This is a genomic window from Kitasatospora cystarginea (assembly GCF_039533515.1).
Taxonomy (GTDB): Bacteria; Actinomycetota; Actinomycetes; order Streptomycetales; family Streptomycetaceae; genus Kitasatospora; species Kitasatospora cystarginea.
On sequence record NZ_BAAATR010000001.1, the window covers coordinates 115,344 to 457,123 of the forward strand.

Annotated in this window: 295 protein-coding genes, 4 tRNA genes, 1 other RNA gene, 5 pseudogenes and 2 riboswitches (1 of these 307 only partly in view); of the genes and pseudogenes, 145 read left to right on the top strand and 160 right to left on the bottom strand. The window is 71.7% G+C overall.

All coding sequences use genetic code 11. The features are described from left to right. A protein-coding gene (locus ABD369_RS00515; protein WP_344634118.1) for a glycosyltransferase 87 family protein crosses the window boundary here: on the top strand, nucleotides 1–202 show its end. 1,157 nt of this gene lie to the left of the window's left edge; the window shows 202 of its 1,359 coding nt (coding positions 1,158–1,359); its start codon lies beyond the left edge, outside the window; its stop codon occupies nucleotides 200–202. A gap of 75 nt (nucleotides 203–277) precedes the next feature. Here ABD369_RS00515 and ABD369_RS00520 read toward each other — a convergent pair whose 3' ends face one another. The 6 genes from ABD369_RS00520 to ABD369_RS00545 form a co-directional block, all read right to left on the bottom strand. Beyond that, nucleotides 278–1,504 carry a hypothetical protein gene (locus tag ABD369_RS00520; protein WP_344634119.1) on the bottom strand — a complete coding sequence of 409 codons (1,227 nt, stop codon included), beginning with the start codon at nucleotides 1,502–1,504 and terminating at the stop codon, nucleotides 278–280. A 59-nt stretch (nucleotides 1,505–1,563) separates the two neighbouring features. Then, nucleotides 1,564–2,628: a C40 family peptidase gene (locus ABD369_RS00525; protein ID WP_344634120.1), complete on the bottom strand. Its 1,065-nt coding sequence runs from the start codon at nucleotides 2,626–2,628 to the stop codon at nucleotides 1,564–1,566. 192 nt (nucleotides 2,629–2,820) lie between these two features. Continuing rightward, complete coding sequence (locus ABD369_RS00530; RefSeq protein ID WP_344634121.1) at nucleotides 2,821–3,876, bottom strand: C40 family peptidase; 1,056 nt, start codon at nucleotides 3,874–3,876, stop codon at nucleotides 2,821–2,823. Between the two features lie 61 nt (nucleotides 3,877–3,937). Continuing rightward, nucleotides 3,938–4,100, bottom strand: a riboswitch (cyclic di-AMP (ydaO/yuaA leader). 304 nt (nucleotides 4,101–4,404) lie between these two features. Beyond that, nucleotides 4,405–5,430: a C40 family peptidase gene (locus tag ABD369_RS00535; RefSeq protein ID WP_344634122.1), complete on the bottom strand. Its 1,026-nt coding sequence runs from the start codon at nucleotides 5,428–5,430 to the stop codon at nucleotides 4,405–4,407. Nucleotides 5,431–5,655: 225 nt separating this feature from the next. Further along, the gene (locus ABD369_RS00540) at nucleotides 5,656–6,957 is read right to left on the bottom strand and encodes an NYN domain-containing protein (protein WP_344634402.1); all 1,302 of its coding nucleotides are present in this window, start codon (nucleotides 6,955–6,957) and stop codon (nucleotides 5,656–5,658) included. A gap of 433 nt (nucleotides 6,958–7,390) precedes the next feature. Beyond that, complete coding sequence (locus ABD369_RS00545; protein WP_344634123.1) at nucleotides 7,391–7,642, bottom strand: hypothetical protein; 252 nt, start codon at nucleotides 7,640–7,642, stop codon at nucleotides 7,391–7,393. A 203-nt stretch (nucleotides 7,643–7,845) separates the two neighbouring features. On the opposite strand from ABD369_RS00545, the gene ABD369_RS00550 reads away from it, so the two are divergent. Further along, nucleotides 7,846–8,655: a rhomboid family intramembrane serine protease gene (locus tag ABD369_RS00550; protein ID WP_344634124.1), complete on the top strand. Its 810-nt coding sequence runs from the start codon at nucleotides 7,846–7,848 to the stop codon at nucleotides 8,653–8,655. Further along, nucleotides 8,652–8,933, top strand: coding sequence for an Lrp/AsnC family transcriptional regulator (locus ABD369_RS00555; RefSeq protein ID WP_344634125.1), 282 nt, complete (start codon nucleotides 8,652–8,654; stop codon nucleotides 8,931–8,933). The genes ABD369_RS00550 and ABD369_RS00555 overlap by 4 nt, the downstream gene beginning before the upstream one ends. A gap of 14 nt (nucleotides 8,934–8,947) precedes the next feature. Here ABD369_RS00555 and ABD369_RS00560 read toward each other — a convergent pair whose 3' ends face one another. The 3 genes from ABD369_RS00560 to ABD369_RS00570 form a co-directional block, all read right to left on the bottom strand. Then, nucleotides 8,948–10,354: an aminotransferase class V-fold PLP-dependent enzyme gene (locus tag ABD369_RS00560; protein WP_344634126.1), complete on the bottom strand. Its 1,407-nt coding sequence runs from the start codon at nucleotides 10,352–10,354 to the stop codon at nucleotides 8,948–8,950. Nucleotides 10,355–10,405: 51 nt separating this feature from the next. After that, nucleotides 10,406–10,523: riboswitch (SAM riboswitch) on the bottom strand. A 232-nt stretch (nucleotides 10,524–10,755) separates the two neighbouring features. Then, nucleotides 10,756–11,832 (bottom strand): anthranilate phosphoribosyltransferase, encoded by a 1,077-nt coding sequence (trpD, locus tag ABD369_RS00565; RefSeq protein ID WP_344634127.1) that lies wholly within the window; start codon nucleotides 11,830–11,832, stop codon nucleotides 10,756–10,758. A gap of 121 nt (nucleotides 11,833–11,953) precedes the next feature. Then, the gene (locus tag ABD369_RS00570; RefSeq protein WP_344634128.1) at nucleotides 11,954–12,379 is read right to left on the bottom strand and encodes a response regulator; all 426 of its coding nucleotides are present in this window, start codon (nucleotides 12,377–12,379) and stop codon (nucleotides 11,954–11,956) included. A gap of 444 nt (nucleotides 12,380–12,823) precedes the next feature. On the opposite strand from ABD369_RS00570, the gene ctaE reads away from it, so the two are divergent. The 5 genes from ctaE to ABD369_RS00595 all read left to right on the top strand — a co-directional run bounded on the left by ctaE (nucleotide 12,824) and on the right by ABD369_RS00595 (nucleotide 17,841). Continuing rightward, a complete protein-coding gene (gene ctaE, locus ABD369_RS00575; RefSeq protein WP_344634129.1) occupies nucleotides 12,824–13,444 on the top strand; it encodes an aa3-type cytochrome oxidase subunit III in 621 nt (206 codons plus the stop codon). Nucleotides 13,445–13,606: 162 nt separating this feature from the next. Beyond that, nucleotides 13,607–14,416, top strand: coding sequence for a cytochrome bc1 complex diheme cytochrome c subunit (qcrC, locus tag ABD369_RS00580; protein WP_344634130.1), 810 nt, complete (start codon nucleotides 13,607–13,609; stop codon nucleotides 14,414–14,416). Then, nucleotides 14,413–15,480, top strand: coding sequence for a cytochrome bc1 complex Rieske iron-sulfur subunit (gene qcrA / locus ABD369_RS00585; RefSeq protein ID WP_344634131.1), 1,068 nt, complete (start codon nucleotides 14,413–14,415; stop codon nucleotides 15,478–15,480). The genes qcrC and qcrA overlap by 4 nt, the downstream gene beginning before the upstream one ends. Further along, complete coding sequence (gene qcrB / locus ABD369_RS00590) at nucleotides 15,477–17,141, top strand: cytochrome bc1 complex cytochrome b subunit (protein ID WP_344634132.1); 1,665 nt, start codon at nucleotides 15,477–15,479, stop codon at nucleotides 17,139–17,141. Before qcrA ends, qcrB begins: the two co-directional genes overlap by 4 nt. Nucleotides 17,142–17,472: 331 nt before the next feature. After that, nucleotides 17,473–17,841 carry a GntR family transcriptional regulator gene (locus tag ABD369_RS00595; protein ID WP_344634133.1) on the top strand — a complete coding sequence of 123 codons (369 nt, stop codon included), beginning with the start codon at nucleotides 17,473–17,475 and terminating at the stop codon, nucleotides 17,839–17,841. 16 nt (nucleotides 17,842–17,857) lie between these two features. Here the strand turns inward: ABD369_RS00595 and ABD369_RS00600 are convergent, their stop codons facing one another. The 4 genes from ABD369_RS00600 to ctaC form a co-directional block, all read right to left on the bottom strand. Beyond that, nucleotides 17,858–19,081 carry a L,D-transpeptidase gene (locus ABD369_RS00600; protein ID WP_425557509.1) on the bottom strand — a complete coding sequence of 408 codons (1,224 nt, stop codon included), beginning with the start codon at nucleotides 19,079–19,081 and terminating at the stop codon, nucleotides 17,858–17,860. Between the two features lie 502 nt (nucleotides 19,082–19,583). Continuing rightward, complete coding sequence (locus ABD369_RS00605; RefSeq protein ID WP_344634135.1) at nucleotides 19,584–19,982, bottom strand: cytochrome c oxidase subunit 4; 399 nt, start codon at nucleotides 19,980–19,982, stop codon at nucleotides 19,584–19,586. Beyond that, the gene (gene ctaD, locus ABD369_RS00610; protein WP_344634136.1) at nucleotides 19,982–21,757 is read right to left on the bottom strand and encodes an aa3-type cytochrome oxidase subunit I; all 1,776 of its coding nucleotides are present in this window, start codon (nucleotides 21,755–21,757) and stop codon (nucleotides 19,982–19,984) included. Before ctaD ends, ABD369_RS00605 begins: the two co-directional genes overlap by 1 nt. Then, on the bottom strand, nucleotides 21,754–22,605 hold the full coding sequence (gene ctaC, locus ABD369_RS00615; RefSeq protein ID WP_344634137.1) for an aa3-type cytochrome oxidase subunit II: 852 nt from the start codon (nucleotides 22,603–22,605) through the stop codon (nucleotides 21,754–21,756). Before ctaC ends, ctaD begins: the two co-directional genes overlap by 4 nt. A gap of 504 nt (nucleotides 22,606–23,109) precedes the next feature. Between ctaC and ABD369_RS00620 the strand changes: the two genes are divergently transcribed. Beyond that, nucleotides 23,110–24,495 carry a cysteine desulfurase/sulfurtransferase TusA family protein gene (locus ABD369_RS00620; protein ID WP_344634138.1) on the top strand — a complete coding sequence of 462 codons (1,386 nt, stop codon included), beginning with the start codon at nucleotides 23,110–23,112 and terminating at the stop codon, nucleotides 24,493–24,495. 78 nt (nucleotides 24,496–24,573) lie between these two features. On the opposite strand, the gene ABD369_RS00625 is transcribed toward ABD369_RS00620, so the two are convergent. Continuing rightward, entirely contained in the window at nucleotides 24,574–25,551 is a 978-nt protein-coding gene (locus ABD369_RS00625) for a carbohydrate kinase family protein (RefSeq protein ID WP_344634139.1), read from the bottom strand. A gap of 230 nt (nucleotides 25,552–25,781) precedes the next feature. Here ABD369_RS00625 and ABD369_RS00630 point away from each other — a divergent pair, with 230 nt between their 5' ends. Further along, the gene (locus tag ABD369_RS00630; RefSeq protein ID WP_344634140.1) at nucleotides 25,782–26,024 is read left to right on the top strand and encodes a hypothetical protein; all 243 of its coding nucleotides are present in this window, start codon (nucleotides 25,782–25,784) and stop codon (nucleotides 26,022–26,024) included. A gap of 104 nt (nucleotides 26,025–26,128) precedes the next feature. Further along, entirely contained in the window at nucleotides 26,129–26,737 is a 609-nt protein-coding gene (locus ABD369_RS00635) for a hypothetical protein (protein WP_344634141.1), read from the top strand. 92 nt (nucleotides 26,738–26,829) lie between these two features. Here the strand turns inward: ABD369_RS00635 and erpA are convergent, their stop codons facing one another. After that, on the bottom strand, nucleotides 26,830–27,183 hold the full coding sequence (erpA, locus tag ABD369_RS00640) for an iron-sulfur cluster insertion protein ErpA (RefSeq protein ID WP_344634142.1): 354 nt from the start codon (nucleotides 27,181–27,183) through the stop codon (nucleotides 26,830–26,832). Nucleotides 27,184–27,389: 206 nt separating this feature from the next. Between erpA and ABD369_RS00645 the strand changes: the two genes are divergently transcribed. Beyond that, nucleotides 27,390–28,262 (top strand): GNAT family N-acetyltransferase, encoded by an 873-nt coding sequence (locus ABD369_RS00645; protein ID WP_344634143.1) that lies wholly within the window; start codon nucleotides 27,390–27,392, stop codon nucleotides 28,260–28,262. 64 nt (nucleotides 28,263–28,326) lie between these two features. On the opposite strand, the gene ABD369_RS00650 is transcribed toward ABD369_RS00645, so the two are convergent. From ABD369_RS00650 to ABD369_RS00660, 3 genes are all read right to left on the bottom strand, one after another. Then, a complete protein-coding gene (locus tag ABD369_RS00650; RefSeq protein WP_344634144.1) occupies nucleotides 28,327–29,694 on the bottom strand; it encodes a pyridoxal phosphate-dependent decarboxylase family protein in 1,368 nt (455 codons plus the stop codon). A 178-nt stretch (nucleotides 29,695–29,872) separates the two neighbouring features. Then, nucleotides 29,873–30,340 carry an Lrp/AsnC family transcriptional regulator gene (locus tag ABD369_RS00655; protein WP_425557499.1) on the bottom strand — a complete coding sequence of 156 codons (468 nt, stop codon included), beginning with the start codon at nucleotides 30,338–30,340 and terminating at the stop codon, nucleotides 29,873–29,875. Nucleotides 30,341–30,499: 159 nt separating this feature from the next. Beyond that, a complete protein-coding gene (locus ABD369_RS00660) occupies nucleotides 30,500–31,426 on the bottom strand; it encodes an NADP-dependent oxidoreductase (RefSeq protein ID WP_344634145.1) in 927 nt (308 codons plus the stop codon). Between the two features lie 229 nt (nucleotides 31,427–31,655). Here ABD369_RS00660 and nadA point away from each other — a divergent pair, with 229 nt between their 5' ends. Further along, a complete protein-coding gene (nadA, locus tag ABD369_RS00665; protein WP_344634146.1) occupies nucleotides 31,656–32,837 on the top strand; it encodes a quinolinate synthase NadA in 1,182 nt (393 codons plus the stop codon). A gap of 63 nt (nucleotides 32,838–32,900) precedes the next feature. Here nadA and pspAA read toward each other — a convergent pair whose 3' ends face one another. Continuing rightward, on the bottom strand, nucleotides 32,901–33,194 hold the full coding sequence (gene pspAA, locus ABD369_RS00670; RefSeq protein WP_344634147.1) for a PspA-associated protein PspAA: 294 nt from the start codon (nucleotides 33,192–33,194) through the stop codon (nucleotides 32,901–32,903). Between the two features lie 48 nt (nucleotides 33,195–33,242). Beyond that, on the bottom strand, nucleotides 33,243–34,016 hold the full coding sequence (locus ABD369_RS00675; protein WP_344634148.1) for a PspA/IM30 family protein: 774 nt from the start codon (nucleotides 34,014–34,016) through the stop codon (nucleotides 33,243–33,245). Between the two features lie 325 nt (nucleotides 34,017–34,341). On the opposite strand from ABD369_RS00675, the gene ABD369_RS00680 reads away from it, so the two are divergent. Together ABD369_RS00680 and ABD369_RS00685 are read left to right on the top strand one after the other, a co-directional pair. Continuing rightward, nucleotides 34,342–34,938, top strand: a complete 597-nt coding sequence (locus tag ABD369_RS00680) for a DUF3043 domain-containing protein (RefSeq protein WP_425557500.1) — start codon at nucleotides 34,342–34,344, stop codon at nucleotides 34,936–34,938. 188 nt (nucleotides 34,939–35,126) lie between these two features. Further along, a complete protein-coding gene (locus ABD369_RS00685; RefSeq protein WP_344634405.1) occupies nucleotides 35,127–35,873 on the top strand; it encodes a methyltransferase domain-containing protein in 747 nt (248 codons plus the stop codon). Between the two features lie 160 nt (nucleotides 35,874–36,033). Here the strand turns inward: ABD369_RS00685 and ABD369_RS00690 are convergent, their stop codons facing one another. Beyond that, complete coding sequence (locus ABD369_RS00690; RefSeq protein WP_344634149.1) at nucleotides 36,034–36,234, bottom strand: hypothetical protein; 201 nt, start codon at nucleotides 36,232–36,234, stop codon at nucleotides 36,034–36,036. Nucleotides 36,235–36,357: 123 nt separating this feature from the next. Here ABD369_RS00690 and cobU point away from each other — a divergent pair. The 9 genes and pseudogenes from cobU to ABD369_RS00735 all read left to right on the top strand — a co-directional run. After that, nucleotides 36,358–36,906 (top strand): annotated as a pseudogene (gene cobU / locus ABD369_RS00695) (bifunctional adenosylcobinamide kinase/adenosylcobinamide-phosphate guanylyltransferase); the annotation flags it as partial. A 66-nt stretch (nucleotides 36,907–36,972) separates the two neighbouring features. Next, nucleotides 36,973–38,094 carry a nicotinate-nucleotide--dimethylbenzimidazole phosphoribosyltransferase gene (locus tag ABD369_RS00700; protein ID WP_344634150.1) on the top strand — a complete coding sequence of 374 codons (1,122 nt, stop codon included), beginning with the start codon at nucleotides 36,973–36,975 and terminating at the stop codon, nucleotides 38,092–38,094. 153 nt (nucleotides 38,095–38,247) lie between these two features. Further along, entirely contained in the window at nucleotides 38,248–39,045 is a 798-nt protein-coding gene (locus ABD369_RS00705) for an adenosylcobinamide-GDP ribazoletransferase (protein WP_344634151.1), read from the top strand. A gap of 244 nt (nucleotides 39,046–39,289) precedes the next feature. Next, complete coding sequence (locus ABD369_RS00710; RefSeq protein ID WP_344634152.1) at nucleotides 39,290–40,786, top strand: leucyl aminopeptidase; 1,497 nt, start codon at nucleotides 39,290–39,292, stop codon at nucleotides 40,784–40,786. Nucleotides 40,787–41,201: 415 nt separating this feature from the next. Then, a complete protein-coding gene (lpdA, locus tag ABD369_RS00715) occupies nucleotides 41,202–42,590 on the top strand; it encodes a dihydrolipoyl dehydrogenase (protein ID WP_344634153.1) in 1,389 nt (462 codons plus the stop codon). A 58-nt stretch (nucleotides 42,591–42,648) separates the two neighbouring features. Beyond that, entirely contained in the window at nucleotides 42,649–44,394 is a 1,746-nt protein-coding gene (gene sucB / locus ABD369_RS00720; RefSeq protein ID WP_344634154.1) for a 2-oxoglutarate dehydrogenase, E2 component, dihydrolipoamide succinyltransferase, read from the top strand. Nucleotides 44,395–44,550: 156 nt separating this feature from the next. After that, nucleotides 44,551–44,826 (top strand): hypothetical protein, encoded by a 276-nt coding sequence (locus tag ABD369_RS00725; RefSeq protein ID WP_344634155.1) that lies wholly within the window; start codon nucleotides 44,551–44,553, stop codon nucleotides 44,824–44,826. A 54-nt stretch (nucleotides 44,827–44,880) separates the two neighbouring features. Continuing rightward, nucleotides 44,881–45,390 (top strand): esterase/lipase family protein, encoded by a 510-nt coding sequence (locus ABD369_RS00730; RefSeq protein WP_344634406.1) that lies wholly within the window; start codon nucleotides 44,881–44,883, stop codon nucleotides 45,388–45,390. 102 nt (nucleotides 45,391–45,492) lie between these two features. Beyond that, nucleotides 45,493–46,008, top strand: a complete 516-nt coding sequence (locus ABD369_RS00735) for a DUF4240 domain-containing protein (protein ID WP_344634156.1) — start codon at nucleotides 45,493–45,495, stop codon at nucleotides 46,006–46,008. 15 nt (nucleotides 46,009–46,023) lie between these two features. On the opposite strand, the gene ABD369_RS00740 is transcribed toward ABD369_RS00735, so the two are convergent. Together ABD369_RS00740 and ABD369_RS00745 are read right to left on the bottom strand one after the other, a co-directional pair. Continuing rightward, a complete protein-coding gene (locus ABD369_RS00740) occupies nucleotides 46,024–46,833 on the bottom strand; it encodes a hypothetical protein (RefSeq protein ID WP_344634157.1) in 810 nt (269 codons plus the stop codon). 136 nt (nucleotides 46,834–46,969) lie between these two features. Next, complete coding sequence (locus ABD369_RS00745; RefSeq protein WP_344634158.1) at nucleotides 46,970–47,473, bottom strand: GNAT family N-acetyltransferase; 504 nt, start codon at nucleotides 47,471–47,473, stop codon at nucleotides 46,970–46,972. A gap of 64 nt (nucleotides 47,474–47,537) precedes the next feature. On the opposite strand from ABD369_RS00745, the gene ABD369_RS00750 reads away from it, so the two are divergent. Continuing rightward, nucleotides 47,538–48,461 (top strand): TIGR01777 family oxidoreductase, encoded by a 924-nt coding sequence (locus ABD369_RS00750; protein WP_344634159.1) that lies wholly within the window; start codon nucleotides 47,538–47,540, stop codon nucleotides 48,459–48,461. A gap of 614 nt (nucleotides 48,462–49,075) precedes the next feature. Continuing rightward, a complete protein-coding gene (locus ABD369_RS00755) occupies nucleotides 49,076–50,401 on the top strand; it encodes an NAD(P)/FAD-dependent oxidoreductase (protein WP_344634160.1) in 1,326 nt (441 codons plus the stop codon). 119 nt (nucleotides 50,402–50,520) lie between these two features. Here the strand turns inward: ABD369_RS00755 and ABD369_RS00760 are convergent, their stop codons facing one another. Then, nucleotides 50,521–52,287, bottom strand: coding sequence for an NsdA family TPR-like regulatory protein (locus ABD369_RS00760; protein WP_344634161.1), 1,767 nt, complete (start codon nucleotides 52,285–52,287; stop codon nucleotides 50,521–50,523). Nucleotides 52,288–52,588: 301 nt separating this feature from the next. On the opposite strand from ABD369_RS00760, the gene ABD369_RS00765 reads away from it, so the two are divergent. The 6 genes from ABD369_RS00765 (at nucleotide 52,589) to ABD369_RS00790 (ending at nucleotide 58,778) form a co-directional block, all read left to right on the top strand. Continuing rightward, a complete protein-coding gene (locus ABD369_RS00765) occupies nucleotides 52,589–53,350 on the top strand; it encodes a 3-hydroxybutyrate dehydrogenase (protein ID WP_344634162.1) in 762 nt (253 codons plus the stop codon). Nucleotides 53,351–53,575: 225 nt separating this feature from the next. Beyond that, nucleotides 53,576–55,471 carry a helix-turn-helix domain-containing protein gene (locus ABD369_RS00770; protein ID WP_344634163.1) on the top strand — a complete coding sequence of 632 codons (1,896 nt, stop codon included), beginning with the start codon at nucleotides 53,576–53,578 and terminating at the stop codon, nucleotides 55,469–55,471. 138 nt (nucleotides 55,472–55,609) lie between these two features. After that, nucleotides 55,610–56,380, top strand: coding sequence for a lipoyl(octanoyl) transferase LipB (gene lipB / locus ABD369_RS00775; RefSeq protein ID WP_425557510.1), 771 nt, complete (start codon nucleotides 55,610–55,612; stop codon nucleotides 56,378–56,380). 166 nt (nucleotides 56,381–56,546) lie between these two features. Beyond that, nucleotides 56,547–57,500: a lipoyl synthase gene (gene lipA, locus ABD369_RS00780; RefSeq protein ID WP_344634165.1), complete on the top strand. Its 954-nt coding sequence runs from the start codon at nucleotides 56,547–56,549 to the stop codon at nucleotides 57,498–57,500. Nucleotides 57,501–57,701: 201 nt separating this feature from the next. Beyond that, nucleotides 57,702–57,920, top strand: coding sequence for a hypothetical protein (locus ABD369_RS00785; RefSeq protein ID WP_344634166.1), 219 nt, complete (start codon nucleotides 57,702–57,704; stop codon nucleotides 57,918–57,920). Nucleotides 57,921–58,079: 159 nt separating this feature from the next. Next, the gene (locus tag ABD369_RS00790; RefSeq protein WP_344634167.1) at nucleotides 58,080–58,778 is read left to right on the top strand and encodes a DUF4191 domain-containing protein; all 699 of its coding nucleotides are present in this window, start codon (nucleotides 58,080–58,082) and stop codon (nucleotides 58,776–58,778) included. A 132-nt stretch (nucleotides 58,779–58,910) separates the two neighbouring features. Here the strand turns inward: ABD369_RS00790 and ABD369_RS00795 are convergent, their stop codons facing one another. Continuing rightward, the gene (locus ABD369_RS00795) at nucleotides 58,911–59,378 is read right to left on the bottom strand and encodes an RDD family protein (protein ID WP_344634168.1); all 468 of its coding nucleotides are present in this window, start codon (nucleotides 59,376–59,378) and stop codon (nucleotides 58,911–58,913) included. Nucleotides 59,379–59,646: 268 nt separating this feature from the next. Here ABD369_RS00795 and glnA (ABD369_RS00800) point away from each other — a divergent pair, with 268 nt between their 5' ends. Then, nucleotides 59,647–61,059, top strand: a complete 1,413-nt coding sequence (gene glnA, locus ABD369_RS00800) for a type I glutamate--ammonia ligase (RefSeq protein ID WP_344634169.1) — start codon at nucleotides 59,647–59,649, stop codon at nucleotides 61,057–61,059. A 442-nt stretch (nucleotides 61,060–61,501) separates the two neighbouring features. Here glnA (ABD369_RS00800) and ABD369_RS00805 read toward each other — a convergent pair whose 3' ends face one another. After that, entirely contained in the window at nucleotides 61,502–62,206 is a 705-nt protein-coding gene (locus ABD369_RS00805) for a TetR/AcrR family transcriptional regulator C-terminal domain-containing protein (RefSeq protein WP_344634170.1), read from the bottom strand. Between the two features lie 55 nt (nucleotides 62,207–62,261). Between ABD369_RS00805 and ABD369_RS00810 the strand changes: the two genes are divergently transcribed. Next, a complete protein-coding gene (locus ABD369_RS00810) occupies nucleotides 62,262–64,124 on the top strand; it encodes an FAD-dependent monooxygenase (protein WP_344634171.1) in 1,863 nt (620 codons plus the stop codon). A gap of 160 nt (nucleotides 64,125–64,284) precedes the next feature. Continuing rightward, nucleotides 64,285–64,839 (top strand): Uma2 family endonuclease, encoded by a 555-nt coding sequence (locus ABD369_RS00815; RefSeq protein ID WP_344634172.1) that lies wholly within the window; start codon nucleotides 64,285–64,287, stop codon nucleotides 64,837–64,839. Nucleotides 64,840–65,282: 443 nt separating this feature from the next. On the opposite strand, the gene ABD369_RS00820 is transcribed toward ABD369_RS00815, so the two are convergent. Together ABD369_RS00820 and ABD369_RS00825 are read right to left on the bottom strand one after the other, a co-directional pair. Continuing rightward, on the bottom strand, nucleotides 65,283–65,468 hold the full coding sequence (locus tag ABD369_RS00820; RefSeq protein WP_344634173.1) for a DUF6011 domain-containing protein: 186 nt from the start codon (nucleotides 65,466–65,468) through the stop codon (nucleotides 65,283–65,285). Nucleotides 65,469–65,868: 400 nt separating this feature from the next. Beyond that, entirely contained in the window at nucleotides 65,869–67,086 is a 1,218-nt protein-coding gene (locus tag ABD369_RS00825; RefSeq protein ID WP_344634174.1) for a cytochrome P450, read from the bottom strand. Between the two features lie 135 nt (nucleotides 67,087–67,221). On the opposite strand from ABD369_RS00825, the gene ABD369_RS00830 reads away from it, so the two are divergent. Further along, complete coding sequence (locus ABD369_RS00830; protein ID WP_344634175.1) at nucleotides 67,222–67,581, top strand: ArsC/Spx/MgsR family protein; 360 nt, start codon at nucleotides 67,222–67,224, stop codon at nucleotides 67,579–67,581. 58 nt (nucleotides 67,582–67,639) lie between these two features. Here ABD369_RS00830 and ABD369_RS00835 read toward each other — a convergent pair whose 3' ends face one another. Beyond that, on the bottom strand, nucleotides 67,640–68,113 hold the full coding sequence (locus ABD369_RS00835) for a pyridoxamine 5'-phosphate oxidase family protein (protein ID WP_344634176.1): 474 nt from the start codon (nucleotides 68,111–68,113) through the stop codon (nucleotides 67,640–67,642). A gap of 72 nt (nucleotides 68,114–68,185) precedes the next feature. On the opposite strand from ABD369_RS00835, the gene ABD369_RS00840 reads away from it, so the two are divergent. Continuing rightward, entirely contained in the window at nucleotides 68,186–68,731 is a 546-nt protein-coding gene (locus tag ABD369_RS00840) for a DUF1697 domain-containing protein (RefSeq protein WP_344634177.1), read from the top strand. Here ABD369_RS00840 and ABD369_RS00845 read toward each other — a convergent pair. From ABD369_RS00845 to ABD369_RS00860, 4 genes are all read right to left on the bottom strand, one after another. Then, complete coding sequence (locus tag ABD369_RS00845) at nucleotides 68,712–70,982, bottom strand: terpene synthase family protein (protein WP_344634178.1); 2,271 nt, start codon at nucleotides 70,980–70,982, stop codon at nucleotides 68,712–68,714. The genes ABD369_RS00840 and ABD369_RS00845 overlap by 20 nt on opposite strands. A gap of 179 nt (nucleotides 70,983–71,161) precedes the next feature. Beyond that, nucleotides 71,162–72,124: a DUF1152 domain-containing protein gene (locus ABD369_RS00850; RefSeq protein WP_344634179.1), complete on the bottom strand. Its 963-nt coding sequence runs from the start codon at nucleotides 72,122–72,124 to the stop codon at nucleotides 71,162–71,164. Nucleotides 72,125–72,255: 131 nt separating this feature from the next. Next, on the bottom strand, nucleotides 72,256–72,999 hold the full coding sequence (locus ABD369_RS00855; RefSeq protein WP_344634180.1) for a hemerythrin domain-containing protein: 744 nt from the start codon (nucleotides 72,997–72,999) through the stop codon (nucleotides 72,256–72,258). 247 nt (nucleotides 73,000–73,246) lie between these two features. Continuing rightward, nucleotides 73,247–74,290, bottom strand: coding sequence for an alpha/beta hydrolase (locus tag ABD369_RS00860; RefSeq protein WP_344634181.1), 1,044 nt, complete (start codon nucleotides 74,288–74,290; stop codon nucleotides 73,247–73,249). Nucleotides 74,291–74,948: 658 nt separating this feature from the next. Here ABD369_RS00860 and ABD369_RS00865 point away from each other — a divergent pair. Continuing rightward, on the top strand, nucleotides 74,949–75,701 hold the full coding sequence (locus tag ABD369_RS00865) for an SDR family oxidoreductase (protein ID WP_344634182.1): 753 nt from the start codon (nucleotides 74,949–74,951) through the stop codon (nucleotides 75,699–75,701). 54 nt (nucleotides 75,702–75,755) lie between these two features. Here the strand turns inward: ABD369_RS00865 and ABD369_RS00870 are convergent, their stop codons facing one another. Together ABD369_RS00870 and ABD369_RS00875 are read right to left on the bottom strand one after the other, a co-directional pair. Continuing rightward, nucleotides 75,756–75,977 carry a hypothetical protein gene (locus ABD369_RS00870; protein WP_344634183.1) on the bottom strand — a complete coding sequence of 74 codons (222 nt, stop codon included), beginning with the start codon at nucleotides 75,975–75,977 and terminating at the stop codon, nucleotides 75,756–75,758. A 126-nt stretch (nucleotides 75,978–76,103) separates the two neighbouring features. Beyond that, a complete protein-coding gene (locus ABD369_RS00875) occupies nucleotides 76,104–77,786 on the bottom strand; it encodes a carbohydrate-binding module family 20 domain-containing protein (protein WP_344634407.1) in 1,683 nt (560 codons plus the stop codon). Between the two features lie 312 nt (nucleotides 77,787–78,098). Here ABD369_RS00875 and ABD369_RS00880 point away from each other — a divergent pair, with 312 nt between their 5' ends. Together ABD369_RS00880 and ABD369_RS00885 are read left to right on the top strand one after the other, a co-directional pair. Further along, a complete protein-coding gene (locus ABD369_RS00880; RefSeq protein WP_344634184.1) occupies nucleotides 78,099–78,608 on the top strand; it encodes a SigE family RNA polymerase sigma factor in 510 nt (169 codons plus the stop codon). A 57-nt stretch (nucleotides 78,609–78,665) separates the two neighbouring features. Beyond that, entirely contained in the window at nucleotides 78,666–79,496 is an 831-nt protein-coding gene (locus ABD369_RS00885; RefSeq protein ID WP_344634185.1) for a hypothetical protein, read from the top strand. A 67-nt stretch (nucleotides 79,497–79,563) separates the two neighbouring features. On the opposite strand, the gene ABD369_RS00890 is transcribed toward ABD369_RS00885, so the two are convergent. Then, nucleotides 79,564–81,894 carry a M4 family metallopeptidase gene (locus tag ABD369_RS00890; RefSeq protein WP_344634186.1) on the bottom strand — a complete coding sequence of 777 codons (2,331 nt, stop codon included), beginning with the start codon at nucleotides 81,892–81,894 and terminating at the stop codon, nucleotides 79,564–79,566. 543 nt (nucleotides 81,895–82,437) lie between these two features. Continuing rightward, entirely contained in the window at nucleotides 82,438–87,954 is a 5,517-nt protein-coding gene (gene pulA / locus ABD369_RS00895) for a pullulanase-type alpha-1,6-glucosidase (RefSeq protein ID WP_425557502.1), read from the bottom strand. Nucleotides 87,955–88,440: 486 nt separating this feature from the next. On the opposite strand from pulA, the gene ABD369_RS00900 reads away from it, so the two are divergent. Then, entirely contained in the window at nucleotides 88,441–89,403 is a 963-nt protein-coding gene (locus ABD369_RS00900; protein ID WP_344634187.1) for a phosphatase PAP2 family protein, read from the top strand. A gap of 70 nt (nucleotides 89,404–89,473) precedes the next feature. Here ABD369_RS00900 and ABD369_RS00905 read toward each other — a convergent pair whose 3' ends face one another. Continuing rightward, on the bottom strand, nucleotides 89,474–92,506 hold the full coding sequence (locus ABD369_RS00905; protein ID WP_344634188.1) for a bifunctional [glutamine synthetase] adenylyltransferase/[glutamine synthetase]-adenylyl-L-tyrosine phosphorylase: 3,033 nt from the start codon (nucleotides 92,504–92,506) through the stop codon (nucleotides 89,474–89,476). Between the two features lie 246 nt (nucleotides 92,507–92,752). Then, entirely contained in the window at nucleotides 92,753–93,223 is a 471-nt protein-coding gene (locus ABD369_RS00910; RefSeq protein ID WP_344634189.1) for a hypothetical protein, read from the bottom strand. Between the two features lie 79 nt (nucleotides 93,224–93,302). On the opposite strand from ABD369_RS00910, the gene ABD369_RS00915 reads away from it, so the two are divergent. Beyond that, nucleotides 93,303–94,205, top strand: a complete 903-nt coding sequence (locus ABD369_RS00915; protein ID WP_344634190.1) for a glycosyltransferase family 2 protein — start codon at nucleotides 93,303–93,305, stop codon at nucleotides 94,203–94,205. Nucleotides 94,206–94,228: 23 nt separating this feature from the next. Here the strand turns inward: ABD369_RS00915 and ABD369_RS00920 are convergent, their stop codons facing one another. The 6 genes from ABD369_RS00920 to ABD369_RS00945 form a co-directional block, all read right to left on the bottom strand. Continuing rightward, on the bottom strand, nucleotides 94,229–94,408 hold the full coding sequence (locus tag ABD369_RS00920; RefSeq protein WP_344634191.1) for a DegT/DnrJ/EryC1/StrS family aminotransferase: 180 nt from the start codon (nucleotides 94,406–94,408) through the stop codon (nucleotides 94,229–94,231). Between the two features lie 370 nt (nucleotides 94,409–94,778). After that, nucleotides 94,779–95,912: an FAD-dependent monooxygenase gene (locus ABD369_RS00925; protein ID WP_344634192.1), complete on the bottom strand. Its 1,134-nt coding sequence runs from the start codon at nucleotides 95,910–95,912 to the stop codon at nucleotides 94,779–94,781. A 44-nt stretch (nucleotides 95,913–95,956) separates the two neighbouring features. Next, on the bottom strand, nucleotides 95,957–96,541 hold the full coding sequence (locus ABD369_RS00930; RefSeq protein ID WP_344634193.1) for a GTP-binding protein: 585 nt from the start codon (nucleotides 96,539–96,541) through the stop codon (nucleotides 95,957–95,959). 20 nt (nucleotides 96,542–96,561) lie between these two features. Then, nucleotides 96,562–96,924 carry a DUF742 domain-containing protein gene (locus ABD369_RS00935; protein WP_344634409.1) on the bottom strand — a complete coding sequence of 121 codons (363 nt, stop codon included), beginning with the start codon at nucleotides 96,922–96,924 and terminating at the stop codon, nucleotides 96,562–96,564. 47 nt (nucleotides 96,925–96,971) lie between these two features. Next, a complete protein-coding gene (locus tag ABD369_RS00940) occupies nucleotides 96,972–97,409 on the bottom strand; it encodes a roadblock/LC7 domain-containing protein (RefSeq protein ID WP_344634194.1) in 438 nt (145 codons plus the stop codon). After that, on the bottom strand, nucleotides 97,406–100,372 hold the full coding sequence (locus ABD369_RS00945; protein WP_344634195.1) for a sensor histidine kinase: 2,967 nt from the start codon (nucleotides 100,370–100,372) through the stop codon (nucleotides 97,406–97,408). The genes ABD369_RS00940 and ABD369_RS00945 overlap by 4 nt, the downstream gene beginning before the upstream one ends. 884 nt (nucleotides 100,373–101,256) lie before the next feature. Here ABD369_RS00945 and ABD369_RS00950 point away from each other — a divergent pair. Next, nucleotides 101,257–101,529, top strand: a complete 273-nt coding sequence (locus ABD369_RS00950; RefSeq protein ID WP_344634196.1) for a hypothetical protein — start codon at nucleotides 101,257–101,259, stop codon at nucleotides 101,527–101,529. Between the two features lie 104 nt (nucleotides 101,530–101,633). Here the strand turns inward: ABD369_RS00950 and glnA (ABD369_RS00955) are convergent, their stop codons facing one another. Beyond that, the gene (glnA, locus tag ABD369_RS00955) at nucleotides 101,634–102,995 is read right to left on the bottom strand and encodes a type I glutamate--ammonia ligase (protein WP_344634197.1); all 1,362 of its coding nucleotides are present in this window, start codon (nucleotides 102,993–102,995) and stop codon (nucleotides 101,634–101,636) included. Between the two features lie 230 nt (nucleotides 102,996–103,225). Between glnA (ABD369_RS00955) and ABD369_RS00960 the strand changes: the two genes are divergently transcribed. Further along, entirely contained in the window at nucleotides 103,226–104,977 is a 1,752-nt protein-coding gene (locus ABD369_RS00960) for an NAD+ synthase (RefSeq protein ID WP_344634198.1), read from the top strand. 163 nt (nucleotides 104,978–105,140) lie between these two features. Here ABD369_RS00960 and ABD369_RS00965 read toward each other — a convergent pair whose 3' ends face one another. The 3 genes from ABD369_RS00965 to ABD369_RS00975 all read right to left on the bottom strand — a co-directional run bounded on the left by ABD369_RS00965 (nucleotide 105,141) and on the right by ABD369_RS00975 (nucleotide 108,747). Then, nucleotides 105,141–106,196 (bottom strand): endonuclease/exonuclease/phosphatase family protein, encoded by a 1,056-nt coding sequence (locus ABD369_RS00965; RefSeq protein WP_344634199.1) that lies wholly within the window; start codon nucleotides 106,194–106,196, stop codon nucleotides 105,141–105,143. 120 nt (nucleotides 106,197–106,316) lie between these two features. Further along, nucleotides 106,317–107,018: a TetR/AcrR family transcriptional regulator gene (locus ABD369_RS00970; RefSeq protein WP_344634200.1), complete on the bottom strand. Its 702-nt coding sequence runs from the start codon at nucleotides 107,016–107,018 to the stop codon at nucleotides 106,317–106,319. Nucleotides 107,019–107,160: 142 nt separating this feature from the next. Next, nucleotides 107,161–108,747: an MFS transporter gene (locus tag ABD369_RS00975; RefSeq protein ID WP_344634201.1), complete on the bottom strand. Its 1,587-nt coding sequence runs from the start codon at nucleotides 108,745–108,747 to the stop codon at nucleotides 107,161–107,163. A gap of 263 nt (nucleotides 108,748–109,010) precedes the next feature. On the opposite strand from ABD369_RS00975, the gene panB reads away from it, so the two are divergent. From panB to ABD369_RS00990, 3 genes are all read left to right on the top strand, one after another. Continuing rightward, entirely contained in the window at nucleotides 109,011–109,883 is an 873-nt protein-coding gene (gene panB, locus ABD369_RS00980; RefSeq protein ID WP_344634202.1) for a 3-methyl-2-oxobutanoate hydroxymethyltransferase, read from the top strand. Between the two features lie 176 nt (nucleotides 109,884–110,059). Continuing rightward, nucleotides 110,060–111,076 (top strand): ATP-binding cassette domain-containing protein, encoded by a 1,017-nt coding sequence (locus ABD369_RS00985; protein ID WP_344634203.1) that lies wholly within the window; start codon nucleotides 110,060–110,062, stop codon nucleotides 111,074–111,076. Next, the gene (locus tag ABD369_RS00990; protein ID WP_344634204.1) at nucleotides 111,073–111,879 is read left to right on the top strand and encodes an ABC transporter permease; all 807 of its coding nucleotides are present in this window, start codon (nucleotides 111,073–111,075) and stop codon (nucleotides 111,877–111,879) included. The genes ABD369_RS00985 and ABD369_RS00990 overlap by 4 nt, the downstream gene beginning before the upstream one ends. Nucleotides 111,880–111,939: 60 nt before the next feature. On the opposite strand, the gene ABD369_RS00995 is transcribed toward ABD369_RS00990, so the two are convergent. Further along, complete coding sequence (locus ABD369_RS00995) at nucleotides 111,940–115,449, bottom strand: AfsR/SARP family transcriptional regulator (protein WP_344634205.1); 3,510 nt, start codon at nucleotides 115,447–115,449, stop codon at nucleotides 111,940–111,942. Nucleotides 115,450–115,655: 206 nt separating this feature from the next. Between ABD369_RS00995 and ABD369_RS01000 the strand changes: the two genes are divergently transcribed. Beyond that, the gene (locus ABD369_RS01000) at nucleotides 115,656–116,471 is read left to right on the top strand and encodes a site-2 protease family protein (protein WP_344634206.1); all 816 of its coding nucleotides are present in this window, start codon (nucleotides 115,656–115,658) and stop codon (nucleotides 116,469–116,471) included. 32 nt (nucleotides 116,472–116,503) lie between these two features. Here the strand turns inward: ABD369_RS01000 and ABD369_RS01005 are convergent, their stop codons facing one another. Then, the gene (locus ABD369_RS01005; protein WP_344634207.1) at nucleotides 116,504–116,692 is read right to left on the bottom strand and encodes a hypothetical protein; all 189 of its coding nucleotides are present in this window, start codon (nucleotides 116,690–116,692) and stop codon (nucleotides 116,504–116,506) included. 87 nt (nucleotides 116,693–116,779) lie between these two features. Further along, on the bottom strand, nucleotides 116,780–117,472 hold the full coding sequence (npdG, locus tag ABD369_RS01010; protein WP_344634208.1) for an NADPH-dependent F420 reductase: 693 nt from the start codon (nucleotides 117,470–117,472) through the stop codon (nucleotides 116,780–116,782). A gap of 48 nt (nucleotides 117,473–117,520) precedes the next feature. Here npdG and ABD369_RS01015 point away from each other — a divergent pair, with 48 nt between their 5' ends. Together ABD369_RS01015 and ABD369_RS01020 are read left to right on the top strand one after the other, a co-directional pair. Further along, nucleotides 117,521–118,087 carry a hypothetical protein gene (locus ABD369_RS01015; protein WP_344634209.1) on the top strand — a complete coding sequence of 189 codons (567 nt, stop codon included), beginning with the start codon at nucleotides 117,521–117,523 and terminating at the stop codon, nucleotides 118,085–118,087. A 336-nt stretch (nucleotides 118,088–118,423) separates the two neighbouring features. Further along, nucleotides 118,424–119,746, top strand: a complete 1,323-nt coding sequence (locus ABD369_RS01020) for an MFS transporter (RefSeq protein WP_344634210.1) — start codon at nucleotides 118,424–118,426, stop codon at nucleotides 119,744–119,746. Nucleotides 119,747–119,908: 162 nt separating this feature from the next. Here ABD369_RS01020 and ABD369_RS01025 read toward each other — a convergent pair whose 3' ends face one another. Then, complete coding sequence (locus ABD369_RS01025) at nucleotides 119,909–120,133, bottom strand: hypothetical protein (RefSeq protein ID WP_344634211.1); 225 nt, start codon at nucleotides 120,131–120,133, stop codon at nucleotides 119,909–119,911. A gap of 104 nt (nucleotides 120,134–120,237) precedes the next feature. Between ABD369_RS01025 and map the strand changes: the two genes are divergently transcribed. Next, nucleotides 120,238–121,083, top strand: coding sequence for a type I methionyl aminopeptidase (gene map, locus ABD369_RS01030; protein ID WP_344634212.1), 846 nt, complete (start codon nucleotides 120,238–120,240; stop codon nucleotides 121,081–121,083). 137 nt (nucleotides 121,084–121,220) lie between these two features. Here the strand turns inward: map and ABD369_RS01035 are convergent, their stop codons facing one another. Beyond that, nucleotides 121,221–121,928, bottom strand: coding sequence for a bifunctional DNA primase/polymerase (locus ABD369_RS01035; protein WP_344634213.1), 708 nt, complete (start codon nucleotides 121,926–121,928; stop codon nucleotides 121,221–121,223). A gap of 466 nt (nucleotides 121,929–122,394) precedes the next feature. Between ABD369_RS01035 and ABD369_RS01040 the strand changes: the two genes are divergently transcribed. After that, nucleotides 122,395–122,616: a hypothetical protein gene (locus ABD369_RS01040; protein WP_344634214.1), complete on the top strand. Its 222-nt coding sequence runs from the start codon at nucleotides 122,395–122,397 to the stop codon at nucleotides 122,614–122,616. An 88-nt stretch (nucleotides 122,617–122,704) separates the two neighbouring features. On the opposite strand, the gene ABD369_RS01045 is transcribed toward ABD369_RS01040, so the two are convergent. Further along, a complete protein-coding gene (locus ABD369_RS01045; RefSeq protein WP_344634215.1) occupies nucleotides 122,705–123,349 on the bottom strand; it encodes a PadR family transcriptional regulator in 645 nt (214 codons plus the stop codon). Nucleotides 123,350–123,631: 282 nt separating this feature from the next. Here ABD369_RS01045 and ABD369_RS01050 point away from each other — a divergent pair, with 282 nt between their 5' ends. Then, complete coding sequence (locus ABD369_RS01050) at nucleotides 123,632–124,390, top strand: TnsA-like heteromeric transposase endonuclease subunit (RefSeq protein ID WP_344634216.1); 759 nt, start codon at nucleotides 123,632–123,634, stop codon at nucleotides 124,388–124,390. 1 nt (nucleotide 124,391) lies between these two features. On the opposite strand, the gene ABD369_RS01055 is transcribed toward ABD369_RS01050, so the two are convergent. Beyond that, entirely contained in the window at nucleotides 124,392–124,517 is a 126-nt protein-coding gene (locus ABD369_RS01055; RefSeq protein ID WP_344634217.1) for a hypothetical protein, read from the bottom strand. Nucleotides 124,518–124,913: 396 nt separating this feature from the next. Here ABD369_RS01055 and ABD369_RS01060 point away from each other — a divergent pair, with 396 nt between their 5' ends. Genes ABD369_RS01060 through ABD369_RS01070 form a run of 4 tightly spaced genes read left to right on the top strand, consistent with a single transcriptional unit; the run spans nucleotide 124,914 to nucleotide 128,911 of the window. Then, nucleotides 124,914–126,443: a Mu transposase C-terminal domain-containing protein gene (locus ABD369_RS01060; RefSeq protein WP_344634218.1), complete on the top strand. Its 1,530-nt coding sequence runs from the start codon at nucleotides 124,914–124,916 to the stop codon at nucleotides 126,441–126,443. Next, nucleotides 126,440–127,444: a TniB family NTP-binding protein gene (locus ABD369_RS01065; protein WP_425557511.1), complete on the top strand. Its 1,005-nt coding sequence runs from the start codon at nucleotides 126,440–126,442 to the stop codon at nucleotides 127,442–127,444. Before ABD369_RS01060 ends, ABD369_RS01065 begins: the two co-directional genes overlap by 4 nt. Before the next feature lie 4 nt (nucleotides 127,445–127,448). Beyond that, a complete protein-coding gene (locus tag ABD369_RS41025; protein ID WP_425557503.1) occupies nucleotides 127,449–127,916 on the top strand; it encodes a TniQ family protein in 468 nt (155 codons plus the stop codon). Further along, entirely contained in the window at nucleotides 127,838–128,911 is a 1,074-nt protein-coding gene (locus ABD369_RS01070) for a TniQ family protein (protein ID WP_344634220.1), read from the top strand. Before ABD369_RS41025 ends, ABD369_RS01070 begins: the two co-directional genes overlap by 79 nt. 108 nt (nucleotides 128,912–129,019) lie before the next feature. On the opposite strand, the gene ABD369_RS01075 is transcribed toward ABD369_RS01070, so the two are convergent. Both ABD369_RS01075 and ABD369_RS01080 read right to left on the bottom strand, forming a co-directional pair. Then, entirely contained in the window at nucleotides 129,020–129,577 is a 558-nt protein-coding gene (locus ABD369_RS01075; RefSeq protein ID WP_344634221.1) for a hypothetical protein, read from the bottom strand. A 108-nt stretch (nucleotides 129,578–129,685) separates the two neighbouring features. Continuing rightward, a complete protein-coding gene (locus ABD369_RS01080; protein ID WP_344634222.1) occupies nucleotides 129,686–130,012 on the bottom strand; it encodes a hypothetical protein in 327 nt (108 codons plus the stop codon). A gap of 423 nt (nucleotides 130,013–130,435) precedes the next feature. On the opposite strand from ABD369_RS01080, the pseudogene ABD369_RS01085 reads away from it, so the two are divergent. Then, a pseudogene (locus ABD369_RS01085) lies at nucleotides 130,436–130,978 on the top strand (LysR substrate-binding domain-containing protein); the annotation flags it as partial. Nucleotides 130,979–131,112: 134 nt separating this feature from the next. On the opposite strand, the gene ABD369_RS01090 reads toward ABD369_RS01085, so the two are convergent. Both ABD369_RS01090 and ABD369_RS01095 read right to left on the bottom strand, forming a co-directional pair. After that, nucleotides 131,113–132,075 carry a permease prefix domain 1-containing protein gene (locus ABD369_RS01090; RefSeq protein ID WP_344634223.1) on the bottom strand — a complete coding sequence of 321 codons (963 nt, stop codon included), beginning with the start codon at nucleotides 132,073–132,075 and terminating at the stop codon, nucleotides 131,113–131,115. After that, complete coding sequence (locus ABD369_RS01095; protein WP_344634224.1) at nucleotides 132,072–132,446, bottom strand: PadR family transcriptional regulator; 375 nt, start codon at nucleotides 132,444–132,446, stop codon at nucleotides 132,072–132,074. The genes ABD369_RS01090 and ABD369_RS01095 overlap by 4 nt, the downstream gene beginning before the upstream one ends. 137 nt (nucleotides 132,447–132,583) lie before the next feature. Between ABD369_RS01095 and ABD369_RS01100 the strand changes: the two genes are divergently transcribed. The 7 genes from ABD369_RS01100 to ABD369_RS01130 all read left to right on the top strand — a co-directional run bounded on the left by ABD369_RS01100 (nucleotide 132,584) and on the right by ABD369_RS01130 (nucleotide 137,442). Next, nucleotides 132,584–132,979: an ACT domain-containing protein gene (locus ABD369_RS01100; protein ID WP_344634225.1), complete on the top strand. Its 396-nt coding sequence runs from the start codon at nucleotides 132,584–132,586 to the stop codon at nucleotides 132,977–132,979. A 142-nt stretch (nucleotides 132,980–133,121) separates the two neighbouring features. After that, nucleotides 133,122–134,153, top strand: coding sequence for a serine hydrolase domain-containing protein (locus ABD369_RS01105; protein WP_344634226.1), 1,032 nt, complete (start codon nucleotides 133,122–133,124; stop codon nucleotides 134,151–134,153). Nucleotides 134,154–134,192: 39 nt separating this feature from the next. Then, nucleotides 134,193–134,315 carry a hypothetical protein gene (locus tag ABD369_RS01110; RefSeq protein WP_344634227.1) on the top strand — a complete coding sequence of 41 codons (123 nt, stop codon included), beginning with the start codon at nucleotides 134,193–134,195 and terminating at the stop codon, nucleotides 134,313–134,315. Between the two features lie 275 nt (nucleotides 134,316–134,590). After that, the gene (locus tag ABD369_RS01115) at nucleotides 134,591–134,764 is read left to right on the top strand and encodes a hypothetical protein (protein WP_344634228.1); all 174 of its coding nucleotides are present in this window, start codon (nucleotides 134,591–134,593) and stop codon (nucleotides 134,762–134,764) included. A gap of 242 nt (nucleotides 134,765–135,006) precedes the next feature. Then, entirely contained in the window at nucleotides 135,007–135,417 is a 411-nt protein-coding gene (locus ABD369_RS01120; protein ID WP_344634229.1) for a cytidine deaminase, read from the top strand. A gap of 546 nt (nucleotides 135,418–135,963) precedes the next feature. After that, nucleotides 135,964–136,431: a cysteine/serine endopeptidase inhibitor gene (locus ABD369_RS01125; protein WP_344634230.1), complete on the top strand. Its 468-nt coding sequence runs from the start codon at nucleotides 135,964–135,966 to the stop codon at nucleotides 136,429–136,431. A 165-nt stretch (nucleotides 136,432–136,596) separates the two neighbouring features. Next, the gene (locus ABD369_RS01130) at nucleotides 136,597–137,442 is read left to right on the top strand and encodes a pentapeptide repeat-containing protein (protein ID WP_344634231.1); all 846 of its coding nucleotides are present in this window, start codon (nucleotides 136,597–136,599) and stop codon (nucleotides 137,440–137,442) included. A 24-nt stretch (nucleotides 137,443–137,466) separates the two neighbouring features. On the opposite strand, the gene ABD369_RS01135 is transcribed toward ABD369_RS01130, so the two are convergent. The 6 genes from ABD369_RS01135 to ABD369_RS01160 all read right to left on the bottom strand — a co-directional run bounded on the left by ABD369_RS01135 (nucleotide 137,467) and on the right by ABD369_RS01160 (nucleotide 143,731). Beyond that, nucleotides 137,467–137,895: a hypothetical protein gene (locus ABD369_RS01135; RefSeq protein ID WP_344634232.1), complete on the bottom strand. Its 429-nt coding sequence runs from the start codon at nucleotides 137,893–137,895 to the stop codon at nucleotides 137,467–137,469. A gap of 167 nt (nucleotides 137,896–138,062) precedes the next feature. Then, on the bottom strand, nucleotides 138,063–139,385 hold the full coding sequence (locus ABD369_RS01140; protein ID WP_344634233.1) for an acyl-CoA reductase: 1,323 nt from the start codon (nucleotides 139,383–139,385) through the stop codon (nucleotides 138,063–138,065). After that, nucleotides 139,382–140,563: a LuxE/PaaK family acyltransferase gene (locus ABD369_RS01145; protein ID WP_344634234.1), complete on the bottom strand. Its 1,182-nt coding sequence runs from the start codon at nucleotides 140,561–140,563 to the stop codon at nucleotides 139,382–139,384. The genes ABD369_RS01140 and ABD369_RS01145 overlap by 4 nt, the downstream gene beginning before the upstream one ends. Nucleotides 140,564–141,361: 798 nt before the next feature. Next, nucleotides 141,362–141,763: RNase P RNA component class A (rnpB, locus tag ABD369_RS01150), an RNA gene on the bottom strand. A gap of 74 nt (nucleotides 141,764–141,837) precedes the next feature. Beyond that, on the bottom strand, nucleotides 141,838–143,307 hold the full coding sequence (locus tag ABD369_RS01155) for an MFS transporter (protein ID WP_344634235.1): 1,470 nt from the start codon (nucleotides 143,305–143,307) through the stop codon (nucleotides 141,838–141,840). Nucleotides 143,308–143,452: 145 nt separating this feature from the next. Beyond that, nucleotides 143,453–143,731: a hypothetical protein gene (locus ABD369_RS01160; RefSeq protein WP_344634236.1), complete on the bottom strand. Its 279-nt coding sequence runs from the start codon at nucleotides 143,729–143,731 to the stop codon at nucleotides 143,453–143,455. A gap of 363 nt (nucleotides 143,732–144,094) precedes the next feature. Here ABD369_RS01160 and ABD369_RS01165 point away from each other — a divergent pair, with 363 nt between their 5' ends. Together ABD369_RS01165 and yaaA are read left to right on the top strand one after the other, a co-directional pair. Continuing rightward, nucleotides 144,095–144,610 carry a DUF3995 domain-containing protein gene (locus ABD369_RS01165; RefSeq protein ID WP_344634237.1) on the top strand — a complete coding sequence of 172 codons (516 nt, stop codon included), beginning with the start codon at nucleotides 144,095–144,097 and terminating at the stop codon, nucleotides 144,608–144,610. A gap of 44 nt (nucleotides 144,611–144,654) precedes the next feature. Continuing rightward, nucleotides 144,655–145,455 (top strand): peroxide stress protein YaaA, encoded by an 801-nt coding sequence (gene yaaA / locus ABD369_RS01170; protein WP_344634238.1) that lies wholly within the window; start codon nucleotides 144,655–144,657, stop codon nucleotides 145,453–145,455. A 263-nt stretch (nucleotides 145,456–145,718) separates the two neighbouring features. Here yaaA and ABD369_RS01175 read toward each other — a convergent pair whose 3' ends face one another. The 3 genes from ABD369_RS01175 to ABD369_RS01185 all read right to left on the bottom strand — a co-directional run bounded on the left by ABD369_RS01175 (nucleotide 145,719) and on the right by ABD369_RS01185 (nucleotide 148,845). After that, complete coding sequence (locus tag ABD369_RS01175; RefSeq protein WP_344634239.1) at nucleotides 145,719–146,873, bottom strand: bifunctional RNase H/acid phosphatase; 1,155 nt, start codon at nucleotides 146,871–146,873, stop codon at nucleotides 145,719–145,721. Between the two features lie 247 nt (nucleotides 146,874–147,120). Then, entirely contained in the window at nucleotides 147,121–147,864 is a 744-nt protein-coding gene (locus ABD369_RS01180; RefSeq protein WP_344634240.1) for a zinc ribbon domain-containing protein, read from the bottom strand. Between the two features lie 99 nt (nucleotides 147,865–147,963). Continuing rightward, a complete protein-coding gene (locus ABD369_RS01185; RefSeq protein WP_344634241.1) occupies nucleotides 147,964–148,845 on the bottom strand; it encodes a Nif3-like dinuclear metal center hexameric protein in 882 nt (293 codons plus the stop codon). 573 nt (nucleotides 148,846–149,418) lie between these two features. On the opposite strand from ABD369_RS01185, the gene lanL reads away from it, so the two are divergent. The 10 genes from lanL to ABD369_RS01235 all read left to right on the top strand — a co-directional run bounded on the left by lanL (nucleotide 149,419) and on the right by ABD369_RS01235 (nucleotide 165,174). Then, nucleotides 149,419–152,493 carry a class IV lanthionine synthetase LanL gene (gene lanL / locus ABD369_RS01190; protein ID WP_344634410.1) on the top strand — a complete coding sequence of 1,025 codons (3,075 nt, stop codon included), beginning with the start codon at nucleotides 149,419–149,421 and terminating at the stop codon, nucleotides 152,491–152,493. Between the two features lie 54 nt (nucleotides 152,494–152,547). Continuing rightward, complete coding sequence (locus tag ABD369_RS01195; RefSeq protein WP_344634242.1) at nucleotides 152,548–154,665, top strand: alpha/beta hydrolase family protein; 2,118 nt, start codon at nucleotides 152,548–152,550, stop codon at nucleotides 154,663–154,665. 227 nt (nucleotides 154,666–154,892) lie between these two features. Continuing rightward, nucleotides 154,893–155,036 (top strand): VenA family class IV lanthipeptide, encoded by a 144-nt coding sequence (locus tag ABD369_RS01200; RefSeq protein ID WP_344634243.1) that lies wholly within the window; start codon nucleotides 154,893–154,895, stop codon nucleotides 155,034–155,036. A gap of 773 nt (nucleotides 155,037–155,809) precedes the next feature. Next, a complete protein-coding gene (locus tag ABD369_RS01205) occupies nucleotides 155,810–155,965 on the top strand; it encodes a hypothetical protein (protein ID WP_344634244.1) in 156 nt (51 codons plus the stop codon). Nucleotides 155,966–156,163: 198 nt separating this feature from the next. Beyond that, the gene (locus ABD369_RS01210) at nucleotides 156,164–157,489 is read left to right on the top strand and encodes a M48 family metallopeptidase (protein ID WP_344634245.1); all 1,326 of its coding nucleotides are present in this window, start codon (nucleotides 156,164–156,166) and stop codon (nucleotides 157,487–157,489) included. 112 nt (nucleotides 157,490–157,601) lie between these two features. Further along, complete coding sequence (locus ABD369_RS01215; protein ID WP_344634246.1) at nucleotides 157,602–158,300, top strand: class I SAM-dependent methyltransferase; 699 nt, start codon at nucleotides 157,602–157,604, stop codon at nucleotides 158,298–158,300. 220 nt (nucleotides 158,301–158,520) lie between these two features. Further along, nucleotides 158,521–160,026, top strand: coding sequence for a hypothetical protein (locus ABD369_RS01220; RefSeq protein ID WP_344634247.1), 1,506 nt, complete (start codon nucleotides 158,521–158,523; stop codon nucleotides 160,024–160,026). A gap of 7 nt (nucleotides 160,027–160,033) precedes the next feature. Beyond that, nucleotides 160,034–160,984 (top strand): N-acetylmuramoyl-L-alanine amidase, encoded by a 951-nt coding sequence (locus ABD369_RS01225; protein ID WP_344634248.1) that lies wholly within the window; start codon nucleotides 160,034–160,036, stop codon nucleotides 160,982–160,984. A gap of 173 nt (nucleotides 160,985–161,157) precedes the next feature. Continuing rightward, nucleotides 161,158–162,177 carry a hypothetical protein gene (locus ABD369_RS01230; protein WP_344634249.1) on the top strand — a complete coding sequence of 340 codons (1,020 nt, stop codon included), beginning with the start codon at nucleotides 161,158–161,160 and terminating at the stop codon, nucleotides 162,175–162,177. Nucleotides 162,178–162,651: 474 nt separating this feature from the next. Next, a complete protein-coding gene (locus ABD369_RS01235; RefSeq protein WP_344634250.1) occupies nucleotides 162,652–165,174 on the top strand; it encodes a DUF6185 family protein in 2,523 nt (840 codons plus the stop codon). 103 nt (nucleotides 165,175–165,277) lie between these two features. Here the strand turns inward: ABD369_RS01235 and ABD369_RS01240 are convergent, their stop codons facing one another. The 3 genes from ABD369_RS01240 to ABD369_RS01250 form a co-directional block, all read right to left on the bottom strand. Next, nucleotides 165,278–166,336 carry a prenyltransferase gene (locus ABD369_RS01240; RefSeq protein WP_344634251.1) on the bottom strand — a complete coding sequence of 353 codons (1,059 nt, stop codon included), beginning with the start codon at nucleotides 166,334–166,336 and terminating at the stop codon, nucleotides 165,278–165,280. Continuing rightward, entirely contained in the window at nucleotides 166,333–167,067 is a 735-nt protein-coding gene (locus ABD369_RS01245) for a class I SAM-dependent methyltransferase (RefSeq protein WP_344634252.1), read from the bottom strand. The genes ABD369_RS01240 and ABD369_RS01245 overlap by 4 nt, the downstream gene beginning before the upstream one ends. Nucleotides 167,068–167,163: 96 nt before the next feature. Then, entirely contained in the window at nucleotides 167,164–168,477 is a 1,314-nt protein-coding gene (locus tag ABD369_RS01250) for a glycosyltransferase family 4 protein (RefSeq protein ID WP_344634253.1), read from the bottom strand. Between the two features lie 239 nt (nucleotides 168,478–168,716). On the opposite strand from ABD369_RS01250, the gene ABD369_RS01255 reads away from it, so the two are divergent. The 6 genes from ABD369_RS01255 (at nucleotide 168,717) to ABD369_RS01280 (ending at nucleotide 175,322) form a co-directional block, all read left to right on the top strand. After that, nucleotides 168,717–169,337, top strand: a complete 621-nt coding sequence (locus ABD369_RS01255; RefSeq protein ID WP_344634254.1) for a TetR family transcriptional regulator — start codon at nucleotides 168,717–168,719, stop codon at nucleotides 169,335–169,337. Nucleotides 169,338–169,603: 266 nt separating this feature from the next. Next, nucleotides 169,604–171,076 carry an SCO2321 family membrane protein gene (locus ABD369_RS01260; protein ID WP_344634255.1) on the top strand — a complete coding sequence of 491 codons (1,473 nt, stop codon included), beginning with the start codon at nucleotides 169,604–169,606 and terminating at the stop codon, nucleotides 171,074–171,076. Next, complete coding sequence (locus tag ABD369_RS01265; protein WP_344634256.1) at nucleotides 171,073–171,741, top strand: SCO2322 family protein; 669 nt, start codon at nucleotides 171,073–171,075, stop codon at nucleotides 171,739–171,741. The genes ABD369_RS01260 and ABD369_RS01265 overlap by 4 nt, the downstream gene beginning before the upstream one ends. 22 nt (nucleotides 171,742–171,763) lie before the next feature. Continuing rightward, the gene (locus tag ABD369_RS01270; RefSeq protein WP_344634257.1) at nucleotides 171,764–172,867 is read left to right on the top strand and encodes a CbiQ family ECF transporter T component; all 1,104 of its coding nucleotides are present in this window, start codon (nucleotides 171,764–171,766) and stop codon (nucleotides 172,865–172,867) included. Further along, nucleotides 172,864–174,483, top strand: a complete 1,620-nt coding sequence (locus tag ABD369_RS01275) for an ABC transporter ATP-binding protein (protein WP_344634258.1) — start codon at nucleotides 172,864–172,866, stop codon at nucleotides 174,481–174,483. Before ABD369_RS01270 ends, ABD369_RS01275 begins: the two co-directional genes overlap by 4 nt. After that, entirely contained in the window at nucleotides 174,480–175,322 is an 843-nt protein-coding gene (locus ABD369_RS01280; RefSeq protein ID WP_344634259.1) for an ECF transporter S component, read from the top strand. The genes ABD369_RS01275 and ABD369_RS01280 overlap by 4 nt, the downstream gene beginning before the upstream one ends. Nucleotides 175,323–175,433: 111 nt before the next feature. On the opposite strand, the gene ABD369_RS01285 is transcribed toward ABD369_RS01280, so the two are convergent. From ABD369_RS01285 to ABD369_RS01365, 17 genes are all read right to left on the bottom strand, one after another. Then, entirely contained in the window at nucleotides 175,434–175,769 is a 336-nt protein-coding gene (locus ABD369_RS01285; RefSeq protein WP_344634260.1) for an antibiotic biosynthesis monooxygenase family protein, read from the bottom strand. A 403-nt stretch (nucleotides 175,770–176,172) separates the two neighbouring features. After that, on the bottom strand, nucleotides 176,173–177,318 hold the full coding sequence (locus ABD369_RS01290) for a glycosyltransferase family 2 protein (RefSeq protein WP_344634261.1): 1,146 nt from the start codon (nucleotides 177,316–177,318) through the stop codon (nucleotides 176,173–176,175). Beyond that, the gene (gene lanKC, locus ABD369_RS01295; protein WP_344634262.1) at nucleotides 177,315–179,882 is read right to left on the bottom strand and encodes a class III lanthionine synthetase LanKC; all 2,568 of its coding nucleotides are present in this window, start codon (nucleotides 179,880–179,882) and stop codon (nucleotides 177,315–177,317) included. Before lanKC ends, ABD369_RS01290 begins: the two co-directional genes overlap by 4 nt. A gap of 37 nt (nucleotides 179,883–179,919) precedes the next feature. Beyond that, entirely contained in the window at nucleotides 179,920–181,584 is a 1,665-nt protein-coding gene (gene mpaP / locus ABD369_RS01300) for a daptide biosynthesis intramembrane metalloprotease (RefSeq protein WP_344634263.1), read from the bottom strand. 10 nt (nucleotides 181,585–181,594) lie between these two features. Beyond that, nucleotides 181,595–182,341 carry an ABC transporter permease gene (locus ABD369_RS01305; protein ID WP_344634264.1) on the bottom strand — a complete coding sequence of 249 codons (747 nt, stop codon included), beginning with the start codon at nucleotides 182,339–182,341 and terminating at the stop codon, nucleotides 181,595–181,597. Then, nucleotides 182,334–183,071 carry an ABC transporter ATP-binding protein gene (locus ABD369_RS01310; RefSeq protein ID WP_344634265.1) on the bottom strand — a complete coding sequence of 246 codons (738 nt, stop codon included), beginning with the start codon at nucleotides 183,069–183,071 and terminating at the stop codon, nucleotides 182,334–182,336. The genes ABD369_RS01305 and ABD369_RS01310 overlap by 8 nt, the downstream gene beginning before the upstream one ends. Continuing rightward, entirely contained in the window at nucleotides 183,068–183,262 is a 195-nt protein-coding gene (locus tag ABD369_RS01315; protein ID WP_344634266.1) for a hypothetical protein, read from the bottom strand. The genes ABD369_RS01310 and ABD369_RS01315 overlap by 4 nt, the downstream gene beginning before the upstream one ends. A gap of 135 nt (nucleotides 183,263–183,397) precedes the next feature. Next, nucleotides 183,398–183,589 (bottom strand): daptide-type RiPP, encoded by a 192-nt coding sequence (locus ABD369_RS01320; RefSeq protein ID WP_344634267.1) that lies wholly within the window; start codon nucleotides 183,587–183,589, stop codon nucleotides 183,398–183,400. A gap of 142 nt (nucleotides 183,590–183,731) precedes the next feature. Further along, on the bottom strand, nucleotides 183,732–183,923 hold the full coding sequence (locus tag ABD369_RS01325; protein ID WP_344634268.1) for a daptide-type RiPP: 192 nt from the start codon (nucleotides 183,921–183,923) through the stop codon (nucleotides 183,732–183,734). A gap of 62 nt (nucleotides 183,924–183,985) precedes the next feature. Further along, entirely contained in the window at nucleotides 183,986–184,171 is a 186-nt protein-coding gene (locus tag ABD369_RS01330; protein ID WP_344634269.1) for a daptide-type RiPP, read from the bottom strand. 62 nt (nucleotides 184,172–184,233) lie between these two features. Continuing rightward, on the bottom strand, nucleotides 184,234–184,419 hold the full coding sequence (locus ABD369_RS01335; RefSeq protein ID WP_344634269.1) for a daptide-type RiPP: 186 nt from the start codon (nucleotides 184,417–184,419) through the stop codon (nucleotides 184,234–184,236). A 104-nt stretch (nucleotides 184,420–184,523) separates the two neighbouring features. Next, complete coding sequence (mpaC, locus tag ABD369_RS01340; RefSeq protein ID WP_344634270.1) at nucleotides 184,524–185,705, bottom strand: daptide-type RiPP biosynthesis dehydogenase; 1,182 nt, start codon at nucleotides 185,703–185,705, stop codon at nucleotides 184,524–184,526. Next, nucleotides 185,702–186,976: a daptide-type RiPP biosynthesis aminotransferase gene (mpaD, locus tag ABD369_RS01345; RefSeq protein WP_344634271.1), complete on the bottom strand. Its 1,275-nt coding sequence runs from the start codon at nucleotides 186,974–186,976 to the stop codon at nucleotides 185,702–185,704. Before mpaD ends, mpaC begins: the two co-directional genes overlap by 4 nt. Continuing rightward, nucleotides 186,973–187,788 carry a daptide-type RiPP biosynthesis methyltransferase gene (gene mpaM, locus ABD369_RS01350; RefSeq protein ID WP_344634272.1) on the bottom strand — a complete coding sequence of 272 codons (816 nt, stop codon included), beginning with the start codon at nucleotides 187,786–187,788 and terminating at the stop codon, nucleotides 186,973–186,975. Before mpaM ends, mpaD begins: the two co-directional genes overlap by 4 nt. Further along, nucleotides 187,785–188,783, bottom strand: a complete 999-nt coding sequence (gene mpaB / locus ABD369_RS01355) for a daptide biosynthesis RiPP recognition protein (RefSeq protein WP_344634273.1) — start codon at nucleotides 188,781–188,783, stop codon at nucleotides 187,785–187,787. The genes mpaM and mpaB overlap by 4 nt, the downstream gene beginning before the upstream one ends. Beyond that, nucleotides 188,780–189,643 (bottom strand): LLM class flavin-dependent oxidoreductase, encoded by an 864-nt coding sequence (locus tag ABD369_RS01360; protein WP_344634274.1) that lies wholly within the window; start codon nucleotides 189,641–189,643, stop codon nucleotides 188,780–188,782. Before ABD369_RS01360 ends, mpaB begins: the two co-directional genes overlap by 4 nt. Before the next feature lie 644 nt (nucleotides 189,644–190,287). Further along, a complete protein-coding gene (locus tag ABD369_RS01365) occupies nucleotides 190,288–192,357 on the bottom strand; it encodes an MFS transporter (RefSeq protein WP_344634275.1) in 2,070 nt (689 codons plus the stop codon). Nucleotides 192,358–192,608: 251 nt separating this feature from the next. On the opposite strand from ABD369_RS01365, the gene ABD369_RS01370 reads away from it, so the two are divergent. Beyond that, the gene (locus ABD369_RS01370; RefSeq protein WP_344634276.1) at nucleotides 192,609–193,637 is read left to right on the top strand and encodes a peptidoglycan-binding domain-containing protein; all 1,029 of its coding nucleotides are present in this window, start codon (nucleotides 192,609–192,611) and stop codon (nucleotides 193,635–193,637) included. Between the two features lie 109 nt (nucleotides 193,638–193,746). Here the strand turns inward: ABD369_RS01370 and ABD369_RS01375 are convergent, their stop codons facing one another. From ABD369_RS01375 to ABD369_RS01385, 3 genes are all read right to left on the bottom strand, one after another. Next, on the bottom strand, nucleotides 193,747–194,331 hold the full coding sequence (locus ABD369_RS01375) for a TMEM165/GDT1 family protein (protein ID WP_344634277.1): 585 nt from the start codon (nucleotides 194,329–194,331) through the stop codon (nucleotides 193,747–193,749). A gap of 217 nt (nucleotides 194,332–194,548) precedes the next feature. Continuing rightward, nucleotides 194,549–195,358: an ABC transporter permease gene (locus ABD369_RS01380; RefSeq protein WP_344634278.1), complete on the bottom strand. Its 810-nt coding sequence runs from the start codon at nucleotides 195,356–195,358 to the stop codon at nucleotides 194,549–194,551. Further along, nucleotides 195,322–196,947, bottom strand: a complete 1,626-nt coding sequence (locus tag ABD369_RS01385; protein WP_344634279.1) for a dolichyl-phosphate-mannose--protein mannosyltransferase — start codon at nucleotides 196,945–196,947, stop codon at nucleotides 195,322–195,324. Before ABD369_RS01385 ends, ABD369_RS01380 begins: the two co-directional genes overlap by 37 nt. A gap of 173 nt (nucleotides 196,948–197,120) precedes the next feature. Here ABD369_RS01385 and ABD369_RS01390 point away from each other — a divergent pair, with 173 nt between their 5' ends. Further along, nucleotides 197,121–198,212, top strand: a complete 1,092-nt coding sequence (locus ABD369_RS01390; protein ID WP_344634280.1) for a DNA polymerase III subunit beta family protein — start codon at nucleotides 197,121–197,123, stop codon at nucleotides 198,210–198,212. A 131-nt stretch (nucleotides 198,213–198,343) separates the two neighbouring features. Here the strand turns inward: ABD369_RS01390 and ABD369_RS01395 are convergent, their stop codons facing one another. After that, nucleotides 198,344–199,684: an MFS transporter gene (locus ABD369_RS01395; RefSeq protein WP_344634281.1), complete on the bottom strand. Its 1,341-nt coding sequence runs from the start codon at nucleotides 199,682–199,684 to the stop codon at nucleotides 198,344–198,346. 135 nt (nucleotides 199,685–199,819) lie between these two features. Between ABD369_RS01395 and ABD369_RS01400 the strand changes: the two genes are divergently transcribed. Further along, the gene (locus tag ABD369_RS01400; RefSeq protein WP_344634282.1) at nucleotides 199,820–200,380 is read left to right on the top strand and encodes a MarR family winged helix-turn-helix transcriptional regulator; all 561 of its coding nucleotides are present in this window, start codon (nucleotides 199,820–199,822) and stop codon (nucleotides 200,378–200,380) included. Nucleotides 200,381–200,404: 24 nt separating this feature from the next. Here ABD369_RS01400 and ABD369_RS01405 read toward each other — a convergent pair whose 3' ends face one another. From ABD369_RS01405 to ABD369_RS01415, 3 genes are read right to left on the bottom strand one after another with little or no spacing between them, the layout of a single operon-like run. After that, nucleotides 200,405–201,376 (bottom strand): ABC transporter ATP-binding protein, encoded by a 972-nt coding sequence (locus ABD369_RS01405; RefSeq protein WP_344634283.1) that lies wholly within the window; start codon nucleotides 201,374–201,376, stop codon nucleotides 200,405–200,407. Continuing rightward, complete coding sequence (locus ABD369_RS01410; RefSeq protein WP_344634284.1) at nucleotides 201,373–204,225, bottom strand: hypothetical protein; 2,853 nt, start codon at nucleotides 204,223–204,225, stop codon at nucleotides 201,373–201,375. Before ABD369_RS01410 ends, ABD369_RS01405 begins: the two co-directional genes overlap by 4 nt. Continuing rightward, nucleotides 204,222–207,467, bottom strand: coding sequence for an FtsX-like permease family protein (locus tag ABD369_RS01415; protein ID WP_344634285.1), 3,246 nt, complete (start codon nucleotides 207,465–207,467; stop codon nucleotides 204,222–204,224). Before ABD369_RS01415 ends, ABD369_RS01410 begins: the two co-directional genes overlap by 4 nt. A 149-nt stretch (nucleotides 207,468–207,616) precedes the next feature. On the opposite strand from ABD369_RS01415, the gene ABD369_RS01420 reads away from it, so the two are divergent. After that, nucleotides 207,617–208,315: an ABC transporter ATP-binding protein gene (locus ABD369_RS01420; RefSeq protein ID WP_425557512.1), complete on the top strand. Its 699-nt coding sequence runs from the start codon at nucleotides 207,617–207,619 to the stop codon at nucleotides 208,313–208,315. A 16-nt stretch (nucleotides 208,316–208,331) separates the two neighbouring features. On the opposite strand, the gene ABD369_RS01425 is transcribed toward ABD369_RS01420, so the two are convergent. The 4 genes from ABD369_RS01425 to ABD369_RS01440 form a co-directional block, all read right to left on the bottom strand. Next, entirely contained in the window at nucleotides 208,332–210,095 is a 1,764-nt protein-coding gene (locus ABD369_RS01425; RefSeq protein ID WP_344634287.1) for a glycosyl hydrolase family 18 protein, read from the bottom strand. Between the two features lie 320 nt (nucleotides 210,096–210,415). Further along, complete coding sequence (locus tag ABD369_RS01430) at nucleotides 210,416–210,994, bottom strand: Uma2 family endonuclease (RefSeq protein ID WP_344634288.1); 579 nt, start codon at nucleotides 210,992–210,994, stop codon at nucleotides 210,416–210,418. An 84-nt stretch (nucleotides 210,995–211,078) separates the two neighbouring features. Beyond that, on the bottom strand, nucleotides 211,079–211,591 hold the full coding sequence (locus ABD369_RS01435; RefSeq protein ID WP_344634289.1) for a hypothetical protein: 513 nt from the start codon (nucleotides 211,589–211,591) through the stop codon (nucleotides 211,079–211,081). Between the two features lie 35 nt (nucleotides 211,592–211,626). Then, nucleotides 211,627–212,193: a DoxX family protein gene (locus tag ABD369_RS01440; protein WP_344634290.1), complete on the bottom strand. Its 567-nt coding sequence runs from the start codon at nucleotides 212,191–212,193 to the stop codon at nucleotides 211,627–211,629. A gap of 135 nt (nucleotides 212,194–212,328) precedes the next feature. Between ABD369_RS01440 and ABD369_RS01445 the strand changes: the two genes are divergently transcribed. Beyond that, nucleotides 212,329–212,640 (top strand): barstar family protein, encoded by a 312-nt coding sequence (locus ABD369_RS01445; RefSeq protein ID WP_344634291.1) that lies wholly within the window; start codon nucleotides 212,329–212,331, stop codon nucleotides 212,638–212,640. Here ABD369_RS01445 and ABD369_RS01450 read toward each other — a convergent pair. Beyond that, nucleotides 212,621–213,103: an NUDIX domain-containing protein gene (locus ABD369_RS01450; protein ID WP_344634292.1), complete on the bottom strand. Its 483-nt coding sequence runs from the start codon at nucleotides 213,101–213,103 to the stop codon at nucleotides 212,621–212,623. The two genes, ABD369_RS01445 and ABD369_RS01450, sit on opposite strands and share 20 nt — an antisense overlap. A 374-nt stretch (nucleotides 213,104–213,477) precedes the next feature. Here ABD369_RS01450 and ABD369_RS01455 point away from each other — a divergent pair, with 374 nt between their 5' ends. The 4 genes from ABD369_RS01455 to ABD369_RS01470 all read left to right on the top strand — a co-directional run bounded on the left by ABD369_RS01455 (nucleotide 213,478) and on the right by ABD369_RS01470 (nucleotide 219,094). After that, nucleotides 213,478–214,140, top strand: coding sequence for a DUF397 domain-containing protein (locus ABD369_RS01455; protein WP_344634293.1), 663 nt, complete (start codon nucleotides 213,478–213,480; stop codon nucleotides 214,138–214,140). Between the two features lie 358 nt (nucleotides 214,141–214,498). After that, nucleotides 214,499–214,846 carry a PadR family transcriptional regulator gene (locus tag ABD369_RS01460; protein WP_344634294.1) on the top strand — a complete coding sequence of 116 codons (348 nt, stop codon included), beginning with the start codon at nucleotides 214,499–214,501 and terminating at the stop codon, nucleotides 214,844–214,846. Continuing rightward, a complete protein-coding gene (locus tag ABD369_RS01465; RefSeq protein WP_344634295.1) occupies nucleotides 214,843–215,904 on the top strand; it encodes a hypothetical protein in 1,062 nt (353 codons plus the stop codon). The genes ABD369_RS01460 and ABD369_RS01465 overlap by 4 nt, the downstream gene beginning before the upstream one ends. Before the next feature lie 433 nt (nucleotides 215,905–216,337). After that, nucleotides 216,338–219,094 carry a M4 family metallopeptidase gene (locus ABD369_RS01470; protein ID WP_344634296.1) on the top strand — a complete coding sequence of 919 codons (2,757 nt, stop codon included), beginning with the start codon at nucleotides 216,338–216,340 and terminating at the stop codon, nucleotides 219,092–219,094. Nucleotides 219,095–219,357: 263 nt separating this feature from the next. Here the strand turns inward: ABD369_RS01470 and ABD369_RS01475 are convergent, their stop codons facing one another. After that, nucleotides 219,358–220,635, bottom strand: coding sequence for an alanine racemase (locus tag ABD369_RS01475; protein WP_344634297.1), 1,278 nt, complete (start codon nucleotides 220,633–220,635; stop codon nucleotides 219,358–219,360). 118 nt (nucleotides 220,636–220,753) lie between these two features. Between ABD369_RS01475 and ABD369_RS01480 the strand changes: the two genes are divergently transcribed. Beyond that, nucleotides 220,754–221,776, top strand: a complete 1,023-nt coding sequence (locus ABD369_RS01480) for a sugar kinase (protein ID WP_344634298.1) — start codon at nucleotides 220,754–220,756, stop codon at nucleotides 221,774–221,776. 75 nt (nucleotides 221,777–221,851) lie between these two features. Next, nucleotides 221,852–222,481 (top strand): MarC family protein, encoded by a 630-nt coding sequence (locus ABD369_RS01485; protein WP_344634299.1) that lies wholly within the window; start codon nucleotides 221,852–221,854, stop codon nucleotides 222,479–222,481. Between the two features lie 18 nt (nucleotides 222,482–222,499). Here the strand turns inward: ABD369_RS01485 and ABD369_RS01490 are convergent, their stop codons facing one another. Beyond that, nucleotides 222,500–222,934: an Lrp/AsnC family transcriptional regulator gene (locus ABD369_RS01490; RefSeq protein ID WP_344634300.1), complete on the bottom strand. Its 435-nt coding sequence runs from the start codon at nucleotides 222,932–222,934 to the stop codon at nucleotides 222,500–222,502. A 198-nt stretch (nucleotides 222,935–223,132) separates the two neighbouring features. Here ABD369_RS01490 and ABD369_RS01495 point away from each other — a divergent pair, with 198 nt between their 5' ends. Then, nucleotides 223,133–223,963 carry a tryptophan 2,3-dioxygenase gene (locus ABD369_RS01495; protein ID WP_344634301.1) on the top strand — a complete coding sequence of 277 codons (831 nt, stop codon included), beginning with the start codon at nucleotides 223,133–223,135 and terminating at the stop codon, nucleotides 223,961–223,963. A gap of 78 nt (nucleotides 223,964–224,041) precedes the next feature. Here ABD369_RS01495 and ABD369_RS01500 read toward each other — a convergent pair whose 3' ends face one another. Genes ABD369_RS01500 through ABD369_RS01515 form a run of 4 tightly spaced genes read right to left on the bottom strand, consistent with a single transcriptional unit; the run spans nucleotide 224,042 to nucleotide 230,529 of the window. Beyond that, nucleotides 224,042–227,047, bottom strand: coding sequence for a TIR-like protein FxsC (locus ABD369_RS01500; RefSeq protein WP_344634302.1), 3,006 nt, complete (start codon nucleotides 227,045–227,047; stop codon nucleotides 224,042–224,044). Beyond that, nucleotides 227,037–228,056: an AAA family ATPase gene (locus ABD369_RS01505; protein WP_344634303.1), complete on the bottom strand. Its 1,020-nt coding sequence runs from the start codon at nucleotides 228,054–228,056 to the stop codon at nucleotides 227,037–227,039. The genes ABD369_RS01500 and ABD369_RS01505 overlap by 11 nt, the downstream gene beginning before the upstream one ends. A 17-nt stretch (nucleotides 228,057–228,073) precedes the next feature. Beyond that, nucleotides 228,074–230,152, bottom strand: a complete 2,079-nt coding sequence (locus ABD369_RS01510) for a VMAP-C domain-containing protein (RefSeq protein ID WP_344634304.1) — start codon at nucleotides 230,150–230,152, stop codon at nucleotides 228,074–228,076. Further along, nucleotides 230,152–230,529 (bottom strand): CU044_2847 family protein, encoded by a 378-nt coding sequence (locus ABD369_RS01515; protein ID WP_344634305.1) that lies wholly within the window; start codon nucleotides 230,527–230,529, stop codon nucleotides 230,152–230,154. Before ABD369_RS01515 ends, ABD369_RS01510 begins: the two co-directional genes overlap by 1 nt. A 483-nt stretch (nucleotides 230,530–231,012) precedes the next feature. Between ABD369_RS01515 and ABD369_RS01520 the strand changes: the two genes are divergently transcribed. Next, nucleotides 231,013–231,495: a DUF2269 family protein gene (locus tag ABD369_RS01520; protein WP_344634306.1), complete on the top strand. Its 483-nt coding sequence runs from the start codon at nucleotides 231,013–231,015 to the stop codon at nucleotides 231,493–231,495. A gap of 174 nt (nucleotides 231,496–231,669) precedes the next feature. On the opposite strand, the gene ABD369_RS01525 is transcribed toward ABD369_RS01520, so the two are convergent. Next, entirely contained in the window at nucleotides 231,670–232,665 is a 996-nt protein-coding gene (locus ABD369_RS01525; protein WP_344634307.1) for an Lrp/AsnC family transcriptional regulator, read from the bottom strand. A gap of 158 nt (nucleotides 232,666–232,823) precedes the next feature. On the opposite strand from ABD369_RS01525, the gene ABD369_RS01530 reads away from it, so the two are divergent. Beyond that, the gene (locus tag ABD369_RS01530; RefSeq protein ID WP_344634308.1) at nucleotides 232,824–233,621 is read left to right on the top strand and encodes an inositol monophosphatase family protein; all 798 of its coding nucleotides are present in this window, start codon (nucleotides 232,824–232,826) and stop codon (nucleotides 233,619–233,621) included. Nucleotides 233,622–233,775: 154 nt separating this feature from the next. On the opposite strand, the gene ABD369_RS01535 is transcribed toward ABD369_RS01530, so the two are convergent. The 4 genes from ABD369_RS01535 to ABD369_RS01550 all read right to left on the bottom strand — a co-directional run bounded on the left by ABD369_RS01535 (nucleotide 233,776) and on the right by ABD369_RS01550 (nucleotide 237,754). Then, on the bottom strand, nucleotides 233,776–235,404 hold the full coding sequence (locus tag ABD369_RS01535) for an acyl-CoA dehydrogenase family protein (protein WP_344634309.1): 1,629 nt from the start codon (nucleotides 235,402–235,404) through the stop codon (nucleotides 233,776–233,778). A gap of 10 nt (nucleotides 235,405–235,414) precedes the next feature. Continuing rightward, on the bottom strand, nucleotides 235,415–236,050 hold the full coding sequence (locus ABD369_RS01540; protein WP_344634310.1) for a TetR/AcrR family transcriptional regulator: 636 nt from the start codon (nucleotides 236,048–236,050) through the stop codon (nucleotides 235,415–235,417). 108 nt (nucleotides 236,051–236,158) lie between these two features. Beyond that, nucleotides 236,159–236,989 (bottom strand): S1 family peptidase, encoded by an 831-nt coding sequence (locus ABD369_RS01545; RefSeq protein ID WP_344634311.1) that lies wholly within the window; start codon nucleotides 236,987–236,989, stop codon nucleotides 236,159–236,161. 141 nt (nucleotides 236,990–237,130) lie between these two features. Next, nucleotides 237,131–237,754, bottom strand: coding sequence for a TetR family transcriptional regulator (locus ABD369_RS01550; RefSeq protein ID WP_344634312.1), 624 nt, complete (start codon nucleotides 237,752–237,754; stop codon nucleotides 237,131–237,133). Between the two features lie 109 nt (nucleotides 237,755–237,863). On the opposite strand from ABD369_RS01550, the gene ABD369_RS01555 reads away from it, so the two are divergent. The 3 genes from ABD369_RS01555 to ABD369_RS01565 all read left to right on the top strand — a co-directional run bounded on the left by ABD369_RS01555 (nucleotide 237,864) and on the right by ABD369_RS01565 (nucleotide 239,816). Further along, nucleotides 237,864–238,031: a hypothetical protein gene (locus tag ABD369_RS01555; RefSeq protein WP_344634313.1), complete on the top strand. Its 168-nt coding sequence runs from the start codon at nucleotides 237,864–237,866 to the stop codon at nucleotides 238,029–238,031. Nucleotides 238,032–238,191: 160 nt separating this feature from the next. Continuing rightward, on the top strand, nucleotides 238,192–238,479 hold the full coding sequence (locus ABD369_RS01560; RefSeq protein WP_425557504.1) for a DUF4190 domain-containing protein: 288 nt from the start codon (nucleotides 238,192–238,194) through the stop codon (nucleotides 238,477–238,479). 230 nt (nucleotides 238,480–238,709) lie between these two features. Beyond that, entirely contained in the window at nucleotides 238,710–239,816 is a 1,107-nt protein-coding gene (locus ABD369_RS01565; protein ID WP_344634314.1) for a chitinase, read from the top strand. A gap of 84 nt (nucleotides 239,817–239,900) precedes the next feature. Here the strand turns inward: ABD369_RS01565 and gcl are convergent, their stop codons facing one another. Next, nucleotides 239,901–241,679 carry a glyoxylate carboligase gene (gene gcl / locus ABD369_RS01570; protein ID WP_344634315.1) on the bottom strand — a complete coding sequence of 593 codons (1,779 nt, stop codon included), beginning with the start codon at nucleotides 241,677–241,679 and terminating at the stop codon, nucleotides 239,901–239,903. A 335-nt stretch (nucleotides 241,680–242,014) separates the two neighbouring features. Between gcl and ABD369_RS01575 the strand changes: the two genes are divergently transcribed. The 3 genes from ABD369_RS01575 (at nucleotide 242,015) to ABD369_RS01585 (ending at nucleotide 247,719) form a co-directional block, all read left to right on the top strand. Beyond that, the gene (locus ABD369_RS01575) at nucleotides 242,015–243,211 is read left to right on the top strand and encodes a lactate 2-monooxygenase (RefSeq protein ID WP_344634316.1); all 1,197 of its coding nucleotides are present in this window, start codon (nucleotides 242,015–242,017) and stop codon (nucleotides 243,209–243,211) included. Between the two features lie 363 nt (nucleotides 243,212–243,574). Further along, a complete protein-coding gene (locus ABD369_RS01580) occupies nucleotides 243,575–246,094 on the top strand; it encodes an ATP-dependent Clp protease ATP-binding subunit (RefSeq protein WP_425557513.1) in 2,520 nt (839 codons plus the stop codon). A 104-nt stretch (nucleotides 246,095–246,198) separates the two neighbouring features. Then, the gene (locus ABD369_RS01585) at nucleotides 246,199–247,719 is read left to right on the top strand and encodes a carboxylesterase/lipase family protein (protein ID WP_344634318.1); all 1,521 of its coding nucleotides are present in this window, start codon (nucleotides 246,199–246,201) and stop codon (nucleotides 247,717–247,719) included. An 87-nt stretch (nucleotides 247,720–247,806) separates the two neighbouring features. Here the strand turns inward: ABD369_RS01585 and cutA are convergent, their stop codons facing one another. From cutA to ABD369_RS01605, 4 genes are all read right to left on the bottom strand, one after another. Next, a complete protein-coding gene (cutA, locus tag ABD369_RS01590; protein WP_344634319.1) occupies nucleotides 247,807–248,130 on the bottom strand; it encodes a divalent-cation tolerance protein CutA in 324 nt (107 codons plus the stop codon). A 117-nt stretch (nucleotides 248,131–248,247) separates the two neighbouring features. Beyond that, nucleotides 248,248–248,511 carry a hypothetical protein gene (locus ABD369_RS01595; RefSeq protein ID WP_344634320.1) on the bottom strand — a complete coding sequence of 88 codons (264 nt, stop codon included), beginning with the start codon at nucleotides 248,509–248,511 and terminating at the stop codon, nucleotides 248,248–248,250. A gap of 535 nt (nucleotides 248,512–249,046) precedes the next feature. Continuing rightward, nucleotides 249,047–249,271, bottom strand: a complete 225-nt coding sequence (locus tag ABD369_RS01600; RefSeq protein ID WP_344634321.1) for a DUF397 domain-containing protein — start codon at nucleotides 249,269–249,271, stop codon at nucleotides 249,047–249,049. Nucleotides 249,272–249,463: 192 nt separating this feature from the next. Further along, nucleotides 249,464–249,799 (bottom strand): type 2 periplasmic-binding domain-containing protein, encoded by a 336-nt coding sequence (locus ABD369_RS01605; RefSeq protein WP_344634322.1) that lies wholly within the window; start codon nucleotides 249,797–249,799, stop codon nucleotides 249,464–249,466. A gap of 527 nt (nucleotides 249,800–250,326) precedes the next feature. Here ABD369_RS01605 and ABD369_RS01610 point away from each other — a divergent pair. Then, the gene (locus tag ABD369_RS01610) at nucleotides 250,327–250,653 is read left to right on the top strand and encodes a holin (protein WP_344634323.1); all 327 of its coding nucleotides are present in this window, start codon (nucleotides 250,327–250,329) and stop codon (nucleotides 250,651–250,653) included. A 148-nt stretch (nucleotides 250,654–250,801) separates the two neighbouring features. Here ABD369_RS01610 and ABD369_RS41030 read toward each other — a convergent pair. Both ABD369_RS41030 and ABD369_RS01615 read right to left on the bottom strand, forming a co-directional pair. Continuing rightward, nucleotides 250,802–251,101: pseudogene (locus tag ABD369_RS41030) on the bottom strand (DUF4328 domain-containing protein); the annotation flags it as partial. Beyond that, nucleotides 251,094–251,285, bottom strand: a complete 192-nt coding sequence (locus tag ABD369_RS01615) for a hypothetical protein (RefSeq protein ID WP_344634324.1) — start codon at nucleotides 251,283–251,285, stop codon at nucleotides 251,094–251,096. The pseudogene ABD369_RS41030 and the gene ABD369_RS01615, both read right to left, overlap by 8 nt. A gap of 1,158 nt (nucleotides 251,286–252,443) precedes the next feature. Between ABD369_RS01615 and ABD369_RS01620 the strand changes: the two genes are divergently transcribed. Beyond that, complete coding sequence (locus tag ABD369_RS01620; RefSeq protein WP_344634325.1) at nucleotides 252,444–253,073, top strand: RICIN domain-containing protein; 630 nt, start codon at nucleotides 252,444–252,446, stop codon at nucleotides 253,071–253,073. Nucleotides 253,074–253,619: 546 nt separating this feature from the next. Further along, a complete protein-coding gene (locus tag ABD369_RS01625) occupies nucleotides 253,620–254,060 on the top strand; it encodes a phage tail protein (protein WP_344634326.1) in 441 nt (146 codons plus the stop codon). Nucleotides 254,061–254,178: 118 nt separating this feature from the next. Here ABD369_RS01625 and ABD369_RS01630 read toward each other — a convergent pair whose 3' ends face one another. From ABD369_RS01630 to ABD369_RS01645, 4 genes are all read right to left on the bottom strand, one after another. Then, a complete protein-coding gene (locus tag ABD369_RS01630) occupies nucleotides 254,179–254,385 on the bottom strand; it encodes a helix-turn-helix domain-containing protein (RefSeq protein ID WP_344634327.1) in 207 nt (68 codons plus the stop codon). Between the two features lie 251 nt (nucleotides 254,386–254,636). Then, nucleotides 254,637–256,052, bottom strand: a complete 1,416-nt coding sequence (locus ABD369_RS01635; protein WP_344634328.1) for a YVTN family beta-propeller repeat protein — start codon at nucleotides 256,050–256,052, stop codon at nucleotides 254,637–254,639. Nucleotides 256,053–256,606: 554 nt separating this feature from the next. Beyond that, nucleotides 256,607–257,272, bottom strand: a complete 666-nt coding sequence (locus ABD369_RS01640) for a hypothetical protein (protein WP_344634329.1) — start codon at nucleotides 257,270–257,272, stop codon at nucleotides 256,607–256,609. Nucleotides 257,273–257,288: 16 nt separating this feature from the next. Further along, nucleotides 257,289–257,861 (bottom strand): hypothetical protein, encoded by a 573-nt coding sequence (locus ABD369_RS01645; protein ID WP_344634330.1) that lies wholly within the window; start codon nucleotides 257,859–257,861, stop codon nucleotides 257,289–257,291. 23 nt (nucleotides 257,862–257,884) lie between these two features. Between ABD369_RS01645 and ABD369_RS01650 the strand changes: the two genes are divergently transcribed. Both ABD369_RS01650 and ABD369_RS01655 read left to right on the top strand, forming a co-directional pair. Then, nucleotides 257,885–258,436 carry a hypothetical protein gene (locus ABD369_RS01650; protein ID WP_344634331.1) on the top strand — a complete coding sequence of 184 codons (552 nt, stop codon included), beginning with the start codon at nucleotides 257,885–257,887 and terminating at the stop codon, nucleotides 258,434–258,436. Next, entirely contained in the window at nucleotides 258,403–259,005 is a 603-nt protein-coding gene (locus ABD369_RS01655; protein ID WP_344634332.1) for a hypothetical protein, read from the top strand. Before ABD369_RS01650 ends, ABD369_RS01655 begins: the two co-directional genes overlap by 34 nt. A gap of 85 nt (nucleotides 259,006–259,090) precedes the next feature. Here ABD369_RS01655 and ABD369_RS01660 read toward each other — a convergent pair. Continuing rightward, nucleotides 259,091–259,162 (bottom strand) — tRNA-Val (locus tag ABD369_RS01660). 248 nt (nucleotides 259,163–259,410) lie between these two features. Between ABD369_RS01660 and ABD369_RS01665 the strand changes: the two genes are divergently transcribed. Both ABD369_RS01665 and ABD369_RS01670 read left to right on the top strand, forming a co-directional pair. Next, nucleotides 259,411–260,607 (top strand): coiled-coil domain-containing protein, encoded by a 1,197-nt coding sequence (locus tag ABD369_RS01665; RefSeq protein WP_344634333.1) that lies wholly within the window; start codon nucleotides 259,411–259,413, stop codon nucleotides 260,605–260,607. A gap of 266 nt (nucleotides 260,608–260,873) precedes the next feature. Next, nucleotides 260,874–261,089 carry an FmdB family zinc ribbon protein gene (locus ABD369_RS01670; protein ID WP_344634334.1) on the top strand — a complete coding sequence of 72 codons (216 nt, stop codon included), beginning with the start codon at nucleotides 260,874–260,876 and terminating at the stop codon, nucleotides 261,087–261,089. 141 nt (nucleotides 261,090–261,230) lie between these two features. Here ABD369_RS01670 and ABD369_RS01675 read toward each other — a convergent pair whose 3' ends face one another. The 3 genes and pseudogenes from ABD369_RS01675 to ABD369_RS01685 form a co-directional block, all read right to left on the bottom strand. Further along, a complete protein-coding gene (locus ABD369_RS01675; RefSeq protein WP_425557514.1) occupies nucleotides 261,231–262,100 on the bottom strand; it encodes an HAD family hydrolase in 870 nt (289 codons plus the stop codon). Between the two features lie 48 nt (nucleotides 262,101–262,148). Then, nucleotides 262,149–264,842 (bottom strand): annotated as a pseudogene (locus tag ABD369_RS01680) (phosphoribosyltransferase). 99 nt (nucleotides 264,843–264,941) lie between these two features. Then, on the bottom strand, nucleotides 264,942–266,144 hold the full coding sequence (locus ABD369_RS01685) for an HpcH/HpaI aldolase/citrate lyase family protein (RefSeq protein WP_344634413.1): 1,203 nt from the start codon (nucleotides 266,142–266,144) through the stop codon (nucleotides 264,942–264,944). Between the two features lie 295 nt (nucleotides 266,145–266,439). On the opposite strand from ABD369_RS01685, the gene ABD369_RS01690 reads away from it, so the two are divergent. Next, the gene (locus tag ABD369_RS01690; protein WP_344634335.1) at nucleotides 266,440–267,567 is read left to right on the top strand and encodes a TerD family protein; all 1,128 of its coding nucleotides are present in this window, start codon (nucleotides 266,440–266,442) and stop codon (nucleotides 267,565–267,567) included. Between the two features lie 40 nt (nucleotides 267,568–267,607). On the opposite strand, the gene ABD369_RS01695 is transcribed toward ABD369_RS01690, so the two are convergent. After that, a complete protein-coding gene (locus ABD369_RS01695; RefSeq protein ID WP_344634336.1) occupies nucleotides 267,608–268,351 on the bottom strand; it encodes a Tellurium resistance in 744 nt (247 codons plus the stop codon). 326 nt (nucleotides 268,352–268,677) lie between these two features. Between ABD369_RS01695 and ABD369_RS01700 the strand changes: the two genes are divergently transcribed. Then, entirely contained in the window at nucleotides 268,678–269,733 is a 1,056-nt protein-coding gene (locus ABD369_RS01700) for a DUF2637 domain-containing protein (RefSeq protein WP_344634337.1), read from the top strand. Between the two features lie 64 nt (nucleotides 269,734–269,797). On the opposite strand, the gene ABD369_RS01705 is transcribed toward ABD369_RS01700, so the two are convergent. The 5 genes from ABD369_RS01705 to ABD369_RS01725 form a co-directional block, all read right to left on the bottom strand. Further along, complete coding sequence (locus ABD369_RS01705; RefSeq protein ID WP_344634338.1) at nucleotides 269,798–270,877, bottom strand: DUF475 domain-containing protein; 1,080 nt, start codon at nucleotides 270,875–270,877, stop codon at nucleotides 269,798–269,800. A 37-nt stretch (nucleotides 270,878–270,914) separates the two neighbouring features. After that, the gene (locus ABD369_RS01710) at nucleotides 270,915–271,490 is read right to left on the bottom strand and encodes a TerD family protein (RefSeq protein ID WP_344634339.1); all 576 of its coding nucleotides are present in this window, start codon (nucleotides 271,488–271,490) and stop codon (nucleotides 270,915–270,917) included. A 288-nt stretch (nucleotides 271,491–271,778) separates the two neighbouring features. Then, nucleotides 271,779–272,354, bottom strand: coding sequence for a TerD family protein (locus ABD369_RS01715; protein ID WP_344634340.1), 576 nt, complete (start codon nucleotides 272,352–272,354; stop codon nucleotides 271,779–271,781). 138 nt (nucleotides 272,355–272,492) lie between these two features. After that, on the bottom strand, nucleotides 272,493–272,951 hold the full coding sequence (locus tag ABD369_RS01720) for a peroxiredoxin (protein ID WP_344634341.1): 459 nt from the start codon (nucleotides 272,949–272,951) through the stop codon (nucleotides 272,493–272,495). 461 nt (nucleotides 272,952–273,412) lie between these two features. Then, nucleotides 273,413–273,850, bottom strand: a complete 438-nt coding sequence (locus ABD369_RS01725; protein ID WP_344634342.1) for a DUF3052 domain-containing protein — start codon at nucleotides 273,848–273,850, stop codon at nucleotides 273,413–273,415. Nucleotides 273,851–274,380: 530 nt separating this feature from the next. On the opposite strand from ABD369_RS01725, the gene aceE reads away from it, so the two are divergent. Beyond that, nucleotides 274,381–277,131 (top strand): pyruvate dehydrogenase (acetyl-transferring), homodimeric type, encoded by a 2,751-nt coding sequence (aceE, locus tag ABD369_RS01730; protein WP_344634343.1) that lies wholly within the window; start codon nucleotides 274,381–274,383, stop codon nucleotides 277,129–277,131. A 169-nt stretch (nucleotides 277,132–277,300) separates the two neighbouring features. Next, nucleotides 277,301–277,513, top strand: a complete 213-nt coding sequence (locus ABD369_RS01735; protein WP_344634344.1) for a hypothetical protein — start codon at nucleotides 277,301–277,303, stop codon at nucleotides 277,511–277,513. A gap of 251 nt (nucleotides 277,514–277,764) precedes the next feature. On the opposite strand, the gene ABD369_RS01740 is transcribed toward ABD369_RS01735, so the two are convergent. Next, on the bottom strand, nucleotides 277,765–279,375 hold the full coding sequence (locus ABD369_RS01740) for an MFS transporter (protein ID WP_344634345.1): 1,611 nt from the start codon (nucleotides 279,373–279,375) through the stop codon (nucleotides 277,765–277,767). 206 nt (nucleotides 279,376–279,581) lie between these two features. Here ABD369_RS01740 and ABD369_RS01745 point away from each other — a divergent pair, with 206 nt between their 5' ends. The 7 genes from ABD369_RS01745 (at nucleotide 279,582) to ABD369_RS01775 (ending at nucleotide 286,857) form a co-directional block, all read left to right on the top strand. After that, a complete protein-coding gene (locus tag ABD369_RS01745) occupies nucleotides 279,582–280,262 on the top strand; it encodes a TetR/AcrR family transcriptional regulator (protein ID WP_344634346.1) in 681 nt (226 codons plus the stop codon). A 112-nt stretch (nucleotides 280,263–280,374) separates the two neighbouring features. Beyond that, on the top strand, nucleotides 280,375–281,706 hold the full coding sequence (locus tag ABD369_RS01750) for a sensor histidine kinase (protein ID WP_344634347.1): 1,332 nt from the start codon (nucleotides 280,375–280,377) through the stop codon (nucleotides 281,704–281,706). Next, entirely contained in the window at nucleotides 281,703–282,377 is a 675-nt protein-coding gene (locus tag ABD369_RS01755) for a response regulator (protein WP_344634348.1), read from the top strand. Before ABD369_RS01750 ends, ABD369_RS01755 begins: the two co-directional genes overlap by 4 nt. Nucleotides 282,378–282,679: 302 nt before the next feature. Then, complete coding sequence (locus ABD369_RS01760; protein WP_344634349.1) at nucleotides 282,680–283,834, top strand: alpha/beta hydrolase; 1,155 nt, start codon at nucleotides 282,680–282,682, stop codon at nucleotides 283,832–283,834. Continuing rightward, on the top strand, nucleotides 283,824–285,071 hold the full coding sequence (locus ABD369_RS01765; protein WP_344634350.1) for an acyltransferase family protein: 1,248 nt from the start codon (nucleotides 283,824–283,826) through the stop codon (nucleotides 285,069–285,071). Before ABD369_RS01760 ends, ABD369_RS01765 begins: the two co-directional genes overlap by 11 nt. A 56-nt stretch (nucleotides 285,072–285,127) precedes the next feature. Beyond that, nucleotides 285,128–285,421 (top strand): MmcQ/YjbR family DNA-binding protein, encoded by a 294-nt coding sequence (locus tag ABD369_RS01770; RefSeq protein ID WP_344634351.1) that lies wholly within the window; start codon nucleotides 285,128–285,130, stop codon nucleotides 285,419–285,421. Nucleotides 285,422–285,624: 203 nt separating this feature from the next. Further along, on the top strand, nucleotides 285,625–286,857 hold the full coding sequence (locus ABD369_RS01775) for an alpha/beta hydrolase (protein WP_344634352.1): 1,233 nt from the start codon (nucleotides 285,625–285,627) through the stop codon (nucleotides 286,855–286,857). Between the two features lie 85 nt (nucleotides 286,858–286,942). On the opposite strand, the gene ABD369_RS01780 is transcribed toward ABD369_RS01775, so the two are convergent. After that, nucleotides 286,943–287,947 carry an aldo/keto reductase gene (locus ABD369_RS01780; RefSeq protein ID WP_344634353.1) on the bottom strand — a complete coding sequence of 335 codons (1,005 nt, stop codon included), beginning with the start codon at nucleotides 287,945–287,947 and terminating at the stop codon, nucleotides 286,943–286,945. Then, a complete protein-coding gene (locus tag ABD369_RS01785; RefSeq protein WP_344634354.1) occupies nucleotides 287,944–288,489 on the bottom strand; it encodes a MerR family transcriptional regulator in 546 nt (181 codons plus the stop codon). Before ABD369_RS01785 ends, ABD369_RS01780 begins: the two co-directional genes overlap by 4 nt. Before the next feature lie 109 nt (nucleotides 288,490–288,598). Between ABD369_RS01785 and ABD369_RS01790 the strand changes: the two genes are divergently transcribed. Beyond that, entirely contained in the window at nucleotides 288,599–289,432 is an 834-nt protein-coding gene (locus ABD369_RS01790; protein ID WP_344634355.1) for a serine hydrolase domain-containing protein, read from the top strand. A 79-nt stretch (nucleotides 289,433–289,511) separates the two neighbouring features. Here the strand turns inward: ABD369_RS01790 and ABD369_RS01795 are convergent, their stop codons facing one another. Both ABD369_RS01795 and ABD369_RS01800 read right to left on the bottom strand, forming a co-directional pair. Beyond that, nucleotides 289,512–290,999, bottom strand: a complete 1,488-nt coding sequence (locus ABD369_RS01795; protein WP_344634356.1) for a serine hydrolase domain-containing protein — start codon at nucleotides 290,997–290,999, stop codon at nucleotides 289,512–289,514. Nucleotides 291,000–291,437: 438 nt separating this feature from the next. Continuing rightward, nucleotides 291,438–292,214, bottom strand: coding sequence for a pirin family protein (locus ABD369_RS01800; RefSeq protein WP_344634357.1), 777 nt, complete (start codon nucleotides 292,212–292,214; stop codon nucleotides 291,438–291,440). A 306-nt stretch (nucleotides 292,215–292,520) separates the two neighbouring features. On the opposite strand from ABD369_RS01800, the gene ABD369_RS01805 reads away from it, so the two are divergent. The 5 genes from ABD369_RS01805 (at nucleotide 292,521) to fabF (ending at nucleotide 297,532) form a co-directional block, all read left to right on the top strand. Continuing rightward, a complete protein-coding gene (locus tag ABD369_RS01805) occupies nucleotides 292,521–293,696 on the top strand; it encodes a PucR family transcriptional regulator (RefSeq protein WP_425557515.1) in 1,176 nt (391 codons plus the stop codon). A 93-nt stretch (nucleotides 293,697–293,789) separates the two neighbouring features. Then, entirely contained in the window at nucleotides 293,790–294,734 is a 945-nt protein-coding gene (locus ABD369_RS01810; RefSeq protein WP_344634358.1) for an ACP S-malonyltransferase, read from the top strand. Next, on the top strand, nucleotides 294,731–295,762 hold the full coding sequence (locus ABD369_RS01815) for a beta-ketoacyl-ACP synthase III (RefSeq protein WP_344634359.1): 1,032 nt from the start codon (nucleotides 294,731–294,733) through the stop codon (nucleotides 295,760–295,762). The genes ABD369_RS01810 and ABD369_RS01815 overlap by 4 nt, the downstream gene beginning before the upstream one ends. Nucleotides 295,763–295,877: 115 nt before the next feature. Beyond that, complete coding sequence (locus ABD369_RS01820; RefSeq protein ID WP_425557505.1) at nucleotides 295,878–296,120, top strand: acyl carrier protein; 243 nt, start codon at nucleotides 295,878–295,880, stop codon at nucleotides 296,118–296,120. Between the two features lie 146 nt (nucleotides 296,121–296,266). Next, entirely contained in the window at nucleotides 296,267–297,532 is a 1,266-nt protein-coding gene (gene fabF, locus ABD369_RS01825; RefSeq protein WP_344634360.1) for a beta-ketoacyl-ACP synthase II, read from the top strand. 177 nt (nucleotides 297,533–297,709) lie between these two features. Here the strand turns inward: fabF and ABD369_RS01830 are convergent, their stop codons facing one another. Continuing rightward, complete coding sequence (locus ABD369_RS01830; protein ID WP_344634361.1) at nucleotides 297,710–298,204, bottom strand: DUF3145 domain-containing protein; 495 nt, start codon at nucleotides 298,202–298,204, stop codon at nucleotides 297,710–297,712. Between the two features lie 362 nt (nucleotides 298,205–298,566). Further along, entirely contained in the window at nucleotides 298,567–299,607 is a 1,041-nt protein-coding gene (locus ABD369_RS01835) for an NADP-dependent oxidoreductase (protein ID WP_344634362.1), read from the bottom strand. A gap of 114 nt (nucleotides 299,608–299,721) precedes the next feature. Between ABD369_RS01835 and ABD369_RS01840 the strand changes: the two genes are divergently transcribed. Further along, nucleotides 299,722–300,219: a MarR family winged helix-turn-helix transcriptional regulator gene (locus ABD369_RS01840; RefSeq protein WP_344634363.1), complete on the top strand. Its 498-nt coding sequence runs from the start codon at nucleotides 299,722–299,724 to the stop codon at nucleotides 300,217–300,219. 156 nt (nucleotides 300,220–300,375) lie between these two features. Further along, nucleotides 300,376–301,875 carry an LCP family protein gene (locus tag ABD369_RS01845; RefSeq protein WP_344634364.1) on the top strand — a complete coding sequence of 500 codons (1,500 nt, stop codon included), beginning with the start codon at nucleotides 300,376–300,378 and terminating at the stop codon, nucleotides 301,873–301,875. 41 nt (nucleotides 301,876–301,916) lie between these two features. Here ABD369_RS01845 and ABD369_RS01850 read toward each other — a convergent pair whose 3' ends face one another. The 3 genes from ABD369_RS01850 to ABD369_RS01860 form a co-directional block, all read right to left on the bottom strand. Continuing rightward, nucleotides 301,917–302,825, bottom strand: coding sequence for a 1-aminocyclopropane-1-carboxylate deaminase/D-cysteine desulfhydrase (locus ABD369_RS01850; protein ID WP_344634365.1), 909 nt, complete (start codon nucleotides 302,823–302,825; stop codon nucleotides 301,917–301,919). A 39-nt stretch (nucleotides 302,826–302,864) separates the two neighbouring features. Further along, the gene (locus ABD369_RS01855) at nucleotides 302,865–303,593 is read right to left on the bottom strand and encodes a class F sortase (RefSeq protein ID WP_344634366.1); all 729 of its coding nucleotides are present in this window, start codon (nucleotides 303,591–303,593) and stop codon (nucleotides 302,865–302,867) included. 147 nt (nucleotides 303,594–303,740) lie between these two features. Then, on the bottom strand, nucleotides 303,741–304,115 hold the full coding sequence (locus tag ABD369_RS01860; protein WP_344634367.1) for a hypothetical protein: 375 nt from the start codon (nucleotides 304,113–304,115) through the stop codon (nucleotides 303,741–303,743). A gap of 288 nt (nucleotides 304,116–304,403) precedes the next feature. Between ABD369_RS01860 and ABD369_RS01865 the strand changes: the two genes are divergently transcribed. Next, nucleotides 304,404–305,168 (top strand): polysaccharide deacetylase family protein, encoded by a 765-nt coding sequence (locus tag ABD369_RS01865; protein WP_344634368.1) that lies wholly within the window; start codon nucleotides 304,404–304,406, stop codon nucleotides 305,166–305,168. Between the two features lie 350 nt (nucleotides 305,169–305,518). On the opposite strand, the gene ABD369_RS01870 is transcribed toward ABD369_RS01865, so the two are convergent. After that, nucleotides 305,519–305,592, bottom strand: a tRNA-Ile gene (locus tag ABD369_RS01870). A 245-nt stretch (nucleotides 305,593–305,837) separates the two neighbouring features. Here ABD369_RS01870 and ABD369_RS01875 point away from each other — a divergent pair. Further along, nucleotides 305,838–306,713 carry a trypsin-like serine peptidase gene (locus ABD369_RS01875; protein ID WP_344634369.1) on the top strand — a complete coding sequence of 292 codons (876 nt, stop codon included), beginning with the start codon at nucleotides 305,838–305,840 and terminating at the stop codon, nucleotides 306,711–306,713. A gap of 76 nt (nucleotides 306,714–306,789) precedes the next feature. Continuing rightward, the gene (locus tag ABD369_RS01880) at nucleotides 306,790–307,572 is read left to right on the top strand and encodes a trypsin-like serine peptidase (protein ID WP_344634370.1); all 783 of its coding nucleotides are present in this window, start codon (nucleotides 306,790–306,792) and stop codon (nucleotides 307,570–307,572) included. Nucleotides 307,573–307,742: 170 nt separating this feature from the next. On the opposite strand, the gene ABD369_RS01885 is transcribed toward ABD369_RS01880, so the two are convergent. Further along, nucleotides 307,743–307,815 (bottom strand) — tRNA-Asn (locus ABD369_RS01885). A gap of 37 nt (nucleotides 307,816–307,852) precedes the next feature. Next, nucleotides 307,853–307,925: transfer RNA gene (locus ABD369_RS01890), tRNA-Asn, on the bottom strand. 300 nt (nucleotides 307,926–308,225) lie between these two features. Between ABD369_RS01890 and ABD369_RS01895 the strand changes: the two genes are divergently transcribed. The 3 genes from ABD369_RS01895 (at nucleotide 308,226) to gad (ending at nucleotide 311,745) form a co-directional block, all read left to right on the top strand. Further along, the gene (locus ABD369_RS01895) at nucleotides 308,226–308,510 is read left to right on the top strand and encodes a hypothetical protein (protein ID WP_344634371.1); all 285 of its coding nucleotides are present in this window, start codon (nucleotides 308,226–308,228) and stop codon (nucleotides 308,508–308,510) included. A 223-nt stretch (nucleotides 308,511–308,733) separates the two neighbouring features. Next, complete coding sequence (locus tag ABD369_RS01900; RefSeq protein WP_344634372.1) at nucleotides 308,734–310,170, top strand: FGGY family carbohydrate kinase; 1,437 nt, start codon at nucleotides 308,734–308,736, stop codon at nucleotides 310,168–310,170. A gap of 171 nt (nucleotides 310,171–310,341) precedes the next feature. Beyond that, complete coding sequence (gene gad / locus ABD369_RS01905; protein ID WP_344634373.1) at nucleotides 310,342–311,745, top strand: glutamate decarboxylase; 1,404 nt, start codon at nucleotides 310,342–310,344, stop codon at nucleotides 311,743–311,745. A 28-nt stretch (nucleotides 311,746–311,773) separates the two neighbouring features. Here the strand turns inward: gad and ABD369_RS01910 are convergent, their stop codons facing one another. The 3 genes from ABD369_RS01910 to ABD369_RS01920 form a co-directional block, all read right to left on the bottom strand. Next, complete coding sequence (locus ABD369_RS01910) at nucleotides 311,774–313,084, bottom strand: sigma-70 family RNA polymerase sigma factor (protein WP_344634374.1); 1,311 nt, start codon at nucleotides 313,082–313,084, stop codon at nucleotides 311,774–311,776. A 247-nt stretch (nucleotides 313,085–313,331) separates the two neighbouring features. After that, nucleotides 313,332–315,236, bottom strand: a complete 1,905-nt coding sequence (dnaG, locus tag ABD369_RS01915; RefSeq protein WP_344634375.1) for a DNA primase — start codon at nucleotides 315,234–315,236, stop codon at nucleotides 313,332–313,334. A gap of 41 nt (nucleotides 315,237–315,277) precedes the next feature. Then, nucleotides 315,278–316,660, bottom strand: coding sequence for a deoxyguanosinetriphosphate triphosphohydrolase (locus ABD369_RS01920; RefSeq protein ID WP_344634376.1), 1,383 nt, complete (start codon nucleotides 316,658–316,660; stop codon nucleotides 315,278–315,280). Between the two features lie 123 nt (nucleotides 316,661–316,783). On the opposite strand from ABD369_RS01920, the gene ABD369_RS01925 reads away from it, so the two are divergent. Further along, nucleotides 316,784–317,371: a helix-turn-helix domain-containing protein gene (locus ABD369_RS01925; RefSeq protein ID WP_344634377.1), complete on the top strand. Its 588-nt coding sequence runs from the start codon at nucleotides 316,784–316,786 to the stop codon at nucleotides 317,369–317,371. Continuing rightward, nucleotides 317,368–318,681 (top strand): MFS transporter, encoded by a 1,314-nt coding sequence (locus tag ABD369_RS01930; RefSeq protein ID WP_344634378.1) that lies wholly within the window; start codon nucleotides 317,368–317,370, stop codon nucleotides 318,679–318,681. The genes ABD369_RS01925 and ABD369_RS01930 overlap by 4 nt, the downstream gene beginning before the upstream one ends. 134 nt (nucleotides 318,682–318,815) lie before the next feature. On the opposite strand, the gene ABD369_RS01935 is transcribed toward ABD369_RS01930, so the two are convergent. Beyond that, on the bottom strand, nucleotides 318,816–319,778 hold the full coding sequence (locus ABD369_RS01935; protein ID WP_344634379.1) for an SGNH/GDSL hydrolase family protein: 963 nt from the start codon (nucleotides 319,776–319,778) through the stop codon (nucleotides 318,816–318,818). 225 nt (nucleotides 319,779–320,003) lie between these two features. Then, nucleotides 320,004–320,948: a PAC2 family protein gene (locus ABD369_RS01940; protein WP_344634380.1), complete on the bottom strand. Its 945-nt coding sequence runs from the start codon at nucleotides 320,946–320,948 to the stop codon at nucleotides 320,004–320,006. 702 nt (nucleotides 320,949–321,650) lie between these two features. Here ABD369_RS01940 and ABD369_RS01945 point away from each other — a divergent pair. Further along, nucleotides 321,651–322,370 carry a GNAT family N-acetyltransferase gene (locus ABD369_RS01945; protein ID WP_344634381.1) on the top strand — a complete coding sequence of 240 codons (720 nt, stop codon included), beginning with the start codon at nucleotides 321,651–321,653 and terminating at the stop codon, nucleotides 322,368–322,370. A gap of 287 nt (nucleotides 322,371–322,657) precedes the next feature. On the opposite strand, the gene ABD369_RS01950 is transcribed toward ABD369_RS01945, so the two are convergent. The 5 genes and pseudogenes from ABD369_RS01950 to ABD369_RS41040 form a co-directional block, all read right to left on the bottom strand. Next, on the bottom strand, nucleotides 322,658–323,158 hold the full coding sequence (locus ABD369_RS01950; RefSeq protein ID WP_344634382.1) for a ribonuclease: 501 nt from the start codon (nucleotides 323,156–323,158) through the stop codon (nucleotides 322,658–322,660). A 234-nt stretch (nucleotides 323,159–323,392) separates the two neighbouring features. Beyond that, nucleotides 323,393–326,101: a pyruvate, phosphate dikinase gene (gene ppdK / locus ABD369_RS01955; protein WP_344634383.1), complete on the bottom strand. Its 2,709-nt coding sequence runs from the start codon at nucleotides 326,099–326,101 to the stop codon at nucleotides 323,393–323,395. 566 nt (nucleotides 326,102–326,667) lie between these two features. Then, nucleotides 326,668–327,774, bottom strand: coding sequence for a tRNA dihydrouridine synthase DusB (gene dusB, locus ABD369_RS01960; RefSeq protein ID WP_344634416.1), 1,107 nt, complete (start codon nucleotides 327,772–327,774; stop codon nucleotides 326,668–326,670). Nucleotides 327,775–328,277: 503 nt separating this feature from the next. Continuing rightward, nucleotides 328,278–328,811 (bottom strand): DUF4097 family beta strand repeat-containing protein, encoded by a 534-nt coding sequence (locus tag ABD369_RS41035; protein WP_425557516.1) that lies wholly within the window; start codon nucleotides 328,809–328,811, stop codon nucleotides 328,278–328,280. 307 nt (nucleotides 328,812–329,118) lie between these two features. After that, a pseudogene (locus ABD369_RS41040) lies at nucleotides 329,119–329,955 on the bottom strand (sensor histidine kinase); the annotation flags it as partial. 135 nt (nucleotides 329,956–330,090) lie between these two features. Between ABD369_RS41040 and ABD369_RS01970 the strand changes: the two are divergent. Next, nucleotides 330,091–330,600, top strand: coding sequence for a hypothetical protein (locus tag ABD369_RS01970; RefSeq protein WP_344634385.1), 510 nt, complete (start codon nucleotides 330,091–330,093; stop codon nucleotides 330,598–330,600). A 484-nt stretch (nucleotides 330,601–331,084) separates the two neighbouring features. Here the strand turns inward: ABD369_RS01970 and ABD369_RS01975 are convergent, their stop codons facing one another. Beyond that, on the bottom strand, nucleotides 331,085–331,927 hold the full coding sequence (locus ABD369_RS01975; RefSeq protein ID WP_344634386.1) for a helix-turn-helix transcriptional regulator: 843 nt from the start codon (nucleotides 331,925–331,927) through the stop codon (nucleotides 331,085–331,087). Between the two features lie 102 nt (nucleotides 331,928–332,029). On the opposite strand from ABD369_RS01975, the gene ABD369_RS01980 reads away from it, so the two are divergent. Then, on the top strand, nucleotides 332,030–333,487 hold the full coding sequence (locus ABD369_RS01980; protein WP_425557506.1) for an MFS transporter: 1,458 nt from the start codon (nucleotides 332,030–332,032) through the stop codon (nucleotides 333,485–333,487). Nucleotides 333,488–333,807: 320 nt separating this feature from the next. Further along, nucleotides 333,808–334,395 (top strand): riboflavin biosynthesis intermediates N-glycosidase, encoded by a 588-nt coding sequence (gene ybiA / locus ABD369_RS01985; RefSeq protein WP_344634387.1) that lies wholly within the window; start codon nucleotides 333,808–333,810, stop codon nucleotides 334,393–334,395. A gap of 217 nt (nucleotides 334,396–334,612) precedes the next feature. On the opposite strand, the gene ABD369_RS01990 is transcribed toward ybiA, so the two are convergent. Then, entirely contained in the window at nucleotides 334,613–335,995 is a 1,383-nt protein-coding gene (locus ABD369_RS01990; protein WP_344634388.1) for a glycine--tRNA ligase, read from the bottom strand. A gap of 347 nt (nucleotides 335,996–336,342) precedes the next feature. Here ABD369_RS01990 and ABD369_RS01995 point away from each other — a divergent pair, with 347 nt between their 5' ends. The 4 genes from ABD369_RS01995 to ABD369_RS02010 all read left to right on the top strand — a co-directional run bounded on the left by ABD369_RS01995 (nucleotide 336,343) and on the right by ABD369_RS02010 (nucleotide 339,707). Next, nucleotides 336,343–337,299, top strand: coding sequence for a metal ABC transporter substrate-binding protein (locus tag ABD369_RS01995; protein ID WP_344634389.1), 957 nt, complete (start codon nucleotides 336,343–336,345; stop codon nucleotides 337,297–337,299). 154 nt (nucleotides 337,300–337,453) lie between these two features. Beyond that, entirely contained in the window at nucleotides 337,454–338,290 is an 837-nt protein-coding gene (locus ABD369_RS02000; RefSeq protein ID WP_344634390.1) for a metal ABC transporter ATP-binding protein, read from the top strand. Then, on the top strand, nucleotides 338,290–339,258 hold the full coding sequence (locus tag ABD369_RS02005) for a metal ABC transporter permease (RefSeq protein ID WP_344634418.1): 969 nt from the start codon (nucleotides 338,290–338,292) through the stop codon (nucleotides 339,256–339,258). The genes ABD369_RS02000 and ABD369_RS02005 overlap by 1 nt, the downstream gene beginning before the upstream one ends. A gap of 35 nt (nucleotides 339,259–339,293) precedes the next feature. Further along, nucleotides 339,294–339,707, top strand: a complete 414-nt coding sequence (locus ABD369_RS02010) for a Fur family transcriptional regulator (protein WP_344634391.1) — start codon at nucleotides 339,294–339,296, stop codon at nucleotides 339,705–339,707. A 193-nt stretch (nucleotides 339,708–339,900) separates the two neighbouring features. On the opposite strand, the gene ABD369_RS02015 is transcribed toward ABD369_RS02010, so the two are convergent. Together ABD369_RS02015 and recO are read right to left on the bottom strand one after the other, a co-directional pair. Beyond that, nucleotides 339,901–340,737, bottom strand: coding sequence for an isoprenyl transferase (locus ABD369_RS02015; protein ID WP_344634392.1), 837 nt, complete (start codon nucleotides 340,735–340,737; stop codon nucleotides 339,901–339,903). A gap of 5 nt (nucleotides 340,738–340,742) precedes the next feature. Beyond that, the gene (gene recO, locus ABD369_RS02020; protein WP_344634393.1) at nucleotides 340,743–341,489 is read right to left on the bottom strand and encodes a DNA repair protein RecO; all 747 of its coding nucleotides are present in this window, start codon (nucleotides 341,487–341,489) and stop codon (nucleotides 340,743–340,745) included. Between the last annotated feature and the right edge of the window lie 291 nt (nucleotides 341,490–341,780).

A 341,780-nucleotide genomic window follows, 5' to 3' on the forward strand; every position in this document is an offset into this window, starting at 1 on the left:
GGTGCTGACCGTACGGAACGGGCTGCTGCTGGCGGCCGCCCTGGTCTCCTGCCGCCGCCTGTGGCGCGCCACCCGGGACCCGGACGCCGAGCGCACCGTCGTCCTCCCGCCCCTGGAGCGGACGGGCTACCCGGTCCGTCCCGGTATCGCCTACGAGCAGGACCTGCTGGACGGCCTCGGCCCCGAGACCGCCAAGAAGTAGGGCCGCTCTCGCTACGGGTTCCGGCGGGTGGTGGACGCGCCGCCGCGTGCCTGAGCGCTCCCGGCCGCGGCCCGGCTACGGCCGGGTCGGCAGCCGGCGCACGTCGCCGATCCACTGGCGGGTGAACTCGTCGAGACTGACGCCCAGTTGGGCGCGGAACAGCCCGTCGAGCCCCTGCGACCTCGCCGGGTCGGCCGCGCCTACCGCCCGGTAGAGCGAGACCAGGTGCTTCTCGCTCCACTGCGTGGCGATGAGGTTGCAGGCCAGCCAGGCCAGTTCGTAGGCCTGGGCTATACCGGCCGAGCCGGCGACGAAGTCCTTGTCCAGGGGCAGCGCGGTCGGCAGCCGGCCGGCCGACACGTCGCCCGCGAGCTCCGGGGCGATCTGCCGGGCGGTGCGGCCCCTGCCGCGGTAGCCCGTGTAGTCGGCCACGCCCTCGGAGAGCCAGAGCGGAGTCCAGGGCCTGGTGTCGGCCCGGGTCGCGACATGGGTGGCCTCGTGGGTGGTGACGACCCTGCGCCCCAGGTCGCTGAGCCCGGCGTAGGCGTCCGGGTTGAGCAGTATCCGGTCGGCGGCGGTGCCGTGCGGGGCACCGGCGGCCGCGGTGGTGACGGCGGCTATGCCCTGGTAGTCGGAGGCGGAGACGCCCAGCAGCTGGGCGAACTGCTCCTCGCTCTGCGGGGTCTCCACCAGCAGCCGCCCCGCCCAGCCGTCGCCCCAGACCTCCTCGACCGCCGGTACCGCCTGGTCCACGACCTCGGCGGTCCTGGCCAGGTCGGCGCTCCCCAGCAGGCCCAGCACCAGGCAGTGGCTGCCGTGCGCCACCCGGACGGTGCCCAGGTCCCAGAGCGCGGCGGCCCCGGTCGGCTCGTCCTTGGCCAGCAGCCAGCCGCCGTCACCGCGGACGAGCTCCAGGGTGCGGCCCAGCAGCGCCGGGTGGTCGTCCACACCGCGCAGCCGGTAGCCGAGATCGGCCGCCACGGTGATCCGGTCGGCGTCCCGGGGCTCGGTGAAGTCGGTCATCCGGTAGAAGAGGTCGGCGAACGGGAGGTCGCGGCAGCGGGTCAGCACCTCCTGCTGCACATCCCTGGCCTCCGGGGCCACGTCCGCGAGCAGCCCGGCCGGGTCCGAACCGAGCAGCGCCTTGGCCCGCCGGGACAGCAGGGCCTCGATCCGCGGCCGGACGGGCGGGCCCGCGGCAGCGACCCCCTCGGCGGTACCGGCCGACGAGCGCGCCCCGGCCCCGGACAGCTGTACGAGGCCACCGGCCGCCAGCAGCAGCGCGCCGCGCCGGGACAGCAAGGGCCGACCTGCCCCGGTCGGCCGGGGCAGGTCGGTGACCAGCGGTTCGTGGTCCGTGTTCAGACCCGCACCACCCCGGCCACCGGCATCGCGTTCACGCTCTCGTAGCGGACCCTGGCCCCCGGGTGGGGCGCGTGCACGACCACCCCGCCGCCGGCGTACATGCCGACGTGGTGCATGTCCCTGAAAAAGATCACCAGGTCTCCCGGTCGTGCCTCGCTCAGGCTCACTCGCCGCCCCGCGTACATCTGCGCCTGCGAGGTGCGCGGCAGGGTCACTCCGGCCTGCCGCCAGCTCCAGTACATCAGACCCGAGCAGTCGAAGGCATACGGGCCCGCCGATCCGTACACGTAGGGCGAGCCGATCCGGGAGGTGGCGGCGGCCAGCGCGGCGGCGGCACGGTCGGAGGGGGCGGGCAGGTCGCCGAGGTCGAGCCGGTCGGTGCCGCGGGTGGCGCGCTGCTCCGCCTCCTTGGCGTCCTCCAGGGCCATCCCGGCCCGCTCCGCCGCTCCGAGGGTGTTGAGCAGCCGCTGGGCCTGGTCGAGCCGCTGCTGGATCTGCTGCTTGCTCTCCGCCAGGGTACGGCGGGCCTCCTCCAGCTCGGCGAGCTTGGCGCTGGTCTCGGCACGGCGCTGGTCGAGCCTGAGCTGCCGGTCGATCACCTGCCGGACGGTGGCGCTCTGCCGCTCGGCGGCCTGGTTGAGGCTGCGGGCCCGGGCGAGGTACCCGGCGGGATCGGTGTCCAGCATCAGTGCGACGGCCGGGTCGATGCCGCCGGCCCGGTACTGGGCGGCGGCCACCGCATTGAGATCGCCGCGAAGCCGGTTCAGCTCGTCCTGCGCGGCGGCGACCTGGCCCTGCAGGCCGTCGGCCTCGCTCTGCAGACGCTTCTGGTACTCCTGGGCGGCGTTGAACCGCTCCGCCGCCCGGTCGGCCTCCTCGTACAGCTGGTCGACCTGAGCCCTGACCTCCTGCTTGGACGGCGGCTCCCCCGGTGCGCCCGGGGCCGCCTGGGCCGGCCCGCCGAGCGTCATGCCGAGTGCAGTGGTGGCCGCTGCCGTGAGCGCCAGGGCGCGGGCCAGCCGCTGCGTGCCCTGCAGGGGGGAACGGCGGTGCATCGACATCGGGGCGGCTGCTCCATTCGTCCTCGGCTAACGTCCGGGGGCAGACGTTAGCGAGTCCGGAGGATCTAGTCCAAACCCTTGCAACACCGAATATTTGACCACTAATCGGACATTAGCTCGACGAGTCCGGGAACGCCGCAGGCCCGGCCCCTCGGAGACGGGGCCGGGCCTGCGGACGGAACCGCGAAGAGGTCAGACGCGGATGATGGCCGCGATCGGCAGAACGGTGGCCGGCATGTACTTGACGTTCTCGCCGGTACGCGGGGCGTGGACGACCTGGCCGTCGCCCGCGTACATGCCGACGTGGTGCATGTCGTTGTAGAAGATGACCAGGTCACCGGGCTGGGCCCTGGAGATGTCGGTGCCGATGTTGGTGCCGGCCGACGCCTGCTCCTGCGAGGTGCGCGGGATCGAGACGCCAGCCTGCGCGTAGGACCACTCCATCAGACCCGAGCAGTCGAAGGAGCTCGGACCCTCGGCACCCCACTGGTAGGGCTTGCCGATCTGGCTCTCGGCATAGGCGAGCGCGCGGGCGGCGTACGAGCCCGACGCCGGCACGTGGACCGTGCCGCCACCGCCACCGCCACCGCCGGTGCTGGTGCCACCGCCACCGCTGCCGCCGAGGTCGGTGCGGTTCTGGTCACGGGAGGCGCGGGCGGCGGCGTCCGCGGCGGCCTGGGCCTGAGCCAGCTGCTCGCGCTGCTGCTGGGTCAGCGAGTCGAGCAGCTCCCGGGCCTTCGCCAGCTTCGCCTGGACGTCGTCCTTCTGGGCCTTGAGGTCCTGGGTGGTGGCGTCCAGCTCGCCCAGTTTCTGCTGGGCCTCGGCCTTCTGCTGGTCCAGCTTCTCCTGGTCGGCCTTGAGCAGCTTCAGCGCGTCGGCCTGGGAGGCGCCGAGCTGGTTGAGCGAGTCGGCCTGGCTGAGGAAGGAGTCCGGGCTGCTGGAGAGCATCAGCTGCACGGTCGGGGATATACCGCCGTTGCGGTACTGCTCGGCGGCGACGGCGCCGAGCTCGCCCTGAACGGTGCTCACCTGCTGCTGCTGGCGCGCCACCTGGTCCTGCAGGTCGTTGACCTGCTTCTGCAGTTCCTGCTGCTTCTCGTTGGCCGCGTCGTACTTCTCGCTGGCGACCTCGGCCTGGTCGTTGAGCTGATCGACCTGGGTCTTGACTTCATCCAGGGTCGGCTTCGGGTCGGCGTGCGCACCGACCTGGGAGGAGATGGCCACCGCGGTCGCGGCTGTCGCCGTCATGATCGACACGCGGACACGGCTTGCGGGCTTGGGGCGACGATGGGACGCCACGAAGGCGGACTCCTTCTTCCTACGTCCGCCTACCGGGTGAGCTGACGGGTTCGGGCTGGAAGACATGCCCTACGACGCCTCACCGGCCCGCGTCCCCGACGGCCGGCCGGCCTGGCGCCGATTCACCCCGAGGAACGTGGTTCCCCGGCTCCGATCCGCAGCAACCCCAACAGGGGCTTCCCCGTGGGCAGTTGAACTGCCCCTACTGCCTCTCGGACTCGGCGGTAACCACCGCCGCCACCCTGGCTGGGTGATCGACTGTGCGGTGGTTCAGGTCCTGACCCTAGTAACGAAACCGTGATCCGTTCAAATCCTTGTCAGAAAAAATTCTGAGTCAATGCCAAGTTCATTTGTGAACCGACCGTGCGTGACAGCTCGGATACCGACGGCTGACAGCCTTTCACGAAAACGGCCCGCCGAAGCGCCCTGCGTCGCAGGACGAATTCGGCGGGCCGGGAAGCCGGACTCGCGGTGGCGTCAGACCCGGCGGATGGTGACGATCGCCATCGCGTCCGCCTTCATCGTCCGCACCACGTCACCGGTGTGCGGGGCGTGCACCACCATGCCGTTGCCGATGTACATCCCGACATGGCCCCCGCCTTCGTAGATGACCAGGTCACCCGGCTGCGCCTGGGCCAGCGAGGGCACCCGGGCACCGACCCCCATCTGCTCCTCCGAGGTACGCGGCAGCGAGACACCCGCCCGTGCGTACGACCACTGCATCAGACCCGAGCAGTCGAAGGTGCTCGGCCCCGCCGAGCCCCACTGGTAGTCATGCCCGCGCATGCTCAGCGCCGCGGACACCGCGACACCGGCGTAGCCGCCCGCGCTCGGCAGGTCGCCGAGGTCGGCCCGGGCGTCGCCGCGCGAGGCGCGGTCGGCCGCCTCGACGGCGGCCCGCTCCTGCGCGGTGAGCGAGTTCAGCAGGCTCTTGGCCTCCTGCAGCTTCTGCTGCACCTGGGCCTTGGCGTCGTTCAGCTCCTGGGTGTTGCGGTCCAGCTCGGCGAGGACGGCGGCCGCCTCCTGCTTCTGCTGGTCCAGCCGGGCCTGCTGCGCCTTCAGCGCCTTCAGGATGTCGGCCTCGGTCTGGTTGATCTGCTGGGCGCTGGACGCCTGCTCCAGGTAGCCGTCCGGGTTGGACGAGAGCATCAGGGTCACGGACGGGTCGATGCCGCCCGAGCGGTACTGGTCGCCGGCCACCGCCGACAGGCTGGTCTGCAGCTGCGTCAGCTGCTCCTGGCCGCGGGCGACCTGGTCCTGGAGCTGGTCGGCCTGCTTGCGCAGCTGGTCGGCCCGCTCCTGGGCGCCGTCGTACTTCTCGGCCGCCTGCTCCTGCTCGGTGTTCAGCTGGTCGATCTGAACCTTGACCTCGTCCTTGCTCGGCTGGGCGGGCGCCGCGTGGGCACTCGCGTTGGCCGACAGGGCGACCGCGGTCGCCGCCGCAGCGGTCAGCACGGACACCCGTGCGCGGCTCGGCTGCTTGGGACGGCGGTGGCTGGCCAAGGGACTAGCTCCTTCTTCCTGCTGGCTCCGTCCGTTCGGGCGGAATTCCGGAAAATAGGTTTGACGCCAGACCCTAGTGAAGATGACGGATTCGCGCCACTCCCTCGCCGGTGCCAACCCCCAGCCCCCGCACGGAATTCACCGGACCGTCACATATTGCCGGGAATGTCCGGACTGTCGTGAACGCCGGACCCTACAGGGCCACCGGAAGGGCAGACTTCCTGGTCAGGACCGGGACAGCCGGTTCAGCAGCAACACGGACGACACCGGGCGCGCCCCCGCGTTCCGCACCCCGTCGGCGATCTCCTTGTCGGCGGAGACCACCACCACCGGACGCCCCTTCGGCTCGGCCCGGACCAGACGCCGGATCAGCTCGTCCGCCGTCTCCCCGGTCCGGCTGAACCGCACCCGGACGCCGCGCGGAGGCGCCATCATCACCGGCACGTCGAGGTCCTGCCCGTCGAACACACAGGTGACCTCCGCCTGGGTCCGCTGCGCCAACATCGCCAGCCCGCCGAGCAGCCGGATCCGCTGCTGCTCCAGCGGCAGCGTCGGGTAGCCGGTCTTGGTGACGTTGTAGCCGTCCACCACCAGGTGCACCTGAGGGATCGCCAGCAACTGGTCCAGCAGCGCCGGGTCGTCCTCCGCCAGCCCGCGCCGGGCCACGTCGTTGGGCGAGGCCGAGCCGGGCACCACCGCGTCCACCAGATCGGCCGGACGGATCTGCGAGACCGGCAGCGCCAGCTCGCGCTGCAGACCCTGCGCCGAGTGCAGCACGGTGTCCAGCAGCAGCCGCAACCGCATGTCCTCGACGCTGCGCCCCTCCCTGGCCGAGCGGCGACCGGCCTCAACCGCCGTCTCCAGCTCGGCGATCCGGTGCCGCAGCCGCCGTGCCTCACCCTCCGCCGCACTGCGCTCGGCGGCGGCGGCGGCCCGGGCCGCATCCAGCTCCAGCTGCATCTTGCGTGTCTCGGCCTGCGCCCGCCGGGTGTCGCTCTCCAGGCTGCGCACCCGCTTGCGCAGCGACTCCGCCTCCCTGCGGACGCCCTCCGCGTCGGCCCGCTGGCGGTCCAGATCGGCCCGCCCCTGGGCCCGTACCTCGGCCAGCTCCTCCTGGAGCTTCTCCACGAACCGGGCGGCCTCCGCCGCGGCCCCCTCGGCGCCCGCCCGCTCCACCTGCTCCCCGGCTTCGGCCACCAGCCTCACCCAGCCCGCCGGCCGCAGCAGATACGCGGCGGCGGCGACATCCATCGGGTCGGCGGCGCCGGGCACGCTCCCGGCCTCCAGCGCCTTGACCAGATCGGGCTGGCCCAGCCGAAGCCGGTCCGCTATCCGGAGCCGGAACAGCGGCTCGGACTCCAGGGCGGCGGCCAGTGCCGTGCCCGCGTACTTGGCCCGCCGGGCCGCGGTGAACTTCGCGTACTGGCGCAGCGAGCCGGGCACATCGGCCTGCGACAGTCCGCCCAGTGCGTCGGCGGCGATCCCGACCACCCGGCGACGCACCCCCTCGGGCAACGGCCGGTCCAGCTGCTCGGTCTCGGCGGGCTCGGTCTGCTCGGTCTCGGCGGTCTCGGCGGTCTCGGCGGGCTCGGTCTGCTCGGCCTCGGCGGGCTCGGTCTCGACCGCCGGTACCTCGACCGCCGCCGTCTCGGTCTCGGGACCGGGAGCGGCACCGGCCACCGGGACGGCGCCGGCCTGGTCCACAGCGGGCCCACGCCCCTGCGGCTCGGCCGGCCCCCTCGCTGTGTCCACCACGTCCTCGGCTCCGATCCTGCTCTGCGGGTCCCCTACGGCCCCTTGCCGCTGCCCTCAAACCCACTGCTCTCTGCAATTGTCCCGTGTACCGTGCCCCTCCCGGGACCCCGTCACACACCGGGGGCGGCAGGACCCGGCCCATGGGACAGCGGCCCCGCCCGGGCCGCGCGCAGGGCGATCGATGCCGGGACGGGGCCGTCGGACGTCAGATGTCCTGCTGCTCCTCGGCACCGGGACGGGCCACCAGCTCGACCTGGTCCACGGCGTTGCACCAGCGGCAGCGCACCGACTCAATGGTCTCGGCCAGCACCTCGGTCTCCTCCACCTTGGACTCGCCCGCCAGGTCGAAGTGCAGGTACTCGACGACCTTCGCCGAGCGGGTCACGTCGAAGCGGGTCAGGTTGCCGCAGAGGGTGCAGCGCCAGCGGGTCTCGGCAGTGGGGGCGGCGATGCTCATCGGCGCGGTCCTCATCTCTCGTGAGCTCCCTCGGCTGTCGCCCGGGTCGGCTGCGGTGGCTGGTGCGGTACGGCGGCCCAAGCCTATTGCCTGCCCCCACCCGGCCCGCCACCGGTACGGACCTCCCCGACTTCGCCCGGTGGCTAGTCCACACGCAGTACACCTCGGTGCCGTCCGAGACCACCCGAGGAATGCTCGTCTCCATGGCGACTCCCGTCCTCGACCACCTCGCCACCCAGGACGGCATCCCGCCCCCCAGAGCCCCGGTGGTCACCCTCGCCCTGATCGCGGCCAGCGCGGTGCTGCTGCTGGTCGGCCCCAGCCTCGGCCTCAGTCCGGGCTACGGCACCGGCCCGAACCGGATCTGCGCCGAACAGCGCTACGAGCAGCGCTGGGGCGCGGTGCCCGCCGAACTGGTCGCCAACCGCCCGCTGACCGCCGCCCAGCTGGCCACCCTGCCGCCGGCCGTTCCCGGCTGCCGGCTCTCCCCGACCCCGGGCAAGATCCCCGCCCTCTCGGTGCTCACCTCCTTCTTCATCCACGCCGGATGGCTGCACCTGCTCGGCAACATGCTCTTCCTCTTCGTCTTCGGCCCCGGCGTCGAGGAGCGCTTCGGCCGGTTCCGCTTCCTGCTCGGCTACCTCGCCGTCGGCGCGCTGGCCACCTACGGCTACGCAGCTGCCCAGGCGCACTCGCCGGAGGCGGTGCGCGCGCTGGTCGGCGCCTCGGGCGCGATCTCCGGAGTGCTCGGCGCCTATCTGCGGCTCTACCCGAGAGCCCGGGTCACCGCGCTGGTACCGCTGCTGTTCTTCCTGCCGCTGCGGTTCCCCGCCTGGCTGGTGCTCGGACTGTGGTTCGCGCTGCAGTGGTGGTCGGTGCACACGGGCGGCACCGAGGTCGCCTACCTGGTGCACGTGATCGGCTTCGCCACCGGCTACCTGGCTACCTGGGCAGTGACCCTGGCCCGCCCCGATACGCTGGCCCCCTCCCCACGGACAGGAGCCGACGAGTGATCACCGCGATCGTTCTCATCAAGACCAGCGTCGACCGGATCCCCGAGATCGCCGAGGCCATCGCCGCCCTTGAGGGCGTCAGCGAGGTGTACTCGGTGACCGGCGGCTACAACCTGGTGGCGATGGTGCGGGTGCGGCGGCACGACGATCTGGCCGCGGTGATCCCCGGCAAGCTCAACAAGGTCCCCGGAGTGCTGGACACCCAGACCCAGATCGCCTTCCGCACCTACTCCCAGCACGACCTGGAGGCCGCCTTCGCCCTGGGCCTCGACGAGTAGCCCGGCGCCGCCCGCTACGCCCGCTCGCGCCGGGTGTCCGCCACGCAGCGCCCGCCCTCGCTCCGGTAGGTCCACCGCGCGCCGTCCGTGACCAGCTCGCGGACGGCCGCCAGGAAGCGGTCCAGGTGCTCGTCGGGCGTCCCGGCGCCGAAGCTGACCCGGATCGCGTTCAGGCTGCGCTCGCCGGGCAGCGACGGCTCGGGGGCGCCGCACTCCGAGGGAGCCGCGTCCTCACCGCCGAGCAGCGTACGGACCAGCGGGTGCGCGCAGAACAGACCGTCCCGCACCCCGATCCCGTACTCGGCGGAGAGCGCCGCCGCGAAGTGCGAGCTGTTCCAGCCCCGCACCACGAACGAGAGCACCCCCACCCGCGCGGAGTCCGCACCGAACAGGCTGAGCACCCTGACCTCGGGGATCTCGGCCAGCCCGGCCTTGAGCCGCTCGACCAGCCGCTGCTCCCGGGCCTCCAGTGCGTCGAAGCCGGCCTCGGTCAGCGCCCGGCAGGCCGAGGCGATGGCGTAGGCGCCGATCACGTTGGGCGACCCCGCCTCGTGCCGGGCGGGCCCCCGGTGCCACTCGACGACCACCGACCCGTCCGCCTCCCGGGCCACCGTACGGCTGGCGCCGCCGCCGGCCAGGTACGGCTCGGCCGCGTCCAGCCAGTCGCCGCGCCCGGCGAGCACGCCCGCGCCGAACGGGGCGTACAGCTTGTGGCCGGAGAAGGCGATCCAGTCGACGTCCAGCTCGCGGACGGAGACCCGGTGGTGCGGAGCCAGCTGCGCGGCGTCCAGCACGACCCGGGCACCGTGCCGGTGGGCGACCTCGGTCAACTCGGCGACCGGCCACAGCTCCCCGGTGACGTTCGAGGCACCGGTCACACAGAGCAGCCGCGGGCCTTCGGGGTGCGCGGCGAGCGCTGCGTCCAGCGCGGCGACCGCCTCGGCGCACGAGCGCGGGGCACGCAGGTAGCCGACCGTCAGGCCGTGGCGGCGCCACGGCAGCAGCGAGGCGTGGTGCTCGGTCTCGAAGGCGAAGACCCGGGTGCCCGCCGGAACCACCCCCGCCAGCAGGTTGAGCGAGTCGGTGGTGGACCGGGTGAACACCGCCTGGTCGCCCTCGCGCAGGTCCAGGAAGTCCGCGACGGTACGGCGGCTCTGCTCGAACAGGTCGGTGGACAGCTGCGAGAGGTACCCGGCGCCGCGGTGCACACTGCCGTAGTACGGGGCGTAGGCGGCGACGTCGTCCCAGACCCGCTGGAGCGCCGGGGCACTGGCCGCGTAGTCCAGCGCGGCGTACCCGACCTTCTCACCGCTGACCAGCGGGACCTGGACGTCGTGGCCGAGGACGGCGAGCGGGGCACCGTCATCCGAAAGGGTGCCCGCCGTCGAAGGGGCGGCAGCGGGCGACTGGTGAGCGGACATGGGAATGCACTCCTCTGGGGCCGGGGACCCCGGGAATGCAGATACACCGGGCGTCCGCGCTTGCCGCGCGGACGGATCGCCACGCAGCCCGGTCCTCACCCAGGGCACCCCGCCACGGACGGAGGGTTGCCGGACAGCCAGCTGGGGCTTGACGCTGTCACTCATGACCTGCGCTGGACTCTAGGCCAGCCCCGAAGGACGGTCAAACGACATCCCACACTCCGGACGGCCCTCTCCAGACCCGCAGAAGCCCGGGCGCCGGGCGCGCGAAACCGCGCCGAGCAGCGGCCGGGCCTGCCTGCCGGACCACCGGACCTGACGGGTCGGCGGGCCGCACCCGCCGGATGCGGGTGCGGCCCGCCACCTCCCGTGACGCGCGCCTCCCCTCGGAACCGGCGAGGCTACGCGCGTGCCGTCGCCTCGGCCCACCGCTTGAGGACGTCCTGCGCGGCACCCGAGTCGATGGCGGCCGCCGCCCGCTGCATCCCGGCCCGCAGCTGGTCGGCCAGCGGCGCGTCCGTCAGGTCCAGCGCCACCAGCGCGGCAGCGGTGTTGAGCAGGACGGCGTCCCGTACCGGACCGCGCTCACCGCCCAGCACCCGGCGCGCGACACCGGCGTTGTACTCGGCGTCGGCACCGCGCAGCGCCTCGATGCCGACCGGCTCGATGCCGACCTCGCGCGGGTCGAAGGAGGTCTCGACGATCTGACCGTCCTTCACGATCCACACGTACGAGGTGGTCGAGATGGTCAGCTCGTCCAGGCCGTCGTCACCCCGGAAGACCAGCGCGCGGGCGCCCCGCCGGGCCAGCACTCCCGCGATCAGCCCGGCCAGGCGGGTGTCGAAGCAGCCGATCGCGTGCGCGGTGACCCGGGCCGGGTTGGTGAGCGGCCCGAGGATGTTGAAGGCGGTCGGCACCCCGAGGTCGCGCCGGGCCGGGGCCGCGTGCCGCATCGCCGGGTGGAACTTGGCGGCGAAGCAGAACGTCAGGCCGACCTCCTCGGCCACCTCGGCCACCCGGCGGGTGCTGAGGTCGAGACTGACGCCGAGCCGCTCCAGGACGTCGGAGGAACCGCTGGCGGAGGAGGCCGCCCGGTTGCCGTGCTTGATCACCTTCGCACCGGCGGCCGCCGCCACGATCGCGGACATGGTGGAGATGTTGACGGTCTTGGCCCGGTCGCCGCCGGTACCGACGATGTCCACCGCGGGCCCGGGGATGTGCAGCGGCTCGGCGTGCGCGTACATCGACTCGACCAGACCGGTGATCTCGTCCACCGTCTCGCCCTTGGCCCGCAGCGCGACCATGAACCCGGCCACCTGCACCGGGGTCGCCTCACCGCTCATGATCCGGTCCATCGCCCAGGCCGCGTCCGCCTGGGCGAGGTCGATGCCCGACAGCAGGGTGCTCAGGAGATCCGGCCAGGTGCGGATCACCTGCGCGGGGTCGATACCGCCGTTCGCAGGGTTCACGTTCACCATGGCTGACTCCAGCTCTCGTGTTCACCGAAAGGAATGGAGCCAGCCTATCGACCGGGCGGGCACCCGTGCCGTTGTCTTCTCTTCTACTGAGACGCCCCGCTGAGACGCCCCGCCCCGGAGATCAGTGGCGGGTGGGCGTCCGCGCCTCGAGCCGGGCCCGGAGCAGTGCGGCGACCGCCTTGGCGAGTGCCACCGGGTCGACGGGCTGCGAGATCGCGGCGTCCGCCCGGCTCCAGGCCGCCAGCCAGGAGTCCTGCGGCCGGCCGATCAGCGCCAGCACGGGCGGGCAGCCGTAGATCTCGTCCTTGATCTGCCGGGCCACTCCGAGCCCGCCGGCCGGGACGGCCTCGCCGTCCAGGATGCAGAGGTCGATCCCGCCGCGCTCCAGCGCCCGCAGCACCGCGGGCACCGTCGCGCACTCCAGATAGCGCAGTTCCGGCAGATCAGCGGCGGGCCGCCGGCCGAGCGCGAGAGTCACCTGCTCCCGGGTGTTGCGGTCGTCGCTGTAGACCAGAACGGTGAGCGTCTCGTCGGTCGTGTGCGCCATGGGGCCTGCTCCCGGGGGCTCGTCCTCTATAACGTCTGCTCCGACGAGTCCAGTGTGATCCGGACCACGTCTACTTCCGGATGCTACTCCCGCCCACCCCCCGAGGTGAGCCCCTGGCGCGATCTCGCTCAAGGCACCACGCGCGGGCCTCACCCACCCGGAGGACGGGCCGTCACCCGTTGTCGTCACACCACCCGGACGGCGGAGGCCCTAGCCCATGCGGACCGGCTCGCGCGGTAGCGACACGCGGAGCACAGGAGTGCCGTCATCGGCCGGGCGGCCCCCGAACCGGCTCCGACCAGCCCGAAGAACCATCAGAAAACGGACATCGCTACACCCGGCCCACTGCCGGACACCCCGCTGGAGCCCAACTGCGCATACCGCACGCACCGGACACTCCGAAGGGAGACCCCCGGCGTGAAGACGGAATAAGGGACCGACATAATGTCCGTCGTGGCGACAGCAACAGCAACAGAAACCGGACACGCGCACGGAGCGGTCAACAGGCCGAACCTCGTCAGCGTCGGAACCATCGTCTGGCTGAGCTCGGAGCTGATGTTCTTCGCGGCCCTGTTCGCGATGTACTTCACCCTCCGTTCGGTCAAGGGCGCAGAGTTCTGGACCGAGAAGGCGCACGCCCTCAACGTGCCCTTCTCCTCGGTGAACACCACGATCCTGGTGCTCTCCTCCCTCACCTGCCAGCTCGGCGTCTTCGCGGCCGAGCGCGGTGACGTGAAGAAGCTCCGCACGTGGTTCACCATCACCTTCGTGATGGGCGCGATCTTCATCGGCGGCCAGATCTTCGAGTACACCGAACTGGTCAAGAAGGACGGCCTCTCGCTGTCCTCCGACCCGTACGGCACGGTGTTCTACCTGACCACCGGCTTCCACGGCCTGCATGTGACGGGTGGTCTGATCGCCTTCCTGCTGGTCCTGGGACGGACCTACGCAGCCAAGCGGTTCACGCACGAGCAGGCCACCGCCGCGATCGTGGTGTCGTACTACTGGCACTTCGTCGACGTCGTGTGGATCGGCCTGTTCGCGACCATCTACCTGATCAAGTAACCAGCTGATCAGGTCGCTGGCCGCCGGTCGGAGACAGCGCTCGCCCGTCAGCGGGCCGTGCCGCTCCGACCTGAACGCGCGTCCCGAAGCCGGCCCAGAGCAGACCGCGCCGCCGGGCACGCCCACCAGCCGACGACCAGATCCTGACACCGGGGTTATTCCGTGAAAAAGCTCTCCGCACGACGGCGCCACCCATTGGCGGCGCTGGTCGTCCTACTTCTCGCCCTGGCGGCCACCGGGGGGCTGTACGCCGCGTTCGCCCCCGCCGAGAAGGCGCAGGCCGACACCTCGGCGCAGTCGCTCGCGATCGATGAGGGCAAGAAGCTCTTCGCCGTGGGCTGCTCCTCCTGCCACGGCCTGAACGGCCAGGGCTCCTCCGACGGCCCGAGCCTGGTCGGCGTCGGATCCGCCGCGGTCGACTTCCAGGTCGGCACCGGCCGCATGCCCGCGCAGCAGCCGGGTGCCCAGGTCCCGCGCAAGAAGGTCGTCTACAGCCAGGCCGAGATCGACCAGCTGGCCGCCTTCGTGGCCTCGCTCGGCCCCGGCCCGGTCGCCCCGACCAAGGACCAGTACTCGTCCACGGACCCGAAGGACGTGGCCAAGGGTGGCGAGCTGTTCCGCACCAACTGCGCCCAGTGCCACAACTTCGCCGGCCAGGGTGGCGCCCTGACCAACGGTAAGTTCGCCCCCTCGCTGGAGGGCGTCGACGCGAAGCACATCTACGAGGCCATGCAGACCGGCCCGCAGAACATGCCGTCGTTCCCCGACACCACCATGCCGGAGGAGCAGAAGAAGCAGATCGTGGCCTTCGTCCGCCACACCACCAATGAGGAGCCCAACCCCGGTGGTCTCGCCCTGGGCAGCCTCGGTCCGGTGACCGAGGGTCTGTTCGGCTGGATCTTCGGTCTCGGTGCCCTCATCGCGGTCGCGATCTGGGTCGCCGCCCACACCACCAAGGCCAAGAAGTCATGAGCCACGACATTCCTGAAGAGAAGCTGCCGGAGGCGCAGGACGCCTCCCACGGCCACGAGGTCGCCGAGCACGGCGACCCGTTCGCCGACCCGGGCCTGCCGGCCCACGAGCCCCGTCGTACCGACATCGACGAGCGGGCCGCCAAGCGCGCCGAGCGCCAGGTCTCGCTGATGTTCATCGTGTCGATGCTGGCCACGATCGGCTTCATCGCCTCGTACGTGATCTTCCCGATCGACAAGATCATCTACGTCTTCCCGCTGGGCCACATCAGCGCGCTGAACTTCGCGCTGGGTCTGACCCTGGGTGTGGCGCTGTTCTGCATCGGCGCGGGCGCGGTCCACTGGGCCCGCACCCTGATGTCGGACGTCGAGATGCCCGCCGAGCGCCACGCGATCGAGGCCGACGACGAGGTCCGCAACGACGTCATCGAGCAGTTCAAGACCGGCGCCGCGGAGTCCGGCTTCGGCCGCCGCAAGCTGCTGCGGAACACGCTCATCGGCTCGATGGCCCTGGTGCCGCTCTCCGGCGTCGTCCTGCTGCGCGACCTCGGCCCGCTGCCCGAGAAGAAGCTGGACCACACCAACTGGAACGAGGCCACCCCGGCCAAGCCGATCCAGCTGATCAACATGAACACCAACCAGCCGATGAAGGCCGAGGACATCGTCGTCGGCTCGCTGACCTTCGCCAAGCCGGAGGGCCTGGAGGACTCCGACGAGGACTTCCAGCAGCGCATCGCCAAGGACGCCCTGATGATCGTCCGGATCGCTCCGGAGGACATCAAGGACGCCAAGTCCCGCGAGCTCGGCTTCGAGGGCGTACTCGCCTACTCCAAGATCTGCACCCACGTCGGCTGCCCGATCAGCCTGTACGAGCAGCAGACCCACCACGCGCTCTGCCCCTGCCACCAGTCGACCTTCGACCTGTCGGACGGCGCGCGCGTGATCTTCGGCCCGGCCGGCCACCCGCTGCCGCAGCTGAAGATCACCACTGACGAGAAGGGCTTCCTCGTCGCCACCGGCGACTTCGCCAAGCCCGTCGGCCCGAGCTTCTGGGAGCGCTCATGAGTTCCGCGAGCAGCGTCAGCACCGACGCAAAGCCCAGCAGCGGCAGCACGCGTGCCAACCCCGCCAACAAGGTGGAGGCGGCAGTTGACTGGGTTGACGGCCGCGTAGGGATCTACTCGCTGGCCAAGGCCAACCTGCGCAAGATCTTCCCGGACCACTGGTCCTTCATGCTCGGTGAGATCTGCCTCTACAGCTTCGTGATCATCATCCTCACGGGTGTGTACCTGACGCTGTTCTTCAAGCCGAGCATGGCCGAGGTCGTCTACCACGGCCCGTACGCCCCGCTCGACGGCATCAAGATGTCCGAGGCCTACGCCTCGACCATGAACATCAGCTTCGAGATCCGCGGTGGTCTGCTGATCCGCCAGATCCACCACTGGGCCGCGCTGGTGTTCGTCGCCGCGATGTTCGTGCACATGATGCGCGTCTTCTTCACCGGCGCGTTCCGCAAGCCGCGCGAGATCAACTGGGTCTTCGGCTTCCTGCTGCTGGTCCTCGGCATGTTCGACGGCTTCTTCGGCTACTCGCTCCCCGACGACCTGCTGTCCGGTACCGGCATCCGCTTCATGGAGGGGGCGGTCCTCGCCACCCCGCTGGTGGGCACCTACATCCAGATGTTCCTCTTCGGCGGTGAGTTCCCCGGCACCGACATCGTGCCGCGGTTCTTCACCATCCACGTGCTGCTCATCCCGGGCATCATGCTGGGCCTGCTGGTGGCGCACCTGATCCTGGTCTTCTACCACAAGCACACCCAGTGGGCGGGCCCGGGCAAGACCGAGAAGAACGTCGTCGGCATGCCGCTGATGCCGGTCTACATGGCCAAGGCCGGTGGCTTCTTCTTCCTGGTCTTCGGCATCATCGCGGCCGTCTCGGCCATCGCCTCGATCAACCCGATCTGGGCCTACGGCCCGTACCGTCCGGACCAGGTGTCGACCGACGCCCAGCCGGACTGGTACATGGGCTTCTCCGAGGGTCTGATCCGCGTCATGCCGGGCTGGGAGGTCCGGGCCTGGGGCCACACCCTGAACCTGGGCGTGTTCATCCCGCTGATGGTGATCTTCCCGCTGGTCCTGCTGTCCATCGCGATGTACCCCTTCATCGAGGGCTGGATCACCGGCGACAAGCGCGAGCACCACATCCTGGACCGCCCGCGCAACGCCCCGGTCCGTACCGCTCTCGGTGCGGCCTGGATCGGCGAGTACCTGGTCCTGCTGATCGGTGGTGGCAACGACCTGTTCGCCACGCACTTCCACCTGTCGCTCAACTCGATCACGTACTTCGTCCGGGTCGGCTTCTTCGTCGTGCCGGTCGTGGTCTTCTTCATCACCAAGCGCTGGTGCCTCGGCCTGCAGCGCCGCGACAAGGAGAAGGTGCTGCACGGTCGCGAGACCGGCATCATCAAGCGCCTGCCGCACGGTGAGTTCGTCGAGGTCCACGCCCAGCTCCCGCAGGCCGAGCTGTACAAGCACATCGCCCACGAGCAGCACGAGCCGCTGCCGATCCCGGCCCAGGTCGACGAGAACGGCGTCAAGCGCAAGGTCGGCCGCCTGGAGAAGACCCGCGCCAAGCTCTCCCAGGGCTACTTCGGCGAGGGTGGCCAGATCCCCAAGCCGACGGCGGAGGAGCACCGCGAGATCACCAGCGGCCACGGCCACCACTGATCCCGCGCGGCAACGCCGCTGATCGCCACCTGAGGGCCCCTGCCCGGCACCCGCCGGGCAGGGGCCCTCGGCCGTTCTCGCCGGCCGGCGGCTGACCCGGGCCGCCGGAACGCTCCGGTGTCCGGCGTGGAGCGGAAGGCCCCCTTGCCGGGCCGATCCCCACGCTCCGCATCGCACCGTCCGGGGCGCGGGGAACCGCACGAACAGCCATCGGTCGCCGTCCGGATGTCCACCCGGTGCCTCGTGGCCGGGACTGCATCCCGACCACGGCGGCAGGGCCTACCGGTCATTCGGGCACAATGGGGTCCAACGACCCGTCAGGAGCCCATCAGTGCAGCTGAGCATCGACCACTCATCCGCCACTCCCCCGTACGAGCAGGTCCGCGCGCAGATCTCGGAGCAGGCCCGCAGCGGCGCGCTGCCGGCCGGTCTCAGGCTGCCGACCGTCCGGGCGCTGGCCGAACAGCTCGGCCTGGCCGCCAACACCGTCGCCCGCGCGTACCGGGAGCTGGAGGCGGACGGCGTGGTCGAGACGCACGGCCGGCGCGGCACCCTGATCGCCGCCGTTGGCGACACCTCGCACCGGCTGGCCGCCACCGCCGCCGCCGAGTACGCCGACCGCGCCCACCGCCTCGGTCTCTCCAGGGACGAGGCGATGAGCGCGGTACGGGACGCTCTCCGGCTGGCGTACGGCTCCTGAGCCCGCCGGGCAGGCCCTAGACCTGCGGCACCAGGGCGCCGACGGGCACCGCTTCCTCCTCCGCCCGGCCCGCGGTGTTGACGGTCCGACCGAGGGCGCTGTGCTTGGTCCACTCCGCCCAGGAGACGTTCCAGTCCCCGAAGCCGTTGCCGAACGGCTCCATCGCCTTGCCCAGGCTGTTCACCACCTGGACCACGTCGCCGACCCTCGTCTCGTCGAAGAACCACTTGGCGTTGGCCGTGCTCATCCCGGTACAGCCGTGGCTGACGTTCTCCACGCCCTGGGAGGAGAGCGACCAGGGCGCCGCGTGCACGTACTCGCCGCTCCAGGTGACCCTGGTGGCCCACCTGACGTTGGTGTCGAAGGAGTCGGGGCTGTCCGCCGCGATGCCGATGGACGAGCTCCTCATCCGGACGCTGGCCTCCTGGCCGAGCACCACCTTGATGCCGTTGCGGGTGGAGAACCCCGGCCTGCCCGTGGTCACCGGGATGGTGTTCACCACCTCGCCGTTGCGGCGGTAGGTCAGGTAGTGCGAGCCCGCGTCTATCAGCACCTCGACCCGGTCGCCGGTCCGGATGGTCCGGCTGACCGCGTCACCCTCGTACAGCCCGTCGGCTATCCGGGTGCCGGGGCGGTCGAAGGTGAACTTCACGGTGGCGTGGGCGGGCCAGTACTCCGTGGGGCGGAAGTGCAGGTTGCTGTCGTCCACCCAGTACCAGGAGCCGGTCACGGCGGGTTCGGAGACCACCTTGAGGCTGCGCTCCACCTCCTGCCGGGCCGCCGGGTCCTTGATCGGCTGGGAGAGCTTGACGGTGAGCGGCTGGCCGACGCCGTACAGGCCCGAGCCGCTGGTGTTGGGACCGAGCTCCGCGCTCAGCCTGGCCCGGCCCTGGGCCGTGGTGAGCGTGCCGGTGGTCTCGCCGCGGCCGCCGTCACCGTCGTCCGCGGCCACCCGGATCAGGTACTTGGTCCCCGCCGCGAGCCGTCCCACGCTCTGCCAGCTCCGCTGGTCATCGGCCAGTTTCCCGACGACCTGCCGGCCGTCCGGTCCGGTGACGGTGACATCGGTCAGTTTGCTGCCCTTCTCGGCCGTGACCGATATAGGGAGGTTCGGGTCGAGTCCGTCGGCCGCCGGGAGATGAACCAGGGGTTTCACATCCACGGTGCTGACCGCCTCCACCGAACCGTCACCTCCGACCGTGCAGCCCGCTAGGGGGGTCAGGACCAGAAGTGCGAATATGCAGGCCCGACGGGGGCCCGCTCCGTGAATGCCGCTCAACGTTGCCTCCAGGGGTCTCACACCCAGAAGAGGATTCCGACGATGCTCACGAGCGTAGGAAGGCGGCCACGGCAGGGACTACCGCTCAGGGGCCCGAATGGACCGAACGGGTAAGCGATACATCCCGATGGACTTAGACCGACCGGCAATAGGGAGCGTGGGAGGAGAAGGGGGCACCTCCCGGCCGAAGGCTGGGGGAGGGTCGAGAGCCGAGTCTGGGCGTGCATCGTGCGGGGGTCCCCCCGGCCGTCAGGCTGGGGGAAGAGAGCGCAGCGGCGCTGCGCGCGACGAGGGATGTGCGTCCGAGGGCCCCTCCTGCCCGATGGCGGGCAAGGAGGGAGAGAGCTATCGGCACGCGACGCCGCGGGCCCTATTGCCGGTCGGTCTTACCCGGTCAACAGAACGGCGCCGGGCCGGGCACCCCCGAAGGGATGCCCGGCCCGGCGCCCGGAGCGAGGAGAACCTACTGGTTCTGGTTCTCGCCCCGGTAGAACTCGAAGACCCAGCCGTACAGGCCGACCAGGATGATCGGGGCCGCCCAGAACATCAGCCACCAGCCGAAGATGACGCCCAGGAAGGCCAGCGCACCACCGACCGCCATCGAGAGCGGCTGCCAGCTGTGCGGGGCGAAGAAGCCCAGCTCGCCGGCGTCGTCCGCGACCTCCGCCTCGGGGTTGTCACCCGCGCCGCTGTCCACCCGGCGGGCGGTGAAGGCGAGGTAGTACCCGATGAAGGCGCACAGGCCGAAGGCCAGGAACAGCGCGGTGGTACCGGCTGCCTCCTTGGACCACAGACCGTAGGTGATGGCCATCGCCAGTACGAAGACCGCCAGGCCCAGGAAGATCTTGCCCTGTTCCTTCATCAGGCGTTCCCACCCTTCTTGCCCTTGCCCAGCGCCGGGTTGTCGTACTTCGCCGGGGTCACGCCCTCGAAGTGCTTGGCCGGCTCACCGTGGTTCTCCAGGTAGTCCAGCGCGGCGATCTCCGGGTGGTGCAGGTCGAAGGCCGGGGATTCGGAACGGATCCGGGGCAGCGTGAGGAAGTTGTGCCGCGGCGGCGGGCAGGAGGTCGCCCACTCCAGCGAACGGCCGTAGCCCCACGGGTCGTCGACCTCGATCTTCTCGCCGTACTTGGCGGTCTTCCAGACGTTGTAGAGGAACGGCAGGATCGACAGACCGAGCAGGAACGAGCCGATGGTGGAGACGGTGTTCAGCGTGGTGAAGCCGTCCGAGGCCAGGTAGTCGGCGTAGCGGCGCGGCATGCCCTCGGCACCCAGCCAGTGCTGGACCAGGAAGGTGGTGTGGAAGCCGAAGAACAGCGTCCAGAAGGTGATCTTGCCAAGGCGCTCGTCGAGCATCTTGCCGGTCATCTTCGGCCACCAGAAGTGGAAGCCGGCGAACATCGCGAACACGACGGTGCCGAAAACCACGTAGTGGAAGTGGGCGACGACGAAGTACGAGTCCGAGACGTGGAAGTCGATCGGCGGGGAGGCCAGCAGAACACCGGTCAGACCGCCGAAGAGGAAGGTGACCAGGAAGCCGACCGTCCAGAGCATCGGGGTCTCGAAGCTCAGCGAGCCCTTCCACATGGTGCCGACCCAGTTGAAGAACTTCACACCGGTCGGGACCGCGATCAGGAAGGTCATGAAGGAGAAGAACGGCAGCAGCACCTGTCCGGTGACGTACATGTGGTGGGCCCACACCGTCACGGACAGACCGGCGATCGCGATGGTGGCCGCGATCAGACCGGAGTAACCGAACATCGGCTTGCGGCTGAAGACCGGGACGATCTCCGAGATGATGCCGAAGAACGGCAGCGCGATGATGTACACCTCGGGGTGACCGAAGAACCAGAAGAGGTGCTGCCAGAGCAGTGCACCGCCGTTGGCCGGGTCGAAGACGTGCGCCCCGAACTTGCGGTCCGCCTCCAGGGCGAACAGCGCGGCCGCGAGGACCGGGAAGGCCAGCAGGACCAGCACGGCGGTCAGCAGGGTGTTCCAGACGAAGATCGACATCCGGAACATCGTCATGCCGGGCGCGCGCATGCAGATGATCGTGGTGATGAAGTTGACCGCACCGAGGATCGTGCCGAAGCCGGAGAAGGCCAGACCCATGATCCACATGTCGGCGCCGACGCCCGGCGAGCGGACCGCGTCCGACAGCGGCGAGTAGGCGAACCAGCCGAAGTCGGCGGCACCCTGCGGGGTGAGGAAGCCAGCCACCGCGATCAGCGAGCCGAACAGGTACAGCCAGTAGGCGAACATGTTCAGACGCGGGAACGCGACGTCGGGAGCGCCGATCTGGAGCGGCATGATCCAGTTCGCGAAACCGGCGAACAGCGGCGTCGCGAACATCAGCAGCATGATCGTGCCGTGCATCGTGAACGCCTGGTTGAACTGCTCGTTCGACAGGATCTGGGTCCCGGGACGAGCCAGCTCAGCACGCATGACCAGGGCGAGGATGCCACCGATCAGGAAGAACGCGAACGAGGTACCGAGGTACATCGTGCCGATCGTCTTGTGGTCGGTGGTGGTCAGCCACTTGATGATCGTGGAACCCGGCTTGCGGGTCCGGGTGGCCCCGCCTGCCGAGAGCCCGGATGCCCCGCCGGCGGCGGCGGGCTCGTTGAGGATAGTCACTTCTCACCTTCAATGCCCGTGATGCCCGAAGGCACCGCGCCGCTCTGGCCCTTGGCCCGGAGCTCCTTCAGGTGCTGCTCGTACTCGTCGTGCGAGACCACCTTGACGTTGAACAGCATCCGGGAGTGGTCGACGCCGCAGAGCTCGGCGCACTTACCCCGGAAGGTGCCGTACGAGGTCGGGGTGACCTCGAAGCTGTTGACCAGACCCGGCACGACGTCCATCTTCATCATGAAGTTGACGGGCCAGAAGTCGTGGATCACGTCCCGCGAGGTCAGGCGGAACTGCACCGTCTCGTTGATCGGCAGGTACAGCGTAGGCGCCTCGGCGGGGGTACCGACCTCGTACGCGGCGTTGGTGTTCGCCGGGTCGGGGTTCTCGGTGTTCTCGTAGTTGAAGGCCCAGCTCCACTGGAAGCCGACCACGTTCACGTAGTGCTGCGGCTTGGCCGAGGTCTGGGTGAGCCGGGACTCGTCGCGGGCGACGAAGTAGAACAGCACCGAGACGATGACGATGGGGACCGCGGTGTACAGCGCCTCGATCGGCACGTTGTACCGGGTCTGAGCCGGGATCTCCACCTTGGTGCGGCTGCGCCGGTGGAAGATCACGCTCCAGATGATCAGACCCCACATCAGTACGCCGACTACCAGCGCCGCGATCCACGAGCCCTGCCACATGTGGAGGACCAGCGGGCCTTCCTTGGTGACGGGCGACGGGAGGCCAAGCCTGGGCAGGTCATTGGCCGAGCAGCCGGTAGCGGTCGCGATGACGAGGCCCAGTGCCAGCGCCTGAGGCAGCTTCCGCCGCATCGTGCGCCGCGGCGAGCGGTCGGAGCCGTTGGGACTCACGTAGCGCCTTCCCGAAGTCTCGCCCGCGATCGCGTCGCCCCCGGGATGCTGTGCGCCTCCCCTGCGACCCGGCCACGGGCACGGTTTGAATGCTTATGCGGGCCAAACCCTACTCCAGGCTTATGTGCTCCTGACGGGCAGGTCCCGCTAACGCGCCGCCCGCCTACCCGATCAGCCCCGGCATGCACGGAATCCCAGGTCATCGCGGTCCTTCGAGCCTCGCACACCCAATCGTGGGATGGCACTGCGACACCCGGGTGACAGACCGTCGGGTCAGTGCGAATCGGACAAACGAGGTCACCGCGAGCCCCAGGCCGTCCAGCCGGACGTGCCCGGCACCACGGCCGGGCAAGCGGGCGCACCCGGTCCCTGGCCGGCGGGCTCCCCCACCGGAGGCGGCCTTGCAGGGTGGTCGTGCGCGGCGGACCGCGGCGGTGGTGAGCGGGGCCGGGGGCGGTACGGTCCGGACGGCTGACGGGGGATGAGCGCGGGATACTGTCGTCTGTGTCCTACTTCGACGTGGCCTCGACCGCTCCGCTGCATCCCGTCGCCAGGCAGGCGTTGAACGCCGCGCTGGACGAGGGGTGGGCGGACCCGGCCCGGCTTTACCGCTCCGGACGGCAGGCCCGGATGCTGCTGGACGCGGCCCGGGAGACGGTCGCCGAGGTGCTGGGCGCCAGGCCGGACGAGATCTCGTTCACCGCGAGCGGCACCCAGGCCGTCCAGCTGGGCATGCTCGGCGCCGTGGCCGGACGCCGCCGGACGGGCCGTCATCTGGTGCACTCCGCCGTGGAGCACTCCAGCGTGCTGCACACGGCCGAGCGGTACGCCGCCGAGGGCGGAGAGGTGAGTGCGGTCGCGGTCGACCGGCACGGGCTGGTGGCCGCCGAGGAGTTCGCCGCCGCCGTCCGTCCGGACACCGCCCTGGCGGTGCTGCAGTCCGCCAACCACGAGGTGGGAACGGTGCAGCCGGTCACCGAGGTCGCCGCCGCGATCGGCGGGGTGCCGCTGCTGGTGGACGCCGCGCAGAGCGTGGGGCGGCTGCCGGTGCCGTCCGGGTGGTCGCTGCTGACGGCCAGTGCGCACAAGTGGGGCGGCCCGGCCGGGGTCGGGGTGCTCGCCGTCCGCAAGGGTGTCAGGTACGTCTCACCGCTGCCCGCCGACGAGCGCGAGAGCGGCCGGGCACCCGGATACGTCAACGTGCCCGCGATCGTGGCCGCGGCCGCCTCGCTGCGGGCGGTCCGGGCCGAGGCCGAACGGGAGAACTCCCGGCTGCACGCGCTGGTGGAGCGGATCCGGACGCAGGTGCCCCGGCTGGTGCCGGAGGTCGAGGTGGTCGGCGACCCGGTCCGGCGGCTGCCGCACCTGGTCACCTTCTCCTGCCTGTACGTGGACGGCGAGGTGCTGCTGGGCGAGCTGGACAAGGCCGGGTTCGCGGTCTCCTCCGGCTCCTCCTGCACCTCGAGCACGCTGACGCCGAGCCATGTGCTGGCGGCGATGGGCGTGCTGACCGAGGGCAACGTCCGCGTCTCGCTCCCCTACGGGGTGGCCGAGTCGGATGTCGACCGCTTCCTTGCCGTGCTGCCCGAGGTGGTGGCGGGTGTACGGGCTCCGCTGGGGCTCGACCTGGCGGCCCCGGCGGCCGCCCGGGAGACCCTGGTGATCGACGCGCTGGGGAAGCGCTGTCCGCTGCCGGTGATCGAACTGGCCAAGCGGATCGGGGAGGTCGAGCCGGGCGGGACGGTCGCGGTGCTGTCCGACGACGAGGCGGCCCGGCTGGACGTCCCGGCCTGGTGCGAGATGCGCGGGCAGGAGTACCTGGGCGAGCGGGCGGCTGCCGAGTACGGGCGGGACCGGGGCTCGGCGTACCTGGTCCGCAGGGTGGGCTGAGAGCGCGCCCGGGGCGCGGGATGCCGCTCTGCGGCTTCCCGCGCCCCGGGCCGTTCGTCCTGTCGGGACCGGTGGGGACTAGTTGACCAGGCGGGCGCGGACCTCGGCGGCGGCCTCCTCGCCGTAGGTCGCGGCGAAGCGGTCCAGGAAGTGGTTGTGGCGCAGCTCGTACTCCTGGGTGCCGACGGTCTCGATCACCAGGGTGGCGAGCATGCAGCCGAGCTGGGCGGAGCGCTCCAGGCCGAGGTTCCAGGAGAGACCGGCCAGGAAGCCGGCGCGGAAGCCGTCGCCGACGCCGGTGGGGTCGGCCTTGCGCTCCTCGGCCGGGCAGGCGACGGAGACGTCCGGCTCGCCCTGGCGCTGGATCCGGACGCCCTTGGCGCCGAGGGTGGTGATCCGGGTGCCGACCCGGCGGAGGATCTCGTCCGCGTCCCAGCCGGTCTTGGACTCGATCAGCGCGGCCTCGTACTCGTTGGTGAACAGGTACGCGGCGCCGTCCACGATCAGCCGGATGTCGTCGCCCTCCAGGCGGGCCAGCTGCTGCGAGGGGTCGGCGGCGAAGGCGTAGCCGCGGGTGCGGCACTCCTGGGTGTGGCGGACCATCGCGGCCGGGTCGTCGGCGCCGATCAGGACCAGGTCGAGGCCGCCCACGCGGTCGGCGATCGGCTTCAGCTCGATGTTGCGGGCCTCGGCCATCGCGCCGGTGTAGAAGGAGGCGATCTGGTTGTGGTCCTGGTCGGTCGTGCACATGAAGCGGGCGGTGTGCCGGGTCTCGGAGATGTGCACCGAGTCGGTGTCGACGTTGTTGCGCTCCAGCCAGCTGCGGTACTCATGGAAGTCCGCGCCGGCGGCGCCGACCAGGATCGGGCGCAGGCCGAGCACGCCCATGCCGAAGGAGATGTTCGGGGCCACCCCGCCACGGCGGATGTCGAGGGTGTCCACCAGGAACGACAGCGAGACCGTGTGCAGCTGCTCGGCGACCAGCTGGTCGGCGAAGCGGCCGGGGAAGGTCGTCAGATGGTCGGTGGCGATCGAGCCGGCGACGGCGATGCGCACGAAGGTCTCCTCTGGTGGCTCTGGGCCGGGAAAACAGTTGAAAGAACCCTCCAACGGTACCCGCCCCGGGCCGCGTACCTGTACCTGCTATTCAGCCACTCGAACGGGCACTACCCGCCGGTACCCCTGGTCCACGGCCCGGCCGCGGCCTAGGGTCGCACTCAGAAGGCCCATCGGCCCCAGGTCCGTGGCGGTGCCGCCACGGCTCGGTGATCGGAGCGGTGACACCGATGAAGCCCAACCCGTCCGCGCTGCGGCCCAGCCCTCCTGTCCGGTCGTCCGCCCGTTCCTGGCCGGGCGAGATCGAGGCCGACTCGCTCGCTTCCCTGGTCAGTTCCTCCCGCCGGCTCGGCCGGTTCTGGCCCCCGGCGGGCAGTGCTCCGCAGGCCGCTGTCGCGCTGCGGCCTGCGGGGGTGTCGGTACCGTCCCGGGCCCGGCGGCTGGTCGCCGACATGCCCGAGTACGGGAGCTGACCCGCCGGCTTCCGAACGAGGGAACCGGATTCACCCGGGGCACGTCAGATCCGCGCAGCGCCGCCGAGGTGGCGGAGCGCGAGCCCTCGGGAGGAAGTCACAGCATGGACGAGAACACCTCAGCCGCAGCGGTCCGGTCCGTGCGCGGGCGGGTTCGGCGCCGGGCGACGGCCCTGGCCGGACTGGTGCTCGCCGTCGGTACGGTCGCCGCCTGCGGGCCCTCCGGGTCCGGCGGGGGTTCGGACGCGGCCACCGGATCGTCGGCTAGCCCCACGGTCTCCTCGGCGGCACCCTCGCCCTCCGGCACGACGTCCACCCCGAGCACCGGCCCGACGACGTCCGCGACCGCGGATCCAAGCACCCCGGCCCCCGGCGGATCGCCGGGCAACCCCGGTATAGCGCCCGGCGAGCCGGCACCCGTCAAGCTGCCCGCGCTGGCCTACCAGGTGCAGGACGACCAGCTGACGGTCTGGTTCTACGGCGGGGTCTGCGACAAGTACGGGCTGAAGACCGACGAGTCCAAGCAGGGTGAGGTGGACGTCCGGGTGGTGGTCACCCAGACCGCGCCCCGCGGCCAGGCCTGCCCGGCCCTCGCCAAGCGGAACTCGGTGACGGCGAAGCTGAGCCGCCCGCTGGCCGGCCGATCGGTGGTGGACCTGGGCACCGGTCAGACGCTGTCGATGGACCCGCCGCCGATCGGCGGTCCGCAGTAGGGCCTAGGGACGGCGGAAACGGGCGGGGGCCCCCGGGATCCCCCGGGGGCCGCCGTCGTTCATACCGAAGGGCCTAGCAGGAGCCGTGAGGCTTAGCTGAAGGAGTCGCCGCAGGCGCAGGAGCCGGTGGCGTTCGGGTTGTCGATGGTGAAGCCCTGCTTCTCGATGGTGTCGACGAAGTCGACGGTCGCACCGCCCAGGTACGGGGCGCTCATCCGGTCGGTGACGACCTTGACACCGTTGAAGTCCTTGACGACGTCACCGTCGAGCGAGCGCTCGTCGAAGAACAGCTGGTAGCGCAGGCCGGAGCAGCCGCCCGGCTGAACGGCGACGCGCAGCGCCAGGTCGTCGCGGCCTTCCTGCTCAAGCAGGCCCTTGACCTTGGCCGCGGCGGCATCGGTGAGGATGATGCCACTCTCGACAGTGGTCTCGTCCTGGACGGTCATACTTACTCCCGGTCTTGACGACAATGTGCCGCCAGTGCCAACCAGCGGCCTCCCGGATTCATTTCCGGTCGGTGGTTCTTTCCCGAGGGGTGGTTCGCGGAACCCGTTCCCCTACGCACCCATGCTCGCACACCGCGCGTGCTTCCCGAGCGTCCGATCCCGGCGAAACGGCACGCCGGGGGCGGCTCCGGCGGCAGGATGGCGGTGTGATCGTTCGTCGGCTCCAGGACACCCCGGCCGACGCGCTGGCGGTGCAGCGCGTCGCCCGTGCCGCTTTCCGCGACCTCTTCGACGTTCCGGCCGCCGAGCCGGACGACGAGCGCCGGACCGTGCAACGGCTGGCGCGCACCCGGCATCTGGTGCGGTCCGATCCGGCGGGCTGCTGGGTCGCCGAGCAGGACGGCGAGGCGGTCGGCGTGGCGCAGGCGATACGGCGGGAGGGCGTGTGGCTGCTCGCGCTGTACGCCGTACTGCCGAGCGCCCAGGGCAAGGGGGTCGGCCGGCTGCTGCTGGACCGGGCCGGTGAGTACGGTCGGGGGTGCCTGCGCGGGATGGTGTGCGCCTCGCCGTCCCCGGCGGCGGCGCGGCGCTACCGGCGCGCCGGGCTCACACTGCATCCCACGATGGAGCTGAAGGGGCGGGTGGACCGCTCCGGACTGCTCGACCGCGGGGACATCCCGGTGCACCCGGGCAACGCGACCCACTTCCACCTGCTGGACTCGGTCGACCGGCGGCTGCGCGGGGCCGCCCACGGGGTCGACCACGAGTACATGCTGGCCCACTTCGACGAACTGCTGATCGCGGACAGCCTGGCCGGGAGCGGCTACTGCTACCGGGACGGCGGCGCGGTCAAGCTGCTCGCGGCGACCTCCAAGCGGATCGCGGTCCGGCTGCTGCTGGAGGCCCTGGCCCGGGTGCCCGACGGAGCCGAGGCCCGGGTGGAGTTCCTCACCACCGAGCAGGAGTGGGCCGTGGACGTCGGGCTGGAGCTGGGGCTCACCCTGTCCAACCGGGGCTACCTGGCGCTGCGCGGGATGCGGCCGCCCGCGCCGTACATCCCGAGCGGGGCGCTCCTCTAGGCGCAGGGCAGGCGCACGGGCCGCGTCCCTTCGGGCAGGGGGTCCTGCCCGAAGGGACCTCCGGTCACGCCATGGTGTCGAGGATCTCCCGGACCATGTCCATGGTGGTGCCCGGGTGGAGGAAGGCGAAGCGGGCGACGGTCTCACCGTCCCAGCCGGTCGGGGTGACGAAGCCGATCTGGTCGGCCAGCAGTTGCTGGGACCAGCGGTAGTAGTCCTCGTTGGTCCAGCCCTTGCGGCGGAAGCAGACGGCGGACAGCTGCGGGTCGTGCAGCAGTTCCAGGTGCTCCGTCCCGCGGATCAACTGGGCGGTCTCCCGGGCCAGCTTCAGGCCCTCCTCGATCGCGTCGGTGTACGCCTGGGTGCCGTGCACCGCGAGGGAGAACCACAGCGGGAGGCCGCGGGCGCGCCGGGTCAGGTGGTAGGCGTAGTCGGTGGGGTTCCACTCGTCGCCCTCGGTGTGCAGGACGTCGAGGTAGGAGGCGTCCTGGGTGTGCACGGCGCGGGCCAGCTGCGGGTTGCGGTAGATCAGGGCGGCGCAGTCGAACGGTGCGAACAGCCACTTGTGCGGGTCGACCACGAAGGAGTCGGCGTGCTCGATGCCGTTGTAGCGCTCGCGGACCGAGGGGGCGAACAGACCGGCGCCGCCGTACGCGCCGTCCACGTGGAACCACATGCCGCGCTCGCGGGCGACCTCGGACAGGCCCTGGAGGTCGTCGACGATGCCCTCGTTGGTGGTGCCGGCGGTGCCGACCACGGCGATCACGGTCTCGGGGTGGGGGTCGGCGGCCAGCGCGGCCCGCAGTGCCTCGCCGGTGAAGCGGCGGTCCACGGTCGGGACCTTGAACGCCTCCACGCCGATGATGTTGAAGGTGTTCTTGACCGAGGAGTGCACCTGGTCGGCGATGGCGATCCGCAGCCGGGCCTCCGGGCCGACGCCGAGCTTGCGGCGCGCGGTGTCACGGGCGACCACCAGGGCGGAGAGGTTGCCCGCCGACCCGCCGGAGACGAAGGTGCCGCCAGCCGTCTCGGGCAGGCCGGCCCGGTCGGCGATCAGGCGCAGCACCTGGTTCTCGGCGGCGATGGCGCCGGCCGCCTCCAGCCAGGAGATGCCCTGCAGGGAGGCGCAGGAGACCACCATGTCGAAAAGCAGCGCGGCCTTGGTCGGGGCGCACGGTATGAAGGAGAGGTAGCGCGGGCTGTCGGCAGAAATGACGGCCCGGGAGAGCTCGTGGTCGTAGAGCTTGAGCACGTCGGCGGGGTTGTTGCCGTGCTCGTTCAGCAGGCCGGCCAGGTGGGCCCGCAGGTGCTCGCCGTCGCCGGGGTGGTCCAGCGGTACGGGGTCGTACTGCAGCCGCTCGCGCATGTAGTCGAATACCAGGTCGACCAGCTCTGCGTCGGGCCGGTGCATGCGGTTCGGAGCTGCGGACACGAGGGTCCCCTTCGCTGTGGGGTAGCAGGGAGAGCCGGGGCGCGTGGGGCCGCCCGGACACGATCAGCGTAGGCAGCGGCCCGGTTGCCGCGCGCGTCGGAAAGGGGCTGCTCGGGCAGGATTCGGGCGTGTTGAGAACGTGCTACGCAGGATTCCTGCGTACGGGTGATCCGGGCGGTCAGCCGATGAGCTGGGAGAGCACCACGGAGCTACGGCTGCGCTGGACACCGGGTTCCCTGCGGATGCGTTCGATGACGGCTTCCAGGTGGCGGGTGTCGGCGGCTCTCAGGTGCACCAGGGCGTCCGGATCGCCGGTGACCGTCCAGGCGGCGACCACCTCCGGGAACTGGCGCAGGCTGGCGAGCAGTTCCTCGGGCGAGGTGCGGGCGCGGCAGTAGACCTCGACGAAGGCTTCGGTGCGCCAGCCGAGCAGGGCGGGGTCGAGCACCACGGTGAAGCCGCGTACCACGCCGCGGGCCCGCAGCCGGTCGATCCGGCGGCGGACGGCGGTGGCGGAGAGGTTGGCGAGCAGCCCGATCTCGGCGTAGGAGGCGCGGCCGTCCCTGCTGAGGTGCTCCAGGAGCAGCCGGTCGGTCTCGTCCAGCAGTGACGCCCCGCCGAGGTCTGACGGTCGGTGCGTGCTCATCGGTGCTGGCTCCACGGGTGTCGTGCGGGTCTGGCGTCGCCGGTGGGCGAGGATACGCCGCCGACAGGGTTCCCGGAGGGGCGGCGGAGGACGGCGGGACGGCTCCGCGGTGGTGTCCGCAGAAACGTCACACCGCCCTATTCTGACGAAAAGTCTTGATCAGTCCACCAGGAGGACGATCTTGCCCCTGGTCCGGCCCTCCGCGTTGAGGGCCTGGGCGCTGGCCGCCTGGGCGAGCGGAAAGGTCGAGGCCACCGGCACGGTCAGCTTTCCCTCGTCGGCGAGGGCGGCGAGTTCGGTGAGGTCGGCGGCATCCGGGCGGACGAAGACGTAGCGGCCGCCGTGGGCGACCACGCCGTAGTCGGCGATCGAGGCGATCCGGCCCGGGTCGGCGACCAGTTCCAGCGAGACCGCCACCGCCGCCCCGCCGACCAGGTCGATCGCCGCATCCACCCCGTCCGGCGCGAGCGCCCGCACCCGGTCGGCCAGCCCCTCCCCGTACACCACCGGTTCGACACCCAGGCTCCGCAGGTAGGCGTGGTTGCGCTCGCTCGATGTGCCGATCACCCGAGCACCGAGCGCCTTGGCGATCTGGACCGCGAGGCTGCCGACCCCGCCCGCCGCCGCGTGGATCAGCACCGTCTCGCCCGGGCGCACCCGCACCGCCTTGACCAGGCACTGGTAGGCGGTGAGCCCGGCCAGCGGGAGGCCGCCCGCCTGGGCCCAGTCGAGGGCGGCGGGCTTGCGTGCCAGCGTACGGACCGGTGCGGAGACCAGCTCGGCGTAGGTGCCGTACTCGACCCAGTCCTTGCGGACGTAGCCGATCACCTCGTCGCCGGGTTTGAACTCGGTGACCGCGCCGCCCACCGCCTGGACCACCCCGGCCAGGTCCCAGCCCATGATCAGCGGGAAGTGGACGTCCAGCATCCCGTCCAGGTACCCCTCGCGGATCTTCCAGTCCACGGGGTTGACCCCGGCCGCCTTCACCCGCACCAGTACCGAGTCCGGCGCCACCTTGGGGTCGGGGAGTTCGGTGTACTCGACGACCTCGGGGCCGCCGTACCGCCTGATCGCGATTGCCTTCATGGCACCAGCCAACGCGATCCGGGCCCGGGTATCGGTCGGGCCACGCCGGAAGCTGCCGGGAAGCCGCCATAACGGCGAGCGGTTCTCATCACATCGACACGATGGCCATCGTCAGAGTGACGCTAACCGGTTATCATCGATAGCGTCACATAGACGAGAAGGCCCCCGCGGCGAAGCCGCAAGTCGGCAGGGGCCGAACCCGACCGGCCGCACAGGAGGGCACCCGCCCGTGACCACCACCACCGAGACCCACGGCGTCGACCCCGCTCCGACGCCCCTAGCTCTGCTGCTGCTCGGCCGCCAGGCCGACCCGAACAGCGAGCGCGGCGTCGAGTGCCCCGGGGACCTGCCCCCCGCCTCCGACCCCGACCTGGTCGAGCGCGCCCGCGCGGCCAAGGCGGCGCTGGGCGACCGCGTCTTCATCCTGGGCCACCACTACCAGCGCGACGAGGTGATCGAGTTCGCCGACGTCACCGGCGACTCCTTCAAGCTGGCCCGCGACGCCGCCGCCCGCCCCGAGGCCGAGTACATCGTCTTCTGCGGCGTGCACTTCATGGCCGAGTCCGCGGACATCCTGACCTCCGACGCCCAGCAGGTCGTCCTCCCCGACCTGGCGGCCGGCTGCTCGATGGCCGACATGGCCACCGCCGAGCAGGTCGCCGAGTGCTGGGACGTGCTGACGGAGGCCGGTATAGCCGACGTCACCGTCCCGGTCTCGTACATGAACTCCTCGGCCGACATCAAGGCGTTCACCGGTAAGCACGGCGGCACCATCTGCACCTCCTCCAACGCCAAGCGGGCGCTGGAGTGGGCGTTCGAGCAGGGACAGAAGGTGCTCTTCCTGCCCGACCAGCACCTGGGCCGCAACACCGCGGTGCTGGAGATGGGCTTCTCGCTGGACGACTGCGTCCTCTACAACCCGCACAAGCCGAACGGCGGGCTGACCGCCGAGCAGCTGCGGAACGCCAGGATGATCCTCTGGCGCGGGCACTGCTCGGTGCACGGCCGCTTCAGCCTGGACTCGGTGAACGAGGTCCGCGCGCGGATCCCCGGCGTGACGGTCCTGGTGCACCCGGAGTGCAAGCACGAGGTGGTCACCGCCGCCGACATGGTGGGCTCGACCGAGTACATCATCAAGGCGCTGGACGCCGCCGAGCCCGGCTCCAAGTGGGCCATCGGCACCGAGCTGAACCTGGTCCGCCGGCTGGCCAAGGCGCACCCCGACAAGGAGATCGTCTTCCTCGACCGCACGGTCTGCTTCTGCTCGACCATGAACCGGATCGACCTGCCGCACCTGGTCTGGGCGCTGGAGTCGCTGGTCGACGGCCGGGTGCCGAACGTGATCACCGTCGACCCGGAGACGGAGAAGTACGCCAAGGCCGCGCTGGACCGGATGCTGGCCCTGCCGTAGCCCTCAGCACGGCAGAAGGGCGGGCCCCCTCGGGGGCCCGCCCTTCTGTTCTCGCCACGGAACCTACTCCGCGAAGCCGGGGATTATCCCCTCGCCCTCGCTCAGCAGCAGCCGCCTGACCTCGTCGAGGCTCGCCTCCGCGTCGGGGAGGATCAGGTCCGACGGCTCCAGCGAGTCGTCCGGCACCCGCGTGCCGAGCTGCCTGACCGCGTCCAGCAGCTTGCCGTATGCCTCCCGGAACCTCGTCTCGTCACCCGAGTCGAGCGCCGTGAGCAGCTCGTCGTCGAGCTGGTTCAGCCGGTTGAGGTGGTCCTCGCCCACCTCGTACTGACCCTCACCCATGACCCTCATGATCATGCCGGTGCGTCTCCCTGTTCGTTGCAGCTCTGTGCGGTGCGGCTCAGGTCACTTCTTGTAGTTGATGGTGGGCGGCGCGTCCTGCGGCGTGGCGGCGGGCTTGCCCTGCTCGATCGCCTGCGGGGCGGCGGCCGGGCCACCGGTGAGCTCGGCCTTCATCCGGGCCAGCTCCAACTCGACGTCGTTGCCGCCGGCCACCCGCTCCAGCTCGGCCTCGATGTCGTCCTTGCGGCCCAGACCGCTGGCGTCGTCCAGCGCGCCCGAGGCGAGCAGCTCGTCGATCGCACCGGCCCGCGCCTGCATCTGCGCGGTCTTGTCCTCGGCACGCTGGATGGCGAGGCCCACATCGCCCATCTCCTCCGAGATCCCGGAGAAGGACTCCGCGATCCGGGTCTGCGCCTGGGCGGCGGTGTAGGTGGCCTTGATGGTCTCCTTCTTGGTGCGGAAGGCGTCCACCTTGGCCTGCAGGCGCTGGGAGGCGAGCGTGAGCTTCTCCTCCTCGGCCTGGAGCTGCTGGTACTGGGTCTCCAGGTCGGTGATCTGCGACTGGAGGTTGGCCTTGCGGCTCAGGGCCTCGCGGGCGAGGTCCTCGCGGCCCAGCGAGAGCGCCTTGCGGCCCTGGTCCTCGTACTTCGCCGACTGCTGCTGCAGCTGCGTCAGCTGGAGCTCCAGGCGCTTGCGGGAGGTGGCCACGTCGGCGACACCCCGGCGGACCTTCTGCAGCAGTTCGAGCTGCTTCTGGTAGGAGTAGTCGAGCGTCTCGCGCGGGTCCTCTGCCCGGTCCAGGGCCTTGTTCGCCTTGGAGCGGAAAATCAGCCCCATACGCTTCATGATTCCGTCGCTCATGGGCCTCGGGTGCCCCCTTCTCGGGCCTGCGGTTCCGTCTCGTTGCTGACAACCTTGAGTGTAGGTGCAGCGGGCAACTGCCCGCAGTGCACCTGCCTGCTACAAGACTGCTACAGGCGCAACCGCTCGAACCTCATCCCGAGGGTGGATCCGACCCCGGTCCATGATCCATCACGGGCAGGGGGTCCCGTAGGGGAAGAGGGCCGGGAAGCGCTGCCCGGGAGCGGGGCGTGCCGGATCGATACCGGTTTGGGTCCGAAGGGGCGGCAAGAAGCCCGCGGCCAGCACGTACGCTGGTGGTGTGTTCCGACGCCGCTCAGATGATGCCTCCTCCTCCGCCACCGTGGTGGCCGAGCAGGACGAGACGACCCCCCGCCACCCCCAGGCGAAGAAGGGCCGCCCCACCCCCAAGCGCAGCGAGGCCGAGGCCAACCGCCGCAACCGGGTGACCGTTCCCAAGGACCGCAAGGAGGCCGCCCGCCAGTCCCGCGAGCGGCTGCGCGTCGAGCGGGAGCAGCAGCGCCAGGCGCTGCTGAACGGCGACGAACGCCGCCTGCCGCTCCGCGACAAGGGCCCGGTGCGCCGCTTCACCCGCGACTACATGGACTCGCGCTGGACGATGGCCGAGTTCTTCCTGCCCTACGCGGTGGTGGTGCTGGTCCTCAGCATCGTGCGCAACCCGATGCTCCAGCTGGTCGCCCAGTTGCTGTTCCTGCTGTTCTTCGTGCTGGTCATCCTCGACTCGGTCCGGCTGGGCCTGGGTCTGCGCAAGACGCTGGCCGAGCGCTTCCCGAACGACAACACCCGTGGCGCGGTCGCGTACGGCCTGATGCGCACCCTGCAGATGCGGCGGCTGCGACTGCCGAAGCCGCAGGTCAAGCGGGGCGAGCGGCCCTGACCGCCGAGCCGGTTCCGCCGCAGTCGTACTGGGTCTCTCCCGCCTGGCCGGAGGGACCCGGGCTCTCTCCGGTACCTGGTGCGGTCGTTCCCGCCGCGGTGCCGTCTACTGCGGCCGGTGCGCTGCCCGGCCAGGGTGCCGGGGCGCACGACCGGCTGCCGGCGGCCCGGCCCTTCGGACAGCCCGGGATGTCGTGGCTGGAGCGGCAGGGCGGGCTGCGCAACCTGGTCCGGCAGGAGCTGGTGGCCCGGCAGCTCGCCGAGCAGCTGACCGGGCGGACCGGCCTGCGGGTGCTGGACGTCGGCTGCGGCCAGGGCACCCAGGCACTGCGGCTCGCCAGGGCCGGCCACCTGGTCACCGGGCTCGACCCGGACCCGGTCACCCTCGGTGCCGCCCGGGCCGCACTCGCGGCCGAGCCGCCCGAGGTGCGCGACCGGGTCCAACTGCTGGGCGGGGACGGCCACCAGTGCGGACGCTGGTTCGGCCCGCGCAGCTTCGATGTGGTGCTCTGCCACGGTGTCCTGATGTACCTGCCCGACCCGGACCCGATGCTCGCCTCGCTGGCCCGGATCCTCGCCCCCGGCGGCGTGCTCTCACTGCTGGTGCGCAACGCGGACGCGCTGGCCATGCGGCCCGGGCTGACCGGTGACTGGCGGGCCGCGCTGCACGCCTTCGACAGCGCCCGCTACACCAACCACCTCGGCCTGCCCGCCCGTGCCGACCGTCTCGCGGACCTGACCACCACGCTGGCCGGGCTGTCGGTCCCGCTGCGGGCCTGGTACGGCGTCCGGGTGTTCACCGACACCACACCCGAGGACGCCGCGCCGGTGGACGGGCGGCAGCTGGCGCAGCTGCTGGACGCCGAGGAACGGGCCGGGCGCGAGGAACCGTATCGGCGGGTGGCGGCCCTGCTGCACGTGATCGGCGCCAAGTAGCCGCCGACGGGGTCAGGGCCGGGCAGTCGTAACGGGGCGCTCTTCAGAGGGGCTCCTCAGGGGCGCGGGAACCGTGCGGGGAGCGCTCCGCAGTTCAACGAGGGCCGTCGCACAGCGCCTCGCGCCCCAGGACGTCCCGGCCACCGGCCGGGACGGAGGGTCACTCGGCGTGCAGGCTCATGGTGTAGATCTCGCGGCCGTCGTCCAGGAGCGCGGCCCGGTCGGCACCGTCCTCCAGCAGCTGCTTCCAGCTCTCGCCGATCCAGGACTCCGCGTCCCCCTGGCTGGCGAACTCCTCCTGACCGCCGGGCGGCTCGGTGAGGGTGCCGTCCGCCTTCTCGTACCGCCACGTGAACACCATGCCGGGCTCCTCCCGCCTCGGGACCGCTTCGTCCTCGTCGTGCGCTGCAGTTGCGCACACTAGCGTGCCCGGACGAACCGCCCTCATACCTCGTCAGGCAGGATGTGGGACATGGCACTCCCCCGCACCCTGATCCTCGGCGGCGCCCGCTCCGGCAAGTCCACCCGGGCCGAGCAGCTGCTCGCCCCGTACCGGGACGCGCTCTACGTGGCCACCGGCGGCACCCGTGACGGCGACCGGGAGTGGGCCCAGCGGGTCGCCCTGCACCGGGAGCGGCGGCCGGGCTCCTGGCGTACCGCCGAGACCTGCGACCTGGTGCCCGTACTCGCCGACCGGGCCGACCGCGCGCCGGTGCTGATCGACTGCCTGGCGCTCTGGCTGACCGCCGTGATGGACGAGTGCGGCGCCTGGGACGACGCGGCGTGGACCGGCGGTGCGGAGCGCGCGGTGCAGCGGCGCTGCGACGAACTGGCCGAGGCCTGGCGGCTGACGGAGCGCCAGGTGGTCGCGGTGAGCAACGAGGTCGGCATGGGGGTGGTCCCGGCCACCGCCGCCGGCCGGCGGTTCCGGGACACTCTCGGCCGGCTGAACATGGCGGTGGCGGACGCCTCGGAGCGAGTGCTGCTGGTGGTGGCCGGGCAGGTGCTCACGGTCAAGCCCTCCGCCGGGTAGCGGGCGGGTGGGCGGCTTCGAGGGCCACCACCGCAAGTCCGCCTCTGCCGTGTAGATTTCCGCTCGATGGACACCACCGTGGATCTCGATACGTTCTCCTCGCTCGTCGAGCGCCCCGACGACAGCGCCCGCCACGCCGCCGAGGAGCGCTGGCAGCAGCTCGACAAGCCGCGCGGCGGCCTCGGGCAACTGGAGGAACTCGGCAGCTGGCTGGCCTCCGTGCAGGGCGACTCACCGGTGCGGCCGCTGACCGCCGCCAAGGTGCTGGTCTTCGCCGGCGACCACGGCGTGGCCGGTCTCGGCGTCTCCCGCCCCGGCGCGCCCGGCACCGCGCAGCGGGTGCAGGCGGTGCTGGACGGCACCGCCCCCGTCGCAGTCCTGGCGCACCGCTACGGCGCCGAGGTGCGGGTGGTGGACCTGGCCGTCGACGCCATCCCCGGGACCTTCCCCGCCGAGGTGGAGCACCAGCGGGTGCGGCGCGGCTCCGGGCGGATCGACGTGGAGAACGCGATCAGCCTCGACGAGGCCGCGCAGGCCTTCCGGATCGGTACGGCCATCGCCGACGAGGAGGCCGACTCCGGAACCGACCTGGTGCTGCTCGGCGACCTCGGCGCCGGCTCGACCACTGTCGCCGCGGTCCTGATCGGCGCGCTCTGCGGCACCGACGCGGCCGCGGTCACCGGGCGCGGCTCGGGCATCGACGACCGGGTGTGGATGGTCAAGTGCGCGACCGTGCGCGATGCGCAGCGGCGGGCCCGCCCGGTGCTGGGCGACCAGCTGGCGCTGCTCGCGGCGGTCGGCGGAGCGGACTTCGCGGCCATCACCGGGTTCCTCCTGCAGTCCGCGGTGCGCAAACTGCCGGTGGTGCTGGACGGGGTGGTCTCAGCCGCCTGTGCGCTGGTCGCGCAGCGGATCGCGTTCCGGGCGCCCGAGTGGTGGCGGGCCGGACAGGCGAGCGGCGAACCCGCGCAGGCCAAGGCCTTCGACCGGCTGACCCTGACCCCGCTCCAGGATCTTGGCGTTTCGATGGGCGAAGGGGTCGGTGCGCTGCTGGCGCTGCCACTGCTCCAGGCCGCCACCGACACGCTCGCGGATCCGGCCGAGGTGCTGCGGATCCAGCGGGTGACGGCCGGGCCCAAGGAGCCGCCGCGCCTGCCCACGGCGGCGGAGTTGCTGGGACGCGGCTGAGCGCCGCCCGGGCGCCTGGCACGGCGCACCCCGTCCGCAATGGCTCCTGCCGACGCGGTCGGCGGTACCGGGCGGCCCCGCACGGCGCCCTCGGGAGGTGCGCGGCCGATCATGCGGTTCGCCGCCGGTTCGAGCGAGTGAGGATCTGGAGCATTGACCCGGAGTGCCGGTGAGGCGCCCTCGTGGGGGGAGGGGGTGCGGTTCGCGTTCGGGACGCTGTCCGTGCTGCGGGTACGGGTCGAGCGGTGGGACCGGGCGGCCGGGGGACGGGCGATGGTCTGCGCCCCGCTGGTCGGGGTCGTGCTCGGGGCGCTCGCGGCGGGCGCCGGCGCGCTGGTCGACTGGCGCGCGGGCGGGCTGCTCGCGGCGGTGGCCGCGGTGGCCGTACCGGCCTGGCTTACCCGCGGGCTGCACCTGGACGGACTGGCCGACGTGGCGGACGGCCTGGGCAGCGGGAAGCCGGCCGAGGACGCTCTGCGGATCATGAAGCAGTCGGACATCGGGCCGTTCGGCGTACTCACCCTCGTCCTCGCGCTGCTGGCCCAGATCGCCGCCCTGACCGGGCAGTTCGCCGACTCCGCCCGGCACGGCGCGCTGGCCGTACTGACCGCCGCAGTGGCCGCGCGCTGCGCGCTGTCCTTGGGCTGCCTGCGGTCGGTGCCCGCCGCGCGACCGGGCGGGCTGGGTGCGATGGTGGCCGCCACGGTGCCGCCCGCCGGTGCACTCGCCGTCTCCGCGCTCGCGGGGCTCGGCCTCGCCGCGGCGGGGTGGGCGGACGGCTGGGCGGCGCTGCGCTACCCTGGCGCGCTGCTGGCCGGCCTGGGTGCGGCGGGCCTGCTGCTGCGGCGCTGCGTGCGGCGGTTCGGCGGCATCACCGGGGACGTGCTCGGTGCGCTGGCGGAGACCGCCGCCACCGCCGCGCTGCTCACCCTGGCACTGATCGGTTGGTGACGCTGCGTCATGACGGCCGACCTGGACCGGTGTTGGGTGAATTGTGACCAATTGTGAGATCCGAGGCACCCGTTCGCCTGGAAACCGGGCCCATCCCGAGGGCGGCGTGATCCCATCATGCGGACTAACATGCGGGGAGCACCGTTACCCTGCGCCCTGTTCCAGCGGAGCACGCCGGGGTGATGCCGGTGCGGCACCGGCGCCGCACCCGGCTGTGGACCGTGAAAGAACAGGACTCATCTACGTGACTGCATTGTCTGTGAGCACCTCCTCCGCCGCCACGCTGCGCGCGGACGCCCTGGTGATCGGTGTCGGCAAGGGCCCCAAGGGCCTCGTGGTGGCCGATGGCGCCGAGGTCGTGGCCGAGGCGTTCGAGGGCAAGCTGGCCGAGGTCCTCAGCACCCTGGGCGCGACCGGTGCCGAGGGCGAGTCGGTCAAGCTCCCCTCCCCCGTCGGCGTGAAGGCCGCCCTGGTGATGGCCGTCGGCCTCGGCGAGGTCTCCGACGAGGGCTACAGCGCGGAGGCGCTGCGCCGTGCGGGCGGTGTCGCCGCCCGTGCGCTGGCGGGCGTCAAGAAGGCCGCGCTGGCCCTCCCGGCCGCCTCGACCGAGGAGTTCGAGGCCGTCGCGCTCGGCGGCCTGCTCGGCTCGTACAGCTTCACCGCCTACAAGGGCGGCGAGAACGGCAAGGCTCCGGTCGGCGAGCTGGTGCTGCTGACCGACCGCAAGGGCAGCAAGGACGCCAAGGCCGCCGCCGAGCGCGCCACGGCGATCGGCGAGGAGATCAACCGCGCCCGCGACCTGGTCAACACCGCGCCGAACGAGCTCAACCCGAAGTCCTTCGCCGCGATCGCCCAGGCGGCCGGCAAGGAGCACGGCCTGAAGGTCGAGGTGCTGGACGAGAAGGCGCTGGCCAAGGGCGGCTTCGGCGGCATCCTGGGCGTCGGCACCGGCTCGGCCAACCCGCCCCGCCTGGTGAAGGTCGCCTACACCCACCCGAAGGCCAAGGCCACCCTGGCGTTCGTCGGCAAGGGCATCACCTACGACTCGGGCGGCATCTCGCTGAAGCCGGCCGGCCACAACGAGACCATGAAGTGCGACATGGCCGGCGCCGCCGCCGTGTTCGCCTCGGTGGTCGCCGCCAAGCGCCTGGGCCTGGCCGTCAACGTCACCGGCTGGCTCGCCCTGGCGGAGAACATGCCGTCCGGCTCGGCCACCCGCCCGGGTGACGTGCTGAAGATGTACGGCGGCAAGACCGTCGAGGTGCTCAACACCGACGCCGAGGGCCGCCTGGTGCTCGCCGACGCGATCGTCCGGGCCGGCGAGGAGAACCCGGACGTGATCGTGGACGTGGCCACCCTGACCGGCGCCATGGTGCTGGCCCTGGGCAACCGCACCTTCGGTGTGATGGCGAACCGGGACGAGCTGCGCGGCCGGCTGCACGCCGCCGCCGAGGCGGTCGGCGAGCAGTCCTGGCCGATGCCGCTCCCGGCCGACATGCGCAAGGGCATGGTCGAGTCCACCATCGCCGACCTCGCCAACATGGGTGAGCGGATGGGCGGCGGCCTGGTGGCCGGCCTGTTCCTGAAGGAGTTCGTCGCCGAGGGCACCGACTGGGCGCACCTGGACATCGCCGGTCCGGCGTTCCACGAGGGTGCCCCGTACGGCTACACCCCGAAGGGCGGCACCGGCAGCGCGGTGCGCACCCTGGTCCGCTTCGCGGAGGAGACCGCGAACGCCTGACCCGCCCGCCGGTGCCCGGCACCGGCGGTCCGACCGAGGGCCCGACACCGTCCGGTGTCGGGCCCTCGACGCATTCCGGGTTACCTGCCGGTAATACAGATCGTCCCACCGCGAAACCGTGTTCGCTGGGGGCGAAACTTTCTTCCGCAGAGCGGAACCGCCCTGGTCCACGATCGGCTGGATCCAGCCTCACGTAGCCGGAAGCACCGTCGCGAGCTGCGACAATACCCACGAGATCGGTACATTTCACCAATCTGTTCGAGATCGCCGGACTTGGCCGAGGCGGCCCCGGACATCAGTCGCCGCCAACAAGTGCGAAGATGTATTTCCGGCACGACTGGGCGCCTTACGAGGGCTTCCCCACCGGACCGTGACCGGCCCGGCGAACCGCACCCCTTTGCATGGAGGACGTGACGTGGCGAACGACGCCAGCACCGTTTTCGACGTAGTCATTCTCGGAGGCGGAAGCGGCGGTTACGCCGCGGCGCTCCGCGCCGCTCAGCTCGGGCTGAGCGTTGCGCTGATCGAGAAGGGTGAGCTGGGCGGCACCTGCCTGCACCGCGGCTGCATCCCCACCAAGGCTCTGCTGCACGCCGCAGAGATCGCCGACGAGACCAAGGAAGCCGCCGAGTTCGGCGTCCTGGCCACCTTCCAGGGCATCGACATCAACGGTGTCCACAAGTACAAGGACGACGTCATCGCCGGCCTGTACAAGGGCCTGCAGGGCCTGGTGGCCTCCCGCAAGGTCCACTTCATCCAGGGCGCGGGCAAGCTCTCCTCGCAGACCTCGGTGGACGTCAACGGCCAGCGCATCGAGGGCCGCCACATCATCCTCGCCACCGGCTCCGTGCCGCGCTCGATCCCGGGCCTGGAGATCGACGGCAACCGGATCATCTCCTCGGACCACGCCCTCAAGCTGGACCGCATCCCGAAGTCGGCCGTCATCCTCGGCGGTGGCGTGATCGGCGTCGAGTTCGCCTCGGTCTGGAAGTCCTTCGGCGTCGACGTCACCATCGTCGAGGCGCTGCCGCACCTGGTCCCGCTGGAGGACGAGAACTCCTCCAAGCTGCTGGAGCGCGCCTTCCGCAAGCGCGGCATCAAGTTCGAGCTGAAGGCCCGCTTCTCCGGCGTCGAGTACACCGAGACCGGTGTGCGCGTCTCCACCGAGAACGGCAAGCAGATCGACGCCGACCTGCTGCTCGTCGCCATCGGCCGCGGCCCGGTCTCGGCCGGCCTCGGCTACGAGGAGAACGGCGTCGCGATGGACCGCGGCTACGTCCTGGTCGACGAGTACATGCGCACCAACGTCCCGACCATCTCTGCCGTCGGTGACCTCGTCCCGACCCTGCAGCTGGCCCACGTCGGCTTCGCCGAGGGCATCCTGGTCGCCGAGCGCCTGGCCGGCCTCAAGCCGGTCCCGCTGGACTACGACGGCGTGCCGCGCGTGACCTACTCCAACCCCGAGGTCGCCTCGGTCGGCATCTCCGAGTCGAAGGCCGTCGAGCTGTACGGCAAGGACAAGGTCGTCACCCTCAAGTACAACCTGGCCGGCAACGGCAAGAGCAAGATCCTGAAGACCGCCGGTGAGATCAAGCTGGTCCAGGTCAAGGACGGCGCCGTGGTCGGCGTCCACATGGTCGGCGCTCGTATGGGCGAGCAGGTCGGCGAGGCCCAGCTGATCTACAACTGGGAGGCCCTGCCGGCCGAGGTCGCGCAGCTCATCCACGCCCACCCGACCCAGTCCGAGGCCCTCGGCGAGGCGCACCTGGCGCTGGCCGGCAAGCCGCTGCACGCGCACGACTGATCGCGGCTCTTACTTCCCCATTTCCCGTACGCAAGACTTGATAGGAGTCGCTGAAACCATGGCGGTCTCAGTAACACTGCCCGCGCTGGGCGAGAGCGTTTCCGAGGGTACTGTCACCCGCTGGCTGAAGGCCGAGGGTGAGCGCGTGGAGGCCGACGAGCCGCTGCTGGAGGTGTCGACCGACAAGGTCGACACCGAGATCCCCGCTCCGGCCTCCGGCATCCTGACCTCGATCAAGGTCGCCGAGGACGAGACGGTCGAGGTCGGCGCCGAGCTGGCCGTCATCGACGACGGCACCGGCGCCCCGGCCGCCGCTGCCGCCCCGGCCGCGGAGGCTGCTCCGGCTGCTCCGGCCCCGGCCGCCGAGGCTCCCGCCGCTGCTCCGGCCCCGGTCGCCGAGGCCCCGGCTGCCGCCCCGGCCGCCGCTGCGGGCACCCCGGTAGTGCTCCCCGCCCTGGGCGAGTCGGTCACCGAGGGCACCATCACCCGCTGGCTGAAGGCCGAGGGTGACACCGTCGAGGTGGACGAGCCGCTGCTGGAGGTCTCGACCGACAAGGTCGACACCGAGATCCCGTCGCCGGTCGCCGGTGTCCTGGTGAAGATCCTGGTCGGCGAGGACGAGACCGCCGAGGTCGGCGCCCAGCTCGCGCTGATCGGTGCCGCGGGTGCCGCTCCGGCTGCTCCGGCCCCGGCTCCGGTTGCCGCCCCGGCCCCGGTTGCCGCCCCGGCCCCGGCCCCCGTCGCTGCCCCGGCCCCGGCCCCGGTTGCCGCTCCGGCTGCTCCGGCTGCTCCGGCCCCGGCCCCGGTTGCCGCCCCGGCCCCCGTCGCTGCCCCGGCCCCGGTTGCCGCCCCGGCCGCTCCCGCCCCGGCACCTGCCGCCGAAGCCGGCGACGCCTACGTCACCCCGCTGGTCCGCAAGCTCGCGGCCGAGCACGGTGTGGCCCTCTCCGCCGTCACCGGGACCGGTGTCGGCGGCCGCATCCGCAAGCAGGACGTCCTGGCCGCCGCCGAGGCCGCCAAGGCCGCCGCCGCTCCGGCTCCGGCCGCCGCCGCGCCGAAGGCCGCTGCCGCCGCGCCGTCCCCGCTGCGCGGTCAGACCGTGAAGATGACCCGCATGCGCAAGGTCATCGGCGACAACATGATGAAGGCCCTGCACGAGCAGGCCCAGCTGACCAGCGTGGTCGAGGTGGACATCACCAAGATCATGACGCTGCGCGGCAAGGCCAAGGACTCCTTCCTCGCCCGCGAGGGCGTGAAGCTGTCCCCGATGCCGTTCTTCGTCAAGGCCGCCGCCCAGGCGCTGAAGAGCCACCCGGTGATCAACGCCCGGATCAACGAGGCCGAGGGCACCATCACCTACTTCGACACCGAGAACATCGGTATCGCTGTGGACTCGGAGAAGGGTCTGATGACCCCGGTCATCAAGGGTGCGGGCGACCTCAACATCGCCGGCATCTCCAAGAAGACCGCCGAGCTGGCCAGCAAGGTGCGCGACAGCAAGATCACCCCGGACGAGCTGTCCGGCGCCACCTTCACCATCAGCAACACCGGCTCGCGCGGTGCGCTGTTCGACACCGTCATCGTTCCGCCGAACCAGGTCGCCATCCTGGGCATCGGCGCCACCGTCAAGCGCCCGGTCGTCATCGAGGCCGAGGGCGGCACCGCCATCGGCATCCGCGACATGACCTACCTGTCGCTCTCCTACGACCACCGTCTGGTGGACGGCGCCGACGCCGCCCGCTACCTGGTCGCCGTCAAGGAGATCCTCGAGGCCGGCGAGTTCGAGGTCGAGCTCGGCCTCTGATCAGGCTCTGATCGGCCGGTAGCCGCAAGGGCGGTGCCCCGTCCCGTCGCGTTCGGCGCGTACGGGACGGGGCACCGCCCTTTGCGCGTACGGGAGTTGCCCGCGGTGGGCGCGACTCCGGCAGCGTGGGCCGGTCTGGAGCTTCAGGGGTGAGGCGTGGTGCGGGAGCGGGTCGAGGACCTGGTCGTGGTGGTGCCCGGGATCATGGGCAGTCGGCTCGTCGACGCGGACGGCCGACCGATCTGGGACCTCTCCGGCGGCGCCCTGCTGCGCGGCATCCGGGCCTTCGCGGGCACCGCCCCCAGGCTCGCCGTACGGTCGGCCGATCCCGACTTCGACGACGGTGTACGGGCCGTCGGCCTGATGCGCGACCTGCACGACCTGCCCGGCACCGGGCTCGCCGTCGACGGCCACTCACGCCTGCTGGACTGACTGGCGTACCAGTTCACCCTCGATCGTCGCCCGTCCGACGCGTCCCCGGCCAACCTGCTCGCGTTCGGGTACGACTGGCGGCTCTCCTGCCGCCGCAACTCGGCCCGGCCCGGCGCCGCCGTCGAGCGGGCGCTCGACCGTTGGCGGGCCTCGGCCGCCAGCCGGCGGGAGGCCCGGGTCGTCTTCACCTTCCACTCGATGGGCGGTCTGGTCGCCCGGTACTACGTCGAGTGCCGCGGCGGCCATGGGATCGCCCGTCGGCTGATCACCCTCGGCACTCCGCACCGGGGTTCACCGGACGCCCTGCTCCACCTGGTCAACGGTGTGCACCGGGGCCGGGGCCGGCTGGCCGTCGACCTCACCGCCTTCGCCCGCAGCCTGCCCTCGCTGCACGAGCTGCTACCCGGCTACCGGACGGTGGTCCAGGGCCTTGCGCCCGGCGCGTACCGGGCCGAAGGACAGCGGGCGCACGGAGGCAATCACCGCGCTGCTGCTGGTGAAGTGACGAGTGACCCTGGGGCGGGGAGTCCGCCGGGGCGGCCATCGACCGCACCGGGGTCCTGAGCCCTTCCGGGCCGGGTCCCCGTGCCCTCCGCGAAGGCACGCCACTCCGCACGGGCGTCAACGCATGCATTCGCCCTGACGAGCGGCGATGCTGGAGCGGTGATGTACGAGACGGACTTCTGGCAGCTCATCGACGAGACCCGGGACGCGGCCGGCGGCGACCCCGACGACCAGGCCGACGTGCTGGTCGAGCGGCTCGCGCAGCTGACGCCGGACGATGTGCTCGACTTCGCGCGGCTCTTCGAGGCCCGGTTCCAGCGCGCCTACCGGATCGATCTCTGGGCGGCCGCGCACCTGCTGCTCGGCGGCGCTTCGGAGGAGGCCTTCGACTACTTCCGCTGCTGGCTGATCGGCCAGGGCCGGGAGGTCTTCGAAGGGGCACTGCACCAGCCGGACGATCTGGCCGAGCTGGTACCGGACTTCGACGAGAAGGAGGACGGCGAGGCCGAGGACCTCGGCTATGCCGCCGACGAGGCGCACGAGCAGCTCACCGGGCTGCCGCTGCCCGATCTCGGGATCGAGCAGCCGAGCCGGCCCGAGGGTACGCCGTTCGACTTCGAGGACGCCGCGCTGATGGCGAAGCGGTTCCCCAAGCTGTGGGAACAGTACGGAAGTTGAGGGTGACGGCGAACCTCAGGCGCCCACGCCGCCCGAGCTCGCCCTGATGCCCTGGACGATCCGGTCGAGCACCGCCGGGTCCGGCGCCAGGGGGTCGTCGTCCACCGATCCGGTCAGCACGGTGAAGCCGCCGCCGTGCGCCGGGACGGCCACCACCAGGACGTACCCCTGGACGCCGTCCTTCGGCACCACGTGCCAGCGCTCGGCGAAGCCCCGCCTGCCCGCCACCGCGACCGGCCCGGAGGGCAGTTGCCGGTGCGAGGCGAGTTCACCGAAGAGCACCGGTGCGGTGTCCGCCATCGCCGAGCGGGCGACCGCGACCGCGTCAGGGCCGGTCACCGGCGCCGTGCCGATGGCGAAGCTGCCGCGCACGCAGCCCGCCGGGGCGGCGCAGGAGTACGGGGCGGTGAAGAGCTGGACGGCGGCGTCACGGCCGCGCCGGCCCGGGGTCCAACCGGCGGGCAGCGGGAGGGTCCAGCCGTGCACCGGGTCACTTGCGGGGCCGTCCGGCGCCATGATGGTGGGCGGAGCGTCCCGGGCCGGCCGGCCCGGGCCGGCCTTGGCGGCGCCGAGGAAGGGCAGCGCGGCAACGTCGTCCGGACCGTCCGAATCGGCGACGATCCAGACCAGTCCGGTGAGGGCCGCCGTCGCGAAGACGGCGACCACCAGGCTGACGATCAGCCCGCCGAGGGACCTCGGCGACTTCCGCGCGGACGACGGAGCCGGTTCGGCCCGGTCGCCGCCGTCCCACCGGCCTTCCGGTGCGCCGCCGAACGCCCCGGGGTCCGGCTCTCGGTTCCGGCCCGCAGGAGTCGAATCGCTCACGTGCGGTACCGTACCGGTCGCCATCCGGCCCCGACAGACGGCTTATGACTCCTCGCCCGACCTTTCGTCACGTCGCCTGGACCGCAGAGGATCTACAACGGGGATCAGGAAGCGGACCGGCCGGCGCGTGCCGGGTTCAGGTGCGGTCCACCAGGTCGAGTCCCATCAGCACGTCGTCCACGTAGTGGCCGTCGAGGTGGAACTCCCCCGGCAGGATTCCGTCCACCGTGAACCCGGCCCGCTCGTAGAGCCGTCGGGCGTTCACGTTCCAGCCGAGCACCCGCAGGGTGAGGCGGCGGATCCGGTCGGCGCGGGCGGCCTCGATCGCGGCGTCGAGCAGCAGGGCGCCGATGCCCCGGCCCCGAGCCTCGGGAAGTACCGCGAAGCCCTGGATCTGGCGGATGTGCCGGTTGCTCTCCAGCGGCGTCACCGGCACCTGCCGGACGTAGCCGACCACCAGACCCTGCGACTCGGCGACCAGGAACTGCTCGGGTGCGCGCCGCTCGTTGAAGTACTCGACGTCCCTGGCGGGTTGCGGCAGGACGTCGCTCGTCCGGGACCAGGCCTCGTGGTCGATCACGGCGAGCTGCGGGCCGTCCTCGGTCAGTGCTCCTCGTATGGTCACACCGTCAGATCGCATGGCCGACATGCTATTCAGCGGGCGGCTCCCCGACCACGGTTTTACGACCTGGCACGATGGCCCCATGCGTATCGCGGTGACAGGGTCAACGGGTCTGATCGGTTCGGCGCTCGTCCGCTCTCTGCTGGCGGACGGCCACGAGGTGGTGCGGCTGGTCCGCCACCGGACGAGGGCCGGCAGGCAGCCGGACGGCACGGTCGGGGTCGGCTGGAACCCGCATCGGATGCAGATCGACCGGGCCGGCCTCGACGGGGTCGAGGCCGTGGTGAACCTGGCCGGCGCCGGGGTCGGCGACCACCGGTGGACGGACTCCTACCGGCAGGAGGTCCGGGACAGCCGGGTGCTCGGCACCGAGACCATCGCCGCCGCCATCGCCGAGGCCAAGGAGCCGCCCCGGGTCCTGGTGAACGCCTCCGCCGTCGGCTACTACGGCCAGACCGGCGACCGGATCATCGACGAGGACGCGCCCGCCGGGGACGACTTCCTGGCGCGGGTCTGCGTCGAGTGGGAGGCCGCCGCCCGGCCCGCCGAGGACGCCGGGATCCGGGTCGCGTACGCCCGCACCGGACTGGTGCTCTCGGCGAAGGGCGGCGCGGGCGGACGGCTGTTCCCGCTGTTCCGGCTGGGACTGGGCGGGCGGCTGGGCTCGGGCGAGCAGTACTGGGCGGTGATCTCGCTGGCGGACGAGGTCGCGGCACTGCGGTTCCTGATCGACCGGCCGGAGCTGAGCGGGCCGTTCAACCTCACCGGCCCCGAGCCGGTCACCAACCGGGAGCTGACCGAGGCGATGGGTCGCGTGCTCCGGCGGCCGACGCCGTTCCCGGTGCCGGAGCCGGTGCTGCGACTGGCGCTCGGCGAGATGGCGGTGGAGGTCTGCGGAAGCCACCGGGTCCTGCCCAGGCGGCTCCTGGACGCCGGGTTCCGGTTCCGGCACCCGGACGCGGATTCGGCGGTACGGGCGGCGCTGGAGCGGCAGCCGGGCGCCTGATCCCCGGCCGGGCAGGTCCCTCGGGCCGCGGGACCGGCACCGTCGCGGCGGGAGCAGCGGGACCGGCACGGGCGACCCACTGGGCGGGAGGGCCTTCCAGGCACCTGATCCGCCCAATGTCTCCCGGGGGCACGGGGACCGGCGCGACCAGCCCGCAACGGCGGTGCACCATTGCGCGCAAGACTCCTCGCGCCCCGGTATTGCACCTTGCCGTAGGCGGGTGCCAACGGTGCGGCGGACCTGACGTGCGGCACCCCAGGGTGCCTGGGGTGCCGCACACCGGCCGTACCGCACCGGGATGTCCGGGGAACGTCCAGGGTGCGTACGGACCAGGGCGGGTGGGGCGGATGGAGGGGGCGCACGGTGGCATCCGGGCGGCGCGCCGTACGCCCCTGGTGACCGTACGCGCCCGCCGAGCCGGGGAATGCGCCGTTCCGGCGCACAGTCCGTGACCGCACCCCGCACCATGCCGCCGATGCCCGCGGAGGCCCCCGATTCGAACGAACTTCTCTGCCTGATCGCTGCACTGACGGGGCATCACATCGTCGGACCGTGCCCCGGCAGCCTGTTGTCCGCGTCGGCCGGTTCCCCAGGGATCAGGGAGGAGCACACTCGTGCCCGCACATGACTTCACCCGCCGCACCCGCCGGCAGTCCGACCCGGACGTCGTTGTGGTGGGCGCCGGGCTCGCGGGCCTGGCCGCCGCTCAGGCGCTCACCAGCCGAGGCGTGACCGTCCAGGTACTGGAGGCGACCGAGCGGATCGGCGGCCGGACGGCCGGCCGCGAACTCGACGGCTTCCGCTTGGACAACGGCGGTCACCTGCTGAACACCGACTTCCCCGAGCCACGCCGCAGGCTCGACCTGGACCGGCTGGAGCTGCGTCCGCTCGCCCCCGGTGTCCTGGTGCACAGCGGGATCCGCCGCTACCGCGTGGGTGATCCGCAGCAGACCGCCGCCCGGCAGGCCGCCACCCGCGGCCCACTGGGCAGCCCGCTGGACAAGGCCAGGCTCGGCGCCTCCCTCACCCGGCTCGCCGCCACCCCCGTCCAGCGGCTGCTGACCCGGCCGGAGACCACCATCGCCCGTGCGCTGGCCGAGCGGGGCCTGGCCCCCCGCACCGTGGACGGCTTCCTGCGCCCGCTGCTCGGCGCCCTGCTCAGCGACCCCACGCTCGGCACCAGCAGCCGGGTCGCCGACGTGGTGCTGCGCTCCTACGCGCGCGGACGGCTCTGCCTGCCCGCCGCCGGCATCGGCGCGGTCCCGGCACAGCTGGCCGAACGGCTTCCCGCCGGGACGATCCGGCTCGGCGTCCGGGTCACCGCGATCGCCGCCGACGGCGTCGACACCGCCGGGCACGGACGTATCGCCGCCCGCGCGGTGCTGCTGGCCACCGACGCCCAGTCGGCGGCCACGCTGCTCCCCGGCCTGCGGGTGCCGGACCACCACCCGGTGACCACCTACTACCACGCCGCGGACCGCTCACCGCTGGGCGAGGCCGTCCTGCTCCTCGACGCCGACCGGCCCGGCGGCCAGGCCGTGCTCTCCCACTCGCTGGTGCTGAGCGAGGTGGACCCCTCGTACGCACCGGCCGGACAGGCGCTGATCGCCACCACCGTGCTCGGACGCCGCAGCTTCGAGCCGGGCGGTCCCGCCGGGTACGAGCCGCTGGTCCGGCGCCGGCTGGCCGAGCTGTACGGCACGTCCACCTCGGGCTGGGAGTTCCTGAGCGTGCGCCACATCCCGGACGCCGTGCCGGCGATGCCGCCGCCGCACAACTTCCGGCGCCCGGTGCGCCTGCTGGCCGGGCTGTACGCCTGCGGCGACCACCGGGACACCAGCACCGTGCAGGGCGCGCTGGTCTCCGGACGGCGGGCGGCGCAGGCCGTGCTGCGTGATCTCCGGGTACCGGTGACCGCGCGGGCGGCGGAGGCGGCGTAGCCGGCTCGCTCCGGGCGGCCCGGGCACGGCAGGCCGGCGTCGCGGGACCAGCCGCGGCACCGGCCTGCCATGCCCACCGCGGGTCCCGCGCCGATCTGGCCCGACACCGGGGCCCGCGCTCAGATGACCCCGGTCTGGCGGGCGGCCTCCTCGAAGGAGCGGGCGGCCTGACTGCCCCGGTAGGGGGCCAGGCGGCGGTGGAAGTCGCGGAGGTACTCGACGGTGCGGGCCGAGCGCATCTCCCCCGCCGCGCGCAGGGAGTCGGCGGCGATGCCGCAGGCATCGTCCACGTCGCCCATGCCGAGGCGGGCGGTGGCGAGCACCATCCGGCAGAAGATCCGGCTGCGGGCGAAGGCGGGGGCCCGCAGCCGCAGGGACTTCTCGGCGTGCTGGGCGGCCGGGCGCCACTGCTGGAGGTCCCGGTAGCAGTGGGCGAACTCGTCGGCCAGCTGGGCCTCGTCGAAGTGGCGGGCCCAGGTGGGCAGGTCGTCGCCGGTCCGGGCGGTGCCCAGGGCCCGTTCGCAGCGGACCATGGCGGTGGTGCACGAGCGTACGTCGCCGACCAGGGCGTGGCCGCGCGCCTCGGCGGCGTGCATCAGGGCCTGCACGGTCGGCGGTGCGGCGCTGCCGACGCCCTGCTGGGCCACTCTGGCGAGCTGGATGGCCTCCCGGCCGTGGCCCAGGTGGACGGCCTGCTGGCTCATGGTGGTGAGGACGTGGCCGCCGAGCGGCCGGTCCCCCGCCGCCTGGGATAGGCGCAGCGCCTGGACGAAGTACCGCTGGGCGAGGCCGTGCGCGGCGATGTCGAAGGACGTCCAGCCGGCCAGTCTGGTGAGGTCGGCGACCGCGCCGAACAGGGCCCGACCGATCTGCTCGCCGTACCGGCCGCGCAGCATCGGTTCGGCCTCGCTCTCCAGGTACCGGACCAGCGCCTGCCGGGCGTGACCGCCGCCGTACGCCTGGTCCAGGGCGCGGAAGAGGTCGCCGACGGCGCGGATGGCAGCGATGTCGCCCCGGCCGACCCGCAGCGGCGGGCGCTGCTCGCGTACGGCGGGCTCGCCCGGCTCGGTGCCGGCGGCCCGGGCCGGACCGCCGGGGCCGCGGCTCTGGGACGGCACCCGGACCATCGGCGCCTGGACCAGCAGCTGGGCCGGGATGGCCGCCTGGGCCGGGGCGGCCGGGGTGCCGGGCCGGGCGCCGGGGACCGCCGGGCGGTTGTCCGTGCCTGGTGCGGAGCCGTCGCGGGCGACCCGCTCGTCGGTGCGGCCGATCAGCCAGTCCCGGCTGGGGACGACCAGGCCGGCCGGGGTGAAGGCGATCCGGCGCAGCTCGGACTGCGGGCCGTTGTCCTTGCGCCACATGCTGGCGACGATGTCCACGGCCTCCTGCGGGGTCTCGGCGAACTCGAGTCCGGCGTAGACGGGGGCGCAGGCGTCCAGGCCGATGTCCTGGGCGGAGAAGCGGCGGCCGAGACGCCGGGTGAAGACCTCGGCGATCAGCGCGGGGGTGGCGCCGCGGGGCTGCTGGCCGCGCAGCCAGCGGGTCACGGAGGTCTTGTCGTAGCGCAGGTCCAGGCCGTGCTCCAGGCCCAGCTGGTCGACCCGGCGGGCGAGACCGGCGTGCGAGAACCCGGCCTCCTCGATCAGGGCGGCGAGCCGCGGGTTCTGGGTCCGGTCGGCACCGTGGGCGGCGCCGTGCACGGGCTGGACGTGTACGGCCTGGGTGTCCGTCGGCTGCGGGTCCGCCGCCTGGGCGGCCCCGGCGGACCGCAGGGCATCGGTCTGACCGTGGTCGTCGGCGTGCGGGGGTGTCCCGGCCGGCGCGTGGTGCGGGTCGAGCTGTCCGTACGTGTTCGTCGGGCGGTCGGTTGCGGGCGTTTGGGGCATGTCGGTCTCAACACCTCTCTAGCGCCGCACCAGTACCCCGGTACCCGGGGCGGCGCCCCCTGTCGGGAGTCGGCGTGAATGTAGCGGGCATTTTGCCGCTATGGGCGGATCTGGGCGGCCAATCCTCCGAACGGGTGACTCAGTGGCGCCCATTGTGAGGAAGGTGGGGCTGAACGTGTTTGGGTGCATGTGTGACTCTGCCCGTTTCCGTTCCATAGCGGTCGGCACCACTCGCATGCGGAGTGCTGTGGGGGTCCGTCACATAGGAGTGGGCGGCCGTGCGTTCCTACCGTTCTCGGCCATGGACACCACTTCCCCCCGCCCGCTCGACGGCCGTACGGCACTGGTCACCGGCGCCGCCTCGGGCATCGGCCGGGCCTGCGCGGAGGCCTTCGCCGCAGCCGGCGCCCGGGTCTACGTCGTCGACGTGGCGGCCGCCGCGACCCAGGAACTCGCCTACCGGACGGGCGGATCGGCCTTCGTCACCGACCTCGCCGACCCCTCGGCCGTGGACGCGCTGCCGGACGACGCGGACATCGTGGTCAACAACGCCGGCCTGCAGCACGTCGCGCCCGTACACGAGTTCCCACCGGAGCGGTTCGCCCTGATCCAGCGGATCATGGTGGAGGCACCGTTCCGGATCCTGCGCCGCACCCTGCCGCGGATGTACGCGCGCGGGTGGGGCCGGGTCGTCAACATCTCCTCCGTGCACGGTCTGCGGGCCAGCGCCTTCAAGTCCGCGTACGTGACCGCCAAGCACGGCCTGGAGGGGCTGAGCAAGACGGTCGCCCTGGAGGGAGCTCCGTACGGCGTGACCAGCAACTGCATCAGTCCCGCGTACGTGCGAACTCCCCTGGTGCAGCGGCAGATCGCCGACCAGGCCCGGGTGCACGGCATCCGGGAGGAGGAGGTGGTGGAGCGGATCATGCTCGCCCGCACCGCCGTCAAGCGCCTGATCGAGCCGGCGGAGGTGGCCCGGATCGCCCTGTGGCTGTGCTCCCCCGACAGCGCGTACATCACCGGCGCGAGCCTGCCCGTGGACGGCGGCTGGACCGCTCACTGACGACTGCGCACCGATGACCGCACGCCGACCAGCGAACCGGCCACGCGCCGATTCGGCCGGCAGCAGGCCGATTCGGACCGGCCTGGCAGAGCGGCCCGGGCGGGCGCCGAACGGCCGGACGGCGGCGCGCGGTCGGCCGGGCGCGCTCTCGTGCTCCCCGGCACGAGGCCGGGAAAGCCCTGGGCGTTCCCCGTCCGGGCCGGACCTGGCACGATGGCGCGCACCATGGACGACCCTCACACCAGTTCCGCCCCGGCGCTGCGCAGGCTGCTCGCCCTGCTCGCGTCCGGCGCCGCCGCGGAGGAGCTCGCCGAGGTCCCGGCCGAGGCCCGGCGGCAGGGCGCCGCAGCCGCCGTGCTGGCCGAGATCGACGAGGCCGCCTGGCAGGCCGTGAGCGTGCACCGGACCCTTCGTCAGCACCGGCGCCGGGAGGCGGAGCTGACCGCGCTCTTCGACACCGCCGGCGACCTCTCCGCCTCGCGGGACCTGGACACCGTCCTGCAGGCGATCGTCCGCCGGGCCAGGATGCTGCTCGGCACCGACACCGCGTACCTCACCCTCCCCGACCCCGTGGCCGGGGACACGTACATGCGGGTCACGGACGGTTCGGTCTCGGAGCTCTTCCAGACCCTGCGCCTGAGCCTCGGGGACGGTCTGGGCGGACTGGTCGCGCAGACCGCCCGCCCCTACGCGACCGACGACTACCGCACCGACGAGCGCTTCCGCCACACCGACCGGATCGACGCCGGGGTCCTTGACGAGGGACTGGTGGCGATCATCGGGGTGCCGCTGCTGCTCGGCGGCCGGGTGATCGGGGTGCTGTTCGCCGCCGACCGCACCCCGCGCTCCTTCTCCCCCGACGAGGTCGCACTGCTGTGCTCGCTCGCCGCGCACGCCGCCATCGCCCTGGACAGCGCGAAGTCGCTGTCCGACACCCGGGCCGCGCTGGCCGAGCTGAACGCCGCCAACGCCGTCATCCGGGCGCACTCCGCCGCCGTCCAGCGCGCCGAACAGGCCCACGACCGGCTCACCGACCTGGTGCTGCGCGGCGCCGAGGTACCCGACGTGGCCGCCGAGGTCGCCGCCCTGCTCGGCGGCGAGGTCACCGTACGGGACGCCGAGGGCGGCCGGCTGGCCGGCCGCGGCCGGGACGGCAGGGGACTGGCCCGGGCGCTCGCCGCCTCCCGCACCGACGGGCGCGCCGTCCGGCACGGGGAGAGCTGGGTCTGCGCGGTGCTGGCCGGACAGGAGCCGCTCGGCAGCCTGCTGCTGCAGGGCCGGCCGGACCTGGACCACGCGGACCGCCGCCTGTTCGAGCGCGCCGCCGTGGTCACCGCGCTGCTCCTGCTGCTGCGCCGCTCGGTCGCCGAGACCGAGAACCGGGTCCGCGGCGAACTCCTCACCGATCTGCTCACCGCTCCGGACCGCGACCCCGCCCGGCTCACCGCTCGCGGCCGCCGTCTTGGCGTCGACCTCGGCCGGCCGCACCTGGTACTGGTCGCCGAAGCCGCACCCGAGGACCGGAGCCGGCTGGCCCGGGCCGCCGTCCGCCACCTGTTCGGGACCAGGGGCATCAGCGCCGAGCACGGCGAGGCGGTGGCCCTGCTGCTCCCCGACGACGGATCGCACTCTCCCGGGCAGCGGGCGGCCCAGGCCGCCGAACGGCTGGCCGGGCTGCTGGGCTCCCCGGTCACGGTCGGCGCCGGACGGGTCGCGACCGGTCCAGTCGCGCTGGCCGCCTCCTACTCGGAAGGGGTGCGGTGCGTACGCGCGCTGCGGGTGCTCGGACGGGTCGGCCACGGCGCCGCCGCCGCCGAACTGGGGTTCCTCGGAGTCCTGCTCGGTGACGGCCACCGGGTGGAGGGTTTCGTGGCGAGCACGCTCGGGCCGCTGCTGGAGTACGACGCCCGGCGCGGCACCGAGCTGGTCCGCACCCTGCGCGCCTACTTCGCCTGCGGCGGCAGCCTGACCAGGGCCAAGGACGACCTGCACGTCCATGTGAACACCGTGGTGCAGCGGCTGGACCGGATCGGGGCGCTGCTCGGGCGCGACTGGGACCAGCCCGAACGCGCGCTGGAGCTCCAGCTCGCACTGCGCCTGCGGCTCCTCGCGGAGAGCTGAGCAAAGGCCCGCCGCCCCTGGAGAGTGGTCCGTCCGCCCCGAGCAGCCGGGCTTCACCCGGTCAGGCGTACGCTTGCCGAGTTGGTCTCGAACGCCTGGCAAGGAGCAGCGGTGAGCGAGAACGTGCGGTTCGTGCGGATGGGCACCGGCGAGGGCTTGGTGCCGTACGAGGAAGCGTGGGCCGAGCAGCAGCGCCTGCATGCGCTGCGGGTGGCGGACGAGATCCCGGACACCGTGCTGCTGCTCGAGCATCAACCGGTGTACACCGCAGGCAAGCGCACCGACCCGGCGGACCGCCCGCTGGACGGTACCCCGGTGGTCGAGGTCAACCGCGGGGGCGAGATCACCTGGCACGGTCCGGGCCAGCTGATCGGCTACCCCATCGTCAAGCTGCCGGATCCGATCGACGTGGTCGCGTACGTGCGCCGGCTGGAGGAGGCGCTGATCCGCTCGTGCGCCGACTTCGGTGTCGAGAGCACCCGGGTCGAGGGCCGCAGCGGGGTGTGGGTGCTGGGCGAGGCGATCGCGGACGCGGTGGTGGACCCCGCGAAGGTGGTGGAGATCGGCAAGCTGACGCTGCGGATGGGTCTGCCGCTGGGTATCGACCCCCGGCTGGCCGGGCCCGAGTACGCGCCCTCCAACGCCGGTCAGCGCGGCGACGACCGCAAGCTGGCGGCGATCGGGGTGCGGGTCGCGCGCGGTGTGACGATGCACGGCTTCGCGCTCAACTGCAACCCTGACATGACCTGGTTCGACCGGATCGTGCCGTGCGGGATCCGGGACGCCGGAGTGGCCTCGATCGCCTCGGAGCTGGGTCGGGACTTCGGGGTCGGCGACGCGCTGCCGGTGGTCGAGGAGCATCTGCGGGCGGTCTTCGCGGAACTGCCGGAGCCCGCCCTCGTCCGCTGATTCCGGCCCTTCCCCGCCGTTCCTCCTGGCCCGTTCCCGGCCTCCACACTGGGAATGGGCCAGGCCCGTGTGCTGTTGCCCTGCGAATGCGGGGCACCGGCCCGACACAAGCCCCACAAGCACAGGCGTACCCTGGTGGTACCCCGTCTAGTTCTAGGAGTCGCACGTGTCCGCTGTCGCACCCGACGGCAGGAAGCTCCTTCGCCTGGAGGTCCGCAACAGCGAGACCCCGATCGAGCGGAAGCCTGAGTGGATCAAGACCCGGGCGAAGATGGGCCCGGAGTACAACGCCCTCCATTCGCTGGTGAAGAAGGAGGGTCTGCACACGGTCTGCCAGGAGGCCGGCTGCCCGAACATCTTCGAGTGCTGGGAGGACCGCGAGGCCACCTTCCTCATCGGCGGTGACCAGTGCACCCGCCGCTGCGACTTCTGCCAGATCGACACCGGCAAGCCCGCCGAGTTCGACCGGGACGAACCGCGCCGGGTAGCCGAGTCCATCCTGACCATGGACCTCAACTACGCCACCATCACCGGCGTCGCCCGTGACGACCTGGAGGACGGCGGCGCCTGGCTGTACGCCGAGACGGTGCGCCAGGTGCACGCGATGACGGCCGACCGAGCGGGCGGCCGGACCGGCGTCGAGCTGCTGGTCCCGGACTTCAACGCGGTGCCCGAGCAGCTGGCCGAGGTCTTCTCGTCCCGTCCCGAGGTGCTGGCGCACAACGTCGAGACGGTGCCGCGGATCTTCAAGCGGATCCGCCCCGCCTTCCGCTACGAGCGCTCGCTGGACGTCATCACCCAGGCCCGTGCGGCCGGTCTGGTGACCAAGTCCAACCTGATCCTGGGCATGGGCGAGACCCGCGAGGAGGTCAGCCAGGCACTGGAGGACCTGGTGAACGCCGGCTGCGAGCTGATCACCATCACCCAGTACCTGCGCCCGTCGCTGCGCCACCACCCCGTGGAGCGCTGGGTGAAGCCGCAGGAGTTCGTGGAGCTGCAGGAGGAGGCCGAGGAGCTCGGCTTCGCCGGTGTCATGTCGGGCCCGCTGGTGCGCTCCTCGTACCGGGCCGGCCGGCTGTACCGCCAGGCGCTGGAGCGCCGCGAGCAGGCGGCCGTCTGACCCGCGCCGATCACGCCGGACACTGCGGCGGGGTGGGCGACACGCTCACCCCGCCGCGGCGTCCGCGACGCCACCGCGGCCGCACTCTGCTTTCATCTGACAGTGACAGTCAGCTCACCGGACGGTAACACCGGCGGGTCAGGATGGGAGCGCCCAGCTCCGTACCGCCCAATCCGTATCTCGACGAGGGAAGTGCTCGGCATGCAGGTACGCATCGGAAAGCTCGCCCGGGTCCGCGAGGTCCGTTCGGTCGGCGGCGCGCTGCGCCTCGCCGAGAGCGTGCTGCTCGCGGGCGGACGGCAGCAGGCCCGGTTGAACGCCTGGACGGCCGTCTGTGAGAACCGCCGGAACGCGGCGGACCGGGAGAGCGGTGCGGCGCTGCTGAGCGACTCCACCGAGGAGCGCCGCCGAGGGGCCTGAGCGGGTGGGGCCGGTCGGCCCGGACGCCGCTGAATGCCTGCGGATGCCGTCGTGTGCCGCCGATTGCCCGCATGCGCTGCGGAATACCCGGGTCGTGCCGGAATGCGCTGATGCGGGTGGGGGGCGCCCCTTGGATATCCCCGGGCCCCGCCACGTACCATGAGCGTTATGGCGACGGAAACATCCGGGAACCCTGGGCGACTCAAGCAGATCCGCCTGGCGTACCAAATGACCAAGAAGGTCGACACCAAGATCGGCCTGATCATCGCAGGCGTCGGCCTGATCACCTTCGGCGTGTTCCTCGCCATCGGCTTTGCGATCGACCACCCCATCTACCTGGGCATCCTCGGCTTCATCGTGGCCTTCCTGGCGATGGCGATCGTCTTCGGTCGGCGCGCCGAGCGGGCGGCGTTCGGGCAGATGGAGGGCCAGCCGGGCGCGGTGGCGGCCGTGCTGAACAACATCCGGCGGGGCTGGAGCACCAACCCGACCCCGGTCGCCGTCACCCGCAACCAGGACGCGGTCTACCGCGCGGTGGGCCGGCCCGGTATCGCGCTGATCGGTGAGGGCAACCCGAACCGGGTCCGCCCGCTGCTGGCCGCCGAGAAGCGGAAGATGGCCAAGGTCGTCGGCGACATCCCGGTGCACGACATCATGGTCGGCGACGGCGACGGCGAGATCCCGCTCAAGAAGCTGCAGATCCATCTGATGCGGATGCCGAACGCGATCACCCCGGCGCAGGTCACCGAGACCAACGACCGCCTGCGCGCGCTGGGCGACCTGCTCTCCAAGGCGCCGATCCCCAAGGGCCCGATGCCGAAGGGCGCCCGGATGCCCAAGGGCGGCCAGGTCCGCTGACCACCGCTCCCCCGGACACACCACGGCCCCGCCGCGAACTCCTCGCGGCGGGGCCGTTCGACTTCCCGAGGGGGTTTCGCCGAAGGGCGGCCTCCTCGAAGGGCGGCTTCGAAAGACGGCGTCCCCGGAAGGTCAGATCCGGACCTCGACCGTGCCGACCGCCTTGTCGTGCAGTCCCCGGGTGTCGCGGTCCCAGACCACCGCCGGCACCACCAGGCAGAGCAGCAGGGTGCGCAGCAGGACCTGGGGGACGGTCGCGCGGCTGCCGTCGAGCCGGACAACCCGCAGGCCGAACAGCCGCTTGCCGACCGTCGTCCCCGCGGTGGCCAGCAGCAGCACGCTGACGAGGTAGAACAGCGGGGTGGTCCACAGATTGGCGACCGTCTGGTCACCGCGGGCGATCAGCCCGTAGGCGACCAGGCTGCAGAGCCAGCCGTCGACGAACAGCGCGCCGATCCGGCGGCCCGGGCCCGCGATCGATCCGGGGCCCTCCTTGGGCCGGCCGAGCCGCTCACCGCGGTACCCGAAGTCGGCGCCCATCTTCTCAGCGGCGGCCTTCGGGCCGTCGATCCACGATCCCAACGCTTCTCTGGTGTCCACGAATCCACACTATCCGGGCAGTACGGCCGATCTTCGGCCCCCTCCCCCGCTGGCAACCCGTGTGGGTGAATCGCATACCGCCGATCCGACTGAGTGGTCCAGACCACTAGCCGCACACGGCCTGGAGCGGAGAAGCGTTTTGCCCGGAACCGTACGACTTTGCCGCCCGCGACGCGCGGGTGGTTAACATTCAGGAAACGGTGGGGTCACCAGTCGGAAACGACCCCTCCCTATGGTGAGCCACCAAATCGCACGCTGAGGAGGATGGATGTTCAACAACGCCGCCGAAGTGAAGCAGTACATCACGGACAACGACATCAAGTTCATCGACGTCCGGTTCTGCGACCTGCCGGGTGTCATGCAGCACTTCTCGGTCCCCGCCTCCACCTTCGACCCGGACGAGACGCTGATGTTCGACGGCTCGTCGATCCGCGGCTTCCAGGCCATCCACGAGTCGGACATGGCGCTGGCGCCGGACCTCAGCACGGCCCGTCTGGACCCGTTCCGCACCGACAAGCACCTCAACATCAACTTCTTCATCCAGGACCCGATCACGGGTGAGGCCTACAGCCGCGACCCGCGCAACGTCGCCAAGAAGGCAGAGGCGTACCTCGCCTCCTCCGGCATCGCGGACACCGCCTTCTTCGGGCCGGAGGCGGAGTTCTACGTCTTCGACTCGGTGCGGTTCGAGACCAGCGCGAACGAGTCGTTCTACCACATCGACTCCGAGGCGGGCGCCTGGAACACCGGCTCGGTCGAGGGCGACGTCCGCGGTTACAAGGTCCGCTACAAGGGCGGTTACTTCCCCATCCCGCCGGTCGACCACTTCGCCGACCTGCGCGCGGAGATCTCGCTGGAGCTGGCCGCGTCCGGCATCCAGGTGGAGCGCCAGCACCACGAGGTGGGCACCGCCGGCCAAGCCGAGATCAACTACAAGTTCAACACCCTGCTGCACGCCGCCGACGACCTGATGCTGTTCAAGTACATCGTCAAGAACGTCGCGTGGCGGAACGGCAAGACCGCCACCTTCATGCCCAAGCCGATCTTCGGGGACAACGGCTCCGGCATGCACGTCCACCAATCGCTCTGGCTGGACAACTCCCCGCTCTTCTACGACGAGCAGGGCTACGCCGGCCTCTCCGACACCGCCCGCTACTACATCGGCGGTCTACTGAAGCACGCGCCCTCGCTGCTGGCCTTCACCAACCCCACGGTGAACTCCTACCACCGCCTGGTGCCCGGCTTCGAGGCACCGGTCAACCTGGTGTACTCGCAGCGCAACCGCTCGGCCGCGATCCGCATCCCGATCACCGGCTCCAACGCCAAGGCCAAGCGCATCGAGTTCCGCGCTCCCGACCCCTCCTCCAACCCCTACCTCGCCTTCTCCGCCATGCTGATGGCCGGCCTGGACGGCATCAAGAACAAGATCGAGCCGCTGGAGCCGGTCGACAAGGACCTCTACGAGCTCGCCCCCGAGGAGCACGCCTCGGTCCCCCAGGTCCCCGCCTCGCTCGCCGCCGTCCTCGAAGCCCTGGAGAACGACCACGAGTACCTGCTCGCGGGCAACGTCTTCACCCCCGACCTGATCGAGACCTGGATCGACTTCAAGCGCACCAACGAGATCGCCCCGATCGCGCTGCGTCCGCACCCGCACGAGTTCGAGCTGTACTACGACCTGTAAAGCGGACTCTGACCTGCGGAAACGCAAATCAACACCTCCGCGTTCTCGCAGGTCAGCAAGTCGCTGACCTGCGAAAACGGATTCGGGTTGCACGCGTCAGACTCGCGACGCCGCCGCGATGTGCACCGGGTGTGCACGCGGATCGAACTCGCGGCCGGTCTGCCGCACCCCGCTTCCCGGCGGGCCGCCCCCCTGCGGCGCGCACCAGCCATCGGTCACACTGGGTAGTCATGCTGGCGCGCATTGGCCTCGCCGAAGGCAGATTCCCGACAGCAACGCGTTGATTCGGCAAAATGCGTCGAAATCGAAGGCCGCCATCCCCCCTGGGGTAGCGGCCTTCGATTTCTGGGGGCGCCGTCGAGCCGTGGGAAGAACCAGGAGCCCAGACACGTTCGGATCGCCTCAGATCCCCATAATCGGGTCCGGGTGCTCTCGAAACTGGTCAGCGGCCCACTCGGGCCGCGAGGCCGTCGAGTACGCACTCCAGGCCGAACGCGAACTCCGCGTCGGGGTCGGGTTCTTCGGCCTCGTGGACGCGGCGGGCGAGCATCGGGTGCTCGCCCGCCGCGAGGACGGCGCTGATGTAGGGCCCGAGGCTGCGCTGCCACTGCTCCTCACTCAGGCCGGTGCGTTGCTCGGCGCGCCGAGCGGCCTGCTGGGTGGCCACCGAGCCCAGCACGTACGCGTGCACGGCGCTGAGCGCCTGCGACGCCAGCGTGATGTCGGGCGTGAGCGCGACGGCGGCGCGCAGGGCGGATTCGGCCCGCCGCAACGTGTTGGGGCCGAGCGAGGGCCTGCCCGCCAGTTCGGCCGCCAGCCACGGGTGGCGCAGCAGGGTCGCGCGCTGGGTGTGCGCGACCGCGGCCAGGTCGGTGCGCCAGTCCGGGGTGGGCTCGGGGAGCGGGTCCTCGCCCTGGGCCGCGTCGACCATCAGGTCCACCAACTCGTCGCGGTTGGTGATGTAGCGGTAGAGGGTGGCCGTCCCGGAGCCGAGGTCGCTCGCGACCCGGCGCATCGAGACCGCGGCCAGGCCCTCCGCGTCGGCAACGGCCAGCGCGGCGGCCACGTACTGGTCCACTCCCGGGGCGCGTCGGGCCGGTTCGGGGCGAGGCCTGGTCCACACCGACCAGGGAGCGGGTTCGGTCATCGGGTGCTTCCCTTCCTCGTTGACCGGCATTCTAGCTTCTGGCTACGGTGTAGCCATGACGGAAACGGCGTATCTGGAAGTACCGGTCCTCGTGGTCGGGGGCGGCAGCGTCGGGCTGCTCACTGCGGCGTTGCTCGCCCACCACGGCGTCCCCGCGGTGCTCGTCGAACGCCGCTCGGGGCCGTCCGTCCACCCGCGCGCCACCGGCATCGGGCCCCGGACGGTCGAGATCCTGCGTGAACTCGGGCTGGACACCGCCGTCGACGCTGTCGCTGTCGACCTACGGGGTGCCACGGCCAAGGCGGTGGCGCGGACCGTCGTCGAGATGGGCGCGGGCGACGTCGTGACCGTGCCCATGCCGATCCCGTCCGCCACCGAGCTGGACACGACGCCGTTCAGGCTGCGTGGCGTCTGCGCACAGGACCGCCTTGACGCCGTGGTGGCGGCCGACCTGGCGCGCCGCGGAGCGGATGTGCGCTGGTCGACCCGCCTGATCGGCATCGCGCAGGACGCCGACGGGGTCGACGTCGAACTGGAGGGGCCCGATGGTCGCTACTCGCTGCGCTCCGCGCGCGTGGTGGCCGCGGACGGCACGCACAGCCCCGTGCGGACCGCGCTCGGCGTGGGCACCTCCGGGGCGGGCGACCTGGGCAAGTCGAAGATCAACATCCTGTTCCGCGCCGACCTCCGACCCCACCTGCGGGGGATGTCCTTCGGCACCTGCACGATCACCGCGCCGGAGGCACCCGGCCTGCTGGTGACCGTGGACGGAGCGACCACCTGGGTCTTCCACGTCACCTGCGACGTGGACGGGGGCGAGCACCCCGAGGACTTCACGGACGAACGCTGCGTCGCGGTCGTCCGCGCGGCGGTCGGCGATCCCGACCTCGACGTCGAGGTGCGCAGCGTGCTGCCGTGGCGGCCCCGGAGCGCCCTGGCCGACCGCTTCGCCGTCGGCCGCGTGTTCCTGGTCGGCGACGCCGCCCACACCGTGGCACCCCTGGGTGCGTTCGGCCTCAACACCGGCGTCGCCGACGCCCACAACCTCGCGTGGAAACTGGCCGCCGTCCACCACGGCGAGGCGGGCGCCGGACTGCTCGACACCTACGCGCAGGAGCGCGAGCCGGTCGCCGCGGCGACGCTGGACCAGGCGATGCGCAGACTCGCCGACCCGGCGCTGCACTGGGGGCGTGGACCCGAGGCCGACGCCGCCAGGGCTGCGGCGGGGGTGTGGGCGGCGCCGGTCGTGCACCTCGGCCAGCGGTACGACTCGGCCGCCGTCGTCGACCCACAGCCGGAACTCCTGTCCACGGTCGACCTGGCGGTGGCGCTGGACGGGTCGCCGGGTTCACGGGTGCCCCACGCGTGGGTCGACGGGGTCTCCACGCTCGACCTGGTCGCATCCCGGTGGACCCTGCTGGTGGGCGCCGCGGGCGACCCGTGGCACGCTGCCGCGGCGCACGTCGGCCTACCGGCACACCGGGTCTGTGCACCGTGGCTGTCCGACGACGGAGCCCTGCTCGTGCGACCGGACGCGATCGTCGCGATGCGGGTCACGGCGCCGGTCCCGGATCCGGCGCGGCTCCTCGCCGACGTCCTGGACCAGGTGCTCGCCCGCCCGGTCACGGCAACGAGCACCTGGCCCGGGGTCACTCCGACGGCGGCACCCCCGTCACTGCGGCCCAAGTCACGGTCTGCATCTGGGCGCGGATCAGGTCCGGTCGGCCCCGCGGGCCACTGCCGGGCGCAGCGTGGCGGTGGCGTGGACGGCCCGACGGTCGAGCTTGCCGGAGCCGGTGAGCAGCAGCTCGGGGCGGACTCGCCCCCTCAGCTTGGCGCCCTAACCCCGTGCGACGTCCGCACTGGCACAGCGGGCCCTATGGCGGGTGACGAAGCCGCGGATTCGTTTCAAGGCTGACCGTTCCCCTGAGAATGGGCCTGGCGGTGCCCGCTGATCGCAGGCCGGGATCACGGAAGCCGCAAGCACACGACCCGCCACACGCCGGGGCCGCCCGAGCTGGCTGTTCGGTGAGTGCGCGCAGCTCTGGCGGAGCCACGCAGTGGCGTAGCTTGGGACCATGAGCATCGATGCCGCCACCTTCGCCCGCCTGCGCGAGATCGCGGACGAGCTGTCCCAGCTGCCCATGAAGCCCCGAGTGGAGATCGGCCGGCAGGGCTTGGTCATGATGGTGTCGCCGACTACTCCGCATGGCCTGACGGCCATCTACCTGCGCCGACAGCTGGAGCAACAGGCCCCGGACGCGCTCGTGTTCACGGACACCGACATGCAGGACGCCGAACTGGGCCGGATGCGAGTGCCCGACCTCATGGTCCTTCCCATGGACTTGATCGACTCTCAACCTCAAGACGCCGTCAACCCCCGCGATGTCGAGCTGGTCGTCGAGGTCGTCTCCAGGTCCAATCCGGAGAACGACTACCGCGACAAGATCGCGGACTACTCGGCGATGGGCATCCCGCTCTACCTCATCGTTGATCCCGGCCGCGGCACGGCACAGGTGATGTCCGAGCCGGACGGCACGGGCTACGGCAAGACCCGCACCTACGACTACGGCCAGCCCGTCTCAGTCGGCCGCTGGCTCCTCGCCACCGGCGATCTCCCGCGCTACCGCTGAGCCAAGAGGCGAGCGGGGCCTGATCGGCGTTCGGCATCGGCGACACCTGAACCTGACCCGATCACCGAGGGCTCCGGAATGTGCACCAGTCGTGCACCGGCCCTCCCCTGGGGCTCTTCCGTCACAGGTCAGAGCCATGCCCGGTCAGTACTACGACCTCCGGGTCAGGCTCCCTGGCCTACTCGGGTCGAACCCGCCCTGTCGTAGGTGCTGACGGACCTTGATCCCGCAACGGACTCGGGACCGCTGTCAAGCGGACGCGAGATGTGCCTGGGCCTCTGCTGTCCAGGGGATCACCTGAGAGAGCATGGGCCTCGGGCGCTAGCGAGGGCGGGAGGTTCCATACCAGGGAGGGGTTCCTGTTCGCCGGATAGGTCGTGGGCACTGGGGTCGATCGCCGACCTGGGTCGCCGTTCCCCAACCGCGCGCAGCGGCCGGCGGGTTCACAGGCCGGGCAGCGGGTCCTGCTCGCCGGGGACGACCTGGACCGACTCCTCCGGGCCGCGGCACTCGCGGCCGAGGCGGAGCATCCGGGACTCCGAGTCGTGGAGCGGGCGGTTGCAGCGGCGGCAGCGCACGGTGCGCTGGAGAAGCGGCTGGATCGGCGGGATGAGGGCGGGATCGGACATGGGCACAGTCTCGCGGAAAACCCGTTCGCCGTGGGCGGTGCGGGCGGGCAGGATCGCGGGATGAGCAAGCAGGCGCGCGTGACTACGGGCGGTCGGTGAGGTCGCCCCGAGGGCCGGAGTCGGGGGCAGCCCTGACGCACGGCGCGGGCCTGGGCCGCAAGAGCCCGCAGGTCATCAGCGGGCAGGGAAGTCTCCGGCCTTCACCCCGGCCACAGGAGCGGCCCGTCGTCCGCCGTGAAGCGGGCTTGCCGACCCATGCGGGCCGCCACTCGCTCGTCCGCCGAGTTCTCATCTGCCTTCTCAGCGGCCCACCTCACGGTACTACCGTCCGTCGATGCTTGGTGGCGGACCGCCACTAGGGAGCGGGGGTGCGCGAACTCGGCTGCGCCGACCGGCTCTTCTACCGGAGCGTCACCGGAAGGGTCTGGAAGCCCCGCAGGACGAGGCGGTCGCGGCGGGTGGCGCCGGGGGCCGGGGCGAGTGCGGGGAAGCGGTCGAGCAGGGCGGGGAGGGCGATGGCGGACTCCAGCCGGGCCAGGCCGGCGCCGAGGCAGAAGTGCGGGCCGCCGCCGAAGCTCAGCGGCTGGCTGTCCTGGCGGGTGGGGTCGAAGCGGGCGGGGTCCGGGTAGCGGAGCGGGTCGCGGTTGGCGGCGCCGATCAGCAGGAACACGCCGCCGTCCCTTGGGATCTCCTCGTCGCCCACCCGCACGCCGTCGGTGGTCGCGACCCGGACGGTGAGCTGGACGGGCGAGTCGTGGCGCAGCACCTCGTCGGTGAGTCCGGACGGTGTGACGGTGCCCGCGCGGACGGCGGCCAGGGTCCCGGGGTGCTCGAAGAGCCGGGCGAGACCGTTGCCGAGCAGGTTGGTGGTGGTCTCGAAGCCCGCGCCGAGCAGCAGGACCAGGTTGGCCAGCAGCTCGTGGCCACAGAGCCGGGACGGGTCCGCGGCGGCGACCTCGACCAGGGCGCTGACCAGGTCCTGCTGCGGGTCGGCCCGGCGCCGGGCGGCGAGGCGGGCGAAGTACTGGGTGAGTTCCTCGGCCGCCTCGTCGGCGGCGGCCAGTTCCGACTCGTCGGCGACCGGTTCCAGCGCGGCCGCGAGGTCGGCGGCGAGCGGGCGGAACCGGGCTCGGTCGGCCTCCGGCACCCCGAGCAGTTCGCAGATCACGCCGACCGGGAGCCGGTAGGCGAAGGCGTCCATGAAGTCGACCGGCGAGCCGTCGGCGCCCTGCTCGGCCATCTCGTCGAGCAGTCGGTGCACTGCGGTCGTGACGGGCTCCGCCAGTGCGGCGGTCCGGCGGGCCGTGAAGACCGAGGCGATCAGCGAGCGCATCCGGTGGTGGTGCGGGGCGTTGGTCTCCAGGATCGAGCGGCTGAGCAGGAGCTGGGACGGGTGCTCGGCGTAGCTCTCCTCCCAGCGCTCCCGCTGTTCGGCGTCCACCACCCCGAGGTCCGGGTTGCGGAGCGCCTGGTGCACCTCGCGGTACCCGACGGCCATCGCCAGTCCCCTGCCACTGGGGACGACCGGCCCGAGCCCGCGGGCGAGCTCGTACAGCGGGTACGGGTCGGCCCGGCCCGCCGGTGACATCAGCTGCTCCATGATCGCCGCGCCGTCCATGAAACGTCCCTCTCGACTGGGCTGCTGGTGGGTCAACTGGACGGTGGGAGTGATGAGTTCCCGAGTGGTGGGCCTTTCGGGGCGGGCGCGGGCGGGTGGCGAGCCGCACGGGGGCCGATCGCCTAGTCTTGCGGCGTGGAAATCTGGATCAACCCGCGCTGCGGGAAGTGCCGTACGGCGATCAGCGAGCTGGACGCCGCCGGGGCCGAGTACACCGTCCGCCGCTACCTGGAGGACCCGCCGGACGCCGCCGAGATCGAGCGGGTCCTGGAGCGGCTGGCGCTGGAGCCGTGGGACATCGCCCGGGTGGACGAGGCGGTCGGCAAGGAGCTGGGGCTCAAGGAGTGGGGCCGGACGGAAGCCGACCGGGCCCGGTGGATCGAGGCGCTGGCCGCGAACCCGATCCTGATCCAACGGCCGATCATCACGGCGGACGACGGGCACGCGGTGGTGGCGCGGACGCCGGAGGCGCTGCGGTCGGTCATCCCGGGCTAGCGGGCGCGTCTCGGAGCCGTCGGGCCCTGACGGAGTGCACCCGCGCCCAGGGGCGTGGTCAGGGCCGGCGGTCGATCGTGCGCTCCCCCTCGCCCTGGTGCCAGGAGCGGATCACCAGGTGGTCGTCCTCGACCGTGGTCAGGACGGCCTCGGTGAGCTCCAGGCGGAAGGCGTGGAACGGGCCGGGCACAGGCGCCGGAAGGTCGGAGACGTAGGCGGAGAGCTCGATCTCGTCGAGGATCTCCACCGCGATGCCGGAGATCTTGGCGTCGCCGTCCGCCATGGTCTCGTCGCCGGGGTGGCTGTGCAGCGAGAAGCGGCCGTCACGCCGCAGGTCCAGGGCCTTGACCGCGCCCAGCATCGAGCCGATGGTCAGGTCGGCGCCGATGAACTGGACCTCCGTACCGCTCACCCGGGGCGCGCCGTCCTTGCGCAGGGTGGCCAGCACATGGTGCCGGTGCGCCTCGAATCGGGCCCGGACGGCCGGGGCCAGATCGGGTGCCTCTCGTTCGAAATCCTGCCAGGTGGTCATGGCGCCCAGTCTTGCACCGGGCGCTGACAACGGCCCGCCGCACCTGTCGGTGCCCGGTGCCAGACTGACCGGATGACACGGAGCTACATCGCCTTCCTCCGGGCGGTCAACGTCGGCGGTCGGACGATCACCATGGAGCGGCTGCGCGGGCACTTCACCGAACTGGGTCTCGGTGACGTCCGCTCCTACATCCAGAGCGGGAACGTCTTCTTCACCGCCGAGGAGACCGACCGCGCCGCACTGACCGCCCGGATCGAGGAGCACCTGGCGGCCGCGCTCGGCTACCGGGTGCCGGTCATGCTGCGCACGGTGGACGAGGTCGCGGAGCTGGTCGCCGCCGACCCGTTCGCCGGGATCGAGGTGACGCCTCAGCTGCGGCTGTGCGTCGTGTTCCTGTCCGAGCCGCTGCCCACGGAGTCGGTTTTCCCGATCCGCGGCCCCAGGGGCGACTGGGAGATCATCGGGGCCGTACCGGGCGCCGCCTTCACGGTGGTGCGCCTGCGGAACGGGCGGCTGGGCGGGAACCCGGCCGCCGCGCTCCCCGGGTCGTACCGCGGTCACGGCACTTCGCGGTTCTTCCACACCGTGGTGAAGATCCTCAACGCCGCGCGGCGGTAGCCGCAGGCACCCGCACTGCGGCGGCCGCCGGCACCCGCGCGGCCGAGGTTCCGAGGCCGGTCGGTCCGGCGAACCGCCGGGCCGCTGCGAGGTGCCGGCCGGACCGGGCGCTGTGCCGCAGGATGTCCTGCTCCCGGTAGCGGATGCAGTCCTCGTGCCAAATCTTGATCCCGGCCAGCCAGTACCGGAAGTCCTGCACGTAGTCGTCGACGGCCCGGCGGGTCTGCTGGTCGAGGTCGAAGTCGTCGTACAGGACGGGCAGTTCGTGTTCGGCCACGTGCTGGAACTGGGTGATCCGGGAGGTCATCAGGTCGTTGACGATGCGCAGCGCGGTCGGGTAGTCGCAGTCGAAGAAGTTCTGCACCACCAGCACTCCGTTGTGGACCTCGCCCTCGAACTCGATCTCCTTCTGGTACGAGAAGACGTCGTTCATCAGCGCGGCGTAGTCCATGGCGGCGCTCTCCAGGGACCGCACCGGGCCGCTGCGGTAGATCTCCGCCGGGATTCGGCGACCGTGCGAGATCCGGCTGAGCAGGCTGGTGAGTTCGGAGCCGAAGGTGGTCCGGCGCATCTCCAGGTAGTCGACCGGGTCGGGGATGCGGTGCTGCAGCTGGTTGGCGAGTTCCCACAGCCAGCTCTCCGTCATGGCCTCGACGGCGGCCCGGAAGTCGCGGCGCGCCTCGGTGTCCAGCGGCGCGGCGGTGCGCTGCCAGAGGTCGGCCAGGCCGCGTTCCAGGCCGGTGACGGGCTCGGGCACGCTCTCGCCGTCGATCGGCATGAAGAGTGAGAACCGTTCGTTGGCGAGCTTGGCACCGGCGGGGTTCCGGGTGCGTCCGTAGACCGCCGGGTAGTAGTCGTCCGCGTAGGTGCCCCAGGTCAGCCAGGCCGAGGAGAGCGCGAGTTCCTCCGGTGTGGCGTCCGGGTCGATGCCGGCCGCGCAGAGCGGCAGGTCGATGTCGGTCAGCCGCTGCTCGTCCCAGATGTCCGAGCCGGGGATGCCCGGGTCGGCGTCCAGCAGGCGGACCCGGCGCACCCATTCGAGGTTCTCCAGGCGGGCACCCGCCAGGTGCGGGCTGAGCGAGGTGGTGAACGGCATGGTGAACTCGGGGATCCGCGAGGGCCCGACCCGCTGGTGCGGGAGATGGGTGAAGCTGCGCGTCCGGCCCGTGCCGATCAGCCCGGCGAGCGCCCTGGGGTCCACCGCCGAGGTGCCGAGGCCCTGCGGCCGGAAGGAGAACGAACTCGGCGCGCTGCCGGCGCCGGCACCGTTCATGTACCGGCTGGAGCGCATGTGCCACTCGTGGCCGCCCGACTGCCAGTCCTGCAGTCCCTTGACGTACGCGAGGACGGCCGCGCACTCGTCGGGAGTGAGCCCCTTCTCGGTGAAGAGCGGCGGGAGTTCGGTGAGGGCGGTGTTCTCGAACTGGTGGATCCGCGAGGTCAGCAGGTCGTTGACCGCGGCGGCGGCCTGCTGGGTGGAGCAGCCGAAGAAGGTCTCCAGCACGAGCACGCCGTTGCTCAGCTCACCCTCCTCCTGGGTCTCCCGCTCGTACGAGAACAGGTCGTTGCGCAGGTGGACGCCGTCCGAGAAGGCGTCCCTGAGCACCCGCAGCGGCCGGGCCCCGGCGACCGAGGCCGGGATCTCGGCGCCCACCGCGTGCTCCACCAGCCCGGCCGACCAGGGGGCGCCGCCGACCTTGCGGCGCATCTCGATGTACTCCACCGGGTTGGGGATCCGATTGATGTTGATGTTGGAGAGCTCCCAGAGCGACTCGTTGAGCAGGTGCTCGGTACTCAGGGCGAAGCGGCGCCGCCAGTCCATCGACATCGAGGGGACCGTCCTGGCCCACAGGTCGGCGAGCCCCGCCTCGACCGGGTTGGTCGGCTCGGGCGTCCCGGCGGAGAGGTCCATCGGCATGAAGGCCGGCAGCCGGTCCAGGTACGCCTTGCCGCCGGGGCGGTCCTGGTTGAGCTTGAAGAGCTTCAGGAAGTGGTCGTCGAAGAAGAAGACCCACACGTACCAGTCGGTCACCAGCGAGAGTTCAGGCCCGTCGCAGTCCGGGTGGGTGTAGGCGCAGAGCAGCGCGTAGTCATGGGAGTCGAGGTCGTGCTCGTCCCAGACGCCCGAACCCTCCAGCATTCCCATCCCGCGGGCCCACTGCTTGGTGTGGGCCCTGGCCTCCTCCAGGTGAGGGTTCAGCCTCGCCGGATATGCCAGGTAGAACTCGGGCAGTTCGAAGGGTTGGCTCACGGCCGTCTTGCCTCTCGTCGTACTCGGTCATGATCGGCGCGTAGCGTGCCCAACTCGCCTGTCCCACACACCTGCTGAACAGGGGATGTGGTTGCATCCGTTTGCCTTCACGCCCGGCGCACGAGGCGCACGCTCGGGGCGCTTGGCCATCTGTTCGCGCCCCACGGCGCGACCGCCGATCAGTGCGGGAACATCCGAGGCGGGCGCTGGGCGGGCAGTTCGTCCCGGAACTCCTCGATGGCCGAGGAGATCTGGCGCATCAGATACGTCTGTTCGAGCCGGTCCAGGTAGAGGTGGTTGGCGGCGAGCGCCTCGACCGTGGCCCCGAAGTAGAGGGTCATCAGCGGGTTGATGAACAGTGAGCTGTACCGGGTTCGCTCGGTGAAGCGAACGTCGCCGAACTGTCCGCGCAACGCGGCCGCCACCGAACCGTGGACGATGCTCGGGTACTCGGGGAAGGCCGCCTGGGCATGGGCCACCGCGTCCAGGTACAGCGCGCCCTCCCGGGAGTCGCGCGGGATCGAGAAGGCGCCCAGGTAGCCGCCGGCCCGGTCCAGGGCCGCCAGGTTCTCCAGCACCAGCGAGTGGTTGACGCCGTGGTAGGAGTCGATGCCGAACCCCAGGCAGGCGACCATCCGCAGCGGTATCCCGGACATCCCGGCCACCGCGGCCAGGCTGGCCATGTCCTCCTCCGGCGTCCCCAGCCCCGCCTCGTCCCCGCGCATCAGGATGTCGGTGCCGCCGTCCACCAGCAGGATCGCATCGATGCCGAGGTGCTCGGCCAGGGCTCGGTAGGCGGCCCGCAGCGGCTGAACGCCGACCGAGCCGAAGGCCCAGACGGTGTCGGGCATACCGTGCAGGCTGAGCCAGCGGGCCAGGGTCCGCTCCGGGAAGTACGGTTCGGCGGCGGCGGTGTCCGGGCGGATCTCGGCGAGCTCGGGGGCCAACCAGACGTCGGCGGGCAGACCGTAGAGGTGGCTGAAGGAGAGGTTGGCGAGATGGACCTCCTTGCCCGCAGCGCGCAGCGCGAGGGCGACCGGGAGGCCGGCGTACACGTCGAAACCGCCGCCGGCTCCGGCGATCAGGATCCGTTCGGCGGTCTTGAGGCGGGCGAGGAGCGGTGGCTCGAGGAGCGAGAACATCCGGGGACGGTACCAAGGCGGTCCGCTCCCCGGGGGCTCCTCGGCGGAGGGAGCACATCAGGGCGGCAGTTCCCGGGGGTCGGCGGAGCGGCCCGCCGCACTCGGCTCTCCTCGCCCCGGGCTCCCGTCCCTCAGGGAGTGGCGACGGGCCCCCAGAGCTGGTTGCTGACCCGGGCGTAGGTGTCGCGCCAGTGCGGCCACTGGCGGGCCGTCATGTCGTCGCAGTCGGCGAGCAGGCGGTCGACCTGGCGGGGGTCCACTCCCTCCAGCAGCCAGACCAGGGCGTCGGCGCTGCCGGGACCGTCCGCGAGCCGCAGCAGGTCGAGCAGTTCGGGGAGGGTGCCGATCCGCGAACCGCTCGGGAAGACGCCGGACATCCGGGGCAGCAGCTGGCGCTCCTCGATCCGCAGGTGGGTCTCCAGCCTGGCGGCCAGCTCCTCCACCGCGTAGGCGACGGGCCAGCTGCTGGCGGGGTCGCGGGTGGCGATCCGGACCAGGGTGGTGACCCGGGTGAAGGAGTGGTCCAGGTTGTGGTGGTCGGACTCCAGCCAGTTGAGCAGCAGGCGCAGCTCGGGTGCGAAGCGGCGCAGCAGCGGCCAGAGCCGGCTGTCCTGCTGCTCGTGGTGGCAGGTGAGCATGGCGGTGAGGAAGTCCCAGTGCCGCTGCAGCGCCTCGGCGGCGGCGGTGTCGCCGGGCTGGAGCAGCCGCAGCGCGTTGGGCAGCCGGGCCAGGTCTCGGCGGAGTGCGGCGTGCACCAGACGCAGACCGGCGAAGGGCATCAGCTCCACGGCGGCCTGGGCGGGCTGTACGTCGTGCTCACCGCCCGGCTGGGCAGGGATCGTCGGGTACTCGACGGGCAGCAGGTGGCTGGGCATCGGGCTCTCTTCATGACTCGCTGAGACTGGGCCGGTCCGGTGGCGCTGCTTCGGCGGCTGCGCCCCGGCCTTGGTTCTCCAGGGTGGTGACAGCTCATCAGAGTCGAATCAATGACCGATTGACGCGCAGGTCAGAGGCCGGATACGCCTGCGCGCCGGCACAGTGGCCGGCGCGCGGTTCGGGTCCCTCGGATGAAGTCGAGCACCGACGTCCCGGGAATCACCGGGAGGCCGTGCCGGCCGTTTGTCACTCGTCGGTGGCGGGGCCTTCGAGGTTCTTGGTGAGCCACTCCAGGGTCATCGGGATCATCTTCGCGAAGTCCTTGGTGAGGTGCTGGCCGTTGGGCTGCTGGTAGTACTCGACGGTGGTCGGGGCGGCCGCCTTGGCGACCCAGGACTTGACCAGGTTGACCTCGTAGGCGCTGCCGCCGCCGGAGGTGGCGAGCATCCGGACGTCGGCCTTGCTGGTGGCGATCAGCTTGCCCGGGCTGTTGGCGAGGCGCTCGGCCTCGTGGCCCTTCCAGAGCAGCGAGTCCGGGTCCCAGTAGCCGTCGATCGGCACGGCGGCCTTGTAGATGTCGGGGTGCTGCATCGCCAGCTTGGCGCTGCAGAACGCGCCGGTGGAGGCGCCCATCAGGCCCCAGCTGTCGCGGCCCTTCAGGGTACGGAAGTTGGCGCGGACGAAGTCCGGGATGTCCTCGGACATCCAGGTGCCCATCTTCGGCTGGCCCGGGATGTCGCTGCAGTCGAAGGCCCGCTTCTCGTCACCGGTCAGGTTCTGCACCGGCATGATCATGATGAACGGGTGCGCCTTCTGCTGCTTGACGAGGTCGGCGTCGATCTCCTGGATCGGCAGCTGGTTGTCCGTCCAGGTGTTGTAGCCGTTGCTCTGGCCGCCCGCGTAGAGGGTGAGCACCGGGAAGCCGTACTTGGCGTACTTCGGGTCGTTGTACTGCGGCGGCAGCCAGACCCAGACCTCCGCGGTGACCCCGGACTTCTTGCCCGCCAGCTTGGTCATGAAGATCGGGCCGGCCTTGGTGTCCCGGGACTTCTTGAGGTCGGTGGCCGGGCCGGTCGGCATGATGACCTTGCTGTCCTTCGGCGGCGCGCTGGTCGCGGCGGCGGGACTGGCGGTCGTGGTGTTGCCCGGCTTCGTGTCGGCAGCCGGCTTGCTGTCACTGCCACAGGCCGCCAGGGCGGCGGACAGTGCGAGCACGGTGACACCGGCGAGGACGGCACGGGTGCGGGTGGGCTGCGAGTGCGAGTGCGACTGCGGCTGCTGCGGCTGCACGGTGAAAACTCTCCGACCGATATGACGCCCGGCCGGGCGGATCCGGGCGGGTGGCCCCGGGGTGGGGCCGCTGAGGAGGTCGCGAGCGGTGTTCCGGCATCACCGGAGAGACTGGTGCTGCCGGGGAAACACTCCTCCCGACCTCAGCACGGCGCCCCTGCTCCCTGTGGAGCGGCGCGCCGTGCTGTGATCCTATGACGCGACTACGACGGCCTGCGGTTGCCTGGCCCGGCCATACCATTCGTTTACCGGACGTTCGCCGGGGCATGGGCCCCGCCGTTCGGCGGGGGCTCCTCAACGTGCCGTGACGGGCCGTTCGACCAGCTGTAACGGCTGCTTACGACCGACCGTTACGGGACGCGGAAGTGGTCGTCGCGGCGCCGCCGGGCGGGTGGCCGACGCCCCGTGACCACCATCACGCGGCGGAGGTGGACCTCGCGGGCACAGCCGACCGGTACGGGGCGGGAACGGGACGGCGGCCGTGGCCGAAGGCCAGCCGGACGGCGCAGCACCTGGTGTGTCGGAGTCCGGGCGGCTGGCCCCGGTCGTCCCACCGGGGCTCCGCTTCCGGACGCGGGACTTGGACGCTCGCACCAGTGACTCCACAGCGACGATCAGCGATCATCGAGGGGTCGTCGCACCCCCGAGGAGTCGCGCAGTGTCCGAGCAGATCGCCGTGATCACCGGAGCGGGCAGCGGCGTGGGCCGCGCCGTGGCGCTCGACCTCGCCGCGGGCGGCTGGCGGCTGGTCCTCGCCGGGCGCCGGGCCGAGCCGCTGCGCGGGACGGCCGAACTGACCGGGCTCCCCGCCGATCAGGTCCTGGTGGCACCGACCGACGTCACCCACGCCGAGGCCGTGGACGCGCTGTTCGCCGCAGCCGAGCGGCGGTTCGGCCGCGTCGACCTGCTCTTCAACAACGCCGGGGCCTTCGGTGCCGCCGTCCCGCTCGAGGACCTCACCCTCGCCGACTGGCGGGCGGTGGTGGACCTCAACCTGACCGGCGCCTTCCTCTGTGCACAGGCCGCGTTCCGCCTGATGAAGCGGCAGACTCCGCAGGGCGGACGGATCATCAACAACGGTTCGGTCTCCGCGCACGCCCCCCGGCCGCGGAGCATTGCCTACACCGCGACCAAGCACGCCGTCACCGGCCTCACCAAGTCGCTCTCCCTGGACGGCCGTCCGCACCGGATCGCCTGCGGGCAGATCGACATCGGGAACGCGGCCACCGACATGACCGCCGCGATGAGTACCGGGGTGCGCCAGGCGGACGGGCGGATCGCCCCCGAGCCGACCATGGACGTGGCCGACGTCGCCCGCACCGTACGCCACATGGCCGAACTCCCGCTGGAGGCCAACGTCCAGTTCGTCACGGTGCTGGCCACCACCATGCCGTACATCGGGCGGGGCTGAGTCCTTGTCTCCGGGGGCGCCCCCCACGCCATGCGCCCGGACCGGCCGCCCGGGCTACTCGTCGTGCGAGTGGCGGTAGCAGCGGGTGCCGGCGCTGTCCTCCAGGCGGTAGACGCTGGTGGTGGGCCAGTACTCGCCGGCTTCGGTGGCGGGTAGTTCGGCGCGCAGGAGCATCCGGAGCAAGGGCGGCGGCGCCGCCGAGCGGACCCGCTTCCGGTGTCCGTCCCAGCGGCCGCCGTACAGCTGGAGCTCGAGAACGGTGGGCGTCGTGGTCACCCGGCCGATGCTGCCAGCGCCCCCGCACCACCCCCGCGCTCCGACGCGCGAGGAGCACTCCTTCGAGCGGTTTCGCCGCTACGGCCGTGACCACCCCGGCGGTGGCCACGCCGCGCGGCCGGGCGGTCAGTTGCGCCAGGTGTCGTTCAGCGTGGTCCGGCCGGTGGACGGCACCACGGCGGTGCGGTTGGCTCCGCTCTCCCAGGTGACCGTGCCGCTCCCGTCCTTGCGGATGTACTTGTACTGGAAGGAGGTACCGGCGGCCATCGGGACGTCGAGCGTCCAGACCGGGTAGCCCGCCGAGGAGAGCGGCAGGGCCTTGTCGGTGTCCCAGCTGCCGAGGGCGGCGCCGTCCCCGGTCACGTAGATGTTCTGGCCGGGCACCGTGGTGGCGTTCACCGCGAAGGAGGCGCCGCCGGCCGGGGCGGGCGCGCCGGGGGCACCGACGTGGAGCGCGACCGAGTCGCCCGCGCCGACCGTGGCCGAGAAGGTCCCGTCCGAGCCGACCGTGTACGTCCGGCCGGTGCAGCCGCCGCTCGGGTCGCCGTGCTCGACGTCGCAGTACGTCCCGGCGGGCAACGAGGTGTGGAAGGTCTGGGTGATCGGCCCGCTCTCGTGGTTGATCACCACATAGCCCTTGTCGCCTCGGCCGAAGGCGATCGCGTTGCTGCCGTTGGACCACCAGTCGGTCAGCGCGGTGCCGGAGACGGCGTTGCGGAAGCCGACCATGTTGGCGATCTGCGGCCAGGCGTGGGTGCAGTTCCAGCCGTCCTGGTAGCAGGCGTTGACGGTGCCGCCGTTGGGCGGGCCGTCGTCGTTGCCGGAGAAGGAGTAGCCGGAGTAGACGTTGGGCGAGCCGTAGGGGTAGGCCAGCATGAAGACGTTGGCCAGCGTGTAGCTGTTGCCGTAGCGGTAGTTGAGGGTGGAGCCGTTGCGCTCGGTGTCCCAGTTGTCGACGAAGGTGCGGGCCTGACCACTCGGCAGCAGTCCGGAGCCCCAGTTGGCCAGGTCGGCTATCCGGCCGCCGTCGAAGGCGCTCTTCAGCCAGGTGCCGGAGCGGAACTCGTCCACGTCCCCGGTGCCGAGGTACTCGGAGGGCTGGATCGGCTCGCCCGCACCGTAGATGACCTCCTGCACCCAGTAGGCATTGGGGTTGGCCATCTTGGCCTTGATGGCGGCGAGGTCGGTGGCGGCGATGTGCTTGGCGGCGTCGATCCGGTACCCGTCCACGCCGAGCGAGGCCAGATCGTCCAGGTAGCGGGCGATGGTCTGCTGGACGTAGGCGCTGCCGGTGTCCAGGTCGGCGAGGTTGACCAGCTCGCAGTTCTGCACGTTGGAGCGGTCGTTGTAGTTGGTGATCGGCTGCCGGCAGGTGTGGAAGTCCTGGTCCTGGTAGTAGCCGGGGTAGTTGTACTTGGTGTACACCGTGCCGCCGGTGCCGGTGCCGGAGCCCGCCGTCATGTGGTTGATCACCGAGTCGGCGATCACCTTGACGCCCGCCGCGTGGCAGGTGTTCACCATGGCCTGGAACGAGGCGCGGTCGCCGAGCCGCCCTGCGATCTGGTAGCTGACCGGCTGGTACGAGGTCCACCACTGCGGACCCTGAATGTGCTCCTGCGGCGGGGAGACCTCGACGAAGCCGTATCCCTTCGGGCCGAGGGTGTCCGTGCACGCCTTGGCGACCGAGTCGAAGCGCCACTCGAACAGGGTGGCCGTGACGTCCTTGCCGCTCGGCGGGGCCGCCTGGGCGGTGGGGGCGGAAGTGAAGGCGGTGCAGAGCGAGAGCGCCAGCCCACAGGCGGCGCCCATCGCGCCGAGCGCGCGGACGCGCGCTCGGGTGGGGGGTGTGGTGACCACGTTGTCTCCAAGGGGCAGGGTGGGGGACCTGCGGTGCCCGGCGGGGTGGGCCGGGTGGTGGCTGCAAACATTCTGAAACTTGCAGGAAACTTTCAGTGGCGCCGAACTTATGGTCATGTCAACGGTGCGTCAAGGCGCACGCGCGCAACAGTTCGATATCCCCGGCGGACGGCGTGAGACCTAACGCCGCGTCGGCGCATCTAGTACCGATGGCGCCGGCAAGGGCGCAGGACAACGGCACCGGATGTGCGGGGGACGGACCGGATGGACAAGGCGCTCGGCTTCGAGGAGTTCGCGGGCACCAGGACTCGCCGACTCTTTCAGGTCGCGTACCTGATGTGCGGTGACTGGCATCAGGCGCAGGACCTGGTGCAGACCACCCTGGCGAAGATGTACTCGGCCTGGGGCCGGCTCCGGCGCGGCCGGGACGAGCCCGGACTGGACGCCTACGCCCGGAAGGTGCTGCTGCGCACCTACCTCTCCCAGCAGCGGCTGCGGCGCTCCACCGAGGTGGTCACCGCCGAGCTGCCGGAGTCCTGGGCCGCCCAGGACGGCGGCAGCGACCTGCGGGTCACGCTGACCGCCGCGCTCGCCCAGTTGCCCCCGCGCAACCGGGCCGTGGTCGTCCTGCGCTACCTGGAGGACCACAGCATCGAGGCCGTGGCGGAGATGCTCGGCATGTCCAACAGCGCGGTGAAGAGTCTCAACACCCGTTCGCTCGCCAAGCTGCGGGAGATCCTCGGAAACGACCGCGAGCTGTTCCTGTGCGGCTGACTCCGCCTCTCCCTGTGCCCGACCTTCCCCCGACTACCGACACCAAGGAACCCGGCCATGGACCTTGAGCACGACCTGAGCCGCATGCTCGAAGAGAGCGTGGTCGGCCTGTCCCCCCCTGTCTCCGCCATCCTCGACGAGGCGAACCGCCGGGGCCGCAGGCTGCGCCGGCGCCGCCGACTGCAGACCGCCGCCGCTGCCGTCGCGGTCGTCGCGGTGGCCGGTACCGGTGCCGCCTTCGGCCTCCGGCCGGCCGCCGCTCCGCCCGCCTCCGTCGCCGGCCCCACGGCGACCGGTTCTGCCCCGGCCCGGCCGGCGCCGAGCGGCGCCGTCCTACCCGTCACCAGCGGCGGGCTGCTCAAGGTCCTCACCGAACTGCTACCCAAGGGGAAGGTCACGGACTTCCTCCCGGGCAGGGAAGAGGATCCGGGCCGTTCCGCGAGCCTCACGGCCCGGTACGACGACGGACTCAGCCCGGTTGAGGTCGAGGTGTACCTGAACTCCAGCCCGGCCGAACCGGTAGCGCCGCCGTGCCAGCCGCTGCTCGACGGCGGAGCACATCGACCGTTCGGGGCCGAGCCGGTGAGGTGCAACACCGTCAGCTTCCCCGACGGCACCAACGGGTGGTCCATGGTCTCCCCCGCCTACGGCAACGGCATGTACTACGAGAACGTCGACCTGGTCCGGCCGGACGGCAGCGAACTTCGGATCCGCTTCTACAACGGCTCCGGCGGGACCGCCGACGAGGCGGCGAGCACCGTCCGCGCCAAGCCGCCGATCAGCCCGGACCAGCTCACCGCCCTGGCCCGCGACCCCCGCTGGAACCTCCGGGCTTCGGCGCAGCCGACCGCCGACGCCCCTCCCGTCCCGCGCCCGAGCGGCTCCTGACCCCGACAACGCGGCAGGGCCCGACGGCCGAAGCCGCCGGGCCCGTCACGCACTCACCGGATCGGCGTCAGCCGGTCTGGACCGAGGTGTCGTCGATCACGAAGCTCGTCTGCAGCGAGGAGTCCTCGGTGCCGGTGAACTTCAGGGTGACCGTCTGGCCCGCGTAGGCCGAGAGGTCGAAGGTGCGCTGCTGGTAGCCGGCGGCGGCGTCCGCGTTGCTGTAGGTCTTCAGCGTGGTGCCGTTCACCTGCACGGCGAGCTTGTCGTACGCGGTCGAGCCGGACTCCGCCGTGTCGATGTGCAGCCAGAAGCTGAGGGTGGCCTTGCAGCCCGCCGGGATGGTCACGGTCTGCGAGAGGCTGTCGGTGTGGCTGGAGCCGTAGCCGTCCAGCCAGGCCTTGTACGAGCCGCTGTGGGCGGCCTCGCTCGAGCTGTTGTCGACCACGCCGCTGGAGGCGGTCCAGGACGAACTGCCGCTCTCGAAGCCGGGGTTGCCGAGCAGCTGGGCCGGGGTGCAGCCGCCGCCACCACCACCGCTGACCGTCCAGGTGAAGCTGGCCGAACCGCTCTTGCCCGAGGAGTCCTTGGCGGTCACGGTCACGTTGTAGGTGCCCGCGGCCGTCGCGGTGCCGGTGATCAGACCGCTGGAGCTGATCGACAGGCCGGTCGGCAGGCCGGTGGCCGAGTAGGTCAGCGCGCCGGTGCCGCCGGTGGCCTTGACCTGCAGGTTGACCGAGGCGTTCAGCGCGGTGCTCTGGTTGCCCGGGCTGGTGACGGTGACACCGCCGCTCGGCAGCGAGCCGACGTTGACTCCGGCCCAGGCGGTGGCGACCTGGTTGTACTCGGTGCTGCCCGCGCCGTACAGGTCGGTGGCCGCGCTGAGAGTGGCGGTGCGGGCGGCCGCGTAGTCGGTGGTGGAGGTCATGTAGGTGGTCAGCGCCCGGTACCAGATCGCCGCCGCCTTGTCCCGGCCGATGCCGGTGACGGTGATGTTGTTCACCGTCGGGGAGTTGTAGCTGACGCCGTTGATCACCTTGGCGCCGCTGCCCTCGGCCAGCAGGTAGAAGAAGTGGTTGGCGATGCCGGACGAGTAGTGCACGTCCAGGTTGCCGACGCCCGAGTACCAGGAGTCGGCCGACTGCCCGTCCTTGGAGGGCTTGTCCATGTAGCGGAGCGGCGTGCCGTCGCCGTTGATGTTGATCAGCTCGCCGATCAGGTAGTCCGGGGTGTCCGAGGGCAGGTTGGCGTAGAACTCCACCATCGTGCCCATGATGTCCGAGGTGGCCTCGTTCAGACCGCCGGACTCGCCCGAGTAGTTGAGGTTCGCGGTGGCCGCGGTGACGCCGTGGCTCATCTCGTGGCCGGCCACGTCGATCTCCGTCAGCGGGTGGGTGTCGCCCTGGCCGTCGCCGTAGGTCATGCAGAAGCAGGAGTCGTCCCAGAACGCGTTGACGTAGCCGGTGTCGTAGTGCACCCGGCTGTAGGCGCCGACGCCGTCGTTGCGGATGCCGTTGCGGCCGAAGGTGTTCTTGTAGAAGTCCCAGGTCGCGGCCACGCCGTAGTGGGCGTCGACGGCGGCCGACTCCTTGTTGCTGACCTGGCCGTTGCCCCAGGTGTCGGTGGACTTGGTGAACAGCGTGCCGTTGCCGGAGGTGCCGTTGTTCATGTTGGTGGTGTACATCCCACCGCGGGTGTTGTCCTTCATCTGGTACGTCGAACCCGACAGCGTGGTGCCGATGTTGACGTTGCCGACGAAGACACCCTGGCCGGTGCCGGTCTCGATGCCCTCGACCTTGGAGAGCACCTCGCCGGTGGTGGCGTCCGTGACCACATGCAGCCGGCTCGGGGTGCCGTCCTTCTGCTTGCCGGAGACCACCGTCTCCCAGGCCAGCTTCGGGGTGCCCTTGGCGGCGAAGACCACCAGGCGGGGCGCGGTCTCGACCTTCGAGCCGGCCTCCGTCGCGAGGGCGGCGGCCTGTGCCTTGGGCGCGGCCAGCTTGGGGCTGGTGCTCAGGCCGTTCAGCGAGGCGGTGGAGGCGCGGTCCACGCCCTTGGTCGCCCCGGCCGCCGTCTGGTGCACGACCAGGTCGCCACCGAGCACCGGAAGTCCGCCGTAGGTGCGCTCGTAGCGGGTGTGCCGGGTGCCGTCGGCGTCCCGCATCGCGTCCTTGACCACCAGCTTCTCCTGGCTGCCGAGACCCAGCGACTGCGCCGTCGCTGCGAGGGTCCGGTTCGCGTCGGCGAACAGCTGGGCCCGGTTGGTGGCCGCCTGCGGGGCCGCACCACCGGCCGAGGGACTCGGCGAGGCCTGGGCGATCACCGGAATTCCGGTGACCAGCAGGGCGGTTGTGGCCGCGAGTGCGGCCAGACTCACCCGGGCGTGCCTGTAACGGGACATGCGGACTCCTTATCCGACCGGTCGCGGGGTCACGAACGGTGGAGAGAAACCTGGCCGCAGGTTTGCGGCGCAGTGGGGGCCCCACCGCGGTTCGCGGCAGGGTGCGTTGCAGTGAGGGGCGCGGTTCAGGAGATGGAGCCGATAGCTCTGTGCCTGCGCTGGAACAGCCGCACCCGGGGGTGGGGGACCCTCCTCATCTGCAGCCGGGGGAATCGTGGCAGCAAAGGCGCCACCGGTGACAGATGCATGCCAGCAATTGGCCAATAACCACCCCCGACACCGCAAAGCCGAGGCAGTGTCAACTCAGGCTTGACCAAAGCTATTTCTGCATATGAATGTCATCACGCCAGCGCATTGCCCGACCACAGCACGAGCAGCGCGCGTAGACCCGCGGTCCCCGGCCAGCGGGCCGCGGCAGCGCCGACGAACCTGTCGCTGTCACCCCTTGAGGCGGCACAGGGTTCGTTTTCGGCCAGATACGGCAGAGGCCCCGCCGGGTCGGCGGGGCCTCTGGGTCCGGCGGTGCGCCGGCTCCGGACGGGGTCAGCTCTGCACGAAGACCGCGACCGTCCGGGCGGGCACCGTGAAGGTACCGGTCGCCGGATCGAAGGCGGACCGCTTGACCACCTGGTCAACTCCGGTCGCCTGTACGGGATGCAGCCGCTGCCCGGTTCCGGCCAGCGCGGACACGGCCTGCTTCTGGTCGGTCGGCGTGGCGTTGAAGACCACCGTGATGCCCTTCTCCGCGCCGCTCAGCCCGGTCCCGTCCAGGTGCATGGTGATCACACCGGGCGCCTCGCCCGGGGTACCGGAGAGCGGGAAGGACAGCCTGCGCTGCACCTGGGCCCCGCTCGCCAGCGCGAACAGCGGCGAGGACTGCCTGATCCGCAGGAACTGCTGGTACAGCGCGCTGCTCGCCGTCATCTCGGCGCAGCCGACCGTCAGCCTCGGATCGGCCAGCAGCGCCTTGGCGGCGGGCCACATCGACTTGTTGTCCGCAGCCATCGGCAGGCCGCGTCCCCAGCCGTTGCCCTGCTTGCAGTCCCACGAGATCGAGTTGAACCAGTCACCGGAGTCGTACGAGTTGGAATCCAGCGATTTGGACCGCAGCAGGTCGCTGCCGGCCTGCGCGAAGCCCGGGCCCTGGGCCAGCGCGGTGAGCGAGAGGCCGAGCGCCTGCATCCTGGCCCGGTCGGCGGGCGAGGCGGTGACGGGCAGCTTGTAGGCGAGCGCGTCGAACAGGTCGGTGTTGTCGTGCGCGTCCAGGTACTCGACCGCCTCGCCCGGGTTGGCGGCGTAGCCGGTCGGCGAACCGTTGTAGTCGACTCCCGCGCCGGTGACGGGCTTTCCCGAACTGTCGGTGAAGGAGTAGCCGGCCAGGTTCCCGGTCAGGCCGACCTTGATCTGGTCCATCTGGTGCAACAGCCGGGCCTTCTGCTGCTCCGGGGTGCCGTTGTCCGCCGAACCGTTCGGGTCGGTGAACAGCCCGGAGGCGAAGCCCTGCTGGGGAGCGGAGGAAAGCATGAAGTTGCCCCCGCGCCCGGCGTCGCGGATCCGGTCGTTGAAGGTGGCGATGCCGGTCCCCGCCATGTTCTGCTGAGTGGCCTGCACGAAGCGGGAGTTGTCGGCGACGGTCCCGAAGTTCCAGCCCTCGCCGTAGAGGAAGACGTCCTTCCCCTCCACTCCGTCCTTGGCCCTGGTCAGCGATCGCAGTGCCGACTGCACGTCCAGCATGGTGGACTTGGGGTCCAGACCCATCAAGTCGAACCGGAAGCCGTCCACCCGGTACTGCTTGGCCCACAGCATCACCGAGTCGACCACCAGCCTGTTCATCATGGCGTGTTCGGGCGCGGTGTCGGCGCAGCAACTGTCCGCCGTCACCTTCCCGTTGGCGTCGAGCCGCTGGTAGTAGCCGGGCACCACCTTGTCCAGCACCGAGTGGTCGGCCTGTCCTGCGGCGGCGGTGTGGTTGTAGACCACGTCCAGCACCACCCGCAGGCCCGCCTCGTGCATCGCCTGCACCATCTGCCGGAACTGCACGGTCCGCGCAGGTCCGTCCGGATCGGTGGCGTACGAGCCCTCGGGGACGTTGTAGTGCAGCGGGTCGTAGCCCCAGTTGTAGGCGTCGCCGGCCTGCACGGCCGCCACGCACTCCTGCTGCTTCTCGCTGTCCGGCGGCAGCGACTTGAGGTCGCAGGCGGGCAGCTTCTGGTCGGCGCGGTTCTCCGGGATGGTGGCGATGTCGAAGGTCGGCAGCAGGTGGACGGTGGTGATGCCGGCCTTGGCCAGCTCGCGCAGGTGCTTCATGCCGGCCGACTGCGACTCGGTGAAGGCCAGGTAGGTGCCGCGCTCGGCCGCCGGCACGGTGGTGTCGGCCACCGAGAAGTCGCGGACGTGCAGCTCCTGGATCTGCTGCTTGACCGCCGGGATACCGGCCGGGTTGCGGTGCTGGTCCCAGCCCTTCGGCTTGTTGCGCCCGGCCGCCAGATCGGTGACCAGGCTGCGCCTGGAGTCGGTGGAGAGCGCCACCGAGTACGGGTCGGTTACGGTGTTGGTCACCCGCTGCTGGACGCTCGGCGCCCACACCGCGACCTGGTACAGGTAGTACTTCCCGTCCAGTTCACGGGTACTGCGGCTGAGCGACCAGACCCCGCTCGCCTCGTCCCGCCGCAGCGGTACGGTCTTCGGCGTGCCGCCACTCGCCCGGTCGAAGAGCTGGACCGAGACCTGGGTGGCGGTCGGCGCCCAGAGCGAGAGGGTGACCTTGCCGTCCCGGTAGACCGGTCCGAGCTCGGCCTTGGCGGCCTTCGCCGCGTACAGGTCGTCCAGCACGCCCGGGAGTTGCACCCCGGTGGCGGCCGACAGCGCTCCGTTCGGCAGGTGTTCGGTGAACGCCGTCTGGGCTCGCAGCGCGGCGGTGATCCGACCCGCGTCCCGGGCGTCCACCGTGAAGGCCCGGTAGCCGGCCAGATGCGGGTACTTGGCCTTCTGGGCTCCGGTGAGCGTGCCGGGGTCGAGCCGGATCCAGTGGCCCGGCTTGTCGAGCACGCCCTTGTCGATCCGCAGGCCGCCCTCGGGGTCGTAGATCAGCTGGGCACTGGTCCCGCCGGCCAACTGGCCGTCGCCGGCGCCGAAGCCGGCCGGGACCACCACGGTCCTGGCGTCGATCCACTGGGCCTTGGCGGTGCCGAGGTCCAGCTGCGCCGAGTCGCCCGTGGACTGCGGCAGCAGATAGCCCTGCTGCCCGCCGAGGATCCACACCTCGCGACCGCTGGTGGCGAAGTCCAGCGACTGGTCGGCCGGCAGGTCCTTGTCGTTGCCGTTGTGCAGGATGTAGCTGAGGCTGGTGGCCCCGGCCGCCAGCGGCACCTCGAAGACGTCGCCGAAGGCGTCCCGGCGGGCGGGCTGCAGCGGGCTGCCCCAGTCGGTGGGCTTGGCGGCGCCCGTCCAGTCGTGCAGGCCCCAGCCGTCGTAGTTGCCGTCCGCCCGGTGGTAGTGGATCACTGCGGTGTCGGCGGGCACGGTGTCCACCGGCCCGGGGTTGCTGGTCCGGACGGTGGGGTCGCCCTCCTTCAGCCAGACCTCACCGGTGCTGGAGAGGTCGATGTGCCGGTCGGCCTCGACGTCCTTGGTGCCGTTGTTCTCGACGATGAAGCCGAGGTCCGAGGCACCGCTCTTCAACTTGACGTAGGCGAAGGCCCCGTAGGCGTTTCGGCCGGTGAAGCCGTGCCCGGCGGGCCAGTCGGTGGCCTCGCCGTCGGCGAGGTCGCCCCACGCGTAGAGGTTCCAGCCGTCGTAGTTCCCGTCCTTGCGCTGGTAGTGCACCACCGCGTACGGGCGCGAGGTCGCGGTCGGCACCGGCTTGGGGTCGGGGGTGCCGGTGGTGAAGCTCCCGGTGGCGGAGCGCAGTTGTCCGCTGGATGTCTGCACCACTGCCTTGTACCGCACCTGCGTCCCCGGCGCGACGGTACCGAGGTCCTGGGTGACCTGGTACGTGCCGTTGTCGGCGGTGCCGAGGACCTGCCAGGGGCCGTTGCCGATCTGCGCGGCGAAGGAGACCCGGTTGAAGCCGCCGCCCGGCACCTCGGCGCCGACCGTGACCGTGCCGGTCGAGCCCTGGGCCGGCGTCCGCAGGGTGAGCTGGGGCGCCGCGGCCGTCTTCGCCAGCCTGCCCGCCGCCTTGTAGACGGTCGAGGACAACGGCGGCACCGTGACGGTGATCCGGCGGTCCGCACCGCTGGTGGTCCTGGCGCCGGCCGTCGGGTAGATCCGGTCGAAGTCCATCCCCGCGGAGAAGGTGTCCAGGGTGACGGTCTTCGCCTCGGTCGAGTTGTTGACCGCGACGACGTACTCGACCTGCTGCCCGGCGTCGATCCGCGAGAAGGCGTACACCCCCGGGCCGTCGGCGGCGTACCGCTCGACCTGCGCGCCGTCGGCCAGCGCCGAGTTGGCCTTCCGCAGCTGTGCCAGCGCGGATATCTCCTGGTAGAGCGGCACGTCGCGGCCGTACCGGTCGGCCGGTCCGCTGCTGCCGCCGATCACGTTGTCGCCGTTGTACGAGGCGACCTTGGAGGCGAACATGTCCTGCCGGGCGTCCTTGTCGCCGCCCGCGCCCGTCATGCCCTGCTCGTCGCCGTAGTAGACGACCGGCTGGCCGCGGGTCAGGAACATCAGCTGGTTGGCGAGCCGGTCCTTGGCGAGCAGCTCGTCCTGGCTCGCGCCCGGGTTGTCGCTCTGCAGGAAGGACCCGAAGCGGCCCATGTCGTGGTTGCCGAGGAAGGTCGGCAGCTCGTACGCGTCGGTGTCGGCTGTGGTGTAGCGGTAGTCCTGCCCGTACACCGAGGAGAGCGCCTTGGCCGAGCCGCTGCGCGAGACGTAGCTCCGCGCGGCCTGCTGGAACGGGAAGTCCAGGGCGGCCTGCAGCTTGCCCTTGGTGACGTACGGCGCGGTGACCGAGGGGTCGCCGGAGTAGACCTCGCCGAACATGAAGAAGTTCTTCTTCCCCTGCTGGGCGGCGTACTGCTTGAGTGCGGGCGCCCAGTTCTGCCAGAAGGCCATGTCGACGTGCTTCACGGTGTCGATCCGGAAGCCGTCCACGCCGGTCTGTCTGACCCAGTTCTCGTAGATCTTCTTGAACCCCTCGACCACCTTGGGGTTCTGGGTGTCCAGGTCGTCCAGGCCGCTGAAGTCGCCCTCGGTGGCGGACTCCCCGGCGAAGGTCGAGTCGCCCCGGTTGTGGTAGAGCGACGGATCGTTCAGCCAGGCCGGGGACTTGGCCTTGGCATCGGCCGCGTTGCGGAAGACCGGGGTGTAGGGGAAGGAGGAGGCGGTGAGCTTCGGCCAGGGCGCGCCCGAGTCGGCCAGGGCGGTCTCGTCGACCGGGTTGCCGTCGGCGTCCAGGGTCGGATAGGCGCCGGTGGAGCGGTAGTCGTGCCTCCCCTCGGCGTAGTCGATGACGTCCGCGGTGTGGTTGGTGATGACGTCGAAGAAGACCTTGATACCCCTGGCGTGCGCCTTGCGGATCAGCTCCGCCAGCTGGGCGTTGGTGCCGAAGTGCGGGTCGACCTGGGTGAAGTCGGTGATCCAGTAGCCGTGGTAGCCCGCTGAGGCGGCGTCTCCCGTGCCCTGGACCGGCTTGTTCTTGAAGATCGGGGCCAGCCAGATGGCGGTGGTGCCCAGGTCCTGGATGTAGTCGAGCTTGTCGATCACCCCCTTGAGGTCACCGCCGTGGAAGAAGCCCTTGTCCGTGGGATCGAGGCCGTTCTCCATCCGCGAACCCGTGATGCCGCCGGTGTCGTTGCCGGGGTCGCCGTTGGCGAAGCGGTCCGGGAGTACGAAGTAGAACTGCTCGCGGGTCAGGTCGTGCCGCTTGGCCGTGGCGGCGAGGGCGGCGTCGGAGGGCGGGGCGGGCCGGGCGGCGGCGGCCACCGGGGCGGCCGAGCCAAGCGTCGCGGCCACCAGCGAGGTGGTCAGTAGCGGGGCTGCCAGCAGTGCGGCGGCTCTACCGGGTCTGCGGGCGAGGATGGTGCTCCGTGGGCGGCGAAGCGGTGTTTCGGCCACTGCGGCTCTCCCTTGAGGCAGCTGGTCGTCATTGAGTGGCGTGGACGCTAGCGACTGCAAGGTCTTTCAGCAAGATCTTGTAAAACCTGCAAGAGATCTCTTGACCGAACCGTTGCGCGCGGGTCAAAGTCACGAGTGCCCCGCTGTGCGCCGGCACCACGCGGGCCTGTGGGTGAGGGACAGCCAGGCCCGCGTGCGGGGACGGTGGCCCGTCGCGCCTGACAGCCGACGGGCCTCCCCCGCCCCACTCCCCGGCCCTCCCCCGAGGCCTCCTCGCCCTGCTTCCGGGTGCCTCCTCGCCTGCTCCCCCAGGGCCTCTTCCGCTACCCGGGGGGCGGGTCGCAGGGTCGTTCGGGTGCGAGTCACAATGGACCCCATGCCCACCTCCGGTACCCACCCCCTACCCCCTCGGGGGGACAGCTGGTGAAGAATCCACTACCGCAGGATGAGCAGACGACCACAGGACGTCTGGCAGACTTCTCGTCCATGGGGGAACCGACCGAGATCCGTACAGCCGGCATCGAACACGCCGAGGCGGCCAGTGGTGCAGGTTCCGTCGATGGCGCGGTCCCTTCGGTTCCGACGCCGGACGGAGCCTCCCGCGCCGCCCGGACGCGAAGCGCCGCGCTCCGCCTTCGCATCCACGAGCAGCGCCGGAATCCGTCGCGTCCCCGGGTCTTCTTCGAGCTGGCGCTGATCGGCCTCAGCTACTGGATCTACTCCCTGGTCCGCAACGCCGTCCCCGAGCAGGAGGCGGTCGCGCAGAAGCACGCGAGCTGGATCTGGCACTTCGAGCAGCACCTCGGCATCGCGGTCGAGCACTCGATCAACCACGCCGTGAACTCGGTCACCTGGCTCATCGTCGGGATGAACTACTACTACGCGACGCTGCACTTCATCATCACCATCGGCGTGCTGGTGTGGCTGTACCGCTCGCATCCGGGCCGCTACGCGGCGGCGCGGAGCGTACTGTTCGTCACCACCGGTATCGCGCTGATCGGGTTCTACTTCTTCCCGCTCGCCCCGCCCCGGCTGATGGACGGCGGCGGCTTCATCGACACCGTCAAGGTGCACCAAACCTGGGGCTCGATGGCCTCCGGGGCCGGAGCCCACGTCTCCAACCAGTACGCGGCGATGCCCTCGATGCACATCGGCTGGTCGATGTGGTGCGGGCTGGCGATCTTCTTCCTGGCCAGGCCGCTCTGGGTCCGGCTGCTCGGCCTGCTCTATCCGCTGACCACGCTGATGGTGATCGTCTCGACCGCCAACCACTTCTGGATGGACGCGGTCTGCGGCGAGATCTGCCTGGCCGTCGGCTTCCTCGCCGCCCGGCTGATCTACCACCAGTGGGCCTACCGGCTCCCCCGCACTCCGCACGAGCCCGCGCCCGACGAGCCGGTCACCGTCCCCGCCCAGTGGACGGCACCGGTCGGCGCCTCGCGCCGCTGACGCACGGACCTCGGACAGCACACCGTCCGGGGGTGAGGGGACTCCCCCTCAGCCCCGGACGGTTTCGTTCTCACGGGCCGTAGAACAGCTTCTCCACGACCGAGCGGGCCCGCCGCGTCGTACGGCGGTAGTCGTCGACCATCTCCCCCGTGTGCCCCGAGCCGTAGCCGAGGTAACGGGCCACCCCGGCCAGTTCTCGGCCGTCGACGGGGAAGCTGTCCCCCGCCCGGCCGCGGACCAGCATGACGGCGCCGCGCACCCGCGAGGCCAGCACCCAGGCCGCGTCGAGCACCGCCGCGTCCCGCCCGGCGACCAGCCCGGCCGCGGCCGCGGCCGCCAGCGCCTGCCGGGTCCGCGTGGTCCGCAGTTCCGGCAGCTCGTGCCCGTGCTGCAGCTGGAGCAGTTGCACCGTCCACTCCACGTCCGCCAGCCCGCCCCGCCCGATCTTGGTGTGGGTGGTCGGGTCGGCACCGCGCGGCAGACGTTCGGACTCGATCCTGGCCTTGATCCGCCGGATCTCCAGCAGGTCCTTCTCGGGTACGCCCGTCCCGGGGTAGCGCAGCGAGTCGATCAGCCGCTGGAAACTCGCCCCCAGCTCCAGGTCGCCCGCGACCGGCTCGGCCCGCAGCAGCGCCTGGCTCTCCCAGGCGTGCGACCAGCGCCGGTAGTAGGCCTCGTACGAGGCGAGGGTGCGCACCAGCGGACCGGTGCGGCCCTCGGGCCGCAGGTCGGCGTCGACCAGCAGCGGGGGCTCGGTGGAAGGGGCGGCGAGCAGGGTGCGCAGCCGGTGGCAGACGGCCTGGGCGGCCCGGGCGGCGTCGTGCTCCAGGACGTCGAGCAGCGGGTCGTGGACGAACAGCACGTCCGCGTCGGAGCCGTAGCCGAGTTCGTGCCCGCCGAAGCGGCCCATGGCGATCACCGCCAGCCGGGTGGGCAGCTCCCCGTGCTCGGACTCCCACTCGGCGACGCATGCGCGGAGCGCACCCTGCAGGGTGGCGGCGTTCAGCGCAGTCAGCGCCTCCCCGGCGGCGTCCACTGCCTCGCCCGGGTCGTCCGAGAACCGCCCGAGCACATCGGCGGCGGCGGTCCGGAACAGTTCCCGCCGCCGGACCGACCGGGCGGAGGCGACCCCGGCCTCGGCGTCGGCGGCCCGGCCGACTCCGGCCAGCACCTCCGACTCCAGCGCGGCCCGTCCACGCGGAACGAGCCCCTGGGGATCGCCGAGCATGGCGACCGCCTCGGGGGCGCGCAGCAGCAGGTCCGGGGCGAGCCGCCCGGCGGAGAGCACCCGGGCGAGCTGCTCGGCCGCGCCGCTCTCGTCCCGCAGCAGCCGCAGGTACCAGGGGGTGCGGCCGAGTGCGTCGGAGACCTGGCGGAAGTTGAGCAGGCCGGCGTCCGGGTCGGCGGAGTCGGCGAACCAGCCCAGCAGCACGGGCAGCAGGGTGCGCTGGATGGCGGCCTTGCGGCTGACCCCGGCGGCCAGCGCGGTGAGGTGGCGCAGCGCGGTGGTGGGGTCGGCGTAGCCGAGGGCGGCCAGCCGGGCCTTGGCGGCCTCGGGGCTGAGCCGGGCGGCTTCGGCGGGTAGTTCGGCGACGGCGTCCAGCAGCGGCCGGTAGAACAGCTTCTCGTGCAGCCGGCGCACCTCGACCGTGTGGCGCTTCCACTCGCGTTGCAGCGCGGCGACCGGGTCGGCGCGGGTGTCGTCGTTGATCAGGTGGGCGAGCGAGCGGGCCAGCCGGCGCAGGTCGCGCTCGTCGGTGGGCATCAGATGGGTGCGGCGCAGCCGGTACAGCTGGATGCGGTGCTCCAGTGCGCGCAGGAACCGGTAGGCGGTGTCCAGCGAGACGGCGTCGGCCCGGCCGACGTAGCCGCCGGCGCTGAGGGCGGACAGGGCCTCCAGGGTGTTGCCGCTGCGCAGGCCGTCGTCGGTGCGGCCGTGCACCAGCTGCAGCAGTTGGACGGCGAACTCCACGTCGCGCAGGCCGCCGGGGCCGAGCTTGAGCTGCCGGTCCAGCTCTGTGGCGGGAATGGAGTCGAGCACCCTGCGGCGCATCTGCTGGACGTCGGCGACGAAGTTCTCCCGCCCGGCGGCCTGCCAGACCAGCGGTGCGGTGGCCGCGGCGTAGGCGGCGCCGAGTTCGGTGTCCCCGGCGACCGGGCGGGCCTTGAGCAGGGCCTGGAACTCCCAGGTCTTGGCCCAGCGCTGGTAGTAGGCGAGGTGGCTGGCCAGGGTGCGGACCAGTGGCCCGTTGCGGCCCTCGGGGCGGAGGTTGGCGTCCACCGGCCAGATGCTGCCCTCGCCGGTGGTGTCGGAGCACAGCCGCATCATCCGGGCGGCGAGCCTGGTGGCGGCCTGCAGCGCCCGGTGCTCGTCCACTCCCTCACGGGGGTCGGCAACGAAGATCACGTCCACGTCGGAGACGTAGTTGAGCTCGCGGCCGCCGCACTTGCCCATCCCGATCACGGCGAGCCGGCAGGCCCGGGCGGCCTGCGGGTCCTCCTCGGCTGCGATGTCCAGCGCGGTCTGCAGGGTCGCCCCGGCCAGGTCGGCGAGTTCGGCGCTGGCCTGCGGCAGGTCGGTGGTGCGGCTGAGGTCGCGGGCGGCGATGGCGAGCAGGCAGCGGCGGTAGGCGGTGCGCAGGGCGTCGGCCCGGCCGGCGCCGTTCGCGGCGCCGCTCCGCCAGACGCGGTCGGAGAGTTGGCGCAGGAAGTCCTGCGGGCCCGGATGGATGTCACGCAGCTCGAAGGTGACCAGCGCGTGCCAGTCGCGGGGGTGGCGGGCCAGGTGGTCGCCGAGCGCGGCGGAGGCACCGAGTACGCCGAGCAGGCGGTCGCGCAGCGGCTTTGAGCCGGTGAGGGTGTCCCGCAGGGTGTGCCGCTCGGGCTCGTCCAGGGCCTCCAGCAGGCGGGCGAGGCCCAGCAGCGCGAGGTCGGGGTCGGGCGCGGCACCGAGCGCGTCCAGCAGTACCGGGTCGGCCGCCAGGCCGTTCAGGGCCGGCTCCGCGAGCAGCCTCACGGCCACCTCGGGATCGGTGAACCCCCGCCGCACCAGCCTGGTCTCCAGGCGACTGGTCCGGCTCCCGGCCCGTCCTTCCACTGCCATCCCCTCCAGCTGCCGACCCTGCTGGAAGCGTACGTGTCCGGTGCCGACCACGACAGGACCGCCATGCAACGGCTCCGTCCCGGTGGCACGGGAAGCCACCGGGACGGAGCCGGTCGTGCGGAGGACCTTGCCCGGCCTCGGTCAGTGCCAGGTCGCCTCGCTCGTGGTGTGGTGGGCCCCCGGGGAATCTCCGGGCCCATTCCGCCCGGTGCACCCCAGCGCGTGCCGGCTCGCGAACCGCATCGATCATCTCGGGCAACTCGGCTTGCTGGGCCTGCTGTTGGGCTTCGCACTCCGCGCACGACCGTTTCCGCCGAACGCCGAGACGGTGTTGAGGGTCAAGTTGCGGGAGTGAGGGTCGTATCGGGAATCGGGCGCGCCGGCCACGGTGTCGAGGTTGCTGGTGAGCCAGTGTGCGGCGCGTTTGCCGTGACCCGGATCGTCACGGTCGTGAAGGCGTCGGCTGTCATGCCGGGCTGCGGCAGCGGCGAGAGCCAAGGCGTGATCGTGGCCGAGACCGTGATGCCGGGCGAGCAACTGGATCAGGAGGCTGGCACGGGCGTTGTGTCGGGCGCCGTCGATGGAGTCGATCACGGCCGGGCTGGCAAACCAGGAGTCGTCGGGCGCCAGCCGGGCAGGGCAGTGTGGCATCGTGGCCGGAACACGCGGGCCGACGGGCCGGTTGCCGGCGATCCAGGTCAGGGTGCGCTGGTCCATGTACTGGTGGTCCGGGAGCTGTCCGGTCTCGGCGAGTACGTGCAGCGGCACGTCCTCGGTTTCCGGTGTCGGCGAGATCATGAAGGGTTCCTCGATGGGGTCGGGTGCGATGGGCGTCACGCTGGGCGTGGTGGTGCTGACGATGGGCGACCGGCGGAAGGAGCTGCGTGTGCTCCTGGAGTCGGTGGCGGCCCAGGAAGGCGAGAGCGTCAAGGCCGTGGTGCTCGGGCAGGGGGTGAAGCTCCCGGAGCTGCCGGCGTGGGTGGACACCGTGGAACTGCCGGAGAACCTCGGTATTCCCGGTGGCCGGAACGCCGGTGTGCAGCGACTGCGCGAACTCGGCGGTGCCGACGTCCTGGTGGTCCTGGATGACGACGGCCTGCTTCCCCGGGCCGACACCTTCCAGCTGATCCGGGAGGCGTTCGAGCAGGACCCGCGCCTTGGGGTGGTGAGCTTCCGGATCGCGGACGAGACAGGGTTCACTCAGCGTCGGCACGTTCCTCGCTTCGGCGCCTCGGACCCACTGCTGTCGGGTGAGGTGACCACCTTCCTGGGGGGCGGCCACGCCATCCGCATGAGCGTGATCGACCAGGTCGGCGACTTCCCGGCACCGTTCTTCTACGCGCATGAGGAGACGGACTTCGCCTGGCGCGCGCTCGACGCCGGGTGGGACATCCACTACCGGGCCGACATGGTGCTCCAGCACCCGCGCACCGACCCGGCCCGTCACGCCACCTACTACCGGATGACGGCGCGGAACCGGGTGTGGCTGGCGAAGCGTCACCTGCCCGCCGTCCTGGTGCCGATCTACCTCACCTCCTGGGCGCTGTACACGTTGGTTCGCCGTCCCCCGCTGTCGGGGCGCAAGGCGTGGTGGTCCGGGTTCTTCGAGGGTGTGCGGACGCCCTGTCCCCCGCGCCGTCCGATGCGGTGGAGCACCGTGTGGCGGATGACGCGACTGGGCCGGCCGCCGGTGATCTGACAATCGGCCCAGCATGCCGGGGATCAGGACCAGATGGCGTGGATCGCGTCGATGACGCGCTGCACGTCGGCGCTGGTCATCGCCGGGTAGCAGGGCAGGGACAGCTGCCGGGCCGCGATCTGCTCGGTGACGGGCAGGTGGCAGCCCAGGTCTCGGCGATGTCGCCGATGGTGTGGTTCTCCTGGTCGCTGCCGACGTTCCACGCCCGGGTCAGGTTGCTCTGCAGGACGCCGGCGAGAACTGCGCCGACGTCGCCGACGTGTACGAGGGGCCGTCGCTGCGAGCCGCCGTTGAGCGGGATGCGCCCGGTGACGACGGCACGCGACGCCATGAAGTTGGCTACGGAGTCCAGACGCTGGCGGGGCGACGAGCCATTTACGGCAGGCGAGGAATCCCCGGCGCCCCCGAACTCGCTCGACGAGCTGCCGAACTCGCCTCCTTGTAGCACCAGTTGGCATCAGGCGTGCGCGTTCAACGTAGCCGACACCTTCAATCCCGACACGCGACTTACCTGATGGAGGCACGTGCAGTCGCAGCCTAGGTTGACCTTCCAGGACGCTCGCGAGTACCCCGTCAGTACGGCTGAACCAGCACGTGGGCCGCGCCCGGCACGCCGACCTTGAGGAGCTCGTCCTCCTCCGGGGTGGTGGGGGTGCCGGTCTCCTGCTTGAGCACCGCACGCGACATGTTCTGCACCCACATGGCCCGCGGCCGCCGCCGCTCCTCCCAGGCGGCCAGCGCGGCCGGCGCCCCGTCCACCGCGTCCAGCGACTGCGCGAGCACCAGGGCGTCCTCGACCGCCATCGCCGCCCCCTGCGCGAGGTGCGGGGTGGAGGCGTGCGCGGCGTCACCGGCCAGCACCACCCGGCCGACGTGCCAAGGCGCGTCCACGGTCACCTGGGAGATCCGCGAGTACACCACGGCGCGCGGGTCGGTCACCTGGGCGAGTGCCTCGGCGACCGGTCCGCCGAAGCCGGCAAGCCGCTCGGCGAGCTGCTCGTGGGCGCGTTCCGGGTCCGGCCTGAAGCCCTCGGCCTCGGCGGACACCGCGCCCAGGTACATGAGTTCACCGGTGATCGGGGTGAGCAGCGCCTTCGCCGCCGGGTTGCCGGTGCTCATCACCACGCCCCGCACCTCGGGCTGCCGGGGCACGGTGACCCGCCAGTTGGCGAAGCCGGTGTACTCGGGGCGGAACCGCTCCCCGTACAGGCGGCGGCGCAGCGGCGAGCCGATGCCGTCGAAGCCGGCCACCAAGTCCCAGCGGCCCTTCGAGCCGTCGGAGAGGACGGCGTCCACGCCCGAGCCGTCGTCGGCCAGTTCGGCGATGGTGGTGCCGAAGCGGATCCGGGCACCCGCCTCGGCGGCGGCCCGGCCGAGCACCCCGGCGAGCGCGGGCCGCGGTATCCCGTTGTTCGCGGGGACACCGCCCATCCGGGGCTGCGGGATCCCGGCCAGGGTGTTCCCGGCCGGGTCGCAGACGGTCAGCACCTCCCACTCGAAGCCGGCCTCCAGGCACTGCTCCAGCACACCGAGCTCCCGCATCACGTGCAGCGCGTTGGACGGCTGGACGATGCCGACGCCGAGCGCGTCCAACTCCGCCCGCAGCTCGGCGACTTCGACGGTGTGCCCGCGGCGGGCCAGCGCGATGGCGAGGCTGAGCCCGCCGATGCCGCCGCCGTGGACCAGAACACGCAGGGATGATGCCATCTCGGGCGCCTCCAGGGGGTGTTGCCGAGGGCCGGGTCGAGGGGTCAGCCCGCCGGTACGGGCTCGACCTCGGCCGGCAGGCTCATCAAGTGGTCGACCAGGGCCAGCAGCGCGTCCCGCCCGAACGGCCGCTCCCGGACGTCGCCGACCAGCAGCGGGACCTGCGGGTCGAGGTCCAGCGCATCCCTGATCTCGGCCGCGCTACGGGTGTTCTGGCCGTGGAAGCAGTTGATCGCGACCACGAACGGGATGCCCCGGCTCTCGAAGAAGTCGATCGAGGCGAAACTGCTCTCCAGCCGGCGGGTGTCGGCGATGACCACCCCACCGAGTGCGCCGTTGACCAGGTCGTTCCACATGAACCAGAAGCGCTCCTGGCCGGGGGTGCCGAAGAGGTAGACCACCAGCTCCGAACTGACCGTGATCCGGCCGAAGTCCAGCGCGACGGTGGTGGTGTCCTTCTGGTCGACCCCGGCCAGGTCGTCCACGCCGATGCTGGCCCGGGTCAGGTACTCCTCGGTGCGCAGCGGCGCGACCTCGCTGACCGCGCCCACCATGGTGGTCTTGCCGACGCCGAAACCCCCGGCGATCAGGATCTTGACGGCGGCGGGAGCCGCCTGACTGCTCGTCATTTCGCTGTCATCCCACTGTCTCAGAGTCTCCGGAGTCCTTCACGGACGGCGGCCAGCAGGCCGAGGTCGGGGCCGCCCGCGGCCCGCGCCACCGACAGCGGGGCGCGGGCCAGCAGCAGGCCCTGGGCGACCAGATCCGCCAGCAGGATCTTGGTCACCGACACCGGCAGGTCGAGCTCCGCGGCGACCTCGGCGACCGCGCTCGGGTGGCCGCAGAAGGCGAGGATCGCCCGGTGCTCGGGCTGGAGCGCGCGCCGCCCGGGCCGTAATGGCACACCGTGCTCGTCCCTGGGGTCCTGCACGGTCGTCAGCACGGTGATCAGGCTGAAGTCGTCACGCTCGGGCGCGGTGCGGCCCCGGGTGATGGTGTACGGGCGGACCATGCTGCCCGCACTGTCCTCCTCGGCGTCCTCCTCCTCCCAGTACGGGGTCACCCGCGCTGCCCGCCTCGGGCGCCGAAGGCGTCGAACTCGCTCCGGACCGGGGTACCGAGCTTCTGGCCGACCTGCTGCACCAGGTTGTGCATGGCCAGCGACATCACCTCGGCGTCCACCTCCTGCGAGGCGACCACGGCCAGGTGGGTGCCCTGCCCCGCGGCGATGATGAACAGCCAGAGGTCGGCGAGCTCCACGATCACCTGGTGCACCGAGCCGCCGTCGAAGAGCTGGCCGACACCCCGCGCCAGGCTCTGCTGCCCGGTCGCGACCGCGGCCAGCCGCTCGGCGTCGGAGCGGTCGATGGTGCGGGAGTGGCTCACCACCAGGCCGTCGTCGGAGAGCAGCACGGCATTTCTGGTCCCGGCCACCGAGTCCACCAGGCCGTCGAGCAGCCAGTCGAGATCCTGGTGGGTGGCGGTAGTGCGAGTCATGACCGGTCTTCCGTCGTAGGGATGGGAGTGGTGTTCCACGGGTCGGTGGATTGCGGCTCACCGGCCCCGGTCCGGTACTCCCACTCGGGGAGGACCGGCTGCTGCTGTCCGGGCGGTACGGACTGCCCCGGCTGTACCGCGCCCTCGCGGGCGGCCCGGGACCGCCGCTGGAACGCACCGATGGCTGCTCCGGCCCGTCGAGGGGCCGGCCGGAGCAACGGGTTCTCGTCCCAGCGCGGCGGCTTCGGCGCGGCGGCCTGCGGCGCCGGGTTGACCCTGAGCTCGTCCACCAGGCTGGCCTGCCGGATCCGGCGCGGCAGCGGCGGCTCCGCGGAGGGGGTGCTCGGACCCGACGGGACCACGGTGTCCCTCGGCCCGGGCTGCTCGTCCGCGGTGTCCACGGCGATGTCCGACTCGCGCCCGGCCGGCCGCTCCCGCACTTCGGCCGGCGGCTGCCACGCCTGCGGCATGTCCTGCAGAGCGGCCTGCGGTGCCGCGTGCCAGGAGGGCTCGGGGTCGGGGTACACCTCGGTCGGGTGCCCGTCCGGCCCGCGCAGTTCGTACGAGCCGTACTCCTGGTGCGGCTCGTACGCCGACTGGGCCCCGTACACCTCGTGCTGCCCGTGCTCCTCGCGCCCGCCGAACGCCCCGTGCCCGCCGAACACCTCGTGCTCCTCGCGCCCGCCGAACGCCCCGTGCCCGCCGAACACCTCGTGCTCCTCGTGCCCGCCGAACGCCTCGTGCATGCCATGACCGCCGTGCGACTCGTACGTCTCGTCCACCGGACCCGGCTCCTGCGCCGGGCCGAAAGCGTCCGCCACGACCCGAAGCGGCTCCACCATCGGAGCGAGCGGTTCGGCCAGCGGACCGGAGGGCTCCGTCGCCACAGCGACCGGCTCGATCAGCGGACCGGAGGGCTCCACCGCCGGACCGACCGGCTCGATCAGCGGCGTGACCCCGGCCAGGGCCCGGCCGCGCTTGCGGGTCGGCAACCCCTCGGTGGCCGGCTGCGGCACCGCGACCGGACGAGCCGGGCCGTCGGGGGCGATCAGCTCATCGGGGATCAGCACGACCGCCCTGGTTCCGCCGAAGGCCGAGGGCCGGAACTCCACCCGCAGCCCGTGCTGGGCCGCGAGCCGGGCGATCACGAAGAAGCCGAGCCGGATGTCGTCGGCGCGGGCGAGCACGTCGGTCCGGGGCGGACGGCCCATCAGCTGGTTGGCCTCGGCGAGCTGCGCCTCGTCCATGCCCAGGCCGCGGTCCTCAACCTCGATCACCGTGCCCCGGCTGACCCGGGCGGCCCGGACCTCGACCGGGCTCGGCGGCCGGGAGAAGCTGAGCGCGTTCTCGATCAGCTCGGCCAGGATGTGCGCCACCGGGCCGACGGCACGCTCGGAGAGCCAGGGACTGCCGTCGACGTCCAGGATCACCCGGCGGTAGTCCTGCACCTCGCCCTGGGCCGAGCGCATCACGTCCAGCAGCGGGACGGGCTTGCGCCAGCGCCGGTGCGGGGTACCGCCAGCCAGGATGACCAGGTTCTCCTCGTAGCGGCGCAGACGGGCGGTGAGGTGGTCGAGGTCGAAGAGGCCGTCCAGCACCTCCGGGTCCTCGTGCTTGCGCTCCAACTCGTCCAGCCTCTTGAGCTGTTGGCCGATCAGCAGCTGGGTTCGGCGGGCGATGCGCTGGAGCAGCCGCTCGAACCCGCGGTGCTGCTCGGCCTGCCGCACGGCCGCGGTGAGGGCGCTGGACCGGGCCAGGTTCAACGCCGCGCCGAGCTGGGCGAGTTCGTCATTGACGCCGCTGCGGTCGTCCCGCGCGATACCGCGGGCCTCGGTCTCGACGTCGATCTGCTCGCCCTGGCCGAGGCGTTCGACCACCTCCGGCAGCTTGCTTCCCAGTTCCTCGGCCTGCTCCTGGAGTTCACCGATCCGGTGGCGAAGCGTACGGGTGAGGCGCCAGGTGGTCAGGATCACCGCGATGACCGCGACCAGGCCGACCACGGCGGTGAGCACGACCCTGATCAGCAGGGACATGATCTCGCTCTTGCCGGTGGACACCACCGTGTCGGTACTGCGCTCCACCAGGTCGACCAGCTTGGGGTTCAGGTCGTCCATCGCCTGGCGCCACTTCTTCTGGTCCGCGGCGATCTGCTGCTGGCTGGCGCCGATCGGGACGGACCCGTTGCTGTCCGCCGCGGCGGGACGCAGCAGGTCCTTCTCCACCTCGGTCTTGGCCTGCCAGGCCGGGCTCTCGATGATCTGCTTCGCCATCGCCTGCTCGTTGGTCGGCAGGTAGGGCGCGACCTTGATGACGAACTGGAAGGACTGGTCGGAGATGGACTGCACCAGGCCCTGGTAGTCCTGCGCCCCCAGCTTCCCGGTGGGCCAGGCCTGGGCCAGCAGCGCATCCGAGCGGGAGATCATCTCCTTGGACCAGAACAGGTCGACCAGCGGCTGGGAGACCGTGGCGACCTTGCCGTTGTCCACATGGCTGAGCGTGGTGAAGAGCTTGAGGTCGACTGCGATCAGCTGGGTGTAGTAGCGGTACACCGCTGCCTGCTGCGCCTCGCCGCCCTGGTCCACCAGCAGGCGCTCGGCGGACAGTTGGGTCATCGCCCGCCGGGCCTCGGCGAGCGCGGCGCGCACCTCGGTGGGCGCGCCGTCGGTGGCGACCGAGGACAGCTCCTGGAAGGTGCGGATCGCGTCGTCGGTCTGCTTGCGCTGCTTGACCAGCGCGTCGGTGGCGCCCGCGTGGGCACCGAGGGCCTCGGCGCTGAGCCGCCGTTCCTCCTGCAGGTTGTAGTAGACGATGTTGGACGGCTGGCCCGCCTTCTGGGCCAGCAGCCCCTGGGCAGCCTGCCGTTGGAAGTCCAGCAGGGTCTGACCGCTGGTCACCGCCCAGAGGGCGGCCAGGGCCAAGCCGGGTACGACTGCCAGCACGAGCAGGGCCGTCCTGAGGGACATCCTGGTCGAGCGGATCCGCCGGTTCGCGCGCGTGCGCAGGGCATGCTCCTTGGAGACGGCACCAGCCGTTCACGACTGGTCAGATCTGGTAAGAACATTGACGGGTGGATACTAGTCATGTCCATAACTCCTGGGAAAACCCAGTCACTTATTGATCATCCATCACCTTCTGGTCATCTGTCAGTTGGATCCCGAGACACCAGCCGGCCACCTCCCCTTCACCTAGGCCGACCTGCGGCGATCCAACCCAACCTCAGCCCACTGGTTGGGCGCTGACGCATCGGGCCACCTTCCTCCTCGCCCCCTCCAGCTCCGCCCCCACCTGGACCCGTGCCGACACCCCGACCCCGGCGCCCCTCACCGCCTCAAGTGCACACCCGATCTGACGCAACATCATTCACTTCCGCGCGCACCGGCCCCGTTCAGGACGACTGCTCCCCATCGGCTCTCACGCATGTTCCGCTCACTCGGCCTGCTCGGCCCTTCGGCCCGACGCTGCGGCCCGCGGGCACCGCGGACATCGATCCGGCGGCGCAGCCGGCCGCTGGACTACCTGCCGCCGACCCGCACCCCGCAGTTCCTGGCAGCCCTGGGGAGCGCCGGGACGGCGGAGCGGGCCCGAACGCGCTCCCGGCACGGCGGCCGCGCCCGGGAGGTCCCTGCGCGGCCCGTCCGTCCGGTTCACCCGTTCGGCGCACTGCGCAGGCGGACGGCCGTGAGGGGTCCTAGATTTTCACAGAAGGCGTGTTCGGCGCCGAGCCGATCGGAACGACCGGCGGCAACTCGTCCGACCACCGGTGTGCTTGCTCGCCGTCGTCCTCTCGGCCCGCGGTCCGACACGACCCTGGACCGGGTGACCCGATCGAGAGAGCAGGTGAGTCCCCGTGCATCCATCGCCGCGAATCGTCAGTACTCTCGCCGCCCTGACCCTCACCCTGGGCGGCACCGTCATCGCCGCACCGGCCGCCCACGCGGATCTGGGGGACTGTACGGCGTACCTCCAGGACCAGGGCGTCGAACTCACCGACTCCATCCGGACGGCGTGCTACTACGGCCTGGTGGGCAGCCACGACATGTGTGTCAACGCGATGACGCAGGCCGCTGTCTCGGACCCGGTCGCGACCGAGGCGTGTCGCCGGGCCCCCGTGTCCTCGTAACAGTCCGCGCACGCCCGGACACACGACGACGGCCCCAGGCCGGCGGATCACCACCACCGACCCAGGGCCGCAACCTGCCTGCGGGGCGCCCTGCCGACCTGCGGCTACAGCACCTGCAGGTTCTTGCGCAGCTCGAACGGGGTGACCTCGGAGCGGTACTCCTCCCACTCCTGGCGCTTGTTGCGCAGGAAGAAGTCGAAGACGTGCTCACCGAGGGTCTCGGCGACCAGTTCGCTGCGCTGCATGAGGTCGATGGCCTCGCCGAGGTTCTGCGGCATGGGCTGGATGCCCATGGCGCGGCGCTCGGCATCGGAGAGGGCCCAGACGTCGTCGTCGGCGCCGGGCGGGAGCTCGTAGCCCTCCTCGATGCCCTTGAGGCCGGCGGCGAGGGTGACGGCGTAGGCGAGGTAGGGGTTGCAGCCGGTGTCGAGCGAGCGGACCTCGACCCGGGTGGAGCCCTGCTTGCCCGGCTTGTACATCGGCACGCGGATCAGGGCCGAACGGTTGTTGTGGCCCCAGCAGATGTACGAGGGGGCCTCGCCGCCGGCGCCCGCGGTGCGCTGCGAGCCGCCCCAGATCCGCTTGTAGGAGTTGACCCACTGGTTGGTGACGGCGGCGGTCTCGGCGGCGTGCTTCAGCAGGCCGGCGATGAAGGAGCGGCCCACCTTGGAGAGCTGGTACTCGGCGCCGGACTCGTGGAAGGCGTTGCGGTCGCCCTCGAAGAGGGAGACGTGGGTGTGCATGCCGGAGCCGGGGTGGTCGGAGAACGGCTTGGGCATGAAGCTGGCGTGCACGCCCTGCTCCAGCGCGACCTCCTTCATGACCAGGCGGAAGGTCATGATGTTGTCGGCGGTGGAGAGCGCGTCGGCGTAGCGCAGGTCGATCTCCTGCTGGCCGGGGGCGCCCTCGTGATGGGAGAACTCCACCGAGATGCCCATCGACTCCAGCATGGTGATCGCCTGGCGGCGGAAGTCGTGGCCGACGCCGCGCGGGGTGTGGTCGAAGTAGCCGGACTGGTCGGCGGGGATCGGCGGGGTGCCGTCGCCGGGCAGGTTCTTCAGCAGGAAGAACTCGATCTCCGGGTGGGTGTAGAAGGTGAAGCCCTGGTCGGAGGCCTTCTCCAGGGTGCGCTTGAGTACGAAGCGCGGGTCGGCGAAGGAGGGCGAGCCGTCCGGCATCAGGATGTCGCAGAACATCCGCGCGGTGCCCGGGGTCTCCGAGCGCCACGGCAGTATCTGGAAGGTGGTCGGATCCGGCTTCGCGATCATGTCGGACTCGTACACCCGGGCGAATCCCTCGATGGCCGAGCCGTCGAAGCCGATGCCCTCCTCGAAGGCCTGCTCCAGTTCGGCGGGCGCCACTGCGACCGACTTCAGGAACCCGAGCACGTCGGTGAACCACAGCCGGACAAAACGGATGTCACGCTCTTCGAGCGTGCGAAGCACGAACTCCTGCTGCTTGCCCATGGGGACAGTCTCACCTCTGCTCTTTACGTTCGTGTTACGCACGGAAGCACGCGAAAGCGACCGGCGGGAGCGGCTCACGGAGCGGCTGCCCCCATCATGGCGGATCCGCACCGACTTGCCGACCCCTGGCCCCACCCCGGCAGCCGCGCAGGCCAGGGGTGGGGCGGGCGCGCGATGGGTGGACGCACCCGCCCGCGACATAACGTCAGTTAGACGATTACACTCTTTTCATGCCCAATCTCCGTCTCGCCCTGAGCCAGATCGACCCCTGGGTCGGTGACATCTCACGCAACGCCGATGAGGTGGTGCGCTGGACCAAGCAGGCCGCCGAGGCGGGCGCCCAACTGGTCGCCTTCCCCGAACTGATGCTGACCGGATACCCCGTCGAGGACCTCGCGCTGCGCCGCTCCTTCGTCGAGGCGTCCAGGACCGCGCTCGTCGAGCTGGCCGAGCGGCTGGCCACCGAGGGCCTGGGCGAGTTGCCGGTGGTGCTCGGCTACCTCGGCCGTTCCGAGCGGGACGTGCCGCGGTCGGGCCGCCCGGCCGGGTCGCCGCAGAACTGCGCGGCCGTGCTGCACCGCGGCAAGGTGGTGAACCGTTTCGCCAAGCACTACCTGCCCAACTACGGCGTCTTCGACGAGTACCGCTACTTCGTCCCCGGCAACCAGCTCTCCGTGCTGCGCCTGCACGGCGTGGATGTCGCGCTGGCCATCTGCGAGGACATCTGGCAGGACGGCGGCCGGGTCACCGCCGCCCGCGAGGCCGGCGCCGGGCTGCTGCTGTCGATCAACGGCTCGCCGTACGAGCACAACAAGGACGACATCCGCCTGGAGCTGGTCACCCGCCGGGCCGCCGAGGCGGGCTGCCCGCTGGTCTACCTCAACATGGTCGGCGCCCAGGATGAGCTGATCTTCGACGGTGACTCGCTGGTGGTCGACGCCGATGGCGAAGTGCTGGTCCGGGGCCCGAAGTTCGAGGAGAGCCTGCTGATCCTCGACCTGGACCTACCCGCCGCCGCCGACCCGACCGACGGGCTGCTGCTCAGCGACGGCCTCCAGCTGGTCCGCACCGACCTCGGCGGCGAGGCGCTGCCCGCCCCCGCCGAGCCCGTCAGCCCGGGCATCGCCCCTCAGGTGAGCGACGAGGCGGAGATCTACCAGGCGCTGGTCACCGGCACCCGGGCGTACGTCCGCAAGAACGGATTCAAGTCCGTGCTGATCGGACTCTCCGGCGGTATCGACTCCGCACTGGTCGCCGCCATCGCGGTGGACGCCATCGGCGCCGAGAACGTGCACTGCGTCTCCATGCCCAGCCGCTACTCCTCGCAGCACTCCCGCGACGACGCCGCCGAGCTGGCCAGGCGCACCGGCCTCAACTTCCGCACCGTCTCCATCGCCCCGATGTTCGACGCCTACATGGAGTCGCTCGGCTTGACCGGCTTGGCCGAGGAGAACCTGCAGTCCCGGCTGCGCGGCACCCTGCTGATGGCGCTCTCCAACCAGGAGGGCCACATCGTGCTGGCCCCCGGTAACAAGAGCGAGCTCGCCGTCGGCTACTCCACCCTCTACGGCGACTCGGTCGGCGCGTACGGGCCGATCAAGGACGTCTACAAGTCGCTGATCTTCCGGCTCGCCGTCTGGCGCAACGAGGAGGCCGTCCGGCGCGGTGAGACCCCGCCGATCCCGGAGAACACCATCTCCAAGCCGCCGTCCGCCGAGCTGCGCCCCGACCAGGTCGACACCGACTCGCTGCCGGACTACGACCTGCTGGACACCGTCCTCGACCTGTACGTCGAGGGCGACCAGGGTCGCGACACCATCGTCGCCGCAGGTTTCGACCCCGAGGTGGTGGACCGGGTGGTGCGGCTGGTCGACACCGCCGAGTACAAGCGCCGCCAGTACCCGCCGGGCCCCAAGATCTCCGCAAAGGGCTTCGGCCGGGACCGCCGGCTGCCCATCACCAACCGCTGGCGCCGCGGCTGACGGATCGCCAATCAGCCGTCCCCGCAGTGCAGTTGTCGACAGCACTGCGGGACTCTGGCCTCGATACCGGCAGGGTGCGGCCGTACCGGCAGGAAGCGGATCGGTACCCGCAGGACGCGGATCGGTACCCGCAGGACGCGGATCGGTACCCGCAGGACGCGGCTCAGTACCGGTAGGACGCGGCGATGGCGCGGTGATCGCTGCCGTCGGCGGGCAGGGTCCACGAGGCGGTGGGCCTGAGGCCGCCCTTGCTCATGATCTGATCGATCCGGGCCATCGGGAAGGTCGACGGCCAGCTGAAGCCGAAGCCGTCCCCGGCGGCCCCCTGGGCGGAGCGCATCTGCGAGGTGATCGGGGCCAGGCTGCGGTCGTTCATGGTGCCGTTCAGATCGCCGAGCAGCAGCACCTTCTTCAGGCCGTCGCGCTCGATGGCGTCGCCCAGCGCCTGCGCGCTGACGTCGCGCTGCTCCGCGGTGAAACCCCGGTCGAACTTGACCCGCACCGAGGGCAGATGCGCGACGTACACCCCGAGCGGGCCCCGCGGTGTGGCCACGGTGGCGCGGAAGGCCCTGACCCAGCCGATCCTGATGTCCACCTGGGAGACGCCGCTCAGCGGGTACTTCGACCAGAGGCCGACGGTGCCCTCCACCGCGTGGTAGGGGTAGGTGGCCGCCAGCCCCGCCTGGTACGTCGGAACGGCCTGCGCGGCCAGTTCCTCCAGGGCGACGATCTGCGCACCGGAGCCGTTGAGCAGCCGGACGGTGCCGGCCGGATCCCGGTTGCCCGCCGCCACGTTGTGGGTGAGGACGGTGAAGTCGCCCTTGCCGCTGCTCTTGTCGAAGAGCAGTCCACCGAACAGGTTGAACCAGACGATCACGGGCAGCAGCACCGCCACCAGCGCGGCCACCGAGCGCCGCCACACGGCCACGGTCAACAGCAGCGGCAGGGTCAGCCCCGCCCAGGGCAGGAAGGTCTCCAGCAGGCTGCCGAGGTTGCCGACGGAGTTGGGCACCGAGGAGTGCAGCGCGAGCAGCCCGGCGAGGAGTACGGCGAGCACGGCGGTGATCCAGCCGCGCCGCCCGGCCGGACGCCAGCCGCGGCACCAGCCGCGGAACCGCGAGCGGAACCCGGCGCCGGCGCTTCCCTGGGCGGTGGCACCCGCAGGGGTGGGGGCGTCCCCGCCGTCCTCGGCTGCCAATACCCCGTCCAGCTGCGCCATGCCCTGATCCTCCGTACCGTCCCCGCCTGACCGAGCTGATGCCGCTTTAGTGGGATTCTCGGATCAGCCTATGCCTGGACAGACGCCGCTATCGTCGCGGGGGGTTGCGGCGCGCAGCTCTCAGTGAGATTCGCCACCGGAGGGGGCCGCCGCGGCCGGGGCGGCGGTCGGTGCGGGAGCGGCGATGCCGTTGAGGACGGCGTCGACCAGTTGCTCGGCCAGGGCGGGGTCGTCCAGCGGCGCGTCCTCCCAGAAGACGGTGCGCAGCAGGATCGGCCCCATCACCACCTCGGAGAGCAGGTCGGTGTCCAGGTCGGAGCGGATCACCCCTTCGGCGACGCCGCGCCGGACCACCTGGCGGACCAGTTCGCGGCGGGGCTCGATCACCTGCTCCTGGTACATCGAGCGCAGTTCGGGCCAGTTGTTCAGCTGGCCGAGGGCGGTCTTCAGCACCCAGCGCGAGCGCTTGGCCAGACCCCGGCGGCGCATGAACTCCATCATCGCCAGGAGCTCCTCGCGCACCGTGCCGCCGATGAGCTGCGGCTCGGGGGCCTCCAGTCGGGCGACCACATCGACCAGCAGCGCCTCCTTGTTGGGCCAGCGCCGGTAGATGGTGGCCTTGCCGACACCCGCAGCCGCGGCGATCCCCTCGATCGAGAGGTCGGCCAGGCCCGCCCCCTCCTCCATCAGCCGCTCGATCGCGGCGACGATCGCCTGCTCCGCCGCCTCGCTGCGCGGGCGGCCCCGCCGCCGGGCGCACGGCTCGGCAGCGGGGCAGTGGGACTCGGCCGGGGACGCCGGGGCCGTGGTGTCGATCTGCATGGCCTTATTCTCCACAGCCGCTCGAAGCCTTCCGTCTCTCCACCGCGGTCAGCGGCCGCGGTGCCCATCGGTCCCCTGCCAGGACCGGTACCGCGGCCCCCGTTCCGGCCGGCCGGCCGTCCCTCCCCGTCGCCCGGCCCGGTCAGACCTTGGCGGTCTGCTGCGGCTGGCTCTGGGGCTGCGGCACATCACCGGGTCCGGCCTGGGCCTTGCCGGGGAGCATGAACCAGGCGAGCAGGACGCCGATCACCGTGATCCCGGCGGAGAGCCCGGAGACGATGTGCATCGCGTGGATGAACGCGTCCTTGGCCGGGCCGATCAGCTCAGTGTGGTGGGTGCCGTCGGCGATGGCGAGAGTCGCCTCCAGGGACTCCCCCGCCTTGTCCCGCAGCGGGGCGGGGAGGTGGGCGAGCTGGGCGGCCACGCCGTCCCGGTAGGAGGTGGAGAGCACCGCGCCGAGGACGGCGACGCCGAGGGAACCGCCGACCTGGCGGAAGGTGTTGTTGACCGCCGACCCGGCACCGGCCTTCTCACGCGGCAGCGAGCCCATGATGGCCGTGGTGACCGGCGGCATCACGTGCGCCATGCCGGCGCCCATCACGAAGCCGAGTACGACCAGCACCCAGATCGAGGTGGTCAGGCCGAGCAGCAGGTAGCCGAGGAAGCCGACCGCGATCAGCAGCATGCCGCCGGCGCAGGTGGCGCGGACGCCGAAGCGGTCCACCACCAGGCGGGCCCGGGGGGCGAAGAGCATCTGGGCGGCGGCCATCGGCAGCATCAGCACACCGGCCTGCAGGGCGCTGTAGCCGCGCACGCTCTGGGTGTAGAAGACGCCGAAGAAGGAGACGCCCATCAGCGCGAAGAAGACCAGGCCGATCACCACGACCGAGCCGGTGAAGTGCATCCGGCGGAACCAGCTGACGTCCAGCGCCGGGTGGTCGGTGCGCTTCTCGTGCAGGACGAACAGGACCAGCGCCAGCAGGCCGCCGAGCAGCGGGCCCCAGGCCTCGAACCTGGTGAGGTCGGCCAGTTCGCCGCCCTTGATGATGCCGTAGATCAGCGCGACCAGGCCGATGACGGAGAGCAGCACGCCGGTCGGGTCCAGTCTGCCGGGGCTCGGGTCGCGGGAGTCCGGGACCAGCAGTGACATCGCCACCAGCGCGAGGGCCACGATCGGGACGTTGACCAGGAAGACCGATCCCCACCAGAAGTGCTCGATCAGCAGGCCGCCGGTGATCGGCCCGATCGCGATCGCCAGGCCCACCGCACCGGCCCAGATGCCGATCGCCTTGGGCTGCTCGTGCCGCTCGAAGACGTTCATGATGATGGCCAGCGTCGCGGGCATCACGAAGGCGCCGCCGAGGCCCATCACCGCACGGAAGGTGATCAGCTGGCCGGGCGAGGAGGCCAGTGCGGACAGCAGCGAGCCGAGGCCGAACACCACCATGCCGCCGAGCAGGGTCTTCTTGCGGCCGATCCGGTCGCCGAGCAGGCCCGCGGTGAACAGCAGCCCGGCGAAGACCAGCGTGTAGGAGTTGATCGCCCACTCCAGGTCGCTCTGGCTGGCGCCGAGGCCGGTGGGGGCGGGCGAGGCGATGGTCTTCATCGCCACGTTGAGGATCGAGTTGTCGAGGACGACGACGAGCAGGGAGAGCACCAGGGTGCCCAGGATCGCCCAGCGGCGACGGTGTATCGCCTCGGGGATCCGCTGAGGTGCGACTGTGGACATCGGAGAGCGTTCCCGTCCGTACGAGGATGTGCGGACTTACGAGCCGGCAGCGTCTCGTAACCCCTTTCGAGCCCAGGATAGCCCGCTTTTCGATACGAGACGGTGTCGTATCGTAAAGTCTCCGCAAAGGAGGGGGCGCCCGGGAGCGCACCGGTTGTCCGATCCCCGCCCTTTTGCGCCTGCCGCACGGCGTGCAAGCATGGGGGCAGATCCGGGGACGCCGCACGGCGCCACGAGACGACAACCTTTCAGGAGCCTGTTCGATGAACGCTTCTCCGCTTTCGCCTGCCCAGCCGCAGGACGGCACGCCGACCGTCCTCTACGGCGGCGTCACCAACCGCCGGGTGACCGTCCGTGACCTGGCCAAGGCCAAGCAGCACGGTGAGCGCTGGGCGATGCTCACCGCGTACGACGCCCTCACCGCCGGGGTCTTCGACGAGGCCGGGATCCCGGTCCTGCTGGTCGGCGACTCGGCGGGCAACTGCCACCTCGGCTACGAGACCACCGTGCCGGTGACCATGGACCAGATGGTGATGCTCTCCGCAGCCGTCGTCCGCGGTACCAAGCGCGCCCTGGTCGTCGCCGACCTGCCGTTCGGCTCCTACCAGGAGTCGCCCGCCCAGGCCCTGCACAACGCCGCCCGACTGCTCAAGGAGGCCGGGGTCGGCGCGGTCAAGCTGGAGGGCGGCGAGCGCAGCGCGCGGGCCATCGAGCTGCTGGTGGAGGCCGGCATCCCGGTGATGGCCCACGTCGGACTGACCCCGCAGTCGGTGCACGCCTTCGGCGGGTACCCGGTGCAGGGACGCGGCGACGAGGCCGCGCACCAGCTGCTGCGGGACGCCAAGGCCGTGCAGCAGGCCGGGGCGTTCGCGGTGGTGCTGGAGGCCGTACCGGCCGAGCTGGCCGGCCAGGTCACCGAGCAGCTGGCGATCCCGACCGTCGGCATCGGCGCGGGTGCGGCCTGCGACGCCCAGGTGCTGGTGTGGACCGACTTCGCCGGGATGACGGCGGGCCGGGTGCCGAAGTTCGTCAAGCAGTACGCCAACCTGCGGGCCGTCCTCGGGGATGCCGCCCGCGAGTTCGCCGCCGAGGTCGGCGCGGGCACCTTCCCGGCGCCGGAGCACACCTTCAAGTGACGCCCGGACACGGCGGATCGGCCCTCCGGGCGGGGGTGAGCGGCTGAGCGGGGCGGGGAACCGGTGCAGCGACCGGGCACGCGGTTCCCCGCCCCGCTCCGCCACCCGACAGCACGATGACGGTGGCGACAGCAGGATGACAGCGGGCTGGCAGACGGCCCGGGCAGCCTGAGGGCATGACACGCATCGACAACACCCCGAACGAGCGGGGGCCCCGCAGCGGCAACGCCGTCGAGGTACGCGGGATCGTCAAGCACTACGGCGAGACCAGGGCCCTCGACGGCGTCGACCTCAGCGTCAGGCAGGGCACCGTCCTCGGTGTGCTCGGCCCGAACGGCGCCGGCAAGACCACCCTGGTGCGCATCCTCTCCACCCTGATCAAGCCCGACGCCGGCACCGCCCACGTCGGCGGCTACGACGTGCTGCGCCAGCCCAGGCAGCTGCGCCGCACCATCGGCCTGACCGGCCAGTACGCCTCGGTGGACGAACTGCTCTCCGGCTACGAGAACCTCTACCTGATCGGGCGGCTGCTCGACCTCTCCGGTCGGGAGGCCAAGGCCCGCGCTACCGAGCTACTGGAGCGCTTCTCGCTCACCGAGGCCGCGGGGCGCCCCGCCAAGACCTACTCGGGCGGCATGCGGCGCCGGCTCGACCTGGCCGCCAGCATGATCGGCCGCCCCAGGGTGCTCTACCTCGACGAGCCGACCACCGGCCTCGACCCGCGTACCCGCAACGAGGTCTGGGACGAGGTGCAGCGGATGGTCGCCGACGGCTCAACCGTGTTGCTCACCACCCAGTACATGGAGGAGGCGGAGCAGCTCGCGCACGAGCTGACCGTGATCGACAAGGGCCGGGTGATCGCCAACGGCGGGATCGACGAGCTCAAGTCCCAGGTCGGCGGCCAAACCCTGCATGTGACGCCGGTGCAGGCCGCCGAACTGCCCGAGATGGCCCACTGCCTGCACCAGGCCGGCATTACCGGCGCCACCGTCTCCACGGACGCCGGTGTGCTCACCGTGCAGCTCGCCGACGACGGCCAACTCACCACCGTGGTGGGCGTGCTGGGAACCCGGGGATTCGGCATCGCCGCCATCGACACCAAACTGCCCAGCCTGGACGAGGTGTTCCTCACCATCACCGCCAAGCCCGCTGCGGCCACCGCCCCGACTCTCGTGAAGGAGCCCGTGGCATGACCGCGGCCATCTCGTACGAAACCACCGACCCCCGGATCGGGCTCGGCGCTCATCTACGGCACATCGGCGCGCTGACCCGTCGCAACCTGATGCGGATCAAGGCCGACCCGGAGTCGATCCTGGACGCCGTACTGGTCCCGATCATCTTCACGGTGCTGTTCGTCTACGTCTTCGGCGGCGCGGTCTCCGGGGGCCAGCACCAGTACGTCCAGTACATGATCCCGGGACTGCTCGGCACCACCGGGCTCAACCTGGCGATGGCGGTGGGCACCGGTCTGAACAGCGACTTCCAGACCGGGGTGATGGACCGCTTCCGCACGCTGCCGATCGGCCGGGCCTCGGTGCTGCTCTCCAAGATCGCGGCCGAAACCTGCCGGGGACTGCTCTCCTTCACCATCCTGATCGGCTTCTCGATGGTCCTCGGGCTGGAGATCACCGGCGGCTTCCTCAACCTGCTGGCGGCGGTGGGCCTTTCACTGCTCTTCGGGATGTCGATCGTCTGGGTCTCCATGCTGCTCGGTATGTCCCTGCGCAGCGCCCAGGCCGTCCAGGGCGTGTCGATGTTGGTCATCGCGCCGCTGCAGTTCGGCAGTTCGATCTTCGCGCCGCCCACCAGCATGCCGGGCTGGCTGCAGGCCTTCACCCACGTCAACCCGCTGTCCGCGCTGGCGGACGCATGCCGGGCGCTGATCAACGGTCAGGGCGCGGTGGCCCACCCGGTGACGATCGTCCTGATCTGGTCGGTGGCGATCACCGCCGTCACCGCCCCGCTGGCGGTGGCCAGGTTCCGCAAGCGGACCTGACCGGAGCGCGGGTGCCGGAGTCCGACCAGGCGTCGGGCTCCGGCACCCGCGCACGGTCGCTCAGGCCCCGGACCCGTCGGGATCGTTCATCATGGCGGCCGCCTCGGCAAGCGTGAGCCCGCCCCCCTCGGCCAGCCCCTCCTGGTAGGCCCGGTCGCCGATCAGGGCGCGCAGCCTGCGCTCGCCCCGGTCCCTCTCCTGCCGCTCCAGGTAGGAGCCGAGCGCGCCGTGCAGGGTCTGGTACGCGCCCATCAGCACAGCCGCCCGCCTGGCCACGGCCGGATCCCCGCGCAGCTCGGCGACCGCGGTCAGCACCCCGACGGCCGGCAGGACCAGCATCACGGTCATGTGCTCGGCGAAGACCCTGCCGCCGTTCTCCACCGAGTTCACCAGCCTCCGTGCCTCCCTGAGCAGGTCGAGACCGGCCTCGGGATCACCGCTCAGCGCGGTGATCCAGGCCCGGATCGAGGTCACGATGCCCCGGAACACGTTCGGCACCAGCGGGCCGAGCACCGACCGGTCGCCTTCCAGCCGGTCCAGCTGGTCCAGCTGGTCGAGCGCCTCGGCGTAATCCCCGCGCGCGGCGCTCAGGTTGCAGAGCAGCAGGCACCCGTACAGCGTCGCTCCCTGGTCGGCGCGCCCGGTCGCGGTCTCCCCCAGTACCTCCCGGATCAGCCGCTCGCCCTCCGCCACATCGGTGTCCAACAGGGCTTCGCCCAGGCGTATCCGAAGCAGCGGGATCTCCTGCGGCGCCTCCAGTTCCCGGGCCAGTTCGATGGCCTTCCGGTACGCCTCGGTGGCACGCGCGCTGTCGCCCTGCTTCAACGCCGTCTCGCCCTTCGCGGACAGCGCCTCGGACATGCCCCAGCGGTCGCCGAGCCGGGTGAACAGCTCCAGCGCCTCGTCACCGTCGCGGATCGCCTGGTCGAGACCGCCGGACCAGTCGTTCAGCAGGTGGGAGCGGATCTGCAGGATGAACGCGAGGTCGCCCACGCCGCCGTGGCGGCGGCAGCCCTCGACGGCCTCGTCCAGCATCGGCCGCAGCTGGCCGAACGCACCGGCCGGGAAGGCCGCGAAGACCCGGTGCAGCACGGGGAGGCGGAAGGACTGCGGCAGGTCCGGGGTGTAGGCCGCGAGCACCCGCTGGGCGAGATCGGTGGCCTCCGGATCCCCGAGCATCTCCATGTTGCCGATGAACATGGTGACCAGGCGGTGCAGATGGACCTGCCGCCGGGCCTCCTGGAGCAGTTCCGGCGGCATCGGCGGCGGCGCGTCCAGCGGATCGGCCGACAGCGGGACGGGCCTCGGCGCGTCGTCGGCGTACGGGTTCGGGGCGAGCGCGCCGACCGCCTCGTACCAGCCGCGCGCCTCGGTGCGGTAGTCCCGCAGCGCCCAGAACCAGCTCATCCCGAGGACCAGGACGAGCGCCTCCTGCTCCTCGCCGCCGTCCACCGCGCGGCGCAGCGCGGCGCGGATGTTGTCCTGCTCGCGCTCCAGCACGGCCAGCCAGCGCAGCTGGTCCGGACCGCGCAGGTGCCGCTCGGCGGAGCGGACCAGCTCGCGGAAGCAGCGGATGTGCCTCAGCGCCGTTCCCTCGTCGGCCCCGCCCGCCGACATCGCCTCGGTGAGTCGTTCGGCGGCGTACTCGTGGATGGTCTCCAGCATCCAGTACCTGGTCTCGGTACCGAGGCGGGCCACGATCAGCGACTTGTCCACCAGCGAGAGCAGCAGGTCGGCGACCTCCTCCCGGGGTACCGCTGTGACTCCTCGCTCGCCTCCGGGCGCTCCCGGTCCGGTGTCGAAGGTGCCGTCGGCGCAGACCTGTTCGGCGTCCTCCAGGGTCCAGCTGCCGGCGAACACCGAGAGCCGGCGCAGTACGGCGCACTCGCGCTCGCTCAGCAGGTCCCAGCTCCAGTCGACCACCGCGCGCAGGGTCTGCTGGCGCGGCAGCAGCGTGCGGGAACCGGCGGTGAGCAGCGCGAACCTGCCGTCCAGGCGGTCGGCGAGCCGGCGCGGCGTCAGTCCCCGAAGCCGGGCGGCGGCGAGCTCGATGGCCAACGGCAGGCCGTCCAGCCGGCGGCAGATCTCGGCGCAGGCCTCGGGGTCCTCGGCGGGGTCGAAGCCGGGCCGGGCGGCGGCACCACGCTCGGCCAGCAGTCTGAGCGCCACCGGGTCGGGCAGCGGCTCGACCGGCCGGACGCTCTCGCCGGGCACCCCGAGCGGCTCCCGACTGGTCGCCAGGACGGTCAGCCCGGGGCACTCGGCGAGGAGCCGGTCGGCCAGCTCGGCGGCCGCCTGGATCAGGTGCTCGCAGTTGTCCAGCACCAGCAGCATCCGGCGCTGCGCGCAGTGCTCGACGATCCGCCGCACCGGGTCGTCGGTACGAGCCGCCTCTGCGACCGCGCCGCCGGTGTGCAGCACGGTCTCCCGCAGGCCGAGCGCGGAGAGTACGGCGGCCGGCACGTCGCCCGGGTCCTCCAGCGGGGCGAGTTCGGCGAGCCAGACGCCGTCGGGCCAGCCTTCTGGGGCGCCCGTCGCACCGGCGGCCGCGATCGCGGCGACAGCCTCGGCGGCGGCCCGGCCCGCCTCGACGGCCAGGCTGGTCTTGCCCGAGCCACCGGGGCCGGTGAGCGTGACCAACCGGCTCGCCGTCAAGGCGCTCTTCAGGGCGGCCAGTTCGGCCTCCCGTCCGACGAAGCTGGTCAGCCGGGGGCGCAGGTTGCCGACCGGGCGCGGGGCCGCGGGCCTCCGCTGCTCCCCGGCGGCCGGTATGGGCGGGTGCGTCGCGAAGCCGTACGCGGCGGGCGGGACCTGCGGCACCGCCGGTCCGGGGACGGTGGAACGGAGCAGTTCGCGGTGGACGGCCTGGAGTGCCGGGCCCGGGTCGGCGCCCAGCTGTTCGGCGAGGGCACGTCGGGCCCGCTCGTACTGCTGGAGGGCCTCGGCTGTCCGGCCGCTGTCGTTCAGTGCCCGGACCAGCAGGAGCTGCAGCTGCTCGTCCAGTGGTCGCTCCGCGCAGAGTCCGGCCAGTTCGGCCGTCAGTTCGGCGGCCCGGCCGAGTTCGAGTTCGGCGCCGATCCGGCACCTGCGGGCCTCCTCGCGCTGGGTCTCCAGCCGGGCGGCCGGTCCACCGCGGTCCGGCAGGTCGGCCAGCGCGGGGCCGCGCCAGAGGCCGAGGGCACGACCCAGCCGCTCGGCGGCGCGGGCGTGGTCGGCGGCGGCCGTGGCCTGCCGGCCTTCGGCGACCAGCCGCTGGAACTCCCCGAGGTCGGTGTTCCGACCGGTCAGCCAGTACCCGGCCGGGCCGGAGCCGATCTCGTCCCGGCCGATGGCGCGGCGCAGCCGCCCGACCAGGGTCTGCAGGGCGGCGGCACAGTCCTGCGGCGGTTCGGCACCCCAGACCTCGTCCACCAGCAGGTCCGTGGGGACGGGCCGGCCCTGCCGCAGCGCCAGCGCGGTGAGCAGCGCGCGCAGCCGGGCGCCGCCCAGCGGGACGGCGGTGCCGTCCTCCCGGTGGGCGGTGGTCGTTCCGAGGATGCCGTAGTGCACGGGGACCATTCTGGTGGACACCCGCAGCGTCGCACTCCTGTTTACCCGTCATCCCGCAAGCCCCGGCGGACCGGGACCCGCGGCTCGGCGGGGGCGCGCCCCGGCCGGGCCGCCGGTGTGGAACCCTGACGTGGGCCCGTCCGTTCACCCGGGACGGCTTGTCCCGGCCTCGTCCGGCCCGGCATGATCGACCCTCGCCCTCCCCTACCCCTCGGAGCTCCACCGCCATGACCTTCGCCGAAACCCAGCGCTCGCGCAGCGAGGAACGCAGGATAAGCCCGGTGTTCTGGGTCCTGCTCGCGATCCTCGGCACCTCGGGCTGGGCCGTCTGGTCGGGCTACGGCAACGCGGGCGTCGGGGTGTTCCTCTTCGTGGTGGCGGGCTGGGTGGTCTCGCTCTGCCTGCACGAGTACGCGCACGCGCGGACCGCGATGTACGGCGGTGACATCACCATCGGGGCGAAGGGCTACCTCACCCTCAACCCGTTCAAGTACACCAACGCGGTCTTCAGCTTCGTACTGCCGATGATCTTCGTCATCCTCGGCGGCATCGGCCTGCCCGGCGGGGCGGTCTACATCGAACGGCACCGCATCCGGGGCAGGCTCAAGCACAGCCTGATCTCGGCCGCCGGCCCGCTGGTGAACGTCCTCTGCGCGGTGCTCCTGCTGATCCCGGTCGGTGCGGGCTGGCTGGACGACCCCGCCGTGCACGCGAGCTACGAGGGCCACGACCTGAACGTCTCCCCGCTCGCCGCGGCCCTCGGCTTCCTGGCGTTCCTCCAGCTCAGCGCGGCCCTGCTGAACCTGCTGCCGGTCCCGGGGCTGGACGGCTACGGGATCGTCGAGCCGTGGCTGTCGCCGAAGACCCGCCGGGCGGTCGAGCCGTTCGCCCCGTACGGGCTGATGGCGGTGTTCGTGGTGCTCTGGCAGTCCGAGGTCAACCGGTGGTTCTTCGACCTGGTCTACCGGGCCATGGACCTGTTCGGCGTGGACGGCGCCTACGCCGCGCTGGGCCGGTACCTGTTCAGCTTCTGGCAGCACTGACCCGGCGGCCCCGGCCCGGGGCGGCCCGGGGCTCAGGCCCCGGTGGCCGCCCCGGCCTTCTGCTGGCGCGCACGGCGCAGGTAGAACCAGGCGATGTTGCTGGAGACGCCCGCCATCAGCACCCACACCACGCCCAGCCAGTTGCCCTGGACGAACGAGACCACGGCCGCGGCGACCGCCAGCACGAAGACGATCGAGGCGAAGAGGGCGTTGCGGGGCATGGCGCGGGACTCCTTACGGATCGGTACGACCGTCCCATTCTCACCGAAGGACCCCCGACGCCGTCGCAGGGGGCCCTCCGGGCGCGGTCACACGTCGGTGATGCGCAGGCCCGCGTGGGCCTTGTAGCGGCGGTTGACCGAGATCAGGTTGGCCACCAGCGACTCCACCTGGTGGGCGTTGCGCAGCCGGCCCGCGAAGATGCCGCGCATGCCGGGGATCCGCTCGGCCAGCGCCTGGACGGTGTCGGTCGCCTGGCGGTCGTCGCCGAGCACCATCACATCGGTGTCGATCCGCTCGATCGCGGGATCCTGCAGCAGCACCGCCGAGAGGTGGTGGAAGGCCGCGGTGACCCGGGACTCGGGCAGCAGGGCGGCGGCCTGCTGGGCGGCACTGCCCTCCTCGGGCCGGATCGCGTAGGCGCCCTGCTTGTCGAAGCCCAGCGGGTTGACGCAGTCCACCACGAGCTTGCCCGCGAGCTCCCCGCGCAGGGCGGAGAGGGTGGCGGCGTGGCCGTCCCACGGCACGGCGACGATCACGATGTCGCTCTCCCGGGCCGCGGCCGCGTTCTCCGCACCCCGGACGCCGAGGCCGATTCCGGCCGCCGCCGCCTCGGCCCGCTCCGCGGTACGGGAGCCGATCACCACCTGCTGTCCGGCCTTGGCCAGCCGGTAGGCCAGACCGCGGCCCTGGTCGCCGGTGCCGCCCAGGACACCGACCACCAGCTGGGAAACCTCGGGGAGCCCTCGGGTCGGCTCCGTCACTGAATCGTGGGTACTCATGCGGAAGATCCTGCCAAAGCCCGGCCCGGTGCTCCATCCTCTCCCTCCATGGACGCCGTGAGAGTTACCGCACTGGCCCGATCGCTGACCGGCACCGGATGGCCGGAGACCGCCCGGGCCTTCGGCGGCGCGCTGCGCCACTCCGTCAGCCGGCGCGGCGCCACCGGGCTGCTGCTGGTCGGCACCGAGCGGTACGAGCCCTGGCACCTGGCCGCCCATCTGGACATCGAGGCCGACCGCTCCGGTGTCGGCGAACTGGCTCCCACCCTGCTGCGGCACCGCGTCCCGGACGGTTCACCGGCTCATCTCGCCCACCGCGTCGACCTGTTGACAGAGGTCCGGCGCGGCGCCACGGTCCTGGTGGTCGCCCCGGCCGCCACCGAGGCCCCACTGCTGGAGCGCGTCCACGACGCCCGGCGCGGTGGCGCCACCGTCCTCGCCCTCGACACCGGCGACCGCGACCTCGCCTCCCTCGCCCATGAACGCCTCGCCGTCCCGGACGCCGCCGAGGAGCCCTTCGACCTCGTCCAGCACCTCGTCAGTACCGCTGCCGGCCTCCGCCCCCGCTTCGCCTTCCTCGCCCGGCTGGCCGCCTCCCCCGTCGCCCAATGGTGAACGGCTCGCTCCAGCGGCCCTCCTGCTCGGCGTCGGAGGTAGCTCGGCGTCAGAGGTTCTCCAGCTCCGCGACGCGACGCAGGTCCTTGGGCCGGCCGATGGCGCGGCGCACGGCGATCAGGTCCTCCCGGCACAGGTAGCCGCGGTGAGTTCGCGGCCGCGCCGTACCGCGGGGCGCAGGCGGTCCAGCGGATGCTCGGGGATGCGGGAGTCATCGGTCACCCGGCCATCCAACTACCGCGCCGGGGGCGGGCGCAGCCGGAATCGGTGCGGGGATCCGGGTACCTCCTAATTCGGTTGCTCCCGGCCTGCGGCGCAGCCCAGGATGACGGGACCATGACTTCCGACGAACCGTCCCGCCGGCCGGGCCGACTGCGGTCCGCGCTGCGCGGAATCCGCCCCGACATGTCCCCCTGGCGTTCTTCACGGGACTTCCGGCTGCTGTGGACCTCGGGCTCCGTCACCGCCTTCGGCAGCTTCCTGACCTATGTCGCAGTACCGCTGCAGCTCAAGGACCTGACCGGTTCCTCCTTCGCGGTCGGCCTGGTGGGCGCGGTGGAGCTGGTCCCGCTGATCGTCTTCGGGTTGTGGGGCGGTGCGCTCGCGGACGCGCTGGACCGGCGGAGGCTGGTGCTGCTGTCGGAGGCGGGGCTCGGCCTGCTCTCCGGGCTGCTGCTGCTCAACGCGCTGCTGCCGCGGCCGATGCTGTGGCCGGTGTACCTGGTGGCCGCGCTGGTCGCGGCCCTCGGCGGTCTGCAGCGGCCGGCCCTCGACGCGCTCACCCCGCGGATCGTCGCGCACGATCGGCTCCCCGCCGCGTACGCGCTCAACTCGCTGTCCCGCAACGCCGCTTCGGTGGCCGGCCCGGCGCTGGCCGGCGTCGTGGTGGCGACGGCGGGCGTGCAGACGGCGTACGCACTGGACGTCGCCACCTTCGGGGCCTCACTGCTGCTGCTCGCCCGGATGCGGGCCGTCCCGCCGTCCACCGGCGCCGAGAAGCCCTCGCTGCGGACGATCGCCACCGGCGTGAAGTACGCCTGGAGCCGGCCCGACCTGCTGGGCACCTATGCGATAGACCTCTGCGCGATGCTCTTCGCCTACCCGGTGGCGGTGTTCCCGTTCCTGGCCGGCGAGTTGGACGCCCAGTGGGCGCTCGGCCTGATGTACGGCGCCTCGGCGGCCGGGGCGCTGGCCGTCGGCGCCACCAGCGGCTGGACCTCGCGTGTCCGCCGGCACGGCCGGATGCTGGTGCTCGCCGCGCTCGGCTGGGGTACGGCGATGGTGCTGGCGGGGCTGGCGGGCGAGATCTGGCTGGTCCTGCTGGGTCTGGCGCTGGCCGGCGGCGCCGACCAGATCAGCGGCATCGCCCGCTCGGTGATCTGGAGCCAGTCCGTTCCGGACGAGCTGCGCGGGCGGCTGGCCGGGGTGGAGCTGCTCAGCTACTCGGTCGGCCCGCAGCTGGGTCAGGTCCGGGTGGGCGGGATGGCCGCGGTGATCGGCGTACGCGGCTCGGTCTGGGCCGGCGGGCTGGCCTGCGTGGCCGGCGTGCTCGGACTCGCCGCCGCCCTGCCGAAGCTGCTGGCGTACGACTCGAGGACCGACCCGCACGCGGCGGCCGTCCGGGCGGCCCGGCGGCAGGCCGAGGCGGCGGCGGTCTGAGCGGGCCCGCTCGGCACTCGGTTACGGCGTCAGGAGCGCGGGAGCCGCGCCCGACTTCACCGCGGGCCGGCCGTGCGCCCCCGCGCGCCCCGGGAGAGCGAGCCTTACGGCTCTCGCGCGGCCCGGGAGGGTGGGCCCTGCGGCTCTCGCGCGGCCGTCCCGCTAATCGTCGCTCGGCTGGTCGTCGCGCCAGCGGGGATCGGTCCGCCACTCGCGGTCGCGCTCGGCGGCGATCTCCAGAGCGTGGGTGGCCTCCTCACGGGTGGCGTACGGCCCCAGCCGGTCCTTGGCGGGGCACTCGGGGCCTTCCTCGACCTTGGCGTGCTTGATGCAGTAGAACCACTCCCCCGGCTTGCCGGTGGACTTACGGCCGAATCCCAGCGCCATGATCGGTCTCCCGTCGCTCGTTCGCTTCGGTACGGATCATTCCCGGTGCCCGGCTCGGACACACAGCCGGGGCGGTGCGGGGCCCGGCGGATAGACTCGCGGCCATGGTTCTCGTACCCGGCATCCAGTCCCCCACCCGCAAGGTCCCGGCGCGCATCACGCGTCCCGAGTACGTGGGCAAGCCCGCGCCGACGCCCTACACCGGGCCCGAGGTGCAGACCGCCGAGACGATCGAGAAGATGCGGATCGCCGGCCGGATCGCCGCGCAGGCGATGGCTGAGGCCGCGAAGCTGATCGCGCCCGGCGTCACCACCGACGCGCTCGACGCCGTCGCCCACGAGTACATGTGCGACCACGGTGCGTACCCGTCGGACCTCGGCTACCGGGGCTTCCCCAAGTCGATCTGCACCTCGATCAACGAGGTGATCTGCCACGGCATCCCGGACTCGACGGTCCTTCAGGACGGCGACATCGTCAACATCGACGCGACCGCCTACATCCACGGGGTGCACGGCGACCTGAACGCCACCTTCCTGTGCGGCGACGTGGACGAGGAGTCCAAGCTGCTGGTCGAGCGGACCCGGGAGTCGCTCAACCGGGCGATCAAGGCGGTCAAGCCCGGCCGGCAGATCAACGTGATCGGGCGGGTCATCGAGTCCTACGCCAAGCGCTTCGACTACGGCGTGGTGCGGGACTTCACCGGACACGGCATCAACACGTCGTTTCACTCCGGCCTGATCATCCCGCACTACGACAGCGAGCGGGCCACCGAGGTGATCAAGCCCGGGATGACCTTCACCATCGAGCCGATGCTCACCCTGGGCACCTACGACTACGAGGTCTGGGAGGACGGCTGGACGGTCGTCACCAAGGACCGCAAGCGCACCGCCCAGTTCGAGCACACCCTGGTGGTCACGGCCGACGGCGCGGAGATCCTCACCCTGCCGTGACGACGGCCCCACGGCGACGGCGCCGGCGGGCCGGCCGACGGCCCGTCAGGCGTCGCCGTCCGTGCGCCGGTGACCGCAGGACGGGCGTCGCAGCCGCTCCCGGCTCCGGCTGTCGGTCGAAGCAGCGGCGGGGACCGCTAACCGATCAGCCACTGCTCCTCCGCGACCGCGCCCACCTCGGTGCAGGCGTCGGTGAGCACGTCCAGCACCCGCAGCGCGTCCGGTAGCGACTGCTCGGGGCCGCGGGAGTCCAGCCAGCGGACCTCGGAGCCGTCCGGGAGCGCGGCGGGCGGCACCAGGGTGTACGAGCCGCGGCAGTGCCACCGCAGGCCCGGGTGCTCGGACATGGTGTCCGGCGTGCTGTCCAGCGCGCTCGGCCACCACTCGTCCTCGTCCTGCGGGGTGCCACGGGTGGCCGTGAAGAACAGGTAGCGGTCCTCGCCGACGGCCGCGACCGGGCCGCCGACGCCCAGCGCGTCAAGGCGTTCCAGCGCGAGCCTGCCGGCCTCGGCCGGGACGTCCAGGACGTCGTGCGCGCGGCCCGTGGCGGTGATGAAGTTCGCCTGCGGGTCGCGGGAGAGCCAGCGGGTCAGCTGCTCGGTGTCGGTGGTCGCCTGGGACTGCCAGGCGAAGGAGACCGGGTGCTGGGCGGGGGCCGGACAGCCGATCCGGTCACAGGAACATCGATAACCGGCCGGATGGGCGGCCGGAGCCACCGGGAAGCCCGCTCTGACGGCCTGGAGCAGCTGATCGAGTCTCGCCGCCGGATCCGCGCCGCCAGCCGCACGCCCCTCCTGCCGCTCGCGCCTGCGCCACCAGGTCGTCCACCTGCCACTGGCTTCCATCGGACCCCTTCCGCACCCTGCCGTGACCAGCCGCGCCTGGTGCGACGCGGCGACCGACGCGACAACCGACGCAACGTCCGGGCTCGCCTGTTGCTTCCCGGACGGTGCTCGATCAGGCACGTCCGCCATGGGCCGGAGCCGGGGTCGCCGGTCGGCCAACGCCTGGGTCACGGTACGGAGTACGAGAGTTGGGCTCGGCGGGAAGGCGCACCGACACGCGCCCGACCCGGCCCGTACGGGGCCCGCAGACCCGGGCGGTTCCCGGGGGCGTACAGAGCAGGATAAGGGTGCCGGACGGGTCCGGATGACCGGGGGCGGTGCTGCGTGCGTCACTGCGACCGCCACCGGGGTTCCGCTGCTCCGTTTCTCGACCGTCACCGCTTCTCCACGGCCGCCATGCCTTCCGCCCCCCACCCCCGGGCGAGGGGCCCGGTCAGGGCCGCGTCGGCTCGCTTAGGCTGGGGTGATGAGAAGCGCCGACACCGAATTCGTGGGCGGGCCCCTGGACGGCAGGGTGCTGCCGATCGGCCTGACCCTGCTGGGCAGTGTGCCCAAGATCTACCGAGTACCCGTCCCCGCCCATGGCGACGCACCGGCCACCACCCTGGTCTACCGGCGGGCCGAGCTGCGCTCCGAGAAGCGGCGCCGCTACTGGCGGTACGAGTACGACCCGTCCGCCTCGGCCTGACTCCCACCGACCCCGGCGTCCGGGGCGTGCGGCCCCTCGCCCGCCCGCCGGGCCCGGCCGATCCCGCTCGGCGCGGATCGGGCCACGCTCAGTCCTCCTCGGCGAGGATGAGGTACAGCTTCTTCTTCGCCTCGGTCAGCACGGCGAGACCCTTGGCGCGCTGCTCCTCCGAGCCGGTGGTCATCACCTGCCGCACGGCGTGGTCCACGGCGGCCAGCGCCTGGCCGACCTCCTGGACGGCCTCCCAGTCGACACCGCGCCCGGCCTCGTCCCAGGGGGACTCCTGACCGGCCTCGGCCTCCGCCCGGCCGGCCTCGGTGAGCTCGAACAGGCGCTTTCCGGAGACCTCCTGAGCCTGGATCAGCCCCTCCTCCTCCAGCAGCTGGAGGGTCGGGTAGACCGATCCCGGGCTCGGCCGCCAGGCCCCGCCCGTCCGCTCGCCGATCTCAGTGATCATCTCGTAGCCGTGCATCGGCCGCTCCCTGAGCAGCGCCAGCAGCGAGGCGCGCACGTCACCGCGCCGCGCCCGGCCGCCCCGACGGCCGTGGCCGCCGCGCCCCCGTCCGCCCATGCCGGGGCCGAACGGCCCGCCGAAGCCGGGCCCCCACGGACCGGGCCGGCCGCCAGGCCCACCGAAGGCACCGAAGGCGTGCCGCCCCTCGAAGCCCTCACCCGAGAACTCGCCGCGCTCCGAGCGCCGACGCCCTCCCCGGAACGATCCCCTTGTGCGCATGGCGCGCACCACCTTTCGTGACTCTCGCTCGACACTCCCCTTCCGAAGCATCTCGATATCTCGACGATATATCGCTAACTATCGCTCGTCAACGATTCCGCCGCCTGGGAGTTGTGACGTCCACAGCGACCTGTCGCCGTCCCAGCACACTTGTCGCCGTTTGGTGCTCCGTCCCAGGGTTGTTGTCCACCATCGGGTGAACGTCCCTGCGTAGCTGTCGTATGGCCCGCCTCTCGCTCCTACCGTCAGGTCCGCAGAGACACTGTCGGGTGCGGGGTGGTCATGCCAGGTTCGGCGGTTGCAGCGGCTCGTGGTGCTGACGAGCTCTTCGAAGTCGAGTACGTAGACCGCCACGGGCGGCTGGTCCGAGCCGATCTCCTGGACTGCTGGCGCTACCCGTTCGAGGACAGCCGGCCGTCCCGGTCCTTTCCCGTCTACCGAGGGCAGAAGAACTTCAGCGGCTGGTGGTGGACAGCAACCACAGGCGGTCATGTGGGGTACGAGTCCTGGCTGGAACGCTCGTCCTTGATCGAACTGGACTTTGACCCGGCTGTGGTCGGCATCGCATCGCAGCCGATGTGGCTGCACTGGCCCCAGGGCGGCAAGCGTCGGCGCCACGCACCGGACTACTTCGTCCGCAAGGCCGACGGCACTGGCGTACTGGTCGACGTCCGTGCGCACGACCGGGTCAAGCCAGAGGATGCGGATACCTTCGCTGCAGCTGGCCGGGCCTGTGCTCAGGTCGGCTGGCACTTCCTGCACCTGGGCGTCCCTGCTGGGATCCGCGCTGCGAACCTGCGCTGGCTGGCGGGCTACCGCCATCCCCGGAACTGGCGCCCGGAGACATCGGGGCTGCTTTGGGAGGCCTTCGCAGAGCCGCGGCCGCTGTTCCAGGGAGCGGATGTGGTCGGTTCACGCATCGCAGTGCTGCCTGTGCTCTTCCACCTGATGTGGCGACGGATGCTCGTGGCCGACCTGGACTGCTCGCTGCTGGGGCCAGAGACCGTCGTACACGCCGGGGAGGCGATCGCTGATGAGTAGGTCAAGGCCAGGCGTGCTGCGAGTCGGCGATCAAGTCCACTTCGAGGCAGCGGTGCACCGCGTAGTGGGGCTTGAGGGCACTCTGGTGCGGCTGGCCGACCAGGACGGAAGCGTGGCAGTCGTGCACCTACCGCACCTGCTGACCTCAGCCGGATTCGAGCACCTGGGCTCGGCGCCCCCGGCGCCCGTTCCACACACCTCTCGGCTCGCAGGTCTGCCAGCTGTCGTGGTCGAGCGGGCGGAGTGGTGGGAGGGCCACCTGCTTGAAGTCCTGACCGGTCTCCCTCCCGCGGCGGCGCCAGGCACTCTGCCCCGCCTCGAATACGATCCGGCCTCCCGGCCTCTCGGGGAGCGCGAGCGGGCAAAGGCTGCCGAGTTGGCCGCGCTCGGTGTTCCCGGAGCCTCCACCCGAAACCTGCAGCGCAAGCTGCGTCGCTACCGCGACCAAGGGATCAGCGGTTTGGTCGACGGGCGCCGGGACAGGCCCTCTCCACCGATCTCCGCGCGTGCGGATCCACGGGTCGTGGAGGCGATCGAGGCAGTAATGACAGAGTCGATCGCGCAGTCGTCCCGATCTGTCGCGTACTTTCGCTGGCGGGTCGAACGATTGCTGGACGAGCGACACGGCCCTGAGACGGTCCCAATGCCGTCACGGTCGGCGTTCTACCGGCTGTTCTCCGAGCTCGGCTCAGGGCGGCACATCACTGGGTCCGCTCGTACCCGTCGTTCGCTGGCTGGTCGGCCTGACGGTCCGTTCGGGCAGGTCACAGCTGTCCGGCCGGGCGAGATCATGGAGATTGACTCGACCCCGTTCGACGTCCTGGTGATGCTGGACGAAGGCGTCCCCGGGCGGGTAGAGCTCACCGGGATGGTCGACCTCGCTACGCGATCAGTCACCGCAGCGGTGCTGCGGCCGACGACCAAGTCCGTGGACGCCTCCTTGCTCCTGGCCCGCACTCTCACCCCGGAGCCGATGCGGCCGGGTTGGCCCGATGCCCTGCGCATGGCCCGCTCGGTCCTTCCCCACCGCCACCTGCTTGAGGTCGACCAACGGCTGGAACACTCGGCGGCCCGCCCGGTCATCGTCCCGGAGTCCATCGTCTGCGACCGCGGCAACGCCTTCCTGTCGCGCAACTTCCGGGCGTCGTGCCGAGCTCTGGGTATCAGTCTTCAACCGGCCCACCCCGGTACACCGACCGACAAGCCCCACGTCGAACGGACTCTGGAGTCCGTGTCCACGATGTTCTGCCAGTTCGTCGCCGGCCACTTGGGAAACTCCCCCGAGGCCCGGGGGACACGCATCGAGGAGGGGCCGTTGTGGTCGATGGCCCAGCTGCAAGAGCTCCTTGACGAGTGGATCGTGGCCAAGTGGCAGAACCGTCCGCACGAGGGCCTGCGGGATCCGGCGGCACCGGGGCGGATGTTCACGCCTAACGAGAAGTACGCCACGCTGGTCGCCATCGCCGGCTACGTGCCGGTGGCGCTGTCCGGCGATGACTTCGTGGAACTCCTGCCGACGCAGTGGCGGAAGATCGGAGCGCGTGGAATCAAGATCAACCATCGAATCTACGACTGCGCCGAACTCAACCTGCTGCGTCACCAGAGCTCCGGCGTGCGCGAGCAGGATGGGCGTTGGGAGATCCATCACGATCCCTACGATGTGACCCGGGTCTGGGTCAGGCAGAGAAGTGGATGGATCACCGTTCCCTGGCGGCATCTCTCCACGGTCCCAGGCCCGTTCGGCGAACTGGCCTGGGATCACGTGCGGCGGGAGATGCCGGAGGGCACCGAGGCGGAACTCGCCGCCGCTGTCGCGGCACTGCTCGATCGGGCACACGCCGGACCGCCGACGAAGAAGACATCGCCGGATCGCGCTCGACGGACCGTCGCCCGCACACGCGCCGGAACTCGGCCGACCATCCCCCTTGACCTGGAGCCCGACATGCCTGCGGCCTCGTCGCCGGTGGACCCTCCAGAGGAGGACGCACCGCTCGCAAAGGTCATTCCTCTGGACCTGTTCGACCCGCTCGAAGACCCGTGGAGCAAGCGATGACTTCCTCTCCTGGCGCCAGCGCGCCCACGGAGCAATGGACTACCCTGGAGGGGTGGCGGCAGTTCGTCGCGGAGGAGCCTCCGCTGCCGTTGCCTCTGACCCGCCGACAGTGGCTGAGCCTCACCGAGGATGAGCGAGTCATCCGTGATGACGAGCGAATCGACCACCACACTCGCCTGGTCATCGTGGCCACCTCCGCCGTCCGGCAAGCCGTCACCTGCGGCCGCCGCCTGGTCCTGCTCAACCGGCATGCCAGAAGCGGGCGTCGGGGGCTCATGCTGTCCGGCCGGTCCAGCACCGGGAAGACCACCGCGATCACGCAGTTGGGCCGTTCCCACGAACTACTGGATCGCAGGCGGCATCCCGGGGTTCACGATCGGATCCCCGTGGTCTACATCACGGTTCCGCCGGCGGCGACCGCGCGCATGGTCGCGGCGGAATTCGCCCGTTTCCTCGGCCTTCCGGTGAGCACCCGGTGGAACATGACCGACATCATCGAGGCCGTCGTCGGTGTCCTGACCACAGCGCGCACCAGCATGGTGCTGATCGACGAGGTCCACAACATCTCCCTGTCGACCCGGCCGGGAGCTGAAGTCTCGGACACCCTCAAGTACTTCTCCGAACGTATCCCGGCCACTTTCGTCTACGCCGGTATCAACGCCGAGAGGGAAGGGCTGTTCTCCGGAACCCGCGGAGAACAGATCGCCGGGCGCTTCACCCTGATCCCGACCCGAGCCTTTCCGTACAACGAGGAATGGAAGCGGCTGGTGGCCCGGATGGACAGCACCCTGCGGCTGCTGGATCACAAGCCCGGCAACCTCACCGACCTCGACCGCTACATCCACGATCGCACCAAAGGGATGATCGGAGCACTCTCACAGCTGGTCTGCGGTGCCGCCCTGGATGCCATCCAGAGCGGCACCGAAAAGATCACCAAGGCAGGGCTCAAGGCAGTCCCGCTGGACGTGGCGACCGACTTCCCCAATCACGTGAACAGCTGACACCATGCCGCAGAAGCCCGTGGCCCACCGGGTCATCCCGCTGCCTGTCCGAATCCGTCCGCTGCCCAGCGAGGACTCACGGTCCTTCATCATCCGCCTGGCCCGGGCGAACCACATCCAACCTCGGCACCTGCGCGCCTACCTCTGCGAACCGCCCAGGCACAGCGGTCGGCCGACCTGGGAACGGCTGGCGGACGCGGCCGGCCGTACCGCAAAGTCGCTCAAGCGGGTGCTGACCGATGGCCACTGCCCAGAGTGCAACTCGCTCCTGCCGACTAGCCAGGTGATCGGCCGCCCAGCCCAGCAATGCTCTGCCGGCTGCCGCAGGGCCCGCCATCAGCGCTTGCACCCTCGCCGTCCCCGTCCACCGTTGCTGACGTACGCCTGTGAGAAGTGCGCGCGGCCATTCTCATCGCGGCGGGCTCGGCGCTGGTGCCTGCCCTGCCGTCGGCGCGGCCGGGATGCCGCGTGATGACGATGCCCGCCCGACGGCTGCCACGGGCACTGCCGCCCTTCCACGACGAGACCGTGGACTCATACGTCACCCGCCTCGCGCCGGCCAACGCACTGACCGCCAGCGAACTCGTGGCCTACCTCGGCGTCCGACCGAGGAAGAAGACACCCCGCACGGACTTCCTGACGCCGCTGTCCGTCGTCACCGGCCTGCCAGCGGACACTCTCCGGCTGGCGCTTCCCGAATTCATGACGGACCACGTCAGCGACGAACCCGGCCACATCGGTCGACCGCTCGCCTTGGACAAGCCCCGCACCCTCAAGCGCCCGGCGTGCCGCCGATGCGTTCGAGCCGCCGGGATCGACGAAGCAGTGACCTGCTGGACTACCCACGACCGCAACGTGTGCAGGCGACACCGGCTCTGGATCGGCGGAGGCTGCAACCAGCCGGAGGACCAAATCGACATCTCCATGCTGCCGAGCACCGTTTCCGCCGACCGTCACCATCGAAATCTGATTACCCGCCACGGCCGGCGCTGGGTCAGCGACGCCTTCCCCGACGCCCGCGACATCTTCCTCGGCTTGATCAGAGACCAGTACGCCGATCCTTTCGGCCTCGTCGCCGCAGCGCTCGAACAACTCCGAGGACAGGACAATCGACCAGTTGAGGTCGAGACCGCATTGATGGTCCTCTTCCACCCCCAGATCGTCACACTCACCGGGCTCCTCGCTTGCCCCACCTGGGAGCAAAGGGCGATGCAGTCCGGCGACATCGACTGGCTGATCCGCGAAATCACCATGCGCGACGTACTCATCGGCTACGTCCCCCATGACAAGACCGACCCGCTCATCGACTGGGTCACGAAGCGCTTCGCCACACACAAGTTCGTGGCCAGGCACGGCTGGCACCTCTATAAGATCCTCTTCCCGGAGGAGACCGTCCAGCCATTGCCCGCGCCCGGCGCCCGCGTACACAGGCGGACCAGCCCAATCCGCTTCGGTTACGTCTACTGAGACTCCGGACTCGACACTCCGACGGATCGGCCGGAGCGCCATAAATCGGCGCCTTCGCTGAACCGCTTGGCGCGTGCCGGGTCCAACTTCTGAGCAGAGCACGAAGGTCTAGGACAACGGTTGCCCGCCACGACCAGTTCGGCTGACACCACGCGGCGAGAACGTCATCGGGCCGATCCAGCCTCGGCGGACCAAGGCAACCTGGGAAGGCAGCGGAGTCACCGGGTCGAGGGCCCGTCCACGTGACCAGTTCTCGAAGAGGCCCTGGGTAGTCTCGACAGCGGACACGACCATGGTCACCTGAAGGCCACCGTCATCCCAGGTGTTCCACAGCGCCCATCCCTCGGGCCGAGCTTCGACGCCGATACGCGCGCACGCTTGCTCATAGTCGTCGTCCACTCCTGCCGGCATGACCCCAGGCTTCAGCACAGTGGCGCCGACAAGCCGGACCAAGGGGCGATCCTCCTCCACGCAGCCGTCACCGTCGAAGTGGTAGCTCCGCAAGGCGCGTGCGAGGGCGTTAACGCTGCGTTGGAGCGGTGTCGCGCTTTTCGGATCCGGCTCGAACGCGAGCCAGTCTTCGTTGGATGCCTCGACCGTGACGCGGTAGGCGAGACGCTCGATCTCCCGAAGGTAGTCCAGATCACTGAGTTCAGGTGTGGTCACGGCGCGCAGTCTCGCATCAGGACATCCCACAGAGACACGCATTTTCCCTGGACGTCAGAGGCCCCGCAGAAGTCCAGGCGAGATCCACAAGAGCTCCCTCGGCGAACGTCACGCCTTCGCTCTCTGTCGGCGCATGGGTGGCCGATCGAGTACTTCGATGAACATGATCCGATCGTCCACGACGTCCAGGATCAGCATGCCCTTCGAGGGGAGGAGCGGCACGCACCGATGGCCGGCGCCATACGGCTGCCCCCGCGGATGTTCTGCCGTCCGGATGCTCTGGCAAAAGTCATCGCCGCAGCCGCACTCGCCTACCAGACGAAGATCCCGTGCGCTGACGGCCAGTACCGCTTCCCCTTCGGCCTCCAGGAGAGCAGACAGCTCGGCGGCGAGATCTGGGAAGACATCGCGTACGAGGGGGTAGTCCAGCTCCATGGGGTGAGGGTAGCCGGGGCAGCTGGCTCAGCGCGACGCTCGCCAGCTCGGCCGCTCACGGCAGCTCGGTGCTAGGCGCACCCGGCCAGGGTCCGAGGTCCTGCGACGACAGTTGCCCTGAGACGAGGCGATCCAACTCGGAAAACGACAAGTGTGGCGAGACAGACGCGATCACCGCGTCCCCCCGCACCTGTCGTATCGCAGGTTACGTAATCACCCGTACGACATGACCAACGGGACGTCACAGAGTTGGGGGTGGAGCTGTTCGACCGATCGCCCCGGCGGGTGCGGCTGACCGAAGCCGGCGCCGCGTTCCTGCCCGCCGCCCGCGAGGTGCTGGCGGCGGAGCGGCGCGCCCTGGAAGCGGTCGACGGGTTCATCGCCGGGCGCGCCCCGGTGCTGCGGATAGGCACCAGTGCGGGGATGGGCGCGCGACTGGAGCGGCTACTGGAGGCGCTGGAGCGACAAGCGCCCGGCACCCGGGTCGAGTTGGTTTCGTTGCCACGGGGCGACCGGCTGCGGCGGGTCGCCGACCGGGAGCTGGACGCGGCCTTCCTGCGCGGGGAGATGGAGGCACCCGAGGGCATGCGGCAGATCCCGGTCTGGCAGGACGAGTTGCCGGTGGTGCTGCCCTCTCGCCATCCACTGGCCGATGCGGCCGGCGTCGATCTCGCCCGGCTCGCCGAGCTGCCGCTCTACCTGACGGCCCGCCAGAACAATCCGCCGCTGGTCGACCTCGTCGTCGACGCCTGCCGGGACGCCGGCTTCGAGCCCGTGCCCGGGCCCCCGCACAGCTCCCTCCAGGACACCCTGGCGGCGCTGGGTGCGGGCTCCCCGGGCTGGACCGTGCTGTACGCGGCGCACGCGGACCAGTTGCTCGGCGGCCGGGTGGCCTTCTTGCCGGCACGATCGCCGGACGGCTCGGACGGCCCGGCGAGCAGCCTGTCGCTCCCCACCGCGCTGGCGGTGCACGGCGCCGCCGCGCCGGAACGGCTGCGCCCGCTGCTGGCGGCCTGCCGCGAGGCCGGGCCCGGTGGAATGTCCGCCGGGCCCACGCCGTTCTCCTCGGGGACCTTCCCGGCTCTCCGCGCAGCCGCGGTTCACGGGTGGCGGAGCTCGCGCCGGGCCTGGGCGAGGGTGCCGATGGCGGCCAGGGCGAGGACGAGGACGGCGAGCCAGGCCGTCCAGTTGCCCGGCGCCGCCAGTGTCGCCAGTGCGCCGGCGCCGTCGGCGAGCGCGGGGTTGAGCACCCGCGCCTGCCAGAACAGCCACGCGAGCGGAGCGATTCCGGCGAGGGTGAACGCGACGCGGGCGATGGCGATGGCGGGACTGCCGCGGCGCAGGCGCAGGACGACGACGTCGAGCAGGACGGAGAGGGCGAGCACTCCGGCGAAGTAGGGGATCCAGAAGTCCCAGAGCCCCGGGTTGATGATCGGTACGTGCTCGCCCGAAGGGGTGGTGACCGGTGAGATCACCCGCTGCGCGAACAGGGCCGCGATCAGGGCCGCGGCCCTGATCACCCCGGTGACCAGATCGCGGCCTTGCGCCGGGCGCGGCTGGTCGGCGGGCAGTTGATCCGGGGTCCACGGGCCGGCGGCCGGGGCAGCCTCGGAACGGGCGCCGCGCACCCGGTCGGCGATCACGAACGGGACGGTCACGCAGACGGCGAGGTACACGGCCACGGTCACGGTGCTGCCGATCGGGCGCAGCAGTGCGACCCAGGCGTTCTCCCCGTGGGCGCGGGCGACGAGGACGAGCACGATGTAGACGACCGGAAGCACGCTCTGGCAGGCGCCCCGCAGCGCGTGGACGTAGCCGGGGTAGGTGTCGGCGCCGATCAGCGCGAGGGCGGAGTGGGAGTACCCGGCGGCCAGCCGCTCGGGGGAGCCGAGTTCGGCGAGCGCGGCGTACTCGGCGTCGGCCGGTGCCTCGCCGCGCTGGATGCGGGCCTCGACGTCGTCGGCGATCGCGGCGCGCAGCTCGCGCTCGATCTCGCCCCGCTGCTTGTCGGGCACGCGCCGCACGGTGGCGGCGATGTACCGGTCCGTTAATGCGGTGGTCACAGGTCCTGTCCTTTCGAGGTGGGGGCCGAGCCGGTGGCCGATGAGGGGTCGAGGCGGGTGAACGCGGCGTCGATCAGGCGCCACTCGCGCAGCAGCGCCTCGGCGAGGCGGACACCGTCAGGGCTGGTCCGGTAGACCTTGCGCGGGCGTGCCTGGCTGGTGTCCCACTCGCTGGTCAGCAATCCCTGGCTCTCCAGCCGGCGCAGCAGTGGATAGAGCGTGTTGCCCGCGACCGGCATGCCCGCACGCTCGAGCTCGTCCAGCAGGCCGTAGCCGTAGCCCGGTGTCTGCAGCGCGAGCAGGCTCGCGAGCACCACGGAGCCACGGCGCAGCTCCTGCCGGTGGGCGTCGAGGAGTTCGAATTCGTCCACACACAGCACCATAGTGTGTGGCACACATTATGGTCCAGTTGCATCAGTGTGCGGCGCGCAAACGAGGGCCGCGCTCCGCGCCCCCGACCGCCGCGTCCTCCCTGCGACCGCCGCGGGTACGGGCTACGGTGGCGGCCATGGCCGGTGAACGAGAACTCCAGAAGCTGCTGAGCGGAATGCGCCCGACCCTCAACCCGGGCCGGTACGTCTACTGCACCCTCCCCGCCCGCGTCCCGGCCGGATTGCGGCCGGTGGTCACGGTCGCGGAGCCGGAGGGGCCGACCGTGGTGGTGGCGCAGGAGGAGGCCGACGCCCTCGGCCTGCGGTACGAGTACGTGGCCGCCTGGATCACGCTGCGCATCCACTCCGCGCTGGAGGCCGTCGGACTGACCGCCGCCGTCGCCGGTCGCCTCGCCGAACACGGCATCAGCTGCAACGTGGTGGCCGGCTTCCACCACGACCATCTGTTCGTCTCAGCCGACGACGCCGACCGCGCGGTCGCGGTCCTGGAGGAACTGTCCACCTCCGCCTGACCTCCGGGCACGCCGGGGCGGGGCGCACCGACCACGCCCCCGAATCCTGCCGTACACGTCCGCTTCAGCTTCTGCGCCCGGCTGCCGGGGTACCACAGAGATGGCCCTGCTCCGCAGGCCGACTCCGCAGGAAAGGGAGGAAGTGACCGTGTCCTCGGCCCGCAACTGGGCGGCCGGCGCCGCCGCCACTCTGCAGGACGCTCTGGCACCACTGGTCGCGGCGGGGCGGATCCCCGGCGGCGTGATCACCGCCGGCACCGCCGGCGGCGCGCGCACCACCGCCGTCTGCGGCACGGTCGCCCCCGACTGCGGAGCGGTGGCACCCGACGAGCACACCCGCTACGACCTGGCCTCGCTCACCAAGGTGACGGCCACCTGGCCGCTGGTCGGCCGGGCCGTCCGCGAGGGACTGCTCGAACTCGACGCGCCCGTCCGCAGCTATCTGCCGGACCTTCCCAGCCCGGGTGGGGCATTGACGGTACGCCAGATACTCACGCACACCAGCGGCCTGTTCGACCGCACCTCCTTCGACCGCTACCTGGGCAGCCCCACCCCGCTCGCCCAGCTGATCTGCGCGGAGCCGCTGATCAGCGAACCCGGCCGCCGGCACCGGTACATCGACCGGGGTTTCATCCTGCTCGGCCTGCTGCTCACCTCGCTGCAAGGGCGCCCCCTCGACCACCTGGCGGACGGGCTCTGGCGCGGACTGGGCATGGCCGAGACGTCCTACGGCCCGCTGGTCCGCTCGCCGCGGGTGGCTCCGACCGAGGCGCGCCTGGTGGGGGCGCCGCACGTCTGGGGCACGGTGCACGATCCCAGCGCTGCCCTGATGGGCGGAGTCGCGGGCCACGCCGGGGCCTTCAGCACCGCAGCCGACCTGGCCGTCTTCGCCGAGCACACGGTCACCTCCGAGTGGCTGGCCGAGAGCATGCGCCCTGCCGCGCACATCGAGCCGGGACGGCACCGCGGCCTCGCCTGGATCATCGCCGACACCGGCCCGGACAGCGGGCCCGTCGCCTACCACCACGGCTTCACCGGCACCAGCATCCATCTCGACCCGCGCACCGGCCGCTACCTCGTCCTGCTCACCAACGCCGTCTACCACGGCCGGGACGCCACCCTCCTGCTGCCTGTCCGCACCCTCGCCATCTCCGCCCTGACCTCCCCGAGCTGACCCGCGCAGACCGCACAACTCGCCCTAGGAGCGGCTGCGTTGAGCGCCGCCTGGCTGCCCGAGCAGGGGCAGCACGCCCACCCTGCGGTTCGGTTCACGTTCGACGGCGGTACCGTGCCGACCGGCTCGGAGATCCTTCCGCAGGCCGAGGAGGTGGCCTAGTACTGCTTCCTCCCGGTCAGGCGGGCGTCTTCCCGGTCAGGCGGGCGGCCGAGCTGCTGCACCCGCTCGCCGTGCCGCGGCTTACGCACGCGCTCCGGGCACGCCGGGACGGCGGTACCGCCCTGCTGCACAGCCCCGGCTACCTGGACTGAGCGGCCCGGCCACTGCTCTTCGGGTGAACCTGCAGGGGGCCGCGAAGGCAAAGTGATCTGTAACAGTCGAGTCCGATTAATCTCCGGGCAACAGTGTCGAGCACCCGATCGAGGAGGGACACCATGCCCAGCCCCCACGAGGACTCCGCGCCCGGCGACGAGACCAGCAGCAAGACCCGGTCAACCGGCGTCGGCGGCCGACGCGACGACGCTCCCGACTGCGGCCCGGAGAACGAGCCCTCTGGATGGTCCGACTGCGACTACGACGGCATCGAACCGCACCACAACCTGGACTGACCTCCCCCAGTGCCCCGGTCCGCCCGAGCGCCGACCGGGGCACTCGCGTTCCCCCGCGACGACGGGAAAGGCACAGGAACGGCGGAGGCGGAGCGCAGCGACTCGGCGGCGGAAAACCATGCCGGTGTTCGCGACGATCGGTGGTCCAATGGTTGGTACCAGTCCAATAGCCGCGACGCCTTTCCCGCGCGCTGCCGCCATCGGGGCCCGCGCCGCGCCGAGCCGCAGGGAAGCCGGACACGATGGCCGCCGTCGATCGCATAGAGCTGGAAGCAGACCTCGAACTCGTCCGGGCGGCCACGCACACCGCCGAGACGTACGCCCGGGGTGACAACCACACCGTGGCCGCCGCCGCCCGCGCCAAGGACGGCCGGATCATCACCGGACTCAACGTCTACCACTTCACCGGCGGCCCCTGCGCCGAGTTGGTGGTCCTGGGCGCGGCCGCCGCGCAGGGCGCGTACGAGCTGGAGGCGATCGTGGCGGTCGCCGACGGCGGGCGCGGGATCGTCCCGCCGTGCGGGCGCTGCCGACAGGTGCTCTTCGACTACTTCCCCGACCTGACCGTGCTCGTGGGCACCGCGGAGGAGCCGCGCGCACTGCCCGTCGCCGAGCTCCTGCCCGAGAGCTACGTCTGGGCCGACCACCAGTGACGGGCCGGCCGACGCCGGCGACCGCGAGCCACCGGGCAACGGCGGGCGACTGCACGGACCTCGTCCGCCGGGCGCCCGCCCCGATGAACCGATCACTCTCGAACTCTCTTGAACCGCAGTCTGGTTGACGGCCACCGGGAGTGAACTCCCACCTCCCGGACCAGCTTCACGTCGGGCGCCGGCCCGCAGCCGGAGATCCGGCCACTCTCCGATGACCCGCCGGGCCGAAAACACCCCGGCGCCATGAACCACCGCGCCACCCCTCGGACCACCTGAGCGCGCCGTACGCGCACCCACCGGGCGTCGACACCCATGCGTCGACGCCCGGCTCTGCTGTGGTTGGAATGACCTGAAAGTACATCAAGGTATAGACCACAGCTGACTTGTCGCGTACCTTTCACATCTGGCCACGCCGGGGCCGACCCCGAACTCCGGTTTCCCAGCGTGCACTTGGCCTCTCAGAAAGCACCGTCAGCACCCGCGATCGGCAGAGTCCGCCGACGCCCACCGGTGCACCGTCCACCCGAGCTGGAGGAACACACCCGCATGGGCAAGCAGTTGAAGGCCTGGGCCGGCGCCCCGCTGGCCGCGATCGCGACAGTCGTCCTGAGCGCGGGCACCGCCACCGCCGCGATACCGGTCAACAAGCCGGTGGGCGGCAGCATGACGTACTACACCGACGCCGGCTACGGCGCCTGCGGCACCCGGATCGACCCCGGTTCGGAACTCCTGGTCGCGGTCTCCCACACCTGGTGGACCTCCGCCAATCCCAACAACGACCCGCTGTGCAAGGGCATTTCGGTGAAGGTCACGTACCACGGGAAGACCGTCACCGTCCCGGTCCGGGACAAGTGTCCATCGTGCGACGCCGGTCACATCGACCTCAGTCGGCCGGCCTTCGCCAAACTCGCGCCACTCGACAAGGGCGTGGTCAACGGCATCACCTGGCAGTTCGTCACCGCCGGCGGCAAGGCCCTCGGACCGGCGCACAGCGACGGGGTGCTCGCCGGGTAGCACCGGGGCCGGAAGCCGCGCGGGCGAGGGGTGGCGGGCGCCGCGGGACCGGGTGCCGCTCGCCGCCCCACCCGGCTCCACCTGGGTGCTCCCGGTCAGGGACAATGGGTCCGGTCCGGAGCGCGGCAGCAGGCGGTGCTCGGCCCCCTCGCAGGAGAACGCACCTTGTCCCAGAAGCGCAACGCCCCGTCCGCCCCGGCCCCGGGTGGTGACAGCCGGCTCGCTCTGCTGTCCGACTGCGCGAACTGCTTCGGCCTGTGCTGCGTGGCCCTGCCCTTCGCCGCCTCGGCCGACTTCGCGGTCAACAAGGACGCCGGCCGGCCGTGCTCCAACCTCCAGGCGGACTTCCGCTGCGGCATCCACACCCGGCTGCGCGAGAAGGGCTTCCCCGGCTGCACCGTGTTCGACTGCTTCGGCGCCGGGCAGAAGGTCTCCCAGGTCACCTTCGGCGGGCAGGACTGGCGGCAGGCCCCCGGCACCGCACGACAGATGTTCGAGGTGTTCCCGGTCATGCGCCAGCTGCACGAGCTGCTCTGGTACCTCACCGAGGCCCTGGAGCTGCCCGCCGCCCGCCCCGTCCACCGCGACCTGCGCCGTGCGCTGGGCGATGTCGAGCGCCTCACCCGCGCCGACGCCGAGACCCTCGTCCAGGCCGACGTCCCCGCGCTGCGCGCCGACGTCAACGCGCTCCTGCTGCGCACCAGCGAACTGGTCCGGGCCGGCGTCCCCGGCAAGAAGAAGAACCACCGCGGCGCCGACCTGATCGGCGCCCGGCTGGGCGGCGCCGACCTGCGCGGCGCCAACCTGCGCGGCGCCTACCTGATCGCGGCCGACCTGTCCGGCGCCGACCTGCGCTCCGCCGACCTGATCGGAGCCGACTTCCGGGGCGCCGACCTGTCCGGCGCCGACCTCACCGGCAGCATCTTCCTCACCCAGGCCCAGCTCAACGCCGCCAGGGGCGATGCCGCCACCAGGCTGCCCGCCACGCTCAGCCGCCCCGCCCACTGGTAGCCGCCCCGCGCGGGCGCGGCCCGGTCACACCCGGCGGCGCACTCCGAGCGAGGCCAGGAACGCGGCGTCGAGTGGCCGCTCCCAGGCCAGCACCGCCACCCGCCACCCGCGCCAGGTGAACTCCAGGCCGCGGATGCGCTCGTCGCTCCAGTGGTGCCGTACCGCCTCCACCGGGCTGCCGTCGATCTCGGCCGTCTCCGGGTACTCGCCGAGCCGCCGCACCGCCTCCGGCCCCGGGCGGCCGCCCCGGCCGAGCAGGTTCGCCAGCGCGGCCGACGTCTGGTCGCGGCCGGCCGTCTGCGCGAAGACGTACGCGGGCGCGCTGCGGCGGTCGCCGGTCAGATAGGAGTGGATGACGGCATCCGGTCTCCCGTCGGGTGCCGTCCCTCCAGTGATCACCACACCCTGCCCGCCGGGCCACTCCCGGATTCCGAGCACCGGGACTCCGTCCATCGATCCCTCCCCATTCGTCAACCGACCAGGTACACAAGGTACTTGACTTGTGGTCAGCCGACTGCCGGAACCCGCCCCCCGGCTCGCGCCGGACCGCCCGCGCGCAGAGCGGCGGGCGGTCCGGCGGAGCGGCGGGAGGCCCGGCGGGAGGCCCGAGCGGCGGGCGGTCAAACCCGCGGCACCAAGACCCGCCGGCTGTGCTGCTGGAGGGCGAGCAGCCCGTCGTGCGGCTCCCCCGGGTACGAGTCGTTCATCGCCCCCACCGCCGTGACCCGCAGGGCGCCGGCCCGGACGAACTCGTCAGCGAGTACGCCCGTCTCACCCGGGGCCGCCGCCAGGCCGACGGTCTGCAGGTAGCTGCGCAGCGGCCGCAGTACGGCGGGGATCCGCTTGCGCGGCAGGGGCCGCACCCAGACCGTACGGAACAGCGGGGACACCGCCAGCTCAGAGCGCCGGTCGGCGAGCACCCGCCACCGCCCCTCGGGGTCGGCCAGCACCCGGCCGTGGCCGAGGTGCTGCTCCAGCCGGGCGACCGTCACCGTGGTGGTTATCTCGGCCCGCTCCTGGAGGGTGGGGGTGGGCTGCGGCAGCCCCGCGGCCGCCTCGGCCAGCGCCTCGGCCAGTCGCTCGGCCACCGCGAAGAGCTGGTCGTCGTCCTCGGTGTCCAGGTAGAGCGCCTGCGGGCTGGTGCACGCCTGCTGGTCGTGCCGGCAGACGCTGCGGGCGAGGTCCGCCAGGATCCCCGGGTCGGACCAGGCCGCCTCGGTGAGGTAGGCGAAGGAGATCTTCGGCCCCCAGGCCACCAGCCGCCGCCCCGGCCCGACGTGTTCCGCGACCCCCGCGACCGCCTCCTCGGTGCCCCAGACCACCACCGAGTCGGCGGCCTGACAGACCGTGCGCAGCCAGTCCCGGTTCCGGGACGGGAAACTCAGCACGATGGTCAGCGCGGCGACCGCCCCGCTGGGGTCGTGCCCGGCCAGCGCCTCGGCGAAGAGCTGGACGAACCGGCTCCCGCCGGTGGTCTTGGCCACGTTCAGGTTCCCGGTGAGCAGGCCCTCGACCAGGCTCCAGGGCCCCGCGGTGGCGACGTTGCCGGGCAGCACGTGCGCCACCATTCCGACCGGCGCCCAGTACTCCGCCGCCCCGCTCCCGGCGGGTACGGGCGTCGCGGGACTGGTGGTACCCAGCTGGGCCGTCAGTACGCGCTCCAGGGCGTCGCGGCGCAGCAGCCCGGCCAGGTCGCCGAGCACGGCCGCCGTCTCCTGCTCCGAGGCGCCCGACCGGCCGAGCTCCGCCGCCAGCAGGTCGCGGTCGGCGCTGGCGGCTCCGGCGAGCCCAGCGGCGAGCGCCGTGCACGCCTCGATCACCGCCTCGGTGCGGAGCGGCAGCTGCCGGGCGGCGGCGGCGAAGGTGTCCAGGTCGGCGAGCCGCCGCCCGGCCTCCGCGCCGTCGATCCACTCTCCCTGCCACAGGTGCTTCACGTCGGTCATGACCCTGCCTTCAGGAGTTCCGCGGCGGCGATGGCACAGGAGCGGTTGCGGGAGACTCCGGCGCGCCCGTGGACGGTGAAGTACGCCGTGCCGAGCCCGCAGCCGCAGCCCTCGGGGGCGTACAGCGTGCCCAGGTCGTTCATCACGATGCTGTGCGTCGGCATCGACGTGATGAAGGGCGAGACGAACTGCAGGTAGCCGGTCTCCCCGTACGGCAGCGCCCGGAGCGTGTCGACCGACCGCACCAGTACCCGGGACCAGGTCGGGACGTGCAGGTTGTGCCGCTCGCACTCGAAGTACGGCAGCGGGTGCTCGACCGAGCCGTAGGCGTCCCGGATCCGGTGGTCCGGCACACCGAGCTGCTCCCTGATCGCCGCGTAGAGGTCGTCCTTGGGGATCTGCCGGTCGGCGTTGGCCTTCCAGCCGCCGCCCAGGAAGACCAGCGAACGCGGCGACAACTTCAGTGGCGGGTGGTTCAGTTGGCCCATCCGCTCCAGCGTGAAGTGCAGGAAGGCGGGGTAGCCGAGGATCCGGACCGGAATGCCCTCCTCCGCGTAGCGCTGCAGCGCCAGGATGCAACCGAAGGGGTCGAACTCGTGTCCGGTGCCGGTGTGCCGCAGGCCGAAGGTGAGCGACCTGGCCGGCGCGAGCTCGCTGACGTAACCGAGGCCGAAAGTGGCGCCGTTGGTTAAGTCCGGACGCGGTTCGTAGCCGTAGACCAGGTAGTTGACCTCCTCGGACCGGTCCACCCAGCCGTAGTGGTCGAACACCCGGCAGTCCATCTCCTGCATCACGTCCGCCGACCACTTGTCCAGGAAGACCTGGGACTTCTGGCCGCTGGTGCCCGAGGAGGTGAGATGCAGGGAGATCTGCTCCTCGGACACCGACCTGATCTCGTTCCGCTTCAGGAAGGAGGCGTGGACGAAGGGCAGCCGGTCCAGGTCCGCCGTCGAGTCGATGTCCGGCCGGCCGGCCTCCGCCCAGAGGGAGGCGTAGAACGGCGAGTGCTCCAGGTGCCAGGTGTTCACCTCGCGCAGCGCACCGAGGAAGAGCTCGTCGCTCTCGGGTCCGGCGGCGAACGGCGCCGCGGTGTCGAACAGCAGTTGCAGCCCGCGCAGTCGCTGCGGATCCGGAACGCTCGGCTGCGTGCCGGACACCTGGGTGGGTATTCGGGTCATTTCTCGGCGCCTCACAGTGTTTCTCGGAACGGCGGTGCGGGGAGCGGCTCAGACCATCGGCGCGTAGCAGAAGGCCTACGCGACGCGCGATGGTGCCCCCCTGCACCGAAGACGAAGAAGTCGGCGAACCACAGCCGCACCTCCTGGCCGTTGTGCAGCGCTCCCTCGAGCACCCCCTGCACGGCGGCCGTGATCACGCCCAGTCCAGGCGGCGTCCGGCCGCCCGTCGATCCGGCCACGACGCAACACCCCTCCCCCACCGCCGCATTCGCTGGCGAATCGTCGCGCTCGGGTCGTTCCTCGCGCTGCCGCTACCTCATCCGATGGAGGCCGGAAGATCAAGGGCTCGGAACCGGACGGGGCCCTCGTCCGCGAGAGCTGTTCCAGAAGTACGTCTGGAACTGATCCTCTGTCGTGAAGCCAGCCGCCGGGCCCTGGTGCGGTACCGCCACAGCGTCACAGCAGCCCGCGCTCTCGGTGGCCGGAGCGCAACAACCAGGCGAGCCCGCCCACCAGGGCCGCCGCGACGGCCACGCACGGCAGCAGCGGAGCAGGATGTACCACGGCCTCCGGCCAGCTCCGTTTCCCCCACGGAAGGCGGAGTTCTTTCCGTCTGTCCTACTCGGGAAAGGCGGAGCACAGGTCTTCACCTCGCCCGGGGCCGCCTTCCACACGGCACCGAGGATCGGGGCGAAAAGGCCCGAACAGACCCAACAGGCCCCCTCGGCTAGCGACAATGGAAAAAGGCCCTCTGACCTGGGATTATGCAGGTCAGAGGGCCTTCCCTCAGCTAGGCGACGGACGAGTCGGCCTTATACGCCGGGTTCTGTCTCCCGGGTTGCTTGCGCGGCCCGGGGAGGCGGCCATCCATCTAGGGCTGCCGTTGCCGACAGCCTCGTGCGGTCTACCCGCGGACTCGGGCGAGCAGCCCTCGAACATCCGCGCACGGCGCCCGAGGGCACCGATCTTGACCTTGCTCCGAGTGGGGTTTACCGAGCCGGCCGAGTCACCTCGGTCGCTGGTGGTCTCTTACACCACCGTTTCACCCTTACCTGCGGCCGAAGCCGCAGGCGGTCTGCTTTCTGTGGCACTGTCCCGCGGGTCACCCCGGGTGGGCGTTACCCACCACCCTGCTCTGTGGAGCCCGGACGTTCCTCGGCGGGTCCGTTGAGGACCCGTCGCGACCGCCCGGCCGGCTCGTCCGCCGTACTGGTCATCGTAGCCGGTCGGCGGCGGGCGTCCGTACCCGCGCTCCGGCCGCGGCGGGCGGACGCTCAGTGGGCGACCGGCTGCCGCTCCTGTTCGGGGGTGAGGCGTACCGCCACTCCGGCTGCGGTACGGGCGGCCCAGGCGGTGGTGGTCAGTGCTCCCAGCAGCAGGATGGCCGCGCCCAGGCCCACCACGATCCACCAGCCGGTGTGGCTGGCCTCGGTGAAGCCGCTGCCCGCCCGGGGGCCTAGGGAGGCCGTGGCGGCGACCACGGTGCCGATCACCGCCACGCCCAGCGACTGCCCGATCTGGCGGCTGGTCGAGGCGATGGCGGCCGCGACACCCGCCTGGGAGACCGGCATGCCGGAGACCGCCGCGTTGGTGATCGGCGCATTGACGAAGCCGAAGCCGATTCCGAACAGCGCGTAGGCGACCAGCAGCAGCCCGGCCGGCGAGTCATCGGCGGTCCGGGTGAGCAGGACGCCGCTGGCGGCCAGCGTCGCGCCCGCGGCGAGCAACGGGACACGCGGACCGTGCCGCCCGACGATCCGTCCGGAGAGCGGCGCGAAGACGCCCATCATCCCGGCCATCGGCAGGGTCCGGAGCCCGGCCTCGAAGGGGTCGTAGTGGCGGACGTTCTGCAGGTAGAGGGTGTTCAGGAAGAGGAAGCCGCCGAGCGCGGCGAAGGCGCAGACGGCGGTGACGGTGGCGCCGGTGAACGGGACGCTGCGGAAGAAGCGCAGGTCGATCAGCGGCTCGGGGGTACGCAGCTCCCACCAGGGCAGGACCAGCAGTGCGGTGAAGGCGACGGTGGCGAGGGTCAGGATCAGGGGCGAGGCCCAGCCGTGGCCCGGGCCCTCGATGATCGCGGCGGTACCGGACCCGAGCAGCACCACCATCAGGACCTGCCCGACCGGGTCCAGCTTCCGGGGCCTCGGGGCCTTGGACTCGGGGACGTAGCGGAAGGTCAGGGCCCAGGCGAACAGTCCGACCGGAACGTTGATCAGGAAGATCGACGGCCAGCCGGCCGCCTTCACCAGGGTCCCGCCGATCAGCGGGCCGAGCGCCATGCTGACGCCGACCACTCCGCCCCAGACGCCGATCGCCTGGGCGCGTTCCCGGCGGTCGGTGAAGGTGTTGGTGATGATCGACATCGCCACGGGGTTCAGCATGGAGCCGCCGACCGCCTGCAGGGCCCGGAAGGCCACCAGCCAGCCCAGCCCGGGTGCGAGGCTGCACAGCAGCGAGCCGAGGACGAAGACGACCAGTCCGGTCAGGAACACCCGGCGCCGCCCGAACCGGTCCGCGACCGATCCGGAGAGGATCAGCAGTGCGGCGAGCACCAGGGTGTAGGCGTCGATGATCCACTGGAGTCCCGAGGCCGCCGAACCCAGGTCGTGCTGGATCGACGGCAGCGCGATGTTCACGACCGTGTTGTCCAGGCCGACGATGAACAGACTGAAGCAGCAGATCGCGAGCACGAGCAGTCGGTGTCCGCGGGTGGTCGGAGCCGGCGTGACGGTTGGTGCGCTCACCTGTTGATCATCCCAACGGGTCGGAGACGGCGGAGAACGGGTCGGAGGCAGCGGGAGGGGACGGACGGCACGGGGGCGGATGCAGGACGGCTGCCCGCCTCAGGGCGGCTGCCCGTCTCAAAGCGAACGCCCGCTCGGCGGAGGCTCATGCCGGGACGAAGCGGACCGTGCGGGTGGCCGGGTCGGCCTTGGCCAGCCGGACCCGGAGGCGTTCGCCGAGCGTGAGGGGCACCGAGTCGCCCTCGCACCGGGCGACCACGGCCGGCTCGCGGAGCTGGACCGTGCCGTCGACCGGTCGGCGTTCGTCGACCTCGATCACCACGGCCTCGAAGTCCTCGCCCTCACGTCCGCGCAGCAGCTCGGCCTCGACCAGGTCCGTGAAGGCCCGCTCCACCTGGTGGGCCCGCCGGTCACCGCTCGCCATCAGCGTGGGTACCCGCGGCAGCGTCTCCTGAACCCAGCCGGGGACGTCGGCGCCGTCGGCGAGGGCCAGGCAGGCCTCCAGCGTGTAGCGGTCGGCGAGGCGGCGCAGCGGCGCGGTGCAGTGCGCGTACGGCCTCGGCGAGGGCCTCGTCGGGCCAGTCCGCGGACAGCTGCATCGCGGCCCGCAACTCGGCGAGCTCGATGGTGATCCGGGCGGAGTCGGCTGCTCTGAGCGTGAGTTGTGGGCGCGGCATGGTCGCAGCGTACGGCGGGGGCGGGCGAAGTGGCCCGTTGTGCTGGGCCATAGGGTGGGCGTGGCGAACAAGGTTCGGCGGAACGGGGGTTGGGCGTGAACATGGGCACGATGACAGGTGCCGCCGCGGGGGCAGCGGCCGGAGCGGCGGCGAGGACGGCGGCAGGCTCGGTGGCGGGGGCGGTACGGACCACCGGCGCCGTGGTGGCCGGGGCGCTCGGCGCGGTCGGGGCGCTGCACGCGGTGTGGGTGCGGACGCCGTGGCCGATGGGCAGCCCGGCGGAGTTCGCCGACGCGGTGGCCGGTGTCGGGGTGGACCGGCTGCCGACGCCGGCGATGTGCGCGGAGGTGGCGGTCGCGCTGGGCGCGGCCTCGTACCTGGTGGGTGCTCGCGCGGGAGTGCTGCCCTCGGCCGGGCCCCGTCGGCTGCGGACGGCAGGGGCTGGGACGGTCGCGGCGGTACTGCTGGCGCGCGGCGTCGGTGGGCTGCTGCTCTTCGGCACGGCGGAGTCGGGCCGGCGGTTCGTCCGAGGCGAGCGGTTCGTCCGGCTGGACCGGCGCTACTACTCCCCGCTCTGCCTGGCCCTGGGAGCCGGCGCGGCGCTGGTGGCCGCACGGGGTGCGTAAGGTTGGCAGGGTTCGCTGCCAACAGAGTGCTGAAGGAGTCCGCTGTGCTGGTCCTGTTGCCGCCGTCGGAGGGCAAGGCCACTTCCGGGGACGGGGTGCCACTGGCACTGGACGGACTCTCGCTGCCCGAACTGTCGGCGGCGCGCGAGCAGGTGCTGAACGCCCTGGTCGAACTCTGCTCTGCCGATGAGGACGCGGCGCAGGAGGTGCTCGGGCTGAGCAAGGGCCTGCGCGGCGAGGTGGCCCGCAACGCCGGCCTGCGGACGGCGGGTGCGCTCCCGGCGGGCGAGGTGTACACGGGCGTGCTGTTCGACGCGCTCGGGCTGGCGAAGCTGGACGAGGCCGCGTACCAGCGGGCGGAGCGTTCGCTGCTGGTCTTCTCCGGGCTGTGGGGCGCGGTCCGGATCGGTGACCGGATCCCGCCGTACCGCTGTTCGATGGGCGTGAAGCTGCCGCCGCTGGGCGCACTCGGGGCGTACTGGCGGCGCGAGATGGCCTCGGAACTGCCGGCCGCCGCCGGGAACGGGCTGGTGCTGGACCTGCGCAGCTCGGCGTACGCGGCAGCCTGGAAGCCGGCCGGGGAACTGGTCGCGCGGACGGTCACCGTGCGGGTGCTGCAGGAGCGCGAGGTGGACGGCGTACTGAAGCGCTCGGTGGTGAGCCACTTCAACAAGGCCACCAAGGGGCGACTTGTCAGGGACCTGCTGAATGCGGGAGTCGAGCCAGGCTCTCCGGGCGAGCTGATCGAGGCCCTGTTCGGACTCGGGTACCGGGTGGAGGTCTCGACCGAGGGGTCGGCACGGAAGGCGTGGCAGCTGGACGTCGTGGTGACGGACGTGCACTGAGCGGCTCGGACGCCGAATGGCGCACGGCGGATGACGGATGACCGGCGGCGATCGACCGCTGGCGAACACCCGCCGACAGATGGAAACCATCAACGGGCGAGGGTAGCTACTAACAGATGACGGATACCGACTGACCGGTGACAGGCGACGATTGCCGACTGGCCGACGACGGCTAACGGCTAACGGCTAACAGAATCTGAAATCCGTCAGCCGCTAGCTGCCATGCGTTATCCGTCGTCCGTCGTCCGTCACCCGCGCTCCGGTCAGCGCAGATGGCTCGTGTCGTTGAGCAACCGCAGTGAGGCATTTCCGTCGGAGTAGTACTGAACCGCGCACAGCGAGGCCGCCGACAGCTCCATCCGGTACATCGAGTCCGGCGGCGCGCCGAGCGCGAGCCGTACCAGGGTCTTGATCGGGCTGACGTGCGAGACGGCCAGGACCGTCTTGCCCGGGAAGCGGGCGATCAGCTTGTCGCGGGCGACGCCGACCCGGTGGGAGAGGGAGGCGAAGCTCTCGTTGCTGCCGGTCGGCTTGGCCTTGGCCGAGCCGAGCCAGGCTGCGAGGTCGTCCGGGTAGCGTTCCTGCACCTCGGCGAAGGTGAGGCCCTCCCAGTCGCCGAAGTCGAGTTCCCGCAAGCCCTCCTCGATCCTGACCTCCAGGCCCAGGCGGGCGGCCACCGCCTCGGCGGTCTGCCGGGCGCGCCGCATCGGCGAGCTGACCACGGCCTGGATGGTGCCGCGCGCGACGAGCGCCTCGGCGACCCGGGCCGCCTGCCACTGGCCCCGGTCGGAGAGCTCCGGATCCCCGCCGCCGCTCCCGGAGAATCGCTTCTCCGGGGTCAGCGCGGTCTCCCCGTGCCGGAGCAGCACGAAGGTGGTGGGGGTGCCGAGGTCGGCCGGGAGTGCCCAGCCCGTCTTGGGGGCCGTGGGCGCCGGGAGCTCCTCCTCCACCGGGACTGCGGCGGGTGCCGGACGTGTCCTGGCCTTGGGCTCCCACTGCCGTCCGGCCTTGCCCGCGTCCATCGCCTCGTTGGCCAGCCGGTCCGCGTCCTTGTTCCTCTCGCGCGGGATCCAGGTGTAGCTGACCTGCGAGCGCGGGTAGACGGTGCGCGCCTCGGCGGCGAGGGGCTGCATGTCGGGGTGCTTGATCTTCCAGCGGCCCGACATCTGCTCGACCACCAGCTTGGAGTCCATCCGCACGTCGATCGCGGCGTCCGGGTCCAGCTCGTGCGCCGCGCGCAGTCCGGCGATCAGGCCTTTGTACTCGGCCACGTTGTTGGTGGCGTGCCCGATGAACTCGGCAGCCTCCGCGACGATCTGGCCGGTGTCGCCGTCCCGGACCACCGCGCCGTAGCCGGCCGGCCCCGGATTGCCCCGGGAGCCGCCGTCCGCCTCGACGATGAACCTTCGCCCTGCCATCGACCGCTCACCCTCCATCGCCCGGCCGACCACCGGCCGGACCCGCCATCTGCTCGGACCACCGCCGAGTGCCGCGCACGTCGACCGCCACGTATGGCGACCATCACGGTCGGCGCCCGTCAGGTTCGCCAACCGCCGCACACGCCAGCACTCATCCCAGCGCGCACGCCGGCTCGCGGGCGCGCACCCGTACACCCGGGTGCGCGCCCGCGTGCTCGTACATCCTGCGGGCGCACGCCCTACGGGCTCAGGCGCCCGAGTCGGCCGTACGGACCAGGATGCGCCCGCAGTTCTCGCAGCGGACGACGGCGTCCTTCGGCTCGGCCTTGATCGCGTTCAGGTCGGTGATGGAGAACTCCACCCGGCAGCCCTCGCAGCGGCGCTGGTACAGCCGGGCCGCACCGACACCGCCCTGCTGCTCGCGCAGGCGGGTGTAGAGCTTCAGCAGGTCGGCCGGGATGACGGCGGCGACGGTCTCCCGGTCGCGCTTGACCTTCTCGGCCTCGGCGTCGATCTCGGCGAAAGCCGCGTCCCGGCGCTGCTCGGCCTCCTTGAGGACGACCGTGGAGTGGTCCAGGCGGGCCGTCAGCTCGATGACCCGGGTCTGCGCGGCCTCCAGGCGCTCCATCACCTCCAGGACGACGTCCTCCAGGTCAGCCTGGCGCTTGGCCAGCGAACCGATCTCGTGCTGGAGGTTCTCGAGGTCCTTCGGCGAAGTGATGGCGCCGGAGTCCAGCCGCAGCTGGTTGCGGGCGGCCCGGGCCCGGACCTGGTCGACGTCCTGCTCGGCCTTGGTCTGCTCGCGGGTGGTGTCGCCGAGCTGGGCCTGGGCGGCGACGACCAGGTCCTTGAGCGCGGTGTGGTCGGCGGTCGCCTTCTCGATCTCGGCGTGCTCGGGCAGGCTGCGGCGCCGGTGGGCCAGCTGGTCGAGGCGGGAGTCGATGGCCTGCAGGTCGAGCAGGCGGATCTGGTCGGCGGGCGCGGCGTTCAAGCGGAGGGCTCCTGTGAATCGGTCAGGTTGCAGGTCGGATTCGGGTGCGCGGGGTGTCGCACGGGTGTGCCGCGCGAGGTCGGCCGGGGTGCCTGGGTGTCAGGCCCGCCCGGTCACTCCGGCAGCGGACGCCACCGGGGTGCCGGAGGCGAAGGCGGTCATCGGGGCGTGGGCGGTCCACGGGTCGGTGACCACCTCGGAGACCCTGGTCTCCAGCGGCCAGCCGTGCTTCTCGGCGGCTGCGGACAGTCCGCGTTGGGCGAGCTTCAGCCACGGCCACTCGGTGGCCCAGTGCGCGGCGTCCACCAGCGCGACGGGGGCCGCCTCGGTGGCCTCGGAGGCCGGGTGGTGGCGCAGGTCGGCGGTGACGTAGGCGTCGACACCGGCGGCGCGCACCTCGGCGAAGAAGCTGTCACCGGAGCCGCCGCACACCGCGACCCGGGTGATCAGCCGGTCGGTGTCCCCGGCCACCCGGACGCCGGCGGCCGTGGCCGGCAGCCCGGACGCGACCTGGGCGGCGAAGTCGGCGAGCGTGAGCGGCGGCTCCAGGACGCCGATCCGGCCGGTGCCCCGGCGGCCCGCCGGGTCGGTCGGGTCCGGGATCAGTGGACCGAGCACCCGCAGGCCGACCGCCTCCGCGAGGGCGTCGGACACTCCCGGGTCGGCGTGGTCGGCGTTGGTGTGCGCGACGTGCAGGGCGGTCCCCGAGCGGATCAGGGTGTGCACCACCCGCCCCTTGAAGCTGGTGGCGGCGACGCTGGTGGTGCCGCGCAGATAGAGCGGGTGGTGGGTGACCACCAGGTCGGCACCCCACTCGACGGCCTCGTCGACCACCGCCTGGACCGGGTCCACGGCGAACAGGACGCGGCTGACCTCGTCCTCGGGATCACCGCAGACCAGCCCGACCGCATCCCAGGATTCCGCCCACTGCGGCGGGTAGAGCTCTTCGAGGGCACTGATGACGTCGGACAGTTTCGGCACCTGTCGAGACTACCGCGCGCGGAGAGCCCCCGAGCCCCGGCGGGGGCGGGAGCCGCCCGGGACGTGCGCGGAGCAGCCCGTCAATCTGCCGCATCGGGTACGTCCACCGTCGGGCGAGCGGGCGCACAGCTGCCCGTCAACCGGCGTGTGACGGCGCTCGGAGGCGCGTGAGCGTGCCGACGGCGGCACACGGACACATGAATTCCACGTCGCCTCTGGTCACACTCTGCGGGTAGCGCGCATTCGAAAACGAGCCTGGATCACCCTTAAGAGTGAAGTGACCTCGCTGGCGTTGAGGCGCCCCCATCCCGAAAGTAACTTCAGTGATGCGAACGGGAGTTGCCTCGACCAGGGGGGTCGAAAAGGGCGCTCCGCCGAAATTCCGGGCTCACCGCGTTCCGCCTCCAGCTCCGCCGATCGGACGATCGGCGCACGGGACGGCGGGACGCCGAGGACCGGCACGAAAGCGGCGGACGCGGCCGGGGCACCGGTCCCGTATCTCCGAGAAACCGACCGGACCGAGGGCCCGCACAGCGGGCGCCGTCGGCGACGCAGCAGAGGGGTGTGAAGCAGATGGGGGCGGGCACACCGCTGCGCTCGGCCGGGGGGCCGGGGTCGGTTGGCGACGGGCCGGGTGCGGTCGGCACGTTGCCGGAGGTGGCGCGGGCGGCCGTGGCCGGTACCGGGAGTCGGGGAGACGAGGGTGGTTGGAGTCTCACCGTCGAGGGCTTCTGGTGCACGGCCCGGCCGTCCGGGCCGGCCGCCGCGGTACCCGCGCAGGGCTGGAAAATCCACGTGAGCGCGGCCTCCCCGGCGGCTGCGGAAGTCCTCTCCACCGTGGCGTCGGTCATCGCCGCAGACCCCTGCACTTTCAAATTCGCCGCTGACCGGGAGAAACTCCACGAGATCAATTCCCGGAACAGCGAGCGCGGTTCCGCCGGGAAATTCATCACCGTCTACCCCGTCGACGAGGAGCAGTTCCGGCGGATCGCCGAGGAACTGCACCGCGCGACCGAGGGCCTGCCGGGGCCCGTCATCCTCTCCGACCGGCCGTACGCGCCCGGCAGTCGGGTGCACTACCGGTACGGGGTCATCGCCGCCCGCGCCGAACTCGGCAACGACGGGGCGTACCGTTCGACGCTGACCGGCCCGGACGGCAGCCGGACGGAGGACGTGCGCGGCGCGAGCTACCGGTGCCCACCCTGGGCGATCGACCCCGTCGAGGGGAGGGGGTCGGCCGCCCCCGGCGCTCGCGGAGCCGCACCGACCCGTACCGGGGGCACCACCGGCAACGGAACCGCCGACGGCAAGCCCATCGGCGGCGATGCCCCCGGCAACGGCTCCACCGGCCGCGGATCGCGCCCCGGCGGGGTACTGCTCGGCGGCCGGTACGCGCTGACGGCGGCCATCCGGCACGGGACCAAGGGCGGCGTCTTCCTCGGCCGGGACAACACCGACGGCACCGAGGTGGTGGTCAAGCAGGCCCGCGCGCACATCGAGGTGGACCGGTCCGGCCGGGAGGCCAGGACGGCACTGCGCCACGAGGGACGGCTACTGGAGCACCTCGACGGCCGCGCGCTCACCCCGCATCCGGTGGAACTGATCGAACAGGGTGACTCGCTCTTCCTGGTCCAGGAGCGGATCACCGGCCGGACACTGGGCGGCTGGGTGGCCGAACGCCTGCGCCGCGACGGCACACCGGACATCGCCTGGGCCGAGGCCGGCCCGCTGGCCCTCGCGCTGACCGACCTGGTCGAGCGGGTGCACGCCGAGGGGCTGGTGGTACGCGACCTGGCGCCCGGCAACGTGATGGTGCGGCCGGACGGTTCGCTCCGGCTGATCGACCTCGAACTGGCGGCGGAGGCGGGCAGCACGGCCGGATCGGCCGGCACGCCCGGGTACCGCGCCCCCGAGCACGGGCCCGGTCTGACCAACTCCCGTGCCGAGTACGCCGGCGACCTGTACGCCCTGGGCGGCCTGTTCTTCCTGCTCGCGACCGGCCACGACCCGCTGCTGCCCGAGGACTCCCCCGAACCCCGACCGGTCACCGACCGGCTGGGCCACTGGCTGGCCGCCGCCGCACACTGCGGCGAGACCGCGCGGCACCTGGCACCGCTCGTGCTCGCCCTGCGCGCCGAGCGGCCGGGGCAGCGGTGGGAGACTGCGCGGGTACGGGCCGCGCTCGCGGACGCCCTCCGGCCGGACGCGCCACCGACCGAGAGCGGGGCCGGCGCGGAGCGGCCCACGGCGGAGCGCCCGGAGACGGCGGCGGACACCCCCGCACAGCTGCCCTGCGGGCCGACGGACGCGCTCCCGACGAACCCCCTGCACCGGGCCCGCCCCGATGGAGGACTCGCGACCGCGAGCAGTCCCCTTCCGGCACCCGGCCGGGCCCTGTCGCCCGCCCTGACGGACCGGCTGCTCGCCGACGGCCTGCGCCAGCTCGCCGAGAGCGCGACACCCGAGCGCGGCGACCGGCTCTGGCCGACCGTCCCGGCCGGGCAGCTCACCGATCCGTGCAACGTCCAGCACGGCGCCGCCGGCGTGCTCGCCGTGCTGGCCCGGGCCGCCGTCGCGCCGCTTCCCGGCGCCGTACGCGAACAGGCGTTACGGACGGCCCGGTTGGCGGCCGAGTGGATCGAACGGCGGTGCGCGGCCGAGCCGGTGGTACTACCGGGGCTGCACTTCGGCCGCTCGGGCGCCGCCTGGGCCCTGCTGGACGCCGCCGAGGCACTCGCGGACGGCCACCTCGCCGACCGGGCCGAGGCGATGGCCCGCCAGGTCCAAACGGTCTGGCCCAATCCCGACGTCTGCCACGGCGCCGCCGGGGCGGGGTTCCTGCAGCTCAGGCTGTACCGCTCGACCGGTTCCGCCGAGCACCTGGGCCGGGCGGCCGAGTGCGCCCGCGGCCTGCTGGCCGCCGCGCGACGCGAACCGTACGGCACGGTCTGGTCGGTGCCGAAGAGCTTCGACTCCAGCCTCGCCGGGATCACGCATCTCGGGTACGGCCACGGGGTCGCCGGGGTGGGTGCGTTCCTGCTGGCCGCCGCCGAGGCCACCGGGGACGACCGGCTGCTCGCCGGGGCCCGCGAGGCCGCCGGGACACTGGCCGCCACCGTACGGCGCGACGGCCCGGGCGGGCGCGCCGGGTGGTGGCCGCAGAGCGCGGGCGACCCGGAGAGCGTCCGGCTGGCGCACTGGTGCAACGGTGCCTCCGGGGCGGGCAGCTTCCTGATCCGGCTCTGGCGGGCGACGGGCGACCGCAGCGCGTACGAGCTGGCCGTGGCCGCCGGACAGGCGGTGCTCGACGGCCGGTGGCACAGCGGAACGTCCGCCTGCCACGGCCTGGCCGGCAGCGGCGAGTACCTACTGGACCTCTCCGAGGCCACCGGGGAGAGCCGATTCCGCAGCGCAGCCTGGGAATTGGCGGATCTGATAGCCGCCCGCAGCGCGCTCAGGGACGGACTGCTGGTCCTGCCGGACGAGACCGGCACCGGCTGCACCCCCGCCTACGGCACCGGCAGCTCGGGGGCGCTCGCCTTCCTGCTGCGGCTGCGCCACGGCGGTCCGCGGATCTGGCTCGACCCGCGACCGCCGGCCACCCGGTCCGGCCCCGGCACCGCCGAGCCGACGGCGAGCCGAGGATGAACGCCCCCGCCGCCCGACCCCACCCGACCACAACTCCCAGGAGGTGAGACCGCGATGAGCATCGCCACCCGCACCACCGCCCAGGCGCTGCGCCGGCTGAACTTCACCTTCGCCGCAGACGGCTCGCACGCGGCCTGCCTGGCCGCGGCCGCCGACGGCGGCTGGTACGTGGAGAGTTGGCGGCTGCCGGCGGACGGCCCGGCAGGGCCGACCGCGCTGGCCCTGCCCGGCAACCGCTCGGAGAGCCTGCGCTCACAGCTGGTCTCACTGCCGGACGGCCGGGTCCTGCTCTGCCGCCACGACGGCGACCGGCACGACCTGGTCGCGCTCTGCGCACCGTCGAACGGCGGTCCCCACTCCACCGAGGAACTGGTGGCCACGCTGCGGATGCCGGGCCTGCGCCTGCTGCCGCTGCCCGGCGGGGCCCGGCCCGCGCAGGTTCCGGTCGCGGTCGCCCTCGGCACCGACACCCGGCCGGTCACCACGGTCTGGCTGGTGGCCACCGACGGGTCCGAACCCCGCCGGGTCGCCGAGCTCCCCGGGCTGCACGGCGGCGGCGTCTGGCTGGACCGGACGGGGCGGCTGCTCGCCCTGGACCGGGTCAGCTCGGGGGCGGTCAAGTCCGTCGTACTGGACCTGACGTCCGGCCAGGTCAGCCCGCTGCTGGAGATTGCCGAGGGCAGCAACGACCGACTGGTGCTGTTCGACCCGGACACCGGGTTCGCGATGATCCGCAGTGACGCCCCCGGCGCCGACCGGCTCGGCTGGGGCCTGCTCGGCGCCGGCGGACCACCGCGCTTCCCCGAGTGCCTGCACGTCCCGGAGATGTTCCTGCGGCCGGTGGCGCTCACCCGGTCGGCCCCCGGCGACGCGCCCGCGCCCGACGGGATCCGGGTCGCCGTACAGATCGACCACGGCGCGGCCTCCGCACTCGCCCTGTGGCAGCCCACCGGCGGCCGGCTCGACCCGCTGCCCGTCCCGCCCGGACGGCTCGGCGCGGTCGGGCACTGGTCCGCCAGCGGGCTGCGGATGCCCTACTCCGCCCCCGACCACCCCGCCGCGCTCGCCACTCTGGACGTCGACGTCCTGCTCGGCCTCACCCCGTCCGGCGCACCCGCGCTCACCCCCGTACCGCTGCCGCTCCAGCTGGCCCCGCTCGGCCGCGCGGACGCCGCCCGCCCGGCCGACGCCGAAGGCGGCGCCCCGGGCGAGGACGGGCCGGTGGGACCGGCCGTCCGGGGATCGGCCCAGGACACCGTACGGTCCTGGTCGTCCTGGTCCTCCTGGTCCTCCTGGTCCTCCTGGTCCGCACCGACCCGGGTCCTGCGCACCTCACCGCCCGGCTTCCGGCTGGACGCGAGCGCCCACCCCGGCGAGGGCGGGCGCTGGCACCCGGCGCAGAGCCTCGAACTCACCGGCCCGGCCGGCCCGATCGAGGCCGTGGTCTACGGCGGCGACGCCTGGCTGAGTTCACCCCAGCTGGTGGTGGCGCTGCACGGCGGGCCGGCGGACGCCTGGCGGCTGGAGTTCGACCCGGCCCTGCAGCGGATGGCCACCGAGGGCCTCACGGTGGTCGCCCCCAACCAGCGCGGCAGCATCGGCTACGGGGTGGACCACGCGATGGCCATCCGCGGCGCCTGGGGCGGACCCGACCTCGACGACGTCCTGCACCTCGTCGACGACTTGTCAGGACAGCGCTCGGTGCTCGGACTTGGACCACCGGCCCTGTTCGGAGTGAGCTACGGCGCCTTCCTCGCACTGCTCGCCACCGCGTACGCACCCGCCGGCCAGGTGTCCCGCTGCGCCGTGGTCGCACCGTTCCTGTCCGGCGCCCGGCTGCTCGCCGAGGCGTCGGCACCGGTCCGGGCGCTGACCACCCGGCTCGGCGGGGGCGATCCGATCACCGACGCCCGCGGCCCGCGCGACGTGCTCCAGCTCGCGCACCGGATCACCGCACCGCTGCTGATCGTGCACGGGGACCGGGACGAGGTGGTGCCGGTCAGCCAATCCCGTTCGCTTCGGCACGAGTTGCTGCGGGTCGGCCGAACGGAGGGCACCGACTTCCGGTACGTGGAGGCGGCCGGCGCCGGCCACGAGGTGCTGGCCGAGGAAGGCGGGGCCGTCCTGCACGAACTGCTGGCCGCCTTCCTGCACACCGGACGGCCGACCTAGCCCGCCCCGCACCACGACACCGCCCGGCGGCGGAAGCGCACTCCACGCCCGCCGACGGCACCCACGAAGCTTCCCGGCCCGGCCGACCCACCGAGCCCGGGAGAGAGACCTGCGGCAAAACGATTCTGCCGCAGTGGCCGCAACCCGGCGGGCAACGCCCGCGCGGCCGACAGAACCGACACCGACCGCACCGTGCGGCCGGTGGACACCAAGGGGAGGACCCAACCATGGAGAACCTGATGGACTTCGAGACCGACCTTGCCGCGCTGCAGGAGCTGCCGGAGACCGAGTCGGTCGGGCTGACCGGTCAGGGCGGCGGCTGCCAGTACACCTGCCTGATCCTCACCTGCCTGATCTTCACCATCAGCTGACGCCGGCAGGCCGGCACACCGGGCCGCGCCAAACCCTCACGGGGGTGGCGCGGCCCTCCCGTTTCCACCAACCACCGCCCGGGTTCCGGGAGTTGCCCCATGCCAGGGCACCTGCCCGGCGGCCTCCCGGTGCACGGCCCTCCGGCCCGCCGGGCGCCCATGGCCGCCCGGCTCCGCGAGCGCGGACGGTGCACTGCGTGACCCGTCCGCGCTCGCCACCGGGAAGTGCCGGTGCACCACCCTGGTGCGGACGTGCCTCTCCCCCGCGCCGGTGGTGGTACCGGACGAGGCGACCTGCCATCTCGACGCAGTCACCGAGGCCCGGGTGGAGAGGCGTTTCGCCGCCCGTGCGGGCACCGTCGTGGTGGTGGCTCACCGGATCGGCTCCGCCCTGCGAGCCGATCCGGTGCTTCTGTTGGACTCCGACCCAGGGGCCAGCCGCCCGGCACGGCGACCCCAAGGCGCTCTCCCGCCCCACCGCGAACCGGTCGGCCGCTGGCTGGGATCAACCCCGTGCGGCACCTGCGGCAACGCACCGGCCGGCGAGCCGGCGTGGAACCACACAGGCCCGGTGCGGCGTCGATCATGCCGAGTCCACGGGGTTTCCCGATACGCCGGTGTACGAGACGGCCGATAGGGTGGCCCCGTACAGGCTTGGGGTCGCGCTACCGGTACCGGCGCGTCGCGCCACCCGCGGTGGGCACCCCGGCCGGATTCGACCGGTGCCAGGCGGCACCACAGACCAGCACCCTCGCACGGAGAAGACAAACCTGATGTCCGACACCCTCACCGACACCACCGAGCACGACAGCACCGCGCCCGGCGCCGACGGGGCCACGGCCGAGGACACCGCACACGGTCGCCACCGGGGCATGACCGCACCCGACGACTCCGCGGACACCAGCCCGCACGGCCGTCACCGCCGCTGAATCTCGGTCACCGCTGAGGCTCGGCCACTGAGCCTCGGTCACCGCTGAGCTTCTCGGCCACCGCTGAGCGTTCGTACCCGCACCCACGTGGGTCAGCCGACCGAGGGGCCCCACCAGGGGCCCCTCGGTCGCGGCGTTCCGGGGCCGTGCCCCACCGGACTCCTGACCCGTCCGCACCTGCTGGCATGATCAGCGCCCATGCCTGCCACCCCCACCGCGCTCCCCCGCGCCTGCCCCGCCTGCTCGGCTCCGCTGGAGGCCGACGAACGCTTCCCCGTCTGGTGCCCCGGCTGCGAATGGAACCTGACCCCCGCCACCCGCACCCCCGACTACGACTCGCCCCGCGCCCGGCGCCTCGCCGAACGCCGACAGCACCGCAACGCCGCCCGTGAACAGCGGGTCAGGGCCCGGGTGGAGCAGCTGTACGAGTCGCTGGCGAGCGGCGCGGAGCCGGGGCCCGACCGGGTCTGGATCGCGGCCGCGGCACTGGCCGGTCTGGTGCACCTGGTGACGCTCACCGCGGTGTCCGGCTCCGTCGCGCTGCTCTGCACCGACCACTGGCCGCTGCGGATCCTCGGTCTGATCGGCCTGGTGATCGCCTGGCCGCTGCGCCCGCGGCTAGGCCGGGTACCCAGGGGCGGCACCGTGCTGGGCCGTGGCGACGCTCCCGCGCTGTACGCGCTCGCCGACCGGGTCGGCGCGGCCGTGGGTGCCCCGCCGGTGGACACGATCCGGGCGACCGGCGACTTCAACGCCTCCTTCGGCCGGGCCGGGATGCGCCGGCGCAGCGTGCTGACCATCGGGCTGCCGCTGTGGGCCGCGCTGACGCCGCAACAGCGGGTGGCACTGCTCGGCCACGAATTCGGACACGACGTCAACGGCGACCATCGCCGGAGCCTCTGGCTGGCGTCGGCGATGAGCGCTCTCACCGAGTGGTACCGGTTCAGCCTGCCCACCCGGCGCCGGAGTCGGAGCCGCAAGCTGTTCGACCAGATCGCCGATCTGCTCGCCGGCCTCGCGCGCTGGCTGATCAGGCAGCTGGTGAGCGCCCTGCTGGACCTGCTGGAGACCCTGACCACCAGGTCCGGCCAGCGGGCGGAGTACCACGCCGACCGGCTCGCCGCCGAGGTCGCCTCGCCCCGCGCCGCGTACGGGATGCTGTCCGCCCTGCTGTTGGACTCGAGTGCGGAGACCATCCGACTGCGCTACCGCAGCGCGGCCAGGCTGCACGGCTCCCGGAGCCGGCGGAGCGCCGCGGCTCCGGGGCCGGACCTCTGGGCGGAGTTCGGCGGAATGGCGGCCGCCCTCCCGCCGGCCGAGTTGGAGCGGCGGATGCGCCTGTCCGCCCGCCAACTGGGCGCGGTGGACCGGACCCACCCGCCGACCCACCTCAGACTCCGCCTGCTCGGCACCCGACCGGAGACCGAGGCGGCCGTCCTGTTGTCCGACGCCGAGGCCGAACTGATCGAGGCCGAACTGGCTCCGTCCCGGGACCGGGTGGCCCGGAGCCTGCAGACGGTCTGAGCCCGTCCGGGGTCAGCCGTCCGGGGTCGGCCGTCCGGCCCCGGGCTGCCCGCGCCGGACGGGCGTCGAGTAGGGTCCAGCGACCAGGACCACGACCTCAGGGAGCAGCAGCATGACCGATCTCCGGGAGAGCACCCGTCCGGCACCCGAGGTGCTGGCGGCGTTCGAGGCGGCGACCGGGTTCATGCCGGTCGACGAGGGGCTGGCGCTGTACGCGGCGGCCCTCGACGCGGCGCGGCTGACCGGCGGGCTGCCGCTGCTGGAGATCGGCACGTACTGCGGGCGCTCGGCGATCCTGCTGGCCGGCGCCGCGCGGGCGGCCGGCACGGTGGCGCTGACGGTGGACCACCACCGGGGCTCGGAGGAGCAGCAGCCGGGCTGGGAGTACCACGACCCGACCCTGGTCGACCCGGAGATCGGGTGGATGGACACCCTGCCGCGCTTCCGCCGGACCCTGCACCGCGCCGGTCTCGAGGAGCACGTGATCGCCCTGGTCGGGCGGTCTCCGCAGGTCGCGACAGTGTGGGGCGGGCGCCTGGCGCTGGTCTTCATCGACGGCGGGCACACCGACGAGCACGCCACGGGCGACTACGAGGGCTGGATGCCGCACCTCGCCGAGGACGGCCTGCTGGTGATCCACGACGTGTTCCCGGATCCGGCCGACGGCGGCCAGGCCCCGTACCGGGTCTACCTGCGGGCGCTGGCGGAGGGCTTCGAGGAGGTCTCGGTCACCGGTTCGCTGCGGGTGCTGCGGCGCGGCGCCGGCCAGCACGAAGGCCTTCCGGAGAGCTCGGACCGCACGGACGGCTGACCGCACCCAAGGCCGCCGGCTTCCTGCGGGCTCGCCGGACCATGCTCTAACGTCTTCCCTCGGAGCGCAGTCCTGCGGCACCGCACGGCGGTACCGCACCACCCGCGAGCTCCCTGTACCGCCGCACCGCCGTACCGACATGCCGTGGAGGCGGGTACGGTGTCGGCGAACAACCGGACCGGGCGGGCCAGTTCGAGACGACAGCGGGGCGAGGCGAGGAATGACCGACCAGGACAACACCGCTCCGGCGGTCTGGGATCCCACCGCGCGCGGTGGCGCGGGCGGCTGGGTCCGCCGCAAACCCGCCCAGGACCAGCCGGGTGCCCCGGCGCCGTCCACCGCCCCGGGTGCGTCGGCCCACCAGACCCCGTACGGCTTCCCGCCCCCGCCCGGTGCACCCGCCCAGCCGGGCATTCCGGCCCAGCCGGGCGCACCCGTTCAGCCGAACGGTCAGGCGCAGCCGGGCGCGGGTGTGCCGCAGCCCCCGCCGGGCACGTTCTCCGCGTACGGCTTCGCCGCGCCGCAGGACGCGCCGACCGCGAAGCTCCCGCCGGTGCCTCCGCTGCCGCCGACCGCAGGGTCGCCGACCGGCGCCCCGTTCACTCCGCCGCCGCCCGGTTCGCAGCCCGGGACGCACTCCGGTGCGGGCGCCGTCGGCGACGAGGGCCCACCACTCGGTGCCCGGCCGTACCTGGGCGCCGCGACCCCGCCCTCCGGCTTCGGGGCCCCCGCCACGCCGCCCCCGGGCTTCCCGCCGCCGCCCGCACAGGCCGCTTTCCCGCCGCCGCCCGGTGCCGCCCCGGCGCAGTCCGCCTTCCCACCCGCGCAGTCCGCCTTCCCGCCGCCGCCCGGTACCGCCCCGGCGCAGTCCGCCTTCCCACCCGCGCAGTCCGCCTTCCCGCCGCCGCCCGGTGCCGCCTCCGGCTTGGTGCCGGGCCCCGGGCCGGTTCCAGTTCCGGGCGGCGGCTTCCCCCCATCCGCCGAGTACGAGGAACTCGCCCCGTACGAGGAGGACCGGCCGCGCAGCCGCACGCCGCTGTTCGTGGCGGTCGGCGTGGTGCTGGCGATCACGGTGGGCGTCGGCGCGTTCTGGCTGCTGGACGGCTCCGGTGACGGTTCGAAGAGCCAGGCGCAGCCGGCTCCGGCCGCCTCCGCGCCAGCCCCCGCCGCCTCGCAGCCCGCGTCGGCCGGTACCGACCCGTCCGCGTCCGGTGCCTCTTCGAGCGCTTCCCCGAGTGCCTCGGCGAGTGACGGCGAGGGCCCGAACGCGGCCGCCCAGGCGAAGACGCTGGACGACCTGCTCGGCCGCGGCGAGGGCGCGAAGGCGCCGATCGGCAACGCGGTGGCGAAGGTGAACAGCTGCCCGTCCAAGTCCGAGATCGACAGCGCCGTCAAGGTCTTCGAGGACGGGGCCGCCCAGCGCGACCAGCTGATAGCGGATCTGGCGAAGCTGGACCTCGGCCAGTTGCCGGGCGGCGCGGACGCGGCGCAGACCCTGCGCAGCGCCTGGCAGCAGTCGGGCGACATCGACCGGGCGTACGCGGCCTGGGCCCGTACCGTCGGCAGCCGCGGCTGCAGCAGCGGCGCCGCGCCCGACACCGACGACCTCAAGCGAGCCAACGACCTCAACCCGCAGGCCACCAGGACGAAGCAGGACTTCGTCGCGAAGTGGAATTCCATGGCAGGCCGCTACAGTCTGCCGACGCGCACCTGGGACAGGATCTGACCTACTCGTGAACGGCACCACCGACGAGCACCCCGCCCCCCGTCGCTCCACCCGATTCCGGCTGACCGTACTCGGCTGCACCGCGGTGCCGCTCTGCTTCGCCGGCTGGCTCGGCTGGCAGGCTCTGGCCGGCGGCCACTCCCCGGCCACCGCCGACGCCCCGCCGTCGGCCACCCCGTCGGCGCCCACCTCGTCCGGCGGCACCGCACCCGCCGCGAGCCCGAGCAGCGCCGCGAACAGCGGTGCGAGCCCGTCCGCCGCGGCGTCCGCCGGCACGGGCCAGCTGAGCGGCCGCACGGTGGTGCTCGACCCAGGCCACAACCCCCAGAACGTGAACCACCCCACCGAGATCAACCGCCAGGTGGACATCGGCAACGCGCACAAGGAGTGCGACACCACCGGCACCGAGACCAACGACGGGTACAGCGAGGCCGAGTACACCCTGGACGTCTCGCACCGCGCGCGGGCGATCCTGGAGTCCCGGGGAGCGAAGGTGGTGCTGACCCAGGACGGCGACCGGCCCTACGGCCCGTGCGTCGACGAGCGTGCGGCGATCGGCAACACGGCGCACGCCGACGCCGCCGTCTCGATTCACGGTGACGGCGCGCCGGCCTCCGTCAGCGGCTTCCACGTGATCCTGCCGGCCAAGGTGACGGCGGGCATCGCGGACACCTCGGCGATCGTCGATCCCTCGCACCGCCTCGGTGTCACGCTGCGGGACACCTTCAAGGCCACCACCGGTGAGCCGTACGCCGACTACATCGGCGAGCAGGGCCTGGACACCCGCAGCGACCTGGGCGGGCTCAACCTCTCCAAAGTGCCCAAGGTGTTCATCGAGTGCGGCAACATGCGCAATGCCGGAGACGCTCAGCGGATGACCGATCCCAAGTGGCGCCAGCTCGCCGCCCAGGCCATTGCCGACGCCCTGACAAGCTACCTCACCGCCCCCGCGAGCTGATCTCGAGGCCATGCCCGACTCAGGCGATCTGCGAGGATTCGGGGCGGTTCCGGAGGGTGCTGTGCCACTGTTAATGGCTTGCGCCTAGGCTTTTGCCCGGTTCGGGCGTCCTGCCCGCCCGGTCAACCGACCATCCGACCGCCGTCCACGACACGCCGACGAGGGGAACGTTAGTGAATCTGCGTGCTCTCACCAGAGGAGACGCCGCCGTCGCAGGTGCGGCCCTCCTACTGCTCATCGCCTCCTTCCTGCCGTACCGGACCTCCACCGGCTGCTCGGGCCCGAAGGGCGGTCAGCAGTGCAGCTCGGCCTCGGTGAGCGGCTGGTCGACCGCGATCTTCCCGGTGCTCCCCTCGGTCTTCCTGCTCGGTGTGATCGCCGCCGCACTGATCCTGCTCCACCGCTTCCAGGGCCAGGCCGTGGCCACCCGCCAGGTGCTCGGCCTGCGGCTGGACCAGTGGGGCACCGCCCTCGCGGTCGCCGCGCTGTGGTCCGGTCTGTGGTCGCTGGCCGGTGGCCCCGCCGACTCCTCGAGCAGTGCGGGCGGGATCACCGCCAGCACCAGCACCGGTAGCGGCTTCGGAGCCTGGCTGGCGCTGCTCGCGCTGGTGGTCCTCGCCGGTGCGGCCGCGGGCGGCCCGCTGGTGCCCGCGCTGCAGGCCCCGCTGATGCCCGACAAGCCCGCCACCCCGCAGGGCCACTCCGGGTACCCGCAGGCCGGTGGCGGTCAGCCCGGCCAGCCCGAGCCGTACGCGCAACCCGGCCAGCCCCAGCCGTACGCGCAGTCCGGCCAGCCCGGCCAGTACGGCTACCCCGCTCCGGCGGCCGCCGAGCACGGCGGCGCCCCGCACAACGGCACGCCGTACGGCGGGCAGCCGCAGGGCGGCTACGGCTACCCGACCGCGGCCGGCGCCGCCCAGCCGCAGGCCGAGCAGGCCGCTCCGGCGCCGGCTCCGGCCGCTGCCGCCACTCCGGCACCCGCGCCGGCCGCCGAGTTCGCGCCGTTCTGGTTCGCCGTCCCGGTCACCCGCCAGGTCACGCCGAAGGACAGCCCGGCGGGCCCGCCGGTCGGCGAGCTCGTCCCGGGCACCTGGTACCTGGCGGTCGAGCAGCGCGGCACCGCCCTGGTCGCCCAGCTGCCGGACGGCACCCCCGGCCTGCTCACCGACGTATCGGGCATCCAGCGCGGCTGATCCCTCCGCGCACCACGACGGCCCGCGGCTGCCGGAACCTTTCTCCGGCGGCCGCGGGCCTTCGCGTTCCGGGCGCGCGGCCGGGTGGCCGACCTTGGATTGCGGGTGCGTACCGGCCCGCTTACGCTCCGGAACATGCCACTCGCATGACAGTGAGGAGCGGGCCATGGGAAGGCGAACGGCCGCTTCCGGGCGAGCGCTCCCACGATTCGAGGAGTCCGCAGGCCCGGAGCCGCGACACGGACCGTTCGCGTGCGATCCTGTGGCCGTGCTGGAAGGTCACCGGCTTCTCGGCCGTTTCGGCCCGGTTCCTCGGCATCCGCTCCGCGGATGCCCCGGCAGCGGGAGCGGTCGGCGTTGACGGCCGCCTCCCGGCTTCCCCGCGGCCGACCTGCCTCCCGTCCGGCCAGGACGGCCGGCGGCCGGCACGGCGAGGGCGGCGTCCGGGCGGTGGACCGGTGGAGACCCTGCGCTGTGCTGCTGTTGCTGCTGAGCCTGTCGTGGTGGTGGGGCGCACCACCTGCTCTGGCTCATCCCCAGGACGTCGACAGCTGCCATCCGGAGCAGCTCGTCGACGCCCGGACGGAAGCCACTCTCCAGCTCTTCAACCACAAACAGAACTTCGTCGAGGCCAAGGGCGAGATGGCGGTCCACGTGCCCGTCACCTGGCCGTACGCCAAGGATCTGCTGCTGAGCGAGAGTTCCGACGAGCACCAGCACGCGATGCGCTGCCTACTGCGGGGGGATCAGGACGGCGCGCAGTACCGGTACCTGCGCACCAACGAGTGGCGCATGCACGGTCCGGAGGTGACCGCGGCGCTGTCCTCGGTCACGGTGAGGTGCCAGGTGCTGTCCTGGCTCAACCATCGCGGCCGGTTCAACGTGGGCCCGTGGACGGCCGACGTGGGTGCCGATCGATGGCAGCTCTCGCTCACCCCGCCGACGGCGCTGGAGAGCGCCCACTGGGACCACGTCCAGATCGACCCGGGCGGCCTGAACGTCTCCGAGGTGTCCCCGATGCCGCCGGTCGCCGGCGATGGAAGCCTGGTGTGGAACGGGATCGGGCCGTCCGGGGGTCTGCGCCCCACGGTGACGGTCGAGATGGTCCCCTCCTGGCAGCGCGCCTGGGCGGCCAGTACGGACACCGATCCCTGGCGCGTCGTCAACGCGGCCGGACAGACCGTCTCGTGGGTGGGTACCTCGGCCGCGGTCATGCTGGCCGCCCTCTGGGCCCGCCGCCGACAGGCCGACACCGCCGACACCGTGGTCGAGCGAGGGAGCTTCCGAGCCCTGATGCAGTGGGCTCTGCTCAGTGCGGTGATCGGCCTGGTGCTCATGCTGCTGTTCAACCTGTTCCTCGACGGCGCCAAGGCGCCGACGGACCTGTGGAGCGGGCGGCAGCACTGGCAGGCCCTGCTGGGCATACTGATCGGCTGGGCCCTGGTGGTCCTCGCCCGCCCGAGGTGGTCGTTGCTGCTGGCCGCCACGCTGGTGGCGGCGGCCGGCGCGCTGGTGGCCGTACGGCCTTCTCTGTTCGGGCTGCCCGCCCCGCACACTTCCGCCGGGAGCCTGCACGCCCTCGGCATCGCCGCGCTGGCGGTGATGACCGCGGCGGCGGTGTGGCTGGGGCTCGCCGGCCTGCTGCTCTGGGCCTGGCGTCTCGCACGTGCGGGCAGGCTGATCAGGTCCTCGCGGCTGCCCTGGGCCGGAACCGTGCTCGCCGTGGTCACGTTCCTGCTGCTGGCGCTGTCGGTGTGGGCCGACGAGCTCTCCTGGCAACGGGTCAGCTGGCTGATCGACCGCAGCTCACCGGCCTACCACTCGCTGCACGTGCTCTTCCTGAGCCAGCAGACGGTGGCCTTCGCCGCCGGCATCCCCACCTGGTGCTACTCCCGCACCTGGGTGCTTACGGGTCTGGCGATCCTGGCGCTGCTGCGGGCCAGGGAACTGGGCCGCCGGGCACCCTCCGTGAGCCCAACCGGTTTCGACTTCCTGCTGCTCGCCGTGTTCTTCGCCATCGTGGCGGCCTGGCGCGAGGGCTCGTACGCCGGCAGCCAACTGCTCGGTTTCCTCTGGCTGGCACTGGACGTCGCCGCACTGTACGGCCTGCTGGCGCTGGGCCGCAGGCGAGCGGTCCTGAGCCAGCACTTCGAGGGGCGCGGCGCTCCCGCACTGAGCGAAGTGGTCATCGACCGGGCCGACCACCAGGACCTCATCGAGCGTGCCCGCCGCTACCGGGAGCTGGTCGTCGAACTGCGCGCTCTGGAACAGGGGCACGGCGAGGGCGCTCACAGCCGGCACGAGCTGGAGGAGGAGCTGAGGCGGCTGCACTGGTGGGAGAGCAGGGCCGGCAACGCGAGGGCGACGCCGCGGTCCCTGCCCAACCAGGTCACGGTCCTGGACGTCGCCCTCAGTTGGGGTCCGCACGCCAGATGGTGGGGGAACGCCGTTCGGGCAGCCGTGGTCGCGGCGGTCGTCGGCCTTCCCTGGAGCATCATCATGATCTGGCTGGACTACTCGTCACCGCAGGCATGGATGTTCACGGAACAGGACCCCTTCGGATACGCCGATCTGCTGGGGAAGTTCCTGACTTCGGAGCTGTCCTGGGCGGGCTCGGGCCTGATGCTCGGAGCGATGTGGCGCCAACTGCCCGGTCGTCGGGGCCCGGCACGCGCCCTGGGCCTCTGGGTCGCCTACACCGTGCTGGTCGCCCTGGACATCGCCATCAACACCCTCGCCGACCAGGATCTCGGCGACGCACCCAAGGCCATCGGCCTGATGCTTCCGGTGCTGACCGTCACCGGCCTGGCCATGGACGCGGACACCTTCCGCACCGAACGGCGCCTGTGGCCCAACCGCTTCGGGCTACTGCTCTCGATCTACCAGATGCGGGGCCTGTCGGCGCAGATCGCCTGGGTGCTGGTGCAGGTGGGTGCGCTGGTGGCGATCTGGCAGCACTTCGGCGGCTTCGACACCCGGACGATGAAGCCGCACTGAAGCCGCCGGACGGCAGCGGCGGTTCGCCCTCCACGGCCGTCCGCACCCCGCACGCCGCGCGGGTCCCGGACCCCGGGGCCCGTGCGGCGTGCGGGCCGCGCTCTCAGCAGCAGTCGCCGACGACCAGCCCGGTCGGCAGCTGCTCTCCGCCGAAGACCGCCACCGTGGCGTGGTCGCCGCCCAGCGCCGCGACGGCCAGCAGCAGGGCGCCGGCGGTCCAGGTGGTGCGCTCCTCGGGCCAGATGGCGTCGTCCTCGAAGACGTACCCGGTCCAGTACGACCCGTCGGTGTGCCGCAGGTGCTGGATCCAGCGCAGGATCTCCACCGCGCGGTCGGACTGGCCCACCGCCCAGAGGGCGAGGGCGAGTTCGGCGCTCTCGCCGCCGGTCACCCAGGGCCGGTCGCTGACGCAGCGCACGCCAAGGCCCGGCACCACGAAGCGCTCCCAGTCGCGCTCGATCCGTTCCATGGCGGCGGCGCCGCGCATCGCGGTGCCGAGCACGGGGTAGTACCAGTCCATCGAGTAGCGGTCCTTGTCGAGGAACCGCTCGGGGTGTTCGGCGATCGCGTGGCGCAGCCGTCCGGCCGCCAACTCCCAGTCGGGCTGGGGCTCTTCGAGGTAGTCGGCGATGGCGAGCCCGCAGCGCAGGGCGTGCAGGATGCTGGACGACCCGGTGAGCAGCGCCTCCTCGGGGGCGGTGCCGTCCTCGTCCAGTCGCCAGGCGATCGGCCCGCCGGGCAGCCGCAGTCCGACGGTGAAGTCCAGCGCGCGACGGACGACCGGCCAGAGCCACTCCAGGAAGGCGTCGTCGCCGGTGCTCAGGTGGTGGTGCCAGGCGCCGACGGCTATGTACGCGCAGAAGTTGGTCTCCTTCGACGCGTTGGTCACCTCGCCGTCGGTGTAGCCGGCGTACCAGGAGCCGTCCGGGTTCTGGTGCTCGGCCAGCCAGCGGTAGGCGTTCTCGGCGGCGGCGTGTTCACCCGCGGTGTCCAGGGCCATCGCGGCCTCGGTGTGGTCCCAGGGGTCGAGGTGGCCGCCGCCGAACCACGGGATGGCGCCGTCGGGCCGCTGGTCGGCCAGGATGGAGCGCACGGTCGCGGCGGCCTGCTCGGCGTCGAGGACGCCGTCCAGCAGCAGGGCCTCCGGGACGGCGGCGGTCACTCGGCTGCCCGGTGCGGCTTGGAGGCGTACACGACGAAGCTCTTGCCGATCACCGGGTTGAGCGCCTTCTCGGCCGCCTTGGTGAGTGTGCTGATGACCGGTGTGCCGACGATGTCCCAGACCAGCAACTGGTGGTAGGCCTTGACCGGCAGCGCCTTGTCGTTGTTGACACCGACGGCGCACTTGATCCACCAGTACGGCGAGTGCAGCGCGTGGGCGTGGTGGGTGCCGTAGGGCGTGAGGCCGGCGTCGCGGACCTTCTGGACCAGTTCGTCGCCCTTGTAGATCCGGATGTGGCCGCCCTCGACCTCGTGGTACTCGTCGGAGAGCGCCCAGCAGATCTTCTCGGGCAGGTAGCGGGGCACGGTGACGGCGAGCAGTCCGCCCGGCTTCAGCACCCGGACCATCTCGGCGAGCACGCCCTTGTCGTCGGGGATGTGCTCCATCACCTCGGAGATGATGATCTTGTCGAAGGTGTCGTCCTCGAAGGGCAGCGCCAGCGCGTTGCCCTCCATCGCGACGGCCGAGGCACCCGCCGGGGCCTCACCGGCCTGCTCCATCGCCGCGAACCACTTGCGCACCTCGGCGATCTCGTCGCCGTTCTGGTCCAGGGCGACGACGTTGGCACCGCGCCGGTAGCACTCGAACGCGTGTCGGCCCCCGCCGCAGCCCAGGTCGAGCACCCGGTCGCCGGGGGCGAGCGGGAAGCGGGAGAAATCGACGGTCAGCACTGCGGGCTCCCATTCATTGCTGCTGTACTCGACCCCGAGGGGTGATCCCCGGGATCCGTTCTCCTACTGCGAAGTTGACGAGGTGCCGGGGCGGCCTCAGGCGACGTAGCGCCAGCCCTTGCCGGAGCGGGCACGCTGCCCTGTCCCGGTGGCGATGGCCGCCCGGTAGCGGTCGGCGGTCAGTTCGGCGGCCCGCCGCCAGGTGAAGTTGGCCAGCACCCGCTCCCGTCCGGCCGCACCGAGCCGCTCGCGCAGCCGCGGGTCGTCCAGCAGCCGCCCGAGGGCCGCCGTGAGCGCGCCCGCGTCGCCGGGCGGCACCGCCAGGCAGGTCTCGCCGTCGGGGCCGGCGACCTCGGGAATGGCGCCGCCGGTGGTCGCCACCAGCGGGGTGCCGGTGGCCATCGCCTCGGCGGCGGGCAGCGAGAAGCCCTCGTACAGCGAGGGGACGCAGGCCACCTCAGCCGAGCGGTAGAGGTCGACCAGCTCCCGGTCGCTCAGACCGTTGCGGAACTCGATGTGCTCCTGCAAACCGAACCGCCGCACCGCCTCGGCCACCGGGCCGTCCTCGCGGCGCTTGCAGACCACCACCAGATGCGCCTCGCGCTCGGTCCGCAGCTTGGCCAGCGCCTCGACCAGGTAGATCAGGCCCTTGAGCGGGACGTCCGCGCTGGAGGTCGCGACGATCCGGCCCGGCACCACCGGGACCGACTCGTCCGGTGACCAGAGCCGGGTGTCAGCGCCGATCGGGACCACCGAGATGTTCCCGGGCGCCGCGCCCAGGTGCTCGGCTATCTCGCCCTTGGAGCTGCCGGAGACGGTGATGATGTGGTCCAGGCGGCGGGTCACCCTGCCCTGCATCCGGGTGAAGCCGTACCAGCGCCGCAGCGACAGGCGGCGCAGCATGGTGGCGGCCGCGTCCAGCTCCAACTGCCGGTCCACGGTGATGGGGTGGTGGATGGTGGTGACCAGTGGGAAGCCGTGCCGGGCGAGGCCGAGCAGGCCGTAGCCGAGGGTCTGGTTGTCGTGCACCACGTCGTAGCGGCCCTTGTGCGCGGCCAGGTACCGGCGGGCCCGCAGCGAGAAGGTCAGCGGCTCGGGGAAGCCGCCGGTCTTCATGGTGGCGACCTCCAGCACGTCCACCGCGCCCCGGTACTCGGCGAGCCCAGGGGTGCGGAACGGGTCGTCGGCCCGGTACAGGTCCAGGCTGGGCAGTTCCACCAGCCGGACCGAGCCCGGGCCCTCGACCTCGTCCAGAACCGGGTAGGGCTGCGCGCCGATCACGTCCACGTGGTGGCCGAGCCGGGCCAGCTCACGGGAGAGGTGCCGGACGTAGACCCCCTGGCCGCCGCAGAACGGGTCACCGCGGTAGGAGAGCAGGGCGATCCGCAGCGGTGTCGGCAGCGCGGTCATCCGGGGCCCCTTATCCCTACTCACCCGGGCACGGACTGCCTCGGCGGTAAAGTAGATCACGTTTCATGGCGGTGTGGAGCTCACCGCCCAGCGAGTGAACAATGAGAGACCTCGAAGATACCGGCCCGTAGCTTGCGCTCAGGATCCAGGGCTGGTGATTCACGCCACGCTGCGCCCCGCCCGACCGCGGGCGAACGCCCGGCCGGGGTCCGCGAGCCCGCAGCGAGAAGGAGCCCGCCTTGTCCACCCTGCCCCCAGCCGCCGCGCTCTCCACCTCCGCCCCGCCGGCGGATGACCTCACTCCACGTCAGGCCGAGCGCCGGCGGCGCATTCTGCGGGCCTCCACCGCGCTGGCCGCCCGGGGTGGCTACGAGGCGGTGCAGATGCGCGAGGTCGCCGAGGGCGCGGACGTCGCGCTCGGCACGCTGTACCGCTACTTCCCGTCCAAGGTGCACCTGCTGGTGGCAGTGATGCTGGAGCAGCTCGGACGCCTGCACGAGCAAGTGCTGCGCCGCCCGCCCGCCGGGGAGGACCCGGCCGCCCGGGTGGCCGAGGCGCTCACCCAGGGGTTCCACGCGCTCGGGCGCGAGCCCCGGCTGGCCGAGGCGATGGTCCGGGCGCTCTCCTTCGCCGACCGCTCGGTGAGCCGCGAGGTGGACGAGGTCAGCTCGCTCACCTCGGCCATCGTGCTGGCCGCCGCCCGGCTCGGGGGCGAGCCCACCGCCGCGCAGCAGGCGGCGCTGCGGGTGATCGGGCACACCTGGTACGCCGCGCTGCTGGGCTGGCTCTCCGGCCGCGCCTCGCCGGCGGACGTACGGGCCGATCTGCACACGGCAGCGCGGCTGCTCACGCTGCCTTAGCGTCGGGGAGCCCCGGTACGGCCTGTCCACCGAAAGCACTCGCAGGCGTACGCGCCTTCCCTCGCGCGCCGTTCGTGCGCCCCTGTGGGCGCGATATCCGTCCACGCTCCAATCGAGCCGTAACTGATACCTGTTCCAGTTCGGGCGGCGCGGTGGCACCCGGGCGGGCCGGATAGAGTCGATGACTCCGGCCCGGTGATCCCGTCGAGGTCCACGGACCGCCCGTACGGGCCGCCGCACCGCTCATCGAAAGGCATTCCACCGTCATGCTGACCGCCGCCCGCCTGGGCGCCACCTCGCTGGCCGGCCTGCTGCTGGCCGGTGCCGCCAGTGCGCCAGCGCTGGCCGACACCGCCTCTCCCGCCGCCACCGCGCCCGCGAGCGCGCCGGCCGCCCAGCCCGCCCCCGCGGAGCTCTACGGCAAGGGCGACCCGACGTACGACGGCGTCTGGCGCCAGTCGCTGGCGCTCACCGCGCTGGCCGGTGCCAAGGTCACCCCGTCCGACAAGGCCGTGGGCTGGCTGACCGGACAGCAGTGCGCCGACGGCGGCTGGCCGTCCTACCGGGCCGACACCGCCGCCTGCGACCCCAAGACCGAGGACAGCAACGCCACCGCCGTGGCGATCCAGGCGCTGTCCGCGCTCGGTGGGCACCAGGAGGCGGTCGGCAAGGGCGTCGAGTGGCTCAGGAACAACCAGAACGCGGACGGCACCTGGTCCTTCAACCCCGGCAACCCGGGTGACGCCAACTCCACCGGACTGGCCGTCAGCGCCCTGCTCACCGCCCACACCGACCCGGCCGCCGTGGCCAAGGACGGCAAGTCGGCCTACGACGGCCTGGGCGGCTTCCAGCTCGGCTGCGCCTCCCCTGCCGCGCAGCGCGGCGCCTTCGCCTACCAGCCCGGCCCGGACGGCACCCTCGCCGCCAACGGCCTGGCCACCGCGCAGGCCGCGCTCGCCGCGGCGGGCGGCGGACTGCTGGTGACCAGCACCGACCGGGCGGAGAGCGCGCCCAAGGCACTCGACTGCCCGACCGGTTCGACCGAGAAGACCGTGCCGCGCGCGCACTCCGCCGAGGCCGCCACCGCGTACCTGCGCGCCCAGCTCGCCGCCAACGGCCAGCACCTGATGCAGGCCCTGCCCGGCGCCGCGCCCGCCCCGGACTTCACCGCCACCGCCTGGGCCGTGCTCGGCCTGATCCAGGCCGGGCACCCGCAGGAGGCCGCCAGCGCCGCCGACTGGCTGGCCGGGAACGGCTACGACTGGGCCGCCAAGGGCAAGTCGGGCACCGACCCGTCCGCCGCCGCCGCGATGCTGCTGGTCGCGCAGGCCGCCAAGCTCGACCCGTACAACTTCGGTGGCACCGATGTGGTGCACCTGCTGATCAACGCGGGCCCGGCCCCGAAGCAGGTCCCGGCCGCCGCCGCCTCCGCCGCCTCGGACAACCCCGATGGCACCAAGGCCCCCGGCTCCGGCATCACCGAGGCCGACGACAACAGCGGCTTCTCCCCGATCTGGCTGGTCGGCATCGGCCTGCTGATAGGTGTCGGCGGCGGTCTGCTGCTCAGCCTCAACCGCCGTCGCGGCGCCCACCAGCAGGACGCCGAGGCCAAGCCCGACGCCTCGCCGGCTGTCGACAAGCCCGCCACCGACCAGCCCGAGCAGGGCACTTCCGACAGCGGCAAGCCCGAGCAGGGCACGCCCGACGACGGCAAGCCCGAAGGCGACCCGAAGAAGTGACCCGCGTCCCGCGCCGTACGGCGGCGGCCCTGCTCGCCGCCGTACTGGCCGTCCCGTTCACCTTGCTGCTCGGCGCCGCGCCCGCGCAGGCCGCGGGCTACCGCTACTGGTCGTTCTGGAAGTGGTCCAACTCGGCCTGGACGTACCAGCAGCAGGGTCCCACCGTCTACGTCCCGCAGGACGGCGGCGTGGACGGCTGGCGCTTCGCGGTCAGCCCGGACGGCGGTCAGGACGCCGCCCGGCCCACCGCCGCCGGGGACTTCGGCGCGATCTGCGCCGCCACCCCGGCCCAGCCCGGCAGGAAGCGGGTCGCCGTGGTGCTGGACTTCGGCACCGCCGCCGACGCGCCCTCCGGTGAGACCCCGCCCGCCCCGCGCACCGCCTGCGCCGCCGTCCCGGCCACGGCCAGCTCGGCCGAGGTGCTCGCCGCCGCGCTACCCCCGCTGCGCTACAGCGCAGGCGGCCTGCTCTGCGCCATCGCCGGCTACCCGCGCACCGGTTGCGGCGACACCGTCCCGGACGCCGGAGCCGCCACGGCCGAGCACGCCGACCACCCGGGCAGCGGCCCGTCCCTCGGCCTGATCGCCGGTGGCGCCCTGGTCGCCGCCCTGGCCGGCGGGGCGGTCTGGCAGGCCCGGCGCCGCCGCAACCGGCCGATTCCGTAAGCGTTTCCGAGGAACTCCCGCTGTGCCCAAGTCCCGCACCCCACGCCCTGCCACCGGCCCCCGCCAGCTGCACCCCGGCGCCTGGTGGCTCTGGGCGCTCGGCCTGGGCGCGACGGCCTCCCGGACCACCAACCCGCTGCTGCTCCTGCTGATCGTCGCCGTCGCCGGGTACGTGGTCGCCGCCCGGCGCGGGGACGCGCCCTGGGCGCGCTCGTACGGGACGTTCCTGCGGCTCGGGCTGCTGGTGCTCGGCATGCGGATGGTCTTCGCGGTCTTCCTCGGCTCGCCCGTCCCGGGCACCCACGTCCTGGTCACCCTGCCCCAACTCCCGCTTCCGCACTGGGCGCAGGGAGTGCGGATCGGCGGCCGGGTGACGGCGGAGGGCCTGCTCTTCGCGCTGTACGACAGCCTGCGGCTGGCCACCCTGCTGGTCTGCGTCGGTGCCGCGAACGCGCTCGCCAGCCCGGCCCGGCTGCTGCGCGCCCTGCCCGGCGCGCTCTACGAGGCCGGGGTGGCCGTGGTGGTGGCGATGACCTTCGCGCCCAACCTGGTCGCCGACGTCCAGCGGCTGCGGGCCGCCCGCCGGCTGCGCGGCGGCTCCGACCGGGGCATCCGCGCGGTCCTCGGCGTCGGACTGCCGGTGCTGGAGAGCGCGTTGGAGCGCTCCGTGGGCCTGGCCGCCGCAATGGACACCCGGGGCTTCGGCCGCACCGCCGCCGTGCCGCCCCGGGTCGCCCGGACCACCGCCGCACTCACCCTGCTCGGACTGCTCGGCGTGTGCGTCGCCGCGTACGGGCTGCTCTCGGCGGACGGTGCGGGCTGGGCCCTGCCGCTGCTGCTGCTCGGCCTCGCCTCGGCGGCCGGCGGTCTGCTGCTCGGCAGCAGACGTGCCGTACGGACCCGGTACCGCCCCGACCCCTGGACCGCGCGCGAGTGGTCGGTCGCCGGCTCTGGCGTGGCCGCCGCCGGGCTGATGGTGTGGCTGGCGAGCCGTGACCCGGCCGCCCTCACGCCGTCGCTGATCCCGCTCACCTCGCCCGGGCTGCCGCTGCTGCCCGCCCTCGCCGTACTGGTCGGCCTGCTGCCCGCCGCCACCGCCCCTACCCCGCCCCGGAGTTCCTCGTGATCACCTTCGAGCAGGTCTCGGTCCAGTACCACGAGTCGGCCGAACCGGCGTTGCACGGCGTCGACCTGACCATCCCCGAGGGCGAACTCTGTCTGCTGGTCGGCCCGTCCGGCGCCGGGAAGTCCACCCTGTTGGGCACCGTCAGCGGACTGGTCCCGCACTTCACCGGCGGGGTGCTGCACGGCCGGGTCACCGTGAACGGCCGCGACACCCGCACCCACCGGCCGCGCGAACTGGCCGACGTGGTCGGCACGGTGGGCCAGGACCCGCTCGCCCACTTCGTCACCGACACCGTCGAGGACGAACTCGCCTACGGCATGGAGTCGCTGGGCCTCGCCCCCGACGTGATGCGCCGCCGGGTCGAGGAGACCCTGGACCTGCTGGGCCTGGCCGAGCTCCGCGGCCGCGCGCTCACCGCCCTCTCCGGCGGCCAGCAGCAGCGGGTCGCGATCGGCTCGGTGCTCACCACCCACCCCAAGGTGCTGGTCCTGGACGAACCCACCTCCGCACTCGACCCCGGCGCGGCGGAGGAGGTGCTGGCGGTGCTCCAGCGGCTGGTCCACGACCTCGGCACCACCGTGCTGATGGCCGAGCACCGCCTGGAGCGGGTCGTCCAGTACGCGGACCAGGTGCTGCTGCTCCCCGGGCGCGGTCAGACGCCGGTGCTGGGAGAGGCGGCCGAGGTGATGGCCCACTCCCCCGTCCACCCGCCAGTGGTGGCACTCGGCCGCGCCGTCGGCTGGTCACCGCTGCCACTCTCGGTCCGCGACGCCCGGCGCAGGGCCGCACCGCTGCGCGCCCGCCTGGACGGCCGCACGCCCGCGCCCGCCACCGTCCCAGCGCCTGCGCGGGCCACCGCCACCGTGGACCGCCTCGCCGTCCAGCGTGGACCGGTGCCCGCACTGCGCGGGGTCCGGCTCGACCTGCACCCGGGCGAGATCACCGCCCTCATGGGGCGCAACGGCGCCGGGAAGTCCACCCTGCTCGGCTCCCTGGTCGGACTGCACCGCCCTACCGCCGGCTCGGTCCGGGTCGGCGGCCTGATCCCGCACCAGACCCGGCCCAAGGAGCTGATCCGCCAGGTCGGCCTGGTCCCGCAGGACCCGCGCGACCTGCTGTACGCGGAGACGGTCGCCGCCGAGTGCGCCGCCGCCGACCGGGACTCGGCCGCTGAGCCCGGCACGTGCCGTGCCCTGGTGGCCCGTCTGCTCCCCGGCATCGACGACGCCACCCACCCCCGGGACCTCTCCGAGGGCCAGCGGCTGAGCCTCGCGCTCGCCGTGGTGCTCACCGCCCGGCCCGGCGTGATCCTGCTGGACGAGCCGACCCGCGGCCTCGACTACGCCGCCAAGGCGCGCCTGGTCGAGATCCTGCGCGACCTCGCCGCCGAGTCGCACGCCGTGCTGCTCGCCACCCATGACGTCGAACTCGCCGCCGAACTCGCCCACCGCACGGTCATCCTGGCCGAGGGCGAGATCGTCGCGGACGGACCGACCCCCGAAATCGTGGTCTCCTCACCCGCGTTCGCCCCCCAGGTCGCGAAAATCCTCTCCCCCGGCCCCTGGCTGACCGTCCCCCAGGTGGTCGAGGCGCTCGCCGCCGAGGAGGCGCGGTGAGCACCCCGGAAGCGCTCGCCCGGCCGGTCCCGCTCGGACGGCGGTCGATCGCCCTGCTCGTCCTGATCTCCGCCATCGGCGTTGCCGCCTTCGGCTGGCCGCTGCTCGCCGACCGCTCCTCCGCACTGGTCGGCCACTCTGCCGACGCGCCCTGGCTGTTCGCCATGCTGATGCCGCTGCTGCTGGCCGTGGTGATCGCGCAGATCTCCGAGGGCCGCTCGGCGGGCGGCGGCGAGCGCGGCTTGGACGCCAAGGCGGTGGCCCTGCTCGGCGTGCTGGCCGCCGCGGGCGCGGCGCTGCGGCCGCTCGGTGCGGGGACGGCCGGGCTGGAGCCGATGTTCTTCCTGATGGTGCTGGCCGGCCGGGTGCTCGGGCCGGGTTTCGGCTTCGTCCTCGGCTCGGTCTCGATGTTCGCCTCCGCCCTGCTCACCGCCGGGGTCGGGCCCTGGCTGCCGTTCCAGATGCTCAGCATGGGCTGGGTCTGCCTCGGCGCCGGCCTGCTGCCAGGGGCGGCCTCACTGCGGGGAGTCCGCGAACGCGCACTGCTCGCCGGTTACGGCAGCCTGGCCGCCGTCGCGTACGGGACCGTGATGAACCTCCAGGGCTGGCCGTACATCGGCGGTCTGAGCAGCTCGATCGCCTTCGTCCCCGGCGACCCGCTCAGCGCCAACCTGCCCCGCTTCATCACCTACTGCCTCACCACGTCCCTCGGTTGGGACCTCCCCCGCGCCGCCCTGACCGCCGTCCTCTGCCTCACCGTCGGCGGCCCGGTCCTCCGCGCCCTGCGCCGGGCCGGCCGCCGCGCCGCCTTCACGGCCACGGCCGACTTCCGACCCTGAACCCTCCTGACAGGCGCGGGGAACCGCACGAGGGGCCACCCTCAAGTCGCCCGGCTTCTCGCGCAGTTCCCCGCATTCCTCGCCCGCTGCCAAGAGTGCGGGCCGATGGGACTACTTCTTCGGCCCGGCCGACTGCACGACCTCGAAGGACCACAGCGTGGAGTCGCTCGCCGCCGGGCGCTTGGGCGCCTCGCCGCCCTCCGCCGCCGGCCCCTGGCGGTGCGCCGCCTGCATCGGCCCCTCCATCCACGCCTTGAAGTGCTCCTCGCTCTCCCAGCGCGTGTAGACGAGGTACTTGTCGGTCCCCTCGACCGGACGCAGCAGCTCGAACCACTCGAAGCCGTCCGAGTTCTCCACCGCACCGGCCCGCGAGGCGAACCGCTTCTCCAGCGTATCCCGCATCTCCTCGGGCACGGTCAGCACATTGATCTTCACCACGCTGGGCATATGACACCTCTCATCGCTGGGCCCGCTACCGGGCGTCCAGTCTCGACCATGTGGGAGCAGTCTCCTACATACGACAGCCCGCGAAGCGAGGACGACTCTCAGGCTTCGGCGGCTGCCCGTGGTGGTCGGTGCGGGCGGCTTCCTGTCGCTCCCGGGCCGGAACGCCGCTCTTCTCGCCCGCCGGCTCGGCTCGGGCAACCATCGTGACCGTGGAGGTGTACGCGAGCAGCGCAGCCGAAGCCCGACGACGCCTTGCCCGTGCGGGCCACGCTCCGCTTCCGGTCATGAAGGCAGGGCCTCTTGGTAGCTCGTGGGTGCGAATCCATACGAGTGGAACTGGCCGCAACCGAACCCTGGTTGGGACACGTACGTGAAGTCCTTCGCAGGTGTCGGCGCGGCCAGGTCAACCGTTCGTGAGGTCATGGGGCCGGTCCCCAGCCCCACGGTGCCTCTGCTTCGGCACGGACGAGCCGACCCCGTCGACGTGGCGGGAGGTAACCTCTTGCGCCAGTTGATCGATGAGAGCGAACTGGCGAGCCTGGACGACACGGACCAATCGGCTGATGCGGTCGGCGTGTTCCTCCGTGGTGCACCAGAGCACCTGGGAGACCTCGAAGAGTCCTTCGCGGTGCGTCACCACCAGATCAGGCCGGGAGAGGTCGACGGTGCGACCTTCTTCGCTGCTGCTCTCCCGGGTGATCTGCGCGGCCAGGGATCCGGCGAAGCCGCGCGGCACGACGAGTCCGCCGGTGGCCTCCATGCGGTCGTACCACTCGAGGGTGTCGGCGAGGCGTGCGGCCCGGAAGGCCATGACGTGCGTCCTTCGCTGCAGTTCCTGCTGGAGGGCCTGAGCGTGCTGAGGCACCTCGAAGGCCGCCAGTGTGAGGCGCCGTCTGCGCAGCATGCGGTAGCGGCGGGTGCCGACGTCGTCGAGAAGCGAAGCGGTACGGTCGGGCATGGTGGTGAAGCGGTGTCCGGCGTCGCTGAGTCGCAGCCACAGATCCCAGTCCTCGAGGCCGTGGCCGTCGCGCCAGCCGCCGACCTGGTCGAGGAGCGCGCGGCGGTGGGCGACTCGGGACGGTTCGAACATCGCGCTGAGAAGCTGGGTCTCTGGATGCCAGCACAGGGCCGTGACGTCGGTCCGGGAGGTCTCCCGGCCGGCGCGGTCGAGGCGGACGCAGCCGGTGGCGACGAGTTCGGCTCCGTCGGTGAATGCGCTGAGCAGCACCTCCAGGTGATCATCACGCCACTGGTCGTCGTGGTCCAGGTAGGCGATGCAGGCGCCCTCGGCGGCAGCCGCTCCCGTGTTGCGCGGACCGCTCGGATGGCCGTGCCGCCGGGTACGGATGAGGCGGATCCTGGGGTCGTCCGCGGCGCAGCGCGTCACCCACGTGTCGGTGTCGTCGCTGCTGGCGTCGGAGACCACCAGCAGCTCCCAGTCGGGGAAGGTCTGGCGCTGCACGGAGGCGATCGTGTCCGTGATGGCTCGGGAGCGGTTGTAGGTCGGGCAGATGACGGAGAACGTCGGCTTCCGGTGGGCGCGGTTCATCGACGGCCCGCCGGGACCACTCGATCGTTCCCCAGGAACGGCAGGGTGGCGGTCCCGTCGCCCAGCGCGGCGTCGAGGGCCAGGAGCACTCCGGCGGATCCGGTGCCGAAGTCGGTGGAGAGACGAAGGGAATGTTCTCCGAGGAAGGCCGTGTGCGGCCCGGTTCGCACGGCGTGCCAGTCGAAGGCGGCGAGGTGGCGGCGCATGGCCTCGGTGTCCTCCGCCGTGCCGCGGCACAGCTGCCGCAGGGCCGCCACGACGCCGGCCCGGCCGGTGAACAGGCCGACCCGGGGGTGGAACTCCCTGGTCAGGGCGGAGTGGCTGTGTTCCAGCGCCTGCGCGAGATGGGGGTCCGGATCGGACAGGTGTGGCAGCAGCTGTGCCGCTACGACAGCCGGGCCTGCGCTGCCGGCGCGCAGGTACGGGATGCGCCACCGCGCCTTGGGCCGTTCATCGGGTTCGCCTGCCGCGAGGCCCAGTTCGGCGAAGTCGTGGCGGAGGGCGTCGGCGGCGGCCGGCAGCAGGGAACGGTCGCCGGTCGCCTCGGCCAGGCGCAGCAGGAAGAGTGCGCCACCTGAACGTCCGTGCAGCAGCCCGGGCGGCAGTGTTCCGGTACTCTCGGCCATCTGCTCGCCGAGGGCCTGGGCGTGGACCAGCAGTTCCTTCGCGCCGGTGCACTCGGCGACGTGCAGGAGGGCCAGTCCGATGCCGGGCCGTCCGGAGAACAGGGTGTCGTCCAGGTCGTCCGGCGCGGACCCGATCGCGCGGTCCAGGAGTTCCCGGGCGTGGTCGGTGCGGCCGAGCCGGTGCAGGGCGAACGCGATGCCCGTGAGGCCGTCGTAGAAGCCGGGGCGTGGTTCGGCCAGGGCGTGTGCGGCGTTGTCCAGCCAGCGGATGTGGGCATCCGGGATGTCGGCTCCGGTCTCGGCCAGGGCCCACAGCACTCCGGCCGCACCGTAGGCGAAGGCTGCTCCGCCGCCCGGGGTGGTGAACTGCTCGATGTCCCCGGGGAAGAGCCGGTCGATGCGGTCGGGGGTCGCACTGCCCAGGATGCTGTCAGTGATCGTGCCCCGTAGCGTGGGCCAGGTCTCCGGGGAGAGCTCCGAGAGTACCGGGAATGCCGGCAGCGCCCGCTCCGTACCGTGCGGTCCGGCTTCCTGACCGAAGCCGAGATCGCGGCGGACCTGGTGCGCGAAGTCGTCGGGGACCGGGAACCGGGCTGTGATCAGGGCGAGGAGCTGGTCCAGCTTCTGCGGTGCGTGGTCGAGCAGGGTGGTCATCGGCGCGAAGAGGGCTATTCGGAGGCAGCCCAGGGCGTAGCGGTCCAGTGCCGCGCCGCGGTAGTGGTTCGGGGCACGGAAGCCGGGGGCGCCGATGACCTGGGGCGACGCGGCCGTGATTGGAGTCGCGGTTTCCAGGTCGATGAACGCGATGGTGCCGTCGGGCCGGACGAGGACGTTCCCCGGGTGCAGGTCGCCGAACACCACACCTCGGTTGTGCATGGCATCGATGGTCCGTTGCGTCTGCGCGAGGATGTCGAGCGCCCAGGTGGTGTAGGGACCGGTCTCCTGGTCCGGCATGCCCTCCACCCATGGATTGGCCGGGCCGCCGCCACCGCGACTCAGCGGGGCTCCGTCGACGAGTTCACGCATGAGGTAGTAGTGCTCGTGGCCCTTGCGGTAGTCGATCAGTTCCGGGACGGCCGGGATGCCGGCCAGCGTCTGCAGTGCCCAGCGCTCCTGCTCCAGGCGGGTGACCGCGTCCGTCCCCTCGGCATCCAGGCCGGCGAGGGGCCGGGCTTCCTTGACGATGACGGTACGGCCGGTCGCCAGTTCCGTCGCTTCGTACACTCCACCGCCGTTGGAGAAGTGCAGGGCCTTGCGCACGGTGAAGGGCAGGGCGCGGGTGGTGCCGGCGCTGCGGGCGACCACGGCTTCGTCGAGAATTTCGGGCAGGGTCACCCAGGCTGGCGGGTGGAAGCCGGGGCCGCGTCTGTCGGGGACCAGGCGGCCGTTCGGATCCTCGATGCAGGGGATCTGCCTGCCGCGTGCGTCGCTGATGGAGCGCAGGACGAAACCGCCGTAACGTACGTACAGAGGACCGTTGCGCCAGCGCAGGTCGCTGAGGATGTAAGGTCCCGGCTCACCGTCGAGCAGATCGCCGAGTTCGATGAGAGTGGTCGTGAACTGCTGCTCGTCGAGCGGGTAGACGGTGATGAACTTGCCACTGCTGCTGCGGTCGCCGTACTTGCTGTTGCGGCTCTTGAGAACGTGCGGGCTGCGGATGAACTTGAACGGAATGCTCCTGGCCTCGCAGTGGCTGCGGACGACTGCCAGGACCGGTTCGGCCCGGTCCAGTACGGCCGAGACATGGATCTTCCATCCCTGCAGCGGCAGTTGGCACCCGTGGGGGACGTGGAAGGACCAGTGGGGGTTGAGGTCACGTGTCCAGCCGTCGGGAAGCGTTTCACGGGCTGCCGGGTAGTCAGCCGTCACCTGGTCCTGCGACGGGCGATCGAAATAGGGGTTGTCCGGTTGGCAGTACTGCAGGTAGCGAAGGAACACCGTGTGCTTCCAGGGTCGGATCGTGTGATGGAGCGGCTCAGCGCCAGCAGGGCGCCAGATAGGTGTCGTACAGCCAGCCGACCAACGCCCCTCTTCCCAGAGTGAGTTGCGCATTACCCGTTCGGTCGGACGGAGGCTGCGTGACGGCAAGCGTGTAACCGGTGGCGGGCAGCGACAGAGAGGTACTGGCCACGGGTGCGAACGCTGAGAGGGGTGCGGTCGTGGCTGTGCCGTGGTCGGATGTGACGACGGCCTCCCCGGTCGCTGTCTGTCCCATCAACCCGGCCCGGTAAAGGCGTACGGCCGTCCCCGGCCGGATTGCGGAGCGGTCGACCGAGGCCGGCAGAAGGACTTCCACTCGCCCGCCGTCACGAACGACATAGCCGCCGGCCACCGTGTAGGGCATGCGGATGAACAGCATCGCGCAGACCATGGCAGCGGTGAGCAGGGTGACCGACAGGGCGATACGCCACCGGGAGGCGCCGGCCGCGCGGGCTTCGACTGCCGTGCGCGCGGCTCCGCGCACCAGCAGCCACACCAGGTACCCCAGTCCGCACACCATCAGAACGGCGCCGACAACGCCCATTCGTTGAAGGAGCGGGGCGAAGTTGCCGATCGCCGGGATCACGATGAACAAGGGGGCGGCCATGCAGGCGAGGCCGAAAGCGATGGCCCACTGCAGCTGCGGCAGTTCCGGCTTGTAGCGGCCGCCGTAGAGGATTCGTGCGATCCAGTGGCGGGCGTCGGCCATCGCCCAGTTGCGCAGGTGCGGGATGTCCAGGTGGCTCATCAGGGCCAGGTAGCCGTCCAACCGGACCACCGGCAGCAGGTTGACCGTTCCGGCGATGTAGCACGCCACGGCGAACAGCAGCAGACCGTCCTGCCAAGGGCCTCGGGACGGGATGAGCGCGGCCAGCGCCGCGGAGCCGGCGATGACCCACTGGGTGGCGATACCGGCCAGCGAGACCCGGACACGCTGCTCGTTGCGGGACAGCCGCCAGCCGTCGGAGACGTCGCAGAAGAAGGCGGGCGAGAGGTAGAACAGCATGACACCCATGCGGCTCGGCCGTCCGCCGTAGTAGGCGAGGACCGCCCCGTGGGCGAGCTCGTGCAGTGCGCTGGCGACGAGCATGGCCACGATGACGCCGCCGTACACGTTCAGCGACAGCGGCCGTCCGAGTACCTCGGACAGTTCCGGGCCGAGCCCCGCAAGAGCCAACAGGCCGCCGGCGGCGAGGAACGCGCCGATGATGCCCCACCGCTTCAGCCCCAGGAGGGCCATGGCAGGCAGTGCGCGCGAAAGCAGCCGCTGCGGATGCGCAACGGTCAGCTGCACGGTCAACGGCGGTACGACCTTCACGCGGGGGACCCGCAGAGGCCGTTTGCGCCTGGTGGCGGCACCGTCGTGGAACACCTTGGCCGTGACCAGTTTGCGCACAGCCGTGTCCACCACGGCGGCCGTCCAGTTGGCGCCGAGGGCGGCAGCCAGTGCCTCGTGTCCCTTGGTACCGTCGGCGGCCGCGACGAGCCGTGCCAGGTCGGCGCCCACCCGCAGGTACTGCTCGCCGCGTTGGATGATCCACGGCGCGTCCGTGCTGATCGGCGGATGGACCAGAACGCCGTCCGAGCGCCGGGGGTGGGTGATGTACTCGCTGTCGGTGCCGCTGCTCTCTTGCGACGCAACAGCCGTATCACTGGTCAAGACCTCTCCCTCATGTCACATCACGGGAGGTGAACAACCGGCGCCCCACCAGGACGGTCACGACGATCCAGGCCAGGATCACACCGCCGGCGGCCGGCGCCGGCAGGAGACCGTGGACGGTGGTGTCGTGCGACAGCCCGCTCATCGCCTCGAAGAAGAGGAACCGGCCGACCCCGGGCACCATCGTGATGACCAGATGCTCCAGGGTGGTTCCCAGCAACAGGACGAGGATCATGGCGCCGACCTGGTGACGGATCACCCACCCCATGGCCGCGCCCCACAGGGAGGCCGCGATGCTGCAGACGAAGAGGCCGATCAGCGTCAGCACACTCTGCTGGTCCCAGACGAGGGTATGTCCCTTGCTGGACATGAAGACGACCGCGCAGACGGCGCTCAGCACGACGGTCGCCGTTCCGAAGAGCGCGCCGAGCGCGGCGACGGCCAGCGTCTTGGCCGTGAACAGGCGGTCACGGCCCCCTGCCAGCAGAACGGAGCGGGTGATGCTGCCCGCGCTGAACTCTCGGGTCACAAGTGCGGCGCCGAGCGCTGCGGTGAACACCAGCATGGAAAGCGGTGCTTGGAGCAGGTCATGGCTGACGGCCGCCTCGGTGGTCCTGCCCTCGGCCAGCGCCTTGTCTCCCGCCGTGGCGAAGCCGTATGCACCCAGGACGCTGAAGAGGGAACCGACCAGAACCATGATCAGCCAGAGTTTGCCGCTGAACGACTTCATCCATTCGGCAACGAACGCATCACGCATGGGTCTGGCTCCTGGAGGGATCGCCGACGAGTTCGAAGAAACAGTCCTCGAGCCTCCGGGTGCCGCCGCCGGTGAGCTCGTCGAGCGAGCCGCAGTACCGCAGTGTCTGCTGGATGACGACGATGTCGTCAACGGTCTGTTCCACCTCTGCCATCAGATGGCTGGACAGCAGGATGGTGCGGCCTTCTCCCGCCAGCCGCCGCAGTGTGGTTCGCAGCCAGCGGATGCCGTCGGGATCCAGGCCGTTCGCCGGCTCGTCCAGCACCAGCAGCTCGGGATCGGCCAGGAGCGCGGTGGCCAGGTTGAGCCGTTGGCGCATGCCGAGGGAGTAGCCCTTGACCTTGCGGTCGGCCGCATCGTCGAGCCCCACCTCGTGAAGCACTTCGTCCACGCGGGCGGCCGGCAGCCCCAGCGTCTTGGCCCAGATCTTCAGATCGCGCCGGCCGGAGGTGCCGGGTGTGGGCCCGACACCCTCCATGCTGACACCCACCCGGTGCGAGGCACGGGGCAGTTCGGCATAGGGGCGACCGAAAACGGCAGCGGTTCCGGAGGAGGGCCGGGTCAGCCCGAGCAGCATTCGCAGGGTCGTGGTCTTGCCTGCACCGTTGCGGCCCAACAGGCCGACGATGCGACCGGGTCGGACACGAAAGGTCAGGTCCTCGACGGCCGTCACCTCGCCGTAGCGTTTGGCCAGGTTCTCAACCGCCACAACCGCGTCGGTGGCACTCATCGGCGTGCCCGGCCGCGCGTCGCCTTGGCCAGTCCGAGTACTTCACCGATCACGAAGACCGCAGTGATGGCGACCAGAGCCAGGGTCCGAGTGCTGCCCTCGGTGCTGTTGAACACCGCGGGGATGGCGACACAGTAGAAGACGAGGCCGATGCCCATGAATACGGCTGTCGAGGGTTTCCGCTGGTTCATTTCCGTTCCATTTCCTATTTGGGCATGCCCACAGGGGATGGCCCGCTGCCCCGGAACTGGCTGCAGCGGGTCCGGAGGGCGCCGGGACACAGGACGCGGTCCGATGTGTCCCGGCACCCTCCGGCAGCGGGGCTGTCAGGTGATGACCACGCTGGCGGCGGCCAGGCTCACGTAGGCGCCGACGCCGATGCCACTGAGCGTGACGCCGACCGAGAAGCCGCCCCAGAAGTCGGGGGCCTCCAGGCCCTCCAGCTCCTGCATGTCGAGCTCCAACTCCTGCATGCCCACCTCCAGCTCCAGGCTGGAGGCAACGTTGGTAGTCTGCATGCGGTCCCTCCTCTCTGATGGTTCTTTGGGTGTCGGACTGGTCGGACCGTTGCGGGACGTCGCATGTCCGGCAACGGATCCGGAGGTGCCGGGCCACAGGGACGGATCCGCTGCGTCCCGGCACCCTCCGGCAGCGGGGCCGTCAGGTGATGACCACGCTGGCGGCGGCCAGGCTCACGTAGGCGCCGACGCCGACGCCGCTGATCGTGACGCCGACCGAGAAGCCGCCCCAGAAGTCGGGGGCCTCCAGGCCCTCCAGCTCCTGCATGTCGAGCTCCAGCTCCTGCATGCCCACCTCCAGCTCCACGCTGGAGGCAACGTTGGTGTTCCGCATCTCTTCTCCTCCTTTCCGAAACTACAGGGCGAATATGACTTGGAGTCAGATATTCGCCAAGATCAGGTGACGGATACCAGCGAGGCCGCGACGTACGAGACGAGCGACGTCACGGAGATGCCGGCGCTGACACCGGCGAACGTGCTCCAGAAGTCGGGCACGTCCATGCCCTCGAGCTCCTGCATATCCAGTTCCAGGTCCTGCATGCCGAGCTCCAGCTCCAGCGAGCTGTTGATGTTCTCCTGCATCGTGTTTCCCTCCTCTCGGGACGAGGATGCTTCGGTGACGATCAGCCGGGTATCCGGTGGCCTCAGGTGACGGATACCAGCGAGGCCGCGACGTACGAGACGAGCGACGTCACGGAGATGCCGGCGCTGACGCCCGCGAACGTGCTCCAGAAGTCGGGCACGTCCATGCCCTCGAGCTCCTGCATGTCCAGTTCCAGGTCCTGCATGCCGAGCTCCAGCTCCAGCGAGCTGTTGATGTTCTCCTGCATTGTGTTTCCTCCTCTCCGACAGTCAGAGATGGTCGGGGTCGTCCGGTCCACGTCCGCACGCAGTCATGGACCGGAAGCTTTGGTGGAACGCTGCTCCGGGCTGCTCAGTGCGCCTTGGGCCCGGATGTGCGTACGGCGTCCCCGAGCACTGCCCGGATGTCGCCCAGCGTCAGGTCGCCCAAGGCAGGCAGTCCTGCTCCCCAGGCGCGGACCGTGCGCCGCGCGATCGCGTCCAGGTCGGCGGGATGCGCCGTCAGGTGGTGCTCGACGCTCCAGTGCTCCCGCACGGTGGCGATGCCGGCCGACGGCTCGATGGGCAGCGGCCGGGGGGCGGCGGAACACAGTCCCTTCCACAGGCGTTCGAGCCGTTCGGCCGAGCCCAGCCGGTGATCACCTGCGGCAATGCGGTCGAACAGCGACGGCAGCAGGGCTGCAACGGCCGTCATCTTGCGGACGCCGAGAGCTGTGGACAACTCGTTGGCGACGTACCAGCCCCGCACGGCGAACGGCTCGCGATCCAGGAGCAGGCAGTCACTGTGCGTGAGGGCGCTGAGTCGGGCAACTGCTCCGCGTACCTCGTCGTCCGCGCCGTCGCTGACGGCCTGGTAGCCCAGGACGAGGAGTCGGGTGGCGACCGTCAGGGCGAGGGCGTCCTCGACCGGACGGTCCCGCAGATCGCCCGCGTAGACCCCGGCCACCCGGAACAGCGCCTCCAGCACCCCTTCGACGACGAGTTCGGCCGGCAGCGTGGCCGTGGCCAGCGGATCGAGGACGGCCAGTTCAGGGATCAGCGAACGTCCTGCCACCAGCCGCTTGCCCTGCGGAGTGTGCAGACAGGCGACGCGGCTGACCTCGGAGCCGGTGCCGAGGGTGGTGGGAACGGCGAGCAGCGGAAGGCGTCGTTGGGGCTGCCAGGGCAGCAGGAGCAGCCCGCTGCGCTGCGGCGTGGTCAGTCGGGGAAGCGCATCGGGATCGCCTGCCAGCACGGTCGCCAGCTTCGCCTGGTCCAGGAGGCTCCCGCCGCCGACGGCTGCGACCAGTCGTCCGGGGCCGCGTCGCAGGCGTTCGGCGAGCCGGACGACGGAGTCCAGATCGCCAGGTCCGTCGAGGGCGATGACCTCGTGGACCGGAAGTGCCGCGGCGACCAGCGCGGTGATCCCGCTGTCAGTGAGGCTGGAGTCCACGAGCAGGATGGTGGACATCTCCGGTGTCTGTTGGGCCGCCCAGGAGGTGAACTCGGCGGCGCTGTACAACACCCGGGTGGGCTGCTGCCATCCGTTGGTCACCGCCCGTCCTCCGCCGACGTGCCGGGGGCCGCGAAGAACGCCTCGGCGCCACGAGCGACACAGTCCAGCAGTTCGCCGAGATCGTCGTCGGTGTAGGTGAGGGCGGGGATGAGCTGAACGCCCTCCGGGCCGGGATGGACGATGGCGCCGGCGTCCCGGACGGCTGCCACCAGGTCCGCCACGTTCTGCCTCGGCAGCGGCCTGCCGTCAGGAGTGCTGAAGCGAAGGGAGCGGAAGCAGCCGACGCCGTCGATGCCGGTCAGCAGAGGCAGCCGGTCACTCAGGGACTTCAGCTCCACATCCAGACGGGCGGACAGGTGGTGGCTGAGCGTCTCCACGTCCAGCCGCCGCATCTCCGCCAGTGTGGCCAGGATCGCCGCACAGGTCGTCGAGGTGCCGGCCTGGGTCTCGGCGTGGACGAACACCGTGTCGGCATCGGTGAAGGCCTTGTCGATGTCCCGGGAGACCGCGACTGCGGCAGCGGCGCAGGTGCCGTTGGTCAGAGCCTTGGACATGATCAGAACGTCCGGCTGCTCGGGCCACCGGCTGGAGGCGAAGTAGGGGCCGGTACGGGCGAATCCGGTGGCGACCTCGTCGGCGACGAGCAGGAAACCGTGCTCCCCGCGCAGCCGCAGCAGCTCCGCGAGGAACTCCTCGTCGAGCGGCACCGCTCCGTTGCCCAGCACCGGTTCGACGACCACGGCGGCGATCTGCCCGCCCTGGCGGGCGAACAGCGCGTTCAGCTCGTCGACCGCGTTGGGACTGATGTGGCGGATCAGCCGCTGGTCCACCCCGTACATCCGCTGCCCCATGTCATCGCCGGAGAGCGCGAAGCCGCCGAAGGTGAGGCCGTGGTAGCTCGTCCGAAGACCGACTACCACGGTGCGCTGCACCTCGCCTCGCACGGCGTGCACCTGGCGGGCGAGTTTCATCGCCAGGTCGTTGGCCGCACCGCCGGAGGTGGAGAACAGCACCCGGCCGAAGTGATCGCTGCCGCACAGCTCGACCAGTGCCTGGGCGGCCCGGCGGGCATAGGAGTTCTCGTAGCGGAACACGCTCAGGTACGACGCGTCGCGCGCAGCCCGGGCGATGGCGTCCGCGATCGCCTCATTGCCGTATCCGAGGGCCGTGTTCCACAAACCACTGGACCCGCAGAGCAGTTCGCGGCCGTCCGCGAAACGCACCCGCACTCCCTGGGCCGAGACCGCACACAGGTCGTCACGCCCGTGCATACTCGGAGCGAGCAGAGCGGGCCACAGGACACCGCTCATGCTGCCACCTCCGCCACGAGCAGCACGTCATGGTGGTGGGTGCCGGTCGGAGGCAGGGGCTGCCGGTCGGTCAGAACCAGGCCGGCCTCGTTCATCTCCGCCTCCAGCTGCGCTATCGGAAACACTCCGATCTGCGTGGTGCACACGGTGATCGGAGACTCCGCCGGCCGGAGGGGACGCGGAAAGATCGTGACCGTGCGCACGTCGGCGCCCTTCGTCCAGTGCTCGTACATCCGGTACCGCGTGCCGTCGGGGGCGTCGATGTCCAGGGTGTGTTCGGTGGTGGCGTCTCCGAAGCCCGGCACGTTCACCGCGGTCAGCAGGAACTTCCCGCCGGGCGCGAGGTGACGGCGTACGGATCGGTAGAGGCCGGTTCTGCCGGTGGCGTCCAGCAGCGAGATCGACGTGGCCCCCAGCACGATCGCCCCGAACGGCTGATCCAGATCGAAGTCGCTCATGTCACCGGCGACGACGGTGCAGCGGTCGCGCCGCGTGACCGGCAGGTTCTGGAGGCGCTCCTGCAACAGCCGGATCATGCCCGGCGCCTTTTCAAGAGCGACCAGGTCGCGTCCCAGGGTGAGCAGAGGGAGCGTCAGTCGACCCGAGCCGGCGGCCAGTTCAAGAATGGCGCCCTGTGTCGAGCGTAATTCCCCGACCAGCTCGCGGACTTCGATGGTCTCGCTGCCTGCCATCGCGTGGTAGATCGGTGCACCCACCTCGTCGTACAGGTCATGGAGTTCGGCTCTGTCACCGAGTTCGGCCAGCAGCGCACCGGCCTGGCCGGGAACGGCGGCTCCGAGAGGCGCGTTCACAGGGACACTCCCACTCGCTCGAAGAACTGCTGCACCCGCACGAGCGCAGGCCTTGGAGCGTGTTGAGCCGCCGCATCGACCGATCCCTGGCAGAGGAGCAACTCGGCCAGTTCTCCCGCAGCACGGTTGAGTTCGAACACCCGGGACCCATCGGAGGTGTAGAGATAGGCCGACTCATCGGTCCACAACACCAGGTGCCGGGCCTGCGCCCGCGGGTGATCGCCGACCGAGGTCTCCGGCCGCAGACGTCCGCCGAAGCCGGAGACGCGCGGCCGCAGAACGCCGCGTGCTCGCAGGTTCCGCAGCGCGTCCAGCGCCAGGACGTACTCGCCAAGCCACGGGCGAGCCTCCAGCGCCGCAGCTCGCTGCGTCTCGGGGACCGCGGTGGCGAGTGTGACTGCACAGGGATGCGCGCTGGTGGCGTTCGCCTGCTGCCAGGCGGCATCCAGGTCCTTCAAGCCGACACCCAACGTGCCCAGCGCCGAACCGTACGGCGAGACCGTCACCTTGCCGTCGGTCCGTACGTAGAGCCGATGCCGGGGGCCCGCCCCGTCCAACGGCGCTCCGAGTCCCGGGAGATCTGCGAGCAGCAGCGTCGGGTTCGCCAGGAACTCGGCGAATTCACCCTTCTCGCGAGCGGTGTCGGCATCGGCCAGCCACACTTCGAAATCCGCATCGTCGGCGATGCGGACCAGCGTTGGCCCCATCACGGACACGTACTGGCTGATGCTGTAATTCTGCACCTGGAGATAGAAATCCTCGCCCAGGGAAGCTTCGGAATTGCATGCGCGGAAGGATCCGCCGTAGCCGACCACTCTGCCGCGGGACCCTGCCTGGCCTTCCGGTGCGAAGATGACATGACTTGGGCCATCGGCCTCCGCACCGAGCATCTCCTCCACCTCACGCACATGGGAGGAGTCCTCCAGGACGACAACCCGGCCCGGGCCCGGCCTACCGGTGGCCCAAGCCATCAGGTGCGACATATCCTCGGTCATCGCGTTTCCTCCAAAGCGCTCAGCACGGTGGTGATCGTCTTGACCTGGCGCATCGCCGCCTGCGGCCCGCGAATATTTGCAATGCCGGTCAAATTAATTACCACTTCATCCACGCCGACATCCCAGAAACCCTTGATCTGCCCCACGAGTTCGTCGGTTTCGCCGGCCAGGAATGCGCCCCCCTTGATCAGGGATCGGGCGTTCACCAGAGGGTCGCTGCTGGTGACATCGATTCCGGCGCGCCCCAACATGTCGATGTAGTGCGGGGCGGTCATGTGCGGGCCGTTGCTGGCCAGCGCGATTTCGGCCATGTCCAGATCGGGAACAGGCAGCGCCATTGGCACCATCGCGACCAGTCTGGGAATGGGCCGGCCTGCGGCCTCGGCACCTTCGCGCAGGGCAGGAATCACGGTTTCCCGCAGATAGGATGCAGGCGTCAGCCAGGTGATCGCGGCATCTGCCAGACGGCCGGCGAGCCGTGCCATGCCTGGCCGCAGAACCCCCAGTCCGACCTGGATGTCAGGTGCCGGGGAGGGCGGGAGAGCACCTTTGCAGTGGTAGTACTGGCCCACGAAATCGAGCGCTTCGCCGTGCAGCAGGCGGCGGACGATGGTGACATACTCTTCGGCGGCGGTCAATGGACTGTCATAGGGCGAGCCGCGCATGGCACTCTGCAGGGAACGCCCACCCGGGCCGAATCCGGCGAGGACCGAATGTCCGGTCGCCAACGCCAGCGAACGGGCCTGCATGGCCGCTTCATACGGATGGCGTAATGGCATGAGGCTGACGCCCAGCCCTGTCGGCACGCCGAAACCCGTCCCCGCCGCATGTGCGAATCCCTGGTGGGCCTCGACCGTCAACGACTGACCCTGCCACAGACGGGAAGCCCGGGTCCAGTGCACCAGCGCCGCATATGTAGCTAACTGTTCTGGTCGGCGCGGCACGAACGGAACTAACACCGAAAAGGAGGGCACTGAATTACTCCGAGCATGAATTAATCGCCTACTGGATTGATTCAGAACTTGAAAATCGCAGCCCGAACCGGCGCACGGCCCGATTCGAAAAATAAATGAGCACGGCTTCTGCGGCCATTCTTCACGGCCAACCCGGTCCGATTGTCGGACTTCAGGATTTCACAGAAGGGGGCACTTGCGGGGAGCAAAAAAGACTAGCTTCCCCTGTGCCTCGAAAATGGAGGCCCCTCCTCGCTTCGGCCATCGACTTCCAGGCCGGGATGCGCAAAGGAGAGTACCGATCCGAGTTGCATCGATTCCCCCGTTTGGACAGATGCATCACATAGCGATGACCTGACACTAGCACAGGCTAACGATCAGCTGTCCAGATCTTTCGGGCGGAATCCAATCGCAACTTTGCGTGATGGGTTTCACCTGGACTTCTCGCGGAATGTCCGGTTTCCATCCGTCTCGAGGGAACACAGCGTGGCCGAAAAACGTCGGCGCCCGACCCTCGCCCTGCCCGGTGTACGCAGCCGTCTGACCGGTGATCAGAAGGAGCGCCCCTCGCCGCACTGGGGGTGTTCCGGCCCGGTGCGGTCCGGTCGGTCGCGGTCGTCGGCGCAGAGCTGCCTGCTGAGGCGGTTGAGCAGGTCGGCCAGGTCGCCGTAGCGCCTCTCGTCGTAGTCGTCCAGCAGGGCGGCGAGTTGGGAGCGCCGGGCGGCGACCAGTTTCTCGGCCACCTGCCGGCCGCGCTCGGTGAGGCGGATCGACAGGCCACTGCGGACCGCGAGGCCGCGGCTCTCCACCTCCCGGACGGCCGCCTCGACCACCTCGATCGGGACGGTCCGGCGCTCGGCGAGTTCGGCCGGTTCGACCCGGCCCTGGTGATGCATGGCGAGGATCAGCCAGCTGGAGGCGGGTTCGAGGTCGAGTCCGGCCTCCTCGGTGATCCGCCGGAAGAGGTCGCGCCGGGCGTCCCGGGAGCCGAGTAGGGACAGCGCGCGGGCGATCTCGTCCAGCGAGGAGCGTTCGACGGGGTTGACGCCGATGCTCTCGCCCAGGTCGGGGGCGGTGACCGTGGTGCGGAGCCGCTGCTCGCGGATGAACAGCGACAGCACGAAGGCGACGACCGCCACCGGTACGGCGTACAGGAAGACCCGGGTGATCGACTCGGCGTACGCGCGGTGGACCGCGTCCTGCACGGCGGCGGGCAGGGCGGCGACGACCCGCGGGTCGGCGGTGACGGTCGCGGGGTTGAAGCCGGGTGGCAGCAGGAGTCCGGCCAGCACCTCGGGCAGCCGGCGGCCCAGGCCGGACGCGAAGACGGTGCCGAAGATGGAGACCCCGAAGGAGGCACCGACGGAGCGGAAGAAGGTCGCTGCGCCGGTGGCCACCCCGAGGTCCTGGTAGCCGACCGAGTTCTGCACGATCAGCACCAGCACCTGCATGACCAGGCCGAGCCCGAGGCCGAAGACCAGGAAGTAGAGGCTCGTCTCGGTGGTGGTGCTGTGCTCGGTGAGCCGGGAGAGCAGAACCAGGCCGATGGTGGTGACCGCGGTCCCGGCGATCGGGAAGATCCGGTAGTGGCCGGTGCGGGCGACGATCTGACCGGCGACGATCGAGGTGAACAGCATGCCGAGCACCATCGGCAGCATGTGGATGCCGGACAGGGTCGGCGAGACCCGTTTGACGACCTGGAGGAAGGTCGGCAGATAGGTGAGCGCGCCGAACATAGCGAAGCCGACCACGAAGGAGATCACCGTGATCAGGCTGAAGGTCCGGGAGCGGAACAGCCGCATCGGGATGACCGGTTCGGCGGCGCGGCGCTCGACGGCGACGAACGCCACCAGCAGGACCGCGCCGAGCACCGCCAGGCCGACCACCTGCCAGGAGCCCCACGGCCAGGTGATGCCGCCCAGCGAGGTCATCAGCACCAGGCAGGTGGCGACCGAGGCGATCAGGAAGGTGCCCAGGTAGTCGATGGTGTGCCGGCGCGTCACCCCGGCGCTGGGGAGCACGGCGGCGATCACCGCCAGCGCGACGACGCCGATCGGCAGGTTGATGTAGAAGACCCAGCGCCAGCTGAGGTTGTCGACGAAGACCCCGCCGAGCAGCGGGCCGAGCACGCTGGTGACGCCGAACACGGCGCCGAACAGGCCCTGGTACTTCCCCCGGTCGCGGGGCGGGACCAGGTCGCCGACGATCGCCTGGGTGAGTACGATCAGCCCGCCGCCGCCCAGCCCCTGCAGCGCCCGGAAGGCGATCAACTCGCCCATGTTCCGGGCGAGTCCGCAGAGCGCGGAACCGATCAGGAAGATCACGATCGAGGCCCGGAAGAGCCGCTTCCGGCCGTACATGTCGCCGAGCTTGCCCCACAACGGGGTGGCGGCGGTGGAGGCGAGCAGATAGGCGGTGACCACCCAGGAGAGGTGCTTCAGACCGCCGAGGTCGCTGACGATGGTGGGCAGTGCGGTGGAGACGATGGTCTGGTCGAGCGCCGCCAGCAGCAGCGCCAGCAGCAGCGCACCGATCGGCACCCAGAGGTTGTGCACCGTCGTCTGCGGGGGTGCGGGACCGCCCGCTCCGGCCCGGTCGGACGCGGCTGCCGGGTTCGCCATGTCGGCTCCTCGGTGAAATCCGGGCTGACGATCGCCCAGACTCACCATGATGTCAGCATTGTCCGAATTCACCACATCTGATTGCACCCTTTGCATCTCGCCGTCGCGGGAGGGCAGCCAATCGTTCACATGGCACAGACCGTCACAGAACAGGACAACTACCTCAGGATCGGACGCTTGACTCTGTCAACTCCCAGAACGCTCCTGCATAATCAGGCGGGTTCGCCATCAGAGCCAAGGAGGACCGGCCCATGCCGGGAGAGCACTGTGCCGGCTGCGGCACCGTCCGGACGGCCGGCGGCTGCGCATGCACCCCGGTTTCGTACGGCCGGTCGGGCTATCAGCCGGTGCACCCCGACCTGGAGGAGACCGCGGTCCTCCCGCACACCGAGGGCCCGCCGCTGGTCCGCCCGTACGTCCCGGCCGCTGCCGAGTACGAGGAGCCGGACCCGGACGCCTTCCCGACCGCGCTGCTGCCGCCGGTCCCTGCCCAGGACCAGCAGGCCACCACGCTGCTGCCGCCCGTACCGCCGCAGCACCACCCGTCCGTGTCCGCTCAGCAGCCCTACCCGCCGCAGTACCGGCCCGCACCGCCTCAGCGGCTGCCGTACCAGGCACCGCACCGGCCGCAGGACCAGGCCGCCGAGCTCGGGGTCTTCGCCTTCCAGGCGGGTGACGGGCCGGGCGGCAGGGCCGAGCGGCGGGCGCAGCAGCAGGCGGCGCCCATGAAGCGCAAGGTCGTCATGGCGGCGGCCGGGGCGGGAATCGTCGCGATCGGCGCCGGGATCGCCTTCGCCCTGGTGCCGGCTTCGGGGAACAAAGGCGTCAACCAGGCCGACCCGCTTCCGGTCGGCACCGTGCAGCCCCTGCCCACCAGCGCGGCCTCGAGCGTCCCGGCGACCACGGCCCCGGCCTCGGACAGCCCCTCCCCCACCCTGAGCAAGGCCAGCCCCAAGCCGAGCCCCACCCTCAGCCGGCTCCCGGTGATCGCCAAGGCGACCACGACCAAGCCGACCGCGTCCCCGTCGCCCAAGCCGACCACCGCGTCCCCGACGCCGAGCGGCCCGCGCACCCTGGGCCCGGGAACGAACGGTCCGGACGTCGCCGCCATGCAGCAGCAGCTCTCCAACTGCGGCTACCACGTACGGGCGAGCGGCAGCTACGACGACCGGACGACCAAGGCCGTGCGCAGTTTCCAGTGGGACGCGAACGTCGAGGGCGATCCGAGCGGCGTCTTCGGTCCCAACACCCGAGCGGCGCTGGACGACGCGTTCTGCTGAGCCCCCGGGCCGCCGGCCGGGCACCCCTGGACGGCGCGGGGAACCGCGCGGCCGAAGGCCCCGGCCGACCGCGGCACGCCTCACACGCCCGGGCCGTCACCCGGGCGGGTCAGCCGGTGACGGCGTTGAAGACGCTGAAGACGGCCATCAGCAGCATCACCACGGCGGCCACCCGGACGATGACCCGCATCGGCACGTACTGCAGCAGCTTCTGCCCGCCCACGATCGCGATCCCGCCGACCGCGCAGAGCGCCAGCCAGGCGCCGAGGCCGACCGACACCGGGTCGGCGTACTTGGCGGCGAGGTTGGCCGTCATGATCTGGGTCAAGTCGCCGAACTCGGCGACCGCGACGACCACGAAACTGGCACCGGCGACCTTCCAGAAGCTGCCCGAGGACGGCTCCTTGGCGGCGTGCCCCTCCTCGTCCTCGTCCTTGTGCCAGAGCAGCATCAGCGCACCCACCAGGAACAGCAGCCCGGTGATGCCCTCCACCCAGCGCTGCGGCAGCAGGGCGAGCAGGCTGCCCGCTGCCAGGGCGAGGCCCACATGGAGGGCGAAGGCGGCGGCGATCCCGGCGAAGACGTAGCTCGCCCGGTAGCGGGTGCCGAGGACCAGGCTGGCCAGGGCGGTCTTGTCGGGCAGTTCGGCGAGGAAGATGATGCCGAAGGTGAGGGCGGCGATGGTCAGGCTCATCGGGGGTGGATTTCCCTTGGTCGGGCTGCCCGGCCGGATGGCCGCCCATCGGGGGACGCCTCGGCCCGACAGCACTGGTCATGGTCACAGCACTGCGGCCGAAGGTCTCGCCGACACCCCCGTCACGGGCGGGTGTCCCGGGCGCCGGGCCCGCACGAGGCGAGGCCAGTATGTCGACGGTCCGGTGGAGGGCTACTCCCCTTCAACTCCGACCAGCCTACCTGACCCGGTGAGCGGCCTCGCGGGTCACCAGCCCCCGCCCCACCAGCTCGAGCACCGCAACGATCGCCACCGCCTCCACCGCGAGCAGTGCGATCAGCACGAACAGCTGGACCGCCCCGGCCTGGACGGGCGTCGCCCCGCCCAGCAGCATTCCGACGAAGGCGCCTGGCAGGGTGACCAGGCCCACCGTCCTGGTCTGGTCCAGTGCCGGGACGAGTGAGGTGGCCGCCGCCGTGCGGCAGATCTCCAGGCGCGCGTCCCGCTCCTCGAAACCGAGCGCCAGCGCCGCCTCCACCTCGCCGTGCCGCAGGCGCAGCTCGTCCAGGGCCCGGCGGCCGGCCAGCGAGGTGGCGGTGAGCCCGCCGCCGATCAGGATCCCGGCGACCGGGATGACCGACAGGCCCTTCGGCGGCAGGAGCCCGCCGGCGAGCAGCAGCACCAGCACCGGCAGCACGCCGGCCCCGATCGGGACCGCGGCCCAGACCCAGCCGGGGCCGTCCGTCATCCGCCGCCCGGCGGTGCGCACCGCGACCGCGAACATCACCACGACGAACAGCGCGGAGGTCAGCACCGAGCCGACCACCCAGGTGATCGCGAAGGCGACGGCCGCGAGCTGCAGCACCGCCCGCAGGCCCGCCCGCAGGACGTCCCGCCCGTGTCCGAGCCTCCCCCATCCGGTGACCGCGACCGCCGCGAGCAGCAGCGCGGCCGCGACGACGCCGAGTGCGGGCGTGACCGGGAGCAGTTGGCCGGCGGCCGCCACCGCGCTCAGATCCAACTGGTGAACCACATCCGGCTCTGCCACTGAGTCATCGGGATCACCTCCGCCGTGTAGAGCGGGTAGAAGTACGCGAAGCAGGCCACGATCGCCAGCACGACGGCGCCCGCGCCGATGGCGCCCGTGCGGCGGCGCTGCGGTGAGCAGCCGGGCGGGCCGAGCATCGCTCCCAGCATCAGGGCCACCGCCAGGCAGAGGAAGGGCACCAGCACCACCATGTAGAAGGAGAAGATCGTCCGCTGCTGGTACTGGAACCAGGGCAGGTAGATCCCGGCGACGCCCGCCAGGATCGCCCCGGCCCGCCAGTCCCGGCGGAAGAACCAGCGCCAGAGCGCGTACGCCAGAGCGAAGCAGGCGGTCCACCAGAGCAGCGGGGTGCCGAGCGCCAGGATCTGGCTGCCGCAGCCGTCGGGAGCGGTGCAGCCGTGCTCGCCCTGCGACACCTGCTCCCAGTACATGCTGACCGGGCGGCCCTGGACCAGCCAGCTCCACGGGTTGGACTGGTACTTGTGCGGGCTGGTCAGGCCGGTGTTGAAGTCGTACATCTGCGCGTGGTAGTGCCACCAGCCGCGCAGCGCCGCCGGGACCCAGGTCATCGGGAGCTGCGGCAGCGGGACGTCCACCACAGGGGTGCGGGGCGGGGAGAGTCCGGCTCGGCCGTCGGCCCAGTGGCGGTCGAAGCCGCCGTCGGTGGCGAACCAGCCGCTCCAGGACGCCAGGTACACCAGTACCGCGACGCCCACCATGGAGAGGAAGGCGGGCAGCGCGTCCCGGCGGAGCATCGAGCGCCAGGGGCGGGCGGCCCCGGCCCAGCGGCGGCCGGACTGGTCCCAGACCACCGTCAGCAGGCCGAAGGCGGCCAGGATCTGCAGGCCGTTCCACTTGGTGGCGCAGGCGGCGCCGAGCAGCAGCCCGGCGGCGATCCGCCAGGGGCGCACTCCCAGCCGGACCTCGTCGCCGGCCCGGCCACCCTCGGCGCGGGCGGCGCGCAGCACGGCGCGGGTGTGGTCGCGGTCGATCAGGAGGCAGCCGAAGGCGGCGAGCACGAAGAACATCACCACCCCGTCCAGCAGCCCGACCCGGCTCATCACGAAGTGCAGACCGTCCACGGCCATCAGCAGCGCGGCGGTGCAGCCGAGCAGGGTGGAGGAGAAGAGCCTGCGGCCGATCCTCGCCAGCATCAGCACGCTGAGCGTCCCGAGCAGCGCGAGGACCACCCGCCAGCCGAAGGGGTGCAGCCCGAAGGCGGCCTCTCCGAGTGAGATGACCCACTTGCCGAGCGGCGGGTGCGCGATGAACTCGGGTGCCGCGGTGAGCGGGATGCTCTGCGGGACGGACAGGATCTGGAAGTTGGCGCTGTCCGGCCAGACGCCCTCGTAGCCCTGGTGAAGCAGCGACCAGGCGTCCTTGGGGTAGTAGGTCTCGTCGAAGACGAACGCGTTCGGGTGGCCGAGGTTCCAGAACCGCAGGACTCCGGCGAACAGCGCGACCGCGACCGGCCCGAGCCAGCCCGAGTGCCGGACCGCCCACTGCGGCGCGCGCAGGTACCGGGCGGCCGGCGCCGAGGCGGCGGGAGGGGGCAGGGGGTCGGTGCCGGTGACTGTCGGGTACGCCATGGCCTCGCCGGTTCCTCGCTTCGATCGCTGTGGTGGACGGCCCGGGCTGACACTATGTCGCCTCGAGGCCTAAACCCTAGCCAGCATCCGACGCGCCAGGCCCGGCTGCACCTCGTACTACGGTGGGCGTCCGGGTTGACCCTCGACCTGGTCGAGGCCGCAGAGTCGTCGGCGTGGAGAGCGGAGTGACGCAGGGCAGCGCGATGCGCAGCATCGGTGAGATGGCCAGGGACAGCGGGCTGAGCGTGAGTGCGCTGCGGTTCTACGACGGGGCCGGGGTGTTCGGGCCGGCCTGGGTGGATCCGCAGAGCGGGTACCGCTGGTACGCCCCCGACCAGGTGGCCGATGCCCGGCTGATCGCCCGGCTGCGCCGGGTCGGGCTGCCGCTGGCGGACATCTCTCGGGTGCTCGGCGGGCCCACCGAGGCGGCCCAGCTGGTGCTGGAGGGGCATCTGCGCCGGCTGGAGGACGGCCTGGCCGACGCGCGTCGCGAGCTCTCCGCGGTACGGACGCTGATCGACCTGAGGGAGAACCCGATGAATCTCGTTGCCGTGACCCGACTGACCGTTGCAGCAAGGGAGTTGGCCTCCGCACTGGACGCGGTGCGGTTCGCCGTGGGCACCGATCCGCAGCTGCCCGCCGTGGGCGGGGTGCTGCTGGAGGCGGACGGTGAGCTGCTGCGGCTGGTCGCCACCGACCGCTATCGCCTCGCCGTCGCCCAGGTGCCGCCCACCGGTCCGGCGGAGGGCACGATGAGCGTGATCGCGCCGACCGCGTTCGTGGACGAGCTGCGCCCGCTGCTGGACGGCGCCGGGGAGGTCCGCCTGCTGGCGGAGGGCGACCGGCTGATCGCGACCGTCGGCGACCGATCGGTGCTGGGCGAACGGGTCGACCAGGACTACCCGGACTACCGCGCGCTGATCCGACTGGAGCCCACCCACCGGCTGACCCTGGACACCACCCACCTGCGCGAGGCGCTGGCGGCCGGGGCCACCCGCAGCACGGTCCGCGGCCAGGACGGGGTGGCGTTCGAGCTCTCGGTCCTGGTGGTGTCCGCGGACGGCTCGTTCACCGTGGCCGATCCAGAGGGCCCGGCGGACGGCCTTCGGGTGGGCGTGAACCGCGACTTCCTGTTGGAGGCCGTCGCGGCGGGCGGCGGGGAGCAGCTGGTGCTGGAGCTCGGCGGCCCCATCGCCCCGCTCGCCATCCGCTTCCCCGAGCGCGCGGACACCTTCTCCCTGCTGATGCCCACCACCCTGTCCTGAGTCCGCTCTTCCGGCCGGCCGCCCAGGGGCGCCGGCCGGAAGGCCCGGGGGATCGGCCGGGCGTGAACGGTTCCGGCCGCCGTCCGCAGCACCTCCCCCGAGGATCTGCGGACGGCGGCCGAAGGTCGGCGTCAGGCGACGACCTGGAGCTCCCCGGTCGAGGTGAGCGACGTCCGAGTTGGGACCCGGTTCGCCGGGAAGCCTGCCGGCAGCACGGCGTTGTCCTGGACCGGCGTCAGGTGGGCCCGCAGCCGCAGGGCCAGAGTGACGATCAGCAGGGTGCAGAGCACCATCACCGCCAGGTAGAGCGGCCAGGTGCCGGAGCCGACCAGCAGCACACCGACGGCCGGGCCGACCGCGACGGCGATCTGCTTCACCAGGGCGTGCGCCGAGTTGTAGGTACCGAGCAGTCGGGTCGGCGCGAGGTCGGCGACGATCGGGCCCAGGGTGGGGGCCAGCAGGGACTCGCCGACGCCGAACAGGGAGTACACCGCGACGATCGCCACGGTCGCGGCCATCGCGTCGGAGCGGACCAGCCCGGCGGTGAGCGCCATCACCCAGGCGCCCAGCCAGACCACACCGGCGGCGGCCATCGCGGTGGTGCGGCGGCGGCGCTCGGTGAGCCTCACCACGAACATCTGGAGCACCACGATGGTCAGCGCGTTGACGCCGACGGCCAGGCCCAGGGTGGACGGCGCGGTGCCCACGGTGTCGGTGGCGAAGGCCGCGACACCGGACTCGAACTGGCCGTAGCAGGTGAAGAAGATCAGCCCGGCGAGCAGGCAGAGCCGCATCATGGCCTTGTCCGCGAACAGCGCGCGCAGCCCCTGCGGGCCGGCCTCGCCCTGCTCGACCTCGACCACGATCGGCTGAGCACCCGGGATGCGGGCGGTGCCGGCGACGATCGCCAGGCCCACGAAGGTCAGCGCCTCGATGGTGAACAGCCGGGTCAGGGTGGCGGGCTCGGCAACGTCCACGATCTGGCCGCCGACCAGGGCGCCGATGCCCATCCCCAGGTTGACCAGGGTGAACTGGAGCGCGAAGGCCCGCGAGCGGGTGGCCCGGGTCGAGCAGCGCACGACCATCGTGGCGAGGGCCGGCTGGCAGGTGGTGACACCGGCGCCGAACAGGAAGGACGCGATCATCAGGTCGGGCGTGCCGGTGGCGTGGCCGAACGCGAAGGCACCGGAGGCCGCCAGGGCGGTACCGGCGAGCAGCACCGGGCGAGGACCGTACCGGTCGATCCCGCGGCCGGTGAAGGGCAGCACGGCCAGCGCGGCCAGCGCGAAGACGGTGAAGACCATCCCGGCGGCGAGCGAGCCCAGGCCCCTGACCTGGTCCACGTAGACGAACATGTACGGCATCGTGAATCCGCTGCCGAACGCGCTGAGCGCATTGCCGATCTGGACGCGGCGCAGCGGGCCGCCCGCCCCGTGACGCTGCTGCCTCTGCTGCTTCACCGTGCCGGTCACCGTGCACACCCTTTCACTGGATAGCCTTCGATGGAGAAGACTTCAGGACTAAACTTCAGAGCTAAACTCTAAGCATCGGAAGCCTGAAGCGTCAAAGGCTTAACGCCTGCAGCCCTTCGTGGGAGAATGAGCGCCATGAGCGCACCGAAGCCCGGACAGGAGACCGACGGCGAGCTGGCTATCGCCGACCAAGTCGCCGTCTACCAGCGGGAGTTCCCCACCGTCGACCCACAGGTCGAGACCATCGTCTCGACCCTGTCCCGGGTCGCCCGACGGATGAGCGTCGCCTACGGCAGGCAGCTCACTGTGCTCGGAATCACCTCCGCCGAGTGGGAGGTGCTCAAGGCGCTGGTGGTCGCCGGCAGCCCGTACCGGATGGGCCCGGGCGAGCTGGCCAAGCGGCTCGGCCTCACCCCCGCCGCGATGACGCACCGGATCGACCGCATGGTCACCGAGGGCCTGGTCACCCGGGAACGCGACGAGGCCAACCGGGTCCGGGTGATCATCGAGCTGACCGAGGAAGGCCGCGACAAGTGGCTGGAGTCGATGCGGATGGCCGCGGTCTTCGAGGAGGAGCTGCTCCAGGACATCGCCCAGGCCGAGCGCCCCGTCCTCTCCACACTGCTCGGCCGGATGCTGCGCCGGATCGAGGAGACCCAGCCGGACGCCCTGGGCCGCACCGACGACCTGGACTGAGACCGACCGGGGAGCGGACCCGGGTCAGCTCCCCGTCGGGTCGTCCGGCCGGACGGCGACATGGTCCGGCTCCAGGTCCACCGCCACCCGGTGCTCCATGCCCAACGCCTCCAGGAACTTGCGGGGCAGCTGTACCCGGCCGGTGCGGTCCAGCATCACGTACTCGCGCTCGCTGACCGTCTCCGCGCCGTGCTCGTCCACCACCGTCCGCCGCAGCACCTCGCTGCTGGTCCGGCCGTCCCGGATCGCCACGGTGCGGCGCACCTCGCCCGCCACCATCGGGTCGTGGGTGACGATCACCACCGTGGCGCCCAACTCCCGGTTGACGGTGCGCAGCGCATCGAAGATCCCGGCGGCGGTCTCCGAGTCCAGCTCGCCGGTCGGCTCGTCGGCCAGCAGCACCGCCGGGTCGCCCACCATCGCCACCGCGATGGCCGCCCGCTGCTGCTGCCCGCCCGAGAGCTGGGCCGGCCGGAAGTGGGCGAGTTCACCCATGCCCAGCGCCTCCAGCAGTTCGGCCACCCGAGCCGATCGGCGCGCGGCGGCCCCGCGCGAGCGGGCCCGTCCGCGCAACTGCAGTGGCAGCGCGATGTTCTGAGCAACAGTCAGGTAGGGCAGCAGATTGCGCGCGGTCTGCTGCCAGACGAAGCCGACCACCTCCCGGCGGTAGCGCAGCCGGTCCCCGGCCGACATCGCCAGCAGATCGCGGCCCGCCACCCGGGCGCTGCCGGCCGTCGGCACGTCCAGGCCCGCCAGGATGTTCAGCAGCGTCGACTTGCCGCTGCCCGAGGCGCCCACCAGCGCCACCAGGTCACCCCGGTCCACCACCAGGTCGAGGCCCTGGAGGGCCTGCACCTCCACCCGGTCCGCGGTGAAGATCCGCACCAGCCGGTCGCAGACGATCGCCGCGTCCGCCCCGTAGCCGCTCGGCTCGGCGGCGGCCAGCGCCGCCCGCCGCAGGTCCTGATAGCTGGGTGCCGCCTGGTCGGCGCTCATCGCACATCCCCCGCTCTCAACTCGGTGGTGATCTGTCGCCGCCCGGACACCGCCACCTCCGCGGCGACCGTGGCGGTCGCGACCGCCACGAGGGCCAGCACCTGGAGCAGCACCGGCAGCCAGGCGGTCCGCAGCCCGGCGGGCACGGGCGCGCCGACCAGCGCCGCCAGGTCGACCGCTGGGCCCAGCAGGGGTGCCGCGGAGAGGGCCACCAGACCCCCCGCGAGGGCGGCCACCAGCGGCTGCGGCAGCGCCTCGGCCAGGATCAGGGCCAGCCCCTGGCGCGGCCGCAGGCCCATGGTGCGCAGCCTGGCCAGTAGCGCGGCCCGCTCCGGCGCCGCCCGGACCAGGGTCAGCAGTACGGCCAGCAGCGCGAAGCCGCCCGCCGCCGCGACGGACGTCCAGAACAGCCGGGCGGCCGTGTGCTGGAGCGGGTCGGCGGCCAGCTCCTCGGCGGTCTCGGCCTTCGTCCGGACGGAGTATGAGTCCCTGCCCTGCTGCCGGGACGCGGCACCGCTCGCGGACCCGGCACCGCTCGCGGACGCGGCGGCACTCGCACGCGCGGGGCCGGTCGCGGCCGCGTCGGCCGGGGAGAGCCGCTGGAGCAGCTCCCGCAACGGGTCGGCGGCGAGCCGGCCGGTGGCCAGCCACAGGTTGGGGCGGCCGATCCCCGGGAACCGGCGGGCGACCGGCCCGGCCGGGAGCACCATGGTCTTGCTCCCGCCCGCGCCGTTCACCGCCGGGGTGCCGTCGACCACTCCCGCCACCCGGACCTGGAGCTCCCCCGACCGCAGGCGCGCGGCGCGCGGCGCGCCGCCGAGCCGCTCGGCCACATCCGGGCTGGCCAGCGCCGGGACCGGGGAGCCGGCCCGGCCGTCGTCGGCCAACAGCGCCGGGTCGAAGACGCCCTGCCCCAGGTCGCGGGCGAGCGCGGCGTACACCACCGGGTCGATCACGATCACCGTGACGTCCGAGATCAGCGCACCGCCGGGGGTACCCACCGGTGCTGCGTCGAAGGTCCAGGCGGCGGTGGCCGCGCCGGCGCCGGGCAGCCGGGCCGCCGCCGTCGCGAAGCCCTCGGGCAGCGCGGCGGCGGAGACTGCCGCCACCCTGGCCCCGGCGCCCACCGCGGTGAGCGCGGCCCGCTCGCGTGCCGCGGCCACCGAGTCCAGCACGGTGGCGCCGAAGCCCGCCGTGGTCACCGCGAGCAGCAGGGCGAGCAGCGGCAGGACACTCGGCCGCTGGTGTCGGCCGTCGCCCCGGGCGGCCCGGGCCAGCCCGAGGAAACCCACCAGCCCGGGGCGGCGGCCCGCCCGGCGGGCCGCCCAGCCGATCAGCACCGGATGGAGCCTGGCCAGCACCAGGGCTCCGGTCAGCGCGAGCAGCAGCGGGGCGCCGACCAGCAGCAGGTCCACCCCGTCGCCGCCCGAGGCCACCCCGCGCCGCCGGACGGCGGCCAGCGCGCCGGCGGTGGCCGCCGCCACCGCGAGTTCGGCGACCAGGCGGCGCCGGCCGCCTCCCGGGCGCGGGGCGGCCGACAGTGCGAGGGCCCGCAGCGGAAGGCCCAGGGCCGCGACCAGGGTGACCGCCAGGGCGGCAAGCACCGAGGCGACCCACCGCCCGGTCGGCAGTACCACCAGCGCGAGGAGCGTCCCGGCGAGCCCGGCGGGCAGCACCGTCACCGCCGTCTCGCCGAGCAGTCTGCCGAGCACTCCGGCCCGCGAAGCGCCGCGGGCGCGGAGCAGGCGCAGCTCGCCGGCCCGGCGTTCGGCGGCGAGGGCCGCGGCCAGGCAGAGCACCGCGACGGCGACTGCGGCCGCGCCCGCGGGGCCGACCTCGGTGAGCGGTGCGACTGCGGTCTGCCGGTGGGCCGCCTCGTCGAACAGCTGCGGCAGCGTCGAGGTGACCTGGCTGCCCGGCTGCCCGAGGTCCGCGACCAGCCGGGTGTTCGCCGGTCCGGCGATCAGCGAGGCCACCGCGCTCCGGGCGGCGGGCAGCCGGTCGGCGTGCAGCGCGGCGAGGTCGAACGGGAGCTGGTAGAAGTCCGTGCTGCCGGCGCTCCAGGCGCCCAGCCCCGGCAGCCCGTCGCGGCCGACCAGGCCGGTGGCCGACCAGAACGGGACGGCCTCGAAGCCGATCCGTACGGTGCTCAGGCAGGCGGCGGCCAGGCACGGGGTGCCCGCCCAGAACGCGCTGTCCACCTGGTCGGGGCGGTACAGGCCGACCACCTCGGCGCTCACCCCGGCACCGGTCTCCGCCCCCGGGGCCCCGGCGTTCAGGGTCGAGCCCGCGCGTACGCCCAGGGTCGCGGCGGTGGCCTCGGACAGCGCCACCTCCACGTGTCCGCGCGGCGCCGCTCCGGTGGGCCACCGGCCGGCCACCAGGCGGGCGTGCCCGGCGGCGGCGTTCAGATAGACCAGGCCGAGCTTGGGCGGCAGCCCGCCGGGGCGGGGCAGTCCGCCGTCCGGCAGCTCGCGTGGGAACCGCCCGGCCGAGCCGTACACCGGGCCGCCGGCCGCCAGCCGCAGCGGCGCCGGGACGTCGCCGGCGATCGCCCCGGCCTTGCGGTCCAGGTCGGCCGCGGGATCACCCGACGCGGCTTCCGAACCGGCCGCGGGCGCGAACCGGCCGACCGTCACCGACACCGAGCCGGCCAACGGCCCGTGGCGGCGGACCAGTTCGCGCAGCGCCTGGTCCGCGCCCCGGTCCAGTGCGCGGGGCAGGGCGGCGGCCAGGAAGGCGGTGACGAACACCAGGGCGGCCGTCAGCAGTGCGGCGGTCGGCGCCGTCCGCAGCCTGGTCCGCACCCACGGCGCCCCGGCGAGAGACCGGGCGCGCGGCTCGCTCATGTCTCCTCCACGTACCGCAGCCGTGCGGTCAGATCCCGGTTGCGGCGAGGGCCGAGGAGCACCAGCAGCGGAAGGGCCGCGATCAGCAGGGCCATCAGCACGGCCTGGCCCAGCGGGAGGTGCACCAGCACCCCGGGCACCGGGCGGCGGGCCGCCGGGCTCAGCACGATCAGCGGGAGCACCAGGTGCGCCAGCAGCGCGCCGAGGCCGAGCCCCACGCCCAGCCCGAGCAGCACCAGCAGACCCTGCTCGGCCGCCACCGTCCGGGCCAGCCGGCGCCGGGAGGCGCCCAGCGCCAGCAGCACCGCGAACTCGCCCGCCCGCTCGGCCGCGGCGCCGGCGGCCGCGGCGGCGAAGCCGATCGCGGCCAGTACGGCGGCGGCCGCGGCCAGGGCCGCCAGGGCGTTCTGCGGGGCCGCGCCGATCGGGTCGTCGCGCAGGGCGGCCGCCACCTCGTCCCGCAGCTGCAGGGTCTGGGCACCGGCACCGGCCCGCAGCGCGGCCGCGGCCCTCGCCGGCACCGCATCGCCCCGTCCGGTGCCGGGCAGCCACCACTCGTCCGGGGCCGAGGGCAGGCTCTGCTGGTCGACCAGGGAGCGGTCCAGCGCCGCCAGGTCGACCGCGAGCGCGGGGCCGTCGGCCGTCGGCAGAGCGGCCACGGCGGCCGTGATCCGCACGCCGACCGCGGCGCCGCCCACCGGGACCAGGATCCGGTCGCCGACCGAGGCACCGACCGCCGTCAGATAGCCGCGGGTGGCGATCCCGGTGAGTTCGGGCACCGGCGCGGGGTGTCCCTGTGCATCGGCCGGGATCAGCGAACTGGTGCCCTGGGAGGTGCTTCCGGTGCGGTAGCGGAAGACCAGCGGGTTGTGCCCGTCCGTGCCGGCGGTGCCGCCGGAGGACGCCTGGTCCTGCTGCCCGGTGCCCGTCCGGACGGACCAGCCGAGGCCGGCCGGCACGGCCGCCGCGGTGGCGGGCCCGTCCGCGCTGTCGGCAGCGGATATCCGGTGGAGCGTCAGTTCACCGTTGAGCCAGCCCTCCTGGGCCGGAGTGGGAGTGACTTGGATCCCGGCGACGGTCAGCGGTGCGGCCGCCGAGCCCAGCGGTGCGCCCAACTCGGGCCCGAGGTCGACGGAGACCGTCCGGTCACCGGTGACCGGCAGCTCGGGGAGCCGCTCCTCGTACAGCACGCCGAACCGGTCGCGCAGCAGCAGGATCACTCCCGGGCCCTGCGAGGCGGCGGCCTGGCCGCTCAGCGTGAGGCTCAGGTCCAGGTCGATCCGGCGCGGGCGGCCCGGCAGCACGATCCCCGCCTGCGGGCCGGCGGGCACCGACCCGGCCAGCGGCCCGAACAGGTCGGCGACGGCGCGGCCGCCGAGCACGTCCGGACGGATCCGCAGACTGCGGGCGGCCGCCGCCGCGTCCAGTGCCAGCAGTTGGGCGTCGTTGCCGCCTGGCACCATCAGGTGCTTGCGGACGACCGGGATCAGGCGGTCACCGCCCGGCAGTGCGGCGTACCGGCCGCCCTGGCCCATCGACGCCAGGCCGGAGTTGGAGATCCGCAGGCCCGAGGCGGTGGCGAAGTCCGCCTGGTCGCCCTGGGAGCCGGACCAGGCGGTGCGCTGCCCCAGCGCGAGCATGCCGATCGAGACGGCGAGCACCAGCAGTAGCACCGGCCCCGCGCTGCGCCCGGGCCGGCGGGCGAACTGCCAGCCGAGCAGCGCCACCTCCAGGCCCGGCCGCAGCTCGGCCAGCCGCTCCCCCAGCCTGGCCACCAGCGGCAGCAGCCGCAGCACCAGGACGGTGCCGGCGGTCAGCGCCAGGGTCGGGGCCACGACGAGCAGCGGGTCGATGCCGAGCCGGCCGGCGCGGTCCTTGCTCAGGCCGCCGCCGGAGTAGTGGGCCAGTTGCTGGTAGGCCACCGCGGCAAGCGCGAGCAGGGCGAGGTCCGCGCCGGAGCGGGCCGCGCCTGCGACCAGCGCCCGACGCCGTCCGGCGCGCCGCAGTGCCGCGCTGCCGGCTGAGCGGAGCAGTGCGGGCACGGCGGCCAGCAGGACGCAGCCGAGTGCGCAGGCGGCCGCCGGCGGCCAACTGGTCCAGGGCAGAGCGGTGTTCAGCCGCGTATCCGCCAACGGCCCCCAGTCGGCCAGCAGCCGCACCAGCAGCGGGGTGAGCGGCGGGGCGAGCAGCGCGGCCGGCAGCGCGAGCAGGGCGGCCTCGGCGGCGGTGAGCGCGCCGATCCGCAGCCGCGAGGCGCCCCTGGCGGCCAGCAGCGCGTTCTCAGCGATCTGCCGCGTCGTCAGCAGGTGCACCACCAGCAGCAGTACGGCGATGGCGAGCACCGCCAGCTGCAGCAGTCCGATCAGCAAGGTGGACCTGGCCACCATCCGGTCCGACTCCAACTCGCCGAGGAATTCCGGGAGTTCGGTCTCGACCTGCAGGCCGTCGAGCGCCAGGTGGCCGGCCCGCTCCCGCAGCGCCTCGGCGTCGGCCGCCCGGAGGGCGCCGAAGTCGGCGGCGAGCAGGTAGTTGCGGCCGTCCTGGGCGAGAGCGGCCGCCGTGAAGGCGGTGTCGTCGACGAGCAGCGGTCCGTAGGTGGTGAAGGACTGGATCTGGACACCGCGCCCGCCCAGTTCGTCCAGTTTCCAGTAGGGTCCGTCCCGGTCCACGGCCTGGTACACGCCGGTGATCCTGACGGCGTGCGCGGTGCCGTCGTACCGGTCGACGAGGTTCACCACCGCCGGGAGGGCCGACGGAGTCAGGTGCAGCCGGTCGAGTGCCGCCTGCGGGACGGCCGCCTCGATCGGCGCGGTGGCGGCGGTGGCGGCTTGCGGCCACTGCCCGGCGAGCAGCCGGGCCTTGGAGCGGTCGAGCGAGGCGAGGTGGGTGATGTCGGGATTGGCGCCCGCGGCACCGCTCACCGGAGCACCGGGCAGGGCGAAGGACCGGCTGACGGCCACGCTGCGGACGCTGTCGGGCAACGGGGCGAACAGTCCCCGGCCCAGCCTCGCGACGGCGGCCTCCTCCGCGGCCCGCGCGCCGACGCCGCCGTGTCCGCGGACCAGCACGACCGTGCGGGAGAAGCCGGGCCCCTGGAGCGCGTGCCGCAGTCCGGCCTCGCCGACGCTCCGGTTGAACGCGGTGAGAGCGGTGAGCGAGGCGGTGGCGATCAGCACGGTGAGCATCGCGGCGAACGCCGGCAGGAGCCGCCCGCGGAGTCGGCGCACCACGAAGCCGACCATCTGCGCACCTCCCCCGACCGGGCCCACTGTCACCGGATAGCGGAGATTATGGTCAGATTCGATCCGACTACGAAAGGGTCTTGCGCGAATCATGTGACAGAAGCGCACACTTGAGCATGGAGATCCCCCAACAAGACTCATCCGTACCGATGGTGACGGTCCGGAACGTGACCAGGCGCTTCGATTCCGGTGCCGGCCAGGTGTTCGCCCTGCGCGGGGTCTCCTTCGAGGTGCGGCGGGGCGAACTCACCGCACTCAAGGGCCGGTCCGGATCGGGCAAGACCACCCTGCTCAACCTGGTCGGCGGCCTGGACCGCCCGACCAGCGGCGAGATCGAACTCGACGGCACCGGTCTGACCCGGCTGGACGAGGAGGGCCGGCTGGCCCTGCGGCGGGAGAGGATCGGCTTCGTGTTCCAGTCCTTCGGGCTGATCCCGATCCTCAGCGCCGCCGAGAACGTGGGCGTTCCGATGCGGCTGCGCCGCGTCCCGGTACGCGAGCGCGAGGAGCGGGCGCGCACCCTGCTCGCCCTGGTCGGCCTGGCCGACCACGCGCAGCAGCGTCCGGGTGAGCTCTCCGGCGGCCAGCAGCAGCGCGTCGCCATCGCCCGCGCCCTGGCCAACGAGCCGTCCTTGATCATCGCGGACGAGCCGACCGGCCAGCTGGACTCCGAGACCGGACGGTCGGTCATGGAGCTGCTGCGAGCAGTCGTCCGCAGCGAGGGCGTCACCGCGCTGGTGGCCACCCACGACCCGGCGCTGATGGAACTCGCGGACCGGGTGGTGGAGCTCGCCGACGGCCGGATCGTCGAGGCCGCCCCGGGCGCGTCGGCACCCGGGGCGGCCTGACCTGTCGGTGGGCCGGTCAGCAGAGGCCGTTGTCGGCCCAGACGCCCCACTGGCCGCTGATCGACGGGTCCTCGCCCTGGGTCCACCACTTGTTGGTGTAGTAGTGACCCTTCCAGGAGACCTTGGTCCCCGGGGCCGCGTAGACCGTCGAGGGGTTCCAGCCCGGGGCGCCCGCGCAGGAGGTGGGCGACGGGCTGGGCGAGCCGCTCGGGGAGGAGGACGGAGAGCTGCTGGTGGAGGACGACGGCGAAGAGGTCGGCGGCGCCGGGCAGTTGGCCGCGGAGCCGTTGGTCGCGTTCACCATGGTGTCGAACGGCGAGGTCTGGGTGCCCAGGTCGTAGAGCGAGAAGGCGAAGGAGCCGCCGAGGCCGTTGCAGTGCGCGTAGTCCAGCTTGGCCTGGATGGACCGGGCGTTCTCACCGCTCCAGAAGGTGGTGCCGTCGTAGAAGTAGGAGGTCTTGGCGGCGTCGTCCCAGTAGGTGTAGGCCGGATTGTCGACGAAGCCGTTCAACTCCTTGTACATCCGGGTGCCGTTCACGTTGCCGGACATCGGAGCGCCGGTGGCCGGCCCCGTCGCGCTCTGGAACAGGCCGTGGTTGTCGCCCGCGGGCGCCCCGGTCCAGCCGCGGTAGTAGAACGGGACACCCATATTGATCTTGTTGGCGGGGAAGCCGCCGGGGATCCCGTACTGCGGGTCGCCGACCGTCCAGGCCTTGATGGCGTTGTCGATCGAGTACTTGCCGTTGCCCGGCTTGACCGGCGTCATCGGGTCGTTCGGGCCGGAGTAGATCGGGGCCTGGTGGTTGGTGGGCCCGGTCGGGTCCCAGGCGCCGTGCATGTCGTAGGTCATCACGTCCAGGAAAGTGAGGTACTGGCCGATCTTGTCGGTCTCGACGTTCTGGATCTTGTCCTGGCCGGCGCCGACCGCCGCGGAGAGCGCGTAGGTCTTGTTGTCCGCCTTGCCCTGGGCGTCCAGCTCGGAGCGGAACTCGCCCAGCAGCGCGGTGAAGTTCTGCTTGTCGGCCGGCGAGGCGTGGTTGCCGAGGTGGCCGCCGCCGCCCGGGTACTCCCAGTCGATGTCGAAGCCGTCGAAGATGCCCGCACCCGTGCCGGGCCCGCCGAAGCCGCCCTGCGCGGGCAGGTTGCCCTTGATGAACATGTCGATGCAGGAGGAGACGAGCTTCTTGCGCGAGCCGTCGCTGGCTGCCGCATCGGAGAAGTACTTGGAGTAGGTCCAACCGCCGATCGAGAGCAGGACCTTGAGGTTCGGGTTCTTCGCCTTCAGCTTCTTCAGCTGGTTGAAGTTGCCGACCAGCGGCTGGTTCCAGGTGTCGGCGACGCCGTCCACGCCGGTGCTCGCGTCGTACGTCTTCTGGTAGTCGGCGTAGGCGTCGCCCGCGCCGTCACCGGCGCTGGGGTTGTTCTCGTCCTGCGAGGCGGCTTTGGTGGCCTCGAAACAGGTGAGGTTCACCGGGTCGATGTTGGCGAAGTCGTAGATCAGGTAGTCCAGTTTGGAGGCCACGCCGGTGTCCTGGACCGTCTTCGGGTAGTACGCGTTGGCATAGATCGACCACTGGTCGAAGTACGCCACCTTGATGCCGCCGCTGGTCGCCGGGGCTCCGGTGGAGTTGGTCGGCGCGGCCTGGGCGGTGGCACCCGCGCCGAGCGTGAGGCCCGCGCCGAGCAGCAGGGACGCCGCGGCGCCGACCGCCAGCCCGGTCAGGCTCTTCGACCGCCCTCTGCGGGGCGGCTCCTGGTACCTGGGGAGAACACGGTCCATGAGTGCATGACTCCTCGTCGTGGGGGACTGCCGCCCCCTTGGGGGAGCACACGCGGGGTGGGGCCACGTGGCCAGGGGCATGACAGCGGAATGGGGACAAGCACGGTGCTGCGACGGGCAGATGAGTGCGCGGAGCCGGCACTGGAAGTCTGGACCACCGGCGCCGGCCCAGGGCTCCCTGCACCTGCCCTCAAAAATGGACTAGACCAACTCCGCCGTCAAGGGACCGAGTTGCCACTTGACCCCGCCTTAAGGTTCCGCCCGGGCCCGGACAGCACGACGCCGGCCCCGCGGCTGCGCGGGACCGGCGTACGGGAGCCTCAGAGCTTGTCGATCTCGGTCAGGTCCAGGTCGATCTCGAACGGGACGACGACCTTGAGGTGATCGTGGAAGATCCCGGTGGGGACGTAGGTCTCGGTCGCCGGGTCGAGCTCGTAGACGTAGACGACGGGCCGCCGCCCCTCACCCTTCTCCACCCGCCAGAAGTGCGGGATCCCGGCCTGCGCGTACTTGCGCGGCTTGGTCTCCCGGTCCCGCTCGGCCGAGTCCGGTGAGACGACCTCGACCGCGAGGACCACGTCCTGCGCCCGGTAGCCGGTCTCCTCCGCATCCTCGGTGACCGCCTCGGCGCGCACGATCGAGACGTCCGGCTCCGGCCGGTTGTGCTTTCCGAGCACCACGCTCATCTCGCGCACGACGCGGAAGCCGTTCGGACAACTTCCCCGCAGCCTCCACTCGAGCAGAGAGACCACCAGCGCGTGAAAGTACTTCTGCGGACTCATGAAGACGAGGCTCCCGTCGATCAACTCCGTGTGCGGCGGGAGGCCAGGCATGTTGTCGAGATCGTCGGCGGTGAACCCGCCCTCTGGCGGGATGAGCCAGTCTGGTACGGCAGTCATCATCACTCCCATGGGCACGACTCTGGCCGACAGAGCCAGCGTACCGAGCGGGTATCGCAAGAAGGCACTCTTCAGAGTGAGGATTCAGTAGCGCAGCGCGGTCACCACCACGGCCGTCACCTGGCCCGGGAACTCGCGGTGGCTGCGGGCCGCCGCGTCGGCGGTGGCGCCCGGCGCGACCTCGGGGACGTTGACCACCACGGCGTCCAGCAGCTTGCCCGACCCGTCCTTGAAGTCCACCTCGATGATGTAACGGAACGGCTTGGACTGGTGGTTGGTGATGGTGAGCGGCGCGTCCGTGGTCCCGTCGGTACCCCGGACCACCGGCCCGATCACCACGTCATCCGTGGCGTTCAGACCACCCTTCACCCCGGCCAGCGCGGACGAGGCGGCGGACTCGGCGGAGGCCAGTGCCGAGGCCGCCTGGGACGCCAGACCGCTTGCCGCCGAGGCTAGTGCCGATTGGGCGGCCGAGACCGCCGAGGAGGCCGGCGAAGCCGGCGGCTTGCCGGACGAGGCGCACCCTGCCAGCCCGCCTCCGGCGCACAGCACGGCTGCGGCCGCCGCGAGCATGCCCTGGACTTGACGGTGCTTCATGACTGCTCCTCGCCGGGCTCTCCCCGCTCCATCGCTCAGGACAGGCCGGTGCCCTCGACCTGGAAGGCCTCCTCGTCGGCGGCGCGGGCCTCGCGGCGGCGGATCACGTCCTTCCGGCGGGTCACCACGGCGGCCGCGGCGAGCGCGGCGGCGGCGAAGGAGATCAGGCCGATCGAGGTGCGGTCGAGGCAGTGCCCGGTGACCTCGTCCAGGGAGAAACGGCCCGCCCCGGAGATGCCGAGGGCGAGGCCGCAGGCGCCGAGCAGGGCCGGGTACTCGTAGCCGCCCGAGGTGACGAAGAAGCCGGCCGGGGCACTCACCGAGACGGCCCCGGCCATGGTGCCCGCGACGATCGATCCGGCGGCCGGGGTGGCCAGCCCGGCGAGCAGCAGGGCACCGCCGCCCGCCTCGCCGAGGCCCGCCGCGAGAGCGCTGCGACGGCCCGGCTCGAACCCCATCTGCTCCATCGCACTGGCGGTCCCCTCCAGACCGCCGCCGCCGAACCAGCCGAACAGCTTCTGGGTACCGTGAGCGAAGAGCACCCCGCCGACGGCGGCGCGCAGGGCGAACAGCCCTAGGTCCTTACGGCTGAGACAGGTCATGATGGGCCCTCGGATCGTGCCGGTTGACGGTGCGCCTCCCATACCAGCCGAAGGGCGGGCCCGGAACGACCCGGGAACGCCATCCGGGCGAACCCGACCCCATCGGCCGAGTACCCCGAACGCAAGGACGTACCGATGCAAGAGCAGCAGCCCGAGTACCACCTGGACGGCCGGACCGTGTCCGACGAGCCGTCGTTCTACACCGCACTGGGCCGCGCTCTCCGTGCCCCGGACGGCTACTACGGCAGCAACCTGGACGCCCTGGCCGACTGCCTGCGCGGCGGCTTCGGCCCCGAGCCGCCGTTCACCCTGGTCTGGGAGGACTCGGCCCACGCCCGCCACCACCTGACCCGCCGCCTCCCGACCTCCGGCGACCGCACCCGGAGCTACTTCGACGCCATCCTGGACGTCCTGTACGAGTACGGGGTCACCGTCCGGCTCGAGTAGTACGACGCCGATGCTCGCCCTCAGGCCCGACGGCACGGCCGTCGACGTGGTAGACGGGCGCGAACGGGGCGGCGAGGCGCAGCAGGGCGGACCGGATGCGGCGGGCGTGGCCATCGGCGCAGCGGCCGGGGACGTGGCCGGGTCCGACCCAGGCGATCTCGCCGATCCGGGCGAGTGCCCTGGCGGGGATGGTCGCGGTGGCCGCCGCCTGGGTGGTGACCTGGGCGGCGAAGACGTGGTTCACGGTCTGCGGCGAGTACGGGTGCGGCGTGATGTCCACGATGAGGGCGTCACTGAAGTGCAGCTCCAGCCCGGTCTCCGCGCGTACCGTGCGGGTGGCGGCCAGGTGCGGCAGCTCGCCCGAGCGGGCGGGACCGCCGGGCAGGGTCCAGCCGTCGCGGTCATCGGGGTTGACCAGCAGGACGAAGCCCCGGGGGTCGGTGATCAGGCCCTGGCACTCCATCCGGATCGGGAAGTACTGGGCGGGGCGAGGTCGGCCCGCCCGGGAGGATCCGACCAGGCGCCGTAGTCCGTGTTCATGAAGGTGGTGGGGCGGTACGTCATTTCGTCAACCCCCTTCCAGGGCGCCGCCCAGTGCCTGCACGACCGGCACGCCGTGCAAGGCGGCCACGACGGCGGGCCAGCAGACCCCGAACCGGCCACAGGAGCATCGCCAGGGGGCTACTCCATCAACTGCACTACCGTCCCAGCGAGTTGAGTTACGACATTCCTCGCCGGGGCAGGTCGGCGGTTCGTCCACGCCGGCCGACTCCGCAACCTGGGGCTCTTGCAACGAGCCTGCACCCACTCCAAACACAGCCACTACCGCTCCTCTCCGTGATCGAGGCTGCCGTGCTGCGCGGCAGCATCACTCAGGACCAGGCGGACGAACGAGTCGCCTTTCTGGCGAATCGCCAGCGCCTGCTGGAGCAGAAGTCCCCACCGATCATCCATGCGGCTATGGATCAGAGCTGCCTGGCCCGGCCGATCGGCGGACGTGAGGTGATGTTTGAGCAGTTGTCTCACCTGGAGCACCTGGCAGTTCGCCCGAACATCACGGTTCAGATCGCCCCGTTCAGCCTTGGCGAACACCGTCCGTTCACGTTGCCCGTGGTTCTGCTGACACTGCCCGATCACACGGTGGTCGGCTACACCGAATCCCAAGCTCGGGGCTACCTGGAGCGTGCGCGTGAAGCCGTCGCGGCCTGGGAACGAGACTACGATCAGCTACAGGTGGAGTCGTTGTCCAAGGCGCGTCCCTGGCCGCGATCCGCGACGTTCGAAAGGACCTTGAGAATGCATGACTTGGCCGACGCTTCCTGGCTCAAGTCCTCCCACAGCGACAACGGCGGTTCCTGCGTCGAAGTGGCCCCGGGCTTCCCCGGCGCAGTCCCCGTCCGCGACTCCAAGGACCCCGAAGGCCCGGCCCTGATCTTCTCCACCGAAGCCTTCGCCGTCTTCGTCGCAGGCGTCAGGAACGGCGAGTTCGGCGAGGTCTGACCGCCCACCCGAACCCGAGGACCCTCGAACGGCCAGAACGTGGTCACCGGCATCAGCGAGCTCTACCACCCCTAGCTAGAGCCGGTACCGTGCGAGGTCCGGCGCCCTACCCCTCGCGCCGGCCCTGGCGCTGCTTCGGGACGGTGCCACGGTCACGTTCGCGGGACGGCAGTCACAGCTCGCGGAACAGCCCCGGCTCGTGCACAAGCCACTCGAACGGCCCCTGTTGCAGGATCGCGCCCAGCTCGAGCACCACGATCCGATCGGCCACCGCCCACCCTCGCCGCCGCCTCCCCGCGCAGCATTCCGATATATCTAAACGATCGACATATCTCAATCGATGACCTATGGTCTCCCCATGGCAGACCGTCAACTCCAAGAGCCGACACGCCTCGTGCTCACCGCACTGGCCGACGCCCCCCGGCACGGCTACGCGATCATCCAGGAAGTCCTGGCCATCTCCGGAGGCCGGACCAAGCTGCTCACCGGCACCCTCTACACGGCCCTGGACCGCCTGCTCCAGCAGGGCCTCATCCGGATCGACCACGAGGAGGTCGTGGACGGACGCCTGCGCCGCAGCTTCACTCTGACCGAGCAGGGTCGCAGCGTCCTCGGCGAGGAGACCGAGCGCCTGCGCGCGGGCGTGGCCGAGGCCGACCGCCGGCTCGCGCTCGGCCGACTCCAGCTGCACGGGGGGACGGCGTGAGCGACCCGACCGCGGTGACGACCACGAGCACGGCCACGCCTGCGACCACGCCCGTGGCCGGCACTCGCCCGCTCCCCGCGAGGCTCCCACTACGCGCCCTCTACCCCGCCAAGTACCGTGCCGCACACGGTGACGAGATCACCGCCGTGTTCGCCGAAGTCGTCCAGGATGCCGAGCTCGGCACCGGGCTGCGCGAGTGGGCCGCGCTCGCCGCGCACGCCCTGCGGCTGCGCACCCGCCTCAGCTCGGCCGACCCCGTCGGCCGGATCGCCGCCGGCGCCGCGCCGTTCGTCCTCGCGGGCGGCGCCGGCCTGAGTGCGGTCCACCTGCTGCTCGGGTTCATCCACCCCGACTTCCCCTACGGCTGGGGGAACCCCGTCCGGGCCGCCGCGGGCCTGCTGCAGACCGGTCCCTGGCTCCTGGCTCTGCTCTGCGCCGGTCTCGGCCGCTGGTCGGCGGCTCGCGCTCTGGTCGTGGTGGGCACCCTCGGGCGGCTCGCGATCGTGCTGGCGTTCCATCACGTCCACTCCGGGCCGGCGTGGGCGCAGTACCACGGCCTCCTCGGCTTCTGGACCACCCTCGGCGCACTGCTGCTCGTCGCCCCACCGGACGGCGTCGACCTGTCCCGGCGCGGCCGCAGCGGAGTCGCGCTCGCCGCCATTGCCGTCGCCGTGCCGCTCTGCACGCTCCTGGTCCTGTGGCAGGTCCCGCGGCCCTCCCGCCCGGACGCGTTCTTCGACCTGGCCTTCTCGCCGACCCTCGAACGCCTGACAGACGACTCCAGCCATTGGCCCGCTGCGGTGCTGAGCCTCGCCCTCCTCCTCCACCTCGGTGCCCGGCGCCCCGACCGTCTGCGCGCCGCCGGCATCGCGCTGGCGGCGCTCCCCTGGACGGTCCTGGTCAGCCCGCCGTTCTCCGAGCAGCCCGCGTTCGACAGCCGCGAGCTACTGCACAACACCGTGGTCGTCCTCGGCCTGCTCGGCGGCGCCACGCTCCTGGCCGCCGTCAGCCGCACCTACTGGCGCACCCGCCCCGTCGAACCCGCCGGTCTGGTGTGACAACCCACCTCCCCGGCTGACCCTCCGGCCCCGCTCTCCCGCCACCTCAGGCGCCCACTTCGTGGGCGCCTGAGGTGTATCCGGCCGCCGCAGCGCCGCCATCTGCGGTGCAACCGACGGCGCGGCCGGTCGGGCCCGACGGCCGTCGCCCCCACTGCATGAATTGACCATCGACATATGTTGATCGATGACTTATTGTCTTCAGGTGACGGCCAGTCAGCCATGCGGGCTGACAGACCTCGCGCTCGCCACTCGGCCGCCCCCGCACGCGCCGGAAACGGTTCGCCGTCAGGCCCACCGGCCCAGTGCGCCCGACCGAGCGGGCCGCCCCCACTCGCCCGGATCCGCCGATCCGAACACCCCGACACCCCGTCAGGCAACCCGAAACACCCCACGCGCAACCTCCGTTCCCGCATCCCGTGAAAGGACTGCCGTGCATCACCGCACTTCCAGGCCCAAGGCGCTCGGCCTCGGCCTGACCACCTTCCTGGCCCTGGCCCTCGTCGCCCCTCCCGCCCTGGCCGCGGCATCCGCCCCGGCGGCCGACGCCGACCCGGTCCCCGGCCTGGTGGCCGGTGAGGACACCGCCACCCCGCAGCTGGTCACCGGCCTGGCCGAAGCGGCCCCCGGCAACCCGGCCGACGCCGCCCGGGCCCACCTCGCGGCCCACCGGGACCGGTACCGGGTCGACCCCGGACAGCTGACCGCGATCGCCACCGACCGCACCGACGATGGCGGACACACCGTCAGGTTCCAGCAGGACCGGGGCGGCATACCGGTGCTCGGCGCGCAGTACCTGGTCCACCTCACCGGCGACGGCGCCCAGCAGCGCGTCGAGTCGGTCGGCGGCAAGTACTTCACCGGCCTCACCGCGCCGACCAGGCCCACCATCCCGGCCGAGACACTGCGCAACCTGGCGCTCAGCTCGATCGAGGACGAGCACGCCCGGGCCGGGGCCAGCGCCGAGGACCGCGGCCTGGTGATCCTGCCCGGCGGCACAGGCCAGCTGGCCCAGCACTTCACCGTGCACAGCACCACCCCGGCCGCCGGCGGCCGACTCGTCCGCGAGGTCTACGTGGACGCCACCGTCGGCGCGATCGCCCTCGCAGGCGCCGCCGCCCCGTACACGGTCGGGGCGGACACCGGCACCGGCCCCACCACCCCGAGCGACACCGGTATCGAACCCGCCACCGGCACCGCCCCGGACGCCTTCGGCCACTCCACCAAGGTGAACATCGGCCGTCTGCCGGACGGGAGTTACCAGCTCACCGACCTCACCCGTCCCGCTGCCATCACCACCTACGACGCGGCCGGACGGGACTGGGGCGACTTCCAGGGCAGGATCCCCGCCGACAGCCACCCGGTCCGCTCCCCGAGCCCGGACTTCCCGGCCGCCACCGGCAGCAGCGGCGCCACCGACGCCCAGCTCGACGCCGCCATCGTGTACGACTTCTACCACGACCGGCTCGGCCGCAACGGCCTGGACGGCAAGGACGGCCCGATCACCTCCGTGGTCGACGTGACCGACGGCGGCGACCCGTTCCCGAACGCCTACTGGGACGGGCAGAAGATGGTCTACGGCGGTGGCGGCCCCCAGTACAACCCGTTCTCCGTGGCACTCGACGTGGCCGGGCACGAGATGACCCACGGCGTCATCCAGCACACCGCCAACCTGGTCGGCTTCGGCCAGGCCGGCGCGATGAACGAGGCACTGGCCGACTACTTCGGCAACGCCATCGAGGTGACCGCCCGCGGCATGTCGATGAACGACCCGAAGGCCGCCCTGCTCGGCGAGAGCCGGTGCCGCACCGGCACCCCGGAGGCCTGCGCCCAGCGCCGGTTGGACGACCACCGCACCACCGTGAACGACTACCTCGGCGCAGGGATCGGGCTCGACAGCGGCGGGGCGCACCTCAACTCCACCATCTTCTCCGGTGCGTTGTGGGACATCCGGCGCACCCTCGACCCGCTCACCGCCGACCGGCTGGTCTACCGCGCGCTCGCCGACTACCTGACCCCGATGGACGACTTCGTGGACGGGCGCAACGCGGTGCTCGCCGCCGGCCGGGCGCTCCACCTCAGCCGCGCCCAACTCCGAGCCGTGGCAGGCGCGTTCGATGCGCACGGGATCCAGGCCGGCTGGCAGCACCGGCTCGGCATGGACAGCCGCACGCTGCTGAGCGACGCCTCCGCCCCGTCTGCGCCGGCTGTCGCCGACGGCCACTGGGTGATGGCCGACGCCGACCCGACCGGCAAGGCCCAGCCCGCCCTGTACACCGGCTCCACCACCGGCCGCGGCGCCCCCACCCGGCTCAGCCCGGACGACGGCCGCGTGCACGGCTGGGCCGCCACCGACGGCACCTCCGCCGCCTGGCTGGCCGTCGGCACCGACGCCCAGGGCAGGTGGGGGATGGAGGTGCTGACCCGCTCGCTGGCCGGCGGCCCGATCCGCAGCCTGTTCAACTCCACGGGTACCACCCGGGAGCCCGGTGAGGTCGCGATCTCCGGCAACGACATCGCCTTCAAGGTGACGGACTCCGCCACCGGCCGGACCCGGATCCACCTCTCGCACGGCGGCGGCCCGGCGGTGGAACTCCCGCTGTCCGACGGCCACCGGATGTCCGGCCTCACCCTCAAGGACGGCAACCTCGGCTGGACCGAGTCCTGGGCCTCCGGGCAGGATTACGTCGACGCGGCGACCGTCTACTCGATCCCCGCCGGCAAGGTCACCGCCCAGTACGTGGCGGACGCACCGGGTGGCAGCAGCCCCGACGCGATCACCTCCACCCTGCTCGCGGGCGGCCGCCTGCTCTGGGTGGAGACGCCCGGCGACCGTACCAAGCGCAGCTCGGTCCGCTCCGGTGCCCTGGACGGCTCCGGCGTCACCGACGTGCTGCCCGGCACCTCCCCGGACGCCCCGCCCGCGGGCACCGCCGTCACCATCACGGCCTCCGACCTGGCCGTCACCTACGGGGGCGAGAGCCGCAAGCCCGCCGACGGCTGGACCAATGCCGCGCTTCCCAAGCTCTGGCAGCTCCCGATCACCGGCGGCACCCCCGAGCGCGTCTCCTGCAACCGCGGCGGCCAGTACCAGGCCGCAGCCGACCAGGGCACCCGGGTCCTCTGGCTGGACGCCACCCCCGGCCGCACCGACCTGGTCACCCGCGACCGCCCCGCCGCCGGCTGCTGACCCGCGCTCGCTCAGCGCACGAGGAGGGGCCGGGCGTGCACACCGCTCGCCCGGCCCGCTTCGACCTCAGGCCGTGACGGCCGCCTCCAGCTGCTCGGCGCTGTCGGTGCGCTCCCAGGTGAGGTCCGGCAGCTCGCGGCCGAAGTGGCCGTACGCCGGAGCCGTACGGGCAGCCCGCGCGCAACCACCACAGGTCAGGCACCCCGGTGGATACCGCCTCCGCCGAGGGCAGCACGAAGTGCGACCAGGGCTGCCGGTGGACGTCAGAAGAAGGTCCGCACCAGGTCGACCACGCGCGGGAGTTCGGCGTCGGCGTCGTCGAGCACCGGGATCATCGTCCACTTGTCGAAGACGGTGCAGGGGTGGGAGAGGCCGAGCCGGACGATGTCGCCGACCTGGACGTCGGTGTCCCGCAGGAAGGCGTGCTGGTCGTTGAGCGCGGTGATCCGTCCGCCCGCCAGCCGGCCGCCGCCGCGGACGAGCTGGGGCTCGGGCAAGTCGTAGTCGTAGGAGAGGTCGCGCTTGCCGCCGTCGAGCAGGGCGAGGCCCGGCTCGGGGCGGGAGACGGCCCTGGTCCAGGCGTGCAGGGCGGAGCGGAACGGCCGCTCCGAGTGGGCCCGGGCGAGCGGGGAGATGCCCCGGTAGAAGCCGTCGTCGTGGGCCAGGTAGGCACCGGAGCGCAGCACCACCCGGGTGCGCGAGTCGCCGAGCGGGGCGAGGAGTTCGGTGACGGTGTCGAAGTAGGCGCTGCCGCCCGCGGTGACCCAGACCTCGTCGGCCTGGTCGAAGAGCCCCTCGGCGTCCAGGAGCCGGTACAGCTCGGCCAGGTCGGCCACCCAGCCGGCGACCGCGGCGAGGGAGTCGGCGGTGGCGTCGTGGGCGATGGCGCCCTCGTACCCGCTGACACCGGCCAGCCGCAGGCCGGGCGCGGCGTGCACGGCCCGGGCGACGGCCTGGGCCTCGGCAACGGTGCGGCAGCCGGTGCGGGCGCCGGGCGAGCCGAGTTCGACGCAGACGTCCACGGGAGCCGGGGCGCCACGCAGTGCGGTGTCCATCAGCTCGACCGAGCGGACGGAGTCCACCCAGGAGGCGAAGCGGAACTCCGGGTCGGCGGCGAGGTCCGCGGACAGGCGGCGCAGCCCGGCGGGGTCGAGCAGGGTGTTGGCGAGGTGGATCCGGCGCAGGCCGAAGGCGCGGGCGACGTTGACCTGGGGCAGGTTGGCGAGGGTGATGGCGGTGGCCCCGGCGTCGAGCTGGCGCTGCCAGAGGACGGGAGCCATGGTGGTCTTGCCGTGCGGGGCGAGGTCGACGCCGGCCTTGGCGCACCACTCGGCCATGGTGGCCAGGTTGTGGTCGAGGGCGCCCGCGTCGAGGGTGACCAGGGGGGTGGCGAGGTCGTCCAGGGTGGGGCCGGTGGCCAGGTACTCGGCGACGGTCGCGCCCCAGGCCGCGGCGGGGACGGCCTTGAACCGCCAGTCGAGCCGCTCCTCGGCGAGCGCCGCCACCCGGGTGCGGTCGATGACCTGTGGGATCTGCACCATAGCCGTTGTCCTCCGAATTCGGCGCTGCACAATACGCAAAATTCCTCGCATAATATGCCTTTACTGATCTGACCTCAGCCCTGGACCGAGGTCAAGGCACTCTCCGAGGAGTACCCAGGTGACACCGCCCGCCGCCGTCTGCCTCGGCGAGTCGATGGCCGCCCTCCTCCCCGACCGCCCGGGACCACTGGAGCGGGCGGAGAGCTTCCACCCCGGCTTCGGCGGCCCCGAGTCCGACGTCGCGTGCACCCTGGCCGCGCTCGGCGTCCCGGCCGCCTGGATCAGCCGGGTCGGCGCGGACGGCTTCGGCCGGCAGCTGGTCCGGCGGATCGCCGCGCACGGCGTGGACACCTCGGCGGTCGGCTACGACGAGTCCCGCCCCACCGGCCTGTACCTCAAGGAGACCGGCTCCGGCCAGGAGCACCCGTACGACCTCGGGGCGGGCCGCACCCGGCTGCACTACTACCGGCGCGGCTCGGCCGCCTCCGCGATGGGCCCCGAGCTGCTGGCAGAGCCGGCCGCCGCCGCCCTGCTGGCCGCCGCACCGCTGATCCATCTGACCGGCGTGACGCCGGCGCTCTCCGACAGCTGCCACCGCCTGGTGCGCACCCTGCTGGCCGTCCCGGACAAGCTGGTCAGCTTCGACCTCAACTGGCGCCCCGCGCTCTGGGCCGGGCGGGACCGGCAGGCGCTGCGCTTCCTGATGAACGCCTCGGGCATCGTGCTGCTCGGCGCCGACGAGGCGCGCGAGGTGCTCGGCACCGACGACCCGGCCGCACTGCGCAAGCTGCTCCCCCGTCCGACCGTCCTGGTGCTGAAGGACGAGGCGCACCGCGCCACCTCGATCGCCCGGGACGGCTCGACCGTCTGTGAACCCGCCCTCCGGGTGGCCCCGGTGGAGCCGACCGGAGCGGGCGGCGCCTTCGCTGCGGGCTATCTGGCAGGCACACTGAGGAACTTGACCGAGCCCCAACGCCTGCGGCTCGGACACCTCGCGGCGGCGGCCGCCCTCACCACCCGTGGCGAGCTCGGCGAGCTGCCGCCCGCCGCCCTGATCGAGCGGCTGCTCGCGGCGGACGAGGCGGGCTGGGCCGCGACCACCGTGGACGGCGCGGGCTTCCACCCGGCGGCCGTCGGCTGAACCGCCCTCAGGCCGACCGGCCACGAGGAATGTCGGTATCAGGGTGACCGCCCCGGGCTGACGCATGCTTGGGCCATGTCCGTTTTCAACCTGAGCAGTGCTTTCATCACGTTCTTCGCCGTGGTGGGCCCGCCGAAGGTCCTGTTGACCTTCGCCCACCTCGCCCGGAAACGCACCGGGGCCGAACTGCGCCGACTGGTCCTGGCGAGCACCGTGCTGGCCGCGCTGGTCGGCGTCACCCTGGCGTACGCGGCGGACTTCCTCACCACCTTCTTCCACATCAGCGACCAGTCGCTGCTGCTGGCAGGCGGGGTGATCTTCTTCATCTATGCCGTCGCCCTGGTGCTGGGCATGCACCTCGTCGGCGGGGAGACGGCGGGGGCCGAGTGGGACAACCCGCTCGCCGAGGGGCTGCGCGAGCTGCTGCTGCCGTACATCGCCAGCCCGCTGGCGGTCACCGCCGTGATGGTCGAGTCGCTGCAGAGGGACACCTGGTCGTGGCACAGCACCATCGCCGGGGCCTATCTCGCGGTGGTGCTGATCAACTGCTTCTCCGTACTGGCCCTCTCCAGCGTGCTGCACCGCAGCCACCAGACCTCGCTCCAGGTGCTGTCCCGGCTGCTCGGACTCCTGCTGGCCGCCGTGGGAGTGGAGTTGTTCCTGGCCGGTCTGGAGAGCCTCGGCGCCCACTTCCCGCACCACTGACGGTCGTTGACCGCAAGGTCAGGGGAGCTCGACCGGGCGCCAGGGGACCGGGGTGGAGAGGATCATCGAGCTGGACGGCTGCCCGTAGACCGCCAGGCGGTCGATCAGCTGCTCGAAGTCGGCCATGCTCCGGGCCGCCACCAGCAGGACGCAGCAGGCCCCGCCGGTGACCCGGTGCAGCTGGAGCACCTCCGGCCAGCGGGCGACCTCGGGATCGCGCAGCACACAGCGCCGGCCGTAACACTGCATCTGCACCAGCGCGGTGACGGTCAGTCCGGCCGCGTCGAGGTCGATGTGCGCGTGATAGCCGCTGATCACCCCGTCCGCCTCCAGTCGCCGGACCCGCTCGGCGACGGCCGGCGGGGAGAGCTTGACCCGGCGGGACAGCTCATTGAAGGAGAGCCGGGCGTCGCCCTGCAACTCGGCGATCAGGAGACGGTCGACGGCGTCCACGGCTGCTCCCGGAGTGAGGGTTTCGTTCCATAAGGTCTGATCGGGCCAACAGGTTCCGAACGTAAACCGGTTTCGCCGATCCGGTGTGCACTGCCCATTCAAAGGCCACTGCGGCCGCCGCACAATGGTGTCGCGGGAGATCAGCAGCCGATGGCTCGGCGGTGACCGCGGCAACCCGCGCGTCCAGGAGGAACCGGCATGGTCCAGAACGGCATCACCACCCCGAAACTCTCCTTCCGCCCGGCCGAGGACGTGGTCCACGGCACCCCGTACGCCCAGTACGCCCGGCTGGAGACCCTGCACAGCCTGCAGCACCCGCGCAGCGCCGAGGACGCCGAGCTGTCGTTCATCATCGCCACCCAGGTGATGGAGCTGCTCTTCGACCTGCTCCGGCACGAGTGGACGGCGGCCCAGCGGTCGCTGCGCGGGGACGACGTGCCGGCCGCGCTCGCCGCCCTCCGGCGCGGCACCCACGTCCAGGACGTGCTGATCTCCTCCTGGGACCTGCTGGCGACCATGACCCCGCGGGAGTTCGGCGCCTTCCGGCCGCTGCTCGGCGAGGCCTCCGGCTTCCAGTCCTCGGCCTTCCTGCGGCTGGAGTTCCTGCTCGGCAACAAGAGCGAGTCGCTGCTGCGGATGTACGAGTCCGACCCCGCCGTGCACACCGAGCTCACCGCCGCCCTGCACGCGCCCGGCCTGTACGACGACGTACTGGCCCTGCTGTCGCGGCGCGGACTCGCCGTGGCGCACCGGCCAGGCACCGCCCGCTACCGGCCCGCCCCGGAGGTCGAGACGGCCTGGCGGCAGGTGTACACCGAGCCCGGGCACGCGGAGCTGGCCCGGCTCGGCGAGGCGCTGCTCGACACCGCCGAACGGGTGACGCGCTGGCGCCAGCGGCACCTGTCCGCCGTCAAGCGCGCCATGGGCGCCAAGCCCGGCACTGGCGGCTCCAGCGGCCTGGCCTGGCTGAAGCAGTCCGCCGACCAGGACGTCTTCCCCGAGCTCTGGACCGTCCGCGACCAGCTCTGAACGGGCGCGCATCCGGGGTGCGCCCTCCCCGTGCCGCGGCCCGTGCCGCTTCGGTGCGTGCCGCCACGGCCCGTACCGCTACGACGTGAACGCGCTCTCCAGACCGTCGAGCCGCAGCGGCGTACCGGGGAGGATCGCGGTGCGGTCCGCGACGTCCACTATCCGCACCGCGATCCGGTGCACCGCCATCTCGTACTGCTGCCGGTACTTGCGCAGGCTCGCCAGCCCGTACAGCCCCTCCTCGACGTAGGACGAGCCGAGCCCGCTCTGCACGTACTGCAGTCTGGCCGCCACCGGCGGGAGTTCGGCCAGCGGCACCGGCGACCAGAGCACCGGCACGATCCCGCTGGCCCACCCGGTCGCCCGCCCCCGCCGCTCGAAGGCCGTCCACTCCCTCCCGCACCGCTCGGACCGGAAGTAGCTCCGCGAGTACAGCGGCACCAGCACCCGGCAGCTGGCCAGCGCCTCGGACACCCCCCGGTCCGCCTCCGGATCGGCCGGGTCCAGCCGGTCCATGAAGCCGGCGGGCACCGCGCCCGGCAGTGCGGTCAGCTGCAGTACCTCCTCGGTCAGATCGGCGAACAGCTGCTCCACCAGCGGCTGCGGGCGCTCGGTCACCGGGTAGCTCAGGAAGAAGTACGGCTGCGCGGGCCCCGGCGGCTCCGCGTCCCACGCCGTCTCCTGGCGGAAGTTGCGCGAGTGCGAGGCGGCGTTCGGCCGACGGGTCGGCACGCTCTGCGAGGAGCGCGGCGAGGGCCGCCCCGTCTCCCCGGTGACGGCCGGGTTGCGGGAGAACAGGAAGGGCCGGTCCCCCCAGGAGAAGATCCGCGACTGGGCGAGGTCCACCTCGCGGATGCCCCGCTCGTGCACCTCGCGGATCAACTGACCAACCGTCAACTCAGCAGGGGATCCCGGGCTTCCGTCCCGCAGCACCCGGGCGAGCCGACTGGCGTAGGAGCGCGCCGACGGCTGCCGCATGCTCACCACCACGTGCGTGTCGGAGGAGTCCTCCATGATCGCGGGCTCGTCGGGCAGCACCTCCTGCCAGCCGTCGATGACCAGCAGCCGACTGCGGGCCCGCGCCGCCGCCATGGTCTCCAGCATCGCCACGCAGTCCACCGACCTGGCCGCGGGGCCCAGCGTCAGCCGCTCGACCGGCGGCCCGGCCGCCTCCCCGCCGACGTAGACCACCAGGACGTCCTCCGCCTCGGCGACGGCGGACCGCAGTGCGCGCTGGAAGGCGACCGGGTCGTCCACGCCGGCCCAGACGCGTTCCGGGGCGAGTCCGACCAGGGCCCGGCTGGAGAGCGCGGCGGCGAGGCCGGTGACGTCGCCGCTGGCGCGGAACTCGTGCTCGGCGAGCGGCTCGGCCGTCGAGGCTCGCGAGGTGGTGAGCAGCAGCACGGCCCGGGACCGCTCGGGGTCGGGCAGGCCGGGCGGGGCCTGCGGCACCGGGACCGGCCGCCGGTCCGGCTGCGGCACCTGCTGGAGCACGGGTGCGGTCGGGCCGTCCAGCAGCCGCAGCGCGGCGGGACTGATCAGGGCGAAGGCGCGGCGTTCCAGCGCCACCGCCGCTCCCCCGCTGTCGGTGGCCGCCAGGGCGGCGAACTCGCCCGGCGCCCGTCCCGCCCGTTCGGCGATCTGCTCGCCGACCCTGGCGAGCAGTCCGACGGCCTGGTGGGTGGTCGAGCGCGGCAGCGTGTTCAGCAGCAACTCCCGCACCCCCGACCGGAATTCGAAGTGGTCTCGGCGGCCATCGCGCTCCTTGAGCAGCCCGCTGACCACCACCTCGGCAAGGTGCTGGGGCTGCGGGCGGGTGAAGCTGGCGCGCTGTAGCAGCCGCATCACGGGCAGGGCGGGGGTGGTGAGTGCAGTGAGCCCGGCCAGGGTGAAGGCCTCCCGGGAGGCCACCGAGCGGAAACGCAGGACCAGTTCCTCCGGGCCGAGTTCGTGCGGTTCGGGCAGCGGTTCGACGTCGTCGGCGTACTCGGCCGGGGCGGGGCCGACCAGCAGCGCCGAGCCGACCACCTGGCCGCCGGCCGGACTGCCCACCAGGCGGGCCCAGTTGGCGATCCAGCCGGCGTTCGGTTCCAGGACGGGCAGCGGCAGCTCACCTGGCCCGGGCGGCAGCTCGCTGAACGGCGCGAAGCCGTACGCCGAGTTGGGGACCCCCGCCTCGGGTGCGGACAGCAGGCCGACCTCGGGCGGCAGCGCGGCCAGCTGCCACAGCCGCTCGGGCAGCGGCTGCACCACGGCGACCGGGGCCCGGCGGGCCAGCGTGTGCAGGGTCCGGTACCAGTGGTTGCCGGCCGCGCCGGGCCGCCACTGCGGGCCCATGCAGTCGCTGAGCACCAGCACCACCGTGCGGGCGTCGGCCATCGGGCGGGTCGCCAGCCGTCCGCTCGCGTCGAGGCGGGTCCGCACCACCTGGCGGAAGGCGCCGGTCTGCACCAGCAGGGTGTGCAGTTCCTGGAGCAGCGGGCGCCAGAGCGCCATGGTGGGGCCGCAGTCGAAGACCAGGTGCAGGTCGAGCCAGCGCTCGGTGCTGGGCCGCAGCACCGGCAGTACCGGGCGCCGGCCCTGCGCGCACCCCGTCCCGTGCGCCAGGCGGTCCGCGGTGGCCGCGTCGGCCAACCGGTTGGCGGTGGCGTCCTCGTCCAGTTGGACGTGCCGGGGGTCGGGAACCCGCCGTTTGAGCGGGCGCAGCGCCCGCTGCAGGGTGAGCGGGCGGGCCAGCATCGGCACGCTCGGGGTGGGGACGGCCGCGACGGCGGCCACCGCGTCCTCCGGATCGCCGGAGGCCAGGTGCAGGGCGGTGCGGACGCTCTGCCCGGCGCCGGCCGCGGTGCCGGTGCTGCGGCCGGCCGTCCGGTTCGGGTCGACCAGGCGGTCCTGGCGGCGGGCGCCCGGCCCCCCGGCACCACCGCCCGTCTCCTGGCCCGCGTCGCCCTCGCGGCCGCGGGCGGCGAGCCAGAGCAGTTCGGCGAGTTCCACCGGCCCCGGATCGGCCAGTCCGAGCTCGGTGAGCAGGGCGGCGAGCTGGTCGAGCGGTCCGGCGGTGCCCGGCGCCTGGTCAGAAGACATCGTCGTCCTGGCCTCTGCTGAGGTACGGCATCACCTGGGCGGCCAGGGCCGCCCGGTCGGCGGCCTCGGCGAGTTCGGGGCGGGAGGTCAGGTAGATCGCGTTGAGCAGCTGGTCGGTGGCGAGTTCGCCGTCCTCCCGGCGGCCCAGGAAGACCTCGACGATCTCGCCGACCAGCCGGGCGTCGGCCTCGGGCAGATGGGCCTTGACGATCTCCTCCAGCTCGGCGCCTTCGGGACGGCGCAGCTCCAGCACCACGCAGCGGCGCAGGAAGGCCGCCGGGAACTCGCGTTCGGCATTGCTGGTCAGCACGGTGAACGGGAAGGCCCGGCAGCGCACCCGGCCGCCGCTGATCGGCGCCCGGTGGCAGCCGTCGGCGGTGAGCACCTGGGCCTCGGGCTGCTGCGGTGCGGCGCGGACGAGTTCGTCGATCTCGTACTGGCCGTCCTCCAGCACGTGCAGCAGGTCGTTGGGCAGGTCGAGGTCGCCCTTGTCGATCTCGTCGATGAGCAGCACCCGGGGCCGCCGGTACGGGAGCAGGGCGGTGCCGAGCGGGCCGAGGCGCAGGTGCTCGTCGAGGGCCGCGCCGTACGTCCGGGGCCCGGCCTGGTTGGCGGCGTAGAGGCGGGAGAGCGGGTCGTACTGGTAGAGGCCGTCGCGCAGGGTGGAGCGGCTGGTGATGTTCCAGCGGAGCACCGGGCCGAGGCCCAGCTCGCGGGCGACGGCGTACGGGAGGCTGGACTTGCCGCTGCCGGGCGGACCGGTGACGAGCAGCGGGCGGCGCAGGTAGAGGGCCGCGTTGACGAGCTCGACGGTCTCGGGGGTCGGCCGGAAGGTGCCCGCCCGGTGGCCCGCGGTGGTGGCCCAGCGCTGGTCCGCGCCGTCCGCCCGACCGACCGGACCGTCCAGCGGCGGTCCGCCGTCGAAGGCGCGCCAGGGCGGCGGCGGGGGGAGTTCGGCGAGCGCGTCGTGGGGCTCCTCGACGCCCCGGTAGATCGGCTTGAGCGGCATGCTGCGGCCCTCTCGTGCTAGTCGCTCGGGTGGCGGGGTGGTTGGGCGGTCGGGGCGACCCCGTAGGGTCGGTGCGGGCTCGGCACGACCTGCGGGTCCTCCCAGAGCAGCACGAGCCCGGCCGACCAGTGCGCGCCCGGGTCCTCGCCCTCCTCCGCCTGGTGGCGCAACTCCCTCACCCGGCGCGGCAGGTCGTCCAGCTGGAGATCGGCCAGCTCGACTGCAAGTCTGTCAAGGAACCGCCTGTTCCGGCAGGTCTCGACGTAGGTGTGGTCGGTGGTACAGGTGTGTTGGGTCCACATGACGGCGGGCGCACCGGCCTTGAGCGCCGCCGCGAGCAACGGTTCGTACGGGGTGCCCTTGGGCGGGCCGGGCAGCACGGGCAGGTCCGCGCGCGCCACCGGACGCAGCCGCTGGTAGAGCCGTTTGCTGTCCGGGACGGCGTGGCACGGGATCGGGTACAGGGCGGCGCTGTGGTCCTCCCGCATCCGGGCCCACTTCATCTCCAGGTGGCGCCGGTCGGCGGCGTTGGCCCGGCGCAGCTGGTCCACCACCACGACCGCGTGGTCGGCGCCGAGCGGACCGAAGTCCTTGCGCCTGGCCCAGCTGTGCACGGGCTGGGTGATCCACTTCCGGGGCAGCGCGAAGATGATCAATTCGGCGCCGTCCGGCTCCAGTTGGCCGATCTCCTCCTCGATCCGCTCGCGGACGAAACCCGGCAGCATCGAGCTCAGCATGGTCCGCGAGTGCGGCTCGCCGAGCACACCGTCGCGGATGGCGGAGATCGACACATGGAACATCCTGGTCCCGGCACCGCTCGGCTGGATGTCCACCAGGATCGGGCGCCAGCACTCCCGGCGCGGGGCGGCGCGCACCGGCTCCCCTGGCGCGGGGACGGTGCCGCGGGACGCGCCGGCGTACGGCACACCGGCGGCGAGCCAGCGGGAGAGCCCGGCGCGCAGCCGCTCGTCCTCGGCCGACTCGGCCAGCCGGCCGACGAAGTCCAGCACCGGATGCAGCCGGCCGACCGGCTGCGGAACCTCGGAGAGCAGGTACCAGGCCGCCTCCCAGAGGTTGCGCGGCCGGGTCGGCGGGTCCGGGCAGCCCAGCCGGCCGGCCGCCGCGCGGTACAGCTCCAGCGGGTCGGCCGCCACGTCGGCGTCCGCCAGCAGCAGCCGCAACTCCCTCACCACGTCCGCCGGTACGGCCGCCCCCGGGAGCCGGTCGGCCACCTCGGGCGCGTACCGGGCGATCGCCTCGTCGGGCAGCATCTGGCCGAGCCGGACCGCCGGGACACCGCCGTGCCGCCGGGCCCGGTCGTCCACGCCTCGCCAGAGGGTGTCCTGCGCCGCCGTCACGATGCCGACCACTTCCCCGGTCCCGGCGAGCACCACCGGGCCGCCGCTGAACCCGGGCGCGAGCGGCATCCCCGTGCCCTCGTGCTCCAGTTGGACCAGCTCGCCGCCGATCCGCAGCGCGCCCCTGGTCAGCCGGACCTCGCTGCTCAACCCGCCGTCGTGCCCCTCGGGGAACCCGTACGCGGCCAACTGCGGCGCGTGCAGCCCGCTCCAGCCGTGCAGCGGCGCGAACCTGGCAGGGGTGGCCGTGTACGGCGAAAGCGCGGCGTCCAGCTCCAGCACCGCCACATCGCCGGTGCCGCCGGACCGTTCCACCCACGGGCCGCGCACGGCGACGGTGGCGCCGATCGGCGGGTGGTCGGGGCGCGCGGCGAGATGGACCCGCGCCCGGACACAGCCCTGCACCACATGGGCGCAGGTGAGCACCCGGCGGTCGGAGATCAGCAGCCCCGCGCCGGTGGTGGCGAACGGGCCCTCGGTGGTGATCCGGGTGAGCCAACTGACGTCCTGCCGGGCCGAGTCGGCGCCGGGGTCGAGCCGACCACCGCAGTCACGCTGAAGCGGCACGCCGTAGGCGGGGGCTTCGGGAACGTCGGGGGCGGGGTCGCGGTACGAGGACTCGCCGCGTGCGGGATCGCCGTAGCCCGCCGGGGCCGGGAGGTGCGTCACCTCCTGGTCCGGCAGGTAGTTGGCCGTCTCGTCGAACATGGTGTCGTCCCGGGTCCGCGGGCCGGCCATCAGGGTTCGTCGCGACCGGCCGGGATTCTCTCCGGCGCCCAGACGAGTTTGACCGTCAGATGGGCGTCGGTGGCGGTCTTGGCGATCAACGCCCCCGCCTCGGCCGAGAGTTTGACCCCGAACGCGATCTCCACCGCGTCCGGCTTCAGACTGCCGTCACGGAACGCCGCGAGCGCCGATTCGGCAGCCACCCGGACACCCGCGAGCGCCTGCTCGAAGGTCGCCGACGCGCGCTCCACCCCGGCGGTGACCGCTGACGAACCACGACCGACCGGCTGCATGCCGTACGGCTCGTCGTCCCCCAGGCCCTCCGTCTCGGCGCCCTCGACGCGCACCACGGCGCCGCCGACCGTCACGAACTCCGCATACTCAGGCACGACTTCCCCCTCAGCCTTCACCTTTGTTCTCCCAGGATGCCCTACCGGGGAGGAATGATTCCTCGACTCGGAGTCTCGAATCGCGCACCGATTCCCGCCGGATCCCCCCGAGCGGGTGACCGACTCATCGGGCCATCGGGCGGCAGGGGGCACTCCGCTGCTCCGCTACTCCTGCGCGGGGTTCGCAACGGCCTGCCCCGGCCAACGCCGGATGACTCCTCCCCGTGGGCCGCCGGTCGCCGAGGCGGGTTCCCCGATCAGCGGGCCGCACCTGCCGCGGAGCCGCCACGTCAGCACTGACCGGCCCTTCGAGGGCTTCCGGACCGGAAGCAGCCGATCACGCGCTGTGCTCGGCCACCCCCGACCACCGGGCGACCGACCACCTGGTGTTAGCGTGCCGAGGGCTCCGTCGACCGGACCCCGCCGGTTGCCCGCCGTCCGTCCGCCGGGCCCGGCCACCGTCCGCGAAGGGTGTCTCCTCCCATGGCCAAGCTCCTGCTGAGCCTGCACGTCCTGGCCGCAGTCCTGTTCATAGGCCCGGTGGCCGTCGCCGTGAGCATGTTCCCGGCCCGCGCCAAGGCCGCCCTGGCCGCCGGCCCCGACCAGGCCTCGGCCGCCGCCTCGGTGAAGCTGCTGCACCGGATCACCCAGGTCTACGCGCTGCTCGGGATCGCCGTGCCGGTGATGGGCGTCGGCACCGCGCAGGTGATGGGCATCATCGGCCAGGCCTGGCTGATCGTCTCCATCGTGCTGACCGCGCTGGCAGCCGGCGCGCTGCTGTTCTTCGTGCTGCCCGCCCAGCAGAACACCATCGACGCGCTCGACGCCGCGCCCGAGAGCGAGGAGCACACCCGGGCGACCGGCGGTCTGCGCCTGCTGCCGATGACCGCCGGGGTGTTCAACCTGCTGTGGGCCGTGGTGACGGTCATGATGGTGATCCGCCCGGGCTCGACCACCGGCGCCTGACCCCCGGCACCACGGCCGTCCCCGCGCGGCGGAAGCCCGCCCGGAGCGCCTGCCGCATCGAAGCCCCCGGCCCGCACCGGGGGCTTCGCCGTTCCCCCGGTCCGGCTCACCTCACGCGGCGAGCTCGTTCACGCGTCCCGGCCAAGGGCCGCCGCCGGAGGCGGTCGTCCCCGGTCAGCGGCTCGCCCTGACGGGCCTCCGCCCGCCGGGTGCGGGTTCGCCGCGCAGTGGTACGCCTGCCCGTTTCACCGCCCGGGCGACGATCGCGGTCTCGACCCGGGAGATCCCGAGTGGGCCGAGCGTCTCGGTGGTGAAGCGGTAGAGCCCGGCGTGGTCCGGGCAGAACACGGTGGCCATCAGGTTGGCCGGCCCGCTGGTGGCGAGCACTCCGTGCACCTGCGGGTGTCCGGCCAGCCGTTCACCGACCTCGGCGAGGCGGCCCGGTGGGACGTCCAGCCAGAGGTTGGCGTCGACCGTCATCCCGAGCAGCCGGGCGTCCACGGTGGCGTGCGTCCGCAGCAGGCCGCCGGCGGCCAGCCGGGCGAGCCGGCGGCGGACGGTCGACTCCGGCGCGCCCACTGCGGCGGCCAGTGCGGCGTGCGACCGCCGCGCGTCCTCGCCGAGTTCCGCGAGCAGCCGCCGGTCCAGCTCGTCCAGCGCGGGCGGCGGGGTGGTCGGCGGCTCCGGTTCCAGCGCGGCGGTCTGATCCGCCGCCAGATATCCGGCCCGCCACCGGCCGGCGTCCGTGAAGACGTGCAGGACGGCGTGTGCGCTCGCCTCCACCACCGAGCCGGTCGCCGGGAGTTGGGCGTGCACCAGGTGGTCGCGCGAGCCCGGGTCGGCCAGCATCACCGCGCTGACCTCGTGCCCACCCAGCATGATGTCGACGAACGGCACGTCCGGACGTGCCGCGAGCGCGTGCGCGATCGCCTCGACCTTGCCGCGGAGCACCCGGACCCGCAGCAGCAGCGCGCCGAGCGCGGCCTCCTCCACCGCGGGCAGCCGCACCACCCGCAGCGCCCCGGTGTGCTGGAGGCGGGCCAGCCTGCGGGTCACCGTACGCGCCGAGACCCCGAGCACCTCGGCGATCCGGCCCGGCTCGGCCCGGCCGTCCACCTGGAGCGCGCAGACCAGCGACCGGTCCAACTCGTCCAGGACCTGATCCGCCATTTCAACCTCCCCCGTGTCTGACTTCCGCCACTGGGGCCGCAGGAAGCGTCCGCAGTCGCTGCCCTCACGGTACTTCTTGTCACGGCCGAGCACGAGAGCCGAGTACGAGAGCCCGGCCGAGAACCGAACCCGAGAACCGAACCCGAGGAGAACCCGCGATGGACGAGATCACCGCCCTGCTGCCCGCCGCCACCGAGGCCGTCGTGGCCGTGGGTGCCCACCTTGTCGAGCGGCACCGCCCGGAGCCCGCAGCCGCCGCGAATCTCGCCGGGGCGATGGCCGTCTTCAACGAACTGGACACCCCGGCCTCGGACTTGCTGCGGGAGCGGCTCACCGGCCTGCGGCCGCAGGCCGGTTGGCTGGCCGACGAGCTGGCCACCTCCATCCCGGTCAACGGTGAGTGGTGGAGCTGCGACGCCACCGACGGTGCGATCCAGTACCTGTGCGGACTGTCCCAGTGGGCGGTCACCGCGACGCTCATCCGGGACGGCGAGCCGGTGCTCGCCGTTGTGCACTCGCCGGTCCAGGGCTTCACCTACACCGCGGCCCTCGGCGGCGGCACCCGGCTGAACGGGCGGACGGTCCGGCCGCAGGTGCGCGAGCTGTCGGCGGCGGTCGCCACCACCAGCCAGCCGCCGACCGTCGCCGAGGACCCGGTCGCGCTGCGCCGGGCGGGCGAGTCGCTGTCGGCCCTGCTGCCCCGGGTGCTGGCGGTCCGCAACCTCGGTCCGACCAGCCTCCAGATCTCCCAGGTCGCCTCCGGCCATCTCGGCCTCTTCTGGCAGTACGGCGCGGACCCGGTCAACCTGCTGCCCGGCGCACTGATCGCCCGCGAGGCCGGCGCCCGGGTCACCACCACCGGCGGCACGCCCTGGACTCCCGCCGCCGACGGCTTCCTCGCCGCCGCCCCCTCCCTGCACTCCGACGCCGTCGCCGTGCTCGGTCAGGTCTCCTGATCCGGTGCGCGGCGCACCCGGCTACCTCTCACTGGTCCGACGTGCCCCCGACCGGCCCGTCCTCGCCCGCCACCCCGAACAGCGCCGCCGCGTTCCGGTAGCGGACCGCCCGCAGAACCGCCGGACCTCCGCCACCTCGGTCATGTCACGGGGCTCACGCGTGCCGCGCGCGGGCAAGGATCGCCTCGGTGTCCAGCCCCGTCGGCAGGGTGCCGTACGCACCGCCGTGGTCCCCGCCGAGCCGCGAGGCGCAGAACGCCTCGGCCACGGCCGGATCGCCGTGGCGGACCAGCAGCGAACCCTGGAGGACCAGCGCCATGAGTTCGACCACACGCCTGGTCCGGTACTCGACCTCGCGCAGGTCGCCCAGCTGCTTGCGCAGTTCGCCGACAGCCGCGTCGAGCCGCCGGTCCGCTCCCGCCGCCGCCTCGACCTCACCCAGGAAGGCCTCCACGGTGGCCGGCCTGCGGGCCATCGCGCGCAGCACGTCGAGCGCGGCGACGTTGCCCGAGCCCTCCCAGATGGAGACCAGCGGGGCCTCCCGGTAGAGCCGGGGCATGCCCGACTCCTCGACGTACCCGTTGCCGCCGAAGCACTCCAGCGCCTCCGCCGCGTGCCCCGGACCTCGCTTGCAGACCCAGTACTTGGTCACGGCCAGCCCCAACCGCCGTACCAGTGACTCCTGTTCGTCACCCGCGAGGCTCAGGTCGGTGGCGTTCGCCAGCCGCAGGGCGGCGGTGGTCGCCGCCTCGGACTCCACCACCAGGTCGGCCAGCACGTTGCGCATCAGCGGCTGGTCGACCAGCGCCTTGCCGAACGCCCGCCGGTGGGTGGCGTGGTGGAGTGCCCGCACGGCGCCCAGCCGCATCGCGGAGGCGGCGCCGAGGGTGCAGTCGAGCCTGGTCATGTTGACCATCTCGATGATGGTGGGCACCCCGCGCCCCTCCTCGCCGACCAGCCAGCCGACCGCGCCGTCGTACTCGATCTCGGCGGAGGCGTTGGAGCGGTTGCCCAGCTTGTCCTTGAGCCGCTGCAGCAGGATCCGGTTCCGGCTGCCGTCGGGCAGGACGCGCGGCAGCATGAAGCAGCTCAGCCCGCCGGGCGCCTGGGCGAGGGTGAGGAAGAGGTCGGACATCGGCGCCGAGGTGAACCACTTGTGCCCGGTCAGCCGGTAGCTGCCGTCCGCCTGCGGCACAGCGCTGGTGGTGTTGGCACGGACGTCGGAGCCGCCCTGCTTCTCGGTCATCGACATGCCGGCGATCAGTCCGCGCTTGCCGCTCGGCTCCCGCAACCCGAAGTCGTACTCGGGCGCCGCCAGCAGCGCCTCCAGCCGGTCGCCGAGTTCGGGCGTCTGCCGCAGCGCGGGGACGGCGGCGTAGGTCATCGAGATCGGGCAGGTGTGGCCGGCCTCGACCTGGCCCCAGACGTAGAACTTCGCGGCCCGCGCGGTGTGCGCGCCCGGCCGGTCGTCGCGCCAGGGCGCGGCGTGCAGACCGTGCGAGACCGCGACCCGCATCAGCTCGTGCCAGGCGGGGTGGAACTCGACCTCGTCGATCCGGTGGCCGTAGCGGTCGTGGGTGCGCAGCACCGGTTCGTACTCGTTGGCCAGCCGCCCCCACTCGGCGGCCTGTTCCGTCCCGGCCAGCTCGCCGAGGCGGTGCAGTTCGGGCTCGGCCCAGCCGGCACCGGCCCGGTGGAGCGCGGCGAGCAGGGTGGGGTCGGTGGCGACGTCGTGGCCGTACTGGTCCGGCACCTGGTTGGTGACCTCGTGCGTGGACGGCATCGCGTCCTCCTCAGGAACTCCGAGTGGCTTTGTCTCCCTGCTCCGCGCCCAGGGCACGCTGGGCGAAGGAGACCAGGGCGGGGATCACGTCGTCCGGGTCCGATCCGGCGGCGAGCGGGCCGACCAGTGCCTCGCCGACCGCGCCGACCAGTGCGGCGGCGGTCAGTTCGGCGTCCTGGTGCGGTAGTTGACCGGTGGCGATGGCGGCCCTGATCTGTTCGGCGAACAGATCGCGGAACGCCCGCCGGAAGACGAGGCGTTCGGCGTCGACCACCGGGTCGGCGGGTTCGACGAGCAGGGCGTAGGCGAGCCGGGGGGCCTTGAGTGCCCGCGCGGCGAAGGTGCGGACCACGGCCGCCACCCGCCCGTGCGGCCCCTCGCCCCGGTCGGCCGCGTCCGCGACGGCCTCGCCGACGGCCGCCACCTCGCGCTCGACCACGGTGCGGAACAGCACGACGGACAGCTCGGCCTTTCCCCCGAAGTGCTGGTACACGCTACCGGTGGCGATCTTGGCCCGGCGCGCCACCGCCGCCACCGAGCAGCCGCCGTAGCCGTGTTCGGCGAGCAGCTCGACAGCGGCCTGGAGCACCGCCTCGCGCTGGGCGTCCAGCCGGGCCTGGACGGCGGGTGTGCGTCGGTATGCCACACCAAGAATTGAAGCACTGATTCAGAACTTCAGCCAGGGCCTCCGCCCGGAAGGCGGAACGGGCCGCCCGAGGGCGGCCCGTTCGGCGGACGGCGAGTGCGGTGGGGGCTAGGGCTTGGGCAGGGTGCACCCCGGCAGCGTGAGGTCCAGCCGGTTCCCGGCGGCGAAGCAGGACGGGATGAAGTACGTCTCCTCGGCGTAGTTGATGCCCTGGCGGACCGCCACATTGCCGTTCTCGTCGACCTCGCACGGGTTGTCGACGGTGCAGGACTCACCGTCCTCGTTGCCGGTGTTGTTGACCGCGACCAGCTGCCCAGTGCTGGTGTCCACCACCGGCGAGCCCGAGGTGCCGCCGATGGTGTTGCAGCTGGGGGTGTACCGGACGGAGTCCTTCCAGGTCCAGTCACCCTCCTTGAGTCGGTAGACGAAGCCGTCGATGTTGCAGGAGTAGGTCTTCTTCCAGTAGCCGGAGACCACCTTGATCGCGGCGCCCGCCACCGGGTGGGCCGTCGACATCGTCAACGGGCTTATCCCGTAACGGGATTTGATCGAGGCGTAGCTGGTGTTCAGCTGGTAGAGGGTCACGTCGGTGTCGGTCATGGTGCTGTAGACGACCTTGGTGGCCCGCAGCGTGCCCAGCCGTCCGCCGGTGGAGCTCAGCAGCGTGAAGCTGCGACTGGACGGCTGGTCGGTGATCACCTCGCCGGCGGCCGGCATCCCGGTCTCCAGACAGTGCCCGTTGGTCAGCACCAGCGCCGGGTCGCCGGCGGCGGAGTTCGGCATCCGCACCAGCGAGCCGGAGCAGTCGCTGAGCGCCACGGTTCCGGCGAAGTCCACCGTGACGGCGGGCGCCTTGGCCGAGGCGGGTAAGGCGGCGGCCAGGGTGGTCGCCCCGGCCAGCAGAAGTGCGGAGAACGCTCCGATGAGCGGCTTCTTCATGAAAGTGCCTCTCGGTGTGGGGGTCCTCCCAAGCTGACGTGGGCATGTTGGGTTGTCAATACGATGCGGACACCGGAGCATTGTTGGAAAGTCAGCCCGCTACCGATCGCGACCGGCCGTGAGCCGACACCCGAACCCCCGTCAGCCCTCGCGCCAGTGCCTGCGCCCCACACTGATCAGCCGCAACTGGGTCCGCGCCGTGGCGGCGATCCGCGCCCGGTCCGCGGGCCCCGCGGCATCGAGGAAGGCGACGGCGGTCGCCACCATGTGGTCGACGTACAGCTCCGCGAGCATCCGCACGTCCGCCGCGCTCCACCCCTCGGACTCCGGCTGCGCGCCCAGCGCCTCGGCCACCTCGTCGGCGAACCGCGCCAGCTCGGCGGCGATCGCGGCCCGCACCGGCTGCACCCCGCCGTGCCGCTCGCGCGCCAGGAAGCGGACGTACGCCCGGCGCTCCCGGACATGCCCGGCGATCAGTTCGACCGTACGGTCGATCAGCTCACCGGCCTCGGCCTGCTCGGCGAGCGCGCCCCGCACCAGGCCGTGCAGACTGGCCAGCGATTCCTCCACCAGGACCACGCCCAACTCCGCCAGATCCCGGAAGTGCCGGTAGAAACCGGCCGGCGACATGCCCGCCTCCCGAGTGACCTCGCGCACGCCGAGGCCGCTGAGGTTCTGATGCTCCAACAGGCGCAGCCCGGCATCGAGGAGCGCACGGCGGCTCTGCTGCTTCTGGGCCTGCCTGACCCCCACGGTGTGACTCACATCATTCAGTAAACAACTGTTTGCTGACTCGCGCCAGCGTAGAGTGGAGAAGTCAGCGAACAGTTGTTAGCTGACTCTGGATCCGCCGACCATCCGTGAAGGGCTGGCCATGCTCCTCGCCGCCATCGTCGCCATGGGCCTCCTGGCCGGGGCCGCCATCCACACCTCACTGCCGGTCTTCCTGAGCGCCTCCACCGCGATCACCGCGTGGCTGCTCGTCTTCGCCGCCCGGGAACACCTCGCCAGCACCCGGCTCACCCGCGCGCACCGGAGCTGAACGGGTAGCCGATCGGGCGGCGCGCCCGCACGCCGGCACTGCCGCTCACCCGAGCGCGCGCCCGAACACCGGAGCCGCCGCTCACCCGAGCGCGGGTGGGCACAACGGACGCGGCCCGCCCGCGCACACCGGAACCCGCCCCTCCCGCAGGAGAACCGCCTTGAACCAGCTCACCGCCCGCCCCCCGGCCGCCGCCGCGAACTCCGAGCGCACCGAGAACGCCGACCAGATGGCCGTCGCCTCCTTCATCCTCGGCCTGCCCGGACTGCTGATCTTCAACCTGGTGCTCGGCCCGCTCGCCGCCACCCTCGCCGTCCTCGCCCTGGTCCGGCAGACCCGCCGCCGGGGCCGCGCCCTGCTCGGGCTGGTCCTCGGCATCGCCGATCTGGCCGTGCTCGCGGCCACCGTGCTGGCCGGTCACGGCACCATCTGGCAGCTCGGATCCTGACGTCCGTCCCCTCGTGGACCGAATGGGCGAAGCGTTCACCCGTCGCTACGGTTCGAGTATCAGGTAGGACAAAGCGTCAATAATCTGTTCCGGTACGGATCTCATATTTATGAGCACATGACCAGCCATTCGACGGGACAGCAGGCTCGGGCCGCCGCGGAACGCGCGACCCCAGAGCGGTCGGCCTCCGGGGGACCGACGCCCCGTCCGGTCCGACCACGAGGACGCCGATGCTCAGCCCCCTCCGCCTGACTTCGACCCTTGCGCCGATCGCCCTGACGGTCGGAACCCTGCTCGCCGGTGCCGCACCCGCCCACGCCGGCGCCGCTCCCGGCCCCGGCTTCCCGTCCCGCTACACCGCCCCGTACCTGGAGACCTGGCGCTCCCCCGAGAAGCTGACCGAGCTCCATCGCACCACCGGGCTCAAGTACTTCACCCTGGCCTTCGTGATCAGCGGCGGCGGCTGCAAAGGCGCCTTCGACGGGACCATCCCGGTCGAGCACCGGGGCTGGCAGTCGGCCGTGAACGGCCTACGGGCGGCCGGCGGAGACGTGATCACCTCCTTCGGCGGTGGTTTCGGCACCGAACTCGCCCGGGCCTGCGACTCGGTGGCCGCGCTGAAGGTGGAGTACCGCAGAGTGGTCGACTCCCTCAACCTGACCAGGATCGACTTCGACATCGAGGGCGCCTCCCTGGACGACGCCGAGGCCAACGAGCGCCGCAACCAGGCGCTGGCCGAGCTCCAGCGGGAGTTCGCGGCCGCCGGGCGGCGGCTGGCCGTGCACTACACCCTCCCGGTCAACCCCGGCGGCCTGTCCCCCAACGCGATCGCGCTGCTGGAGAACGCCAGGGACCGGGGTGTACAGGTCAGCGTGGTCAACATCATGACCATGAACTACGGCCCCGACCTCGACATGGGAAGGATCGCCATCACGGCCGCCGAAGGGCTCCACCGCCAGATGGCCGCCATCTGGCCGCACAAGACCCCCGAGGAACTCTGGGGCATGCAGGGCAACACCCCGATGATCGGCGTCAACGACCACACCAACGAGGTCTTCTCACTGGCGGACGCCACCACTCTGGCGAACTTCGCCGACGACAAGGGCATCCAGCTGATCGCCTACTGGTCGACGGGCCGCGACGACGCCTGCCCCGCCGACGGCGTGCGCGTCGCCGACTGCAGCGGCACCCCACAGGGCCCGCACGACTTCTCCCGCGTCCTCGGCCGCAAAGGCCCGCTCCGGCGCGCGGCGCCGGACGCACGGTCACCACGCTGCCTCAGCTGGTTCGTCAGGACCTGTGACTGGCAGAGCAGTTGGCAGAACGGAGTCTTCTGAGCCGCACCCGGCCGCCCCGGCCGGGAAGCCTCCTCCCCGACCGGGGCGACCGGCGCCGAAGCGGCCGGCTCGAACCGGCTCCGGTCAGACCAGCGGCCTCACCGCGGTCGGGGCGTCACCCGGCGCGATGGCGAGCTCCTCGAACTCGTTCACCTTGTCGATGTCCGCGGCGGCCATCGAGATGTCGGTGACGCGCTCCAGGATCGCCTCGACCACGACCGGGACCCGGTACTCGGCGGCCAGCTTCCCGGCCTCCTCGAAGGCCGGCAGCAGCCGGTCCGGCTCGGTGACCCGGATCGCCTTGCAGCCCAGGCCCTCGACGACCTTGACGTGGTCGACGCCGTAGACACCCAGCTCAGGGGAGTTGAGGTTCTCGAACTCCAGCCTGACCTGGAAGTCCATGTCGAAGTTGCGCTGCGCCTGGCGGATCAGGCCCAGATAGGAGTTGTTCACCAGGACGTGGACGTAGGGGATCCGGTGCTGGGCGCCGACCGCCAACTCCTCGATCATGAACTGGAAGTCGTAGTCGCCGTAGAGGGCGACTACCTGGGCCTGGGGGTCGGCGATGGCGACCCCGAGCGCGGCCGGGATGGTCCAGCCCAGCGGGCCGGCCTGGCCGCAGTTGATCCAGTGGCGCGGCCGGTAGACGTGCAGCAGCTGCGCGCCGCCGATCTGGGAGAGGCCGATGGTGGTGACGTAGCGGGTCTCGGGGCCGAAGGCCCGGTTCATCTCCTCGTAGACGCGCTGCGGCTTCAACGGGACGTCGTCGAAGTGGGTCTTGCGCTGGAGGGTGGCCCTGCGCCGCTGGGTGGCGACGGCCCACTCGCCGCGGTCCTTCAGCTCCCCCGCGGCCCCGAGCTCCCCGGCCACCTCGACGAAGCGCTCCAGCGCGGCCCTGGCGTCGGAGGCGATGCCGTAGTCCGGGGCGAAGATCCGGCCGATCTGGGTCGGCTCGATGTCGACGTGGACGAACCTGCGGCCGGCCGTGTAGACCTCCAGGCCGCCGGTGTGACGGTTGGCCCAGCGGTTGCCGATCCCGAGGACGAAGTCCGAGGCGAGGAAGGTCTCGTTGCCGTAGCGGTGCGAGGTCTGCAGGCCGACCATTCCGGCGTTCAGCTCGTGGTCGTCCGGGATGGCTCCCCAGCCCATCAAGGTCGGGACGACCGGGACACCGGTCAACTCGGCGAACTCCACCAGCACTTCGGAGGCGTCGGCGTTGATGACGCCTCCGCCGGCGACGATCAGCGGGCGCTCGGACTCCTGCAGCAGCGCGATCGCCTTCTCGGCCTGGGCCCGGGTCGCCGACGGCTTGTAGACCGGCAGCGGCTGGTAGGTCTCCGGGTCGAACTCGATCTCGGTCAGCTGGACATCGGCCGGCAGGTCGATCAGGACCGGGCCGGGACGGCCGGAGCGCATCAGGTGGAACGCCTGCTGGAAGACGCCCGGAACCTGCGCGGCCTCCAGGACCGTGGTCGCCGCCTTGGTGACCGGCCGCGCGATCGAGGCGATGTCGACCGCCTGGAAGTCCTCCTTGTGGATCCGGGCGGTCGCCGCCTGGCCGGTGATGCACAGGATCGGGATCGAGTCGGCGCTCGCCGAGTACAGGCCGGTGATCATGTCGGTGCCGGCCGGGCCCGAAGTGCCGACGCAGACGCCGATGTTGCCGGGCTTGGTGCGGGTGTAGCCCTCGGCCATGTGGGAGGCGCCCTCGACATGACGGGCCAGCGTGTGGTTGATCCCGCCCGCGGCCTTGAGGGCGGCGTAGAACGGGCTGATCGCGGCGCCCGGGACGCCGAACGCGACCTCAACGCCTTCGCGCTTGAGGATCTCAACTGCCGCGCGGGCGGCTGTCATACGAGGCATCGGCTTCTCCTGCGTCGGCCCGGTGTGGGGGCTCTGCTCGACTCCGCACACTTTTCGCTGATTTCCACGATGCGAAAGAATAGTTTTGCTATGTGAAAGCAAGGTAGGTCGCCCCGAATGCGGTCGTCAAGGGGCGGCCGGCCGGCGGGACGGCTGCCGCGCTTCGTCCGCCCGGCGGTTGGTAGTTGGCGGTTCGCAGTCGGCGGTCGGTGGTCGGCGGTCCGCGGACCGCAGCACCCGATCGGCCCGAAAACTCCGTACGGGACTGGAGTTCGGCACCGCCGAGGTGATGGACTCTGCCCCGGTCCGGCATTGGCGCAGGAGAGGGGCTGGGAATGGCTTCGCTGAGCGGCGGGAGCGCGGAGGCGGCACGGGACTGGTCGGCGTACCAGTTCGAGATCTACCTGAACGGTGTGGCCGGAATCGTGCCGCGGATGCCGACCGACCTCACCCGGCTGGAGGAGGTGGCCGGCCGGTGGCTGGCGCCGGGACCGGTCGGATACGTCACGGGCGGTGCGGGCAACGGCCGTACCGTTCAGGCCAATCGAGCCGCGCTGGACCGCTGGCAGATCGTGCCCCGGATGCTGCGCGACGTCAGCGAGCGCGACCTCACCGTCGAGGTGCTCGGCCGGAGCCTGCCGGCTCCGCTCGCGCTGGGGCCGATCGGGGTGCTGTCGATCGTGCACCCGGAGGCCGAGCCCGCGGCGGCCAGGGCGGCGGCGGCACAGGGCGTTCCGTACGCCCTGTCCTCGGTCTCCAGTACGCCGCTGGAGCAGGTGGCGGCGGCGATGGGGGACGGCGAACGCTGGTTCCAGCTGTACTGGGGCAAGGACCGCGAGGTCACCCGGAGCTTTCTGGGGCGGGCGAAGGCATCCGGTTTCAGCGTGCTGGTGGTCACCCTGGACACCCCCATGCTCTCCTGGCGCCCACACGACCTCGACCAGGCGTACCTGCCGTTCCTACGGGGCGTCGGCACCGCCAACTACTTCACCGATCCGGCGTTCCAGGCCGGGTTGGCCAGGCCGGTGCACGAGGACCTGAACGCCGCGGTGCTGCACTTCACCGCGATGTTCTCCGACCCCGGGAAGACCTGGGACGACCTGGCGTTCCTGCGCGAGCACTGGGACGGACCGATCGTGCTCAAGGGCGTCCTGCACCCGGACGACGCCCGGCAGGCCGCCGACGCGGGCATGGACGGGGTGGTGGTCTCCAACCACGGCGGACGGCAGGTCAACGGGGCGATCGGGGCCCTCGACGCACTCCCGGGCGTGGTCGCGGCGGTCGGCGACCGGCTGGACGTCCTGTTCGACAGCGGGATCCGCAGCGGCGACGACGTGTTCAAGGCGCTCGCCCTGGGGGCCCGCACCGTCCTGCTCGGCCGCCCGTACGCGTACGGGCTCGGCCTCGACGGGCAGGCCGGGGTGGAGCACGTGATCCGCGCCCTGCTCAACGAGTTCGACCTCACCCTTGCCCTCTCCGGGCACACCTCCGCCACCGGGCTGACACCGGAGGCACTGACCCGCGCGGACTGACCCGCGCTGGCCGGCTACCGGGGGCGGCCCGGTACGCGGGAGGCGCGGGAGAGCCGACCGGGCCCCCGGAGCCGTACCGTGCCCGCACGTGGGTGGGATCACCAGGGAGACCGTGGTCGGGATCGCGCTGGCCGCCGTCCAGAACGTGACCGAGTACCTGGCCGGCCGCCCGCCCCAGGACGCCGACACCAGCTGACGCCCCGGCACGGCGTGAGGCGTCCGGCGGCGCGCGGAGCCGCACGACCGGACGCCCGCACGGCGGAACGCTCGGCGGGCGCGGGCCTGACCGGTGTGTTTGTGTGGACAGCATTGGCCCCGGCCGTCCCGCGAACTCCCTCCCGGGAGAGGTGATCCTCCGTGACAATGCCTCCGTTCGGCTCCGACGACCCGTTCTCCGACCTGCTGAGCCGGTTCTTCGGCATGAGCCCGCTCTCCTCGCCGCCCGCCGTGCAGCGCGTGCCGATCGGCCGGATGCTGAGTGACTCCGCCAGGACCCTGCTGGGGGTCGCCTCCGACCGGGCCACCGCCGACGGCAGCAGCGATCTCGACACCGCCCACCTGCTCTGGGCCGCCACCCAGGTGGAGCAGTCCCGTCACCTGCTGGAACGCGCCGGGATCGACCCCGACCAGCTCGCCGAGGACCTCCGGGACGCGCTCCCCGCCGGCCCCGGTACGGGCGGCGAGCCCGGCGGGGAGCCGTCCCTCACCCCCGCTGCCAAGCGCGCCCTGCTCGCCGCCCACGCCCGCTCACAGCGCGCCGGCGCGTCCTACATCGGCCCCGAACACATCCTCGGCGCCCTGTTCGGGGAGGACCGCTCGGGCACCGGCCAGGCGCTGCGCAACGCCGCGCCGTCCGAGGCGGCGCTGCGTACCGCGATGGAGAGCCGCGGCCCGGGCGGCGAACGGGCGCCCGGCTCCGACGGGAGCGACACCCCGACCCTGGACGAGTACGGCCGCGACCTCACCGAGGAGGCCCGCGCGGGCCGGCTGGACCCGGTGGTCGGACGCGCCCGGGAGATCGAGCAGACCGTCGAGATCCTCTCCCGCCGCACCAAGAACAACCCCGTGCTGATCGGCGAACCCGGCGTCGGCAAGACCGCCATCGTGGAGGGCCTGGCCCAACGGATCGTCTCCGGCGACGTCCCCAGCAGCCTCAAGGACAGGCGGGTCGTCGCCCTCGACCTGACCGGCCTGGTGGCCGGCTCCAAGTACCGGGGCGACTTCGAGGAACGGCTGAAGAACGTCATCGACGAGGTGGTCGGCGCCGAGCAGACCGTCATCCTCTTCCTGGACGAACTGCACACCGTGGTCGGTGCCGGCGCGGGCGGCGAGGGCTCGATGGACGCCGGCAACATCCTCAAGCCGGCACTCGCCCGGGGCGAGCTGAGCCTGGTCGGGGCGAGCACGCTGGACGAGTACCGCAAGCACGTCGAGAAGGACGCCGCGCTGGAGCGCCGCTTCCAGCCCGTCCTGGTGCCCGAACCGTCGGTCGAGGAGACCGTCCAGATCCTGCACGGCCTGCGGGACGCGTACGAGGCACACCACCAGGTCCGGTTCACCGACGAGGCGCTGGACGCCGCGGCCGCCCTCTCCGACCGGTACATCAGCGACCGGTTCCTACCCGACAAGGCGATCGACCTGCTCGACCAGGCCGGCGCCCGGGTACGGCTGCGCAGCCTCTCCGGCAGCGGCGAGGCCGTCGAGGCGCAGGAGCGACGCACCAAGCTGCGCCGCGAGCTGGACGAGGCGGTCGCCGACGAGGACTACGTCCGGGCCGCCAACCTGAAGAAGGAACTGACGCAGGTCGAGGACGAGTTGGCGGCGGTCGCCGAGCGGCGCGAGGGAGTGGTCGAGGTGACCGTGGACGACATCGCCCAGGTGCTCTCCGCGCGCACCGGCATCCCGGTCACCCAGCTCAGCGAGACCGAGCGGGACCGGCTGCTGAAGCTGGAGGAGCACCTGCACCAGCGGGTCATCGGCCAGGACCAGGCGGTCACCGCCGTCGCCCAGGCCGTCCGCCGCAGCCGGGCCGGCATGGGCGACCCGCAGCGTCCCACCGGCAGCTTCCTCTTCCTCGGCCCGACCGGCGTCGGGAAGACCGAACTCGCCAAGGCCCTGGCCGAGTTGCTGTTCGGCGACCCGGACCGGATGATCCGCTTCGACATGAGCGAGTTCCAGGAGAAGCACACCGTCTCCCGCCTGGTCGGCTCCCCGCCCGGCTACGTCGGCTACGAGGAGGCCGGCCAGCTCACCGAGGCAGTCCGCCGCAGGCCGTACAGCGTGCTGCTGTTCGACGAGGTGGAGAAGGCACACCCCGACGTCTTCAACATCCTGCTCCAGGTGCTGGACGACGGCCGGCTGACCGACGCCCAGGGCCGTACGGTCGACTTCCGCAACACCGTGGTCATCCTGACCAGCAACATCGGCTCGCAGCGGATCCTGGAGCACAAGGGCGACGTGGACGAGATCCACGAGGACCTGATGCGCGACCTGCGGCTCCAGTTCAAGCCCGAGTTCCTCAACCGGATCGACGAGATCATCGTCTTCCACGCGCTGAGGCGGGACGAACTGCTCAAGGTGGTCGACCTGCTGCTGGCCCGCAGCGAACGCCTGCTCAAGGCCCAGGGGATCGGCCTGGAGGTGACGGCACAGGCCAAGCAGTGGCTGGTCAACAGGGGTTACCGGCCCGAGTTCGGCGCCCGGCCGCTGCGCCGCACCATCCAGTCCGAGCTCGACAACCGGATCTCCAACCTGCTGCTCGACGGCACCGTCCAGGAGGGCGACACCCTGCGCGCCGATGTCGCGGACGGCGAACTCACGGTCGCACTCTCCGGGCCCGCCCGGAAGGACGAGCCGACGCAGGATGCCGCCCCGTCGAGTTGAGCCGGCAACGCCTCGCCCTCGGGTCGCGGCCGGCCCGCTCCCGGGCCACTACCGGAGGTATGGTGGGCCCAACTGCCTTACCCCGCCCGGGAGGAGACGGCACGGTGTCCGATCCAGCCCCGCAGGTCAGCACCACCACCGGAACGGTCCGCGGTGAGCGGAGGAACGGTCTCGCCGTCTTCCGCGGCATCCCGTACGCGGCACCACCGGTCGGGCCGCTGCGGTTCGGCGCACCCCGGCCCGCCCGGCCCTGGGACGGCGTACGCGACGCCACCAGGTTGGGGCCGCCCCCGCCGCAGTCCGGGCCGGCCGCGCAGGCCGTGCCAGCCGCATCGGCCCAAGTGGTCGCCGGTGACGACTGGTTGACACTCAACGTCTGGTCCCCCGACCTGGGCGACGCCGGACTGCCGGTGCTGGTGTGGATCCACGGCGGCGTCTACCTGGCCGACTTCTCCGGCAACCCGCTGTACGAGGGCTCGGCCATCGCCGAACTGGGCATGACCGTGGTGACCTGCAACTACCGTACGGGAGCCGAGGGTTTCGCCCTCTTCCCGGACACTCCCGCCAACCGGGGGCTGCTCGACCAGATCGCCGTACTGGAGTGGGTCAGGGAGAACATCCGCGGCTTCGGCGGCGACCCGGACCGCGTCACGGTCTGCGGACAGTCGGCCGGTGCCGGTTCCATCGCGACCCTGCTTTCGATGGAGCGCGCCGCCGGGCTGTTCGGGCGGGCCATCCTCCAGTCCGTGCCCGGGATGTACTGCACCACGGCCTTCGCCACGGCCGTCGCGACCGAGCTGACCCGGCTGCTCGGCACCGCCCCCGCCCCGGCCGACCCGCAGAAGCTCGCCGAGACCGTGACCGCTCTGATCGCCACCATGCCCGCAGAGAGCGCCCGTTGGGGCCGGGCCGGGCAGGCCGCCACACCGTTCGCCCCCGTCGTGGACGGCGAGATCCTGCCCGAACTCCCCTGGTCCGCGCTGGCCGAAGGGGCGACCGCCGCCCGGGCCGCCGGAGTGGACCTGCTGCTCGGCCACACCCGGGACGAGGCACGCCTGTTCACCGCCATGGCCGGCCTGCTCGGCCAGGTCACCGACGCTCAGGCCGACACCGCATTGCGGGCCTTCGCCCCCGGCCCCGACGGTCCGCACTCGTACCGCACCGCCTTCCCCGCCGCCTCCGCCCAGGACCTGTGGGAACTCGTCCTCTCCGACGCCCTGTTCAGGATCCCCACCCAGCGCCTCGCCGAGTTCCACACCGCCGCCGGCGGTCGCACCTTCCGCTACGAACTGTGCTGGCCCTCCCCCGCAGCGGGCGGTGCCCTGGGCTCCTGCCACAGCCTCGACGTCCCACTGTTGTTCGGCAGTTACGACAACCCCGGCGCACAACTCCTGCTCGGCCCCGACCAACCCTCCGCCGAGACCCACGCCATGGCCGACACCATCCGCCGCAACTGGGTCGCCTTCGCCAGCACCGGCGACCCCGGCTGGCCCGCCGCCCGCCCGGACCAGCCCCGCACACGCATCCTCGACACCGTCCCGGCAACCGCCGACCACGTCGAGGAGGCCTCCCTGCGCATCTGGTCGGGACAGCCGTTGGAGCCCTTCGACCTGCCGCCGGCCTGACGACCTGGCCTGGTCCAGCCGGGCCGGGCCAGGCCAGGCGGCCCAGGGGACGGCGCGGGCGGCCCAGGGGACGGCGCGGGCCTCCGCTCAGCCTGCGGTCTCGGCCGCCACCCAGCCCAGGTACGCCTCGCTCCCGGTGACCACGGGAACACCGATGACCTCCGGCGTCTCGTAGTCATGCTGCTCGCCGATGAACTCCGCCAGCCGCTCCCCGAGATCCGCCCGGGTCTTGAAATCCACCCGCCACTCCGCCGATTCCTGCACCTCCCCCTCCCACCAGTACACCGACCGCACCGGATACACCTGCGCACAAGCCGCCAGCCGCCCCCGCACCACCTTCGCGGCCAACTCCCTCGCCCTGCCTTCGTCGTCGTGGGTGGTGGTCACCACGATGAACTCCTGCTTCGCCATACCGGAAGCTTAGGGATGTCTTGACGGTCCCCTTGCGGATGTCCACCGCACGGATGATCCCGACCCGTCACACCTGCGACCAGAACCTGGCAGCGGTCACCTCTGCGGCAGTGACGGCTACCTGGCAACCGCCCACCACTTGCTGAAGATGAGGATGGTGGTCCCCATCCAGAAGAAGAAGAGTGAAATCCACAGGAGCGTCTCGACACCGGTGCAGTCGAGTGCAAGAGCCACGAGGAAGGCGAGGATTCCGGTGACGGAGACGTAGATGCCCCATCGTTTGACGTACTGCGCACGAGGTCCGATGGGGTGGCGCACGGGAGCTGCCGCAACCGCTACGAAAGTCAGTAACTGCAGGATCGCAAAACCAATAGTGATCATTCCACCTTCTCCACTCTTGCCCTCCCCTTCGGAAGCAGGGGCGCCACGGGGACTCAACTCTCTTGCAGCGCCCTGCCCTACGCCGCCAACCCGTCCAAGAGGTGAACAGGGCCGCCCGCCGTCCGCAACCCTCTCCATGTGGTTGCCGCTTGCCGGAGTCCCCCTTGCCCTGGTGGAACATATTCGCACGAATGATTCCCATGCGCGGCAAATTTGAGCGGAATATGATCTTCCCCCTTAAAGCCCTCGATCCCGAGGCCTAAATTCCCCAGGCAGCCCCACACAAGGAGCCGAAACCATGAAAGAGAAGCCGAGGCGCCGGCTACCCGCACCTGCCGCGAGAGGACTGCAGGTACTCACCTGCCGCCCTGGGCTCATGCCTTTGGCCTCATGCGGTCCGAACTGCCTCCAAGGGGCCGGGATTCCCCCGTGGCTCCCCGATCGATCGGGCACGGCTCGGCGCACGGGCAGCACTAGATGGGGCCCCGGGCAAGCCGAGGCCCCGCTGGCTCCTACGCTTCGTGGGCAGCCAGGACTACCGGTCGAACTCGCCGCTACGCACACCATGGGTGAAGGCAATCCACTCGGCCTTGGTGAAGCGGAGTGGCGGACGCTTGTGGTCCTTCGAGTCGCGCACAGCAATCGCGTCATCCCCGAAGAACGCGACTTCCACGGAATAGGGTGCGGTAGCGCTCTTGCTGCTCTTCTTCCAGTGGGCCTTGGACAGGTCCACTGCGTAGAGGTCGTGTTCGTTGGTCATCGTTGCTGTCCCTTCCAGTTGCCCCCCTGGCTTGTGCCAGCGTCACCCGACAGGGCCTGGCCTGCGCGTCGGTGTACTCCAACGGACTGGCTCACCCGGAGTGACCGCGCTCTGGTCACGCGACCGGCCTGCTGACCTCAAACGGCCCAGGGACGGCCCGACCGAACCGCCACGAGTGCCGGCGGCCCTGCCTTACACGAGTGAGCCCCACAGCCTGTCCGGCCATATCCGAAACACGCCGACCCAGGCCGCCTCAGCCTGCATCACCATGTCGCCCGCACCTCCCTTCTCTCTCGACGGCTTCCCGTCCCACACGGCGACGACCCCGCTGGCGCGCTCCAGCAGGAGCCGGTTCGCGCCCTCGCGCGCCTCACGGCTGACGGTGGCGTACGGCAGCGTGACGACATCGACGGCATTGGTGACCAGCCGGTCGAACGTCTCGGCATGGTGGGGCTCCACCGTGGTCTCGCGGTAGCCCCGCGGCGTGGTCACCCTGGTGCCGCCGCCGGCGCCTGCGTCCCTGAACACGTCGCCCCCGCTCGGCTACGGCCGGGCGGGGCAGCGTTGCGTTTGATCAGCACAACGCCGACCCGGCCGTGATCGCAGGCTTCAAGCTCACCCTCAGCTCGGCGCAAGTGGATTCGTGCTGGGCGTCGATCCCCAGCCGTCGGCACGCCAGTCAGGCCAGGAGTTTTGACAGCATCCCCACAAGAAAGAGTGCCGAGATGATCAGCATCGTGACACCTCCGGGCCAAGTGGGAACCCGTCTCCCCGGAGAGACACGGTTAAGGAATCTGTCCGCCATGCCACGCGGGTTGAAGAGAGAAATGACCCCCACCACGCCGAACAGCAGACAAGCGATCCCGGGTCCGACGTACTCCATCCAAGCGCCGTTCCTTCAGTTGGCTACGGCCGCGCGGTCTTCTGGGCGAGACCGCTCCTGCTGAGGTGACGTTGAGCTTGCTCCAACTCGACCATTCCGCCCCCCAGTAGGGCGCAATCGTAGAGCTGAGGTGATTACCCTGACCAGACATCGGGCCTACACCATCTGCACCGTGCCAGGCTGCCCCGAGTACACGACCGGCGGCCGGTGTGAGGACCACCGGCGCGAGGCAGAACAGCGACGCGGCACCGCGCGGCAGTGCGGCTACGACCGCACGCACGAGCGCGAGTTCCGCGCCGCCGTCCTCGCCCGCGATCCGGTCTGCGTCCTGTGCCGCACCGCGCCGAGCAAGCACGCCGACCACTACCCGCTGAGCCGCCGCGAGTTGGTCGCGGCCGACCGAGACCCCAACGACCCGAGCAGCGGTCGCGGGTTGTGTGCCTCGCGTCATGGCCAAGAGACCGCGCGGCATCAGCCTGGCGGCTGGGCCAACCGTTAGTTCCGGCGGGGGCCGGTCCGAACGCGAGCGAGTCGGCGCGAGCGGACGCGGCAGCAACGTCCTGCCGGTACCGCGTGTACTGGGCTACGGTGATCCGCTGGATCACCAGGATGACCAGGACGGCGGCGGCGAGGTTGGACAGCTGCTCGAACGGTCCATAGGGGTCAATCCTGCCCGTGAGGAGCAAGACAAGCGGACCTCCCACAAAATCCACCAGCCAGGCGAGCCACCAAGCTTCCACCAGCCAGCTGTTGCCGGCCAGTCCGCTTGCACGCCAGATGTCCAGGGTGACCCGGCGGGGGATCCACCACCACGCCACGGGGATGAGCCAGCCGCCAATGGCGAGACCAGGCGAATACCGGTGCGCACCTGGCGCGAGGGCCTCGGCGTTCCTCCGGACCCGGCTGAACCAGACGAGGAAGAGCACGCCTGGAGCTGTCTCAAGCACCCCCGTGATCAGGCGTCCGGGCGTAGAACACGGACTTCTCGCCGCCGGCCACCCACAGCACCACCATCCAAACGGTATAGAGCGCAACCGACAGTTGAACGGCCAGCGCCTGCCGACGTGGGTCGGCGAACAGCCCGCGGTGCGCCCACGCGCGCAGATTCGGGCGGCCGTCGGCTGATTTCACGTGCACTGCATCCCCCACCGAAATGACCTGCGGCGCCCAGCACGCGCAGAGACCGTCGCACTATATCCAAGCCATTCGCCGCTGATCACGGCGAGCAGAAGCCCTCGGCACACTCCGGGCGTCGGGGGATTCGTCATTCCCGGAGGCCGACATGGCGAACATCTGCACCGAGCGCGGCTGCACCAAGGCGCGGCGCGCACGCGGACTCTGCTCCACCCACTACAACCAACGACACCAGCCCAACCGGCGCGCTGCCCGACCTACCTCCTGTGCCGTCTGCGGCGCCCGGGTCCTACGGCCGACCAGCTCCACCCGTCGGCCCACCTGCTCAACCACCTGCCGACGGACTCTTGCGTTCGGCCCGGATGTCCAACGTCGGGGCGGCTACGACTGGGCCAGCGACGCTGTGCAGCGGGCGATCCGTGCCGGCGCCGTCGTGGTGGAGAAGTTCGACAGGCTGACGATCTTCGAGCGCGACAACTGGACGTGCTACCTGTACGGGAACCGAGTCGACGCCGACGCGTCGCCGTTCGATCCCGCCAGCCCGACCGTCGACCCGTCATACCGCTGTCGCAGGGCGGCGAGCACAGCACGGCCAACGCGCGGACGGCGTGCCTGCACTACAACAGCGCCAAGCAGGCCAAGCCGCTGGTCACCAAGGGTGACAAATGCAGCGGCACCCCATCCCACTGACCCCCTGGCTTGATCGTAACGATCACGCCGAGGGGGGCATCCCCCGGGGATCCACCGGGAATGGTCACCCTCGGTGACTGGCGGCTTGGCTTGCTGGCTGTGCGGCGCTGCCGATCACGCTCGAAACCGTCCGGATGGCGGCGCTGGAGGCGACCAGCGACACCAGGATGGTGTTCTCGCCCGGACTGGCCCGATCACGACGGTGTTCCCGATTTTATGAATCGATGGCGATATTGTGCCGAACGCTCCGAGGGGCCGCCGGAGCGATCAGTCGAAAGTACCGCGAGCCTGCGGAGTGAAAGTGATCTCACATGCCTGCCAAATTCACATTATAATTCTATTTCGCACATTCTTGACTGTTTTTCAAATTCCCGCATATCGTCCACAGGGACGCGCATGAACCGACTTGAGATGAAATGAGGAATCATGCTGAAGTGCCGGTTCGGATTCACCCTTACTGCCGGGATGACTATCCTCGCCTTCGGCGCCGTGCATGGCGCGACCGCCCAGGCCGCCCCGCGTGACCATGCCCGCATGGCGCCGCGTGTGACGGCGGGACCGGCGGTCGGACCGGCGGCGGGCAAGCAGGTCATCGAGCTGGACTCTCCGGCAGAACTTCCCACGACAGGCAGCCAGTCTCATCTGCAGTCGGCCATTGCAAAACTGCACGTGGTCTACCACACAACCGCCTTCACTAACAACGACGGCGGCGAGTGCCTGGACGGTGACACCAACACCATCCCCAACAACGGCGCCAAGGTCCAGCTCTGGGCCTGTAATGGTTGGAGCAACCAGAACTGGTACTGGTCCCCGGTGCCGAACAAGCCGGTCGGCTACTACAACATCCAGAACGGCGACGGCTGGCAATGCCTGGACGGTGACACCAACACCATCCCCAACAACGGCGCCAAGGTCCAGCTCTGGGCCTGCAACGGCCAGAGCAACCAGATTTGGGCCTGGAACGGCCACACACTGCGGAATGTCGACGGCTCGCAATGCCTGGACGGTGACACCAACACCATCCCCAACAACGGCGCCAAGGTCCAGCTCTGGGCCTGCAATGGTTGGAACAACCAGGACTGGACCTGGCACTGACACGACAGCTGTAGACAGCCAGTGACCCGGCTCCCGCCGGGATCAGCGGTTACTCCAGCCATCGGGCTGATGCCGCGAAGTCTCGGCGCTGTGGCATGAGGGGCACAGACCACGACCGCATGTCGGGTCGTTGGGGTCGCGGCTGGCCGCGAGCTGGCCGCGGCCAGCTCGCGGCGGCTCAGCGGGTGATGGTCTGCGTGCTTGCTCGGCGCGGCAAAGGACGCAGAGCGGATTGCGGGCGAGAACGGCGGCGCGGAACTCGCGCTCGTGCGTGCGGTCGTAGCCGCGGGCTCGTGCGCTGCCGCGTCGCTGCTCGGCCTCGCGCCGGTGGTTCTCACACCGGCCGCCGGTCGTGTACTCGGGGCAGCCTGGCACGGTGCACACGGTGTAGGCCCGGCGTCGAGTCATGGTGGGGACCTCCGATCACGATCCGGCTAATCACGGCAGTTTCTATGGCCGCTCGTTTGGGTGATCTTGCGCATGTCGACGGCCCGTAATGGGGAGCGAGCATTCTGATCAGATGTCCCACTAAGTCAGGAAGCCCCTATGGCCATCGGCGACACCTTCTCGTCCAGCACATTCGCCATCGAGCTCGGCAAGTTCCAGGTTGAGACCGTCCAGAGCGTGTCAGGTCTGCAGCTGGAGCAGGACGTGATCGAGGTCCGGCAGGTCAACCCGACCGGCGAACTCCTCATCCGCAAGCAGCCTGGATCGCGAGAGTCGGGCGAGATCACCATCACTCGCGGCATGGACAAGAGCACCGCCTTCACCGACTGGATCAAGGCCACTCTCGTCAACACTGATCTCGACGCTGCCCGTCAGAACATCACCATTGCCATGAAGGACGCCCAGAAGCAGACCGTGCGGCGCATCCACCTCTCGAACGCGTGGGCGTCCCGCTGGGAGGGACCGCAGCTGGGCAGTTCCAACACCGGACCGGCAACGGAGCAGGTGACCATTACCTACGAAGACATCACCGTCGAGTAGCCGAGCGCGTTGTTCCAAAAAGGGGCTGCCGACCGGTAGCGCACAAGCGGCGAACCTCGCTGGCTCGCTGAGCTGAGGAAGCGGGCCGCCGCCGGGGGCAAGGTGGCGGCCCGCTGGTCTACGCGCCGTGCTGCCCGTACGTCCGGCCCGCGCGGTCCCGAGTGGAGCGTTCGGCGAGGGCGACGTCCAGGTGCCGGTACATCGGCCGGCCCTGCTCGTCGAGGCCAGCGGCCTTGAGCTTGCCGCGGTTCTTCCAGCTGCGGATGGTGGTCGGGCTGACGCCGCACAGCTCGGCGGCCTGAGGCCCGGTCAGCAGGTCGTCCACGTCGACCTCCCCGCAGAACGCCGAAGGGCCCGACCGGAGTTGGTCGGGCCCTTCGTGATGATGGCGCACGTGTGGTGCTGACATCAGCGTTGCACACCGGATCGATCTTGCGCAACTACTTGGCTTCGTTGGTCAGCTAGGAGACGCGGCTCGTGTCGACACCTGCCGTTCGATGGGGACAGCGCGGACCTCCGCAGTTCGGAGTCCCGCGCTGTCGTCACCGTTGTGGTGGGCCGGGTGCTGGTGCAACCTCAGCTGTGGTTGTGGCAGTGCGGCCAGTGGCCGTGGTCGCAGTGCGGCCAGTGCCAGTGACCGGGGCCGGGGTCGATGATGGTGGGGTCGTTGGCGGTAGCGGTGCCGTTGCCGCCTCCGCTGACGGTGGCGGTGTTGGTGAGCGTGCCGGTGGCGGTGCGGGCGACGCGGACCCGCAGCGTGATGGGTGGGTAGGTGCCGCCGGGGTTGAGGATGTCGCTGCGGGTGCAGGTGAGGGTGCCCACGGTGCAGCGCCATCCGTTGCCGGTGATGCTGAGGGCGGTGAGTCCGGCCGGGAGGGTGTCGTGGACGGTGACGGTGGTGCCGTCGGTTGGGGCGGGTCCGTTGTTGCCGACGGTGATGGTGTAGACGCCCGGTCTGCCTGGGGTGAAGTTCCCGGTGTGGCTCTTGGTGATGGTCAAGGAAGGCTGGGGGCTGGGGGGCAAAGCGATCGCGACACCGATCGGGTTGGTGCCGACGGGGACCGTGGCCACGACGGTGTTGGTGGTGGTGTCGATCACCGACACGGTGCCCGAGCCGTCGTTGGTGACGTAGGCGTGCAGGCCGTCCGGGGTGATCGCGACACCGGCCGGCTGGGTACCGACGGGGATCGTGGTCACGACGGTGTTGGTGGTGGTATCGATCACCGACACGCCGGGGGACGCGCCGATGTCGGCGACGTAGGCGTGTAGGCCGTCCGGGGTGATCGCCACACCGACCGGGCCGGCGGTGGAGGCGAGGAAGATCGTGGCCACGATGCTGTTGGTCGTGGTATCGATCACCACCACAGTGCTCGTGGCCAGGTTGGTGACGTAGGCGTGCAGGCCGTCCGGGGTGATCGCCACACCGAACGGGCCGAAGTTGTCGGTGATCGTGGCCACGACGGTGTTGGTGGTGGTGTCAATCACCGACACATCGTTCGTGCCGTTGTTGGCGACATAGACATGCAGGCCGTCCGGCGTGATCGCGAGGCGTTCCGGATTGACGCCGACGGGGACCGTGGCCACGACGGTGTTGGTGGTGGTATCGATCACCGACACATTACTCGAGAACGTGTTGGCGACGTACGCGCGCAGACCGTTCGGGGTGATCGCGATACCCCTCGGGCCAGTACCGACGGGGATGGGGCTGCCCACGACAGTGCTGGTGGCGGTGTCGATCACCGACACACTGTTCGAGCCGGAGTTGGCGACGTAGGCGTGTCTGCGGTCCGGGGTGACCGCCACATCGAACGGCTGGGTACCGACGGGGATGGGGCTGCCCACGACCGTGTTGGTGGCGGTGTCAATCGTCAACACATTGTTCGAGCCGTTGTTGGCGACGTAGGCGATGGGGGACGGGGTGGCTGCCCAGGCCGGGGACGGCGCAACGGCCGGCAGGGCCAGTCCCGCCAGCACGGCCAGCAGCCCTGCCATGCAGACCCGCCCCCAAGCCCACGACCATGGCCGAAGCCCGCTCTCCCCGGGCCCCGGACCGCGATACGGCCTCTGTTTTCTCTCGCGCCTGATCACCGGCACCTCCACCTCACGCAAGGGCAGCCTGCGCCAGCCGTATCGAGCGCGGCGGCGACACGCCGGAGATCACGTAGTGTGATCACTGAATCACTTTATGTGCTGACCCGCGGTTCTGATGATCTCGACACGCTTCGATCCGGCGCGGGCAAGCATCCTGTGACAGAGGCGCTGCCGACCCGCGGCCTACGGCTACAGCCAGCTCACAGGCCGGAACGGCGCACACCCTGGCCCAGCCTGACGATCCGTCGAACTGTCCCTCAGCGCCGCATCGGGCAGTGTTCGCATCCGTTGTGACGTGTCGTCCGGATGGTTTGCCAGGTCCGGCACCCGCGCTGAAGTCGCGGTCGATCAGGTCGGGGGTGGCCCAGGCTCGGGGTCTGTCTCTTGCCAGTCCGGATGACCGGCCGGTCCGGCAGCTGGCGCGTGTGACCCCACAGGCTCACACGCCCCCGGAGCTACTTGATCAGCTGGGAGACGTGGCTCTTGTCGACGCGGGCGAGAGTGGCAGGCTCGACGCGGCCGGCCGCGAACCGGCGGATCAGCTCGTCTCGCTCGCGGAGAGCTTCGCGGACGGCTTCACGTCGGTCCGCGAGCTGTTGAGCCGCCTTGCCGAGGCGGCCGAGAGCGTCCTCACCGAGCGGGCCGCCCGGGATGAGATCCGGCATGAGGTCGCTCAACTGGCTCCACACTGCATCGACCATGGCGTCCAGTTCGGCAGCGTCGTGGTGGCGTCCGATCACGGGGCCGAGGGTGACGGCGGCCGGTCCGGGTTCGGGCACAACGGACTGCCGGAGAACGCGTTCACCGTGGTAGATGCTGCCGAGGGCGTAGGTGGTGTGTGCGCTCGGCCCGTTGGGGTCGGGGTTGTAGCCGAGCGCGAGGACGAGGCGCACGTGGTCGTCGCGCGGCGATTCGTCGAGGATGAGCGTGGTCTCGTGGATGGTCCAGGGCCCAGCGCCGGGGATGTCGCGGAGCTCGGCGCGGTGGATGTCGCCTGGGCGGTACATGGTCACTTCCTGGGGCCTGGTGAGCGCGCTCAACCCGTGGCTCGGCATCGAGTTGAGCGCGCTCAGCGGCTGGCTGGGCGCCGAGTTGAGCGTGCTCAGAGTGGGCAGGGTCAAGCGGCGTAGAGCTCGGTCAGGTGCTGCTCGGCCCGGTCGTCGCACTCGGACTGCCGGAGGATGGTGCCGCAGTCGGGGTTGCTGCACTCGATGGCCCGGCCGTCCTCGGCCGTGAGCGTGAGGAGTTCGCACCTCGGGCACGGCAGGGCATCGGGTGCCGGCGGGGCTGGAGGCGGGCGAGCGGGATCAACTGCCGGTGCACGGTGGCGATCTCGTCGGCGTACTCGTCGGCCCACGGTTGCCGGACAACCCACTCGATCACGTCGCGGTCGGCGAGGAAGGCGACCAGGGCGCCGATGGTGGCCCATCCGCCGCTCGGCCGGTAGTAGTTGCCCTCTTCGAAGATGAGCCGGGCCCAGCTCAGCAGGGTGCCGAGGATCGGTTCGGCGCCGACCTGGTCGCCGTGGGGGTCGCGGACGGATTCCTCGGCGGCCGGGCCGAGCAGGGACAGGACGTCGAGCCGGCACGGCAGGGGCGCTTCGCGGGTGGCGCCGGAGACCCAGCCGGACCGGGGCGCACTGCCGGGCAGCAGGGCGAGTTGGGCGTAGGTGGGGCGAGGAACAGGAAGCCGTCCTTCGCCACAACCCAACGTACGACCCCCGAAAGGCCAAGATGACTCTTGGCGAGTGGGTCCCGACGTGGATGGAGGCCCAGCGGGTCGCACCCGGTACGGTCGCCAAGCGGCGCCGCCTGCTGAACACCCACCTGCTGCCCGAGTGGGAGCACACCCCGATCAACCAGATCAACCTGTTCGCAGCGAAGGCGTGGGGGGCCCGCCAGACCTGCTCGCCTACCACGGTTGGGCACCCCCTGACCCTGCTCAGCATGATCCTGACCGGCGCCGTCGACGCCGGGTACCTGCTCGGAAACCCGCTGTTCAAGCGGAATCGGCGGACCGGTCGAAGCATCGACCTCCAGCAGAAAGAAGATATCTGGGCACAGCCTCACGAGGCACGGCAGATCGGGGAACGCCTCGGAGGCGTGGCCGGGTTGATGGTCATCACCGCTGCCTGGACCGGCCTGCGCTGGGGTGAGCTGGCCGGCCTTCACAGGGACAACTGCCTGCTGCTGCGAACCGATCGCGTCAACGGCGAGACTTCGAGCGCTGCGTCCTGCGGATCGACCCACGTGTGGGCGCGCTCCATGAAATCGAGTCCGAGCTGACCGACGATGAGATCGAGGTGTGGCGACAGCGCGAGGCCGCCCGGATCGAGCGGGCGCTCCAGGCCGGCAAGACCTCCCGAGCCAGGAAGGCGCCGAAGCACCGGATTGAGCTGTTCCTCGATCCGCCGAAGAACCGTACGAGCGCGCGCGAAGTCGACGTGCCGCCCTTCCTCGTGCGGAAACTGACGCAGCACCTGAAAACCTGGGAACACGAGTACGCGTTCTTCACCCCTGGCGGGCAGTGGTGGCGTCGCGGCAACTTCACGCGGCAGCAGCTGCGCCCGGCAGCGGATGGTCGCCTCGCATTGCCGGCCTCGCGGGGCCACGCTCCACGCGAGGCATGGGAGCCGATCCTGCCCGGCTTCACGATGCGCGGTGCCCGGCACACCCACGACACCTGGATGAAGGAAGACCGCGTCGACCGGGCGCTGCGCTTCTCGACCATGGGCTGGGCGGTGGCCGACATCGAGGGCACGTACGAACACGTCACGCCGCAGATGGGTCAGGACCGCCTCGCGGCGCTGCAGGCCCGATGGGAGAGGGCAGGGCAGGCCGTTCAGGCCACCTGAAGTTGATCTCCCAAAATTCTCCCATTCGATCACGAAAAAGCCCCTGACCGATCTTGGTCAGGGGCTTTCATGCTGGTCAGAGCTGTGGGCGCAGACGGTTTCGAACCGCCGACATCTGCTTTGTAAGAGCAGCGCTCTACCGCTGAGCTATGCACCCGTGCCATGACGCGCACCGGGTGGCCCGGAGGCGTACGACGAAAGACAAGAATACCCCGTTCTCGGGGTGGTTCGCCGCAGGCTTCGCGCGGGAGGGGGATGGAGAGGGGTGGCAGGGGGGTGATGGGGGGCTGTGGTGATCCGCAAGAATGAGGTGGATCGGGCGTTCGGTGCTGAGCAGGGAGCGGTGGCGTGAGGGTGGCCGGCGGTGGCGGCGGGCGAGGCAGCTGGTGGCGGCGGAGCGACAGCGTGCGTGAGGAGGCCAGGGCGGCCCGGGACGCTGCGCAGGAGGCGTTCTACGAGCTGGACACGGCGCAGCGCGAGGTCGAGCTGGCCGTGGAGACGGTGCGAGCGGTCGGGGAAGGGCAGGCCGCGCAGCAGGCGCTCACCGAGTACCGGCAGATCTCCGCGCAGGTGAATGAGGTGAGCGCCGAGTATCTGGCGGCGCTTGACGCGTACGACCTGGACGCCGAGGGTCTGGACGCCGCCACCGCTGCCCGGGCTCGCCAGGTGCTGGAGCAGGCGCACCGCCGGATCGACGGTGAGCGGGCCGAACTGGCCAGGTATCTGGGGCGGGTGCAGCCGCTGCTCCAGCAGGCCGAGGAGCAGCTGGTCCGGGTCACCCCGGCGGTCGGCAGGGCCAAGCAGTCCCTGCTTGCGGCGACCAATGCGCTGGAGGCCGTACAGGCGGCGGGGCTGCGCGCGGACGATCTGGCGGCACTGCTGGCCGAGCTCGCGCCCGAGCTGACCCGGCTCAACGAGGGGGCCGCCCGGCACGGGGTGGCGGCGACGCTGCAGCGGGCGGAGGACGTGGCGCTGCGCGCGGACGCGATCCGCTCCTCGGCCGAGCAACGGCCGGCGAAGGCCCGGGAGATCGACCAGCGGGTGGCCAGCCTGCGGACCAGGATCCAGGCGCTGGAGACCCGGGCGGGCACGGTCGGGCCGGTGCTGAGCGAGCTGCGGCGGCGGTTCAGCAGTGAGTGCTGGCAGGACCTGCAGCGGGTGCCGGACGGGACGGCCGAGGCGGTACGGGCAGCACAGCAGAAGCTGGCCGAGGCGGTCCGGGCCCGGGAGGAGCAGCGCTGGGCGGACGCGACCGCGGCGATCGGTACGGTGCGGTCACTGCTGGAGACGGCGGACGGCTCGGTGGCGATGGTGCACGACCGGCTGCGGCAGCTGAACGAGGTGTCGGCCGATCCGCAGCGGGAGGTCGAGCGGAGCCGGTTCGCGCTGCGCGACGCCCAGCGGCTGGCGATGGCCGGGCGGCAAGCCCCGGACCCCCGGCACGCCGGTCCGCTGGATGCCGCGGTGGTACGGCTGGACCGTGCTGTGGCGACGCTGGAGGCTTCCGGACGGCACCCGGACTACTGGCGTTTCCTCACCGAGCTGGCGGGGGTGCGTGAGACCGCCGCCCAGGTGGTGGCGATGATCCGGGGCAGCCACTGAGGCATCCACCGGCCGGGCCGACCCCGGGACGCCTGCTGTCCAGGGCAGCCGCCGGCCAGGCTCGGCGGACGATCGGGCAGGCTCCCGGGATGGGCAGCCGCCGATCGAACCGACCGGGCAACCGCGTAATCGGGTAAGGGGCGTTCCGGAGACCGGGGCCCGGAGGCCCGCGTCCCTGCCGATCCGAGCGGGCGGCCCGGCAGGGACGCGGGACCGGCGCCGCGCAGGACTGCGGCCAGGACGCCCGGCTCGGTACGCTGCGGGGTATGCCACGCTACGACTTCCGCTGCCGCTCCTGCGGGGCCACCTTCGAACTCCGGCGCACCATGGCGCAGGCCAATGACCCGGCCGTCTGCCCGGAAGGGCACACGGACACCGTCAAGCTGCTCTCCACCGTTGCGGTGACGGGTGGTTCGGCCGCCGCCGCACCGAGGCCGTCCGCCGGGGGCGGCGGGTGCTGCGGCGGAGGCTGCTGCGGCTGAGCCGGTCGACCGGCGGCGCGCCTCCTCCGGGCTGCCGCGGCCGAGGCTCGCCGTAGCGCCGCCCGCCGCGAACCTCGCGGCCTCGCGGCCTCGCGACCTCGACCGTGGCAACCTCGTCAGCCCCACCGCGGACCGCCGTGCTCACCCTCCGACGGTCACCCCCGCCCCGGTCCGGACCCGGCCCAGGAACCGGCGGACGATCTCCTCGCCGGCCGCCACCCCGGCCTGGGTGAGGGCGGTGACGTGCGGGGCGGTCCAGCCGGTGTCCGCGAGTTCGCCGTGGCCGGGGCGCCAGGCCTGGTCCGCGGCGAGCAGGAGGTCGGCGTCGAGCAGGGAGTCGCCGGCGGTGAGGACGGTCGCGGCACCGGTCCGGCGCCCGACCTCGGCGAGGGCGGCGCTCTTGGTGAGCGGAGCGGGCACCGCGTACACCTTGCGGCCCTGGAGGGAGACCGTCCAGCCGCGTTCGGCGCACCAGCCGGTGAGTTCCGCCAGCCAGCCGTCGGGCAGTTCGGCGCGCTCGACCACCAGGTAGGCGAAGAGGTGGTCGGCGGTGCGGCGCTTGTGGGTCCACTCTGGGTCGGCGACGACGGCGAGGTGTCGCACCACCTCGTCCAACGGCGCGCTGCCGGAGTCGAGTCGGGACTCCACCTCGGTCCGCCAGTCCCGGTCGGGCACACCGTTCACCAGCAACTGGCCGCCGTTGGCGCAGATCGCGTACGCGGGAATCCAACCGGGCGTCGGCCCGGGCAGGTTGACCCGTTCGTACTGGGCCCTGGTGCGGGTGGTGGCGGGTACGAAGAGCGCCGACCCGGTGAGTTCGGCGAGGAGCCGGGCGGACTGCTCGGTCATGAAGGAGATCGCGCGTCCCTCGTGCACCTCGACCGAGATCAGCCGGGGTGCCAGGCGGTCGGGGACGTCCAGGGCGAGGGCCCGGTTGGAGTAGATCAGGGTCCGGTCGAGGTCGCTGGCGACCAGGAACCGAGGAGTCGCCGGACTCTCGGCGCTGCTCATCGCGCTGCTCACCGCACTGCTCATCGGCGTGCTCATCGGGCTGCTCATTCAGACATCCTCCGCATTGACTGCCGCACCGGTTACCACCCTGCCGGCTGCCCCCACCGCCACACCGGTAACCGCACTGCCGGCCGCCCCCACCGCCACACCAGGAACCGCACTCCTGGCCGTCCCGGCCGCCCCGGCCGCCGCACGGACCGCCGTGCCTTCGGCGCCGGTCGCACCGCGGCTGAACCGGGGGTGGATCAGCCCGACACAGCTGTACGGGAGCTCGTCCACCTCCTCGACGGGTACGCCGCGTTGGTCCGCGAGCAGCCGTACGTGGTCCAGGTCCGGACCGGCTCCGCGCCGTGCGAGGACCCGCCACGGGACGCGGCGGAGCATGACCCGGGTGGTCTCGCCGACGCCGGGCTTGACCAGGTTGACGTCGCCGATGCCGTACTCGGCGCTGATCCGCTCGACCGCGGCCCAGCCGGCCCAGTCCGGTGTGCGGTCGTCGTCCGCGGCGGCGAGGCGTGCGGCCGCGGCCTCGGCCCGGACGGCGGTGAAGTGCCCGGTCACGACGGCGAGGAAGTCCGACGAGACGTCGGCACAGGCCAGCTCGCGGTAGAACTTCGCGCCGTGGAACTCGTCCGGTCCGATCAGGTCGGCGCGCAGCACGGTGCGTGAGACCAGGCCGGAGACCGTGGAGTTGAGGCAGGCCGAGGGGATCAGGTAGTCCTCGCGGGTGCCGAAGGTGCGCACGCAGCGGCCGGGGTCGGCGAGTACGGCGAGGTCGGGGTTGAAAGGCGTGCCCTCCACAGCCGCGGCGAGTTCGCGGGTGATGGCGCCCTTGCCGGTCCAGCCGTCCACGAACACCACGGCCGCCGGGTCGTGGTGGGCGGCGAGGTGGCGCAGCGCGACCTGGTCGATGCCCCGGCCGCGCACGATGGAGATCGTGTAGTGCCGGGTGTCCAGGCCGTGGGCGAAGGCCAGCCAACGGCGGATCAGGATGCCCACGGGGGTGCCGGCCCGGGCGAGCGAGGCGAGGACCAGGTCCCGGCCGCGCTCGCGTACCAGGGTCTCGGCGACCGTGCCGACGGCCAGCGCGACCCGGCGGGCCGAGGCGGCCAGCGCCTGCCGGAACAGCTCCTGGTACTCGGGGCTCGGTTGGTACTCGACCGGCAGCGATTCGGCGTAGTGCGCGCCGCCCGACTGCACCGCCTCCTCCCGCTCCTCCGTCGGCGCCTCCAGCCGGACTTCGGAGAGGTCCTTGAGCAACCAGGCGACCTCCTCGGCGGAGTACGAGGAGAAGGCGGGTCCGAACAGCGGACGCGCGGCGGGCGGTGTCCCGGGACCGATCAGGGTTCCAGGTACGGACGGTGTTCCGAGCAGTGGGCCGGCAGCAGACATCAGAGCCTCAGGAGGGGGTGTACGGGTCGATCGTCGGGCAGTGGGGCGTCATCACGGTGTCCGGGGGCGGTACGAGGGCAGAACGGCGAGCACCACCTGGTCGGTGACCCGGCGCAGTTGCTGGAGCAGTGCCCGCTCGCCCTGGTGCAGGGTGGGGGTGTCGGCCTGCTCGTCGACCACCAGGACGATGGCGTCGAAACGGCGGTCCGGGTCGCTCCCGGGGGCGACGTTGTAGGCGTAACGCTCCGTCGAACGGTCGGCGGGGTCGTCGTGCGCGGGGAACGCGAGCCGGGTGCGGATCGGATAACCGGGGTCGTCCACGGGCAGTACGGGCGAGCGGGTGGTCGTGGAGAACCGGATCCGCGTCTCCGCTCCCAGGTGGACGGCGAGTTGGCCGGCCAGCCGGAGCGGAACGTACATCAACTCCTCGAAGCCGAGCACCAGGATCCGCCGGTGTCCGTCCAGCAGCGGCGCCAGCTCGGCCGCGAGTTCGGGCAGCGCCGTCTCCAGCGACCGGCGGTGTTCGCGGGTGAAGCCGTGGCGGCCGCCTTCCGGCAGGCCCTCGGGCCAGTCGAGCCGGGCGCGGACGACCGGTGCGGGCGGGCCGTCGGGCAGGCTGTCGCCGGGGTCGGCGGTGGCGATCAGGGCCTGGGCCCTGGGCAGCAGGTCGGCGGGCAGCTCGACGCCGCCGACTGCGGTGGCCACCAGGTCGACCCGGGTGCCGAGTTCGGCGGCCGCCGCGGCCAGGGCGGCCCGGTCGGCCTCGGTCCGCAGGTCGACCAGCGCGACCACGACGTAGCGCGGGCGCGGGTGGTCGGCGTGCAGGGCGCGGATGGTGTTGAGCACGGTCCTGCCGGTGGAGAACTCGTCGTCCACCAGCACCAGTGGACCGTCGCCCGCGAGGAAGTGCGGGTCCTCGGGGAGCAGCAGGTGCGAGGTGGCGTGCGAGTGCTCCTCCTCGAAGCCGCCGAGCGGTGTCACGCCCTCGACCGGGCGCCGGGTGGAGTGCAGGTACGGGGCGCCGAGGCCGTCGGCGACGCTGTGCCCGAGTGCGGTGGCGGTCTCCGCGTAGCCGAGCACGACCGCCCGCCCGGCTTCCTCCTCGCCGAGCAGCTCCCGCACCCTGCGGCCCAGTTCGACACCTGCCGCGTGCACCGTGGTGGGGTGCTGCGGAACGTGCTTGCCGAGCACCTGGGAGACCAGCAGGTGGGCGCGCCGGGGGTTGTTCGCCCGCAGGGCGAGGCCGATCAGTCCGGGCAGCGCGGGCGAGCCGGTGAGTCCGAGGCCGAGCCGGTCGGTGACCCACCGGCCGGTCCAGGGGGCGGGCTCGACGTGCGGTACTGCGATCAAGTCTCCTACTTTCACGGGCACTTCGGGAACGGCGGGTTCAACCGCCGGGCAGCTGTGCAAGGGTTCGGGGGTTCGGCCACGGAGCGCGCGCGTGCGGGTTCAGCCCCGGATCGCCGCGCCCAGCAGCTCGGCGAAGCTCACGTCCTCCCGGGCGACGCCGAACGCCTCCGCGCGCAGCAGGACCCGCTCCGCCCAGGCCCGGTGCGGCTTGGCCTCGTTCATCTTGTTGGTGTACGCGGAGCGGGAGACCCCGCCGCCGTCCCGGTGCCGGTCGAGGATGTCCAGGGCGTCCGAGTACTCCTCGTGCGTGACCACCGAGAGGGCGTGCACCGCGGGGACATGGCTGGGGTGGATGCAGGTCTTGCCCAACAGGCCGTTGGCGCGGTCCAGTTCGATCTCCCGGAGCAGACCGTCCAGGTCGTGCTCGATGAGCTGCTGCCGGACACCGAGGCCGCCGAGGGGCTCCCCCCGGTCGGAGGCCGGGAGCGGGTCCGCCGCCAGGAAGGGGGTGCGGCGCAGCTGCGGCTTGAACATCCGCTCCTGGACGGGGAAGTACTCCCACACCGGTCCGGTCACGGTGTGCCCGGTGCCGTCGGCGCGGCCGAGGACGTTGACCACGTCGCCGATCACCCCGGCCACCAGCGCCACGTCGTAGGCGGTCAGGTCGGGCGAGCGGCGCAGCCCGTACGCGGAGCACAGGTCGGTGACACCGAGCCGGACCGCCAGGATCCGGTCCCGGAACTTGTCCAGCAGCCGCTCTATGCCGAAGAGTTGCTCGCGGCGGGACTCCAGGTGGGCCAGCTCGGGGGATTCCAGGACGGGCATCGCGAACAGCCGCCGGCCGCAGTGCTGCTCCGCCTCGGTGAGCGCCTCCAGGAAGGGGCCGCCGCTCTCCTCGGTGAACTTGGGCAGCACATAGCCGGTGAGCAGGTCGATCGCCGGACCGAGCCGACTGGTGAGGTCGGTGAGCTGCCCGGGGGTGCGGACCCGGACGAAGAGCAGCGGGGAGCCGGCCGCTCCGTCCGAGCGCAGCCCGGTGAGCTGGCCGACCAGGTTCGCCTCCGCGTCGGGCACCTCGTGGTCGGCTATCGCGTCCTCCAGGCAGAGCACCATCGAGACCACTCCGCGCGCCGCCTGCTTCCGGATGTCGGCGACCAGGGTCGGCCTGGTGGCCGGGCTGTAGAGCGTCCCGCCGAGCGCGGTGGCGAGCACCGCCGCGTCGCTGTCCCGGTCGAAGGAGGCCGGCTGCCGCAGGAAGAGCCGGTCGCGTACGTCGTCGGCGAGGTGGCCGAAATGGCGCAAAATGCTCTCCATGGGTGGGCAAAACGGCGGCGGACCCGGGGGTCGTGGTGATAATCGCATCTAGTAGACGGTCCACCCGGTCGGAAAGTTCGCGACCCCGGGTCGGCGCTCTCCGCACGGGCGGGGCCCGTTGGCCGACCATCGACGGATTCGGCCAGCCCCGGCCGTAAAGCGCGGAACTCCTGGGCCCTGACCGTATCGCCACCGGGACACCACCGCAGCCGGCCCGCCCTGCGGGACGGCACGGCGCACCCGCGTTGTCCCGGAGTGCGGAGAAGCGGCAGGATGGTGCGTTATGACGCACGTGATGGCCAAAGGCGCCAACATCCCGCTGACGGCCGCCGCCGTGCGCGCCGTGCTGCACTGGAGCACGCGACCGGGGACACCCGACGTGGACGCCTCCGCGCTGCTGCTCGGGCCGGACGGCAGGGTCCGCTCGGACGCCGACTTCGTCTTCTACAACCAGCCCGACCACCCGACGGGCACGGTGCGGCACCAGCCCAAGCAGCAGACGCCGGACGGCGGCGCGATCTGGGACACCGTCGAGGTCGACCTCGCGCAGCTGCCGGCCGAGGTGGACCGGGTGGTGCTGGCCGGGTCGGCGGAGGGCGGGGCCTTCCCGGCCGTCCCCGACCTGCGCCTGGTGCTGCACGACTCCGCCGCGGCGGAGTCGGCGCCGGTCGCCGAGTTCAGCGTGACCGACACCGGCGAGGTCACGGCACTGGTGGTCGCCGAGCTGTACCGGCGCAACGGCACCTGGAAGTTCCGGGCGGTCGGCCAGGGGTACGCGGCCGGCCTCGCCGCGCTGGCCACCGAGTTCGGGGTCGCCGTGGAGGAATCGGACGACTCCCCGCAGGAGCCGCCCGCCGCCACTCCCCCGGCACCGAAGGCTCCCCCGGCCGCCCCCCGGGCCGAGACGGACGACGAACCCGACAGCTGGACGCTGGCACCCGCCACGCCGCTGCCGGTACCGCCGGCACCGGCGCCGGCGGTGCCTCCGATGCCCACCGCCGCGCCCTCGCCCACGACGGTGGCGCAGCAGCCCCTGCCGCCCACGACACCGCCGCCCCAGCACGCGCCGCAGCAGCCCGGTTACGGCTACCCGCCGCAGCCCGCTCCTCAGCCGACGTACGGCCACCCGCAGCAGCCGTACCCGGCCAACCAGACCGTCGGCTACGGCTATCCGTCATCCGTGCCGCCGCAGCCCGGGTACGGCTACCCGCCACAGGCCGGGCCGCAGCCCGGGTACGGCTACCCGCCACCGCAGCAGACCCAGCCGGGCGGGTACGGCTATCCGCAGGCCCCGGCCTACCCGCAGCAGCCGCACCAGCCGCCGCTGCCGCACCAGCAACCCCAGCAACCGCCCGCCCCGCCGCAGGCGTTCACGCTCCCGCCGCAGGGCCCGCAGTTCCAGCCCCGCTGACGCCGCACCCGCGACACCACGGCACCGGCCGCGCCGCGCACTACTCGGAGCCCGCGGCCGGTGTCTTGTAGCCGCGCTGCCACTGCATCCCGAAGCCGTACAGCCGATCCAGGTCCGACTGGAAGCCGTGCACGTACCGCACCTCACGGCGGATCGTCAGCTGGTTGTCACCGTCGTTCTCGATCAGCACCACGGCGCACGAACGGGCCTGCGGCGCACGCTCGTCGAGGCTGATCTCGATCCGCGGCCCGCTCTGCGGCACGATGGTGAGCGTCGCGTGCGTGCTGTCGAAGGCGGGCGTGTCGTCGTAGATGTACACGAAGATCAGCAGGCGCCGGAACTGGTCCTTCTTCTCCAGGTTGATGTACATCGTCTCGCCGGACGGCGCGCCGTAGACGTCGTCGCCGCTCAGCTTGATGTACGGCGGGCGCTGCAGGTCGCCGAAGTACTTGCCGAGCGGCTGCACCACGCCCCTGGTGCCGTCGGCGAGTTCGTACATGCAGGCGAGGTCGAGGTCCACGTTGACCTGCTCGGACTGGTAGGAGGCGGGCTCCATCGGGCGCAGGATGCGGGGGTCGAAGAGCCGGCGCAGCGCGCTCCTGGCGGCGGCACGCGAAGCCGTCCGGGCCGTCCAGTGCAGGTTGACGTAGAGGTATCCGGTGGTGGCGGCGGGGCCGGTGATCGCGTGCTGCGGTTGGGACTTGGTCAGTGTGACCTTGTACTGACCGCCGCCGGTGTCGAAGGTCGTGCGGTCCCCGCGCAGGAACTCCCAGACCGAGACCATCCCGTCCTCCCCACACCCCGCCGGGCCCTCATCCGGACCCGGCCGATCCATTCACCACCCGACGGGCCCATCGTGCCCGAAGCAGGCCCGCCGTCGCCATACATCCCTACCCAGCCGCGCGACATCGCAGGCAGCAGCGCACCCGCCACCCGGGGTCCGGCTCCGACCGTGCGCATCCGACGGTACGTCAACTTCCGTACCATGAACGGTCCTGGGACGCGATATCGTTCAGCCGCACAGGTGAACCTGCCCTGTCCGTCCCGTTCCGTTTCCCCGTTGCTGCACCAAACTGCACCGACCTGCGGAAAGCCGAGGCCCCCGCCGCAATGAACCTCTCCCCGATACAGCTGGTCTGGGCCGTCGTCGGCACCGCAGCGCTGCTGTTCGCCGCCGTCCTGTTCGCCGTCCTGCGCTTCAGGGGCACCAAGTCCGGTGACGGCGGGGACTCCTGGGAGCGCAGCGAGGAGCGCCGCCGACGGAAGGAGGCGGTGTACGGGATCGCCTCCTATGTGCTGCTGTTCTGCTGCGCGGGCGTCGCGGCCGCGCTCTCCTTCCACGGCCTGGTCGGCTTCGGCGAGCAGAACCTCGGACTCTCCGGCGGCTGGGAGTACCTGGTCCCGTTCGGTCTGGACGGCGCGGCCATGTTCTGCTCGGTGCTCGCGGTCCGCGAGGCCAGCCACGGTGACGCGGCGCTCGGATCCCGGCTGCTGGTCTGGCTGTTCGCCATCGCCTCGGCCTGGTTCAACTGGGTGCACGCCCCGCGCGGCGGCGGCCACGACGGCGCGCCGCAGTTCTTCGCGGGCATGTCCATCTCGGCGGCGGTGCTGTTCGACCGCGCGCTCAAGCAGACCCGTCGGGCCGCACTGCGCGAGCAGGGCCTGATCCCGCGCCCGCTGCCGCAGATCCGGATCGTCCGCTGGCTGCGCGCACCGCGCGAGACCTACGCGGCCTGGTCGCTGATGCTGCTGGAGAACGTCCGCAGCCTGGACGACGCGGTCGAGGAGGTCCGCGAGGAGCGGCAGGCCAAGCTGGAGGCCAAGGCCCGTGCCCGCAGCGCCGATCGCCGCGAGCGGGCCGAACTCAAGGCCATCGCCCGCCAGGGCAGCCTGCTCTCCCGGGCCCGGGGCGGCCGGCAGGTCCCGGCCCTGGCCGCCGCCCGGGCCGGCGACGGCCAGACCGCTACGGAGCCTGCACCAGCGGGGAACACCGCCCTCACCGTCGAGAGCGCCCCGGCCGTCGAGCAGCCCTCCGCCGTGGCGAAGTCCCCCGCCTTCCAGGCGCTCCCGGCCGTCGACCTGACCCCCGAGGACGACACCCTCGCCATGCCCAAGCTGGACTCGCTGGAGCGCAAGCTGCGCGCCCTCGAGAAGCAACTCGGCTGACCACTGAACGCGAACGGTCCCCGGAGCAGGGTTCCGGGGACCGTTCGGCGTTCTCGTCGGGGGATCAGCCCGTGGCGCCCTCCAGCGCCTGCTCGCGCCGGTTGCGCAGCATCGAGGAGACCAGTGCGGCACCGATGAAGGCCACACCGATCAGGCCGGTGACGATCTCCGGGATGTGGTACTTGATCGAGGCCAGCAGGATCAGCGCCAGCGCACCGATCGCGTAGTGCGCACCGTGTTCCAGGTAGACGTAGTCGTCCAGGGTGCCCTTGCGGACCAGGAAGACCGTCAGCGAGCGGATGTACATCGCGCCGATGCCCAGACCCAGGGTGATCATGAAGATGTCCTGGGAGATGGCGAAGGCGCCGACCACACCGTCGAAGGAGAACGAGGCGTCCAGCACCTCCAGGTAGAGGAAGAGGAAGAAGGCGGCCTTGCCGCCGACCTGGACCAGCGACTTCCCGCTGCGCTCGGCGGCTTCCTCGGCCTCCTCCTGCTCCTCCAGACCGGACTCGAAGACGCCGGAGAGCCCGCCCACCGCGAGGTAGGTGGCCAGACCCAGCAGACCGGCCAGCAGCACGGTCTCGGCGTGCGCACCGGCGAAGAGGTTGGCCGCCAGCGCGAGGGCCACCAGGGCGATCACCGAGGAGAGCGCCTCCAGCTTGCCGATCTTCTCCAGCGGCCTCTCTATCCAGTTCAGCCAGTTGAACTCCTTCTCCTCCAGCACGAAGTCGAGGAAGATCATCAGCAGGAAGATGCCGCCGAAGGCCGCGATGGCGGGGTTGGCCAGCTCCAGGTACTGGCCGTAGGTGTGACCGTCATGGGTCTTGCCGGAGTCGAGCGCCAACTCCACGACGGTGGCCGGGTTGAGGTGCGCGGTCAACGCGACCACCGCCAGCGGGAAGACCAACCGCATGCCGAAGACAGCGATCAGCACACCGACGGTGAGGAAGATCTTCTGCCAGAACGGGTTCATCCGCTTCAGGACGGTGGCGTTGACGACCGCGTTGTCGAAGGACAGCGAGATCTCCAGGACCGAGAGGATCAGCACGACGCCGAAGCCCTCGGCACCCCAGAGCAGGCCGGCAGCGAGCAGACCGGCGATCGTTATGGCGAATGACCATCCGAATGTACGGAGGAACACGGGTTAGTACCTTTCAAATACTGTATGTAGAGCTGCTTTACTCTACGTTTACGCCGAATTCGAGAGCAATTCCGCGCAGCCCGGACGCGTAACCCTGGCCCACCGCACGGAACTTCCATTCACCCTGGTAGCGGTAGAGCTCACCGAAGATCATCGCCGTCTCGGTGGAGGCGTCCTCGGTCAGGTCGTAGCGGGCGATCTCCTGGTCGTCCGTCATGTTCACCACCCGGATGAACGCGTTGCCGACCTGTCCGAAGTTCTGCATCCGGGCGTCGGCGTCGTAGATCGAGACCGGGAAGACCACCTTGTCGACCTGCGGCGGGACGAGTTCGAGGTTGACCACGACCACCTCGTCGTCGCCCTCGGCACCACCGGTGAGGTTGTCGCCCAGGTGCTCGACCGAACCCTCGGGGCTGCGGAGGTTGTTGTAGAACACGAAGTACTCGTCGCCCATCACCCGGCCGCCGGCGCAGAGCAGGGCGCTGGCGTCCAGGTCGAAGGGCGCACCGGTGGTGGAGCGGGCGTCCCAGCCCAGGCCGATCTGGACCCGCGTCAGGTTCGGCGCGGCCTTGGTCAGCGAGACATTGCCACCCTTGGCGAGCGTGACGCTCATGGCTGTTCTTCCTCCCTAGTCCCCGTTCCCGGGGCTGTGTCCGGCACGCTGCACGGGATTTCGCGCAGCGCACGGGGCCGCCGGCCGGGCGCGTTAAAAGATGTACGCCCTCGCGGCCCGCAGCGGGTGCTCCTGACCCACTGAACTTGCTGAACTCCGGTTCGGTACCGCACGGAGCATCTGACCCGGGAACAGCAAGGGCCGGGGTCGGCGGGAGCGAAACTCCCGCCGACCCCGGCCCCAAGATTATTCACCCGGCTCCCCGCCGGGCACACACCCGAGCCCGGGTCAGACGTTCACCCCGAAGTCCTGGGCGATGCCGCGCAGGCCGGAGGCGTAACCCTGGCCGATGGCACGGAACTTCCACTCCGCGCCGTTGCGGTAGAGCTCGCCGAAGACCATCGCGGTCTCGGTGGAGGCGTCCTCCGAGAGGTCGTAACGGGCGATCTCGGCACCGCCGTTCTGGTTCACCACGCGGATGTAGGCGTTGCGGACCTGACCGAAGTTCTGCTGGCGGGTGTCCGCGTCGTAGATCGAGACCGGGAAGACGATCTTCGCGACGTCGGCCGGGACGGTGGCCAGGTTGACCTTGATCGCCTCGTCGTCGCCCTCGCCCTCACCGGTCAGGTTGTCACCGGTGTGCTCGACCGAACCGTCCGGGCTCTTCAGGTTGTTGAAGAACACGAAGTTGCTGTCCGAGCCGACCTTGCCCGCCTCGTTGCAGAGCAGCGCGCTGGCGTCCAGGTCGAAGTCGGCGCCGGTGGTGGTGCGGACGTCCCAGCCGAGGCCGACGACCACGGCGGTGAGGCCCGGGGCCTCCTTGGTGAGCGAGACATTGCCACCCTTGCTCAGGCTGACACCCACTGGTCCTCCAAGAATCGTGCTTTCTCCGTCAACGGCCCGATCGTAGGACCGGTTCCCGCCCGACGCGGCCATCCGGCCCGGCGCGTCAGCGAACGCGCCGGGCCGGGAGGGCTCGACGGCCCAAGCGGAGCGCTCGTGTCAGAGCGCGTCGATCGCGGCCAGGTACTCCTTGGTGTCCCGGGCGTCCGGCAGGCCGTTGACGATCGACCAGCGCACCACGCCGGTCTTGTCGATCACGAAGGTGCCGCGCACCGCGCAGCCCTTCTCCTCGTCGAAGACGCCGTACGCCTGGGAGACCTCGCCGTGCGGCCAGAAGTCCGACAGCAGCGGGTACTCCAGGCCCTCCTTGTCGCCGAAGACCCGCAGGGTGAACGGCGAGTCGATGGAGACCGCGAGGACCTGCACCGAGTCGTTCTGCAGGCGGGGCAGCTCCTTCTGGATCTCGCACACCTCGCCGGTGCAGACACCGGTGAACGCGAACGGGTAGAAGACCAGGACGACGTTCTTCTCGCCCTGGAAGTCGGAGAGCTTGACCAGCTCGCCGTGCTGGTTCTTCAGCTCGAAGTCCGGAGCCTTGGTGCCGACCTCGATGGCCATGCTGAGACCTTCCTAACCGGATGCCACGGCCCAGACGGCCGCGCGACTACCGGCATCCTTGCATCCGCGCGGCCCGCTTCGGCCGTGCGGGTGGGTGCCGTACCACCACCCGGGCCGGGTTTCGCCCTGGGTGAACAGCACCCCGGATGCCCCCGCGCCGAATGGTGCACCAGCGCCGAGAACGACGGGCGACCGATGAAGGAGGTGGCGCCGGAGCGGGGCCCCTGGCCCCGGCCTTCGACTTGGGGCCGCCGGCCGAGGGCAGGGGGATGGGCACCCCCGCCCGTGGGCGGGCGAGGAGGGCGAGTGTCGACACCGGGCCGGAGCGCCCGGAGGCGAGCGGACCGAATCACCGCCCCGAAAACGGCCGGACCCCGCCGGAGGAAGCTCCGGCGGGGTCCGGGACGCAAGCGGCACCCAGGCCCGGCGCCACGGCCGGTGCCCGCCGCTCGCGGCCGAGGTCAGCGGCGGCCGCTCTTGGCAGCCTTCGGCGAGGCGAGGCGGGTGCCCATCCAGTCCTTGGCCACGCTCACCGAGCTGGTCTGGGAGAGGCCGGCGGTCCGGGCGGCGTCGTTGATCTCGTGCGCCTCGACGTGGCCGTCCCGACCCGTCTTCGGGGTCAGCAGCCAAACCAGGCCGCCCTCCGCCAGGTACTCCAGTGCATCGACGAGGGCGTCGGTGAGATCCCCGTCCTCCTCGCGGTGCCACAGCACGACGCCGTCGGCGACGTCGTCGTAGTCCTCATCGACGAGCTCGGCGCCAGTGATGTCCTCGATGCCCTCGCGGAGCTCCTGGTCACAGTCTTCGTCGTACCCGAGCTCCTGGACGATCTGGCCCTCTTCGAAGCCCAGACGGTGCGCCGGGTTGGACTTGTCCGCGGGGTCCGCGGTCGCGCTCACGGGAATAACCTCCAGTATTCGGCTCGGCATTCATGCCGAGGCTGTGGCCGTAGTCCACACGTGCGCGGCGGTTCGCGCAAGTACCCGCCCCCCGATCCCACCCAAAGGTTGACGTGTCGCGGCGGGACACGCCGTGGAATGTGTCGGTAATCACACCGATTTGCCCTTTTCTGCACCCCCCAGGGATGCTGCGGGCGGGCGGCCGCGCAGGCCGGAAAGCGCCCGGGATGCGAACGCATTTCGGGGTAACCACTCCGGCGGGCGTAGAGTCTCCTGTTGGCCCTCACCCCCGACCGGCCGCCTCCGGGCGGTCGGACATCAAGGTCGGACCACCTCTTCGTAACAACCGGTGGTGCGCGACGGCGGCAGCGATGCCCATGTCACACACCATCCGACCTGACCGCACCAGGGAAAAGCAAGCCCTGGTACGGAATGGTTACCGATCGGTAGAGATGACGGATCTCCGAGTTGCGGTACACGATGGAGGCGGCGCGACACACCTCAGTTACGTCCGACAGTGAAGGAACAGCGTGGCTTCCGGATCCGATCGCAACCCGATCATCATTGGCGGCCTTCCGAGTCAGGTCCCGGACTTCGATCCCGAGGAGACCGCGGAATGGCTTGAGTCGCTTGACGCGGCCATCGACGAGCGGGGGCGCGAGCGTGCCCGCTACCTGATGCTGCGGCTGATCGAGCGCGCCCGCGAGAAGCGTGTCGCCGTGCCCGAGATGCGCAGCACGGACTACGTCAACACCATCGCGACCAAGGACGAGCCGTTCTTCCCCGGCAACGAGGAGATCGAGCGCAAGATCCTGAACGCGACCCGGTGGAACGCGGCCGTGATGGTCTCCCGGGCCCAGCGTCCGGGCATCGGCGTCGGTGGCCACATCGCCACCTTCGCCTCCTCCGCGTCCCTGTACGACGTGGGCTTCAACTACTTCTTCCGGGGCAAGGACGCCGAGGGTGAGTCCGGCGACCAGATCTTCTTCCAGGGTCACGCCTCCCCCGGCATCTACGCTCGCGCCTTCCTGCTGGACCGACTGAGCGAGCAGCAGCTCGACGCCTTCCGCCAGGAGAAGTCGAAGGCCCCGTACGGCCTGTCCAGCTACCCGCACCCGCGGCTGATGCCGGACTTCTGGGAGTTCCCGACCGTCTCGATGGGCCTCGGCCCGCTCGGCGCGATCTACCAGGCGCGGATGAACCGCTACCTGGAGCACCGCGGCATCAAGGACACCTCCGACTCGCAGGTCTACGCCTTCCTCGGCGACGGCGAGATGGACGAGCCGGAGTCGCTCGGCCAGCTGTCGCTCGCCGCGCGCGAGGGCCTGGACAACCTGACCTTCGTGGTCAACTGCAACCTGCAGCGCCTCGACGGCCCGGTCCGCGGCAACGGCAAGATCATCCAGGAGCTGGAGTCGCAGTTCCGCGGCGCCGGCTGGAACGTCATCAAGCTGATCTGGGACCGCACCTGGGACCCGCTGCTGGCCCAGGACCGCGACGGCGTCCTGGTCAACAAGCTGAACTCGACCCCGGACGGCCAGTTCCAGACCTACGCCACCGAGACCGGCGAGTACATCCGCGAGCACTTCTTCGGCGGCGACCTGCGCCTGCGCGCCATGGTCGAGAACATGACCGACCAGCAGATCCAGCACCTGGGTCGCGGCGGCCACGACCACCGGAAGATCTACGCCGCGTTCAAGGCCGCCCGCGAGCACAAGGGCCAGCCGACCGTCATCCTCGCCCAGACCGTCAAGGGCTGGACGCTGGGCCCCAACTTCGAGGGCCGCAACGCCACCCACCAGATGAAGAAGCTGACGGTCGAGGACCTGAAGCGCTTCCGCGACCGGCTGCACCTGCCGATCACCGACAAGCAGCTGGAAGAGGGCTACCCGCCCTACTACCACCCGGGCAAGGACTCCGAGGAGATCCAGTACATGCACGACCGCCGGCGTGAGCTCGGCGGCTACGTGCCGACCCGCAAGGTGCGGCCGCGCCAGCTGGTGCTGCCCGGCGACGACGCCTACAAGGGCGTCAAGAAGGGTTCCGGCAACCAGACCATCGCCACCACCATGGCGTTCGTCCGGGTGCTCAAGGACCTGATGCGCGACAAGGGCATCGGCAACCGCTTCGTGCCGATCGCGCCGGACGAGTACCGCACCTTCGGCATGGACTCGCTCTTCCCGTCCGCCAAGATCTACAACCCGCTCGGCCAGACCTACGAGTCGGTCGACCGCGAGCTGCTGCTGGCGTACAAGGAGTCCCCGACCGGCCAGATGCTGCACGACGGCATCTCCGAGGCCGGCTGCACCGCCTCGCTGATCGCCGCCGGTTCGTCCTACGCCACCCACGGCGAGCCGCTGATCCCGGTCTACGTCTTCTACTCGATGTTCGGGTTCCAGCGCACCGGCGACCAGTTCTGGCAGATGGCCGACCAGCTGGCCCGCGGCTTCGTGATCGGCGCCACCGCCGGCCGCACCACGCTGACCGGTGAGGGTCTCCAGCACGCGGACGGCCACTCGCAGCTGCTCGCCTCGACCAACCCGGGCGTCGTCGCGTACGACCCGGCGTTCGGTTACGAGATCGCGCACATCATGCAGGACGGTCTGCGCCGGATGTACGGCTCCAGCGCCGAGCACCCGCACGGCGAGGACGTCTTCTACTACCTCACCGTGTACAACGAGCCGATCCAGATGCCGGCCGAGCCTGCGGGCGTCGACGTCGACGGCATCCTCAAGGGTCTGTACAAGTACAAGGACGGCGAGGCCGGCCAGATCCCGGCGCAGATCCTCGCCTCCGGTGTCGCGGTGCCGTGGGCCCTGGAGGCCCAGCGCATCCTCGCCGAGGAGTGGAACGTCAAGGCGGACGTCTGGTCGGCGACCTCCTGGAACGAGCTGCGGCGCGACGCGGTCGAGGCCGAGGAGTTCAACCTGCTGCACCCGGAGGAGCCGCAGCGCGTCCCGTACGTGACCGCCAAGCTCCAGGGCGCCGAGGGACCGTTCGTCGCCGTGTCCGACTGGATGCGCGCGGTGCCGGACCAGATCTCGCGCTGGGTGCCGGGCCAGTACCAGTCGCTGGGTGCCGACGGCTTCGGCTTCGCCGACACCCGCGGCGCGGCCCGTCGCTTCTTCCACATCGACGCGCAGTCGGTCGTCCTCAGCGTGCTCACCGAGCTCGCCAAGCAGGGCAAGATCGAGCGTCACGTGCTGAAGGACGCGATCGACCGCTACCAGCTGCTCGACGTGGCCGCGGCCGACCCGGGCGCGGCCGGCGGCGACGCCTGATCCGTACCAGCGGCCCCGAGGGCCGGGCTCCTCTCTGGAGCCCGGCCCTCGGGCGTTTCCTGGCCCTGGCGGCGCGCCCGGGACGCCCGGTAGGCGCAACAGCGGAAGCCCGGCCACCGGGGCGGTTGCAGAATCGTTCCGGGCTCACCCGACGCCGACGGAGGACGCCATGCACGAGGAGATCATCGCCAGAGCGGAGTTCCTGCTCACCGAGCTCCGCCTCTCACCCGGCGAGGCGCAGACACAACTGCGGTACTGGTTCCCGGAGTTGGAACTGGAGGAGCGGGCCAGGTACATCCGCACCGCGGCCCGGCGGGCGACTCCCCCGGGAGGTGGGGAACCGCGTGAGCAGCCGTGCAGCGCAGTGGATTCCTCCGGCTGACCATCCTCGAAAGCGCAAGGGGCGCTGAGCCGAAGGGCGCGCCGGCGCCGACGATGTCGATCTGCGGCTCCGCCGCGGGGACGAGCGACAAGCGAGCGGAGGGGTCTCCCCCGCCCGAAGGCTGGGGGAGACCCCTGCACGCATGACCGGGCCGGTCGCGCGTGCGGTTGGTCAAGCGCACCGCCCCGCGTCCCTGAAGGCGCTCTCCCGGCAGCGGACCGCCGCCGGGGCCAAGCGGGTTGCCGCCGGTGCTAGATGTGCACCGCGGGCCCCGCGTCGTTGCTGCCCCGCTTGGTCAGCAGGCCCAGGAGCGCCGCCGCGAAGGCGATCACCGCGGCGACCCCGAAGGCCATCGACATCCCGCTGACGAAGGAGCTGTGCACCGCCTCCGCCATCGCGTGCACCGCCTGCTCGGGCGTGCCCTGCGGAGCCGGCGGCGCGATGCCGAGCTGGGCGGCCTGCTTGAGCTGCGCCCCCTGCGCGCCCTCGACCGGCGGCAGCCCCGCCTTGGCCCAGTTGCCGGGCAGCGCACTACTGACCTTGGAGGCCATCACCGCGCCGAGCACGGCCGTACCCAGGCTGCCGCCGACCTGCATCGCGGACTGCTGCAGACCGCCTGCCACCCCGGACAGCTCCATCGGGGCGTTGCCGACGATGACCTCGGTGGCGCCGACCATGACCGGGCTGATGCCCAGCCCCATCAGCACGAACCAGAGCGACATGACGCCCGCCCCCGAGTGGGTGTCCAGCGTGGACATCCCGTACATGGCGAGCGTGGTGAGCAGCATGCCCGCGACGATCGGGATCCGCGGTCCGACCTTGCCGATCGCGGCACCGGCCGCCGGCGCGCCGATGATCATCATGCCGGTCATCGGCAGCAGGTGGACACCGGCCTGGACCGGGGTCATCCCGTGCACGTTCTGCAGGTAGAAGGTGACGAAGAAGATCGCGCCGAAGAAGGCGAAGGCCATCAGGATCATCAGCAGCGTGCCCGCCGAGAGCGGCACGGAGCGGAACAGGCTGAGCGGGATCAGCGGCTCCTTGGCACGGGCCTGCCAGAGCGCGAAGAGCACCATGGCGAGCAGCGCGCCGCCGAGGAACAGCAGCGTGCGGGTGTCGCCCCAGCCCCAGCTCGGGGCCTTGATGATGCCCCAGACCAGCGCGAACATCGCCGCCGACAGCAGCACGATGCCGGGGATGTCGAAGGACTTGGCCGCGTTCTCGGCCCGTACGTCGCGCAGGATCCACAGGCCGAGCAGCAGGGCCGCCGCGCCGACCGGGACGTTGATGAAGAAGACCGACTGCCAGCTGACGTGCTCGACCAGCAGGCCGCCGACGATGGGCCCGGCGGCGGTGGAGGCGCCGATCACACCGGCCCAGATGCCGATCGCCATGTTCAGCTTCTCCGCTGGGAAGGCTCCGCGCAGCAGGCCGAGCGCGGCGGGCTGGAGCAGCGCGCCGAACAGGCCCTGCAGCACCCGGAAGGCGATCACCGTCTGGATGCTGCCGGCGAAGCCGATCGCGGCCGAGGTGGCGGCGAAGCCGGTCGCGCCGACCAGGAAGGTCGCCTTGTGGCCGAAGCGGTCGCCGATCTTCCCCGCGGTGATCAGGAAGACCGCGAGTGCCAGCAGGTAGCCGCTGGTGACCCACTGGATGTCGGCGGGCGAGGCGCCGAGGTCGGTCTGGATGACCGGGTTGGCGATGGCGACGACGGTGCCGTCCAGGGCGACCATCATCACGCCGACCGCCACGGTGAGCAGGGTCAGCCACGGATGGCCCTTCAGGCCGTTCCGCTCCCCCGGCGGACCGCTGCGCTGCGGCGGCAGGTCCGCCTTCCCCTTGTTGACGACGGACTGACTCATAACTGGCCCTCCGGAGCCCGAACGACATGGCGAGTGGCGCCCCGGCCCACCCGTCCCCACGGTTGTCCAGCCCGACGGACGCCACTGACTCACGACATTATGGCAGTCGCTGACATTCGGCAAACGGTGACTTGTGCGCATTGATGACATATGTCAGAGCGCTATCGTGGTGATACCGACCACTCCTCCCTCGAAAGGCCCCTCGTATGGCCGCACAGCTCGCCGAAGCGACCACCGACCCCGCCTGCCGGGTCCTCGGGCTCCGTGAGCGGAAGAAGCGGCGTACCAGGGACTCCCTGGTCGAAGCGGCGCACCGGCTCTTCCTCGTCCACGGCTACGGCCGCACCACGGTGGACGAGATCGCCGCCGCCGTGGACGTCTCCCAGCGCACCTTCTTCCGCTACTTCGAGAACAAGGAGCAGGTCGCCCTGGCCGTCATGGCCGACGCCGAGGGCTTCTTCATCGAGTGCCTGCGCCGGCGCCCCGCCGAGGAGGAACCGCTGACGGCCATGCGCGCCGCCATCACCGAGTCCTGGCGCAGCCTCGGCAGCGTGGAGCACGCCGGCCCCGGCAGTGTCACCGCCGCCCTGGAACTGCTCGAACTCATCGAGTCCACGCCCACCCTGCTCGCCGCCCACCTGCGACACACCGCCGAGCAGGAGCGCCAGATCGCCGCCATCCTGGCCGAACGCGAGGGCCTGGACCCGGCCACCGACCTGCGCCCCCGGCTGCTGGCCGCCGTCTTCGGCGCGGTCGTCCGGCTCTCCCACCTCTCCTGGACCACGGACGCCGCCGCCCACCAGGTCGGCCCCGACGGCATGATCGCCACGCTCGAGCGCCACTTCGACCAGCTCGGGCCCGCCCTGTCCGGTTCCTGGCGGCCCTGAGCCCGGCGTCCCGCCGCGCAGGGCCCGGCTCCACGTCATACCCAGGTACTACGCACGGAACAGCTCCTGCGTACGATGCCGGCGCACTCCCCGGCCCCTAGCCTGGGCCGGGATGAAGATCCGACCGCCCGCCAACGTCCTGTCCGACCTGCGCTCGGCCCTGCCCGAGCTGCGCGCGCTCGCGGTCTCCCTCGGGCACGCCCTGATCACCCCGACCGGCGGTGCCGAGCCGCTGCTCGGCGGCTCCCGCCACCGCTGGGTGCGCAGCCTGCCGTACGTGATCGCGGGCGCACTCAACGCGGCCCTGATCCCGACCGGCACCGTCCATCTGCACACCTCGTACGAACTGCCGGTCCCGACCGCGGCGGCGCTGGTGGTCGCCCAGACCGCGCCGCTGCTGGTGGCGGTCACCCGACCACTGGCCGTCTGGTGGGTGGTGTTCCCGGCCTCCGTCGCCGGGGCCGTGCTGACTCTGGACACCCCGCACGGCGCGGGCCCCTGGCCCTGGTCGGTGACCACGCTGATCGGCTACCTGTTCCTGATGCTGGCGCTGGCCGTGCGGGAGAGCGGGCGGACCCTGCTCGCCGTCTGGATGGCCACCGGGCTGGCCACCGCCGGGGCGGGAGCGGCCTTCACCCGGTCCGGGGACGCCGGCGCCCCGCTGCCGATCGTGCTCAGCGGTGCCGTGCTGCTGCTCGGCTGGAGTCTGCGCGGACGTGGCGAGGCGAGGCGGTTGCTCGCCGAGCAGGAGCAGATCAGCGAGGCCGAACGCGGACGGCGCACGCTGCTGGAGGAACGCGCCAGGATCGCCCGCGAGCTGCACGACGTGGTGGCGCACCACATGTCGGTGATCACCGTCCAGGCGGACAGCGCGCCGTACCGGATCGGCGGCCTGCCGGCCGAGGCCGTCGAGGAGTTCGGCACCATCGCCGCCGCCGCCCGCAGCTCGCTGACCGAGATGCGCCGGCTGCTCGGCGTGCTGCGCAGCGAGGAGAGCGCCGCGGACCGCACCCCGCAGCCCGGTCTGGACCAGGTTCCCGAACTGGTCGACACGGTCGCCCAGGCCGGCGTCCGGGCCGAGCTGGCCGTCACCGAGGAGGTCCACGCCCTGGGCGAACTGCCGCAGGCGGTCGGCCTGTCCACGTACCGGATCGTCCAGGAGGCGCTGGCCAACGTGGTCCGCCACGCGCCCCGCGCCCAGGTCTGGGTCTCGATCGCCGCCGAGGACGAGGCCCTGCGGATCACCGTGGTCGACACCGGCCCGCCGGGCGGGCAGGACCGCACGGGCATCGAGTCCTCCGAGGGCACCGGGCACGGGCTGGTGGGAATGCGTGAACGCGTGCGGCTGCTCGGTGGCAGGCTGGACACCGGACCGCTGCCCGACGGCGGATTCCGCGTGGCCGCCGTCCTGCCCGTCAACCAGCCCGAGGAGCCCAGCACATGACCATCCGCGTAGTCATCGTCGACGACCAGGCGATGGTCCGGGCCGGATTCGCGGCGCTGCTGGGCGCGCAGAGCGACATCGACGTGGTCGGCGACGCCGCCGACGGCAGGCAGGCACTGGAGGTCAGCGGGCGCACCCACCCCGATGTGGTGCTGATGGACGTCCGGATGCCCGAGATGGACGGCCTGGAGGCGGCCCGCCGGCTGCTCGACCCCCCGGTCGGGGTCGTCCACCGCCCCAAGGTGCTGATGCTGACCACCTTCGACGTCGACGACTACGTGTACGAGGCGCTGCGCGCCGGGGCCAGCGGCTTCCTGCTCAAGGACGCCCCGCCCGCCGACCTGATCTCCGCCGTCCGGGTCGTCGCGGCCGGCGAGGCCCTGCTGGCCCCCTCGGTCACCCGCCGGCTGATCGAGGACTTCGCCCGCACCCGGCCCGCGCCCCGCCGCGACCCCCGGCTGCGCCTGGGCGGCCTCACCCCGCGCGAGACCGAAGTGCTCGAACTGATCGCCCGCGGCCTCTCCAACCAGCAGATCGCCGACCGCCTGATCGTCGCCGAACAGACCGTCAAGACCCACATCGGCCGCATCCTGGCCAAGCTCGACCTCCGCGACCGCGCCCAGGCCGTGGTCCTCGCCTACGAGTCCGGCCTGGTCACCCCGGGCCAGTAACGGACTCCGCCGCGGCGGGTCGGCCGTCTCCGGTCCGCCGCCCTGACCCCGTGCGCCGTGCGCACGGGGTCGCTCATCCGCGTCCCGGACGCCCAGGCCCGCCCCGGCCCCGCCGCCGGGCGCCTCCCTCTCCCGTGCCCGTGACGCGCGGACGAAACCGCGGGAGTGGCACCTCCCCATCCCCAGCAGGCGTACCCCTGGCACCACGGTATGACGCCGCAGTTGGCCCCGCGGTGTGACGTCCGTCGGGGCACCTCCTCCCTACCTTCCTCCCCGTCCAAGTCGTGGAGGAGGAGCAGGAGATGGCAGGACGGTTCGGGCGGGGGCTGGTGGCGGCCGCGGCGATGGTCGCGGTGCTGGCAGGAGCCGGCGGATGGGCGGCGGCGGCGGACATCCAGACGCCGGTGACCGGTCCACCGGAGGGAAGTGCGGCCTGGGCGGCCGACGGCTCACTGGGGGTGCGGCTGCCGGATCCCGCCACGGCCCCGGCCGCCGAGGTGGCCCGGTTCTTCGCCGGCCTCACGGCGGCGCAGCAGGACACCCTGGCCGCCCGCCACCCACTGGTGGTCGGCAACCTCGACGGCGCGCCGGTCAAGCTGCGCTACCGCGCCAACGCGCTCGCCCTGGCCGAGGAGCGCGAGCGCGAACTCGCTCGCGCCGCCGATCCGGCCGTCACCCCCGACCAGCAGCGCTCGGCGGCCGAACGTGCCGACCGTTGCGCATCTCTGATGGGACGTCAGATTCTTGCCTTCGATCCGCGCGGCCGCGGCCAGATCGCCGAGGTGTACGGAGATCTCGCCACGGCGACCCGCACCGCGGTGGTGGTGCCCGGCTCGGACGTCGACCTGATGTCCTTCGACCGCACGAACGACCCGTACGGCACCCCGGCCGGGATGGCGCGCTCACTGCGGCACGCCACCGGCGACCGGGTCGCCGTCGTCGCCTGGGCCGGCTACACCACGCCCGTCGGGGTCGGCCTCGACGCGGCAACCGCCGATCTGGCCCGGGCGGGTGCGGGCCGGCTGGACCGCTTCCTGGCCGCCCTCGCGCCGGTCACCGGCCCGGTGGCGCTGTTCTGCCACAGCTACGGATCGGCGGTCTGCGGGCTGGCCGACCCGCGCCCGGAGCAGGTGTCCGACCTGGTGGTCCTGGGCTCGCCCGGGATGGACGTCCCCGACGCGCGGGCCCTGCGGGTGCCGCTCTGGGCCGCCGAGCGCAACGGCTCCGACTGGATCGGCGACGTCCCGCACGTCTCGGTGCTCGGCCTCGGCCACGGCGCCGATCCGACCGCCGCCGACTTCGGTGCCCGGGTGGTCAGTTCGGCCGGCTCGCACGGCCACAGCGGCTACTTCGCCCCCGGCACCTCCTCGCTCGCCTCCTTCGCCGCCATCGCACTCGGCGACCACTCGCACATCCAGTGCGCCGACCCGAACCAGGAGTGCCGTGATGCCCGCTGACAGCCCCTGCCCCGTCACCCGAGCCCCCTTCGCCCACCGCCTGCGCCGGACCGCCGACCGGGTCGCGGACCGGACCCCCGCCGACCGCGACCGCGCCCTGGACGGCCTGCGCGCGCTCGCCCTGCTCGCCGTCCCGGTCGGCCACTGGCTGCTCGGCGGGCTCACCCTCCAAGGCGGGGTGCTGCACAACGCCAGCCCGCTCACCTCACTCGGCTTCTTCGCCCCGCTCAGCTGGGGCCTGCAACTGCTCGGCGTGTTCTTCCTGGTCGGCGGATGCTCCTCGGTCCGCTCGCTGGAGCGGGCCAGGGCACGCGGGGCGAGCACCACGGCCTGGCTGCGCGCCCGCTCGGTCCGGCTACTGCGCCCGGTGCTGGGAGTGGCCGCCGTGTGGGCGGTGCTGATCCCGCTGCTGCAGGCGCTCGGCGTGCCGCAGGGCACCGTACGGACCGGTGCGGTCCTGGTGGTGCAACCGCTCTGGTACATCGGCGTGTATCTGGTGCTGACCGCACTCACCCCGTACTGCGTGGCCGCCGGACGCCGCCTGGGCGGCTGGGCCGCGGCGCCGCTGCTGGCCACCGTCGCACTGGTCGACCTGCTGCGGTACGGGCCGTGGGCCGGGTCGGTACCGTCCTGGCTGGCCCTGGTGAACCTGGTGCCGGGGTGGATGTTCGGCTACCAGTTGGGCGTCTCCTGGGCACAGGGCCGGATCGGGCGGGCCGGGGCCCGGACGCTGCTGCTGGGCGGGGCCGCACTGTTCGCCGTGCTGCTGCTGATCTTCCACTACCCGGCCAGCATGGTGGGCGTGCCGGGCCAGGCGCGCACCAACTCGCACCCGCCGTCCCTGCTGGTGCTCGCGCTGGCGGCCGTCCAGTGCGGTGCCGCGATGCTGCTGCGGGACCGGATCGCGCACCTGCTCCGCCGTCCGCTGCTCTGGCTGCCGGTAGTGGTGGTCAACCTCTCCGCGATGACCATCTTCTGCTGGCACCAGACGGCGATGTACTCGGTGGCCCTGGCCTTCTCCCGGCTGGGTGCCGTCCCCGGCCTGACCACCGCGCCGAACTCGCCGGACTGGGTGGCGGCCCGGCTGATCTGGCTGCCGGTCTTCGGAATGGCCCTGGTGGCGGTCGCACGGTACGCCCGGCGCTTCGACGGGCCCTGGGGCCTGCGCGGACCGCTCAGGGCGGTGGCGGGCGCGGCCGCTGCGCTCTTCGCGGCGTACGCCCTCGGAGTGGTGTGACCTCGGCCGGGGTGCTGGGCCCGGTCGAGGCCGCCGCCCCGCCCCACCCTGGCGGCATGGTGACGTTCGATCAGTTCCTGGCCACGGGCCCGGCCCTCCCGCAGACCGCCGAGCGGCTCACCCGGGAGACGAAGGCGACGCTCCGGCTCGGCGAGAGGATCTTCGCCATGAGCACCCCCGAGGACGGCTCGGCCCGCGTCAAGGCGGGCAAGGGAGAGCAGGCCGAGCTGCCGGCCGCCGCCCCACGGACGTACTCGGCGGCGTTCCGCGTCGGCCGGCACGGCTGGGTGGAGGTGAGCCTCGCCACAGTGGCCGCGGGCGAGCTGAACGATCTGCTGACGGAGGCGTGACGCAGCATCGCCCCGAAGTACCTGATCAAGGAATTCGAGACGAAGGCAGACGGGCCATGACGGCATGGTGTGATTCATCGCACAGTTTGGAGCCTGCACGGGCCGTGCTCCGAGCCCCTACCCTGGCTGACGAGTAGTTGGCGGTCGTACCACCATCGGGCCCCGCCCGCTGTGACGGTCACGGGTCCGAGGGAGTTGAGGCCTTGCAGCGCAGGCTGACGAAGCGCAGGCTCAGCCAGTACACGGCGGCACGCCGCAGGCGGATCAAGCGTGCCCTGATAGGGGCGTTCGCGGGTTGCGCCGTGCTGGTGGACGCCGGAGCCGCAGCGGCCCAGGCCGCCGCCGCCACCGAGCAGTTGGCCATCTCCACCCCGCCGGCCGGCAGCACCGAGTGGGCAGCCGACCACTCCCTGGGCCGGTCGCTGCCCGACCCGGCCACCGCCGACGCGCGCACGGTCGCCGCCTTCTTCGCCTCGCTCACGCCCGAGCAGGCCACCCGTCTGGTGGCCCGGTACCCGCTGGTGGTCGGCAACCTCGACGGCGCGCCGGTCAAGCTGCGCTACCAGGCCAACCGGCTGGCGATCAGGGCCGAGGCCGACAGGTGGCGCTTTCGCGCCGCCGACCCGAAGCTCACCGCGAACGACCGCTCCGCCGCCAGGCTGCGCGCCGACAACACCGAGGAGCTGCTGGCCCCCGGCCGCCAGGTCCTGGCCTTCGACCCGCGCGGCCGCGGCCTGGTCAGCGAGGTCTACGGTGACCTCGCCTCGGCCCAGAAGGTCGCCGTGCTGGTCCCCGGCTCGGACGCCGACCTCGCCCACTTCGACCAGCCCTCGGACCCGCTGCGCTCCCCGTCCGGGATGGCCCGCGCGCTCTTCGACGAGGAGCACCGGCAGTCCCCCGGCACCCGCACCGCCGTGATCGCCTGGACGGGGTACGTCACCCCGCTGGGCCTCGGCCCCGACGCGGTCACCTCGCGGCTCGCCGAGGTCGGCGCCCCTCGACTGGAGCGCCTGCTCGACGGCCTGGGCGCGACCAGCCACCCGGAGACCCCGCCGGCGCTGTTCTGCCACTCCTACGGTTCGGTGGTCTGCGGCATCGCCGCGCCGAAGATCCACGAGGACCGGCCCACCGACCTGGTGGTCTTCGGCAGCCCGGGGATGGGTGTGCAGAACGCCTCCGGGCTGGGTGACGGCGTCCGGGTCTGGGCGGCCCGCAACCCCACCGACTGGATCGGCAACGTCCCGTACCTGGAGGTCGGCGGTCTCGGCCACGGCGCCGACCCGACCGGCGAGGGCTTCGGGGCGATCCGGGTCTCCTCCGCCGGCGCGGCCGGCCACACCGGCTACTTCGCGCCGAACACCGCCAGCCTGCACAACTTCGGCGACATCGCGCTCGGCAGGTACGCGAGCGTCACCCACCCGCCGGCCACCTCCTGACACCGTCCCGGGACGGGCGGCGGCAGGTCTTCCCGGGGCCGGGGTTCGGCTCTCCCGAGCAGAGCCCCGGCCCCTGCCGGTGCGCCTACTCCCGGGCGCCGGAGGTGAGGCTCATGTCCGTGTACCGCTGCCCCGTCACGCGCCCGGCGATCGGCTCCAGCTCGGCGAGCTCCTCCGGCGTGAGCCGCAGCGTCGCGGCCGCGGCGTTCTCCGCCAGCCGGGAGCGCTTGCGGGTGCCGGGGATCGGCACCACGGTCAGTCCGTGCACCTCGGCCCGCTGGTGCACCCAGGCGAGGGCCACCTGGGCCGCGGTGGCCCCGCGCCCGGCGGCGATCTTCTGGATCGGCTCGACCAGTGCGGCGTTCCGAGCCGCGTTCTCCCCGCTGAACCGCGGCTGGCTCCGCCGGAAGTCATCCGCCGAGAGCTGCTCGGCGGCCTGGAAGGCCCCGGTCAGAAAACCCCGCCCGAGCGGCGAGTACGGGACGAGGGCGACCCCGAGCTCGGCGGCGGCGGGCACCGCGCTGTGCTCGACGTCCCGGGAGAAGATCGACCACTCCGACTGCAGCGCGGCGATCGGGTGCACGGCGTGCGCCTCGCGCAGCTCCGCCCCGGTTACCTCGGAGAGCCCCAGGTGCCGCACCTTCCCCGCCCGTACCAGCTCGGCCATCGCGCCGACCGACTCGGCCAGCGGGACCCCCGGGTCGCGGCGGTGCATGTAGTACAGGTCGATGACGTCCATCCCGAGGCGCCGCAGCGAGGCGTCCACGGCGGTGCGGATGTACGCCGGGTCGTTCCGTACGCCCCGGTACTCGGGGTCGTCGGCCCGGCGCTCGATGGCGAACTTGGTCGCGAGGACGACCCGGTCGCGGTTGGCCCGGACGAACGGGCCGATCAGCTCCTCGTTCTTGCCGGAGCCGTAGATGTCGGCGGTGTCGAACAGGGTGACGCCGAGGTCGAGGGCCGCGTCCAGGGTGGCCAGCGCCTCCGCGGTGTCGGTCGGCCCGTAGAACTCGCTCATGCCCATGCAGCCGAGGCCCTGGGTGCCGACCACGGGGCCGTTGGTGCCGAGGACGGTGGTGGGGAGAGTCATGCGCTCTGCTTCTTCCTGTCGATCTGGTCGTACTGCTGCTGCTCGTACTGCCCGGGCCGGCCGGCTCGGGCGGGCGGCTCGTACCGGTGGTCCGGGACCTGCTGCCGGTTCTCCGAGTAGATGTCGATCTTGTAGTCGAGCACCGCGAGGGTCGCGTGCAGATCGGCGATCTTCTGCCGGACCTCCTCCCGGTGCTGGACGAGGATCTCGCGGCGGGCCTCGACGGTGTCGTCACCGGCCCGGGCGAGCTCCACGTAGCGGAGCATGTCGGCGACCGGCATCCCGGTCAGCCGGAGCCGGCTGAGGAAACCCAGCCGGTTCAGGTCGGCGTCGCTGTACCGCCGCTGGCCGGAGTACGAGCGGTCGATCGGGTCCAGCAGGCCGATCCGCTCGTACCAGCGCAGCGTGTGGGCGGTCAGCCCGCTGACCGCCGCGACGGCGCTGATGCTGTGCCGCGGGGTGCGGTCGGCCTCCGCGCTCGCCGTCCGGTAGGCCTCCGAACAGCTCAGCAGATCGGAGTTGATCCGTGCGGTCGTTGCCATCGAGTGGACCCCCCGGTCGGTCGGCGATGACTACGAAGTTACTGAGTTGGAGCGCACTCCAAGCAAGCCCGCCACGCCGCCCTGCCGCGCGGCTCGTTAGAGTCGGCGCATGCAGAGCTTGCGGATGATCGAGGACTGGCCGGTGCCGAACGCGGCAACCGCCGTGGTACGGGGCGCGGACTGCGTCGTGCTGGGCGAACACGGGCCGCAGGAGTGGCTGTTCCCGCTGGCGTCGGTGACCAAGCTGCTCACCTCGTACGCCGTGCTGGTCGCGGTCGAGGAAGGGGTCTTCGAGCTGGACGACCCGGCGGGACCGGAGGGTTCGACCGTCCGGCACCTGCTGGCGCACACCTCGGGGCTGGCCTTCGACGAGCACCGGACGATGGCCGAGCCGGGCAACCGGCGACTCTACTCCAACGCCGGCTTCGACGTGCTGGCGGACACCCTGACCAAGGCGGCCGGGATCGACTTCGCGCAGTACGCCGCCGAGGCGGTGTTCGAGCCGCTGGGCATGCGGGCCACGCTGATCAACACCGCCCACCGCTCGCCCGCCGGTGCGGGCGGCCTCTCCACCGTGGCCGATCTGGCCCGCTTCGCGGCCGAGTTGCAGGCGCCCACGCTGCTGGATCCGTCCACGGTGCGCACCGCGACCCGCGAGGTCGCGTACCCAGGAGTGAGCGGCGTCCTGCCGGGCTTCGGCCACCGCCGGCCCAACGACTGGGGCCTCGGCTTCGAGATCCGCGGCGAGAAGTCTCCGCACTGGACCGGCACCGCCAACTCCCCTGAGACCTTCGGCCACTTCGGCCAGTCCGGCACCTTCCTGTGGGTCGACCCGGTCGCGGGCGTCGCCTGTGTCGCCCTCACCGACCGCGACTTCGGGCCGTGGGCCGCCGAGGTCTGGCCGCAGTTCAACGACGCCGTCCTCGCCGAACTTCGCGGCTGACCGCCGCCCACCGGCGCCCGGATCCGGGTCGGCGCGCGCCCCGGCCCGCCCGCGCCGACCCGGATCCCAGCCAGCGCGGTCAGCTCGCCCCGGCACCGGGCAGCCCGGTGACGGACGCGAACGGCGAGGTCACCGACGGCACGCCGGACGGCACCGCGGACGGCGGCACCGCCGAGGACGACGCGGACGTGCCCGCCGGGCCCGAGGGCGGTCCGGACGGCGAACCTGTGGGCGGTCCGGACGGCGAACCCGTGGGCGACCCGGAGGAGGACTGGGACGCGGAGGGCGGAGCGGACGCCCCCGACGCGCTCGGCGACGTGGTCACCGTCGGCATCGCCGGCAGCGAGTACACGTTCCCCGGTGTCACGATCCGGGTGATCTCCTCACCGAACAGCGTCGAGTTCTCCGAACCCTGGTAGTTCGCATCGGTGTTGCTGAGCACCACCAGGCTGGCCCTCGCTGACGGCAGGTACAGCACGAGGCTCTGGTAGCCGGGGATCGAGCCGTTGTGCCCGACCCACCCGTTGTCGGTGAACAGCCCCAGCCCGTAACCGGTGTTGGGGTAGCCGGTGGGCAGCGTCTGCAGCCGCTGCGTCTGGGTCCCGGGGTTGAGCAGCGAACCCGTGGCCAGCAGAGCGGCCCAGTGCTGCATGTCGGTGAGGTTGGAGATCACGGCCCCGGCCGCCCAGGCCCAGGACGGGTTCCAGTCGGTCGCGTCCGCGCTCGAGCCGGCCGGTGTCTGGTTGGTGTAGCCGTGCGCGTGCGGGTCCGGGAAGGACGCGTCGGTCGGGAACACCGTGCGCTGCAGGCCCGCGGGGACGAACACCTGCTGCTGCAGGTAGTCCTGGAGCGGCTGCCCGGCGGCCTTCTCCACCACCATGCCGAGCAGGATGGTGTTGGTGTTGGAGTACTGGTACTGGCTGCCCGGCTCGAAGGCCACCGGGTGCCTGAAGCTGTATGCGAGCAGTTCCTGCGGGGTGAACGACCTGGCGGGATTGCCGATCAGGGCGTTCACGAAGTCCTGGTCCGAGCTGTACGGGTAGAGGCCGCTGCGCATGTCCGCCAGCTGCCGCAGGCTGATCCGGTCCCCGCCCGGCACCCCGGAGACGTACTTCCCGACCGGATCGTCCAGCCCCACCTTGCCCGCGTCCACCAGGCGCAGCAGCGCGGTGACGGTGAAGGTCTTCGTCACGCTGCCGATCCGCATGTTCAGGTCGGTGGTCATGGGCGTGTTGCTGCTGCGGTCGGCGACCCCGAAGGCCTTGGTGTAGGTGCCGTTGCCGGGGATCGAGAGCCCGACGATCACGCCGGGCACATTGGCCTTCTGCATCACCTGCCCGACCGCCGCGTCGAGTTGCGCGGTCACCGCCGGGCTCAGCTGCACCGGAGGGCTACCGGAGGTGGACGCGGAGCCGGTGTCCGGCGCCGAGGCGGACGCGGAGCCGACGTTCGGGGTACCGGTATCCGGGGCGACGGCCTCCGGATCGACGGGGGAGCAGCCCGCGCCCGCCAGGAGGGCCGCAACGACGAGACCGGCCAGGCATATCCTGCGCCGCGATCCGTTCACACACCGTTGCTGGGAGGGGTCGGCCATGTCGAAGCGCCTCTCTGGGCCGGGAGCACGGGGACGCGGCCCACGACCGCGGCCCCGCGACGACGGGGCGGTACGGGCCATCGCCAACGTAAGCCGCCACCGACCGCATCGCCGCTCCCGTTGACCCGTTCGAGCTCAGGCCGGCGGAACTCCTCCGCGCGGGCCGACTCCCCTCGGCAGGGGCCGGCTGATCCCCGGCGCGGCCCGACTGGCCCTCGGCGCAAGCGGGTTGCTCCCCGGGGCCCGGGGAACCGCGCGCCGCAGAAGCCCCCTGCCCCACCGAGCCTCCCGGGGCGAGCTGAACCGCCCCACCGGAAGGCCGCGACCCGCAGCCGTCCGCCCGGCCCCGGTCAGGCCCAAGTCATTCGGCACCCAGCACACTTGGCCGTCCGCGCCCTCGCGGGGAGGCCCTCACCCGTACTTCAGCTCCGAGTGCATCTCCCAGAACAGCAGCTCCACCCCGTCCTCCCCCGCGGTCGGGTCGGCGAACGCGTTCCCGGTGACCCGGACGCTGTCCCCCGCCGCCATCGACCGCCCGCTGCCCTTCGGCCCGGGCACGGTCCGGTACCCGAGCGAACCCGCCGTCAGGTGCACGTACCGGTAGGGCGCCTGCGGCAGTGCCGGCAGCGGCTGCCAGGGCCCGGCCGTGACCAGGTAGAGCGCGGCGTCACTGCGCCGCAGCCGGAGCGCGTCCGTACCGGCGTCCCGCTCCAGACCGGACGCGAGCAACGTCAGCCCGTCCGCGGCCGGTTCGACCCGGCGCAGCCCGTACGCGGGCGGGGTGTCGAACGAATCCGGCTGCAGCCACATCTGGACGAACCGCACCGGCACCTCGGCCCCGCCGACGTTGCGCTCGGTGTGGCTGACGCCGGAACCCGCACTGACGTGCTGGACCATGCCGGGGCGGACCACGCCCGCGTGGCCGTCGCCGTCCCGGTGGGCCAGGGCGCCCTCGACGACCCAGGTGAGGATCTCGGTGTCGCGGTGGCGGTGCTCGTCGAAGCCTGCGCCGGGGGCCAGGGTCTCCTCGTTGCAGGCGAGCAGCGCGCCGAAGTGGGTGTTCTTCGGGTCGTAGTGCCCGGCGAAGGAGAAGGCGTGCCTGGTTTCGATGCCTTCGGCCGGCGTGGAGCGGTAGCGCTCGGGCGCTCGGCGCAGGTCGGCACGGGGGCGGGTGGCGGCGTCAGTCACGACTGACACCGTAGCCGGTGTGACCGGGGCCACCGCCGCAACCGGTGGGGGTGTGCACGAGCACCGACCGGCGTGAGGCAGGCTTGTCCTGTGCCAGCCGCTTCAGCGAATTCCGACAAGAAGTCCGGGGCCACCAAGGTCGCACCCGTGAAGGCCGCGACCGGTGGAGCCGCGGTGACAGCGCCAGACCCCGAGGACACCGGGCCGGCGCAGGCGCCGGCGAAGGCTGCCGCCAAGTCCCCGGCCAAGTCCGCCGAGCGTCCGCGCAACGGCAGGCCCGGGCGGCTGACCGCGCAGGAGCGCAAGTTGGCCGCCGAACGGGCCGAGCTGCGGGCCGCGACGCTCAAGCGGCTGGAGAAGTCGGCGGGCAAGCTGGCCAGTGCCGCGATCGCGCGGATGGACGACCAACTGGGCTGGTACCGGCGGATGCCGCCGGAACACCGGTCCTGGATCGGTCTGGTGGCCCAGGCGGGTATCGCGGCCTTCACCGAGTGGTACCGCCACCCGGAGGCCCCGCAGGCGATCTCCACGGACGTCTTCGGCACCGCACCGCGCGAACTGACCAGGGCGATCACCCTGCGCCAGACCGTGGAGCTGATCCGCACCACCATCGAGGTGATGGAGGAGGCCATCGAGGAGGTGGCCGCCCCCGGCGACGAGGCCGGGATGCGCGAGTCGGTGCTGGTCTACGCACGCGAGATCGCCTTCGCCACCGCCCAGGTGTACGCCCAGGCGGCGGAGGCGCGCGGTGCGTGGGACGCGCGACTGGAGGCGCTGGTCGTCAACTCGCTGCTCTCCGGTGACGCGGACGAGGGAGTGCTCTCCCGGGCGGCCGCGCTGGGCTGGGGTCAGCCGACCCAGGTCCGGGTGGTGATGGGCAGCGCCCCGGACGGGGACAGCGAACTGGTGGTGGAGGCGATCCGCCGGGCCGCCAGGTACGCCAAGCTGCACGTGCTGACCGGTGTGCTGGGCAAGCGTCTGGTCGTGGTGGTGGGCGGCGACAAGGAGCCGGTGCACGCCGCCAGGGCGCTGATCGGCCAGTTCGCGCCGGGCCCGGTGGTGGTCGGCCCGACCGTGCCCGACCTGCTCTCCGCGACCAGGTCCGCGGCCGCCGCGGCCGCCGGACTTCGGGCCTGCGCCGCCTGGCCGGACGCCCCGCGCCCGGTGCTGGCGGACGACCTGCTGCCCGAGCGGGCGCTCGCCGGCGACCAGGCCGCCAGGCGGCAGCTGGTGGAGGAGATCTACACACCGCTCGACGAGGCCGGCTCGGCGCTGTTGGAGACCCTGAGTGTCTACCTCGAACAAGCCTCCTCTTTGGAGGGAGCCGCCAGGATGCTCTTCGTCCACCCGAACACCGTGCGCTACCGACTGCGCCGTGTGACCGACGTCACCGGCTATGCTCCGTCCGACGTACGGTCGGCGTTCACCCTGCGCATCGCTCTTGCGCTGGGCCGTCTCGGATCGGTCGCCGAGCAGGGCTGACCCCCGCCCTGTAGGGACTCCACAATCCCGCGTGCTTTTCTTCGTTACCGTCGCCTACCCGCCCCCGGGTGCCTGGCGAGAGAGGGTTGAACCGTGCTCGTAATCGTCGCCCCTGGACAGGGTGCCCAGACCCCCGGCTTCCTCAGCCCCTGGCTGGAGCTGGACGGCGCTGCCGACCGGCTGCAGCGCTGGTCCGCCGTGGCCGGGATCGACCTGGTCCGCTTCGGCACCGAGGCGGGCGAGGAAGAGATCAAGGACACCGCCGTCGCCCAGCCGCTCCTGGTCGCGGCCGGCCTGCTCACCGCCCGTGCCCTGTTCCCCGACGCGGCCGAGGCCCGCAAGCTGGTCGGCGCGGTCGCCGGCCACAGCGTCGGCGAGATCACCGCTGCCGCCGGTGCCGGGGTGCTGAGCGCCGAGGACGCGCTGACCTTCGTCCGCGAGCGCAGCCTGGCCATGGCCGAGGCCGCCGCCCGGACCGCGACCGGGATGGCCGCGCTGCTCGGTGGCGACCCCGAGGCGGTGGCCGCCAAGCTGGCCGAGCACGGCCTGACGGCCGCCAACAACAACGGCGGCGGGCAGATCGTCGCGGCCGGCACGCTGGAGCAGCTGGCCGCGCTCAAGGCCGACCCGCCGGCCGGCGCCCGGCTGATCCCGCTCAAGGTGGCCGGTGCCTTCCACACCGAGCACATGGCCCCGGGCGTGGAGCGCCTGGCCAAGCTGGCGCCCACCCTGACGGTGTCCGACCCGGTGGTTTCGTACGTCTCCAACAAGGACGGCGAGGTCGTGACCTCCGGTGCCGAGGTGCTGGCGCGCCTGGTGTCGCAGGTGTCCAACCCGGTCCGCTGGGACCTGTGCATGGAGACCCTGCGGCAGCTCGGCGCCACCGCGGTGATCGAGCTCTCCCCGGCCGGCACCCTCACCAACCTGGTCAAGCGCAACATCAAGGGCGTGGCGACGCTGGCCCTCAAGACCCCCGCCGATCTCGACAAGGCACGCGCGCTGGTCGCGGAGCACAGCGGTCAGGAGCAGAACGCATGACCGTCCCGCAGATCCGCCCCCAGGTCGGCGCCGCGTACTCGCGGATCCACGGAGTGGGCGGCTACCGCCCGGTCCGGGTGATCCCGAACGCCGAGGTACTGAATTGGATCGACTCCTCCGACGAGTGGATCCGCACCCGCAGCGGGATCGCCGAGCGCCGCTGGGCGGGTCCGGAGGAGACCGTCAGCGAGATGTCGGTCCAGGCGGCCGAGAAGGCGATCAAGCAGGCCGGGATCGACCCGGCGCAGATCGGCGGCGTGATCGTCGCCACCGTCTCGCACCTCAAGCAGACCCCGGCCATCGCCACCGAGATCGCCGAACGACTCGGCTGCGGCACCGCCCCGGCCTTCGACATCTCGGCCGCGTGCGCGGGCTTCGGCTACGGCCTGAGCCTGGCCGACGGCATGGTGCGCGGCGGCAGCGCCGAGTACGTGCTGGTGATCGGCGTGGAGCGGCTCAGCGACCTGACCGACACCTCGGACCGGTCGACCGCCTTCATCTTCGGGGACGGCGCTGGCGCGGCCATCGTCGGCCCGTCCGAGACTCCCGGGATCGGCAAGGTCATCTGGGGTTCGGACAGCTCCCAGAAGGACGTCATCTCGCAGACCCAGGCCTGGGACACCGCCTTCGGCAAGGCCGACGCCGTCAACGGCGCCGGTGACGAAGTCAGGTGGCCCGCGCTGCGGATGGAGGGCCAGAAGGTCTTCCGCTGGGCCGTGTGGGAGATGGCCAAGGTCGCCCAGCAGGCGCTGGACGCGGCCGGGATCACCGCCGACCAGCTCGGCGCGTTCATCCCGCACCAGGCCAACATGCGGATCACCGACGCCATGATCAAGGCGCTCAAGTTGCCCGACTCGGTCCCGGTCGCCCGGGACATCGTCGAGACCGGCAACACCTCCGCCGCCTCCATTCCGCTCGCCATGGAGCGGATGCTGGAGGCCGGTGAGGCCAGGAGCGGCGACCTCGCCCTGATCATCGGCTTCGGGGCGGGTCTGGTCTACGCGGCGGCAGTCGTTACTCTCCCCTAGGCAACATCACCGCCAGTTGCACCACCGTGACCCGCATCCGTGGGGTACGGCACCGAAAACCTGCCGACCGTCCGCCGGGCGGTTGGCAATCCACAGTGAAGAGGAGCAGCCGATTATGGCTACCAAGGACGAGGTCCTGGAAGGTCTCGCCGAGATCGTCAACGAGATCGCCGGCATCCCGACCGAGGACGTCGAGCTCGACAAGTCCTTCACCGACGACCTGGACGTCGACTCGCTCTCCATGGTCGAGGTCGTCGTGGCCGCCGAGGAGAAGTTCGAGGTGAAGATCCCGGACGACAAGGTCAAGGACCTGAAGACCGTCGGCGACGCCGTGGACTACATCCTGGCCAACGCCTGATCAACCTTCGGTCTTCGCTGACCGAACCCGCCGGCCGGGGCGCCGCACGCGTCCCGGCCGGCCACCCGCCCCCCAGGGCCCCGACTTTCGGCCCCATCCCCGGCCCGGCCCACCCTCCCCGCACAACGTGAGAGAAGAAGAAACCAGTGACCGCTGAAAATCGCACCGTGGTCGTCACAGGTATCGGCGCCTTCACGCCGCTGGGCGGCACCGCCGCCTCGTTCTGGGAGGGCCTGCTCGAGGGCCGTTCCGGTGTGGTCGAGCTGACCGAGGAGTGGGCCGCCGAGCTGCCCGTCCGGATCGCCGCGCGCACCGCCGTGGACCCGGCCGAGGTCCTCCCCCGTCCGCTGGCCCGCAAGCTGGACCGCTCGGCGCAGTTCGCCGTGATCGCGGCCCGCGAGGCCTGGGCCGACGCCGGCTACGAGGCCCCCGCCACCGACGAGTCCTCCAAGCTGACCCCCGAGCGCCTGGGCACCGTGATCGCCTCCGGCATCGGCGGCGTGACGACCCTGCTCGACCAGTACGACGTACTGAAGGAGAAGGGCGTCCGCAAGGTCTCCCCGCACACCGTCCCGATGCTGATGCCCAACTCCCCGGCGGCCAACGTCGGTCTGGAGGTCGGCGCCCGCGCCGGTGTGCACACCCCCGTCTCCGCCTGCGCTTCCGGCGCCGAGGCGATCGGCTACGCGATCGAGATGATCCGCAGCGGCCGCGCCGACGTCGTGGTCGCCGGTGGCACCGAGGCGGCGATCCACCCGCTGCCGATCGTCGCGTTCGCCAACATGATGGCGATGTCCAAGAACAACGAGGAGCCGCAGCGCGCCTCCCGCCCGTACGACAAGGCCCGCGACGGCTTCGTGCTCGGCGAGGGTGCCGGTGTGGTCGTGCTGGAGTCGGCCGAGCACGCCGCCGCCCGCGGTGCCCGCGTCTACTGCGAGGCCGTCGGCCAGGGCCTCTCCTCCGATGCCCACCACATCGCGCAGCCGGAGCCGACCGGTGCCGGTATCGCCCAGGCGCTGGCCGGCCTGTTCGAGCAGACCGACCTGGACAAGGCCGAGGTCGTGCACGTCAACGCGCACGCCACCTCGACCCCGCAGGGTGACGTCGCCGAGATCAAGGCGCTGCGCAAGGAACTCGGCGAGCACGTCGACCACATCGCCATCTCGGCCACCAAGTCGATGACCGGCCACCTGCTGGGCGGTGCCGGCGGTATCGAGACCGTGGCCACCGTGCTCGCGCTGCACAACCGCCTCGCCCCGCCGACCGTCAACGTCGACGACCTGGACGACGACGTCGACGCGGACATCGTGCGCGGTGAGCCCCGCAAGCTCCCCGAGGGCCGCATCGCCGCCCTCAACAACTCCTTCGGCTTCGGCGGCCACAACGTGGTCCTCGCCTTCCGCACCGTCTGACGCATCGCCAGCACTCGAGGGCCGTACCGGATCACCGGTACGGCCCTCGGGCGTTCGGCACGCCGTATCCCCGTACGGGCGGACCTCCGGGCATCTGGGACGTGCGCTGCTTCCGGGGCTGCGGGGCTGCCCCCAGAGGTACGGGGAGCCGGCAGGCCGCGACCCCCTGAAGCGCGGCTAGACCACCTGGTGCAGCCAGCGCACCGGGGCCCCCTCACCGGCGTAGCGGAAGGGTTCGAGCTCGTCGTCCCACGGCTTGCCGAGCAGCCGCGCCAGCTCGGCCTCCAGGTTGCCACCCTCCGTCTTGGCCCGCAGCAGCACCGCCCGCAGCCGGTCCTCCGGAATCAGGATGTCCCCGTGGATGCCGGTGACCGCGTGGAAGATACCGAGCGCCGGCGTGCTGCTGTAGCGCTCTCCCTCCGCGGTGGCGCAGGGCTCACTGGTCACCTCGTACCGGATCAGCTGCCAGCCGCGCAGGGCGGATGCCAGCTTCGACGCGGTGCCGGGCTCACCCTGCCAGGAGAACTCGGCACGCCAGTGACCGGGTGCGGCCGGCTGGCGGATCCAGTCGAGGCTCACCCGCACACCGAGTACGCCTGCGACCGCCCACTCGACGTGCGGGCACAGCGCGCGGGGCGCGGAGTGGATGTACAGGACTCCACGAGTCGTCACCGGGACCTCCAGGCTGTGGACGAGGGTCGCCTTCCCCAGCTGCCTCGTACCCGCCACCGGCCCGGCCTCACTGCCTGACCAGTTCCTGCCCCCGTGGCGCCCAACTCATTCGACATTAGGTCATCAAGTTGAGCAAAACGGACAAGCTCTCGCTCAATGCTAGCCAGATCCGCCACGAGGTCTACCCCTTTCCGAATCTCTCCCCCGAACGGCCCCATCCGAAAACCGCAATCGTGCCGCCGCACCCCGAACCTGACGCTCCGCCGAAAAGGCGGGATCCGCACGCAGAACGCCCCCGGACGGCATGCGAAGCGCCCCCGCGGAACAGGTCCGCAGGGGCGCTCAGACTTCTCGACGATCCGTCATGGAGCCAGCTTGACCACCATCTTGCCGGTGTTGTCACCGCGCAGCATGCCGAGGAAGGCCTCGGCGGCGTTCTCCACGCCGTCCACCACGGTCTCGTCGTAGTGCAGGCTGCCGTCCTTCAGCCAGCCCGCCATCTCGGCGACGAACTGCGACTGGAGCGCGGCGTGGTCGCGGACCAGCATGCCCTGCAGGCGCAGCCGCTTGCCGATGGCCAGCGCCAGGTTGCGCGGGCCCTTCGGGGCGCTGGTGGCGTTGTACTGCGAGATCGCGCCGCACAGGGTGACCCGGCCGTGCACCTTGAGTGCGGCGATCGCGGCCTCCAGGTGGTCGCCGCCGACGTTGTCGAAGTAGACGTCGATACCGTCGGGTGCGGCCTCGGTCAGCTGGTCGTGGACCGGTCCGTCCTTGTAGTTGAAGGCCGCGTCGAAGCCGTAGTCGCCCACCAGCTTGGCCACCTTCTCGGCCGAGCCGGCCGAACCGATCACCCGGCCCGCGCCCTTGAGCCTGGCGATCTGGCCGACCAGCGAGCCGACCGCGCCGGCCGCACCGGAGACGAAGACGGTGTCGCCCGGCTTGAAGCTCGCGACCTCGAGCAGACCGGCATAGGCGGTCAGGCCTGGCATGCCGAGGATGCCCAGGTAGTAGGAGAGCGGGGCGAGTTCGGAGTCGACCTTGACCGCGTGCTTGGCGTCGACGGTGGCGTACTCGCGCCAGCCGAGGCCGTGCAGCACCGCGTCGCCCACCTCGAAGCCCTCGGCCTGCGAGGCCACCACGTAGCCGACCGCGCCGCCCTCCATCACCGCACCGAGCTGGAACGGCGGGACATAGGACCGGACATCGTTCATCCGCCCGCGCATGTAGGGGTCGACCGACATGTAAACGTTGCGGACCAGGACCTCACCCGGCCCCGGCTGCCTGACCCCGGCCTCCACCAGGGCGAAGTCGCCGGGCTTCGGCCAGCCCTCCGGCCTGGCCACCAGGTGCCACTCACGGCCCGTGGTGGGTACCGCCCGCTCCGTTGCCACCTGCTCTGACATGGCTGCACTCCCACTGTGTCGTCCTTGAACCGGCCACCCTGAAAGGTTGACCTACTAAAGCAATCGTGGACATGAAAGGTTCACGTTGTCAACTTTCCAGCTACACTGGACGGCATGGAGATGCCACCGAATCCGGTCGCCCCGCCGCCAGCCGACGCGATCACCCGCGAGGTCGTGGACCTCATGGCGAGCCTGGTCGCGCTCTTCCACCGGGAGTACGAGGAGGCCGCCGCCGCCCGATCGCTCACCGGCGCCCAGGCCAAGGTGCTCGCGCTGCTGAGACGCGGCCCCATGCCGATGCGCCACATCGCCCAGACGCTGAGCTGCGAGCCATCCAACATCACCGGCATCGTGGACCGGCTGGAGAACCGCGGGTTCGTCACCCGTGAGGCCGATCCGCAGGACCGCCGGGTCAAGCTGGTCGCTGCCACCGACACCGGCAGGGACGCCTCCGAGGAGCTGCGCGAGTCCCTCAACTTCGCCCGCGAGCCGCTGGCCGCCCTCGCCGAGGACGAGCGGGCGCAGCTGCGCGACCTGCTGCGCCGGATGCTCGAAGGCGCGGACCCGGAGCGCCGCACTCCGGCCAATGCCGTGGAACAAGCGCACTCCTGATGTGCTCTCTCGCCGCCGGGGGGATCGCAGCCGTGCGGGTCTCCCTTGCTAGGGTGCGCACTCGTGTAACCGGACGCCCTCGCCGAACCGTCTGACGAGTGAGAACCCGCACCAGCCTGCCGGAGCACCCGGGCGGCCGCACAGAGAGCGCTGATGATGACCGACGCCAAGAGCCGCCCCGCGAACGGCACTCCCGGCTCCCTCCGGGTGCGACTGGCCCGGGCCGCCGGAGCCACGGCCGCCGTCCTACTGCTGGCCACCGCTGGCGGCGGCGCCTGGTTCTACTGGCACATCGACCACAACATCAGCACCTTCGATGCGGGCGGCATCGCCCCCAGCCGACCCCCGGTCGCGCATCCCGCGCCCGGCGGCGGGCAGCCGGTCAACGTGCTGCTGCTCGGCTCCGACAGCCGGGACAACGGCAACGACTCCCTCGGCGGCGGCGATCTGGGGGTCGGTCACTCCGACACCGCGATACTGCTGCACATCTACGGCGACCACCGGCACGCCGTCGGGGTGTCCATACCCCGCGACACCCTGGTGACGATACCGCCGTGCAAGCTGCCCGACGGCAGATGGACCACCGCGCACGCCAACCAGATGTTCAACTCGGCGTTCACCGTCGGCGAGTTCCCGCAGGGCAACCCCGCCTGCACCCAGAACACCGTCGAGGCGCTCACCGGCCTGCGGGTCGACCACACCGTCGTGGTGGACTTCAAGGGCTTCGCCGCGATGACCGACGCCGTGCACGGCGTGGACGTCTGCGTTCCGGGCGACGTCGACTCGTACGGGATAAAGCTCACCAAGGGCCGCCAGTCCCTCTCGGGGCAGCAGGCGCTGGACTACGTCAGGGCGCGGCACGGTTTCGGCGACGGCTCCGACATAGGCCGGATGAAGCGCCAGCAGGCATTCGTCTCCTCGCTGGTCAAAAAGGTCCAGGGCGAGGGCCTCAACCCGGCCACCCTGCTCCCGCTGGCCGACGCCGCCACCAAGTCACTGACCGTCGACCCCGAGCTGGGCACCGCGATGAAGCTCGCCGACTTCGCGCAGTCGCTGCAGAACATCAAGCTCAAGGACCTCAACTTCGTCACGGTGCCGTGGCGTTACTCGGGCGAGCGGGTCGCGCTCGTCCATCCCGACGCCGAGCAGCTGTGGAACCTGCTGCGGCAGGACAAGACCCTCGATGGCAGAAGCACCGGTCAGACCGGCGCGGCCGCGTCCTCCTCGACCACCCCGTCGGCCGGCCCTTCCGCCTCCCCGTCCGCCTCGGCTCCCGCCACCGCCGCGACCACCGCCGATCTGCCGGTGACCGTCGTCAACGGCTCCGGGAGCGGCGGTATCGCCCGACAGGCGGCCGACGCCCTCAAGGCGAAGGGCTACCAGAACGTCAGCCTCGGTCCGGACGCCGACGGCCGCGACACCACGCTGCTCAAATACGCCCCGGACCAGCAGGGCGCCGCCCAGCAGCTCGCCCAGTACTTCCCCGGAGCCACCCTCAGGGCGGACTCGTCCGCCGATGGCATCACCGTCACCCTGGGCCGCGACTACAACCCGGCCGCCGCCCCCAGCGCCCTGCCCACCACCATCCCGACCACCATCACCGAGAACACCCGAGCCGCCGACAGCGACCTCTGCTCCGACCTCTCCTTCGGGTGAGGCCCACGGCGCGCGGCTCGCGCGCAGACCCGCGTCCCCGCCTAGGGACTCACGGGATCGGGCAACCCGGTGACCACCACGGTCACTCTGGTCCCCGGCACCAACTCCCCTGCCGCGGCCAGGTCGTGGACGGCGAGCAGCGTCTTGGCCACGTACCGCCGCTCCACCGCAACCCGGTGCCGCCGCTCGAACTCCACGGCGAACTCCTCCACTTCGGCCGGGACCTTCCCGTAGCCGCCGCCGTGGTGACCATGGTGGATCCGCCAGTTGCCGAACTCCCGCCCATGGGAATCCTTATGAAACTGCATCACCTCGCGCTCCAGGTAGCCCTCGCCGCGCAGCACGGCCACCCCGAGCGCCCGCGCACCGACCGGCAACCCGGCGGCGATCCCGGCGAGTGTGCCGCCGGTGCCGACCGGGCAGCAGAGGACGTCGCGCTCCCCCAGCCCGGGGATCTCCGCCGGGATCTGCGCCGCCCCTCGGACCGCCAGGGCGTTGGACCCGCCCTCCGGCAGCACCAGACAGCGCCCCCAGCGTTCCAGCAGTTCCCCGTACCCCTGGTGCTCCCCGGTCACCAGGCCCCGGTACGTCGAGCGGGAGACGAACTCCAGCTCCATCCCTGACGCCTCGGCGGCCCGCAGCGACCAGTTCCGCGGCGCCGCCGCCAGCTCCTCGCCCCGGATCACCCCCACCGCGGACAGCCCCAGCGCCTGGGCGGCCGCCGCCACCGCCCGTACGTGCGTCGAGTACGCGCCGCCGAAGGTGAGCAGCCTGGTGTGCCCGTCGGCGAGGGCCCGCGCCAGGTTCGGGGCCAGCTTTCGCCACTTGTTGCCGGGGACGGTCGGGTGCGCCAGGTCGTCCCGCTTCAGCCGCAGCTCGATGCCCGCCCGGGCGAGCACGGGGTCGGTCAGGACCTGCAGCAGGGTCGGCAGGGCGGCGGGGCTGAGCATCCGGCCAGCATACGGAAGCGACGACCCCGGTCCGGCGGCTCAGGCCTTCCGGGAGGACTGGAGGTGGGCGAAGGCGACGATGTTCTCGGAGTAGTCCTTCGTCTTGCGGTTGTAAGTGCCGCCACAGGTGATCAGGCGCAGCTGGGCGTCAGGGGCGTCCGCGTACACCTCGTTGTCCGGGAAGCCGTTCTTCGGATAGGTCTTCACCGCGTCCACCGCGAAGACCGCCACGGTGCGGTCGGCCCTGGCGATCTCCACGGTGTCGCCGGGGGCCAGTGTGCGCACCATCAGGAAGACCGCGGGGCCCTTGGTGGTGTCCACGTGCCCGACGAGCAGCGCGGCGCCGCGCTCACCCGGCGTGGGCCCCTCGCGGAACCAGCCGACCAGGTTGGGGTTGTCGGCGGGCGGGACTTCCAGTGCGCCCGCCTTGTCCAGGCCGAGTTCGGTGAAGGGCGCCTCGACGCGCAGCCGGGGGATCTTGATCTTGGTCGGCTTGGAGCGGCCGAGCGAGGGTGTCGTGTTGACGGCAGCCGGGGCTCCGGGGGACTTCGCCGCGGGCGCACCGGCGGCCGGCGGTGCGGCGGTCGGGGGCACCGCCACGGCGGCGGTCGGCGGCGGCAGGGTGACCGTGTGCGGGTTCACGGACTGGTAGATCACCACCGCCCCCAGCGCCGCCGCGCCCATCGCCCACTTGAGGAGCCGCTGATTGCCGCCCCGGCCGCCCCTGGCCGGCTCTCCGGCCTCGGGCGGGGTGGTCCCGTCGTCCATCGGCGTTGGCACCTCTCTCATCTCTGGTCCGCCCCGGTCCGGGAAGGCTCACGGGGTCGGAAGCATCCGGAAGTCGACGTCGACCGGGCCCCGCCGGACCCCGTCCGCCCACGCGCCCGCCATGGCGGGACAGGGGTTTCCGAGCCATCAGCTCGCGCCACCCGCGGCCCTGCGCAGGCGCAGGGCGTATGCCCCCAGGACCAGACCTGCACCCATCAGCGCCGTACCGGAGGCCAGGCCGCCACCGGGGACCGCCAGGCCGCCACCGCCGGTGTGGGCCGAGCCGCGCGACTTGCGCCCCTCCTCACGGGAGCGCTCCTTGTGGGAGCCGCCGCTCTTCCCTCCGTCCTCGACGCCCCCGTCCGCCCGGATCTGCTGGCCGATGACGGCCGCGGGGTCGCCCGGAGCCGCCTTCCGGTCGGACGGCGCCTCCGAGCCGCCCACCGCGTGGGCGGCCGGAGCACCGACGGCGAGGACGACGGCGACGGCCACCCCGGCGAGGGTGGTGGGCTGCACACGCATGGGATGATCCTTCCGGCGGGTCCGGACGACTGCGGCTCGGTCACCGGCTCGGGGATTCGCGGACTCACGCTCCCATCACCGTCAGTCACCTGACGGACACTCGCCACCGCTGGCTCTCATCCGGGTGAGGGTTCGCCTCCCGGGTGTCCGGCGCGCCCACGGACGGCCGATTGCAGCTGACTCCGGTTCAGCTGTCAGGGTGGCATCGGGGGCCGGTACGGCCGCCGGTCGGCGTGGCGTCGCCGGGACCGAGGAAAAGATCCGGCCATGTTGTCGCATCATCAGATCGTGTCCCGCAGGATGCTTCTGGGCATCGCCGGAGTCGCCGTACTGTCGTCCGGTTCCTGCGGACCGTCCGCCGGGGACCGGAGCACCGCCACCCCCTCCGGCCCGCCGCCCGCCGGCACCCGCTCACCGGCGGCGGTACCCGGCCCGCCCCCGGCCACCCACCAGGCGCGCCCCACCGTCGATCCGCTCTTCGAGCTGGGGGCGTCGGACCGCGTGGTCGCCCTCACCCTCGACGACGGTCCGCACCCCACCCACACCCCCGAGGTGCTGGAGCTGCTCCACCAGCACGGGATCCAGGCCACCTTCTTCCTGATCGGCGAGAACGCGGCCCAGCACCCCGACCTCGTCCGGGCCATCGCCGGCGCGGGCCACCACGTCGCCAACCACACCTGGACCCACCCCGACCTGCGACACCTGCCCGATTCCCGGGTTCGCAGCGAGCTGGAGCGCACCTCGGACCTGCTCCAACAGACCACCGGCAAGCCCGTCGCCTGGTTCCGTGCTCCCGGCGGCGACTGGTCGGACGTCGCGCTGCGGACCTGCGCGGAGCTCGGGATGCGCCCGATGGGCTGGTCCGTCGACCCTCGCGACTGGGCCTGTCCGGGCACCGAGGCGATCACCAGCCGGGTACTGGAGGGCATCCGTCCCGGCGCCATCGTGCTCAACCACGACGGAGGCGGCGACCGCTCGCAGACCATCGCCGCCCTGCGCGGCTACCTGCCGGTCCTGCTCGGCGAGGGCTACCGCTTCACCACGCCCCGATGAGCCGCAGCCCATCGGACACCGGCACAGCACCGGTACGGCGTTCACCCGCGAGGCGATCAGGCCGGTCGAGCCGATCGGACCGGCGGGCTTCCACAGCCCCGGCGGGAGGACCTCGGTCGGTCGCACCGCTCACCCGGGAGCGGACCGGCCGCGCCACGCCATGGCCACCTGCCGGAGCCCGGCACCGGCACACCCGTCAACGCGATGACACCAAGATGCCCCCAAGCGGGTGAACCCTGGCATGTCACCGCGCCTGATGGGTAGTCATGCCCTTACAGTTCTCACAGGCGGTTCATATGTTCCCGCAGGTCAGCGGCAGTTTTTTTCGAACAGCCAGTCATATCGAACGGTGGGGCGGGTGGGACTCGAACCCACGACCAAGGGATTATGAGTCCCCTGCTCTAACCGGCTGAGCTACCGCCCCGGTTCGCCGCGCAGCCGGGCAGCAGCCGGTGCAGCAGCAGACAGCCCTTCAGGGCGTCCCCGGCAGCATAGCTGGTCGATCAGTCCTGATGCGCGCCCGGGGCCGCATCCGAGTATGCCGAGGTGTGCGCCACCCCCTCCGGGTGGGCCGACCTGGCGGCAATCCGCCCGATGGGTGAGGCCGGGAAAGCGACACGGGGCAGTACGGGTGATCCGATAGCACGGGCGGACCAGGGCGGTGGACAGGTGGCGGTTCGCAGACGGATCGGCCGGCGGGTGTGCGCGGCCGTCAGCGTCCTCGGGCTGGCCGCGACCGGCTGCACGTCCTCCACGGCCCCGACCGGCGGGCCGAGCCGGTCGGCGGCCTCCTCCGGCAGCCGCGCGGCGAGCCCGAGCGGGAGCGCCGCCGCCCACGGCTGGAGCCGCAAGCGCCTGCTCGCCGCGATCACCAAGCACCCCGGTACGACCCACACCGCCCGCGCCAACCCGCTCAACGCCCAGGTCGGAGCCGTCTTCACGCACAACGCGGAGGGTGACCACTTCTGCACCGCCAGCGTGGTCGACAGCGCCGGCCAGAACCTGATCGTGACCGCCGCGCACTGCGTCTACGACCCGACGACCGGCCAGCGCAGCGACCTGGTCTTCGTCCCCGGCTACCGCAACGGCGAGGCGCCCAACGGGGTGTGGCCGCTGGTGTCGATCACCGTCGACCAGAGCTGGAAGGACAGCGGGAACGAGGACATGGACGTGGCCTTCGCGATCGTCCAGCCGCAGAGCGGCATGCAGATCCAGCAGGTGCTCGGCGCCAGCACCCTGGGGATCGGCAAGGGATACCAGCTGCCGGTCCGGATCACCGGCTACCCCAGCAGCGGCGACGCCCCGATCACCTGCGCCAACAACACCACCGAGCAGAGCCCCACCCAGCTCCGGATCGAGTGCCCCGCCTACACCGGCGGTACCAGCGGCAGCCCGTGGATCACCGAACCCGACGCCGCCAGCGGAACCGGCACCATCGTCGGTGTGATCGGCGGCTACCAGCAGGGCGGGAACACCCCCGACGTCTCGTACACCAGCTATTTCGGTCCGCAGGTCAGGTCCCTCTACGATCGGGCCACCGGCTAGCGCATCGGGCTCCTCGCCTGGTAGATCTTGCTCCCGAGGCCTCACGACGGCGGGCCCTGGCGAGAAAGACCGGTTCATGGCACGTGTACGGCAGTCCGGCAGCACGATCGCTCGGCGAGGTCCCGGCGGGCCTGCCGCGCTGCTGGCCGTACTGCTGGCCGCCACGGGCTGCACGCCCAGCGCCGGTATAGCCCCCGAGGACAACGGCAACATCCCCTCCTCCCGGCCCGCCCCCGACGGCGAGCTCAACAACCGGATCGGCGCGCTCTTCGTCGGCGACCTGGACGGCCAACGGGCCTGCACCGCCAGCGTCGTGGACAGCCCGCACCGCAACCTGCTGGTCACCGCGGCGCACTGCGTCTACACCAGCGAACTCGGCCGGCTCGACAACATGGTCTTCGCCCCCGGCTACCGCAACGGCCGTGCCCCCTACGGCGCTTGGACGCTCGAGTCGATCACCACGGACCCGCACTGGACCAGCGACGAGGATCCGGAGTACGACGTCGCCTTCGTCACGGTGGCCCCCGTGAACGGCAAGCAGATCGAGGACGCCCTCGGCGGCAACCCGATCAGCACCGACCAGGGCTTCGACGTCCCGGTCTCGGTCACCGGCTACCCGAACGACCACCAGGACCCGATCACCTGCACCGCCCCCACCAAGAAGTTCACCGACACCCAGGAGCGCTTCGACTGCGGCGGCTACACCAACGGCACCAGCGGCAGCCCCTGGCTGACCGCGGCCGGCAAGGTGATAGGCGTGATCGGCGGCTACCAGCAGGGCGGGGACACCGACCAGACCTCGTACAGCATCACCTTCGACCAGCGGGTCGCGAATCTGTACCGGAAGGCCACCGGGTAGCCGGACCGGATCCCGGTCCGGCCCGAGAGAGGGCTTCGAGCTCCGCCCGGGGAGCGAACCGGCTCGGTGAGGGGCGGTCCGCCATCCGGCGGGGCCCCGGGACAACACGAAAGCCCCCCGGCGACCGGAGGGCCCTCGCTCTGCGCTACTCACCTCAACTGACGGTGAAGCTCCCCCAATTGGACTCGAACCAATAACCTGCCGATTAACAGTCGGCTGCTCTGCCAATTGAGCTATGGGGGAATGTCCACAGCAGGACTGCCTTGGCGGGCCGTCCGAGCTCCCCCAATTGGACTCGAACCAATAACCTGCCGATTAACAGTCGGCTGCTCTGCCAATTGAGCTATGGGGGAATGAGCTTCCGCCTTGACTTCCGGACTCCCCCGGACCTCTCGGCGCTCGCTGCGGGACATACATTAGCGCACTCAGGGGGGTGGTCCGCCAATCGATACCGCGCACCCCTCCCGGTACCCGGCGCGCTACCCGCTCCGACGCGCCCGGCGCGCGGCGGTACGGACCACCGGGGGATGCTGGTGCACGGCGGGCACGGCTGGCCCGGACCCGCCATCGCCCGCGCGGTTCGCCGCCGGGCAGGACGGGTAGGGCAACGCGGCAGGAACCGCGAGGAAGGGTGGAGGCCGAGCATGTGGAAGGTGACGTTGGTCGTGGGGGTCGGGCTCGGGTACGTCCTGGGCGCACGCGCCGGACGGCAGCGCTACGAGCAGATCGCCAAGACGGCCAGGCAGATCGCCCAGAACCCCCGGGTCCAGGACGTGGCCTGCAAGGCCAGGCAGCAGGCCGGCGCAGTGGCCGGGAAGGCCGCGGGCGCGGTGGCCGAGCGGGTCGGTGACCGGCTGCCCGACGCCCTCACCGACCGGGTCCCGTACCTGAACCGGCATCGCGTCGAGGACGACAGCTGGGGCACCGTCCGGCCGTAGCGCGGCCGGCGGGCCCGCGAAGCCGGCAGCGGGAGGCGTCCGTGTCCGCGTGGACCCGCCCGTGTGAGTCGCACCACCCGCCGGCCTCTCATCCGGTCCGCACACCACCGAGCGGCCACCGGCCGCCCCGAGGGGCCGGTCCGCGGCCGGCGGACCACGCCGAGTGGGCAACACTTGGGTGGGCGGGCTCCGGACGGGGTGGCCGCTGAGGCATGATCTCGGCATGGCTATCGTCGCGGGGATCGACAGCTCCACCACTCGCACCAGGATCGTCGCGTGCGACGCCGAGACCGGCGCCGTACTGCGGGACGGCCGGGCACCCCATCCGCTGCCCGAGGGCGCGGACGCCAGAACCACCGAGACCGATCCGCAGAACTGGCTGCACTCGCTCGGCGAGGCGGCCACCGGCGGGCTGCTGGAGGGCGTCCGGGCGATCGGCGTCTCGGCCCAGCAGCACGGTTTGATCGGCCTGGACGCCGGCGGTGTCCTGGTCCGCCCCGCACTGTTGTGGAACGACCCCCGTTCGGCCGGTGCCGCCGCCGCGCTGATCGACGCGCTCGGCGGCCCCACCCCGTGGGTGGAGGCGATCGGCTCGGTCCCGCTGCCGACCTACACCATCGCCAAGCTGCGCTGGCTGGCCGAGTTCGAGCCCGCCTCGGCGAAGCGGATCGCCGAGGTGCTGCTCCCGCACGACTGGCTGACCTGGCAGCTGCTCGGCCGCCATTCCAAGCGCCGGACCACCGACCGGGGCGACGCCTCCGGCACCGGCTACTGGTCACCGCTCACCGGCGAGTACCGCCAGGACCTCATCAAGCTCGCCCTCGGCCACGAACTGCGGGTGCCCGATGTGCTCGGTCCCGCCGAACCCGCCGGACACACCCCCGAGGGCCTGCTGATCTCGGCCGGCACCGGCGACAACATGGCCGCCGCCCTGGGCCTGGGCCTGCTCCCGGGTGACGCCGTGGTCTCACTCGGCGGCAACGGCACCATCTTCGCGGTCCACGACCAGGCCGTGGTGGACACCTCCGGAGCCGTTTCCTCGTACGCCGACGCCACCGGCCGGCACCTGCCGATGGCCGGCACCCTCAACGCTGCCCAGGTGTTGCGTTCGATGGCCGCCATGCTCGGCTGCGACCTGGCCGGGCTGAGCGAGCTGGCCCTGCAGTCCTCCCCCGGCTCGTACGGGCTGGTGCTCCTGCCGTACCTGGACGGCGAGCGGACGCCCCGACTGCCGCACGCCACCGGCACCCTGACCGGGCTCCGGGCCGAGTCGATGGCCCCCCAGCACCTGGCCCGGGCCGCCGTCGAAGGCATGCTCTGCAACATCGCGGACGCGTTGGACGTGCTGCGGGCCAAGGGCGTCGCGGTGAACCGGGTCTTCCTGCTCGGTACGGCCGGGAGGCTGCCCGCCGTGCGGGAGATCGCGCCGCTGATCTTCGGCGTGCCCGTGGTGATACCGCCGGCTGGGGCGCACGCGGCGCGCGGTGCGGCCAGGCAGGCCGCCTGGGCGCTGGCCGGAACCCCCGAGCCGCCGCAGTGGGAGCTGCCCGAGGCCACCGTTCACACGCCCGACCAGGAGCACGACCTCGCCCTCGGCCAGGCGGTCCGCCAGCAGTACGGCACCGTACGCGAGCAGGTGCATCCGGAGACCAGGGCTTAGGCATCCCGATCGCACCCCGGCGGCCGCCGGGTCCCGCAGCCCTTCCCGCGCTCCGCCCCGCACCCCGGGCGGCCGCGCGCCCGGCGGCGTGTTGCGGCCGCGCCTCCTGGCAGTGGTGGCAGCTTGGAGGGGTCCGGCACTCCAGGCACCGTGGTGAAGGGATGTCTCCGTATGGCACTGCACGAGGGAAACGGAAGGGACCGCCGGCTGTCCGTCAGTCCGCTGCTGGGCTCGACCGATCTGCTCGGCGCGATGAAGATCGCCCCGCCGGTGCACCGGCTTCCCGACAGCCCGATCCCGCCGCCGAGCGCGTACCAACTGATCCACGACGAGCTGATGCTGGACGGCAACGCCAAGCTCAACCTGGCCACCTTCGTCACCACGTCGATGGACGACTACGCGACCAGGCTGATGGCGGAGTGCGCCGACAAGAACATGATCGACAAGGACGAGTACCCGCAGACCGCCGAGCTGGAGCGGCGCTGCGTGGCCATCCTGGCCGACCTCTGGCACGCCCCCGACCCCGACCAGGCCGTCGGCTGCTCGACCACCGGTTCCAGCGAGGCGTGCATGCTGGCCGGGCTCGCCCTCAAGCGCCGGTGGATGCGGCGCAACCGGGACCGCTACGCGGCGGGCGCCCGGCCCAACCTGGTGATGGGCATCAACGTGCAGGTCTGCTGGGAGAAGTTCTGCAACTTCTGGGAGGTGGAGCCGAGGCTGGTGCCGATGAGCGGCGAACGGTTCCACCTCGACGCCGAGCAGGCGGTGGCCCATTGCGACCAGGACACCATCGGCGTGGTCGGCATCCTAGGCTCGACCTTCGACGGCTCCTACGAGCCGATCGCCGAAATCTGCACCGCCCTGGACGAGTTGCAGCAGCGCACCGGGCTCGATGTCCCGGTGCACGTGGACGGCGCCTCGGGCGGCATGGTGGCGCCCTTCCTCGACACCGAACTGCCGTGGGACTTCCGACTGCCGCGGGTCGCCTCGATCAACACCTCTGGCCACAAGTACGGCCTGGTGTACCCCGGGGTCGGCTGGGCGCTCTGGCGGGACCACGAGGCGCTGCCCGAGGAACTCGTGTTCAAGGTCAACTACTTGGGCGGCGAGATGCCCACCTTCGCGCTCAACTTCTCCCGGCCCGGGGCGGAGGTGGTCGCCCAGTACTACACCTTCCTGCGGCTCGGCCGGGAGGGCTTCCGGGCGGTCCAGCAGGCATGCCGCGACGTCGCCGGATATCTGGCCGCTGGAATCGAGCGGTTGGGCTGCTTCCGGCTGCTCACCCGGGGGGACCAGCTGCCGGTCTTCGCCTTCACCACCCTCGGGGACCTCCCGTTCGACGTCTTCGACGTCTCCCGCCGGCTGCGCGAACGCGGCTGGCAGGTCCCCGCGTACGCCTTCCCGGCGGACCGGACCGATCTGTCCGTCCTGCGGGTGGTCTGCCGCAACGGGTTCTCGCAGGATCTGGCGGATCTGCTGCTCTCCGATCTGACCCGTCTGCTGCCCGAACTCAAGCTCCAGCCGAAACCGCTGGCCGAGCTGGGGATGCCGCCGCGGAGCGGCTTCCACCACTGAACCGGCGGTCGGCCGCGTCGGCCCCGAATCAGTCGAGGTAGCCGCGCAGTTGGTCGGCGAAGGCGTGGCCGCGCAGCTTGGAGAGGGTCTTGGACTCGATCTGGCGGATCCGCTCCCGGGTGACGCCGAAGAGGTTGCCGATCTCCTCCAGGGTGCGCGGCCGCCCGTCGTCCAACCCGTAACGGAGCTGGACCACTTGGCGCTCACGCTCGCCCAGGGTGGCCAGCACCGCCTCCAGGTGCTCGCGCAGCAGCAGGAAGGAGGCGTTCTCCACCGGCGAGACGGCGTCCGCGTCCTCGATCAGATCGCCGAGCGCGACATCGTCCTCCGCCCCCACCGGGGCGTACAGCGAGACCGGTTCCTGGGCCAGCCGCAGCACCTCGCGGACCCTGGCCTCGGAGAGCTCCAGCACCGAGGCGATCTCGGCGGCGGCCGGCTCCGCTCCGCGCTCTTGCAGCAGCGCCCGCTGCACCCGCAGCACCCGGTTGATCAGCTCCACCACGTGCACCGGCACCCGGATCGTCCGGGCCTGGTCGGCCAGCGCCCGGCTCATCGACTGCCGGATCCACCAGGTCGCGTACGTGGAGAACTTGTAGCCGCGCGTGTAGTCGAACTTCTCGACGGCCCGGATCAGGCCGAGGTTGCCCTCCTGGATCAGGTCGAGCAGGGTCAGGCCGCGGCCGACGTAGCGCTTGGCGACGGAGACCACCAGCCGCAGGTTGGCCTCGATCAGCCGCCGTTTGGCGATCCTGCCGAGCAGCACCAGGCGGTCCAGCTCGTCGGTGAGCGGGGCCGCGGGTCTCGCCGCGCCGGGTGCGGCCACCGCGACGCCGGGTGCGGGCCCCGGCGGGGCCGCGGGGGCTCCGGCGGCCCGGCCGAGGGCCTCCTCGGCGAAGAGGCCCGCCTCGACCTGGCGGGCCAGCTCCACCTCCTCGACGGCGGTGAGCAGCCGGATCCGGCCGATCTCGCGCAGGTACTGGCGCAGCAGGTCGGCGGCGGGGCCGGTGCCCGCGTCCAGGGCCGGGGCGAGCCCCTCGGCCTCCGCGTCCTCGTCCGGCAGGGCCGGAGCTCCCGGGAGGTCGGGCGGACCCGGGAGCTCCGGTACGCCGGGGAGGTCGGGCGGGTCGGGCAGGTGGGGGATGTCCGGCAGGCCGGTGCGGGCCCCGGGGGCCGGGGAGACCGGGTCCGCGGGGGTGTTGCTCGCGGTGTCGGGGCGGACGTCCGGTGAGCCCTGCAGGGGCACCCGGGCTTCCTCGGACGGCAGGATGGTGTCCCGGCCGTGACGGCTGCTGTCCTCGAACATGACGGCCTGACGCGCAGTGGCAAGTTCCACGGGCATCCCCCTCTGGGCCGCGCGCGGCTCATGCGGAGAACCGCGCCACACGGACTGGGATACCCACCAGTGTGGGGTACGCCACACTCGGGGGCCGAGAGGCGGGCGGCGACTTTCTGTTCCCGTGTCGAACTTCCGCGAGCGGTCACCCGAGGGGCCGGAGGGACGCCGGGGGCGTGAGCGGCCGGGGCCCCGGCCGTCCGCTCCGGCGCCGTCGCAGGGTGGTGCTCTCGCGCCGAAAGGGCGGCCGCGCTTACAGCCCCGCGGCGCCCTTGTTGCGCAGTTGCTGGGCGTACTGCTGGAGGGCCCACAGTTCGCCCTGGACGGGGCCCAGCTCCTCGGCGGTGGCCCGGTCGCCCAGGCGGCGCAGGTGGGCACGCACCTCGTTGACCCGCCGGTCCACGGCCTGGAGCCGCAGCTTGACCAGGAACTCGCCCGCGTAGATGGCGTCCGGCTTTCGCCGGGTACGCAGCGGCTCCACCGTCAACTCGGTTGCCAGGCTGCGCACCTGGTCATCAGGACTGGCATCGCGCACGGTCGCGGTGAAGTCCGGCAGACTCGCGCCGTACGCGGTGCCGCCGGCCTGGCGGATGGCCCGGCGGACGGCGGTGTACGGCGGTGTGGGGAACTCGTCGTCGCCGTAGTGGTCGAAGGCCGGGCTGACCAGATCCGGGTGCTGGAGGGCGAGTTTGAGCAGCTCGCGCTCGACGAACTGGGCAGGGTCCCGGGGGTTCAACCGGTGGACGGGGCGCGGCGGCTGGGCGGGCTGACCGCCGTCCGCCCGGCGCAGCGCCTGGCCGCGCGGCTGCTGGCCGTTCTCACGCTGCCAGCGGGCGAGCTGGCCGACCCGGCGGACCACGAACTGCTCGTCCAGGATGCCCAGCATTCCGGCGAGTTGGACCGCGTACTCGTGCTGGATCGAGCGGTCCTTGATCTTGACGATGATCGAGGCCGTCTCCTCCAGCGCGGCGGCACGGCCCTCGGCGGTGTCCACGCGGTGCCGGGCAACGGCCGAGCGGAGCGCGAACTCGAAGAGCGGGACCGGGTTTTCGATGAGTTCGCGGACCGCCTCGTCGCCCTCGGCGAGACGGAGTTCGCACGGGTCCATACCGCCGGGCGTGATGGCGATGGAGGTGCGGGCGGCGAACTTCTGGTCGTCCTCGAAGGCTCGCAGGGCGGCCTTCTGCCCGGCGGCGTCGCCGTCGAAGGTGAAGACGGTCTCACCGCGGTAGGCGGAGGTGTCCATCAGCAGCCGACGGATGATCTTGATGTGGTCCTCCCCGAAGGCGGTACCGCAGGTGGCCACCGCCGTCGTCACGCCCGCGAGGTGGCAGGCCATCACATCGGTGTAGCCCTCGACCACCACGGCCCGACCGGTCTTGGCGATCTCCTTCTTGGCCAGGTCGATGCCGTACAGCACCTGGGACTTCTTGTAGAGCGGGGTCTCGGGGGTGTTGAGGTACTTGGGCCCGTTGTCGTCCTCGCGCAGGCGGCGGGCGCCGAAGCCGACCACCTCGCCGGCTGTGTCCCGGATCGGCCAGACCAGCCGACCCCGGAAGCGGTCGATCAGGCCGCCGCGCTGCCCCTGCGAGGCCAGGCCGCCGACCAGGATCTCCTTGTCGGTGAACCCCTTGCCGCGCAGGTAGCGGACCAGGTGCTCCCAGCCCGCCGGAGCGTAGCCGACCCCGAAGTGCTTGGCGGCGGCCTCGTCGAAGCCGCGCTCGGCCAGGAAACCGCGGGCGATCTCGGCCTCCGGGGAGCCCAGTTGCTCCTGGAACCAGGCGGCGGCCACCTTGTGCGCCTCCACCAGTCTGGTGCGCTCACCCTGCTGGTGCCGGGGACTGTAGCCGCCCTCCTCGTAGCGCAGGGTGATGCCCGCCTGGGCGGCCATCCGCTCGACCGCCTCGGCGAACGAGAAGTGCTCGATCTTCATCAGGAAGGAGATCGTGTCGCCGCTCTCGCCGCAGCCGAAGCAGTGGAAGACGCCCTTGCCGGGGTGGACGTAGAAGGAGGCCGACTTCTCGTCGTGGAACGGGCAGACGCCCTTGAGCTGCGCACCGCCGCCATTGGCGAGCTGAACGTAGTCGCCGACGACCGCGTCGATGGGCAGTGCGTTGCGCACCGCCTGCACATCCTCGTCCCTGATCCTGCCTGCCACCCCGGAAGTCTACGGCCCCGGCCCCCCGAACCGGCGATCGTTTACCGCCCCTCCACCAGGCGGGCGTGCAGGGCCAGGGCGGAGGCGTCGGTGAGGGTGGCGATCTGGTCGATCACCGCGCGCAACGCGGCCCGGTCGTCCTCTGCGCTCTCGTAGAGCGCTGCGAAGACCGGATCCAGACCGTACGGGGCGGTGCCGACGAGGCGGTCGGCCAGTTCGGCGATCACGATGCGCTGGCGGGAGCGCAGCTGGGCCTGCTCGTCCCGCTGCATCACGTACCGGACGGCGACGGCCTTGAGCACCGCGCACTCCAGCCGGACCTCCCGCGGAACCACCAGCTCGGCGGCGTAGCGAGTGAGCGGGCCCGGACCGTACCTGGCCCGGGTGGCCTGCTCGGCCGCCAGGCAGAACCGGCCGATCAGCTGGCTGGTGAGGTCCTTCAGGCCGGCGCGGGCCCGGGCGGAGCCGTCGTACGAGCGGGGCCACCACTCCTGGCCCTGGAGACGGTCGAGGGCCTCGCTCAGCTCCTCGGCGCCCGCGTCCGGGGCGTAGCGCTGGGCGACCTTGAAGAGCTCGGTGCGCTCCTCGGCTGAGTGCAGCGCGGCCGGGTCGATGTGGCCGGCCTGCAGGCCGTCCTCGACGTCATGGGTGGAGTAGGCGACGTCGTCCGACCAGTCCATCACGGTGGCCTCGAAGCACCTGCGGTGGGCGGGCGCGCCGCTGCGCAGCCAGCGGAAGACCGGCAGGTCGTCGGCGTAGACGCCGTACTTCGCCGAGGCCGGGTCGGTGGGGTGGTTGCCGCGCGTCCACGGGTACTTGGTGGCGGCGTCGAGCGCGGCACGGGAGAGGTTGAGGCCGACACTGCGGCCGGGCCAGGGGGCGAGGCGGGCGGGCGGCTCGCCGGTCGGCGCGAAGCGCTTGGGCTCCAGGCGGGTCAGGATGCGCAGTGACTGCGCGTTGCCCTCGAAGCCGCCGCAGGCGGCGGCCGCCTGGTCGAGGGCCTGCTCGCCGGTGTGGCCGAACGGCGGGTGGCCCAGGTCGTGCGCCAGGCAGCCGGTCTCCACCAGGTCCGGATCGCAGCCGAGCGAGGCCCCGAGCTCCCGGCCGACCTGGGCGCACTCCAGCGAGTGCGTCAGCCGGGTGCGCGGGAAGTCGCTGCGCATCGGGGCGACCACCTGGGTCGTGCCGGCGAGCCGGCGCAGCGCGGCGGAGTGCAGGACGCGGGCGCGGTCGCGCTGGAAGGCCGTGCGGCCGGGCCGCTTGTCAGGCTCGGGAACCCAGCGGGCCTGGGCGGCGGGGTCGTATCCGAACACGCCGGACCGGGGCACGGCACGGCGGGACGCGGCGGGACGCGGTGCCTCCGGGCGGGACGCGCCGGGCTGGGAGGAGTCGTTCGGGGCGGAGCGGTGCGCGGTGTCGTCCATATGTGTGTCACCGTACGCCGCCGGACCGACATTCCTCTGCCCCGCCGCGCGTCTGCGATTGATGCAGAGATTTGTCTGCAGAGAACTCTATGCAGAGAGTTCTCTGCACTCTAGGCTGACACCATGAACGAGCCCGAACCCCGCACCCACCGCGTGATCGACGCCAAGAGCCTTCGCGGACTGGCCCATCCACTGCGGGTGCACATCCTCGAAGCACTCAGGCTCGACGGGCCGGCCACCTCGGCCCGACTCGCCGAGCGGCTCGGCGAGAGCACCGGAACGATCAGCTGGCACCTGCGCCACCTCGCCGAACACGGCTTCATCGAGGAGGAGTTGGGGCGCGGCACCAAGCGCGAGCGATGGTGGCGGGCCGTGCGCATGCAGAACGTGCTGAACACCGCCGACTTCCGGCACGATCCGGCACTTCAAGGCACGCTGGCCGTTTACGTGCAGGAGCTGCTCCGGCAGCAGTTCCAGCGGGCCAGCGAGGCCTCGGCCATCGCGTGGACGGATGACTGGCTCGGCGCCGGGAGCATCTCCGACTGGAACACGCTGCGCCTGACCTCGGAGCAACTCCGCGCCCTGATCCGCGATCTGTTCGAGGTGATCGAGCGCCACACCCCCGCCCCGGACGCCGAACCCGACCCCGACGCCAAACCGATCGTGCTCCAGATCCAGGCCCTGCCCCGAAAGGAAGCCGAGACCGAATGAGCACCGAGTCCGCAGACCCGCTGCGCCCGGTCGGATTACTCCGCCGCCACCGCGACTTCCGACTGCTCTGGCTCGGCGAGACGACCGGGAAGTTCGGCTCCTCCGTGACAGGTCTGGCGATGCCACTGATCGCCATCACCACCCTGCACGCCTCGACCTTCCAGGTCAGCCTGCTGAGCGCGGCCGGATGGCTGCCCTGGCTGCTGATCGGCCTGCCGGTGGGCGTCTGGGTGGACCGGATGCGCTGCCGTTCGATCATGCTCACCACCTCGGCGGTGTCGCTGGTCCTGCTGCTGGGCGTGCCGATCGCGGCCCGCGCCGGGATCCTGACGATGAGCCAACTGCTCGGCGTGGCACTGGCCATCGGCGCCGCCGGGGTCTTCTTCCAGACCGCGTACACCGCCTACCTGCCCGGCCTGCTGGAACCCGCCGACCGGGCCGAGGGCAACGCCAAACTGCACGGCAGCGCCTCGGCGGCCCAGATCGTCGGCCTCGGTTCGGGCGGCGCGATCGCCCAGCTCCTCGGCCCGGTGAACGGTCTGCTGGTCGACGCCGCCACCTTCCTGATCTCGCTCTGCGCCACCGCGCGCATCCGGTACCGGGAACCGGTCCGAAAGGCCGCACCGCGCCGGGCACTGTTCCGCGAGGTCGGTGACGGTCTGCGGCTGATGACAGGCAACGCCTGGTTCCGCACGCTCACGCTCTTCGGTGCCTGCTCCAACCTCGCACTGACCGGCTACCAGTCGATCCTGGCGGTCTTCCTGGTCCGCGAGGTCGGACTGGACTCCGGCGTGGTGGGCGCCCTGATCGCCGCCGCATCGACCGGCGGCATCGTCGGCGCGGCGCTGGCCCGCCGGGTGGGCGCCCGGATCGGCACGGCGCGCACCATGCTCCTCTTCGAGGGCGGGCTGACCCTGCCGGCTCTGCTCATCCCGCTCACCGGGAGGGGCGCCGGTCTGGCGCTCTACGTCCTCGGCGGGTTCGCGGTCTCGCTCGGGGTCGTCGGCGGGAACGTCCTCAAGTCGACTTTCCAGCAGCACCACTGCCCGCCAGAGCTGCTCAGCCGTCTGAGCGCCAGCAGCTCCGTCCTCAACTACGGGACCATCCCGGTCGGCGCCCTGGCCGGCGGGCTGCTCGCGACCGAGCTGGGACTGCGGCCCGCGATGTGGATCCTCACGGCCGGGGTGCCGCTGGCCGCGCTGATCCTCTGGTTCTCGCCGGTACGCCACTGCCGCGACCTGCCCACCGAGCCGATGACCGCCCGGGAGGCCAGTACCGCCGCCGAGGACGCCGCGGCCGCACTGGGCTGAACGGGTACCCCACCGCCCCGGTGAGCGGCGGCTGCACGGCTGGCGATGAACGCGCCGGATCGGGCCCGTGCAGGTGGAGCTCCGGCCGGACCGCCGCCGGTTGCGCGAGGGGCCCTGCCCGGGCTCCCGCCCGGCTACGCCCGGACGGCCTGGAGGACCGCCGCCGCCATGCCCTGCTGGCCGACCGCGTTGGGGTGCACCGGTGCCAGACCGTGTGCGGGGAAGGGCGGCTCGATCCAGCGGTTCGCCTCTCCCGCGCACATGTCGTGCCCGGACGACGGAGCGTAGGTGTCCACGTAACCGGCGCCCGCCGCCTCCGCACGCTGCCGGAGCATCGCGTTGAGCTGCTGCTCCTTCTCGTTCAGGAACGCGATGTCCCCGGCCGCCACGCTCCGGCCCAGCGTCGCCCCGCAGGATGCCGGGTCGGCCGGCAGTAGTTCCGGATACCCGACCACGTAGACCCTGGCCTGCGGGGAGCGCCGCTTCACCTCCCGCAGCAGCTCGCCGAGCCGCTCACCCACCGCATCGACCCGCTGCTGCAGCTGGTCCCGCCCGTCGGCACCGGTGTAGTGGCCGCGGCAGGGCGAGTCGGCGGTGGGCTCGCCCGTGAGACCGGCGACCAGGCTCCGTTTGAGGCCCTCCTCGGCGCACCGGCCGAGCACCTCCGCGAACCCGGCGTCGTTCCCGCCGATCCCGAGCGTGACCAGCCGGGTCGCCGGGGAGAGCGCGTCCAGCTGGGGCCCGTTGGTACCGTCTCCGGTCCGCTGCGCCCCGGTCAGGTCACGGGTGGTCGCCCCGCTGCAGCTGACGTCGGTGAAGGCCTGCCCGGACAGGCCCAGGGCCCTGGCCACCAGCGACGGATAGTTGGCCCCGGAGCGGGTGCACCCGGCCGGGGTACCGGTCTGCGGGGCGATCCGCACCCCGGCCGTGTACGAGTCGCCGAGCGCCACGTACGGACCGGTCGGGGCCGCCTTGGCGGCCGCCGCCGAGGCAGCTGCGGAAGCGGCCGGTGCGGACTCGGAGCCGTCCGCCTGGCACCCGGCCGTCAGCAGCAGCCCGACCCCGCCTAGCAGCGCTCCCACGCGTCTGATGTCCATCCCCACCCCCCGAAGCCGGCCCGGCCGTGTTCCGTCGGCCCGTCCCCGGGCCTCGCCGGTCCAACGAACGGGCACGACCGATAGCTCCCCTCCCGGGTGTGACGGCCACTACGCCTGACGGCGTCGTACGCCCGATCGGCCGTACCCCCGGACCGCACGGGGCCGATCAGGTTCGTCCGCGACGGGCGGTGCCTGCTTGCCGAACACTCCGGGGTGCCGGAGGCGCTACTCCGCGCCGCGATCCTGCTCCGCGAGGAACTCCTCGAACCGCCGCCCCAGCTCGTCCGCCGAGGGCAGTTCGGTGGCCTCGGCCAGCAGGCTCTCGCGGCTCTCCGCCCCGGCCACCGCGTCGTACTGGCCTTCCATGCCCCGGATCGCAGAACGCAACTCGCCGTCCCCCTGGGCCAGCTGCTCCTCGATGTCCGCGTACACCTCGCCGACCCGCTCGCGGATCTCGGTGCCCGGCAGGACCAGGCCGCTGGCGGACTGGACGGCCTCCAGGATCACCACGGCGGCCGCCGGGTACGCCGCGCGGGCCACGTAGTGCGGCACATGGGCGGCGAAACCCACCACGTCGTGCCCGGCCTGGGCCAGCCGGTACTCCAGCAGCGACTGGGCGCTACCCGGCACCTGGGCCTGGTCGAACCAGCGCGGGTAACCGGCTGCGAGGTCGACCCGGTTGCCGTGCGGGGTGAGCCCGACCGGCCGGGTGTGCGGGACGCCCATCGGGATGCCGTGGAAGTCGATGGTCAGCCGGACCTCGAAGCGCTCGACCAGCTCCCGCACGGCTGCGGTGAACAGCTCCCACTCGGTGTCCGGCTCGGGACCGCTGAGCAGCAGGAACGGGGTGCCGACCGAGTCCCGGACCAGCTGCAGCAGGATCTCCGGCGGCTCGTAGGCCGTCCAATGGTCGCGCTTGAAGGTCATCACCGGGCGGCGGGCCCGGTAGTCCACCAGGCGGTCGTGGTCGAACCGGGCCACGATCTGCGGCGAGCCGTGCTCCAGCAGGTGGGCCACCACCTGGCCGCCGGCCTCACCGGCGTCCAGGAAGCCCTCGAAGTGGTGCAGCAGCACCAGGCCGGCGGCCTCGGGACCGGCAGCGGCACGGGCTTCGGCCAGCGCGTCCACGCCCTGCCGCTCCAGCTGGTACAGCTCCTTGGGATCACGCACCGCGCACCCAACCCCGTTCCGTCTCGTCGCTCATCGTCGTCGGATCGACCGGCCTGACCCCGCCCGTCACGGGCACCGGATCCTGCGGTCCTCTTCCGGCCGACCGGTTCTTGACCAGTCCAGCGTGCCGCAGCCCTGTGACATTCCCGAATCGCCGAGGATGTGTCAGCTTCCCCACCACACCCCGCCGGCCCGCCACCGGACCCGGCCGGACGAAAATCATCGCATCTCGCCGCGAATCCGCAGGTGAGAGCCGTCACGTCGGCTCTTCCCGACCCCCTGCCGAGCCCCCTGTCGTGCCCGGTTTCGACCACTGTGCCGGGCCGTGGTGGCGTGTCCCGGGCGGCCACGTGCCCCTGTTCGCGCGCCGCGAAGTGACGCACCGCCTTCTGACGGGTATGGTCCTCTCGCTGCCTCGCATCGCCGCGCCGTTGTCACGCCGTCTGTCACGTCGTGTTCCCGGCCCGGCCAGGTACGCTGGCAGCCACTCTCCAGACACCTTGCCTTCACTTGGCCGCCCGCTGCTCTTCGCGCTCTCATTCCTCTCTCGGCCATCTTTCGGACGCACACTGTCCTCTCTCTCATCCCGCCGGACGCGGTCGAAGACCCGTTCCCGTACCCGGACGTGCTGAGACAGCCCCGCCTCCATGCCGAGAAACCGGTGCGGAGGTCCCCTCCGACCGCCGAAGGACCGAAGGATCCGTGCCCGTACCCGTAACCCTCATCGGCCGTAGCGTGCGGCTGGAGCCCCTCGCCGAGCACCACGCCGAGGCCCTGGCCACGGCCGGCGCCGAGGACCGTACGACCTACGCCTTCACTCCCGTCCCGCACGGCCTGGAAGCCGCCCGGGAGTACATCGGCCGCGCCCTCGCCGACCAGGTCGCGGGCAAGTCGCTGCCGTTCGCCATCGTGAGTACCGCGGACAACAGCGTGGTGGGGTCCACCCGCTTCCTGGAACTCGACTACTGGCAGGGCCCGCTGGTCTGGCCGCCGATGCCGGGCGTGCCGCACGGCGACCCGCTGGCCGCGGTGCCGGACGCCGCCGAGATCGGCAACACCTGGCTCTCGCCGCGGGCCCAGGGCACCGGCATCAACACCGAGGCCAAGCTGCTGATGCTGCGGCACGCCTTCGAGACCTGGCAGGTCCAGCGGATCTCGCTGCGCGCCGACGCCCGGAACCTGCGTTCCCGGGCGGCCATCGAACGGCTCGGCGCGACCAGCGAGGGCGTCCGCCGCGCCCACTCGCGGGGACTGGACGGGGTCGTCCGCAGCACCGCGTTCTACTCGATCCTCGACGAGGAGTGGCCGGCCGTCCGGGACATCATCGAGCTCCGGATCGCGGCCGCGACCTCGCCGACCGCTCCCGACCCGAAGATCAACCAGGAGTGCCTCAGACAGGGCTTCCCGCTGATCCAGGTCTGACCGTGCGGGCGTGACCGCCCGAACCGCGCCGGTGCCCTCCGCAGCTCGCAGCCGCAGGCGGAGGGCACCGGCGCACCTGCGCGGCCGACATTCCGACTCCGGACGAGGGCGGGGCAGGGGGCCTGGCCGCGCACAAGGGCACAGGTCGGGACCGCGGACGGGATCGCATGTGATCCGGGCCGTGAACACCGAGCAGGCCGCCTGCGTGCGTGCCGTTCGTCCCGGTCGCCCGCCCGGTCGGTTTTGAAGGGTGGTCAGCCGGTCGGAGCCCTCGGGAACGAGAGGGCTCAGCAGCGGGAGTCGATCTCCTGGAAGGTGCTGTAGTGGTCCGCGGTCCAGTACTCCTCACCCTGGGTGCCGGTGACGACCCGCCGGGTACCCCGGTCACCGGAGCCGGGGGTGACCACGGTGTACTCGTGGTAGTAGCCGCCTGACCGCCTGGGCAGCCGGTTCTCGCGGTTCTCGAAGACCACGCCGTCCGTGCGGTACGGGTACGGGCCGCCCTTGGCGATCAGCGAGAGGGTGTCCCGGGCCTGGCTGGGCAGCTTGCTACGGCACACGTCGGCCATGGCCGAGTTGGTGGGCACCCAGGCGCCGGAGGCCGACGGCTTCGCCGGTGCGGAGGGCTTAGGGGCTCCGGAGCCGGCCGCGGCCGCCGGGGAGGCCGAGTGGGCGGAGGTCTTGCTGGACGCCGTCTTGCCGGTGCCGAGCAGGGCGTAGACGGCAGCGGCGATCACCGCACAGCACAGCACGGCGACGATGGCGATCAGACGGATTCGGCTGGTCATGCGCTCCAGCTTGCCCGGTACGGGTCAGGCACCGGAACACCGGGTACCCAGCTCACCCGTCCGGCCGTTCCGCCGGCACCGGGCGGAACGCCGCCGGGGCGGGAACGGACGCCATTGTCCGTTCCCGCCCCGGCTGCCACGTACGGCGGCTCTCCTGCGCCGAGCTCCGCCGCACGCCCCTCCGACGGAGGGGGTTGCGGTCAGCGATCGTCCGCTGTTCGGGGGATGTCCCCGTCAGCGCGAGTCGCTACCCGCCGTCTCGAGGGCGGCACGGCCTGCCTCCAGGCGCGCCACCGGAATCCGGAAGGGAGAGCAGGATACGTAGTCCAGCCCCACCTCGTGGAAGAAGTGGACCGATTCCGGGTCGCCGCCGTGCTCGCCGCAGACACCGAGCTTGAGGTCGGGGCGGGTGGCCCGACCGGCCACCACGGCGTGCTTGACCAGGGAGCCGACGCCGTCGCGGTCGATGGTCTCGAACGGCGAGACCCCGAAGATGCCCTTCTCCAGGTACGCGGTGAAGAAGGATGCCTCCACGTCGTCCCGGGAGAAGCCCCAGACGGTCTGGGTCAGGTCGTTGGTGCCGAAGGAGAAGAACTCGGCGGCCTCGGCGATCTGACCGGCCGTCACCGCCGCACGGGGCAGCTCGATCATGGTGCCGAGCTTGATGTCCAGCTTGACGCCGGTGGACTTCGCGACCTCGGCCAGGACGCGCTCGCACTCGTCGCGGACCAGCTCCAGCTCCTGGACGGTACCGACCAGCGGGATCATCACCTCCGGACGCGGGTCACCGCCGGCGAGCTTGCGCTCGGCCGCCGCCTCCGCGATCGCCCGGACCTGCATCCCGAACAGGCCGGGGATGACCAGGCCGAGCCGGACACCGCGCAGGCCCAGCATCGGGTTCTGCTCGTGCAGCCGGTGCACGGCCTGGAGCAGGCGCAGGTCGTTCTCGTTCGGGTCCTTGCGGGCCTCGGCGAGGGCGACCCGAACCGAGAGCTCGGTGATGTCGGGGAGGAACTCGTGCAGCGGCGGGTCGAGCAGCCGGACGGTGACCGGGAGTCCGTCCATCGACTGGAAGAGCTCGACGAAGTCGCCCTTCTGCAGCGGGAGGAGGGCGGAGAGGGCCTGCTCGCGGTCCTTGTCGTTGTCCGCCAGGATCAGGTGCTCGACCTCCCTGCGGCGCTCCTCGCCGAGGAACATGTGCTCGGTGCGGCACAGGCCGATGCCCTGGGCACCGTAGCGGCGGGCACGGTTGGCGTCCTCGGCGTTGTCTGCGTTGGCCCGCACGGCCAGCCGGCGGCGGACGTCGGCGTGCGCCATCAGCCGGTGCACGGACTGGACCAGGCCGCCCTGGACGTCGGCGCCGGCGTGCAGGGTGCCCTCGAAGTACTCGACCACCGGGGACGGCACGACCGGGACCTCACCGAGGTAGACCTTGCCGGTCGAACCGTCGATGGAGACCAGGTCGCCCTCCTCCACGACCTGCCCGTCGCCGGTGGTGAAGCGGCGGCGCTTGGTGTCCACCTCGAGTTCCTCGGCGCCGCAGACACAGGTCTTGCCCATCCCGCGGGCGACCACGGCCGCGTGCGAGGTCTTGCCGCCGCGGGAGGTCAGGATGCCCTCGGCGGCGATCATGCCGTCCAGGTCGTCCGGGTTGGTCTCCCGGCGGACCAGGATCACCTTCTCACCGGAACGCGACCACTTGACGGCGGTGTACGAGTCGAAGACCACCTTGCCGACGGCGGCACCGGGCGAGGCGGCGATGCCCCAGGCGACGCGCTTGGCGGTCTCGTCGGCGGCGAAGCGCGGGAACATCAGCTGCGCCAGCTGGCCGCCGGTCACCCGCTGCAGCGCCTCGTCCAGGTCGATCAGGCCCTGGTCGACCAGCTGGACGGCGATCCGGAAGGCGGCGGCGGCGGTGCGCTTGCCGACCCGGGTCTGCAGCATCCAGAGCTTGCCGCGCTCGATGGTGAACTCGATGTCGCACAGGTCGCGGTAGTGCAGTTCGAGCTTGTGCATGATCGCCATCAGCTCGTCGTACGACTTCTTGTCGAGCTGCTCCAGCTCGGCGAGCGGCAGGGTGTTGCGGATACCGGCCACCACGTCCTCGCCCTGGGCGTTGGACAGGTAGTCGCCGTAGACGCCGACGGCACCGGTGGAGGGGTCACGGGTGAAGGCGACACCGGTACCGGAGTCCTCGCCGAGGTTGCCGAAGACCATGCTGCAGATGTTGACCGCCGTGCCCAGGTCGTTCGGGATGCGCTCCTGACGGCGGTACAGACGGGCCCGGTCGCCGTTCCAGGAATGGAAGACCGCGTGGATCGCCAGGTCCATCTGCTCGCGCGGGTCCTGCGGGAACTCCCGGTCGGTCTCACGGAGCACGATCGCCTTGAAGGTCTCCACCAGCGCCTTGAGGTCCTCGGTGGTGAGGTCCAGGTCGTTGGTGCTGCCCTTGGCCTGCTTGACTCCCTCCAGCGCCTCCTCGAAGAGCTCGCCCTCCACGCCCAGTACGGTCTTGCCGAACATCTGGACCAGGCGGCGGTAGGAGTCCCAGGCGAAGCGCTCGTTGCCGGACTGGGCGGCCAGACCGGCCACCGAGGCATCGGAGAGACCGATGTTCAGGACGGTGTCCATCATCCCGGGCATCGAGAACTTGGCACCCGAGCGGACCGATACCAGCAGCGGGTTGTCGGGCTGGCCGAGCCGCTTGCCCATCTGCTGCTCCAGCGAGTCCAGGTGCTCGCTGATCTCCTTGTGCAGCGAGGCCGGCTCACTGCCGGTCTCCAGGAAGACCTTGCACGCCTCGGTGGTGATGGTGAACCCCGGAGGGACGGGGAGGCCCAGGTTGGTCATCTCGGCGAGGTTCGCGCCCTTGCCGCCGAGTAGATCCTTCAGGTCCTTGTTTCCTTCGGTGAAGGAGTAAACAAACTTCTGCTGAGCCGCCACGGGTCGGTCTCCTCGCACACGGTTGCCCTGACGCCGGAGAACATACCCATTTCGAAGGCGCCGTCGCGCCGCCAATAGGCCGTGTGCGCCTCGAAGTGGGCCGTGACCCAACAGATCGAATGCCCATCAGGGCGTTTACCTCTGTTGGTGAAATCGTCCGGCTGACGCTAGCAACCGTTCAAGTAGTGAACACATGGAAACCTGAAGATCACACGAACCGGACAGACAGTAGCGACTGATCGACCTTGGTGTTGCCCCGGCTTGATTTCCTGCAGCCAGCTGCGCCGATCCGCTACCGGGCCCCTTCGGGAAGCGATTCACGCCCCGACAGCCCAGCGAACCCACTCGGCCGGCCGTCAATCGCCACGATATGTGGCAAGCGTCACGGGTGCACGTCAGCTGTCGAGCGTAGGCGACATGCGCCAATGATTGCACTGTGTCGATGTAGTGACATCTCCCTGTTACTAAAATCTGCCAGAAAGGAGCCCTCTTGGCCATATCGTCCAAGAGGGCCCATCCGTTCCGGCAAGCAGCCCGGAAGAAACAAATTCGACGTGACGTCTAAGTCACCCGCCAGACGTGTCCAACTCGGCCTCCGCGCTGGGCAACGCACAGTCGTACGGATCGTCCAGCCAGCCGTCCGGGAGCACCACCCGGTTGTTTCCGCTGGTCCGCCCACGCGGACCGTCGGCACCGGCGGGCCAACACTGGTCCTGCTCGATCTGGCCCAGCGTCTCCGCCAGTTCAGCCAGCGAACTGGACATCGCAAGCTTCACCCGGAGCTCGGAACCCACCGAGAAGCCCTTGGTGTACCAGGCGACATGCTTACGGAAGTCGATGACACCCCGTGCCTCGTCCTCCAGCCACTCACCGAGCAGTTGGGCGTGCCGCACCATCGCCTGCGCCACATAGCCGAAGGTCGGTCGGGCGTAGTCCACCTCGCCTTCGAAGATCGAGACCAGATCCTTGAACAGCCATGGCCGACCGAGGCAGCCACGGCCGACGACCACACCGTCGCAGCCGGTCTCGCGCATCATCCGCACCGCGTCGTTCGCCGACCAGATGTCCCCGTTGCCCAGTACCGGGATCTCCGACGGGACGGACTCGCGCAGCCGGGCGATGGCCGACCAGTCCGCGGTGCCGCCGTAGTGCTGCGCAGCGGTACGACCGTGCAGGGCGATCGCCGAAACGCCCTCCTCCGCGCCGATCCGGCCCGCGTCCAGGTAGGTCAGATGATCGTCATCGATACCCTTGCGCATCTTCATGGTCACCGGCAGGCCGCCCGCGTTGCCGACCGCCTCGCGCAGGATCTCGCGCAGCAGGTTGCGCTTGTACGGCAGAGCGGAACCGCCGCCCTTGCGGGTCACCTTCGGAACGGGGCAGCCGAAGTTGAGGTCGATGTGATCGGCGAGGTTCTCCTCCGAGATCATCCTGGCGGCCCGGCCGACCGTCACCGGGTCCACCCCGTACAGCTGGATCGAACGCGGCTTCTCACTCGGGTCGAACTTGATCAACTGCATGGTCTTGGCATTGCGCTCGACCAGTGCACGCGTCGTGATCATCTCGGAGACGTACAAACCCCTGCCTCCACTCTGCTCGCGGCAGAGCGTCCGGAACGGGGCGTTGGTGATGCCCGCCATCGGCGCCAGCACGACCGGGGGCCACACCTGCATGGGGCCGATGTTCAGGGGGGCGAACTCGGGGGCGGAGGTAGGAGCGGCCTGAGGGGCGGGGGCGCCGCCGGACGCCGGGGTGCCGGGCTTCGGTGCGACGCCGGATGTGGGTGCGACGCCGGGCATGGGTTCGCCACTGGGCGTGGGTGCGGCGCTGGAGGCGGAGCTGGACGCGGGCACGGAGGTCATACGGGCGGAGTCCTCAGGGTCGGCAAGGGCGACTGTGATTCGGCGCGGGCGGCGGTCCGAGACTCTCCATTGTCCCCCAGGTGGTCCCCCGTTCGGCTCTGTGGTCGGCTGTGGCCGACCCGTGGGTCGGTCACAGCCTTCGGTTGCTCCGGTGTCTGGGGGCGGTTCGGTACCGGCCGCCGGTCCGGTACCAGTGTCCAGTGCCCGCATCCGGTCGGATGCGTACGTCTGGTCCGGCACCTGCGTGTCCGTGTCCGGTCCGGTGCCTAAGTCCAGCGCTGGCATCCGGTCCGGCGTTCGCGGTTCCCCGGCACCTACGGCTGTCCGGGGGACGAAGCGGGCGGTACCGCCGACATGCCAGGTCTCGGGGCTCCGGGCGCCGGTTCACGGAAAGCGGCCGGCTCACCGGACGCGGCCGGGGCACTCGATGGAACCGGGGCGCTCAATGGAACCGACTCACTGGACGGGACCGACCCGGGGCTGGAGTCGACCGAGGTGGAGGAGACCGTCACCGGGCCGGACATTGATGTGATGTCGATCTTGCGGGCGGAGCTGCTGTCCTCCACGTCCGGGTCGACGTTCCAGGAATGCGAGCTCGTGTGCCCGTCCACTCGGTACCGGGTGTTCCCTCCCGGGACGGTGACAACGACCGGACCGGATGTGGTGGTCGCCGTCACTGCTCTGGGAGGGAGTGCGAAGCCCAGATCCATCTGCCCTGAGCTGGACGCCACGTCGACCTCCGAGGAGCCTAGCTCCCTGGCCGAGATCGATCCCGACGTTGATTTGCCCCATACCGGGCCGCTCACCCCCTCCAGTCGCAGCCGACCGGAAGACGTTCTCGCCCGCATCTCGCCGGAGACTCCGCGTATGAGCGTGTCCGGTGCCCCTGCTCGGGTCGGCGCCGCCGACGCCGTCGTCGGCTATGACGATGCGGACCCGGCCGGAGTCCTGTCGTACCGACAGATCGACGCGGGAGGCCCGGGCATGCTTCGCCACGTTGGCCAGGGCCTCCGAGACCGTGAAGTAGGCGACGGCCTCGACGGTCGGGGCGATGCGGTCAGGGAGGTTCACCGTCAGGCGGACCGGGACGGGGGCCCGTGCCGCGATGCCTGAGAGTGCCGCGTCCAGGCCGCGGTCCTCCAAGACCACGGGGTGGAGCCCTCGGACGAGGTCACGAAGCTCGGCGATGGCGGCCTGGGCCTCCTCGTGCGCCTCGATGATGACCTGCATGGCCTCGGGCGGTACATCCTTGAGGGTGCGCCGGGCCAGGCCGAGATTCACCGCCAGCGAGACCAGCCGCTGCTGGGCACCGTCGTGCAAGTCCCTTTCTATCCGCCGGCGTTCGGAATCCGCCGCGTCCACCACGCCCGCCCTGCTCTCGGCGAGGTGCTCGACTCGGCGCTCCAGAACCTCCGCCCGGTTCGGCCCGGGCAGGACACGGGCCGCCCGTCCGTCGATCCTGGCCAGCCAAGCCACTGCCCAGGGCAGCACGAACAGCAAGGCCAGGCCGGCGACGGTGAGCGCGGCATCGGCCCCCGTCCGACCGGCAGCGAAGCGGGACGAGCTCTCCTTCGGCAGCAGGCACGCCCAGCCGTAGACCGTGGCCAGCACCAGAGCCGCGCCCCCGGCAGCCAGTACCAGCAGGGCGCCGACGGCGATGACCGGTGCGACGATCAGGTGGTACCCGGCCTGCCGCCAGGTGAAGCCGGAGCGCAGGCGCACCAGCCAGCCCGCATCCGGAGCCACCTGGCTGGGGATCATCAGACCACGCAGCTCACGGAAGCGGCTTCGCTGAGCGATCGTCAGCAGGTCAAGGCAGAACACCACGAGGGGGAGCAGCGCACCAACCTTGGTCATGCACAGAGCGAGGACGGGAGGCAGACCCAGCGGCACTCCGGCCGCGATGAACACGGCATCCCGCCGGATGGCCGCCGACCACGGAGCATGCTCGGCACCCCAGGCGCGAGCACGGCGGAGGGCGGAACTCGACATGCCGCACAGCCTATGGGCACCCGATCGGGCCGATCCATGAAGTGGGCATCCGAATCAATGCTGTAGCTAGGTACACCCCCAGGACGGATGTACGCGCTACCGACATGGAGTCAGTCGTCCGCGAATCTTGGCGACATGACGAGAACAAGTCGCTCGACGTCAACCACACCTCAGTCCGGATCTGCCACCCGCCCCAATGAGGTTCTGGTCGACGGCGGTTGGGGCGAGTGCCTGGCCGACGGCGGGGGCGGTACCGCGCATGTGGGTCCGTGGTCGGTCCGGGCGAGCCCCGCCGAACGAAAGCGCGCCTCCCTGGAGGTCTACGAGTTCGGCGAGTTGCTGGATGTGATGGTGGCTTCCGCACTCGGTGACCACCAGGTGCTGCGCGGAGCCCGATGCCGGGTCGGCACCGACGGTCCGACCGGCTTCGCCTGGGGGCGGCTGCCGATCGACGGTTCACTGCCCGAAATCACCTTCACCAATGGCGGTCTGCTGGGTCGAAGCCATCGCCCGGCCCGGGTGGTCCAGCTCGCCGACGCCTTCTGGCTGGCCTGGGCCGATGGGCCGCCCTGCGGCTCGGTACAGGTACGAGTCCCGCACGACGACTCGCTGTCAGCCCGGATGCGGGCCGGGCGAACGTCATGAGCGTGCAACGGATGCTGACCGCCTGCGGAGTGGCGCTGCTGCCCTGGGCCACAGCTCTGGCCGCCCCCCTGGAGCAGGCAGGGGCTGGCCAGCGCTCGACTACCTGGAGGCTGTCGCCCTGATCACTACCGGTACGCTCCTGCGGCGGAGCAGCCCCGGCAGTCGACCGGCGGCAGCAGTGGCCGCGGCCTTGCTGCTCGGCGATGCCTGGTACGACCTCCATACAGCGGCACATGGTGGCCACCTCGCCGGTGCCGTGACGATGGCGCTCTGTGCGGAGCTGCCGCTGGCGTGGCTCTGCATCGCGCTCGCCCTTGCCGGTGCGATCCCTACCACCAGCCTTTCCTCAACTCCGTTCCATCAAAAGATGGTTGGGTCAGCAGCCAGCCACTGTCAAAGGCCGGCTGATCGGACGGCAGCCGACGAGGGCGCCGTAGGTGGAGCACCCGCCCATTGGCCCCTGCCTCATCGACTGGGGTGCGACTCAGCGCATGGCCGCGAGCTGCTCCAGACGACTGCGCGTCTCCTCGTCCTGTGGCGTGTAGGCCACCAGCCGCGTGCTCGGCCGGGGCCCGAGCCACAGGTTGGTGTACTCGAAGCGGACCAGCCCGACGTCGGGAAGCAGGAAGCGCTTGAGCCCATTGGTCTGGGCGGCCACCTCGTGCCGCTCCCAGAGCTCCTCGAACTCGGGAAACGTCCGGCGCAGACGCTGAAGAAGGTTCTTCCAGACCGGTTCCGAAGAATGCTCGGCCATAGCCGCCCGGAAGCGGGCCGTCACGGACTCCCGGGCTCCCTGGACGTCCACCAGTACCGAGGCGAAACTGGAGTCCGAGAACACCAGCCACAGCAGGTTCCGGTCCTCGAACGGCATCTCGTCGAGATCGCCCACGAGCCAGGTGTAGGCGCGGTTGTACGCCAGGATGTCGTACCGGCTGTTGAGTACCACGGCGGGCATCGGTTCGAGCTGCTCCAGCACGGCCCGCACGGAGGGAGTGATGGTCGGGCAGTCCTGGACGGGAGCCGGATCCTCCGAGCCGGCCAGGACGAAGAGGTGGGCCCGCTCGCTCCGGTCGAGTTGCAGGGCTCGGGCCACCGAGTCCAGCACCTGGGCCGAGACCTGGATGTCCCGCCCCTGCTCGAGCCACGTGTACCAGGTGACTCCTACGGCGGCGAGCTGCGCGACCTCCTCGCGGCGCAGTCCCGGGGTCCGACGGCGCCCGGTCAGCGGCAGGCCGACCTGCTCCGGCGAGATCCTCTCCCGGCGGCTGCGCAGGAAGGTCGCAAGCTCGCTCCGACGGCTGTCGGTCGGCGCGGCGATAGTTGTCATGGGACCAAGGATGCGGGAAATCGGATCCTGTTGCCAGGTACTTGTTATACCTGGATAAACGGTGTCTGGTACCAGGGTGAGCGAAGCCGGATCGTGGTACTCGTGACCCAGCAACTAGCGATTCCGCAGACCCCGGCCATACCTTCACAGTCTCAGCGCTCCGCGGCCCAGTCTGCCGCTCCCACTCTCGGGACGGCCGGTCTGGTCACCGTCCTGCTCGGTGCCTTTTTGCCGATGCTCGACTTCTTCGTCGTCAACGTCGCCCTGCCCACCATCGACCATGACCTGACCGCCGGCCCCGCAGTCCTGGAGCTCGTTGCCGCCGGATACGGCATCGCATTCGCCGTACTGCTGGTACTCGGCGGGCGGCTTGGCGACTCCTTCGGACGGCGCCGGCTCTTCATCACCGGCGCCGCGGCCTTCACCGCCGCCTCCCTGCTCTGCGGCCTCGCTCCCACCGCCTGGACACTGGTCGCCGCCCGGGCCGCCCAGGGCGCCTCGGCCGCACTGCTCCTGCCGCAGGTGCTCGCGACCATCACCGCTGCCAGCAGTGGTGCGCAGCGCGCCCGAGCCCTCAGCATCTACGGCGCGGTCGGCGGCATCGCCGTGGTGATCGGGCAGGTTCTCGGCGGAATGCTGATCGCCGCCAACCTCTTCGGCACCAGCTGGCGGGCCGTGTTCCTGCTGAACGTCCCGTTCGCGCTGCTCACCGCCGTCCTCGCGTTCCCGTACGTACCGGAGAGCCGGTCGCCGCACGCGGCCGGGGTCGACCTGCCCGGGACGGCGCTGCTGACGGCGGCACTGCTCGCGCTGTTTCTGCCACTGATGGAAGGGCGGGCGGCGGGCTGGCCGCTCTGGTCCTGGGTGCTGCTCGGCGCCTTCCCCTTCCTCACTACCGCGTTCCTTTACGTGGAGCACCGGGCGGAGCGGGCGGGTCAGGTGCCGCTGGTGCCGCTCTCCCTGCTGCGGATACCGGAGATGCGCTGGGGCCTCGGGGTCGCCGTGCCGTACTTCACAGGCTTCGGCGGGTTCATGTTCGTGGTGGCCGTCATGCTGCAGCAGGGGCTCCGGCTCGGTCCGGTAGCGGCGGGGTGGGCGCTGGTCCCCATGGCTGCCGGCTACTTCTCCGCCTCATTGAGCGGGCCACGCCTGATCGGCCGGTTCGGCAGCCGGGTGATCACGGCCGGTGCTGTGGTCCAGGGTTCGGGACTGGCCATCCTGGTCGCCCCGGTGCTGCTGGACTGGGCGCACTTCTCGCCGTGGCGGATGCTACCCGGCGTGGCGCTGGCCGGCATCGGCCAAGGCCTGATCGGGACGCCGTTGTTCCGCGTGGTCCTGTCCAAGGTCCCGGCCGAACGTGCCGGGGTCGGCAGCGGGGTACTGGCCACAACCCAGCAGTCCAGCTTGGCACTTGGAGTGGCCACTCTCGGGACGCTCTTCCTCGCCCTGTCCCCGTCCATAGGTATCGCCCACGCGCTGGCTCTGGTCCTGACCCTCCAGCTGACCGGCTCGGTGGCCATCTTCCTGCTCAGCACCCGGCTGCCCCGCACGGTCGCCTGAGACAGTCGGTCCATCCAGACGGGCAGGGCTGGACCGGCAACACAAGCGCCCTTGAGCAGACGGGCCGGAGCGGGCAGGACGGATGGGCTGACCGAACCGCAACAGGCCCAGGTGGAAGAGGCCCAGGCGAAGCGAACCCGGACGGAACAGGCTCGCCGGGGCAAGTCAGAGCTGGACAAGGTAGGGCAGAACACGCGGGGCAGAACGGGGGCGAGACATGGCAGAGCGATCCCGACGTGGTGCGACCCAACAAGGGAACGCCCGCCAGGGGAGAGGGAAAATCAGGGGCTGTCCGTCGCCCTTCGTGTCAGGATGACGATATGACGACGCACCAGCCCCAGTCCCCGGCCGACGCCCGTTCCCGCGAGGAGCTCACCGCACTCGTGGCAGCAGGCGCCCGCCCCAAGTACCTGTTCTTCTGGGGGCACCGGCCGGAGCGGGACGGCCGGAGCGGTCCGGGTTCGCTCAGCCAGTGGTGGCCGGCCAGGTTCACCGTGGACGGAGTGACATACGCGACGGCCGAGCACTGGATGATGGCGGGCAAGGCCCGGCTCTTCGGAGACGACGAGGTATTGCCGCGGGTTCTCGCCGCTCGCACGCCGGCCGAGGCGAAGAAGCTCGGGCGGCTGGTCCGCGGCTTCGACGAGCAGCGTTGGGCAGCCGAGCGGTTCGAGCTGGTGATCCAGGGCAATGTGGCCAAGTTCGGTCAGAACGAGGCCCTTCGGGAGTACCTGCTCGGTACCGCCCAGCGAGTTCTGGTGGAGGCCAGCCCGCTGGACCGGCTCTGGGGCATAGGCCTCGCCGCCGAGAACGAGCGGGCGGCCAAGCCCGCCGAGTGGCGCGGCCTCAACCTGCTTGGATTCGCCCTCATGGAGGCTCGCAGCCGCCTGGCCGAGCCGGCCTCCTGACAACTCCACAGGCCGATGTCCAACAAGCCGGCACCGAAGACGTCGACGCCCAACCTCGACGCTCAACGGCCCGCCGCCCAACCGCTCGACCCGCAGCAGGTCGAGGCCCGACACCCGCGGTGACCACAGAGCCGAAGCCATGGCCCTCAACCCCACTGGCCCCCGCGCGGAGCGAACCGCGCGGGGGCCAGTGGGTGGGAATCAGCGGCAGAACCCGTCAGCAGCCGATCAGGCGGGCCGCCAGGTAGGACTTCACCTGGTCGAGGGAGACGCGCTCCTGCGCCATGGTGTCGCGCTCGCGGATGGTGACCGCGTTGTCCTCGAGGGTGTCGAAGTCGACGGTGACGCAGAACGGCGTGCCGATCTCGTCCTGGCGGCGGTAGCGCTTGCCGATGGCGCCGGCGTCGTCGAACTCGACGTTCCAGGCCGTCCGCAGGTCGGCGGCCAGGCCGCGCGCCTTCGGCGAGAGGTCGGCGTTGCGCGACAGCGGCAGGACGGCGACCTTGACCGGAGCCAGGCGCGGGTCGAGCCGCATGCCGACGCGCTTCTCCATCTTGCCCTTGGCGTTGGGCGCCTCGTCCTCGAAGTAGGCGTCCAGCAGGAAGGCCAGCATGGCGCGGTTCAGACCGGCTGCGGGCTCGATGACGTACGGGAAGTAGCGCTCGCCGGACTCCTGGTCGAAGTACTTCAGGTCCTGGCCGGAGTGCTCGCTGTGCACCGCGAGGTCGTAGTCGGTCCGGTTGGCGACGCCCTCCAGCTCGGAGAACTCGCTGCCGCCGAAGTTGAAGCGGTACTCGATGTCCACCGTGCGCTTGGCGTAGTGGGAGAGCTTCTCCTTCGGGTGCTCGAAGTAGCGCATGTTCTCGGTGCGCAGACCCAGGTCCACGTACCAGTTCCAGCGCTGCTCAAGCCAGTACTCGTGCCACTTCTCGTCCTCGCCCGGCTTGACGAAGAACTCCATCTCCATCTGCTCGAACTCACGGGTGCGGAAGATGAAGTTGCCGGGGGTGATCTCGTTGCGGAAGCTCTTGCCGACCTGGGCGATGCCGAACGGCGGCTTCTTGCGCGAAGTGGTCTGCACCGCCTTGAAGTTGGTGAAGATGCCCTGCGCGGTCTCCGGACGCAGGTAGGCCAGGCCGCTCGCGTCCTCGGTGACACCGAGGTGCGTCTTCAGCATGCCCGAGAACTCCTTGGGCTCCGTGAAGGCGCCCTTGTTGCCGCAGTTCGGGCAGTTGATGTCGGCGAGGCCGTTGGCCGGCAGCTTGCCGTGCTTGGCCTCGTACGCCTCCTCCAGGTGGTCCGCACGGAACCGCTTGTGGCAGGAGAGGCACTCGGTCAGCGGGTCGTTGAAGGTGGCGACGTGGCCGGACGCCTCCCAGACCTCGCGGGCCAGGATCACCGATGAGTCGAGTCCGACGACGTCCTCCCGAGCGGTGACCACCGCACGCCACCACTGGCGCTTGATGTTCTCCTTGAGCTCCACGCCCAGTGGCCCGTAGTCCCAGGCGGCACGCGTACCGCCATAGATCTCGCTGCAGGGGTAGACGAAGCCACGGCGCTTGCTCAGGCTGACAATCGTGTCGATCTTGTCGGCGGCCACAGTGCTCTCTTCAGTACGACGTCAGTTCGACGGCACGGTCAAGGCGCGGCTGGTTGCGCGCACCCGAATACCTCAGGTTACCGGGCTCGTGGGTAGACGGTTCAAATCAGTATTGCGGGTCGGCCCATCCACGCCCGCACGACCAGCCTGACGCGAGCACGCCCCTCCTGTCGACGCATGCGCCCTCCTGTCGACACATTCCACTCCTGCCGACGCACGCGTCCTCTCGTCGACGTGCGCACCCTCCCGCCCGCACGCCCCACGTGACACAGCTCTCACGCAGCCATGGTTCATACGCCAATCAGGTGAGTTGACAATCATTTCCAGTAAAGATGACAATGGTTGTCATGATGCTGCGACGTCTCCCGACCACCTCGATAGCCCTGACCGCCACCGCCGTCGCGGGTGCCCTCGCCCTGACCGCCTGCGGCGGTTCGAGCAGTGCGGCGGGCAAGGGCGGCAACGGCAAGCTGAACGTGGTTGCGTCGTTCTACCCCATGGAGTTCCTCGCCGAGCAGATCGGCGGCAGTCATGTGAAGGTCACCGACCTCACCGCTGCCGGAGTCGAACCGCACGATCTCGAACTCAAGGCCAAGCAGGTCGCCTCCATTCAGAGCGCGGACCTGGTGGTCTACCTCAAGGGTCTCCAGCCCTCCGTCGACAAGGCGGTCGAGCAGGGCTCCGCCAAGCACGTGGTGGATGCCACCGCCGCCTCCCCGCTGGTCGACCACCACCTGGATGAGGGCACCCAGAGCCAGGGTGGGCACGACCACACCGACGCGGCGGGCGACCCGCACATCTGGCTCGACCCGACCCGGTACACCGCAGTCGCCAAGAGCGTCGGCGCCGAGCTGGCCAAGGCCGACCCGGACCACGCCGCCGACTACCAGAAGAACACCGACGCGCTGGTCACCAGACTGTCTGCGCTCGACCAGGAGTTCCAGGCCGGGCTGAAGGACACCAAGACCAAGACCTTCGTCACCAGCCACGCCGCCTTCGGCTACCTCGCCGACCACTACGGCCTGAACCAGATCGCCATCAACGGCGTGGACCCGGAGGCCGAGCCGACCCCGGCCCGCCTCGCCACGATCCAGAAGGCCGCCAAGGACAACGGCGTCACCACGATCTTCTTCGAGGCGCTGGTCAGCCCGGACCTGGCCAAGACCGTCGCCAAGGACCTCAACCTGAAGACCGCCGTGCTCGACCCGATCGAGGGCGTGAAGGACCCGTCCGGCAACGATTACTTCTCGATCATGCATCAGAACCTGACCAACCTTCAGGCCGCCCTCGGCGCCAAGAGCTGAGCAAACCCCGGGCCCGGCAATCCAGACCCGGCAGTCCAGGCGCGGCGATCCAGGCCCCGGCAACCCGGTCTAGGCGCCCCCAGGCGAGCCAAGCGGCACGAGCCGAGCAACACCAAGAGGCCCAAGAGGACCACGAGGACCAAGAGGACACCCCATGAGCTCTGTCATACCCGACACGGTGCCGACGGGCTCCGCCCCGTCGCGGCACCCGCTCCCCGCGGGCGCCGCGCCTGCCGCCGTCTCGCTCCGCGACGCCGTCGCCTCGCTCGAAGGCCGTCCCGTCCTGCGCGGCATCGACCTCGTGGTGCGGCCCGGCGAGGTGGTCGCACTGCTCGGCGCGAACGGCTCCGGCAAGTCGACCACCGTCAAAACCGTGATCGGCTCGGTCCCGCTGGAGCGCGGCGGACTCGAGCTCTTCGGCACGCCGTACGCCAGGTTCAAGGAGTGGCACCGGATCGGGTACGTGCCCCAGCGCACCACCGCGGCGGGTGGCGTGCCCGCGACCGTCCGCGAGGTGGTCTCCACCGGTCGGCTGCCGCAGCACCGGCTGCTGCCGTTCCGTCGCAAGGACCGGGAGGCCGTGGACCGGGCCCTGGACGCCGTCGGCATGCTGGACCGTGCCGAGGACGGGGTGGCCAACCTCTCCGGCGGCCAGCACCAACGGGTGCTGATCGCCCGCGCTCTGGTCGGCACCCCGGACCTGCTGATCATGGACGAGCCGATGGCCGGGGTGGACATGGCCAGCCAGCAGATCCTCGCCGACACCCTGCGCCGGGAGGTCGAGCGCGGCGCCGCCGTCCTGCTCGTACTGCACGAACTCGGCCCGCTGGAGCCGCTGATCGACCGGGCCGTGGTGCTCCGCGACGGCTGCGTCTCGCACGACGGCCCGCCCCCGAAGGAGGTCGGACAGCACGCCCTGCCCGGCCACGATCACGTCCACCCGCACTCGGACGACGACCACCCGAACAACACCCCGAGGCTGCTCGCATGATCGACATGCTCAACTACGACTTCATGCAGCGCGCGCTGATCGCCGCCATCCTGGTGGGCGTCACCGCGCCCGCCGTCGGTGTCTACCTGGTGCAGCGGCGGCAGGCCCTGATGGGCGACGGCATCGGCCATGTCGCGCTGACCGGTGTCGGCCTGGGTTTCCTGTTCCAGACCAGCCCGATCTGGATGGCCGTCCTGGTCTGCGTGCTCGGCGCGATCGTCATGGAACTCGTCCGCGCGCGCGGCAAGCAGCGCGGCGACATCGCCCTGGCGATGCTCTTCTACGGCGGCATGGCCTGCGGGAAGCTGCTGGTCAGCGTGAGCGCCCAGGCCGGCAGCGGCAGCCTGGAGAGCTACCTCTGGGGCTCCATCCTCACCGTCTCCCCCTCCGACCTGGGCACCATCGCGGTACTCGCAGCCGTGGTGATCGCCATCACCATCGGGCTGCGCCGCCAGCTCTTCGCGGTCTGCCAGGACGAGGAGTTCGCCCGGGTCACCGGAATTCCGGTTCGCGTCCTCAACCTGCTGCTGGCCGTGACCGCCGCCGTCACCGTGACCGTGGCCATGCGGGTGGTGGGACTGCTGCTGGTCAGCGCGCTCATGGTGGTCCCGGTGGCGGCGGCCCAACAGCTCACCCGCTCCTTCGCCGCCACCCAGGCGGCGGCCATCGCGCTCGGCATCACCGTCGCGGTGGCCGGCGTGACCGGCTCCTACCAGGCCGATGTGCCCTCGGGCCCGGCCATCGTGCTGCTCGCCATCGCGATCTTCGCGGTGTTCAGCGCGATCGCCGCACCGCTGGCCCGCCGCCGCCACCGCGCCGCCGTCGACCACGGACCCGAGGTCTGCAAGACCGCGATCCCCGGCCAGGCGACCTCGGCCCAGCAGAACACCGGCGACGACCTCCACGCCACAACTGCGAACGGAGCGCGGGAGAGCGACCCGATCGCCAGTACGGGGCTGGCACAATGAGGTGCTAGACGAACCCACCCCCAGGAGGACCCACGGTGACCACCGCAGGCCCGTCGCCGCGCGCCCGATCCACTCGGCAGCGAGCCGCCGTCTCGGCGGTCCTGGACGAGATCGAGGACTTCCGCAGCGCGCAGGAGCTGCACGACATGCTCAAGCACCGGGGCGACTCGGTCGGGCTGACCACGGTGTACCGCACCCTGCAGTCGCTGGCCGACGCCGGCGAGGTGGACGTGCTGCGCACCGCGGACGGTGAGGCGGTGTACCGCCGGTGCAGCAGCGGGCACCACCACCACCTGGTCTGCCGTGACTGCGGCGCCACCGTGGAGGTCGAGGGCCCCGCGGTCGAACGCTGGGCCAACACCGTGGCCGCCGAACACGGGTACACCGACATCGCCCACACGCTGGAGATCTTCGGACTCTGCGGGGAGTGCGCGGCCAAGAAGGCCTGAGCGGACAGTGAGGGGCCCGGGAGCAGCAGTTGCTCCCGGGCCCCTTCATGCATGTCCCGACGCCGCGTCACCGTGGTGCCGACACGGCATCACACATTCACGTATCCCCGACGCCGCGTCGCCCCCGTACCGACGCCGCGTCACACACGTTCCGACGCCGCGTCGCACGTCCCGGCACCGCGTCGCAGTCACCTCAGCGCTGCGCCGACACCTCGGCCTCAGCGGCCACCTCGTTGGGAACGGCACCGCCGAAGCGGCGGTCACGCATCGCGAACTGCTCGCAGGCGCGCCACAGGTCGCGCCGGTCGAAGTCCGGCCAGAGCACGTCCTGGAACACGAACTCGGCGTAAGCGCTCTGCCAGAGCAGGAAGTTGGAGGTGCGCTGCTCACCGCTGGGCCGCAGCAGCAGGTCCACGTCCGGCATGTCGGGGTGGTACAGGTACTTCGCGATGGTCTTCTCGGTGATCTTCCCCGGGTCGAGCTTGCCGGCTGCGACATCCCGGCCGATGGCCGCCGTGGCGTCCGCGATCTCGGCCCGGCCACCGTAGTTGACGCACATGTAGAGGGTCACGGCATCGTTGTGCTTGGTCTGCTCCTGGGCGACCTGGAGCTCCTGGACCACGCTCTTCCAGAGCCGGGGCATCCGGCCGGCCCAGCGGATCCGCACGCCCATGGAGTCGAGTTCGTCGCGGCGGCGGCGGATGACGTCCCGGTTGAAGTTCATCAGGAACTTCACCTCGTCCGGGGACCGCTTCCAGTTCTCGGTGGAGAAGGCGTACAGGGACACGTTCTTCACACCGAGCTCGATCGCGCCCTTGAGCACGTCGAGGACGACCGACTCGCCGACCTTGTGGCCCTCGGTGCGCGGCAGCCCGCGTTCCTTGGCCCAGCGGCCGTTGCCGTCCATCACGATCGCGACGTGATTGGGGACGAGCTCACCGGGGATCTTCGGAGGCTTCGCACCGCTCGGGTGCGGAGCCGGGGTCACGTACTCGCGCTGCTTACCGCCGAAGAGCCGTCGCGCTGCCATGCTGCTCACTTCTCCACGTATCTCATCGAGCGGATACCCCGCTCCAGGTGCCACTGCAGATAGGCGGCCACCAGCCCGCTGCCCTCCCGCCAGTACCGAGGCTCGCAGTTGTCCGCCGTCTGCCAGTCCCCTGACAGCAGCGCGCCGAGCAGTACCAGTGTCTCAGGGGAGGGTACGGCACTTCCAGGCACTCGGCAGTCCGCGCAGAGCACTCCGCCCGCCTGGAGCGAGAAGAACCGGTTGGGTCCGGGCAGTCCGCACTTGGCGCAGTCCGTGAAACTCGCGCCGTATCCGTTGACCGCGAGCGACCTCAACAGGAAGGCGTCCAGCACCAGGTGGGACTCGTGCAGCCCGGCGGCCAGCGTGCGCAGCCCGCCGACCAGCAACAGGTACTGCTGGACCGCCGGTTCGCCCTCGTTCTCGGCGAAACGCTCCGCCGTCTCCAGCATGGCCGTACCCGCCGTGTAGCGGCCGTAGTCGGTGACGATCGAGCCGCCGTAGGGGGCGATGGTCTCCACCTGGGTGCAGAGCGGCAGCCCGCGGCCGACCAGGTCGGCGCCCCGGCTGAAGAACTGCACGTCCACGTGGGAGAACGGTTCGAGCCGGGCACCGAACTTGGACTTGGTCTTGCGAACGCCCCGGGCCACCGCGCGCACCTTGCCGTGCTGGCGGGTGAGCAGGGTGATGATCCGGTCGGCCTCGCCCAGCTTCTGGGTGCGCAGGACCACGCCGTCGTCCCGGAAGAGGCTCATCAGCGCCCCCAGGCGTGGAAGTCGAACAGTGTGGCCATCCGACCATTCTCGCGCACTCCGCTGCCTCGACGAACGGGCAGCCGTGTGCCCGCACCCCGGTCTGCGTGGGGACACCGGCGGGTGCGGGGCAGGGCGGACCCGGAGGGGGTGTTCGGGCCCGGTCGAAGAGGAGTCGAAGAGGAACGGAGCCCCGACTAGTGCCGTGACCGCATAGGTTCGCCGGGTTGGCGGTGGCGATGCCTGAACCGGTTGGATGTAGACGGACATCCGATTCGGTGCGGGGAGGCGTGG

Coding starts and splice junctions, on each gene's coding strand:
- ABD369_RS00525 (WP_344634120.1), bottom strand. CDS start 2,628: ATGTCGATGCACCGCCGTTCCCCCCTGCAGGGCACGCAGCGGCTGGCC.
- ABD369_RS00530 (WP_344634121.1), bottom strand. CDS start 3,876: ATGACGGCGACAGCCGCGACCGCGGTGGCCATCTCCTCCCAGGTCGGT.
- ABD369_RS00545 (WP_344634123.1), bottom strand. CDS start 7,642: ATGAGCATCGCCGCCCCCACTGCCGAGACCCGCTGGCGCTGCACCCTC.
- ABD369_RS00550 (WP_344634124.1), top strand. CDS start 7,846: ATGGCGACTCCCGTCCTCGACCACCTCGCCACCCAGGACGGCATCCCG.
- ABD369_RS00560 (WP_344634126.1), bottom strand. CDS start 10,354: ATGTCCGCTCACCAGTCGCCCGCTGCCGCCCCTTCGACGGCGGGCACC.
- trpD (WP_344634127.1), bottom strand. CDS start 11,832: ATGGTGAACGTGAACCCTGCGAACGGCGGTATCGACCCCGCGCAGGTG.
- ABD369_RS00570 (WP_344634128.1), bottom strand. CDS start 12,379: ATGGCGCACACGACCGACGAGACGCTCACCGTTCTGGTCTACAGCGAC.
- ctaE (WP_344634129.1), top strand. CDS start 12,824: ATGTCCGTCGTGGCGACAGCAACAGCAACAGAAACCGGACACGCGCAC.
- qcrA (WP_344634131.1), top strand. CDS start 14,413: ATGAGCCACGACATTCCTGAAGAGAAGCTGCCGGAGGCGCAGGACGCC.
- qcrB (WP_344634132.1), top strand. CDS start 15,477: ATGAGTTCCGCGAGCAGCGTCAGCACCGACGCAAAGCCCAGCAGCGGC.
- ABD369_RS00605 (WP_344634135.1), bottom strand. CDS start 19,982: ATGAAGGAACAGGGCAAGATCTTCCTGGGCCTGGCGGTCTTCGTACTG.
- ABD369_RS00630 (WP_344634140.1), top strand. CDS start 25,782: ATGAAGCCCAACCCGTCCGCGCTGCGGCCCAGCCCTCCTGTCCGGTCG.
- ABD369_RS00635 (WP_344634141.1), top strand. CDS start 26,129: ATGGACGAGAACACCTCAGCCGCAGCGGTCCGGTCCGTGCGCGGGCGG.
- erpA (WP_344634142.1), bottom strand. CDS start 27,183: ATGACCGTCCAGGACGAGACCACTGTCGAGAGTGGCATCATCCTCACC.
- ABD369_RS00655 (WP_425557499.1), bottom strand. CDS start 30,340: ATGAGCACGCACCGACCGTCAGACCTCGGCGGGGCGTCACTGCTGGAC.
- ABD369_RS00660 (WP_344634145.1), bottom strand. CDS start 31,426: ATGAAGGCAATCGCGATCAGGCGGTACGGCGGCCCCGAGGTCGTCGAG.
- pspAA (WP_344634147.1), bottom strand. CDS start 33,194: ATGATCATGAGGGTCATGGGTGAGGGTCAGTACGAGGTGGGCGAGGAC.
- ABD369_RS00675 (WP_344634148.1), bottom strand. CDS start 34,016: ATGGGGCTGATTTTCCGCTCCAAGGCGAACAAGGCCCTGGACCGGGCA.
- ABD369_RS00685 (WP_344634405.1), top strand. CDS start 35,127: ATGTCGTGGCTGGAGCGGCAGGGCGGGCTGCGCAACCTGGTCCGGCAG.
- ABD369_RS00690 (WP_344634149.1), bottom strand. CDS start 36,234: ATGGTGTTCACGTGGCGGTACGAGAAGGCGGACGGCACCCTCACCGAG.
- ABD369_RS00700 (WP_344634150.1), top strand. CDS start 36,973: ATGGACACCACCGTGGATCTCGATACGTTCTCCTCGCTCGTCGAGCGC.
- sucB (WP_344634154.1), top strand. CDS start 42,649: ATGGCGGTCTCAGTAACACTGCCCGCGCTGGGCGAGAGCGTTTCCGAG.
- ABD369_RS00735 (WP_344634156.1), top strand. CDS start 45,493: ATGTACGAGACGGACTTCTGGCAGCTCATCGACGAGACCCGGGACGCG.
- ABD369_RS00745 (WP_344634158.1), bottom strand. CDS start 47,473: ATGCGATCTGACGGTGTGACCATACGAGGAGCACTGACCGAGGACGGC.
- ABD369_RS00750 (WP_344634159.1), top strand. CDS start 47,538: ATGCGTATCGCGGTGACAGGGTCAACGGGTCTGATCGGTTCGGCGCTC.
- ABD369_RS00760 (WP_344634161.1), bottom strand. CDS start 52,287: ATGCCCCAAACGCCCGCAACCGACCGCCCGACGAACACGTACGGACAG.
- ABD369_RS00765 (WP_344634162.1), top strand. CDS start 52,589: ATGGACACCACTTCCCCCCGCCCGCTCGACGGCCGTACGGCACTGGTC.
- ABD369_RS00770 (WP_344634163.1), top strand. CDS start 53,576: ATGGACGACCCTCACACCAGTTCCGCCCCGGCGCTGCGCAGGCTGCTC.
- lipB (WP_425557510.1), top strand. CDS start 55,610: ATGGGCACCGGCGAGGGCTTGGTGCCGTACGAGGAAGCGTGGGCCGAG.
- ABD369_RS00785 (WP_344634166.1), top strand. CDS start 57,702: ATGCAGGTACGCATCGGAAAGCTCGCCCGGGTCCGCGAGGTCCGTTCG.
- ABD369_RS00790 (WP_344634167.1), top strand. CDS start 58,080: ATGAGCGTTATGGCGACGGAAACATCCGGGAACCCTGGGCGACTCAAG.
- glnA (WP_344634169.1), top strand. CDS start 59,647: ATGTTCAACAACGCCGCCGAAGTGAAGCAGTACATCACGGACAACGAC.
- ABD369_RS00805 (WP_344634170.1), bottom strand. CDS start 62,206: ATGACCGAACCCGCTCCCTGGTCGGTGTGGACCAGGCCTCGCCCCGAA.
- ABD369_RS00810 (WP_344634171.1), top strand. CDS start 62,262: ATGACGGAAACGGCGTATCTGGAAGTACCGGTCCTCGTGGTCGGGGGC.
- ABD369_RS00815 (WP_344634172.1), top strand. CDS start 64,285: ATGAGCATCGATGCCGCCACCTTCGCCCGCCTGCGCGAGATCGCGGAC.
- ABD369_RS00820 (WP_344634173.1), bottom strand. CDS start 65,468: ATGTCCGATCCCGCCCTCATCCCGCCGATCCAGCCGCTTCTCCAGCGC.
- ABD369_RS00825 (WP_344634174.1), bottom strand. CDS start 67,086: ATGGACGGCGCGGCGATCATGGAGCAGCTGATGTCACCGGCGGGCCGG.
- ABD369_RS00835 (WP_344634176.1), bottom strand. CDS start 68,113: ATGACCACCTGGCAGGATTTCGAACGAGAGGCACCCGATCTGGCCCCG.
- ABD369_RS00840 (WP_344634177.1), top strand. CDS start 68,186: ATGACACGGAGCTACATCGCCTTCCTCCGGGCGGTCAACGTCGGCGGT.
- ABD369_RS00850 (WP_344634179.1), bottom strand. CDS start 72,124: ATGTTCTCGCTCCTCGAGCCACCGCTCCTCGCCCGCCTCAAGACCGCC.
- ABD369_RS00855 (WP_344634180.1), bottom strand. CDS start 72,999: ATGCCCAGCCACCTGCTGCCCGTCGAGTACCCGACGATCCCTGCCCAG.
- ABD369_RS00875 (WP_344634407.1), bottom strand. CDS start 77,786: ATGGGCGCCGCCTGTGGGCTGGCGCTCTCGCTCTGCACCGCCTTCACT.
- ABD369_RS00880 (WP_344634184.1), top strand. CDS start 78,099: ATGGACAAGGCGCTCGGCTTCGAGGAGTTCGCGGGCACCAGGACTCGC.
- ABD369_RS00885 (WP_344634185.1), top strand. CDS start 78,666: ATGGACCTTGAGCACGACCTGAGCCGCATGCTCGAAGAGAGCGTGGTC.
- ABD369_RS00890 (WP_344634186.1), bottom strand. CDS start 81,894: ATGTCCCGTTACAGGCACGCCCGGGTGAGTCTGGCCGCACTCGCGGCC.
- ABD369_RS00900 (WP_344634187.1), top strand. CDS start 88,441: ATGGGGGAACCGACCGAGATCCGTACAGCCGGCATCGAACACGCCGAG.
- ABD369_RS00905 (WP_344634188.1), bottom strand. CDS start 92,506: ATGGCAGTGGAAGGACGGGCCGGGAGCCGGACCAGTCGCCTGGAGACC.
- ABD369_RS00910 (WP_344634189.1), bottom strand. CDS start 93,223: ATGGACCAGCGCACCCTGACCTGGATCGCCGGCAACCGGCCCGTCGGC.
- ABD369_RS00915 (WP_344634190.1), top strand. CDS start 93,303: ATGAAGGGTTCCTCGATGGGGTCGGGTGCGATGGGCGTCACGCTGGGC.
- ABD369_RS00925 (WP_344634192.1), bottom strand. CDS start 95,912: ATGGCATCATCCCTGCGTGTTCTGGTCCACGGCGGCGGCATCGGCGGG.
- ABD369_RS00930 (WP_344634193.1), bottom strand. CDS start 96,541: ATGACGAGCAGTCAGGCGGCTCCCGCCGCCGTCAAGATCCTGATCGCC.
- ABD369_RS00935 (WP_344634409.1), bottom strand. CDS start 96,924: ATGGTCCGCCCGTACACCATCACCCGGGGCCGCACCGCGCCCGAGCGT.
- ABD369_RS00940 (WP_344634194.1), bottom strand. CDS start 97,409: ATGACTCGCACTACCGCCACCCACCAGGATCTCGACTGGCTGCTCGAC.
- ABD369_RS00945 (WP_344634195.1), bottom strand. CDS start 100,372: ATGTCCCTCAGGACGGCCCTGCTCGTGCTGGCAGTCGTACCCGGCTTG.
- glnA (WP_344634197.1), bottom strand. CDS start 102,995: ATGGGCAAGCAGCAGGAGTTCGTGCTTCGCACGCTCGAAGAGCGTGAC.
- ABD369_RS00960 (WP_344634198.1), top strand. CDS start 103,226: ATGCCCAATCTCCGTCTCGCCCTGAGCCAGATCGACCCCTGGGTCGGT.
- ABD369_RS00965 (WP_344634199.1), bottom strand. CDS start 106,196: ATGGCGCAGCTGGACGGGGTATTGGCAGCCGAGGACGGCGGGGACGCC.
- ABD369_RS00970 (WP_344634200.1), bottom strand. CDS start 107,018: ATGCAGATCGACACCACGGCCCCGGCGTCCCCGGCCGAGTCCCACTGC.
- ABD369_RS00975 (WP_344634201.1), bottom strand. CDS start 108,747: ATGTCCACAGTCGCACCTCAGCGGATCCCCGAGGCGATACACCGTCGC.
- panB (WP_344634202.1), top strand. CDS start 109,011: ATGAACGCTTCTCCGCTTTCGCCTGCCCAGCCGCAGGACGGCACGCCG.
- ABD369_RS00985 (WP_344634203.1), top strand. CDS start 110,060: ATGACACGCATCGACAACACCCCGAACGAGCGGGGGCCCCGCAGCGGC.
- ABD369_RS00990 (WP_344634204.1), top strand. CDS start 111,073: ATGACCGCGGCCATCTCGTACGAAACCACCGACCCCCGGATCGGGCTC.
- ABD369_RS01000 (WP_344634206.1), top strand. CDS start 115,656: ATGACCTTCGCCGAAACCCAGCGCTCGCGCAGCGAGGAACGCAGGATA.
- ABD369_RS01005 (WP_344634207.1), bottom strand. CDS start 116,692: ATGCCCCGCAACGCCCTCTTCGCCTCGATCGTCTTCGTGCTGGCGGTC.
- npdG (WP_344634208.1), bottom strand. CDS start 117,472: ATGAGTACCCACGATTCAGTGACGGAGCCGACCCGAGGGCTCCCCGAG.
- ABD369_RS01015 (WP_344634209.1), top strand. CDS start 117,521: ATGGACGCCGTGAGAGTTACCGCACTGGCCCGATCGCTGACCGGCACC.
- ABD369_RS01020 (WP_344634210.1), top strand. CDS start 118,424: ATGACTTCCGACGAACCGTCCCGCCGGCCGGGCCGACTGCGGTCCGCG.
- ABD369_RS01025 (WP_344634211.1), bottom strand. CDS start 120,133: ATGGCGCTGGGATTCGGCCGTAAGTCCACCGGCAAGCCGGGGGAGTGG.
- map (WP_344634212.1), top strand. CDS start 120,238: ATGGTTCTCGTACCCGGCATCCAGTCCCCCACCCGCAAGGTCCCGGCG.
- ABD369_RS01035 (WP_344634213.1), bottom strand. CDS start 121,928: ATGGAAGCCAGTGGCAGGTGGACGACCTGGTGGCGCAGGCGCGAGCGG.
- ABD369_RS01040 (WP_344634214.1), top strand. CDS start 122,395: ATGAGAAGCGCCGACACCGAATTCGTGGGCGGGCCCCTGGACGGCAGG.
- ABD369_RS01045 (WP_344634215.1), bottom strand. CDS start 123,349: ATGCGCACAAGGGGATCGTTCCGGGGAGGGCGTCGGCGCTCGGAGCGC.
- ABD369_RS01050 (WP_344634216.1), top strand. CDS start 123,632: ATGCCAGGTTCGGCGGTTGCAGCGGCTCGTGGTGCTGACGAGCTCTTC.
- ABD369_RS01065 (WP_425557511.1), top strand. CDS start 126,440: ATGACTTCCTCTCCTGGCGCCAGCGCGCCCACGGAGCAATGGACTACC.
- ABD369_RS41025 (WP_425557503.1), top strand. CDS start 127,449: ATGCCGCAGAAGCCCGTGGCCCACCGGGTCATCCCGCTGCCTGTCCGA.
- ABD369_RS01080 (WP_344634222.1), bottom strand. CDS start 130,012: ATGGAGCTGGACTACCCCCTCGTACGCGATGTCTTCCCAGATCTCGCC.
- ABD369_RS01100 (WP_344634225.1), top strand. CDS start 132,584: ATGGCCGGTGAACGAGAACTCCAGAAGCTGCTGAGCGGAATGCGCCCG.
- ABD369_RS01115 (WP_344634228.1), top strand. CDS start 134,591: ATGCCCAGCCCCCACGAGGACTCCGCGCCCGGCGACGAGACCAGCAGC.
- ABD369_RS01120 (WP_344634229.1), top strand. CDS start 135,007: ATGGCCGCCGTCGATCGCATAGAGCTGGAAGCAGACCTCGAACTCGTC.
- ABD369_RS01125 (WP_344634230.1), top strand. CDS start 135,964: ATGGGCAAGCAGTTGAAGGCCTGGGCCGGCGCCCCGCTGGCCGCGATC.
- ABD369_RS01135 (WP_344634232.1), bottom strand. CDS start 137,895: ATGGACGGAGTCCCGGTGCTCGGAATCCGGGAGTGGCCCGGCGGGCAG.
- ABD369_RS01140 (WP_344634233.1), bottom strand. CDS start 139,385: ATGACCGACGTGAAGCACCTGTGGCAGGGAGAGTGGATCGACGGCGCG.
- ABD369_RS01145 (WP_344634234.1), bottom strand. CDS start 140,563: ATGACCCGAATACCCACCCAGGTGTCCGGCACGCAGCCGAGCGTTCCG.
- ABD369_RS01160 (WP_344634236.1), bottom strand. CDS start 143,731: ATGGCGAGCGGTGACCGGCGGGCCCACCAGGTGGAGCGGGCCTTCACG.
- ABD369_RS01165 (WP_344634237.1), top strand. CDS start 144,095: ATGACAGGTGCCGCCGCGGGGGCAGCGGCCGGAGCGGCGGCGAGGACG.
- ABD369_RS01175 (WP_344634239.1), bottom strand. CDS start 146,873: ATGGCAGGGCGAAGGTTCATCGTCGAGGCGGACGGCGGCTCCCGGGGC.
- lanL (WP_344634410.1), top strand. CDS start 149,419: ATGGGGGCGGGCACACCGCTGCGCTCGGCCGGGGGGCCGGGGTCGGTT.
- ABD369_RS01195 (WP_344634242.1), top strand. CDS start 152,548: ATGAGCATCGCCACCCGCACCACCGCCCAGGCGCTGCGCCGGCTGAAC.
- ABD369_RS01200 (WP_344634243.1), top strand. CDS start 154,893: ATGGAGAACCTGATGGACTTCGAGACCGACCTTGCCGCGCTGCAGGAG.
- ABD369_RS01205 (WP_344634244.1), top strand. CDS start 155,810: ATGTCCGACACCCTCACCGACACCACCGAGCACGACAGCACCGCGCCC.
- ABD369_RS01210 (WP_344634245.1), top strand. CDS start 156,164: ATGCCTGCCACCCCCACCGCGCTCCCCCGCGCCTGCCCCGCCTGCTCG.
- ABD369_RS01215 (WP_344634246.1), top strand. CDS start 157,602: ATGACCGATCTCCGGGAGAGCACCCGTCCGGCACCCGAGGTGCTGGCG.
- ABD369_RS01220 (WP_344634247.1), top strand. CDS start 158,521: ATGACCGACCAGGACAACACCGCTCCGGCGGTCTGGGATCCCACCGCG.
- ABD369_RS01250 (WP_344634253.1), bottom strand. CDS start 168,477: ATGACCGCGCTGCCGACACCGCTGCGGATCGCCCTGCTCTCCTACCGC.
- ABD369_RS01260 (WP_344634255.1), top strand. CDS start 169,604: ATGCTGACCGCCGCCCGCCTGGGCGCCACCTCGCTGGCCGGCCTGCTG.
- ABD369_RS01285 (WP_344634260.1), bottom strand. CDS start 175,769: ATGCCCAGCGTGGTGAAGATCAATGTGCTGACCGTGCCCGAGGAGATG.
- ABD369_RS01290 (WP_344634261.1), bottom strand. CDS start 177,318: ATGAACCGCGCCCACCGGAAGCCGACGTTCTCCGTCATCTGCCCGACC.
- ABD369_RS01305 (WP_344634264.1), bottom strand. CDS start 182,341: ATGCGTGATGCGTTCGTTGCCGAATGGATGAAGTCGTTCAGCGGCAAA.
- ABD369_RS01310 (WP_344634265.1), bottom strand. CDS start 183,071: ATGAGTGCCACCGACGCGGTTGTGGCGGTTGAGAACCTGGCCAAACGC.
- ABD369_RS01315 (WP_344634266.1), bottom strand. CDS start 183,262: ATGAACCAGCGGAAACCCTCGACAGCCGTATTCATGGGCATCGGCCTC.
- ABD369_RS01320 (WP_344634267.1), bottom strand. CDS start 183,589: ATGCAGACTACCAACGTTGCCTCCAGCCTGGAGCTGGAGGTGGGCATG.
- ABD369_RS01325 (WP_344634268.1), bottom strand. CDS start 183,923: ATGCGGAACACCAACGTTGCCTCCAGCGTGGAGCTGGAGGTGGGCATG.
- ABD369_RS01330 (WP_344634269.1), bottom strand. CDS start 184,171: ATGCAGGAGAACATCAACAGCTCGCTGGAGCTGGAGCTCGGCATGCAG.
- ABD369_RS01335 (WP_344634269.1), bottom strand. CDS start 184,419: ATGCAGGAGAACATCAACAGCTCGCTGGAGCTGGAGCTCGGCATGCAG.
- mpaD (WP_344634271.1), bottom strand. CDS start 186,976: ATGAGCGGTGTCCTGTGGCCCGCTCTGCTCGCTCCGAGTATGCACGGG.
- mpaB (WP_344634273.1), bottom strand. CDS start 188,783: ATGACCGAGGATATGTCGCACCTGATGGCTTGGGCCACCGGTAGGCCG.
- ABD369_RS01365 (WP_344634275.1), bottom strand. CDS start 192,357: ATGGCGAACCCGGCAGCCGCGTCCGACCGGGCCGGAGCGGGCGGTCCC.
- ABD369_RS01370 (WP_344634276.1), top strand. CDS start 192,609: ATGCCGGGAGAGCACTGTGCCGGCTGCGGCACCGTCCGGACGGCCGGC.
- ABD369_RS01375 (WP_344634277.1), bottom strand. CDS start 194,331: ATGAGCCTGACCATCGCCGCCCTCACCTTCGGCATCATCTTCCTCGCC.
- ABD369_RS01385 (WP_344634279.1), bottom strand. CDS start 196,947: ATGGCGTACCCGACAGTCACCGGCACCGACCCCCTGCCCCCTCCCGCC.
- ABD369_RS01400 (WP_344634282.1), top strand. CDS start 199,820: ATGAGCGCACCGAAGCCCGGACAGGAGACCGACGGCGAGCTGGCTATC.
- ABD369_RS01405 (WP_344634283.1), bottom strand. CDS start 201,376: ATGAGCGCCGACCAGGCGGCACCCAGCTATCAGGACCTGCGGCGGGCG.
- ABD369_RS01410 (WP_344634284.1), bottom strand. CDS start 204,225: ATGAGCGAGCCGCGCGCCCGGTCTCTCGCCGGGGCGCCGTGGGTGCGG.
- ABD369_RS01415 (WP_344634285.1), bottom strand. CDS start 207,467: ATGGTCGGCTTCGTGGTGCGCCGACTCCGCGGGCGGCTCCTGCCGGCG.
- ABD369_RS01420 (WP_425557512.1), top strand. CDS start 207,617: ATGGTGACGGTCCGGAACGTGACCAGGCGCTTCGATTCCGGTGCCGGC.
- ABD369_RS01425 (WP_344634287.1), bottom strand. CDS start 210,095: ATGGACCGTGTTCTCCCCAGGTACCAGGAGCCGCCCCGCAGAGGGCGG.
- ABD369_RS01430 (WP_344634288.1), bottom strand. CDS start 210,994: ATGACTGCCGTACCAGACTGGCTCATCCCGCCAGAGGGCGGGTTCACC.
- ABD369_RS01435 (WP_344634289.1), bottom strand. CDS start 211,591: ATGAAGCACCGTCAAGTCCAGGGCATGCTCGCGGCGGCCGCAGCCGTG.
- ABD369_RS01440 (WP_344634290.1), bottom strand. CDS start 212,193: ATGACCTGTCTCAGCCGTAAGGACCTAGGGCTGTTCGCCCTGCGCGCC.
- ABD369_RS01445 (WP_344634291.1), top strand. CDS start 212,329: ATGCAAGAGCAGCAGCCCGAGTACCACCTGGACGGCCGGACCGTGTCC.
- ABD369_RS01450 (WP_344634292.1), bottom strand. CDS start 213,103: ATGGAGTGCCAGGGCCTGATCACCGACCCCCGGGGCTTCGTCCTGCTG.
- ABD369_RS01460 (WP_344634294.1), top strand. CDS start 214,499: ATGGCAGACCGTCAACTCCAAGAGCCGACACGCCTCGTGCTCACCGCA.
- ABD369_RS01475 (WP_344634297.1), bottom strand. CDS start 220,635: ATGGTGCAGATCCCACAGGTCATCGACCGCACCCGGGTGGCGGCGCTC.
- ABD369_RS01485 (WP_344634299.1), top strand. CDS start 221,852: ATGTCCGTTTTCAACCTGAGCAGTGCTTTCATCACGTTCTTCGCCGTG.
- ABD369_RS01495 (WP_344634301.1), top strand. CDS start 223,133: ATGGTCCAGAACGGCATCACCACCCCGAAACTCTCCTTCCGCCCGGCC.
- ABD369_RS01500 (WP_344634302.1), bottom strand. CDS start 227,047: ATGTCTTCTGACCAGGCGCCGGGCACCGCCGGACCGCTCGACCAGCTC.
- ABD369_RS01505 (WP_344634303.1), bottom strand. CDS start 228,056: ATGCCGCTCAAGCCGATCTACCGGGGCGTCGAGGAGCCCCACGACGCG.
- ABD369_RS01510 (WP_344634304.1), bottom strand. CDS start 230,152: ATGGCCGGCCCGCGGACCCGGGACGACACCATGTTCGACGAGACGGCC.
- ABD369_RS01520 (WP_344634306.1), top strand. CDS start 231,013: ATGGCCAAGCTCCTGCTGAGCCTGCACGTCCTGGCCGCAGTCCTGTTC.
- ABD369_RS01525 (WP_344634307.1), bottom strand. CDS start 232,665: ATGGCGGATCAGGTCCTGGACGAGTTGGACCGGTCGCTGGTCTGCGCG.
- ABD369_RS01530 (WP_344634308.1), top strand. CDS start 232,824: ATGGACGAGATCACCGCCCTGCTGCCCGCCGCCACCGAGGCCGTCGTG.
- ABD369_RS01535 (WP_344634309.1), bottom strand. CDS start 235,404: ATGCCGTCCACGCACGAGGTCACCAACCAGGTGCCGGACCAGTACGGC.
- ABD369_RS01545 (WP_344634311.1), bottom strand. CDS start 236,989: ATGAAGAAGCCGCTCATCGGAGCGTTCTCCGCACTTCTGCTGGCCGGG.
- ABD369_RS01555 (WP_344634313.1), top strand. CDS start 237,864: ATGCTCCTCGCCGCCATCGTCGCCATGGGCCTCCTGGCCGGGGCCGCC.
- ABD369_RS01565 (WP_344634314.1), top strand. CDS start 238,710: ATGCTCAGCCCCCTCCGCCTGACTTCGACCCTTGCGCCGATCGCCCTG.
- gcl (WP_344634315.1), bottom strand. CDS start 241,679: ATGCCTCGTATGACAGCCGCCCGCGCGGCAGTTGAGATCCTCAAGCGC.
- ABD369_RS01575 (WP_344634316.1), top strand. CDS start 242,015: ATGGCTTCGCTGAGCGGCGGGAGCGCGGAGGCGGCACGGGACTGGTCG.
- ABD369_RS01580 (WP_425557513.1), top strand. CDS start 243,575: ATGCCTCCGTTCGGCTCCGACGACCCGTTCTCCGACCTGCTGAGCCGG.
- cutA (WP_344634319.1), bottom strand. CDS start 248,130: ATGGCGAAGCAGGAGTTCATCGTGGTGACCACCACCCACGACGACGAA.
- ABD369_RS01595 (WP_344634320.1), bottom strand. CDS start 248,511: ATGATCACTATTGGTTTTGCGATCCTGCAGTTACTGACTTTCGTAGCG.
- ABD369_RS01600 (WP_344634321.1), bottom strand. CDS start 249,271: ATGACCAACGAACACGACCTCTACGCAGTGGACCTGTCCAAGGCCCAC.
- ABD369_RS01620 (WP_344634325.1), top strand. CDS start 252,444: ATGACTATCCTCGCCTTCGGCGCCGTGCATGGCGCGACCGCCCAGGCC.
- ABD369_RS01625 (WP_344634326.1), top strand. CDS start 253,620: ATGGCCATCGGCGACACCTTCTCGTCCAGCACATTCGCCATCGAGCTC.
- ABD369_RS01635 (WP_344634328.1), bottom strand. CDS start 256,052: ATGGCAGGGCTGCTGGCCGTGCTGGCGGGACTGGCCCTGCCGGCCGTT.
- ABD369_RS01650 (WP_344634331.1), top strand. CDS start 257,885: ATGACTCTTGGCGAGTGGGTCCCGACGTGGATGGAGGCCCAGCGGGTC.
- ABD369_RS01670 (WP_344634334.1), top strand. CDS start 260,874: ATGCCACGCTACGACTTCCGCTGCCGCTCCTGCGGGGCCACCTTCGAA.
- ABD369_RS01675 (WP_425557514.1), bottom strand. CDS start 262,100: ATGAGCAGCGCCGAGAGTCCGGCGACTCCTCGGTTCCTGGTCGCCAGC.
- ABD369_RS01690 (WP_344634335.1), top strand. CDS start 266,440: ATGACGCACGTGATGGCCAAAGGCGCCAACATCCCGCTGACGGCCGCC.
- ABD369_RS01695 (WP_344634336.1), bottom strand. CDS start 268,351: ATGGTCTCGGTCTGGGAGTTCCTGCGCGGGGACCGCACGACCTTCGAC.
- ABD369_RS01700 (WP_344634337.1), top strand. CDS start 268,678: ATGAACCTCTCCCCGATACAGCTGGTCTGGGCCGTCGTCGGCACCGCA.
- ABD369_RS01710 (WP_344634339.1), bottom strand. CDS start 271,490: ATGAGCGTCACGCTCGCCAAGGGTGGCAATGTCTCGCTGACCAAGGCC.
- ABD369_RS01720 (WP_344634341.1), bottom strand. CDS start 272,951: ATGGCCATCGAGGTCGGCACCAAGGCTCCGGACTTCGAGCTGAAGAAC.
- ABD369_RS01735 (WP_344634344.1), top strand. CDS start 277,301: ATGCACGAGGAGATCATCGCCAGAGCGGAGTTCCTGCTCACCGAGCTC.
- ABD369_RS01740 (WP_344634345.1), bottom strand. CDS start 279,375: ATGAGTCAGTCCGTCGTCAACAAGGGGAAGGCGGACCTGCCGCCGCAG.
- ABD369_RS01745 (WP_344634346.1), top strand. CDS start 279,582: ATGGCCGCACAGCTCGCCGAAGCGACCACCGACCCCGCCTGCCGGGTC.
- ABD369_RS01750 (WP_344634347.1), top strand. CDS start 280,375: ATGAAGATCCGACCGCCCGCCAACGTCCTGTCCGACCTGCGCTCGGCC.
- ABD369_RS01755 (WP_344634348.1), top strand. CDS start 281,703: ATGACCATCCGCGTAGTCATCGTCGACGACCAGGCGATGGTCCGGGCC.
- ABD369_RS01760 (WP_344634349.1), top strand. CDS start 282,680: ATGGCAGGACGGTTCGGGCGGGGGCTGGTGGCGGCCGCGGCGATGGTC.
- ABD369_RS01765 (WP_344634350.1), top strand. CDS start 283,824: ATGCCCGCTGACAGCCCCTGCCCCGTCACCCGAGCCCCCTTCGCCCAC.
- ABD369_RS01770 (WP_344634351.1), top strand. CDS start 285,128: ATGGTGACGTTCGATCAGTTCCTGGCCACGGGCCCGGCCCTCCCGCAG.
- ABD369_RS01780 (WP_344634353.1), bottom strand. CDS start 287,947: ATGACTCTCCCCACCACCGTCCTCGGCACCAACGGCCCCGTGGTCGGC.
- ABD369_RS01785 (WP_344634354.1), bottom strand. CDS start 288,489: ATGGCAACGACCGCACGGATCAACTCCGATCTGCTGAGCTGTTCGGAG.
- ABD369_RS01790 (WP_344634355.1), top strand. CDS start 288,599: ATGCAGAGCTTGCGGATGATCGAGGACTGGCCGGTGCCGAACGCGGCA.
- ABD369_RS01815 (WP_344634359.1), top strand. CDS start 294,731: ATGACCGTCCCGCAGATCCGCCCCCAGGTCGGCGCCGCGTACTCGCGG.
- ABD369_RS01820 (WP_425557505.1), top strand. CDS start 295,878: ATGGCTACCAAGGACGAGGTCCTGGAAGGTCTCGCCGAGATCGTCAAC.
- ABD369_RS01835 (WP_344634362.1), bottom strand. CDS start 299,607: ATGTCAGAGCAGGTGGCAACGGAGCGGGCGGTACCCACCACGGGCCGT.
- ABD369_RS01840 (WP_344634363.1), top strand. CDS start 299,722: ATGGAGATGCCACCGAATCCGGTCGCCCCGCCGCCAGCCGACGCGATC.
- ABD369_RS01845 (WP_344634364.1), top strand. CDS start 300,376: ATGACCGACGCCAAGAGCCGCCCCGCGAACGGCACTCCCGGCTCCCTC.
- ABD369_RS01850 (WP_344634365.1), bottom strand. CDS start 302,825: ATGCTCAGCCCCGCCGCCCTGCCGACCCTGCTGCAGGTCCTGACCGAC.
- ABD369_RS01855 (WP_344634366.1), bottom strand. CDS start 303,593: ATGGACGACGGGACCACCCCGCCCGAGGCCGGAGAGCCGGCCAGGGGC.
- ABD369_RS01860 (WP_344634367.1), bottom strand. CDS start 304,115: ATGCGTGTGCAGCCCACCACCCTCGCCGGGGTGGCCGTCGCCGTCGTC.
- ABD369_RS01880 (WP_344634370.1), top strand. CDS start 306,790: ATGGCACGTGTACGGCAGTCCGGCAGCACGATCGCTCGGCGAGGTCCC.
- ABD369_RS01900 (WP_344634372.1), top strand. CDS start 308,734: ATGGCTATCGTCGCGGGGATCGACAGCTCCACCACTCGCACCAGGATC.
- gad (WP_344634373.1), top strand. CDS start 310,342: ATGGCACTGCACGAGGGAAACGGAAGGGACCGCCGGCTGTCCGTCAGT.
- ABD369_RS01910 (WP_344634374.1), bottom strand. CDS start 313,084: ATGCCCGTGGAACTTGCCACTGCGCGTCAGGCCGTCATGTTCGAGGAC.
- ABD369_RS01920 (WP_344634376.1), bottom strand. CDS start 316,660: ATGGACGACACCGCGCACCGCTCCGCCCCGAACGACTCCTCCCAGCCC.
- ABD369_RS01925 (WP_344634377.1), top strand. CDS start 316,784: ATGAACGAGCCCGAACCCCGCACCCACCGCGTGATCGACGCCAAGAGC.
- ABD369_RS01930 (WP_344634378.1), top strand. CDS start 317,368: ATGAGCACCGAGTCCGCAGACCCGCTGCGCCCGGTCGGATTACTCCGC.
- ABD369_RS01935 (WP_344634379.1), bottom strand. CDS start 319,778: ATGGACATCAGACGCGTGGGAGCGCTGCTAGGCGGGGTCGGGCTGCTG.
- ABD369_RS01950 (WP_344634382.1), bottom strand. CDS start 323,158: ATGACCAGCCGAATCCGTCTGATCGCCATCGTCGCCGTGCTGTGCTGT.
- dusB (WP_344634416.1), bottom strand. CDS start 327,774: ATGCAGGTGTGGCCCCCGGTCGTGCTGGCGCCGATGGCGGGCATCACC.
- ABD369_RS41035 (WP_425557516.1), bottom strand. CDS start 328,811: ATGCGGGCGAGAACGTCTTCCGGTCGGCTGCGACTGGAGGGGGTGAGC.
- ABD369_RS01970 (WP_344634385.1), top strand. CDS start 330,091: ATGACGAGAACAAGTCGCTCGACGTCAACCACACCTCAGTCCGGATCT.
- ABD369_RS01975 (WP_344634386.1), bottom strand. CDS start 331,927: ATGACAACTATCGCCGCGCCGACCGACAGCCGTCGGAGCGAGCTTGCG.
- ybiA (WP_344634387.1), top strand. CDS start 333,808: ATGACGACGCACCAGCCCCAGTCCCCGGCCGACGCCCGTTCCCGCGAG.
- ABD369_RS01995 (WP_344634389.1), top strand. CDS start 336,343: ATGATGCTGCGACGTCTCCCGACCACCTCGATAGCCCTGACCGCCACC.
- ABD369_RS02000 (WP_344634390.1), top strand. CDS start 337,454: ATGAGCTCTGTCATACCCGACACGGTGCCGACGGGCTCCGCCCCGTCG.
- ABD369_RS02015 (WP_344634392.1), bottom strand. CDS start 340,737: ATGGCAGCGCGACGGCTCTTCGGCGGTAAGCAGCGCGAGTACGTGACC.
- recO (WP_344634393.1), bottom strand. CDS start 341,489: ATGAGCCTCTTCCGGGACGACGGCGTGGTCCTGCGCACCCAGAAGCTG.